Annotated in this window: 384 protein-coding genes, 1 tRNA gene and 8 pseudogenes (2 of these 393 running past the window's edge); 178 read left to right on the top strand and 215 right to left on the bottom strand. The window is 60.2% G+C overall.

Going from position 1 to position 461,373, the window contains the following annotated elements:
• From folC to ACSOSP_RS34900, 5 genes are all read left to right on the top strand, one after another.
• Positions 1 to 762, top strand: partial view of a bifunctional tetrahydrofolate synthase/dihydrofolate synthase gene (gene folC, locus ACSOSP_RS34920; protein WP_455315204.1) — the 3' portion only. 561 nt of this gene lie to the left of the window's left edge; only the last 762 of its 1,323 coding nucleotides appear in the window; the start codon falls outside the window, past its left edge; it ends in the stop codon at positions 760 to 762.
• A gap of 35 nt (positions 763 to 797) precedes the next feature.
• Positions 798 to 1,694, top strand: coding sequence for an SPOR domain-containing protein (locus ACSOSP_RS34915; RefSeq protein ID WP_455315203.1), 897 nt, complete (start codon positions 798 to 800; stop codon positions 1,692 to 1,694).
• 6 nt (positions 1,695 to 1,700) lie between these two features.
• Positions 1,701 to 2,237 (top strand): CvpA family protein, encoded by a 537-nt coding sequence (locus ACSOSP_RS34910; RefSeq protein ID WP_158940343.1) that lies wholly within the window; start codon positions 1,701 to 1,703, stop codon positions 2,235 to 2,237.
• Between the two features lie 150 nt (positions 2,238 to 2,387).
• The gene (gene purF, locus ACSOSP_RS34905) at positions 2,388 to 3,935 is read left to right on the top strand and encodes an amidophosphoribosyltransferase (RefSeq protein WP_455315202.1); all 1,548 of its coding nucleotides are present in this window, start codon (positions 2,388 to 2,390) and stop codon (positions 3,933 to 3,935) included.
• Positions 3,936 to 4,211: 276 nt separating this feature from the next.
• Positions 4,212 to 5,402, top strand: a complete 1,191-nt coding sequence (locus ACSOSP_RS34900) for an O-succinylhomoserine sulfhydrylase (protein ID WP_455315420.1) — start codon at positions 4,212 to 4,214, stop codon at positions 5,400 to 5,402.
• A gap of 115 nt (positions 5,403 to 5,517) precedes the next feature.
• Here the strand turns inward: ACSOSP_RS34900 and ACSOSP_RS34895 are convergent, their stop codons facing one another.
• Complete coding sequence (locus ACSOSP_RS34895; RefSeq protein WP_062086293.1) at positions 5,518 to 5,859, bottom strand: FKBP-type peptidyl-prolyl cis-trans isomerase; 342 nt, start codon at positions 5,857 to 5,859, stop codon at positions 5,518 to 5,520.
• Between the two features lie 253 nt (positions 5,860 to 6,112).
• Between ACSOSP_RS34895 and ACSOSP_RS34890 the strand changes: the two genes are divergently transcribed.
• Together ACSOSP_RS34890 and ACSOSP_RS34885 are read left to right on the top strand one after the other, a co-directional pair.
• Entirely contained in the window at positions 6,113 to 7,279 is a 1,167-nt protein-coding gene (locus tag ACSOSP_RS34890) for a sensor histidine kinase (RefSeq protein ID WP_455315201.1), read from the top strand.
• Positions 7,280 to 7,340: 61 nt separating this feature from the next.
• Positions 7,341 to 8,768 (top strand): hemolysin family protein, encoded by a 1,428-nt coding sequence (locus ACSOSP_RS34885; protein WP_455315200.1) that lies wholly within the window; start codon positions 7,341 to 7,343, stop codon positions 8,766 to 8,768.
• A 31-nt stretch (positions 8,769 to 8,799) separates the two neighbouring features.
• Here ACSOSP_RS34885 and treY read toward each other — a convergent pair whose 3' ends face one another.
• From treY to ACSOSP_RS34840, 9 genes are all read right to left on the bottom strand, one after another.
• Positions 8,800 to 11,730, bottom strand: coding sequence for a malto-oligosyltrehalose synthase (treY, locus tag ACSOSP_RS34880; RefSeq protein WP_455315199.1), 2,931 nt, complete (start codon positions 11,728 to 11,730; stop codon positions 8,800 to 8,802).
• Between the two features lie 23 nt (positions 11,731 to 11,753).
• Positions 11,754 to 13,955 (bottom strand): 4-alpha-glucanotransferase, encoded by a 2,202-nt coding sequence (malQ, locus tag ACSOSP_RS34875; protein WP_455315198.1) that lies wholly within the window; start codon positions 13,953 to 13,955, stop codon positions 11,754 to 11,756.
• Complete coding sequence (gene treZ, locus ACSOSP_RS34870) at positions 13,952 to 15,829, bottom strand: malto-oligosyltrehalose trehalohydrolase (protein ID WP_455315197.1); 1,878 nt, start codon at positions 15,827 to 15,829, stop codon at positions 13,952 to 13,954. The genes malQ and treZ overlap by 4 nt, the downstream gene beginning before the upstream one ends.
• Positions 15,830 to 15,949: 120 nt before the next feature.
• Complete coding sequence (gene glgX, locus ACSOSP_RS34865) at positions 15,950 to 18,211, bottom strand: glycogen debranching protein GlgX (RefSeq protein WP_455315196.1); 2,262 nt, start codon at positions 18,209 to 18,211, stop codon at positions 15,950 to 15,952.
• A gap of 1,214 nt (positions 18,212 to 19,425) precedes the next feature.
• Positions 19,426 to 21,642, bottom strand: a complete 2,217-nt coding sequence (glgB, locus tag ACSOSP_RS34860; protein WP_455315195.1) for a 1,4-alpha-glucan branching protein GlgB — start codon at positions 21,640 to 21,642, stop codon at positions 19,426 to 19,428.
• Positions 21,635 to 25,024: a maltose alpha-D-glucosyltransferase gene (treS, locus tag ACSOSP_RS34855; RefSeq protein WP_455315194.1), complete on the bottom strand. Its 3,390-nt coding sequence runs from the start codon at positions 25,022 to 25,024 to the stop codon at positions 21,635 to 21,637. The genes glgB and treS (ACSOSP_RS34855) overlap by 8 nt, the downstream gene beginning before the upstream one ends.
• A gap of 110 nt (positions 25,025 to 25,134) precedes the next feature.
• Positions 25,135 to 28,530: a maltotransferase domain-containing protein gene (locus tag ACSOSP_RS34850; protein ID WP_455315193.1), complete on the bottom strand. Its 3,396-nt coding sequence runs from the start codon at positions 28,528 to 28,530 to the stop codon at positions 25,135 to 25,137.
• A 398-nt stretch (positions 28,531 to 28,928) separates the two neighbouring features.
• Positions 28,929 to 30,581, bottom strand: a complete 1,653-nt coding sequence (gene glgA, locus ACSOSP_RS34845; protein ID WP_455315192.1) for a glycogen synthase GlgA — start codon at positions 30,579 to 30,581, stop codon at positions 28,929 to 28,931.
• A 423-nt stretch (positions 30,582 to 31,004) separates the two neighbouring features.
• A complete protein-coding gene (locus ACSOSP_RS34840; protein WP_455315191.1) occupies positions 31,005 to 31,661 on the bottom strand; it encodes a DUF1345 domain-containing protein in 657 nt (218 codons plus the stop codon).
• Positions 31,662 to 31,976: 315 nt separating this feature from the next.
• Here ACSOSP_RS34840 and ACSOSP_RS34835 point away from each other — a divergent pair, with 315 nt between their 5' ends.
• From ACSOSP_RS34835 to ACSOSP_RS34815, 5 genes are all read left to right on the top strand, one after another.
• Complete coding sequence (locus ACSOSP_RS34835; RefSeq protein WP_455315190.1) at positions 31,977 to 32,540, top strand: sugar dehydrogenase complex small subunit; 564 nt, start codon at positions 31,977 to 31,979, stop codon at positions 32,538 to 32,540.
• A 111-nt stretch (positions 32,541 to 32,651) separates the two neighbouring features.
• A complete protein-coding gene (locus tag ACSOSP_RS34830; protein WP_455315189.1) occupies positions 32,652 to 34,253 on the top strand; it encodes a GMC family oxidoreductase in 1,602 nt (533 codons plus the stop codon).
• A gap of 185 nt (positions 34,254 to 34,438) precedes the next feature.
• Entirely contained in the window at positions 34,439 to 35,683 is a 1,245-nt protein-coding gene (locus ACSOSP_RS34825; RefSeq protein WP_455315419.1) for a c-type cytochrome, read from the top strand.
• 155 nt (positions 35,684 to 35,838) lie between these two features.
• The gene (locus ACSOSP_RS34820; protein WP_455315188.1) at positions 35,839 to 36,576 is read left to right on the top strand and encodes a metallophosphoesterase; all 738 of its coding nucleotides are present in this window, start codon (positions 35,839 to 35,841) and stop codon (positions 36,574 to 36,576) included.
• A 1,190-nt stretch (positions 36,577 to 37,766) separates the two neighbouring features.
• On the top strand, positions 37,767 to 39,071 hold the full coding sequence (locus ACSOSP_RS34815) for a DNA topoisomerase IB (protein WP_455315187.1): 1,305 nt from the start codon (positions 37,767 to 37,769) through the stop codon (positions 39,069 to 39,071).
• 13 nt (positions 39,072 to 39,084) lie between these two features.
• Here the strand turns inward: ACSOSP_RS34815 and ACSOSP_RS34810 are convergent, their stop codons facing one another.
• The 3 genes from ACSOSP_RS34810 to ACSOSP_RS34800 all read right to left on the bottom strand — a co-directional run bounded on the left by ACSOSP_RS34810 (position 39,085) and on the right by ACSOSP_RS34800 (position 40,654).
• Positions 39,085 to 39,804, bottom strand: coding sequence for an RES family NAD+ phosphorylase (locus ACSOSP_RS34810; protein WP_455315418.1), 720 nt, complete (start codon positions 39,802 to 39,804; stop codon positions 39,085 to 39,087).
• 14 nt (positions 39,805 to 39,818) lie between these two features.
• On the bottom strand, positions 39,819 to 40,241 hold the full coding sequence (locus ACSOSP_RS34805) for an MbcA/ParS/Xre antitoxin family protein (protein WP_455315186.1): 423 nt from the start codon (positions 40,239 to 40,241) through the stop codon (positions 39,819 to 39,821).
• A 134-nt stretch (positions 40,242 to 40,375) separates the two neighbouring features.
• The gene (locus ACSOSP_RS34800) at positions 40,376 to 40,654 is read right to left on the bottom strand and encodes a DUF2866 domain-containing protein (RefSeq protein ID WP_455315185.1); all 279 of its coding nucleotides are present in this window, start codon (positions 40,652 to 40,654) and stop codon (positions 40,376 to 40,378) included.
• Positions 40,655 to 40,877: 223 nt separating this feature from the next.
• Between ACSOSP_RS34800 and ACSOSP_RS34795 the strand changes: the two genes are divergently transcribed.
• Positions 40,878 to 41,099 carry a hypothetical protein gene (locus ACSOSP_RS34795; RefSeq protein ID WP_455315184.1) on the top strand — a complete coding sequence of 74 codons (222 nt, stop codon included), beginning with the start codon at positions 40,878 to 40,880 and terminating at the stop codon, positions 41,097 to 41,099.
• Between the two features lie 19 nt (positions 41,100 to 41,118).
• Positions 41,119 to 41,481, top strand: coding sequence for a hypothetical protein (locus ACSOSP_RS34790; protein WP_455315183.1), 363 nt, complete (start codon positions 41,119 to 41,121; stop codon positions 41,479 to 41,481).
• 19 nt (positions 41,482 to 41,500) lie between these two features.
• Here the strand turns inward: ACSOSP_RS34790 and ACSOSP_RS34785 are convergent, their stop codons facing one another.
• From ACSOSP_RS34785 to ACSOSP_RS34775, 3 genes are all read right to left on the bottom strand, one after another.
• Entirely contained in the window at positions 41,501 to 42,289 is a 789-nt protein-coding gene (locus ACSOSP_RS34785) for an SDR family NAD(P)-dependent oxidoreductase (RefSeq protein WP_455315182.1), read from the bottom strand.
• A 168-nt stretch (positions 42,290 to 42,457) separates the two neighbouring features.
• The gene (locus ACSOSP_RS34780) at positions 42,458 to 42,613 is read right to left on the bottom strand and encodes a DUF3309 family protein (RefSeq protein ID WP_089160383.1); all 156 of its coding nucleotides are present in this window, start codon (positions 42,611 to 42,613) and stop codon (positions 42,458 to 42,460) included.
• Positions 42,614 to 42,926: 313 nt separating this feature from the next.
• Positions 42,927 to 44,522: an inorganic phosphate transporter gene (locus ACSOSP_RS34775; protein WP_455315181.1), complete on the bottom strand. Its 1,596-nt coding sequence runs from the start codon at positions 44,520 to 44,522 to the stop codon at positions 42,927 to 42,929.
• Positions 44,523 to 44,737: 215 nt separating this feature from the next.
• On the opposite strand from ACSOSP_RS34775, the gene ACSOSP_RS34770 reads away from it, so the two are divergent.
• Entirely contained in the window at positions 44,738 to 46,171 is a 1,434-nt protein-coding gene (locus ACSOSP_RS34770) for a CHAD domain-containing protein (protein WP_455315180.1), read from the top strand.
• 18 nt (positions 46,172 to 46,189) lie between these two features.
• On the top strand, positions 46,190 to 47,032 hold the full coding sequence (locus ACSOSP_RS34765; protein ID WP_455315179.1) for a TOBE domain-containing protein: 843 nt from the start codon (positions 46,190 to 46,192) through the stop codon (positions 47,030 to 47,032).
• On the opposite strand, the gene ACSOSP_RS34760 is transcribed toward ACSOSP_RS34765, so the two are convergent.
• From ACSOSP_RS34760 to ACSOSP_RS34745, 4 genes are all read right to left on the bottom strand, one after another.
• Complete coding sequence (locus ACSOSP_RS34760) at positions 46,995 to 47,717, bottom strand: ATP-binding cassette domain-containing protein (RefSeq protein WP_455315178.1); 723 nt, start codon at positions 47,715 to 47,717, stop codon at positions 46,995 to 46,997. The genes ACSOSP_RS34765 and ACSOSP_RS34760 overlap by 38 nt on opposite strands.
• 11 nt (positions 47,718 to 47,728) lie before the next feature.
• On the bottom strand, positions 47,729 to 48,403 hold the full coding sequence (gene modB, locus ACSOSP_RS34755) for a molybdate ABC transporter permease subunit (RefSeq protein WP_455315177.1): 675 nt from the start codon (positions 48,401 to 48,403) through the stop codon (positions 47,729 to 47,731).
• 24 nt (positions 48,404 to 48,427) lie between these two features.
• Positions 48,428 to 49,168 carry a molybdate ABC transporter substrate-binding protein gene (gene modA / locus ACSOSP_RS34750; protein WP_455315417.1) on the bottom strand — a complete coding sequence of 247 codons (741 nt, stop codon included), beginning with the start codon at positions 49,166 to 49,168 and terminating at the stop codon, positions 48,428 to 48,430.
• A gap of 157 nt (positions 49,169 to 49,325) precedes the next feature.
• Positions 49,326 to 50,021 carry a phosphatase PAP2 family protein gene (locus ACSOSP_RS34745; protein ID WP_455315176.1) on the bottom strand — a complete coding sequence of 232 codons (696 nt, stop codon included), beginning with the start codon at positions 50,019 to 50,021 and terminating at the stop codon, positions 49,326 to 49,328.
• A gap of 269 nt (positions 50,022 to 50,290) precedes the next feature.
• On the opposite strand from ACSOSP_RS34745, the gene ACSOSP_RS34740 reads away from it, so the two are divergent.
• Both ACSOSP_RS34740 and ACSOSP_RS34735 read left to right on the top strand, forming a co-directional pair.
• Positions 50,291 to 51,439 (top strand): extracellular catalytic domain type 1 short-chain-length polyhydroxyalkanoate depolymerase, encoded by a 1,149-nt coding sequence (locus ACSOSP_RS34740; RefSeq protein ID WP_455315175.1) that lies wholly within the window; start codon positions 50,291 to 50,293, stop codon positions 51,437 to 51,439.
• A gap of 131 nt (positions 51,440 to 51,570) precedes the next feature.
• Positions 51,571 to 51,744 (top strand): DUF3563 family protein, encoded by a 174-nt coding sequence (locus ACSOSP_RS34735; protein WP_455315174.1) that lies wholly within the window; start codon positions 51,571 to 51,573, stop codon positions 51,742 to 51,744.
• A gap of 189 nt (positions 51,745 to 51,933) precedes the next feature.
• On the opposite strand, the gene ACSOSP_RS34730 is transcribed toward ACSOSP_RS34735, so the two are convergent.
• From ACSOSP_RS34730 to ACSOSP_RS34710, 5 genes are all read right to left on the bottom strand, one after another.
• The gene (locus tag ACSOSP_RS34730; protein ID WP_455315173.1) at positions 51,934 to 52,353 is read right to left on the bottom strand and encodes an organic hydroperoxide resistance protein; all 420 of its coding nucleotides are present in this window, start codon (positions 52,351 to 52,353) and stop codon (positions 51,934 to 51,936) included.
• Positions 52,354 to 52,512: 159 nt separating this feature from the next.
• Positions 52,513 to 52,965, bottom strand: coding sequence for a MarR family winged helix-turn-helix transcriptional regulator (locus ACSOSP_RS34725; RefSeq protein WP_455315172.1), 453 nt, complete (start codon positions 52,963 to 52,965; stop codon positions 52,513 to 52,515).
• A gap of 170 nt (positions 52,966 to 53,135) precedes the next feature.
• Complete coding sequence (locus ACSOSP_RS34720; RefSeq protein ID WP_455315171.1) at positions 53,136 to 53,954, bottom strand: BPSS1780 family membrane protein; 819 nt, start codon at positions 53,952 to 53,954, stop codon at positions 53,136 to 53,138.
• Positions 53,955 to 53,957: 3 nt separating this feature from the next.
• The gene (locus ACSOSP_RS34715) at positions 53,958 to 54,935 is read right to left on the bottom strand and encodes a homoserine kinase (RefSeq protein WP_455315170.1); all 978 of its coding nucleotides are present in this window, start codon (positions 54,933 to 54,935) and stop codon (positions 53,958 to 53,960) included.
• Between the two features lie 209 nt (positions 54,936 to 55,144).
• A complete protein-coding gene (locus ACSOSP_RS34710; protein WP_455315169.1) occupies positions 55,145 to 55,543 on the bottom strand; it encodes a hypothetical protein in 399 nt (132 codons plus the stop codon).
• Positions 55,544 to 55,776: 233 nt separating this feature from the next.
• Here ACSOSP_RS34710 and ACSOSP_RS34705 point away from each other — a divergent pair, with 233 nt between their 5' ends.
• Entirely contained in the window at positions 55,777 to 57,309 is a 1,533-nt protein-coding gene (locus tag ACSOSP_RS34705) for an AMP nucleosidase (protein WP_455315168.1), read from the top strand.
• Between the two features lie 67 nt (positions 57,310 to 57,376).
• On the opposite strand, the gene ACSOSP_RS34700 is transcribed toward ACSOSP_RS34705, so the two are convergent.
• A complete protein-coding gene (locus tag ACSOSP_RS34700; protein WP_455315167.1) occupies positions 57,377 to 58,126 on the bottom strand; it encodes an LOG family protein in 750 nt (249 codons plus the stop codon).
• A gap of 1 nt (position 58,127) precedes the next feature.
• On the opposite strand from ACSOSP_RS34700, the gene polA reads away from it, so the two are divergent.
• Positions 58,128 to 60,866, top strand: a complete 2,739-nt coding sequence (gene polA / locus ACSOSP_RS34695; protein WP_455315166.1) for a DNA polymerase I — start codon at positions 58,128 to 58,130, stop codon at positions 60,864 to 60,866.
• A 32-nt stretch (positions 60,867 to 60,898) separates the two neighbouring features.
• On the opposite strand, the gene ACSOSP_RS34690 is transcribed toward polA, so the two are convergent.
• A complete protein-coding gene (locus tag ACSOSP_RS34690; protein ID WP_455312806.1) occupies positions 60,899 to 61,984 on the bottom strand; it encodes an IS630 family transposase in 1,086 nt (361 codons plus the stop codon).
• Between the two features lie 112 nt (positions 61,985 to 62,096).
• Here ACSOSP_RS34690 and ACSOSP_RS34685 point away from each other — a divergent pair, with 112 nt between their 5' ends.
• A complete protein-coding gene (locus tag ACSOSP_RS34685; protein WP_455315165.1) occupies positions 62,097 to 63,464 on the top strand; it encodes an NAD(P)/FAD-dependent oxidoreductase in 1,368 nt (455 codons plus the stop codon).
• Positions 63,465 to 63,665: 201 nt separating this feature from the next.
• On the top strand, positions 63,666 to 64,541 hold the full coding sequence (locus tag ACSOSP_RS34680) for a dienelactone hydrolase family protein (RefSeq protein ID WP_455315164.1): 876 nt from the start codon (positions 63,666 to 63,668) through the stop codon (positions 64,539 to 64,541).
• 253 nt (positions 64,542 to 64,794) lie between these two features.
• Here ACSOSP_RS34680 and ACSOSP_RS34675 read toward each other — a convergent pair whose 3' ends face one another.
• Both ACSOSP_RS34675 and ACSOSP_RS34670 read right to left on the bottom strand, forming a co-directional pair.
• Positions 64,795 to 65,664, bottom strand: a complete 870-nt coding sequence (locus ACSOSP_RS34675) for a sulfurtransferase (RefSeq protein WP_455315163.1) — start codon at positions 65,662 to 65,664, stop codon at positions 64,795 to 64,797.
• Positions 65,665 to 66,083: 419 nt separating this feature from the next.
• On the bottom strand, positions 66,084 to 66,317 hold the full coding sequence (locus tag ACSOSP_RS34670; protein ID WP_455315162.1) for a hypothetical protein: 234 nt from the start codon (positions 66,315 to 66,317) through the stop codon (positions 66,084 to 66,086).
• 36 nt (positions 66,318 to 66,353) lie between these two features.
• On the opposite strand from ACSOSP_RS34670, the gene ACSOSP_RS34665 reads away from it, so the two are divergent.
• Positions 66,354 to 66,977 (top strand): hypothetical protein, encoded by a 624-nt coding sequence (locus tag ACSOSP_RS34665; protein ID WP_455315161.1) that lies wholly within the window; start codon positions 66,354 to 66,356, stop codon positions 66,975 to 66,977.
• 79 nt (positions 66,978 to 67,056) lie between these two features.
• Here ACSOSP_RS34665 and ACSOSP_RS34660 read toward each other — a convergent pair whose 3' ends face one another.
• Entirely contained in the window at positions 67,057 to 68,163 is a 1,107-nt protein-coding gene (locus tag ACSOSP_RS34660; RefSeq protein WP_455315160.1) for an aromatic ring-hydroxylating oxygenase subunit alpha, read from the bottom strand.
• Between the two features lie 296 nt (positions 68,164 to 68,459).
• Between ACSOSP_RS34660 and ACSOSP_RS34655 the strand changes: the two genes are divergently transcribed.
• The 4 genes from ACSOSP_RS34655 to folE2 all read left to right on the top strand — a co-directional run bounded on the left by ACSOSP_RS34655 (position 68,460) and on the right by folE2 (position 72,628).
• Positions 68,460 to 68,783, top strand: coding sequence for an exodeoxyribonuclease VII small subunit (locus tag ACSOSP_RS34655; protein ID WP_031358648.1), 324 nt, complete (start codon positions 68,460 to 68,462; stop codon positions 68,781 to 68,783).
• On the top strand, positions 68,780 to 69,664 hold the full coding sequence (locus tag ACSOSP_RS34650; RefSeq protein ID WP_455315159.1) for a polyprenyl synthetase family protein: 885 nt from the start codon (positions 68,780 to 68,782) through the stop codon (positions 69,662 to 69,664). Before ACSOSP_RS34655 ends, ACSOSP_RS34650 begins: the two co-directional genes overlap by 4 nt.
• 122 nt (positions 69,665 to 69,786) lie before the next feature.
• Complete coding sequence (dxs, locus tag ACSOSP_RS34645; protein WP_455315158.1) at positions 69,787 to 71,703, top strand: 1-deoxy-D-xylulose-5-phosphate synthase; 1,917 nt, start codon at positions 69,787 to 69,789, stop codon at positions 71,701 to 71,703.
• Between the two features lie 106 nt (positions 71,704 to 71,809).
• Positions 71,810 to 72,628, top strand: coding sequence for a GTP cyclohydrolase FolE2 (gene folE2 / locus ACSOSP_RS34640; RefSeq protein WP_455315157.1), 819 nt, complete (start codon positions 71,810 to 71,812; stop codon positions 72,626 to 72,628).
• Between the two features lie 39 nt (positions 72,629 to 72,667).
• Here folE2 and tsaD read toward each other — a convergent pair whose 3' ends face one another.
• The gene (tsaD, locus tag ACSOSP_RS34635; protein ID WP_455315156.1) at positions 72,668 to 73,696 is read right to left on the bottom strand and encodes a tRNA (adenosine(37)-N6)-threonylcarbamoyltransferase complex transferase subunit TsaD; all 1,029 of its coding nucleotides are present in this window, start codon (positions 73,694 to 73,696) and stop codon (positions 72,668 to 72,670) included.
• Between the two features lie 182 nt (positions 73,697 to 73,878).
• Between tsaD and ACSOSP_RS34630 the strand changes: the two genes are divergently transcribed.
• From ACSOSP_RS34630 to ACSOSP_RS34600, 7 genes are all read left to right on the top strand, one after another.
• Positions 73,879 to 75,090, top strand: a complete 1,212-nt coding sequence (locus ACSOSP_RS34630) for an NAD(P)/FAD-dependent oxidoreductase (protein ID WP_455315155.1) — start codon at positions 73,879 to 73,881, stop codon at positions 75,088 to 75,090.
• Between the two features lie 403 nt (positions 75,091 to 75,493).
• Positions 75,494 to 75,940 (top strand): GatB/YqeY domain-containing protein, encoded by a 447-nt coding sequence (locus ACSOSP_RS34625; RefSeq protein WP_031358642.1) that lies wholly within the window; start codon positions 75,494 to 75,496, stop codon positions 75,938 to 75,940.
• A gap of 76 nt (positions 75,941 to 76,016) precedes the next feature.
• Positions 76,017 to 77,906, top strand: coding sequence for a DNA primase (dnaG, locus tag ACSOSP_RS34620; protein WP_455315154.1), 1,890 nt, complete (start codon positions 76,017 to 76,019; stop codon positions 77,904 to 77,906).
• A 487-nt stretch (positions 77,907 to 78,393) separates the two neighbouring features.
• Positions 78,394 to 80,658: an RNA polymerase sigma factor RpoD gene (gene rpoD / locus ACSOSP_RS34615; protein ID WP_455315153.1), complete on the top strand. Its 2,265-nt coding sequence runs from the start codon at positions 78,394 to 78,396 to the stop codon at positions 80,656 to 80,658.
• 198 nt (positions 80,659 to 80,856) lie between these two features.
• A tRNA-Ile gene (locus tag ACSOSP_RS34610) sits at positions 80,857 to 80,933 on the top strand.
• A 335-nt stretch (positions 80,934 to 81,268) separates the two neighbouring features.
• Positions 81,269 to 82,102 (top strand): type IV toxin-antitoxin system AbiEi family antitoxin domain-containing protein, encoded by an 834-nt coding sequence (locus ACSOSP_RS34605; RefSeq protein WP_455315152.1) that lies wholly within the window; start codon positions 81,269 to 81,271, stop codon positions 82,100 to 82,102.
• A complete protein-coding gene (locus tag ACSOSP_RS34600) occupies positions 82,099 to 82,950 on the top strand; it encodes a nucleotidyl transferase AbiEii/AbiGii toxin family protein (protein WP_455315151.1) in 852 nt (283 codons plus the stop codon). Before ACSOSP_RS34605 ends, ACSOSP_RS34600 begins: the two co-directional genes overlap by 4 nt.
• A gap of 205 nt (positions 82,951 to 83,155) precedes the next feature.
• Here ACSOSP_RS34600 and ACSOSP_RS34595 read toward each other — a convergent pair whose 3' ends face one another.
• Together ACSOSP_RS34595 and ACSOSP_RS34590 are read right to left on the bottom strand one after the other, a co-directional pair.
• A complete protein-coding gene (locus tag ACSOSP_RS34595; RefSeq protein ID WP_455315150.1) occupies positions 83,156 to 86,533 on the bottom strand; it encodes an EAL domain-containing protein in 3,378 nt (1,125 codons plus the stop codon).
• Positions 86,534 to 86,535: 2 nt separating this feature from the next.
• A complete protein-coding gene (locus ACSOSP_RS34590) occupies positions 86,536 to 87,651 on the bottom strand; it encodes a substrate-binding domain-containing protein (RefSeq protein WP_455315416.1) in 1,116 nt (371 codons plus the stop codon).
• Between the two features lie 648 nt (positions 87,652 to 88,299).
• Between ACSOSP_RS34590 and ACSOSP_RS34585 the strand changes: the two genes are divergently transcribed.
• On the top strand, positions 88,300 to 89,979 hold the full coding sequence (locus ACSOSP_RS34585; protein WP_455315149.1) for a methyl-accepting chemotaxis protein: 1,680 nt from the start codon (positions 88,300 to 88,302) through the stop codon (positions 89,977 to 89,979).
• A gap of 136 nt (positions 89,980 to 90,115) precedes the next feature.
• Here ACSOSP_RS34585 and ACSOSP_RS34580 read toward each other — a convergent pair whose 3' ends face one another.
• From ACSOSP_RS34580 to ACSOSP_RS34505, 16 genes are all read right to left on the bottom strand, one after another.
• On the bottom strand, positions 90,116 to 91,474 hold the full coding sequence (locus ACSOSP_RS34580; RefSeq protein ID WP_455315148.1) for a sigma-54-dependent transcriptional regulator: 1,359 nt from the start codon (positions 91,472 to 91,474) through the stop codon (positions 90,116 to 90,118).
• Positions 91,467 to 93,350, bottom strand: coding sequence for a sensor histidine kinase (locus tag ACSOSP_RS34575; RefSeq protein ID WP_455315147.1), 1,884 nt, complete (start codon positions 93,348 to 93,350; stop codon positions 91,467 to 91,469). Before ACSOSP_RS34575 ends, ACSOSP_RS34580 begins: the two co-directional genes overlap by 8 nt.
• A 401-nt stretch (positions 93,351 to 93,751) precedes the next feature.
• Positions 93,752 to 95,470, bottom strand: a complete 1,719-nt coding sequence (locus tag ACSOSP_RS34570) for a PHA/PHB synthase family protein (protein ID WP_455315146.1) — start codon at positions 95,468 to 95,470, stop codon at positions 93,752 to 93,754.
• Positions 95,404 to 95,589, bottom strand: coding sequence for a hypothetical protein (locus ACSOSP_RS34565; protein ID WP_455315415.1), 186 nt, complete (start codon positions 95,587 to 95,589; stop codon positions 95,404 to 95,406). The genes ACSOSP_RS34570 and ACSOSP_RS34565 overlap by 67 nt, the downstream gene beginning before the upstream one ends.
• 191 nt (positions 95,590 to 95,780) lie before the next feature.
• Positions 95,781 to 96,527, bottom strand: coding sequence for an acetoacetyl-CoA reductase (phbB, locus tag ACSOSP_RS34560; RefSeq protein WP_455315145.1), 747 nt, complete (start codon positions 96,525 to 96,527; stop codon positions 95,781 to 95,783).
• Between the two features lie 65 nt (positions 96,528 to 96,592).
• Positions 96,593 to 97,774: an acetyl-CoA C-acetyltransferase gene (locus ACSOSP_RS34555; protein WP_455315144.1), complete on the bottom strand. Its 1,182-nt coding sequence runs from the start codon at positions 97,772 to 97,774 to the stop codon at positions 96,593 to 96,595.
• 92 nt (positions 97,775 to 97,866) lie between these two features.
• Positions 97,867 to 99,201, bottom strand: coding sequence for an NAD(P)/FAD-dependent oxidoreductase (locus ACSOSP_RS34550; RefSeq protein WP_455315143.1), 1,335 nt, complete (start codon positions 99,199 to 99,201; stop codon positions 97,867 to 97,869).
• Between the two features lie 60 nt (positions 99,202 to 99,261).
• The gene (locus tag ACSOSP_RS34545; protein WP_455315142.1) at positions 99,262 to 100,605 is read right to left on the bottom strand and encodes a dicarboxylate/amino acid:cation symporter; all 1,344 of its coding nucleotides are present in this window, start codon (positions 100,603 to 100,605) and stop codon (positions 99,262 to 99,264) included.
• Between the two features lie 109 nt (positions 100,606 to 100,714).
• Positions 100,715 to 102,997, bottom strand: a complete 2,283-nt coding sequence (locus ACSOSP_RS34540) for an NADP-dependent malic enzyme (RefSeq protein WP_455315141.1) — start codon at positions 102,995 to 102,997, stop codon at positions 100,715 to 100,717.
• Positions 102,998 to 103,050: 53 nt separating this feature from the next.
• Positions 103,051 to 104,808, bottom strand: coding sequence for a dihydrolipoyl dehydrogenase (lpdA, locus tag ACSOSP_RS34535; RefSeq protein ID WP_455315140.1), 1,758 nt, complete (start codon positions 104,806 to 104,808; stop codon positions 103,051 to 103,053).
• 13 nt (positions 104,809 to 104,821) lie between these two features.
• Positions 104,822 to 106,417, bottom strand: a complete 1,596-nt coding sequence (locus ACSOSP_RS34530) for a dihydrolipoyllysine-residue acetyltransferase (protein ID WP_455315139.1) — start codon at positions 106,415 to 106,417, stop codon at positions 104,822 to 104,824.
• Positions 106,418 to 106,435: 18 nt separating this feature from the next.
• Positions 106,436 to 109,117 carry a pyruvate dehydrogenase (acetyl-transferring), homodimeric type gene (aceE, locus tag ACSOSP_RS34525; RefSeq protein WP_455315138.1) on the bottom strand — a complete coding sequence of 894 codons (2,682 nt, stop codon included), beginning with the start codon at positions 109,115 to 109,117 and terminating at the stop codon, positions 106,436 to 106,438.
• Positions 109,118 to 110,435: 1,318 nt separating this feature from the next.
• Positions 110,436 to 111,692 (bottom strand): polyhydroxyalkanoate depolymerase, encoded by a 1,257-nt coding sequence (locus ACSOSP_RS34520; protein WP_455315137.1) that lies wholly within the window; start codon positions 111,690 to 111,692, stop codon positions 110,436 to 110,438.
• A gap of 63 nt (positions 111,693 to 111,755) precedes the next feature.
• A complete protein-coding gene (gene tcuC / locus ACSOSP_RS34515; protein ID WP_455315136.1) occupies positions 111,756 to 113,054 on the bottom strand; it encodes a tricarballylate/proton symporter TcuC in 1,299 nt (432 codons plus the stop codon).
• Positions 113,055 to 113,141: 87 nt separating this feature from the next.
• Positions 113,142 to 115,841, bottom strand: coding sequence for a CoA-binding protein (locus ACSOSP_RS34510; RefSeq protein ID WP_455315135.1), 2,700 nt, complete (start codon positions 115,839 to 115,841; stop codon positions 113,142 to 113,144).
• 29 nt (positions 115,842 to 115,870) lie between these two features.
• On the bottom strand, positions 115,871 to 117,157 hold the full coding sequence (locus ACSOSP_RS34505) for an ATP citrate lyase citrate-binding domain-containing protein (RefSeq protein WP_455315134.1): 1,287 nt from the start codon (positions 117,155 to 117,157) through the stop codon (positions 115,871 to 115,873).
• Between the two features lie 270 nt (positions 117,158 to 117,427).
• On the opposite strand from ACSOSP_RS34505, the gene ACSOSP_RS34500 reads away from it, so the two are divergent.
• A complete protein-coding gene (locus tag ACSOSP_RS34500) occupies positions 117,428 to 117,724 on the top strand; it encodes a hypothetical protein (protein ID WP_455315133.1) in 297 nt (98 codons plus the stop codon).
• 135 nt (positions 117,725 to 117,859) lie between these two features.
• On the opposite strand, the gene ACSOSP_RS34495 is transcribed toward ACSOSP_RS34500, so the two are convergent.
• From ACSOSP_RS34495 to ACSOSP_RS34485, 3 genes are all read right to left on the bottom strand, one after another.
• The gene (locus tag ACSOSP_RS34495) at positions 117,860 to 119,650 is read right to left on the bottom strand and encodes a chloride channel protein (RefSeq protein ID WP_455315132.1); all 1,791 of its coding nucleotides are present in this window, start codon (positions 119,648 to 119,650) and stop codon (positions 117,860 to 117,862) included.
• Positions 119,651 to 119,700: 50 nt separating this feature from the next.
• Positions 119,701 to 120,114, bottom strand: a complete 414-nt coding sequence (locus ACSOSP_RS34490; protein ID WP_455315131.1) for a MarR family winged helix-turn-helix transcriptional regulator — start codon at positions 120,112 to 120,114, stop codon at positions 119,701 to 119,703.
• 147 nt (positions 120,115 to 120,261) lie between these two features.
• Positions 120,262 to 121,401, bottom strand: coding sequence for an HPP family protein (locus tag ACSOSP_RS34485; protein WP_455315130.1), 1,140 nt, complete (start codon positions 121,399 to 121,401; stop codon positions 120,262 to 120,264).
• Between the two features lie 791 nt (positions 121,402 to 122,192).
• On the opposite strand from ACSOSP_RS34485, the gene ACSOSP_RS34480 reads away from it, so the two are divergent.
• The gene (locus ACSOSP_RS34480; protein WP_455315129.1) at positions 122,193 to 122,525 is read left to right on the top strand and encodes a DUF4148 domain-containing protein; all 333 of its coding nucleotides are present in this window, start codon (positions 122,193 to 122,195) and stop codon (positions 122,523 to 122,525) included.
• Between the two features lie 248 nt (positions 122,526 to 122,773).
• Here ACSOSP_RS34480 and ACSOSP_RS34475 read toward each other — a convergent pair whose 3' ends face one another.
• The 4 genes from ACSOSP_RS34475 to ACSOSP_RS34460 all read right to left on the bottom strand — a co-directional run bounded on the left by ACSOSP_RS34475 (position 122,774) and on the right by ACSOSP_RS34460 (position 127,082).
• Entirely contained in the window at positions 122,774 to 123,364 is a 591-nt protein-coding gene (locus tag ACSOSP_RS34475) for a hypothetical protein (protein ID WP_455315128.1), read from the bottom strand.
• A 16-nt stretch (positions 123,365 to 123,380) separates the two neighbouring features.
• Positions 123,381 to 124,910, bottom strand: coding sequence for a papain-like cysteine protease family protein (locus ACSOSP_RS34470; protein ID WP_455315127.1), 1,530 nt, complete (start codon positions 124,908 to 124,910; stop codon positions 123,381 to 123,383).
• Between the two features lie 266 nt (positions 124,911 to 125,176).
• Positions 125,177 to 125,956 (bottom strand): hypothetical protein, encoded by a 780-nt coding sequence (locus tag ACSOSP_RS34465; RefSeq protein WP_455315126.1) that lies wholly within the window; start codon positions 125,954 to 125,956, stop codon positions 125,177 to 125,179.
• Between the two features lie 43 nt (positions 125,957 to 125,999).
• The gene (locus ACSOSP_RS34460; RefSeq protein ID WP_455315125.1) at positions 126,000 to 127,082 is read right to left on the bottom strand and encodes a phosphorylase family protein; all 1,083 of its coding nucleotides are present in this window, start codon (positions 127,080 to 127,082) and stop codon (positions 126,000 to 126,002) included.
• Positions 127,083 to 127,827: 745 nt separating this feature from the next.
• Between ACSOSP_RS34460 and ACSOSP_RS34455 the strand changes: the two genes are divergently transcribed.
• On the top strand, positions 127,828 to 128,916 hold the full coding sequence (locus ACSOSP_RS34455; RefSeq protein ID WP_455315124.1) for a hypothetical protein: 1,089 nt from the start codon (positions 127,828 to 127,830) through the stop codon (positions 128,914 to 128,916).
• Between the two features lie 533 nt (positions 128,917 to 129,449).
• Here ACSOSP_RS34455 and ACSOSP_RS34450 read toward each other — a convergent pair.
• The 3 genes from ACSOSP_RS34450 to ACSOSP_RS34440 form a co-directional block, all read right to left on the bottom strand.
• On the bottom strand, positions 129,450 to 131,135 hold the full coding sequence (locus ACSOSP_RS34450) for a S53 family peptidase (protein WP_455315123.1): 1,686 nt from the start codon (positions 131,133 to 131,135) through the stop codon (positions 129,450 to 129,452).
• 1,090 nt (positions 131,136 to 132,225) lie between these two features.
• Positions 132,226 to 133,032, bottom strand: a complete 807-nt coding sequence (locus ACSOSP_RS34445; RefSeq protein WP_455315122.1) for a LytTR family transcriptional regulator DNA-binding domain-containing protein — start codon at positions 133,030 to 133,032, stop codon at positions 132,226 to 132,228.
• Positions 133,019 to 133,258: a hypothetical protein gene (locus ACSOSP_RS34440; RefSeq protein ID WP_455315121.1), complete on the bottom strand. Its 240-nt coding sequence runs from the start codon at positions 133,256 to 133,258 to the stop codon at positions 133,019 to 133,021. The genes ACSOSP_RS34445 and ACSOSP_RS34440 overlap by 14 nt, the downstream gene beginning before the upstream one ends.
• Before the next feature lie 153 nt (positions 133,259 to 133,411).
• Between ACSOSP_RS34440 and ACSOSP_RS34435 the strand changes: the two genes are divergently transcribed.
• The 8 genes from ACSOSP_RS34435 to ACSOSP_RS34400 are packed head-to-tail and all read left to right on the top strand — an operon-like array spanning position 133,412 to position 141,793.
• On the top strand, positions 133,412 to 134,278 hold the full coding sequence (locus ACSOSP_RS34435; protein ID WP_455315120.1) for an FAD binding domain-containing protein: 867 nt from the start codon (positions 133,412 to 133,414) through the stop codon (positions 134,276 to 134,278).
• 55 nt (positions 134,279 to 134,333) lie between these two features.
• Positions 134,334 to 134,855: a (2Fe-2S)-binding protein gene (locus tag ACSOSP_RS34430; protein WP_455315119.1), complete on the top strand. Its 522-nt coding sequence runs from the start codon at positions 134,334 to 134,336 to the stop codon at positions 134,853 to 134,855.
• A 23-nt stretch (positions 134,856 to 134,878) separates the two neighbouring features.
• The gene (locus ACSOSP_RS34425; protein WP_455315118.1) at positions 134,879 to 137,290 is read left to right on the top strand and encodes an aerobic carbon-monoxide dehydrogenase large subunit; all 2,412 of its coding nucleotides are present in this window, start codon (positions 134,879 to 134,881) and stop codon (positions 137,288 to 137,290) included.
• A 42-nt stretch (positions 137,291 to 137,332) separates the two neighbouring features.
• Positions 137,333 to 137,938 (top strand): SRPBCC family protein, encoded by a 606-nt coding sequence (locus ACSOSP_RS34420; RefSeq protein WP_455315117.1) that lies wholly within the window; start codon positions 137,333 to 137,335, stop codon positions 137,936 to 137,938.
• An 18-nt stretch (positions 137,939 to 137,956) separates the two neighbouring features.
• Positions 137,957 to 138,850: an AAA family ATPase gene (locus ACSOSP_RS34415; RefSeq protein WP_455315116.1), complete on the top strand. Its 894-nt coding sequence runs from the start codon at positions 137,957 to 137,959 to the stop codon at positions 138,848 to 138,850.
• On the top strand, positions 138,844 to 140,046 hold the full coding sequence (locus tag ACSOSP_RS34410) for a vWA domain-containing protein (RefSeq protein ID WP_455315115.1): 1,203 nt from the start codon (positions 138,844 to 138,846) through the stop codon (positions 140,044 to 140,046). The genes ACSOSP_RS34415 and ACSOSP_RS34410 overlap by 7 nt, the downstream gene beginning before the upstream one ends.
• Positions 140,043 to 141,134 carry an XdhC family protein gene (locus tag ACSOSP_RS34405; protein ID WP_455315114.1) on the top strand — a complete coding sequence of 364 codons (1,092 nt, stop codon included), beginning with the start codon at positions 140,043 to 140,045 and terminating at the stop codon, positions 141,132 to 141,134. The genes ACSOSP_RS34410 and ACSOSP_RS34405 overlap by 4 nt, the downstream gene beginning before the upstream one ends.
• Positions 141,131 to 141,793 (top strand): nucleotidyltransferase family protein, encoded by a 663-nt coding sequence (locus tag ACSOSP_RS34400; RefSeq protein WP_455315113.1) that lies wholly within the window; start codon positions 141,131 to 141,133, stop codon positions 141,791 to 141,793. The genes ACSOSP_RS34405 and ACSOSP_RS34400 overlap by 4 nt, the downstream gene beginning before the upstream one ends.
• Here the strand turns inward: ACSOSP_RS34400 and ACSOSP_RS34395 are convergent.
• Positions 141,769 to 142,209 carry a CBS domain-containing protein gene (locus tag ACSOSP_RS34395; RefSeq protein WP_455315112.1) on the bottom strand — a complete coding sequence of 147 codons (441 nt, stop codon included), beginning with the start codon at positions 142,207 to 142,209 and terminating at the stop codon, positions 141,769 to 141,771. The genes ACSOSP_RS34400 and ACSOSP_RS34395 overlap by 25 nt on opposite strands.
• A 285-nt stretch (positions 142,210 to 142,494) precedes the next feature.
• Here ACSOSP_RS34395 and ACSOSP_RS34390 point away from each other — a divergent pair, with 285 nt between their 5' ends.
• The gene (locus tag ACSOSP_RS34390; RefSeq protein ID WP_455315111.1) at positions 142,495 to 142,788 is read left to right on the top strand and encodes a GYD domain-containing protein; all 294 of its coding nucleotides are present in this window, start codon (positions 142,495 to 142,497) and stop codon (positions 142,786 to 142,788) included.
• Between the two features lie 154 nt (positions 142,789 to 142,942).
• Here ACSOSP_RS34390 and ggt read toward each other — a convergent pair whose 3' ends face one another.
• From ggt to ACSOSP_RS34370, 4 genes are read right to left on the bottom strand one after another with little or no spacing between them, the layout of a single operon-like run.
• A complete protein-coding gene (gene ggt, locus ACSOSP_RS34385; protein ID WP_455315110.1) occupies positions 142,943 to 144,529 on the bottom strand; it encodes a gamma-glutamyltransferase in 1,587 nt (528 codons plus the stop codon).
• A 19-nt stretch (positions 144,530 to 144,548) separates the two neighbouring features.
• Positions 144,549 to 145,139 carry a flavin reductase family protein gene (locus ACSOSP_RS34380; protein WP_455315109.1) on the bottom strand — a complete coding sequence of 197 codons (591 nt, stop codon included), beginning with the start codon at positions 145,137 to 145,139 and terminating at the stop codon, positions 144,549 to 144,551.
• A gap of 53 nt (positions 145,140 to 145,192) precedes the next feature.
• Positions 145,193 to 145,924, bottom strand: coding sequence for a GntR family transcriptional regulator (locus tag ACSOSP_RS34375; protein ID WP_455315108.1), 732 nt, complete (start codon positions 145,922 to 145,924; stop codon positions 145,193 to 145,195).
• Positions 145,921 to 146,907, bottom strand: coding sequence for a polysaccharide deacetylase family protein (locus tag ACSOSP_RS34370; RefSeq protein WP_455315107.1), 987 nt, complete (start codon positions 146,905 to 146,907; stop codon positions 145,921 to 145,923). The genes ACSOSP_RS34375 and ACSOSP_RS34370 overlap by 4 nt, the downstream gene beginning before the upstream one ends.
• Before the next feature lie 304 nt (positions 146,908 to 147,211).
• On the opposite strand from ACSOSP_RS34370, the gene ACSOSP_RS34365 reads away from it, so the two are divergent.
• The 4 genes from ACSOSP_RS34365 (at position 147,212) to ACSOSP_RS34350 (ending at position 151,547) form a co-directional block, all read left to right on the top strand.
• Positions 147,212 to 148,270, top strand: coding sequence for an ABC transporter ATP-binding protein (locus tag ACSOSP_RS34365; protein ID WP_455315106.1), 1,059 nt, complete (start codon positions 147,212 to 147,214; stop codon positions 148,268 to 148,270).
• Between the two features lie 145 nt (positions 148,271 to 148,415).
• Positions 148,416 to 149,654, top strand: a complete 1,239-nt coding sequence (locus ACSOSP_RS34360; RefSeq protein ID WP_455315414.1) for an ABC transporter substrate-binding protein — start codon at positions 148,416 to 148,418, stop codon at positions 149,652 to 149,654.
• Between the two features lie 65 nt (positions 149,655 to 149,719).
• Positions 149,720 to 150,634 (top strand): ABC transporter permease, encoded by a 915-nt coding sequence (locus ACSOSP_RS34355; protein ID WP_455315105.1) that lies wholly within the window; start codon positions 149,720 to 149,722, stop codon positions 150,632 to 150,634.
• Position 150,635: 1 nt separating this feature from the next.
• The gene (locus tag ACSOSP_RS34350) at positions 150,636 to 151,547 is read left to right on the top strand and encodes an ABC transporter permease (RefSeq protein WP_455315104.1); all 912 of its coding nucleotides are present in this window, start codon (positions 150,636 to 150,638) and stop codon (positions 151,545 to 151,547) included.
• 26 nt (positions 151,548 to 151,573) lie between these two features.
• Here the strand turns inward: ACSOSP_RS34350 and ACSOSP_RS34345 are convergent, their stop codons facing one another.
• Both ACSOSP_RS34345 and ACSOSP_RS34340 read right to left on the bottom strand, forming a co-directional pair.
• Positions 151,574 to 152,812, bottom strand: coding sequence for a pyridoxal-phosphate-dependent aminotransferase family protein (locus tag ACSOSP_RS34345; RefSeq protein WP_455315103.1), 1,239 nt, complete (start codon positions 152,810 to 152,812; stop codon positions 151,574 to 151,576).
• Between the two features lie 55 nt (positions 152,813 to 152,867).
• On the bottom strand, positions 152,868 to 153,176 hold the full coding sequence (locus tag ACSOSP_RS34340; protein WP_455315102.1) for a DUF2917 domain-containing protein: 309 nt from the start codon (positions 153,174 to 153,176) through the stop codon (positions 152,868 to 152,870).
• Between the two features lie 145 nt (positions 153,177 to 153,321).
• On the opposite strand from ACSOSP_RS34340, the gene ACSOSP_RS34335 reads away from it, so the two are divergent.
• Together ACSOSP_RS34335 and ACSOSP_RS34330 are read left to right on the top strand one after the other, a co-directional pair.
• Positions 153,322 to 154,737 carry an aminotransferase-like domain-containing protein gene (locus ACSOSP_RS34335; protein ID WP_455315101.1) on the top strand — a complete coding sequence of 472 codons (1,416 nt, stop codon included), beginning with the start codon at positions 153,322 to 153,324 and terminating at the stop codon, positions 154,735 to 154,737.
• 160 nt (positions 154,738 to 154,897) lie between these two features.
• Positions 154,898 to 156,415 (top strand): serine hydrolase domain-containing protein, encoded by a 1,518-nt coding sequence (locus tag ACSOSP_RS34330; RefSeq protein ID WP_455315100.1) that lies wholly within the window; start codon positions 154,898 to 154,900, stop codon positions 156,413 to 156,415.
• Positions 156,416 to 156,452: 37 nt separating this feature from the next.
• On the opposite strand, the gene ACSOSP_RS34325 is transcribed toward ACSOSP_RS34330, so the two are convergent.
• From ACSOSP_RS34325 to ACSOSP_RS34270, 12 genes are all read right to left on the bottom strand, one after another.
• Positions 156,453 to 157,370, bottom strand: coding sequence for a LysR substrate-binding domain-containing protein (locus tag ACSOSP_RS34325; protein WP_455315099.1), 918 nt, complete (start codon positions 157,368 to 157,370; stop codon positions 156,453 to 156,455).
• Positions 157,371 to 157,503: 133 nt separating this feature from the next.
• Entirely contained in the window at positions 157,504 to 158,571 is a 1,068-nt protein-coding gene (locus ACSOSP_RS34320) for an ornithine cyclodeaminase (protein ID WP_455315098.1), read from the bottom strand.
• 80 nt (positions 158,572 to 158,651) lie between these two features.
• Positions 158,652 to 159,770: a succinylglutamate desuccinylase/aspartoacylase family protein gene (locus ACSOSP_RS34315; protein ID WP_455315097.1), complete on the bottom strand. Its 1,119-nt coding sequence runs from the start codon at positions 159,768 to 159,770 to the stop codon at positions 158,652 to 158,654.
• A gap of 136 nt (positions 159,771 to 159,906) precedes the next feature.
• A complete protein-coding gene (locus ACSOSP_RS34310) occupies positions 159,907 to 160,830 on the bottom strand; it encodes a LysR substrate-binding domain-containing protein (RefSeq protein WP_455315096.1) in 924 nt (307 codons plus the stop codon).
• Complete coding sequence (locus ACSOSP_RS34305) at positions 160,827 to 162,632, bottom strand: dipeptide ABC transporter ATP-binding protein (protein ID WP_455315095.1); 1,806 nt, start codon at positions 162,630 to 162,632, stop codon at positions 160,827 to 160,829. Before ACSOSP_RS34305 ends, ACSOSP_RS34310 begins: the two co-directional genes overlap by 4 nt.
• The gene (locus tag ACSOSP_RS34300) at positions 162,632 to 163,465 is read right to left on the bottom strand and encodes an ABC transporter permease (protein ID WP_455315094.1); all 834 of its coding nucleotides are present in this window, start codon (positions 163,463 to 163,465) and stop codon (positions 162,632 to 162,634) included. Before ACSOSP_RS34300 ends, ACSOSP_RS34305 begins: the two co-directional genes overlap by 1 nt.
• A gap of 7 nt (positions 163,466 to 163,472) precedes the next feature.
• Entirely contained in the window at positions 163,473 to 164,414 is a 942-nt protein-coding gene (locus ACSOSP_RS34295) for an ABC transporter permease (RefSeq protein WP_455315093.1), read from the bottom strand.
• A gap of 8 nt (positions 164,415 to 164,422) precedes the next feature.
• Positions 164,423 to 165,982 carry an ABC transporter substrate-binding protein gene (locus ACSOSP_RS34290; protein ID WP_455315092.1) on the bottom strand — a complete coding sequence of 520 codons (1,560 nt, stop codon included), beginning with the start codon at positions 165,980 to 165,982 and terminating at the stop codon, positions 164,423 to 164,425.
• A 419-nt stretch (positions 165,983 to 166,401) separates the two neighbouring features.
• On the bottom strand, positions 166,402 to 167,136 hold the full coding sequence (locus ACSOSP_RS34285) for an ABC transporter substrate-binding protein (RefSeq protein WP_455315091.1): 735 nt from the start codon (positions 167,134 to 167,136) through the stop codon (positions 166,402 to 166,404).
• Between the two features lie 37 nt (positions 167,137 to 167,173).
• Positions 167,174 to 168,067: a GntR family transcriptional regulator gene (locus tag ACSOSP_RS34280; protein ID WP_455315090.1), complete on the bottom strand. Its 894-nt coding sequence runs from the start codon at positions 168,065 to 168,067 to the stop codon at positions 167,174 to 167,176.
• Positions 168,057 to 170,702 (bottom strand): aconitate hydratase AcnA, encoded by a 2,646-nt coding sequence (gene acnA, locus ACSOSP_RS34275; protein WP_455315089.1) that lies wholly within the window; start codon positions 170,700 to 170,702, stop codon positions 168,057 to 168,059. Before acnA ends, ACSOSP_RS34280 begins: the two co-directional genes overlap by 11 nt.
• Before the next feature lie 50 nt (positions 170,703 to 170,752).
• Entirely contained in the window at positions 170,753 to 171,670 is a 918-nt protein-coding gene (locus ACSOSP_RS34270; RefSeq protein ID WP_455315088.1) for a LysR substrate-binding domain-containing protein, read from the bottom strand.
• Between the two features lie 148 nt (positions 171,671 to 171,818).
• Between ACSOSP_RS34270 and ACSOSP_RS34265 the strand changes: the two genes are divergently transcribed.
• Both ACSOSP_RS34265 and ACSOSP_RS34260 read left to right on the top strand, forming a co-directional pair.
• Complete coding sequence (locus ACSOSP_RS34265; protein ID WP_455315087.1) at positions 171,819 to 172,670, top strand: class II aldolase/adducin family protein; 852 nt, start codon at positions 171,819 to 171,821, stop codon at positions 172,668 to 172,670.
• Between the two features lie 131 nt (positions 172,671 to 172,801).
• Complete coding sequence (locus tag ACSOSP_RS34260; RefSeq protein WP_455315086.1) at positions 172,802 to 174,163, top strand: MFS transporter; 1,362 nt, start codon at positions 172,802 to 172,804, stop codon at positions 174,161 to 174,163.
• Positions 174,164 to 174,194: 31 nt separating this feature from the next.
• Here ACSOSP_RS34260 and ACSOSP_RS34255 read toward each other — a convergent pair whose 3' ends face one another.
• Positions 174,195 to 174,881, bottom strand: coding sequence for a GntR family transcriptional regulator (locus ACSOSP_RS34255; RefSeq protein ID WP_455315085.1), 687 nt, complete (start codon positions 174,879 to 174,881; stop codon positions 174,195 to 174,197).
• A 263-nt stretch (positions 174,882 to 175,144) separates the two neighbouring features.
• Between ACSOSP_RS34255 and ACSOSP_RS34250 the strand changes: the two genes are divergently transcribed.
• From ACSOSP_RS34250 to ACSOSP_RS34235, 4 genes and pseudogenes are all read left to right on the top strand, one after another.
• On the top strand, positions 175,145 to 176,686 hold the full coding sequence (locus ACSOSP_RS34250; RefSeq protein WP_455315084.1) for a Rieske 2Fe-2S domain-containing protein: 1,542 nt from the start codon (positions 175,145 to 175,147) through the stop codon (positions 176,684 to 176,686).
• An 82-nt stretch (positions 176,687 to 176,768) separates the two neighbouring features.
• Positions 176,769 to 177,758 (top strand): PDR/VanB family oxidoreductase, encoded by a 990-nt coding sequence (locus tag ACSOSP_RS34245; protein WP_455315083.1) that lies wholly within the window; start codon positions 176,769 to 176,771, stop codon positions 177,756 to 177,758.
• Between the two features lie 186 nt (positions 177,759 to 177,944).
• A pseudogene (locus ACSOSP_RS34240) lies at positions 177,945 to 179,087 on the top strand (cysteine desulfurase family protein); the annotation flags it as partial.
• A gap of 311 nt (positions 179,088 to 179,398) precedes the next feature.
• Entirely contained in the window at positions 179,399 to 180,271 is an 873-nt protein-coding gene (locus ACSOSP_RS34235) for a hypothetical protein (protein WP_455315413.1), read from the top strand.
• 62 nt (positions 180,272 to 180,333) lie between these two features.
• Here the strand turns inward: ACSOSP_RS34235 and ACSOSP_RS34230 are convergent, their stop codons facing one another.
• Positions 180,334 to 180,693 carry a hypothetical protein gene (locus ACSOSP_RS34230; protein ID WP_455315082.1) on the bottom strand — a complete coding sequence of 120 codons (360 nt, stop codon included), beginning with the start codon at positions 180,691 to 180,693 and terminating at the stop codon, positions 180,334 to 180,336.
• Positions 180,694 to 180,702: 9 nt separating this feature from the next.
• The gene (locus ACSOSP_RS34225) at positions 180,703 to 181,128 is read right to left on the bottom strand and encodes a hypothetical protein (RefSeq protein ID WP_455315081.1); all 426 of its coding nucleotides are present in this window, start codon (positions 181,126 to 181,128) and stop codon (positions 180,703 to 180,705) included.
• A gap of 468 nt (positions 181,129 to 181,596) precedes the next feature.
• On the opposite strand from ACSOSP_RS34225, the gene ACSOSP_RS34220 reads away from it, so the two are divergent.
• Entirely contained in the window at positions 181,597 to 182,403 is an 807-nt protein-coding gene (locus ACSOSP_RS34220) for an alpha/beta hydrolase family protein (protein WP_455315080.1), read from the top strand.
• Positions 182,404 to 182,865: 462 nt separating this feature from the next.
• The gene (locus ACSOSP_RS34215; protein WP_455315079.1) at positions 182,866 to 184,008 is read left to right on the top strand and encodes a sterol desaturase family protein; all 1,143 of its coding nucleotides are present in this window, start codon (positions 182,866 to 182,868) and stop codon (positions 184,006 to 184,008) included.
• 405 nt (positions 184,009 to 184,413) lie between these two features.
• On the opposite strand, the gene ACSOSP_RS34210 is transcribed toward ACSOSP_RS34215, so the two are convergent.
• The 5 genes from ACSOSP_RS34210 to ACSOSP_RS34190 all read right to left on the bottom strand — a co-directional run bounded on the left by ACSOSP_RS34210 (position 184,414) and on the right by ACSOSP_RS34190 (position 190,495).
• Positions 184,414 to 185,271 carry an oxidoreductase gene (locus tag ACSOSP_RS34210; protein WP_455315078.1) on the bottom strand — a complete coding sequence of 286 codons (858 nt, stop codon included), beginning with the start codon at positions 185,269 to 185,271 and terminating at the stop codon, positions 184,414 to 184,416.
• Between the two features lie 235 nt (positions 185,272 to 185,506).
• On the bottom strand, positions 185,507 to 186,436 hold the full coding sequence (locus ACSOSP_RS34205; protein ID WP_455315077.1) for a LysR substrate-binding domain-containing protein: 930 nt from the start codon (positions 186,434 to 186,436) through the stop codon (positions 185,507 to 185,509).
• A gap of 91 nt (positions 186,437 to 186,527) precedes the next feature.
• Positions 186,528 to 187,379, bottom strand: a complete 852-nt coding sequence (locus ACSOSP_RS34200) for a transporter substrate-binding domain-containing protein (protein WP_455315076.1) — start codon at positions 187,377 to 187,379, stop codon at positions 186,528 to 186,530.
• Between the two features lie 90 nt (positions 187,380 to 187,469).
• Positions 187,470 to 189,032, bottom strand: coding sequence for an HAL/PAL/TAL family ammonia-lyase (locus ACSOSP_RS34195; RefSeq protein WP_455315075.1), 1,563 nt, complete (start codon positions 189,030 to 189,032; stop codon positions 187,470 to 187,472).
• Positions 189,033 to 189,403: 371 nt separating this feature from the next.
• Positions 189,404 to 190,495: a porin gene (locus ACSOSP_RS34190; protein WP_455315074.1), complete on the bottom strand. Its 1,092-nt coding sequence runs from the start codon at positions 190,493 to 190,495 to the stop codon at positions 189,404 to 189,406.
• A 280-nt stretch (positions 190,496 to 190,775) separates the two neighbouring features.
• On the opposite strand from ACSOSP_RS34190, the gene ACSOSP_RS34185 reads away from it, so the two are divergent.
• Positions 190,776 to 191,552: an IclR family transcriptional regulator gene (locus ACSOSP_RS34185; RefSeq protein ID WP_455315073.1), complete on the top strand. Its 777-nt coding sequence runs from the start codon at positions 190,776 to 190,778 to the stop codon at positions 191,550 to 191,552.
• Positions 191,553 to 191,653: 101 nt separating this feature from the next.
• On the opposite strand, the gene ACSOSP_RS34180 is transcribed toward ACSOSP_RS34185, so the two are convergent.
• The 7 genes from ACSOSP_RS34180 to ACSOSP_RS34150 all read right to left on the bottom strand — a co-directional run bounded on the left by ACSOSP_RS34180 (position 191,654) and on the right by ACSOSP_RS34150 (position 198,796).
• Positions 191,654 to 192,520: an alpha/beta fold hydrolase gene (locus ACSOSP_RS34180; protein ID WP_455315072.1), complete on the bottom strand. Its 867-nt coding sequence runs from the start codon at positions 192,518 to 192,520 to the stop codon at positions 191,654 to 191,656.
• A 59-nt stretch (positions 192,521 to 192,579) separates the two neighbouring features.
• Entirely contained in the window at positions 192,580 to 193,689 is a 1,110-nt protein-coding gene (locus ACSOSP_RS34175) for a flavin reductase (RefSeq protein WP_455315071.1), read from the bottom strand.
• A complete protein-coding gene (locus tag ACSOSP_RS34170) occupies positions 193,686 to 194,708 on the bottom strand; it encodes an LLM class flavin-dependent oxidoreductase (RefSeq protein WP_455315070.1) in 1,023 nt (340 codons plus the stop codon). The genes ACSOSP_RS34175 and ACSOSP_RS34170 overlap by 4 nt, the downstream gene beginning before the upstream one ends.
• A 40-nt stretch (positions 194,709 to 194,748) precedes the next feature.
• Positions 194,749 to 195,114, bottom strand: a complete 366-nt coding sequence (locus ACSOSP_RS34165) for a VOC family protein (RefSeq protein WP_455315069.1) — start codon at positions 195,112 to 195,114, stop codon at positions 194,749 to 194,751.
• Positions 195,115 to 195,172: 58 nt separating this feature from the next.
• Entirely contained in the window at positions 195,173 to 196,834 is a 1,662-nt protein-coding gene (locus tag ACSOSP_RS34160) for an AMP-binding protein (protein WP_455315068.1), read from the bottom strand.
• A 33-nt stretch (positions 196,835 to 196,867) separates the two neighbouring features.
• On the bottom strand, positions 196,868 to 197,656 hold the full coding sequence (locus ACSOSP_RS34155) for an enoyl-CoA hydratase/isomerase family protein (RefSeq protein ID WP_455315067.1): 789 nt from the start codon (positions 197,654 to 197,656) through the stop codon (positions 196,868 to 196,870).
• A gap of 537 nt (positions 197,657 to 198,193) precedes the next feature.
• The gene (locus ACSOSP_RS34150) at positions 198,194 to 198,796 is read right to left on the bottom strand and encodes an NADPH-dependent F420 reductase (RefSeq protein WP_455315066.1); all 603 of its coding nucleotides are present in this window, start codon (positions 198,794 to 198,796) and stop codon (positions 198,194 to 198,196) included.
• Positions 198,797 to 198,987: 191 nt separating this feature from the next.
• Here ACSOSP_RS34150 and ACSOSP_RS34145 point away from each other — a divergent pair, with 191 nt between their 5' ends.
• The gene (locus tag ACSOSP_RS34145; RefSeq protein ID WP_455315065.1) at positions 198,988 to 199,917 is read left to right on the top strand and encodes a LysR substrate-binding domain-containing protein; all 930 of its coding nucleotides are present in this window, start codon (positions 198,988 to 198,990) and stop codon (positions 199,915 to 199,917) included.
• Positions 199,918 to 200,032: 115 nt separating this feature from the next.
• Here ACSOSP_RS34145 and ACSOSP_RS34140 read toward each other — a convergent pair whose 3' ends face one another.
• From ACSOSP_RS34140 to ACSOSP_RS34115, 6 genes are all read right to left on the bottom strand, one after another.
• Positions 200,033 to 201,274 (bottom strand): PucR family transcriptional regulator, encoded by a 1,242-nt coding sequence (locus ACSOSP_RS34140; RefSeq protein ID WP_455315064.1) that lies wholly within the window; start codon positions 201,272 to 201,274, stop codon positions 200,033 to 200,035.
• A gap of 263 nt (positions 201,275 to 201,537) precedes the next feature.
• Positions 201,538 to 202,473, bottom strand: a complete 936-nt coding sequence (locus ACSOSP_RS34135) for a 3-hydroxyacyl-CoA dehydrogenase NAD-binding domain-containing protein (protein WP_455315063.1) — start codon at positions 202,471 to 202,473, stop codon at positions 201,538 to 201,540.
• A gap of 28 nt (positions 202,474 to 202,501) precedes the next feature.
• Positions 202,502 to 203,719: an acyl-CoA dehydrogenase family protein gene (locus ACSOSP_RS34130; protein WP_455315062.1), complete on the bottom strand. Its 1,218-nt coding sequence runs from the start codon at positions 203,717 to 203,719 to the stop codon at positions 202,502 to 202,504.
• An 11-nt stretch (positions 203,720 to 203,730) separates the two neighbouring features.
• Positions 203,731 to 204,486, bottom strand: coding sequence for an acetoacetate decarboxylase (locus ACSOSP_RS34125; protein ID WP_455315061.1), 756 nt, complete (start codon positions 204,484 to 204,486; stop codon positions 203,731 to 203,733).
• 87 nt (positions 204,487 to 204,573) lie between these two features.
• Positions 204,574 to 205,803 carry a CaiB/BaiF CoA transferase family protein gene (locus ACSOSP_RS34120; protein WP_455315060.1) on the bottom strand — a complete coding sequence of 410 codons (1,230 nt, stop codon included), beginning with the start codon at positions 205,801 to 205,803 and terminating at the stop codon, positions 204,574 to 204,576.
• Positions 205,804 to 205,895: 92 nt separating this feature from the next.
• Positions 205,896 to 206,699 (bottom strand): enoyl-CoA hydratase/isomerase family protein, encoded by an 804-nt coding sequence (locus ACSOSP_RS34115; RefSeq protein ID WP_455315059.1) that lies wholly within the window; start codon positions 206,697 to 206,699, stop codon positions 205,896 to 205,898.
• Between the two features lie 1,025 nt (positions 206,700 to 207,724).
• Here ACSOSP_RS34115 and ACSOSP_RS34110 point away from each other — a divergent pair.
• A pseudogene (locus ACSOSP_RS34110) lies at positions 207,725 to 208,000 on the top strand (aldehyde dehydrogenase family protein); the annotation flags it as partial.
• 50 nt (positions 208,001 to 208,050) lie between these two features.
• Here ACSOSP_RS34110 and hpaH read toward each other — a convergent pair.
• From hpaH to ACSOSP_RS34075, 7 genes are all read right to left on the bottom strand, one after another.
• On the bottom strand, positions 208,051 to 208,854 hold the full coding sequence (hpaH, locus tag ACSOSP_RS34105) for a 2-oxo-hept-4-ene-1,7-dioate hydratase (protein WP_455315058.1): 804 nt from the start codon (positions 208,852 to 208,854) through the stop codon (positions 208,051 to 208,053).
• A 3-nt stretch (positions 208,855 to 208,857) separates the two neighbouring features.
• Positions 208,858 to 209,304, bottom strand: a complete 447-nt coding sequence (locus ACSOSP_RS34100; protein ID WP_455315057.1) for a 5-carboxymethyl-2-hydroxymuconate isomerase — start codon at positions 209,302 to 209,304, stop codon at positions 208,858 to 208,860.
• A 23-nt stretch (positions 209,305 to 209,327) separates the two neighbouring features.
• Positions 209,328 to 210,251, bottom strand: coding sequence for a 3,4-dihydroxyphenylacetate 2,3-dioxygenase (gene hpaD / locus ACSOSP_RS34095; RefSeq protein ID WP_455315056.1), 924 nt, complete (start codon positions 210,249 to 210,251; stop codon positions 209,328 to 209,330).
• Positions 210,252 to 210,293: 42 nt separating this feature from the next.
• Positions 210,294 to 211,754 carry a 5-carboxymethyl-2-hydroxymuconate semialdehyde dehydrogenase gene (gene hpaE / locus ACSOSP_RS34090; RefSeq protein ID WP_455315055.1) on the bottom strand — a complete coding sequence of 487 codons (1,461 nt, stop codon included), beginning with the start codon at positions 211,752 to 211,754 and terminating at the stop codon, positions 210,294 to 210,296.
• Positions 211,755 to 211,772: 18 nt separating this feature from the next.
• A complete protein-coding gene (locus tag ACSOSP_RS34085; RefSeq protein WP_455315054.1) occupies positions 211,773 to 212,531 on the bottom strand; it encodes a fumarylacetoacetate hydrolase family protein in 759 nt (252 codons plus the stop codon).
• Positions 212,528 to 213,298 carry a fumarylacetoacetate hydrolase family protein gene (locus ACSOSP_RS34080; protein ID WP_455315053.1) on the bottom strand — a complete coding sequence of 257 codons (771 nt, stop codon included), beginning with the start codon at positions 213,296 to 213,298 and terminating at the stop codon, positions 212,528 to 212,530. Before ACSOSP_RS34080 ends, ACSOSP_RS34085 begins: the two co-directional genes overlap by 4 nt.
• A gap of 392 nt (positions 213,299 to 213,690) precedes the next feature.
• On the bottom strand, positions 213,691 to 215,025 hold the full coding sequence (locus ACSOSP_RS34075; RefSeq protein WP_455315052.1) for an aminotransferase-like domain-containing protein: 1,335 nt from the start codon (positions 215,023 to 215,025) through the stop codon (positions 213,691 to 213,693).
• A 140-nt stretch (positions 215,026 to 215,165) separates the two neighbouring features.
• Here ACSOSP_RS34075 and cynS point away from each other — a divergent pair, with 140 nt between their 5' ends.
• From cynS to ACSOSP_RS34040, 7 genes and pseudogenes are all read left to right on the top strand, one after another.
• The gene (gene cynS, locus ACSOSP_RS34070; protein WP_455315051.1) at positions 215,166 to 215,609 is read left to right on the top strand and encodes a cyanase; all 444 of its coding nucleotides are present in this window, start codon (positions 215,166 to 215,168) and stop codon (positions 215,607 to 215,609) included.
• Positions 215,610 to 215,643: 34 nt separating this feature from the next.
• Positions 215,644 to 216,261: a DJ-1/PfpI family protein gene (locus ACSOSP_RS34065; protein WP_455315050.1), complete on the top strand. Its 618-nt coding sequence runs from the start codon at positions 215,644 to 215,646 to the stop codon at positions 216,259 to 216,261.
• A 136-nt stretch (positions 216,262 to 216,397) separates the two neighbouring features.
• The gene (locus ACSOSP_RS34060; RefSeq protein WP_455315049.1) at positions 216,398 to 217,312 is read left to right on the top strand and encodes a LysR family transcriptional regulator; all 915 of its coding nucleotides are present in this window, start codon (positions 216,398 to 216,400) and stop codon (positions 217,310 to 217,312) included.
• 111 nt (positions 217,313 to 217,423) lie between these two features.
• The gene (locus ACSOSP_RS34055; protein WP_455315048.1) at positions 217,424 to 218,257 is read left to right on the top strand and encodes an aldolase/citrate lyase family protein; all 834 of its coding nucleotides are present in this window, start codon (positions 217,424 to 217,426) and stop codon (positions 218,255 to 218,257) included.
• 23 nt (positions 218,258 to 218,280) lie between these two features.
• Entirely contained in the window at positions 218,281 to 218,808 is a 528-nt protein-coding gene (gene ripB, locus ACSOSP_RS34050) for a (R)-specific enoyl-CoA hydratase RipB/Ich (RefSeq protein WP_455315047.1), read from the top strand.
• A gap of 15 nt (positions 218,809 to 218,823) precedes the next feature.
• A complete protein-coding gene (locus tag ACSOSP_RS34045; RefSeq protein WP_455315046.1) occupies positions 218,824 to 220,155 on the top strand; it encodes an acetyl-CoA hydrolase/transferase family protein in 1,332 nt (443 codons plus the stop codon).
• A gap of 57 nt (positions 220,156 to 220,212) precedes the next feature.
• A pseudogene (locus ACSOSP_RS34040) lies at positions 220,213 to 220,491 on the top strand (thiamine pyrophosphate-dependent enzyme); the annotation flags it as partial.
• A 193-nt stretch (positions 220,492 to 220,684) separates the two neighbouring features.
• Here the strand turns inward: ACSOSP_RS34040 and ACSOSP_RS34035 are convergent.
• The gene (locus ACSOSP_RS34035) at positions 220,685 to 221,791 is read right to left on the bottom strand and encodes an FUSC family protein (RefSeq protein WP_455315045.1); all 1,107 of its coding nucleotides are present in this window, start codon (positions 221,789 to 221,791) and stop codon (positions 220,685 to 220,687) included.
• Between the two features lie 41 nt (positions 221,792 to 221,832).
• Entirely contained in the window at positions 221,833 to 222,414 is a 582-nt protein-coding gene (locus ACSOSP_RS34030; protein WP_455315044.1) for a hydrolase, read from the bottom strand.
• 70 nt (positions 222,415 to 222,484) lie between these two features.
• On the opposite strand from ACSOSP_RS34030, the gene ACSOSP_RS34025 reads away from it, so the two are divergent.
• Both ACSOSP_RS34025 and ACSOSP_RS34020 read left to right on the top strand, forming a co-directional pair.
• A complete protein-coding gene (locus ACSOSP_RS34025; protein ID WP_455315043.1) occupies positions 222,485 to 223,219 on the top strand; it encodes a TetR/AcrR family transcriptional regulator in 735 nt (244 codons plus the stop codon).
• Positions 223,220 to 223,438, top strand: coding sequence for a hypothetical protein (locus ACSOSP_RS34020; protein WP_455315042.1), 219 nt, complete (start codon positions 223,220 to 223,222; stop codon positions 223,436 to 223,438).
• Between the two features lie 120 nt (positions 223,439 to 223,558).
• Here ACSOSP_RS34020 and ACSOSP_RS34015 read toward each other — a convergent pair whose 3' ends face one another.
• The 3 genes from ACSOSP_RS34015 to ACSOSP_RS34005 all read right to left on the bottom strand — a co-directional run bounded on the left by ACSOSP_RS34015 (position 223,559) and on the right by ACSOSP_RS34005 (position 226,447).
• Positions 223,559 to 224,902: an SUMF1/EgtB/PvdO family nonheme iron enzyme gene (locus tag ACSOSP_RS34015; protein WP_455315041.1), complete on the bottom strand. Its 1,344-nt coding sequence runs from the start codon at positions 224,900 to 224,902 to the stop codon at positions 223,559 to 223,561.
• A 198-nt stretch (positions 224,903 to 225,100) separates the two neighbouring features.
• Positions 225,101 to 225,841, bottom strand: a complete 741-nt coding sequence (locus ACSOSP_RS34010) for a helix-turn-helix domain-containing protein (protein WP_455315040.1) — start codon at positions 225,839 to 225,841, stop codon at positions 225,101 to 225,103.
• A 129-nt stretch (positions 225,842 to 225,970) separates the two neighbouring features.
• Positions 225,971 to 226,447 carry a universal stress protein gene (locus ACSOSP_RS34005; protein WP_455315039.1) on the bottom strand — a complete coding sequence of 159 codons (477 nt, stop codon included), beginning with the start codon at positions 226,445 to 226,447 and terminating at the stop codon, positions 225,971 to 225,973.
• Positions 226,448 to 226,769: 322 nt separating this feature from the next.
• Here ACSOSP_RS34005 and ACSOSP_RS34000 point away from each other — a divergent pair, with 322 nt between their 5' ends.
• Positions 226,770 to 228,278, top strand: coding sequence for an MFS transporter (locus tag ACSOSP_RS34000; protein ID WP_455315412.1), 1,509 nt, complete (start codon positions 226,770 to 226,772; stop codon positions 228,276 to 228,278).
• Positions 228,279 to 228,332: 54 nt separating this feature from the next.
• Here ACSOSP_RS34000 and ACSOSP_RS33995 read toward each other — a convergent pair whose 3' ends face one another.
• The 3 genes from ACSOSP_RS33995 to ACSOSP_RS33985 all read right to left on the bottom strand — a co-directional run bounded on the left by ACSOSP_RS33995 (position 228,333) and on the right by ACSOSP_RS33985 (position 232,075).
• On the bottom strand, positions 228,333 to 229,904 hold the full coding sequence (locus ACSOSP_RS33995; RefSeq protein WP_455315038.1) for a DHA2 family efflux MFS transporter permease subunit: 1,572 nt from the start codon (positions 229,902 to 229,904) through the stop codon (positions 228,333 to 228,335).
• 177 nt (positions 229,905 to 230,081) lie between these two features.
• Positions 230,082 to 230,876, bottom strand: a complete 795-nt coding sequence (locus tag ACSOSP_RS33990; protein WP_455315037.1) for an ABC transporter substrate-binding protein — start codon at positions 230,874 to 230,876, stop codon at positions 230,082 to 230,084.
• Between the two features lie 44 nt (positions 230,877 to 230,920).
• A complete protein-coding gene (locus ACSOSP_RS33985; protein ID WP_455315036.1) occupies positions 230,921 to 232,075 on the bottom strand; it encodes a methionine aminotransferase in 1,155 nt (384 codons plus the stop codon).
• 133 nt (positions 232,076 to 232,208) lie between these two features.
• Here ACSOSP_RS33985 and ACSOSP_RS33980 point away from each other — a divergent pair, with 133 nt between their 5' ends.
• Positions 232,209 to 233,129 carry a LysR substrate-binding domain-containing protein gene (locus ACSOSP_RS33980; RefSeq protein WP_455315035.1) on the top strand — a complete coding sequence of 307 codons (921 nt, stop codon included), beginning with the start codon at positions 232,209 to 232,211 and terminating at the stop codon, positions 233,127 to 233,129.
• A gap of 169 nt (positions 233,130 to 233,298) precedes the next feature.
• Here the strand turns inward: ACSOSP_RS33980 and ACSOSP_RS33975 are convergent, their stop codons facing one another.
• From ACSOSP_RS33975 to pcaH, 3 genes are all read right to left on the bottom strand, one after another.
• Complete coding sequence (locus tag ACSOSP_RS33975) at positions 233,299 to 233,604, bottom strand: DUF2288 domain-containing protein (protein ID WP_455315034.1); 306 nt, start codon at positions 233,602 to 233,604, stop codon at positions 233,299 to 233,301.
• A gap of 78 nt (positions 233,605 to 233,682) precedes the next feature.
• Entirely contained in the window at positions 233,683 to 234,273 is a 591-nt protein-coding gene (gene pcaG, locus ACSOSP_RS33970; RefSeq protein ID WP_455315033.1) for a protocatechuate 3,4-dioxygenase subunit alpha, read from the bottom strand.
• Between the two features lie 2 nt (positions 234,274 to 234,275).
• Positions 234,276 to 234,998 (bottom strand): protocatechuate 3,4-dioxygenase subunit beta, encoded by a 723-nt coding sequence (gene pcaH, locus ACSOSP_RS33965; RefSeq protein ID WP_455315032.1) that lies wholly within the window; start codon positions 234,996 to 234,998, stop codon positions 234,276 to 234,278.
• A 98-nt stretch (positions 234,999 to 235,096) separates the two neighbouring features.
• Here pcaH and pcaQ point away from each other — a divergent pair, with 98 nt between their 5' ends.
• Together pcaQ and ACSOSP_RS33955 are read left to right on the top strand one after the other, a co-directional pair.
• Complete coding sequence (pcaQ, locus tag ACSOSP_RS33960) at positions 235,097 to 236,119, top strand: pca operon transcription factor PcaQ (RefSeq protein ID WP_455315031.1); 1,023 nt, start codon at positions 235,097 to 235,099, stop codon at positions 236,117 to 236,119.
• Between the two features lie 304 nt (positions 236,120 to 236,423).
• Positions 236,424 to 236,792 (top strand): response regulator, encoded by a 369-nt coding sequence (locus ACSOSP_RS33955; protein ID WP_455315030.1) that lies wholly within the window; start codon positions 236,424 to 236,426, stop codon positions 236,790 to 236,792.
• 73 nt (positions 236,793 to 236,865) lie between these two features.
• Here the strand turns inward: ACSOSP_RS33955 and ACSOSP_RS33950 are convergent, their stop codons facing one another.
• Positions 236,866 to 237,579 (bottom strand): lysophospholipid acyltransferase family protein, encoded by a 714-nt coding sequence (locus tag ACSOSP_RS33950; protein ID WP_455315029.1) that lies wholly within the window; start codon positions 237,577 to 237,579, stop codon positions 236,866 to 236,868.
• A 217-nt stretch (positions 237,580 to 237,796) separates the two neighbouring features.
• Here ACSOSP_RS33950 and ACSOSP_RS33945 point away from each other — a divergent pair, with 217 nt between their 5' ends.
• On the top strand, positions 237,797 to 238,978 hold the full coding sequence (locus tag ACSOSP_RS33945) for an alpha/beta fold hydrolase (protein WP_455315028.1): 1,182 nt from the start codon (positions 237,797 to 237,799) through the stop codon (positions 238,976 to 238,978).
• Here the strand turns inward: ACSOSP_RS33945 and ACSOSP_RS33940 are convergent.
• Positions 238,970 to 240,217, bottom strand: coding sequence for an EAL domain-containing protein (locus ACSOSP_RS33940; protein WP_455315027.1), 1,248 nt, complete (start codon positions 240,215 to 240,217; stop codon positions 238,970 to 238,972). The two genes, ACSOSP_RS33945 and ACSOSP_RS33940, sit on opposite strands and share 9 nt — an antisense overlap.
• Positions 240,217 to 240,423 (bottom strand): hypothetical protein, encoded by a 207-nt coding sequence (locus ACSOSP_RS33935; protein ID WP_455315026.1) that lies wholly within the window; start codon positions 240,421 to 240,423, stop codon positions 240,217 to 240,219. Before ACSOSP_RS33935 ends, ACSOSP_RS33940 begins: the two co-directional genes overlap by 1 nt.
• 295 nt (positions 240,424 to 240,718) lie before the next feature.
• Here ACSOSP_RS33935 and ACSOSP_RS33930 point away from each other — a divergent pair, with 295 nt between their 5' ends.
• From ACSOSP_RS33930 to ACSOSP_RS33920, 3 genes are all read left to right on the top strand, one after another.
• Positions 240,719 to 241,141, top strand: coding sequence for a hypothetical protein (locus ACSOSP_RS33930; RefSeq protein ID WP_031357205.1), 423 nt, complete (start codon positions 240,719 to 240,721; stop codon positions 241,139 to 241,141).
• 824 nt (positions 241,142 to 241,965) lie between these two features.
• Positions 241,966 to 242,649, top strand: a complete 684-nt coding sequence (locus tag ACSOSP_RS33925) for an N-acyl amino acid synthase FeeM domain-containing protein (RefSeq protein WP_455315025.1) — start codon at positions 241,966 to 241,968, stop codon at positions 242,647 to 242,649.
• A 122-nt stretch (positions 242,650 to 242,771) separates the two neighbouring features.
• The gene (locus ACSOSP_RS33920; protein WP_455315024.1) at positions 242,772 to 245,738 is read left to right on the top strand and encodes an EAL domain-containing protein; all 2,967 of its coding nucleotides are present in this window, start codon (positions 242,772 to 242,774) and stop codon (positions 245,736 to 245,738) included.
• A gap of 1,041 nt (positions 245,739 to 246,779) precedes the next feature.
• Here the strand turns inward: ACSOSP_RS33920 and ACSOSP_RS33915 are convergent.
• Positions 246,780 to 246,983 (bottom strand): hypothetical protein, encoded by a 204-nt coding sequence (locus ACSOSP_RS33915; RefSeq protein ID WP_031357208.1) that lies wholly within the window; start codon positions 246,981 to 246,983, stop codon positions 246,780 to 246,782.
• A 179-nt stretch (positions 246,984 to 247,162) separates the two neighbouring features.
• On the opposite strand from ACSOSP_RS33915, the pseudogene ACSOSP_RS33910 reads away from it, so the two are divergent.
• Positions 247,163 to 247,420, top strand: a pseudogene (locus tag ACSOSP_RS33910) (ATP-binding cassette domain-containing protein); the annotation flags it as partial.
• Positions 247,401 to 247,676: pseudogene (locus ACSOSP_RS33905) on the top strand (ROK family transcriptional regulator); the annotation flags it as partial. The pseudogenes ACSOSP_RS33910 and ACSOSP_RS33905, both read left to right, overlap by 20 nt.
• A 160-nt stretch (positions 247,677 to 247,836) precedes the next feature.
• Here ACSOSP_RS33905 and ACSOSP_RS33900 read toward each other — a convergent pair.
• Positions 247,837 to 248,091: a GlsB/YeaQ/YmgE family stress response membrane protein gene (locus ACSOSP_RS33900; protein WP_455315023.1), complete on the bottom strand. Its 255-nt coding sequence runs from the start codon at positions 248,089 to 248,091 to the stop codon at positions 247,837 to 247,839.
• A 249-nt stretch (positions 248,092 to 248,340) separates the two neighbouring features.
• On the opposite strand from ACSOSP_RS33900, the gene ACSOSP_RS33895 reads away from it, so the two are divergent.
• On the top strand, positions 248,341 to 248,838 hold the full coding sequence (locus ACSOSP_RS33895) for a hypothetical protein (protein WP_455315022.1): 498 nt from the start codon (positions 248,341 to 248,343) through the stop codon (positions 248,836 to 248,838).
• 43 nt (positions 248,839 to 248,881) lie between these two features.
• On the opposite strand, the gene ACSOSP_RS33890 is transcribed toward ACSOSP_RS33895, so the two are convergent.
• Positions 248,882 to 249,757, bottom strand: a complete 876-nt coding sequence (locus tag ACSOSP_RS33890; protein ID WP_455315021.1) for a lipid A biosynthesis lauroyl acyltransferase — start codon at positions 249,755 to 249,757, stop codon at positions 248,882 to 248,884.
• A 399-nt stretch (positions 249,758 to 250,156) separates the two neighbouring features.
• Between ACSOSP_RS33890 and ACSOSP_RS33885 the strand changes: the two genes are divergently transcribed.
• The gene (locus ACSOSP_RS33885; RefSeq protein ID WP_455315020.1) at positions 250,157 to 250,459 is read left to right on the top strand and encodes a YciI-like protein; all 303 of its coding nucleotides are present in this window, start codon (positions 250,157 to 250,159) and stop codon (positions 250,457 to 250,459) included.
• Between the two features lie 56 nt (positions 250,460 to 250,515).
• Here ACSOSP_RS33885 and ACSOSP_RS33880 read toward each other — a convergent pair whose 3' ends face one another.
• Together ACSOSP_RS33880 and ACSOSP_RS33875 are read right to left on the bottom strand one after the other, a co-directional pair.
• The gene (locus ACSOSP_RS33880; RefSeq protein WP_455315019.1) at positions 250,516 to 251,544 is read right to left on the bottom strand and encodes a LysR substrate-binding domain-containing protein; all 1,029 of its coding nucleotides are present in this window, start codon (positions 251,542 to 251,544) and stop codon (positions 250,516 to 250,518) included.
• 146 nt (positions 251,545 to 251,690) lie between these two features.
• Positions 251,691 to 253,013, bottom strand: a complete 1,323-nt coding sequence (locus ACSOSP_RS33875) for a mechanosensitive ion channel family protein (protein WP_455315018.1) — start codon at positions 253,011 to 253,013, stop codon at positions 251,691 to 251,693.
• 192 nt (positions 253,014 to 253,205) lie between these two features.
• Here ACSOSP_RS33875 and ACSOSP_RS33870 point away from each other — a divergent pair, with 192 nt between their 5' ends.
• The 6 genes from ACSOSP_RS33870 (at position 253,206) to ACSOSP_RS33845 (ending at position 257,323) form a co-directional block, all read left to right on the top strand.
• Positions 253,206 to 253,427: a hypothetical protein gene (locus ACSOSP_RS33870; protein ID WP_455315017.1), complete on the top strand. Its 222-nt coding sequence runs from the start codon at positions 253,206 to 253,208 to the stop codon at positions 253,425 to 253,427.
• Positions 253,428 to 253,443: 16 nt separating this feature from the next.
• Positions 253,444 to 253,821: a fluoride efflux transporter CrcB gene (crcB, locus tag ACSOSP_RS33865; protein ID WP_455315016.1), complete on the top strand. Its 378-nt coding sequence runs from the start codon at positions 253,444 to 253,446 to the stop codon at positions 253,819 to 253,821.
• Entirely contained in the window at positions 253,822 to 254,292 is a 471-nt protein-coding gene (locus tag ACSOSP_RS33860; RefSeq protein WP_455315015.1) for a GNAT family N-acetyltransferase, read from the top strand.
• A gap of 121 nt (positions 254,293 to 254,413) precedes the next feature.
• Positions 254,414 to 255,949: a histidine ammonia-lyase gene (gene hutH, locus ACSOSP_RS33855; protein ID WP_455315014.1), complete on the top strand. Its 1,536-nt coding sequence runs from the start codon at positions 254,414 to 254,416 to the stop codon at positions 255,947 to 255,949.
• A gap of 19 nt (positions 255,950 to 255,968) precedes the next feature.
• The gene (hutC, locus tag ACSOSP_RS33850; RefSeq protein WP_455315013.1) at positions 255,969 to 256,664 is read left to right on the top strand and encodes a histidine utilization repressor; all 696 of its coding nucleotides are present in this window, start codon (positions 255,969 to 255,971) and stop codon (positions 256,662 to 256,664) included.
• A gap of 326 nt (positions 256,665 to 256,990) precedes the next feature.
• Positions 256,991 to 257,323: a DUF4148 domain-containing protein gene (locus tag ACSOSP_RS33845; RefSeq protein WP_455315012.1), complete on the top strand. Its 333-nt coding sequence runs from the start codon at positions 256,991 to 256,993 to the stop codon at positions 257,321 to 257,323.
• Between the two features lie 225 nt (positions 257,324 to 257,548).
• Here the strand turns inward: ACSOSP_RS33845 and ACSOSP_RS33840 are convergent, their stop codons facing one another.
• The 3 genes from ACSOSP_RS33840 to ACSOSP_RS33830 form a co-directional block, all read right to left on the bottom strand.
• Positions 257,549 to 257,833 (bottom strand): helix-turn-helix domain-containing protein, encoded by a 285-nt coding sequence (locus tag ACSOSP_RS33840; protein WP_455315011.1) that lies wholly within the window; start codon positions 257,831 to 257,833, stop codon positions 257,549 to 257,551.
• Positions 257,834 to 257,861: 28 nt separating this feature from the next.
• A complete protein-coding gene (locus ACSOSP_RS33835; protein WP_455315010.1) occupies positions 257,862 to 258,215 on the bottom strand; it encodes a type II toxin-antitoxin system RelE/ParE family toxin in 354 nt (117 codons plus the stop codon).
• Between the two features lie 146 nt (positions 258,216 to 258,361).
• Complete coding sequence (locus ACSOSP_RS33830; RefSeq protein WP_455315009.1) at positions 258,362 to 259,042, bottom strand: TetR family transcriptional regulator C-terminal domain-containing protein; 681 nt, start codon at positions 259,040 to 259,042, stop codon at positions 258,362 to 258,364.
• A gap of 383 nt (positions 259,043 to 259,425) precedes the next feature.
• Between ACSOSP_RS33830 and ACSOSP_RS33825 the strand changes: the two genes are divergently transcribed.
• From ACSOSP_RS33825 to hydA, 5 genes are all read left to right on the top strand, one after another.
• A complete protein-coding gene (locus tag ACSOSP_RS33825) occupies positions 259,426 to 260,685 on the top strand; it encodes a Zn-dependent hydrolase (protein WP_455315008.1) in 1,260 nt (419 codons plus the stop codon).
• Between the two features lie 65 nt (positions 260,686 to 260,750).
• Positions 260,751 to 262,088, top strand: coding sequence for an NAD(P)-dependent oxidoreductase (locus tag ACSOSP_RS33820; RefSeq protein WP_455315007.1), 1,338 nt, complete (start codon positions 260,751 to 260,753; stop codon positions 262,086 to 262,088).
• A gap of 38 nt (positions 262,089 to 262,126) precedes the next feature.
• Positions 262,127 to 263,419 carry an NAD-dependent dihydropyrimidine dehydrogenase subunit PreA gene (gene preA, locus ACSOSP_RS33815; RefSeq protein ID WP_455315006.1) on the top strand — a complete coding sequence of 431 codons (1,293 nt, stop codon included), beginning with the start codon at positions 262,127 to 262,129 and terminating at the stop codon, positions 263,417 to 263,419.
• 115 nt (positions 263,420 to 263,534) lie between these two features.
• Positions 263,535 to 265,043 (top strand): NCS1 family nucleobase:cation symporter-1, encoded by a 1,509-nt coding sequence (locus tag ACSOSP_RS33810; protein WP_455315005.1) that lies wholly within the window; start codon positions 263,535 to 263,537, stop codon positions 265,041 to 265,043.
• Positions 265,044 to 265,119: 76 nt separating this feature from the next.
• Complete coding sequence (gene hydA, locus ACSOSP_RS33805) at positions 265,120 to 266,598, top strand: dihydropyrimidinase (protein WP_455315004.1); 1,479 nt, start codon at positions 265,120 to 265,122, stop codon at positions 266,596 to 266,598.
• A gap of 50 nt (positions 266,599 to 266,648) precedes the next feature.
• Here hydA and ACSOSP_RS33800 read toward each other — a convergent pair whose 3' ends face one another.
• The 8 genes from ACSOSP_RS33800 to ACSOSP_RS33765 are packed head-to-tail and all read right to left on the bottom strand — an operon-like array spanning position 266,649 to position 273,588.
• Positions 266,649 to 267,929 (bottom strand): MSMEG_0569 family flavin-dependent oxidoreductase, encoded by a 1,281-nt coding sequence (locus ACSOSP_RS33800; protein ID WP_455315003.1) that lies wholly within the window; start codon positions 267,927 to 267,929, stop codon positions 266,649 to 266,651.
• A gap of 28 nt (positions 267,930 to 267,957) precedes the next feature.
• Complete coding sequence (locus tag ACSOSP_RS33795) at positions 267,958 to 268,242, bottom strand: MSMEG_0570 family nitrogen starvation response protein (RefSeq protein WP_455315002.1); 285 nt, start codon at positions 268,240 to 268,242, stop codon at positions 267,958 to 267,960.
• 13 nt (positions 268,243 to 268,255) lie between these two features.
• Positions 268,256 to 269,425, bottom strand: a complete 1,170-nt coding sequence (locus ACSOSP_RS33790; RefSeq protein WP_455315001.1) for an MSMEG_0565 family glycosyltransferase — start codon at positions 269,423 to 269,425, stop codon at positions 268,256 to 268,258.
• Positions 269,422 to 270,408 (bottom strand): sll0787 family AIR synthase-like protein, encoded by a 987-nt coding sequence (locus tag ACSOSP_RS33785; protein ID WP_455315000.1) that lies wholly within the window; start codon positions 270,406 to 270,408, stop codon positions 269,422 to 269,424. The genes ACSOSP_RS33790 and ACSOSP_RS33785 overlap by 4 nt, the downstream gene beginning before the upstream one ends.
• Positions 270,405 to 270,965: an MSMEG_0567/Sll0786 family nitrogen starvation N-acetyltransferase gene (locus ACSOSP_RS33780; protein ID WP_455314999.1), complete on the bottom strand. Its 561-nt coding sequence runs from the start codon at positions 270,963 to 270,965 to the stop codon at positions 270,405 to 270,407. Before ACSOSP_RS33780 ends, ACSOSP_RS33785 begins: the two co-directional genes overlap by 4 nt.
• Positions 270,966 to 270,967: 2 nt before the next feature.
• On the bottom strand, positions 270,968 to 272,050 hold the full coding sequence (locus ACSOSP_RS33775; RefSeq protein WP_455315411.1) for an MSMEG_0568 family radical SAM protein: 1,083 nt from the start codon (positions 272,048 to 272,050) through the stop codon (positions 270,968 to 270,970).
• Positions 272,043 to 273,056: a Nit6803 family nitrilase gene (locus ACSOSP_RS33770; protein WP_455314998.1), complete on the bottom strand. Its 1,014-nt coding sequence runs from the start codon at positions 273,054 to 273,056 to the stop codon at positions 272,043 to 272,045. Before ACSOSP_RS33770 ends, ACSOSP_RS33775 begins: the two co-directional genes overlap by 8 nt.
• 49 nt (positions 273,057 to 273,105) lie before the next feature.
• Positions 273,106 to 273,588, bottom strand: a complete 483-nt coding sequence (locus ACSOSP_RS33765) for an MSMEG_0572/Sll0783 family nitrogen starvation response protein (protein ID WP_031357245.1) — start codon at positions 273,586 to 273,588, stop codon at positions 273,106 to 273,108.
• A 424-nt stretch (positions 273,589 to 274,012) separates the two neighbouring features.
• On the opposite strand from ACSOSP_RS33765, the gene ACSOSP_RS33760 reads away from it, so the two are divergent.
• From ACSOSP_RS33760 to ACSOSP_RS33750, 3 genes are all read left to right on the top strand, one after another.
• A complete protein-coding gene (locus tag ACSOSP_RS33760) occupies positions 274,013 to 275,404 on the top strand; it encodes an aminotransferase-like domain-containing protein (protein WP_455314997.1) in 1,392 nt (463 codons plus the stop codon).
• 55 nt (positions 275,405 to 275,459) lie between these two features.
• Positions 275,460 to 276,239, top strand: coding sequence for a CDP-diacylglycerol diphosphatase (locus ACSOSP_RS33755; protein ID WP_455314996.1), 780 nt, complete (start codon positions 275,460 to 275,462; stop codon positions 276,237 to 276,239).
• A gap of 486 nt (positions 276,240 to 276,725) precedes the next feature.
• Positions 276,726 to 277,433 carry an aspartate/glutamate racemase family protein gene (locus ACSOSP_RS33750; protein WP_455314995.1) on the top strand — a complete coding sequence of 236 codons (708 nt, stop codon included), beginning with the start codon at positions 276,726 to 276,728 and terminating at the stop codon, positions 277,431 to 277,433.
• Between the two features lie 24 nt (positions 277,434 to 277,457).
• Here the strand turns inward: ACSOSP_RS33750 and ACSOSP_RS33745 are convergent, their stop codons facing one another.
• The 5 genes from ACSOSP_RS33745 to ACSOSP_RS33725 all read right to left on the bottom strand — a co-directional run bounded on the left by ACSOSP_RS33745 (position 277,458) and on the right by ACSOSP_RS33725 (position 280,491).
• Positions 277,458 to 277,796 carry a hypothetical protein gene (locus tag ACSOSP_RS33745; RefSeq protein ID WP_455314994.1) on the bottom strand — a complete coding sequence of 113 codons (339 nt, stop codon included), beginning with the start codon at positions 277,794 to 277,796 and terminating at the stop codon, positions 277,458 to 277,460.
• Positions 277,797 to 277,889: 93 nt separating this feature from the next.
• Complete coding sequence (locus tag ACSOSP_RS33740) at positions 277,890 to 279,134, bottom strand: aspartate carbamoyltransferase (protein WP_455315410.1); 1,245 nt, start codon at positions 279,132 to 279,134, stop codon at positions 277,890 to 277,892.
• Positions 279,135 to 279,216: 82 nt separating this feature from the next.
• Positions 279,217 to 279,636: a secondary thiamine-phosphate synthase enzyme YjbQ gene (locus ACSOSP_RS33735; RefSeq protein ID WP_455314993.1), complete on the bottom strand. Its 420-nt coding sequence runs from the start codon at positions 279,634 to 279,636 to the stop codon at positions 279,217 to 279,219.
• 183 nt (positions 279,637 to 279,819) lie between these two features.
• Positions 279,820 to 280,140, bottom strand: a complete 321-nt coding sequence (locus ACSOSP_RS33730; RefSeq protein ID WP_455314992.1) for a DUF4148 domain-containing protein — start codon at positions 280,138 to 280,140, stop codon at positions 279,820 to 279,822.
• A 72-nt stretch (positions 280,141 to 280,212) separates the two neighbouring features.
• On the bottom strand, positions 280,213 to 280,491 hold the full coding sequence (locus ACSOSP_RS33725; protein WP_455314991.1) for a DUF4148 domain-containing protein: 279 nt from the start codon (positions 280,489 to 280,491) through the stop codon (positions 280,213 to 280,215).
• 254 nt (positions 280,492 to 280,745) lie between these two features.
• On the opposite strand from ACSOSP_RS33725, the gene ACSOSP_RS33720 reads away from it, so the two are divergent.
• The 3 genes from ACSOSP_RS33720 (at position 280,746) to ACSOSP_RS33710 (ending at position 283,006) form a co-directional block, all read left to right on the top strand.
• Entirely contained in the window at positions 280,746 to 281,468 is a 723-nt protein-coding gene (locus tag ACSOSP_RS33720; protein WP_455314990.1) for an anti-sigma factor family protein, read from the top strand.
• 159 nt (positions 281,469 to 281,627) lie between these two features.
• Entirely contained in the window at positions 281,628 to 282,146 is a 519-nt protein-coding gene (locus tag ACSOSP_RS33715) for an RNA polymerase sigma factor (RefSeq protein WP_455314989.1), read from the top strand.
• Positions 282,143 to 283,006 carry an anti-sigma factor family protein gene (locus tag ACSOSP_RS33710; RefSeq protein ID WP_455314988.1) on the top strand — a complete coding sequence of 288 codons (864 nt, stop codon included), beginning with the start codon at positions 282,143 to 282,145 and terminating at the stop codon, positions 283,004 to 283,006. Before ACSOSP_RS33715 ends, ACSOSP_RS33710 begins: the two co-directional genes overlap by 4 nt.
• Positions 283,007 to 283,072: 66 nt before the next feature.
• Here ACSOSP_RS33710 and ACSOSP_RS33705 read toward each other — a convergent pair whose 3' ends face one another.
• Positions 283,073 to 284,101 carry a S1C family serine protease gene (locus ACSOSP_RS33705; RefSeq protein WP_455314987.1) on the bottom strand — a complete coding sequence of 343 codons (1,029 nt, stop codon included), beginning with the start codon at positions 284,099 to 284,101 and terminating at the stop codon, positions 283,073 to 283,075.
• A 201-nt stretch (positions 284,102 to 284,302) separates the two neighbouring features.
• Here ACSOSP_RS33705 and ACSOSP_RS33700 point away from each other — a divergent pair, with 201 nt between their 5' ends.
• The 8 genes from ACSOSP_RS33700 (at position 284,303) to ACSOSP_RS33665 (ending at position 291,463) form a co-directional block, all read left to right on the top strand.
• Positions 284,303 to 285,325 carry an aliphatic sulfonate ABC transporter substrate-binding protein gene (locus tag ACSOSP_RS33700; protein ID WP_455314986.1) on the top strand — a complete coding sequence of 341 codons (1,023 nt, stop codon included), beginning with the start codon at positions 284,303 to 284,305 and terminating at the stop codon, positions 285,323 to 285,325.
• Between the two features lie 14 nt (positions 285,326 to 285,339).
• On the top strand, positions 285,340 to 286,587 hold the full coding sequence (gene soxC, locus ACSOSP_RS33695) for a sulfite dehydrogenase (protein ID WP_455314985.1): 1,248 nt from the start codon (positions 285,340 to 285,342) through the stop codon (positions 286,585 to 286,587).
• Positions 286,580 to 287,095: a c-type cytochrome gene (locus tag ACSOSP_RS33690; RefSeq protein WP_455314984.1), complete on the top strand. Its 516-nt coding sequence runs from the start codon at positions 286,580 to 286,582 to the stop codon at positions 287,093 to 287,095. Before soxC ends, ACSOSP_RS33690 begins: the two co-directional genes overlap by 8 nt.
• Before the next feature lie 29 nt (positions 287,096 to 287,124).
• A complete protein-coding gene (locus ACSOSP_RS33685; protein ID WP_455314983.1) occupies positions 287,125 to 288,153 on the top strand; it encodes a sulfonate ABC transporter substrate-binding protein in 1,029 nt (342 codons plus the stop codon).
• Positions 288,154 to 288,377: 224 nt separating this feature from the next.
• The gene (gene ssuD, locus ACSOSP_RS33680) at positions 288,378 to 289,526 is read left to right on the top strand and encodes an FMNH2-dependent alkanesulfonate monooxygenase (protein WP_455314982.1); all 1,149 of its coding nucleotides are present in this window, start codon (positions 288,378 to 288,380) and stop codon (positions 289,524 to 289,526) included.
• Positions 289,527 to 289,539: 13 nt separating this feature from the next.
• The gene (ssuC, locus tag ACSOSP_RS33675) at positions 289,540 to 290,334 is read left to right on the top strand and encodes an aliphatic sulfonate ABC transporter permease SsuC (RefSeq protein ID WP_455314981.1); all 795 of its coding nucleotides are present in this window, start codon (positions 289,540 to 289,542) and stop codon (positions 290,332 to 290,334) included.
• Positions 290,331 to 291,170, top strand: coding sequence for an ATP-binding cassette domain-containing protein (locus ACSOSP_RS33670; RefSeq protein ID WP_455314980.1), 840 nt, complete (start codon positions 290,331 to 290,333; stop codon positions 291,168 to 291,170). The genes ssuC and ACSOSP_RS33670 overlap by 4 nt, the downstream gene beginning before the upstream one ends.
• 77 nt (positions 291,171 to 291,247) lie before the next feature.
• Positions 291,248 to 291,463: a TOBE domain-containing protein gene (locus ACSOSP_RS33665; protein WP_031357267.1), complete on the top strand. Its 216-nt coding sequence runs from the start codon at positions 291,248 to 291,250 to the stop codon at positions 291,461 to 291,463.
• A gap of 20 nt (positions 291,464 to 291,483) precedes the next feature.
• Here the strand turns inward: ACSOSP_RS33665 and ACSOSP_RS33660 are convergent, their stop codons facing one another.
• The 7 genes from ACSOSP_RS33660 to ACSOSP_RS33630 form a co-directional block, all read right to left on the bottom strand.
• Positions 291,484 to 292,230, bottom strand: a complete 747-nt coding sequence (locus ACSOSP_RS33660) for an ABC transporter ATP-binding protein (RefSeq protein ID WP_455314979.1) — start codon at positions 292,228 to 292,230, stop codon at positions 291,484 to 291,486.
• Positions 292,227 to 293,060, bottom strand: a complete 834-nt coding sequence (locus ACSOSP_RS33655; protein WP_455314978.1) for an ABC transporter permease — start codon at positions 293,058 to 293,060, stop codon at positions 292,227 to 292,229. The genes ACSOSP_RS33660 and ACSOSP_RS33655 overlap by 4 nt, the downstream gene beginning before the upstream one ends.
• Before the next feature lie 26 nt (positions 293,061 to 293,086).
• Positions 293,087 to 294,043, bottom strand: a complete 957-nt coding sequence (locus ACSOSP_RS33650) for an aliphatic sulfonate ABC transporter substrate-binding protein (RefSeq protein WP_455315409.1) — start codon at positions 294,041 to 294,043, stop codon at positions 293,087 to 293,089.
• Positions 294,044 to 294,238: 195 nt separating this feature from the next.
• A complete protein-coding gene (locus ACSOSP_RS33645; RefSeq protein ID WP_455314977.1) occupies positions 294,239 to 295,042 on the bottom strand; it encodes a MetQ/NlpA family ABC transporter substrate-binding protein in 804 nt (267 codons plus the stop codon).
• Between the two features lie 162 nt (positions 295,043 to 295,204).
• Positions 295,205 to 296,059, bottom strand: a complete 855-nt coding sequence (locus ACSOSP_RS33640) for a CmcJ/NvfI family oxidoreductase (protein WP_455314976.1) — start codon at positions 296,057 to 296,059, stop codon at positions 295,205 to 295,207.
• 105 nt (positions 296,060 to 296,164) lie between these two features.
• Positions 296,165 to 296,980 (bottom strand): MetQ/NlpA family ABC transporter substrate-binding protein, encoded by an 816-nt coding sequence (locus ACSOSP_RS33635; protein WP_455314975.1) that lies wholly within the window; start codon positions 296,978 to 296,980, stop codon positions 296,165 to 296,167.
• Positions 296,981 to 297,070: 90 nt separating this feature from the next.
• A complete protein-coding gene (locus ACSOSP_RS33630; protein WP_455314974.1) occupies positions 297,071 to 297,862 on the bottom strand; it encodes an SDR family NAD(P)-dependent oxidoreductase in 792 nt (263 codons plus the stop codon).
• 251 nt (positions 297,863 to 298,113) lie between these two features.
• Between ACSOSP_RS33630 and ACSOSP_RS33625 the strand changes: the two genes are divergently transcribed.
• Positions 298,114 to 299,061: a TauD/TfdA dioxygenase family protein gene (locus ACSOSP_RS33625; protein ID WP_031357275.1), complete on the top strand. Its 948-nt coding sequence runs from the start codon at positions 298,114 to 298,116 to the stop codon at positions 299,059 to 299,061.
• Positions 299,062 to 299,091: 30 nt separating this feature from the next.
• On the opposite strand, the gene ACSOSP_RS33620 is transcribed toward ACSOSP_RS33625, so the two are convergent.
• The 6 genes from ACSOSP_RS33620 to ACSOSP_RS33595 form a co-directional block, all read right to left on the bottom strand.
• Complete coding sequence (locus ACSOSP_RS33620) at positions 299,092 to 299,307, bottom strand: hypothetical protein (protein WP_031357276.1); 216 nt, start codon at positions 299,305 to 299,307, stop codon at positions 299,092 to 299,094.
• Positions 299,308 to 299,472: 165 nt separating this feature from the next.
• Positions 299,473 to 300,258 carry an ABC transporter ATP-binding protein gene (locus ACSOSP_RS33615; protein WP_455314973.1) on the bottom strand — a complete coding sequence of 262 codons (786 nt, stop codon included), beginning with the start codon at positions 300,256 to 300,258 and terminating at the stop codon, positions 299,473 to 299,475.
• Between the two features lie 39 nt (positions 300,259 to 300,297).
• Positions 300,298 to 301,113 (bottom strand): ABC transporter permease, encoded by an 816-nt coding sequence (locus ACSOSP_RS33610; protein WP_455314972.1) that lies wholly within the window; start codon positions 301,111 to 301,113, stop codon positions 300,298 to 300,300.
• A 12-nt stretch (positions 301,114 to 301,125) separates the two neighbouring features.
• Positions 301,126 to 301,962, bottom strand: a complete 837-nt coding sequence (locus ACSOSP_RS33605) for an ABC transporter permease (protein ID WP_455314971.1) — start codon at positions 301,960 to 301,962, stop codon at positions 301,126 to 301,128.
• A gap of 29 nt (positions 301,963 to 301,991) precedes the next feature.
• Positions 301,992 to 303,059, bottom strand: a complete 1,068-nt coding sequence (locus ACSOSP_RS33600; RefSeq protein ID WP_455314970.1) for an ABC transporter substrate-binding protein — start codon at positions 303,057 to 303,059, stop codon at positions 301,992 to 301,994.
• Between the two features lie 68 nt (positions 303,060 to 303,127).
• Positions 303,128 to 304,060, bottom strand: coding sequence for a TauD/TfdA dioxygenase family protein (locus ACSOSP_RS33595; protein WP_455314969.1), 933 nt, complete (start codon positions 304,058 to 304,060; stop codon positions 303,128 to 303,130).
• A gap of 346 nt (positions 304,061 to 304,406) precedes the next feature.
• Between ACSOSP_RS33595 and ACSOSP_RS33590 the strand changes: the two genes are divergently transcribed.
• Positions 304,407 to 304,622, top strand: coding sequence for a hypothetical protein (locus tag ACSOSP_RS33590; RefSeq protein ID WP_455314968.1), 216 nt, complete (start codon positions 304,407 to 304,409; stop codon positions 304,620 to 304,622).
• Between the two features lie 956 nt (positions 304,623 to 305,578).
• Here the strand turns inward: ACSOSP_RS33590 and ACSOSP_RS33585 are convergent.
• The gene (locus ACSOSP_RS33585) at positions 305,579 to 306,223 is read right to left on the bottom strand and encodes an NADPH-dependent FMN reductase (protein WP_455314967.1); all 645 of its coding nucleotides are present in this window, start codon (positions 306,221 to 306,223) and stop codon (positions 305,579 to 305,581) included.
• Between the two features lie 349 nt (positions 306,224 to 306,572).
• On the opposite strand from ACSOSP_RS33585, the gene ACSOSP_RS33580 reads away from it, so the two are divergent.
• The 8 genes from ACSOSP_RS33580 (at position 306,573) to ACSOSP_RS33545 (ending at position 314,940) form a co-directional block, all read left to right on the top strand.
• Positions 306,573 to 307,607 (top strand): methionine ABC transporter ATP-binding protein, encoded by a 1,035-nt coding sequence (locus ACSOSP_RS33580; RefSeq protein ID WP_455314966.1) that lies wholly within the window; start codon positions 306,573 to 306,575, stop codon positions 307,605 to 307,607.
• The gene (locus ACSOSP_RS33575; RefSeq protein ID WP_031357285.1) at positions 307,597 to 308,250 is read left to right on the top strand and encodes a methionine ABC transporter permease; all 654 of its coding nucleotides are present in this window, start codon (positions 307,597 to 307,599) and stop codon (positions 308,248 to 308,250) included. Before ACSOSP_RS33580 ends, ACSOSP_RS33575 begins: the two co-directional genes overlap by 11 nt.
• Before the next feature lie 42 nt (positions 308,251 to 308,292).
• Complete coding sequence (locus tag ACSOSP_RS33570; RefSeq protein WP_455314965.1) at positions 308,293 to 309,087, top strand: MetQ/NlpA family ABC transporter substrate-binding protein; 795 nt, start codon at positions 308,293 to 308,295, stop codon at positions 309,085 to 309,087.
• 226 nt (positions 309,088 to 309,313) lie between these two features.
• Complete coding sequence (locus tag ACSOSP_RS33565) at positions 309,314 to 310,336, top strand: ABC transporter substrate-binding protein (protein ID WP_455314964.1); 1,023 nt, start codon at positions 309,314 to 309,316, stop codon at positions 310,334 to 310,336.
• A gap of 42 nt (positions 310,337 to 310,378) precedes the next feature.
• Positions 310,379 to 311,368: a quinone oxidoreductase family protein gene (locus ACSOSP_RS33560; RefSeq protein ID WP_455314963.1), complete on the top strand. Its 990-nt coding sequence runs from the start codon at positions 310,379 to 310,381 to the stop codon at positions 311,366 to 311,368.
• A gap of 115 nt (positions 311,369 to 311,483) precedes the next feature.
• Positions 311,484 to 312,776: a tricarballylate/proton symporter TcuC gene (gene tcuC, locus ACSOSP_RS33555; RefSeq protein ID WP_455314962.1), complete on the top strand. Its 1,293-nt coding sequence runs from the start codon at positions 311,484 to 311,486 to the stop codon at positions 312,774 to 312,776.
• Between the two features lie 141 nt (positions 312,777 to 312,917).
• The gene (locus ACSOSP_RS33550) at positions 312,918 to 313,595 is read left to right on the top strand and encodes a response regulator (protein ID WP_455315408.1); all 678 of its coding nucleotides are present in this window, start codon (positions 312,918 to 312,920) and stop codon (positions 313,593 to 313,595) included.
• Entirely contained in the window at positions 313,585 to 314,940 is a 1,356-nt protein-coding gene (locus tag ACSOSP_RS33545) for a sensor histidine kinase (RefSeq protein ID WP_455314961.1), read from the top strand. Before ACSOSP_RS33550 ends, ACSOSP_RS33545 begins: the two co-directional genes overlap by 11 nt.
• A 55-nt stretch (positions 314,941 to 314,995) precedes the next feature.
• Here the strand turns inward: ACSOSP_RS33545 and zwf are convergent, their stop codons facing one another.
• From zwf to ACSOSP_RS33520, 5 genes are all read right to left on the bottom strand, one after another.
• Entirely contained in the window at positions 314,996 to 316,471 is a 1,476-nt protein-coding gene (gene zwf / locus ACSOSP_RS33540) for a glucose-6-phosphate dehydrogenase (RefSeq protein ID WP_455314960.1), read from the bottom strand.
• Between the two features lie 242 nt (positions 316,472 to 316,713).
• Positions 316,714 to 318,519 carry an EAL domain-containing protein gene (locus tag ACSOSP_RS33535; protein WP_455314959.1) on the bottom strand — a complete coding sequence of 602 codons (1,806 nt, stop codon included), beginning with the start codon at positions 318,517 to 318,519 and terminating at the stop codon, positions 316,714 to 316,716.
• Positions 318,520 to 318,682: 163 nt separating this feature from the next.
• Positions 318,683 to 320,053 carry a GntT/GntP/DsdX family permease gene (locus ACSOSP_RS33530; RefSeq protein ID WP_455314958.1) on the bottom strand — a complete coding sequence of 457 codons (1,371 nt, stop codon included), beginning with the start codon at positions 320,051 to 320,053 and terminating at the stop codon, positions 318,683 to 318,685.
• 75 nt (positions 320,054 to 320,128) lie between these two features.
• Complete coding sequence (locus ACSOSP_RS33525; RefSeq protein WP_455314957.1) at positions 320,129 to 321,244, bottom strand: porin; 1,116 nt, start codon at positions 321,242 to 321,244, stop codon at positions 320,129 to 320,131.
• Positions 321,245 to 321,392: 148 nt separating this feature from the next.
• Entirely contained in the window at positions 321,393 to 322,592 is a 1,200-nt protein-coding gene (locus ACSOSP_RS33520; protein ID WP_455314956.1) for an aminotransferase class V-fold PLP-dependent enzyme, read from the bottom strand.
• Between the two features lie 113 nt (positions 322,593 to 322,705).
• On the opposite strand from ACSOSP_RS33520, the gene ACSOSP_RS33515 reads away from it, so the two are divergent.
• Together ACSOSP_RS33515 and ACSOSP_RS33510 are read left to right on the top strand one after the other, a co-directional pair.
• On the top strand, positions 322,706 to 323,566 hold the full coding sequence (locus tag ACSOSP_RS33515) for an IclR family transcriptional regulator (protein ID WP_455314955.1): 861 nt from the start codon (positions 322,706 to 322,708) through the stop codon (positions 323,564 to 323,566).
• A gap of 82 nt (positions 323,567 to 323,648) precedes the next feature.
• Positions 323,649 to 324,110 carry a RidA family protein gene (locus ACSOSP_RS33510; protein WP_455315407.1) on the top strand — a complete coding sequence of 154 codons (462 nt, stop codon included), beginning with the start codon at positions 323,649 to 323,651 and terminating at the stop codon, positions 324,108 to 324,110.
• Positions 324,111 to 324,141: 31 nt separating this feature from the next.
• Here ACSOSP_RS33510 and ACSOSP_RS33505 read toward each other — a convergent pair whose 3' ends face one another.
• Both ACSOSP_RS33505 and ACSOSP_RS33500 read right to left on the bottom strand, forming a co-directional pair.
• Positions 324,142 to 324,975: a class I SAM-dependent methyltransferase gene (locus ACSOSP_RS33505; RefSeq protein ID WP_455314954.1), complete on the bottom strand. Its 834-nt coding sequence runs from the start codon at positions 324,973 to 324,975 to the stop codon at positions 324,142 to 324,144.
• Positions 324,976 to 325,056: 81 nt separating this feature from the next.
• Positions 325,057 to 325,491: a GFA family protein gene (locus ACSOSP_RS33500; RefSeq protein WP_455314953.1), complete on the bottom strand. Its 435-nt coding sequence runs from the start codon at positions 325,489 to 325,491 to the stop codon at positions 325,057 to 325,059.
• Between the two features lie 257 nt (positions 325,492 to 325,748).
• On the opposite strand from ACSOSP_RS33500, the gene ACSOSP_RS33495 reads away from it, so the two are divergent.
• The 11 genes from ACSOSP_RS33495 to ACSOSP_RS33445 all read left to right on the top strand — a co-directional run bounded on the left by ACSOSP_RS33495 (position 325,749) and on the right by ACSOSP_RS33445 (position 337,712).
• Complete coding sequence (locus ACSOSP_RS33495) at positions 325,749 to 326,786, top strand: AraC family transcriptional regulator (protein WP_455314952.1); 1,038 nt, start codon at positions 325,749 to 325,751, stop codon at positions 326,784 to 326,786.
• A 299-nt stretch (positions 326,787 to 327,085) separates the two neighbouring features.
• On the top strand, positions 327,086 to 328,237 hold the full coding sequence (locus tag ACSOSP_RS33490; protein ID WP_455314951.1) for an acyltransferase family protein: 1,152 nt from the start codon (positions 327,086 to 327,088) through the stop codon (positions 328,235 to 328,237).
• A gap of 239 nt (positions 328,238 to 328,476) precedes the next feature.
• Entirely contained in the window at positions 328,477 to 330,309 is a 1,833-nt protein-coding gene (gene atzF / locus ACSOSP_RS33485) for an allophanate hydrolase (protein WP_455314950.1), read from the top strand.
• Positions 330,310 to 330,355: 46 nt separating this feature from the next.
• A complete protein-coding gene (locus tag ACSOSP_RS33480; RefSeq protein WP_031357303.1) occupies positions 330,356 to 331,453 on the top strand; it encodes a BMP family ABC transporter substrate-binding protein in 1,098 nt (365 codons plus the stop codon).
• Between the two features lie 34 nt (positions 331,454 to 331,487).
• Entirely contained in the window at positions 331,488 to 332,603 is a 1,116-nt protein-coding gene (locus ACSOSP_RS33475) for an ABC transporter permease (RefSeq protein ID WP_455314949.1), read from the top strand.
• Positions 332,596 to 333,522, top strand: coding sequence for an ABC transporter permease (locus ACSOSP_RS33470; protein WP_455314948.1), 927 nt, complete (start codon positions 332,596 to 332,598; stop codon positions 333,520 to 333,522). Before ACSOSP_RS33475 ends, ACSOSP_RS33470 begins: the two co-directional genes overlap by 8 nt.
• Before the next feature lie 30 nt (positions 333,523 to 333,552).
• On the top strand, positions 333,553 to 334,245 hold the full coding sequence (biuH, locus tag ACSOSP_RS33465; protein WP_455314947.1) for a biuret amidohydrolase: 693 nt from the start codon (positions 333,553 to 333,555) through the stop codon (positions 334,243 to 334,245).
• A gap of 2 nt (positions 334,246 to 334,247) precedes the next feature.
• Positions 334,248 to 335,858, top strand: a complete 1,611-nt coding sequence (locus ACSOSP_RS33460) for an ABC transporter ATP-binding protein (protein ID WP_455314946.1) — start codon at positions 334,248 to 334,250, stop codon at positions 335,856 to 335,858.
• A 25-nt stretch (positions 335,859 to 335,883) separates the two neighbouring features.
• Complete coding sequence (locus ACSOSP_RS33455) at positions 335,884 to 336,543, top strand: cysteine hydrolase family protein (RefSeq protein WP_455314945.1); 660 nt, start codon at positions 335,884 to 335,886, stop codon at positions 336,541 to 336,543.
• A gap of 13 nt (positions 336,544 to 336,556) precedes the next feature.
• Positions 336,557 to 336,952: an oxalurate catabolism protein HpxZ gene (hpxZ, locus tag ACSOSP_RS33450; RefSeq protein ID WP_455314944.1), complete on the top strand. Its 396-nt coding sequence runs from the start codon at positions 336,557 to 336,559 to the stop codon at positions 336,950 to 336,952.
• Positions 336,953 to 336,980: 28 nt separating this feature from the next.
• A complete protein-coding gene (locus ACSOSP_RS33445) occupies positions 336,981 to 337,712 on the top strand; it encodes a GntR family transcriptional regulator (RefSeq protein WP_455314943.1) in 732 nt (243 codons plus the stop codon).
• A 1,107-nt stretch (positions 337,713 to 338,819) separates the two neighbouring features.
• Here the strand turns inward: ACSOSP_RS33445 and ACSOSP_RS33440 are convergent.
• The 7 genes from ACSOSP_RS33440 to ACSOSP_RS33410 all read right to left on the bottom strand — a co-directional run bounded on the left by ACSOSP_RS33440 (position 338,820) and on the right by ACSOSP_RS33410 (position 347,446).
• The gene (locus tag ACSOSP_RS33440) at positions 338,820 to 339,920 is read right to left on the bottom strand and encodes a porin (protein WP_455314942.1); all 1,101 of its coding nucleotides are present in this window, start codon (positions 339,918 to 339,920) and stop codon (positions 338,820 to 338,822) included.
• Between the two features lie 134 nt (positions 339,921 to 340,054).
• A complete protein-coding gene (locus tag ACSOSP_RS33435; protein ID WP_455315406.1) occupies positions 340,055 to 341,914 on the bottom strand; it encodes a CocE/NonD family hydrolase in 1,860 nt (619 codons plus the stop codon).
• A 71-nt stretch (positions 341,915 to 341,985) separates the two neighbouring features.
• On the bottom strand, positions 341,986 to 343,557 hold the full coding sequence (locus ACSOSP_RS33430) for an ABC transporter substrate-binding protein (protein ID WP_455314941.1): 1,572 nt from the start codon (positions 343,555 to 343,557) through the stop codon (positions 341,986 to 341,988).
• Positions 343,554 to 344,567: an ABC transporter ATP-binding protein gene (locus ACSOSP_RS33425; RefSeq protein ID WP_455314940.1), complete on the bottom strand. Its 1,014-nt coding sequence runs from the start codon at positions 344,565 to 344,567 to the stop codon at positions 343,554 to 343,556. The genes ACSOSP_RS33430 and ACSOSP_RS33425 overlap by 4 nt, the downstream gene beginning before the upstream one ends.
• A complete protein-coding gene (locus ACSOSP_RS33420; protein WP_455314939.1) occupies positions 344,564 to 345,550 on the bottom strand; it encodes an ABC transporter ATP-binding protein in 987 nt (328 codons plus the stop codon). Before ACSOSP_RS33420 ends, ACSOSP_RS33425 begins: the two co-directional genes overlap by 4 nt.
• Positions 345,551 to 345,558: 8 nt before the next feature.
• The gene (locus ACSOSP_RS33415) at positions 345,559 to 346,473 is read right to left on the bottom strand and encodes an ABC transporter permease (RefSeq protein ID WP_455314938.1); all 915 of its coding nucleotides are present in this window, start codon (positions 346,471 to 346,473) and stop codon (positions 345,559 to 345,561) included.
• Between the two features lies 1 nt (position 346,474).
• A complete protein-coding gene (locus ACSOSP_RS33410) occupies positions 346,475 to 347,446 on the bottom strand; it encodes an ABC transporter permease (RefSeq protein ID WP_455314937.1) in 972 nt (323 codons plus the stop codon).
• A gap of 175 nt (positions 347,447 to 347,621) precedes the next feature.
• Between ACSOSP_RS33410 and ACSOSP_RS33405 the strand changes: the two genes are divergently transcribed.
• Both ACSOSP_RS33405 and ACSOSP_RS33400 read left to right on the top strand, forming a co-directional pair.
• Positions 347,622 to 348,533 carry a LysR family transcriptional regulator gene (locus ACSOSP_RS33405; RefSeq protein WP_455314936.1) on the top strand — a complete coding sequence of 304 codons (912 nt, stop codon included), beginning with the start codon at positions 347,622 to 347,624 and terminating at the stop codon, positions 348,531 to 348,533.
• Positions 348,534 to 348,684: 151 nt separating this feature from the next.
• Entirely contained in the window at positions 348,685 to 349,434 is a 750-nt protein-coding gene (locus ACSOSP_RS33400) for a response regulator transcription factor (protein WP_455314935.1), read from the top strand.
• Here the strand turns inward: ACSOSP_RS33400 and ACSOSP_RS33395 are convergent.
• Positions 349,376 to 351,157 carry a hybrid sensor histidine kinase/response regulator gene (locus ACSOSP_RS33395; protein WP_455314934.1) on the bottom strand — a complete coding sequence of 594 codons (1,782 nt, stop codon included), beginning with the start codon at positions 351,155 to 351,157 and terminating at the stop codon, positions 349,376 to 349,378. The two genes, ACSOSP_RS33400 and ACSOSP_RS33395, sit on opposite strands and share 59 nt — an antisense overlap.
• 543 nt (positions 351,158 to 351,700) lie before the next feature.
• Between ACSOSP_RS33395 and ACSOSP_RS33390 the strand changes: the two genes are divergently transcribed.
• Both ACSOSP_RS33390 and ACSOSP_RS33385 read left to right on the top strand, forming a co-directional pair.
• On the top strand, positions 351,701 to 351,967 hold the full coding sequence (locus ACSOSP_RS33390) for a hypothetical protein (protein ID WP_455314933.1): 267 nt from the start codon (positions 351,701 to 351,703) through the stop codon (positions 351,965 to 351,967).
• A 980-nt stretch (positions 351,968 to 352,947) separates the two neighbouring features.
• Positions 352,948 to 353,448 carry a helix-turn-helix domain-containing protein gene (locus ACSOSP_RS33385; RefSeq protein ID WP_455314932.1) on the top strand — a complete coding sequence of 167 codons (501 nt, stop codon included), beginning with the start codon at positions 352,948 to 352,950 and terminating at the stop codon, positions 353,446 to 353,448.
• A 70-nt stretch (positions 353,449 to 353,518) separates the two neighbouring features.
• Here ACSOSP_RS33385 and ACSOSP_RS33380 read toward each other — a convergent pair whose 3' ends face one another.
• From ACSOSP_RS33380 to ACSOSP_RS33360, 5 genes are all read right to left on the bottom strand, one after another.
• The gene (locus ACSOSP_RS33380) at positions 353,519 to 354,004 is read right to left on the bottom strand and encodes a DoxX family protein (RefSeq protein ID WP_455314931.1); all 486 of its coding nucleotides are present in this window, start codon (positions 354,002 to 354,004) and stop codon (positions 353,519 to 353,521) included.
• Positions 354,001 to 354,879 (bottom strand): HvfC/BufC N-terminal domain-containing protein, encoded by an 879-nt coding sequence (locus ACSOSP_RS33375; RefSeq protein ID WP_455314930.1) that lies wholly within the window; start codon positions 354,877 to 354,879, stop codon positions 354,001 to 354,003. The genes ACSOSP_RS33380 and ACSOSP_RS33375 overlap by 4 nt, the downstream gene beginning before the upstream one ends.
• A gap of 7 nt (positions 354,880 to 354,886) precedes the next feature.
• A complete protein-coding gene (locus ACSOSP_RS33370; RefSeq protein WP_455314929.1) occupies positions 354,887 to 355,864 on the bottom strand; it encodes a hypothetical protein in 978 nt (325 codons plus the stop codon).
• On the bottom strand, positions 355,861 to 356,802 hold the full coding sequence (gene bufB / locus ACSOSP_RS33365; RefSeq protein ID WP_455314928.1) for an MNIO family bufferin maturase: 942 nt from the start codon (positions 356,800 to 356,802) through the stop codon (positions 355,861 to 355,863). The genes ACSOSP_RS33370 and bufB overlap by 4 nt, the downstream gene beginning before the upstream one ends.
• Positions 356,803 to 356,867: 65 nt before the next feature.
• A complete protein-coding gene (locus ACSOSP_RS33360; RefSeq protein WP_455314927.1) occupies positions 356,868 to 357,200 on the bottom strand; it encodes a BufA1 family periplasmic bufferin-type metallophore in 333 nt (110 codons plus the stop codon).
• Positions 357,201 to 357,583: 383 nt separating this feature from the next.
• Here ACSOSP_RS33360 and uvrA point away from each other — a divergent pair, with 383 nt between their 5' ends.
• On the top strand, positions 357,584 to 363,421 hold the full coding sequence (uvrA, locus tag ACSOSP_RS33355; RefSeq protein WP_455314926.1) for an excinuclease ABC subunit UvrA: 5,838 nt from the start codon (positions 357,584 to 357,586) through the stop codon (positions 363,419 to 363,421).
• Here the strand turns inward: uvrA and ACSOSP_RS33350 are convergent.
• Positions 363,415 to 363,537: pseudogene (locus ACSOSP_RS33350) on the bottom strand (cyanase); the annotation flags it as partial. The gene uvrA and the pseudogene ACSOSP_RS33350 sit on opposite strands and share 7 nt — an antisense overlap.
• A gap of 61 nt (positions 363,538 to 363,598) precedes the next feature.
• Between ACSOSP_RS33350 and ACSOSP_RS33345 the strand changes: the two are divergent.
• Positions 363,599 to 364,003 (top strand): ACT domain-containing protein, encoded by a 405-nt coding sequence (locus ACSOSP_RS33345; RefSeq protein ID WP_455314925.1) that lies wholly within the window; start codon positions 363,599 to 363,601, stop codon positions 364,001 to 364,003.
• Positions 364,004 to 364,918: 915 nt separating this feature from the next.
• Here the strand turns inward: ACSOSP_RS33345 and ACSOSP_RS33340 are convergent.
• Both ACSOSP_RS33340 and ACSOSP_RS33335 read right to left on the bottom strand, forming a co-directional pair.
• Positions 364,919 to 365,230, bottom strand: coding sequence for a hypothetical protein (locus ACSOSP_RS33340; protein ID WP_455314924.1), 312 nt, complete (start codon positions 365,228 to 365,230; stop codon positions 364,919 to 364,921).
• Entirely contained in the window at positions 365,230 to 366,144 is a 915-nt protein-coding gene (locus tag ACSOSP_RS33335; RefSeq protein ID WP_455314923.1) for a hypothetical protein, read from the bottom strand. Before ACSOSP_RS33335 ends, ACSOSP_RS33340 begins: the two co-directional genes overlap by 1 nt.
• Positions 366,145 to 366,471: 327 nt before the next feature.
• Here ACSOSP_RS33335 and ACSOSP_RS33330 point away from each other — a divergent pair, with 327 nt between their 5' ends.
• The 4 genes from ACSOSP_RS33330 to ACSOSP_RS33315 are packed head-to-tail and all read left to right on the top strand — an operon-like array spanning position 366,472 to position 373,036.
• Entirely contained in the window at positions 366,472 to 367,752 is a 1,281-nt protein-coding gene (locus ACSOSP_RS33330) for a DUF445 domain-containing protein (protein WP_455314922.1), read from the top strand.
• A gap of 60 nt (positions 367,753 to 367,812) precedes the next feature.
• Positions 367,813 to 368,289 carry a nuclear transport factor 2 family protein gene (locus ACSOSP_RS33325; RefSeq protein WP_455314921.1) on the top strand — a complete coding sequence of 159 codons (477 nt, stop codon included), beginning with the start codon at positions 367,813 to 367,815 and terminating at the stop codon, positions 368,287 to 368,289.
• Positions 368,286 to 370,262, top strand: a complete 1,977-nt coding sequence (locus ACSOSP_RS33320) for an amylo-alpha-1,6-glucosidase (RefSeq protein WP_455314920.1) — start codon at positions 368,286 to 368,288, stop codon at positions 370,260 to 370,262. Before ACSOSP_RS33325 ends, ACSOSP_RS33320 begins: the two co-directional genes overlap by 4 nt.
• A 41-nt stretch (positions 370,263 to 370,303) precedes the next feature.
• Positions 370,304 to 373,036, top strand: a complete 2,733-nt coding sequence (locus tag ACSOSP_RS33315) for an MGH1-like glycoside hydrolase domain-containing protein (RefSeq protein WP_455314919.1) — start codon at positions 370,304 to 370,306, stop codon at positions 373,034 to 373,036.
• A 62-nt stretch (positions 373,037 to 373,098) separates the two neighbouring features.
• Here ACSOSP_RS33315 and ACSOSP_RS33310 read toward each other — a convergent pair whose 3' ends face one another.
• Both ACSOSP_RS33310 and ACSOSP_RS33305 read right to left on the bottom strand, forming a co-directional pair.
• Positions 373,099 to 374,160 (bottom strand): TAXI family TRAP transporter solute-binding subunit, encoded by a 1,062-nt coding sequence (locus tag ACSOSP_RS33310; RefSeq protein ID WP_455315405.1) that lies wholly within the window; start codon positions 374,158 to 374,160, stop codon positions 373,099 to 373,101.
• Between the two features lie 168 nt (positions 374,161 to 374,328).
• Entirely contained in the window at positions 374,329 to 376,029 is a 1,701-nt protein-coding gene (locus ACSOSP_RS33305; RefSeq protein ID WP_455314918.1) for a hypothetical protein, read from the bottom strand.
• Positions 376,030 to 376,590: 561 nt separating this feature from the next.
• On the opposite strand from ACSOSP_RS33305, the gene ACSOSP_RS33300 reads away from it, so the two are divergent.
• Complete coding sequence (locus ACSOSP_RS33300; protein WP_455314917.1) at positions 376,591 to 379,053, top strand: putative bifunctional diguanylate cyclase/phosphodiesterase; 2,463 nt, start codon at positions 376,591 to 376,593, stop codon at positions 379,051 to 379,053.
• Between the two features lie 167 nt (positions 379,054 to 379,220).
• Entirely contained in the window at positions 379,221 to 379,802 is a 582-nt protein-coding gene (locus ACSOSP_RS33295) for a TenA family transcriptional regulator (RefSeq protein WP_455314916.1), read from the top strand.
• A 27-nt stretch (positions 379,803 to 379,829) separates the two neighbouring features.
• Here the strand turns inward: ACSOSP_RS33295 and ACSOSP_RS33290 are convergent, their stop codons facing one another.
• Both ACSOSP_RS33290 and ACSOSP_RS33285 read right to left on the bottom strand, forming a co-directional pair.
• The gene (locus tag ACSOSP_RS33290; protein ID WP_455314915.1) at positions 379,830 to 381,413 is read right to left on the bottom strand and encodes an aldehyde dehydrogenase (NADP(+)); all 1,584 of its coding nucleotides are present in this window, start codon (positions 381,411 to 381,413) and stop codon (positions 379,830 to 379,832) included.
• Positions 381,414 to 381,456: 43 nt separating this feature from the next.
• Positions 381,457 to 382,377 carry a dihydrodipicolinate synthase family protein gene (locus ACSOSP_RS33285; RefSeq protein ID WP_455314914.1) on the bottom strand — a complete coding sequence of 307 codons (921 nt, stop codon included), beginning with the start codon at positions 382,375 to 382,377 and terminating at the stop codon, positions 381,457 to 381,459.
• 107 nt (positions 382,378 to 382,484) lie between these two features.
• Between ACSOSP_RS33285 and ACSOSP_RS33280 the strand changes: the two genes are divergently transcribed.
• Complete coding sequence (locus ACSOSP_RS33280) at positions 382,485 to 383,444, top strand: LysR family transcriptional regulator (protein ID WP_455314913.1); 960 nt, start codon at positions 382,485 to 382,487, stop codon at positions 383,442 to 383,444.
• 173 nt (positions 383,445 to 383,617) lie between these two features.
• Complete coding sequence (locus tag ACSOSP_RS33275) at positions 383,618 to 384,850, top strand: sensor histidine kinase (RefSeq protein ID WP_455314912.1); 1,233 nt, start codon at positions 383,618 to 383,620, stop codon at positions 384,848 to 384,850.
• 27 nt (positions 384,851 to 384,877) lie between these two features.
• Here the strand turns inward: ACSOSP_RS33275 and dinB are convergent, their stop codons facing one another.
• On the bottom strand, positions 384,878 to 386,035 hold the full coding sequence (gene dinB, locus ACSOSP_RS33270) for a DNA polymerase IV (protein ID WP_455314911.1): 1,158 nt from the start codon (positions 386,033 to 386,035) through the stop codon (positions 384,878 to 384,880).
• A gap of 283 nt (positions 386,036 to 386,318) precedes the next feature.
• Here dinB and ACSOSP_RS33265 point away from each other — a divergent pair, with 283 nt between their 5' ends.
• The 3 genes from ACSOSP_RS33265 (at position 386,319) to ACSOSP_RS33255 (ending at position 390,506) form a co-directional block, all read left to right on the top strand.
• Complete coding sequence (locus tag ACSOSP_RS33265) at positions 386,319 to 387,314, top strand: NADPH:quinone reductase (RefSeq protein WP_455314910.1); 996 nt, start codon at positions 386,319 to 386,321, stop codon at positions 387,312 to 387,314.
• A gap of 492 nt (positions 387,315 to 387,806) precedes the next feature.
• On the top strand, positions 387,807 to 389,564 hold the full coding sequence (locus ACSOSP_RS33260) for a GMC family oxidoreductase (protein WP_455314909.1): 1,758 nt from the start codon (positions 387,807 to 387,809) through the stop codon (positions 389,562 to 389,564).
• Between the two features lie 57 nt (positions 389,565 to 389,621).
• Positions 389,622 to 390,506, top strand: coding sequence for a sugar phosphate isomerase/epimerase family protein (locus ACSOSP_RS33255; protein ID WP_455314908.1), 885 nt, complete (start codon positions 389,622 to 389,624; stop codon positions 390,504 to 390,506).
• Between the two features lie 105 nt (positions 390,507 to 390,611).
• On the opposite strand, the gene ACSOSP_RS33250 is transcribed toward ACSOSP_RS33255, so the two are convergent.
• Positions 390,612 to 391,478: a sugar phosphate isomerase/epimerase family protein gene (locus ACSOSP_RS33250; RefSeq protein ID WP_455314907.1), complete on the bottom strand. Its 867-nt coding sequence runs from the start codon at positions 391,476 to 391,478 to the stop codon at positions 390,612 to 390,614.
• A gap of 205 nt (positions 391,479 to 391,683) precedes the next feature.
• Complete coding sequence (locus tag ACSOSP_RS33245) at positions 391,684 to 391,932, bottom strand: hypothetical protein (RefSeq protein ID WP_455314906.1); 249 nt, start codon at positions 391,930 to 391,932, stop codon at positions 391,684 to 391,686.
• A gap of 213 nt (positions 391,933 to 392,145) precedes the next feature.
• Here ACSOSP_RS33245 and ACSOSP_RS33240 point away from each other — a divergent pair, with 213 nt between their 5' ends.
• On the top strand, positions 392,146 to 392,421 hold the full coding sequence (locus ACSOSP_RS33240; protein WP_455314905.1) for a hypothetical protein: 276 nt from the start codon (positions 392,146 to 392,148) through the stop codon (positions 392,419 to 392,421).
• A gap of 4 nt (positions 392,422 to 392,425) precedes the next feature.
• On the opposite strand, the gene ACSOSP_RS33235 is transcribed toward ACSOSP_RS33240, so the two are convergent.
• The 6 genes from ACSOSP_RS33235 to ACSOSP_RS33210 all read right to left on the bottom strand — a co-directional run bounded on the left by ACSOSP_RS33235 (position 392,426) and on the right by ACSOSP_RS33210 (position 401,174).
• A complete protein-coding gene (locus ACSOSP_RS33235) occupies positions 392,426 to 393,211 on the bottom strand; it encodes an XRE family transcriptional regulator (protein WP_455314904.1) in 786 nt (261 codons plus the stop codon).
• Positions 393,212 to 393,405: 194 nt separating this feature from the next.
• Entirely contained in the window at positions 393,406 to 394,527 is a 1,122-nt protein-coding gene (locus ACSOSP_RS33230) for a Gfo/Idh/MocA family protein (protein WP_455315404.1), read from the bottom strand.
• A gap of 406 nt (positions 394,528 to 394,933) precedes the next feature.
• Entirely contained in the window at positions 394,934 to 396,739 is a 1,806-nt protein-coding gene (locus tag ACSOSP_RS33225; protein WP_455314903.1) for a thiamine pyrophosphate-binding protein, read from the bottom strand.
• A 147-nt stretch (positions 396,740 to 396,886) separates the two neighbouring features.
• Positions 396,887 to 398,413 (bottom strand): GMC family oxidoreductase, encoded by a 1,527-nt coding sequence (locus tag ACSOSP_RS33220; protein ID WP_455314902.1) that lies wholly within the window; start codon positions 398,411 to 398,413, stop codon positions 396,887 to 396,889.
• A gap of 195 nt (positions 398,414 to 398,608) precedes the next feature.
• The gene (locus ACSOSP_RS33215) at positions 398,609 to 399,787 is read right to left on the bottom strand and encodes an MFS transporter (protein ID WP_455314901.1); all 1,179 of its coding nucleotides are present in this window, start codon (positions 399,785 to 399,787) and stop codon (positions 398,609 to 398,611) included.
• 259 nt (positions 399,788 to 400,046) lie between these two features.
• Entirely contained in the window at positions 400,047 to 401,174 is a 1,128-nt protein-coding gene (locus ACSOSP_RS33210) for a porin (RefSeq protein WP_455314900.1), read from the bottom strand.
• Between the two features lie 427 nt (positions 401,175 to 401,601).
• On the opposite strand from ACSOSP_RS33210, the gene ACSOSP_RS33205 reads away from it, so the two are divergent.
• The 7 genes from ACSOSP_RS33205 (at position 401,602) to hisD (ACSOSP_RS33175) (ending at position 411,887) form a co-directional block, all read left to right on the top strand.
• Entirely contained in the window at positions 401,602 to 403,305 is a 1,704-nt protein-coding gene (locus ACSOSP_RS33205; RefSeq protein WP_455314899.1) for a GMC family oxidoreductase, read from the top strand.
• A gap of 576 nt (positions 403,306 to 403,881) precedes the next feature.
• Positions 403,882 to 404,982, top strand: coding sequence for an ABC transporter ATP-binding protein (locus ACSOSP_RS33200; RefSeq protein WP_455314898.1), 1,101 nt, complete (start codon positions 403,882 to 403,884; stop codon positions 404,980 to 404,982).
• 54 nt (positions 404,983 to 405,036) lie between these two features.
• Positions 405,037 to 406,404 (top strand): ABC transporter substrate-binding protein, encoded by a 1,368-nt coding sequence (locus ACSOSP_RS33195; RefSeq protein ID WP_455314897.1) that lies wholly within the window; start codon positions 405,037 to 405,039, stop codon positions 406,402 to 406,404.
• Between the two features lie 61 nt (positions 406,405 to 406,465).
• Positions 406,466 to 407,371: a carbohydrate ABC transporter permease gene (locus tag ACSOSP_RS33190; RefSeq protein ID WP_455314896.1), complete on the top strand. Its 906-nt coding sequence runs from the start codon at positions 406,466 to 406,468 to the stop codon at positions 407,369 to 407,371.
• Positions 407,372 to 407,494: 123 nt separating this feature from the next.
• Positions 407,495 to 408,280 (top strand): carbohydrate ABC transporter permease, encoded by a 786-nt coding sequence (locus tag ACSOSP_RS33185; RefSeq protein ID WP_455314895.1) that lies wholly within the window; start codon positions 407,495 to 407,497, stop codon positions 408,278 to 408,280.
• A 230-nt stretch (positions 408,281 to 408,510) separates the two neighbouring features.
• Positions 408,511 to 410,265, top strand: coding sequence for a thiamine pyrophosphate-binding protein (locus ACSOSP_RS33180; protein WP_455314894.1), 1,755 nt, complete (start codon positions 408,511 to 408,513; stop codon positions 410,263 to 410,265).
• A 293-nt stretch (positions 410,266 to 410,558) separates the two neighbouring features.
• On the top strand, positions 410,559 to 411,887 hold the full coding sequence (gene hisD, locus ACSOSP_RS33175) for a histidinol dehydrogenase (RefSeq protein ID WP_455314893.1): 1,329 nt from the start codon (positions 410,559 to 410,561) through the stop codon (positions 411,885 to 411,887).
• Positions 411,888 to 412,073: 186 nt separating this feature from the next.
• On the opposite strand, the gene ACSOSP_RS33170 is transcribed toward hisD (ACSOSP_RS33175), so the two are convergent.
• Entirely contained in the window at positions 412,074 to 413,009 is a 936-nt protein-coding gene (locus ACSOSP_RS33170) for an inositol monophosphatase family protein (protein WP_455314892.1), read from the bottom strand.
• Positions 413,010 to 413,052: 43 nt separating this feature from the next.
• Here ACSOSP_RS33170 and ACSOSP_RS33165 point away from each other — a divergent pair, with 43 nt between their 5' ends.
• Complete coding sequence (locus tag ACSOSP_RS33165; protein ID WP_455314891.1) at positions 413,053 to 414,216, top strand: serine hydrolase domain-containing protein; 1,164 nt, start codon at positions 413,053 to 413,055, stop codon at positions 414,214 to 414,216.
• A 152-nt stretch (positions 414,217 to 414,368) separates the two neighbouring features.
• Here the strand turns inward: ACSOSP_RS33165 and ACSOSP_RS33160 are convergent, their stop codons facing one another.
• The 7 genes and pseudogenes from ACSOSP_RS33160 to ACSOSP_RS33130 form a co-directional block, all read right to left on the bottom strand.
• A complete protein-coding gene (locus tag ACSOSP_RS33160) occupies positions 414,369 to 414,752 on the bottom strand; it encodes a VOC family protein (protein WP_455314890.1) in 384 nt (127 codons plus the stop codon).
• A gap of 192 nt (positions 414,753 to 414,944) precedes the next feature.
• A complete protein-coding gene (gene treS / locus ACSOSP_RS33155; RefSeq protein ID WP_455314889.1) occupies positions 414,945 to 417,035 on the bottom strand; it encodes a maltose alpha-D-glucosyltransferase in 2,091 nt (696 codons plus the stop codon).
• Positions 417,036 to 417,635: 600 nt separating this feature from the next.
• A pseudogene (locus ACSOSP_RS33150) lies at positions 417,636 to 417,785 on the bottom strand (IS5/IS1182 family transposase); the annotation flags it as partial.
• A 54-nt stretch (positions 417,786 to 417,839) separates the two neighbouring features.
• Positions 417,840 to 418,721, bottom strand: a complete 882-nt coding sequence (locus ACSOSP_RS33145; RefSeq protein ID WP_455314888.1) for a LysR family transcriptional regulator — start codon at positions 418,719 to 418,721, stop codon at positions 417,840 to 417,842.
• A 496-nt stretch (positions 418,722 to 419,217) separates the two neighbouring features.
• Entirely contained in the window at positions 419,218 to 420,075 is an 858-nt protein-coding gene (locus ACSOSP_RS33140) for a glycine betaine ABC transporter substrate-binding protein (protein ID WP_455314887.1), read from the bottom strand.
• A 92-nt stretch (positions 420,076 to 420,167) separates the two neighbouring features.
• Positions 420,168 to 421,802 carry a choline dehydrogenase gene (locus tag ACSOSP_RS33135; protein ID WP_455314886.1) on the bottom strand — a complete coding sequence of 545 codons (1,635 nt, stop codon included), beginning with the start codon at positions 421,800 to 421,802 and terminating at the stop codon, positions 420,168 to 420,170.
• A 2-nt stretch (positions 421,803 to 421,804) separates the two neighbouring features.
• Positions 421,805 to 422,125: a cupin domain-containing protein gene (locus ACSOSP_RS33130; RefSeq protein WP_455314885.1), complete on the bottom strand. Its 321-nt coding sequence runs from the start codon at positions 422,123 to 422,125 to the stop codon at positions 421,805 to 421,807.
• A 437-nt stretch (positions 422,126 to 422,562) separates the two neighbouring features.
• On the opposite strand from ACSOSP_RS33130, the gene ACSOSP_RS33125 reads away from it, so the two are divergent.
• From ACSOSP_RS33125 to ACSOSP_RS33110, 4 genes are all read left to right on the top strand, one after another.
• Positions 422,563 to 422,703: a hypothetical protein gene (locus tag ACSOSP_RS33125; RefSeq protein ID WP_455314884.1), complete on the top strand. Its 141-nt coding sequence runs from the start codon at positions 422,563 to 422,565 to the stop codon at positions 422,701 to 422,703.
• Positions 422,704 to 422,761: 58 nt separating this feature from the next.
• Entirely contained in the window at positions 422,762 to 423,943 is a 1,182-nt protein-coding gene (locus ACSOSP_RS33120) for a M24 family metallopeptidase (protein WP_455314883.1), read from the top strand.
• A gap of 319 nt (positions 423,944 to 424,262) precedes the next feature.
• Positions 424,263 to 424,589 (top strand): hypothetical protein, encoded by a 327-nt coding sequence (locus ACSOSP_RS33115; RefSeq protein ID WP_455314882.1) that lies wholly within the window; start codon positions 424,263 to 424,265, stop codon positions 424,587 to 424,589.
• A gap of 150 nt (positions 424,590 to 424,739) precedes the next feature.
• Entirely contained in the window at positions 424,740 to 425,927 is a 1,188-nt protein-coding gene (locus ACSOSP_RS33110; protein WP_455314881.1) for an MFS transporter, read from the top strand.
• A gap of 98 nt (positions 425,928 to 426,025) precedes the next feature.
• Here ACSOSP_RS33110 and ACSOSP_RS33105 read toward each other — a convergent pair.
• The 8 genes and pseudogenes from ACSOSP_RS33105 to ACSOSP_RS33070 all read right to left on the bottom strand — a co-directional run.
• Positions 426,026 to 426,183, bottom strand: a pseudogene (locus ACSOSP_RS33105) (IS6 family transposase); the annotation flags it as partial.
• A gap of 278 nt (positions 426,184 to 426,461) precedes the next feature.
• The gene (locus tag ACSOSP_RS33100) at positions 426,462 to 427,502 is read right to left on the bottom strand and encodes an NmrA family NAD(P)-binding protein (RefSeq protein ID WP_455314880.1); all 1,041 of its coding nucleotides are present in this window, start codon (positions 427,500 to 427,502) and stop codon (positions 426,462 to 426,464) included.
• A 250-nt stretch (positions 427,503 to 427,752) separates the two neighbouring features.
• Positions 427,753 to 428,058: a DUF4148 domain-containing protein gene (locus ACSOSP_RS33095; protein WP_455314879.1), complete on the bottom strand. Its 306-nt coding sequence runs from the start codon at positions 428,056 to 428,058 to the stop codon at positions 427,753 to 427,755.
• A 68-nt stretch (positions 428,059 to 428,126) separates the two neighbouring features.
• On the bottom strand, positions 428,127 to 428,450 hold the full coding sequence (locus ACSOSP_RS33090; RefSeq protein WP_455314878.1) for a DUF4148 domain-containing protein: 324 nt from the start codon (positions 428,448 to 428,450) through the stop codon (positions 428,127 to 428,129).
• A gap of 580 nt (positions 428,451 to 429,030) precedes the next feature.
• Complete coding sequence (tnpC, locus tag ACSOSP_RS33085) at positions 429,031 to 430,563, bottom strand: IS66 family transposase (protein ID WP_455306981.1); 1,533 nt, start codon at positions 430,561 to 430,563, stop codon at positions 429,031 to 429,033.
• 58 nt (positions 430,564 to 430,621) lie between these two features.
• Complete coding sequence (gene tnpB, locus ACSOSP_RS33080; protein ID WP_408501606.1) at positions 430,622 to 430,957, bottom strand: IS66 family insertion sequence element accessory protein TnpB; 336 nt, start codon at positions 430,955 to 430,957, stop codon at positions 430,622 to 430,624.
• Positions 430,954 to 431,349, bottom strand: coding sequence for a transposase (locus tag ACSOSP_RS33075; RefSeq protein ID WP_455306983.1), 396 nt, complete (start codon positions 431,347 to 431,349; stop codon positions 430,954 to 430,956). The genes tnpB and ACSOSP_RS33075 overlap by 4 nt, the downstream gene beginning before the upstream one ends.
• Before the next feature lie 420 nt (positions 431,350 to 431,769).
• A complete protein-coding gene (locus ACSOSP_RS33070; protein ID WP_455314877.1) occupies positions 431,770 to 432,723 on the bottom strand; it encodes a LysR family transcriptional regulator in 954 nt (317 codons plus the stop codon).
• 414 nt (positions 432,724 to 433,137) lie between these two features.
• Between ACSOSP_RS33070 and ACSOSP_RS33065 the strand changes: the two genes are divergently transcribed.
• The 7 genes from ACSOSP_RS33065 to ACSOSP_RS33035 all read left to right on the top strand — a co-directional run bounded on the left by ACSOSP_RS33065 (position 433,138) and on the right by ACSOSP_RS33035 (position 442,474).
• Entirely contained in the window at positions 433,138 to 433,821 is a 684-nt protein-coding gene (locus ACSOSP_RS33065) for a (2Fe-2S)-binding protein (RefSeq protein ID WP_455314876.1), read from the top strand.
• Entirely contained in the window at positions 433,808 to 434,788 is a 981-nt protein-coding gene (locus ACSOSP_RS33060) for an FAD binding domain-containing protein (RefSeq protein ID WP_455314875.1), read from the top strand. The genes ACSOSP_RS33065 and ACSOSP_RS33060 overlap by 14 nt, the downstream gene beginning before the upstream one ends.
• Positions 434,785 to 436,986 carry a xanthine dehydrogenase family protein molybdopterin-binding subunit gene (locus ACSOSP_RS33055; protein ID WP_455314874.1) on the top strand — a complete coding sequence of 734 codons (2,202 nt, stop codon included), beginning with the start codon at positions 434,785 to 434,787 and terminating at the stop codon, positions 436,984 to 436,986. Before ACSOSP_RS33060 ends, ACSOSP_RS33055 begins: the two co-directional genes overlap by 4 nt.
• A gap of 233 nt (positions 436,987 to 437,219) precedes the next feature.
• Entirely contained in the window at positions 437,220 to 438,188 is a 969-nt protein-coding gene (locus ACSOSP_RS33050) for a cyclase family protein (RefSeq protein WP_455314873.1), read from the top strand.
• A 55-nt stretch (positions 438,189 to 438,243) separates the two neighbouring features.
• Positions 438,244 to 439,011, top strand: coding sequence for an SDR family NAD(P)-dependent oxidoreductase (locus tag ACSOSP_RS33045; protein ID WP_455314872.1), 768 nt, complete (start codon positions 438,244 to 438,246; stop codon positions 439,009 to 439,011).
• A gap of 164 nt (positions 439,012 to 439,175) precedes the next feature.
• Positions 439,176 to 440,612, top strand: a complete 1,437-nt coding sequence (locus ACSOSP_RS33040; RefSeq protein WP_455314871.1) for an MFS transporter — start codon at positions 439,176 to 439,178, stop codon at positions 440,610 to 440,612.
• 68 nt (positions 440,613 to 440,680) lie between these two features.
• Complete coding sequence (locus ACSOSP_RS33035; protein ID WP_455314870.1) at positions 440,681 to 442,474, top strand: CocE/NonD family hydrolase; 1,794 nt, start codon at positions 440,681 to 440,683, stop codon at positions 442,472 to 442,474.
• A gap of 154 nt (positions 442,475 to 442,628) precedes the next feature.
• Here ACSOSP_RS33035 and ACSOSP_RS33030 read toward each other — a convergent pair whose 3' ends face one another.
• The 4 genes from ACSOSP_RS33030 to argE all read right to left on the bottom strand — a co-directional run bounded on the left by ACSOSP_RS33030 (position 442,629) and on the right by argE (position 447,188).
• Positions 442,629 to 443,867 (bottom strand): dienelactone hydrolase family protein, encoded by a 1,239-nt coding sequence (locus ACSOSP_RS33030; RefSeq protein ID WP_455314869.1) that lies wholly within the window; start codon positions 443,865 to 443,867, stop codon positions 442,629 to 442,631.
• A gap of 29 nt (positions 443,868 to 443,896) precedes the next feature.
• Entirely contained in the window at positions 443,897 to 444,613 is a 717-nt protein-coding gene (locus tag ACSOSP_RS33025) for an SDR family oxidoreductase (RefSeq protein WP_455314868.1), read from the bottom strand.
• Between the two features lie 126 nt (positions 444,614 to 444,739).
• Positions 444,740 to 445,837 carry an aminotransferase class V-fold PLP-dependent enzyme gene (locus ACSOSP_RS33020; RefSeq protein WP_455314867.1) on the bottom strand — a complete coding sequence of 366 codons (1,098 nt, stop codon included), beginning with the start codon at positions 445,835 to 445,837 and terminating at the stop codon, positions 444,740 to 444,742.
• A 178-nt stretch (positions 445,838 to 446,015) separates the two neighbouring features.
• The gene (argE, locus tag ACSOSP_RS33015) at positions 446,016 to 447,188 is read right to left on the bottom strand and encodes an acetylornithine deacetylase (RefSeq protein WP_455314866.1); all 1,173 of its coding nucleotides are present in this window, start codon (positions 447,186 to 447,188) and stop codon (positions 446,016 to 446,018) included.
• Positions 447,189 to 447,873: 685 nt separating this feature from the next.
• Between argE and ACSOSP_RS33010 the strand changes: the two genes are divergently transcribed.
• The 5 genes from ACSOSP_RS33010 (at position 447,874) to ACSOSP_RS32990 (ending at position 455,080) form a co-directional block, all read left to right on the top strand.
• The gene (locus ACSOSP_RS33010; protein ID WP_455314865.1) at positions 447,874 to 449,175 is read left to right on the top strand and encodes an MFS transporter; all 1,302 of its coding nucleotides are present in this window, start codon (positions 447,874 to 447,876) and stop codon (positions 449,173 to 449,175) included.
• 99 nt (positions 449,176 to 449,274) lie between these two features.
• Entirely contained in the window at positions 449,275 to 450,363 is a 1,089-nt protein-coding gene (locus tag ACSOSP_RS33005) for a porin (protein ID WP_455314864.1), read from the top strand.
• A 571-nt stretch (positions 450,364 to 450,934) separates the two neighbouring features.
• Positions 450,935 to 452,734 carry a methyl-accepting chemotaxis protein gene (locus ACSOSP_RS33000; protein WP_455314863.1) on the top strand — a complete coding sequence of 600 codons (1,800 nt, stop codon included), beginning with the start codon at positions 450,935 to 450,937 and terminating at the stop codon, positions 452,732 to 452,734.
• A gap of 972 nt (positions 452,735 to 453,706) precedes the next feature.
• The gene (locus tag ACSOSP_RS32995) at positions 453,707 to 454,243 is read left to right on the top strand and encodes a hypothetical protein (RefSeq protein WP_455314862.1); all 537 of its coding nucleotides are present in this window, start codon (positions 453,707 to 453,709) and stop codon (positions 454,241 to 454,243) included.
• Positions 454,244 to 454,390: 147 nt separating this feature from the next.
• Positions 454,391 to 455,080 (top strand): GntR family transcriptional regulator, encoded by a 690-nt coding sequence (locus ACSOSP_RS32990; protein WP_455314861.1) that lies wholly within the window; start codon positions 454,391 to 454,393, stop codon positions 455,078 to 455,080.
• A gap of 269 nt (positions 455,081 to 455,349) precedes the next feature.
• Here the strand turns inward: ACSOSP_RS32990 and hisD (ACSOSP_RS32985) are convergent, their stop codons facing one another.
• A complete protein-coding gene (hisD, locus tag ACSOSP_RS32985) occupies positions 455,350 to 456,657 on the bottom strand; it encodes a histidinol dehydrogenase (protein ID WP_455314860.1) in 1,308 nt (435 codons plus the stop codon).
• A 154-nt stretch (positions 456,658 to 456,811) separates the two neighbouring features.
• Positions 456,812 to 457,918 (bottom strand): LacI family DNA-binding transcriptional regulator, encoded by a 1,107-nt coding sequence (locus tag ACSOSP_RS32980; RefSeq protein ID WP_455314859.1) that lies wholly within the window; start codon positions 457,916 to 457,918, stop codon positions 456,812 to 456,814.
• A gap of 368 nt (positions 457,919 to 458,286) precedes the next feature.
• Between ACSOSP_RS32980 and ACSOSP_RS32975 the strand changes: the two genes are divergently transcribed.
• The 3 genes from ACSOSP_RS32975 (at position 458,287) to ACSOSP_RS32965 (ending at position 460,440) form a co-directional block, all read left to right on the top strand.
• A complete protein-coding gene (locus ACSOSP_RS32975; RefSeq protein ID WP_455314858.1) occupies positions 458,287 to 458,931 on the top strand; it encodes a TetR/AcrR family transcriptional regulator in 645 nt (214 codons plus the stop codon).
• Positions 458,932 to 458,972: 41 nt separating this feature from the next.
• On the top strand, positions 458,973 to 459,143 hold the full coding sequence (locus ACSOSP_RS32970; protein WP_455314857.1) for a hypothetical protein: 171 nt from the start codon (positions 458,973 to 458,975) through the stop codon (positions 459,141 to 459,143).
• Positions 459,144 to 459,705: 562 nt separating this feature from the next.
• Positions 459,706 to 460,440 carry a TetR/AcrR family transcriptional regulator gene (locus tag ACSOSP_RS32965; protein ID WP_455314856.1) on the top strand — a complete coding sequence of 245 codons (735 nt, stop codon included), beginning with the start codon at positions 459,706 to 459,708 and terminating at the stop codon, positions 460,438 to 460,440.
• Between the two features lie 280 nt (positions 460,441 to 460,720).
• Here ACSOSP_RS32965 and ACSOSP_RS32960 read toward each other — a convergent pair whose 3' ends face one another.
• On the bottom strand, positions 460,721 to 461,373 hold the 3' portion of the coding sequence (locus tag ACSOSP_RS32960; protein ID WP_455314855.1) for a citrate/2-methylcitrate synthase. The gene runs 571 nt beyond the window's last position; the window shows 653 of its 1,224 coding nt (coding positions 572-1,224); its start codon lies off the right edge, out of view — the gene reads right to left on this strand; the stop codon is at positions 460,721 to 460,723.

Raw genomic sequence — 461,373 nt, 5'->3', positions numbered from 1 at the left:
GAGAAAGCCGGGATTTTCCGCGCGGATACGCCCGCGATTTGCGGTGATCCCTCGCCGCCGCAGTCGCTGATCGACCACGCAAAAGCGATTGGTGCGGACCTCTGGCTGGTCGGCCGCGATTTTCGCTACGAAGCGCAAGGCGGCAACGAGCGCCAGCAATGGAGTTATATCGGCCGCACGCAGCGGCGCTCGGCGCTCGCTTACCCGGCTTTGCGCGGCGCGAATCAGCTGATCAATACATCGGCGGCACTGGCCGCGCTCGAAGCGCTGCGCGAGCGCATTCCGGTGTCGGCGCAGGATATCCGGCTGGGACTGGCGAACGTCGAATTGCCAGGACGTTTCCAGGTCGTGCCGGGCAAGCCGCAAGTGATACTCGATGTCGCCCACAATCCCCACGCCGCCGCCGTTTTAGCTCAGAATCTCGGCAACATGGGCTTTTTCCCCTACACCTACGCGGTCTTCGGCGCGATGGGCGACAAGGACATCGCCGGGGTCATCGAGCATCTGAAGGGCGAGATCGATCACTGGAACGTGACAGCCCTGCCGACCCCGCGCGGCGCGTCTCCAGCCATGCTGGAAAGCGTTTTACGTGATGCCGGCGTCAACGATAGTAGTGACAGCAGCGTTACACAATTCAACAATCCGGCCGACGCTTTTCAAGATGCGTTAAAGCGAGCGTCCGAAAATGATAGAATTTTGGTTTTCGGCAGTTTCCATACGGTGGCCGGCGTGATGGCTTACCGTAAATCGCAGCGTCATTGAACGGACGGCCGGCCAGCCTCTCGCACAAGCCAACCATGTCCTTTTTCTCGTTCGGCAAGAAAGACGACGCGCCCTCGGGTCGCGACGAATACTCCGACTCCCCGCGCGGCTCGCGTCAGACCGTGCGTACCGAACGCCGGACGCGCCGCAGCGACCGTCCTGAAGCCGACGCCATGATGCTCGACCCCACCCTGCCCGAAAAGCAGCGTGCGCGGCGGCGTCTGGTCGGGGCGCTCGCACTGGTCGCGGCAGCGGTGATCATCCTGCCAATGGTGCTGGATTCGCATCCGAAGCCGGTCACCGACGACATCTCCATCGATATCCCCGCACGCCCTGCCGCGCCTTTGCCCAAGACGAGTCACACAGACGCGACCGGTGCCGGCGCAGTTGATTCGTCAGCGGATACGCAAGCCGGTGTCGCGCCTGACAGTCCTGCAGCGACTCCGGATAATGCGACGGCATTGGCTTCAAAGCCGGACTCAAAGTCGGCGGCTGCAAAGCCCGACTCGAAGCAAACTTCTAAACCGGTAGAAACGCAAGCGCAAGCCAAGGCCGCGACGCCTCCGCCGGAAGCGACGCCGGTGACACCGCCGCCTGCAGCGATGGCCGCCAAACCGCCAGTGGACGCGCCTGCACCCGCTACCGCAGCCACCCCGAAACCGAACACGCCGGCCTCCCCGGCGGGAAGCCGTTTCGTGGTCCAGATCGGTACCTTCGATGACGACACCGCCGCGCAAAACTGGGTGACCAAGTTGAAGGCGTCGGGAGTGCCCGCATATGTCGAACATCGGAAACAGGCTGACGGCAGCACCCGCACGTTGTTGCGTGCCGGACCGTTCGCTGACCGGGCGGCTGCATCGGCGGCGCTGGTCAAGGTTCGGCAAGCCGGACTGGGCGGCGGCAGCAGCAGCAATAGCGCGTCGGCGAACTAGCTGTAGATGTTTACGAGTTTCGACTACGCGGTGATGGCCGTGATCGGCCTCTCCGCGCTGCGTGGCATGTGGCGGGGCCTCCTGGCCGAAGTGTTCGGCCTGATCGGCTGGATCGCGGCACTGCTGATCGCGGGGCGGTTTGTTGGTTTGGTCGTGCCTTACATTCCGGCGCACTGGCCGGGCGGGGCGCTGACCCAATGGTTGATTGCATTTTTGCTGATTGTCGCGGGTGTGCTGGTGGTATCGAGCGTGGCTGGCGCGTTGTTGACGCGCGTGACCGAAGTGGTCGGGCTGCGCGGCATCGACCGGTCGCTTGGACTTTTGTTCGGCCTCGTGAGAGGGGCCATTCTGGTAGTGATCCTGGTCGCCCTCGCGGGCTTGACCGAACTGCCGCAACACGATTTCTGGCGTAACGCGTTGTTCCGGCCCGCGGCCGAACAAGGCGTGCGAGAACTGAAACCGCTGCTTCCCGATACGCTCGCCGCGTACCTGCGCACCACGCCGGACGGCCCGCAAGATCCGCCCGCCACGCCTGCGCAATGACGCCCTGGCCCGCTACCCGAGAACCTTGCTACGGCTCGGCGCAACACCCTGCAGTCTGATTTCCCCGCAAGGGGCCACCTGCATTCGTTGCACCGATATGCCTTTTGTACCCGCTTTCGGACCCGTTTCGACTCTTTGAAGGACCATGCCATGTGCGGCATCGTAGGCGTAGTTTCCCAGACTCCCGTGAACCAATTGATTTATGACAGCTTGCTGCTCCTGCAGCATCGCGGGCAGGACGCGGCTGGCATTGCGACGGCGAACGGCAATAACTTCCACATGCATAAGGCCAACGGCATGGTGCGCGACGTGTTCCGCACGCGCAACATGCGCAGCCTGCCGGGTAATGTCGGTATTGGCCAGGTGCGGTATCCGACGGCCGGGTCGGCATCGAGCGAGGAAGAAGCCCAGCCGTTCTACGTGAACGCGCCGTTCGGCATCATCCTGGCGCATAACGGCAACCTGACGAACTGGCCGCAGTTGAAGGAAGAGATGTTCCGCATCGATCGCCGGCACATCAACACCGCGTCAGATACAGAAGTCCTGCTCAACGTCTTCGCCCACGAATTGCAGTTGTCCAGCTCCGGCCTGGAACTCGATCCGGCCGCGCTGTTCAAGGCGGTGAGCGGTGTGCATCGGCGAGTGAAGGGGTCTTATGCGATCGTTTCGCTGATCGCGGGTTACGGCCTCGTGGCTTTCCGCGATCCGTTCGGCATCCGTCCGCTGGTCCTCGGCAAGCAGGAAACCGCGACGGGCGTGGAATGGATGGTGGCGTCGGAATCGGTGGCGGTTGAAGGTATCGGCTTCGAGTTCGTGCGTGACGTGGAGCCGGGCGAAGCCATTTTCATCGATAACGACGGCAACCTGCACAGCCAGCAATGTGCCGAGAACCCGAGCCTGAACCCCTGCATCTTCGAACTCGTGTATCTCGCGCGTCCCGATTCGTGCCTCGACGGCGTGCCGGTGTACAACGCGCGCCTGCGCATGGGCGATTACCTCGCCGAGAAGATCAAGCGCGTGCTGCCGGACGTGCCTATCGACGTGGTCATGCCGATTCCCGATTCATCGCGTCCCGCCGCCATGCAGGTGGCCGCGAAACTGGGCGTGGAGTATCGCGAAGGGTTCTTCAAGAATCGCTATGTCGGCCGCACCTTTATCATGCCGGGCCAGGCTGTACGCAAGAAGTCGGTGCGCCAGAAGCTGAACGCGATGGCGATCGAGTTCAAGGGTAAGAACGTGCTGATCGTCGATGACTCCATCGTACGCGGTACGACATCGCATGAAATCGTGCAGATGGCGCGCGATGCAGGCGCCGCGAAGGTGATTTTCGCGTCCGCCGCGCCGCCGGTGAAGTTCCCGAACGTGTACGGCATCGACATGCCCACGCGCGGCGAACTGGTCGCTCATGGCCGCACGGACGATGAAGTGGCGCGCATGATCGGCGCGGATCATCTGGTGTATCAGGATGTGGCCGATCTGAAGCAGGCGATTCGCGATATCAACCCGGCGCTGCGTGAATTCGATGCCTCGTGTTTCGATGGCAACTACATCACCGGTGACATCGACTCGGCGTATCTGGATCGGCTGGAGACGGCGCGTCTTGCACCGCAAGCGCAGTCGGATCGCGATGCCGCGAGCGAAGCCATGGAAGGCGGCATGTCGCGTTCGCAGTTGCACTTGCAGTTGTCGGTGGAGTGAACGCGTCAAGGAAACGCGTGATAGGATTGGGTTTGCGTCGATTTGAGATCAGCTTGCGGACGCGGGTTTTGATGAACGGGCTAGTTGCTTTAGCCTGAGTCGGAACCCGAAACAGCTAAAGCGAACCGGTGGGAATCTGGACCACGCACCGGCGACGCTACAGGCTTTTCCGCACCGAGCCCGCTCATGCTGACGCAGAAGCGGGCTTTTTTGCGTCCCGGTTTTGTGGCCGGGTCACCTGAATAGAAGTGAATGGAAAGAATGGAAAACACGAACATGGACGAAAACCTCAACTTCGATACGCTCGCCGTCCGCGCCGGAACGCTGCGCAGCGACTTCAACGAGCACTCGGAAGCGATTTTCCTGACATCGAGCTTTGTGTTCGAGAGCGCCGCACATGCCGCGGAGAGCTTCAAGAACTCGGAAGAGGCTTACACGTACTCGCGCTTCACGAACCCGACGGTCGCGATGTTCCAGAACCGTTTGGCGGCGCTGGAAGGCGGTGAGGCGTGCATGGCGACGGCCTCAGGCATGGCCGCGATCATGGCGGTGGTGATGTGCTCGATGCAGCAGGGCGACCACCTGGTCAGTTCGAAGAGTCTGTTCGGCTCGACGGTGGGCATGTTCTCGCAGATCTTCACGAAGTTCGGCATCACGACCACGTTCGTCGATCCTACCAATCTGGATGAATGGCGCGCCGCCGTGCGTCCTGAGACGAAGATGTTTTTCCTGGAGACGCCGTCGAATCCGCTGACCGAGATCGCGGACATCGAAGCGATCGGGAAGATTTCGAAGGAAGTGGGCGCGCTGTTTGTCGTCGATAACTGTTTCTGTAGCCCGGCGCTGCAGCAGCCGCTGAAGCTTGGCGCGGATGTCGTGATGCATTCGGCAACCAAGTTCCTCGATGGTCAGGGGCGCGTGCTGGGTGGCGCGCTGGTTGGGTCGAAGCAGTTCATCATGGAAAAGGTGTTTCCGTTCGTGCGCAGCGCAGGGCCGACGTTGTCCGCGTTCAATGCGTGGGTGTTGTTGAAGGGGATGGAGACGCTCTCGTTGCGGGTGGAGAAGCAGTCGGCTAATGCGCTGGAAATCGCGCGCTGGCTGGAGACGCATCCCGCCATTGAGCGCGTGTTTTATCCGGGGCTTGAGTCACATCCGCAATACGCGATTGCGAAGAAGCAGCAGAAGGCGGGCGGGGCGATCGTGTCGTTCGAGTTGAAGGGCGAGACACGGGAAGAGCAGCGGGCGAATGCGTGGCGCGTGATCGATGCAACGAAAATCTGTTCGATTACCGGCAATCTTGGGGATACGCGCACGACCATCACGCATCCATCGACGACAACACACGGACGGTTGACGCCCGAAGTGCGCGAAGCGTCGGGAATTCGCGAGGGTTTGATCCGGCTGGCGGTGGGACTCGAAAATGCCGGAGATATTCGAGGGGATCTGGAGCGCGGGTTAAACGGGTAATTCTGGTTGCAGTCGGCGGGGGCCGGTTTGAGCATTAGTAAATGCTCAGCTCCGCACTCCCGCCCAGTCGCACCGACGGTCACCTGAAACCCCGTCGGCGCAGCGCGAACGAACCTTAAACTTCCAGCAACTCCACTTCAAACACCAGCGTCGCATTCGGCGGAATCACCCCGCCGGCGCCGCGCACGCCATAACCCAGTTGCGGCGGGATGGTCAGCTTGCGCTTGCCGCCGACCTTCATTCCCTGCACGCCTTCGTCCCAGCCCTTGATGACCATGCCGCCGCCGAGCACAAACGCGAACGGATCATTACGGTCGTGGCTGGAGTCGAACTTCTGGCCGTCCGTGAGCCAGCCCGTGTAATGCACGCTCACCGACTTGCCGGCAACGGCTTCAGCGCCTTCGCCTACCGTCAAATCTTCATACTTGAGCCCTGAGTCGGTCGTCACGATCGCCATGTAACACTCCTTAAAAAGCCGGCACCGCCAGCTGGATCTAAAACCGGTATTGTAGGGCTTTCGGGTGGCATCGTTACACTCGGCGAAGCATGCACGAGGTTTGCTGCACATCCGCACCGATATCTCGAAAATAGGGAGGAAGGGGCGGACAGCCCCACGCGGAAAGCCCGGAAGCACCCTCCTATAATGGGCAGTCATCTCGATAACACCGGGCAAGATACTCGCATTCATCAACGCTCAAGGATTTGCCATCGTGACAACGTCTTTCTCCGGCACGGTAGACACGGGGCGCGCACCCCGTCCTGAAGCACCGGTCGCGGGCACGGACGCCGTGCTCGTGCTGGATACCGCGCAGCGCTGTCTGTCAGCCGATACCGTTCTCGCCCACCTGTTCGATCTCGACCCGCACGCGTTCGTTGGCCGCGCTCTCGCCGATACCGCTTTGCCCCAACCCCTGATCGCCGTGCTCGCCGACGTTGCCGACGCCGCGTTTGCCGCCGGCAGCGTGCGGCGTGCGCGGGTATCCATTGATGAAGGCGAAGGTGCGCGCGCGAGGCCGCGTTCGTTCGCCATCCTGGCGCTGCCCGGCAGCACAGGCCAGGCCGATACCGTGTCGCTGATCGTTTCGCCGTGCACCCCTGGAACATCGGCGCGAGCCGATACCAATATCGATCCCGAAACAGATGAGCGCACCGCACATTTGCGTGCCGAAGCAGCGTTGTTCATGCGCGATCACGTGCTCGGGGTCGTATCGCACGATCTGCGTGGTCCGTTGAACGCCATCCATAGCTGGGGTTACGTGCTGGAGCGCAAGGTCGATACCGCCGATGCCGCCGCCCAACGCGCGCTCGTCGGGATTCGCTCCGGCGTGGAACAGCAGGTGAAGCTGATCGAGCAATTCATCGATACCACCCGTGCCGAGACCAAGACGCTCGCGCTCGGCCGTGCGCCGCTTGCATTGCGGCACTTGATGGAACAGAGCGCATCGGAGGCACGCGCGAGTCTGGCGAGCGCGCGGCAGGTGACGCTGCACGTCGAATCCGCGCTGGTGGAAGAGCAGATCAGCGCCGACAGCGAACGTCTCACCCAGGCGCTCTGGCTGATGTTTGCGTTCGCCACCGAGGCGAGTGCGGCGGGATCGAAGGTGGTGCTGAAGGGCTCGGTGGAGGGCGGGGCGTTCAGCGCTGTCGTCACGTTCACGGCATCGCAGAAGGCGTTTTTGGATCCTGAACTTCCCCACGTGCTTGAAGCGTTTGCCCGCACGCAGGCAACGTTGCCGCGGGAAGCGGCGCGGATCGCGTGGGCGCTCGCGCTGTGCAAACGCGTGGCTGAGGCGCACGGCGGGACCTTCGAACACGATGATTTCACCGATGGCGCCCCCGTTGCGCTCACGTTTCGCGTGCCGTTGAGCGCCGCCTGATTTAACTTTCGGTCAGCTTGCACCTCTATACTGGCGGTTTCATTTCGTGGAGCAGGTTGCTTTGAATCAGGTTGTCGCGCTAATTGGTGCCTTGTTGCTCGTCGCGTTGAACGGGTTTTTCGTCGCGGCCGAGTTCGGACTCGTCAAGCTGCGCGCCACGCGCGTTCAGGCCATCGCACGGTCGAACGGTCTGCCCGGCCGTTTGCTGGCCAAGGTACATGGCAAGCTCGACGCGTACTTGTCCGCGTGTCAGCTTGGCATCACGCTGGCATCGCTCGGGCTTGGCTGGCTGGGTGAACCGGCGTTCGCTGAATTGCTGCATCCGTTGTTTGCGCTGGCCGGTATCGAATCGGTGAAGCTGATCAATGCCGTCTCGCTGTTCTTCGCGTTCTCCTGTATTTCGTTCCTGCATATCGTGGTGGGTGAGCTCGCGCCGAAATCGTGGGCGATCCGGCGCGCGGAACAGGTCGGCCTGTGGGTCGCGATGCCGCTCTATGGTTTTTACTGGGCCATGTATCCGTTCATCTGGGTGCTGAATTCGAGCGCGAATTTCGTGTTGCGATTGTTCGGGCTTGGAGCCGAGCACGGCGGCGACGCCCACTATTCCACCGATGAACTCAAGCTGATCCTGCGCGGCCGGCGCCTGAGCGGAGCATCGACTGCCGCGTTGCCGGATGCAATCGGGGCGGCGGGGTCTGGCGGGTCTGGCGGATCTTCCGGGTCTTCGTATAACGCGGATGAGTGGAACACCATCGCTCATTCGCTCGATTTCAGCCGCATGACGGTTTCCGACCTGATGCGCCCGAACCACGAGATGGTCGGCCTGCGCAACGATGTTCCCATGCGCGACAACATGCAAGTGATCGCGCGCCATCGCTTCAGCCGCTACCCCCTTTTCGCCGATGCCTCCAGCGAACACGTGCTCGGCATGATTCACCTGAAGGACTTGCTGCTCGCACGCAATGGCGCCGGGCGCGGTTTGTTGCAAGGGCTGACACGGCAGGACGCGAAGCAGGATGAACTGGTCAGGCACGTGCGGCCGGTGCAGTACGTGGCCGGCAATCTGTCGGCGCTTGAACTGTTCCGCCGCTTTCGCAAGGGTGCGCCGCACTTTGCGCTGGTCGGACGCAAGGGGCAGAAGCCGATCGGCTTTCTGACGCTAGATAACCTGCTGGGCGCGCTGGTTGGCCAGATTCACGACGAGTTTCGTCAAGGCGACGCGGACTGGTCACGCATGGACGATGGCACGCTGATGGGCAAGGGCAGCTTGCCGGTGGTGTCGCTGGAACGGGCGCTGGGGATTGATATCGATGAGGGGCAGGCGGAGTCGGTCGGCGGGCTTGTGATCAATGCGCTGGGCGATCTGCCGAGCGAAGGCCAGCGGATCGGCTTTGATCGCTTCGATATCGTGGTGAAGAAGATGAACGGGCCAAGGATCGTGCTCGTGCGCGTGTATCCGCATGAAGAGGTGGCGCAGGAAGCGGAGTGATTTTCGGCTCCGCTTGGGGTCTCCGACCGGCTTAAACCCTCGGAACCCCTTCCTCCATCAGCAACGCCACCGGCATCGACGCCAGTGCGTCTCGCATGAACAAGCGCTGTCCATCCGATTTCGGCGCGTTTGGGCTCAGCCAGTCGAACAACGCACGTGTTGCCAGCGCTTCCGGCAGAACCACTGCTGTATCACCCCAATGAGCGGCATCGACCAGTGGCAGGCCGGCATCGCTCTCACTGGCAACCAGCAGCGAATCAGCCAGCCGCGTCGCGATCACCACCGCGTACGCGCTGCCCGCATGCCGCGCGAACGCAATCACGCTGTCCGCATGCGCGCCTTCCACCGTCAGCGGAACATAAGCACCCTTCTCGAATAGCGCATGCGAGTGCGCGCGCAAAGCCAGTGCGCGCCGCACGATGCCGAGCTTCACCCTCCCGTCGCGCCAGTTCTTCAATTGCTCCGATGGCGCCCCCTCAGCCTCGCCTTCACTCAACCATGCCCGCCGTTGCTCGAAGTCGACCGGGCGTCGATTATCAGGATCGACGAGACTGAAATCCCATAGTTCGGTGCCCTGATAAAGATCCGGTACGCCCGGTGATGTCAGCCGCAACAATGTTTGCTGGAAACTGTTGATCGCACCCGTGCGCGCGACACGCTCGACGAATGCCGGCAACTCGCCGAGAAAACCGTCGCGGCGCTGCGGCGCGAGGATATCGAAGAGAAAATCGCGGCATGCGTTCTCGTAGGCCTCGTCGGGCGCGAACCAGCTAGTGCGCAACTTGGCTTCACGCAGCGCTTTCAATTGCCAGGCGCTTACGCGCTCAGCGAGCTCTTTCACGCCGTCGTGGTCGTCGGGGGAGAGCGTCGGTGGCCAGCAGCCGACCAGCGTCTGATACAGCATGGCTTCGGCGGCAGCGCCCGGCGCCCAGTTGTGTTCATCACCATTGAGGGCTCGCCGATGCGGCGTGTTCAACGTCGACCAGCTTCGCAACGTCGCGGCCCATTCATCGGGAATCTCACTCAACCCCGCGATCCGCGCGCGCACGTCTTCGCCGCGTTTGTGATCGTGCGTCGCGGTGTTGAGCATCGCGTTCGGAAAGCGTTTGGCGCGTTCAAGATTTCCCTCGTGGAACGCATCGACCGACAGTGAAAACTCGCCCGGATCGGCGCCCACTTCGTTGCGCGAGATAAGGCGGCCGTATCGATAGCACGCCGTATCTTCGATCGCCTTGGCAGCCACCGGCGAAGTTAGTTGGGAGAACAGAGTTTGTGCGTTGCGCCGATGTGAACCGCTCGAATTCGACCCCGCGCTGTTCGCCTGCAGATTCTGATTGGGTACGCCAGCGGATTGACGATCGCGGTCCCGATCCCGGCCACGATCGAGGATACGCTCGCGTTCACGCGGTTTTTCTTCGACCGCATCGTCGCCACCCGGACCGCCGAGCCACTGTGCGATTTGATCGAGGATGACCAGGTCGGCGGACGCCAAAGCCGCCTTTGCGCCTTGATAAGCCTGCGAGAAAAAGCGGTCGTCTTCTTCGCTGCGCTGACCGCCGACGGGATAGATCCGGTACACCGGAAAGTGCACCACGAGTTCAGCCACGACCCGGCGCAGCGATGAAAACGTGAAGTCGCGCGTGACGGGTGTATCTCGCGCGATCCGATGCAACGCGCGCGCGACGCGGTCCAGTTCGGCCGACAAGTTCTCTGCCAAAATCTTGCGCCGCGCGGCTTCGGCTTCAACGGCAAAGTCCGCCGGACGTCCAGTCAATTCCGCCCAGCTTTTTGCCAGTGGTTCAGCGCCGCGCGGGTCGTGCAGTAATGCGCCGACGTCGTTCATGAAGTCGTAGCCGGTGGTGCCGTCGATCCGCCAGTCGTCACGCACGGGTTCACCCCGCGCCAGGATTTTTTCGACGACGAAATACGTGCGGTCCTGCTTCAATTCTTCCGGCCGATGCTCCGCAAGTTCTTCAAGCCGCGCACGCAAGCGCTGGCAATATTCACGCGGTTCGGCGAGGCCATCGACGTGATCGATCCGCACACCATCGATCAACCCTTCGGTGAACAAACGGAAAATCAGCGCATGCGATGCCTCGAATACTTCGGGGCGCTCGACGCGCATGCCGCCGAGCGTGCTGACGTCGAAGAAACGCCGCCAGTTCACTTCGTCGGCGGCGGTGCGCCACCAGGCAAGCCGGTAATGCTGCCGTTCCAGCAGCCGATGCAAACGGTCGCGGCCAACGGGGTTATCGCCGGAATGCGCTTGCACGGCGGCGTCGATCGCGCGCTTACCCTCGGCCGTCGCTGCGTACTCTTTCAAAGCCGCCCGCGCTTCGTCGGCGCGTGGCTGGTCGCCAGGTTGCGTGGACAAACCCGTGAAGCGCTGCGCCATCTCGGGCGCGTGGTCCTGCAACACCGACGGGTAGTCGAGCGGACTCACAGGAAACGTGTGGGCGTAGTACTCGATCTTGAAGCGGCCTGCGTCGGCGTCGAACACGAGCTTGATCTTGCCTCCTTGCAATTCCTCGCCATACGCGGCACCCAGGAATGGCGCCAGAACTTTGCCGCGCAACGCGGGATCGGGCGAATGCCAGTCGATGTCGAAATAGCGCGCATGCGCCGCGTGCCGTCCCCATTCGAGGATATCCATCCACCAGAGGTTTTCCGAGCCGCCCACGCCCATGTGATTCGGCACCACATCCACGATCACGCCCATCTGATGCGCACGCAGCTTTTCGACGAAGCGCTTCAGGCCTTCCTCACCGCCGAGTTCCGGATTGACCCGCGTGTAGTCCACAGTGTCGTAGCCGTGCGTCGAGCCGCTGGTCGCGGTCGTGATCGGCGATAAATACGCGTGGCTGATCCCGAGCGCGGCCATGTAGTCGACCTGGCGCGCGGCGTCGTCGAAGGTGAAGTCCTTGTGTAGCTGCAGCCGGAGCGTGGAGCGTGGAACGGTCATGGTCTCAGTCGGTGGGTGAAACGTTATGCGTGGCCGCCTTCGTCCGGGCGGATTTTTTTGCGCGCCTGATCGACAGCAAGCAGGCGGTCGACGAATGCATCGTCGTCGAAGAGTTCAGATACCGGTACAGCCAGCCGCCGGCGCCAGTTCGGATGCTCGTCGATTGAACCCGGCAGGTTCGGCATCTCGGCGAGCGCGAGCAAATCTTCCAGCGGATAGATCGCGAGCGGCGCGGGCGTGGACGCCACGAACGCAAGCGCTTCGTCGACCGGTGCGGTCTGGGGCGAGATATCGGCGGCTACAGAAACATCGGGCGCGGCCACACCGGCTTCCTGGAAGGCAGACCACAGCAATTTACGATCCTCGCCACGCTCCACCTGAGCCATTTCGACTGGATCCTGTCCATCGGCGCGCGCGGCAGTCTGGCCGATCTTCGAGCGCCACACGATGTCCTCGCCGATCCACCAGCCGGTGACCGTCGGCAGGTCGTGCGTGGTGGTGGTCGCGGCCACGCCGTGATCCCAGTCGGCAGGGGCCTTGAAGCCCGGGCCTTTTTCCGCGCGTTCGAACCAGAGCACCCTGATGCCGAGCAGGCCGTGTTCCTGCAAGCGCTCACGGAAGCCCGGCGGAACCGTGCCGAGATCCTCGCCGATCACGATGGCTTTATGCCGCCACGACTCGAGCGCAATCAGCCGCAGCAGGTCGTCGAGCGGATATCGCAGGTACGCGCCGTTCTTTGCGCTTTCGCCGTCGGGCACGAGCCACAGACGCCGCAAGCCGAGGATGTGATCGATGCGGATGCCGCCCGCGAGCGTGAACGCGGCGCGCAGCATGTCGATGAATGCCGAGAATCCCTGTGTGCGCATCGCGCGCGGTGAAAACGTGGTGAGGCCCCACGATTGCCCGGCCTGGTTGAACAGGTCAGGCGGTGCACCCACCGACACGCCTTGCAGCATTTCATCGCGATACGACCAGGCGTGGCTGCCCGCGCTGTCGCAGCCCACGGCCAGATCGGCTATCAGGCCGATCGCCATGCCCGAGTCGCGTGCGACGTGCTGCGCATGCGACAAGCCCTTGGCCGCGAGCCATTGCGCGAAGAGGAAAAAATCGACCTCGTCCTGATGCGCAGCGGCGAATTCTGCAACGGCCGCGCTGCGCGGATCGCGTAGTTCGCCGGCCCAGTTGCGCCAGTGGCCTTCGTTGGCTTCCTTCAATTGCGCCGCCTGCAGGGCTTCGAAACGCGCGTGGTCCTCCAGCGCTCGTCCGCCGCGTTTCACGAAGCGGACGAAATCCTTGTGCAGCGTATTGCTGTCCTTATCGTGTTCGTTGAACTGCGCGAACAATGCGCGCAGCACGGCCAGTTTCGCCGTCATCACGCGCGGCCAGTCGATCAGCTGCAGTGTTTCGAGCTCGGCGAATTCATCGGCGACACCGGCAGTTTTTATCGCCGCTTGCGCCGCTTCCACGCCCAGCACCGCTGCCGGATCAATATGCGCGATGTTCAGGAACAGTCGCGATGAAGGCGAGTACGGGCTGAACTTGTTCGGCTCCGCGCTGAACATGGCGTGCATCGGGCTGATTGCGATTGCGTGGCTGCCGCGCTGCGCGCTTTCCGACGCGAGCGTCGCGAGTGCGGAGAAGTCGCCCACGCCGCCGTCGCCGACGCGCCGCAAACCGTACACTTGCGCGGCCACGCCCCACATCGGCGGGGTTGCCTGCGTGTCGGGCTGGAGCGCGCGCCAGGCGTCGTCGACGGTGTAGCAGCGCTCTGGCGCCACTGCGAGCGTCGTGCGCTGCTCATTGATCACGAGCGTGTGATAACCCGGCTCGGAGATCGGCGAGAGCAAGGCGGTGGCCCCTTTCGGCGATGTAAACCGCCCATCGATGACCGCGCCGCTTTCCAGTTCGATCCGATACCGCGCGCCGGTTTTCACCGCCGCCATCGGCAGCGAAATGGCGCGGTCGATCTCCGCGGTCATCAACGGAGGCAACTTGCGCCCGGACAATTCGGCGTCGAGCGCCGCTGCGCTTTGCTTGAGTTGCGTGGCATTGCCGCACGGCAGGCCGAGGCGTTCCAGCAGCACTTTCAGCGTTTCTTCCGGCACGCGCAGGATCTGCTTGTGCGCGTCCTGCCACTCGACCTCGAAACCGGCCTTGGCTGCGAGCGCCTCGATGGCGGTGGGAGTTTTATCCGGCGTAGCCGGGGTATTGATGGTCGTGCTCACGAGGTTTTCCCCGAAGCTTTGACGCGGCGAGCGTCATGATTGAATGCGGCCATGGCGAAATCGCCCGTCAGCCACGCGATAAAAGTCTCTGCACCCAGCTCGCCGCGATCCGCTGCGTCGCGAGCCCGAGCCGGCGTTTCGAAGACGACCTTGCCTGGCGGATGGCCGGCGAGTTGAACGGGTTCATTGCCCAAGTTGAGCGCGATGGAATAGGTGCTGCCATCGCCGAGCCGCCAGTTCGCCAGCACGGCTTTCTCTCCGATCACCTTCGCGCCAAGCGCCTTCGCATTTTTCAAATGCGGCATCAGCAGCTTCGTGCGCACCGCCAGCGCAGAGCGATAGAAGTGCAGCCAGTCCATGTGATCGGCGGGTTGCCTGCTTTCATCGGGCGACGACATTTTGAAAGTCTCGACGGCGTTCGGATCGGGAATCTGCGCACGGCGCTTTTCATCGGTGAAGGCGGAGAACTTCGCAAATTCCTTTCGACGCCCTTCGCGCACGGCATCGGCGAGTTCGTCGTGGTAATCGGTGAAGAACAGGAACGGCTGCGTGGAACCGTATTGCTCTTCCATGAACAGCATCGGGATTTGCGGTGTGAGGAGCATCAGGCCGGTCGCGGCGTAGAGCGCGTCTTCGCTGCACAGCGAGCGCAAGCGCTCGCCCATTGCACGGTTGCCGACCTGGTCGTGGTTCTGCAAAAACATCACGAAAGCGGTGGGCGGCAAATGCGCGCTCGGTTCGCCGCGCGGCCGTCCGTCGTGGATGGGCGAGGGCTCGCCCTGGTACACAAATCCCTCGCCCAGCACCCGCGCAAGCTTCTGGATCGGCTGGTCGCTGTAGGCACCGTAGTAACTCTCGTCCTCGCCGGTCAGCAGGACATGCAGCGTGTTGTGCGAGTCGTCGCTCCATTGCGCGTTGAAATGCGATTCGAGCAAATTCGACGTGTTGTGCTCGTTCTCCAGCACCAGATGCACGTGCCGTTGCGGTTCTATCGACGAACGCACGCGCTCTGACAGTTCGCGCAACCATTCGTCGTCGTCGATGGCGTGGACGGCGTCCAGGCGCAGGCCATCGAAGCGATATTCCTTCAGCCAGTACAGCGCGTTGTCGAAGAAAAAATCGCGCACTTGAGGACGTTCGAAATCGATCGCCGGACCCCACGGCGTATTCACGCCTTCGCGGAAGAAGGACTTGGCGTAGGCGCTGAGATAGTTGCCATCCGGACCGAAGTGGTTATAGACCACGTCGAGGAAGACCATGAGGCCCAAGCCGTGCGCGGTATCGATGAGCGTCTTCAATTCATCGGGCGTGCCGTAGGCCGAATCGGGCGCATAGGGCAGCACGCCGTCGTAACCCCAATTGCGGCTGCCGCTGAAGTCGTTGAGCGGCATCAGTTCGATGGCCGTCACGCCAAGGTGCGCAAATTCCTTCAGGCGGCGCGTCACGCCGGCGTAACCGCCCAGCGCGCCCACGTGCACTTCATAAAGCACGGTTTCTTCCCACGGCCGGCCGTGCCAATTGGTGTTTTCCCATCGATATGATCGCGCATCGATCACCTCGCTCGGGCCGTGGACGTCGTCGGGCTGGAAACGGGACACCGGATCGGGCACCGCCAGATCCGCATTGATCCGATACCGGTAACGCGTGCCCGCGCCGCCATCGGCCAGCGCTTCGAACCAGCCATCGCCGGTCGGAGTCATGTCGATGAGCGTGGGAGCCGCGCGCTCACCGCTGGGGTAGAGCTCCAGTTGCACCGCCTTCAGCGACGGCGCCCAGAAGCGATAACGCGTATGTCCGGCATCGGTGAGATGCGCGCCGAAGGGCAGGCAATAGGCATGGTGACGCTTGTGCGGATCGATCGGGGTTTCGGACATGATGTGTGTGCCTTCAGTGCGCTTGGTCAGTTACTTGGCTTGGAGACTGCCCGGTGGGTGTTTTTGCATGACATCCCTGCATGACATCGTGATGCCAGCTTTAAGGCGTCGTCGAGCCGTTCAATTTTCCTCCTTTGCGGGCGGCGCGTGCTCGGGCGCGGGCACTTTCCAGGGTTCCGCTGTCCGTCGCGGTCCTATGGTGCCCGGGTCCGGCGGCAACGCCGTCAAGAGCCTCGGTCCCTCGTGGGCGCCGGCCATCCAGACGGCTTGCCAGTCGGCGTCGCCAGTCGGCTGGGCGAGCAGGACAACCACGCTGTGCGCCTGAATCTCCAGCTCCCCGCCGATCAATGGATACTGCAATGCATCAGGCACAGCGCTATCCATGAGCACATTCCATTCCAAGTGCGGGGCGGGCGCGGCGAAGTGCAGCGCCTGCGCTGATCCGTTCATCATGATCAGCATGACGTCGACTTCCCCGTTCAGGCCGGGCCCCGCGCGACGCAGCGTCAGCGCGCGTCCTTCGGGGTCCTGCCATGCGTCGATGGTCAGCGCCGCGCCGCTTTCGTCGAACCAGCTGACGTCGTAGAGACCTGGCAGCACTTCGCGATCGCCGTGAAGGAAGCGCATTTCCCGCAGCAGCGGGTAGTTTTTGCGCAGCGCGATCACGCGGGCGACGAAGTCTGTCAATGTGCGGCCTTCGGGAGACTCCGCCTGGCGCCAGTCGATCCACGAAATCTCGTTGTCCTGGCAATACGCGTTGTTATTGCCGTGTTGGGTGCGGCCGAATTCGTCGCCGCCAAGCAGCATGGGCGTGCCGAGCGACAGCAGGTTCGTCGCGATCAGCGCGCGCGCCACGCGGCCGCGGGTTTCGAGGATCTCGGGGTCATCGGTCGGGCCTTCCACGCCCCAGTTGGAACTGCAGTTTTCGTTGTGGCCGTCGTTGTTGCCTTCCTTGTTCACTTCGTTGTGTTTCTGCTCGTAGGACGTCACGTCGCGAATCGTGAAACCGTCATGCGAGGCGACAAAATTTACCGATGCCCAGGGCTTCCTCATGCGCCGGTGAAACAGTTCGGCGGAGCCGGTGAGACGTGCGGCGAGATCGGGCCGCACGCCGGCGTCGCCGCGCCAGAAGCGGCGCACGCCGTCGCGGTATTTGTCGTTCCATTCGGCGAATCCCGGCGGATGGTTGCCGACCTGATACCCGTCCGGGCCGATATCCCACGGTTCGGAAATCATCTTGCGCGTGTTGAGGATCGGGTCTTGGCGGATGGCGTCGAAGAAACCGGAGCCCGGGTCGAAGCCGTGGCCTTCGCGGCCCAGCGTCACGCCGAGATCGAAGCGGAAGCCATCGATGTTGAACGCCGTCGCCCAGTAGCGAAGTGAATCCATGACCATTTGCAGCACGCGTGGATGCGACAGGTTCACCGTATTGCCGCAACCGGTTTCGTTGATGTATCGCCGTTCATCGCCGGGAATCAGGCGGTAATAGCTGGCGTTGTCGAGGCCGCGCCATGACACCGTTGGCCCGAGTTCGTTGCCTTCGCAGGTGTGGTTGTAGACCACGTCGAGAATCACTTCGATACCTGCTGCGTGGAGCCGGCGCACGGCGATGCGCATTTCGTTCAGGCGGTTGGTCGACAGGTATGACGGTTCGGGCGCGAAGAACGCGGCGGTGTTGTAGCCCCAGTAGTTCTTGAGGCTGCGTTCGACGAGGAAGCGGTCGTTGAGGAATGCGTGGACGGGCAGGAATTCGACGGCGGTGATGCCCAGTTTTTGCAGGTGTTCGATGAACCACGGCGATGACAGCGCCGCGAACGAGCCGCGTTCATGCTGGCGGATATCCTGGCGCAGCATGGATGTGCCGCGAACGTGTGTTTCGTAGATGACGGTTTCGCCCCAGGGGACGTTCGGGCGCGTGTCGCGGGACCAGTCGAAGGCGTCGTCGGTGACGACGCATTTGGGGGTGGCGGGGGCTGAATCGCGCCGGTCCATGGAGAGGTCGAGGCGGTTTGAATGCACGCGGTAGCCGAAGAGCGCGTCGGACCAGCGCCAGGGGCCGACGAGTTTTTTCGCGTAGGGGTCGAGGAGCAGTTTGTGCGGGTTGAAGCGATGACCGTGTTGGGGTTGGTAGGGGCCGTGGGCGCGGTAGCCGTAGACCGTGCCGGGGTGTGCGCCGGGGAGATAGCCGTGCCAGATTTCATCGGTGCATTCGGGGAGCTCGAAGCGGGCTAGCTCCTTGCGGCCGGTGGTATCGAAGAGGCAGACTTCGATTTTTTGCGCATTCGCAGAGAAGACTGCGAAGTTGACGCCTAAACCGTCCCAGTTGGCTCCGAGCGGGTATGCCGCGCCCGGGAGTAACTTGTCGGGAAATGAATTAGCCATGGGGGTTCCGTTCGCACTCGGGGGTTTGGGGGGGTGGGGTTTGGGGGTTAGCGGTCGGGGTCAATGCCGGGTTGCCAGGTTCCAGGGTTAGCGGTCGGGGTCATTGCCGGGTTGCTGCTTTCTGGGTTAGCGGTCTGCTTGCGTTGGCTCATTTCTTTATCACTATTAGCCACTGCGCGTGGCGGCGCGTCATTTCTTTGTCCAAAGCGACAAAGAAACGAAGCAAAGAAAGCGCTTTCAAAACGAGGGCCCATAAGTTGACCTAGCGTGCAGTTCCTGCGTTTTTGGCACCCCAAAAGCACGGTGCTCGCAAGAACGACGGATGTGTGAAACCCTCCTTCTCCGAACACCGATACCCACACGCTTCGCCACCAGTGACTGAACCTGCCCAAGGGGCACCCCGCGCTATCCGCGAAAAACCATCCTCCGAATTGGTACGCATGCCGAACCACGTTGCCAACCCACCACGAAATAAAGCCGCCAAATACGTAAGGCCGTACTCGACAAGAGGACCTCCGGGCCACTCAGACAAGCTGCAAAAATGAAGGAGCAAATATGCGTTCGGCCCTGCGGTCCCCGCAGATAGTCTTGCGGATGACTCAGCACAAAGGACCCAGCGCAAACGACCCAGCGCAAACGACCCAGCGCAAACAACTCAATACGCACGACTCAACGCAGACCAATAACGCAGATCATTGAGTCATCCCATCAAAAAGCGAAGTTTCGACTACGGGTGAGGCCGTGCGGGTTTCCTTGGTAAGCGTGCTTGCCCGAGAGCGTGCGGGGCGAAGCGTGTTCGTGTCAGGATTCGCGAGAAGGAGGGGTTCAAACATCGGTGGTTCTGGCGAGCACCGTGCTTTTGGGGTGCCAAAAACGCACAAAGTGCACGCTAGGTCAACTTACGAGCCCGCGTTTTGAAAGCGCTTTCTTTGCTTCGTTTCTTTGTCGCTTTGGACAAAGAAATGACGTGCCGCCACGCACAGTGGCTAACAGTGCTAAAGAAAATAGCCAACTCAAGCGGACCACTAACCCCGAAAGCAGCAACCCGGCAATGACTCCGACCGCTAACGCTAGAACCTGGTAACCCAGCACTAACCCCGACCACAAACCCCAGAACCCGCCACCCCGAACCCGCCACCCCGAACCCGCCACCCCGAACCCCACCCCCAACCGCCAACCCTAAAACACCCCCAAAGAGTGCCAACGACCGCCGATCAATCGGCCCTAAGTACGATGGTCGCCAACGGCGGTAAAGTCAGCTCCGCCGACCACTCCCGCCCATGACTCGAAACATTCTCGGCGTGAATCACGCCGCCATTCCCCATATTCGATCCGCCATACACCGACGCATCCGAATTCACAATCTCACTCCACTTCCCACCCTTGGGCAATCCCACCCGATATCCCAGCCGCGGTACCGGCGTCATATTCGATATCACCACGCACTCACGACCCTCACCATCCGTACGACGGAACGCAAACACACTATTGGCCGCATCATCGCCGATCAACCAGTCAAACCCATGAGGATCGCTATCCAACTTGTACAGAGCCGGTTCCTCTGCATACACCCGGTTCAAATCGCGAACCAGCTTCTGCAAACCACCATGAAACGCATCGTCAAGCAAATGCCAATGCGGCGACGTATCGTGATTAAACTCGCCAAACTGACCAAACTCACCACCCATGAACAATAACTTCTTGCCCGGATGCGTCCACATGAATCCCAAATACGCACGCAGATTCGCGAACTTCTGCCAATGATCCCCCGGCATCTTCCCAATCAACGACCCCTTCCCATGAACCACCTCATCATGTGAAAGCGGCAACAAAAAACGCTCGGAATACGCATACACCATCCCGAACGTAAACATGTTGTGGTGATACTTTCGATTGATCGGATCCTCTTCCATGTAGTGCAACGTGTCATGCATCCAGCCCATGTTCCACTTGAAATCGAAACCAAGCCCCCCGTGCTCAAGCGATGCTGTCACACCCGGCCAGGCAGTCGATTCCTCAGCAATCGTAATCGCCCCCGGAATCTGGCGGACTTCGTGGTTAAGGCGCTTGAGGAATGCTATCGATTCCAGATTCTCACGCCCGCCATACATGTTCGGCACCCACTCGCCGGCCTTGCGCGAATAGTCCCGATACAACATGGAAGCCACCGCGTCCACACGCAATCCATCAACGTGATAACGCTTCAACCAGGCCAGCCCCGACGCCACCAGGAATGCACTAACCTCGTTACGCCCGAGGTTGTAGATCATCGTGTTCCAGTCCTGGTGGTATCCCTCGCGCGGGTCCGCATGCTCATAAAGCGGCGTGCCATCGAACTCAAAAAGACCATGCGCATCGTTAGGAAAATGCGCCGGCACCCAGTCCAGAATGATCCCCAGTTCCGCTTCATGCGCACGGTTCACGAACTCGGCAAATTGTTCCGGCGTCCCAAACCGCGCCGATGGCGCAAACTGCCCCAACGGCTGATAGCCCCACGAGCCGCCAAACGGATGCTCCGCAATCGGCATGAACTCGAGGTGCGTAAAGCCCATGCTCTTCGCATACGGAATCAAGCGCTCGGCAAGCTCATGCCAGTTCATGCCGCGGTTACCTTCCTCAGGCACCCGCAGCCACGATTCCGCATGCACCTCGTACACGGAAATCGGCGCGTTCACGGTCTGCCGCGGTCCGCGTGTGTTCATCCACTCGCTGTCGGTCCACGCATATCCATCGATAGCCTCAGCATCCGCCACCACCGACGCCGTCGCGGGTGGCAACTCGCTCTGCATCGCGCAAGGATCGGCCTTCAACGGCAGCGCGTGGCCATCGCGCGAGATGATCTCGTACTTGTAGCGCGTGCCCGCGCCCAGGCCCGGCACGAACAGTTCCCAGACGCCCGCGTTATGGCGCAGGCGCATGGGATGACGGCGGCCGTCCCACGAGTTGAAGTCGCCCACCACCGAGACACGCCGCGCATTCGGCGCCCATACCGCGAAACGCACACCCGCCACGCCGCCGTGCACGACCGGTCGCGAGCCCAGGCACTCCATCACCGCATACGGATCGCCGCCGGACACGCGGTTCAACGCTTCATCGCTTAAGACGGGGCCGAACGAGTAGGTATCGGCGACTTCCTGCGGCGTGCCGTGCCAATCGATCTTCAGCCGGTACGCCTGCATCTCGTCGATAAACCCGATATACAACCCCGCCGGATGAACCAGCGTCAGCGTGCCAAGTGGCTTGCTGCTGTCGCGCTCGAGCACCTCCACGCCACTGGCGCCCGGCAACAGCACGCGGACCACCGGGCCGGCTTCGGTCTGATGCAACCCGAGCTTCGAAAACGGATCGGGATGGCGAGCTTCGACGAGCGCGTCGATATCGAGCGGATGCAGACCTTCGGTCAGCAGCCTGTCGTCTGTGCGCTTATTCATTTTCGTTTCCATCAGAGGTGTCCTTTAGTGCGGCATCCACAGGCCGCGAGCCCGGAGCGGGCGGTGCGCCCGTATCGCCAAGCAGGCGGCTCGCAAGCGACGCGAGGCCACGCAACGGCAAGCCGATCCAGGTCGGACGGTTAGCCGCTTCATAGCGGATTTCGTAGGCCGCCTTCTCGATCAGGAACAGATCGAGAAGGGCGGCGAAGGTGGCTTCGTCGCCGGCAATCGGCTGCGGCGAAGCCGCCACCGCCGCGTGATATTCGAGCAGGAAGCCTTCCTCGCCATGACCACGCAAACGCTCGAACAGCGCGCGCTTGCGATCGGCGGTCGCCTGCGGTGCGTTGCCGGTCGTCGGTTGCGCAGCGGCGCTGGCATAAGACAGGGAACGCAATAAGCCGGCCACATCCCGCAACGGACTCGATTTCTGGCGGCGTTCCTCCAGCGCACGCGCGGGTTCGCCCTCGAAGTCGATCAGGAACGCGTCGCCCTGAGCCATCAATACCTGACCCAGATGGAAGTCGCCATGAATGCGGATGCGCAACGCATCAGCGCTTTCTGGCACGAGTTTCTGCACGGCCGCGAGCAGCAGGTCACGGCGATCGAGCAGGCTCTGCGCCATCTCGCGATCATGCTCGCTGAACTCCAGGAGCTTCGCGGCCAGGATATCGAGCGCCGTCACGAGCAAGGTGTGCGTGCCGTCGTTCCAGCCCCGCACGTCTTTCTTCGATGCTTTCTCCGGCGCAAACGCGGCGTCGTCCGAAGCCTGGGCGAGCACGACGTGCAGTTCGCCCAGCCGCCGTCCGATAATCCCCGTGACCTTCCGATACCCCTCGATCCCGATCATCTCCTTCTCGCGGTCCATCGCGTGGTCGTCGGAATCCACCGTCAGCGCAAGTTCATCCACGGTGCGGCGCAGGTAATCGAGCGCGTAGTTCCACGCATCGCCCTGGTTGTCGATGAACCCTTGCAAGATGCACAACGTATGCGGCACGCCTTCAGGGTCCACCCGCACGACTTCGCCAAACAACGGCCCCGTATTCTGGTAACCGAGCTTCGTCAGGTGCCGGCTCATCTCGGCTTCCGGATGAATCCCGCCGACCAGCCGGCGCACCAGTTTCAACACGACCTGATCGCCGATCACGAGCGAACTGTTACTCTGTTCCGCCGCCAGCCAGCGAATTTCCGGAGGCGGTTCGCCCGGCCTGAACTTGGCCGCCAGCGCGTCGAGCCGTTCGGTCGGAATAAAGCGGATCTCGCTCTTCTGCACTGTCGGAACGACCGCCCGCTGCAAGAGCTTCTTCAGCACGCCGTAGGTAAAGTTCGGAACGGCGAACGCGTCGGTGATATGGCCGATATTGCGAACCTGGCGCACACGCGCGAGCGCGAGCTGCATGTAGAGCGGCGATGTGGTCTCGCTGCCCCATGCAATCGTGAGCGGCAGCACATAGCGTTCGACGTGGTCCCCGAGATCCGCTTCGATCTCCGTGAACGCAAACCCCGCTTCCGGAATGGTCGTCAACGCAGCGAGGCGCACGCCAACCAGCTTCTTGTCCTTCGATGCAAACCAGCGCCGCTTGCTCAAATAAGACGGCAGCACTTCCGATTCAAGCAGACGCACGTTTTCCGGCGTCGGGCCGGTCTGGCCGGCGCGGATCACCATGGTCACGAATTCGGGCAATTGCTCGGACGGCGCCTGGCTCCATGCCGGACGCTGATTGCCCGGACACAACTGGAACCACAGGAAGCCGTACGGCGGGAAAGTCAGCAAGTACGTGAGCTGTCCGATAGGCGGAAACGCGGAATCGGCGGTCATTTCCAGCGGCACCGAGCCGGCGTACTCGGACAAGTCGAGTTCTACCGCCTGCGGCGCCCGCGACAGATTGGCCACACACAGGATCGCCGGTTCGCCTTCAACCTCACGCAGATACGCGAGGATCTTACGGTTGTTCGGGCGCAGGAAACGTATCGTGCCGCGTCCGAACGCCTGCTTCCCGCGACGCACCGTGAGCATCTTGCGGGTCCAGTTGAGCAGCGAATGCGGATCGCGGCTCTGCGATTCCACATTCACGGCGTCATACCCGTATAGCGAGCCCATGACGGGTGGCAGCACGAGCTGCTCCGGGTCAGCGCGCGAGAATCCACCGTTTCTATCCGATGACCACTGCATCGGCGTACGCACGCCGTCCCGGTCGCCCAGGTGGATGTTGTCGCCCATGCCGAGCTCATCGCCGTAATAGATCACGGGCGTGCCGGGCATGGACAGCAGCAGCGAATTGATCAGTTCGATGCGGCGACGGTCGCGTTCCATCAGCGGTGCAAGACGCCGGCGAATCCCAAGATTCAACCGCGCGCGGCGATCGCTGGCGTACGTGTTCCACAGATAATCGCGCTCGGAATCCGTGACCATTTCCAGCGTGAGTTCATCGTGATTGCGCAGGAAAATCGCCCACTGGTTGGTCGGCGCGAGATCCGGCGTCTGCCGCATGATGTCGGTGATCGGGAAGCGGTCCTCGCTCGCAATCGACATATAAATGCGCGGCATCAGCGGGAAGTGGAAGGCCATGTGGCATTCGTCTTCCTCGCCGAAATACTCCTTCACGTCTTCCGGCCATTGGTTCGCTTCGGCCAGCAACATGCGGTTCGGATATTCCGCATCGATAGTCGCGCGGATCTTCTTCAGAATCGCGTGCGTTTCCGGCAGGTTCTCGTTGTTCGTGCCTTCGCGTTCGACCAGGTACGGCACCGCGTCCAGCCGTAACCCGTCGATGCCCATGTCGAGCCAGAAGCGCATCACCTGCAGCACTTCCTTCAGCACGGCGGGGTTATCGAAGTTCAGGTCGGGCTGGTGATTGAAGAAGCGGTGCCAGTAATACTGGCCGGCGACCGGATCATGGGTCCAGTTGGACGGCTCCGAGTCGATGAAAATAATCCGTGTGTCTTCGTACTTCTTGTCGGTGTCTGACCAGACGTAGTAGTTGCGATGATTCGAGCCAGGCTTCGCCAGGCGCGCGCGCTGGAACCACGGGTGCTGGTCGGACGTGTGGTTGATGACCAGCTCGGTAATCACGCGAATGCCGCGTGCGTGCGCCTCCTGGATGAAGCGCTTCACGTCGGCGATCGTGCCGTAATCGGGATGCACGTTGCGGTAGTCGGCGATGTCGTAACCGTCGTCGCGCCGTGGCGACGGGTAGAACGGCAGCAGCCAGATCGTGTCCACGCCGAGCTCGGAAATGTAGTCGAGCTTCGCAAGCAGGCCGGGGAAATCGCCGATGCCGTCGTTGTTCGCATCGAAGAAGGACTTGATGTGGATCTGATAAATGATCGCGTCTTTGTACCAGAGCGGATCGTTGCTGAGAGTCGAGTTCTTGTTACGCTTCACGTGTCGCTCCTTGAGCCGCGACGGTGTCTTGTCCCGGCTTCTATGAGTTGTTCTGTGCCACGTCGGCGTGTGCCGTCGTGATGATGACTGTCAGGTCGCTCGTGTGATCGTCAGAGGGGAGTTGGCGCTCGCGGCAAGCCCCACGTCGGCGCGATTCGCCAGATTGCGAACGGCCGCGTGTTTGGGTCGAGGCGGATATGTTGGTTCTTGCCGCGCCATTCGAAACGCTCGCCCGTCATCTGGTCCTCAACAGCCAGTGCGTCCCATTCCTGCACGCCCCAACTATTCAGCGTCTGCCACGGCAATTCGACATCCGCACCTTGCTCGTTGAACGGATCGAGATTGATCGCGACCAGCACGATGTTGTCGCGTGCCGCGTTGGCTTTTTCGAAGAACAGGATGTTGTCGTTGTGAGCCGTCAGGAAGTTGACGCCCAGATGCGATTGCAGCGCCGGATTCGCTTTCCTGATCCGGTTCAGCGCTGTGATTTCCCCGACGATATTGCCCGGCCGGTTCCAGTCCCAAGCCCGGATCTGATACTTCTCCGAATCCAGATATTCCTCGCTGTTCGGCAGCGCGGCCGCTTCGCAAAGTTCGAAGCCGCTATAGACGCCCCATAGTCCCGACAACGTCGCGGCGAGCGCGGCGCGGATCACAAAGCCGGCGCGGCCCGAGCGCTGCAGGAACCGCGGGTTGATATCGGGCGTATTGACGAAGAAGTTCGGGCGGAAAAAATCCTTCGCGTCCGTCTGCGTCAGGTCATGCATATACTCCAGGAAATCGCGCTTCGACTCGCGCCAGGTGAAGTATGTGTATGACTGCGAGAAACCGAGTTTAGCGAGGCGGTTCATCACGCGCGGACGGGTGAACGCTTCGGCCAGGAACATGACGTCGGGATGGCGCGAGCGGACATCGGCAATCACCCATTCCCAGAACGGCATCGGCTTCGTGTGCGGGTTATCGACGCGGAAAATCTTCACGCCGGCCGCGATCCAGAACAGGAATACGTCGCGCAAAGAAAGCCACAGTTCCGGCTTCGCATCCTGCGCATAGAAGTCAGGATTCACGATGTCCTGATACTTCTTCGGCGGATTTTCCGCATAGCGCAGCGTGCCATCAGGGCGCCACGCGAACCACGTGGGATGCTCCTTCAGCCATGGATGATCCGGCGAACACTGCACGGCGAAATCGAGCGCGATCTCCAGTCCGTGGGCACGCGCCGCGTCCAGCATCTGCTTGAAATCGTCCAGGTTGCCGAGTTCCGGATGCAAGGCGTCGTGGCCGCCTTCCTTGCCGCCGATGGCATACGGGCTGCCCACATCGCCGGGTTGGGCGGTCAGCGTATTGTTCTTGCCCTTGCGGTTCGCGATGCCAATTGGGTTGATCGGCGGGAAGTACAGCACGTCGAAGCCCATCTCGCGGATGCGTGGCATCTTGCCGATCACATCGACAAACGTGCCGTGGCGATGTTCGTCATCGCTCATGGAGCGCGGGAAGATTTCGTACCAGCTTGCAAAGCGCGCGGCGGCGCGTTCGGCATCGACGCGATACGTCACCGGATCGCGCGACAGGAACGGCCGGTGCCGCGCCGCTTCGATTGCTTGCGCCGTTTCCGGCGCAAGCGCCAACGCGAGACGCGTATCGGCATCGGCCTTCGCGAACTGCTTGACGATGCCTTCCAGCGGCTCCGTCTGCGCGCCTTCGGTGGTCTTCACCTCGGCCAGGATCAGCGCGAACAAGTGCCGTAATTCCTCGAGTTCCAGTTCAACCGTCTGCTGTGCCTTCAGCTTCTTCTGCATGTGATCGATCAACGAAGCGAAGTCGTCGCGCCATGCGATGACCGTGAATTCATGACGGCCTAAACGATCGAGCGGAATGTGTGTCGTCCATAGGTCATTGCCGAGCGGCAGGACCGGGACCATGGGCGCTTCGTGCCAGTCGGTTTCATCGGCGGCGCGCCATTGCACGGCCGCTGCGATCTTGTCGTGGCCTTCCGCAAAGATGGCCGCGGTGACTTCGACCGCTTCGCCTACGATCCGCTTCGCCGGAAAGCGGCCGTGATCGACCGAGGGCGACACGCTTTCGATCGCCACTCGCGGCGCGATCAGCGCTTCGTTCACCGATTTCTTGTCAGCAGCCTTGCTGCCGCGTTTGACCTGAGGCTGGGCCAGCAGGATGGGCGGTTCCGAGGTCCCGCGCAGCAGATGCACTTCACCGGGCTGCAACAGGAATGGCTCGAGCGGCAGCGGCGTGACCGACGTGTCTTCGTCGATTGCCCGAAACCGCGTGAAGTTGCCGGGTGCACCGTCCAGCAAATGCCGCGTATCGATATAAACCGGCGTGGTGAGGTCCGGATTCAGCACGATGAGCGCTGCCTCTGACGCCACGCGCAGGTCCGGACCGCTGCCGCGCAGAATGGCCGCGTACGGCGTGCCCGCGCCGGTCAGGGCGCGCAGTTCGCCGATGCTCGACAGCGCCGCAGAGTTGCGTTGCAGCGCGTTGGCATGCGCCACTTCCGCCGATACGTTAAAGCGCGCGCCTTCCCTGGCGCGGCGGAACTCTTCCGCGCTGCCGTGGTTGTAGGTGAGCGGCTGCGTGACGCCGTATTCGAAGCCCATGGGCACCAGCAGGCCGGTGCCTATGCCCGCCGCTGTGTACAACGCGCGCCGGTAGGCGCGCTCAACCAGCGACGAGTCGCCGGTGTCCGGCAGGTCGTGCAGCAGGCGCGAGCCGTAGGGCTCTTCCGGAAACGCGATGGGTGGCGCGATGCGAAACAGCGCGGCGTGTTCATCGAAGAGCCAGTTGCTCTGGAAATCCCACCATCGCGACGATGAAGACACCGAGTCGAAACCGGCATCGGCGAGTCCGGCGAGATCGTGGCGGCTGATGCCGACGGTCCAGGCGAGCCATTTAGTTTGCGGATGACGTTCGCGAACGGCCGCACCGAGCCTGCGCCAAACGTGCGCCGGCACCTTGTGCGGCGCTTCGAAGCGAAAGCCGCCAATGCCGGCATCGGCGAGCAGCATCAGCTCGCGCGCCCACCATTCGGTGAGCGCCTGGGCCGCTTCACCATCGCCGAAATTTGCGTGCGCCACGCTTTCCTCGTGCGGCGCGTGACGTGGATCGAGCCGGGCTTCAGCCGCCTCGAACGGATGGAACCAGTGGCGATTGTCACGGAACAGACCGCCTTCCGCGCTGACCTGGCCGAGGGTGATATCGACCAGAAGGGTCAGGCCGTGCTTGCTCGCCTGGGTCGCCAGCAGACGCAGGCCATCGCTTGCGGGTGCGTCGGATTCGAAGATGGCGTGGAGTTTGTGATGATCGGCCACGGCCTGTCGATGGCCGTTGCTGCCCGGCTGGAACGGCGCGCCGATCAGGACGTGATCGAAGCCCAGCGCGGCGGCATGTTCGAATTGTGCGGGCCATTCAGACAATGGTCCGACGAGAAGCGGGTCGATGAAATAGATTCTTGGCGCATACGCTTGAAGCATGTGATGGTGTTCCATCGGTCGTCTTTTCCAGTTCGTCCTGCTATGGCGTGGATGCGGGAAAACGCGATCGCGCTCAACCAGGCAAAAAACCAAACCGCAAGAACGGCTACGGCAGACGAGCCTCAGACAGTCTTCAAAGCACCAGATCCGGGGTGACGAGTGCGGCGCGTACCGGCCTCGAGTGCTTCAGGCGATACGCCGTTCGTGCGGCGCCAGGGTCGCCTGAGGGACACAGCACGTAGCGTGCCGCGACCCTCAAGTTCCTGGCGTATGTCGGAGCCTGAGCGTAGCAATGGTTCTCGACCCGCATGCGGGTTCAGGTCAGACGACATCCGCTAGCCGCGCACTGCAATCCAGTGCGCGGCTAGCGGCCAACCGTGTAACCGTACCATCGAAAAGGCAGGTGTGGAAAGTCAGGCGCTGCGTGCGACGAATTGCGCCTGTTCCGCTTCGCGACGATCAGCCTCGGCAATGGCCATGACCGGCACGGCCCGAACCTCGACCGGCGCGCGACGGGTGCGCAACGGCGCTTTGGCAGGACGTGCATCGGCGAGACCCGCGTATAGCTGGACATACTTCGCTACCGCCTGGTTCCATCCGTAATCACGCGCCATTGCGTTGCGTTGAAGCGTGCGCCATTGTTGTGGACGCATGAAGGCGTCGATGGCGCGCGCGGCGGCGGCGATCACGTCCTGGACGCGGTCGCCATCGAAGAGGAAGCCGGTTGCCGGGCGCGAGCAGGTTGCGCCTTCGAAGCCGCCGAGCGCAGATGCCTGAAAGCCTGTTTGAAGCCCCGCTGTCTCAGCTGCTTCCGCCGCATCCACGATCGTATCGGCCAAGCCGCCCACACGCGACGCCACGGGCAGCGTGCCATAGCGCATGGCGTAGATTTGCGTGAGGCCGCACGGCTCGAAGCGGCTGCCGTGCAGCAGGATGTCAGCACCGGCATGCAGCACGTGCGCGCGCCGCTCGTCGAAGCCGATATAAACACCCACTCGATCCGGCCAGGTCTGCGCCAGCCGCTGAAACGCGGCTTCTATATGTGCTTCGCCCTGGCCAAGCACGGCAATCTGCAACCGCGGGTAGCGCTCGAGCAGCGCGGGAATGGCTTCCACGGCAACATCGGCCATTTTCTGCGATGTCATCCGGCTGCCAAGCGCGATCACTGGCGCGAAAGGGTCGGTGGGGAGGCCGAACAACTGCTGCAGCTCGCGCTTGCAGGCGTGCTTGCCGCGCATATCGTCGAAACAATAGGAGCGGGCAATCTGCGGATCGGTCTTCGGGTCCCAGGTATCCATATCGATACCGTTGATGATGCCCGACAGCTTGCCGGCGCAGCTTTGCAGCACGCCTTCCATCAGGTGGCCGAAGCGCGGCGTGAGGATTTCGCGCGCATACGTTTCGCTGACGGTGGCGACGTGGTCGGCATGCACAATGCCGGCTTTCATCAGACTCAACGCACCATAAAATTCGATGCTTGCGGGTTCGGTCAACGCGGGGACGAGCCATTTGGCTGGCACGCCGAGCGCTGCACCAAGCGAGAGCGAATAGTTGCCCTGGAACGCCAGATTATGGATCGTGAAAACGCTTTTTGCGTGCACGCCGGCTTGCTTCATCAAGAGCGGCGTGAGTCCTGAATGCCAGTCATGCGCGTGCACGATGTCCGGCTTCTTGAAGCCTCGAACGCCTGCTGCGATCTTTACCGCTGCTGCTGACAACGACGCGAACCGAATCGCGTTGTCTTCGTAGTCGCGTCCTTTCGCGTCCTGATAGAGGCCTTCGCGTGCATATAAATGATCCATGCGCAGCAGGATCACGGGCACGCCGCTATCCGGCATGCGGCCGCGATACAACGCGCCGTCTCCGCCCGGAAGCCCCGTCACTGAAGCCACCTTCTGTAATCCTTCGACCATCTGCAGCGCTTTCGGATAAGCCGGGATGAGGATCGCGGCATCGACTCCGGTTTCACGTAAGGCAACGGCGTACGCACTGACCATGTCACCGAGTCCGCCGGTTTTGGCTAAGGGTACAGCCTCGGAAGCGACAAGCAAGACGTTCAAGGACAAGGCGGACTCCTGGCGTTTGATGGATGAAAAGCGAGGGGATGCGCTCGGGCAAAAGAATCTGCGGCGCATGCGTCCGGTGCTTTTATCGGAGGGAAGAGGAAGTGCGTGAAAGCAAGAGCAAGGCGTGTGCCATGTTCTTGGGATTCTGCTGAAACCGGGGGAAACCGATAGGTGCTTGATATGCGCCGAGGTGGACGTCAGGCGGACATGAAGAGCCGTGTAAAAACGCACGCACTGCAGGCGGCGTTTTTACACGGAGTATTCGGGAATCGTTATACAAAAGACTGGGCTGCCGCTGCGCGCGGCCACCGGGATGCAGGAATTGTCAGCCATCCCTATTAATTTATTCGATGAATTTATTCGATACGGCAATTACGCCCGGTCGCTATCAAGCACGACGGCAATATTTGCCTGGCAGTCAGTTCAAGGCCCAAGCAAGCTGGCGGCTGTGTTCACGCATAAACCAATCACCGCGGCATTAAAGAAGAACGACAGGACCGATTGCGCGAGCGCCGTGCGCCGGACTTCATTGGAGCAGAGCACGACATCCGACGTCTGCGACGCCACCGCGATCGTAAACGAGAAATACAGGAAGTCCCAATAGTCCGGCTTGAGGTGGGCATCGGGGAATTTCAGCGATGTCTCGTCACCCTCTGACTGATAGTAGTGGCGCGCGTAGTGCAGCGTGAAGATGGTCGGGATGAGGAACCATGCGCCCAGCATGGTGGCGGCAGTCAGCAGATAGTGGAGCAGTGCGCCGCGCAAGCCCAGGTTCTTGGCCATGGCCAGTTCGAACACAATCGCGATGAGACTTGCTATGGCGGCCAGGCTGATGATCAGCAACACCATGCCTGCGTTTTCGTCCTCGCGCTCGGCGAGCTTCTGCACTTTGTCCTGACGCGCGAGCGCCATCTGAATCCAGATAAGCACGAGATACAGCCATACGGTACTGTCCCATCCTATGAGCCCGCGCACGATCGGCTTGAAGTCATGTGGAACCAAAAGCGCCACGATCACACCAACCACGAGTGCGATGACCGCCCGCGGGCGATAGCGAAGTACTTGGGGAACTAGATTCATTTTTTATAGTGGTCGGGTTATGGAAGCTTGTGGCAGGTTATGGCGTTAAGCTGGCATGGCGAGGTATCGTGCAAGCCACGCGCAAGATGCCGGTCTTCTTGTGCCTCACAACGCCAGGTGCCGCGATTATTGCTCGTGTGCCTTTCAATTACCAACGGCCCGAGGGCGGGTTGTTATCAGCGCGTTATCCGCGTGTTATCCGCTTCATCGTGCATGCCTGAGCTACAGCAACGCGCGCCTTAAAACTATTCGGGGATATCGACAGGTGCAATCGATCATCGCCTGTCTGAACATCGCGACTTGGGACTTCACACCATGACACAACCAGACCATCCCATGACGCGCGCACAGTCGGCTGGCCGCCGCCGCTTTGTTCTCGGCGCGTGTGCGTCGGCAGTCGCGCTCGCATTTACTTCCGCAGGTTTCGCGGGGTTCGGTTACCCAACATTCTTCACTCAGGCTTTCGCCGATACGCCGCCTGCAGGCCTCGACGGTTTCCTGCTGCTCTCGAGCAAACTCACCGGACGCACCACCTTCGATCCCGCGCTGGCGCAGCGCGTGTATGACGCGCTGTCGAAGTCGGACAGCGAGTTTGCCGGCAACGTGAGCGCCTTGAACGTATGGCTCGCGGCGCATGGCGGCGTGCCCTCGGATACGGTGACGCAAGCGCTCAAGGCGGATACGCCCAAGCTCGCCGTCACGGTCACCGCGATCATGCGTGCGTGGTATCTCGGTCTTGTCGGCGATGCGCCGCGCGTGAGCGTGGTTGCCTACGAGCGCGCGCTGATGTTCGATCCCGTCAATGACGTGCTGACCATTCCGTCGTATTGCCGCGACGTGCCGTTCTACTGGACGCAGAAGCCGCCTGGCGCAGCTTGAACGCATCGGACACGCCACATCACTAAAAGCATCAAGCCGGCGCGCTGCCTGACAGTCAATCGGCAGCGCGATCGAAGCAAATAAAAACCACCCCTCACAGGACAACAACAAATGGCAAATTCGAATTCGGCCGATGTGGTCGTCGTCGGATCGGGGGTTGCGGGCGGACTCGTCGCGCATCAGCTCGCGAGCGCGGGCGCATCCGTGATCCTGCTCGAAGCGGGGCCGCGTATTCCGCGCTGGCAGATCGTCGAGAACTTTCGCAACTCGCCGGCGAAAAACGATTTCGCTACGCCGTATCCATCGACGCCTTACGCGCCGCATCCCGAGTACTCGCCCGAGAACAACTACCTGATCCAGAAGGGCGAGTACCCGTACGCATCGCAATACTTGCGGCTGGTCGGCGGGACCACCTGGCACTGGGCCGCTGCTGCATGGCGCTTGCTGCCTGCCGATTTCAAGCTGAAGACGCTTTACGGTGTAGGCCGCGACTGGCCGATCCCTTATGAGATCCTCGAGCCCTGGTACTTCGCCGCTGAAGTACAGCTTGGCGTATCGGGTCCGGGCAACAACGTCGATCTTGGTTCGCCGCGCTCCAAACCTTACCCAATGGACATGCTGCCGCTGTCCTACATGGACCAGCGTTTCACCGATGTCCTCAACGCGCAGTCTTTTCACGTGGTGCCTGAACCGGTCGCGCGTAACAGCCGCCCGTACGATGCCCGCCCAACCTGCTGCGGCAATAACAACTGCATGCCGATCTGCCCGATCGCCGCCATGTACAACGGCATCACGCATGCGGAAAAAGCCGAACGCGCGGGCGCGAAGCTGATTGCGCAAGCGGTCGTCTACAAGATCGAGAGCGACGATAAAGGCCTGATCACCGCCGTCCATTACAAGGACCCGAACGGCAACAGCACGCGTGTCACGGGCAAGCTCTTCGTGCTGGCGGCCAATGGTATTGAAACGCCGAAGCTGATGTTGCAGTCGGTGTCGGACAGGTTCAAGAGCGGCATTGGCAACAGTTCGGACCAGGTCGGCCGCAACCTGATGGATCACCCCGGCACCAGCGTGACCTTCCTCGCCAACGAGCCCGTGTGGCCGGGACGCGGGCCAATGGAGATGACCTCGGTGGTGAACTTCCGCGATGGTGCGTTCCGCTCCGAATACGCGGCGAAGAAGCTGCATTTATCGAATGGCGTGCCGACCATGTCGGTCACCGCGGACCTGATCGCCAAGGGCGTGACGGGCGCGGAACTCGACCGGCAGATCCGCGATCGTGCCGCGCGCACGATGAGCATCGCCAGCTTCCACGAGCATCTTGCCGAACCGCAGAACCGCGTGATTCCATCGTCGGATCACAAGGATTCGCTCGGCATCCCACAGCCCGAGATCTACTACTCGATCAACGACTACGTGAAGAAAAGCGCGGTCGACACGCATGCGCAGTATGCGCGGATCGCGGAATTGTTCGGCGGCACGGAGATCACCTTCGACGATAAATTCGCGCCGAACAACCACATCATGGGAACGGCCATCATGGGCGCGGACCCGAAGGATTCCGTCGTCGATTCCGAATGCCGCACGCATGACCACCCGAACCTTTTCATTGCCGGCAGTGCGGTGATGCCGACGGCGGCATCGGTGAATTGCACGCTGACGTTGTCCGCGTTGTCGTTGCGTCTCGCCGACAAGCTGAAGAAAGAACTTTGATTGCGCGCCGACGGAGAGCCACGATGAAGAACCCCAAACCTCGCGACGCGAAGCGCTTTATCAAACCGGACAAGCTTAACAAGCGCCTCGCCGGCGCACTCGCCGTTCTTGCGCTCGCCATTACGGGCGTGAGTTTCCACACGCTGATTCAATCGGCGCAAGCGCAACCGGCCGCGACCGAACCCATGGTCGTGCAGCGCGACACGCTTGCCGGCGCGGCGCTGATCAAGCGCGGCGAATACCTGGCGCGAGTGGGCGACTGCGTGGCGTGTCATACCGCCGACAAAGATCGTCCGTTCGCCGGAGGTCTGCCGATCAGCACGCCGTTCGGGACCATCTACACGCCGAATATCACGAGCGATCCGGATACCGGTATTGGCCGCTGGAGCGATGCCGACTTCCTGCGCGCGATGCATGAAGGCATTGGCAAAAGCGGCGAGCGCTTGTATCCGGCCTTCCCTTACGCCGAATACACGAAGGTCACCGACTCGGACGTCCTCGCGATCCGTGCCTATCTGAATACGCTTGGTCCGATTCACTACACGCCGCCGCGCAATGAGCTGTCGTTTCCGTTCAACCAGCGCTGGCTGATGGTGTTCTGGAACATGTTCAATTTCAAGGAAGGCCGTTTTGTCCCTGACCCGCAGCAGAGCGCGGAATGGAATCGCGGCGCGTACCTTATCGGTGGCCTCGCGCATTGCGAGGAATGCCATACGCCTCGTAACGTGATGCAGGGCCTGAAGACGAGCGAGCGCTTCAGCGGCGCCGAGTTGTCCGGCTGGCACGCGTTCAACATCACGCCGGACAAGACTGCGGGCATTGGTGGATGGAGCGACGACGAGCTGACGAACTATCTCGCGACCGGCGTGGCAAATGGTGTGGCGCATGGCGTGGCAAATGGCCGGGCGAATGCGGCCGGCCCGATGGCGGATGTCGTGCAGAACAGCACGCAATACATGACGCCCGAGGACTTGCGTTCGATGGTGGTGTACTTGCGTTCGGTGCCGGCGAAGAGCGGTGGCGATATCCATCCGCGGGACTCCTTCGGCAAGCCGACCGACGCGGACGTCACGGCAATGCGCGGTACGGCGATCAGCGGGGTGAACGGCGCGCAATTGTTCATCGCCAACTGTGCGACGTGTCATAGCTGGACGGGCGAGGGCCGGGGCGGCAGCGCGCCGGGGGCGTATCCTTCGTTGATTCATAACAGCGTGGTGGGGACATCGGCGGCGAATAACCTCACCATGGTGATGCTGCACGGCGTGAGTCGTCAGACGAAAGACGCCATGGCGTTCATGCCTGCATTTGCGAATGAACTCAGCGATGAACAAATTGCCGCCATCAGCAACTATGTAACCAAGAGGTTTGGTAATCCGCAATCGACGACGTCCGCCGATCAGGTGGCCAAACTCCGCTCCACACCGCAATAAATACGGCGAGACTCACCCTTGGCGTGGCAATTTTGCCGCGCCAAGCTGATCGTATTGCGCATTAGTCATGGTCGTTCCAGAATGTGGGTAGGTAATTTGTCGCATAGCGAGTCGGCGCGCGTAACCGCGCGTTTTGTAAGATTAAGAAAGTTGCCATGACTGCTTCTACTCATCCTGTCGTTTGCTGGCATCCGGCGAACAAAGTTGGCCGTGACCTCGTGGTTGGCGATTTGCACGGCTGCGTCGACGCCCTGCGTTATCTGCTTAGCGAAATTGGTTTCGATGGTTCGTGTGACCGCCTGTTTTCCGTGGGCGATCTGGTCGATCGCGGCAGCGATTCGCTGGCGGCCATCGACCTGCTCGATAAATCCTGGTTCTACCCGGTGCTTGGCAATCACGAAGACGCGCTGTGCGCGGTTGCGGCGGGCAAGATGCATCGCCACATGTGGTATTCGATCGGCGGTGCGTGGGCGGCTAACCTGCCGGACGAGCAGTTGGAGGCGATTGCCGCGAGGCTGGCTAGTGTTCCTTTGGTGCGAATTGTCGGCGATGGCGCCACTCGCTTCAACGTGCTGCATGCGGAGTTTTTCGGTAGCGACGCTGATCTGGAAGTCGCGTATTTCCCCGACGATGTCCGTCAGCAGATGTTGTGGGGGAGGTCGCTTGCGCTGGGGACAGCGAAGGTTGCCTGGCAGCGGGGGTTATCGCCGACCTATTGCGGGCACACGCCCGTGAAGGCGATCAAGCAGATCGGGGCGCAAATTTTTATCGACACGGGTGCTTATAGCGACGATGGGCGACTCACGATTGTGGAGGCCGGCACCGACAAGCGCTGGTCGGTGAAGCAGGGGTGGGCGAGTGCGGAAGGGGCGCGGGAGTTGGCATTACCGTAGGGGGTTCGTTGGCACTCGGGGGTGGGGTTGCTAGGTTCTAGCGGTAGCGGTTGGAGTCAATGCCGGGTTGCCAGGTTCGTGCGTTAGCGGTCTTAGTCATTGCCGGGTTGCTGCTTTCGGGGTTAGTGGTCTGCGCGAGTGAGCTATTTTCTTTATCACTATTAGCCACTGCGCGTGGCGGCGCGTCATTTCTTTGTCCAAAGCGACAAAGAAACGAAGCAAAGAAAGCGCTTTCAAAACGAGGGCACGTAAGTTGACCTAGCGTGCAGTTTTGGTGTTTTTGGCACCCCAAAAGCACGGTGCTCGCAAGAACCACGGATGTGTGAAACCCTCCTTCTCGCGAATCCTGACACGCACACGCTTCGCCCCGTACGCTCTCGGGCAAGCACGCCTGCCAAGGACACATACGGCCTCACGTGTATTTAAGGCTCCATTTTTCAGAGATTGGTTTAGTAGTTTGTGCTGCTGAATAATCAGCGCTGTTATCTTTGTCGGCCACACGACCCGACGCATACCGCTATATATTTTGGTGAGTTGATTGTGCAACTCACAGGGTTATTCGTACGGTGTGCATTACCCATTCCGGGAGCTTAGTTTTTTGCGGGTTGGCGACGTGGTTCAGGATGCGTACAAATTCGAAGGATGGTTGTTCGCGGATAGCGCGGGGTGAACCTTAGGCAGGCTCAGTCACTGGTGGCGAAGCGTGTGGGTATCGGTGTTCGGAGAAGGAGGGTTTCACACATCCGTCGCTCTAGCGAGCACCGTGCTTTTGGGGTGCCAAAAACGCAAAAACTGCACGCTAGGTCAACTTATGGGCCCTCGTTTTGAAAGCGCTTTCTTTGCTTCGTTTCTTTGTCGCTTTGGACAAAGAAATGACGCGCCGCCACGCGCAGTGGCTAATAGTGATAAAGAAAATAGCCAACTCAGGCAGACCGCTAACCCCGAAAGCAGCAACCCGGCACTGACTCAGACCGCTAACGCAGGAACCTGGCACCCCGGTGTCAACCCCAACCGCTAACCCCAGAACCTGGCAACCGGCACCGACCGCGACCACCAACCCCGTACCCTAGCAACCCCGCCCCCAAACCCCGCCCCCGAGTGCGAACGAAAACCCCGTGCGAACGAAAACCCCGTGGAATGGGCTTTGCTCAGATCTCGTCTAATCTGGCGAGACCAAAGCGAGGCACGCAGTGACATCACTCCAGGACCCACAACCGCAAAACGAGATCAAGGGCTGCCCGGAAGACCTGCCCCCCGGCCTTCGCTACGTCGATGACTCGCGTCCCGGCTACACGCGCGAGTGGAAAAACGGCGCCTTCGTCTTTTTCAACACCCAGGGCAACCCACTCTCCGACGACGCCGACATCAAGCGCATCAACGCACTCGCCATCCCGCCCGCTTACACCAACGTCTGGATCTGCCCCGACTCACGCGGCCACCTGCAAGCCACCGGCCGCGACGCCCGTGGCCGCAAGCAATATCGATATCACCCGCATTGGCGCGAAACCCGCGACGCCACCAAGTACGAACGAATGCTGGCGTTCAGCGCCGTGTTGCCGAAACTACGTGCTCGCGTCACCCGGGATCTCGACCTCGAGGGCATCCCCCGCGACAAGGTCCTGGCCACCGTGGTCAGGCTTCTCGACACCACCCTGATTCGCGTGGGCAGCGAGGAATACGCACGCGACAACAAGTCGTACGGACTCACCACGCTGCGCAAGAAACACCTGAGCGTCAAATCCGGCACGCTGCGTTTTCAGTTCCGTGGCAAAAGCGGGATCGAACACGATGTCTCGGTGAACGACGCTCGCATCGCCAGAATCGTAAAACGCTGCATGGACCTGCCCGGTCATGACCTGTTCCAGTACCTCGACGCGAACGGCGAACGCCACACCGTCAGCTCCTCCGATATCAACGACTACCTCCACGACATCACCGGCGCCGACTTCACGGCCAAGGACTACCGGACATGGGCCGGCAGCGTGTTCGCCCTGGCGGCGCTGCGCAAGCTGGCGTGGGAAACCGTGACCGAAGCACGCAAGCATGTGGTCGGCACGATCAAGGAAGTATCGAAGATACTGCGCAACACACCGGCCGTGTGCCGCAAATGCTATGTCCATCCAGCGGTGATCGAAGCGTTCGAAGCCGGCGAACTTGCCGACGACCTGCCGCCCTCGCGTCGATCGGGCCTGAAAACTGACGAGGCCATGCTTGCCATTTTTCTGGAAAAAGACGCGAAGCGCCGCGCCCGCGAAGCGGCGCGAGGCCGCAAGGGCCAGGCGAACGGAGCAGATCCGCGGCTCGCCCGACTGCTCGCCAAGTCCAGTCAAAAAGTGAAAGCGGCTGCGCTGAAGAACTCGTCAAAGGGCGTCGGGATGGAGGCGCTTGCGGCGGTATCGAAGGCCGCTGCACCGAAAACCGCATCGACGGCCGCACGCCCCGCGACCAAGAAGATCGCGCGCGTACGGTCATCGACGGCGGTGTCTATCAGTTAAGCGCTCAGCGGACCTAACCGACCTTGCTCATCTCGAAGACGTTGGTCACGGTCTCGCCATTCCATTCGTATTCCAGATACGCAGCGTGACGGCAATCGCGCAGCAGGGTAGTGCGGAAAGCGGCGAGACATTCGCCGCCATGATCTCGCACCGACGGATACGCAATTCCCGGTGCGCCCGCTTCACGCGCAGCCCGTCCCAACGCCTGGCCTGCGACGTAACTGGATGGCGAAAGAATCGCTGGATCAAGCGCGGCCTGTTCCAGCCGACCCTTGCATAGATCGATGACATCGCCTTGTGCTTGGACCGTATAGAGCCGCATCTGCTGGCGCAGTGGTGCTTGTTTCGTATCCGCTAAAAACAGCGCCGAGTGATAACGCGTCTCCTCAATGGCCGTGCGCCGGTCGCGTGCGCAATAAAACACGCCGTAGCTGCCATCGGAGAAACGGCTGCCGTTCGGGTTCAGATGCGTGAAGGCGGCCATGATCGGGCCGTAACCGGCGCCGAACTGACGCTCGGCGAGCGGCACCAGATTCAGGTCACCCACCTCCGTGCGCAAGCGGTCATTGGTCATGGCCTCGAGCGCGTACAAAGCATCGAAATCCTGGGGCGACGCCACGCGGTCGAACAGGTTCACGGCAGGAAAACGCGTCGGAATCACACGGTAGGCCGGCGACCAGTTAAGGTCAATGTGCGGCCAGTCAGCATGCCAGTCGTTTTCAGCTTGCGGCAGATTGGATAGATCGCTCACGCCCAGCCGCCCCGCATCGCATCGAGATATTGGCGAACCGCCACGAGATCGCTCACGTTGCCCGCAAGCATGCGGTCAAGCGCGCGCCGTCCGCCAAATGGCGGCGCGGTATTCGCGCGCTTGATCCAACCATCCGCGGCGTCGGCTTGCGGCAACAGGATCTGCAAGGCTTTGTAAATGCCGAGAATCAGTGACAGCCGCTCGAGCGTGTCGCGCCCGAGACGCGCCGTTTCCGGCGTCTGTTTCCACTTGAAGTACGTGGACCGGCCGGGAGAACCGAGCAAGACGATCTGCTCATCGGCCGACAAAGTCCAGTCGCGCGCGATATTGAAAAACGCGCGCAAGCCCGCCGCGGACATGTCCGCGATCGAAGGCTGGGGCGTAGGAATGGGACGCGGGACGCGTTGAGCGCGTGACATAGCTAAGTCTCGTTAAGAACTTGATTCACATATTAGTCCATTTGTGGACTATATCAAGGTTTAACTGAGATTGCGCGCTGCGCCCAAATCGGTGTCCGTTCGCAGCGGAGCCAAAATAGCGCCGCTGCTCGTGTTCAAGCGTCGATGTTCGCGGTCGCGTCGGTATCCGTGGGACCGTAGCGCCGCCCCGACACGTGCGCGCGCAGTACTTCTGCAATCTCGGAGGTAGTGAACTCTGCCGGCACGACGCTCAGTTGACTGCAGGGGTCGCTTTTGCGCGCCCATTCAACCATGCGATACGGCTTGCCCCATGGCCTTTCCACAGCCTCGGAAAGCCGGCATTCGTGCAGCGGCAGGGCGTGATCGGTTTTCATCGTGGACTTGATGTTTTGAAACGATGCGCTTGCGGCCATGACGTGTCCTCGCGGTGAAAGCCCTGATTTAAAAGCCGCCGTCTTCGGCGGCGGCAAAAGCTCGCGTTTGTAATGTGCCCTCCGACAATTAAGTGCAGCTTAAAATCAGCCGGGTTTACGTGCACACGAACGTGCACACGACTCTTTGCCGCACGAATGCTTTTCCGTCGCGCGGCATTACTGTATATTCATACAGGTGAGCGCTTTTGCATGGACACGAAACATGAACGGTCATTCTTCTGCTGAAGCCGCTGCGCTCGCGCGATACGTGCAAGCTACACGTGAGGTATCGGCCGCTTTTGACGCTACGCGCAGCGAACCGGAACTGGCCGCGCACGGCCGCACCGTCGCGTTGGCGCTGCAACGGCTGGACAGCGCGTTGCTTGAACTCGATACATCGCAGCGCTCGCTGGACGCTATACTTTCGCGCGCCGGCGGACACTGAACACTCTGGAGCAATTGCTGTGAGATCTGCTTTATCCACTTTATCTTCGAACGTCTTGCTTGCGATCCTGGCCGGATTCATGGGTCTCGGTTCGCTTCCGGCGGCAGCGGCCGCACGCTACGTCGAAGTCTGGAATCCGCCCGAAGCGTCGATGCACAAATCGAAGGCCAAACCGCGCGGCGCACAGATGGCGCAGGTAAAGAAAAAGCGCAAGAGCGGCCCGGCCGTCAAGCAAGTCGCCGATAGAACCAACATCGCGCCCCCGGCGCTCACGCCGGCTCCTGCAATTCCGGGACATGCGAAAACAGCGCCCAAAGGACCGGACTCAACGCCGCGCCTGCCGCCGCTGATCGGGCCGGACGGACGTGTCCTGCGCGTGTGATACGGCGCGGCACAAAAATCTAAAAAGCTGACCGCACGACTCCGCCGTCCACTCGCAATGCTGCGCCATTCGTAGCCGACGACGCTTCCGAGCACACATACACCACCATATTTGCTACTTCCTCGGTTGTGGCAAACCGCTTGAGCAGGGAACTCGGCCGCGCCGTTTCGAAGAAGCCCTTCTCGAACTCTGCGAACGACTTGTCGCCCATGCCCTTCGCGGCCATTTCGTCGAGACCCTCGGAATGCGTCGGACCGGGTAATACCGCGTTCACCGTGACGCCCGTGCCTGCACAGTATTCGGCGAGCCCACGCGACAATCCGAGTTGCGCGGTCTTCGTCACACCGTAGTGGATCATCTCGACGGGAATCTGGACGCCGCTCTCGCTGCTGATGAACACCACACGGCCCCAGTTCTTCGCTTTCATCTTCGGCAAATAGGCGCGCGTGAGGCGAACGCCTGACATCACGTTGGTATCAAAGAAACGCGACCATTCGTCGTCCGGAACTTCCTCGAACGGTTTCACATCGAATATGCCCAAGTTGTTCACCAGGATGTCGACGGCGGGATACTGCGCAACAAGCACATCGATTTGGCTGGCGTCCGAGAGGTCCCCTGCGAATCCTTCCGCGTTCGCGTCGGGCACCTGGGCGCGTAGCTTTTCCAGGGCTTCATCGACGGATGCCTGCTTGCGGCCGTTCACGATCACGCGCGCACCTTCGCGAGCAAGTCCGGTGGCGATCGCAAGGCCAATGCCTTTCGTCGATCCCGAGACGAGCGCGAGTTTGTCTTCCAGGTGGAGGTCCATGAGATGTGTACTCCTTGATTAGCGGATGTCGAAGAGCGGTCGGTAGCAAACGAAAACCGCCTGCCACAAGCGATGTTCTACTTTGGCAGGCGATCACACAGCGATTTCGAGTCAGTGCCTGACTAAAAGTAAAAGGCAAGCGACTGACACACTGGTCGGCTTATACCCCTAGATTCGTCCCATGAGCAGCAGCACGATCACAATGATTACTACCACGCCCAGGATACCGCTTGGGCCATAGCCCCAGCTACGGCTGTGCGGCCACGAAGGGAAAGCCCCGAGCAGCAGCAGGATCAACACGACAAGCAAGATTGTTCCGATCATTCCACTTCTCCTTAATTATTAAAGTCTGCTGAAGAGTGAATGGCGATGCCGCGTATGGTGCGGCGTGAGTATCGGCGGATTGCTTCTTTATGTGTCCACAGCGCCAATACCCTCGCGATTGCCGCTTTGATTGAGCAAGCGCTGTGCCTATGGCGAAAAGTATGTGGGGCGGGGAGGAAGCCGGAAAGAGGACAAACAGCCGCCGGCTATCGGGCAAATTCTGCAAGCGCGCGAGCGGTTTGAAAAAACCGCTCGCGGTGAAACGGGCTAAGACCGCGTTTGGGAAAGCCCGATAGATCTAGCTAGCCGCCGCTTAGAACAACCCGCGGAACACCCAGAACAATCCCGCCGCGAGTCCGATCGAAACCGGCAGGGTCAAGACCCAGGCAAGCGCGAGACTACGCACGGTGCGCCATTGCAGCCCAGAACCGTTCGCCGCCATGGTCCCCGCCACGCCGGAGGACAGCACATGGGTTGTACTGACCGGCAGGCCGTAGACGTCCGCTGCGCCAATGGTCAACATTGCGACAAGTTCCGCCGACGCCCCCTGTCCATAGGTCAGATGCGTCTTGCCAATCCGTTCACCGACCGTCACCACGATCCGCTTCCAGCCGACCATCGTGCCCAAACCGAGCGCGACCGCTACGGCCACTTTCACCCACGTCGGAATGAACTTGGTCGAATGGTCGAGCTGGCCTTTGAAGTTCTTGAGCACGGCGGCGTCATCGGCGGCGAAGGCGGGCGCATTTTGCTTGTCCATCAGGCGCAGCGCTTCGGAGGTCACATACATGTTATTGCGGACGTTGCCCACGATATCTTGCGGCACAGCTGCCATCGACGACGAAGACCCGACTTGTCCATCGATGATATCGGTGAGCTGCTTGAGCGCGACCACGGTGTCCGGCTGGACCGCCTTGGTCTGCACGTAGTGCTGCACCACCGCGCGCGGGTCTGCAACGGGCGCCGCGCCATTGGTGTACTTGCCGAGCACTTCCGACGCGTGGTGGCCCACCGACAGGAACGTCTGCGTCTCGGCCGGCGTAACGGCCTTGTTCAGCGCATAGGCGGTCGGCACGGTGCCGATCAGGATCAGCATGATGAGGCCCATGCCTTTCTGGCCGTCGTTGGAGCCGTGCGCGAACGACACGCCCGTGCACGTCAGGATCAGCAGGCAGCGAATCCAGAACGGCGGCGGCGTGTTCTTCTTCGGCTCTTTATAGAGCGCGGGAACGCGCACTACGAGCTTCATCACGTACAGCAGGAATCCCGCCAGGATGAAGCCGACCAACGGCGAGAACAGCAGCGATTTGCCGACTGCGAGCGCCTGGTTCCAGTCGACACCCGATGTCCCCGACGGGCCGTGCATCATCTGGTTCATCAAGCCGACGCCGATCACCGAGCCAATCAGGGTATGGGAGCTCGATGAAGGAATGCCGAGCGCCCAGGTACCGAGGTTCCAGATGATCGCGGCGATCAGCAGGGCGAAGACCATCGCAAAGCCCTGCGATGTCCCCACGCCCAGGATCAGTTCCACCGGCAGCAGTTGCAGGATGCCGAACGCCACCGCGCCGCTCGATACCAGCACGCCGAGAAAATTCCATGCGCCCGACCAGACGACCGCGAGGTTAGGCGCGAGCGAATGGGTATAGATGACGGTGGCCACCGCATTTGCCGTATCGTGGAAACCGTTTACGAATTCGAAGCCAAGCGCGATCATCAAGGCGACGCCAAGCAGGACGTAAGGCAAGATTGAAGACTGCTGGACCGACTCCAGGTCATGCATCAGGTGCGTCACGCAATAGATAATGCCAACGGCAATCACAACGAGGAATATCGGCATGCTCAGCCGGCGACTAAGCGAGCGGGGTCCGTTGCTGTCGTTACTATCGGGTAGGGTCAAGTCAGGCATGGAACATCCTTTGAGCTAGAGGCTGCGCGTGTGACGTAAGGGATTCAGGCGTTGTGAAACACTGAACGGCGTTGCTTCTGGCGATGGAGGCGACCATGTTTGCACACGATTTATGGCTTTTTGATGACATTTGAAAGAATTGAAATTTGTCTGATTTGAAGGTGCGGTTCGCGACTTGCTGCCAGCTAAGGACAGCCGCTCATGATGGGGAAGTTATGTTGCAACTCGTCGAGTTGAGGATGGTTTCTCTGGATGTTTCGAGCGGTCCGCTGGACCAGGCGCTCGCGCGACTGAGCCGGTTCGTGACGGCGCGCCGGACGGATTTCGTGCTGCGATCGCAAAAAGCCGGGACCAACCTGGCGGAGTGGGACGTCGGGATCGAGACGCACGATGACCATCGGGTTTTCGTGGCCATGCACCGGGACTGGCCGCTGGTCCGGCGGATTGAAACCGAGGCGGGTCCGTTTGACACGCTGCATGGCTGGATCAAGTCGGAGGCACTGCTGACTGATCTCAAGACGCTGCTCGGCGACGCAAGCTTTACCTTGAGCGAGGCCACGGAGACGGCAATCGTCGAGTGGGACACGCCCGGCGAGATGGACACTGGCGTGCACGTGCGCGTCACGCTGCGGGCTGAACCGGATCGTCCGGCAAGGCTGACGCTCACGGCCGCTGCGGACGCTCGCGAAGCGCTGTTCGCGAGCGCGCACGAGATTGTGGAGGCGCTGTCGTTCCTGATCGTGCCGGTTGCTATCGACAGTTCCTTGCGTGAGCCGGTCAGGGCGGCCAAGCTGAAGTTGCCTGAAGGAGCGAGTACGACCGATGCATTCGTCGCGATCGGCAAGTCAGCGGCGGCGCAGTGGTTCGGCAACGACGCTGCGTCGCGCGGCGGGCTCGAGGTGGAACACGTGCATCAATTGCGTGTCGCGCAGCGCCGCCTGAAGACGGCGCTCAAGCTTTTCCCTGATTGGATCGACGAGGAGTGGACCGGGAAAATCGCGCCCGACCTGAAATGGTTCGGCGATTTGCTGGGTGATGCCCGCGACTGGGATGTCTTCACCGACACCACGCTTGCCGCCTATGCGGAATCGGATGAGCCGCAGCACAAGGACGCGTGGAAACCGACCCATGGCGCCGCCGACGGCAACCGCATCGCTGCTCGGCAGCGTCTGCAGGACGCTATGAATTCCCCGCGCTATGCCCGGCTCGCGCTCTCTTATGTCGAGTGGTTCAGCGCGCTTGAACCGCCCGCTGGCCATACGAACCAGACGCTGGCCGTCTATGCACAGAAGCGCATCACTAAGCATTATCGAAAGATCGAGCGTGCACCGGATCTCACCACGATCGATGCCGCGACGCGGCACAAAGTGCGAATACACGCCAAGCGCTTGCGTTACGCGCTCGAATTTTTTCGCTCCCTGCTGACCCGGAAAACCCGTAAGGAGGTGGAGGACGCATTGGGGAGGTTGCAAAGCGTCCTGGGCGACGGCAACGACGCGGCCGTCGCTGCTCAGCGCCTGGCCGATCTGAAGGAAGCCGGTGAATTCCAGAAGGGTTTGGCGAAGGGCTTTGCCGTCAACGCGCAACGGATGAGCGCAATGGAAGGCGAGCGCATCCTGCGCAAGATAAAGCCACCGCGGATCAAATGAGTGAATGCATCGATATCCATGACTGACGAATCTCGTAGTACACCGCATGATCTCATCGAAGTGGACGGCTCAGTCTGGCTGCGAAGCGGCGAGGCCACGCTTGGCGGCGCGGCGCGCATTGCGTTGCTCGCGGCCATCCAGCAGACCGGTTCGATTACGGGTGCGGCGAAGGCCGTCGGCATGAGTTACAAGGCGGCGTGGGACGCCATCGACACCATGAACAACCTTGCCGGCACCACGCTCGTCGTGCGCGCCACGGGAGGCAAGGGCGGCGGCGGGACCACTTTGACAGCGCAGGCGCTGAGACTGATCGATACGTATCGGGCCATCGAACGGGAGCATCGGGCGTTTCTGGAGCGCGCCGGCGCGGCGATTGAAGGCTTCGCGCAGGACTGGCGGCTGATTGGACGAATCGGCATGAAAACGAGCGCACGCAACCAGTTGTTCGGCACGGTAAGTAAAGTCACGCGCGGTTCCGTGAATGACGAGGTCGAGCTGACATTGTCCGGTGGCCAATCGATCGTCGCGGTGCTCACGCACGAAAGCACCACATCGCTCGGTCTCAAGGAGGGCGTGGAGGCGTTCGCGCTCGTGAAGGCGTCGTGGGTCATGCTGATGGTCGATGACGCCGAAGAGTCTTCCAAACCCATGCGGATCTCCGCGCGAAACCAGTTGCGCGGCAAGGTGTCCAGCGTGACGCCGGGCGCGGTGAACGCGGAGGTGTCGCTGGCGCTGGACGACGCCACCACCGTCACTGCCGTCATCACCAACGAGAGCGTGACGACGCTCGGCCTGATGCAAGGCCAGGCCGCCATCGCGGCGTTCAAGGCGTCGAGCGTGATTCTTGGCGTGACGGATTGAGTGTGTTGAGGGCATCGTCCGGTAGCACGATGCCTTCGCGCAAACTCACGACCTGATCGCCGAACATGGCGACGTCGTCGGGATCGTGCGTGATGAGCACCATCGGAATATCTAGGCGGCTTTGAAGGTCGGCCAGTTCCTGGCGCATGCGCTGGCGCAAGGTCATGTCGAGCGCTGAAAAAGGTTCGTCGAGCAACAGCAATTGCGGATGCGGAACCAGCGCGCGCGCCAACGCAACGCGCTGCTTTTGCCCACCCGATAATTGCGCCGGAAACTGCCGCGCCACTTGGGTCAGGTCGAACGCGTGCAGCCAGTAGTCCACGTCCTTGTGCGCTACGTGTTTCGACGGATTCCACCAGCCGCGCTTCAGGCCGAAGGCAATGTTCTGGCGCACGTTCAGGTGCGGGAACAGCGCGTAGTCCTGAAATAGATAGGCTATCCGACGCGCTTGCGGGCTCAGGTCGATCGCGTTGGCAGTATCGAGCAACGTGGCGCCATTCAGTACGATCTCGCCTTCATCCGGCGTGATCAGGCCGGCGATGGTTTGCAGCGTCAGGCTTTTGCCTGCGCCCGACGGCCCGAACAGCACGATGCGCTGACTGGTCGAACGAAACGAAATATCAAGCATGAAATCGCGTTCGGGCGTGATGAAATGCTTGCGCAGGCGCACGGAGAGTGCGGTCATGGCGGTCATCTTCAGCGCACCGCTGCGGTGGAGCGCTGCGGCAGCAGCCTTCCGGCTGCGAGCAGGATGACCACGCAGGTGACCGAAGTCACGATCACGAGGATGTTCGCGGTGCTGTCGTCGCCGGCCTGGACAGCTGCATAGACGGCGACCGAAAGCGTCTGCGTCCTTCCCGGCAGGTTCCCGGCGATCATCAGCGTGGCGCCGAACTCCCCGAGCGCCCGCGCGAACGCGAGCAGTGCGCCGGCCAGGATGCCGCGCGCGGCGAGCGGCAGCGTCACGCGAAAAAATACGGCGGCTTCGCTGATGCCGAGCGTGCGAGCCGCACGTTCGAATTGCGGATCGACGGTTTCAAACGCGGCACGCGCCGACTTCAGAACAAGCGGGAACGCGACCACGGCTGACGCGATCACCGCGCCTTGCCATGTGAATACCAACTGGATGTCGAACTTGTCGAGCCATGCACCGATCACGCCGCGCCGGCCCAGCAACACGAGCAGGTAATAACCGAGGACGGTAGGCGGCATGACCAGCGGCAGCGTCAGCAACGAGTCGACGAGCTCACGCGCCGACGAACGCCAGCGCGACAACCCAAACGCCACCGCGACGCCGAGCACGACATCGATTGCTGTCGCCCATCCCGCTACTTTCAGCGACAACAGCAGTGGGATCCACGCCTGGTCCATGGTTCTATGGTTTATATAGCAGCGTCATTTCACCGGCGGTTTGAAGCCGAATTGCGCGAGCGTCTTCTGGCCATCCGGCGACAACACATACGCGATGAACTGCTGGGCATCGGCTGCATGTTTGCTCTGGGCAACCTGGGCGATGGGGTAGGTAATCGATGTTTGCGTCGGCACGTTCAGCGCCACTTTCACGCGATCCGGCATGACGGCGGCGTCGGTGCTGAATACGAAGCCGGCGTCCACTTCGCCGCGTGCCACGTAGTCCAGGCTTTGGCGCACGTTGGCCGCGAGCACGCCCTTGGCGCTGACTGCGTCCCATACGCCGGCTTCCTTGAGCGCGCCTTCGGTATAACGGCCGACAGGTACTGACGCCGGATCCCCATAGGCCACGCGTTTCACGCTGGCGGCCGTGAGATCCTTGACGCTGGCGGGTGCGAACGCGCTGTCTTTCGGCACGATCAGCACGAGCGAGTTGGCAGCAAAGTCGCGGCGGGAGTCGGTGGCGATGACCTTTTCGTCCACAGCCTTGTCCATGGCTTTTTGATCGGCGGAAGCGAACACATCGGCGGGAGCGCCTTTGACGATTTGCTGCATCAACACGTCGGAGGCGCCGAAGTTCATCAGGACTTTCGTGCCGGGATGCTGTTTCTCATAGGCATCGCCGATGGCTTTGAACGCGTTGGTCAAACTTGCTGCAGCGGACACGACGATTTCATCGGCGTGGGCGGCGGATTGCAGCGTGAACGTGAAGACAGCAGCGATCAGCGAGTGCTTGAGATTGAACACGATGGACAGGTCGAGTGGAATAGAAAGCGCATCGTAATATATTTGGGTTTATAACGATAGGCCGTTCGTTTCCCCCTACTTTGCGCTGGTGGCATTGACCCTGACCGCCGCCCAAACGGTCGCGACAGAACGCCCTTTACGACTCCGACGTCCCCGAAAACCTCACATCGATATGTTGCGACCGCGGTGCAACGGGCTTGTCATAGCGTCCCGCTTTCCATCGAGCGCGAATGTAGGGCTGTTCGCGGCCTGACAAATGCAGCGCGACATCCGTGATCCAGCGCTGCGTTGGCACAGAAATCCCATGCAGCGTGATAGCCACCAGTGCAAGGCTCACCGCGACTGGCGCCGCCGCCAATTTGCCGGACTCAGCCCGCCAGGCGAACACCACGAATACCAACGCGGCGAGCGCGCCGAGCCCGCATCCTGTCACCACCTCCGACACTGAATGCGCATTCAGCAAGATCCGCGACACGCCGACCACCATGCCGATCAGCACGCCGGCGGTCACGCCAGACACGCGCACCCATCGGCGCCCCGGCAAACACGCGACGAAAAAAGCCACCGGCAATACCGCCGACGACACCATCGCATGCCCGCTGATGCCCGTGAAATCCAGGTCGCGCACGCCGACACCCCATCCCATGAACGCGATTTTCGTCAGCGCGACCAGTACGCTGGCGGCGCCGAGCACAGCCAGCCAGCACGCGGCGTAACGCCATGGATACCCAAGCGCCAGCCATGCGGCAACCGCGAGGGCGAGCGGAATCATGACGCCGACGCTGCCGAGCGAAGTAATCGAGAGCCAAAGAGAATGCGGCAAGTCAGGCATGAAGATTGATACTGCAGAGCGGGGAGAACCAACAGTATACCTGCCACGCAGCCCTCTAAAATTTTTAGAGGGAGTCTAAAAATAACAACGAATTGAATCAAAATTCTTGCAACGTACCTGATCAACCGCTTACATGACGTCAACGTGACGCCATGTGAAATTCTGTGGTGCGCGCACAGTCTCGGAAACGGTGTTATTGTGCACTGCACAACATTCGTCATTCCCAAAGGGATTTGGCGATCCATCCTTCTGTGCGGACCCTTAATTCGATGCCAAAAAGCCTGACAAAACTCTGGCTGCGAGGCTTGAAACGCCTTGTAGCGACGCAGCTCGCTCCGCCCCGAGCGCCTAAAACGCGCGTTACGGCGAAGCCCCCGGCGAGGCCTGTTCGCGCCAAGGTGGCCAAGCCGGCCTCGGCGAAACCCAAAATTACACCGAAACCGCGTGTTGCGCGCGAGTCGCGGGTGAGGCCGCGTGCCTCGGCATGGGCGGCGGGAAAGTGGAGCCGGTCGTTTCATTCGGCTCCGCCGACAGCGGGCCGGTTCGTCAACCACCTGGCGTACGCGTTGTATCTACCGACTGGCGCGTCCCTCACGGACATGCCGCTGGTCGTGATGCTGCACGGCTGCCAGCAATCGGCTGAAGAGTTCGCGCAGGGCACACGGATCAATTTGCTCGCGGACCGCTTCGGATTTGCCGTGCTGTATCCCGAGCAATCCAAAACGGCGCACGTGCACCGCTGCTGGCATTGGTACGAGGATTCAGCCAGTTCGGGCGGAGGAGAAGCGGCAGCGGTCGCTTCCCTGGTGCGCGAGGTGGTTGCGCGTCACCATTTCGACTCCGAGCGTATTTATGTGGCCGGAATGTCGGCCGGAGCGGGGCTGGCAGCCATGCTTGCCGTCAAGTATCCGTCGCTGTTCGCGGCCGTCGGATTGCATTCAGGCGTGGTTTTCGGCGACGCACACTCCGCAATCGGCGCAATGGACGCCATGCGGCGCGGCAGCCGCGGCGACCCGGTCGGCCTGATCGAGGCTGCAGTCGACGTCGCCGATTACCCCGGCATGCCGGCCATCATCGTGCACGGCGAGCTGGATTCGGTCGTATCGAAGACCAATGCCGAGCAACTGACAACGGAGTTCCTGCGCCTGAACCGTTTCATCGACGCAAACGGCGCCTGGCGCAGCGGTGAACGCCGCGAGGAAAAGCAAGCCGACAACGTGGTGACGGACTACGTCAAAAGTGGGCGGCGAGTCATCAAGACGTGCATCGTCCGCGGTTTGGGCCATGCCTGGAGCGGCGGTGACGACACCGTGCAGTTCCATTCTTCCAAAGGTCCGGATGCGTCGGCCATGTTCTGGGAATTCTTCAAATACCAGCGCCGGGTGCAATCGGCCGTGCGCGACGAGACCCTGGTTTAGCCTCGAGTGTTGTAAAAAAGTCTTTCGTATCAACGCGATTCTTTTTTGAGCACTAGTATTTGCTTAGGGATTACCCTATACTTCGTTCAAAGCACTAGGTAATTACCCTAATCATTTAAGCGAGGTTCACCATGTATCTGCTCAGCCGCCTCTTCCTGTTCCTGACCAAATCCGCCGACCAGCGTGACAAGGAGCGCAACGACGCTTATCTGGCCGAAGCTACCGACATTTATGATCTCGAATACCGCATGCAGAAGCTGGATCGTCGCGTATCGTCGCGTCATCCCTCGTGGCTCGCACAGTAATTCCGTAGCAGTTCCGCGGTAGTTCGATTAGTCAGCAGAAGGATAAGCAGGATTCGTCACGTCGAAGACGGCGTTGTCGAAGCAAAAAAATGCCGGCCACGAGAGCCGGCATTTTTGCGTCTGGCGATTGCTGCACCGTTCGCCTGATAGGCGCAAGCTCTCCGCCGCTCATGCGCCCCAACGTTGAACTCAGACCAGCTTGACGCGTACGTCGACGTTACCGCGCGTTGCGTTCGAATACGGGCACACTTGGTGAGCCGTCTCTACCAGGGTTTGCGCTTCCGCCGCGTCCAGTCCCGGCAATGAAACACGCAATTCAACGTCCAGCGCGAAGCCGCCTTTGTCATTCGGGCCCACGCCCACGTCGGCGGTAACCGTCGTATCGGCGGGAATGGTCTTCTTTGCCTGACCGGCGACAAACTTCATCGCGCTCAGGAAACAGGCCGAATAGCCAGCAGCAAACAGTTGTTCAGGGTTCGTGCCGGCTGCGCCCGTGCCGCCCAATGCCTTCGGCGCGCTCAATTTCACATCCAGGTTTTCATCCGACGATACTGCCCGGCCATCGCGGCCACCGGTGCTCGTTGCGGTTGCTGTGTAAAGAATGCTCATGATGTTCTCCTGTTCAATGGTTGCCGCTCGGCGGCAGAAAGAGGTTACTGCAGGTCTGAAGTTCGGTAATGCGGTGCCAACTGGAATAAATATATCGCACTAATCATTAGTACACAAATTAAATTGACGTGTTGGTGATTGATTGTGACTATCGGTTTTTTAGGATTCGTTGTGTTCCATCAGGGACGTGCGTAGCTGCACGAGATCATCGCGCAGCTTGATGAGCCGGTCGGCGTCCGAGCCGGCTGCGCAGTAGATCTCGCCGGGAATATCGCTGATAGCGTTCTTCAGTTCACGGCCGGCGTCGGTGAGGTGGATGTGTACTTGCCGCTCATCTTCAATACCGCGCACGCGCTTGATATACCCCTGCGCTTCAAGACGCTTGAGCAGAGGGGTCATGGTGGCCGAATCGAGGCTTAGCCGTTCGGCCATCTGCTTGACGGTCAGATCATCGCTTTGCCATAGCACCAGCATGGTCAGGTACTGGGGATAGGTCAGTCCGACCTTGTCCAGCAGCGGTTTGTACGTCTTGGTCATCGCGAGTGAGGTCGAGTACAGCGCGAAGCAAAGCTGGGCGTCGAGTTCGAGCGAGAATTGCGGAAGTGAGGTCATGGCGGTCGCGCCTGAATACGCTAAAAAACGGAGATAAGGATAGTGTACGCAAATATTTAGCGCACGAAGGAAATCGTGCATCAGCACTTCACGACTCGTCACAAAACAAAACGCCGATGACCAGGCAGTCATCGGCGTTCGCTCATCAGTTTTCGTTCATTCGGGAAGATTCACACCGGCGGTTCGGACGGATTCGGGATATCAGGTGAATCTTCCGATTGCACCCCGAAACAGCCGCGATATGTCGCGTAAAACGAGCAATACAACGCGGTCGTGACAAGGATGGACGCTGGCATCAACACCGCGAGGGCCATATCCTGCTCCGCGCCGATCGCTTGCATCAACGCGCTGAGTCCGAAGGACACGGCAAGCGCAATACCAATCCATAACACGCCATAGATGACGAACGCACCGCGATTGCGCCAGCAACTCACGAAGCTGAAGAACAGCGCTTTCACCGGCGGCACGTCGTGCCAGGCGACCAAAATGGGCGCGAACCAGAACAGCATGGCCACCGGCAGATAGCAGACCATGGCGACGAGCACCGCGAGCGGATTGAAGCTTGCCGCCACGGTTTCCGGATCGCCGGCCGGGCCGTTGCCGAGCATCATGTTGAGCAGCAAGCCGCCGTCGGCCAGCGCGGACGCGGCGAAGATCAAGCCCATGGCTGCCACGTAGATCACGCCAAGCACGAGCAAGCGGCGGGCGACGATCTGCCCGTAGGTACGAAAGCCGTCGACGAGCACCGTCGGCCAGACCGGTTTCTTGGCGATGGTATTGCGGCAAGCCGCCATGAACCCTACGGCCACGCCGGGAATCAGCAGCAGCGGGAGCACGGGGCCGATCAGCGGCAGCCGCGAGATCAGCGTCATGGCAAACAGATAGGCGAAGAACACCGTGAGAAACGCGAGCGGATTCCGGCGAAACAGCCAGATACCCTGGCGGAACCACACATAACCGGTTTTGGCGGGGACTTCGATCAATTGCATTGATTAATTACCGTGAACGGGAGGGGGCGCAACTTTGATGCGCTCGCGCAAGATGCGTTCGAAATGGCCGGGATCGTGCGGTTTTAGCATCTCGGCTTCGCGTGGCCGGTAAAAATCATAAAGGCGCGACACCCAGAAGCGCAACGCGCCTGCGCGCAGCATGTCGTTCCAGTGATGCGCTTCGGCCGGCGTGAACGGGCGCACTGTCTGATAGGCGCGCAGCAACGCGTCGACTCGTGCCGTATCCAGCGCGCCGGTGGTCAAATCAGTGCACCAGTCGTTCACGCATACGGCGACATCGAAGAGCCATTTGTCGTTGCCGGCAAAATAGAAATCGAAGAACCCGCCGAGCCGCGTTTCATCCGCGCTCGGATGCGCGAACAGCACATTGTCGCGGAACAGGTCGCAATGGCATGGGCCTTCGGGCAGCAACCCATATTCTTCCGATGCAAAAAACGCCGCCTGATGCGCGAGTTCGCTGGTGACCAGCACGCGCTGTGCGTCGGTTAAATGCGATAGCACGGCGGGCACGTTCTCTTGCCACCATGCGAGGCTGCGCAAGTTCGGCTGATACGCGGGGAAATCCCGGCCGGCCAAATGAAGCCGTGCCAGCATCTGGCCCACTTCGATGCAATGCAAGGGACCCGGCGCAAGTTCCGGGGCGCCGTCCAGTTTCGTCACGATCGCCGCCGGCTTGCCGTTCAGCGTGCCGAAAAGCGCGCCGTCGAGGCGGGGCATGGGATCGGGAACCGGCACGGCGTGATGTGCCAGATGGCGCATCAGGTCGAGATAAAACGGCAATTGCGCGGCCGTGAGGTTCTCGAAGATCGTCAGCACATACTCGCCGCGCGTGGTCGTCAGGAAGAAGTTGCTGTTCTCGATACCGGATGCAATGCCACGGAAATCGACGGCTTCGCCGAGTTCGTAGTGTTGGAGCCAGTCGGTGAGCTGGGAATCGGTGACAGCGGTGAATACGGCCATGCGGGAGAGCTTTGGTGAGGTTGAACTTGCAGGATGACCGGCAACGACATGCGGCGGGCGGGTCAGTCAGGCGTTGCGTCGCCGTGAATCGTCGCCGTGAATCGTCGCCTTGAAGCAGCGGCGCGGCGCTCAGCGGATGGACGGCGGCCGCAGGCTGTCGAGCGCTTAATAGTTACTCGATAAGCGCTGGACAACCCTTCAATAAACGTTCAGTAAGTCAGGTTCCAGGAAGGCAGGCGCGTGCTGGGCTTGCCGTTATCGCGCACGCTCGGCGACGTGTCGGCGGGTGCGCTCATCTGATAACGCGTGCCGAAGTTCGAGCGCACGTCGATTTCCACCGGTTTGCCTTTGTCGCGGTATTCCGTGATTTCGGTGCCGTTCGTGCTTTGTTCGTGATAGCTCGGCAGGCGCGGCGGCGAAATTTCCACCTTCGACGTGACCTGCGCGGCGGGCCGGTTGATGGCCTTGAGGTCCGGCAGCCCGGCATTCTCTTCAGGCGACATGACGTGCGCCGGCGGAGCATCCGTCGCGGGGGCCGATTGCGCGTAGGCGCCCAGGCTGGCTGCGGCGAGAATGGCCGCGATGGCGACAGATTGAAGCGGCTTCATGATGTTTCTCCAGATGAGTGCCCGGATTTTAGCAAAACGCACTCGTGAAAGGGGCACTAAAGGGACACTAAAGGGACCTTGAGCCGTGCCCAAAAGCCTTATTTTGCGCTGGTTTCATTGAAACCGTGTTGGCGCGGCTGAACGTGTTGAAGAAACGCATCGCCGGGAGGGGTGTTCATGGGCGTGTGGTTCTTCCGTGTTAATGTCGATTCATCACAAGAGCGCAGAAGATCATGACAAACGACCGGACTCAAGCCAGCCATTCCACGCCTGCCAACAACTTCCCCACGGAGTCTTTCGACGACCCCGTGGCCGCGGTCGCGCGGATATCGGCAATCTACGAAGCCAACACCTCTTTCCTGCGCGACGCGTTCGCGCGCTATAGAAAAAACGAACCTTTTGCGCATCGCGTGCGGGCGTGTTACCCGTTCGTGCGGGTGCGTACCGAGTTGAATACGCAGATCGATTCACGCCGTTCCTATGGCTTTGTCGCAGGGCCCGGCATATTCGAAACCACGCTCACGCGGCCCGATTTATTCGGCCATTACTATCGCGAACAATTGCGGCTGCTTACCAAGAATCATCATGTGGGGATCGAGATAGGAGTGTCGGCGCAACCCGTGCCTATTCACTTCGCGTTTGCGGAAGGCATTCACCTGGAAGGCGACCTGGACCGTGACCGGCTGCTCGCCATGCGCAATATCTTCGATATGCCCGATCTCGCGACGCTCGACGATCGCATTGCGAACGGCACCAATGAGCCGGCTCCGGGAGAACCGCATCCACTCGCATTGTTTACTGCGGCGCGAGTGGATTTCTCCTTGCATCGGCTGAAGCATTACACCGCGACTTCGCCTACGCATTTCCAGAACTACGTGCTTTATACGAACTACCAGTTTTATATCGATGAGTTCGTGAAGCTCGGACGCAGGATCATGTCACGTGCGGACGATGAAGAAACGCGGGCGTATAGAAGCGAATACATGTCGTTCGTGGAACCCGGCGACGTGATTACGGGCAACGAGAACCTTGGCGATTCGCAAGAGGAGCAACAGGGCGTCGCCCCTCCCAGGTTGCCGCAAATGCCCGCCTATCATCTGAAACGCGCCGATGGCAGCGGCATCACCATGGTCAATATAGGAGTGGGCCCGTCGAATGCGAAGACGATCACGGACCATATAGCCGTGCTTCGGCCGCATGCCTGGATCATGCTCGGGCATTGCGCGGGATTGAGGAATACGCAGCGTTTGGGCGACTACGTATTGGCGCATGGTTATGTGCGCGAAGATCACGTCCTGGACGCCGACCTGCCGTTATGGATTCCGATTCCCGCACTGGCTGAAGTCCAGGTCGCGCTGGAAAAAGCGGTCGCGCAAGTGACGAAACTCGAAGGCGTGGATCTGAAGCACGTCATGCGCACGGGAACTGTGGCGAGCGTGGACAACCGTAACTGGGAGTTACGCGATCACCGTGAGCCGGTACAGCGTTTGTCGCAAAGCCGGGCGATTGCGCTCGATATGGAAAGCGCAACCATTGCCGCCAATGGATTCCGTTTTCGCGTGCCTTACGGAACCTTGCTTTGCGTCTCCGATAAACCTTTGCACGGCGAATTGAAATTGCCGGGCATGGCGGACCAGTTTTATCGCGCGCAAGTGGATCAGCACTTGCAGATCGGCGTCAAGGCGATGGAGTTGTTGCGGATGAACGGGCTATCGAAACTGCATAGCCGGAAGTTGCGAGGGTTTGCGGAAGTAGCCTTTCAATAGCGTTAAAAGCGGCTCCGACAGGAGCCGCTTTTAACGCGCTTATGCAGTCAAACCGGCTATCAAACCATCAAAGGTAAAACATCCGGTCTTCATCCGACTTGCCTTCGGCCGGTTGTTCTTCGGCTGTCTCGCGGTCTTCGTAGAACTGCAGCACCGCATCCAGCACCTTATCGGGATCGTCGATCACCTGCATCAGGTCGAGATCCTTCGCGCTGATCACGCCGGTCGGCACCAGCGTGTTGCGGAACCACGAGAGCAAGCCTTCCCAGAACTCGGCGCCGACCAGCACGATGGGTACGTGCCGCGACTTCTTGGTCTGGATCAGCGTGAGCACTTCGGCCATTTCATCGAGCGTACCGAAACCGCCGGGCATGACCACTACCGCATCCGAATTCTTCACGAACGTGACCTTGCGCGTGAAGAAGTGCCGGAAGCGCAGCGAGATGTCCTGCCACTGGTTGCCCGACTGCTCGTGCGGCAACTCGATGTTCAGCCCCACCGATGGCGACTTTCCCGCATGGGCGCCCTTGTTGGCCGCCTCCATGATGCCGGGGCCGCCGCCGGAGATGACGGCGAAGCCCGCGTCGGAGAATTTCTGCGCGATCTCTATGGTGAGCTTGTAGTACGGCGACTCCGGTTTCAGACGCGCCGAACCATAAATGCTGATGGCAGGCCGGATCTCCGAGAGGTACTCGGTCGCCTCGATAAACTCTGCCATAATCGTGAACATCTGCCACGATGCGCGGGCCTTCTTGGCCGTCGCGCGCTCTTGATCTGCGAGCGATCGCAGACTCGGAATCACTTTTCTTTTGTTCATAATGCCTGAAGAACTTAATCTTGAAGGTAAGACCCTGCTATTGGTCGACGGATCCAGCTATCTCTATCGGGCCTACCACGCCATGCCGGATCTACGCGGCCCTGACGGCGGTCCAACCGGCGCGTTGTATGGAATGATCAACATGCTCCGGCGGTTGCGAAAAGACATCAATGCAGAGTATAGCGCGTGCGTATTTGACGCCAAAGGCAAGACATTTCGTGACGACTGGTATCCGGATTACAAGGCAAACCGGCCGTCCATGCCCGATGACCTCTCAAAACAGATCGAACCCATCCACGTCATCGTGCGAGCGCTCGGCTGGCCGCTGGTGATGATCGAAGGCGTGGAGGCCGACGACGTCATTGGCACGCTTGCGGTTGCCGCCGAAAAGCGCGGCATGAAAGTCGTCGTGTCGACCGGGGACAAGGATCTGGCGCAGCTCGTGACGGATCATGTCACCCTCATCAATACGATGTCCAACGAGACGCTCGATCGCGCCGGGGTGCTGGGTAAGTTCGGCGTGCCGCCGGAGCGGATCGTCGACTATCTCTCGCTCATCGGCGATACGGTCGATAACGTACCAGGTGTCGACAAGTGCGGGCCGAAGACAGCGCTGAAGTGGCTCACCCAATACGAAACCCTTGAGGGCATCGTGGCACATGCGGACGAAATCAAAGGTGCGGTGGGAGACAATCTGCGTAAGGCTCTCACCTTCCTTCCGATGGCAAAAAAGCTCGTTACCGTACAGACGGACTGCGACCTGACGGAGCAGATCGTGTCGATCGAGGAAACGCTGCCGGCGCGGCCCGAGGCTCGCGACGAATTGCGCGACCTGTTCACGCGTCACGGTTTCAAGACCTGGCTGCGGGAGGTGGAGATTGCGGACGCGGTGGAAGGTCCTGTCGACACGCCGCCCGCGCCGGCCACCGAAATCGAGCGGCATTATGAAACCGTCCAGACGTGGGAACAATTCGACGAATGGCTCGCGCGCATCAACGCCGCCGAGCTGACTTCCTTCGATACCGAAACGACCGCGCTCGACCCAATGCTCGCGCAACTGGTCGGGTTGTCCGTATCGGTCGAGCCGGGACACGCGGCTTATATTCCGGTCGCGCATCGCGGACCGGACGCGCCGCTGCAATTGCCGCGCGACGAAGTCCTGCAAAAGCTTAAATCGTGGCTTGAGGATCCGTCGAAGAAAAAGGTCGGGCAGCATCTGAAATACGATGAACAAGTGCTGGCGAATTACGGCATCGAATTGAACGGTGTCGAGCACGATACGTTGTTGCAATCGTATGTGCTGGAGTCGCATCGGCCGCACGACATGGACAATCTCGCGCTCCGGCATCTGGGCGCGAAGACCATCAAGTATGAAGACGTGGCGGGCAAGGGCGCATCGCAGATCGGCTTCGACGAAGTCGCATTGGATCAGGCTGCGCCCTACGCAGCGGAAGACGCGGATATCACGTTGCGGCTGCATCAAGCGCTCTATCCCCAGCTCGCCGATGAAGCGCAATTGCTGAAGGTGTATCGCGACATTGAAATGCCGACGTCACGCGTGTTGCGCAAGATGGAGCGCAACGGTGTACTGATCGATGGCGAATTGCTGCGCGTGCAAAGCGGCCAGATCGCCACGCGTTTGATTCAGCTGGAAGCCGAGGCATACATGCTCGCGGGCGGCGAATTCAACCTGGGTTCGCCGAAACAGATCGGCCAGATTTTCTTCGAGAAGCTGCAATTGCCGGTGGTCAAGAAGACCCCGAGCGGCGCGCCTTCCACCGATGAAGAAGTGCTGCAAAAGCTCGCCGAAGATTATCCGCTGCCGAAGATTCTGCTGGAACATCGCGGCTTGTCGAAGCTGAAGTCCACCTACACGGACAAGCTGCCGCGCATGGTCAATGCCAAGACCGGCCGCGTGCATACGAACTATGCGCAGGCGGTGGCGGTGACGGGGCGCTTGTCGTCGAATGAGCCGAACCTGCAGAACATCCCGGTGCGGACCGCCGAAGGCCGGCGCATTCGCGAGGCGTTCATTGCGCCGCCGGGAGCGAAGATCGTGTCGGCGGATTACTCGCAGATCGAGTTGCGGATCATGGCGCATATCTCCGGCGATCCGTCGCTCATGCGCTCGTTTGCTGAAGGCGAAGACGTGCATCGGGCGACTGCTTCGGAGATTTTCGGCGTCACGCCTATTGAAGTGTCGAGCGACCAGCGGCGTATCGCGAAGGTCATCAACTTCGGCTTGATCTATGGCATGAGCGCGTTCGGGCTGGCATCGAATATCGGCATTTCGCGCGATGCGGCGAAGCTTTATATCGACCGTTATTTCCAGCGTTATCCGGGCGTCGCGAACTACATGGAAGAAACGCGCACGAAGGCGAAGCGCGATGGTTTTGTCGAGACCGTGTTCGGACGGCGCTTGTGGCTGCCCGAGATCAACGGCGGCAGCGGACCGCGCCGGCAAGGCGCCGAGCGCGCTGCAATCAACGCGCCCATGCAAGGCACGGCGGCCGACCTGATCAAGCTGTCGATGGTCGCCGTGCAGGACTGGCTGGAAGCATCGAACAGCCAGACCAAGATGATCATGCAGGTCCACGATGAACTCGTGCTCGAAGTGCCCGAAGCCGAGTTGCCTGAAGTCCGCAAGCGCCTGCCGGAGTTGATGTGCGGCGTTGCTAAACTCAAGGTGCCGCTGGTGGCCGAAGTCGGCGTGGGCAACAACTGGGAAGAGGCGCACTGAAGGCGCACTGAGCGTGCCGGTGGGCCATCCAGCTAGTGTCCTGAGTTAGAGATTCGCAAACAAAATCGTTCGATGCTGGCCATGATGTCGTCAGCAGATTTTGTCCACATGAAGGGCTGCGGCTCAGCGTTGTAGATGTCGAGATAGTGGCGAATCGCGTCTTCCAACTGGCGTGTTGAACGATGGGTTCCGCGCCGGATTTGTTTTTCAGTCAGTGTGGCGAACCAGCGCTCCACCTGATTAAGCCAAGAAGCCGATGTTGGAGTGAAATGGATATGAAAACGCGGATGACGAGCAAACCAGGCGCGCACGGTCGGTGTCTTGTGAGTCCCATAGTTGTCCATCACCAAATGCACGTCCAATTGAGGAGGAACGTTGGCTTCGATCGTACGCAGGAACTTCAGGAACTCAGTGCCGCGATGGCGCCGATGCAATTGGCCGATGACTTCTCCGGTGGCGATATCCAGGGCCGCGAACAACGTCGTAGTGCCATGGCGTTCGTAATCGTGCGTACGGCGCTCGGCTATGCCGGGGGCCAACGGCAGAATCGGTTGAGTCCGGTCCAGTGCTTGAATCTGGCTCTTCTCGTCCACACACAACACCATGGCCTTGGTCGGCGGATCGAGATACAAACCGACGATGTCACGCGTCTTGGCAACGAACTGCGGATCGGTGGACAGCTTGAAGGTTTCCTGACGATGAGGCTGCAGGCCAAACGCACGCCAGATCCGACTCACCGCCGTCTGCGACAGACCACTTTCGCGCGCCATGGTGCGCGTGCTCCAATGTGTCGCTTTGGTCGGTTGTTCTTCCAGCGTCTTGGCAATGAGTGCATCGACCCGAGCATCATCAATGGTGCGTGGCGCGCCTGGCCGGGGTGCGTCGAGCAATCCATCGAGTCGCTGCTTGAGAAAGCGCGCACGCCATTTCGTTACCGTCTGCGGCGTGACACCAAGCGTGTCGGCTACGACTTTGTTGCTGATGCCGCTGGCGCAGTTCAAAACGATGCGCGAGCGCAGGGCGAGCGCCTGAGCTGTCTTGCGCCGACGCGACCAGGCCTGCAACTGCTCACGTTCCGATTCACTCAACACCAACTCCGCTTTCGGTCGACCTCTCATCGCGCCTCCGTCGTATCGAACCAACTATACGACGGACAATGCGGCGATCGAAAAATTCCATGAATTTCTAACTCAGGACACTAGTTTTGAATGATGTCATAGGGGAGTTTGAATGCATCGTTTCATCATCGTAGGGGGTGGCGCGGGTGGGCTTGAACTGGCCACGCGTCTGGGTGACAAGTTCGGCAACGCAAATGGCAAAGGCGGAGCGCGTGCGCAGGTCACGTTGATCGACCGCAATTCCACGCATATCTGGAAGCCGCTGCTGCATGAGGTCGCGGCCGGCAGCATGGACCCGTTCTCGCAGGAATTGCCGTATGCGGCGCAGGCGCGCTGGCACGGTTTCGAGTTCCAGCAGGGCGATTTGCTGGGCATCGACCGGACGGCAAAACGGGTGACGCTTGGCCCCCTTCTCGACGATGAAGCCGGCGAGCTGATGCCGCAGCGCGACCTGGAATACGACACCTTGGTCGTGGCGATCGGCAGCACGACGGCCTTTTTCGGTGTCCAGGGCGCGCAGGAAAATTCACTCGCACTCGATACCGTCGATCAGGCTGAGCTATTCCGCAAACGGCTGATCGCGGCGTGTATTCGCGCGGAATATCGGACGCCGGAGCCGGGGACCGCGAGCGCGGCCGCAGCGGCCGCTACTGGCGCAAGGCAGCCGCGGATCCAGGTGGCGATTGTCGGCGGCGGGGCGACGGGCGTGGAGTTATCGGCGGAACTGCGCAACACGGCGCAAGTGCTGCATGCTTACGGGTTGCACAAGCTCGATCCGAAACACGATATCGGCATTGTGCTGATCGAAGCCGGGCCGCGCATTCTTCCCGCGTTGCCCGAGCGTGTTTCCACCGCGACCGCCGATTTGCTGGACAAGCTCGGCGTGGCGCTGATGACCAGCGAAACGGTGGCCGAAGTGTCGCGCGGGTCCATCCGCACGGCGAGCGGCAAGACGATTGCGGCGGACCTGACCGTCTGGGCGGCCGGCATTCGCGCGCCGGCCGTGCTCGCAAAACTCGACGGCCTCGCCACCAACCGGCTCGGCCAGTTGATCGTGCGCCGCACGCTGCAAACCGAAACCGATGACAACATCTTCGCTCTCGGCGATTGCGCCGCGTGTCCGTGGCCCGGCGGTGAGAAAGAAGGACGCAACGTACCGCCGCGTGCGCAAGCTGCGCATCAGCAGGCGAGTTTCCTGCTGAAGTCGCTTGAACGCCGGCTGGAGGACAAGCCGCTTCCCGACTATACGTATCGCGACTTTGGATCGCTGGTGTCGCTTGGGCACTTCAGCGCGGTCGGCAGCCTGATGGGCGGGTTGATCGGCGGCAACATGCTGATCGAAGGGCTGTTCGCGCGCTTCATGTATCAGTCGCTGTACCGCATGCATATTGCGGCGCTGCATGGCTGGGCGCGCATGGCGCTGGATACGGTCGCCCACTGGCTGCGGCGCTCCACCGCGCCACGCGTCAAGCTTCACTAGACCTGTTTAGAATGGGTTGCCGCTTCGACGCGCAGTCGGCGTTTCGAGGCGGCTATCACGTGGTTATCTCAAGTCGTTGCCGTGCTTTCGGCTTTGCGAGCCGGCAGCGCGGCGTACCCATACCGGACACCTCGTTCGCTGGCATCTCGTGCCAGTGATAGACCAGTGGTCCTTCGCGGCCCCATGCCGCTGGAGCTTTGCATGCTTACGCCTGATATCGACAGTCTCGTTCCGCATGTCCCGTTCAACCGGCGCACGTTCATCAAGGCCGCGGTCGGCAGTGGTTTCGCCGCCTGCGTGATGCCGGTGTCCGCGCAAACCATCATCACCGATAGTGACGGCCTCGAAGCCGGCCCGGTTGGATTCAAGGCCGCCGACGGCACGCTTATCCCTGCGTATCGGGCGCAGCCCAAAGGCAAGACCAACCTGCCGGTGATCATCGTGATTCACGAGATTTTCGGCGTGCACGAGCATATCGCCGATGTCTGCCGGCGCTTCGCGAAACTCGGTTATCTGGCGGTGGCGCCCGATCTTTACGAACGCGAAGGTGATGCGTCCAAATTCACGTCGATGCAGCAGTTGAACGAGCAGCTTGTCTCCAAGGTTCCGGACGACCAGGTGCTCTCGGATATCGACTCGACCGTCGCCTGGGCGGGCGAACATGGCGGCGATTTGCATCGCCTCGGGATCACGGGGTTTTGCTGGGGCGGCCGGATCACATGGCTTTACGCCGAGCGCAATCCTCATCTCAAGGCGGCGGTGGTCTGGTATGGACGCGTGGTGGGGGCCAAGACGCCGAACAATCCGGCGAATCCGCTCGATCTCGCGTCAAACTTGAAAGCGCCGGTGCTGGGCCTGTTCGGCAAGCTGGATCCAAGCATTCCGCAGGACTCGCTCGAGCAGATGAAGCAGGCGATAGCGACAGGGCCGGCGGTCGCGCGGGGCTCGCAGATCGTGGTCTACGACGACGCGCCGCACGCGTTTTTCGCGGATTACCGGCCGAGTTACCGGAAAGCCGATGCGGAAGATGGCTGGAAGCGTGCGTTGGCGTGGTTCAGGGAGCACGGCGTGAAGTGAGGGCGCAAGGGCGGTGCCGCTGCGGCTGCGATACGGTCTGTCCCAAACGCCGGATCTGAAGTACGGCCGCGCCGCCGTTTTGTTCCAGCGCGGCGCGCGGCTTCGCTATGAGCGGCGAGGAAAGGCGTCCATTCATGTAGCCGCGCCTTCCCACTTCCGGCAGGGCTAAAACCTCATAGTCCTACAATGGGCGCAGAGTTGGTCTCGCACCCATCCCGCCGCGCTCTCTTTCACCCCCAGCACAGCAAAAATCTCAGGCAGCCGCGCCTGTAGCCACTGGCCGCGATGCGTCCGCACACCATTCGCTCCACGATCCCCCGTAAAGCGCCGCGCCATGCAGACCGGCGATTTCCATCGCCAGTGCGTTGTGGCAGGCGGTCACGCCCGAACCGCATTGCAGCACCACCCGGTCCGGCGATGTCGCCCCAAGCAGCCCGCTAAATGTCTCGCGCAGCTCGTGCGCGGTTTTGAAGCGGCCGTCCGCGGTCAGGTTGTCCTTGAAAAAGCGGTTCAGCGCGCCCGGGATGTGCCCGCCAACCGGATCGAGCGTCTCGTTTTCTCCGCGATACCGGTCCGCCGAGCGGGCATCGATCAGCACGTGGTCGTGCGTAGTCAGGTTGCGCAAGACGGCGTCGACATCGAACGTCACAGCCAGCGGCGCGCCGGCCTTGAACGTGCCTTCGGATTCGGGAGGTGCAGCGGTGTCCAGGGGCTGTCCAGCTGCTTGCCATGCGTTGAGGCCGCCGTCGAGCAGGGCGACGGAATCGTGACCAAGCCAGCGCAACAGCCACCATAGACGGGCAGCGTACATGCCGCCCTGGGCGTCGTAGGTAACGACTTGCTGGCCTTCCTTCAGGCCCAGGCGCTTGAGCGTAGCGACCAGCGCCGCGCGTTCCGGCAACGGATGGCGGCCGTTCTTGCCTGTCTTTGCGCCCGACAAATCGCGGTCGAGATGCAGATAATGCGCGCCGGGAATATGTCCCGCCGCGTAGGCGGCTTGGCCCGCTTCGGGCGCGGCGAGGTCGAAGCGGCTATCGATGATGAGCACGCTGCCGGGCGCGGCGGCGAGGAGATCGACGAGATTGGTCGCGGAAATAAGCGTGGTGTGGTGCGTGTGCGGCATGACAGCTCCCGGGGCAAACGCGCGGCTTGGTGGGCCGATGGACGGCGCGTTGCGGTAGTTAAGCTTCAAGTCTAAACAAAAAACTACAACGGAATGAGCAGATCGTTGATGTTTGTCGTCGCGGGTCGGGCCGCAGAGCGTGCGCTTGACTTTTGTCTGCTCACCGCGCGTTGGGGTAATACGAAAAATCGTCCCTGAATTAGGACGTTTCGTGTATCGGGGCTTGCTCGTCGTCGCCAGTATCAATCACCGCGCAACTATTCCTGCGCAGGCAATCCATACGTGTAAATCGTTCGAGACCGAGCCTGCTCCGGCGCGAGCGTGCTGCTCCACGTTACGCATCCAGCCAAATACTTCAAGGATTGCGAATGGCGACAAAATCACCCAGCGTTCCCACCCCGCCCGTTATAAACTCCGGCTCAATGAGCAACCACGAACAATTCCACGTCGTCTACGATGGCCCGGCGCTCGACGAGCACCGGATGAATATCCGCGACCTTGCGCCAGCGCTCGTCGCCATAGCCGATTTGTTCTCGGCCGCCAACACCGAACTTAACGGCAATTCTGCGGATGTCCGCGTCGAGGTCAAGGGCAACTTCAAGTCGGGTTCGTTCCAGATCGAGTTGATCTTCACACAGGCGCTGCTTGTTCAACTGCGTGACTTGTTTGCCAGTTCGACAGCGACAGCGGTGTCCAACGCTTCGGCCATCCTGGCGGTAGTCGGCCTTGTCGGCGGCGGCGGACTGATCGGTTTTCTCCGGCAATTGCGCGGCCGCCGGCCCGAACATATCGAAGACAACGGTGAGTCCGTCAGTGTCTGGATGACGGAAACCGAAGTGATGGAAGTTTCGATGCCGGTGTTCCGGCTTTATAAAACGAGGGCAGTGCGCGTTTTCTTGCAAAAGGCGCTGTCTCCGCTCGAACTGGATGGCATCACGAGCTTCGGCGTGGTCCGAGGCAATGATATCGATTTGGACATTGACAGCGTTGAGTTGGAGGCGTTTGCCTTCTCAGACGAGCAGGAGGACGTGGTCTCCGATTCCACTACGAGAAAAATGCTGCTGATCGAGTCGGTGACGTTTAAAGATCAGAACAAATGGCGAGTGCATGATGGCCAGTCCGCGTTCTTTACCGCCATGGATGACGGCGAATTCCTGAACAAAGTGAACGCGGGCGAGCGCTTCGGGAAGGGAGACGTGCTTGTGGTTGATCTTCAGCAAATTCAGACCGTCTCCAACGGCACGCTACGCACCGAGTTCCGCATCCTCAAGGTCCACGAGCACCGCGCGCCCTTGCAAACCGCATTGATCTAAGAGCAAGCAACCAAAAAAAATGCCCATCGATCCGATGGGCATTTTTCGTAGCCTGCATTGGTGACAGAGGAATACTCCCTCAAATCTCACCCAAATGCCGCCGCAAGAACTCGTGGAAGTGCTGCATCCCTGATTCCATCGGGCTTTGATACGGCCCGACCTGCGACTCGCCGCGATTCATCAGCGCGCGCCTTCCTGCGTCCATGCGCTCGGCGATCTCGTCGTCCTCACGCGCCGTTTCCATATACGCCGCCCGTTCCGCCTCGATGAATTCGCGCTCGAACAGCGCGATTTCCTCTGGATAATAGAACTCGACGATATTCGTGGTCTTCTGCGGACCCTGCGGAATCAGCCACGACACCACGAGCACATGCGGATACCACTCGATCATGATGCCCGGGTAATAAACCATCCATATAGCACCGAATTCGGGCGGTTTACCGCCACGGAAGCGCAGCACTTCGTCGTGCCACTTGCGGTACGTCGGGCTACCCGGCTTTTCCAGGTTCTTGTGCACGCCAACTGTCTGAACGCTATACCAGTCGCCGAATTCCCAGGTCAGGTCATCGCAGGAAACAAAGCTCCCCAGACCCGGGTGGAACGGCGCGACGTGATAATCCTCGAGATACACCTCGATAAAGCTCTTCCAGTTGTAATTGCACTCATGCACTTCGACGTGATCGAACATGAAGCCCGAAAAGTCGAAATGTTTCGCCGGACCCAGCCGGGCCAGATCGACCGCAACGTCGCGGCCGCTGGACTCGAACAGCAGCCCCTGCCAGTTCTGCAACCGGGATTTGCCAAGGTTGAGACAGGGGTTATCGGCGAAATGGGGCGCGCCCAGCAACTGGCCGTCGAGGTCGTAGGTCCACCGGTGCAGCGGACACACGATGTTCTCCGCCGTGCCGCGGCCGTTGAGCATGATGGCCTGACGGTGGCGGCACACGTTCGAGAGCAACTCGATTTCGTCCTGCTTGTTACGGACGAGCAGACGCCCTTCGCCTTCACCGGGCAAAGCAAAATAACTTCCCGCCTCGGGCACCATGAGTTCATGCCCGATGTAGCGAGGACCGCGTTTGAACAGCGTGTCGATTTCGCGCTTGAGAAGCGCTTCGTCAAAGTAAGCCGTGACTGGCAACTGACTGTGAATGGCGTTCAGTTGCAATGCATTGCTCAGATTGGACATTCCCACTCCCGTGAAGACGTGAAAGCAGTGAACAACCCAACCATCGAAAATTCGATTTAGGGAGCCCGCGATTATACCGAAAACCCTTTCAATGGGGCGCTTAAGGCCTTGATTTGGGTCAATTCCCGGTGAGGAGTTCCGCAAGCCAACGCCCTTTCTCCCATTTTCAGAGACAGGCTGTAATGGCCTGAGACGGGCCACAGGCATGGGTGAGAGCACGCTGAAGGTCGGAAAAGCCGCTTTTGCCGTAGAATGTCGGACTTGTTTCCCAAAATCCGACATTACACCCACGATTCATGGCGAAGACCGCAACGCAGGAAGGCTCGGCTGAGGGCTCGGCTAGCGCGGAAAACGCGCCGCTCCCGGACAATTACGAAACGGCGCTGGCCGAACTGGAGGGGCTCGTGGCGCGCATGGAGGGCGGCGCGCTGAGCCTTGAGGAATCGCTGGCGGCTTATCGGCGCGGCGCCGCGCTCGTCGGCTTTTGCCAACAACAACTAGAGAAGGTCGAGCAGCAAGTTCGCGTGCTCGACGGCGACACACTAAAACCGCTGCCCGCCGAGGTCCAGCGCGCCACTCAGGGCGCCGGCACAACGGCAGATAACGGGGACGACTTATGACTTTCGATCAATGGATGCACGCGAGTCTTGACCGCGTGGAAACGGCGCTGGAGCATTATTTGCCGGGAACGGACATCGTGCCCGCCAAACTGCATGAAGCCATGCGCTACGCGGTGCTTGGCGGCGGCAAACGGGTTCGCCCGCTGTTGTGCCACGCAGCCGGCGAGCTGACCGGCGCCGGTTCGCAGCAACTGGAAGCGGCGAGCGCGGCGCTCGAGATGATTCATGTGTATTCGCTGGTGCATGACGACATGCCGGCCATGGACGACGACGCCTTGCGTCGCGGAAAACCAACGGTACACGTGCAATATGACGAAGCCACGGCATTATTGGTGGGTGACGCTTTGCAATCGCAGGCTTTCGTTGCGCTGACGGCGGACAACGGCCTGAGCGCGGCGCAACAGGCGTCGCTCACGCGCGAACTGGCGCTGGCGAGCGGTTCGATCGGCATGGCCGGCGGCCAGGCAATCGATCTGGAAAGCGTGGGGCGCAAGCTGTCGCGCCCGGAACTTGAAACCATGCATCGCAAGAAAACCGGTGCATTGTTGCGCGCGGCCGTGCGAATGGGTGCACTCTGTGGCGAAGCCCCTGATTCAGCCGCCATGAATGCGCTGGACGCTTACGCCGCCGCAATCGGACTGGCGTTCCAGGTGGTGGACGACATTCTCGACGTCACGGCCGACTCGGCTACGCTGGGCAAGACGGCAGGCAAGGACGCGAAAGACGACAAGCCGACCTACGTGTCGATCATCGGACTCGATGCATCGCGCGAACTGGCGGCACAACTGGGCCGCGATGCGCACGCCGCGCTCGCGCCTTTCGGCCCGCGTGCCGGTCGGCTCGGGGAATTGGCTGACCTGGTTGTACACCGGGTGCACTGAAACATACGATAAAACGCGGGACCGGCGGGCGTGCCTATGCAACTTGTGCGTCTTACGCATGCTTTGAGCAGCGCCGGGTAACAACCGAACGGCTTCCGCCAGTTTTCCTAAATGGGACGACGATGTACGACTTGCTGAAAACCATCGACGATCCGGCCGCCTTGCGCGCCCTGGACCGCCACGAACTAAAACCGCTGGCCGAAGAGCTGCGTGCCTACGTGCTCGACAGCGTGTCGCAGACGGGCGGGCATTTGTCGTCGAATCTCGGAACGGTCGAACTGACGATCGCGCTCCATTACGTCTTCGATACCCCGCACGACCGCATTGTCTGGGACGTGGGTCATCAGACTTATCCGCACAAGATCCTGACCGGCCGTCGCGACCAGATGAAGACGCTGCGCCAGGCCGGCGGCATTTCCGGCTTCCCGCGCCGTAGCGAATCGAAATACGACACCTTCGGCACCGCGCATTCCAGCACGTCCATTTCGGCGGCGCTCGGCATGGCGATCGCCAGCAAACTGCAGGGCGACAACCGGTATTCCATCGCCGTGATCGGCGATGGCGCGATGACCGCCGGCATGGCGTTCGAGGCCATGAACAATGCAGGTGTGGCCGATGACGTGCCGTTGCTCGTGATCCTGAACGACAACGACATGTCGATTTCACCGCCTGTCGGCGCGCTGAATCGCCATCTGGCGCGGTTGATGTCCGGGCGTTTCTACGCGGCTGCGCGTGCCGGTGTGGAACGCGTGCTGCGCGTCGCGCCGCCCATGCTCGACCTCGCGCGCAAGCTCGAGGAACACGCGAAGGGCATGATCGTTCCGGCCACGTTGTTCGAGGAATTCGGCTTTAACTATATCGGTCCGATCGATGGTCATGATCTGGAATCGCTGATTCCCACGCTGCAAAATATCAAGGAATTGCGCGGCCCGCAGTTCCTGCACGTCGTGACGAAGAAGGGGCAGGGCTACAAGCTCGCCGAAGCCGATCCGGTCCTCTATCACGGTCCCGGCAAGTTCAATCCGGCCGAAGGCATCAAGCCGTCGACGGCGCCATCGAAGAAGACTTACACGCAAGTCTTCGGCGAGTGGTTGTGTGACGCCGCCGAGCAGGATTCACGGGTCGTCGGCATCACGCCGGCCATGCGCGAAGGCTCGGGCATGGTGGAGTTCGAAAAGCGTTTCCCGGATCGTTATTTCGATGTGGGTATCGCGGAACAACACGCCGTGACGTTCGCGGGCGGTCTCGCCGCCGACGGCATGCGTCCGGTGGTGGCGATCTATTCCACGTTCTTGCAGCGTGCGTACGACCAGTTGATCCATGACGTCGCGTTGCAGAACCTGCCGGTGGTATTCGCTATCGATCGCGCCGGTCTGGTGGGCGCGGACGGAGCGACGCACGCGGGTAACTATGATCTCGCGTTCCTGCGCTGCATTCCGAACATGACGGTGATGGCGGCGTCGGACGAAGACGAATGCCGTCAGATGCTGTACACCGGCTTGCAGCAGCCCAATCCGTCGGCGGTGCGTTATCCGCGTGGCGCCGGCACGGGCGTGAAAATCGTCAAGAAGATGACAGCGATTCCGCTCGGTAAAGGCGAGATCCGTCGCGAGTCCACGCAGAAAGTGGGTTCGGGCAAGCGTATCGCGATCCTTGCATTCGGCACCATGGTCGCGCCTTCGCTGGCGGCGGCCGAGGAACTGGACGCCACTGTCGCGAACATGCGCTTCGTGAAGCCGATCGATGCCGAATTGCTGCGCGAACTCGCCGCCACCCACGACGCGCTCGTGACCGTGGAAGAAGGCGCGATCATGGGCGGCGCGGGTTCGGCCTGCGTGGAAAGCCTGTTGGCGAATTCGGTCATCAAGCCCGTGCTGCAACTGGGCTTGCCCGATGCATTCATCGATCACGGCGATCCGGTGAAGCTGCTGGCATCGTGCGGGCTGGATGGCGCGGGCATTGCCAAATCCATACGCGAGCGCTTCTTGACCAACGCTGTCGAAGCCGACGCAGGCAAGCTGACAAAACGCGTCGCCTGACGCGAGGAACGTGTGGTGAAGGAGGGCGTCGGGGACGCCCTTCTGGTTTCATCCGTGCGTATCAAGGTTCACGCCACGCGATTCACGCCACGGACAAGGAAAAAGAATGAATCAGATGAATCCCGCCTTTGCGATGCCCGATGTCCAGAGTTCGCTCGACGTCCGGCAGATTCCAATCCAGCGCGTGGGCGTCAAAGCAGTCCGATATCCACTGACTATCCGTACATCGAACGGCGAATTGCAGCCGGGCGTTGGTGTCTGGAATCTCGACGTGCATCTTCCTGCCGATCAAAAAGGCACGCACATGTCGCGCTTCGTCGCTTTACTCGACGAACATCGCGCGCCGCTCGACCAGGCCGCATTCCGGACCATGCTCGCGTCGATGCTGGCGAAGCTTGAAGCGCATTCGGGACGCATCGAGGTGTCGTTCCCGTACTTCGTCATGAAGACGGCGCCCGTGTCGGGCGTGCAAAGCTTGATGGATTACGAGGTCACGCTGACGGGTGAAGTGCGTAATGGCGAGACTCGCATGTCGCTGAAAGTGCTCGTGCCGGTCACCAGCCTCTGCCCGTGCTCGAAGCAGATTTCGCAGTACGGTGCTCATAACCAGCGCTCGCATGTGACTATCGCGGCGGAGTTTGAGGGTGAGGTGGCGATCGAGGATTTGATCCGGATTGCAGAGGAAGAAGCGTCGTGCGAGTTGTGGGGTTTGCTGAAGCGGCCCGACGAAAAGTTCGTGACCGAGCGCGCTTACGAGAACCCGAAATTCGTTGAGGACCTGGTTCGCGATGTCGCCACACGACTGAATGCGGACGAACGAATTGTGGCGTATGTGCTGGAAGCCGAGAACTTCGAGTCGATCCACAATCACAGCGCCTACGCCGTGATCGAGCGTGACAAGCGAGTCTCAGCCGCAACCGCCTGAGCATGCAACGGCTGCTAATGCGGCCGCTTGTGCGGCCTTTTACGCCGCCGCCAGCGATGTCAAATCCCAGCGCGGTTTCACCGTGAACGCATAATCGCGCACGGCCTGATCGGGCCAGCGCGCGAGGCGCAATGCTCCGGCCAGCGCGATCATGGCGCCGTTATCGGTACAGAGCGACAAATCCGGGTAATGAACCTCGAAGCGACGCTTTTTCGCAGCCGCGGACAAGGCCTCGCGCAATTGCCGGTTCGCGCCCACTCCGCCTGCCACGACCAGCCGGTTCAGGCCCGTTTGCTTTAACGCAGCGATCGACTTCGTGGTCAGCACGTCGACGGCTGCATCGACAAAACCCCGCGCCAGATCCGCTTTCGATTGCTCGCAGACGTTCGTGCCAAGCTTGCGGCTGTGAGTGAGCACCGCGGTTTTCAACCCGCTGAAACTGAAATCCAGGTCGCCGGAATGCAGCATCGGGCGCGGCAGTTTCACTGCGCCCGAGGTGCCGAATTCGGCGAGCCGCGAGACCTCCGGGCCACCCGGATAACCGAGGCCGAGCAGCTTTGCGGTTTTATCGAAGGCTTCACCGGCGGCGTCGTCCAGCGTCTCGCCAAGCGTTTCGTACTCGCCGACGTCGGTCACGCGCATCAATTGCGTATGGCCGCCCGACACCAGCAACGCGACGAACGGGAACGGCGGCGGCGCGCTCACCAGCAGCGGCGACAGCAGATGCCCTTCCAGATGATGAATCCCCACGGTCGGCAAGTCCCACGCCATGGCGAGCGAATTGGCGATGCTCGCGCCCACCAGCAGCGCCCCGGCGAGGCCAGGACCTTGCGTGAACGCGATAGCGTCGATATCCGTTGCCACCGTGCCGGCTTCCGCCATGACTTGTTCGAGCAGAGGCAATGCCCGGCGGATGTGGTCACGCGAGGCCAGTTCCGGCACGACACCGCCGTATTCCCGATGCATCGCGATTTGCGAATGCAGCGCGTGCGAAAGCAGGCCCCGCTCAGTGTCGTAGAGCGCAAGGCCGGTTTCGTCGCAGGAACTTTCGATGCCTAGAACAAGCATGGGGTGGAGGTGTTTGGAGTAACGAATAAGTATAGCAGTGGGCAGGTTTGGGCTCGTCCTCCCAAAGACGTTTGCTCTTGGGCGCTCCCGTCAGCCGCCAATGCGAGTCACGGCGCTCACGTCGTCCTCCGCGTCCCAACCGCGCCTCGAACCCGAACGCACCACCCGTTACAATGCGCGCCATGGAAACCTACGATATCGCAGTGATCGGCGCGGGCGCGGCGGGCATGATGTGCGCCGCGGTAGCCGCGCAAAACGGCCGCCGGGTGGTCCTGATCGACCATGCCGAACGGCTCGCGGAAAAAATCCGGATCTCGGGCGGCGGCCGCTGCAACTTCACGAATATCAATGCCGGGCCGGCCAACTTCCTCTCGGCGAATCCGCATTTTTGCCGCTCTGCGCTCGCCCGCTACACGCCACAGGACTTCCTCGCGCTGCTCAAGCGTTATCGCGTGGACTGGCATGAGAAACACAAAGGCCAGCTTTTCTGCGATGACTCCAGCGAATCCATCATCCAGATGCTGAAAAGCGAATGCGATGCGGGCGGCGTGACGTGGCGCCGGCCCGTCATCGTCGATACGATCCGCCACGACGGCGCCCGGTTTTTCCTCGACAGCAGCGCCGGCACGATCTCGAGCGCGGCGCTCGTCGTAGCAACCGGCGGCCTGTCGATACCGAAAATCGGCGCGACGGATTTTGCGTACCGGCTGGCGAAGCAATTCGGTCATAAGCTCATCGATACCCGTCCCGCCCTGGTGCCGTTGACCTTCGCTCCCGCCGACTGGGAGCCGTTCGCGGCGTTATCCGGCTTGTCAGTGCCCGTGGAACTCAGCGCGGGCGCAGGCCGCGGCCGCGGCGAATTCAGCGAAGACCTGCTGCTCACGCACCGCGGTTTATCGGGGCCGGGCGTGCTGCAGATTTCGAGCTACTGGAATCCATCGGAGCCGATTTGCATCGACTTGTTACCCGGCGTCGATGCCACCAGCGAACTGATCGCGGCCAAGCGGGAAACGCGCAAACAAGTCGGCACGTTTCTCGCCGAACGCGTGCCGGCACGGCTCGCTCAAACCTGGCTCGACGTGCAGCGCGTGCCCACCGACGCCCGTCTTGCCGATCTCCCCGACAAAACGCTGCGTCAGATCGGCGATTCGCTGTCGCGCTGGACGCTCACGCCGAACGGCACGGAAGGGTATCGGAAGGCCGAAGTGACGCGCGGCGGCGTGGATACGCGCGAGCTTTCCTCGACCACCATGATGAGTTCGCGCGTCGCGGGTTTATATTTCATCGGCGAGGCGGTCGATGTCACCGGCTGGCTCGGCGGCTACAACTTCCAGTGGGCGTGGGCGTCGGGCGTGGCGGCGGGCAAAGCGGCGGCCGAGCAGGTCCGAGGGTAGAGGCGCAAAGGCATGACCAGCATGGCTTTCGCCCGTCGGGACCGGTATCCGCGTAGCGCTGCCAACCCCTGGGAAATCATGGTTTCGACCTGCTATACTGCTTTGTCGTAGCGGCAATCAACACGAGCGCGGCACGAGCGGGTGCGAGCACATAATGAGTGAAAACCGGGCGGTGATCCATGAAGATAGAAGACGATCCCTGCTGCGAGCGGCCACTCGACCTATCTCGGGACCGTGCCTCGGCGTCGCTCCGGCCAGCTTCAAAGGTACCCGAATCACCCCGTTCATGATCCCGCTTGAGGAAACGTCCCAAGCGGGTTTTTGCTTTAGCGCCATGAACGGCTGACGTCTGCATTCTCATGTCTGCAATCTATTAACACAGCACCAGCAGAGTTCTTAAGCAATGAGCCTCAAAGATCAGATCACCGACGACATGAAAACCGCGATGCGCGCCCGCGAAACCGAGCGCCTCGGCACCATCCGGCTGCTGCTCTCGGCAATCAAGCAGCGCGAAGTCGACGAGCGCGTGACGCTGGACGACGCAGCCATCACGGCCGTCATCGACAAAATGATCAAGCAGCGCAAGGACTCGATCAGCCAGTTCCAGACGGCCGGACGCGACGATCTCGTGGCGAAGGAGCAAGCCGAGCTGGGCGTCCTGGCGGCCTACATGCCCGAGCAACTGTCCGATGACGACATCAACGCCGAGATCCAGGCGGCCGTGGCGGCAACCGGTGCAGCCGGACCGCAGGACATGGGCAAGGTGATGGGCGTGCTGAAACCGAAGCTGGCGGGGCGTGCAGATATGACGGCGGTGTCGGGCCTGGTCAAAGCGGCGCTCGCCAAATAAGCTTGTTCAAGAGAAGTTAAGAGAAACGAGCTTGGCTTCAAGTGCTTAAGAAAGTCTGACCCAGAAAACTCACTAAGTGATTCCGCATTCGTTTCTTCAGGACTTGCTGAACCGCGTCGATATCGTCGACGTGGTGGGCAAGTTCGTCCAGTTGAAGAAGGGCGGCGCGAATTTCATGGGCTTGTGCCCGTTCCACAACGAGAAGAGCCCGTCGTTCACGGTCAGCCCGACGAAGCAGTTCTATCACTGCTTTGGCTGCGGCGCGCACGGCACGGCGATCAGCTTTCTCATGGAGCACACCGGCCTCACATTCCCCGAAGCCGTCAAGGACCTCGCCCAGTCGTGCGGCTTGACCGTGCCGCAGGAGCAGTCGATGCGTGCGGGCGGCTCAGGCGGATCGGGTGGCGAAGGTTACGCGCCCGCGCCGAGCAAGGCGGTGAGCGTCGCGTTGACCGAAGTCATGCAGACCGCCTGCGAGTTCTATCGCAAGCAATTGCGGGGTGCGCCCAACGCTATCGAATATTTGAAAAAGCGTGGCCTGACGGGCGAGATCGCGTTGCGCTTCGGACTCGGCTATGCGCCCGACGGCTGGCAGAGCCTGGAAACGGCATTCCCGGATTACAAGAACGACAATCTGGTGGAAGCGGGTCTCGTGATCGTCAGCGAGAAAAGCGACAACCAGGGCCAATCCCGCCGATACGACCGCTTCCGCGAACGCGTCATGTTCCCCATCCGCAATGTGAAGGGCAACGTAATCGGCTTTGGCGGACGCGTGCTCGATGGCGGCGAGCCGAAGTACCTGAATTCGCCCGAAACGCCGTTGTTTAGCAAAGGCAGCGAGTTATACGGACTTTTCGAAGCGCGGCTGGCCATTCGCGAACTCGGGTACGCGCTGGTCGTCGAAGGGTATATGGACGTCGTCGCGCTGGCGCAACTGGGTTTTGCCAACGCCGTTGCCACGCTCGGCACGGCTTGTACGCCAATTCACGTCCAGAAGTTGTTTCGTCAGACAGATACCGTTGTATTCAGTTTCGATGGCGATTCAGCCGGCCGCCGCGCCGCGCGCCGTGCGCTGGATGCCTGCTTGCCGCATGCCGCCGATAACCGCACGATCCGCTTCCTGTTCCTGCCAAAGGAACACGACCCGGACAGCTACGTGCGTGAATTTGGCACTGACGGGTTTGGCGAGCAGGTCGATCGCGCGATGCCGCTGTCGCAGTTCCTGCTCAACGAGGTCCTGAACGACAAGGAACTCGACCAGCCGGAAGGCCGCGCCAAGGCGCTTTTCGACGCCAAGCCGCTGCTTCAGGCGCTACCGGCGAACGCGTTGCGCGTGCAGATCCTGCACATGCTGGCCGATCGGCTGAATACACCTTTCGGCGAAATCGCGGCATTGTGTGACATCGACTCGCGCGCAGCGGCGGTCGCCCGCGCTGCGCTGCCGAAGAGCGAGCGGCGTCGCGTGAAGGGTCACGAACAGCGCGCGCTGCGCAACCTGGTGATGTACCCGGGCATCTACGCCACGCTCGATCACGAGAGCGAGCAGACGCTGGTCACCATGACCGAGCACGGCGAGTTGTTCAGCGAGGTGATCGGCCACGCGCGGGAATTAGGGGAAACGGCGGAGTTCCAGATGTTGTCGGATCTGTTGCGCAACGCTGCAAACGCCCCGACTTACGAGGATATCTTCCAGGAAATTCTCGCCTATGATGAAAATGTACGGGATCTGTTGATGCGCGATCCGGAGGACGAAAGCGCCAACGAACGCGTGCAGGAGCAGAAAAAGCTGCTCGCGGAGGAATTGCATGCGACGGTTGTCAAATTGCGTCACGACAGCTATAGGAATCGGCTGGATCAACTGGCGCAGCAATCGAGCTTGACTGCGGAAGAAATTGCCGAATTTTCGGATTTATCGGTTAAAGCTGCTCAAATAAAGGCGTCGCGTGGGGTGAGTCGGGACATTTAAGACACGCATGCTACAATTAAAGGTTTTCAGCAAGTTGTTTTTTTGACTTTTGTGCTCATTTCGGTTTCAGGTGCGGATTGAGGTTGGGCAGGCATGGTCAAGACTGCTAGCGGGAAGAAAACGACGGTACGCGGCTCGAGCGAGTCGAAACGGGCAGTGGCCCATAACCGGTCAGTTCCTTCCCCCGGAGCGTCGAAAGCCAGGGTGATCGCCAGTCCCTCTCTGCCAGCGGGTGAAGCCAAGAAAAACTCGGTTGCGTCGGCACTGAATATAGGGTTGAAAGCGGGGTCCAGAGCAGGGTCCAAAGGGTCGGCCAGAACGGCGAAAGCCGCGAGGCCGGTGGGCAGGAAGACACCGGGTCAGTCGAAAGATCAGGTTGGCCTGATGGCGGGTGTGACTGGCAGGAGTGGCAAGGCCGGAAATTCGGCCGGCAAGAGAAGCGAGTGCAACGGAAGCGGCTGCTAATGCGGGCCGGAAACGCAACACGATGCAGGGGTCGAAGCTGGCTCGCGTGCGTGTCGTGAAGCGGGGGCCGGCGCAGGACTCGGGGCGACGCACTGCCAAGGGGACGCAGGACAAGGCAGCGCGCGCATATTCTGTATCCACGGTTCCATCGGCTGTCGTCCAGCAGCCGCGAGTCGAGACTAATGCCGGTACGGCGAACTCCATGACGAAAAAGCTGAACGAAGTACCCGTCGATGACGACGCAACGCAAAACGCGCAAAACGTGCAGGCCGACCCGGCCGCGGCTCCCGGTACGGATGCCGTAGCCGCGCCTCCGGCCAAGGTCGAAAAGGTCAAGGCGCGCGACCGGCGGGCGAAGGAAAAAGCGCTGTTGAAGGACGCGTTCGCCTCGAGCGCGCCCGGTACGGTTGAAGAGCTCGAGGAGCGGCGTGCGAAGCTGCGCGCGCTGATCAAGCTCGGCAAGGAACGCGGCTTCCTGACCTACGCGGAAATCAACGACCACCTGCCCGATAACTTCACGGAAACGGAAGCTATCGAAGGGATCATCAGCACGTTCAACGACATGGGCGTGGCGGTCTACGAGCAAGCGCCCGACGCGGAAACGCTGCTGCTCAACGACAACGCCCCGGCGGCGTCATCGGACGATGAAGTCGAAGAGGAAGCCGAAGTTGCGCTTTCCACTGTCGACTCCGAATTCGGCCGCACGACCGATCCGGTGCGCATGTACATGCGTGAGATGGGCACGGTCGAGCTGCTGACGCGCGAAGGCGAAATCGAGATCGCGAAGCGGATTGAAGACGGCCTCAAGCACATGGTCATGGCCATTTCTGCATGCCCGACGACCATCGCTGACATCCTGGCCATGGCCGAGCGCGTGCAGAACGAAGAAACGCGGGTGGACGAACTGGTCGATGGCCTGATCGACCCGAACGCCGCTGACGCCGATGGATTCTCCGAGCAGGAAGCGGAAGCCATCGAGAGCGAGGATGAAGAGGAAGCCGAGGAAGGCAGCGAAGACGAGGAAGAAGTCGACGAAACCACCGCTCAGGCCAACGCCAACGCCGCGCAACTCGAAGCGCTCAAGCGTGCGTCGCTCGAGAAGTTCTCGCTGATCAGCGAGTGGTTCGACAAGATGCGCCGCGCGTATGAGAAGGAAGGTTATAAGTCGAAGGCTTATCTGAAGGCGCAGGAAGCCATTCAGAGCGAGCTGATGACCATCCGCTTCACCGCGCGGACCGTCGAGCGTCTGTGCGACACGCTGCGCGCGCAAGTGGACGAAGTACGTCAGGTGGAACGTCAGATCCTGCATACCGTCGTCGATAAATGCGGCATGCCGCGTGCCGAATTCATCGCGCGCTTTCCGGGTAGCGAAACGGATCTGGAGTGGTCGGAGAAGGTCGTTGCCGAGAACCACGGTTACAGCGTGATCCTGGCGCGTAACGTTCCGGCGATTCGCGAACAGCAGCAACGCCTGCTCGACTTGCAGGCGCGGGTTGTGTTGCCGCTGAAGGACCTGAAGGAAACCAACCGTCAGATGGCGGCCGGTGAACTGAAGGCGCGTCAGGCGAAGCGCGAAATGACGGAAGCGAACTTGCGTCTCGTGATTTCCATCGCCAAGAAGTACACGAACCGCGGTCTGCAATTCCTGGATCTGATCCAGGAAGGCAACATCGGTTTGATGAAGGCGGTGGACAAGTTCGAATATCGTCGTGGTTATAAGTTCTCGACGTACGCCACATGGTGGATTCGTCAGGCTATCACGCGTTCGATCGCCGACCAGGCGCGTACCATCCGGATTCCGGTTCACATGATCGAAACGATCAACAAGATGAACCGTATTTCGCGGCAGATCCTGCAGGAAACCGGTCTTGAGCCGGATCCGGCAACGCTCGCTGAAAAGATGGAAATGCCGGAAGACAAGATCCGCAAGATCATGAAGATCGCGAAGGAGCCGATCTCCATGGAAACGCCGATCGGTGACGACGACGATTCGCATCTTGGCGACTTCATCGAAGATACGAACACAGTGGCGCCGGCTGATGCCGCCTTGCACGCCAGCATGCGCGACGTGGTGAAGGACGTGCTCGATTCATTGACGCCGCGCGAGGCGAAGGTGTTGCGGATGCGTTTCGGTATTGAGATGAGCACGGACCACACGCTTGAGGAAGTGGGCAAGCAGTTCGACGTGACGCGTGAGCGGATTCGCCAGATCGAGGCGAAGGCGCTGCGCAAGCTTCGTCATCCGAGCCGCTCGGACAAGCTGAAGTCGTTCCTGGAAGGGAATTGATGCCGGGTTGGTAAGATCCAAGCGCGGCGGGCCGAACGGGTCCGCCGCGCTTGTTTTATAGAGCGTTTCAAGGCAAACTCGCAGACCTTCGTGAGTGCAGCTGAATAGAATTCGATGTTGAATTCGTTGCATGCGGGAAGCGTCGCTCGACGACTTCCACTGGCTTGGTTACTCGCGGCAGGGCGTTTTCCTGCAAAAGGGCCGGAAGCTTAATTGGTATAAGCTGTCGACTCATAATCGACCGATAGTGGGTTCGAATCCCACCCGGCCCACCACATTGATGTTTCAGGAAGCCCGCGCTCAGTGTGCCGTTAAGCAGAACGGTAGTAGCTTATAGGGCCTTGCTCTGGAAACCCAAAACAACAGGCCAAAGGAACCGACCATCGTGTCGGTTTTTTTGCGCCCGCAGAAAGCAGTCGGTACGTCGGTCCTGCGTCAGCTCGTTCCTGAGATCCTGTAGCAGATCATTTTCCCGCTCAAAATACCTAAAATCATTACTTAATGAAGAAAAATGTGTGACGAGTGCCAATATTTCGGCCTTTCTCGAGGGTAGCTGTGGTATCTTTTTTCTCTATTAACTCAATCATATGAGTACTTTTGGAAGTAAAAAGTGTCCGAAACCACCACTCCAAGGACTGCTGAAGACGCGTTGACCGAGCTGCAGAGTCGCGCCAGGTATGTCTTCGACGTGGAAACGTTCGCGGACCTGACGGGGCGCCAGGACAATGCTCATGGAATCCGCATCACCTTGAAAAGGTTTGAGAAGCGGGGCCTCGTCACACCTCTGCACAAGCGGCCGATGGTCTATCTCATCGTGCCCGCGGAGTACCGCGCGTACGGCGCGCCGCCGCTTTCCTGGTGGCTGCACGACGCCATGCAGTTCATCGAGCCGGGGTACTACGCCTGTCTGCACTCTGCGGCACGCTACTGGGGCTCATCCCATTACGCCCTCCAGGCAGACCAGGTGATGGTCAGCGGCTACCGGGCACCCCTGACCGCAGGTAAGCGACAGGTCGTGTTCACCGGCCGCACGGATATCGCAGCTGCGCCCACGGTGCGCACGCGAGGTGAAAAAGGTGCGTATGTGGTTTCGACCCGGGAAGCCACGTTGCTCGATTTGATGCGTCACCGCTCAAAGGTAGGCGGACTGGAATCCATCGCCCGGGTGGCGCGGGATTTCGGGCCACATCTGACACAATCTGACCTCGTGCGCGCGCTGGACGCCATGGGCCAGGTAGCCGTAGCCCAACGCATCGGGTTTCTCTTCGACGAGCTCAAGCTCGAGGAGATGGCGACGGTTGTCGAGAAGTGGCTGTCTCCGCGTACGCGAACGGCACGATTGCTTGCTGAGCCGGTGCCCGACACCCTGGCAAGCATGACTGCCTCAAAGTGGGGAATTATCTATTCCGCGCGGGATATCAACGAAATTACGGAGGGTCAATGATTGAGGCGCAGAAGCTTGCGACTTGGCAACCAAACGCCAACTGGTCGCAACAATGGATGGTCGAGCAGGATTACATCATCAGTCGCGCCGTGAAGCTTATCTTTTCTGACAAGTTTCTTTCCGCTCAGGTGGCCATGCGCGGCGGCACCATCCTGCACAAAGGACACTTGGCGCCAGCGTCCCGCTACTCTGAAGACATTGACCTCGTGAAGGTCGGCGCCCGGCCGCCCGGAGACATCAAGAAGGCCCTCAAGCGCGTGCTTAAGCCGCTGTTCCCGTCTGGCCCGTCCGAAAACATCCTGACAACGATGGTGCTGGCCGTCCGCAATGTCACCCAGAGCTCCAAGATCATTCGCCAGACCTACGTGTTCGACCCGGTCGACCAGCACAGCGCGCTCGGGAAGCTGAAGGTCGAGGTCAACGTTAACGAGGTCGAGCCATTTGCGCCCGTCGTCACGGTTCCCATGAAAATACCAGACGATAACGGCGGGGTTATCGTCATGGACGTGCCGTCGTACGACCTCAATGAGATGCTCGGTACGAAACTCCGCGCGCTGCTACAGCGCGAACATGGCCGGGACCTCTATGACCTCTGGCGTGCATGGGAAGTTGCGCAAGCCGGCGGTGCAGTTGTGGACCCGGTAAAGGTGGGCGAGGCATTCCGGTTCTATATGGACCGCGAGGGGTCTCCGATTCCACAAGGCTGGGTGGCCTCCGAAGTCGCGCGGCGCATGAAATCGTCCAAATTCCGGAACGACATGAACGGCTATCTGCCGCTCAACGTCAGCTATTCGCCGGATGAGGCTTATGACGTTTTCCAGAGCTTCTACCTTCCGCATCTGCCCTGAGCGATGGGCCGAACAGAGGCGCCGCACTGTGACAAGCTTGATGAGTGCCCCTCGCCGGAATCTGGACGCGCTTTGGCTGTGTGCCGGACGCGGCTCCACGCCAAAGTGCTCTCGGGAAATCATTGGGTACGACATGCAGGTCCATGGTCACTGCCCTCTCGAATCAAGTACCTCGGGGCAGCCATGCTGCTATCTACGTCGCCCCTTAATTCCAAACAGCCTGGCGCAGCAGCGTCACAATCTCACCAGCCGAAACAGGCCGACTAAAAAGATACCCCTGCGCTTCATCGCATTCGTGCTCGCGCAGGAAATCCAGTTGCTGTTCAGTCTCAACCCCTTCTGCCATGACCTTCAGGTTCAGCATATGCCCCAGCGATATGACGGCCATCGCAATCGCCTTGTCGTCCGGGCTTGCTGGAACGTCACGAATGAAGGATTGATCGATCTTGAGCCGACACACAGGAAATTGCTTCAACGCGCTGAGGCTGGAGTACCCTGTTCCGAAATCGTCAATGGACATCTGAACGCCCATGGTCTGCAGCGCCTCCATCTTTACAATCGCCTGCGGCACATCCTGCATGATGAGACTTTCCGTCAGTTCCAACTCCAGATAGCAGGCATCCAGACCGCTATCGGCCAGGGCTCTGGCGACACGATGAATCAGGTTTTTTTCGGCGAACTGGCGCGCGGATACATTGACCGACAAGCGGATCAGCGGCAACCCCGCGTCCTGCCAGGCCTTATTCTGCATACACGCCGTCCGAAGCACCCATTCGCCGATAGGCACGATCAACCCGGTTTCTTCGGCTAGCGGAATGAACCTGTTCGGCGAAATCACGCCAAGCTCGGGATGCTGCCAACGTATCAATGCTTCCACGCCAATGATCTGGCCAGAGAGCAGATCGATCTGAGGCTGATACAGCAACAGGAACTCACTGTGCTCAATGGCTCTGCGCAATCCATCCTGCAGCACGAGCTTTTCCTGCACCTTCGCATTCATCTCGCTCGCGTAGAACTGATAGTTGTTTCGCCCCATGTCCTTGGCGGAATACATCGCGGCATCCGCATTCATCAGCAAGGTATCGATGTCGGTCCCGTTTTCAGGGTATGTCGATACCCCCATGCTGCACGTCACCTGGAGTTTCTGAGCACCGATCTGAAGGGGCTGCGCGATTGCGTGCTGGATCCTCTGCAACGTGTGCGCGATGCCGTCCATGTTGTCAGGCGCATCGAACAGAACGATCACGAATTCATCGCCACCCAGGCGCGCGACCGTGTCGATACTGCGCACACACTGCACCATCCGGTCCGCCACCGTTTTAAGCAGTTCGTCACCAGCGCTATGGCCCAGGCTGTCATTGATGAGCTTGAACTGGTCGAGATCGAGAAACACGACCGCTACCCAGCGACCGTCGCGATCGCTATGAAGCAAGGCTTGCTGGATCCGCTCTTCCAGCAATACGCGGTTGGGCAAGCCAGTGAGCGCATCATGAAGCGCCATGTGCCGAATGCTGTCTTCGGTGTTTTTACGCTCTATCGCGATGCCCGCAATGCGAGTGGCGATATCAATCATCTGGGTCTCGATTGGGGCCGGCTGGCGCACTTCCTTGGCATACAACGCGAACGTCCCCATGACCTTGCCGTGATGCGACAGAATGGGTGTCGACCAGCACGCACGGAACCCATAAGTATCAGCCAGGGTCCGGTAATCCTCCCAAAGCGGATCCTGCGAAATATCGGCAACAATGACGGGCTCGCCTCTATATATTGCCGTACCGCAAGACCCGACATTCGGGCCGACCGAGGCGCCGTCAAGGATCTGCACATAAGCGTCTGGAAGGCTGGGCGCCGCACCATGGCGCATATGTACGCCATCCACGTCGAGAAGCAGAATGGACGCAGCCATCCCGGTCAATTGCGCTTCGACAAGCCGCGCCAGGCTATCCAGGACCTTATTGAGCGGCGTGCTCATCGCGATCATCTCCAGGACCCTGCCTTGTTCTTCGCGCAGGACCCCGGCCCTCTTGCGTTGATCGATATCGTGCACCACCCAGATCGCGCCTTTGGACAAGTTGGGTCGATCGACCGAGATCAGGGTTCGCTCAACCCAGAAGACCGTCCCATCCCGGCGCTTGAGTTGTATGTCGCCGGCATGCACGCCTTCGAGTTCGATCGCCGCATAAGCCGAATCGCCGTTCTCCAGATAGTGCTTGTTCGACGGATGCAATCGATCGGTCGACACGCCCGTCAGATCATCGACTTCATAGCCGAACATGGTGGCAAACGAATGGTTGCACCGGACAATGCGACGATCCACGAGAAAGGCAATGCCAACGCCAATGTTGTCGAGAATGATCTTCTGTTCCGTCATCAACGCCACAATTTCCTGCTCTGCTTCCGAGCGAACGATTGCCTCATGCTGCAAGTGAGTATTCTGTGTGCCGAGCCTTTCCTTGATAACGCTTAACTCAGTCGTTCTCTGCTTGAGCTGATTGCGGTCCTTCAGCAATTGCTCGACCGCGTTCGCCATCTCGTCTATTTCATCGACGCCGTTCAACTGCTCCGCCACAGTCGCATTTTCTTCCGACTCCTGACGAAGATGCCAGCTGATGCCGCGCAGGCGCGCAAGTACATGCCGCCCCATGAACAAGTACGCGATCAACCATGCCAACGTCAGGCTGCAGGCGAGTATGGCCAGCACCCAGCGTTGATTGCGATCCGAAATGTCGGCAAGCCCCTGCACGGCCTCCCGGTAGTCCAGCGTAAAGGAGCTCGATTGCCGGCGGGCGGCTAAAGCCAGTGCGATCGATTGCGTCTGCAGTTCGTCGTGAAATCGCAGCAGCACTTCGTACTCGTTGACGAGCTTCATACGCAGTGAGAACGGATCTTGCGGATCGGGGTCAATACCGTCGGCGCGTGTTGAAAGCAGACCATCCAGTTCGGCTCGCAACGGTTCAGGCAAACTGCCTGCCGTCCTGAGCTCCGTCTCGAACTGCCGCTGCAGTTGCTTCACATCCTCCATGCGGTTTGCGCTGTCGAGACGGTAGAGCACATTCGCCATTGCATAAGCCTTTCGCGAGTGGGCCGCCTGAAGGCTCGCAATGCGAGCCTTCAGCGTCTGCGTAAAGATGACCTCGGTTCTCAAGGTGCTCTCACGCAGTTGCGCCACAATATTGGCGGTACTCCGAAACAACTGGCTCGACTGCTGCAAGTCGAGCACGCCCAAATCAACGCTTGATGCACCTACGCGCCCCACCAGCCGATCGAGCGTGTTCAACTGCTCGACGATATCGGCGTAATTCGAATGCACCGCTTCGAGCGATTCCGTGTTGAGCAACTGATAGGTCGAGCGTTCTATGAGGACCGTATGCTCGAGGAGGTCCTGTACGTCCTGCATGCGCACAAGCCGTTCTTCTGTCAGCTGGCGCGCAATGCGGTTAGACGAACGCAGCGTGTAGACAGCCGTCATGGCGCCCGCAAGGATCAACAGCGCCAGCACTGAAAGTGCGAGGGCGAACTGGCCGCGCAGCGATCTTGGTATCACGCGGCGGAGCATGCTTGCGACCCTTTCAGTCGAGGCCATCCCTAACGTTTCCATATGCGCCGGTAAATGTCCCTATAGCCATTCTCAGGATCGTACTGCAAGCGGTTGCCGCCATCGAATGCGATATTGTCGGCGTTCACAAGGTGAACCGGCGCCACGAAGCCGCTCACGGGCCGGCCTGAAAACAGGCGGTTCAACTCATCCACCAATTGCCACCCTTGCTGGTTCAGCGGCTCGGCCACGGTAGCAGTCTGGTAAGTCTTTGCCTGAATACGTAGAAATGCGGTGGCGCTTCCGTCCCCGGCCGACAACAAACTTAGCGCGCTGCTGGGCACGCCCGCCTTGGTCAACTGCGGCGCGGCATAATCGAAATAAATATCGTTGATGGCAAGCGCGACTGTCCAGCGCTTCCCGTATCGCGCAAGTAATTCCTTTGTGATCGCCGGCACCTTTTCTCCGCTTTCCGAAATGGCGACGTCGCGCACCTCAAGCAAGGTGCATCCTTTACAGGCGTGAATAACGGCCGTCATGGCGTTCGATTTGGTCACCGCGATTTCAAATCTGGAATCCGTCAAGATTACGACACCTGCATGACCGTTTGACTGAGCCACCGCCCCCAAGGCAGTTACGCGAGCGACCTCCACCGGGTCTGTCGTCACATTCATTGCGACGGGGGTGCCGGCTATAGCACCCGGCATTGACCCGGCATGCCACGCAACGATCGGAATTCCCCGGCTTGCGAACCGTGCCAGCTCCGCGTTGCTGTTCTGCGCGTCGGCGCCGCACAGAATGAGCCCGTCCGGGTTGGAAGCCATGGCTCGTTCGAACGCCATCAGGCGGCCTGCTGACGTACCGCCTGCATCGAATATCTTGAGCGTCCAGCCCATTGTCAGTACAGCCTCGCGCACCCCCTGGGCGACCCCGATGATCCCGCCATTGCGCAAATCTTCCGCGATGAAAGCAATGCGCTTTCCCGACTGAGCGGCCGGCCCCGATTCAGGCCCGGCCCACTTGACGCCGTGCAACGTCGCTTTGGCGATGATCTGCTGCGTTTGGGCGAAGGATAAGGGCGTGGCGGAAACGGCTTGCCCAGCAGGCGCCGGCGGCGTACTCCGGGCAAGCTGCGGGTCGCACACGAGCAGGAAAATGCCTGCGATTGCAAGGACGCTCAGAAGAGTCAGACTGCGTCGAACGCGGTTGAGCAGGCTTCGAAACGATATCAACCCATCGATATTTCTGCATGCTGGTTCAAATGGCATCAAACCACCTTTAGCTTGCTTCACCTATCAGGTCGCCGACCGCGGGGGCGGCTCCAGGCTTCTTATTCGAGAAAACTACTCCTGAAAGACTTAATCGATATCAGCCGGGCATTCGAATTGACCGATACAAGCTGGCTTTGCGCCGCGAAGCGCCAGGATCAGATCAAGAATTCCAACATCCGCTAATCGTGTTTACGGCATCGCCGGCATTTACCTTAGAACCACTTTCGAATCGAATTTGCTGACGGGGCTCTGCGGACGCCGCTGGAGATTATCGGTCTATTGCAAATGAAAACCCTTGGTACGCCTGCGGCATTTCCATTTGCCGTCGTTAATACAAGGATACCCAGGAAGAGTTATACCGGAAACGCTTAAGAGCGCCAAAGCAGCAATAGGCTGATATCCGGCAAGCTGAGATTAACGCTTATTAGCATCGCGCGATTTTTATTTAAGTATCTTTTACCAATATTCATTGCAGCAAGCAGTAAACAGAAAGGGTGTCCAGACAATGGCCGCCATTGAACATTCAACAATTTCGGATCCCTTATGACTATCAGAAAACGGCTCATACTTACGCTGGGTGTCGCACTTCTCGCCTTGATTGTGGTGGGCGGCTTCGGTCTTTGGCGGCTCGGTCAGGCGCAGCAGCGCTTCGAGCTTGTCCAGACCAATATTATTCCCAGCACCAAGGAGCTCACCGACGCCAAGGATAACGTCAGCAATCTGCGCCGCCTGGCTTATGGATATCTGGTAGCTGCGGATGACGCCAGGCGCGCGGCGACAGCGCAGGAAATAGCCGAGATGGACAAGAGTGTCGACCGGCATCTCGCGACCTATGAGCGCGACGACATCGCGGACGAAACCGACCGGAAATTCCTGCAGGCAGACAAGGCGGCATTCGCAGCTTATCAGTCGGTCCGGCAAGGTTTCTTCGACAAGATCAAGGCAGGCGACCAGGATGGTGCGAAGTCCATGCTTGCGAATGGAGGCACACAGTTCGAAGCGGCCAAAGCGCTCAAGGCGGCGTTCGATAGTCATAACGTGTACAACGAGAAGCTCAGCCACGATCTACACGAAACGAACAATGCAGCCAGCTCGAGCGCATTCTCGCTGATGCTTTCGTGCATTGTGATTGCGGTGCTGCTGAGCGCGGGTTTGGGCGTCCTGCTGCTGCGCACGTTGATGCGTGCCTTGGGGGCCGAGCCCGATGTCTTGAGCGAGGTGACGCAGCGCGTCGCCAGCGGCGACTTGAGCCCTGTGCCGGGCGCGCACGAGGCGCCAGCCGGGAGCGTGCTGGCTTCGATGGGTGAGATGCAAGGCAGTCTGGTCAAGCTGATCGGTCAGGTCCGCATTGCCGCTGAAAGCATTGCAAGCGGGTCGAGCCAGATCGCGGCGGGCAACGTGGATTTGTCCTCGCGCACCGAAGAGCAAGCGGCATCGCTGGAAGAAACGGCAGCCAGCATGGAAGAGCTGACATCAACCGTGAAGCAGAATTCCGACAGCGCGCAACAAGCGAGCGGGCTGGCGGCCACCGCTTCGAGCGTGGCGCAAAAAGGCCACGCAGTCGTCATGCAGGTCGTATCGACGATGGAGGACATCAGCCAAAGCTCGACCAAGATTGCTGATATCACCGGGCTTATCGAAGGGATCGCTTTTCAAACCAACATCCTGGCGTTGAATGCAGCGGTAGAAGCGGCACGCGCCGGTGAGCAGGGACGGGGTTTCGCCGTCGTGGCGAGCGAAGTGCGCAGCCTGGCGCAACGTTCGTCGAGCGCGGCAAAGGAAATCAAGGACTTGATCGCGACATCGGGGCAAAAGGTCCGGGATGGTTCCGTGCTGGCCGGGGACGCCGGCGAGACGATGGCGGAAGTCACGAAGGCGGTCGCACGCGTCACCGACATCATGCAAGAGATCGCGGCTGCCTCCGGGGAACAAAGCCGTGGCATCGAGCAGGTCAATCAGGCCATCACGCAGATGGACGAAGTGACGCAACAAAATGCAGCGCTCGTGGAAGAAGCGGCGGCTGCCTCGCAATCCCTGGAAGATCAGGGACGGCGGTTGAACGAATCGATTTCCTTCTTTCGTCTTGACGCAGCAGCGTCACCCGGGCGCGCTCCGAGCGCACCGGCAAGCACGGCGCCAGCCAAACGCCCGGCCCCACCGAGCGCGCTCAAACGGCCCGCAGCACCTGCACGCCTCGCTCTTGCCGGGAAAATCCACGCTTGAGACGGCCGCGTGCGCGGGCGGTTTGAACCCGGGTTTTGCGACCGGGTTTTGCACCCGGCCCATATTGCGCACGCGGCGGAGTTGATGACCAAAACCGGACCGCGGCGCCCCCTCATCTACGAGGGTTCCGAGCGCTTCAGCTGTCTTTCCTGAACTCATCGGTGGAAATCCGTAGCTTGCGAAGCTTGTCGTACAGGGTTTGCTTGGGCAGCCCAAGCGTCGTGGCCGTACGCAGCACATCACCGTGATGGCGTCTCAGTTCTTCGGTGATCATGGTGCGCTCGAAGTGCTCGACCTGTTGCGGCAAGCCGGTCAGCATGTCGTGGCCGCCTGTCGCCGAGGTGAGACTATCGCGGAACAGGCCCAGCACGAAACGGTCGGCCACATTGCGCAGTTCGCGCACATTGCCGGGCCACGCATGGGCCATCAGTTCGGCTAGTTGAGACCGGTTGAGCAAAGGGGCCGTGCGTTGATGGCGGCTCGCGGCCAACAGCGTGAAGTGCTCGAACAGCAGCGGGATATCCTCCCGCCGCTCGCGCAAGGGCGGCAATTCGATGAAGGCCACGCCGATGCGGTAATACAGGTCCGAGCGGAATTTCTGCTGGTCGCTCAGCACCTTCAGGTCGTCCTTCGCGGCGGCGATCACGCGGCAATCGACGTGGATCGCCTTGTTCGATCCTATCCGCTCGATACTTCGTTCCTGCAGGGCCCGCAGGAACTTGATCTGCACGGCCATCGGCATGCTCTCTATTTCGTCGAGAAACAGTGTGCCTCCGTGCGCATGCTCGAATTTGCCGATGCGCACGCGCGAGGCGCCGGTGAACGAGCCCACTTCGTGGCCGAACAATTCGCTCTCCGCCAGCGCCTCGGACAAGCCTCCGCAGTTCAGCGGCACGTAGTTGGCGTGGCGCCGGTCGCTGTGATCGTGGAGGCAACGCGCCACCAGGTCCTTGCCGGTGCCGGTCTCGCCGTAGATCACGACGTCGGCGGAGGTGCCCGCCAACGTCAGGACCGTTTCGCGCACGTGCTGCATCTGCGCCGAGCGTCCGAGCATCATCGCCTGGATGCCGTGAGCGTTCTCGATCCGCTCGCGCAGCGCCTGCACCTGCAGCGTCAGATAACGTTTCTCGGCCGCGCGGCGAACGACGGCGACCAGATGTTCGGAGGGAAAAGGCTTTTCGATGAAATCGTAAGCACCCTGGCGCATGGCCTGCACGGCCATCGCAATGTCGCCATGGCCGGTGACCAGGATCACCGGCAGATCGGGATCGATGGTGCGGATCTCGTTGAGCCACTGGGTGCCCGGCATGCCGGGCAGCTTGACATCGCATAGCACGACAGCCGGCACGCCGGGCTTGATGTGCGAACGGGCCTCCTCGACGCTGCCAAAGCCGTCGACCTCGAGTCCGGCCAGCTCCAAAGCCTGCGTACTGCCCATGCGTACATCGGGCTCGTCCTCGACGAAGATCACGCGGATGGCTTGTTGGTCACTCATTAGCTTCAACCTTCAGTGTGGCCGCAAGCGGCAGTTCGATCACGAAACAGGCGCCGCCTCCATCGATGCCGCCTCCTTCAATATTCTGGGCGCGCAGGCTGCCGCCCAGCTCGCGCACGATGTGCGCCGAGATCATCAGGCCCAACCCCAGTCCGGCGCCGGCCGGTTTGCTGGTGGTGAAGGGCTCGAACAGGCGCGGCAGGATGTCGGCGCGTATGCCGGGACCGGTGTCGGTGACCTGGATGACGCAGCGCTCCCCGGCCGCGTCGGCCACGCTCGCGGCGACGCGCAAGCGGCGCTGCGGCGAGGCCGCCATGGCGTCAATGGCGTTGCCCAGCAGGTTGACCAGCACCTGCTCGAGCCGAGCCTCCTCCGCGAGCGCAGCGAGGCCCGCGGGCTCCACCTGCACGACCAGTTCCACGTGGTTGTCACGCAGGCGTTCGGCCACCAGGAACTGCGCGTTGGCGATCATCTGCTGCAATGGCACGGGTACGCGCGTGGGACTTGTCTTGTGCGCAAAGGCTTTGAGCTGATAGGTCAGGCGACCGAGTCGATCCACAAGATACGCGATGCGCTGCAGGTTGCCGCGCACATCGCTTAGCCGATCCTTTTCCAGCAGCACGCAGGCGTTGTCCGAGAGCGTGCGCAAGGCGGCCAGCGGCTGATTCAGCTCGTGCACCATGCCGGCCGACATCTGGCCCAGCGCCGCCATCTTGCCGGTATGCACCAGCTCTCCCTGCATGACCCGCAGGTCCGCCTCGACGGCCTTGCGCACCTCCACCTCCTCGCCGAGTTGGGCGACCGCGCTGCGCAACTCGGCCGTGCGATCGACAATCTTCGCCTCGAGGCTGTCGTGGGCGGCTTGCAGCGCGGCCTGGCCCGCGAGCTTTTGGCGCAGTGCGCGCTGGCGTTGCGCGAACACCGTCGCGAGCAACAGCATTACCGCGGTGCCCAGCCCGGCGGTGATGCCCAGCACCCAGGCACTCGTACGTACGGGCGCCACGTTGTCGAGCACGACCAGATGCCAGCCGGCCTGCTGAGTCAAGGGCCGCGTCGTAGCCAAATAAGGGCTGCCGTTCAAACGAACCAGTGAGGCGCCCGCGTCAAGGCGCTCGGTCACACGCCAGTCGAGCGGCGTCAGCGCGGCATCGCCGTAGGGGCGCGTACTGGCGATATCCGCGAACGCTTGCTGCGTCAACGGCGCGAGCGGCCGGAATTTCCACTCATCGCGCGATGACAGGATCACCACGTCGCGTTCGTCGACCAGCATCACATTGCCAGGAAGTTTTCTCCATTCGAGCGCGGCGTCTTCCAGGTTGACCTTGACGGTGGCGATGCCGCGCAACTGGCCTTCATGGAAGAGGGCATAGGACAGGTAATATCCGGCGCGCTTGCTGGTGAAGCCCATGCCATAGAAACTGCCGCGTCCATGCGCCAGCGCTTCCCTCACATAGGGCCGGAACGAGAGATCCGCGCCGACCGGCGTACCCGGCTGGTTCCAGTCGGAGGCCGCGATGCCTACGCCCGCCCGGTTCAGAACATAGAGGCTGGTCGCGCCTGCGGTTGCGCTGACTCCCTGCAGATAACGATCGACCTCGTCGCGCAGGGTCGGGTCGCCGGGGGCATCGAGCAGCGCGAACACGCTGGGCGTCATCTCCAGCAGCGACGGCAGGTAATCCAGACGCTTGAGATCGCCCTGGAGTCCTGCGCCCACCATGTCGAGACGGTGCTGGGCTGCGTCGCGCAGGTTGTCCAGCTCGGATTGCATGGCCACTGCATGTCCGATCAGCGCCGCGACCACGATGAGAACAAGCGCCGCGCACACGGCCAGCGCGCGCCTGACGCTGGTCCTCGGATGGCTTCGCGGTATCTGCACTTGATTCGCAGGCCGATGGGTCACAGGCCGATGAAGCACAGGCGGGTGACCCGGAACCCGTGTCTGATAGTGTGCGCGAGCCGCAGCGCAGCCTTGAACGTCGACCGGGTCATGTTGTGTCTCCTCTTGGGCCTGGCGCCGCATGCAACTCGGCGCGTGACCCTTGGAATGGAGGCCTGAGCGCGGTTGCGGATGCCTGGGCGGCACCTGACCGCGATTTGAAGCGCCCGTCAGCCTGCTCGTCGCCGAGATCGCCGAGATCGCCGAGCGCGTATGGCGCTTCCAGCCATAGTGCTTAGATGATATCAATGCACGCACGCCGGACTACCCCGGGAATTCCCCTGAAATACGCCATTCATTCGCTCTTTTATACCGACGTTCGCCGTGGGCTGATGGAGGGTTTACACCTGCTCTGCGCTGGTCTTCCTGACGTAGCGGCCGGGCGCGGGCTCGATCGGCTTGTACTTCGCATTGCCGAGTCGCTTGGGAGCAGCTTTCGCCTTGCCGGCTTGCGGTTTTAGCCACTCCATCCAGTGTGTCCACCAGCTGCCTGGGTTCGACTTTGCGGACGAAAGCCAGGCTTGCGGGTCACCGCCCAGTTCGCCATCGGTCCAGAAGCTGCGCTTGTTCTTCGATGCGGGGTTGATCACGCCCGCAATATGACCGCTCGCGCCGAGCACGAACTGAGTCTTCCCGCCGCCGACCAGTTGCGTCGTGCGATACGCGCCTTTCCACGGCACGATGTGGTCCTCCAGCGTGGCGAGCACATAGCTCGGCATGTCGATGCGGCCCAGGTCCACCGGCGTGCCGCACATCGTGAGGCGCGCCGGCTTGCACAGGTTGTTCTCGAGGTACATGTTGCGCAGGTACCAGGCGTACATCGGCCCGGGCAGGTTGGTGCCGTCCGCATTCCAGTACAGCAGGTCGAACGCCTGCGGCGCGCCACCCTTGAGGTAGTTGTTGACGACGTAAGGCCATATCAGGTCGTTGGCGCGCAGCGTCTGGAATACGAAACCGAGTTCCTGGCCCGGGTAGATGCCACCGCGACCGATGGACTGTTCGCGCTGCGACACCCCTTGTTCATCGATGAACACGCCCAGGTCGCCCGGGTCGCCGAAATCCAGCATGGTCGTGAGAAGCGTGAGGCTCGCGACTGACTCGTCGCCGCGCGAGCGCAGCACCGCAATGGCTGATGACAGGATCGTGCCGCCCACGCACCAGCCGACCGCGTTGACTTTATCGGCGCCGCTGATCGCGAGGCCGACCTCGAGCGCTTTCATTGCGCCTTTTTCAACGTAGTCGTCCCAGGTGATGTGCGCCAGCTCGGCGCCGGGGTTGCGCCATGACACCAGGAACACAGTCTGGCCCTGTTCGCTCGCGAAGCGCACGAACGAGTTTTCCGGTTGAAGATCGAGGATGTAGAACTTGTTGATGCACGGCGGCACGATCACGAGCGGCCGCGTGGAGACCTCTTCGGTCAGCGGCGCGTACTGGATCAGCTGGAACAGCTCGTTCTCGAACACGACCGAGCCTTTGGAGACAGCAACATTACGGCCCACTTCGAACGCGCTTTCATCGGTGATGGAAATGCGGCCGCGCTTCAGGTCTTCGATCAGGTTGGCAAAGCCGGCCCTGACGCTTTCTCCCTTCGATTCGAGCGCGGCCGTCATGACCTCGGGGTTGGTCGCCGCGAAGTTGGCCGGGCTCATCGAGTCGATGAACTGGCGCACGTAGAAGCGCAGCTTGTGCTTTTCCTTCTCCTCGATACCGGCCGCTTCGACCATGTCGTCAAGCAGGCGCGCGTTGAGCAGATAAGACTGCTTGAGCAGGCTGTACCAGGGATTGTCCCGCCAGGCGGTCGCATTGAAGCGGCGGTCGCCGCGCTCGGGAAGGACCGCCGGCTCCGCAGCGCTGCCGGTGGCGCTTGCAACCAGGCCCAGATACAACGCCATCTGCTGCTGCCAGTAGTGGGCCTGCGCCTGCGCAAGCGCGAGGGCCGGCGGCTGGGCGGCTTTGGCGGATGAATCACCGGGCACGCCTGGGAATGCCTGCATCAGCGTCTGTGCCGATTTGAAAAAGCCCTGGACGAACTCGTCCGGCATGTTGAACGGCGAAGCCATGCTGTCTCCTGTAGGTTTGGCGCTGAAGATTCGAAGCGCTCGCGGGTAGTGTCTTCGTCGATCTGTCCGAACGCGTATGAAGACTCCAGCCATAACGCGTTGATGATGGCGAAAGCCAGCGCCAGCCCTGGACCGGGGATCCAGGTGAAGTGCTACGTAAGCCACATAAGATAGCCGCGCCATGTTTCAGTATAGTTTTGCGCCGTGACTTTGAATATCTTCTGCGGTGAGCGGACCTGCTCACTGCGGCCGCCGCGCATGGCGGCCGGCCGCAGCCGCATCCCGGTGCTCCCCTAGAGAGTGGCGTTGGTCACTGCATATGCTGACCGCCGTTGATGGCGATGTTGGCGCCGGTCACGAAGGCGGCCTCCTCGGAGGCCAGGTAAATGATCAGCCCGGCGACTTCCTCGGGTTTGCCGAGCCGGCCGACCGGAATGTTCGGCAGGATCTTGGAGTCCAGGATTTCCTGCGGAATGGCCGTCACCATCTTCGTGCCGATGTAACCCGGTGAGATGGTGTTGACGGTGACTCCCTTGCGGGCCACTTCGAGCGCCAGTGCTTTCGTGAAACCGTGTACCCCGGACTTGGCTGCCGAGTAATTGGTCTGGCCGAATGCGCCTTTGGAGCCGTTGACGGAAGACACGTTGATGACGCGGCCCCAGTTGCGCTCGACCATGCCGTCGGCGACCTGCTTGGTCATGTTGAACAGGCTGTCGAGGTTGGTGCGCAGCACCGCGTCCCAGTTGACCTTGTCCATCTTCTTGAAGGTCATGTCGCGGGTGATGCCGGCGTTGTTGACCAGTACGTCGACGGCTCCGAGCTCGTCGCGCACGCGAGCGACAGCGCTCGCGCAGGAGTCGATGTCGGTCACGTCGCAGGGCACGGCGAGAATGTCGTAGCCGTTCTCCTTCATCTGCGCCACCCATTCGCCGTGGCGGTTATTGCCGGGCGAGTAGGTCACGGCCACCTTGTAGCCGGCATCGACCATCTTGGTGGAAATCGTTTCACCGAGGCCGCCCATGCCTCCCGTTACCAGTACCACGCGTGCTTGTGTCATGTTCCGTCTCCTTGTTGGTGTTACGTTCAGTTGTGCTCACGCACGTCAGGCACATTCACGTGCATTCACGCACGTTCGACGGCCAGCGCCACGCCCATGCCGCCGCCGATGCACAGCGACGCCAGCCCCTTGTTCGCGCCGCGGCGCTTCATTTCATGCAGCAGCGTCACGAGGATCCGGCAGCCGGACGCGCCGATCGGGTGGCCGATGGCAATGGCGCCGCCATTGACGTTGATCTTGCTCGTGTCCCAGTCCATTTCCTTGTTCACCGCGCAGGCCTGTGCGGCGAAGGCTTCGTTGATCTCCATCAAGTCCAGGTCTTGCGCCGACCAGCCTGCGCGCTGCAGGCACAATCGCGAAGCCGGCACCGGACCCATGCCCATGATGGTCGGGTCCAGTCCCGCGGATGCATACGCGCGGATCACAGCCAGCGGACGCAGGCCAAGCGCCGCGGCGCGCTCTGCGCTCATCACCAGCACGGCGGCGGCGCCGTCGTTGAGGCCCGATGCATTGCCCGCTGTCACTGATCCCGCTTTGTCGAAGGCCGGACGCAAACCGGCGAGCACGTCGGCGCTCGTCTTGCGGTTGACGAACTCGTCGGCGGCAAAGACGATTGGATCGCCTTTTTTCTGCGCGATGGAAAACGGCAGGATCTCGTCGGCGAACCGGCCGGCGTCCTGGGCTGCTGCCGCCTTCTGCTGCGAGGCGAGCGCGAGCGCATCCTGCAGGTCGCGCGTGATGCCGTACTGCTTCGCCACGTTCTCGGCCGTGATGCCCATGTGGTACTGATTGAAGACGTCCCACAGGCCGTCGACGATCATGCTGTCGATCAGCTTCGCGTCGCCCATGCGAAAGCCGTCGCGTGAACCGGGCAGCACGTGCGGTGCGGCGCTCATGTTTTCCTGGCCGCCGGCAACGACGATTTCCGCGTCGCCACACTTGACCGCTTGCGCCGCGAGCATGACGGCCTTGAGGCCCGAACCGCATACCTTGTTGATGGTCATCCCCGGAACGCTTTGCGGCAACCCGGCCTTGATGACGGTCTGGCGCGCGGGGTTCTGGCCTGCACCGGCGGTCAACACCTGGCCCATGATGACTTCGCTGACCGCGTCGGCCGGTACGCCGGCTTGCGCCAGCAGGCCCTTGACGACATGGGCGCCAAGATCGACCGCGGAGGTCTTGGCGAGCGTGCCGCCGAACTTGCCCACGGCGGTGCGGGCGGCGGCGACGATGACGATATCGGACATGTTCACTCCTTCTCAGTGGATGATGCAAAGATCAAAAAATGGTCTGTGCCGCTGCGTATGTCGTGGCCATGTTTGCAAGCACGGCGCCGACGTCAATGCAGCTTCACGTGAGGCTCGGTGCGCCGCACGATCAGTCGTGCCAGGGTGTCGAGCGCCACCTTGGGGAAGCCGTGCAACGCCAGTTCGTGCATCTTGTAGAGTGACAGGTACATCCCGCGCGCGAACAGGCCTTCGATCATCAGGTTGCCGCCGATCAATCCGCCCATCATGTTGCCGACGGTGCTGAACTCGCCCAGCGACACCAGCGAGCCAAAATCCCGATAGCGGTAGTCCTTGAGCGGTTTGCCGGCCATCCGCCGCCTGATCTGCTGCATCAGATGGGAAGCTTGCTGGTGCGCCGCCTGGGCGCGTGGCGGCACGAGGACGCCTTCGCCGGCTTGCGGCCACGCACAGGCTGCGCAGTCGCCGATGGCGAAGATGTCGTCGTCGCGGGTGACCTGCAATGTTGGCCTCACCACCAGCTGGTTGACCCGGTTCGTCTCGAGGCCGGCCATGTCCTTCAGGAAGTCCGGCGCCTTGACGCCGGCTGCCCAGACCACGAGTTCGGCCGGCAGGAAATGGCCGTCGGCCAGGCGCACGCCATCCGCTAATACTTCGGCAACCTTAGCATTTATCCGTACCTCCACGCCGAGCTTGCCCAGCAGGGTCTCGGTCGCTTGAGACAAACGCGGCGGCAAAGCAGGCAGTACACGCGGCGCGGCCTCGACGACCGTCACGCGGATGTCTTTGTTGGGATCGACGCGATCCAGGCCGAAGGCCACCACTTCACGCGTGGTGCGATGCAGTTCGGCCGCCAGCTCGACGCCCGTGGCTCCCGCACCGATGATGACCACCTGCAACTGTTCGGGCCGCAGCGGCGCGGTTTGCGCATGCGCGCGGATGCAGGCATTGACCATGCGCGAATGGAAACGCAGCGCGTCGACGGAGGACTCCAGCCGCATCGCGTATTCGCGCACGCCCGGCGTGCCGAAGTCGTTGCTCTGGCTGCCCACCGCCATCACCAGGGTGTCGTAACCGAATGCGCGCTGTGGCGTGACCAGCAGGCCCTCGTCGTCGACATGCGCCGCCACCAGCACTTCGCGCCGTTCCCGGTCGAGACCCGTCATCTCGCCTACGCGATAGCGAAAGTGATGCCAGTGCGACTGCGCGAGGTAGCCCACCTCATGAGCGCTCATGTCCATGCTGCCGGCGGCGATCTCATGCAGCTTGGGTTTCCACACATGGGTGCGCTTCTTTTCGATCAGCGTGATCTCGGCTTGCCTGCGCCGGCCGAGCGTGTTGCCCAGCCGCGTCGCCAGTTCGAGCCCGCCCGCACCGCCGCCGACAATCACGATGCGGTGGCGCGGGTGATCCGTTGCGGTGTTCATGGTTGTGTCCCGGTCCGGTGTTCTCATCGAATGCTTAGGTTAGCTACCAAAATAAGCTACTCAGTGTTTCGAGGCCACCGGCATGTGTTCTTCGACAGCGTCGAGTACCGCTTCGGGCTCCTCGGTGGCAGTCCCGGATTTGTTGTCGAGTTGTTGATGCAGCCGGTCGACATCCAGGTCGCCGAGCCACTTCCCGACGACCACCGTCGCCACCCCGTTGCCGATCAGGTTCGTCAGCGCGCGCGCCTCGGACATGAAGCGGTCGATGCCCAGGATCAGCGCCAGCCCCGCGACCGGCACGCCGCCCACGGCCGAAAGCGTGGCCGCCAGCACGATGAACCCGCTGCCGGTCACCCCGGCCGCGCCTTTGGAGGTGAGCATCAGGACACCCAGCAGCGTGATCTGCTGGACCAGCGTCATCGGCGTGTTGGTCGCCTGGGCGATGAACACGGCGGCCATCGTGAGGTAGATCGAGGTGCCGTCCAGGTTGAACGAGTAGCCGGTGGGGATCACCAGGCCGACCACCGACTTGCGCACCCCGAGGTTTTCCATCTTGACCATCATGCGCGGCAACGCCGCTTCCGACGAACTGGTGCCGAACACGATCAGCAGTTCTTCCTTGATGTAGCGGACGAACTTCCAGATCGAGAAACCGTGCAACCGGGCGATGGTCCCAAGGACGACGAAGATGAAGAAGAGGCAAGTGGCGTAGAACGTCGCCATCAGCTTGCCGAGCGAGAGCAGCGAACCCAGCCCGTACTCGCCGATAGTGAACGCCATCGCGCCGAACGCGCCGATCGGAGCGACTCGCATGATCATGCCGACGATTGCGAACAGCACATGCGAGCCCTTCTCGATGATGTCGAATATCAAGGTGCCGCGACCGCCGAACTTATGCAGCGCGAAGCCGAACATCACGGAGAAGAGCAGGACTTGCAGGATCTCGCCTTTGGCGAAGGCGTCCACGACCGTGCTGGGAATGATGTTGAAGAAGAAATCGACCGTGCCCTGCATCTTGCCGGGCGCGGTGTAGGCGGCGATGGCCTTGGGGTCGAGCGAGCCTGCATCGATATTCATGCCCGCGCCGGGCTTCAGGACGTTGATGATCACGAGCCCGACCACCAGCGCGACGGCGCTGACGATCTCGAAGTACATCAACGCCAGGCCGCCCGTCTTGCCGACCTTCTTCATGTCCTCCATGCCGGCTATGCCGACCACGACGGTGCAGAAGATGATCGGTGCGATGATCATCTTGATGAGCCTGATGAAACCGTCGCCGAGCGGTTTCATCGCGGTGCCGGTGTGCGGGAAGAAATGGCCCACCAGCACCCCGATGAGGATCGCCGTGATGACCTGGAAATACAGCGACTTGTAGAGCGGCCGGCTTTTGGGATCGTGGTCCATGGGGTGTCTCCGTCCATGCTTGTGGGGTGTTCCAGGCGTTCAGATGCCCGCGGCTCGCGCCTGCCGCTCTATGTGTCGATGAAACTGCGCGTGGTCTGGTTCGTGGTGATCATTCGGCGCTCCGGTGCGAGCCGGCATCGACGGTTGCGAGCGCGGTCATGTTGACGATGCGGCGCACGGTCGACGACGGCATGAGGATATGCACCGGCAGTGCTGCGCCGAGCAGGATGCCGCCCACGGTGATGCCGCCGCCTGCCGCGAGCCGCAGCAGGTTGTAGGAGATGTTGGCCGCATCGACGTTGGGCATGACGAGCACGTTGGCTTCTTCGCTTAAGCTCGAATCCGGAAACTCGTGTTCGAGGATGCTGCGCGACAACGCCGCGTCGCCGCGCATCTCGCCATCCACCGCGAGTTGCGGATCGAGCGCCTTGACCAGCGCCAGCGCTTCGCGCATCTTGACCGCGCTTTGGGCGTCCGAACTGCCGAAGCTTGAATGCGACAGCAGCGCCACGCTCGGCGTGATCCCGAAGCGGCGCACTTCCTCGGCTGCAAGTAACGTGATCTCGGCAAGCTGCGCGGCGCTCGGATCGTGATTCACATGGGTGTCGCAGATGAAGAGCTGGCGACCCGGGAGCATCAGCATCTGCATGGCCGCGAAAGTCTGGCTGCCGTGCTTGAGCCCGATGACATCGCGCACATGGGCGAGGTGATCCTGGTAGCGCCCGACCGTGCCGCACAGCATGGCGTCGGCGCGGCCTTCGCGCAGCATCATTGCGCCTAGCAGCGTGCCGCGGCTGCGCATCTCGGCTTGAGCCTGCACGCGTGATACGCCGCGGCGGCGGGCGAGCTGGTAGTAAGCCTCGGCCGCGTCGCCATAGATCTCAGGGTCGAGCGGGTCGACACACTCGTAGTCGACTCCCGGACGTAACCGCAAGCCGTATTGCTCGATGCGTTCGGCGAGCGTCGCCGGGCGGCCCACGAGCAGCGGCCGGGCGATCCCTTCATCGACCGCTACCTGGGCGGCGCGCAGCACGCGTTCGTCCTCGCCCTCGGCGAAAAGCACGCGCTTCGCGTTGAGCTTGGCGGCGGCGAACACCGGCTGCATCGCGTTGCCGGAGTGGTAGACAAACTGGCCCAGGCGCTGCCGGTAGGCCGCCATGTCTTCAATAGGGCGTGTAGCGACGCCGCTGTCCATTGCCGCTTGTGCGACTGCAGGCGCCACCACTTCGATCAGGCGCGGATCGAACGGCTTCGGGATCAGGTATTGCGCGCCGAAGCGCAGGCCGGCCGCGCCATAGGCTTGCGCCACCACCTCCGGGATCTCGGCGTGCGCCAGCTCGGCGATCGCGCGCACCGTCGCCAGTTTCATCGCTTCGTTGATCGTGGTCGCGCCCACATCGAGCGCGCCACGGAAGATGAACGGGAAGCACAGGACGTTATTGACCTGGTTAGGGTAGTCGGAGCGGCCCGTGCCGATGACTGCGTCGGGGCGCACTGCCAGCGCGTCTTCGGGCATGATCTCCGGATTCGGGTTGGCCATCGCCAGGATGATCGGGGCGCGCGCCATGCGCTTGACCATGTCGGCCGTGAGCACGCCGCCCGCAGACAGGCCCAGGAAGATGTCGGCCCCTTCGATGATCTCGCCGAGCTTGCGCGCCGGCGTGTCCTGCGCATAGCGCGCCTTGTTGGGGTCCATCTGCTCCTTGCGTCCAACGTAGACGACACCGTTGCTGTCGGATACGAAGATCTTGTGCATGGGCAGCCCGAGGCTGACGATCAGGTCCAGGCACGCAAGGGCTGCCGCGCCCGCGCCGGATGCCACCAGCGTGACCTCCGTGATGTCCTTGCCGACCAGGCGGAGTGCATTCAGGATGGCCGCCGCGGCTACGATCGCGGTGCCATGCTGGTCATCGTGGAAGACCGGGATCTTCATGCGCTCGCGCAGCTTCTTCTCGATGTAGAAACATTCGGGCGCCTTGATGTCCTCCAGGTTGATGCCGCCGAAGGTCGGCTCCATGCGCGCGATGGTGTCGATCAGCTTGTCGGGGTCGGCCTCGTCGAGTTCGATGTCGAATACGTCGATGCCCGCGAACTTCTTGAAGAGGCACGCCTTGCCTTCCATCACCGGCTTGCCCGCAAGCGCGCCGATGTTGCCCAGACCCAGCACCGCGGTGCCGTTGGTCACCACGGCGACCAGGTTATTGCGCGCGGTCAGGTTGCCCGCCTCACGCGGATCCTCGACGATGGCAAGACACGCTTCAGCCACGCCCGGCGAGTAGGCAAGACCCAGGTCGCGCTGGGTGGCCATGGCCTTGGTCGGCGTGACGGAAATCTTGCCCGGTGTCGGGTAGCGGTGATAGTCGAGCGCTGCTTCGCGCAGGGTGTCCGTCATGGTGTCTTGTCTCCAGGAATTTATTGAGGCAGCGTGGTGGAGCGAAGGCGCGTCTATTTCTTCTTCTGCGGTGGCAGGTCGGTGCAGTGACCTTCGAAGACCTCGGCGGCCATGCCGATCGACTCGCCCAGCGTCGGGTGCGGATGGATCGTCTTGCCGATGTCAGCAGGTTCACAGCCCATTTCAATCGCTAAGCACACCTCGCTGATCAGATCGCCCGCATGGGTGCCGACAATCCCGCCGCCGATCACGCGATGCGTGGCTTCGTCGAAGATCAGCTTGGTGAAGCCTTCATCGCGGCCGTTCGCAATTGCACGTCCCGACGCGGCCCACGGGAACACCGCGCGGCCAATCTTGATGCCCTCGGCCTTGCATTGTTCTTCGGTCTTGCCGGCCCAGGCCACCTCGGGGTCGGTATAGGCCACTGAGGGGATCTGGCGTGCGTCGAAATAGGACGACTCACCATGCGCGGCCTCGGCCGCTACATGGGCTTCGTGCACCGCTTTGTGCGCAAGCATGGGCTCACCGACGATGTCACCGATCGCGAAGATGTGCGGCACGTTGGTGCGCATCTGCTTGTCGACGTTGATGAAACCGCGCTCCGTTACTGCGACGCCGGCCTTGTCGGCATCGATCCTCTTGCCGTTCGGGCTGCGGCCGACTGCGACCAGCACCAGGTCGTAGACCTGCGGCTCAGCATGCGCCTTCTCCCCCTCGAAGCTGACTTCGATACCCGCGTCCGTCGCCTTCGCGCCCACGGCCCGGGTCTTCAGCATCACGTGGTCGAAGCGATGAGCGTTCATCTTGTCCCACACCTTGACGAGGTCGCGGTCGGCGCCTTGCATCAGGCCGTCGAGCATCTCGACTACATCAATACGTGTGCCGAGCGTCGAGTAGACCGTCGCCATTTCCAGTCCGATGATGCCGCCGCCAACCACCAGCATCCGCTTCGGGATCGACTTGAGTTTCAGTGCGCCGGTTGAGTCGACAACGCGCTCGTCCTCGGGCATGAAGGGCAGCTTCACCGCTTGCGACCCCGCGGCGATGATCGCCTTGGCGAACTTCACGACACGCTTGCCGCCGTCCGCTGTCGCCACCTCGATGTGGTGCGCATCGACAAAGCTGCCGACGCCGGTAACGACCTCGACCTTGCGTGCCCGTGCCATGCCGGCGAGGCCGCCGGTGAGCTTGCCGACCACGCCGTCCTTGAACGCACGCAGCTTGTCGAGATCGATCTCGGGCGGCCCGTAGCGCACGCCGTGGTCTGGCAGATGACTGACCTCGTCGATCACCGACGCGGTATGCAGCAGCGCCTTCGACGGGATGCAACCCACGTTCAGGCACACGCCGCCCAGGGTCGGATAGCGCTCGACCAACACGGTCTTCATCCCGAGGTCGGCGCTTCGGAAAGCGGCAGAATATCCTCCCGGGCCCGCACCCAGCACGAGCACCTCGCATTCGACATCGGCTTTGCCGCCGTAGCTTGCCGCCACCGGCGCGGGGGTAGGGGCGGTGGCCGGTGCTGCGACCGCGGGCTGCGCCGGCGGGGCGGCAGCGGCCTTGGCGGCCTCACTAGCCTCAACCACCAGGATCACTGATCCTTCGCTTACCTGATCATTGACCTTGACCTTGATCTCCTTGACCAAGCCAGCCTGACTCGATGGAATTTCCATGGAGGCTTTGTCGGACTCGACCATGATCAAACCGGTGTCGACGGCGATCACCTCGCCAACCTTGACCATCACCTCGATCACGGCGACATCCTTGAAGTCGCCGATGTCGGGTACTTTTACGTCCACAAGATTGGCCATTGCGACACATTCCTCAGAAGAGCACGCGCCGCAGATCGGCGAGCAGTTTGGCGAAATGGACGTTGAATCGCGCGGCGGCGGCGCCGTCTATCACGCGATGGTCCCAGGACAGCGACAGCGGCAGCGTCAGGCGTGACGTCCAGTTCTTGCCATCGCCGGAGTGCTGTTTCCAGTAGCTCTTGCACACGCCCATGATGGCGACCTCGGGCGCGTTGATGATGGGCGTGAAGTAGATGCCGCCGATCCCGCCCAGCGAACTGATCGTGAACGTGCCGCCTTGCATCTGCTCGGGTTTGAGCTTGCCGTCGCGCGCCAGCTTGGCGAGTTCGCCCATCTCACGGGCGATCTCCGGCACGCTCTTTTTATCGGCATCGCGGATCACTGGCACCATCAGTCCGTTGGGCGTGTCGGCTGCAAATCCGATGTGGTAGTACTGCTTGAGGATCAGCACATCTCCGTCGGCGCTTTTCTCCAGACTTGAGTTGAACTCGGGAAACGCCTTGAGCGTGGCGACCGCCGCTTTCATCATGAACGGCAGCATGCTGATCTTCACGCCCGATTTCTCCAGCTCCTTGTTCATCTGCACGCGGAATTGTTCGAGATCGGTAATGTCGGCCTCGTCGTGCGTGGTGACATGCGGAATGACGACCCAGTTGCGATGCAGGTTAGCCGCCGAGATCTTCTTGATGCGCGACAACTCGCGACGTTCGACAGGACCGAACTTCGCAAAGTCCACCTTCGGCCAGGGCAGCAGCTCGAGCCCTCCCATACCTGTACCGGCCGGGGCTGCTTTCGCTGCTGCGTTCGACGGGGAGGCGGACGCACCGCCTTTGGCGAACGTCTCTACATCGCCACGCAGGATGCGGCCGTGATCGCCTGTGCCCTTCACCTGACCCAGATCGACACTGAGTTCGCGCGCCACCTTGCGCACCGCCGGGCTCGCGTAGGCGAGGGCGAAGCGGGCTTCGTCTATGCCGCTACCGCTCGACGCCGCGGCTGGTGATGCCGGACTCGCTGCCGGCGCCGGGGCCGCTACCGGAGCAGCAGCCGCGACAGGGCCCGCATCCGTCACCAGCGACATGATGATGCTGCCTTCATTGACCGTATCGCCGAGTTTGATGCGGATCTCCTCGACCACGCCGCCGAGCGGCGCGGGCACGTCCATGGTGGCCTTGTCCGATTCAAGCGAGATGAGCGGATCTTCCGCCTTGACGGTGTCTCCAACCTTGACGTAGATCTCGATCACCGGCACGTCCTTGAAGTCGCCGATGTCGGGCACGCGCACCTCAGCTAGTCCGGCGGGCGCGCTTACCGGCGAAGGCGAGGCGCTGACGCTGGGCTTGACCGCCTCCTCGGGGGGCGCGGCAGCATCGTCGGCGAACTGCATGATCACGCTGCCTTCGCTGACCACGTCACCGATCTTCGCGACGATCGCCTTGACCACGCCGCCGCGGGGGGCGGGCACGTCCATGGTGGCCTTGTCGGACTCGAGCGAGACCAGCGGGTCTTCGGCCTTGACGGTGTCGCCGACCTTGACGTAGATCTCGATCACCGGCACGTCCTTGAAATCGCCGATGTCAGGTACCTTGATATCGATTGCCTGGCTCATTACGGTATCCTCATCGTCTCAAACGGTCCACGGCGCGGCGCGCTCGGTGTCCAGGCCATACTTCGTAATCGCCTCGGCTACGACTTGCGGTTCGATCACGCCGTCGTCGGCCAGGGACTTCAGCGCGGCCACCGTCACGTAATAGCGATCCACCTCGAAGAACCGCCGCAGCTTGGCGCGATAGTCGCTGCGCCCGAAACCGTCGGTGCCTAGCACGGTGTACCGGCGCCCGCTGTTCTGGACCTGCTCGCGTACCTGGTCGGCGTAGGCGCGCATGTAGTCAGTCGAGGCAACAAGGGGTCCCTCATGGCCTTCGAGCTTGCTTTCAAGCCAGCTCTTGCGTGGCGCTTCGGTCGGATGCAGCAGGTTCCAGCGCTGCGTCGCCATACCGTCGCGACGCAGCTCATTGAAGCTCGTCGCACTCCAGACATCGGCGGTGATCTTGAAGTCGTCCTTGAGCAGGTCGGCTGCAGCGATCACTTCGCGCAGGATCGTGCCGCTGCCCATGAGCTGGACCCTATGCCCTTTCTTGATGCTCTCACCGCCGTCCTGCAGCTTGTACAAGCCCTTGAGGATGCCTTCCTCGGCGCCCGCGCCGGCATCGGCGAGACCGGGGTGGGGATAGTTTTCGTTCATCAGGGTGATGTAATAGAAAACATCCTCCTGTTGCTCGAACATGCGCCGCAGGCCTTCGCGCACGATGGTCACCACTTCGTAGGCGAAGGTCGGGTCGTACGAGATGCAGTTCGGGATGGTGCCCGCAATGATGTGGCTATGACCGTCCTCGTGCTGCAGGCCTTCGCCATTGAGCGTGGTGCGCCCGGCGGTGCCGCCCAGCAGGAAGCCGCGTGCGCGGATATCGCCCGCCAGCCATGCGAGGTCGCCCACGCGCTGGAGCCCGAACATGGAGTAGTAGATGTAGAACGGAATCATCGGCACGTTGCTCGTGCTGTACGAGGTAGCTGCGACAATCCAGCTCGACATCGCACCGCCTTCGTTGATGCCTTCCTGCAGCACCTGGCCGTCCTTCGACTCACGGTAATACATCAACTGGTCCGCATCCTGCGGCTTGTAGAGCTGTCCCACCGACGAATAGATGCCGAGCTGGCGGAACATCCCTTCCATGCCGAAGGTGCGCGATTCGTCCGGCACGATGGGCACGACGTGTTTGCCAATAGCCTTGTCGCGCACGAGGGTGCCCAGCATCTGCACGAAGGCCATGGTGGTCGATATCTCGCGCGCGCCGGTGGGTTCGAGCAGGCGCTTGAAGGTGTCGAGCGGCGGGATCTCGAGCGCGGTGGAGCGGCGCCGGCGCTGTGGCAGGTAGCCGCCCAGCGCTTCGCGATGCGCCCGCAGGTACTTCATCTCGGGGCTGTCTTCCGGCAGCTTGATGAAGGGCATGCTAGCGAGATCTTCATCGGCGACCGGAATCTGGAAACGGTCGCGGAAACTGCGCAACGCGTCCTGGGTCATCTTCTTGGCCTGGTGGGCGATCATCTGCCCCTCGCCCGATTCACCCATGCCGTAGCCCTTGACGGTCTTGGGCAGGATCAGCGTCGGCTGGCCCGTGTGCTTGACCGCTGCCGCGTAGGCGGCGAACACCTTGTCGGGATCGTGGCCGCCGCGCGTCAGGCTCCAGATCTCGTCGTCGCTCATGTCGGCGACCAGCGCCGTGAGTTCCTCGTACTTGCCGAAGAAATGCTCGCGAACATAAGCGCCGCTCTTGCTCTTGAAGTCCTGGTATTCGCCGTCGACGCACTCTTCCATGCGCTTGAGCAACAGGCCGCTCGTGTCTTTCGCGAGCAGCTTGTCCCAGCCGCCGCCCCACAGCACCTTGATGACGTTCCAGCCGGCGCCGCGAAAGACCGACTCGAGTTCCTGCACGATCTTGCCGTTGCCGCGCACCGGGCCGTCGAGGCGCTGCAGGTTGCAGTTGATGACGAAGATCAGGTTGTCCAGCCGCTCGCGGCCGGCGAGCGAGATCGCGCCGAGCGACTCGGGCTCGTCCATCTCGCCGTCGCCCATGAAGGCCCAGACCTTGCGCGGTGCGGTATCGGCAAGGCTGCGGCCCTGCAGGTATTTGAGGAAGCGCGCCTGGTAGATCGCCATGAGGGGACCGAGGCCCATCGACACGGTCGGGAACTGCCAGAAGTCCGGCATTAGCCACGGATGCGGGTAAGAGGGGATGCCCTTGCCACCAGTTTCCTGGCGGTAGCCGAGCAGTTGCTCTTCGCTCAGGCGGCCTTCGACAAAGGCGCGTGAATAGATGCCTGGTGCGCTGTGCCCCTGGATGTAGATCAGGTCGCCGCCATGCGTCTCTGTTGGCGCATGCCAGAAGTGGCCGAAGCCGATGTCGTACAGCGTGGCCGCGGACTGGAAACTGGCGATGTGGCCGCCGAGTTCCGAGCTGTCCTTGTTGGCGCGCAGGATGATGGCCATTGCGTTCCAGCGGATGATGGAGCGCAGGCGATGTTCGATTGCGCGATCCCCCGGCGAGCGCTCTTCCTCCTCAGGCGGGATGGTGTTCTTGTAGGCCGTGTTCAGCGACTGGGGCGCGTAGGTCCCTTCACGCTGCGCCTGCTCCACTACACGGGTGACGAGGTAGCGGGCTCGCGGGATTCCGCGATGCGCCTGGACCGCGCGCAGGGCATCCATCCACTCGCTGGTCTCGAGCGGGTCGAGGTCATCGTTAGGGTTCATCTTGTCTCCACTTGTCGTGCCGCGTCCGTGGTCGCGCGGCACATTGTCCCGTCGATAATGCAATGGCCATGCCATGTGCTGCGTCAATCAAACAGGTAAATCAAGTTGTTGATTAAATTGGGGTTGCTACAAGAGAAATTGAGGCGCCAGAACGATGCTTCGGAATCGTGGCACGGGCGTAGTCTGGTTTTCCGTGCAGCCGGATAAGGGTAATTGCGAGGCAATGGAAGGGGGGCGTTCGCACTTGGGGTTTTGGTTGGTCGGGGGGCTCGGGTTGGGGGTTGGGGTTGGGGTTGGGGTGCCAGGTTCTTGCGTTAGCGGTCGGGGTCAGTGCTGGGTTGCTGCTTTCGGCGTTTGTGGTCTGCTTGAGTTGGCTCATTTCTTTACCACTATTAGCCACTGCGCGTGGCGGCGCGTCATTTCTTTGTCCAAAGCGACAAAGAAACGAAGCAAAGAAAGCGCTTTCAAAACGAGGGCTCATAAGTTGACCTAGCGTGCAGCTTCGATGTTTTTGGCACCCCAAAAGCACGGTGCTCGCAAGAGCGACGGATGTTTGAACCCCTCCTTCTCGCGAATTCTTACACGCACACGCTTCGCCCCGTACGCTCTCGGGCAAGCACTATTGCCAAGGACCGGCACGACTTCACGCGTATCTCTTGCTACCGCTCTTCGTGGGTTAGCTACTTAGTTAGCATGCTTGGTACGGTTACATTCGTTGGTTCGGTCTCACGCATTTTTACGGCCTCCTTACGAGGCGGGTTGGTGACATGGTTCGACATGCGTACAAATTTGGCGGATGGTTTACGCGGATAGCGCGGGGTGCTCCATGGGCAGGTTCAGTCACTGGTGGCGAAGCGTGTGGGTATCCGTGTTCGGAGAAAGAGGGGTTCACACACCGGTGGTTCTGGCGAGCACCGTGCTTTTGGGGTGCCAAAAACGTGGAAATTCACGCTAGGTCAACTTATGGGCCCGCGTTTTGAAAGCGCTTTCTTTGCTTCGTTTCTTTGTCGCTTTGGACAAAGAAATGACGCGCCGCCACGCGCAGTGGCTAATAGTGATAAAGAAAATAGCTCACTCACGCAGACCACTAACCCCGAAAGCAGCAACCCGGCACTGACCCAGACCGCTAACGCAGGAACCTGGCAACCCGGCACTGACTCCGACCGCTAACGCAGGAACCTAGCAACCCGGCACTGACCCCGACCGCTACCGCCAGAACCTAGCAACCCGGCACTGACCCCGACCGCTACCGCCAGAACCTAGCAACCCGGCACTGACCCCAACCACTAACGCCAGAACCCAACACCCCCTCCCACCCCTAGTGCGAACGAAAACCCTCCCCCGAATGCGCCCTGATGAACTCCTCAATCCTTGGACAAATCATCTCGCGCCACCGGCGCCCCGAAAAAATACCGAAATGCCCGCACTGCGCAGCGGTGAATTGCTGCCGCTTCGCATCGGCAATAGCAGTGCACAAATCGTGCGCCGCATGCGTCTGCCCAGAACCGGAAATATCGTCGAGCTCACCTTCAATAGTGAACAGGGCAACCCCTTCGATATCCTGCGGACGTACGAATTGTCCACCTACCTGCCAGGTTCCCATCGGCAGGCTGAACTCCTGGAACACGGTTCGAATCGTTTCCAGGTAATACTCGGCCGGCATATCCAGCACCGCGTTATATTCGTTGTAGAACCTGCGATGTTCTTCGGCAAGTTCATCCTCTCCTCTGATCAAATGCTCGTGAAATTCCCGATGACTTTGCGCATGGCGCTCCGGATTCATCGCAACGAAACCCGCATGCTGCAGGAAGCCCGGATACACCTTGCGCCCAGATCCCGGATGACTGGCCGGGACGCGATAGATCACGCTGTTTTCAAACCATGAGTAGGTTTTTTTCGTTGCGAGCGCATTCACCTGCGTAGGCGATTTGCGCGGGTCGATAGGGCCGCCCATCATGGTCATCGTCTTCGGCAGTTTCGGGTCGCCGGCGCTTGCCATCAGCGCGATCGCCGCAAGCACCGGAACCGTCGGCTGGCAGACCGAGATGACATGCAGGTCGGGGCCGAGCAGCCGAATGAAATCCTGCACGTAATAGACGTAGTCATGCAAATGGAACGCACCCTCGGACAAGGGCACCATCCGCGCGTCGGTCCAGTCGGTAATGTAGACATCGTGGTTCGGCAGCAAGCCATGCACGGTGTCACGCAGCAAGGTCGAATGATGACCGGACAGAGGCGCCACGAGCAGCACCTTGGGGTGATTCAGCCCAGCCAATTCCTCATCGCCCAGGTTTTTCCGGAAATGCAGCAGCGCGCAAAACGGCTTGTCGAGCGTGACCTCTTCTGAAATGCCGACCGTCTTGCCGCCGACCACGGTCGTGTGGATCGCAAATGGCGGTTTTTCATATTCCTTGCCGAGCCGGTACATCAACTCGTATCCGGCCGCGATGTGGCGCACAAACGGTACGCGCGCTACGGGCGAGACCGGATGGATCAGCAATTTGGCCCATGCATTCGCCCATTGCAAGAAGGGTGCTACGAGAGAGCGATTCTGTTCATGCAATTGATAAAGCATAGTTATCCAGATAAATGACTCAGAGTGCTTGTATAAATACGAACTGCATGAAATTCCAGGCGATCACACCGTCAGCGACAACTGTTCCCGCTTGGCGACCGCGCTGCGCCGGTAAAGCACCAGCGTGCCAATCAGGCCGCACACCGCAGCAAAGCTCATCCACAAGCCCGGCGCACCTTTGTTGTTCGTTACCTGGATCAGGAAGGTCAGGATGACAGGCGTGAAGCCGCCGAAGATCGCAGTCGCCAGGCTGTAGGCCAGCGAGAACCCCGAGGTGCGTACGTCGACCGGCATCACCTCGGTGAGCGCCACGACCATCGCGCCGTTATAACTGCCGTAGAGGAACGACAGCCACAACTCCGCAATCAGCATCTTCGGGAAAGTTGGTCCGTCGACCAGCCAGACCATCACCGGGTAAGCGGTCAGGATGGTCAGCAACGTGAAACCGATCAGCAGCGGCTTGCGTCCAACGCGGTCGGACAGGGCGCCCATGACCGGCAACCAGAACAGGTTCGATACGCCAATGCAGAACGTGACAATCAGGCTGTCTTCAGCCGAGAGCTTAAGCACGCTGCGCCCGAACGTCGGCGTATAGATTGTTATCAGGTAGAACGACACCGTGGTCATCACGACCAGCATCATCCCGGCCAATACGATGCCCCAGTTGCGCATCATCGAGCGGAAAATTTCGCTCGCGTTGGGCCTGTGCTTGCGAGCGGTGAACTCCTCGGTTTCCTGCAGCGAACGACGGATCACGAAGAGAAACGGCACGATCATGCAACCGATGAAGAACGGAATGCGCCAGCCCCATGCGGCAATCGCCGCCTGTCCCATCGTGGCGCTCAACGTATAGCCAATCACCGCGGCCACGATGATCGCAGCCTGCTGGCTGGCCGACTGCCAGCTCACATAGAAGCCCTTGTGACCCGGCGTCGCCATTTCCGCGAGATAGACCGACACACCGCCCAGTTCCACGCCAGCCGAGAAACCCTGCAGCAAGCGGCCGATCAGCACCAGCAGCGGTGCGAACAGGCCGATGGTCATGTACCCCGGCACGAAGGCCACCAGCACGGTGCCCATCGCCATGATGGCGAGCGTCGTGATCAGCCCCTGCCGCCGGCCTACCTTATCGATGTAAGCACCCAAAACAATCGCGCCGACGGGCCGCATGATGAAACCCGCGCCAAACGTGCCGAACGTCAGCATCAGCGAGGCGAACTCACTGTCGGCGGGGAAATAGGTCTTGGCGATATAGGTTGCGTAAAAGCCAAACAGGAAGAAATCGAACATCTCCAGGAAATTGCCGCTGGTCACCCGGACAACCATTCCGAACTTGGATTGTGTTGCGTTAGCGTTCGACATTTTCGCCGTCTCCAGAATCTGATTCTTGTATTGGGCCGGCATGGCCCGCTGCAGGCCATGCCGATCCGGACTTACGGTCACACGGTGTCAAGCGACAAACTGGCACTGCGATGCCGGCGTGCGGGTGTCCATGTTGCGGCCGCGGTTCATGTGGTCGTCGACTTCCGCTGCACAGCCAAGCATGCGCGGGTACAGGAAGATCGTAAAGGCCGCCGTCTCCAGCGCCGCGCCTGAATATTCGCCGTTACGGTAGGGCTGCCACAGCATCTTCAGCAGCAACGCGGCAATCACCGCATCGACATTGACGCAATAAACATTACGCGACACGCCTGCGTCGAACAAGGTCTGCACCAGCGTGCCGTAGAACTCGTGGAAGACGTTATATTCCTGACGCTCGGCCATCAGTTCGCGAATGAAGACCTCGCGCGGATCGTAATTGACGGGCTTGTCCTTGAACACGGGGTGATTGACGCCGGGAATCTTCTGGATATCCAGGCTGCCCGTGTTCTTCTTGTTCGATTTGTAGCGGGCGTACGCTTCGACATATTTCAGGGCCAGCGCCTTCAGGTCCACGCCATGATTCGGGTCGCCCGGATCGACGAGGCCCGAGTCCCTGAACTGCTCGATCAGGAACGCAATGCCCTCGTAGCCGTTGCCGCCATGGGTGTAACCGGTGTGCGTCAGAAAGCCGATCAACCCTTTGTTGAGCTGCACGCGTTCGGGGTCCTCGGGGCCATCGGAAGAGACTGCGCCTTTGGCGCCCTGGGCCGAGATCGTGCCGGGTCCGTTTGACAAAAGCAGCCCCACGAGCACCTGGAATGCGAACAGGTCGGCCGGCTGCGGCGTGAGACCGAGCAGCGCGACGAAGGCCACCTCGCTGATCGGCCGCTGCTGCAGGATATCGGCCGTTGCGATGCCGCAGAAACTGCCGGGCTGGTGCTGGTCTGCTTGCACCGAGGCGCCGATCAGCGCGCCGAACAGGCGCATCCACCAGGGCAGGCTCTCGGCGGTCAGGCGCGAGACGCGCTTGCGCATCAACGGACCCCAGGCGAGGGTGGTCGTGATCGCGGCGAGGACGGCGTCGGCCGTGGGGTGACCGGGCAGTGTCTGAAGGTATTGCACGAACACTGATTTGGCGCCGCGTGCGCTCAGGCCCGCGAGCATCGCTTGTGCGTGGACGTCGGGCTCGGCGCTGACGAACAAAGCAGGGTCGTCGACGGCGATTGCGCTGGTATCGAAGCTTTCGTCCAATGCGTCATTCATGCCGGCAGCCGCGAAAGCGTCGATCAGAACCCGCGCGATCTGCCGCGCCTGCCCTTGGCTGCGAGGCCCGAGGATGCTGGCCGCAGCGGCCAGCACGGTGTTGGGTGCGTTGCCGGCGTCGCGTGCAGCCTGTGCCGCGGCCAACGCCGGATGACCGTGCAGGTTGAGGCCCGCACCTATCGCGACATTGATCAGGCGCCGATCGTTCTCGCCGCCGGGTTCGTGCAGCAGCGCGAGGCTGACGTTGGCCTCCAGCGGGTACTGGGCGGCATCCAGCATCGACACGCCGTACAAGCTCGTGACCTGGGTCTTCGCGTCCATCTGCGAGGCGCCTGAGGCGTCCTTCATCGTCTGGCGCGGCGATACGGCTCCGATCTGCTGGTTCAGCGCCGCGACCTGTTCGTTGTAGGGGGCGGTGGCAACGACTACGGGCAGGTCGAGATCGGCCGGCAGGTCGAGTCCATGGCTCGAGCCGAACCAGGGTTTGAGCGCGAGATTGCCCTCGGACGCGAAGTCGGGGCGGCAGGCGTTTTCGCCCATCACCGCAGTCAGTGCAGCCGGGATGTGGGCGATATTGGTCACGAGCGCGCCCTTGGCCGAGAACACGGGATTCTCGGGCGTGAAGATGCCGTCCACGCCGAATTTGTCCATGAACCAGCCTTCCTTGCTGAGCGCATCGTCGGCGCCACCGGCCATCGCGCCGGCATGTCCGACCGAGCGGGTCAGCTTGGACTTCCAGCGCCCGACCACGCAAGCGACCACGGGCTTGGTGAAGTTCGCATCGAGCTCGTAGTAGCCGCCGGGTTCGACGTATAGCACTGCAGCCTTACTGCGGGCGTCGTTTGACAGGGCGAATGCAAACTCGGGCGCAGCGAAGTGGACATAGACATCCTTGCCGCTGGAAATGGACGTCGTAGTGCCCCAGCCCGCCATGCGCAGGTACGTTGCAATGGTGGTCGTGAAATTTCCCGAGTTGGAGAAGATCGCGATAGACCCTTTGCGCAAGGCCTCTTCCGGATGATCACCGCCCAGCGCACCGCCGATGCGAACCTGATTCCACGCATCGGCTACACCCAGGCTGTTGCCGCCGAAGATGTCGATGCCATTGGCCTGACCCATCGCGCGGATCTCGCGCGAGTCGTGCACAGCGAGCTTCTCGGTGACGATAAAGATCTTCTTCAGCTCCGGGTTGACCCGGATCAGTTCGGCCACCCCATCACGCGCCGCTGCCGGCGGCAGGTAGATCACGCCGCAGTTGAAGCGATGGCCGGCGTTGATGCCTTCAAGTACGTTGTTGTAAACGGGCACTGCGCCGAGCGCCGTTTCCAGCACTTGGCCACGTTTCCCCGGGGCCGTGCCGAACACGACGTTGCCGCCTGAATAGACATGGCCGACCGGCGTCACGTCGCTCGACTCGCCGCCAAGGATGTTGAGCACGCAGACCCGGTCTTCGCGCGTGGCCACGTGGGCCAGCGAACTGGTACCGACGAAATACTTGAAATCGCCTACACCTTGCTTGTACATGACACTCTCCTTATGCGTGGGGCCAAGCTTCAGGCGGCCTGGCTGGACGCTATGCCGAGCCGGGCCGCTACCTGCTCGCGGCCGCCGGACTTCATCCATGCATCGACTTTCTTCGCGTGCAGCACGACCTCGCTCATGTCCGAGTCGAACCCGAAGAATCGATACGGCAGTCCGAGCGCATCGAGCGTGTCGCGCATCGCGCCCATGCCGCGCACCAGGTTCGGCCCGCCGCGGCCGATCACCACATATAGCGGCGTGGCCCCATGCCGGCTGAAGTGTTCGCGCAGTGCATCGGCCATTGCGCGGAAGGTCTCGAAGATGTCGGTGTTGTTCGACTTGCCGCCGATGATGAACAGCACGTTGCTCTGCTTGATCCAGTGTTTGAAGCAGATACGTGCCACCTCTTTCATCTTTTCGTAAGGCGGGTTGCCGCCGAAGTCCGAGGAGATGATGGCGTCGTCGCCGAGCATCTGCGTGACGAGTGAATTGGCGCCGCCGCCGAAGGTCGGCGCGAGGATCGTGCCGCCCGCGTTGATCACGTAGACGTCGCTTTGGCCCTGGTACGTGCGCAGTTGATTGATCTCCTGCTCGAAGTCGGAGTAGTCGACGGCGAACAGGCTTGCCGGCAAATTCAGCCGCCGCCAGCGCGGGTCATCGCGGTCGAAGCCGCATTTGAAATCGCAGGCGACCGGTGTCATGCGCCCCTTCTTGTCCACGCGCATGCGGATGGGGTTCAACTCGAGCGTGGTCATGCCGTAGTCGTGATACAGCTCCCATAACTTGGGCAGGTGCTGCACCAGCGGCGAGATGATCTGCTTGGGCGCGCCTAGCGCGGACAGCGCGTTGGCGACCACGAAAGCCTTCAATCCCGTAAGCGGGTCAAAGGGTATTTGCGCGACCTGGCTCCTGTCGAGTTCTTCGATGTCCATGCCGCCGTGATGGGTGAGCGTCATCGTCGGCGCGCGGTAATGCGTGGAGTCCGTGATCGAAAAGTAGACTTCGTGCTCGGCAGGCACGCCGGCTTCGAAGGTCACGCCGTTGGCCTTGGCCACCGTGTGCCCGACCCGGTGCTCGACAAAATACAAACGTTCCTTTTCCTTCAGCGCGGTCTTCAGGTCGGTGGCCTTGCCGATCAGGCCGGCCTTGCCTTTCTTGCCGACGCCGCCCTTGAACACGGGCTTGATGAAGATCAGGCCGTGCCTGTCGATGAGCGCCTTGATCTCTTCCTCGCTGGCGTCGGGTCCCAGTACCTCGGTAGTGGGGAAATCGACGAATTGGAGCATCTTGGCTCCGTGCAGCATACCGGTGACTTGCATGGTGAGCCCCTTTCAGAAAGGCATTGCGGTGTCGTCTAGGCGTAATGGTGCGAGTCCGGCGGGCGATGCCCTCGTCAGTGGCAGCGCACGGTGTGATGTGCATCTGGATCCGGTTGTGGCCGCGCGTATCGGCCGATGAATGCGGGGGGTGGTCGCCATCGTTTGCGAGTGTGGCGCGTGCGCACCCTTGTGCTGTGCCGGGTCCGCTGGGCGGCTGCCAGGATCGGGAGGGAGATGAATGCAGTTATGCGTCTGCACCGGAGTTGGGGCATGCAAGCACTGAGCGGTCTCGAGCGGATCGAGGTCGTCGTTGGCGTTCATCGTGTCTCCTCTTGTTGTTTCGCGTCCGTGGCCGGCGCGCAACATTGTCGTTTCATCATTGCAATGGCTATGCCAACCGCCATGGCGATGAAACCAGAGGATCAAGTCGTTGATTTAATTAAAGGAGCGACAGGAAATGCGGCGCTGTGCAAACGAAATGCCGGAATAGGCGCGCAGCCGTCGTATGGGTTTCCGTGCGTGCTTATTGGGGTTATCGCGGGGGGGGGATCATTGAGCGATCGCTGATCCTGTCGGATCTGATCAATAGCTGAGGTGCGCCCCGGCCAGGGCGCCCTTGTGTCTTGGTTGTGTCTCGATTGATTCGGCTGGCAGGGTTGTGAAGCCCGTCACGATGGCGGCCTGCGGGCGCTCGCGGGTTGCTTAGTCTTTATGCCCGGGCACCGGTGCAAACCGTTTCTTCAGATGATGCAGGGGAGAGCGCCGGAACATCTCGCGATGCTCTTCTTCCTCGAAGAAAGCGAGCGACGGTTTCACCAGGTCGCTACGGCTTATCAAGCCCACGAGACGACGCGTCTGCGGATCCAACACCACGGGCAAGCGCTCGAGCCCATGCACGGCGAGCCGGTTCGACGCGATCCGGCAGGTTTCCCCGGGCAACGCCATGATGGGTGTGTTCGCACCGAACAGGTCGCCCATTACATGGATCGCTGGATTGCCGGTTCGCGCGATGAATCCGTCGCGCTCGATCATGCCTACCAGTGCGCCATCTCGTGTCACCGGAAACGCGCGATGGATTTGCTTCTCACCAAAGTATTTTGCGAGCACCTCGGCGACCGGCATATCCGCATCGATGGTCTCGACCCTGCGCGTCATCACCTCTTCCACAAAATGGCGTTCAAGCGGATCGATGCCGTATTCCCGATAGATGTGATAACCGCGCCGCGCGATTTTCTCGGTCAGGATGGAACGCCGCATCAGCAGCACCGTGAATCCGTACGCGACAGCCGACGCCATGAGCAGGGGCAACAATACGTTGGCGTCGTGGGTGAGTTCGAACGCGAACACGGTTGCCATGATGGGGGCGCGCATCATGCCGCCGAGCGTCGCCGCCATGAATACGAGCGGCCATACCGCTGGTTCCCCGCCAGGCAAGAACGGCCCGATGATGGTTCCCATGGCCGCACCCATCATCAGCAGCGGAGCGAGTACGCCTCCCGATGTGCCGGACCCGAGGGCGATGACCCACATGATCGCCTTCACCAGTATCAGGCCGGCCACGACGCTGATCGCAAGATGGTTATGCAGCAGATCACCGATGACGTCATAGCCTACGCCGAGCGCACGCGGCTCAAAATATCCGCCGATGCCCACAGCAATGCCACCCAGCGCCGGCCACCACATCCAGTGAATCGGCAATTTGCCGAAGAGGTCCTCGACCTTGTATAGCGCCGATGACAAACCCCAGGACATGGCCCCGGCCACGAGCCCCGCGACCACGCATGAAATGAGGCCGAGCGGACCCAGCGGGAGGGTTTGCAACGGGAACAGGGCGCCGCTGCCGATCAGAAGGGGGCGCGTGAATCCAGCCACCGCGCACGCCACCGCAACGGGCAGCAAGCTGCGCGGGCGCAGTTCGAACAGCAGCAACTCGACCGCGAGCAGGACCGCCGCGACAGGCGTACCGAACACCGCCGTCATCCCGGCTACGGCGCCGGCGACGAGCAGGGTCTTGCGTTCACCGGCGGTCAGGTGGAAATGCTGTGCGAGCAGCGACCCGATGGCGCCGCCCGTCATGATGATCGGCCCTTCCGCACCGAACGGACCGCCGCTGCCGATGGCAATTGCGGAGGACAGGGGCTTGAGCACCGCGACCTTCGGCGACATCTTGCTCTTGCCGAACAGGATGGCTTCGATCGCTTCGGGAATGCCGTGTCCGCGGATGGCTTCGCTGCCATAGCGCGCGATCAGTCCGATCACCAGGCCACCGATCACGGGAATCACGATTACCCAGAGACCGAGGCTATTTCCCGCAGGCGAGTGATTCTCGAACGACAGGGACTGGAAGAAGAAAAGGTTGGTGAAGAAATTGATCAGGTGGAGCAGGACATAGGCCGTGAGCGTGCTCAACACGCCGATCACCACCGCAATGGCCGTGATGCGCGGCAGATGAGCATTCGCTGCAAAATCACCTCGTGAAGCGTTTTCGTGCACATTGACTCCTGATCAATTCCGATGTGTTTGTTGCGTCGGCAGCGACCGATCTAAAGATCGACTTGCGGAACGCGGAAGGTCCCCGCGAGCGACTTCAGTTCTGCCCGATGCAATTCGGCGAGCCGCGAGAGAATTTTCTCCCCCGGTTTCAGCAGATGAACCTCGACCTGGCGGCGATCAGTTTCGCTAGGCTTTCTCTTGACCAGATCCAGCGCTTCGCAGCGCGACACGAGCGCAACGACGCCGTGGTGATGCGCCTGAAGACGCTCAGCGAGTTCGCCCACCGTTGCCCAATCGCGGTCCGGATAACCCTTGATATGCAGCAACAGCAAATACTGCAGCGGCGTAATGCCTTCGTCCTGAGCTGCCTGCTCGGAGAACCGCTCGAATTTGCGCATCTGGTAGCGGAACTCGGACAGCTGTTCAAAGTTTTCTTTGCTGAGTGTGCGGGAAGCTTCTTTCATGGGGGAACAGTCCGGTCAGGAACCTGCATTTAAATTATATCACGTGGTGATAGATATGGGAGAGTCCTGCATGCGCAGGACCGGGAGTGCCGCCGTGATGCGGACCGGCCGCGTCCCCAGGTGCCACCTTCGCGTTTCGCGCCCCGCTCAGGTGTGCGTTTGCCGGTAGAGGCCCAGTATCAGGTCGGCCTGGGTGATCATGCCGGCGAGTTTTTCCTGCGTATCGAGCACCGGAATATGGTGATGGCCATACGCGGCGAATAGTGGCACGAGCTTCGCAATCGATGTGGTGGCGCTGACCGTGGACACGTGGGTCGTCATGATGGACGCGACCGTCTGTGCTGAACCGGGCCCGGCGAACCACCTGTCGATCAATGTCGCCAAGCCCCTAAGCTTTCCGTCTGCCATATTTCTCGCGATGTCGGCCTGAGTGACGATGCCGACCACCAACGCGTGCTCGTCAATGACAGGAAGCGCCTTGATGCCATGACGCTTGAGCATGGCGGCGGCAGTGGCAATCGTCGTGTTGGATGCGATCGAAACGACGGGGCTCGACATGATGTCCGCGCAGCTCAGTCCGCTGAAACTGCGCGCATACGATTGCAGCTGTATTTCCAGCAGCAGCGACTCGAGATCCGATGGATCGATGTCCAGCAATTCGTTGCGACGGCCGAGCACCGCTTTGAGGTCTTCTCGCGTGAAGCCGGGGCTGGCCGCCGGCGCACGGACGCCGGTTTCCTTCGCTGAGCGCGCTGCATGAGGATAGCGATGCCCTGTCGACGCGTGGAAGACGATGGCGACCGCCAGCAGTGCAAACGACTGCGCCGCGATCGGTGCAACGACGAATCCGAATCCGAGCGCATGTACGGCCGGCCCGCCGAGCACGGCCGTGAGCGCGACCGCGCCCGACGGAGGATGCACGCACCTGAACGCGAACATCGCACCAATTGACAGCGCCACCGCAATCGGCGCGGCGTCGATCGGGTTCGTGATCCAGGTTGCACACGCCACGCCGATCGTCGCGGAAACGATATTGCCGCCGACGATCGACCAGGGTTGTGCGAGCGGGCTCGCGGGAACAGCGAACAGCAGCACTGCGGAGGCCCCCATCGGCGCGACCAGCAGGGGGATGAACGCGTTGTCGCCCAGGAAAACGTGCATCACCCCCGCGGTGAAGGAGATGCCGAGCAGGGCGCCGAGACAGGACCTGAATCGTTCGGGCCAGCCAAGTGCGACCGGTGAAGGGGAGAAGCTGAGAAGCCAACGTGCGAGAGCGGATCGGACCATAAGCTTGGAAGATTGTGTGAGCGACCTTATATCGGGCGTCCTCACGGTCAGGCAGCGCCTCCTGCCAAACATGGTGTAAAAAAGTATGTGATTGTGACATATATCGAGGTTGTCATCCGGCATCACCCTGGTGGACCGGGGAAAACCATGCGTTGCTGCTGGACCGCGTGTCGTGCGGGGTTCTCTTCGAGGTGGCCTGAAGGGAGTGTTGACTCCATTGGCCGATGATCAGGAAAGTTCGTTGGGATTGGTAGATTCCCTAATGGGCTCAAGTTTGACCAATTCGTGCCGTTAGTACTCTCACGTATCGGAGCATCCAAGTTTCCACTGTAATGGCTTCAATTCACATATTGGGGCGCCGTCGGCATTTGGGGCCGGTGCGAGAGAGACCAAAAACAATAACCAGATTCACTCGGATTCATTTAAGGCACCCTCCGGGTGCCTTTTTTTGTGTGCGCCCGGCAGGGCGCACCCCTCCTTTCGCGGGGCTCCGGTCCCTCCAAAAAATCCGGGCTTATCCTCCATAAGTACGGTTTCGGCCACGCCGGTTGGCGACGACACTATGTTGACCGATCGATAGCATTCCCTCGCCAAGACAATTCCGAAGCCAGAACGAAGTTTATAAACACGCTTCCAGATTGGTTTTATCGATCGAGTTGGTGACGGCGTTACATGGCATTTAATAAATATTCCTAATCGTGTGTGACACCGACGACTACCTCTCTATCAAACTGGGGAAACAGCCTGCGAACCTGGCTTTCAGGCGCGGGAAACTCTTTCTGGAGATAAACATGAAATCGTCGATCTACGTAGTTCTCGCGGCCTCGTTCCTGGCCGCTCCAATCGTTTCGTTTGCTCAGCAGAGCGGATCGGTTACTCGTGAGCAAGTGCGTGCCGAACTCGTCCAGCTTCAACAGGCCGGCTATGACGCAAACGCCAGCGATACGACCTATCCCGCTAACTTGCAAGCAGCGTTGGCGCGCGTGTCTGCGCAAAACCAGGCGCAAGCGCAAATGCAAGCGGCTCCGCAAAACAGTGAATACGGTACGTCGTCCAGCGGTACATCGGAAGCTGGCCGGGCACAGATCCCCGTCGATACGCAATCAATCTACAAGGGGCAGTAAAACATCCGGCTGTTATCAGATGTTGTGGCCTGTCCATCGGCGTGACTATGCGTTGCTGGACATGGAGGATCAAGCCGGCTCGACACGGCTAATCCGCCATATTTGGGCTTGATCCTTCAGGGCAAAGATGCCGGGGCTTGCCGGCAAGCTTTCACCCTGACCCTCGGTGCGCGCGCCGGGATCTTGCAAGAACACGGGCCCCGGCGACAGCACTGCTCGCCGGGGCCCGCGATTTCACAGCGCCGAACTCACGGGACGGTTGCTTGCCCCTTCTTCGACGCGCGCTTTTGCGCAAGCGGACGAATAGCCTTCAGGAAATCCGCTTCCGAGTAGGACTGTCCAGCGTGAAGACCTTCCGGTGCGGGAGCGAGCGGAACAATAATGTCGGCCCCGCCGGCGTCGGGTTTCAGCCAGAGCGCCATAAGCGCGATCGCCGCGAACCGCAGCAGCCGGACTTCATAGGAACTTGCTTGCACGGCGGGAAGCGTTGCCGCCTGCGCCAGCGCCTTCGTGGTGGCATCGACGAAAGGACCGAAGTTGATGTTCGCGAGGAGCGTCGCGGCGCCGGTCGCATCGGCGTGCACTTCTGCCGCGGCAATGTTCGTCCCGCCCCCTTGCACAAGATATCGGAAACCCGACGGGGTTGCCGACTCCAGGCCGCCGCCGCCGGCGACAGCATCCGCCCGCAGATCGTAGACAGCGTGAGGCGGTTGCACCGCGAGGGCACTGAAATCTACCGCACGCCCCGAGAGAGGATTCGGCCGCTTCGAGAGCTTGTGCATTCCCTGCTGGACGAGGGCGCTTCCGTTCCTCGGTTCCGTTGCAAAATGAAGTGTCATGACGTTCTCCTCGATCTCATTTCGTAAAGTAGGACGCGTACCACGAAGCGCCACCGTTATAGCTGCCCGGGAAGGTATTGAAGTCCTGCGTCGACGGGCCGTATATGGGGTCCTGGATATCGATGGTCGGCGTGGCGGGGTCAGTGTTGTCGTACCCGTCGGTTGCCGGATTGTGACCGCCTCCGCCATTCCATTGGATGTTGATTGATACAGGATGCCCTGCATCCAGCTGGTTAGTGATCGTCTGGAACGACGGCTTGCCTGTGGCCGTCGAAGCGAGATGGCCGGTCGTGGTCAACGCCTGATCGGGGTACCCTGGTTGATTGCATGCAGTGCTGCCGCCGTTGACGCAGCAAGTGGTCTGCCCATGTTGCTGGTTCGCCAGCAGACACTGTGTCCACGTCGATGCAGGATTGTAGTACAGGGTGATGCTGGCAGTCGTCGCCGCCCAGCACCATTCGGTTTGTGTTTGATACTGCTCGTTCAGACCGAGATATATTGCGGGCGTTATCAGCGTGCCGCCGAGTGAAGCCCAGGCGGACCACGGCCCGGCGTGCGGCGCGGTTTGCCAGATGTGCCACAGCGCGTTGTCCGTGCCGCGGGCAAATACTTCGAGCCGGCCATCGGAGTTGACGGAGACCGCCGCGTCGGTGGTGGTCGATCCGCCGAGCGAGCTCCAGGCGGACCACGGCCCGGCATGCGCCACGGTTTGCCAGGTGTGCCACAGCGCGTCATCCTCGCCGCGGGCAAACGCTTCGAGGCGCCCGTCGGTGTTCACTGCAACCGTTGGCGCGCTGGTGATGACGCCACCGAGCGAGCTCCAGTCGGACCATGGCCCGGCATGCGCTGCCGTTTGCCAGATATGCCATAGCGCGTGGTCTGTGCCGCGGGCAAATACTTCAACCCGGCCATCGGTGTTGACGGCGACTGACGCATCGCTGGTGATGATGCCGCCGAGCGAGCTCCAGGCGGACCATGGTCCGGCATGCGGCGCGGTTTGCCAGACATGCCACAGCGCGTTGTCCGTGCCGCGCGCAAATACTTCCAGCCTGCCGTCGGTATTGACGGCGACCGAGATATCACTGGTGATCGACCCACCGAGCGAGCTCCAGGCGGACCAGGGCCCGGCATGCGGCGCCGTTTGCCAGGTGTGCCACAAGGCGTTGTCCGTGCCGCGGGCAAACACTTCAAGCCGGCCATCGGTGTTGACGGCGACCGCGGCGTCGCTGGTAATCGATCCACCGAGCGAGCTCCAGGCGGACCAGGGCCCGGCATGCGGCGCCGTTTGCCAGGTATGCCACAAGGCGTCATCCGTGCCGCGGGCGAATACCTCGAGCCGCCCGTCGGAGTTGACCGCGACTTCCGGTTCGTTGGTGAGGATTCCGCCCAGCGAGGTCCAGGCGGACCATGGGCCGGCGTGGGGTGCCGTTTGCCAGATGTCCCACAGCGCGCGATTCGTGCCAATTCCCAACACCTCAAGGCGTCCATCGACGTTGCATGCTGCCGCAACGGCCTTACTTAGTGGTACTGATATCAACGATGACATGTTCTCTCCCAGGATGATTGAGGCGCAGGCAAGGCGTCAGGCGCGTGGCAGGCAACCCGGCTACTGCGTATGACCGGAATGCCCGCCACGTAGCCGGCACGCGTGAATTAATCGTTGTGCCCGACCCGCACCGGTATGTACAGCAGACGCCCCGGTTGTCCGGGCGTGCCGAACTGGTTTCCAGCCGGCATGCCCGCACTCGTTCCACTCGGTCATCGATGCCGGCGGCCCCGAGGCAGGGCCGCCGGCATCTCGCGGTGGATCGGTCAGTTCCCCTTCAGGGCCTTCATCTGCTCTTCCAGCTGAGCCAGGGTCAAGCCGCCGGGCGTCGTCTTCTTGGCCGTGAACCAGGTGGAGTCGGCAATGGCGTAGGCTTCGTCGACGTACTTCGCGAAGAAGGCCCAGGTCATGGTGTAGTAGCTGCCCCACGATATGAGGTGCGCGCCTGAGTCGTCGTAACCGGCCAGCACGACGGCATGGCCGCCGACGATCGCATGGTTGCTGTTCTGCACGTCCCACACCTTTGGCGGCACCGCGGGCGGTGCGGGAACGATGTATTGCGGCACATTGAAGCCAATGTAGGCGACACCGCAGTCGGCGATGGCGCGCTTCACATCGTCCACGTTACGCGGATCCACCTCGACGAAAGCGGTGATCTTTTTTGGGGTCTCGCTATTGCCCATTGGCGCCCCGGTCTTGAGCAAATAGGTAAGCAGATGCTGCTCGTTGCCACCCGGGCCCTCGCCACCTTCCTTCGGGTTGTAGCCGCAGCCGAGAACATAGAGTTCTTCGACATCCTTGTCGGGCTCCGTGTCGATCTTCGACGCGGCGTTAAAGCTCCACACTTGCAACGCGTGATAGAAAGCTGCGCACGTGCAGTCCCCGAGCGTGTCATTGAGCATCATGCCGAGGTTCGCCGGCATTCCTTTCGTGTAGTCGATGGCAGCCGGTGGCGGCGCAGGTGTCTGCCCGGCGAGCAGCGCGCTCATGTGGGGTATCCGCGGATCGTAGGTGCGATGCTGGCGGCCGAGCTTATAAGTATTCATTTGACTTCTCCTCAGGTTGAAGCGCTCCCATCATTCGCCACGATCAGGCGTTGCTGATGATCGCCCAGGTGGCGATGACGCTCGCGGCGGTCGTCAGGCCGCCGTATTTTGCATAGATCAATGCGGCCTGCTGCGAGGCCGAGTGAATGTTGTTATCAGGGTTGGGAATCTGTGGGTCCGACGCGTTGCGGATCGAATACCACGAGATATGCGGCGCTGATTGCAGCGCATCGGCAACCATTGCATCGCCCATGTCGCACGCGCGCCCGAGTCCCTGCAGCTTGTAGTGGTTCGTCGAGTCGTCGAAAGCAAAAAAGTCGGTGGTGACGACGGCATCCGCGCTTGACGAGAAAATTTTTGGCACAGCCAGCGCACCCGGGATGCGCGCGGCATTGACGCTCATGAGCGCAGGTGTCATGGCCTGCAGGGCCGCCGCCGAAACGGCACTGGCTTTGTATTGCTTATTGGCGAAAGGTTTTTCGCGGAATTGCGTCTTGCAGTCGAACCGTACCGTGCCGGCGATGACGACGTCGCCAAGGTGCACATCCGCGCCGATACCTCCGCCGGTACCTGTCGTCACGAAAATCCGCGGCGCCACGGCCGTCGCGATCTCGCCCATTAGCCGCTGGACCGGCGTAGCGGGTCCGTCGTAGTCCAGATGAAGCCCGGACTTGAAAAGCAGTACGCGTTTGGTGCCGATGGTGCAGGGGAAGTACAGGCCGAGGCTGTGATAGTAGCGAGCCATGTCCGGCTCGCTACTCTTGAAGGGCGCTTTCACACCGGTGACGAGCGGAATGTAGGTATCGATTTGATGACGATATTCGTACCACGCCGACACCGGATATCCCGGTGTGAACAGCGCAGCGAGCGCGGACGCTTCAGCCGCGGTCCATGTCACGACGACGGCGTCGTAGCCGTGAAAGCGCGACAGGTCGTCGGTTTCAGCGGGCGCGGCGCCAAGCGGCGCCGGTTTCGGAGCCGTGCCGCTAGGCCATGGAACGGCGCCCGGCAAGGCCGCCTCGGCGGACACGAGTTCAAGCCCGGCGCCGGCCATGCGAAAGCGGCTCTGCACGCGGGCGGGATCGAAGTTTAGGATGACGTCGTCGACGTCAATTGGACCTGTCATGATCGATTTTCCCTGAGTCCGGAACAACCAACCGGCGGTCGGTCGTATTGTTCCTGATATCCGGACTCGGAAGTCACTTAACAGTTGAACGTTTGCGCGTCCGGACGCAAACCTCCCTGCCTGGGTATGCTTCTTCGCAAGAAAAAATCGGTCGCGAAGGGGCATCAACGGCAACTTGAGGATACGTCAGTAATCCAAATGATCGTAAGGCAGAATTAGCCGGAAATGAGGCCGAGCACACATAGTTCCTGAGGGACGGACCTTGCACAAGCGAGCTCGTAAATCGAGCCACGCCAGAGTGTGTCAAGCGCATGAAACCCAAGAAGTAATCGCGCTTTATTTTGTATACCTATGAATCGGCGTGAGTCGATTCTTCAGTCTATCGCGATAGTGGTTCAACGCCACGTGTTCGTTATTTTTCGCCTTGCTCTTCGCTTTCCGATTCTTGTCGGAACGGCTTTTCAACCCGCGCTCGTGAATAGAAAATCGATAGGAAACCAAGCGAATTGAAGGCTTTCTGAATGACTGTTTTGCACCGCAAATCACGCTGGTGAATTGCCATGTTCTGCACTAACCTTGGTGTGTGGAAACACCCCTTGCAGCGGGTCGTTGCACGGGTCCCATCATGGCGAGACCGGGTCGGTCGAAACGCTGCTGGAAGTCAAATCGGTCACATTGCCCTGGCAGTGAGGGGCGCCGTGACTCGCGCGCTTTAAAACCATTGTGCATCGTATTAGGAGGGGTCATGGACAACGGCCACAATCCAAAGCTGCGTTTTGGCATGTCCCTTGAGCAGGCAAGGCAGTCGTCGAGCCATTCGGGCATTGCGAACGCACCGGCACTCCCGGTCGTGAACTACGCGCTGGTGGGCAAGCAGGCACCGGGCTTGCTGTCCGCACCGGCGGGCGCATTGCCGAAGGCGTCGGCGGTGGTGATCACGTGGGCTGAAGCAGAGTGGGCAGCACTGCAACATGTTTTCTGCGCGGGCGGCACCACCATGCCCTACAGCGACAGGTCGCGGGGCACGTGGGCGGGCTGGCAGCAATATTCAAGGAATATGCCTTCAGGCGCGGCTTCGAGCTGGACCTACTGGGGCGAATACAGGCTGGTCGAAGTCAGCGGAAAGAATGTTCTGCTATTCAAATCGAATACGCATCTGGACTGGCCGGGTGCAGCGTATTTGACAGACCTGATCAAACTGATGATCACGCAGGTGCAGCCGGCCGTCATCTTGTCTATCGGGACAGCGGGAGGCGCGAAGACAGGGGATCACATCGGTACGGTGCGCGCCGTCAGCGCGGGGACGCTATTCGAGGCTGGCCAACCATCGCAGGACTGGCCGGTGTACGAGTGCGCATGGAAGGCGAACGATTCGATTCTTGCCAATGCGAGCTTCAAACAACTTCTGTTTCCGGTGCCGACGAAGACCAGCGATCTCGAGACGTTGGCGACGCAGTTCAGCCAGCAGTACGGTACCCACTACACGCTCGCGCAGCTCGATCCCAATGGATTGAACCTCGGCGACCCAACGCCGCAAATCGACGATCAAACCGGTGGTAACGCGTCCTTGCTGACCACATCGACATTTGTCGTGGGAACCACAGCGGGGACCTATCAAGCCTTCACGTCGATCGAGATGGACGACGCGGTGATCGGCGAGGCATGCAAGGGGACCGCCACGCAGTTCGGGTTCGTCAGGAACGTGTCCGATCCTGTTCAGAATGCTGCGCTGCCTGCAAAGGCCCAGGGCAATTGGGGCAGTGCAGTGTACGACGCGTACGGCTTTTACACGAGCTATAACGGTGCACTGGCAGCATGGGCGATGCTGGCGTGACCTGGCTCGGCAAAGTGAGCCGCAATGCCGCCGAACTGCGCCACATACTCTGACCAGCTTTGCACAAGGGTTGCCACGGATACCGGGCCCTGGTCCGCCCAGCCGATGAATGCGGCGATCGACGTGGCCACGCCGGTGATGGTGTGAAGGCCGCTTGGAATGTCCTCTACTCTATATAGACGCCGGGGTAGGTTAGCGTGGACATGGATCCATCCCGTCTGAGCGAAGCGCGGAAATGCCATCGCCGCATTGGTGCTTACGCCCTCGTTTCGGCGGAGCAGGAGTTCACCTACCGCCGCTCACCCAAGCGGCGCGCGATGATTTAAAAATAAATAGGATTACTAGATAGTCGGACGCATATTGTTCGTTTCCTGATGCTTGCATCTGCAACGTCGAGCGAACACGTGCGCCAGCACAGACCCGTGTCTGGCGCGTTTTGTCTTGGGCGCAGGAATAACCGGCATGTCCGATCGTTCCGTCCATTGGCAGAGCCCTTCGGTCAGTGCACCTTGGCAATGCTTTGAACAAACCCGTCAACCGGCGCCAGGAGGAGGACTCGCGGGGGCTGGTGAAGGCGCCGCAGCCAGAGCGGTCTGCAGCGCCTGGCCATTGACACTCCCCCGACCCGTGCAAGCGTCCCAGCCCGGCCCCGCCGGATGACCTTTCACGCCGCCGAAGTTATTGTTCGCGGGGCCGGGCGCACCGGCAACATCACGAAATGCCGACGCTGCAAGGCTATACAGGATTGGGTTGAGATATCCGGCAGGAAAGCCAATGTTCGTGTTGATCCGGGCCATCAGTCCTGCGTAGAGCGGCGCGACTGCGCTCGTCCCGCCGACCGGTTGTGGTTGCTGGCCGTCAATCACTTGCAGGTAGCCGCTGTTTTCGCTGGCGTTGCCCGCGATATCAGGCAAACCCCGCCCGGGTTGCGCTGTGCCATTTCGCTTCGGAAGCGCAACGTCGGACTGGAACGACGGAACCGGAAATCGTGCACTCACCCCGCCGCCCGACGCACCCGGTCCGCCCGCACCTATGTCGTTCCAGACCCATTCATCAAAGGATGTACCGCTTACATTGCCGATGGTCGTGCCACCACAAGCGGTCACCCAGATGTCGCTTGCCGGATAGCTGGTTTGCGCCTGGGTCTTGCTTGCGATCTCGGCGCCACTATCGCCCGATGACACGAGCACGGTGATCTTGTTGGTACTGGCGTCCTCGAACAGCATGGTGAACTGGTTCCACTCACTGTCCGAGAAGCTCGGCTCCCCAAGGTCGTCGGGACCCCAGCCATAGCTGATGGACACTATGCCGGGTGCTGGCTCCCCTGCGTTGGGATGGATCATCATCTGCAAGGCGTGAAGCATGTTCTGGGTCTGCGCGCCGGCGAAATAGACTGCAATCGTGGCCTTTGGCGCAATGGCGCCTGCCACGGTAATGTCGAGGCCGGTTTCCCCATCGGACTTCCCCGAGTTTTGCGTACCGTCCACGGCGACGTCGACAATATGCGGAACCGGAAGATTGCCCAGTGCCGCCATCGTGCCGGCAATGTCGGAAGCGGCGTACCCTGCGGGACCTCCATCGGTCTCCATTTCGTATAGACCCACGGTCTGGGCCGCCCCATCGCCCGCCGGGAAATTGTAAAGAGTGGCGACCTGAGCCGGCGTCAGGGGCCGGGTGCCGGGTGGATCCATGGTCGCCCGTTTGCGTGCAGCCGCAGCGGTTGAGAAATGCTTCGCATGAACCTTCCGGTCTGTCAGGCCCACAACCGCTTCTATGTAATCTGCGACAGTCACCGGCAGGCTCACGACGCCATCGTGGCTGCGATATGAACCTCGCTCGTATTGATAGTCGTTGAGCTCGACGTCGAAGGCTTTGTTCATGGCCTGGACCGTTCCGCGCACGATGATGGACCGCCTCGCTGCATCCACTTCCATGACAGTGAGTCCCTGCGCCACGGCAAAAGCTTCAACCGCCTGGAGCTCCGTTGGATCGGCCCCATGCTGAATGGCGAACGCGTCCCGGGTGGGACGTGGCGATCCCTTACCACTGACAGCGCCACTCGCCTTCTCGTGCGTCGACTTGGCGCCACCCTGCTTTCGCCGAAGGAGCAGCGTGACGGTCAGCTCTTGCGCACTGTCCGTCGGCTTCAATTTGGTGCGACCCGCAGGGTGGGGATGCTCGCTGCCCTTAAGCGTTCGATATGCCGACGGCGCCATCATTGCCTCCGAAGTTGAGTATGCGGTTGAGTACGCAGTTGAGTACGGGGTTGAGTACGCTCATGACCGGTCTCGTTCGCAATGGTATGAACAACGGTCCGACAACCAGTCATCCGAATCATGGATAGCGCGAGGGGCCCGGCGAATATCGGCCGAACCTGCCGGAGCCACTCAATCAGTTTTCCACTTGACGATCTGAAAGACGTCATGTCTCAGGCAGGCATGTCGTGCGTTATCTTCGTGAGGTCCGCTTTCATTATCCATGCAAGTGAGATCTTGATAACACGCCTGCCAGCGTACCCGGGATCGCAATGAACATAGCGGACGTCGAGGACGGCAACGCTGTCTGAAAAGTGCGCTGAGGGGAAGTTGATGCGATGTCATCGGTACGGTGACGGTGCGCTGATCACGCGAGCGTGCCCCGGGCTTGAATTGATCGCGGCCAAGCATCGATGCTGGCCGCGTCGCCCTTTCTCTGAACGTGGGACGAAGCGAGTGGGGAGCCATTGTTGTAGAAGCACCGTGCATGCGGAACTCCACTTCTCGCGCGAATCGAAATGCTGGTTTTTGTTGTTGTGCATTTTCGCTTCACCTTCACGGTAACAATAGGAAACGTGATGGCAAAGTCAAGGAAATCAGTGGTGGACAGGATAGCGATGCTTGCGTCAACGATGCGTGCCATTCGCCAGCTACGTCGATAACGATTACGCGATTGCGGCTCCGCAGGGCCGACGCTGAAACCATCCGCGACCCGTTGTACAGCAACGAGTGTCAAGAAAACAGGCAGCGTAAGGTTTGCGAAAAGCAAAGTATTGCGGCGACTCTGGGCGACGCTCCGCCCAGGCTCGTCGTTCCTGTTTATTGACGCCGGGTTGCGAGTTGGTTCAGCGTTGCTTTCCTTGGCGCTCGGTATGGCGAAACGCGGGTCATGGCAAGGAACTCAAACGAATCCGAGAAAACCGTGATTGTGATGAAATGGTTTGGATACCTATGTGATTTTCTGCCATTCTCTTCAGGGACAAATATTGTGGATGTAGAGAAAGACTGAAACATCACCCTGGATGTTACTGCTTTCTCACCCATTCCAGCCCTTCTAAACCACCCCAAGCAACTCCTTCAATTGCGCGGTTCTCGACCGGCTTACCGGAACCTGCGTATGATCCGCGTCGTCCATCACCAGGTTGACGCTCTCGTCGGACTTGACCAGCTCGAGTGCGTACGGAAGGCTCACGATATGACTGCGGTGCACGCGCAAATAGATGCTGTCGTCGAGTCGCAGTTCCAGATCCGCTAGCGAAAGATTGGAAAGATACCGGTCGTCCCGGGTGACAATGGTCGTGTAATGTCCGTCGCCCTGGAAACGGACGATGTCCTTGAGATCGATCAGGATGACGCGGTTTTTCCGGTAGACGGGGATCTTGAACAACCGGCGTGGCAAAGCAGCATGTCCGCCGGACTGCTGTCCGGATGGTTCGGTCGTGAGATCGGTGACATCGTAGAAAATCATGCAGGTGCCGCAGGCTCCCTGGGCGCCCGCCATTTTCGACACCTTGATCATCAGGATCCGGTCGGGGATATTGATCATCATCGCCACCGGTGGCGGCGACTTGACCGGGCAGCCGCCCGCGTCCTTCGATTGCAGCAGGAAGCGCAGCTTGTCGCGGCTCTTCTCCGGATGCAACTGCACCACGTCGATGCCGAACAATTTGTCCTGACTGACCCCGAGCGACTGCTCGCCGGCCGGCCCGAGGATCTGCAGCGCGACGTCGTTAAAGGCCGTCACGTGCCCCTGCTCGTCGAGCCAGACCATCCCCGGGTTGAACTGCTCCAGCTTGTGCTGGAAGGTCTCGTTTCGACGATGCTCCGACGTCGGCGGCCCAGCGTGTTCAAGCGGTTTCATCCAAGGCCTCCTGCCCTGAAAAAGCGATCATCGCTCTCTGGCGATTGTTCTTTGTTGTATGTCTTTTCCGAAATTCGCGCAAGTTTTCGCGCCATTCGCGCAGGTAAACCCGCCATTCAGGAAATCCGCCTGAACTGTTGCGCTGCGTCGTGAAATCGTGATTGTCCGGGACGGACCGGCAAATCGTCGCACATGACGGGCTCACCCGGCGCGTCTCGGGTTTCATGCCCGTTTTCCGTTAATTGGCGCACGCGAACTGCCGTTCGGGAAATCGCGTTGAATGGTGGCGCCCGAATGTGAAATGCTCATCAGACGTTGATGCAATGACGCTTCAGTTACGCGTCAGTTCGCCGGCGGATAAAAAGCGAAGGAGACCACTGTGATCCCGCGTCCATTTGACTATCACGTTCCGCGCTCCTTGCCCGAGGCCATCGCGCTGCTGGGCGAGCACGGCGACTCCGCGAAGCTGCTTGCAGGCGGCCACAGCCTGTTGCCGATGATGAAGCTGCGCATGGCCGAACCCGGTCACCTGATCGACCTGGGCAAGCTGGCGGAACTCAAGGGTATTCGCGAGGCGGGCGGCGAAATTCGTATCGGCGCGATGACTACCGAGAATGAACTGATCTGGTCCGGACTGCTGCAAACAAAATGCCCGTTGATCGTAGAGGGCGCACGCCAGATTTCGGATCCGCAGGTCCGCTACCGGGGCACGCTGGGCGGTGATATTTCTCACGGTGACCCCGGCAACGATCACCCCGCGCTGATGCTGGCGCTCGATGCATCGTTCGTGCTGGTAGGCGAAAGCGGCGAACGTGTCGTGGCCGCCGCCGAGTTCTTTCTCGGCACTTACATGACGCTGCTCGAACCCGGCGAGATCCTGACGGAGATTCGCATACCGGTGCCCGCGGCAGGAAGCGGCTATTGCTACGCGAAGCTCAAGCGCAAGACAGGTGATTTCGCGACCGCGGCCGCGGCAGTGACGCTGCGCATGAACGGCGGCGTCGTGGCCGACGTGCGCATTGCTCTGACGAATGTCGCGGACACCGCCTTCCGGGCGAGCGCTGCGGAGCAGTCGCTGCGCGGCAATCCTTTCGATGAACAAACGGTAGCCGAAGCTGCGCGTCAGGCCATGGCCGCCTGCGCGCCGGTTGCGGATCTGCGGGGCGACGTTGAATACAAGACGGCGATGGCGGGCGAAATGACGCGGCGCGCACTCGCCACCGCGTTTTCGCGCGCCGTTCACTGAGCATGGTTCATTCAGCACGGTTCATCCAGCGGCGGGGTTTCTCGGAGACAAGCACATGAACAAGAAAGTCATGGTGTCGTTCACGCTGAACGGCAAGGAGACCGACGTGGTGGTCGAAGCGCGCGAGTTGCTGATTCACACGCTGCGCGAAAAGTGCCTGCATACCGGGCCGCATATCGGTTGCGAGACATCGCATTGCGGTGCCTGTACGGTCGATTTCGACGGCATGTCGGTCAAGTCTTGCACGATGCTGACGGTGCAGGCCGAAGGCGCGCAGGTGATGACCGTGGAGGGTCTTGCGCCGGGCGGTGAACTACATGCGTTGCAGGAAGGGTTCACGCAGGAGCATGGCCTGCAATGCGGTTTCTGTACGCCGGGCATGCTGATGCGTGCCTATCGGCTGTTGCAGGAGAACCCCGACCCGAGCGAGGAGGATATCCGTTACTGGATGGCGGGCAACCTGTGCCGATGCACGGGTTATCAGAACATCGTGAAGGCCGTGCAATATGCCGCGCGCAAGCTGCGCGGCGAAACGGTCGAGACCTCGCATCCGCTGATGCCGGCGCACGCGCACTGACACCGGTCGACAGGAGAACCGTGATGGGAAATATCGACTCCAATTTCGACCGTCTCGCCGCGCTGGAAGGCATGGGCTGCTCGCGCAAACGCCGCGAGGATCCGCGTTTCATCCAGGGCAAGGGCACGTACGTCGACGACATCAAGATGCCGGGCATGCTCTTTGGAATAATGGTTCGTAGTCCCTACGCTCATGCACGGATCAAGAGCATCGACAAGTCGCGTGCGCTCGCTCATCCAGGCGTGTACGCGGTGCTGACAGCCGATGACCTGAAGCCGCTCAAGCTCCACTGGATGCCGACGCTCGCGGGCGATGTGCAAGCCGTGCTCGCCGATGAAAAGGTGTGCTTCCAGAATCAGGAGGTGGCGTTCGTCGTGGCCGACGATCGTTATGTCGCCGCCGACGCGGCGGAACTGGTGGAAGTCGAGTACGAGGAACTGCCGGCGGTGGTCGATCCGTTCGCCGCCCTCGCGCCGGACGCCCCGGTGATCCGCGAGGACATCCGCGACAAGCAGACCGGCGCACACGGTGCGCGCACGCATCCGAATCATATCTTTACGTGGAACATTGGCGACAAGGACAAGACGGATCGGGTGTTCGATAACGCGGACGTCACCGTCGTGCAGGACATGCTGTATCCGCGCGTGCATCCGTGCCCGCTTGAAACCTGCGGTTGCGTGGCGTCCTTCGACAAGGTGCGAGGCGACCTGACGGTCTACATCACGTCGCAGGCGCCGCACGTGGTCCGCACGGTGGTGGGCTTGCTGTCGTCCATTCCGGAGTCGAAGATCCGTATCATCTCGCCGGACATTGGCGGCGGTTTCGGTAACAAGGTGGGTGTGTATCCGGGTTATGTCACGGCGATCGTGGCTTCCATCGTGCTGGGGCGGCCGGTCAAGTGGATCGAATCGCGCATCGAGAACCTGAGCTCGACAGCTTTCGCCCGCGACTATCACATGACCGGCGAACTGGCCGCCGATAGCGACGGCCGGATCAAGGCGCTGCGGGTACATGTCACAGCGGATCACGGTGCGTTCGACGCCTGCGCCGATCCGACCAAATGGCCCGCGGGCATGTTCCATGTCTGCACGGGTTCCTATGCCATCCCGAATGCATTTGTATCGGTCGATGGGGTCTATACGAACAAGTTTCCCGGCGGTGTTGCCTATCGATGTTCGTTCAGGGTGACGGAGGCGGTCTACCTGATCGAGCGGATGGTCGACGTGCTGGCGCAGAAACTCGGCATCGACAAGGCCGAAATACGCTTGCGCAATTTCATCCACAAGGAGCAGTTTCCGTACACCACGCCGCTCGGACTTGAATACGACTCGGGCGACTATGAGCCGGCGCTCAAGAAGGTGCTCGCGGCTGTCGATTACCCGGCGTTGCGCGCCGAGCAGAGCGCGCGGCGTGCCGATCCGGACGCCGAGTGGCTGATGGGTATCGGCCTGGTGAACTTCACCGAGATCGTGGGTGCGGGGCCGTCGAAGATGTGCGACATCCTGGGCGTCGGCATGTTCGATTCCTGCGAGATACGGGTGCACCCCGACGGCTCGGCCATTGCGCGCATGGGCACGATCACGCAAGGGCAGGGGCATCAGACGACCTACGCGCAGATCATTGCTTCAGAGGCCGGTATTCCTGCGTCGGTGATTACGGTTGAGGAGGGGGATACCTCCACCGCGCCCTACGGACTGGGCACCTATGGTTCGCGCTCAACCCCTGTCGCGGGCGCCGCGATTGCGCGGGCATCGCGCAAGATTCGCGAGAAGGCCCGGAGGATCGCCGCGCACTTGCTGGAAGCCAGTCCGAACGACGTCGAGTTCGATCTCGACCGTTTCGTACTCAAGGGCTCGCCGGACCAGTTCAAGACCATCAAGGAGGTGGCCTGGGCTGCTTACAACAACGTTCCCGGCGACATGGAGATGGGGCTGGAGGCCGTCGACTACTACGACCCGCCCAACTTCACGTTTCCGTTCGGCGCATATGTCTGCGTGCTCGACGTGAACCGGTATACGGGGGAAACGCGCGTGCGCCGCTTCTATGCGCTCGACGATTGCGGCACGCGGATCAATCCGATGATCATCGAAGGGCAGATCCACGGCGGCTTGACGGAAGGCTTCGCGGTGGCGATGGGCCAGGAGATGCCCTACGACGAAGCGGGCAACCTGCTGGGCGCCACGTTGCTGGATTACTTCATACCCACCTCAGTCGAGACGCCCCACTGGGAAACCGATTTCACCGTGACGCCGTCGCCGCATCATCCGATTGGCGCCAAGGGCGTGGCTGAATCGCCGCACGTTGGATCGATTCCGTGTTTTACGTCGGCCATGGTCGATGCGTTCGCGCACCTGGGCGTGACGCATATGAACATGCCGCACAACGCGTATCGCGTGTGGCGGCAGTGCCACTCGTTGGGCCTGACGAGGCAGTAGCGGCTTGCCCGGAACGAACCTGAAGATGCCAAGGATGATCGAATGAAAGTCGTACTCGAAAAGGTGTTTCCGCTCGCTGCTTCGTCGGATAGCGCCTGGCAATTGTTGCAGGATATCGAGGCAGTGGCCGGGTGCATGCCCGGCGCGAAGATCACTGAACGCGTGGATGCGGCCCATTACAAAGGCACGATTACCGTGCGGCTTGGTCCGGCTACGATGTCGTTCAAAGGCGATATCGAGGTGTTGAATCTCGACGCAACGGCGCGTAGTGTGCACCTCGTGGGCAAGGGCACGGACTCCACGGGCAGCTCGGCAGCATCAATGGATCTGGTCGCGAGCGTGCAGGCCGCCGGCGATGCGTGCGAACTGACGGGCAGGAGTGAGGTGACGATGAGCGGTAAGGCAGCCGCGCTCGGCAGCCGCCTGATGGGCCCTGTCGCGGACCAGATGCTCAAGCAGTTCGTCGCCAACTTTGCGGCACGGCTCCCGGCTGCTCCGAGCCCGCAGACGACGCCCATGGCATCGGAAGCGTCCACGAGCGCGCCCGTAGCCGCTCATGCCCCGTCCTCCGAACTGAACGGCCTTGCGCTGGCGTGGGCCGTCATGCGCGAATGGTTACGCGGGATTTTCGCCCGCAAGCCGGTTTGAGACCGGACAGGGGCAGTCATGGCGACCGACAGGATGAACGACGTCGTGAGCCTGCAGCAGAGGCTGGAGGGTCATGGCTTTATCGCCGAGCGCAGCTTTGCGGCGACCCTCCTGCTGACGATGGAAATGCGCCGGCCCTTGTTGCTTGAGGGTGAGGCCGGTGTCGGCAAGACCGAGGTGGCGAAAGCGCTCGCGCGGCTCCTCGATACGCGGCTGATCCGGCTGCAATGCTACGAAGGCCTGGACGCGCACTCCGCGCTGTACGAGTGGAACTACCAGCATCAACTGCTCGCGATCAAGTTGCTTGAACAGGACGAGCGATCGGTCCTCGACAAGGAGCAGGATATTTTCTCCGAACGCTATCTGCTCAAGCGGCCGCTGCTCGAAGCGATCACCACGACGCCGGCGCCTGTCTTGCTGATCGACGAGATCGACCGCACCGATGAAGCGTTCGAAGCCTATTTGCTGGAGTTGCTGTCCGACTTTCAGATGTCGATTCCGGAACTCGGTGTGATACGGGCCATCGAAAAACCTTTCGTCATCCTGACTTCCAATGGAACGCGAGATATTTCCGATGCGCTGCGCCGCCGCTGCCTGTATCAGTACATCGACTATCCGGGCTTCGAAAAGGAGCTGCTGATCGTGCGTACGCAGGTACCTGAGGTGCCGGAGAAACTGGCGCGGCAGATGGTCGAATTCGTGCAGTCGGTCAGGCAGATGGATTTGCAGAAGAAGCCCGGCCTGGCCGAGACGCTGGACTGGGTGTCTGCGTTGCTACGTCTGGGGGTGAGCGTGATCGATACGGATGGCGTGGAGCAGATCATGGATTCGCTGTCCGCGCTCGTGAAGACGCGCGAGGATCAGGCCGGCCTGACGCGGCCGGTCGTCGAGAAACTGGTGGCCGCATGTTGAGCGTGAATTGTGGCGCCGATGATCGTGCGCCTCCATTGAGCGTTGAGGACGTCCTGGTCGCCCGCTACGCCGGCTTTGCCGGGTGGCTGCGCACGAATGACTTTCGTGTGACGACAAGCGACATCGCGGCATCAATGGAAGTCGCGCAGCTCACGGGCCAGGCAAACAGCCAGCTCTTGCGCTGGAGCCTGCGTGCCGTGCTGTGCTCGCGTGCCGAAGAATGGCGGCGCTTCGATGACCTGTTCGACGCTTACTTCCTGATGCCGAACCGGCGGGTGCTGACCGAGACGCGTGCCGCCGGCGCTGGCCGCATCGAACGGGACAAGGACGTTGGCCGGCGTGACGGCAGCGAAGGCACGCCATTGTCCCTGGCCGGACGCGGCGCGGACCCGGTGCAGGCAGACGGCAGCGCGGCCGACCAGGGCGCATCGGGCGAAACCTCCATCTCGCATGCGGATTTCCGGCACCTGAACGAACCGGACGAACTGTTTGCAATCGATGACGCCATCCGGCGTTTCGCTCTTCGGCTGCGAGGCATCCAGATTCGCCGTGAACGTCGCGCGAACGCGGGCCGTGTCATCGATATCGCGTGGACGATCCGTCGCAGCGTCTCGCGCGGCGGACTGCCGCTCGACCTCGGCTGGCGCAGGAAGCGGCGCCTGCGTCCGCGCATTGTGCTGCTGCTGGATGTGAGCCGTTCCATGAGCCTGTACAGCTTTTTCTACCTAAGGCTGGCCCGCGTCCTGAGCGCGCGAGTAACAGACGTTCACTGCTTTATTTTTCACACGCGGCTCGTGAGCGTCGCGCAAGCGTTGCGTGACCCCGACCCGCGACGTTCGCAGGAGAGGCTGCACTTGCTGTCGGCGGGATGGGCGGGAGGCACGCGCATTGGCGAGAGTCTCGATGAATTCATTGAGCAGCATGCGGCCCGGCTGCTGCACTCGCGCACTGCTGTCGTGATTGTCAGCGACGGCTACGATGCCGGCGAGCCCGATAGCCTGCAGCAGGCGCTCGCCACAATCCGGCGGCGTTGCCGCCGCCTGGTCTGGCTCAATCCGCTCGCGGACCGGGCCGGCTTCACACCGTCCAGCGTCGGCATGCAGGCAGCGATGCCTTATATCGACCTGCTGGCCGGCGCACGCGATCTGGCAAGTCTCGAGCGTGTGCTACCCCAAGTTCTGTCCACACTGCAATGAGCGCTGATATCGACACCCTCCTGCAACTCGAGCAACGGCTGATTGAAGCAGCGCAGCCGTTTGCGGTGGTCACCGTGATCAGGGCCGGGCCCCCCACATCCGCGTGGGTCGGCGCGCAGGCGCTGGTCGACGGCGAGGGCATGCTGCACGGCTGGATTGGCGGCGGTTGTTCGCGAACGATCGTGATCCAGGCCGCGCTGCAAACCATTCGTTCGGGAAGTCCCAGGCGCGTTCGCATCAGCAACGAAGCGGTCATGGCCGATGCCGACGTCGAACTGCACACCATGCCTTGCGCGAGCAACGGCACGCTCGAACTCTTCATCCAGCCGACGCTGCCCGCGCCGATGGTGCTCGTGCTGGGCTCCACGCCGACCGCGCTCGAAGCGTGCGTGCTGGCGCAACGCGTGGGGCTGCGCGTTTGTGCTGCAGCGAATGTGAGCACGCCGCTGGTTGCGCTCGGCCTTGACCACGTCATTCAGGGTTTCAACGTCGATGCATTAAGTCAGGTCAAACCGCAAATGATCCTGGTCGCGACGCAAGGCGACTGCGACGAGGACGCGCTCGAGGCTGCCTTGCGTACATCGGCGGCGGCCGTTTTGCTTGTGGCCAGCGCGCGCAAGGCGGAGAAATTGCGCGACGCCATGCACTTGCGCGGCATCGCTGCGGAACGCCTCAAGGCATTGCATGCGCCCGCTGGTCCGCATATTCATGCCCATACGCCGCTGGAGATCGCGCTGGGCGCCGTCGCGGGGCTGGTGACGTTGCGCCGCGAACTCGAACGAGCGGCAGCGGACGCCTGTGCGCCGTGTATTGCCGGAGACGGTATCGGCATCGGCGTAGGCACCGGCGACGACGCCGTGCCGAGAGTGCCGCCGTGCGAATCGATGGCATCGGTCGAGCCCGCAGCCGCCCGTTATATCAATCCGGTGTGCAGCATGCCTGTTGATATCGCGTTGGCGAAGCATGTTGTCGACTACGGCGGACAGCGTGTCTATTTTTGCTGCGATGGATGCAAGATCGAGTTCGAACATTCGCCCGATAAATATCTTGCGATTGCGCAGTGCGGGCGCGAACGGGAGAAGACATGAACGATGCCCATAAAACGATTGCGCCGACGTTTTCGGCCGTCGTTCTGGCGGCGGGTTTGTCATCGAGGATGGAGGGCTCGCACAAACTGCTATTGCCAGTCGATGGGCAGCCGGCAGTCAGGCGTACGGTGAGCGCTCTGGTCGCAGCGGGCCCCGAGGAGATCGTGGTGGTGACCGGCTTCAAGGGGCGTGCCGTCATGGAGGCGCTGGACGGGTTGGCAGTCACCTTTCAATGCAACCCGCGCTATGAAGAGGGGCAGATGACATCGGTCGCCGCGGGTGTTGCCGCACTGCGCGCGCCGTGCAGCATCGTGCTGGTCTGCTTGGCCGACCAGGTGCTGCTGGAAGCCGCCGACTATCGGGAAGTGGTGAACGCTTTCGCCGCGATGCCGCGCGGGTCGATCCTGATTCCCATGTTCAACGGACAGCGCGGCAACCCCGTGGCTTTTTCTGCCAGCTACGCCGCCGAGGTCATCAGCGGACATGTCAATCCCGGGTGTCGCAAGCTGATCGCCGAGCATCCGGACGAGGTGTTCATCCATGAAGCGGCGCATGATCGTTTCGTCATCGATATGGACACGCCGGAGGATTACGCGCGCATTCTGGCGCGTCTCAGCCAGTCGCAAGCTCAGGCTCAGGCCCGCTCGCCCGTAATGTAGTACTCGAGCTGCTGGATCGTGAACTGCTGTTCCGCGATGATGTTCTTCACCAGGTCGCCGATCGAGATCATGCCGACCAGCCGCTCCTGATCAAGCACCGGCAGATGGCGCATGCGGTGGTGGGTCATCAACGCCATGCATTCGTCGCTTGACTGATCAGGCCGCACGAATCGCACTGCCTGGGTCATGATGTCTCGCACCGGCGTCACCTTCGACGAGCGGTCCATCAGCACCACTTTTCGCGCATAGTCACGCTCCGTGATGATTCCGGCAATGCTGTCGCCGTCGGTGACGACGAGTGCACCGATTTGTTTCACCGCCATGAGTTTGATCGCGTCGTAGACGCTTTCCGACGCCGTGATCGTATAGACGCTCTGGTTCGGTTTCGACTTGAGGATTTGCGCAACGCTTGTCATGGAGGGGCTCCATTTCGCACTGGCAGCCCGATGACAACCCGCGACGCGTTGCCGTGAAGGACCACCGTTTCCAGTATAGGTGGCCTGGATGCACGGCGAAGCAAGCGTTTTCCCCTTTGCGCCTGCGACTCGCCCAGCGCCACGATGCGCCACGATGCGATGCAGGCAGACCTTGGGAAAACGGCCGATCGTGCTCGATTTCATTACCTAAAATCAAGTTACGCGCAAACGGTGCCCGCTCGCGCGGAGGTATCCCGATACGTTTCAATCGTAGGGAGAATTGTCATGGCGACTTATGTGGTTCTTGCAAACTTCACTGACCAGGGTATTCGCTCCGTTAAAAACACCGCGCAACGCGCAAGTCAGGCTGCGGAATTGGCCAAGGGCTTCGGTTGCGAAATGAAAGAGATCTACTGGACGTTGGGCCATCACGACCTTGTCGTGATCGTCGAGGCGCCTGACGATCAGAGCTTCGCGGCATTTGGCTGCGCGCTCGGCTCCGCCGGCAATGTCCGCACGCAGGCGCTGCGTGCTTTCACGAAGGACGAAATTGGCGCGGTTCTGGGCAGGCTGCCCTGAAGCAGGCGAGCGTCACGCCGGGGCATGACCGGCGGCACGAACTGGAGCGTGCCGCCAGCGGCTTAAGAAGAATCAGCACCAGCGGAACGCGCCAGGTCTCGCCTACCCGCGCCCGGTGAAAAGCATATCGGTTCCGGCGCCGCGTGCCGTGAGTTTAAAGTCCCATGGCCTGTCCATCGCTGCGCGGATCGTGCGCTCCGGACAGCGTTCCATCCGATCCAATTCGAATCACCCCTGGATGACCCGCAAGCGGACTCTGTGCGGCAATCGCGCTGACTTCATGCCCGCGTGCGGCTAGCGCGGCGAGCACCTCGGCGCCGGCGTCTTCCTCCAGCTTCAGCGCATCGCGGGTATCCGAGAAGGTCTTGCCAAGCAGGAAACGCGGACGAGCCAACGCGCTCAACGGGTCCATCCCGTAGTCGATCAGCCGCGTCAGCACCGCTGCCAGCGTCTGGGGCTGGCCGTCCGCGCCCTGCGTGCCGAACAGCAAATGGGGCTGCCCACCCTTCAGGTACATGCCGGGATTGAGCGTATGAAATGGGCGCTTCCCCGGCTGCACGACATTGTGATGCGCCGGATCAACGCTGAACGACGCGCCGCGGTTGTGCCAGAGAATCCCGGTGTCTCCTGCCACCACGCCGCTGCCCCAATCGAAGTAGACGGTTTGCAGCAGACTGACGCTGCGGCCTTGCTTATCCGATGCACCGATGAACGCTGTATCGCCGGGGCGGAATACGTGCGGCCAGGCGCGCGCTTTGTGAAGGTCGATCGAGCGCGCATGGGTATCGAGTGTGTCCGCCGAAAGCATTTCTTCGACAGGCACGCGATTGAACTCCGGGTCCGAGACCAGGCGGTCCCGGTCCACGAACGCGCATTTCACTGCCTCCGCCAGCAGGTGATAGTAATCGGCGCTCCCCTCGGCGATGGACGACAGATCGAAGCGAGCGAGCGTACCCATGATCTGCAGCGTGGTGACGCCTTGCGTGGGCGGTTGCAGGCTCACGAGTTCCCCGCCTCGATACGCCACGCGCAACGGGGCCTCGTCGCGAGCGCGGGTCTTCGCCAGGTCGGCTTGCGTCAGCGGCGAGCCGGCCTGCTGCAGGCCGCGTACGATGCGCTCCGCGAGTTCGCCTTCGTAGAACTCGCGTGCGCCGTAGGTGGCGATGCGTTCAAGACTGCGCGCGAGTGCGGGTTGAACGAAGCGCTCGCCAATTGCAGGCACATGTCCATTGGGTGCAAATACCGCTGAAAAGCCCGGCATCGCGCGCAATTCGCCGGCACGAAACTGCTGCCAGAAGTGTTGCGATGGCGTGACCGGAAATCCCTCGGACGCATAGCCAATCGCGCGATCGAACAGAGAGGACCACGTGCGTTGGCCGCCCCAGGACGTCTGGCTGATCGCATACGCCTGATGCCACGTATCGACCGTTGCTGCGGTGGTCAGCGTAGAACCGGCGCCGCGAAACGGGATGGCGGCGGAGAACGCGGGCAATTTCTGTGCTGCTTGTCCAATGCCCGATAACGTACGCAGCATGCCGGTCCGGTCACCGATCACCCAGAACGCATCGCCGCCAAGACCGGTGAAATGCGGATAGGTGACGCTTAGCGCCGCGCCGATTGCAATGGCCGCTTCAATGGCGTTGCCGCCCGCGCTCAGGACGTCGAGGCCCGCCTCGCTGGCGAGCGCATGGGGGCTGGTGACCATGCCTTCGGTGGACGTGGCGAGAGTCGTGTTGTGCATGTGGTTGTTCCGAAGCCGGTCAGCCGAGCGTGAAGCGCTCGCGGGTGGTCACATAGTCGCTTGCGCCAAACCGTCCGACCGGGAAGTAGTGCTGAAGACGTACGCGCCATGTTTCGGTATCGATCAGTTCGTCGCGTGCATGCAGCCTGTGAACGCGACCGATGAAGATCTGCCGGCTCGTGGTTTCCAGTGTCTCCCACAACGTGCATTCGAACGCGACCGGCGCTTCTGCGATTCGCGGCGGCGCGATCCGCGAGCTTGCAATCGGCGTCAGTCCAACCTTCTCGAGCTCGCTGACATCGGGCGGCAGACGTTCCCCGCATCGATGCATTTTTTCGGCCATCGCTTCGTCGCAGAGATGCACGACGAACTCGCGGCTGCGTGCAATATTCACGGCTGTGTCCTTGAGCGAGCCATCATCGAGGCGGTTGATGCTGATCATCACAATGGGTGGCTCCTCGCCCAGCATGTTGAACATCGAGAAGGGCGCCGCGTTGATCGTGCCGCTCGCGCTCATGGTTGTCACCAGCGCGATCGGACGCGGCACGATCAGGCTCGCCATGAGTTTGTATCGCTGATACTCGGTGATGGCTTCGAAGTCGATTTCCATGATGGCCTGGATCGGTGGGCTCAAGGTTGAAGGACGAAGGTTGAAGCACGGATTCAAGGCATGCCGAGCAATTGCCCGAGGCTTTTCTCGCCCAGCATGCGTGACGTCTCAATGCGTTTTTCCAGCTCTCGAAGGTGCGCTTCCATGCGTGTCACGGCGCCGGCTGCATCCCGCGCTTCTATGCAGTCGACGATCGCCGCATGTTCCTCGTGCTCGCACGGCGCATGGCCCGGCGGCTCGTAGACACCCACGATCAGCGAGCATCGCGATACCAGCTCCGTCAGGTAGCGCTGCAGGATCGAGTTGCCGGCAAGCGCCGCGATGCGCAGGTGAAAGCCGCTTGCAAGCCGCGCCCAGGAAGGCTGGTCGAAGCGGTGCATGGCTTCGTGTTCATCGGCTAGCTGACGGCGCAGTTCCTTGATGTCGCGAGCAGTCGCACGTTGCACGGCGAGCTCCACCAGCACGCGTTCCATCGAGCGGCGCGCTTCGAAAATCTCGCGCGTCTCCGCGGGCGTCGGCTCGGCGATCACCGCGCCCTTGTTCGGCCGAAGTGCAACGATGCCGTCATAAGCAAGCCTCTCCAGCACGCGCCGCACGACCGCGCGGCCGACGCCGAACAACTGGCACAACTCTGGCTCTGGAAGCTTGGTGCCGGGCGTCAGGCGATGGTTGAGGACACCGTCGAAGATGGCCTGGTAGAGGCGGGCATCGGCGTCCAGCGCGGTTTCTTGCGCAGTGTCTCGGCGAGGCTTTGCAGCCACCTTCAATGCAGGTTTGGGCGTCATTTTTCGGCGGTCACGAAGGTCGCTTGCGATGGTCCGGCGAGGCCCGCGCGTTCCATCTCGTCCATATGGCGGGCGATGGCGCCGGGTGTTGTCATCCAGACGTCGCCGTTCGCGCGGGCGGCGGCAATGTGCTGCAGTGCGCGACGCAAATGGCGCAGCCGGTAGGGCTGTCCGACGAGATACGGATGCAGCGCGATGCCCATCACGAGCGCCTGCGGATGGCGGCTGCGGTTCGCCTGTTCGAGCATTTCGTCGAACTGGTCGACGATCATGTCAGCGAACGCGCATGCGTCGAGATGGCGGCCGACCATCATCGGCAAGTCGTTCAGTTCTTGCGGGTAGGGGATGGACCACAACGAACCGGCGCGTGTTGCCATGCGCACCGGGCGGTCGTCGTGGCACCAGTTGAGCGTGTAGCCGTAGCCGGTCTCCGCGAGCAGGTCGGGCGTGACGCGCGACTCGGAGATCCATGGCGAGAGCCAGCCTGAAGGCGGTGTGCCGGCATGCGCGGTGATGCGTTCGCGGCAGTGCAGCAGCAACGCGCGTTCGCTGTTTTCGTCCAGGTCGCTCTGGCGGTGCGCGTTCGTATGGCCGTGTGCGATCAGTTCGTCGCCGCGTGCGAGACAGGCGTCGATGACCTCCGGGCAATGGTCATACAGCGATGTATTGATCAGCGTGCCCGAGGGCAGCTCGAGCTGGTCGAAGAGCTCGATGCAGCGCCATACGCCCACGCGGTTGCCGTATTCGCGCCAGCTGTAATTGAGCACGTCGGGCTGTGGCGAGACCGGGCCGAGGGCCGCACCCAGTCCCTCGCCAAACGCGAAGTGTTCGATGTTGAAGCCGAGATAGACGGCGAGGCCGGTGTCGCCCGGCCATCGGAACGAATCGGTGTCGGTGATCGGCCGGTAAGGAAAGCGGCCATGCGTCGCGAGCGGACCGAACGCGGGATCGTGCGGCGCGCAAGCGTGGCGGATGGTGTCCATGTGCAAGAGCCCTGAGTGACAAAAGCGCTGCGCACCAACGTGCCGCGCGTGAACCTTTTTGGGGGATCGCGCCCCGCGACGAAACCGCAACGCACCGAGGTTGTGCGGGTCGATCGCCGATAGTTCGATTTCGGATTGTGTGCAATTTACACGCCGTATCGTCGACGTTCAATAGGGGTGATGGTTTGCATAAAGGAATCCATATGTGAGCAAATTGGCATATGTCTTGCATTGAGAGTCTTGCCCGTACCTTGCCACCGTATTGGTTGCCGCTCGCCGCGCTTTTATCGAGGAAACGCCCTGCATGAGTTCGTCCACCACAGCCGTGCCTAAACCCGAGCCTGCCGATATCGAACTGGTGCATGTATCGAAGCAATATGGGGATTCGCTCGCCGTCGACTCGATCGACTTGCGGATTCCGGGCGGCCAATACTGTTGCCTGCTTGGGCCGTCGGGCTGTGGCAAGACATCGACGTTGCGGATGATCGCCGGCCATGAGTCGATCAGCGACGGCGACATCCTCATCGGTCAGCGCAACGTCACGCGCGTGCAACCCGCCGCGCGCGGCACGGCGATGGTCTTCCAGAGTTATGCGTTGTTCCCGCATTTGTCGGCGCTCGACAACGTCGCCTTCAGCCTGAAGATGCGCGGAGTCGCCAAGGATGTACGCCGCCGGCGGGCGGGTGAACTGCTGGAACTTGTCGCGATGAGCGCCTATGCCGAACGCAAGCCGTCGCAACTGTCGGGCGGCCAGCAGCAGCGTGTCGCACTCGCCCGCGCGCTGCTCAATGAGCCGCGCTGCCTGCTGCTCGACGAACCCTTGTCCGCACTCGATCCGTTCCTGCGCGTGCAGATGCGAGCCGAACTCAAGCGTTGGCAGAAGCAACTGGGCATCACCTTCGTGCACGTGACGCACTCGCAGGAAGAGGCGCTTGCGCTCGCGGATATGGTCGTCGTCATGAGCCACGGGCGCATCGAGCAAAGCGGTTCGCCCTACGAAGTATTCAACCGGCCACGCACGGAATTCGTCGCACGTTTCCTCGGCGGGCATAACGTGCTCGGCGCCAACGGCCGTGCGTTTACGGTACGCGCCGATCATCTGCGGATTGCGCCGCATGGGTTCACGCCAGTCCAGTCACCCACCGGCGGAAGCGGCTTCAGCCGGATCGGCGGCATCCCGTGCACGGTGCGCGAAACCGAATATCAGGGTACCCATTTGCGCATGACGCTCGCCCCGCTCGACGGTTCACCCGACCTCGTTTCACTGCTGCCCGATAACGAATACGATCCGCAACGACTGGGACCCGACGCGCGCGTGGTGGTCTGGTGGAACGAGCAGGACGCGCATGCATTGGCGGCATAAGAGACCGCTTATCCGTTGTACCGAACGACAAATTCCACCGAGGGAGATTGCAATGACTGAGCGTTACGAACACCCGTCCGATCCCGGCACGAGCGAGACACCCGCAAGCGCCGCGACCGAATCCAGCCTGGGAGCGGGCAAGGGCATGTCACGCCGCACCTTGCTCAAGGGCGCGGTCGCCGCGGCCGGCATTGCAGGGTTTCCGTACGTGCATGCGCAGGAAAAGATCACGCTTCGCTACCTGGGCACGGCGGTGAACCAGAGCTCGGACATTGCGAAGAAATTCCAGGAAGATACCGGCATCCAGATCCAGTACATCCCGGTCACCACCGACGACGTCGCCAAGCGCATCATCACGCAGCCGAATTCATTCGATATTGTCGATACCGAGTACTTCTCGCTGAAGAAGCTGATCCCCGCCGGCACGCTGGCCGGCATGGATGCAAAGAAGATCAAGCTCGCCGACAAGATCACGCCAGTGCTCACGCGCGGTGAAGTCGACGGCAAGAAGATCGGCGACCAGGGCACGGCGCCCAAGAAGGTGATGTTCCTGACGGGTGCGCGCTCGACGGAATTCTCGGCTACGCCCACCGAATGGATGACGCTGATCCCGACCACCTATAACGCCGATACGCTCGGCATCCGTCCTGACCTGATCAAGCGCCCGATCAACAGCTGGTCCGAGTTGCTTAACCCTGAATTCAAGGGGCGTGCCGCACTCCTGAATATTCCTGCCATCGGCATCATGGATTCGGCCATGGCGATCGAAGCAATGGGTCATGTGAAGTACGGCGACAAGGGCAACATGACCAAGGCCGAGATCGACCAGACCATCAAGATCCTGATCGAAGCGAAGCGTGCCGGTCAATTCCGCGCGTTCTGGAAGGACTTCAACGAAAGCGTGAACCTGATGGCGTCCGGCGAGGTCGTGATCCAGTCGATGTGGTCGCCCGCTGTCACGAAGGTGCGCACCATGGGGGTGGCGTGCAAGTTCCAGCCGCTCAAGGAGGGGTATCGCTCATGGGCGTCGGGCTTCGGGTTGCCGCGTTCGCTGCAGGGCCGCAAGCTCGACGCGGCCTACGAGTTCATCAACTGGTTCCAGGACGGCTGGGCCGGTGCCTACCTGATGCGCCAGGGCTATTACGCGGGCGTGCTCGAGACCGCCAAGACCCACATGCAACCGTATGAATGGGACTACTGGATCGAAGGCAAGCCGGCCGCGCAAGACATCAAGGCTCCGGATGGCCAGTTGCTCGAAAAGGTGGGCACGGTGCGCGACGGCGGTTCGTACAACCAGCGCATGGGCGCAATCGCGTGCTGGAACGCGGTGATGGACGAGAACATTTACATGGTCCAGAAGTGGAACGAGTTCATCGCGGCTTGATGTTGCTACCAGCGTATGGCCGGCGTGTTGCCGGCCACCCTTGTTTATCCACCAGGTAATCCGCGATGGCATCGATCGAGCTTCCCATCCAGCCGCTGGAGGCGACTGTCAAGCACCGGCGTACGGCTGCATGGTTACAGGCGACGCCGCTTGCGTTGACCTTCGTCCTGTTCTTTCTCGTGCCGCTCGTCATCACGTTGATCGTGAGTTTCTGGGACTTCAACGAATACCAGATCATCCCCGCCTTCACGTTCAAGAACTACGCGGCGATCTTCGACGGCTGTTCTTCGATGACCGATGTCTGCGTGACCTTCAAGACCTATTGGTCGACGATCAAGTTCTGCGCCATCGTCTGGGCGGTGACGCTCGTGCTCGGTTTTACGATCGCGTATTTCCTGTCGTTTCACATCCGTTCATCAGGCATGCAGACGGTGTTGTTCCTGGTCTGCACGATTCCGTTCTGGACGTCGAATGTGATCCGGATGATCTCGTGGATACCGCTGCTTGGCCGCAACGGGCTTGTCAACCAGGCTCTGCTTTCATCGCACATGATCGACAAACCGCTTGAATGGCTGCTCTATTCGAACTTTTCCGTCGTGCTCGCGTTCGTACATCTCTACACGTTCTTCATGATCGTGCCGATCTTCAACGCCATGATGCGCATCGACCGGTCGTTGCTGGAGGCCGCGCGCGATGCCGGCGCGAGCGGCTGGCAGGTGATCCGCAACGTAGTGTTGCCGCTGTCGAAGACGGGCATTGTGATCGGCTCGATCTTCGTGATCACCATCGTCATGGGCGATTTCCTGACGGTCGGCGTGATGGGCGGGCAGCAGATTGCGTCGGTGGGAAAGATCATCCAGGTGCAGACCGGCTATCTTCAGTTTCCCGCTGCGGCGGCCAACGCGATCATCCTGCTGGCCGTCGTGCTGATGATTGTCTGGGCGCTGACACGCGTCGTCGATATCCGCAAGGAGCTTTGACATGGCCGCGACTAGCCTGAACCCGAAGCACCGCGAGCGGCGTCCCGCCAGTTTCTACTGGCTAGCGCTGGTGTTCGGGTTGTTCGTGCTGTTCCTCTATGGACCGGTCATCACAATCTTCATCCTGTCTTTCCAGGGACCGGAAGGCGGCCTCACGTTCCCCATGCGCGGCGTTTCGCTGCATTGGTTCGAGGTATTGCGTCAAGGCGTGGGCGACATCGACATCTGGGCCGCATTCGGACGCTCAGTGCGTCTTGCCGCTGTAGTCACAGTGTTGACTGTGCTGTTCTCGGTCGCGGCGGGCCTCGCATTTCGCAAGCGCTTTCGCGGCGACACGGCAGTGTTCTACGCGTCCGTCGCGAGCCTGATCATGCCGTCGATCATCGTGTCGCTGGGTATCGGGCTGACGTTCCGGCTGCTCGATAACGGCGTCAAGTATCTGGCCGGCGCGTGGGGGCATCAATCATTCGTCGACAACTACACCACGTCGATGGGTCTATACACTTCGGCACTCGGCGCGCACCTGACGTGGACGCTGCCTTTCGGATTGCTCGTGATGTTCGCCGTCTTCAACCGTTTCAACCCGGCGTACGAAGAAGCGGCCCGCGACCTGGGCGCGTCCCCCTGGCAGAGCTTTTGCCATGTGGTGTTGCCGATCATCGGGCCGTCGGTGATTGGGGTCGGGATGTTTGGCTTCACGCTGTCGTGGGACGAGATCGCGCGCACGTCGCAGGCGATCGGCGACCAGAACACGCTGCCGCTGGAATTGCAGGGGCTCACGACTTCCGTCACCACGCCCGTGATCTATGCGCTCGGCACGATGACCACGATGCTGTCGTTGACGGTGATGGTCGTGGGGTTGCTGACGGTGCAGTGGCTGAGCCGTCGACGTTCAAGGGCGCTTGCGGGCTGACCGCGTGCGCCACGCGTGCTCGTTCATCAAGCCGCCGATAACGACCGCTCGAGCGCAGCCACACCCGCCGGAAGATCCACCGGCACGCCGAGGTCGATCATGGTCCGCCCAAGCGCATGGATGGTCCTGAAGAGATGATGCTCGCGGCATTGCTCGCCCATCTGGCCGATTCGCACGATCGGCGCGCCGAACGAGCCTGCAATCTCGACATGATGCTGGCGCGAGATATGAGCGCATACATCCGACCCGTTGATGCCTTGCGGCAAAGCAATCCCCACGACCGAATTCAACCGGCTCGGTTTCGAAACATAGAGCTTCAGCGCCAACGCTTCAATGCCCGCTTGCAGCGCGTTCGAACACCGCTGATGACGCGCGAACCGCCGCTCCAGCGTCTCGGCACATACGAGCCGCAGCGCCTCATGAAGCGCGAGCACGCCCGACACCGGCGCCGTGTAATGGTAGGACGCGTTATGCCAGAAGTTGGTTGCCAGCGCCGCGTCGAGGCACCAGTGTGTCGGCGGCACGGGACGCGTCATGATGCGTTGCCAGGCCGTTTCGGAGAACGCGAGCAGCGAGACACCGGGAATCGATGACAAGCCTTTTTGGCCCCCGGTAATCACGGCGTCGATACCCCATGCGTCCATCGGCAGGGGCATGGTGCTCAGCGTGCAGACCGCATCGACGATCACCAGCGCGCCGGCGGCGCGGGCCACCGAGGCAATCGATTCGAGGCTGCGATTCCAGACCGTGTTGGACGTCTCGCCATGCACGATCGTCACGATCTCCGGACGAAACTGCTCGATGGCTTGCGCCACTTGCTGCGTGTCCGCGGCGACACCGTCGACCACGTTCAGCGTTTGCACTTCAGCGCCGGTTCGCCTGGCCATCTCCGCCATACGTTCGCTGAAGAACCCGTTGCAGATACAGAGCACACGCGAGCCTTTCCACGCAAGATTCGTGATCGCCATTTCCATGGCTGCCGACCCCGGTCCCGCCACGCCCATCACCCATTTCGATTCTGTCTGGAACACGTACCGGGCCATGGTCTTGACCTGACCGATCACCGCGGCCATGGTCGAACCAAGATGGTTGATCACGACGCCGTTGGCGCGGGCCACGGCGTCGGGAATCGGAACGGGACCGGCGCCCATCATCAGCAGAGGCTCTTCGGGAAGAATGGAAGAGAGCGGCAGGACCGTCGGACACGCGATGCTGGTCGTATCCGGCGCGCCGGTTTCTGCGGAGAAGGTATGTCGGTCGTTCATTGGGGCTCGTTAAAAAAAGGGGATATTGGGTGGCTAAGCAGCGGCAGCAACACGCTCACATTGCCCGCGTCCTGCGCTGGCCGAAACGGATCAGCAGCCAGTAGAAAGCGAAGCGCCGAGTAGGCGAGAATACCGGTGCCGAGGCCAAAACGAAACGGCTACCTGACCCGGATGCGCTGATCCAGACCTTCGAACGCGGCGCAAGCTCCAGCGTTTCGCCTTCCCGCAGCCACCAATCGTCAGACTCGCCTTCAATGGTCAGCCACACCGTACCCCGGCAAACCGTCAGGGTATGAGGCCGATCGATGAGCCAGCAGGCCGGCGCATCATGGGGTTCCTGCTCCAAAGTCCTGATTTCACGCATTTCCCTCTCCCATCATGGCCGCTCACAGAGAGACGGCCTCTTGACTGCATTATTTATTTAAACTCCAATCTTAGGAATGTACAGTCGCGAACAGTTGTCCCGCACTGTTCAGTGATTTTCCCTGCACACTTCAAGAGATCACGCGATGAACCTCGTCATCGATCCACACAACGGCGTCCCCATGACCGATCAGCTCGTGACCGGTATCTCGGGCCTGATCCGCTCGCGGCAGATGCTGGCGGGCGTGAAGCTGCCGTCCATCCGGGCGCTCGCAGCCACCCAGAAGATCAGCCGGTTTCCGGTTATCGAAGCCTATGACCGGCTCTCGTCGCTCGGTTTTATCGTGCCGAAGCATGGTTCCGGTTTCTACGTGGCGCACCACATGGGGAGCGAGAGCAGCGCGTCGGGCGGCTCGGATCCTCGTCTTGCCGAGGAGGAGTCGCATCAGATCCTGCAGCAGTTCAACTATCCCGGCGAGTCCCTGAAGCTGAGCAGCGGCTTCGTGCCCGAAGCGTGGCGGGACATTGAGGGCATTGCCCAGACCGTGCGCCAGGTCATGCGGATGGACCCGAGTTGCGTGATCGACTACGCCATGCCACATGGCGACGCGAACCTGAGGCACCAGATCCAGATGCGCCTCGGGATGGTCGGCATCGAGGCGGACATCTCGAACATCATTGCCACCAGCGGCGCGAGCCAGGCGCTCGACCTGATCGTCCGGTTCATGCTGAAGCCGGGAGACACCGTGTTCGTGGAAGACCCCGGGTACTACAACCTGTTCGGCTTGCTCAAGTTGCAGGGCGTGAGGATTGTCGGCGTGCCGCGTCTGGCGAGCGGACCCGATGTCGATGTTGCCGAGCATCTGCTCAAGACCATCAAGCCGAAACTGTTCTTCATCAACACCGTCTTTCATAACCCGACCGCGACGAATGTGGCGCCGCAGGTCGCGTTCAAGTTGCTGCAACTCGCGCAGCAGCACGACTTCATGATCGTCGAAGACGACATCTATGCAGACTTCCAGGCAACGCCAACCCAACGGCTTGCGTCGCTCGATCAGCTCGATCATGTGATCTACGTGGGCGGGTTGTCGAAGACGCTGTCGTCGTCGTTGCGGATTGGTTATCTGGCGGCCAAGCGCGAGCTCATCAAGGACCTGGTCGATGTGAAGGTGCTCACCAGCCTGGGCGGTTCGCGCTTTAGCGAATGCGTGGTGGCGGCCTTGCTCGAGCGCGGCACGTACCGCAAGTATCTCGAGCGCTTGCGCCGCCGCATTCACGACACGCTGTCAACAGCAGTCCAGCGTCTTGAGGAAAACCACTGGGAAGTCTTCGATGAACCCACCGGCGGCAATTTCATCTGGGCGCGTGTGCCCGGTATAGAGGACTCGATGGTCCTGGTCGATCAAGCGCTGAAATTTGGCATCACGCTTGCTCCGGGGAGTTATTACCGTCCTAACGGCGAGGTGTCGGCGTGGGTGCGAATCAACACGGCACATAGCGACGATGCGCGCGCCATCCGGTTCTTCGAGCATATGGGGCGAACGAACCCTACTGTGAGGTGATCTGATTTCCCGCGTGTGATCGTCGAAACGGGCTTCCTTGAGGGCGCTATTGCACATAGCATCGTGTGACGCGTGCTGTGGCACGGCCGGATATGTCTGCAGGTGCGAACCGGGCCGACGATCACAGTGACGCCCCATTTTTCAAATAGCAGGAGAGACGATGCCGGACCTTTTCGTGGAATGCGGCGCTACGCCTGCAGCAGACTTCATCGCGGCTCAGCAAGCCGATGGTCTGACGCGCGCTGATCCGTCCACGGCCGGCGTGGATGCCGACGCCATCGTTGCGTTCCTGAACGACGTCGAAGCGGCCGGGCTCGACCTTCACGCCTTCATGCTTCATCGCAACGGCCGGGTGGTGGCCGAGGGCTGGCGCTGGCCGTATCGCCCCGACCGGCCGCGCAACCTGCACTCGGTCGTCAAGAGCTTCACCGCATGCGCGATCGGGCTGGCGCTCGATGAAGGCCTCTTCAGGCTCGATGACAAGGTGGTGTCGTTTTTCCCCGAGGTCGCTGTCGAACCAGACCAGCACTGGCTGACGGCGATGACCATAGAAGACCTCCTGACGATGCGCGTGGGCCACGCAGGCGAAACATCGGGTGCCGAATGGCGGTCGCTCACCACGAGCTGGATAGCGGAGTTCTTCAAGATCAGAATCGTGCATGAGCCGGGAACGGCCTTCATGTACACGAGCGCCGCCAGCTACATGTTGTCGGCCATTCTGAGCCGCGCGGCGGGCGTGACGCTGCATGAATACCTCAAGCCGCGAATCTTCGAGCCGATGGGTATTGTTGGCGAATCCTGGGATATCGGTCCGGACGGCATCAATCCGGGTGGCAATGGCCTCATCGCTCGAACGGCGGACCTGTTGAAACTGGGCGTGCTGCATGCGCAAAACGGCGTGTGGGAGGGCAAACGCCTGCTTCCCGAAAGCTGGGTCGCCGCGGCAACGAGCCCGCACGGCGAGCCTGTGAAATACGGCTACCACTGGTGGACGCGGCCAGACGGCACGTATAGCGCCATCGGCAAGTTCGTCCAGATGACAACCGTATTCCCGTTGCATGGCGCAACGCTCGCCGTGACCGGCGCGATCAAGGGCAGCGCGAAGCTGTTCCCGCATATCGACAGGCATTTTCCGGCCGCCTTTCGTGACCACATTGAAAACGGCGCCGACGCCGATGCGCGGCTCAAAGCGAGGCTTGCCGACTGGCAAAGTCCGGACGCCCCGGCAGCGTGGAAAGAGCCTTTCCAACGGGCCGGTGCAGCCACAGAGGGAGAGCGCGCAACCGGACTGACGGAGCGCTTCGTGATGCACCCCAACCGCCAGGGTGTGAGCGAATTACGATTCGAATTCACCGGCGAGACTTGCGTGTTTCGTCTTACCGATGCGCAAGGCGAACATATGATCGCCGCCGGCTTAGGGCGCTGGCTGGAAGGCCGCACCGACATGCCGGGCAGCGATCTTCACCATGGCTACGAATTCGGTAACAGCCCGGTTGTCGCCCGTGCATGCTGGCTGGATAACACGCGGCTGCAAATGACCTGGATCTTCCCCGAGACCGCTTTCCGCGACACCGTGATCTGCGAGTTCTCGGGCAAGACGATAACGTTCAAGCGTGAGGTGAACATCAATGGCGGTGCGCTGCGGCATGACGACCTGACCGGCTCAAGCGAGGCTTAGAAGGAGACCGGTAGAGACAACAAACGCATGGCGCGCATCACGAACCGGCGCCATGCAGCATGCGCGAATAGGACACGAGCATGCTTGCGAGCTCCTGCGCGACCGTGGTCAACGGCGAAGACCGCCGGCTGATCAGGCAAACATCGCGAGGATCGAACGCTTCTCGAATCGGGATATTGACGATCGAACTCGAGAACAGCTTCAACTCGACGAGCACGCGCGGCTCGATGGTCAGGTAATCGGATTCGCAAACAATGTGCAGCGTCTCCAGCAGCGACTCCGCCGTGACAACGATCTTCGGCTCCCCCAGTCCCTCTGCTCGAAAGAGGCTGGTCAGGCGGTTCTCCGCTCCGCCTACAATCCCCGCGGGCCGGATGCTGACCCACTCGCAATCCTTCAGGTCGCGCACGGACGTGGCATGCGCCTGGGGGTGTCCCTTGCGTGCGATCACGCCCGGCGCCGACCGGTAGAGGCGTTCAATGTCGAGATCTACGTCGCTGACTTGCGGGGCTAGCGGACATAGCGCGAAGTCGAGCCGGCCGTCGCGGATCTTCTCGATCAGCATCTTCGTGTAGCCGCTGGACACATGCACACGCACGCGCGGAAAGCGTGCGGTAAAACGTTTGAGCACCGGCAGCAGGGATTCCGCCAACGGCTCGGACGTGACGCCAAGCGTGATCTGTCCTTCTGGTTCTCCCAACGACTGCTGCATCTCCTGCATCGCACGTTCGCAATCGACAATGATCGCGTTCGCGCGAACGAGGAAAGTCTCGCCCAGGCTGGTCACGCTGATACCCTGATGCGAGCGGTTCAACAGCGTCACGCCGAGTTCGGCCTCGAGGCTCTGGATGGCTTGCGTCAGTGTGCTTTGTCCGATGTCGAGCGCTCTTGCGGCGCCCCGGAAACTGCCTTGCTCCACGACCGCGCAAAACACCCGGAGCTGGATCAACGTCATGAAAAACCCTCTGGAATAAGTGCAACGCTCGTCCGGTCCTATGTCATGCGGACCGGTGCGATGCGTTCGGCTGGTGCAAGCATAACCTTCCAGAAGGCCAGCGTGTACCGCTGAATCCCGAGGCTCCAATGACTCAGGCAGCCTGAAAGAGGCCTCGTACGCGTTCGTTGCTTTCAGCAACGCCGGACGATGCCACGAGCGAGTACAGATCCTTGCAGTTCGACGGCTGCGCGATCAGGTCGATCCGCGTGCCGATGCCCTCGGTGCGCACGAGATCGTTCAGGTAACGCAATGCCGAAAAATCCTCCAGCGCGAACCCCACTGAATCGAATACGGTCACCTGTGCGTCAGATTCGCGTCCTTGCACTTCACCCGCCAGCACGCGCCAGAACTCGATCACAGGTGAGTTGGCGGGAAGCTGCTGGATATCGCCTTCAATGCGCGTCTGCGGCTCGAACTCCACCATCACGCGCGCACCGTTCAGCACGTCGGCATGCAACTCGGTCTTGCCGGGACAATCACCACCCACGGCGTTGATGTGCATCCCCGCTTCAATCATGTCGGGCGTGAGAATGGTCGCGTTGGTCTTATCGGCGGTGACGGTGGTGACAATGTCGGCGCCTCGCACGGCCTCGCGTATCGATGCCGCCCGCGTGAGCGTCAGCCCCTTGACGCCGGAGAGGTTGCGGATGAGTTTGTCCGTGGCGGCGGGGTCCGTGTCGAACACGCGAATATGCTCGATGCCCAGCATATTCTTGAACGCCAGCGCCTGGAACTCGCTTTGCGCGCCGTTGCCGATCAACGCCATCGACTTCGATCCCGGCCGCGCAAGGACGCTTGCGGCAAGCGCCGAGGTGGCAGCCGTGCGCAGCGCAGTCATGATGGTGAACTCGCTGAGGAGCAGGGGGACGCCGGTGGCGACGTCGGCGAGTACGCCGAACGCCATCACGGTCAGCAGGTTGGCGCGGGTGTTGTTGGGATGCCCGTTCACGTACTTGAAGCCATAGAGCGTGTGGTCGGCAACAGGCATCAGCTCGATGACGCCGTCGGGTGAATGCGCCGCCGTGCGGGGTGACTTGTCGAACTGGGGCCAGCGCAGGTAGTCGGCGCGGATGTAGTCGGCGAGGGTGCGGATGAAGGTTTCCGGGCCGATGGTGCGAAGCAGTTGCCTGATGTCGTTGACGTCGATATATCGAGTCATGGTGCGTTCCTGAACGATGAAATGAACTTGAGGGGCTACATGGGTGTGTCGATGTGCGTTGCGTTTTACCTGGAATGGAGTCAGGCGCCGAGCAGCTTGCCGGTGCGTTGAGGCGTAGCACCGGTGACGCGGCCGAGCGGGTCGCCGTGCTTGACGAAGCGCACGTCGCGGCGCATGTAGAACACGCCGCGGGTTTTGCTGTGAACGGTGGTGGTCACGCCGCTGGTTGTATCGATCACGTCGAAGAGCGGCTGGCCCACTTCGATCACATCGCCAAGCTGCGCGCGATGCACGAGGATGCCGCTTGCGGGCGCGAGAAACTGTTCGCTGCCGGCAAGCGGGGTGGCGGGGCCGGCAAGCTCGGGCAAGGGCGGCGCAATGCCGTCTATGAAGCCTTGATGCGTGAGGTAGTCGATGATCGCCTGCGCGTCCCGCTGCGCCATGTCATACGACACATCGCGCTGCCCGCGATGCTCGACCGTGACGGACACCGTGCCGGTCGGAATCGGATAGCGGGCGCCGAATTGCTGCTGTAGTTGCCACCATGTGAGGCTCTGCGCTTCATCGAAGGAGTTTGCGCCGGAGTCGTACGCGAGCAACGAGGCCACCGCACCAAGATACCGCGCAAGGGGCTCGGCCTCGGCCCAGATCGCCTGGCCGGTGTAGATATGCATGGCGGCTTCGCGCGAGCAATGCAGGTCCAGCACCACGTCCGCATCATGCGCGAGCAGCATGAGCTGGCGTTGCAAGCCGTCGAATAACGTGGCCGGTTGAAGCGCCGTCAGCGCCGCTTTCCAGGCTTGACGAATGATGACGAGATTTTCGTCTGCATCTTGCGTGAGCTTGCCTTCGAGCGTTGCAGCGATCTTGCCGGCGAGCATGGGGAAGTCGCGGTTGTAGTTGCGGCCACTCGCGAAGTCGAATCGGCCGACGGGTGCGCCGAACAACCATTGGCTCAGTCCGAGCGGATTGGCGTTGCAGACCAGCACGATTTCACTACGAAGCTTGGCCGCGTCTTCAAGGCGGCGCAACTGCTCGATCAGCGTGAGTGCAACCATCACGCCTGGCGTTTCATCGGCGTGCAGGCCCGCCTGGATGTACACCTTCCTGCCAAAGTCGCCCGTGCCGAACGCGTGACTCGTCAGATGGTACGCGGCGCCTGCTGTCGCGTGGGGCAAGGCAAGGGAGGTGCTGTTCATGAGGAGAGAAGGGGCTCGTAGTAGCGGCAAGGTCATGTTACGGGGAGTTCATGCGGTGCAGAAGGCGGCCCGACCGATCGGGATCAGCCTGGCAGATCGCCTGCGGCACGAACCTGGAGTCGGGTTTGCATCGCCGTCAGGTTCTGGCGTTCGCGCCCCGCAGAAGGCGCGAGTAAGACAGCAGCATGCTCACCAGCTCGTGCGCGACCGTGGTCAACGGCGACGCACGGCGACTGATGAGGCAGACGTCACGCGGATCGAACGCTTCTCGAATGGCGATGGCAACGAGCGATGGTGAAAACAGCTTGAACTGCGCGAGTACCGCCGGCTCGATCGTCAGGCAGTCGGTTTCGGACACAATGTGAAGGGTTTCCAGCAACGACTCGGCCGTGAAGACGATGCGTGGAACGCCAAGCGCTTCCGCCTTGAAGAGACTGATCAACCGATTCTCCGCGCCACCGGCAATGCCCGCGGGCCGGATGCTAACCCAGTCGCACTCCACCAGTTCGCGCACGGATGTGACATGCGCTTGCGGGTGACCCTTGCGCGCGATCACGCCGGCGTCCGACCGGTACATCCGCTCGATGTTGAGATCGACATCGGTTACATGGGGTGCGAGCGGACACAGCGCGAAGTCGAGGGCGCCATCGCGAATCTTTTCGACCAGCATCTTCGCGTAACCGCTGGACACATGCACCCGCACGCGTGGGAAACGTTCGATGAAACGCTTGAGTACGGGCAGCAGGAATTCAGCGAGCGGCTCGGAGGTGACGCCGAGTGCGATGCGTCCTTCGGGTTCCTCTTTTAAATGCCTCATGTCCTGCGTGGCACGCTCACAGTCGCGGATGATCGCATTGGCGCGGACCAGGAATTTTTCACCAAGGGCGGTCAGGCTGATGCCTTGATGCGACCGGTTCAGCAGGACGACACCCAGCTCCGCTTCGAGGCTTTGGATCGCCTGGGTCAGCGTGCTTTGGGCAATGTCGAGCGCTCTTGCCGCCGCGCGAAAGCTGCCTTGCTCGACGACTGAACAGAATGCCCGGAGCTGAATGAGTGTCATGGCGAAGGCAATGCTTCAAGTGCGATGCGATGGTTCGCGTAGCCTGGCGTGAACTTCCGCGCGGCCACGTCGACCAGCACGGGCATGTCGCGCCCGGCGAGTTCAGCATTGAAATACTTGCGCGACGGATCGATGTCGTCAGGCACGGCGCGCGTGATGACCTTGAAGCCGTCATCACGATTTCCCCGCAGTTCGGGCACGGCTTGCAGGAGTCTGCGCGTGTAGGGATGGCTCGGGTTATCGAAGACGGCGTCGCGCGTTCCCTCTTCAACAATATGACCCCGGAACATCACCAGCACGCGGTCGGCAATCTGCTCGACCACGCCGAGATCATGCGAGATCAAGAGGCACGCAAACCGGTAGCGCTGCTGCAGCGAAACGAGCATGTCGAGGATCTGCTTCTGCACGGTGACATCGAGCGCGGACACCGGCTCGTCCGCGATGATCACGGCAGGCCTGCTTGCCAATGCGCGTGCAATCGCCACACGCTGGCGCTGGCCGCCGGAGAGCTGATGGACCAGGCGACCGGCAAACTCGCCCAAGCCCACGTCATCCAGCGCGTCTGCGACCCGCTGGGCGCGTTGCGCGCGGCTCAGGGTCTTGTCGAGCCGCAGCCCCTCGCCAATGAGCGCGTCGACCCGCATGCGTGGATCGAGTGAGGAATAGGGGTCCTGGAACACCATCTGGACCGAGCGGCGCGCGGCTTGCATGGCGTCACGCCCGGCCTTAAGAAATGGCAGTCCGTTGAGCAGGATCTGCCCTTGCGCGGTCGGCGCCAGTCCGAGCATTGCCTTGGCGATACTTGTCTTCCCGCTGCCCGATTCACCGACAATCGCCACGGTCTCCCCCGCCTGCACGCTGAACGATGTCGGATGCACGGCTCGCGCGAGAATCTTCCTGAACCATAAGCCCGGCACCCGGTAGTCGATTGCCACATCCTTGACTTCAATGACCGGTGGCGCGGATGAACCCGGCGGGCTCAACGGGTCCTCGTTATCGGCGCGCCGTGGCAGCGCCTCGAGCAGCTTCAGCGTGTAGTCGTGCGAGGGGCGTGCCAGCACCGTCCCTACCGCGCCGGTTTCCACGACGAGGCCTCGCCGCATCACGAGCACTTGTTCCGTATAGGCCGTCACCAGTGCAAGATTGTGGCTGATGAAGATCAGCGCGGTGCCTTCCTCGCGCGTGAGTTCGATCATCAGGTCGAGCACTTCTTTTTGCACCACGCAATCCAGCGCGGTTGTCGGCTCGTCCGCGATCAGCAGTTTCGGGCGGAGCAACATCACCGCGGCAAGCAGGATGCGTTGCCGCATACCGCCGGAAAACTCGTGCGGATAGCGCTTCATGCAGCCGAGCGGGTCGCGTACGCGGACTCGTTCGAGCATCGCGATAGCCTGCAGACGCGCAGCATCGCGCGCAACGGAACGCCGCCGCATGAGCGCCTCCGTCAACTGGTCGCCAATGCGGATGGCCGGGTTGAGCGAGACCATCGGTTCCTGAAACACCATGCCGATACCCGTGCCGCGCGTGGCGAGCCATTGCGCCGGCGTATTGCCGAGGACATCATGACCCTCGAAGCCGATGGTCCCCGAGACGATCTGCGCACGTTCCGGCAACAAGCCGAGCAACGCACGGCCGACCATGGTCTTGCCGCTGCCTGACTCGCCTACGATCGCAAGCGACTCCCCTGCGTTCAGCGTGAAGTTCACGTCGTGCGTGACCTGCTTGATTGCGCCCGTTTTGTCGGGGAAGCCTATCGTCAGGCTGCTGACCGTCAGCAAGGGATGTTGCGAAGTTGCGTTCATCACATTCCCCCCTTCATGCGCGGATCGAGCAGATCGCGCACGCCATCGCCGAACAGATTGATGCCGAACAACGCAAGCGAGATAGCCGCTCCTGGGAACAGCACGACCCATATCGCCTGATCGATTGCCGTGCGGCCGTCGGCAAGCATGCCGCCCCAGGTAGGCTCGGGCGCGGGCACGCCGAGTCCGAGAAAACTGAGCGCGCTTTCGGCAAGCAGCGCCGAGCCGAACAGCGACGTGGAGAACACCAGCAGCGGCGCCACGCAATGAGGCAAGACGTGACGAAGCAAAGTCCACGCGCCGCTGTTGCCCATGGTTTGCGACGCAACCACGAAGTCACGCTGACGCAGCGACAGTGCCGCGCCGCGCGCAATGCGGCTGACCGACGGCGTATAAGCCAGGCCAAGCGCGACGACCACGCCCCATTTCGACGGCCCGACCACGGTCATGATGCCAAGCGCGAGCAGCAAGCCGGGGAACGCCATCAGCGCATCGATCAGCATGGCCGCAAGCCGGTCGAACCAGCCGCCCGCGTAACCGCAGACGGCGCCTATCGACGTTCCGGCGAGCAACGCAAACAGCACCGAGCAGACGCTGACGGTGGTGCTGACACCGGCGCCCGACATGATCCGCGACAGGATGTCCCGGCCGAATTCATCGGTGCCGAACCAGTGTTGCAGCGACGGCGGCGCGTAACGCGCATGAATGTTCACGTCGAGAGGACCGTAGGGCGTATAGACAAGATTGACGACTGCGATGAGCAGCAGGAGGCCGACGAGCACGGCTCCGATCACGAGGTTGGCGCGGCGGGTGCGCTTGGGAGAGGAGGGCATGGGCGAGTCAGAGCTTAAGGCGTGGATCGAAGATCGGGTACAGCAGGTCGACAACCAGATTGGTCAGCACATACAGCAGCGCGATCACGAGAAGGCATCCCTGCACGACGGGGTAATCGCGCGAATAGATGCTTTCCACGAGCAGGCGGCCCATGCCTGGCAGCGTGAATACGGTCTCGATCACAGCGCCTCCCGCGAGGAGGTGACCAAGCACGAGACCGATCACGGTAAGCGTGGGACCGAACGCATTGGGCAGCGTATGGCGCAGCAGCACGCGCCGTTCCGACAAACCTTTGGCGCGTGCATGAGCGATATATTCCAGCCGCAGGACTTCGATGCTGCTCGCCCGCATCATGCGTGTCACGACCGCGATCTCTCCCAGCGTGACCGCTATCACCGGCAGCACGAGGTATTTGAACGATCCCCAGCCTGCTTGCGAAAACGGCTGGTAGCCGAAGGTGGGCAGCAGATGCAACTTCACGCCGAACAACCAGATGAGCAGGATGCCGACCCAGAAACTCGGTATGGAGACCAGCATGATGCTGCCTGTTACGACCGCGAGATCGCCGCGCCGGTTTTGCATCCAGGCCGCGAACAAGCCGGCCGGAATGGCGATCAGGCACGCAAGGAAAGTTGCCGCCAGCACGATCTCGGCGGTCACGGGAAAGGTCTCGCGGATCAGTTCCAGCACGGGTTGATGCCGCACGATCGACATGCCGAAGTCGCCCGAGAGCAGATGCGATACCCAGATCGCGAATTGCGCGGGGATCGATTGATCGAGACCAAACGAGTGGCGCATCTGCTGCAGCAGCGCCGGGTCGTTGAGGTCGCCGAGCATGAGTGACGCCGGGTCGCCGGGAATGGCGCGGATCATGCCGAACACGAGCAGGGTCACGATGAAGACCGTGGGGACCGCCATCGAAATACGCTTGATGATGTAGCTGAGCATCGGCTGGCCTAGTTCTTCGTCACGTTGGAAAAACGCTTCAGGCGCAGGGGCCAGGCCGTCACGCCCTGCAACCGGTTAAGCACGAGCGTCAGGTCGGGTGAGTCGTACAGCACGATCATGGGCACGTCGTCCATCATCATCTGGTGCAACTGTTCGAAGACGCGCTTGCGGGCGGCGGGGTCGGTCACGCCGTCGATGCTGCGCAGCAGCGCGCGCGCCTTGGGGTTCTCCCACTGCACCATGGGATTTTTGGACTTGTCACCGAGTACGTCGCCATACATCAACGCAGGTTCGATGCGCGTTGAATAACCAAACGACATCAGCTGGAAATGTCCCGAGCGGTAGTCGTTCACCTGCGTGCCCCATTCGACCACCTGCAGTTTCACGTTGATGCCCGCCTGCGAAAGCAGCGATTGCATGTACACCGCGGCCGAGTACATGTGCGGATAACGGCGGTTGGTTTCGAGCGTCAGGGGCTGGCCGGCATAACCGGCAGCCGCGAGCAGACGCTTGACCTCGGGCAGGTCCTGCTTGTATCCCACTGCGTCGCCGGCGGTATAGAACGCCTCGGCATCCGGTGTCAGCGATGAGTTGTAGCGCGCCAGGCCGCCGCTGACCGCGTTCACCACGCCCGGCAGATCCACCGCAAGCGCGATCGCGCGCCGAATGCGAACGTCGGCGAGAACGGGGTCATGCGTTTGGATCAGCACGGCGGCGGGATCGGCCCCGGGTCCTGCTATTACATGCCAGTGAGGATCGGCAGGCGGCAGGTTGTTCTCCGATATGTTCATCTCGTCGATCTGACCGGACATCAGCGCGGAGACCTGCGCCGCTTCGTCAGGAATGGCGACGAAGCGCACGTTCGCTTGCGGGTGCTTGGCGCCGGCCAGCCCGCTCGGCGGCTCGGTGCGTGACTGGTATTGAGCGAAGGGTTTCAGCAGCACGTATTGCCCTTGTTTCCATTCGCTGAATACGAACGGGCCCGTTGCCACCGGCTTCAGCCACGCGCCGTTCTTGTCGAGGCTTGCAGGACTCAGGATGGCGAGCGGGCAGCGCGGCTCCGTCATGTGCGTGAGAAAAAGTGCGGACGCGCGGTCCAGTTCGAACACCACGGTATGGGGATCGGGTGTGGTCACGGCAAGCACCTTCGGACCCCGGTGTCCGTCATAGTTGCCGCGGCAGACGTAGCCGGACTGCGGCTTCATGAAGTAGTCATAGCTCCATTTGACATCGGCGGAGGTGAAGGGCGTGCCGTTGTGGAACAGCACGCCGTGACGCAAGTGAAATGTATATTGCTTGCCGTCTGGAGAGATGTCCCAACTGTCTGCGAGCATGGGCGCGACCGACAAGTCGCTCTTGAGCGCCACCAGCGACTCGGCCACGTTAGCGAGGATCTCGTCTGTAGACGTGTTGCGTAACACGTTGCCCGGCATGGACGTTGTCGTGTCGGTGTTGATGGCAAAACGGATTTCAGGCAACGCCGTGGCGGCGGCGCTTGGCTGTGCCCATCCGCTGGCGGGCAAGACCGCCGCGATTGCCAGCGCTCCCATCATTGCTGCGCGGTTCATGGCCGGAACCCAGCGGTTTTCCACGCTGGACGCGGCAAGCCGGCGAAGGGCGGAGATACGAGAAATGCCATCAAACGTCCTTCGGGAGGGGGATTGCACAACGATCAACCATGCGATGAATGGATAGGAAGCGATCGTAGAAGCTCATATTGGCGTTGGGAAGAGCAGTCCTGCCGATCGGAGGCCGATATTCGGATCACCTGGGAAAACAGCACTAGACAGCTGCTTATTGATGTGGCTTGTGTTTTGGGAAAGATGGCTGCGCGGTCGGGACGGGTGTTGAATAGAAAGTTAGGAAATCGAAATGAAATGATTTAGCCAATTTTTAACCGTCACCTGAAACCGCGATAGTCCGTAAAAAGAGGACTTATCGCGTTGTCGATGCCTATGCGGTCACTGATGCACTCGCATCCAAGTGATCAGGCCGCGGGCGCTACCGATGCCCCGCCAATCTTGTGCCGCTGCAACGAGTCCGCAACGAAGCCCGACGCTTTCATCTCTTCCACGAAGCCTCGAAAATACTCAGCCGCCGCATTCCCACGGCTCTTCGGCAATCCCATTGCTTGCTGAATCACCATGAAGCGCTCGCCGAGCAATCGAAGCCCTGTGGTGTTCGCGGCATCTTTTTCGAGCTGTTGTTTTACACCTGCGGCGACTTCGAGCCCCTGTTCGAGAAACGTCTGCACCACGGCAGGAGATGAAGGCGCGCGAACGATCTGTGCGTGCTTGAGTTCCCGCGATAGAAACAGGTCATAAGCGCTGCCTTTACCGACCGCGACGCGCATATCCGCATGATCGACCTCGCTGTTGCTCCGGATTGGAGAATCGTTGCGGACCATATAAAAACCTTCGATCAGCACATACGGTGCAGTGAACGCGATGCTCGCTCCGCGCGCCGGATCGATTGCGAAGAAGCCGATATCCGCGCGTTCGTCGCCGACCGCTTCAACGGATTTTCCGGCGGTATCGAAGACCACTAGATCGACTGGCAGGCCGAGCCGCTTGCCAAGTTCCCTTGCGAGGTCGATAGAAACGCCGAACGGTTCACCGGTAACGGCGTCCTTGTTGGCGAGAATCGGATTGCCCAGGTTGATGGACGCGCGCAGCGTGCCCGAGGGCGCGAAAGCGGAGAGCACGGCAGAGTCGGTTGTCATGGCGTATTGAGCAATGGAAGGCCGGCGCAGACCGAACCTAGGGTTTGAGAATGTTGCCGATGCGCGAGAGTGCGTCGAGCGTATGTTGAAGATGTTCGCGCAGCGCCTCGGAAGCTTCTTCGTTACGTTCCTTCTCAAGCAGCGCCAGAATATGCAGATGCTGCTTGCAATGTTTCTTGTACCGTTTGCGGTCCTGCATCGATCTGTAGGAAAGCAGGCGGCGAACGCGGTTCACGCGCTTGATCGTATCGATGAAAAACGCGTTGCCGGAGCCCTCGACCAGTGACTCGTGAAAACGCACGCCGCGCTCGTGCAACTGGTCTGCCGTATCTGTTTCGATGCCGCCATCGAGCAAATGCCGTTCCGCTGCACGGCAGCGCTCGATCACCTTGGGTTCCAGCCGGTAACCCGGTTCAAGAAGCGCCGCCGGTTCAAGCGCCAGACGCAGGCGATACGATTTCATCAGGCTGTCGGGCGTCGTCAGCATCGCCGAGAATTGCCACCCGTAGCCAGGTTTGCGCTCGGCCCAGCCTTCCTGCGCTATGCGCGCCAGAACGGCTGAGAGTTGCGTCGCCGTGAGTCCATAGCGAGTCTTCAGCATTTGCTCGGACACATCGTCGGGCAACGCGCTTTTGAGCCGATCTTCTGCGATGCGGAAATACGCGCTCGTGACTGCGTCCGGGCCGCTCACGCCTACCGAGTCCACAGCATCCGTGAACAACTCAATCGAAGGATCGGCCACGAAAAAACCGCGGTTGCGCTCGCGGCTCAGCACGCCCTTTTCGTGCAGCAGCGAGAGGGCTTCGTTGACCGGTGAGCGGGATAGCCGAAGATGGTCGGCTATCTTTTGAGCGGGCAGATGACTACCGACTTCCATCTCTTCGGTCCTGATCCACTCGACGATTTGGGCGGCTATCGATCTATCGTTCATGCGTTTCTTTCTTGCCTTGATCGGCCAGGGTCTTTTGCAGAATAAGCGGAATGACGCCGCCACAGCGCAGCAACGCGACTTCCAGTTGCGTTTCAACAGCTGCCGTCAGCTCGTATGATTCGACGCTTGCATCCGTCCGTACGATCTTTACATCGATCCTGCAACGCGGTGCGAGCGTATCGGGTGGCGCGATCACTTCCACCTTATCACCGGGCTGGATCGCAAGCGTGTCGGGGCTGACGCCAACCGGCCATCGAAGTGGCAAGATGCCCATGCCGATCAGGTTCGAGCGGTGAATCCGTTCAAAGCTTGCTGCCAGCACCGCGCGAATTCCAAGCAGGCGCTGGCCCTTTGCTGCCCAGTCGCGGGAAGAACCGGTGCCATACCGTTCGCCCGCGATGAGCACGACAGCATCGCCATTCGCGTGATACTGCGCAGCCACTTCGTGAATCGGCAAGATGTCGCCGCTCGGGACGTGCAGCGTATGAGCGACCGGCACGCCGGGTTGCAGGAGGTTGACCAGCGACTTGTTATGGAACGCCGCGCGGATCATGACCTCCCAGTTGCCGCGACGCGATGCGAACACATTCAGGTCATCGCGGTCATCACCCCGGGCGACGAGAAAGTCTGCGACGAAGCTGTCCTTCGGAATGGCGCTGGCGGGTGAGATATGGTCGGTCGTGATGTCATCGCCAAGGACGAGCAATGGGTACGCGCTGTACGTTCCCAACTGCGTGCCTTCGGTCACGGCAGCGAAGGGCGGACGCCTTAGCGCGTTCGATTGAGGGTTCCACGGGAACTGTGCGGTGGCGGGGGCATCGATGCCATGCCACGCGGGGTTCTCACTGGCGATGGCGAACGCACGCGGATAGTCGGCCGGGTCCACCGCCTGTTCAAGCATCGTGGCGACTTCTTCTCGCGTGGGCCATAGATCGCTCAGGAAGACCGGTGTGCCGTCCGGCGCAATCTGCACGGGGGAACAGTGAAGGTCGGCTTGCGCATCGCCTGACAGCGCAAATGCGACCACCAGCGGCGGCGACATGATGAAGCCAAGATCAAGGTCCGGATGAATGCGGCCGGGGAAATTCCGGTTCCCGGACAACATCGCGACGGGATAGATCGCCTTCGCTGCCAATGCGGCTTTGATGGGTTCGGTGAGCTGGCCGGAGTTGCCGATGCACGTGGTGCAGCCATAACCCACGATATCGAAACCTAGCGCCGACAGATCGTCGATCAGCCCGGCGCGTTCCAGGTACAACGCCGCTGCGGGCGAGCCGGGTCCAAGCGAGGTCTTGATCCAGCTTGGTACCTTTAAGCCCAGCTTGCGCGCCTTGCGGGCCACGAGCCCGGCGGCGATAAGCAACGCCGGGTCCGATGTGTTCGTGCAACTCGTGATGGCAGCGATAGCGACAGGATGCTTCGGCATGCCGGACACAGTGGCTTGTGGCGTGAACTCTAACGTATCGAGTGCCGCTGATGTAGCCGAGTAATCCAGCAGGTCCTGAGGGCGCCGCGGACCGGCGACATGCATGCCGATCGAGCTCAGGTCGATCTCGATGGTGCGCGTGAAAACCGGTTCGGCGCAAGGATCGAACCAGAGGCCCGCGCGCTTGGTGAACACTTCGACTAACGTAATCGCAGCCACGTTGCGGTTGGTCGCGCGCAAGTAGTCGAGCGTGGTGTGATCGACGGGGAAGAAGCCCGTAGTGGCGCCGTATTCCGGCGCCATGTTCGCCACGACCGCGCGTTCGCCGGCAGTCAACGTGGTAACGCCCGGACCAAAGAACTCGACGAATTCACCGGCAACACCGATCTCCCTCAGCCGTTGCGTCACCGTCAATGCCAGGTCCGTGGCGAGTGTCCCAGGCTTGAGCGCACCCGTCAGGCGCACACCGACCACGTCAGGGATACGCTGCATGACAGGCATGCCGAACATCACGGTCTGCGCTTCCAGGCCACCCACGCCCCAACCCAGCACGCCAATGCCGTTAATCATAGGCGTGTGGCTGTCCGTGCCAATCAGCGTGTCTGGTGCAGCCCAGCGTTCGCCATCGCGTTCCCGGACCGATACGACGGTCGCCAGTTGCTCGAGGTTAATGGTGTGCATGATGCCGGTGCCGGGCGGATGAATGCGCACGCCGGTCAACGCACGCGAGGCCCAGCGCAGGAAGCGGTAGCGCTCCGCGTTGCGGCGAAGTTCCTGTTGCAGGTTCATCGGCGCGGCGTCTGGCCGGGCGAAATACTCGACTGCCAGGGAGTGATCGACCGACGCGTCGACTGGCAAGACGGGGTTGAGTGCGCCCGGGTCCGCCCCGGCTTCGGCCAGCGCGTCGCGCATGGCGGCGATATCGACCAGCGCCGGCGTACTGGTCGTGTCGTGCATCAGCACGCGGTCAGGCTGGAAAGCGATTTCGATTTCGCTCGTGCCACGTTCCAGCCATTCGACGATGCCTTCGACCGCAAGCCGGCGCTCATCGCCATGCGTATTTCGAATCACGTTCTCGAGCAGCAGGCGAAGTACGACAGGCAGACGGTAAAGCGTTTCACCGAAGATGCCCGGCAAGTCGACAAAACGAACGGACGCATCGCCAGCCGTTAGCCGTGCCTCGGAATTGAAATCACGTGAATTTTCCATCTACCGAATATTGCATTTTTATAAGTAAAAATGCAATGTGGGATTTTGGCTTATAACGCAGTATCGGCTTCCCAATGAGCGGTCATTCCTGCGATATCGGCGAGCCAGAGCCTGAACAGCTTCACCTTCTCGAGATTGCGTTCATTCGTCCGGTAAGACAGGAAGTGCGTCTCGCGCATGAAGGGTTTGAAGTGACCTTCACCGAACTCGACCAGTTCGCCGCGGGCGAATTCGCGTTCGGCGAGACGCGTGGTTTCCAGCGCGATACCCATGCCGTCGACCGCGGCGGATATGGCCAGCGCACCGCGATCAAACGAAGGACGAGGTTTGTTCGGAAACTCCAGTCCATTGAGCGTGAACCAGTCTCGCCATGTCACGCGGCTGAGTTGCGAATCGATCAGCGTGAACCCGGCGATCTGCTGCTCAAGCGCTATCCCTTCACGCAACATGCCGGGCGAGCACATGGGCACGATGCGCTCCGCGCCTAGCGGATACACATGCAGACCGGGACGCTCGACCGCCATGCCGTAAGAGATGGCGATATCGACTTCATGCAAACGCGTCAGGTCGATCGGCTCCGCGCCCGATGAAAGCCGGATCGTAATGTCGGGATGTGCCTGCATGAATTTCGGCAGGCGCGGACCCAGCCATTTCACCGCAAGACTCGGTGCGCAATGAACAGCCAGCACCTGGGCCTGGGGCGACAACGCCACTTCGCTGCACGCGGCCTCGATCACGTCGAATACGCGCCCGAGGCTGTCGAAAAGCCTTCTGCCTTCGGCCGTGGTTTCAACGCGCCGGTTGCGTCGATGAAATAAAGGCAAGCCGAAATAGGCTTCCAGTTCCTTGACCTGGTGACTGATCGCGGATTGCGACAGATGCAATTCCTCCGCCGCCAGCGTGAAGCTTTCAAGTCGCGCAGCGGCTTCGAAAGCACGCAGCAGCACGAAATTCGGTATTCGCCGCATGCGCGTGCCGTCTCCGTTTTGAATGTTTTTCGTCGATGCATGAATCCTGTTCATCTTTCTATGAACAGTCATCGTTTGTCAATGAGGGTCGCGTGGATGACCATTAAGCCCTGAAAACAATCCCGCTGGTTCTACAGGAGAAAAGCAAATGGTGGCTGTCATGGAAGCGCGTCCTGGTGTCCCCGAAAAGCTGGTGAAGGACGGCAAGGTATCGATTTATCAGCCGGAGCAGGAAGGGCTGATCTTCCCCGAATTACCGACATTCGCGAATCCCGCAGCGCAACGGCAGCACTTGAAGGAACGCCTGGTCGGAGCGTGCAGGGCGTTCGCGCAACAGGGTTTCGACTACGGTTTCGCCGGTCACCTGACCGTGCGCGATCCGGAAAATCCCGGCTTGTACTGGACGAATCCAATGGCGATTCATTTCTCGCAAGTGAAGGTGTCGAACCTGATTTGCGCGGATCACGAGGGCCGTGTGGTCGAAGGCAATCATGCGATCAATCGGGCGGGTTTTGTGTTGCATGCAGCCGTTCACGAAATGCATCAGGACATTGTGGCGATGTGCCATGCGCACACGGTATACGGCACGGCGTTCGCCGCGCTTGGCAAAAAGCTTGAGCCGATTACGCAGGATGCCGCTGCATTTTTCGAAGACCATGTAGTGATCGGCGATGAAGCCGGACAGGTCGCCGTTGAAGTCAAGGCGGGCCATAAAGTCGCGCATGCGTTCACGGGCGTGAAAGCCGCGATTCACCAGAATCATGGTTTGCTCACTGCGAGCCGTCACAGCATAGAGTCCGCCGCATTCTGGTTTATCGCGCTGGAACGGTGCTGCCAGCAGCAATTGCTGATCGATGCAACCGGCATTGCGCCGAAGCTCGTCACGCCGGAGCGGGCCCGCTATAGCCGCGAGCATGTGGGGAGCGAATACATCGGCTGGCTGCATTTCCAGACGATCTGGAACGACCTTGTCGCCCGGCAGCCCGACATGTTCGACTGATCGGTTCGACTGATCACGCCATGCGTTGAACGCTGTTCGCGCAGCACGCATTTCGCTCCATGCAGGGACGATACAGCCACCGTCAAGAAAGGGCTGACGTCCCGCTTTCATCCGATCCCAGGAGACAATACATGCATCCCGCCAGTCCGGCCTCATTGAGCAAACGCGACGAAGCGTCCACGTTTTCCAGGATCACGTGGCGACTATTGCCGTTCCTGTTCCTATGTTATTTGTGCGCGTATCTGGACCGCATCAATGTGGCGTTTGCGAAGCTGCAAATGCTCAAGGACCTCAATTTCAGCGATGCCGTATATGGCGCCGGCGCAGGCGTGTTCTTCGTCGGCTACCTGTTGTTCGAAGTGCCCAGCAACTTGCTGTTGTTGAAAGTGGGCGCCCGCCGCTGGATCGCGCGGATCATGATCACGTGGGGCATCATCTCCGCCGGCATGATGTTCGTCACCACGCCAACCAGCTTCTACATCATGCGTTTCCTGCTCGGCGTGGCGGAAGCGGGTTTCATCCCTGCAATCCTGTTCTATCTCACCTACTGGTTCCCTTCGTCGCGGCGCAGCAAGGTGACGGCGCTGTTCATGACGGGCATTCCGATGTCGGGCGTGATCGGTGGGCCGCTGTCGGGCTGGATCATGAACCACATGGGCGGCGCGCATGGGCTGGCGGGATGGCAATGGTTGTTCGTGCTCGAAGGCATTCCGACAGCAATCCTCGGACTGATCGCGCTGGTCTATCTCGACGACAAAGTCAGCGACGCCAAATGGCTCTCCGCGCCACAGCGAGCTTTCCTCGAAAGCGCGTTGGTCGAGGAGCGTTCGGCGCATGTGCTGCATTCCGTGAGGGACGGCCTGCTGCATCCGAAGATCCTGCTGCTCAGCCTGATTTATTTCTTCTTTACGATGGGCCTCTATGGCGTGAGTTTCTGGCTGCCGACGCTGATCAAGGCGAGCGGTGTATCCGATCCGCTGGACATTGGTTTGCTGAGCGCGATTCCCTATGCCGCGGCGGCCGTGACCATGGTGCTCGTCAGCCACAGTTCGGACGCAAGCGGAGAGCGGCGCTGGCATCTCGCGTTGCCGGGCATTGCCGGTGCAGTGGGGTTGTACTTCAGCGTTTCGTATGCGCATTCCACGCCGATTGCAATGATTGCGCTGACCCTCGGCACGATGGGCGTGATGACCACGATCTCGCAGTTCTGGGTATTACCCCCGGCCATTCTCGGCGGTGCGGCCGCAGCGGCCGGGCTGGCCGTTGCGAACTCGGTCGGCAGCATCTCGGGCGTGGTCAGCCCCTATGTGATCGGATTGATCCAGACCGCGACAGGATCGACAGGAAACGGCGTGCTCGGGCTAGCAGTGAGCCTGATCATTGGCAGTGTGCTCGTGTTCACAGTGCCGGCGAAACTTGTCAACAGCCGCAAGCGCGAAGCGGCGAAAGACGCTGAGCGGGTGATGGAAGGCGGCGTGCAGACGCGTGCTTGAAAAAGATCCTAGCCTGATGCGTTCAATGCACTTAATGCGCCGCGTCTTCGACTTCTTCACCCAGCACTTCACCCAGCCGCCGCACCAGGTTCTCGCGGGCGCGGCTGGTGTGAAGATCGGTGAGTTCCGCGGCACGGCGTGCGTCGCCTGCGGCGATAGCGTCGGCAATTGCCGCGTGTTCGTCCCAGATCGATTTGCGTTGAACCGACGATTGCAGCACAGCGCCCATCACACGGCGCAGATGAACCCAGTGAAGATGCGCGGTTTCCGCAATCAACGGATTACCCGATGCAACATAAATGGCGGAATGGAAAGCCCAGTCTGTATCGATCATGGCTTTGACGTCGTCACCCTTCGACGCACGGCGGCCCTGCGTGATCAGCGCTTTATCGAGCTTCGCGCCGCGTTGCGCCGCAAGACTCGCGGCGAGGGAATCGAGCGCACCGCGGATCTCGTACAGATGGGCGATCCAGGTGGGATCGAGCGGGGTGACAAGAAGTCCGCGCCCCGGCGCGTCCTGCACGAGTCCGTCCTTCTTGAGCAGTCGCAGCGCCTGCAAGACGGGTGAGCGGGACACGGCAAGCTGGTCGGCAATTTCTTCTTGCGTGATGCGGGTTCCCGGTGCAAGCGAGCCTTCGCTGATGGCGTCGAGCAGCACTTTGTAGACTTCATCGACATAGTCGGTACGTGCCTGAAGCTTCAGAAGTTTAGCGACCATGATGGCTCTCGATAAGTTTGGATACTGAGTTCAACAGCTGAGTTAGACAGATTACAGGCTTGCGCCGGACAGCGTCAAACGGATTGACGGGTAGCGTGGAAAGCGGGCACCAAGCGTTTACCTGTAGAGACAGGGCGGCACTCCGGATCGTATCTTTGTATACAGAGTTCGGAGTTCAGAATCTAAAGAATGAAGACAAGCGAGCCGGATGACAGGACGGCAATCCGGCTCGGCACGATGGATAAACCCAGCAGAGGATCCCCATGAATATCAAGTCAGACAAAGCGGAAAGTCAGAAAAGCGCAGGTGGTGGTGCGGTGCAGAAGAAGCTCGTGCCCTTCGGCGGTTATTACACCAACAAGGTTCCGGGACACGATCCGGAGTTGACCGAAACCGGCCCCGGCACGCCGATGGGTGAATACATGCGGGCGTTCTGGCATCCGGTGTGCATGTCGATCGAACTCACCGATACCCCGCGCTTCCTGAAGATCCTGTGCGAAGAGCTAGTCGCGTTTCGCGACGGCAGCGGGCGCGTGGGCGTGCTGCACGCGCATTGCGTGCATCGTGGGGCATCGCTTGAATATGGTGCGATCCAGGAGCACGGTATCAAGTGCTGCTACCACGGCATGGTCTTCGACGTGGACGGCACCTGTCTTCACGTGCCGTTTCCGAACGGCGAAGAAAAGGAAGCCGAGAAATATGCGTGCTCGATCCAGCAGGGCGCGTACAAGGCTGTTGAGCGCAACGGCCTGGTGTTTGCATATATGGGGCCGCCCGACAAGGAGCCGCCGTTCCCGGAATGGGAGGGGGACTTTACGGTGGCGCCCGGCGATGAGCTCGTGGCCTACAGCAATTTCCAGCATTGCAACTGGCTGCAAGTTCAGGACAACGCCGCGGATAACTACCATCCGACCGCGCTTCACGCCGGCAAGAACGTGGTGAACGGCAAGTACCAGGGCACGACGTTCGACGAAGTCGGCGCGAAGTCCATGGAAGTCGCACCCGACATGCATTTCGTGCCGGTACAGCAAGGCCGCAGTCTTGCTTGCGCGGGAGCACGCCGTGTCGATAAAGACAGGCTGTTCGTGCGTGTCCAGCATCAGGTCCTGCCCAATCTGAGCCTGCACGCCTATACGTCGGAGGATGGTTCGCAGAAGAAGCTGTTCAGCCGTTTCCACATCATCCGCTGGACCGTTCCTGTCGACGATGAAAACAGCAAGATGATCGGCTGGCGAGTGATGGGGCCGGGCATCGATACGCGCGGTATCTGCGATAAATCGCTGGTCGGCTACGAGTCGATCGACTTCCTTGAAGGGCAGGTCGCCATGCGTCGTCCAGAGCGCTTCGGCCAATACAAGCTGGAGGACTTGCCGCCCATCCCGGCGAACCATCGCGAACGCGAGAACTACAAGGACGCCCAGTACGCGCCGGGCGATTACGAAGCCATCATCAGCCAGCGGCCGATCGCGGTGCATGCGCTGGAGAATCCGACGAAGTTCGATGCCGGCTTGTTCCTGTTCCGCAAGATGCTGCGTGATGCGGTGCGCGGGACGAACCCGGCCGCGTCTGCCGATAACTTCGCCGAATGGTTCCGAGCCAATGCGGGCGCGCCGAATAGTTATTGCTCGGGCAATGTGTTCGATATCCCGGAAGGCGAGACTGTAGAACAGGAGGTGGCGAATCGCCGCAATGTGACGAAGCGCATTGTCGCGATCCTCACCGAAAGCGAGACGATGAAGGGCGAAGAGCGAGCCGCGTTTGTGCGCGAAGAGTTCGATGCGCTCGAGGCGTCGGTCAAGGGTTGAATGGATCATCGCAAGGGGCGGGGCAACGCGGGTTGCTCGTCCCTTATAAAGACCTGCAGGCCGGGTCGTGCAAGGAAATGCAATGTTAGGTTCAGATAAACCATCCGACGCTCACACCCTTGAGTTGATGGTGCGGCAGATCCGCTTCGAAGGCAGGGGCATCAACTCATACGAGTTCGTCGATCCGTCGGGCGAAGTGCTGCCCGCATTCACTGCGGGCGCGCACATCGATGTCCATTTGAACGGCGGATTGATTCGTCAGTACTCGCTAAGCAATTCACCGAACGAACGGCATCGCTATGTGATTGCGGTCTTGCGCGACGAAGCGGGACGGGGCGGCTCGAAAGCGCTGCACGACGGATTGCGCGTGCAGGACAAGGTGCGCATCAGTTATCCGCGCAATAACTTTGAGCTCGCCGGCGATGCCCGCAAGGTCATCCTGTTGGCGGGTGGTATCGGCGTGACGCCGTTGAAAGCGATGGCGCATCGGCTGGAAGAAGTGGGCGTCGACTATGAGATGCACTACTGCGCGAAGGATGAAAGCTGCACCGCGTTCGCGGCCGAACTTGCGCCGCTGCAAGAAAGCGGCAAGCTGCAATTTCATTTCGATAACGGGGACCCATCGAAGGGATTGGATTTAAAGCGCTTGTTGAGCGAGACCGCCCCCGGCGTGCACGTCTATTACTGCGGCCCGGGTGGCTTCATGAAAGCGTGCGCTGCGGCGACTGAGCACTGGAGCTCCGGGACGGTTCACTTTGAACATTTCAAGGCTCCTGAGCGAGCAGTAAGCGAGACCGTTGCTGCGGCCGTGGGCGAGTTCATTGTGAAGATCGCCAGCACGGGGCAGCAGATACCGGTGTCAGGCGAACAGAGCATTGCCGACGCGTTGGAGGAGGCGGGCGTGGCGATTGAAACCTCGTGCCGGGCCGGATTGTGCGGGACTTGCAAGGTGCGGTATTTATCGGGCGAGGTCGAACACAACGATTGCATTCTCGGCGACGACGAAAAGCAGGAGTACCTGACTTGCTGTGTATCGCGGGCGTCGAGCCGAGAACTGGTGCTTGATCTTTAGCTTGAGGCGCACGCACTGTGCCGCTCATAACGACCGGTCATGTGCGCACCGAACACCACATAGAATAAAAATCTAAGGTATCGACTATTTTTCTGACCTTGTTCTACAAGTCGCGAAAATCAATGAAATATTTGGGAAATTATTTTTAGGTCTTAACTTTAAAATTGGCGCTCCTTCAAAACTTGAATAACGATGAGCGCCGACCTCCATTACTTCGACTACGCGGCGACCACGCCTGCGGATCCGCGTGTCATTACTTCGATGGTCGATTGCCTGGGCATAGACGGCGTCTTTGGCAATCCGGCGTCCAACTCTCACGCTGCAGGTATTAAGGCACGAGGCCTGGTAGAGAAAGCGCGTGAGCAAGTTGCGTTGTTGATCGGCGCGCGCGCCGACGAGATCATATGGACTTCAGGGGCGACGGAGTCGAACAACCTCGCGCTTAAGGGCTTTGTCGAAGCAAACGGAACTGTGCCCCATATTGTCACTAGCTGCATGGAACACAAGGCTATTCTGGATACGGCCGCGAGCCTTGAGCAGCGTGGTTTTCCGGTTACTTATGTCGCGCCCGATCAAAGCGGCTCCATCACGGCCGCTGCCGTCCGCGCGGCACTAAGGCCGGACACGGGCATCGTCTCGCTCATGCTGGTCAATAACGAAATCGGCACGATCACTGACATCGCGGCGATCGCGCCCATCGTTCATGCCGCGGGTGCGTTGTTGCACGTGGACGCGGCTCAGGCGCTTGGCAAGACGCCAATCGATGTGAAGGCACTGGGTATCGATTTCATGTCGATGTCGGCTCACAAAGTCTACGGGCCGAAGGGCATCGGGGCACTGTACGTCGCTCGTGAAGCGGCTGCCCGGCTTGCACCGCAGATGCACGGGGGCGGGCATGAACGAGGTCTACGCTCAGGGACCCTCGCTACCCATCAGATCGTAGGCATGGGCACGGCATGCGCAATCGCCATGGCGGAAATGGAGGCCGATACCGCGAGAATCACCGCACTCAGCGAGCGACTGCTCGACGGTGTCTTGTCGATCGACGGTGTTGAGAAAAACGTACGCGACGGCGTGCATCTTCCGCATACGCTTAGCTTGAGAGTTGACCGCGCGGGTTTTTTCCCCTTCATGCTTGCCGCGGATCTCGCCATCTCTTCCACGTCTGCGTGTAGTTCAGCGTCTGGCGCGGCGTCGCATGTATTGAGTGCGATCGGACTTGATGAGCAAGCGGCGGCACGGACAATACGCATAAGCCTGGGGCGCTTTACCACCGAGCAGGACGTGGATAGAGCCATTACCTGTATCCGGCAAGTAGTGGATCAATGCCTTGTGGTGCACTAACGTTTGAATCGTCAAAGCCCACGGCTACACCGTGAACCGCGCGAATTTCACACGATAAATAAAACAAAGTAATTGATCTCGTTCGGTGAAATCTTGAAGACCTCTATCGTTCTGCGATGTCAGAACAATAGAGGTTAATCGCTTGCCCGGTTCTTTCGGCCATTTGATCAGCAGGTCGAAAGCGCCATACGCCCGCATCTGGTGACCAAAAAACGTGGTGTGACACAATGCATATGTGCCCGAGATCGGGCTAGCAAAAACTCTGCATGATCCCAGTGTCAACCGGCAATCCATCCATGCATCGCAGGCGCTTCCTAATCGCCGCTTTCAGTGCGACGGGCACGGCGCTCAACGCGCGTGCCGCGCAGACGAAGCATTTCGACATCGTTTACCCGCAAATTCGGCCCGGTGGGGACGTGCATGCCGCTTTTGCGCTCGCGGTCCTTGATCTCGCGATGAAGTCGGCCAATGCCGACTATACGATTCGGCAAGCGAAAGTTGTGATGGAGCGGGGCCGGGCGCTTACCGAGCTTGCCAACGATGACACGATCAACCTCCACTGGACGAGCATGGACGCGCAGGCCGAGCAAGGGTTGAACGTCGTCCACATTCCGATTCACCGAGGCCTGATTGGCTATCGGGTGTTCATCATAAGAAAGGACCGGCAACCGGATTTCGACAGGATCCGCAGCCTGGATGACTTGAAAGCGCTGACCGCCGGGCAGGGACTTGGATGGATCGATACCGAAATCATGAGAAGCGCCGGGCTGAACGTGCAAACGTCAACCTACGAAACGCTATTCACAATGACTCAGGGCGGCCGGGTTGACTACTTCCCTCGCGGCGTTATCGAAGCGTTCACTGAACTCGACGCACGCGAGCAGGTAGTGCCGGACCTTGTGGTCGAGAACAGGCTGTTGCTGCTATATCGATCGGACTTTCTGTTCTATGTTGCCCGGGGCCAGAAAGAACTCGCCGCGACAATCGAGAAAGGGTTCACCGCGGCGTACCGCAACGGCTCATACATGAAGTTGTTCAACTCCCATCCGTATATCCAGAATCCGTTGGCGCGAGCGAACCTGGCCGGCAGGAAGATTATCCGCCTGGACAACCCGTATCTTTCCGAAGCGGACCGCAGGATTCCAGACGAATACTGGATGCACTGGTAGCCGCAGGGATGCTCGTCAGGTGGGTCATGGCTTCACCTAACCTCGCCATTGCTTTGCTTCCGTCAGATCACCGCGTGCCGTTGACCTAGCGCGGCGAGCAGTTGCGGCCACTGGTCAACGTGGGCGTTGTCGTGAAGCTCTTCGAGCTCCATCAACAGTTCGACGATCTGGGCATTATAGACATCGACACTGGACGCATACAGCGCTCGCAGAAGCGCGCCGTCAAGTGCATGCCGGTAGTATGCGATGCCGACGCCCTCGATATCGGAGCAGTAGAGGTCATCGTGAATCAGCGACCCAATTGCGCATTTGCGTCCGTTGCCGCCGCGCAGCCGGCACGATCCGTTCTCGTCTTCGGAAACGGCGCGCTGGGTCAGCAGATGGGCGCTCACGCGTTCATATATTTCTTTTGCGCTTAGCATGGACGTGATTCAAGCGGCGTGTTCGAGACGGTCGGCGCAAAGGCCGAACTGGCGTGCAACCGATGCCAGTCCATCGCGCCATTCGCGCTTGTCGAAGACATCGTGGACGTTCTGCAGGTAACTGAGCAACTCGATAGTCGTCGGGTTGTACACGTTAATTTGCGAGCGCAGCAGCGCACGCTTGAGCGCCATGACGCCCGTATTCATGTAGGAGGGCACCGCGAGTGCGGATGCGCCGATGAACAGAACCGGGATACCCTCCATGCCCATTACGTAGTCGCACGGGGCGATAAAGCTGCCAAGCGGGCATCCTCCGCAATACCCGCGGTAAGTGCGCTCTCCACGCGGCAGCAGCCCGGCATGACCCTGGCTGAAGAGGTGCAGTGTGGCTCTGTCGAAGATTTCCTGATGGGTAAGAAAGCGCAGCGTTTTCATTGTCGGATTGGTTGGCAGGCACGCGATTAATATCCAGCATCCTTGGCTTTTCAATATCGTCAAGGCTCAGATGACACCGGAAAGTATTGGTAAGCAATGCGGCAGACGCTCTTTCCGTGTTTTACGGTTCATGTACCAATCGTAACCTTGCGAGACCAGATCGTTAAGTCGGGACACGCTGAAACTTCCCTCGGAATAGCAGCGTTTTGACTATCAGGAAATCCCTACACCAGGGTGAGTGGAATGAACGTACCGGGATCGATTGAGCGCTTCCGCGCGGCTGGCTGAATGAGTAGCACAGCCAAGGATGTTCACTTGGACAGTCAGTTGCCGGACTTATCCTGACATCGGGGAGGCGTCTGTTGGTCACCGACGGCGCGTATGATACCGACGGGGATTTTGGCTCTCACGGACAAAAGCAAAAATACGGCGCGGTGAGCGCGCCGGTCAGCGGAAAGGAAAAAGAACATGAAGCGTATCTTGATCGCCGTTGGAATTGTGCTGCTGGCTGCAGGTTCCCGGGCAAGCGAACCGGCGGGACCGGCTGGCGAACTGGTGAGCTTGCCGAGCCGCGATGGTGTCACGCAGGGTATCTATATTGAAACCCGGACCGATAATCCGCCGTGGGTCATTGTTCTGTTCGGCGGCAACGAAGGCGCGCTGCATTTGAGCGCCGATGGCCCGGCCACGCTCAAGGGCAATTTTCTTATTCGCACGGCTCGCTATTGGGTGAAGCAGGGCGACGCCGCCGTGCTGGTCGACACCCCGTCCGACTATGCCAACGGGATCGATGACGGCTTTCGTCTTGGCAAGGACTCGTTCAGCGACACGGAGGCGGTTGTCAAGGCACTGCGGCAGCGCTTTCCAACGTCGAAGGTGGCGCTGGTCGGTACGAGCCGGGGAACTGTTTCGGTGGGCAACGCCCTTGCGCGTGATCCGGGCGTCGCCGATGCGTTTGTGCTGACTTCACCGGTGTCCATCGCACAACGCGGCAAAGCCGGTGTTTCCGGCCTCGATGCAGACGGCACGAAGGTTCGCGTACTGGTCATCTCGAACCAGCATGACGCTTGCCCGGTAGCGTCGTTCTATGGCGGCAAGCGTCTCGCCGAGCGAAATCACTTCGAATTTATCGCTGTTGATTCTTCGGACGGCGGAGGCGACAAGCAGGCTGATTGCGGGGGCCATTCACCGCATGGTTTCCTTGGCATCGAGCTGCAGGTGCTCGGTGCGATCAACGGCTGGCTCAACAACGATCAGCCTCCTGCGACGCAATAAGACCAAAGCGGCCGATGAGGGCGCCGCCCTGCTGGATAAAACGAATTCGAGGAATGGGGTATGACGAATCCGCATTGACGACGCCAAACCACGTAAGTGTCATGGAAGAATCGTGTAAGTTTGGGCTAAGAAAAATGAAGCGTCCGCACAATTCACGCGGTTTTTTTGGTCGTATCCGCCGCGAAACATTGCCGGTTGGCAAGCAGTGTTTGCGTAGATTCTGTACGATTCCTGGCAATCGATCATTAGATGTTGCGACGGCATTCAGCGTGAGTTGCCGCTGAGGGCTATCGATGATTCGCAGCGGCCTCGCCGGGCAGGCAGGTCTGCCAGATTTCCTATCTAGTCCTGGTGTCCCGGCAAACTCGGCCGGCTCGACCGCTTGTTCATGCCGGCATCGGATCATTGGCGGCGTGAACCTGGGCGCTTCGTCTATCCGGGACCCCTTTGCCGAGATTGTGAATGGACAAGATTATCGTTTTCATACTTCCTGTTTTCGTTGTTCTGATCGGCGCCGAGTTTGCTTACGGCTGGTTCAGGCAACGCAATACTTATCGACTGAACGATGCGCTGAGCAGTCTCAGCCAGGGCCTGATCAGCCAGTTGCTGGGGCTGGTCACGCAGCTCTTTCAAATTGGTCTGTATGTCGTTGTGTTCAATGCGCTGACGCCCTCCCCCAACGTCAGGTTTTGGGACACCTGGTACGGCTGGCTAATCGCCATCGTCCTGTTCGATTTCTTCGACTATTGGCTGCATCGCGCCGGGCATGAGTGTGCTGTCATGTGGGCTGCGCATGTCGTCCATCATCAAAGCCAGCACTTCAATTTCTCGACGGCCCTGAGGCAGGAAAGTACGGTCGCGCTGATTGGCTGGATCTTCTATCTGCCCATTGCGTTGATAGGCGTGCCGCCGGAACAGTTTGGCCTGGCCGGGCTTATCGTTCTCTTGTATCAATTCTGGATTCACACCGAACACGTCGGCAAACTTGGCTGGTTCGATCGCGTGTTTTCGTCGCCCTCCAACCATCGTGTGCATCATGCGGTCAACGACCAGTACATCAACAAGAACTACGGCGGCATGTTTGTGATCTGGGACAGGATGTTCGGGACTTTCGCGCAGGAAGAGGAGCCTTGTGTCTATGGAACGAGGACACCCCTGCGAAGTTGGGATGCTGGCTGGGCAATCCTTGCGGAGTACTGGGCGCTTGTGCAGGCAACGCGTCAAGCGAAGTCGTGGGCAGACAAGTGGCGCATCTGGCTCAAACCTCCAGGCTGGCGACCATCCGACTCTGGCAAGGATCTTCAGGCAGGACTTGCTGCGCCAGCGTTCGATCTGGACGCGGCCAAGCAGTTGTACGGAGAGCCCGTTGGCAGCAGCGCTGCGATATTTGCCGTCGTGCAATTTACGCTGATGATGGGAGCAACCGCGGGTTATCTTTGGTACGCGGAAGAGCTTTCATATTCGACGGAGCTGGGGTTGACCGCTGTTATCGTCGCCGGACTTTGGGCTTTGGGCGCGTACTTGCAAGGCCGTGTGAGCGTCATCGCGGTCATTCTGGTCGACCTTGCTGGCGTAGCGGCCGCGTTTCTGATGTTCAGGGCTTGACTGCAGCTTTCGCGATGATTCCAAGGCGCATGCCTTAGCTGCGTCCCGCCGGCTTTGCATTGATAGGCCGGCGCTCCCGGCCCCATGAGCATCTTGTGGTTGCAATGCACGCGCCAACTGTTGGGCGCCCAAGTCGTGGGGCATTTTCGGCAACAGTGCTCTTGCCGCCACTGTGCAAGATGAAAGACTGAACAGCACACTGTGAGCAGTTCATCATCGAACTGCTACATCCTTGCGTCTATCGACCGACAGGTGACTCTGCAAAACTATGGACTGGCCGCGAACGGCTTTGCAAGCGTGACGAACCGGCTTGTTACCGCGCTGATACACGCAAGCACCAGCAGAAAAACTGTTGTCCAGTGGTCCAGTTGAACCAGAATCGAGCCGGCAACTGCGTGGATCTACCTAGCCAGGAAAATCAGCGCTCACGGTGGTGGCTTCCCATGCGGCGATCTCGGCGCGCAGAGCCTCCAACTTGGTTTTGACACGCTCAAGCCCGTTGCTGCCCAGGATCAGATGGCCTGGAGGGGTTGGCGACTGCACCGCCGCGATGATAGCCAGGGCCGCGCGTGCCGGGTCGCCCGGCTGCTTGCCACTGCCGGCCGAGATGGCGGCGCGGCGCTTGCCGGCGCCCGCCTCGTAAGCCTCGATCGGCTTCTTGGCTTGCTTCAGCGAGCGTCCTGCCCAATCGGTACGGAATGGCCCGGGCTCAACCGCCGTAACCTTGATCCCCAGATCGGCCGTCTCGGCGGCCAACGCTTCGCTCAAGCCTTCCACCGCGAACTTGCTGGCGGCATAGTAGCCGCTCCCCGGATTGCCGATCAGGCCGCCTACGGACGTGATGTTGACGATGTGCCCGGCGCGCTGTTCCCGCATGGCGGGTAACACGGCCTTGATGGTCTCGGCGACGCCAAAGAAGTTGACCTCGAACATCGCGCGCACGTCCTGATCGTCGCCTTCCTCGATGGCGCTCAGGTAGCCATAGCCGGCATTGTTGACCAACACGTCGATGCGGCCAAATTGTTGCAGGGCTTTTTCAACCGCGTGTTTGATCTGACTCGCTCGGGTCACATCGAGTTCGAGCACCAGTGCGCGGTCACCGTAGCCCTCGTCAAATTCTGCCAGGGAGCCAGGTTGACGAGCCGTCACGACAGCACGCCAGCCTTTATCAAGGACCGCACGTGCGAGCTCCCGGCCGAATCCGGTGGAACAGCCGGTAATGAACCAAACGGGTGCAGGCGAGGGAGTATGGGCGGATGACATGGGGTTCCTTTTGACGAGAGCCGCGCGGCAGCTGAACCACACGGCAGGGGTAGCGGAACAAAAAGTATCGCATGTTGGCGCGTACCGCGTGGTCGGCTGCTCGTCCGCATCTCATCGCTCCGATGACCTTTCCAAGCGGTCGAAACGGAAGTCATTCGGCCAATTTCCCGGACGCCAATCGAGTTCCTCTACACCTTAGCGCGGAGGTAATCATGAACCTTCCGTTTGTTGCGCCTCAGTCGCCAAACATGGCTTTTATGTCGCGTCCCGTCTGCTCGGCTTCCTCAATTAGCCAATCGAGAAATTGCCTGGTCGCAGGGGAGTCTGCCGCAGTTCGCTTCCAGCAAATGAAGTAGGGGAACGGCATTGGTAGGGCGACCTTGAACGGCGCGACAAGTTCGTGCCGCTTGATGCGATCGATGGCGAAAAAGCCCTGTCCCAACGAAATGCCTCTTCCCCGAATTGCCGCATCGATCGCCATACCGGAAACGGAGTAGGTGAGTGGCGCCAGGCCATCAGGCAGCGGCACCCCAACCGCATGTAACCAGTGTCCCCACGTTGGTGGCGACAGGTTTGCCCATCCCCATTCGACGTGAATCAGCGGGTAGCGCAAGATATCCGCTGGTTGCGAGACGGGTTTGTCCGCCTGCAACAGCGAGGGTGCAAACACGGGTGCAACTTTGTCCGTAAAAACGACGTGATAGGGCGTTCCGTCAGTCGGTAGTGCCCCATACGTTAGCCGGACATCGGCACTTCTCGCGGCGATACTGGTTTCGTGGTCGACGACCTCGACATGGACCTGCACGTGAGGGCAGATGGTGTGCCACGTGTCCAGTCTGGAGGCAAGCCAATGGGTCGCGACTGACGGAAATGTCATCAGGGTGAGTCGGCGCCCTGTCTGCGCCTTGAGCGCCGCCTGGGCGCTATGAAAGCACTCGAACCCGCGAGAGATGTGCGAGTGGTACAGCTCGCAGAGTGGGGTTGGCCGCAGGCCCGTGTTTTCCCGCTCGAAAAGCGCGACCCCGAGAAAGTCTTCAAGGACGCGAATCTGCTGACTAATCGCACCGGGCGTTACGTGAAGCGCCTCTGCGGCGGCCACGACGCCCCCGTAACGAATGACGGCATCGAATATTTGCAAGGCTCGAAGAGGAGGAAGGCGGTTCATGTCGTTAACCTGGCAAATGCCATCGTGAAGCCAGTCTAGCAAAGACTGTTCTCCGCCTGGACGCGTAACGGCGTCATGCAATGCCACACGCTTACGGCTTCACATCTGTGTTGAACCACTTTTCCGACAATCGCGTCACGGTGCCGTCTGCCAGTGCTCCGGTGATGGCCGCGTCAAATTTTGCTTTCAGATCCGTATCCTGTTTGCGAAACCCAAGTCCTTCTCCCGGCCCCCAAACCGCGCCACCAATCGTCGGTCCGGCGATCCGGATTTGGGCGGTATCCTTGTTGCCGGCGATTCCGGCGTAATAGGTGACGTCGTCGAAGGCCGTGTCGACGCGTCCGTTGACCAGGTCGAGGTCACGTTCGGCCGAGGTCTTGTAGAAACGTATGGAAGTGACGTCGTTGAAGTTGTCGGTAATGAACTTGGTGTACACCGTGCCGGATTGAATGCCGATGGATTTTCCTTTCAGTTGATCGCGCAGCGGGGCAAGCATGGGTCCGTCGATTTTGGGGTCACCGGTCAGCTTGAGGAAAGAAGTTTTTCCTGTCGCGTTCGCGAGGCCATGCCCATCTAGCGCCGCGAATGCGGCCGGCGTTGCAGCGTAGGGTTTGGAGAAGGCAATGGCCTGTTGGCGTTCCGGCGTGATGGCAAGGGCATCCATCACAACATCGAATTTGCCGGCCTGCAGGCCATTAATGAGGCCGTCAAAATCCTGGGCAACTGTTTCGCATTGCAGATTAACCCGCTTGCACAGGTTGTCGAGCAATTCCGGTTCGAATCCCGAGATTTTTCCGTTCGGCAAGGTCAGATTCCACGGAGCATAATTGCCTTCCAGGGCAACCTTCACGGTCTTTGCCTGAGCGCCGTTGCCTACCAGTGCCAGCACGCCGAGAAAGGTGACGAGAGAAGCCTTCAGGACTTTTGTGCAAATCGTATTCACATTACACCTCCACAGTGTCGAATCAAGCTTGTGCCTGGATTGGAAATTCCCGGATCGCCACACTCCGTGGCATGGTGGGCGCGACCGGCTTCAGCCGTGCAAAGTGCCGGCGATGTTTTCCACGATGCTCAGCAAGTCGCCCTGTTCGACAAGCCGGTGGACTCCCATCATGTCCGGATAGAAAAACCGGTCGCCTTCTGCGGTCGGGGCAACTTGTCGAATGCGCGCATACACCGCGGCGGTTGCGGGTGATGCGTCGGCTGGATCGAAGAAGTCCAGTGCCTGGGCGGCGGTGAGCAGCTCGATCGCCAGCACGTGCTGCAACTTCTGCGAAGTTGCGTAGGCCTTTCGTGCCGCGTGATAGGCGAAGCTCACGGGGTCTTCCTGGTTACCACTCGTCGGCACGCTGTCGACGCTTGCTGGTTGAGCAAGGGTGCGCATCTCGCCCAGCAATCCGGCCGCCGTGTACTGAATGATCATGTAGCCGCTGTTCAGTCCGGGATCCTTCGCGAGGAACGCGGGCAGTTCGCTGAAGTACGGGTTGACGAGGCGGTCCGTCCTGCGCTCCGAGATCTTCGCGAGCGTGGTCATGCCGATGCAAAGGAGATCGCACGCGATGCCGACGAACGTACCGTCGAAGTTGGCGCCGGATATCGCGGTACCATCCTCGCCGTCGGGATGGATGACAGGGTTGTCGCCGCAGGACCCCACTTCATCGAGAATCGCGTCGTACGCGTCCTTGATCGCCCGCTTGGACGCTCCATGCACCTGGGCAATGCCGCGAAGGCTGTAGGCGTCCTGCAGCCGGTAATCGGCAAAGCGATCGCACAGCGCACTTCCGGCCAGCAGCCGTCGGATGTTGTCGGCGGTGTTCCTCTGATCGACATGTTTCTTGACGGCGTGATACCGGGCATCCAGCGAGCGCGTGGTGGCCTTGAGCGGCTGCAGGGACATCGATGCGGCAATGTCGGCAACCTTCGAAAGCTCGAGCGCGTTGTAAAGCGCCAGCATCCCGATTGCGGTCACCGAGGTGGTGCCGTTGGTGAGTGAAAGCCCTTCCTTGCAGCGCAGCGAGTGCGGCTTCAGCCCCGCTCGCTCCAGTGCTTCGGCGCCACTCATGCGTTCACCGCGGCAAAAAGCTTCTCCTTCGCCAATCAGCACGAGCGCCATATGTGCCTCGGGCGAGAGATATCCGACCGATCCGTCGCCCGGCGCGAACGGCGTGATGTCGTTGTTCAGCAGCCCGGCGATTTGTTGCAGCAATTCGAGGCTTACGCCGGAATAACCCTTGCCGAGGCTGATCAGCATCATCAGGAGCGTGGCTCGGACAACTTCGCGAGGCAGCGGTTCGCCGACCGAGACCGCATGGGAGCGCACGATATTTCGCTGAAGCTGCTCGGCGTCGTCCGGGTTGATGACGCGTGTCGAATTTGCGCCAAAGCCCGAGGTCACACCATAAACAAGCCGGTTTTCGCTCAGGAAAAGATCGACCAGGCGGCGCGAATTCAACACGCGCTCTCGATAGACGGACGAAAATTTTATTTGTGCACCGTGTCGGGCGACGGCAATGAATTGCTCGATCGAAATATCGGATTCTCCGAGCTGAACGTCGGATATCTTGCTTGGTCGAGATTCGATGTGCGCCAAACTCATTCTGAATTTCCCCTGTTGAATGCATGAAATGAAGTGAGTGGCAAAATCGGCTTAAAAGCGCGATGTTTGCCGGAGATCATTGCAGGCCAGAGTAGCGACGGCGATGTTGACGCACAAACGATTTGATTTGACTTTCGTGTTTAGTTTTTCTAAAGCCGGATTTTTTGGGTCATGTGCGTTTGTCTAAAGGATGAGTTTTTTTAATTCGAGAAAATAATTTTCTCGGATTTTTGGGGGTTATCAGAAAATATCGATTTTTGATCTATGCAAATGTTTGTCTTGGATTCTTGTATGGGCTGGTATAGGCAGTCGCTTCCTTGAAGTGATGTGGTCATGAAACGGCTACCCCAATCGAGATTAGATTCGCATTCCTAAAATGTATGCTCGATACCAACCGAGACACCGGTCGTAGACCGGCCGGATGCGACGCCTGCGCCCGTGAGCGAGGCGACGCTGTTGGTGCCCGACGCATGTTGATAGGTCACCTGCTGGTAGACCGTAGTTCTCTTCGAGAAGAGGAAAGAGTTCGAGAGGGTAATGGTCTTCCAGTTTCCACCGTCCAGATTCTCCACCCATCCGCCAATCGCGATTACATCATCGGGCTTGACCGTCCAGTTCATCCCCGCGTCAACCGTGTTGGCGTTACCCTGGCCAGTCGCCAATGTGATGCGCGACTGCGTAAACGTGGTATGCACAAGCACATTTTGAAACTGATACGATGCGCCGAGCCCCCAATTGACGAGCTTGTTGGCAACGACGCCCTCGGCTTGAGGAAGTGGAGTCCTAAACAGCGACGGAAGACCAATAAAGCTGGAGAGTTCCAGAAAGCGGTTGTTCTCGTTCGCGTACGTGGCCGCCAGACTCAAAGGTCCTCCCTTGTACTGGACAAAGAAAGAGTAGTTGCGGCTTTCGCTGAAATTGCCGGCGACATTTCCAAACGCAAATTCGGCCCCCGAGGAGAACCCGCCCAGGGTGGGACTCACATATTTAACGGCGTTGTTGAACTGGAAGAAGTTGGCGATTTCATCGAGGTTACCCTCGTGAAGCGAGAGAATGTTGCCAACGAGCAGAGGCGTTTGATAATTGGCAAGAATGTCATACATGAAGCTGGGTTGGTGACCGAGCGTCAACGTGCCATAGGTGTCCGACTGCAGTCCGACATATGACTTTCTGTTGAACAACGTCCCGGGAACAAGTGCCTGGCCATTGTTTAGCAAGTATTCGTTCTGAAGATCGAAGATGGTGTGCAGGCCGCCACCGAGATCCTCAACGCCCTTCAAGCCAAAAATGTCGGGGGCGTGCGTGTTTCCCTCCTGGAACAGGGCATGTCCTCCGACGTTGCTAACGTACTGTATTGCCGTGTCCGCAATCCCATACAAGGTAACGCTGGATTGCGCGTTGGCGGCACTGGCCACGGAAAGTACCCCGATCACGCCTGCCACTGTACGTCCAAAAGTTGTCATGCCTTGTCTCCAATCCGGTTGTTTCTCTTCCGAGGAAGTTATATGAATAAAAGGATGCGTTAAATTTGTACTACTGATGAAATGGAACCAAAAAATTCAAACGATTAGTCCGGCTGCCCGATCGTTCCCGATCCCCCCAGTCTGCTGCCGTTGCATTCAACAATAATGAATGACATAATGTATGTTGAACACTATAGGGACCGCCCCTAGACGTGTCAACATGAGTACCGTCCGTGGAAACCCGGAGCGGTGTTTTTTTTGACTTCCATATGGCCCAAAAATGACCAATGTGACTGCGAGGCGTGGCATCCAGTCTGTCGAGATTGCGTTCCGGATCCTTTCGGCGTTGCAGACGAGTGAGCGGGCACTCCCTCTCAAGGAAATTGCTGCGCTGTCCGAACTGTCGCCGAGCGCGACGAGCAACTACATGATTAGTCTGGTACGGACCGGGCTTGTGTCGGCGGACGAAAAGCCGGGGTGCTACAAGCTCGGGCCGGCGTCGCTTGCTTTGGGGATGAGCGCGATCAACCAGCTGGACGGATTCGATATCGTGCGTCGGGAGGTGATCGCCTTGCGGGAAGCAACGCTGAGCGGTGCGGCCGTGACAGCATGGACTGAAGATGGACCGGTCAGTCTCTTTAAGCAGGAGGGGCAGACGCGCAGTATTCTCGAGCTGAGAACAGGCCTGATTCCGTTGGTCACGACTGCCGCGGGAAAGCTGTTCATTGCCTGTCTTCAGCCAGCGCGCACCGAGGATCTCATCAGCCGCGAGCTGTCTGGGGACCCGCAATGGAGTCCGGCTTCCTTGCGTGAAGAAGCGATCACTGAATTGCGCACATGTGGCTTCACAACGGTTCATCGTGGGGACATGGGTTACGTGTCTGTCGCGGCGCCTGTCTGGGACAGGGACGGGGACCTCCGATTCGCCATCAGTCTCATCGGATCGCCTGCAACGCTGAGCACGGAAATTGAAGGGGACGCGGTCAAGGCCCTCATCGAAAGCGCGGTTCGAGCTACGGTGGCACTGGGCGGAAAGGTCCCCTTCAAGATTGGCTAGAAGCGGAGCGCGCACTACCGATGCGCGCGGGTGAGCGCAACGGACACGCTATAGCGAGGGCAGCGGCTTGGCGCCGCCGCCTCATTGCGTTCGTGCTTTCGTCAGTCTGTCCCGGCGGCGGCCGCTTCCAGCACGATGGAATTGAACACCCCCGGCGCTTCAAGCTTCGGCATGTGGCCGATTGCCTCGAGCACGTGCAGCGTCGAATGGTGAGCAGCCTCGTGAATCGGCCGGGCATGGTCTTCAATTGGCGCGAGGCGGTCGAGGTTGCCGACAATCACGGAGATCGGCGCCTCGATCGAAGGAACGACGGATGGCGTATAGGTTGAGAAGAGCATGTCCACGGCCTGTTCCCAGCCTGTAGGGGTCACCGCGTCTCTCAGCCGGGATACGACCGCGCGAACCAGGGGCCCGGCATTCGGCGCGAGCAGAGCGTCGATCACAGCGGCGCGCGCCTCGGGCGATTGTGCCGCTGCGCTGCGCATCAGAACTTCTCGCGCCGCGTCGCGCTCCCCACCGGATAGATGTCCTCGTGCGACATTGGGCGCACTCAATATGAGGGCGCGCGTAGCCGACGGGTACCGCGCTGCAAATGTTGCGGCGATGACACTACCCCATGAACTGCCTACGACGGTAGCGCGCGATATGCCGAGTGCGGACATCAGCTCCGCGAGCGCATCCGCATAATCCGTGGCAGCCGGAGTGCTGATTGCAAAGGGACTGCTTTGCCCATAGCCGGGGGCGTCCCAGGCGATCACCCGATAGTTCTTGCTCAGTGCCGCGAGCTGCGCGCGATATCCCGCCGAACTCGAACCGATGCCATGCAACAACACGATGGCGGGCGCGAACTCATCGCCGGCAGCGCGATACGTGATGACCCGGTTAGCGCCGAGTGTGGGGAGATTCAATTGCACTTGCTCGACCTCGGGTAGCGAGGACTCAAGTAGACGGCTATCTGTTTCAGTCATGATTGGAGTTCGGGCCGGTATATCAGTCGCTGTAACTTGGAACTTAGGCAAATGCCAATTCACGTTTCTCTCAAGGCAGCGGAGATTTCATGCGCAGCGGCCTTGAGGGCTTCTGCACAGGGGCCGTCAGCCGCGGCATCGAAATGCTCTGCCGGGCCGATGGCTGTCAGTGCCAGCACCGCCAGTCCGTTCGGGGAAAGAATGGGCACGCTGATGGCGTTGGCGAGCACCCGGTCGTCATAAAACGGCCCGGGGCGTCTCGTCGCAACATGCGAAGCCCTGACGCCTTCAAGTACGCTAGCGAGGGACTCCGCGGTGAGGAGCGGTTCGCCAGACGCTTGTCGCCCGTTATCACGCAGCTCCGCCGTCACGAATCGATCTACCGCTTCGGGCGGAAGGAATGCCGCGAGGGCCAATCCCGAAGCGGAGGAAGTCACCGGCAGGACAAGCCCCAGTGGCAGATCGGCGGCCACGGGCGTGGTGGCGGCTTGCCACGCGATCACGGTGGGACCGTGATTGCCCCACGCAACCAGCGCAAGTGTCTGGTCCAGTGAACGTGCGAGCCGCAACATGGCGCGGCTGGCCAGCCGGACAGCGTGCGGCTGCGATTTCATCGCACCCTGTGTTCCGACCGGCGCGAGGCCGAGGTCGTGCGGGTCGGCAACCAGATACTGCCCGCCGCCAAATACCAGTGGCCGTCGCGAGCTCTGGCGAATGCAATCCACCGATCCGACAAATATCACATGGTCTCCGCCTGGATAGCGGGAGACCACCTTGCACTCCAGCCATGCGCTGCAATCGCGCAATAGCGGCAGCCCGTCGACGCCAAGGTCATAGTCGACGCCAGAGAATTTATCCGGCGACCGGGTCGCAAAGTGATTGGCGAGATCGAATTGATGCTCAGCCAGGATGTTGATCGTAAATCTCTCGGCATCCTTGAAAGCCGGATGGCTTCCCGCAGAAGTCGCCTGACTCCATAAAACGAGCGGAGGGTCCAGGGAGACCGAGGAAAACGAATTGGCGGTGAGGCCGTGCATTTGCCCCTGCGCATCGAGGGCGGTAACCACCGTGACACCGGTTACGAAGGACCCGAGCACGTCTCTCAACTGACGTTTGTCGAACGTCCCGATTGCAGGACGTTCGTGATCTAACGAAGTGCTGCCGGTCATGACAGAACCTTTTGCGACTCGCTGAACGCCGGCATGACGGACTCGTGAAACAGGCCGATAGATGTCTTTGCTTCGGAAACGGACATGTCCCCGAACATGAACGTTCCTATGAGGTAGTTGAAAGCGCCGTCGTGAGCCTGCTCCAGCAGCTTTTCGCGAACGGTTTCCGGGCGGCCCACCACGGCAATGCCCGATTCCACGAGCGGCTGGATTGTCGGCGGAAGCTTCTGGTTGACCGGTTCCGTGCCGTGCTTCTTCCAGAGCTTGGAAAAGTTCGGATAGAAGACCGACCATGCCCGCGAGGCAATTTCCATGGCCTCCTGATCCGTTTCCGCGACAACGATATAGCGATTCACGCCGATGAGCGGTTCAGCGGCGGACGGATGCCGCTTTGCGAATTCTTCGCGATATCGATCGGTGATCGCCCTGACTCGCTGAACCGGCCCGCCGCACACGATGTTCATCTTCTCCTGGGCCGGCCATACCGTCGACTCCGGCGATGCCAGCGCGTACCAGGTCGGGGGCGGCGTCTGCAGCGGCTTGAGTTCGATCGGCATGTCATTGAATTGCCAGAACTCCCCCTTGTAGTTGAGGGTATCCGAGTTCAAGTACCGCTTGATGATTTCATACGACTCGACGTATCTGGCCTGAGCCGTAGCTGGATCGATACCGAGCGCCTCGATTTCGTGGGGCGAGGCGCCTCGCCCCACGCCATACTCCAGGCGGCCGCCGCTCAGGTTGTCGAGCATGCAAATCTCTTCGGCAAGACGCACTGGGTGGTGGATCGGGAGAATGTAGACCAGCGGAGACAGGCGCAGTTTCTCGGTGCGCTGCGCGGCAGCGGCAAGAAACACGCTTTGCGACGGGCAGGCACTCAGCGTGGTCGCATGGTGTTCCGACATGTGATAACAATGGAAGCCGAGCCTGTCATAGAGCTCGATAATCTGCATTCTATCTTCGTACTGCTTATGAATAGGAAGTCCATTGCGGTCGTTCTGATCGAATATACCGAATTTCATCGATTTTCCAGTAAGGTGAGAAATGGAATGATCTTCTGACTCAACGGGTCGAAGATTTGCTGAATACCTGGAAGATGTTCTCTTCCGGATCTTTGTAGGTGGCGACCACGCCGTGACTGCCCATGTTGCGCTGCGCGAGTAGCTGGCCGCCCGCGGACACGATTCTTTGCCGAGCCTCATCCTGAGCCTCCTCGGCGACCTCGAAGACGGGAACAGCCCCGACGGCTCCTGGCGCCGCTTCCTCTGCCGAGCTCAGTGCAAATGCACTGCGCTGCAGGCGGAATTGAGTCCACTTGTTTTCGTCGCGGAACTGGACAGGTATCCCCAGCGCCGATACATAGAAATCTTCCAGCCGGCCCATATCCTTCGCGACGAAATAGACGGTTTGTATGTCAACTTCTGCCATGGCGGAACTCCGTTGAATTGCGATAACTTAATTGATGTGATGTCCTAACAGAGGGGAATCACGCTGTGTGTTGTTCGTCCAGTCCAAGCTCTTCGCTCATCATTTGCCGAATCAGGTACTTCTGGATTTTCCCCGTGACGGTGGTCGGAAACGAGTCGACAAAGCGGATGTATTTGGGGACCTTGTAATGCGCTATGCGGCCCTTGCAAAAGTCGCGAATCGCGGCGTCATCCAGAGCCGTTCCCTGCGTGACAATGATCCATGCGCATAGTTCTTCGCCGAAATGCTTGTCCGGTACGCCGACTACCTGCACGTCAAGAACGCCCGGGCAGGTATACAGGAACTCTTCGATCTCCCGGGGATAAAGGTTTTCACCGCCGCGGATGACCATATCCTTGATTCGCCCGACGATGTTGACATAGCCGTCCGAATCCATCGTGGCGAGATCGCCCGAGTGCATCCAGCCTTCTGCGTCGATTGCCTCGTGCGTCCGATCGGGCTGGTTCCAGTAGCCAAGCATGACCGAGTAGCCGCGGGTGCAGAGTTCGCCGGTCTGGCCGCGCTCCACGGTTTGGCCGCTCAACGGATCGACAATCTTGACCTCGAGGTGAGGCAACACCTGGCCGACCGTGGATACGCGCCTCTCCACCGGGGTATCCGTCATGCTTTGGCAGCTCACGGGACTCGTTTCCGTCATGCCGTAGGCGATCGTGATCTCGGACAGATGCATTTCGCCGACAACCCGCTTCATGATTTCGATGGGGCAGGGCGAACCGGCCATGATGCCGGTGCGCAGGCTGCTCATATCGAACTGTGCAAAGCGCGGGTGATTGAGTGCAGCGATGAACATGGTCGGCACCCCGTACAGTGCTGTGCATTGTTCTGCCTGTACGGCCGCGAGGACAGCTTCGGCGTCGAAGCGCTCCGCGGGGTAGACGATCGTCGAGCCATGGGTCAGGCAAGCCAGATTGCCCATCACCATGCCGAAGCAGTGGTACATCGGGACCGGGACGCATACGCGATCCGCGTGGGTGAGCTTCATGCACTCGCCCACGAAGAAGCCGTTGTTCAGGATGTTGCGATGACTCAGCGTTGCGGCTTTGGGGAGCCCTGTCGTCCCGCTGGTGAACTGGATGTTGACGGCATCGTCCGGGCGCACGGTACGGCGTACATCCTGAAGCAATGCGCTGTCCGCAGCGTTGACGCGCAGCAGGTCGGAGAAGCGTTGCGCACCGGCTTCGTCCGGGGCGCCGGCCTCGTCGATCCACCAGATTGTTTCGAGGCTCGGCAACCGGGCTTTTCCCAGCTCTCGCAACATGTTCAGGTATTCGCTCGATCGGTACCGGACCATCGTCACGATGGCCTTGCACCCCACCAGGTTGAGTGCGTGCTCCAGTTCGGAGGTCCGGTAAGCCGGGTTGATGTTGACGAGTATCAACCCGGCCTTTGCAGTGGCTAACTGCAGCAGCAGCCAGGCAATGTTCGTGTGGGACCAGATTCCGATCCGGTCGCCCGGCTTGAACCCTGACTCGAGAAGCGCGGCCGCAAGCCGGTCCGACTTTTCGCGTAGTTCTCCGTAGCTTAGCCGGACCCCTTCATGCCGGCTGACTACCGCAATGTGATCGCCCATTTTGCCGGCGATCTCGTCGAACGCATCGCCGATTGTCTTGTCGATCAGCTCGGGGAAACGTGTTCCGCGCTCATAGGAAAGTGTCTTCATCGGTACCGTCCACTTAGTCGCTTGTCTGAAGGCTCATTTGCCGAGAAAAACAACCGGAGCCGGTTCTTCGCCACGAATGACGGCTTCAGCACGGGCGGTTCGCCCTTTCCGGGCGTCTTCCGTCGTGTGCAGCCCCATGGTGAGGTCGAGGGTCAGCGCGTCGGCGCCGGCCACGCCGCCGCTCGACCATGCCTTCAGGAGGGCGCGAATGGCGCCATACGAGCGCGTAGGGCCGTTGGCAAGCTTGATGGCGAGATCCCCGGCGACATTCTCGACCTGGTCTTCGCCGACGACAAAGGCGGCAACGCCGAGTTGGCCCGCGGTCGTGCCGGACATGGGTTCGCTTAGCATGACGTAACGTGCTGCATACGCACGCCCCGCTTTTTCCGCGAGACGCTGCACGCCGCCCGCGACGGGCGCCGTGCCAACGGACGCTTCAATGCACCGGAACGCGGCGTTCTCCGCTGCGACGATGAAGTCACAAGCGAGAGCCAGCTCGAATGCGCCACCCAACGCCGCGCCACGCACCGCGCTGATCGTCGGGATCTGGAGGGCTTCGATTGACCGGTAGGTGTAGTGCATCTGCGAAATGAATGTGCGCCAGTCATCGAGACCTTTGTCGATGAAATCGAGGACGTCGCCGCCCTGGCTGAAATTGGGGCCTTCCGCGCGGATCAGGAGCGAGCGGATATCGGCCCTGCTGGCTTCCCGGACGGCCTTCTCGAGGCTGTCGGCGAAATCAGCCGCGATGAGATTCGAGGGAGGATTGGCCAAGACGATATGGCCGACGTTCTGACGACGTTCAAAATAGATGCTTTTCATTGAAAGGAATCCTTAATAAATGATGGCGATCGTGAAACCACGATGTCTCCTGCCAGGAGCTGCGCTGCGTATATTCAACAATAGTGAACGCATGCAGCATTGTTGTATATTAGGACGCCAGTGGACGCGTGTCAACCTATTCGGCGATGACGGCATGCTTCGGATCGGATCTGGGTTGCTATAGAGGCGCGCAGGCAAAAGCACCGCCCAGGGAGTCGCTGGGCGGTGCTGGTCGGGTAAACCTGGGGTGCCGGCTGTAGGCCCGGCGGGCGCCGCCTTTCCTTCCGGCGGATGACGCGGGTGCGTTGCGCAGTCAACCGCGCACTACCGCTACCGATTCGGCTTTTCGAATCCCGCAACCAGGGCGTCTGGTAGATGCCGGGCGGCTGGAACCATGCCAGGGCGTGTGGGGAAGATCGCGTGGACGAGGCCTGGCATCGCAGCCAGGCCCACCAGCAGGTGAATACCGGAGCGGCCACTCGTGGGGAGTGGCTGGGTTTTTGTGTAAAAGGCGCCGTGTTTCGCGCCTTTCATTGGTTATCCAAATTTGACGAGATTAAGCACCGGCAAGGGGCCGCCCGGAATTTGAACTAGCCGCCCCCCGCCTTCGAGCGAACCCAGGTCGATGCCGAAGAAGCCGAGCTGCCCGATCAGTCCGCTCACCGCCGATTTCGCATCCGCGTCGTCTCCTGCGAAGAACAACACGCGGTGCCCGCCCTCGGCCTGTGGATCGTCGGAGATGAGCTGCGCCGGCAGATGATTGAACGCCTTGACGACGCGTGCGCCCGGCACGAGCTCCGCGAATGTTTCACTCGAGCTCCGGCCATGCAATTCGGCTGGTTGGAACAGCGGCGCCTCGATCGGATTGTTCGCGTCAATCACCACGCGTCCGCCGAAGTCCGGCAGGCCGGCGAGGGCGGTCGGCAGCTTCGACCAGTTCACTGCGACGAGGACGATGTCCTGCGCGGCCGCCTGTTCGCGCGTGCCCGGCGTGATTGAGGGGCCGAGTTCGCGCGCGAGTTCCGCGAGTGAATTCGGGCCCCGGCTGTTCGCGATGATGGCTTTGAGGCCTTTGCCCGCCAGCGCTTTCGCGAACGCGGACCCAATGGCGCCTGCTCCGATGATACCGATGGTGTTCATGACAATGCTCCGATGAAAGGTGATGAATCAAGTGATGAATCAAGCGATAAAGCCGACGTCCGTGCCGGCAAGAGGAAGCAGATGTGACACCACTTCCCGGGGATGGATGGACGAATGTTGCCGCCTTAATTGCTCGATGATTAGCCGGTAATCGTTTGAATTATTTTCAAGCAATGCTTTAAGATTCCCGCATGGAAACCCTCGCCAATCTCGAATCCTTCGTGCGCAGCGCTGAAACGGGCAGCTTCTCCGCGGCCGCGCGGCGTCTCGCGCTGACGCCCGCTGCGGTCAGCCGGAACGTTGCGCTGCTGGAACGAAATCTCGGCGTGCGACTGTTCCAACGCTCGACGCGCAAGCTCACGCTGACCGAGGCGGGCGAGCGCTTTCTCGTGGAAATTGGCGGCAATCTGGACGCGCTGCAGACAGCGATCGCGTCCGTCTCGGACGATCGCAGCGAGCCGGCCGGCGTGCTGAAAGTCAGCATGGCGCCCACGTTTGGCATCACGTACGTCATGCCGCTGTTGCCGGCGTTCCTCGCGCGCTATCCGATGGTTCGTCCGGATTGGCACTTCGAGAACCGGCAGGTCGACCTGATTGCAGAGGGATACGATGCGGCGCTGGGTGGTGGATTTGATCTCGCACCGGGTGTTGTGTCGCGCGCATTGGCGCCGGCGCATCTCGTGGCGGTGGCGTCTGCGGCCTACATGGCCGGCCGCGTACCACCGGCCGATCCGGGAGATCTTGCAGAACTCGACGGCATCGTGATGCGCTCGAGCCGCACCGGGCGCGTGCGCCACCGGACGATGCGTGACACAGCAGGCGATGAAGTGCCTGCGCAGCTCGGCGAGACCATCGTGGTCAACGACCCGGCAGCGATGCGTGAAGCGGCGATTCTCGGGCTGGGCGTCGCGCTGCTGTCCGTATCGGACGTGCTGTCGTCGATCGAGCAGGGGGAGCTCGTACGATTGCTGCCGCGCTGGTACGCGGACGCCGGGGCAATTTCGATCTATTACGCGACGCGTGCGCTGCTGCCGGCGAAAACACGCGTGTTTGTCGACTTCGTCGTCGAGGCGTTCGAGCGGGAGCGCTTGGCTGAAAGGTTCGCGGGAGGCAGCGAATGAGTCGCACGTCGGCTCTTACTCGCGATGGTCCGCGTGGCGGTGACGATCACCGCATCTTCCGGGTCAAGCGGATGAACCGTCTTTCGGAAGCGCGGATAACGGGAGCGGGCTTGGCTTACTTGGTCGAGCGGCGCAGCTTGATTGCAATATCGAGCTTGGATACCCAGCTTGCGTCGTCCAGGCGTGCTCCGAGGATATTTTCGATTCGGTCCAGCCGATAATTAAGCGTATTCGGATGAATGCCAAGAACGCTTGCGGTCACCTTTCTCCGCTGCAGTTGATCAAAGTAGGTCTCGAGTGTCTCAAGCAGCTCCGGTTCGCTCTCGAGCTGTTCGACGAGAGAGACGAGATAGCGCAGGGCGTTTTTCGTACCGCGTACGCTTTCTTCGACGACGATTTCCGAATACAAGCGCACGCGCTCTTCGCCTCCACGACCGCGCTCGGAACTGAGCGCGCGGATGGCTTCCTCCGCGGACATCGCCCAGCCTGCCGCTCCCTCGCCCGCCAGGCCAATGCCGATTGCCTTGATCTCCGGCATGGTTTCTACGATCGATACGATCTGCTTGCCCACCTGAAGATCACTCATGCCCATCAGGTCACCGAGCCGGGCCGGTATCCACACGAGTAGCTTTCCGCAGTACCAGTTGTCGAAAAGCGCATCGACGGGCAGTTTGAGCCGTCGGGCGGTTGCAACAACAATTCGGTCGAGTTCGCTTTTGAACGTTGGCGAATGGCTGTCGATCGAGCGGACGTCGATGGCCAGCGCTATTCGGGGAGTCGTTCCGTCGAGCCGGAGGGCGGCGGCGGTTTTCACGAATCCTTCTGTATCTTCGGGATAGAAGAAAATAATAGTGTGCAACTGATATCGAAGTGCTTCCCGCCAGCGAGCCTGTTTATATTGTTCGTCCAGGAAAGTCTGGGAGATGATCTGCGCGAGGATGTCGAAGAACTCCATCAAAAACGGCGAGATGCGGAATAACAGTTCATCCCGCAGATCGTCGTTTTTCTCATTGAGTTCAATATAGAAACACCATAACTCGCGGGACCCCAATCGGAACGCGCGCAGCAGCGCGTCGAGAGGCAAGCCCTGGTAGACCCGCCGGCGCCCATACTCCCGGAAGACTTCAAGCCCTTCCGCTGATGGCGCGTTGCCGGACAATAGCGTATCGAACCAGAGCTTTGAGGCCCAGGCGATCGAATTGCGTATGTCAAGTTTTGTTGGGGAATCCAGATCCGCATACAGCTTGATATTCATCAACGCTGCATAGACCCGATCGACGACCCTCCCGTAATCAAGGGCCACTTCCTTAGTCCACTCGTGTAAGGCTGGCGATATCTCCGGGACACCTTTAGTCATGCCTTGCATACCTCAGTGATCGTTGTCGTCGATAGTCTACCGAAGTCTTGTCCCGGCTCATGGCTTTGCAAGTGCAATGGCTTCTTTTCAGGTGGGCTTACGTCGAAGGCGTCTGCGTTCAACCTCTCCAAAAATGAGCAGCGCTGGCGAGCGGCTTCGATGCCTGACAGACTGAAAGGTTCAGGCCGATAAGAAGGCGCCGCATGGATCGAAAGAAGGCGCGCCTCGCGCGGCGCACCAGCCCGGCAAGAGGCACGACACAATCAGATTTCGTCTCGACGCAGGGACAAGAGCCCGAGCAGGATCTCATCGCGATGCGCGGCAAGTTCGTGCGTGGATCGGGATTGAGTCTCTTCATACACGCCGCGGATGATGGTTGCACGAACCTCAGGGGTGAGCTCGGGCGCGCCGAGGACTTTCCACCACGCGCTCATCGGTCCCGTGAACTGTTCGAAGAAGTGTTCGATGCCGCCGTCGCCTCCGCCCAGATGAAACAGCAGGCTCGGTCCCATCCCGCCCCAGCGCAGACCCGGTCCCCAGGAAACAGCCGTATCGGCGTCGGCGACGCTGACCACGCCTTCCGATATCAGGTACACCATTTCGCGGAAAAGCGCGGCTTGAAGCCGATTGGCGACGTGTCCGGGCACCTCCTTGTGAAGGCGAACAGTGCGCTTGCCGATACCGCTATAAAAAGCCGTGACGCGCTCGATGGTCTCTTCCGATGTCTTGGCGCCGCCGACGATTTCAACAAGCGGTATCAGGTGGGGCGGATTGAACGGATGTCCGATCACGCACCGCTCGGGGTGATGCTCGCAAGCCGACTGGATCTCGCTCATGGTCAGGCCTGACGAACTCGACGCGATGATCGTAGTGGGCGCCAGGATAGTGTCGAGATGCCTGTAGAGGTCTTTTTTGAAATCGATACGTTCGGGTCCATTCTCCTGGACGAGATCGCTGCCGGCCACCGCCTCGTCGAGATTCGCCGTGAACGCCAGCCTGGTGCGCGAGGCTCCGGTTGCGAGTCCTAACTTTTCCAATGCGGGCCATGCCGCGTCAATGAATGCTTCGAGCTTCGGCTTGGCGTCCGGCGCAATGTCCGTGGCGATCACATCCAGGCCTTTGGCGAGGAACAGGGCGGCCCAGCTTGCACCGATGACGCCAGTGCCAATGATGGCAATGCGGTTGATGTCTTTGCTCATGACTGACAATCCTTCGGGTGAGGTGTGTTCAGGCAAAGGCGCTGAAGCCGGTTACTGCCTTGCCGACGATCAGGGAGTTCATTTCCCGCGTGCCTTCGTATGAATAGAGCGCTTCGGCATCGGCAAAGAAACGGGCGACGTTGTAGTCCAGCACGATGCCGTTGCCGCCGAATATCTCTCGCGCCCACGCAACCGTCTCGCGCATGCGGGTCGTGCAGAATGCTTTCGCCAGTGAGGCATGGTGATCCAGCAGCTTGCCCTGGTCCTGCAATTGGGCGAGCCTCACGACCATGCACTGCGATGCCGTAATATTGCCGAGCATTTTGGCGAGGAGGTCCTGCACCATCTGGAATGAAGCGATGGGTTTGCCGAACTGCTCGCGTGTTTGCGCGTAGCGCAGCGCGTGTTCGTAAGCGCCCATGCTGCAGCCGACGGCTTCCCATGCGACGTATTGACGGGTAAGCCGAAGGACCCGCGCCGTATCGCGAAAGGACAGATCCCCCTGCAGGCGGTTTTCTTCGGGCACGCGGCAATTGTCGAGCGTGATGACGCCGTTCTGCACGACTCGCAGCGCGATCTTGTTCTTGATCTTTTCGACCGAAAAGCCCTGGGTTGTTTTGTTCTCGACGATGAACCCCTTGACCTGATTGTCGTCGACATCGCGCGCCCAGATAATGGAGAGGTCGCACCAGGGAGAGTTGCCGATCCATCGCTTCTGACCGTTGAGAATCCACGTATCGCCTTCTCGCTTGGCGGTGGTCAGCAGGCCTCCGCCGGCACCCGATCCCACCAGCGGTTCGGTCAATCCGAAGCAGCCGATCTTTTCCATTCGCGCCATCGGCGGCAGCCATTTTTGCTTCTGCTCTTCCGAACCGCCGAGGTAGATCGATCCCATCGCCAGTCCGCTATGGACGCCATAAAAGGTTGCGATGGAAGAGTCGCCGCGCGCCAGTTCCATTGCGATAAATCCGTCGAGGAGCGTACTGCCGCCAGGGCAGCCATGTCCTTCGAACCCAACGCCGACGATGCCGAGATCCCGGATGCCGGGGATGAGCTCGAACGGGAACGCGTCTTCGGCCCAGAACTTGTTGATCACGGGAGCGACGCTGCTCTCCATGAAGGCACGTACCTTCTTTAGCAGGGCCCTCTCGGCATCGCTCAGAATCTCGTAGAGCAGATAGAAGTCGCTGTCGGGGGCGGGAAGCGGGTGGTTTGGCTTTGAGCTGGCAGTCATGGCGAGTTCCAATCGATCGTTCATCAGGATGCGTTTGAGGGGAAGCTGAGATAGTCGTGCACGACTTCTGCGCCACCGATCGTGAGATCGGTCAGGATATGGATCGCCGATAGAACCTCGAGCACCGGCAGCTTCGCGACTGGCGCGAGGCAATGAGGATGCAACTCGAGGGAAGCAGGCCCGCTCCAGGCTCCCTTTACCGTGACGTCGGTCACGTAATACCTGACCAGTTCGCAGACCCGGGCCGACCCATCGACGTGAGGCAGCACTTTCAACAGGAAGCCAGGCGCCGCGAGCGTTTTCTTGACGGCCGCGAGATCCAGCGGCGCGTACTTGTACGCCATGGTCGCGGTCGCAACGCGCACGCCGTTGTAGTCGAGGGTTCCCACCAGCGCGTCGTTGCGGACTTCAAGCTTCGGTTGCGCGAATACTTTCGGAAAGCCCAGCAACTCACGGCCGGAAGCGATGCCGGCCCCGCTGTCGAGGTACATGGCATGCGTGAAGCCGCCGGATACGCCATTGAACGACACCGGCACGACCTGACCTGATTCGGTGTATGAGCCGAGGCCACTTGAATCAGGCATCCTGATGAATTCGTATTTGACGATCGGCTCCGCGGGAAGCAGCGGCGCAGGTACGATGCTGGCCAGCATTTGCGGATCAGTGCGATAGGTAATGATGATGAATTCGCGATCGACAAACCGGAAAGGCGGCTTGGGATAGGCCGGGCTGCTGATCGGCATCGTGTAAGCGTGCGCGCGAATTTCGTCTTCAGTCATGTAAAGCTCCAGGTAAGTGGCCAGGCAATGGCTTGCCAGCGCCTGGCTGCAAAAGGCGTTTGCTCAAAAACGTTCAATGCAGTGGGATCAGGCTGAGCCTTCGAAGCGCGCGACCGTGCCCGCGTCGTGAAGGTGTGCGATTTCGTCCTGCGTGAAACCCATCTCTCGCAGGATCTCTGCGCCGTGTTCCCCAAGTTGCGGCGCGGCGCACGGTTTGACCTTCCGTTCCCCCACGATCTGGATAGGATTGCTGACCGTGCGCGTGGCGGGCTTGCCCGGCAGGTCGAGCGGCACGACGATGCCGTTGGCCTCCAGCTGCGGATCGTGAATGATCTCTTCGGCAATCTGCACGACACCGAAAATCACGCGCGCCGCGTTGAGCGCCTGTTTCCAGAAGGCGAGGGGCTGGCTGGCGAACAACGGATCCAGAATCTCGACCAAGGCGGCTGCGTGATGAATACGTTGGTCATCAACGAACCGCGGGTCTTCCAGAAGCTCCGGCATACCGATAGCGCGGGCGAACGCGGGCCAGTCCTTGCGTTGGGCTGCGACCAGCAGAATCCAGCGGCCGTCGGCTGTCTGGTAAGGGTTAAGCAGTGCGTTGGGTGGATTCTTCCGGTCGTGCTGGGCGAAGAACCGACCGCCATTCAGACCGCCCTCGACCCACGCTGCCGCCGCCCAGATACCGTTGGCGATCAGCGAAGTCGACACGTGAGCACCTTTGCCGGTCGTGGCGCGTGTATAGAGCGCCGTGACGATGGCCGCGTAGAGTGTCGTGGCCGTAGCGTGGTCGCCGATCCCGGGAATGGGAAGCGTCGGCGGGCTGCCGGCGTCGTGGGTGACCTCCATGAGGCCGGAGCGCGCCCAATAGGCTGTGACATCGAAACCCGGCGTGTCGGCCTCGGGTCCCTCGGAACCATAACCGGTAATGTCCGCGTAGATCAGCTTCGGGTTGAGCGGTGACAATGCCTCGTAGGTCACGCCCAAAGCGGCCTTCACACGTGGCGGGAAATTGACGACCACGACATCTGCCCATTGAACGAGGCGCACCAGGACTTCTTTCGCTTCGCCGGACTTCAGGTCGAGGGCAATGCTGCGCTTGTTGCGGTTCGTCAATTGCCAGGCGTAGTTCGTGTCGGCTACCGGGTTCGGCGGCATGGCGGAGAAGAACCGGTAGACGTCGCCTGTGCCCGGCGGCTCGATCTTGATGACGTCTGCTCCGAAGTCAGCCAGAATCGTCGTTGCCGCAGGGCCGGCAATGTAGCTCGCAAGGTCGAGCACCTTGAGACCTGAAAACACGTGTTGTCCGTCAGTCATGAAAGTGTTCCCAATTCGGGGTTAGGTATTGACTCTATGCAGGCGTGAGTCCGTCTGGATCGCGGGCCGCGATAGCGAAGAGCTGTCACGTCTCAACGACCCTGGAATTTCGGTGGGCGCTTCGCTAGAAAGGCGGTCGTCCCTTCCTTCTTGTCCTCGGTTGCGGCGCATAGCGCGAAGAGTTTGCCTTCTAGCGCGAGTCCTTCTGGCAAAGCCGCGTTGAGCCCAAGGTTGACGGCTTCTATCGCGTAAGCGACGGCCAGCGGCGCGTTGGCGGCAATCTGCGCCAGAATCGCTTCGGCGCGGGCTATCAGATTGCCGGCTTCCACGACTTCATCGACCAGGCCGATCCGATAAGCCTCATCCGCGGACACCATCTCGCCGGTGAGGATGAGTTTCAGCGCGACGCTCCTGCCGACGAGGCGAGGGAGCCGTTGCGTTCCGCCGAAGCCAGGGATGAGCCCCAGCTTGATCTCAGGCTGACCGAACTTCGCGCTCGGACTGGCCAGCCGGAAAGTGCAGGCGAGTGCGGTTTCGCATCCACCGCCGAGCGCCAGGCCGTTCACTGCGGCAATGACCGGCTTGCCGAGATTTTCGACGAGATTGAGAAGCGCTTGTCCCGCCCGCGTCTGGCGTTCGGCCTCGACCGGCGTCGCGGTGGCTAACTCGGTGATGTCCGCTCCGGCGATGAATGCCCGATTGCCTGCGCCGGTGATGATGACGCCGCGAATCTGCGGGTCGTCTTGCACGTCTTCGAACGCCGCCCTTAGTTCTGCAATCGCCTTTTGGTTCAGCGCATTCATCACCTCGGGACGGTTCAGCGTCACATAGGCTGTCGCATTTCTCTTTTCATATAGAACGGTGTCGAAGGAGGGCGCAGACAAATTGTGTGGCATCAAAACAGTCCTTCCGAGTTCGTGGACGTCCAGCGCCTGCCCGGTCGGGCAGCGCACGTTAGTTGGCCTGGGTGACGTTAAAAAATGACTCGCGCTGATTTGGCACCAGGGACTTCTCAAACAGAGTGAACGAATGCCGGCATCGTGGGATTTACGGTCCCACGGCGTACCCTCGGTGCAATTGTTTTAGTGGTCGTTTCAGCAATCGGAGGCCCACTCGTCCTCGACGATGGCGGCGCGAATCAGGAAATTCGAATTGACCGGGAGTGGCCGAATGTGAGCCGGACGGAAGATGTGGTCGCAGGTTCATATGGCCGCACGCGTCGAGGCGCAGATGCCCGAACGTCGCGCTATGCTGAGCTTCCAGATCTGATCGTCATATCGGCACGCAGTGAGGTGTGACCACGACATGCTAATGGTCGAGTCGGCTGCCTGTCCCGGCATCTTCATCCTGGCGACAGGCGGACGCTTCTCTTGATCGTTTCTTCGTGGTGCAACAAGCGTGTTCCGGAAGCAGGCTTGGTTCGCACGCCGGCCACCGTGTGCGATAGAACCCATCGTGGGTTCACATATAAAGCGATCCGATCCAGCAGTCCCCATCCGGACTTCTCCTTACCCCGTGCATAAGATCAAATCAACCGCAGCGAGCACATCGGATCTTAGAGTTATAGCGACCTGTCGTATATGTGATGACTCACAACGCAGTTAGCTTTTTTTCCAAAGTCGATAAGTGCGGGATTGGTTTCGTCGCGTTAAGGCGCGGGATGGTATTCGAGGTCTCGCGTGCGAACGTCGCTCGACGTCAATGCATCAATCCGGCGGCCAGAGGAATACTGCGCAATGGATGGGACTAGCGTCTCCTGGCCGATTCGGCTTTCGGTATCGGAAAGTTCGCTCGTCGGAGTTTGAGTGCAAATGAGCGGCGCAAGGGACTCGCGCCGCGCCCGTGCGCCAGTTCATTAGCCAGCTTCGCGGCGTAGACGAATTGCTCGTGAAACAGCCGGCGCTGATACAACTGCTTGCTTCCCTTTGATACCGAACGCGAAGCGCTGAACTTGGCCAATGACACATCGTATGGACTGGCTGCGTCCGTCTACACGCAAAACATTGATCGGGCACATCGTTTTGCGGGCGCGCTGAAGGTCGCGGTTGTGTGGGTCAACACGTGGTTTCTATGTGACTTGCGTACGGCGTTCGGTGGGTCGGGAGCATTCGGCATTGGACGCGAGGCAGGAGTGCATACTCTCGAGTTCTATACAGAGCTATCCAATGTTTGCCTGAAGCTTGGCGAGGCGCCGTGAAAAACTCGCCGTGGCGAAAGGTGCTGGTCGGAATCTGCATCTGGCGCCTCTCAAACAAATCGGAAAGAAATCGAGCCGAGCGGCCCATAGTCCACATGGAACGTATCGCCAGCCGACGCCGGAGTGGGCCGGGTGAATGACCCTGCCAGCACGATGTCACCCTCGTTGAGTTGTTCGTCGTACGCCGCGATCTTGTTCGCAAGCCACGCCACACCGGTAGCCGGGTGGTTCAGCACGGCGGCCGCCAGGCCGGTTTCCTCGATGACCCCGTTCTTGTGCAGCAAGGCGCCTACCCAGCGCAGGTCGATGTCGGCCGGTGGCAGCGGACGGCCGCCTATGACGATGCCTGCATTGGCGGCGAAATCGCTGATGGTGTCGAAGACCTTGCGCATCACGCGCGTCTCGCGGTCGAACTGTTCGATGCGCGAATCGATGATCTCCACCGCCGGTACGACATACGCGCTCGCCGAGAGGACATCGAACAGCGTCACGCCCGGACCCTTCAGCGGCGCCTTGAGCACGAAGGCGAGCTCGACTTCGACCCGGGGGGCGATGAACCGGCTCATGGGGATATCGCTGCCCGTGTCGAAAAACATGTCATCCATCAAGGGCGCGTAATCGGGCTCGGAAATCTGGCTGGCCTGCTGCATGGCGCGCGAGGTCAGGCCGATCTTGCGGCCCTTGATCGTCCGGCCGTCAGCGAGCTCGAGCTTGACCCATTCCCGCTGGATCGCGTAACCGTCTTCGATCGTCATGCCGGGGAAGCGCGACGAGAAGTGACGAAGCTGGATGCGTGTCTTGCGCGCTTGATAAAGCTCGCGCGCGAGCGACTCGATGGTGTCTTGCGTGAGCATGGCTCAGCCTCGTTGAAAGAGCGGGTGTAGCGAGCTGGTACGCGAATTGAATACTTCGCTACCCTGATCGATTTGCAGCGTGATGCCGATGTGCCGCGACGCAAGTAGTGGCTCGAAATGCTGCTTGATCCTGGCATCCAACGCGTTGCCCACCGCCTCCTGGACGGCCGGGCTTCGACCCAGCGCCATGCGCAGGTTGAGATAGACGAACGCGTATTCACCGGTTCCACCCGCTGCCAGGCCCGCAGCGCCGCCATCGGCTACGCTGTAGTGCGAAGCCGCGTAGGCCAGCACTCGCACACCGCCGACTGGAAACACAGGTTGCCCGCTTTCGTCGCGTTGGGCGATCATCGTTTCAGCGAGCGCTGCGCACAGCGCGCTCATATCTGTGCCGCCGTCGCTGGCGGGGCTGTCGAGGTTCGGGGTATAGAGGATTGTCAGGTGCGGCATCGCGGCATCCCGGAGCAGAGGTTTTAGAGACGGGGAAAGGCGCGAAAATTCCTGGCTGTCGACGCTTGCGGAGCAGGAATTGTCTCGCCGCGCTGGGGCGTGACCGGAAACACGGCGTTGATCTGGCCCGTGCCCGACGCACCGAAATACGGCGTGAGGACTTCTGCGTGGCCGTCATAGCTGGACCAGCCGAGGGCGCCGAGCATCATCGCCGTGTCGTGCATGAAGCCCTCTCCATGCCCCTTGGAGGCATACTCCGGCAGCATGTCGCAGAAGGTCTTCCATTCGCCGCGTTGCCACATGTCGACCACCTGGCGGTCAAGCGTCTCAAGCAGCGGGCTCCAGATGCGGAACGCATATTCAGGCGCGAGTCCATTTTGCGCGAAGCGGTGGCTGAGGCTGCCGCTCGCGAGAAACGCCACCTTGCCGTCATAGTGCCGCTCGACCGCCTGACGCATTGCCCAGCCAAGCAGCGCACTGTCGTTCAGATAGTGCGAGGTGCACAACGCCGACACGGAAATCACTTTGAAGTGCTTATCAGCATTCATGTAGCGCAGCGGTACCAGCGTGCCGTATTCGGGGTTAAGCGTGGTCGAATCATGAGCGAGCGTCTCGACGCCGTATTCATTGCATACGCTCGCCAACAGCTGGCCGAGCTCGGCATTTCCCGGCGTTTCGAATGGCATGTTGCTGATGAAGTGCGGCAGCTCGTTGCTCGTATAGACGCCCTTGAAATGAGGCGCGCAGTTGATATGGTAGCCGGCGTTGACGAGCCAGTGCGTATCGAATACGACCAGCGTATCGACCCCCAGTTCGCGGCATCGCCGTGAGATCTCGACATGACCGTCGATGGCTTCCTGGCGCGATCCCTTGCGGGGGCCGTCGAACTCGGAAAGATACATCGACGGAACATGCGTAATCTTCGCGACGAGTGAGAGTTCACCCATGATCGAATCCTTGAGTAGTTGTGTGCGAGACCTACGCCCAAGTCAGTTTTTGCCCCACTTCGGGATGGGGTGAGGGCCGAGCGACACACACACGTTCTTCGGTTCCAGAAAGACTTCATAACTCCACGTACCGCCTTCGCGGCCGACGCCTGAGGCCTTCGTGCCGCCGAATGGCTGGCGCAGGTCGCGAACGTTCTGGCTGTTCACGAAGCACATGCCCGCCTCGATGGCGGCGGCCACGCGCAGCGCGCGACCGGTGTTTTCGGTCCACACGTAGCTCGACAGGCCGTAGGCGATGTCGTTCGACAGGCGGATCGCGTCAGCTTCGTCGTCGAACGGAATCAGGCATGCGACCGGTCCGAAGATCTCTTCCTGCGCGATCCGCATCCGGTTATCAACGTCTACGAACACCGTCGGCCGGATGAAATTGCCCTTCGCGAACGTGGCGTCGAGCGCCGGCGCATCGAGGCCGCCGCACGCGAGCGTCGCGCCTTCTTTCGACCCGAGTTCGATGTAGCTGCGAACCTTCGCGAGATGCCCTTGGCTGATCATCGGACCGATGATCGTATTTTCGTCAAGGGGATCGCCTACCGTGATGCGCTTCGCGCGCTCTATGAATTTATCCGCGAATTGGGCGTAGATGGAACGTTGCACAAAAATGCGGGAGCCGGCCGTGCAGCGTTCGCCGTTGTTCGAGAAGATCATGAACAGGGCGGCGTCGAGCGCGCGTTCGAGATCGGCGTCGTCGAAGATCACGAACGGGGACTTGCCGCCGAGCTCCATCGAAAATTTCTTGAGGCCCGCGCTTTGCACGATGCGGTTGCCGGTCGCGGTCGAGCCCGTGAACGACACGGCCCGCACGTCGGGATGCGCGACGAGCGGTTCGCCTGCGTCCTTGCCGTAGCCGTGCACGACGTTCAGCACTCCCCCTGGAATGCCGGCTTCGAGCGCGAGCTGGCCGAGCATCGAAGCGGTGATCGGGGACAGTTCGCTCATCTTCAGCACCGCGGTGTTGCCGAACGCGAGGCACGGCGCGACCTTCCACGTGGCGGTCATGAACGGCACATTCCACGGCGAAATCAACGCGCACACGCCGACCGGATGGAACAGCGTGTAATTCAGGTGGGTGCTGGTCGGGTAGGTGTGGCCGTCGACCGCGCTGGAAACTTCGGCGAAATAGCTGAAGTTGTCGGCGGCGCGCGGCACCAGCTGTTTGCCGGTCTGCGAGATGGTTTGGCCAGTGTCCTTGGTTTCCATCTGCGCGATCTCGGGCACGTTCTGCGCGATAAGCTCGCCGAGCTTGCGGATCAGCTTGGCTCGCTCCGGCGCGGGCTTCGCGGCCCAGGCGGGGAATGCCTCCTTCGCGCTGCGGACCGCGAGATCGACGTCCGCGGCGTCGCCGCGCGCGACTTGCGCGAGGACGTCTTGCGTAGCCGGGTTGACGGTTTCGAAGTAGTCGCGACTGGCGTGTGCGCGGCCATTGATCAGATGTTCGATTCGCATGTCGTATGTTTTCTCGATCTAGCTGCGGCCGAACTCGGCGTCGGACGCAATCGTGTTGACAAGACGGCCGAGGCCGTCGATTTCGCAAGTCACTTCGTCGCCCACGTTCACATTGACGATCCCATCCGGCGTGCCAGTCAGGATGACGTCGCCGGGCGCGAGCGTCATGAAGCTGCTGAGATATTCGATCAGTTCAGGAATGCCCGTCACCAGGTCGCGTGTATTGCCGCGCTGCTTCAGTTCGCCGTTGACGTAAGTGCGCAGTTCCAGCGCATCGACATCGGGGACATCGGTTGCATCGACGAACCACGGTCCCAGCACGGTGCCGCCATCGCGATTCTTTACGCGCAGATTCGGACGGTAGTAATTCTCCAGATAGTCCCGGATCGCATAGTCGTTGGCGATCGTATAGCCGGCCACGTATTGCATCGCGTCCGCACGATTCACGCTGTGAGCGGTGCGTCCGATCACCACCGCAAGCTCGCACTCGTAGTGCATGAACGCGACATCGGCAGGGCGGCGCGTTGCGCCGCGATGGCCGATCACGCTGCCCGGCCCCTTCAGGAACACGAGCGGCTCTTCCTGCTTCGAGAACTGCAATTCCTTCGCGTGTTCGGCGTAATTGAGACCAAGTGCGAAGATCGTGCCCGGCTCAAACGGCGCGAGCCAGACAACTTCGTGCTCGCTGCGCACACGTCCGTCGGCGAGCCGCACGCGCGCCCCTTCGGGAGTGGCTTCATGAATAGCGCCTGCATAGGCGACGCGGCCGCGCATCATGCTGCAGCTCCTTGTTCTGCGTGGGGTGCGACGAATGTGATTTGCAAAGGCGGGAGGTCGCCCACGGAGAGTGTGGTGCGGTCGCCTGCCTGGACGACGGGTGCATTAAACGGTGCGCCGAGCGTGACGACGTCGCCTGCGCTTAGCGTCATGAAGTCGGTCACGTCGGCGAGTAACCGCGCGACGCCCCGTATGGAGTGAGAGGTGTTGGCGGTAAATACCGGATGGCCTTCCACGTCGATGCTGATCTGCAATTGGTCCGGATCGGCAACGTGGCGGCGCGCGGCCACGACCGGGCCGACCACGCAAAAATTGTCACGTGCCCGAAAACGCACGGACGGCCGGTAGACGCTGGAATGCGGCACGCACAGGTCAGCAACCAGCGTGTATCCCGCGATGTAATCGAAGGCGTTTTGTTCCGTGACGCGCGTTGCGTTGCGGCCAATTACGATGCCGAGCGAAGCCCCGATTTGCACGCCGTCCGCACTTGGCACGGCGACCCGCGCGTGATGGCCCGCCAGCGTATTGCGCGGCTTCAGATACAGGATCGGGGCGCGTGGCGGGGCCAGATAGGGCTTCTCGTGTAGCGCGTCGCCGAGCGCGGCGAGGGCGTGGCGATCATTGAGGAGCGTCCCGTAAATCGCGCCAGAAACCGGAGCTCGGCACGCAATGCCGCTGGCGAGCAGGTCACGGACTGTCTTGGCGTCCACGTCGCGGGGCAAGGGTTCCCCTTCGATGTGAAGCAGGTGATCGGTCAAGGCGAACATGAATGTTGATCCGGTTCTTAATCACTAATATGTTAGTGAGATTGCGCTTCATAGGATCCGAGGTCAATCAGAAATCATGTCCCTGCGGGTTTTTCCCAAGGCGGATGACGCCGTATTCACGATCTGTCATGCGCGGATGGAGCCGATGGCGCTTATCGTCAAGGAGCGCTTACAGATGAGCAGCGCCGCGTCCGCGTCTCGTTGACTAATGAGAGCATCCGGTTGGTGGAGGCGCTGGCAACAGATATCGTGCGCTTGAGCAAGCGGTCGGAGGCGAAATCGTTGGGCGGGTGTATCAGGCGGTCGACGCGAGAGTCGAGTTGGCCACTCCGCTTGTGTCAGTCTCGCGTGACAGTCCGTCAACCGCCTTACAGAAGGTCTTGGACCATGCATCAATAGGAATAAGCGCCAATCACGTCTTTAACCTTTGCCAACGCCTGCTGGAGTGTGTCCAAATCGACGGATCCAAGTGCGAGGCGAATGGCATGCGGCGCATGTTCCGATGTCGCGAATGGTTCGGCGGTCGAAACGGAGATGTGCTCGCGCACTAGCGCCATCGCGACCAGGTCGGCGCGAACTTCCTCTGCCAAGGGGAGCCAGATGAAGTAGGACGCCGGGTGGCAAACGCGTCGCAGTCCGGTGAGGATCTTGGCGGCCATCAATTGCCGGGCCATCGCATCCTGACGCTTCTCCATTTCCAGCCGGGTGACGGTGCCGTCTTCAATCCAGCCGCAAGCGATAGCCGTCATCACACCGGCCGTGTTCCAGGTGGTAGCTCTGATCGCACGCTCGATCAGAGGAACCCACTTGGCGGGGGCGGCGACGAATCCGACTCGAAGTCCGGTCGCCACGCTTTTGGACAAGCCCGAGACGTACACGGTTGTCTCCGGCGCAAGCGCTGCCAGCGCTGGGGGCGGGTTTTCCTCCAGGAAGGCATAAGCCGCGTCCTCAATGATGAGCAGCCCGTGTCTACGGGAAATTGACACCAATTCTTGCCGCTTGTGCGCACTCATCACGCTTCCCAGCGGGTTGTGCAGTGTCGGCATCGCATAAACGGCGCGCACCGGTCGGCTTTTGCATAACCTCTCCAGCGCGACCAGGTCAGGGCCGTCGTCCGCAATCGGAATGGGTGCGAGTTCAAGGCGAATGGTTTCCGCCAGCACCTTGAACCCAGGATAGGTCAGCGCGTCGACTGCGACCACGTCACCGGGGCGCAAAAGTGCCATGACGGTTGCTGTCAGCCCATGTTGCGCGCCGTTGACGATCAGTACCTGATCTCCTTCGACAGCCAGCCCCCGGTTGGAAAGATGGCGCGCGACAGTCGCTCGCTCGTGCTGCCGCCCGCCATGCGGTTGATATCGCAGCAAGGCTTCGATATCTCCCGACGATGCGAGCTGGCGCAGGGCACTTCTCAGAAGTTCGGCCTGACCGGGGAGCGACGAATAGTTGAAATTGAGGTCTGCCAAGCCTGCCGTTGCAGCTTGCTGATCGATACCCAGGCCGGGCGGAAGGGAAGTCTCCCTGACGAACGTGCCGCGGCCGGTTTCTCCGCTAACGAGGCCCATCCCTTCGAGCTCGGCGTACACGCGCGAAGCAGTGACAAGCGCGAGGCCTTCTTCTGCCGCGAGTTGCCGGTGAGTAGGCAGGCGCGTGCCCGGCGACAGGCGCCCGGAACGGATATCGGCCGCAAAGGCGTCAACCAGAAGCTTGTAGCGGGACTGAATCATACGGCATTGTATCCATGACAATTATTTGATTGTATTTATTGTCAGCCATACGATAGCTCATCGCAACTGGATTCAAACGGGCAGACGTTGGCTTGGGCGCGCAAGGAAGCACCGTCACTGCCTTCACTTGAGGAGTTTTCATGAATCGTCTTACGGTCACCGAGAAGATCATTGCCGCAAAGGTGTCGCTGGGTATCAAGTGGTCGGACGTTGCAGCCAAGGTGGGTCTCAGCAAAGAATGGGTTACGTCCGCGTGTTTAGGCCAGATGACGTTGAGCACGGACCAGGCGAATGTTATCGGGGAGATCTTTGGTCTGGGAGAGGAAGAGGCCAAGTGGTTGACCGTTACACCCTACAAAGGCTCGTTGAGCACGCCGGTCCCGACCGACCCGCTCATCTATCGGTTCTATGAAATGGTCAACGTGTACGGAACCACGTTCAAGGCGCTCATTCACGAAGAGTTCGGCGACGGCATCATGAGTGCAATCGACTTTAAAATGGACCTGCAGCGCGAGAACGACCCGAATGGCGACCGCGTGCGAATCGTCATGAGCGGCAAGTTCCTCCCTTACAGGCAGTACTGATATCTCCCTCCTTTTCGCATAGGAAGACAAAACAATGCACATCGCCATTCTCACCTTCGAGGGCTTTAACGAACTTGACTCGCTCATCGCGCTCGGGGTCCTCAATCGAGTCAAGAAGCCAGACTGGAAGGTGTCGATTGCCAGCCCCACGGCGCGTGTACGGTCGATGAACGGTGTTGTTCTCGAATCGCACATCTCTCTGCGCGAGGCAAGCAATGCCGACGCTGTCATTGTGGGTAGCGGCATGAAGACGCGTGACGTGGTCGCCGATCCGTCGATGATGGCGCAGTTGCAACTCGATCCATCGAGGCAGCTACTCGCGGCGCAATGCTCCGGCACGCTGGTGCTGGCCAAACTCGGATTGCTCAACGGGGTGTCGGCTTGCACCGATCTGACGACGAAACCGTGGGTCCTGGAAGCAGGCGTTGACGTCTTGAACCAACCGTTTTTCGTCAACGGTAACGTCGCCACCGCGGGTGGGTGTCTGGCGTCGCACTACCTTGCCGCCTGGATTATTGCCCGCTTCGAGGGTATTGAAGAGGCAGCCAGTGCAGTGCACTACGTCGCTCCGGTAGGGGAGAAAGAAGAATATGTCGCGCGTGCAATGCGGCACATCGCGCCGTTCCTGCACGACAAGCCAGCAACCGTTTGACCCAGGCAATCTCGGACAAGGAGAAAACAGATGACGATTCACACTGGTCGCACTCACGGAAAGGGTGCACCGTCCTTCGGTTTTGCGTAGGCTTGATCGTTCGTGGAATCAACGAAAACGAAGGCGGAGACACTTCATGCGCTTCGACATAGCGGATTTGCGGCTTTTCGTGGCCGTGGTGGAAGCGGGCAGCATCACGCACGGAGCAACGCGTGTGAACCTGGCGCTAGGCTCGGCGAGCGGACGAATCAAGCAAATGGAGGAAGCAGTAGGCGTGCCGTTGCTCGCGCGCCAGCGGCTCGGCGTCCAACCTACGGAAGCGGGCCATACGTTGTTGCGTCACGCACGCTCGACGCTCGCTTCCATGCAGCGATTGACCGACGACCTTGGCCAGTTCGCCCATGGACTGAAAGGCACGGTGCGGCTGCTGGCAAACACCAACGCGCTCACAGAGTTTGTGCCGACGCCTGTCAGTCATTTTCTCGCGGCTCACCCCAATGTGAACATTGAAGTCGAGGAGCGCCTTAGTCATGAAATCGTCGAGGCGCTGATCGATGGTGTGGCGGACATCGGCATTGTCGCTGCTGCGGCCGACATGGGCGCGTTGCAAGCTTTTCCTTTTGCCACCGATCGCCTGTGCGCTGTCGTGCCTGCGTCTGCACCCGGTTTCGAAGGCATGCGCGGCATTGCGTTCGAGGAATTACTCGAACACGATTTCGTCGGCTATGCGAGCGGTGCATCGATTCAAATTTATCTGGAGGGTCATGCACGCAGATTGCATCGGCGGATTCGCCAGCGCATACAGCTACGGAGTTTCGATGCTATCTGCCGGCTGGTCGAGAATGGCGTGGGCGTATCCGTCGTGCCCGAGTCGGCGGCGCGCCGCTGCAAGCGCACCATGGGCATTCGTGTTCTACGTCTGCACGATAGCTGGGCGCTGCGTGAAATGTGCGTGTGCGTGAGCGAGCGAGACGCGCTTCCAACCTACGCTCGTCTGTTGTTTGAGCATCTGATTGCAAGCGGCTCCAAGCAGTCACGTGGCAAACCTTAAAAATCCAGGCTTCAAGATTTCCGAAGGCTAGCACCATAATTGCCGCATTGTCAGTGGCACGCTGCATCACGAGAATGAACAGGTCAAAACATTCTTCAGGTGCCAGGCGTCATGTCCGATCAGTCCGTTTATGCCACTCGTAGTTGGCTCTTCACACCCGCCACCCGTCCTGACCGCTTGCTGAGCGCAGCCAGGAGCGGCGTGGATGTTTGCATCGCCGATCTCGAAGATTCCGTGTCCTGCGCTGAGAAGCCGGATGCAAGAAAGAACCTGCTTGCGTGGCTCAACACACCTCTGAACGAAACCATGCCGCAGCTAGCGGTGCGCATCAACTCGGTTTCTACGCGCTTTGGTCTGGACGATCTTGCCGCATTGCTAGACGCCTCGCGCATGCCCGATTTCCTCCTGCTGCCGAAAATTGAATCACCGGACCAGGTGGCATTGGTAGCAAGCCTGTTCGATCAAGCCGGCAAGACTAGCGTGCTGGTTCCCCTGATCGAGTCAGCGCGTGGCATGTTTGCGGTTGAATCGATCGCAAGTGCCAGTTCACATATCCGGGCGCTCATGTTTGGCGCGGCTGACTATGCCTCCGATGTGCGTGCCCAACCCGATTCGCTCGCGCTGCAAGTCGCGCGTTGTCGTGTTGCCGCGGCATGTGCGTCGGCGGGCATCGAGGCGATCGACGCGCCGTGTTTCGCCATTCACGACGCCGACCTTTTGCAAGCCGATCTGGCTTTCGCGCTCGCCAATGGCTTTCACGGCAAAGCCGCTATTCATCCTTCACATATTGAATCAATCAACCGTGCGTTTACACCGTCCGCCGATCGCGTTGCGTGGGCGAAACGTGTGCTCGGAGCAAACGAACAGGGCGTGGGCATCGTGGACGGGCGCATGGTCGACGAGGCCATCGCTCGAGAAGCGCGCAGCGTGCTGACCGCTGTCTGAACTTATCTATTTAGGATACCAACATGACATGTTCTATTTCTGCGTATCGCCAGATTGGGGAAAACCGTTTCCGTGAAACGTCTGGCCTGTACTTCGAGGATTTTGTTCCCGGAACCATTTACGAACATCGGCCAGGCAGGACGATCACCGACGTCGACAATATCTGGAACACGCTCCTCACCATGAACACGCAACAAGTGCACTTTGATGCGGCCTATGCCGCGAAGACCGAGTGGAAAAAGCTGCTGGTCGACAGCACGTTCACGCTCGCTGTGATCACCGGCATGAGCGTACGCACCGTAAGCGCGAAAGTGGTGGCCAACCTGGGCTGGGACAAGGTCAAGGCCGTGCATCCGGTATTTGCGGGAGACACGCTTTATGCGGAATCCACCGTGCTTTCCAAGCGCGAGTCGAAGAGCCGCCCGACGCAGGGGATCGTGACCGTGGAAACAAAAGGACTCAACCAGGACGGCGAGATTGTCATGACGTTCGAACGCACGATGCTCATTTACAAGCGCGGTCATTCACCCGAAGCCGACGCCAACTATTAAACCGGAGTTGTACTCATGAACGCCAGATTTCAAGTCGAAGAGTTGTACAAGAGCAAGCTCACTTCCCCGGCGCTAGCAGTCTCGACATTGCGCAGCGACTCGTCTATCGCGCTCGGGATGGCGATGTCGCAGCCACCCTCGTTGCTGGAGGCGTTAGGGGCGCGCGCCGAAGCAGGGGACATTGATGCGCTGAAGGTCTACTACTTTCACTCCGAAGCGTTTTTGCGAGAGAGTTTGCTGCGCTATTCGCTCATGGGCCGGATCCTGCCGCATTGCATGTTCATGGGCGCTCCCGAGCGGGAGCTCGTCAAGCTGGGCGTCGAGGACGCAAACCGCAAGGTCGTGTTCTACGTGCCCAACTCGTTTAGCCAGTCTCCCCGGCTATTCGCTGACCATATCCCTGTTGACACCATGCTGGTGATGGTGTCGCCCATGGATGCGAATGGTTACTTCACGTTCGGCACAAACAACGACTATACGACGGGCGTGGCGCGTGCCGCACGCAGGTTGATTGTGGAAGTCAATCCGAACATGCCACGCGTCTTCGGCGATTCGTTGCTGCACGTGTCGGAAGTGGATGCGATCGTGGAATCGAATCACGCGATACCCGAGCTCAAGCCTAAGGCGGCGACTGCGCACGACCGGACCATCAGCGCGCTGATTGCCGAGCTTGTCACCGACGGCGCTTGCTTGCAGATGGGTATTGGTGCATTACCCAACGCAGTATGTGCCGCGCTTGCCGGCCATAGTCATCTCGGGATTCATACGGAGTTGCTGACACCGGGACTAGTCGACCTGATTCGGCGCGGGGTAGTGGACAACTCCCGCAAGACGCTTAATCGCGGGAAAACTGTCTTCACTTTCGCGATGGGAGACCGCGAGATGTACGGGTACCTGGACAACAATCCGTCGATCGAGAGCTATCCGGTGAGCTACGTGAACGATCCGCATACGATCTCGCGCAACGATAACGTCGTATCGGTTAACTCGACCATCGAAATGGACCTGACCGGCGCGTGCAATTCCGAGCATGTGAAAGGGCATCAGTACAGCGCAACCGGCGGACAACTCGACTTTGTTCGCGGGGCATACGCATCGCGCGGCGGTAAATCGATCATAGCGTTTCACTCAACCGCAGGCGGCGGGAAGGTATCGAAGATCGTTGCCCGACTCAGTGGGCCGGTCACCACGCCGCGTACTGACACTCATCTTGTCGTGACCGAATATGGTGTCGCGAACCTGAAGGGTCTGTCGTCGACCGAACGCGCGAACGCGATCATTCGTCTTGCGCACCCCGAGTTCCGCGAGGCGCTGTCGGTGCAGGCGCGCGAACTTCATTTACTTTAATCAGGAGTCCATTATGGGCAGAACGATCGCCGATCATTTGGCACAGAGCCTGGCCGCACTGATTTGAGCGCGTCGGATTTTGCGGATATTGCGGCGGCAGCGGGCATTTTTAGTATTTGGGTCGAACAATCCGAGGACTTACCCGACGCATTGCGACGTGCGTTCGCACGGCCAGGGCCCGCGTTGATCGATGTGGTTACTGCCAAGCATGAAATCGCATTGCCACCGAAAGTGCAGTGGGCGCAAGCAAAGGGCTTCAGCCTATATATGTTGCGCGCCGTGCTGAACGGCCGGGCAGATGAAGTCATGGAATCAGCGCATACGCATCTTCGTTGACCGTGAATCACGCACGAAACGCAACAGACGATGCTTTCCTGCATCGGGCATGCGCCGGGCTGGTCAAATCGCGTACGGCATTGGCCAATCAAGCCCGTGGCTCTCGCGACATACTGCTCCTCGACACTCGGCGAAATTCGCCGATACAAATGTCCAAAACACCGATTCTGTCCGCACTCTCTTGCGCCCTTAATCAAAGACGACTGCGCGGTCCCGCTCGGTCTTGCCGGGATCTTGGGGAGCCAGACGTCGAGCGGCACGTGTCTTTCAGGTGTGCCGCAATGGCGGATGCCGTAAGCGCACACAGCAACCCAATGGCGCTGCCGACCGCCACGTTCAGCAGGCGCTCGCCTCCAAAGATCCACGGTTTTCCCGCTAATACGAAGGCCATTGCCGCACAGGCGCACCGAACGCCAAATGCGAGCGTGTACGGACGAATGCAGATGAGCGTCAGCATTGCAGCGAACACAACGAGCACACGCATAAACAACGCATGAGGGATCATCAACCCGACGACCACGCCAAAGGAAACGCCGACAACGGCCCCGGTGAGCCGGTTGCGAAACTTCTGCCGGGCGCTTGCTGCATTTCCGGTAACGACGCTGGCGGCCGACCAGATCATCCACTGACCATGATCGACGTGTCGCCATTCGACAAGTACGGCAGCGCAAGCGATCGCGAGCGCGACCGTGATCATCAGTTCGATATACGCGTTGCCCTCGCTGTTTGGGAAGAGGCGAGTCCACTTTGCGAAATGCGCAAGCATCGGCCGGCCGGTTTCACGCGAGCGAAAGTGCTCGACTGACGCAACGAGCAGGATCGGCAACGCCGCTATCAACAGGAACGGCAGGACCTCAACGCTGCGGGTGATGAGCGCCTGCCGCGTGACGCCTTCCGCACTCTCACAGGCAAGATACAGCGAGGGAATGAACGTGAAGTTGCCGAGCGAGCGCAAGGCGCTGCCGCCCGCGGTTACCAGCACGGATCCCATCCCCAGCAGGACTGTGGCTACGACAAAGAGCAGCGGGTGCGCGAGCGACGCCATCAGGATCACGAAGCCCGCGCTGATCGCCAGAGCGTGCGCGAAGACGCCGAGCGGCGCAAGCTGCGAGTGGTCAAGTGCGATGAGCATCGCGACCGGCACGATTGCAGCGGTGAGCCACTCGGATCTGCCGGATACGAGTGCAAGCAAGAGCAGCGGGACGAGCGCAAACATGGCCCGGCCCAACGCCCGCGCGTCGAACACGGTTTCGATGCGGCGAAGGAGCGACGCAGCTCCGGTGTGACGTTCGCTGCTCATCCTCGCTTTCCCGCCGCGCTGTGCTTGTCCATCGGTCGTCATCAGCCTGCGAGCGCCTCGAGTACGTCGACGGATTGCCGCACAAGACCGAGCTTCGGGAAGATGTAATTCAGCGACGCATCATGATGCTCGGTCGCGGCGCAGCTCATTGCGTCCTCGACGAGCACCAGCGAGTACCCGTGCTCGTGCGCGGCGCGAGCTGTCGACTCGACGCCGATGTTCGTCGAAATTCCGCCGAGCACAATGGTTTCGATGCCACGACGCCGCAATTGCAGGTCGAGCTCGGTGCCGTAAAAGGCGCTCCATTGGCGTTTCGTGATCTTGATGTCACGCTCCTCCAACGCCAGTTCGGCGGGGAAGTCCCACCAGTTCGAGGGCAGTCCGCCGGCGGGAAGCATCATGGGCTGATCAACGGACTGCTTCAGTGCATCGCCGAAGTCGGCGCTCCAGCCCACCCGGACCAGGACAACCGGCGCATTGACTTCGCGGAAGCGCTTCGCGAGCGTTGCCGCGGTAGCCAGCACGGCTTCGGCGGGGCGGGGTGCTTTCCCGAATCCGAGAATGCCCTGCTGAAGATCGATCAGAACGAGAGCGGTAGTCTTGGGGTCAAGTTTCTGCAACATGATGGTCTTCCGTTGAAAGCGGCAAGCCGCTGGTGTATTGTGAGGAGGTGCTCACAAAAAGTATATGAGAATGTCCTCACAAAAGTCAACACCGAATACGGGCGAGGCGAAGGCGCCAAGCCGCGCCCGCGGACATGCGCGGGTGGCGTCGTTGCTGGAAGCCGCAAGCGCGGAATTCGCCGAGAAAGGGTACGAAGCAACAACGATGACAGCGATCGCCGCGCGCGCGGGGGCGTCGATAGGTTCGCTTTACCAGTTCTTTCCGACGAAAGAGCAGGTCGCAGCTACGCTAATCGAGCAATACGTGACCGAGCTTGAAGCAGCGTTCGACCGGCTGAGCGAGGAGGTGCCGTTGCTTGACGTATCGGTCGTTGCGGGCCGGCTGACGACGTTGTTCGTGGCGTTTCGCACGACGCACCCTGCTTTCGTGGTGCTGGTCGACGCACGTGATGTCGTATTGCCCGGTGGCACCGGAGTGCGCGAAAGATTGCGCAAAGGAATCGCATCCGTGCTGGGCGCCCTCGCGCCGCGACTGTCCGTGGAAGAAGCTTTGTTCCGGGCCGTGGTCGTCCAGCATCTCATGAAGGCAGCCGTCACGCTGACCCACGATGCGAGCGTGGTTGACCATCCCGCGGCGATCCTGGAGTTCCAGCACGTGGTAGAGCACTACCTTGAGGACGTGATGGAAGCCGCGCGTGGTGGACGAACCCGCGCAGCGCAACGAGGCGCAGCACCCAAGGAGCCTTCCGCTTCGAGCAATGGCGCTGGTCCGAAGACCAAGGGCAAGTCCGGCGTCTCAGCGTGAATGCTGTTGCTGCCCGGCGCGTCATCCCGGCGCCGCGCAACGAACACGTCCGGTGGCGTGCAGCTTCTTGGTTTCGCCAGGCGGTTGCGCACCGCCAAACAGCAGTTGAATGAGGCGGCCCTGTTCTTTAACTACCTCAGCATTTTTCAACTGACGGGGCTGATGGCGCGGTCTGAAGATGAGGAGCGGCTTTACCGTTTCATGCGTGGCAGGCCCTGAAAGGACTTCGTGCGCCAGCTTGCGCCTGCGCACGGGCCAGAGAAATGTTTTAAAACATTTGTTGAAAAAAATCGCAGTAAAGCAACAGCTGATTTCCGGCGTCAACTTATGCTTTATTCATCACGCCCGCACGCAGCGGAATCCCGCATACACGTACTGGTAGTGCGCTTGAAACCAGTTGCGAAAACTTGGTCTCAGCATGCAAGCTGCTGTGCGTGGCGAGCCGCCTTTGAGCACGAAATGCTGGTCATCGTAGAAGTTCGCGGAGTAGCCCAGGTAGAACGGAAACGGCTCGAAGCCGGGCAACGGTCCGAAGGTCGTCGACGTCCATTCCCAGCCGTTTCCAAACTGGCCGACCACGCCCGCCGCGCTGCGATTCTCCGGGTGAGCCTGGACCGGTGACGGTTCCCATCGGCGGAAATCGAAATTGCCCTGTTGGGCGTGCGGGGCCGCCTCGGCAGCGCGCTGCCATTGCGCTTCGGTCGGCAGCGACTTGCCCGCCCATTTCGCGTACGCGCTGGCTTCGGCGTGGCTCACATACACCGGCCAGTCCGCCGGTAACGGGATCTCGGCGAACATGGTCCGCAGCTTCCAGTGCGAGTGTTTTGCCGAGCCTTTCAATTCCGCTGACGATGCATCACGCACCCAGAACGCCGGCTTGTCGATACCCTCACGTTCCTTCCACGCCCAGTCGCTGTCGCGCCAGTAATCGCGATGCCCGTAACCGCCGGCATCGATGAAATCCAGCCAGTCCGCATTCGTCACCATGTAGCGATCCATCTCGAACGCCGGCACGTCCACAGCCTGTTCGCCGAACTCGTTGTCCCAGCCGAACGTGCCGCTATCGCGCGTCAGGCCAAGCGTGGTCCTGCCCGCAGGCACGTGGACCATTTCCCGCGCAATGGAACTGTCGAGCGGGTGTTGCGCTGTGTCTTCAGTGACCACGGGCCCGGTCTTCTGATGTAGCGGCAACTGATGCAGCATGTACGCGAGCGTTTCCGCGTGCATCAGCCTGTGCTCGATCGCGACCTCCAGCAGTGTCTCGGGCGTGGCCTCCGGCGCGCTGGAATTGTCGTGCTTATCTTCACGTTTTGTAATTTCGGCCGGATCAAAACGCGCATCGATGTCGTCACGAATTCGCTGCACATACGCGCGGATCGTGTCGAGCGACGGCCAGTCGTGAGGCAGATCGCTCGGCAGGCCGCCATCGACGGGATCAATGCCGAACGCAAACAGCTGGTCGAACTCGGGATTCGGGCTGGGCAGGTCGAAGAGGCGCTGATCGAACAGATTGCGGTCGAACGCTTCCAGATGCCCGATATAGAACACGATCCGATGCCGCTCGGAGATCGGACGTTCATACAGGAACTCGGGTTTGACGATGCCGAACACCGCGTCGGTGATCTGGCGTGCTTCGCGCAGGCGGGCGAGCAGCGGATGCAGCGGGGTAGGTTCGCGATTCATTTCGCTTTGTCTCCGGGCATGGGCCGATGCAGAACGATAAATCGTAGCAGAGGACATGCCAAGCCTGCTTGGATCGAAGGCGGCGGGAGAAGCGGGTTGAGAAGCGGGTTGAGAAGCGGGTTGAGAAGCAGGTTGAGAAGCGGGTTGAGAAGCAGGTTGAGAAGCGGGTCGAAAAGCAGGCCCGAAGTGGATCGCGCGCTAGATCGCGCGCAGGCCGTCGAAGTCGAGGATCTGGATGAGCTTGCCGTTTGCCTCGATCAGCCCCTTCGCCTGAAACCGCGACAGCGTGCGGCTGACCGTTTCCAGCGTGATGCCGAGAAAACTGCCCATGTCGTCGCGCGTGAGGCGCAGGTTGAACTCGTTGCCCGCATACCCGCGCCGGCTTAGCCGTGCGGACAGATCAAGCAGCAGGGCGGCGACGCGCTCGTCGGCGCGCAACGTGCCGAGGATCAGGGTTTGCGTCGCCTTCCTGACGACCTCGCGGCTCAGCAACTGCAGCAGCCGGCGCTGGAGGGCGCTAGTTTCGCGGCAGGCGCGCTCAAAGTGCACATAGGGGATCACGCAGACCGAACTGTCTTCGAGCGCGATGGCGTGGCAGGCATGGCGGCCATTGTCGAATCCTTCGAGGCCGAGCGCATCGCCGCCGAGATGAAGGCCCATGACCTGTTCGCGGCCGTTGCCGTTCGGTGTCGATACAACCGTCTTGATCGAGCCGGAGCGGATGGCGTAGAGGGTGTCGAAGGTGTCGCCGACGCGAAACAGGGTTTCGCCCCGCTTGACCGTGCGGGCGTGGACGATGATTTTCTGGAGCCTGTGGACGTCGTCGGAAGACAGGCCTTGCGGCAGGCAGTAGTGCTTCAAGGCGCAGGTCGAACAATGAGCGGCGTGGCGCGAGGGGGCGCTGGGCAGCGGAACTGGGGTCTCTTGGACGGTTTGCATGGCTCGCTCGCTTTCAGTTCGTTTTGATCTGGAACAAGGAAATTGTCCCATCGATGCGATCCACCCCCGGGCGGCAAAACGTCGCGTGAGAACGCGGTCGTCTGGCCACCCCCAGGCCCCTCGACGTTCTTACACCTTCGATCCAGGCGCGGCGCCGGCCCCGGAGGCTGAGGGAATCAGCAGTACGGGCAGCGTTGCCTGGCGCAGGCACCTTTCCGCGACACTGCCGAGGATCAGCCGCTGGAAACCCTTGCGGCCGTGCGTGCCCATCACGAGCAGGTCCGCGTTGAATGCGGTGGCGGCGGCGAGCACCATCTCTGCGACATCATCGACCGATGAACCCTCGGCAATCACCACGGCGCCTTGCACGCCGCGCTGTTTCATCTCGGCGTTCGCTTCGCCGGCGAGTTTGGCGCCCTGGTTGGCGAGCTCGTCGCGCAGGATGGAGGGGTCGTAGCCCGGCACGTCGTAGTACACCGGTGCGTTTTCGACCACGTAATAGGGCTGCAGCACCGCGCCGTGCGTAACGGCGAGTTCGAGCGCGGATTCGAACGCGCGACGCGAGGTGCGGCTGCCGTCAATAGCCACGACGATTCGTTTGAACATACGGTTCTCCTTCAGCGGTAGAAATGCAAAAGACGATTTTTAATCGATAAAAACGCTCGCGCCCGATTGGCCGGCTTACAAATGTACGACAGTATTTATCCGATAAATGTTCCGCTTTTATCGACACACCTGCGATCCTGACCAACCGGATGAAATAATGACGTCATACAATCCGGGGCGTGATGTTTGTATCGTTTGTATAGATTCCCTCTATTTTTACTCTCCTAGCCTCCCGCCCGTGTCTGAAACCGCTACTCAGTCTGCCTCGCCTGCCAATCCCGAATCCGCCTCACCACTGCCTTTCCGTAACGCGCTTCTTGCGATGCTCGGCATTGGTCTCGTCAACATGCTGGTCGCGCTTGACCAGACGGTGGTGAGTACCGCGTTGCCGTCGATCGTCGCGGAATTGCATGGTTTCGAGTATTACGCGTGGATCGCGAGCGCGTATTTGCTGGCGTCGGTGGTGACGGTGCCGGTATTCGGCCGGCTCGGCGATTATTTCGGCCGCAAGCGCTTCGTGATTGCCGCGGTGATCACGTTCACGTTGGCGTCCGTCCTGTGCGGCGTGGCCAACGACATGCTGTTTCTCGTCATCGCGCGCGGTTTGCAGGGCGTGGGTGGCGGGATGATGGTCGGCACGGCGTTCGCGTCGATTCCCGATCTCTTTCCCGATCCGCGTTTGCGGGTGCGCTGGCAGGTGGTGATGGCGGCGTCGTATGGGATAGGAACCGCTGCGGGGCCATCGCTGGGCGGCTGGATGAGCGAGCATTGGGGCTGGCGCTCGACCTTCCTGATCAACCTGCCGGTCGGTATCGCCGCGTTCTATTTCATCTGGGCGCATTTGCCGAATTTTCGCCGGCCGCGCGAGGGTGCGGTGAAAATCGACTGGCTGGGTGCGGTGCTGGTTGCGCTGGTGCTGGGCGGATTGCAGGCGTTCATTGAAGCCGTGCCGAAGAGCGGGCTGACCGTAGGCAATGTGGTGCTGGCTGCATGCGTGGCAGGCGGCGCGGTCGCGTTGCTGATCTGCGAGCGTCGCGCGACGCATCCGATCATTCCGCTCGACCTCTTCAAGGACCCGCAGCTTGTTACGTTATTCACGTTGTCGATGCTCTCCGGTTTCGTGATGTTTTCGCTGATCTTTTTTGCGCCGCTTTTGCTGCAGGGCGGTTTTGGTTTATCGCCGCAGCAGGCTGGATTGCTGGCTACGCCAATTGCGATGTTTATTGCTATCGGCAGTTTTATCAACACGCGCATTGTGATTCATTTGCGCAAGCCTACTTTCATTTTGTCGATTGGGTTTACGTTGCTGCTATTCGCATGTATTGCGCTGGCGTTTGCCGACGCTTCCACGCCGCATATCTGGATCGAAATTCCGATGGCGGGCATTGGTATTGGCCTGGGCTTCGTGCTGAATAACCTGAATGTATTCGGGCAGGAGATTGCCGGACGTGAGCGCTTCGGCATTACCACGGCGCTGCTCCAGTCCACTCGAATGGTGGGCGGGATGCTCGGGACGAGCGTGGTCGCGGTGATCGTGCAGCATCATTACCGGGACGTGATTACGCGCACGCTGCGAGTACTTGGAGAGCCGGCGAGTATTGCGTGGCTGCCGAGGTTTAGCGATCCGCGGATCCTGATCGATTCCGCCTTGCGGGCAAAGTTGCTGGCCGATCTCGCGCCGGCCGGGCTGGATGGTCCGGCCATGATCGAAAGCGCCCGCGAGGTGCTCGTGCAGTCGATTCACATTGGCGTGGCGCTGACCGCGGTCGCGGCGTTATCGGCGGTGCTGATGGTGCGAAGGGTTTCGCATATTACGTTCAGGAAGGGGTAGGGGTGGGTTTTCCGCAGGCTCTCGGGTCGGACCAAACCTGGGCGCCTGCAAACCTCAATGTGCCCCCGCCGCCGCGCCGCCCCCGCCGCCTTTCGCGCGTTTCGTAATCCAGATCAACGGAATGATCAGGATGAAAATCACGGCGGAAGCGAAGAAGATATCGTTCAGCCCCATCATCGCGGCTTGGGTATTCACGGTGAAATCGAATAAACCGCGCGCTTGCGCTTCGTTGACATTCAACGCTCCCTGCGACGCCTGCAGCGACTGCAAAAACATCGGGTTATTGACATTGGCCAGTTCGGTCAGCCGCTCATGATGCAGGGCGATCCGGTTCGTCCACTCATTACCTGCCAGCGACGTCCCGACCGCCCCGCAAAATACCCGCGCGAAATTCGATAACCCCGCCGCCGCGGGAATCTTCGACGGCGGCAAGCCCGACAAGATAATCGACGTCAGCGGCACGAAGAACAGCGCCATGGGAATGCCCTGCAAAAGCGTCGGCAAGACCAGGTGCCAGGTATCGATCTGAATCACATACTTGGAGCGCATGTAAAAGACAATGGCGAAGCCGATAAACGCCAGGGTCGCCACAACGCGGGCGTCGGTGCGGGGTAAGACGCGTCCCATGACCGGCGCGAGAAGCACCGCAAAAATACCCAATGGCGCGGTCACCAGCCCGGCGTCGACGGAACGGTAATTCAAATACTGCTGCATCCATTGCGGCAATAAAACAAGGTTGCCGAAGAACACCCCATAAGCCACCGAAATGGCCACTGTTCCACCAAAGAAATTGCGCCCGGCGAACAGCCGGAGATCAACCACAGGATTCGCCTCGGTCAATTCCCAGACCACGAAAAGCGCAAAGGCGATCATGGCAATGATCCCGAGCCACACGATCAGCGGCGATGAAAACCAGTCGAGATCGCGTCCCTTGTCGAGCATGATCTGCAGCGATGCCACCCAGGCAACCAGCAACATGAGTCCGATCCCGTCTATAGGCGCTTTGCGCGTGGCCGATTCACGTTTGCGGTAGATAAACCACGTGACGCTGGCAGCGAACAAGCCGACGGGAATGTTGATATAGAAGATCCACGACCAGCTATAGCTGTCGGTAATCCAGCCGCCTAGTGCCGGTCCGGCAATCGGCCCGACGGTCGCGGTCATCGCCCAGAGGGACAGCGCCATTGACGCTTTCTGCTTAGGATACGACCCGAGCAAGATAGCTTGCGACAAGGGAATCAGCGGTCCGGCCACGGCGCCTTGCAAGACCCGTGCGGCCAGCAATATCGGCAGGGTTGGTGCAAGCCCGCACAGCCACGAAGAAATAACGAACAATAAAATCGCGCCGACAAACAGTTTGATTTGCCCCACGCGCTGGGTCAGCCAGCCGGTCAGCGGAATGGACACCGCATTGGCCGCGGCGAATACGGTCACCACCCACGTGCCTTCATCGACGGATACGCCAAGATTGCCGGAAATGGTCGGGATGGCGACGTTCGCGATCGATGAATCGAGCACGTTCATGAACGTGGCGAGCGCCACGGCAAGGGTCGCGAGAACCAGTTGGCCGCCTTTCAACGGCGGCGGCGGGGAGGGCGCGGGCGATGCGGCAGGCGCAGTGCTCATGGGATATCCGGGTAAAGCGGCCGCACCATGAAACGCAGCGGCCGATTGTGCCAACAACGAAGGCCGCAGTGTGCCAGCGTTCAAAAAACCCCGCTGATCAGGCTGCGGCTTTCATCCGGCTATCAATCTTTTACGGCGCTTCCGTCGACTTCGGATATCCCTTGCTTCAGGCCAATTTCATTTAGCCGATACGTCGATGTCGCCAAGATACTTCTTCGCGAATTTCGCAATTGTTCCGTCCGCCTTCAGCTTCGCAATCGCCGTGTTCAGGCGCTGCTTCAGCGCGGCGTCGTCCTTGCGGATACCGAAAGCGATGCCGCTGCCGAGGATCTTGTCGTCGCTGACCGGAACCCCAACAAAGCTGTACCCTGCGCCGTCCGGCTTGGACAGGAAGCCCGATTGCCCGGCGGCCGAGAGGACCAGCGTGCCGTCGAGACGGCCGGCTTTCAGGTCCGTATAAGCCTGGTTCTGATCCTGGTATGGCACGACGTTCACGCCCGCATTCGCCCAGTGCGCCTTGGCGAAACTTTCCTGGATCGAACCCTGCAATACGCCAATGTTCTTGCCCTTCAGCGACGCCGGCGTCGGCTCGAGCCCGCTACCCGTTTTCGCGATCAGTTGCGTCGGTACGCGATACACCACCGTCGTGAAGTCGATAGCCTGGCGGCGCTGATCGGTCGCGTTCATCGCCGAATTGATGGCGTCGAACTTGCGGCCTTGCAGGGCCGGGATCAAACCGTCGAACGAGGTTTCGATCCACACGCATTTCATCTTGGCCGTGGCGCACACCGCGTTGCCGACATCGATATCCAGTCCCTGTAATTCACCCGATGCCGCCTTCGATTCAAACGGCGGATATTGCGCTTCCACGCCGTAGCGCAAGGTGTCGGACTCGGCCGCGTATGCGGCGGTGGTGCATACGGAGGCGGCCAGCAGCAGGGCGGCTGTCAATGCGTGAGCGGTTTTATTCATGGAGCGTCTCTATTGGTTGAAGTTGAATGGAGTTCAAACCAGCACTAAACCTCGCACAACCGGCGAGCGCCTTCGCGCAGCGTGTCGTCGTCCTTGGCGAAGCTCAGACGGATGATGCGGTTGTCCGTGCCGTCTGTGTAGAACGCCGACAACGGAATGGTCGCGACACGGGTTTCGCGGATCAGGCGCAGCACGAAGTCGCTGTCCGATTCATCGGAGAACGCGCCGAAACGCGCCAGCATGAAGAAGCTGCCCGCGCTCGGCAAGAGTTCGAAGCGTGAACCAGCCAGTGCTTTGGCAAGCAGATCGCGTTTCTTCTGATAGAACTCGCCGAGTCCGAGATAGCTCGATGCGTCGCCGAGTGCTTGTGCGAATGCGATCTGCATGGGGGTATCGGCGGCGAAGGTCATGAACTGATGGACCTTCCGGATTTCGTTGGTCAGCTCGGCCGGGGCGAGCGTGAAACCGACGCGCCAGCCGGTCACGTGATACGACTTGCCGAACGACGACACGATCACGCTGCGCTCGGCCAGCGCCGGATAACGCGCCATGCTGTGATGCAGCGCACCGTCGAACACGACGTGTTCATACACTTCATCGGACAGCACGATGATCTTCGAATCGCGTGTCAACGCCGTGAGGCGGTTGATGTCTTCATCGGAGAACGCGCTGCCGGACGGATTGTGCGGCGAGTTGATGATGATCATCCGCGTGCGCGTCGTGATGGCTGCGGCCACTTCGTCCCAGTCGATATGAAAATCCACCGGCGAGAGCTTGATCGGGATTGGCGTTGCGCCCTGCAATTGCACGATGGGACCGTAGCTGTCGAATGACGGTTCGAAGTAGATCACTTCGTCGCCGGGATGCACGAGCGCGCTGATCGACGCGTACAAGCCTTCGCTGGCGCTTGCCACCACGGTGATTTCGCTGCCCGGGTCGTAAGTGCCGCCGTAGAGCTGCTGCGTTTTCAGCGCGAGGGCTTCGCGCAGCGCGGGCACGCCTGACATGGGTGCGTACTGGTTATGCCCGGCGCGCATGGCTTGCGCCGCGTTGTCCACCAGCTTCGGATCGCACGCGAAATTCGGTGCGCCTTGCGAGAGATTCAGCGCCTGATGTTCTTCGGCGAGCTGGCCAATCACGGTAAAGATGGTCGTGCCAACATTTGGCAGCTTCGATGCGGGTGTCCAGGCACTTTTCACGGTGGTTGTCTCCGGAGGACTGAATTCAGGTAATCGAGTATCGATTGTCATTCGACAGCAGCAATAAAGCGCGGACAATCGAAAGTTTGTCATACTAGCCATGAACCCAGTTCATGCCTTAAGAGATCTGACAATGAAACCGCTGCCGTCCCTGGATGTGCTTAAAACCTTCGCTATCGTGGCGCAGCGTCTGAACTTTACCCGTGCCGCCGATGTTCTCAACATCACGCAAGGCGCGGTCAGCCGGCAGATTTCCGGGCTGGAGGCGCATTTGGGTTATGCGTTGTTCGTGCGCCAGCCGCGCGGCCTGGCGCTGACGCCCAACGGCGCAATGCTGCTCGCGCCCTTGCAGCAGGCGCTGACGCAGATCACGGAGGCGCTTGAGCGTAGCGGCGCGCAGTCCGGCACGTTGCGGGTGAAATGTCCCACCTGCGCGATGCGGTGGATTTTGCCGCGCGTGATCCGGTTGCAGAATGAGCGGCCGGAGCTCGCGATCGAGGTGACGGCGGCGGTGTCGCACGGGGTGGAGTTCAACGCCGAGCAGTTCGATGCCGCAATCGTGTTCGGACAACCGACGTTAAAGGGCGTGAGTTCGCATCATCTGTTCGATGAAGTGCTGACGCCGGTATGCGCGCCGGGCTTGTGGAAGGAGCGGCCGGTTGGCGCTGCAGCGGCTACGCCCGATGATCTTGCCGATCAGACCTTGTTGCATCCCACGCGTGACCGGCGGGACTGGATCAGGTGGCTGGAAGCGTATGGATATAAGGGATTGCCGTCATTGAAAGCGCAGCACTTCGATACGCTCGATCTCGCCATTTCGTCTGCCATGCAGGGTTTGGGCGTGACGATTGGGGATTTGTCGCTGATCGAAGAGGACTTGCGGGCGCAGCGGATCATCACGCCGTTTTCGCTTTGTGTGCCGAGCGGGGCTTCGTATTACCTGATCTATCCGGAGCGGCCGGCGCCTTCGCCGGTTTTGCAGGAGTTTGCGCAATGGCTCGAGGGCGAGGCCGCGGTGACGCGGGCGAATCTTTTGGCTTATATGAGGCGGTGAGGTTCGTTCGCACTTTGGGGGTGGTCGGGGTCGGGGGTGGTGCTGAGGTGCCTGGTTCGTGCGGTAGCGGTCGGGGTTGTTGCCGGGTTGCTGCTTTCAAGGTTAGTGGTCTGCGTGAGAGAGCTATTTTCTTTATCACTATTAGCCACTGCGCGTGGCGGGGAACCTCTCACCCACGCTCCTGCACACACACCCACGGCGACACCACCACGGCCCACAGTTCGGGATTGCGCGCAGCAAGATCCTCAGCCACAGCGGGTTCGACGCGTTCAAGCAACCCCGCCGACAACCACGCGGTGACCTGCTTCGTATCATCACTGGCAACGGCTTCGGCGACACTCACCAGATCGATATCGCGTGCCACTTTCAGCAACACGCCACGCGCGAAAAACCGCTGCAGTTCAGACCATTCGATCTGCGCGGTTTCGGCGAAAAGTTTGAGGTACAGCGGACTGGCGGACTGAGCGTCTTTCATAGGGAATCACAGGCAGGTTCGAGCGTCCGACATCATAAACCATCCCGCCGGACGCTCGGCTTGCCTGCCAGCAATCGCTCAAAGATCGAAGAAAACCGTTTCCTTCGGTCCTTGCAGATGAATATCGAAGCGATAAATCGTATTCGACGTGCCTGCTTCCCGTTTGGCGACCAGCGTGCCGCGGCGTTCCGCAGGCACCAGCGCGAGGACGTCATCGCGCGCGTTGGCCTTGGCTTCATCGTCGAAATAGATGCGCGTATAGGCGTGCAGCAACATGCCGCGCATCAACACGATCACATCGACATGCGGCGCCGAATCGCCCCCGGTGCTCCCCGGCTTGACCGTGTCCACGACGAAGCGCAACTCCGGATCGGTCCCCGTGCCCACTCGCGCAAAACCGCGAAAGCCCGACTTGCGCGCCTCGGCCGGCGTGCTCACATAGCGGCCGGTGGAATCGGCCTGAACCATTTCGATCACGGCATCGCCCACCACTTTCTCTGCACCGTCGAATACCTGCCCCACGATGCTGATGTGCTGTCCCACTGACTCCCGATCCGCAATCGACGGCGTGAACAAGCTCTTCAGGTCGAAGTTGTATTGCTCGGGACACAGGCCATAAGCGAAATACGGTCCGACCGTTTGCGACGGGGTTTGTTTATACGTGGTCATGTTCAAGCCTCCGTCGGGGTCTGGTTCGCGCCGCGCAGCACGATGTCGAATTCATAACCGAGCGCATAGCCTTCCTCGGTCGTATCGATGGAAAAGCGCGAGATCATCCGGTTGCGCGCATGTTCCGGCGTGCCCTGGAAGATCGGATCGAGGTCGAGCAGCGGGTCGCCAGGGAAATACATTTGCGTGACGAGACGCGAGCCGAAGTAGTCGCCGAACAACGAGAAGTGGATGTGATTGGGACGCCACGCGTTCGGATGATTACCCCACGGATACGCGCCCGGCTTGATCGTAAGAAAGCGGTACCGCCCCTCGTTGTCAGTCAGGCAACGGCCGGCGCCCAGGAAATTCGGATCGAGCGGCGCCGCGTGCTGGTCGGCTTTGTGAACATATCGCCCCGCTGCATTCGCCTGCCAGATCTCGACCAGCGTATTGCGCACCGGCCGGCCGCCTTCATCGAGCACGCGGCCCGTCACAATGATGCGTTCGCCCAGCGGCTCGCCATTCTTTGCGGCGTTGCGCGTCAGGTCATGATCGAGCTTGCCGAGATCATCGGCGCCATACACCGGCACGCGCCGGTCTCTCAGGTTCTCTTTTAGCGGAATCAACGGGCGTGATGGGCTGCGCAACACCGACGACGTGTAGCCTGCATGGCGATAAGGGGGATGGGAATCCCAGTCGCGCGGGCTCAGGATGAGGGAGGGGGAAGTCTCGGGGGAAGTCACTTTTTTGTCTCCGACTTTTAAAATATGAATCAACACTTTATCTAAGTGACGAAGTTATGGAAAATGATGTTTTATGCATTCAGACATAACCAAACGTCATGGCTAAAGACCCTATGCCGTCCGTCCCTGCGGCGTCGAACACGCGGAGTAAGCCGAACCAGCCCCTCGCGCCGATTGCGAACCTGACCAGCGGCCGGATCAAGTTCCGGCATCTGCAGTGCTTCCTGGCAGTGACGCAATTCGGCAGCGTGCAGCGCGCCGCTGACAGCCTGTCGATCACGCAGCCGGCGGTATCGAAAACGATAGGCGAGCTGGAAGCCATCCTGGGCGTGCGCTTGTTCGAACGGGGCCGCCGTGGCGCCGCGCCGACCCGCGAGGGCAGATTGTTCGCGCCGCACGCTGCAGCCTGCGTAGGGGCTTTGCGTGAGGGGGTGGATGAACTGTCTCGACACGGCGTCGACCTGCCCGGCACGGTCGCGCTAGGCGTCTTGCCGACCGTCGCGCCTGCGTTGCTGCCGCCCACGCTTGCCGCGTTCCGGGCGCACTGGCCGGATGTCTCCGTGCGGGTATGGACCGGGTCGAACTCGCAGTTGCTCGAACGCCTGAAATCCGCCGATACCGACCTGGTCATCGGCCGCCTGTCCGAACCGGAAGGCATGCAGGGCATGACCTTCGAGCAGTTGTATCGTGAGCCGTTGACGGTCGTTGTACGTCACGATCATCCGCTCGTGCATGAAAGCAATATCACGGCGTCGGTGCTTGCCCGCTTTCCGGTGGTCGTGCCGCCATTTGGGACGCTGATCCGGCAGTCCGCTGAAAGCGTGTTGACGGCGTTCGGCGCGCAGGCGCTGAGTTCGCTGATTGAAACCTTGTCGGTGTCGCTTGGGCGCGCTCTTGCATTGCACAACGATGCGGTTTGGTTCGTGCCCTCGAGCGTGGTGGAACACGACATCGAATTGAAGCTGCTGGCCCGCTTGCCGATGCCCTTTGCCGGCGCCGATGAACCCATCGGCCTGATACTGCGCCATGACCGCGCCCGCTCGCCTGCGCTCGATAGTTTGATCGATGCGATCCGGGAAGCCGGAAGGCAGCGCGAGGCGGTTCGTATCGGTATGAAATAGCGCGTAGGGAAGCTTGCCGCAGGCACTTGTTACCGTTAATGCGGTACCGGCAAAACCCCATTAGCATACGTGCGATAAAAGCTATATAAGTGGGCCAGGCCTGCTTCAGTCAGCAGTCAAGGCAAGCGCAAGGCAGCCTTGAAAAGCAGGATAAAAACGGAAGATCACGAGCAGCGCACGAGCGCTGCAAACAACCATGCTGTAAGCAAGCGCAACAGAATTTGCGTGCAACCAAAGTCCGCCTTGTGCTGTCTGATTCCGCAACGCTTCAATCCTCAGGACGACCATCAAAGCCGCCAGCAAGATGAGAACCGTATTGCTCGTCGACGACGACCCCGCCACCCTCGAAGCATGGACCCTGTGCATGCAGTCGGCAGACTGCACGGTGCTGGCCGCATTCGACGGCAACGGTGCGCTTGCGCTATTGGGCGAGCACAGCGTGGATATCGTGGTGTCGGACTGGATGATGCCGGGGCTCGGCGGCGCTCTGTTATGCCAGACGATGAAGACCAACTCGGCCCTGGCCCACATTCCCTTCCTGATGATCTCGGGTCATCCGCACCCGCCGGCTTTCGTTCACTACGACGGCTATTTACAGAAGCCCGTCGAGACCGAAGCGCTGTTGTCGGCGGTGGAGCGGCTATGCGCCGCGAAGCGCCGCCGGCCGTTCTGATGTTTTGACCTACCAACGCACCGAGCCGCTTCTGACCAAGGGTTAGAGCACGTAGCCGTGCTCGGGTGCAGACTCAAGCCAGCCGCGCCAGTTCCTTTTCCATCCGTTCCTGCGCCAGCCTGTTCAACTCTTGCGGCACCACACAATCGGCGGGCAGCGCCGGAAGCACGATCACGCGGATATGCCCGGGCTGATCGGGCCAGCCTTTTGCCGGCCAGTACTTGCCGGCGTTATGCACGACCGGGACCGCAGGCACTTGCGTGGAACACGCGAGCCTCACGCCACCTGACGCCAGCTTGAGCGGCGCATCGTGCGCGACCCGCGTGCCTTCCGGAAAGATCACCACCACATCGCCGAGCGCGAGCTTTTCCGCGCATTCGCGCGTGACGGCCTGATGTGCCTGGCGGGGCGAACCGCGATCCAGGCTCACCATATCCAGGCCCTTCAACACCCAGCCGAAGAACGGAATGCGCTTGAGGTCGCTCTTGAATACGAAGCTGATGCGGCGCGGAAACAGCGCCATGAACGCGAGTGTTTCCCATGTCGACTCATGCCGGCACAGCATGATGAACGGTTCGTCCGGCAGGTTCTCCAGCCCTTCGACCGAACACGATACGCCCGTGATCGCGCGCATCATCCAGATCATTGCGCGGCACCATTGCTTGGCGAGCCAATAACGGCCGCCGCGGCCGACGAACGGAAACAAAGGCAGAATCAGGACCGACCACACTGTGCCGCTGCCAAGCAGGTAGGTCGCGAATAGCCACTTGACGAAGGTTCGATGCATTAAGAAATGGACGTGGTAAAAATGGGGCGAAAGGGGTGCGGCGGGTTGCAAGGCGTCCTGGGGTACGGTGACCGGCCCGACGTTTGAGCCCGCGTGCGAAACCCGAAGGATAGCCTGTGCGGCGGTTCATGTCCCAAACTCGGGTCCCGGGCCTGCCCCTGAAGTAACCGCCCAATGACAATCAGAGAGGCGCCGGTCTCTCTTTAACGGAGTTGCAATGACGGAAGAAGCAAACAGCGAAGTGAAGGCCGAATTGACGAACGGCAATGCCGCCGAGCCGGCGCCTGCGTTCGAGGACGGTTTGCTGGATGTCGGCGATGGCCACGCCATGTACTGGCGCGCGCAAGGGCCCAAGGACGCCCCTGTGATGCTGATCGTCCACGGCGGCCCCGGCGGCGCGATGAACCTGAAGTGGGCGAATGTGCTCGATGCGTCGAAGTGGCGCATGGTTTTCTTCGATCAGCGCGGCTGCGGCAAATCCACGCCGTTCGGGAAACTGGAGCACAACGGCACGAACGATCTCATCGGCGATATGGAGAAGCTGCGGGTCGCGCTCGGCATCGAAAAGTGGGCGCTGTTCGGCGGCTCGTGGGGCACGACGCTCGCGCTCAGCTACGGCGTCACGCATCCGGAACGATGCCTCGGTTTTTTGCTGCGCGGGATTTTTCTCGCGCGCAAGGAGGATATCGACTGGTTCCTGTGGGACGTGCAGCGCGTGTTTCCGGATGCGCACCGGGCCTTCCTGGATGCCATCGAGACCGCGAGCGGCCAGCGTCCGCGCAATGCCGCCGAGATCCTGGCGCTCACCGGCGTGCCGCTCGCCCGTTTCGACGACGCCGGCATCAAGCTCGCCCGCGCGTGGTCGGGCTTCGAGGCGACGTTGTCGGTAGTGAATAAACCCGCGCCGAAGAAGGGTGCTGACCAAACCCATAAGGACGAATCGAAAGGCGAGGCTTCCGTCATAACGGCGCAAACCGATGCCGCGCAAACCACCGCCACGCTGCTCGAGCCGACCCAGGCTGACGCAACTCAAGCAGAGCCGGCCAGCCCCGAAGCCACCCGCGAGGCCAATGCCGCTGCGATCTCCATGTCGCTGCTGGAGCACCACTACATGGCGCATGAGTTGCCGCCGGAGCCGTTGTTGCCGCGTATCGGCAGGATCGCGCATTTGCCGTGCGTGCTCGTACACGGCCGCTTCGACATGGTGTGTCCCGCCGATCAGGCGCAGGCCCTCGCCGACGTGTGGCCGGGCGCGCAGCTATCCATTGTCGATGCCGCGGGCCACTGGACCTTCGAGCCCGGCAACGTGACAGCGTTGAAAGCCGGCGGCGAGTATCTTGCGCGAACGCTGTCCGCGCAACTGGCTCCGGCTCCGGCCTCAACCCCGACGCTAGGCTGAAGGCGGCAGCAACCCGGTCGCCGACGCGGCGAGACGCTCCCAGTCGAGATCCGCGCCGAACACGAGCGGGTCGCCGCGATAGTTGATGAAGATGGACAGCGTCACGCACAGCCCGGTGCCGGTCGCCGATAAGTACGGAGCACTGACCATCAGGCGCTGCGGATAGGCGAGGGCATCGACGAAATACGGCCGGTTGTCCCAGCGGCCGATCGACGGCTTGCTCAGCGGCGCGAGGCGAGGAGCGATCGGGGTTGCGCCGGCGCCTTCGATCATCGGGATGCATTCGCGGCCGCCCTGATCGAGGAAAAAGCAACATACCGTGCTCGGCAGCGCCCGCAGATCCTCGCACGCCCGCTCCGGCAACGCGCCGGAGCACATGCGTTCGGCCGCCTCCGCAAAGCGCGTCCGATACGGCATCAGCAGCAAGTCGACGGCAAGCTCGCGGGTCTGGCGCGTGTGAGCGAGGGTATCGAAGACGGTTTCGATCTGCTGCGTCGCGGCTTCCTCGGGCGAGTTTCCGGGACCTGGCTGGCCGAACAGGAAACCCTGCACGAAGTCCACCCCCGAGCGCGCGGCCAGCAGCAAGTCCTCCTCGGTCTCGATGCCTTCGGCCACCACCAGCATGCCGGCCTCGTGCAACAGGCTCACCAGCTTCGGCATCACTGACTCGCGCAGGTCCGGCTGATGCGCGTGGATGAGGCTGCGATCCAGTTTCACGATGTCCGGCCGCAAGGTCAGCAACCGATCCAGGTTCGAGTGGCCGGCACCGAAGTCGTCCACCGCCACGAGAAAGCCTTGACGCCGGAACGCCTGGGTCGCGTGGGCGAACGCGCAGACGTCGTTGCCGCCCGATTCCAGCAGTTCGATCACGATTTCTTCCGGCCGCATGCCCGAATCACGCGCGATGCCGGCGAGTTGCTGCGCATAGCCGGGATCGATGAAACTTGCCGGCGTCACGTTCAGGAACAGCCAGCTCTGGCCGGGCAGCCATTTGGCCGCGTTGTGCACATGGGTGACATGACTCAGGCGATCGAGCACCCCGGTCGAGCTCTCCACGATCGCTTTCGCGAACAGTTCGAACGGCTCCAGCAACCCCCCGGCGGATGCAACGCCGCGCAACAGGGCCTCGTAACCGACCTGGCGCTGGTGGGGCAAGCTGTAGATCGGCTGGAAATGCGAACAGAGCGCGATGCCGTCGAACGCGGCCTGCGGACGAGGCTTACCGAGTGCGCGCCGCATCAGGGAGCCGCCGCCTGGAGACGGGCATTGCCGGTTGGCGCTGCCATGCTGGCTGGTGCAACACGTCCCGAGACGAATAGTGAAAAGGGGCGCAGGATGAACGGCATGAACCGTGCGGGCAACCCTGTCAGCCGTGGTGTGTAACGACGGCTTACCGGCCCGGTCAGAGCGGCTGCACAAACGCGAGCCAGGAACAGTTCGAACATGATGTTGGTTTGCGCGCGTGAATATGACAATGGGACGAATGGAACGCGGCTCGGCAACGCTTGAGGCCGGACGACATCTTATCGGATCAAATGGCGGTTGGCTTGAGCGCGAAGGCATCATGCCACGCGAAGGCCTGACGCCGGCAGCTTTGATGGGCGGGCGTTTGCGGGATGCCAAAAATTCCGGGGAAGGCCTGCCGGACGGTAAATTTGGGACAGGAATGGTACGATCGCGCCTTGCAAGCCGGCGGGCGCTGCTCGTCGAACAAGTGAATCAAGTTACGGAGGCGACCCGATGGCTCAACAGAAAACCAACCCGAAGCTGGAGCAGGCGCTGACGCGCGGCGACCTCGCGATTCGCCAGGCCAACTCCGGCCGCGCGACGGCTGTGCTGCGCGCGCTTGGCAAGATGATTGTGGAGGCTTCGGCGACCATCGGCGTGGAAGCGTTCGTTGTGATTCATGACGGCGACAAGATCTACGATCCGGCCGACGGCATGTGGCCGCAACAACTGCTGGTGTCGCTCGATGGCCCGGTGGAAGACGCGGACCCGGATGAATTGCGCACCGTGACCTTGATGGCCGACACCCCCGCAACCGTGTTCCGATGTGAATGGCAACGCGCGGACGGCAAGATCGGCCGTCAGGAAGGGCGCCCGCTCGCGATGGTGGCGTTCATCACCGACGTGGACATCCCCTGGCTCGACGACGAGGACTGAGGATGCGCCCGATCAGGAGCCCGAGCTTATCCCTGCACAAACGGGCGGATGCGCCTTGCATCCGCTGCCCCAGGCTTCTTCGCTTCTTCATTCAGCAAAACCGGCAGTTGAGTCACGCTTCAGGTGCAATTCTCTTCCAATTCCCAAAGCGCGAACACGCAGCGCCGTCGAATTGCTTTCGCTTGCGTAGTGAAATGCCATATCGGCAAAAGGGGTTATCTGCGGCGACTTGTATTCGTCGGTTTAATGGACCACCTTTGTTGCAATCGAGTCATTCCCCCACGGGTCTATCCAGCCGCTTCGCTTGCATCGCTATTCACCCTCGATATAAAGTCAGCGATAAAAAATCCGTTATATAAGCATAAGCACACCAACGGTGCAGCGCCGGAGATAGCGCAAGGAAAACATGACGTTGGAATATTTCTAACGCATAGTTAATGGCATAAAAGAATCCCGCTCCACGCGCTCGACACATCTTACCTGCCGGAAATTTTTCATAATACGAAATTCCGTCGATGATTAGGCTCGCCGGACGCGAAAATCACTGAAAATGCAGGTGTTTTTGAAGTTTATTTAGAGATTTATTTGCTAGCGCGCACCCCATCAATTGCCTTTGGGCGAGACTAAATCCGTCGTGCGATTCGTTTGCGTGAAGTCAAACGCTCCGCGACGTCCTTCTTCTCGCCAAAAATGGGGTAGCACAAATGGAACAGCTTAATCAGGCAGGTCAAAGCAGCGTTTTTCGGAACGGACATATTGAGCACGGTAAGCGTGCAGAGCGGTTTGAACTCGCGGCCGTACAGTCGCTAAAGAAGTCCGAGTCCATGCCGTTCACGATTCGCATCGTATCGGCGGATCATGATCTTCAGAAAGCGGTACAGGTCCGGCGTGTGGCCTACGGTCGCCATTTGCCGTCTTTTGCGGAGAAAATGGCAGTCGAAGAGTGTGATCGCGATCCGGGTACGGCGATTCTGCTTGCTGAATCGAAGCTCGATGGCGCGCCGCTCGGCACCATGCGTATTCAAACCAACGAATATGCACCGCTCGGCGTGCAGGGATCGGTCGAATTGCCGGCCTGGTTAAGAAGTGGCCGTCTCGCTGAGGCCACTCGCCTGGGCGTGGCCGGCGGGACGATTGGCCGCGTGGTAAAAATGATGCTGTTCAAATCATTGTTTTTATACTGTGAGCAGCAGCAGATCGACTGGACGGTGATTACCGCGCGTTCGCCGCTGGATCGGGAATATGAAGCCATGCTGTTCGAGGATGTTTTCGGTTATCGGCAATTCATTCCGATGGCGCATGTCGGCAATTTGCCGCATCGGGTTCTGGCCGGCGAAGTCGGTGTCGCGCGTCAGCGCTGGGAGGAAGCGAAGCACCCGCTATTTCAGTTCGTGTTTCAGACGCATCATGCTGATATCGATTTGCGGGCGGCAGATTTATCTTTCGAGCGAGAAACGGTAGGATGCCCGGAAGCTCCGCAGGTTGCGCAGGTTGCTTATGGCAGGTAATAAACAATAAAACGATAGCCCGATCGTACGTCGGCGCGGGACAAAACGAGGCGATGGCGGCCCAAGACCGGCCGTCGTCGCCCGCGCGGCATGGGTTAGTGCAACCAGGGGAAACACCGGGTATGGCGTCGGTTGCTTTATTTTCGCGATCAAAGTACAGGCGCGCTGGTTCCTTCATGGATCGGCTGCTGTACAGCTTCTCCGTCTTCGTCGTCCCGGCGCTGATTGCGGTGGGCACGATTGCAACCCTGCTGTGGGCGCCGCATCAGTTCGAATCGAACGGAGCTGTTCCGTTGCCGCTGCACGTCATTCAAGATACCCGCGGCACGCTGGACCCTGCCAGCGCCCTGAAGGCGCTCGGGCACGAGGCCGAGGTTGGCCGTTTCAGCACGCGACTGGCGGAAACGCCGGTCTGGTTTTCATTCGATGTTCCCAACATGAGTCTGCAGCAGTCCACCTACGTGGAGCTGCCGTCGCGTCACGCGCAGACGCTCGCTTGCTGGATAGCTTCTACGCTGCAACCGCTCGGCACGGCGAACCGCCAGAGCACCACCAACGAAATTACTGCTGTCAAGGCAGGTTTCTCCATTCATCTTGGTCATCTCGCGCAACCGGTTCAAGTCGTGTGCCGTGGCACATTCTCCGGCCCGGCGCAGGTCAGCGCGCTTGCATGGGACGGCCAAGGTCTGCGCACTTCCGCGCTCGACTTCCAGGAAAGCTCGGGCATGATCGGAGGCGGCCTGCTGACGCTCGCCGTATTCGTGTTCGTCACCGCGCTGATCAACCGCGAGTGGACGTACGTGATCTTCGCCGTGTGGCTGGTCGGCAACCTGCGGCTGTGCGCGAACGCGATGGGATGGGACATGCAGTGGACCGGTCGCTCGATCCCGCCGGACTTTCTGCAGCCACTGCGTCAATTCACCTTCGCCGCCTACTTTCTGCTGACGGGCGCGCTTTTCAGCCAGTTGTTCCGCCGTGAGCTGAAGGTGGTGGGTTATCGCTGGCTACTGGGGCTTGGGCAATACATCGGCATCGCCTTGCTGGTGTGCTCCGTGATCCTGCCCTATTCGCGCTTCATCCCGGCGCTTTGGGTGCTCGGCGGGATTGGCATAGGCGTGCTGATCTTTTTGCTCGCGCGGATCGTCTGGCTCGCCCGCTCGCGCACCGTGCTCTGGTACGTTGGATCGCTTGCGATCGTTTTATTCGCCACCTTCTCTGATGTGCTTGCCGCCGCGTTCAGCATCAAGTCGCTCTCGGGCGGCGTGAGCACGGTGATGGCCGCGCTATCGTCGAGCATGATGGCCGCTTTCGCGATCGCCGAGCAGATGCGCGCCGAACGCGAGCATCGGCGGCAGGCACAAACGGAATTGCGCAATACCTATGACGTGACGCCCATTGGCCTCTTCACGCTCGACAGCGATGGTCACTTCGTGCGCGCGAATCCCGCGTTGCAATCCATGCTCTCGCTGCAAAAGACCGAATACAGAGTGCGGCACTGGAACGACTATTTCGAATCGGGCGCCTGGGGTGCGTTGCAGGCGCTGGCGTCGAAGGGAAGTGAGGGCGAACTGGAGATGGGCGGCGCGGTGTCGCGCGGCAATGGCGAACGTCGTTTCCTGCTCAAGGCCACGCGCTCGAACGGCTGGATCGAAGGCTCGCTGCAGGATGTGACCGAGCGTTCGAAAGCCGTCGAACGGCTGCGGTTCCTGGCTGAGCACGATCCGCTCACGGGGGCGCTTAACCGGCGCGGTGTGGAAAAGGCGATCGCGGCACAAAGCGAAGAAGGGACGCCGTGGGCGCTCGTGTACGTGGACCTGGATCGCTTCAAGCTCGTCAATGACCTGTTCGGCCATCGTGCCGGCGACGAAGTCCTGAAGCAGGTCGCCACCCGCACGCGGGTGTTGTTCGCAGCGGGGTTCCCGTTCGGGCGGATTGGCGGTGACGAATTCGTCTGCGTGATGGGTGGCATGTCGATAGACGAAGCCATCGATTGCTGTCATCACCTGATCAGTGCGTTGAGTGATGCGCCGTATCAGGTCGGCAATCGTGCGTTCCAGGTGAAGGCATCGGTGGGACTGGTGGAGTGTTCGCACGGCGTGCGTGTGCAGGACGCGCTCTCGCATGCGGACCGTGCGTGCCGTGAGGCCAAGAAGAGTTCGAATGCGCGGATGGTGACGTATCGCAAGGGTGCGGCGGCGTTCGAGGAGCGGGCAGAAGAACTGAGGCTCGTTGAAACGCTGGGGCGCAATCGATTGCCTCCGGGCCTTTTCCTGGTGATGCAGCCGATCATGTCGCTGTCCGCGCCTACCGAGTCGCTTAATTTCGAAGTGCTGCTGCGCATGCGTGCGCCAGATGGTGCGACGCTGCCTGCCGGGAAGGTGATCGTGGCGGCGGAGGAATCCGGCAACATTGCGGCGATCGATAAATGGGTGATCACGACGTTACTGGAGTGGATCGAGAAACATCAGGCGTCGCTCACGAATACGCGTTTCATTTGCGTCAATCTCAGCGGGGGATCGCTGAATGACGAGCAGTTCATGGAAGACGTCTTTGCATTGTTCGCGCGCTTTCGGCATATCGTGCCTTATCTGTGTCTTGAGATTACCGAGAGTGTCGCGTTGCATGATCTTGGCAATACACAGCGCTTTATCGCGCGGGTGCATGAGATGGGCGGCAAGATAGCACTCGACGATTTCGGGGCGGGCTATACATCGTTTAAATATCTCAAGGATCTTTCCGCCGATGCACTCAAGATTGACGGCGAGTTTATTCGGACGATGTGTGCGCATCCGGCTGATATCGCGATTGTTGAAGCTATTGTCGCGTTGGCGCGCAATCTGGGAATGCGCAGTGTGGCGGAGTGGGTTGAGGATGTGGATACGCTGCGCGCGCTGAAGGAAATAGGCGTGGATTACGTACAGGGATATCTTATTGCCAAGCCGCAGGAAAGTAGTGCGATTCTTGCTGCGTCGTCGGCGGCGAGTTTTGTGAAGGATTTGGACGTGGTGCAGTTTATCGAGAGTATTGTCGTGCCGGATAAGTCGTTGGCATTTACCTTTGATGTGATTGCTAAAGCGGGTTTGCACTGAGAGGGTGCCAGGTTCTTGCGTTAGCGGTCTGAGTCATTGCCGGGTTGATGCTTTCGGGGTTAGTGGTCTGCTTGAGTTGGCTTATTTCTTTATCACTATTAGCCACTGCGCGTGGCGGCGCGTCATTTCTTTGTCCAAAGCGACAAAGAAACGAAGCAAAGAAAGCGCTTTCAAAACGCGGGCTCATAAGTTGACCTAGCGTGCAAGTTTTGCGTTTTTGGCACCCCAAAAGCACGGTGCTCGCCAGAGCGACGGATGTGTGAACCCCTCCTTCTCCGAACACCGATACCCACACGCTTCGCCACCAGTGACTGAACCTGCCACAGGTGCACCCCGCGCTATCCGCGGACAACCACTCTCCGAATTTGTACGCATCCCGAACCACGTCGCCAACCCGCAAAAAAACTAAGCTCCGGGATTGGGTAATGCGCACCGTACGAATAACCCTGCGAGTCGCACAATCAATCTACCGAAATATATAGCGGTATGCGTCGGGTCGTGTGGCCAGCGAAGATAACAGCGCTGATTATTGAGCAGCCCAGACTACTAAACCAATCTACAAAAAATGGAGCCGTAAATACACGTGAGGCCATATGGGTTCTTGGCAGGCGTGCTTGCCCGAGAGCGTACGGGGCGAAGCGTGTTCGTGTCAGGATTCGCGAGAAGGAGGGGTTCAAACATCCGTCGCTCTTGCGAGCACCGTGCTTTTGGGGTGCCAAAAACGTGGAAACTGCACGCTGGGTCAACTTACGAGCCCTCGTTTTGAAAGCGCTTTCTTTGCTTCGTTTCTTTGTCGCTTTGGACAAAGAAATGACGCGCCGCCACGCGCAGTGGCTAATAGTGCTAAAGAAATTAGCTCACTCAAGCAGACCACCAAGCCCGAAAGCAGCAACCCGGCAATGACCCCGACCGCTAACGCAGGAACCTGGCACCCGGCATTGACCCCGACCGCTAACGCAAGAACCTGGCACCCCGGCCTCAACCCCTGCCCCACCAAAACCCAATCCCGTCCACCGGCGCGAGCGAAACACTCAGTTCAGTTCAGTTCATTTCATTCAAAATCTTCGTCGCCGCGATCGGAATGCGCGTGTCATCCCATTGCGCCAACCATTGCACTTCCTTCGTCGTGAAAAACCCGGGCTGATTCCGCAATGCAAACTGCAGCGAATCCACAATGTGATCCCGGATGATCTGGGGCGAATCTTCGTCGGTGACAATCGCGTGAAGGGCTTCGAGTGCGCTCATGGTGCAGGTGACCAGGATGATGGGTTGGCAAAAATGCTGGTAAACCATAACCCGATAAAAATCCGAAAAACAATTCAATTCAGCGATTTTTTAAGTCATCTTCAGTTCGTCAGTGTTTTTACGTTGACGCAACGCAACAATCCCCCCTTCCTCATCCCCATTGATGTCCAAAGCGATGCAAACGGCGCATGCTGCAGGAAGCCATCGCGCATATGGAAGGTTTGCAGATCGGCATCCGTTCGATGAAGCAGGCTGTCGAAACGCTTTCCGGCGGTCAGCGCCAGGGCGTGGCGGTGGCGCGCAGCGCGGCGTTCGCGCGACATGTGGTGATCCTCGATGAACCGACCGCTGCGCTCGGCGTGAAGGAATCGAACATGGTGCTGGAGTTGGTCCGGCGCGTGCGCGATCGCGGGCTACCCGGCGCTCGCTACAACCATTGCATCCGCCGCGGCGCTGGTCGACGTCGACGCGATCGTGATCGACGGTGAGCTGGATCGTCAGTTGTTGCGGGAAGTATTAAGCCGGACCCATATCGCGCTCGATGCCTTCGACTGGCAGGGGATGGTGCGGCCCCGGCTGGTGGAAGGGGAGATTGGCGCCGATGCCCGCGCAATGGGCGGTGCAATCCTGCCGTTGTACGGGCACTTCGCGCCCCGGCATGTGTTGTTCCTGAAGTCGGGGATGAACGCGTGATTGGCGCTCAGTCGCGGCTCGCTTCAATCGGGGTTTTCAGTTTGGCGTGTTCTTCTGCCACACCTGGCGGCTTTTGCGGCCAACAAAAAAAAGCTGCTCCGACTTTCGTTGCAGCAGCCTCTTTCATCCGGCCCGAAAACGCATCCGGGTCTCGCGTGGTTCAGGCCCGGCGGCGCACGACCAGCCCCCAGACGAACAGCAGGACGATAGCGCCGACCACGGAGGCAATCCACCCCGCAGCCTGACCTTCGTGATACCAGCCCAGGGCACGGCCGACGTAACCGGCCACCAGCGAGCCGGCGATGCCCAGCAGGATTGTCATGATCCAGCCCATGCTGTCGTCGCCTGGTTTGAGCGCTCGGGCAATCAAACCAATGATGCCGCCGACGATAATGGTGCCGATAAGTGAAAGCATGAAGATTCCTCCGTAGTGTTGGCGAAACGCCCGGGATATCCGGGCGCACGCGGGCGCACATGCGCGCGGCACACCTGCAACGCAAACGGCAGGCGGCGCGCAAAGTGGTCGTCGAGTAGACCGGTCGGCCAGCGTGTGGGCATTTTCAACGATCTCGGGGCATCCGGCAGGTTAAAATTCGTCGCATCAGCACTATGCAACACCCGCGTGCTCCCACACCGTTTCATGCAACTCGAGCTTCTTATTCCCATGACCGATTCAGCCCCCGATCTCCAACCCGCCGAAGACACCACGCTCCACGAAGACCGCCTATGGCGCGACGACGGCTGGACCGCGAGGGTGATCAAGAACGAGGATGACGACGGCTGGGCGGTCGAGATGATCAAGGACGGCGAAGCCGAACCGGCGCTCACCGGTCCCTGGACCATGGGCCGCGACAAGAAGAACCCCAAGCCGCTCGATCCGAACGCGTTCCGCACGCTCATCAAGACGGCGTCCGAAGTATTGCGCCGTCACGAGCAACAGCGCCACGCGATGCTTCACAAGGATTTTACGGTTCGCGCTGATGGCGAGGATGTGACGGTGTCGCTGGATATCGTGCCGGACGAGGACGATCCCTACGCGGACCTGAAGGCGCTGGATTCGTTCGGCGCGCTGCTTGCGCACGTGCGGGTGTCGGCCGCGTTCAAGCTCAGCAAGACCAGCGCGCAGGCCTGGGTGGACAGCGACTTCCGCAAGCCTGACTGATCGCTGCACGCGGCGACTCGACTGGCCGGCGTGCAGGACGTGCTCAATAAACGCCGGCTACGCCTTCCGGCCGATGTTTGAAGCGGCGATGCACCCAGTAGTATTGTTCCGGAAAGCGCACTATCTGCGATTCAAGGAACTCGTTCATCCGGCGTGCATCGGTTTCGTCGCTTTCCGAGGGAAAGTCGGCCAGAGGCTCGAAGATCGTCATCTTGTAGCCCTTGTAATCGGGCAGCACTTCGGTGACGAACGGCACCACGCGCGCGCCCCCAAGCCGAGCCAGCCGCGACACGGAGGTCAGCGTGCAGGCCTGTACGCCGAAGAACGGCACGAACACCGAGTTTTCAATGCCGTGATCCATGTCGGCGGCCAGCATGACGGAACCGCCCTTGCGCAGCAGCTTCAGAATGCGCCGGCCGCTGTCGGCGCGCATCACCATGTCGGCGCCGAAACGGCCGCGCTGTTCAATGGCCAGCGTGTTCAGCCGCTTGCTGGACATCGGCGTATAAAGCGCGGTGATGGGCAGCTTCATGGAGTACAGCATGCAGCCCACTTCAATGGCGACGAAGTGGAAGCCCATGAAAATGGTGGGCGGTGAGTTTTCGTCGTCGAGATCAATCCGGCTTTCGAGCTGCACGAGTTTTTCGATAGCGCGAGCCGAACCGAACCACTGCACGCCGCGCTCTACATAACTGCGCACGACGTGACGAAAATGCGAGCGCCCGAGCAATTCGTACTCGGCGGCTGTCTTGCCTGGAAAGCACAGTTGCAGGTTGACCTGCACAATATGTTTTCGACGGCTCGGAATGAAATAAAGCAGTGCGCCGAGGGCGCTGCCGAATCGCGCAACCAGGCCGTAAGGCAGGCGAGCGAGCGCGCGGAGCAGCGCTACGACGAGCGCGAAACCGATGTTGTTCAAACTTGCCCCTTGAAACGGGCGGCGAGATACGTATGACGAGCGCCGGGTGAATTTAGACTTCGACGATCGGCGTGCGGCCGGATGTCGAAGAGGAGTGACGGCGAAACCCAGGCGCGGCGAGAGTGATTAACCCTTCAGCCGGTGAACCAGGAGGCGAAAAAGCCGCGGAACCGGGTCGTTCCGGAGAGCATCCGACGCGGCCGGGATGTTGAGCGTCGGAGTAATTCACGAACCTGCGCCAAGGTAAAAGTCGAAAGTGCCGCCATGATCGCACACACGGACTCTCGTCTACGGTTTTGGCATGCCTACCAAGTATTACAGGCGGCTATAAACGTTTACATGCGGCATGATCATGTGACACGCGGCACGCGAGGCGTCTTCTGCAACGGGAGCAAGCTTATGCACTTTCTATTGATGTACGAATTGAGCACCGACTATCTCGAACGCCGGGCGGCGTTTCGTGAGCGCCATCTGACGGTGGCGTGGGCATCGTCGGAACGGGGGGAATTGATGCTGGGCGGGGCGCTGGAGGCGCCCGTCGATCGGGCGATGCTGCTGTTCGAGGCGGACTCGCCCGCGGTGCCGGAAGCGTTCGCGCGGGCGGATCCGTATGTGACCGAGGGCTTGGTCACGAGCTGGGAAGTGCGCAAGTGGAATACGGTGGCGGGCGAGGGGGCGGCTCAGCCGGTCAGGCCGGCGTGAGCGCCCATGCCGGGTCATGAGCCTGGAGTCATGAAGCCGGAGTCATGAAGCTGGAATCATGACTCGCTGGTGGTTTCCTCGTGCGCGTCCTCGTCGCGGGGTGCGGGTTTCGGCACAGAGGCCGCCGCGGACGCGGAAACCGGGCGGCGAGCCGTGCTGAACAGGCGCGTGAGCGTATCGTCCATCTCTTGCGAGCGTTCGAACAATTCCGCGAGCCAGTCCACGAACGCGCTGACCCTTGGCGCCGCCTGCCGGCTCTTGATGAATGCCACCGACACATTCATCGGCATCGACTTCCATTGCGGCAGCACTTCGCGCAATTGCCCGGAGCGCAGGTAAGGCAACGCGGCAATCCGCGGCGGCTGGATCAGCCCGAGCCCTTGCAGGCCGCACGCGAGATACGCATGTTCGTCGGTGACCTGAACAAATCCCGCCATTTTCACGGTCATCGCTTCGCCATCCACTTCGAAGTCGAAATCGCACGGCCGCCCGGTACGAGGCGACACGCAATTCACCGCGACGTGCTGCGCAAGTTCGTCCAGCGTCTTCGGCGTGCCGTGCGCTTCCAGATACGCGGGCGTTGCGCACGTCACGTGCTCAAAGCTGCCGAGCCTCCGTGCGATCAGCCCGGAATCGGGCAATTCGCCCAGCTGCACGCTGCAATCCACGCCTTCGCCAACCAGATCGACGGCGCGATTGCAGATGCCGATCGACAACTCGATATGCGGGTAGCGCGCATGGAAATCGGGTAACGCCGGCACGACCAGGGCGGTGGCGACCGTATCGGGCATCTCGATGCGCAGACGCCCGCGCAGATGCTCGTCGCGGCCGTGAAAGCCCGCTTCCAGATCGTCGATATCCGCGAGAATGCGCACGCAGCGCTCGTAACACTCGGCCCCTTCGGCCGTCAGATTGAGACGCCGCGTGGTGCGGGCGAGCAGTTGCACGCCGAGCAGCGCCTCGAGTTGCTGAATGGTCGTCGAGACGCTTGCACGTGGCATGCCGAGAGATTCGGCGGCGCGTGAGAAGCTGTTGGTATCGACGACGCGGATGAACACACGCATGGCATGAACGCGATCGGTCACGGGAGTTTTCCTGTAGAAGCGATGAGTGCGATGACCGGCGGGCACCTTCGGGTGATGCAGAAGGAATGCCGGCAAGGTCGTACTTTAGGCGTCAGGACAGTTCGCGTGAATACATAAAAATCGCAGATTCTTGCCTGCTTCTCCAGCTAGAGCGTGGGCAACTCGCCCCGTAAGCGGCCGCTTTCCGCGCCGCCTGCGCCCCCGCCGATCCGCCCGCTCACCAGTCCGCTCATGTCCGAGCCCGACGGCGCTTGATAAAGCCGCAGGCCCAGCTCCGGCAGGATGGACAGCAGATGGTCGAACACATCGCCCTGGATGCGTTCGTATTGTGTCCATGCGGTGACGGCGGTGAAACAATACACTTCGACAGGAATGCCTTCCGACTGCGGTTCCATCATCCGCACCATCATCGCCATGTCCTGCCGGATCTCCGGATGCCGTTGCAGATACGCGAGCCCATACGCGCGGAAGGTGCCGATATTCGTCAGCCGCCGCCGGTTGGCCGGCTCGCTGGCGAGCTCGCCGAGATTCTTGTTCGCCTGGTCGACTTCGATCTGTTTTTCTTCCAGATAATCGTGCAGCAAGCGGAATTGCTTGAGGCGCGCGGTTTCGTCATCGGTGAGAAAACGCACACATGTGGCATCTATTCTCAACGTCCGCTTGATGCGCCGGCCGCCCGATTCGAACATCTGCCGATAGTTTCGATAACTCTCCGAGAACAGCTTGTAGGTGGGCACGGTCGTCACCGTGTTGTCCCAGTTCTGCACCTTGACCGTATGCAGTGCGATGTCTTTGACGAAACCATCGGCGTTGGATTGCGGCATCTCGATCCAGTCGCCTATGCGCAGCATGTCGTTCGATGTGAGCTGCGTGCTCGCCACCAGCGACAGCAACGTGTCCTTGAACACCAGCAGCAGGACGGCGGACAATGCGCCGAGCCCGGACAGCATCCAGAGCGGCGAGCGGTCGATCACAATGGACAGCACCAGCACGCCGCAGATCAATGCGAGCGCGAGCTTGCCGATCTGGATGTAGCCTTTGATCGAGCGTGTCTGCGCCTGCATGCTGGCCGCGTACACGTCTTGCCATGCGCTGAGCGCGCCGCCCAGCGCGAAGAAGACGCAGACCCATGCGCCGGCGTGCGCGAGCCGCTCGATCACATCCGCCATGTGACCAATGTGCGGCACCTCGCCAATACCGATCGCCACCGCAGCGAACGGCACGGCGTACCAAAGCTGGTGATAAGCCCGATGCCGCGCGAGCGACTTGTCCCATGCCTGGCGTTCGGTCAACACGAGCAGCCGGTGCGCGAAATACAGCACGATGCGCGCGACCACCCACTGCGCAAAGAGCGCGGCCAGAACGAGCATCAGCATGCCGAGCGCGAATTGCGCCCAGTGATGCGTGGGGTAGTGCTGCTGCACGGTGTCTGCAACAGTGTCTATCAGGTCGTCCAGATTCAGATTCATGCGGGCAGTGTGGAACATCGTGTGGAACGTGAGAGGCGAGCTTGACCACTACAAACGAAGCGACCCGTATTGTGCATGAAAGGCGGCGATGTGCTCTCCCGCTTTCTTGCATTCCCGCATTCTGTATTGGGTTCCTGATGCGCTCCATTATGATGACGGCTTCATGCTTTCCCGCGCGCGAGCGCAACGCCCATGCGAACCGTCAAGCTGGAACATAACGACGACACCGTTCTCGATCCCGCCGATCCCCAACTGGTCATGCGCGGCTCCTTGCTGCTGGACGGCCATGAATGCGGCGGCTGGGAGCAACGGCGCGACGGCTCGTGGATTGCGCGGCTGTCGAGGTCCGGCGAGGCGATCGTCGCCGCCAGCCGTGACCAGCTCATCGAGCGGCTGACGCTCGTTTCTCCCTGACCTTTATCCTTCGCTCATGTATCTGTCGATCCTGGCTGTAGGTATTGGCGGCGCGCTCGGTTCCCTGTTTCGATGGGTCCTCGGCCTGCGTCTGAACGCGGTGTTTCCCAATCTCCCGCTCGGGACGCTGGCGGCGAACGTCATCGCCGGCTATGTGATCGGGGTGGCGGTGGCGTGGTTCGCGCGTTTCCCCGGGGTATCGATGGAATGGCGCCTGTTCGTCATTACCGGCTTGATGGGCGGCCTGTCCACCTTCTCGACGTTCTCGGCCGAAGTGGTCGCGCATTTGCAGCAAGGGCGCTACGGCTGGGCGGCGGGCGAAATCGCGATTCACGTGACGGCGTCGGTCGTGATGACCATCCTGGGCATCGCGACGGTCTCGCTGACGCGCTGAATGCAACCCGTCATCCGGCGTTATGAGGCGGCCGACCTGGATGCGGTCATCGGCGTGTTCTTGCGCTCGGTGCGCGAAGTGGCGTCGCGCGACTACGATGCGGGGCAGATCGCGGCATGGGCGCAAGTGGACCGCGATGTCTGGTCGCGTCGCCGGCTCGATCGGCCGACATGGGTCGCGCTGCTTGACGATGTCATTGCAGGTTTCATCGATCTTGAAAGCAGTGGGCATATCGACATGCTGTTCGTCGATCCGTCGAGCCAGCGCAAGGGCGTGGCGAGCGCACTGCTTGATACGGTGGAGCACGCGGCGCGTGGGCAACAACTCGCGCTCCTCGATACCGACGCCAGCATTACCGCGCGGCCGTTCTTCGAGGAGCACGGCTTTCAGGTCGTCCGCTCGCAAGATGTGGCACTTCGTGGCGAACGATTGACGAACTTCCGGATGGAGAAGTGCCTGATCGCTGTATAGACAACTGATCGTAATATTGGTCAGGACGAACCCTGAAAACGCCAAATAGGTGTTTTCAGGCCTTGTTTTAGGGCATTTGTTTGTTTAGACTGGGCCGCAACTTGTATAGACAGGACTTGCGATGATCACATTGACCCCCGGCCACCTCACGCTCGCGCACTTGCGCCAGATCGCCCGCGGCTCGGACGCACTCACACTCGATCCGGCGAGCTTCGCCGCCATCGATGCTTCCGCGCAAACCGTCGCCGACATCGCCGCCAAGGGCGAGCCGGCATACGGCATCAACACCGGTTTCGGCCGGCTGGCGAGCACCCACATTCCCGCCGATCAGCTCGAACTGCTGCAGCGCAACCTGGTGTTATCGCATGCGGTGGGCGTGGGTGAACCCATGTCGCGACCGGTCGTGCGTTTGCTGATCGCGTTGAAGGTGTCGAGCCTGGGGCGCGGACATTCGGGCATCCGCCGCGAGGTCATCAATGCGCTGATCACGCTGTTTAACGCCGATGTCCTGCCAGTCATCCCTGTGAAGGGATCGGTGGGTGCATCGGGCGATCTGGCGCCGCTCGCGCATATGTCGACGGCGTTGCTCGGTATCGGCGACGTCACCATCCGTGGCGAGCGCGCGAGTGCGCTGGACGGGCTGCGCGTGGCCGGCCTCGAACCGCTGACGCTGCAGGCTAAGGAAGGTCTCGCGCTGCTTAACGGCACGCAGGCTTCCACGGCGCTCGCTCTGTACAACATGTTCGCGATCGAAGACTTGTACCGCACGGGACTGGTGTCGGGTGCGCTGTCGGTCGATGCTGCGATGGGTTCCGTCGTTCCCTTCGATGCCCGCATCCACGCACTGCGCGGACACGCCGGACAGATCGATGCGGCCGCTGCCTATCGCACCTTGCTGGAAGGCTCGGCGATCAACCTGTCGCATCAGGATTGCGACAAGGTTCAGGACCCGTACAGCCTTCGTTGCCAGCCGCAAGTGATGGGCGCGTGCCTCGACCAGATGCGCCACGCAGCCGATGTCCTGCTGATCGAAGCGAATGCTGTGTCGGATAACCCGCTGATTTTCCCGGACACCGGTGAAGTGCTGTCAGGCGGTAACTTTCACGCAGAACCCGTTGCATTCGCCGCCGATAACCTCGCTATCGCTGCCGCGGAAATTGGCGCGTTGGCGGAGCGTCGGATCGCGTTGCTGATCGATGCAACGCTCTCGGGTTTGCCGCCGTTTCTCGTGCGCGATGGCGGCGTGAATTCGGGCTTCATGATCGCGCATGTGACGGCTGCCGCGCTCGCGTCGGAGAACAAGACCTACGCGCATCCGGCGTCCGTCGACTCATTGCCGACATCGGCGAATCAGGAAGATCACGTGTCCATGGCGACGTTCGCGGCCCGCAAGCTTGGCTATATTGCGGAGAACGTGGCGCATATTCTTGCTATCGAGTTGCTGGCGGCGGCACAAGGCGTCGACCTGCGCGCGCCGCATCAGACCAGCCCGCGCTTGGCCGAAGTGATGAAGACGCTGCGCTCGGATGTCGCACATTACGATCTCGATCATTATTTCGCACCGGATATCGAGGCTATCGCGAAGCAGGTGGTCAGCGGCGCTATCGCGAAACATTCCCCGCTCTCGTTTGTTTCCGAAGTTCAACCCAACGTTTAACCGGACGCCAACGCCCAGCATGAGCACGCCCGCGTATCAGGAAATCAAGGATCACATTCTCACGCGCATTCATGCGGGCGAGTGGAAGGAAGGCGACCAGGTGCCTTCCGAAAACGAACTGGCGCGCGAGTTCAAGGTCGCGCGCATGACGGTCAATCGCGCGCTGCGCGAACTGACCGCCGAGCAGATCCTGACGCGCGTGCAGGGCGCGGGTACGTTCGTGGCGCAGCCGAAATACGCGTCGACGCTCGTGGAAATCCGCAGCATCTCCGACGAAATCACCGGGCGCGGTCATGTGCATCGTGCAGAAGTGATGCACCTGGGCGCGTCTGTGCTGGACGAACGTCTCGCAGTGGAAATGCAGCTCACCGAGGGCAGCCCCGTATTTCATTCGCGGGTGCTGCACTTCGAAAACGACCTGCCGATCCAGCTGGAAGAGCGCTGGGTCAATCCCGCGCTTGCGCCGGAATACGCGCGCCAGGATTTCACCAAGATCACGCCGAATCAATACCTGATGGTCGCGGCGCCTTTGCAGCGGGTGGAGTATCGGATCGAAGCGGCGCTTCCCGATGACAGCACGGGCCTCGCGCTATCAATGAAATCCGGTGAGCCGTGCCTCATGCTGCATCGGCGGACCTGGTCGCGGGACGCGGTGGCGTCGGTGGCGAACCTGTGGCATCCCGGCGATCGATATCAATTCACCGGTCATTTCTAGGCACGTCACTCGGGCCGGACCCTCTCCGGGGTCGGTTGAATACTTGCGGAAACCGCAATACAGCCCGCTGTTGTGCGGCTGCTGTCCGAGTTTCAACGCGTTTCGCGCGCGCTTTTCAGTAAGAAATTCCGAAATTCCTCGCCTCACTCCACTTTATCGGCTGTTTCCGCTTGATTGTTGCGATTTCAACAAGGATGTTTCGCCTAAATCAGGGTTTTCCCTCACGGTTTCGAAGCATAGACTTCTTACATCCGAAACAGATTCAGAACGCGCTTATATCCCTCTGAGATTGTTTCGAGACCAAACAAAATACCGGAGGTTTCACCATGTTCAAGTCACTTATTCCCGCAGTCGTTATTGTGTCGGCATTGGCAGCTCCGACATTCGCATTTGCGCAAAGCACTGATAACAACGGCCCGCTGACGCGTGCTGAAGTCAAGGCGCAACTGGTTCAACTGGAAAAGGCAGGGTACAACCCGGCTGGAGACGAGATCGATTATCCGGCGAACATCCAGGCCGCTCAGGCTCGCGTAGATGCACAAAACGCTCAGGCAGCAACGGCGTATGGTCCTTCGAGCAGCGGAACCTCGGCAATGGGCGTTCGTAGCTCGGCTGCACCGGCGAAAAATGGTCCCGGTTCGGTGTTCTTCGGTCAGTAAGCGGTCAGTAATCCGACGCTGAGCAAATTTGAAGTGGGCCTGACTGGATCAGGTCCGGTTCAAGACTCGATGGAATGACGGTCAGCTCTTTCCGTCACAGCGGCAAATAAAAAACTCGCCTCCCGCGTTGCAGCGGCCGGCGAGTTTTTTTGTTCGCGCCGATGGACTGGTTGAAGTTTGGGGTGGCCTCGGGGCAGCGGACGAAACCTCGGGCGACATGCAGCATCAAGCGGCCAGTTCAAGCCGGAAATGCTTGCCGAGCGCCGCAGCCGCGCTGGCGAGCGTGGTGAGCGTCAGGCTGGTGTCGGTCTCGTCCAGCAGACGATTGAGCGCTGCCCGGCTTGTGTTCATGCGAGACGCCATTTCTGTCTTGGTGATCTTTTGCGCTTTCATTTCCTCGGCGATCTGCCAGGCGATGACGCGCTTCATTGCGGTGGCCGTGACTTCCTCGAGGATTGCTTCCTCGCTGAGGAACTCATCGAGACTGCTTCCAACATGTTTATTTGCCATGATTTACGCACTCCGTTGCGTGTGAGACTTAATCTTTTCTAAGCTGGCGTATCCGGTCTTTCGCCACATCCAGATCTGTTTGCGGCGTGTCCTGCGATTTCTTGATAAAGCCGTGCAGCAGGACCATCTCGTCGTCGACCACGGTGAACAAGACACGAGCGATACGCCTGTGCAGGTGGATCCTCACTTCCCACATGTCCCTGCCCATCTTCCGTACCAGGGGCATACCGAGCGGCCAGCCGATCTGCACAGTCTTGATGTCCTCGCCAATCGTCTTTCTGTCGGGCGCACCAAGTTCTCTAAGCCAGTCGCGCACGGGTTCGTTGCCGGCATCTGTGCTGAAAAATCGAACATCTAAAACGACAGTTACTGGCTTGATCATTCAGAAGAGCGGTGATGGTTTCGGATTGCTGAATCGTACCAAAATTGGTACATTGAGGCAAGCTTTTATCGTTATTCTCGCAACCCGATTCCGTCCGGTAGTCCGATACGGTTGTTGGCGCGGGGCGCTCCGCAACGCCATCTTCACTAAGGCGACTTCGCCCCGCACGCGCGAATCACCAGCTTCACCACCTCCTCCGTCGAGGCATCGAAGGCCTTCTGCGACAGTGCCCGTTTGCCTTTCAACGCCAGGATTTGCGCGTCGAAATCCGCGTAGTGCTGGGTCGTCGCCCAGATCATGAACATCAGCGTCTGCGCGTCGACAGGCGCAAGCAAACCGCGCGCAATCCAGCCGTCGATCACGATCACCCGTGTTTCGAGCCACGGCTTCACGCGCTCGTTCAAGATGTCCTGCATGTGCACCGCGCCGTGGATGATCTCGCTTGCCCACACCTTCGAGCCGAGCGGACGCCGTCGCGACAATTCCATTTTCGTGCGTACGTAGCCCCCGATTGCTTCGACCGGGTCATCGCTGGACTCAAAGGTATCGGCGGCGCGATGCCAGTCTTCGAACAAATCCTCGAGCACGCGCCGGTAAAGCGCCAGCTTGGTCGGAAAGTAATAATGCAGGTTGGCTTTCGGCAAGCCTGCACGTTCCGCGATCATCGCGGTACTCGCGCCTTCGAGTCCGCGCTCGGCAAACACGGCCTCGGCGCACGCTAAAAGATGCGCTTCATTGGTCTCACGAATGTGTGCCTTGCGCCGCCGCAATGGAACGGGCGCAACATCGTTTTTCGCCGCCTCGGCCGTCGCCTCATCATCTCTCATTGTTTTCCTTGCATGGCGCTGTGCGCCTTCTCCATCTTGATCGCGCCTCATTCTATGCGCTTTGACGCCACTGCTGCATAGCCTGTCGTTGCGTTGTCTCAAGGCTCTGCTGCACTGCAATGGCACGCTTCTCGCTATGTTTTTACTCTAATCGGAAACCCCGAAAGACGTTGATTTGCAAATATTAATCGGCTACAACCTGTCCAGTTGGACAGGATTTGAAGGGCGGCAGATCGGGACGATTTTGCCGCTACGAAACGGACGAGATCAACTGATGGGAACCGCACCGCTGCCGTGCGCCAGCGCCCCAAAAGCTGACGCCGATGCACCAGGTTCGTATCAGTCGAAACCCTAATTCGAGCAACACCCAAGGAGAACGCGACATGGACGCGGTAACCGATTCAGCGCTGGATACGTCGATCAGAGTCAATGGCAAACGTCTCTGGGACAGCCTCATGACGATGGCAAAAATTGGCGCGACGCCAAAGGGTGGCGTATGCCGGCTGGCGCTCACCGATCTCGACCGCGAAGGGCGCGACCTGATCGTCAGTTGGGCGAAGGAAGCGGGTTGCACGGTCAAGGTGGACCAGATGGGCAACGTGTTCATGCGCCGTGCCGGGCGCAATGCGGATGCCGCGCCGGTCATGACCGGCTCGCACGCGGACTCGCAGCCCACCGGCGGCCGCTTCGACGGTATCTACGGCATCCTGGGCGGCATCGAAGTGATTCGATCGCTGAATGACCGCGGCATCGAGACGGAACATCCGGTGGAAGTCGTGATCTGGACCAACGAGGAAGGCTCGCGTTTTGCGCCCGCCATGGTCGCGTCCGGCGTGTTCGCCGGCGAGTTCACGCTCGACTATGGGTTGTCCCGCAAGGACGTGGATGGCAAGACTATCGGCGAGGAACTCAAGCGCATTGGTTATGCCGGCGATGAGCCGTGCGGCGGCCGCAAGCTACACGCGGCGTTCGAACTGCACATTGAACAGGGACCGATTCTCGAAGCGGAAAACATGACGATCGGCGTGGTCACCGACGCGCAAGGGCAGCGCTGGTATGAGATCACGCTGACCGGCCAGGAAGCGCATGCGGGTCCCACGCCCATGCCGCGCCGTCGCGATGCTTTGCTTGGGGCGTCGCGGGTGGTTGAGCTGGTGAATCGCATTGGACTTGATAACGCGCCGCTCGCATGTGCCACGGTCGGCATGATGCAGGTGCATCCAAACTCGCGCAACGTGATCCCGGGCCGGGTGTTTTTCACCGTCGATTTTCGTCATCCTGACGACGCCGTGCTCGCAAAAATGGACGCTGCATTGCGTGCCGGCGTGGAGAAAATCGCAAGCGCCTCGGGCCTCGAAACACAGCTCGAACAGATCTTCTATTACGCGCCTATCGCCTTCGACGCCGCGTGCGTGACGTCCGTTCGCACAGCCGCCGAACGCTTTGGTTATGCGCATCGGGACATGGTATCTGGCGCCGGACACGACGCGTGTTACCTCTCGAAGGTCGCACCCACGTCGATGGTCTTCGTGCCTTGCGTCGACGGGATCAGTCATAACGAGATCGAGGATGCCTCGGAGGAATGGATCGAGGCGGGCGCAAACGTGCTGCTCCACGCCATGCTCGAACGCGCGGGCCGTTGACGTTTAACACGGGTTGGTTTTAGTCGAAAGACCATTCGCTTCCTCACTTTGAAGAAGGAACGTGTATGACCATGAAGCACATTGGCGACATTGCATCGAACCGGCTGTCGCAAGAGCGACTGTCGTGTCAGTTTTCAGATGTGGCGCCTTTACTCAATGCCACCGCGGCGGCCGCAGCTTCGAGCCGTTGCCACTATTGCTACGACGCGCCATGCATCAACGCGTGCCCCACAAAAATAGATATTCCCAGCTTCATTCGCAAGATTGGTAACGGCAACATGAAAGGCGCTGCCGTGGATATCTTGTCGGCCAACCCTCTTGGCGGCGCATGCGCACGCGTGTGCCCGACCGAAATCCTCTGCGAGGGGGCATGCGTCAGAAATCATCAGGATGACAAACCAGTTCAGATCGGCGCATTGCAGCGCCATGCTACTGACTGGGCGATGGCGCGCGGCGAACCGCTCTTCAAACGCTCGGCAGATACCGGACGTCATGTGGCGGTAGTGGGTGCGGGGCCGGCAGGACTGGCCTGTGCGCATCGCCTTGCACTCGACGGCCACCGGGTCACGCTCTTCGACGCGCGGCCCAAGCCCGGCGGCCTGAACGAATACGGCATTGCAGCGTACAAGGTGGTCGACGATTTTGCTCAACGCGAGGTGGAGTGGTTGTACTCGGTGGGCGGCATTGAAGTGAAGAACGACGTGATGCTCGGTCGTGATGTGACGCTGGGCGATTTGAGAAAACAGCATGACGCCGTGTTTCTCGCCATCGGCCTGGGCGGTGTGCGCGCGCTCGAACTCGAAGGGGAGACGCTTCAAGGCGTATATAACGCGGTCGATTTCATCGAGCAGGTGCGTCAGGCGGATGCGCTCGCGAGTGTGCCGGTCGGGCGTCGCGTGGTCGTGATCGGCGGCGGTAACACAGCAATTGATGCGGCGGTGCAGAGCCGCAAGCTGGGAGCTGAAACGGTGACGATGGTCTACCGGCGGGGCGTGGAGACCATGGGCGCAACGTGGGCCGAACGGGAGTTCGCGCAGACCAACGGCGTGACGATCGTCACCCACGCGAAGCCCGTGCGTTTAACCGATGCGAACGGCCAGGTCACCGGCGTTGAATTCGAAAACCCGCAGGGTGAGCGCTTCATCATTGAAGCCGACATGGTGCTGAAGGCGATCGGGCAAACGCTCGCGCCGGACGGTCTCGCAAGTGATCTGCTCACGCTCGACGGCAGCCGTATCGCGGTGGATTCGAGCGGCCGTACATCGCTCGACAACGTCTGGGCCGGCGGCGATTGCGCGGCAACTGGCGGACTCGATCTGACGGTCCAAGCGGTCCAGGACGGCAAGATTGCCGCCGAGTCGATCCATGCGTTCTTCGCGGCAACGGCCATCAAGGCCGCATAAAAAACACCCCCACGATTCCACGATAAGGGAGCCAGCTCATGGCCGATCTTCGCAATACGTTTGCCGGCATTACATCGCCGAATCCTTTCTGGCTCGCATCCGCGCCACCCACTGACAAAGCCTACAACGTCAATCGCGCCTTCGAAGCGGGCTGGGGCGGTGTTGTATGGAAAACGCTCGGACTCGATCCGCACGTGGTCAACGTGAGTTCGCGTTATGGCGCGGTGCAATGGAACGGCCAGCGCATCGCGGGACTGAACAATATTGAGCTGATCACCGACCGTCCGCTGGACATCAATCTGAAGGAGATCACCCAGGTCAAGCGCGACTGGCCGGATCGCGCGCTGATCGTCTCGCTGATGGTGCCGTGCAACGAGCGCGACTGGAAATGGATCTTGCCGCTAGTGGAAGACACGGGCTGCGATGGCGTCGAACTGAATTTTGGTTGCCCGCACGGCATGAGCGAGCGCGGCATGGGCGCAGCGGTCGGACAGGTTCCCGAATATGTGGAGATGGTCACGCGCTGGGTCAAGGAAGGCACGAAGCTGCCGTGCATCGTCAAGCTGACGCCAAACATCAGCGATATCCGCACCGGTTCACGCGCAGCTTACAAAGGCGGTGCGGACGCGGTATCGCTGATCAACACCATCAATTCGATTGTCGCGGTGGACCTGGATGTCATGGCGCCGATGCCAACAGTCGACGGCAAGGGTACACATGGTGGATACTGCGGCCCGGCGGTCAAACCGATCGCGCTGAACATGGTCGCGGAGATTGCCCGCGACGGGGAAACGCCCGGTTTGCCGATCTCCGGCATTGGCGGAATTTCGTCCTGGCGCGATGCGGCCGAGTTCATGGTGCTGGGCGCAGGCAACGTGCAGGTGTGCACGGCGGCCATGCACTATGGCTTTCGCATCGTCTCCGATCTCGCGGATGGTCTCTCGAACTGGATGGACGAAAAAGGCTATGCCACGCTCGACGACATTCGTGGACGGGCCGTGCAGAATGTCACCGACTGGAAGTACTTGAATCTGAAGTACGACATCAAGGCGCGCATCGACCAGGACAAGTGCATCGAGTGCGGGCTGTGCCACATCGCTTGCGAAGATACGGCGCATCAGGCGATCATGCGCGAGAAGGATGGCAAACGGCATTTTGAAGTCATCGATTCGGAATGCGTCGGGTGCAATTTATGCATGCATGTATGTCCGGTCGAGCAATGCATCACGATGGAACGCGTGGATGCCGGTGAATATGCGAACTGGACGACGCATCCGAACAATCCCGCACGCGTGGACGCCGACGTTGAAGAAAGCGTGAAGGCCGCCTAGAGTTGAGAACCCGTATAAAAAAGCAGCGCCTGTCACTAACGTCCCCGACGCCCGCCTGGAATCATGAACCGATCCGGCCGGCGCGGACCACAACGATCTTGAGGAGATCAACCCGATGAAGCAGACAGCGCATTCTGTCGACCCGCAGTTCGCGGCCGGCGCCAGCAGCAGTCTATATAACGACGATCTGGCGCCGACCACGCCCGCGCAGCGGACCTGGAAGTGGTATCACTTTGCCGCGCTGTGGGTCGGCATGGTGATGAATATAGCGTCGTACATGCTCGCAGCCGGGCTCACGGAAGAAGGCATGTCGCCGTGGCAGGCGGTGCTGACCGTGCTGCTCGGCAACATGATCGTGCTCGTGCCCATGCTGCTGGTCGGTCATGCCGGCGCGAAGCATGGCATTCCGTACGCGGTGCTGGTGCGATCGTCGTTCGGTACGAAAGGCGCAAGGCTGCCGGCGTTGTTGCGCGCGGTGGTGGCGTGCGGATGGTACGGGATCCAGACGTGGCTCGGCGGCAGTGCGATCTATACGTTGATCAATATTCTCGCCGGTAATACCACGCACGGCGCACCGTTACCCTTCCTCGATATCTCGCTCGGGCAACTCGCCTGTTTCCTGTTTTTCTGGGTGATCCAGGTCTATTTCATCTTGCGCGGTACCGACTCCATCCGTTTCCTTGAAAGCTGGTCCGCGCCGATCAAGATCATCATGTGCCTCGCGCTCGTGTGGTGGGCAACATCGAAGGCGGGCGGCGTCGGTGCGATGCTTGCGCAGCCGTCGCAGTTCGTGGCCGGTGGCAAGAAGGAGGGATTGTTCTGGGCGACCTTCTGGCCGGGCCTCACGGCCATGGTGGGATTCTGGGCCACGCTCGCGCTGAACATTCCGGACTTCACGCGTTTCGCCCGCTCGCAGAAGGATCAGGTCATCGGGCAATCGATCGGTCTGCCGGCTCCCATGGCGCTGCTGTCCGTGATCTCTGTGGTGGTGACGTCGGCAACCGTGGTGATCTACGGCAAGGCGATCTGGGACCCGATTGATCTCACTAGCCGCATGACCGGCATTGGCGTGGGCGTGGCGCTGGTCATCCTGACGCTCGACACCATGAGCTGCAATCTTGCCGCCAACCTCGTGGGTCCGGCTTATGATTTTTCGAGCCTCTGGCCCAAGGGCATTTCGTATCGCGTGGGCGGGATGATTACGGCGTTCATCGCTATTGTGATGATGCCGTGGAAGATCCTGGCGACCACGCAGGGCTACATTTTTACGTGGCTCGTGGGTTACTCGGCGCTGCTCGGTCCGGTGGCGGGCATTCTCATGGTCGACTACTTCCTGATCCGCGGCACACGGCTGAACACGCGCGAACTCTTCAATGAGAACGGTGAATACAGCTACACCGGCGGCTGGAACATGGCGGCAGTGGTCGCGTTGCTCGTGGGTGTATTGCCGAATTTGCCCGGCTTCCTGCACACCGCGTTTCCAGGCGCGTTTCCCAACGTTCCCGCATTCTTCAATACGCTTTATACCTATGCATGGTTCGTGGGCCTCGCGCTCGCATCGATTGTTTATGGCGCATGGATGAAGATGGGCAAGCGCCCCACGGCGCGGATTGCCAGCGCTTGATTTGTTCACAGCAACCACATGAGTGGGACCGGAGTAAGGCGCTAAAGCGCCAACTCTGGCCAACATGGAGAGCAAGATGACGATCCTTATTCGCGGCGGCACGGTGATTGACGCGGACCGTACCTATCGAGCGGACGTGTTATGCGCAGACCCGAAGGATGGCGGCACGATCCTGCAGATCGGCCTCGATCTCGATGTTCCGGCGGGGACTGAAACCATCGATGCGTCGGGCCAATATGTGATGCCCGGCGGTATCGATCCGCACACGCACATGGAGCTGCCGTTCATGGGCACCACGGCGAGCGACGACTTCTATACCGGCACGGCGGCGGGGTTATCGGGCGGCACGACGAGCATCATCGATTTCGTGATTCCGAGTCCGAAACAACCGTTGATGCAGGCCTTCAACGAGTGGCGCGGCTGGGCGGAGAAGGCATCGTCCGACTATGGTTTTCACGTGGCGGTGACGTGGTGGGACGAGTCAGTGCATCGCGACATGGGCACGCTCGTGCATGATCATGGCGTGTCGAGTTTCAAGCACTTCATGGCGTATAAAAACGCCATCATGGCCGACGATGAAGTGCTGGTGAACAGCTTCGCGCGCTCGCTGGAACTCGGCGCATTGCCCACCGTGCACGCTGAAAACGGCGAGCTGGTCTTTCAGCTGCAGAAGCAGTTGCTCGCGAAAGGCTTCACCGGACCTGAAGCGCATCCGTTGTCCCGGCCGCCGGAAGTGGAAGGCGAGGCGGCGAATCGGGCGATCAGGATTGCGCAGGTGCTGGGCGTGCCCATCTATATCGTGCATGTGTCGTCCAAAGATGCCGTCGATGTCATCACGCGTGCACGCAGCGAAGGTCAGCGCGTGTTCGCTGAAGTGCTGCCGGGGCATCTGGTGATTGATGAATCGGTCTATAGCGACCCGGACTGGACACGGGCCGCTGCGCACGTGATGAGTCCGCCTTTCCGTACGAGCGAGCATCGCGAGGCGTTGTGGCGTGGTCTGCAATCGGGACAACTGCACACCACGGCGACGGACCACTGCGTATTCTGTGCATCGCAGAAAGCGATGGGCCGCGAAGACTTCACGCGTATTCCTAACGGTTGCGGTGGGGTGGAAGATCGCATGTCGATCCTGTGGCACCACGGCGTGAATAAAGGACGCTTGACTCCGAACGAGTTCGTGCGGGTGACCTCAACCAACGCAGCGCAAATTTTTAACCTGTTCCCACGCAAGGGTGCGATCCAGGTGGGCGCGGATGCCGACATCGTGGTGTGGGACCCGGCCGCGAGCAGGACGATCTCGGTGAAGACTCATCACCAGAAGGTGGATTTCAACGTGTTCGAAGGCATGACCGTGCAGGGCGTGGCGATTCACACGCTCACGCGTGGCGCGCATGCGTGGGCGGACGGCGATCTGCGCGCGGTGCGAGGCGCGGGGCAGTATCTGAAGCGTCCGCCGAACGGCGCGTACTTCGATGCCACCCGGATCGCGAACCACCTGAAGGAACCGCATCCGATCCATCGTGCCGGTGACAAGGTCGTGAAGGCGGCTTGAAGTTCACGGGTACGTTGCAACAAACCGGCGCTTGATGCGCCGGTTTTTTTTCAGGCGGTCGCTTCGTCGTGCGTCCGTGCCTTGGCTTCCAGGCGAGTGCCTATTTTCTCCACCACATGCGCAGCGTCGCGCGCCACGCCCGAAAAGCGGCCCGATCCCCACGTATGAAGCCACGGCAAGCCGACGAAATAGAGGTCGTCGAGGGGAGTCAGGCCGCGTGTGTGCGCAGGATAACCGCGGCCGTTGAAAATCGGCGCATCGAGCCAGCTGAAGTCGGGCGTGAAGCCGATGCACCACACGATCGAACTTATTCCGCTTGATTGCAGATCAAGCGTGGCGCGTTCTTCCGCCGGCGACCACAGGGGTTCGTAACGTGATCCGGGCGGCGCATCGATGCCATTCTTTTCTATGTATGCATCGATACCCGCGTTGATGCCGTTGAAAGTCTTGTCCGCGCTGTCGAGATTCTCGGTCAGGTTGGGTGCGAAGTGGAGCACACCGTCCTGCAGATCCTGAAGCCGGCCATATAGTTCCATGCCCTCGGCCGCGAACTTGCGCAGATCGATATCGCGGCCTCCGTCACGGCCGGTCACATAGTGATTGGTATTGTCACGGACACCTTCACGCAGCGGATGCTGATCGACGGGCATGTCGTAATACTTCATGTCTGCAAGCCAGTCGACCACATCGCGGCCTCTGTAAAAGCGCGCACAACGCGGCGCTTCACCTACGGCGAGGACTACCTTTCGTCCGGCCAGATGCAGGTCTTCCGCGATCTGCGCGCCGGATTGCCCCGTCCCGACCACGAGCACCGCGCCTTCGGGCAGAGCCTGCGGGTTACGGTACTCCGAAGACTGAATCTGCTTGATCGAACCCGGCAGACGCTCTGCCATGCGGGGCACGATAGGCGTGTGATAACCGCCCGATGCGACCACGACCTGGTCCGCCGTAAACTGCCCTTGGCTCGTGGACACGCTGAAGCCGCCTTCACTGTTACGCGCAACTCGCTGCACTTCGACGTGCTCGAGCACAGGAGCATCGACGGTCCTGATGAAGCCATCGAGGTACTCGATGATCTCGTCTTTCTTCATGAAGCCGTGCGGATCATCACCGTTGTACGGATAGCCCGGCAGCGCACATTGCCAGTTCGGTGTGACCAGGCAGAACGCATCCCAGCGTTGCGTTCGCCATGTATGCGTGACGGTATTTTTCTCCAGCACGAGATGATCGATCCCAGCCTGCTTCAGGTAATAGCTGACCGACAACCCTGCTTGACCGCCGCCCACCACTATGACGCCGGTGTGCGTCGCATTGCCCGATGTCTTCGACATGATGCGTCCTTTCGAAAAAGAGTGGCGCTCAGACGAGCGCGATGACCTTGACCTTCGCGTCCGGTTCGCCGACAAACCGCTCAGCCTCGGCTTCGATCTTAGCGAGCTGATCCATTGCAGCCGAACAGGCAAAGCCGTATTTCTGCCGCACGCGTTCCGAGGCAATATTCAACGCTTCACGGGCACGCGAGACGAAGTCGTCGACGGGATAGTCTTCTCCCGGCGTAAAAAAATCGCTGACCACTTGCGAGGGCGAATAGCAGTTTTCCTCGCTGTTATCGGGCCACTGGATTCGAAAATGCATGACCGGCATGACGGTTTCCTACCTAAAGTGTTGGAAGAGAGCGGCTTGCAATCAAGGCGCTGTATATGTCGAGATGTTTTCGTGCCGATGCCTGCCAGCTCATTCGATCGAGCAGCGCCGGTACGGCATGGTTGAAATCGGTTTCATGACGGCCATCGATCACGCGTTCGAGCGAATTGGCTATGGACGCAGGATCGGTAGGCATAGCCCAGCAGCACAGGGCGTTGTCGAGATACTCGGTGAAGGGCGCAATCTTCGACGCCACGACGGGCGTACCACACGCAAGCGCTTCGAGTACGACGAGGCCAAAACCTTCGCGCAGCGACACCATGGCGAGGACATCGGCGCAACGAAAAAGTGCGGGCATGTCGGCGTCGTCGAGCGGGCCGGTCACGCTCACCGCTTGCGACAGTCCGTACTCATCCACGCGATCCATGAAGGCATGCGCGTAAGCATCGTGATCGAGCAGGCTTGCGCCGCCTGCAATCACCAGACGCGCATGCGGATGATGTTTGCGCAGTTCCGCGAACGCATCGAGCAGGGTGTGCGTGTTCTTGCGCGCTTCAATACCGCCGACTGCAAGCACGACCGGTCCGTTGCCATGAATGCCAAGACGCTGCCGTAATACTCGATCATGAGGCGTGCGCTGCTTCGAATAGCGCTCCAGATCGACACCATTAGGCACGGTCGCAGCTTCGACGCCATACGTGTCGCGCATCTCACGCGTCCACACTTCGCTCACGCACAACACACGATCCGCGTCACGCCATGCACGCGTCTGCCACGCGGCGAGGCGCGGATTGTCGAAGTGATCGAGATGATGGACGGTCCGCACAAAGCCCGATATTTCACCTTCCGTGGTCAACTCGGCAAGCGCATTTCCGCTGATGCTGTCCTGCGCGTGCAGCACGTCGAAGCTGCAAGGATCGCAGGCTTTGACGCTGGCCTTGAGCGCGCGGATTCGTGCATCGACGAGCGCGACCGTGTTGTGTTGCGATCCTTCGATAGTGGCGAGAATCACGCGGCATGGCGGCTCCCGGAAGAGCGTTTCTCCGGCCGCGGCCGGCGCGAAGAGCGTTACATCGTGACCTTCGTCAACCAGCGCGCTCGCAAGTTCAAGCGCATGCACCACGCCGCCGCGCGGATTGACCGAGTGCGTGGTGAGGGCAATGCGCATCGCAGCGTGGGTCATTTAAGCGTCCCTCTCCTTCCGACAATGAACGCGTCATCGTCGAAGTTCCAAAGCTCGGCCGAATCGCCGCGTTCGTGCAGCACCACTTTGCGCGACGCATCCACCGTACCAATCACCGCGCATGCCAGCTCGCGTTCAACGAACAACTGCTCTACCTTAGCCACGTGTTCTTCGCGCACCGACATCACGAAGCCGAAGCTGGGAAACGCACTTAACCAGCGCAGTCGATCGTGTCCTGGCGGTGACGGCAGGCTCGACAGATCGATGCTCGCACCCACGCGCGAGCATTCCAGCAGCATCAGCGCAGTGCCGAGCGCACCGGCCATGCTGATGTCCTTGGTAGCGTCGCAGAGACCGTTTTCGGCGAGCATGGGCAACAGTTCGAGGTCGGCCCGCAGGCGTGCGGCAGGCGCACCAACCGATGCATTCCAGAACGGATACGGATCTTCGTACGCACCGCGCAGATCGACCGCCATCATCAGGCGGTCGCCGGGACGAGCATTGAAACTGGACAGGAGTTTGTTCGCGCGCCCGAGTATGGCGACTGCAAGTTGAGCCTGATCGCTGCGGGTATTGCTATGACCGCCGACGATCGGCACGCCGTACGCCGACGATGCCGCTGCCATACCCGCAAGCACGTCTTCGGCCGCGCCCAGGCCGTCGCTCCAGAGCGCGTCGACAACGGCGATCGGGCGGCCGCCCATCGCGTAGATATCGCTGACGTTGACCATCACGCTGCAGTAGCCGGCGAACCAGGGCATGTCACGCACGAAGTCACTGACCAGGCCTTCAATGGCGAACAGCAGATGAGAGTCCCCGTCGGCAATGGCCGCGCAGTCGTCGCCAATGGCGACCGCTTGCGAGTCGATAGAAGCGCCACGCGGCAAATGCCGCGCAAGCGACGACATCACGCCCGCGATATCGGTCTTGTGGCGAAAGCCGCGCGTTTCCCTTAACGCGGCGACGAGGTCGGAGACCGTCATGAGGCGATCCGCGCTGGCGAATATTGCGTCATGAAACCACTTTGCGGCGTTACGCAAGGCAGGTAGAACGCAAGGTCAGCCTGCATCAGATGATGTGGCCGGCCATGCATGAGCTCTTCGGAAAGCGTGGTCCAGTGCAGCGCATGAAACAACGGCGCGTTCTGGCTTTGCACATGCGCGAGGAAAGTCGTGCAGCCAAGTGCGTGCGCGCTGCTGACCGCCAGCCTGATCAATGTCGCGCCAATCTTGCCGTGCCGCCGGAACGCCGCATGCACGGCGAGCCGCGAACCGGTCCACACACCGGTTTCATCTTCGTGAATGCGCACCGTGCCGACCACCTGCTCGGGCATCCCGCCGATACAACTCACCGCCACGAGCAGTTGCGCGCGCTCATCGATTTCATCGCGGTCATCGCCGATAAAAATCCCTTGCTCGATGCAGAACACCGCGCGCCGCAACTTGTACGCTTCGCTCGCTTCCCAGGGCAGCGTCGCCCACTTGATCGTGAAGCTGGCCGGCGTGTAGAGACGCGCAAGATCTTCGATATCGGCGAGCATGATCAGACCTCGTAAGATGACAACGACGAACACGCACCGCATTTGCCGCAGCCCGCCTTGATATCGGCGGAACGCATGCCGCCTGCCGACACCATCGCGCCGAGCGGTTGCAACACCGACTTCATGAAATCGGGCGAGGGCGCGGGATGATCCTCGAGCGGCGTGCCGCTGATCGGCACGAACGGGACCACGAACGGATACACGCCAAGATCGACCAGCTCGCGCGAGATCGAGAGAATGGCTTCTGCCGTGTCACCGAGACCCGCGAGTATGTAGGTGCTCACCTGACCCCGGCCGAACACCGCCACGGCCGCCTTGAACGCCTCCATGTAGCGCGCGATGGGCACGCTTGCCTTGCCCGGCATGATTTGTTCACGCAGCGCCGGCGTGACGACTTCGAGATGCATGCCGAGCGTATCGATACCGCTTGCGCGCATGCGCTCGAACCATTTGTCGTCGTCAGGTGGTTCGCATTGCGCCTGGATCGGCAGGTCGACCGCGGCCTTGATCGCGAATGCGCTTTCGCACAGGATCTGCGCGCCGCGATCCTTGGTCGGCGGCGTGCCCGTGGTGAGCACCATGTGCTTGACACCATCGAGCAACACGGCGGCACGGGCGACTTCCGCCAGTTGCTCGGGCGTCTTGCGGGCGATCGTCCTGCCCGCTGCAAGCGATTGCCCGATCGCGCAGAACTTGCAGGTCTTTCTGCGGCTTTCATAACGAATGCAGGTTTGCAGCACGGTCGTAGCGAGCACGTCCGACCCATGCAGCGTCGCGATGTGCGAGTAGGGCACACCGTCGAAGGTCTGCATCGCGTAGAAACGCGGCGACTTCGGGAAGCTGATGCTTGCGATAGGGATCGATCCGCGCAGTAACGCGCTGCTGCCGTGCGCATCGGGCGCGGATGCCACGAATGGCGAGTGCCACGCGGTGTTCGTATGCACCGGCACCATGATGGTCACGCCGTCGATGGTGACCGCCTTGTGGTCGGACGGACCCGCGCCGCCGCGACGGCTGGCCACGCCAAGCCCCGGCCCCGCGTCTGGATCGGCGAGACGCAAGCCCGCCGATTGCAGTTCAGTCATCAATTGCCGGCTCACGGCCGACAAGGTCTCGTTCGCGTTCAAGGTGCAATCCCCCGGTTGATGATGCGAAGCTGTTCATGGGCGCCGACGTGACTGCGGGCCGGTCGTTGATGGCAAGGCTCAGCAATTCGGGCCGCGCGTAGTGACCGACCGAATCCATCATGCGTTTGCGTTTGGTGATCAGCGACATGTCCAGGTCCGCGATCACCATGCCTTCTCCTTCGCGCAGCGGCGGGGCGAGGTGCTGGCCTTCGGGCGAGATGATCGCCGTGTTGCAGCCGCCGCGAAGCGCTTTCTGCAGACCCGGGTCTTTCGTGATCGATTCGATCTGCGGCTCGGTCAGCCAGCCCGTGGAATTGATCACGAAGCAGCCGGATTCCAGCGCGTGATGCCGGATGGTCACCTCGATCTGCTCGCCGAAAATAGGCCCAACCAGCGAGCCCGGAAACTGACTGCAATGAATTTCTTCGTGCTGGGTCATCAGGGCATAACGCGCGAGCGGGTTGTAGTGCTCCCAGCACGCAAGCGCTCCCACGCGGCCGATGCTGGTCTCCGCTACCTTCAGGCCGGCCGCGTCGCCCATGCCCCAGATCATGCGTTCGTGAAACGTCGGCGTGATCTTGCGGCGCTTGAGCAGCAGCTCGCCGTCGGTATCGAAGATCAGTTGTGCGTTGTACAAGCTGCCGTGATCGCGCTCGTTCACACCGAGCACGACGACCATGCCATGCCTGCGCGCCCGCTCCGCGACCGCTTGTGTCACCGGCCCCGGCACGACTACCGCTTCGTCGTAGAGCCGCATGTGTTCGGCACCCGATGCCACCGGCGCCCGCACGAACGAGAAGTACGGGTAGTAGGGCAGGAAGGTCTCGGGGAAGACGATGAGCTGCACGCCCTGGCGTGCAGCGTCATCTATCGATTCGAGGACCTTCTCGAGCGTGCCACCGGGCCGTTCGAGGTCCGGTGCTATCTGGACCGCGGCGGCGCGGACGATTCTCTTCTCAGGCATGGTCGTTCCGTGTTGATGGGAGGCTTTGGATGCAGCTTCAGACGCAGCGTCAGACAGTCCAGGTGTTGATGATCAGCGCGCCGTCCTTGCGATGCAGCAGCTGGATGTCGAGCACGTCGAGCGGGCTGATCGGCTTGATGCCTTCGATCAACGACGCTTCTCCCTGCCCATACAGCGCTTGCAGCGCGAAGCGGCATGCATAGACCTTGCCGCCTTCCTCCATGAACTTCTGGATCTGCTTGTTGAAGTTCAGGTGCCCGGGAAACGCTTCGTCGCCGAGCGTCGGGAAGCCGCGTTGCAGCCCGAGCGTCACGCCGGGACCATAGAGCAAGACGGAGGTTTCGAAGCCCTTGCGCAGCAGCCGGGTGGCTTGCAGCAAGTTGACGAAGCCGATCGACCCTTCGAACGCGACCGTGTGGAACGTCACCAGCGCCTTCTCACCCGGCGCGGCCTTGACGTCTTCAAACACCTTCTCTTCATAATCGACAAGGTAATCGCCTTTCTTGTGCAACGGGATATTGACGGCAGGCATTCTAATCTCCAGGAAATAAACGAATTAATCAGTGGCGCCGGTGTTTTTAACCCGGCGTCGAGCTGTGGGTTACGAGACTGATAACGCAACCGGCGTGCCATTCAATGAATGCGTTAATGCAATCAATACCCGATCATTCAAACGATCAGTGCGCGCGGAGCAGTGAAATATTTTGAAGATGATCCTGAAAAGCCTTTTACAGTCTGGCTTCAGGTCTGACGGGAAGGGGAGCCTGCACCAGCGTGGCGTGATCACATTGGTGCTGTCGCGCCGGGCTGGTGCAATAAACACCGGATATGTGCATTGGCCCCTGATTGATCGCTTTCTCCATACGATCACTTAATGTCATCTAATGCGATCAATTTATTTTTTTCGATCGCAGGCGTGCTATCGTTTTTTAACCGTATTTATTCGAGAGCTTTTCATGGCCAGTCTTACTCATCACTGGATCAGGAAACTGACTGAAAGCCGCAAGCCGGCTTATTTGCTGATTCCCGAATTAATTGAAGAAGACCTGGCGAGCGGGCGCTTGCGTCCGCGCGATCGGCTGCCGGGCCTGCGGGACCTGGCGGACGAACTGCAGCTCAATTACACGACCGTGGCGCGGGCCTACGCCGAGGCGCGCAAGCGAGGGTTGCTCGACTCGCGTGCCGGCAGCGGCACGTTCGTACGCGGCCGGACCGCGACGCTGCCGTTGTCCGGCGGCAGCAGTGTCGAGATGACCATGAACATGCCGCCCGAGCCGGCGGAACTGGCCGCACGCTTGCGCGATTCAGCGGCGCGGCTGTATTCGGTCACAGACCCGTATCGCCTGTTGCGATATCAGGATTTCGGTGGCACTGCTGATGATCGTGCAGCCGGAACGCAGTGGCTGAAGCGCCGTTTCGACGATTGCGATGAAGACAAGGTCCTGGTCTGTCCCGGCATTCATAGCGCGCTGGTGGCGCTGGTGTCGCAGCTTGCGCGGCCGGGCGGGACCATTTGCCTCGATACGCTGGCTTACCCCGGCATCAAGGCGATTGCCGCACAACTGGGGGTGCGTTTGCAGGCGCTGGCACGCGATGACGACGGGCCGCTGGCCCATGCGTTCGAAGCGTTATGCAAGAGCGACAAGCCGAGCGCGTTCTATTGCAATCCTACGATCCAGAATCCGAGCACGGTGACATTGTCGTCGAAGCGGCGCGAGGCGCTTGCCGATGTCGCGCTGAGGTACAGCGTGCCGATTATCGAGGACGATGCGTATGGCATGTTGCCGGTCCAGGCGCCCGATGCGCTGGCTACGTTGGCCCCCGATCTGACTTACTACGTCACCGGATTCTCCAAGAGTTTTGGGGCCGGCCTGCGCGTTGCTTACATTCGTGCGCCATCTGCACGTCGCTCCCAGCATCTTGCCGGGGCGTTGCGCGCGACGACGGTCATGGCGAGCCCCTTCACGGTGTTGCTGGCGACGCAGTGGGTCGGCGACGGTACGGCAGACCTCATGCTCGATGCGATTCGTGCAGAGTCCGCGGCGCGTCAGGAGCTAGCCGCGCGCGTGTTGTCAAACTGGAAGTTCGACGCCGATCCGGCGGGGTTTCATCTCTGGATGCCCATTCCGGCTGAGTGTGGATGGAACGCGTCCGAGCTTGCATTGCAGTTGCGCTCGCAAGGGATTGGCGCGGTGTCGGCGGCGGCTTTCGCGACCGATGGCAATCCGCCCGAAGCCATCCGCGTGTGCCTTGGCGGTCCCAAGAATCTCGATGAATGTGAAGACGCGCTCAGGCTGATTGCGGACACCGTCGAACATCCTCATCATCTGCATTTGCCGGTGATGTAGGGGCTCAAGCTGTACGCGGTCGTCATGGAGTCTTGTTACGATGCAGGCTTTAGTGTTGACCACTCACTTTATGCGCCATGTCCGGCTTCCTGCTCGCCTAGCCTTATTTTTAGTTGCCGCGCTTTTATTCTCCACGGCTCACGCTGGCAACCCCGACGCGTTATGGCAGATCGTTCACAACTCATGCGAGCCCGCGGCGCGCGGCGCGGATGTCCCGCAGAAGTGTGTCGATGTCGATCCGTCCGGAGGCTTCGCGGTGCTCAAGGATATGAACGGCATTGCCCAGTATTTGTTGATTCCGACGGCTCGCATCGGCGGCATTGAAAGCCCCGATCTCTTGACACCGGGCTCGCCGAATTATTGGCGCGCGGCGTGGGAAGCACGGCGTTTTGTCGAAGCGAAGTTAGGTCAGGATCTTCCGCGCGACGAACTCTCGCTCGCGATCAACTCGACCAGCGGACGTACGCAAAACCAGTTGCACATCCATATTGATTGTCTTGCCCCGGATGTCGTTCGCGCCCTGCGTGAGCAAGGCTCGAAGATCGGCACTGAATGGACTGCATTCCCAACGCTCTTGCGTGGACATGCCTATCGCATTCGGCGTATAGATGACGCCGAGCTTGCTTCCATCGATCCGTTCAAACTTCTTGCGCCGGATGTGACAAGAGAAGGCGAACTCATGGCTGACCAGACTTTGCTGCTCGCCGGGACCACGGCGCCCGACGGCAAGCCGGCATTCTTTCTTCTCAACGATCACGTACAACGCGATAAGGGCGACTTTGCGTCGTCGGAGGAGTTGCAGGACCACAGCTGTGCGGTCGCACGTTCGCAATAGCTCTGGCGAGCCGTACCTTGAAATTTTGGGCTATGTCTTGCGGACGTCAATCATCGGTTCGCGAGAGCCTTGATTACCTTTTCGTGCGTTGCAATAACACGCTTGGCAGCGCTCATTACCACCCGCGATCCCTCGCTACCCTTCAACTGCATCTCGACAGGCCGCTGCGGTGAGGTTCGAGGCTTAATCGTTACACCATAATTTTTCATCGTCGTTCGCCTTTCTGTCTTTCCAATCCTGTTGCGTAGCATTTTATGCTACGCGTCGCGTTTCATAATAACGCGCTTCCATCGCTATGAACATGACAACGATGGCTGCCTCCGGTACGCCGCTTGGGGCAATAACTCATTGACGATCGAGTCTGTACTGATCGACAAAATGGTACCTCAACGCCCGAACGCGACAGAACCGAACTTTGCCCTATCCCTCCCTCACGCTTCGCTGCACTATGTCCCTTCGACCAATTTGATTTGCAGGACGGGCACCATGAACAGCATGCGAACCATTGGCATGATCGGCGGGATGAGCTGGGAATCGACGAGCGAATACTACCGGTTGGTCAACCGGGACGTGCGCACGCGCCTCGGCGGCCTCAACTCCGCGCAAGTCCTGCTGCATAGCGTGAACTTCGCGCCGATCGAACAGCTTCAACGCGACGGACAATGGAACATTGCGGGCATGCGGCTGGCCGACGCCGCCCGTCATCTTGAAGCGGGCGGCGCGCATTGCATCGTGCTCTGCACGAACACCATGCATCTCGTGGCTCCGCAAATTGCGGCAGCGGTATCGGTGCCGTTCCTGCATATCGTCGATCCGACGGCGATCGAGGCGCGCAAGCGTGGCATACGCAAGGTCGGTTTTATCGGCACGGCGTTTTCGATGCGCGAAAGCTTTTTCCGCGACCGTCTGCAAGAACGGCACGGCATTTCGACGCTCTTGCCCGAGCCGGCCGAGCAAGCGGTGATTCACGACATCATCTACCGCGAGTTGTGCCTGGGGATCGTCAACGACGATTCACGCAAGCTGTATCGCGAGATCCTTCATGGACTGGCGGCGCGTGGCGCGGAAGCCATCTTACTGGGATGCACCGAGATCATGCTGCTGGTGAACGAAGCCGACAGCCCCGTGCCGTTACTCGATACCACTACGCTTCACGCCCGCGCCGCCGTCGATTTCTCGCTGGTGCAGGCTTGAACGACCAGGCGTTGAGGTCGTGGATCAATGCTCGCGGCGATGCGTAAACACCCGCGGACGCACGGCTTCGATCACTGCTTCGGGCAGGACCTGGTGCAGCGTGCGCACCGTGAAGTCGAGGTCTTCCATTGCCACGTCGAAGACCAGCCGGAGGTCGTCGTGATCGCGCGATGCCTGGCTGACATACACGCCCAGCGGCGAGTGAAACAGCCGCCTGATGCGCTCGCGTGCGGCCTCATCCTGTCTGCTGTGCAGGACGGCGGAGAGATGGACGCGGGACACGCAGGGCGCTGAAAGCGTTTCCTGCGCAGCGGTTTTTTTCGATGTGGCCGACCCGGCAATTCTTTCAAGTACAAGGTTCATTACGCTGCAAGCTCCTGAATTCGGATTACTTGCAGCGTATCTTTTTGTGTGTAAACGCCGCGTTAATATTGCTGAGGGCGCTGTATAGATCGCTTAATCGATGCCGTGGAATACCGCATCGTCAGGTCCGATGTAAGCCGGTGACCTCCAGGCCGCGTCGCGCATGGAGTGTTGGACCTGGCGTTCTACGCCTAATAACACCGCAAAGATCGCCATACGAACCGGAATGCCGTTGTCCGTCTGCCGGAAGATAGCCAGTCTTGGATCGTGATTGAGGTCGGTGCTCAGGTCGTTTGCCCCGGGCCTGCCGTCGCGTGGCAACGGATGCATGATCAGCGTATCGGGGCCGCACACACTCTCGACCAACGCTTGATTGATCTGGAAATCCGGCGTGTAACCCTCAATGGATTCATCGGCAAAACGCTCTTTCTGAATCCGCGTTGCATACACCACGTCTGCTCCCTTCAACCCCGTTTGCAAGTCGTTGGTCTGCTCGATCACATGGTCGCCGCGCGTGATCTGATCGAGGATGGACGCGGGCATCTCGAGCGAGGCGGGTGAGATCAGCGTGAACTTCAGTCCCCGATACAACGCGAGCAGCTTGGCCAGCGAATGCACCGTGCGGCCGTATTTCAGGTCACCCACCATGGCTATATGCGAACCGTCGACGATCTTCCCCACGCGCGAGAACTCACGCTGGATGGTGTAGAGGTCGAGCAATGCCTGACTGGGATGTTCGCCGGGACCGTCGCCGGCATTGATGACCGGCACGTTGGTCGCGCGCACGAACTCTGCTACCGAGCCTTTCTCCGGATGACGCACGACGAGTGCGTCGGCATAACCGCTGATCACGCGGCTGGTGTCGTAGATCGACTCGCCTTTTGCCATCGACGAAAACGTGAAGCCGGTCGTGTCGCACACGGAGCCGCCCAGCCGGCAAAACGCCGCACCGAAGCTGACGCGCGTACGCGTGCTGGCTTCAAAGAACAAGTTGGCAAGCACCGCGCCTTCGAGCACGCGCGTGATTTTCTGGCGCCGCGCGATGGGCTGCATTGTGTCGGCGACCCGGAACAGCGCCTCTACGGAGTCACGGGAGAACTGATCGACAGACAGCAAATGCGGCCGGCCTTCGTGAAGAATGGACGATGAATATACGCGTTGTGTATATTCATCGTCGGATGGAATTCTTTCCACCAGCTCCATGACGTAGCGGCTCGCGATCTCGGGCATGGCCCGCGATTCCGCCGATTCGTCCGGGAGCAGCCAGGTGTCCAACGCTCGGCGCGACACGCCAATCCGGTTCGCGAACGCGTCGCGGGTCATGTTGAGGCGGCGCATGGCATCGCGCAGGAGGGTTTGCTGTTGAGCTTGCACGATGAGCGCTCCGAAGGTTGATTATATACGCGATGCGTATATTAAATCACTCGCCGAAAAGGTGCAATACGACTTCACGCCTGCTCGGGGCGCGCCGGTGTTCGAACACATAAATGCCTTGCCACGTGCCGAGGACCATCCGGCCAGCGTCAACAGGAATGGATAGCTGGACTTGCGTCAGCGCGGTTCGCAGATGCGCGGGCATGTCGTCGGGGCCTTCCGCGTCGTGGACATAGCGCCCGGGCGCTTCCGGGGCAATTCTCTCGAAGAACTCTTCAAGGTCGGTGCGCACGTCCGGGTCGGCGTTTTCCTGGATCAGCAAGGAAGCCGAGGTGTGCCGCAGGAATACGGTCAGCAGGCCGGTCCGGATGTCCTGGAGATCGATCCAGCGATGGATGTCGGGGGTGATTTCGTGCAGTCCGCGCGTGCGTGTGGGCACGCTCAGATGAAGGAGCGCCTGCTTCATGTCGATGTCTCCGGAAGGGAAAGCGCGACGGAAAACAGTCGCGCGTGCCTTTGAAGTTTACCGGCTGGAGCGGGTTCGGGTGAACGGCGAGCGCGCGGACCAGACGAGGGTAATGCCGCCTCTGGTCGTCGCGCGCCGGCGCCTTGCCGTGCATGCGGCTTGTTGGCCGAATTACTGGCCGAATCACTGGCCGAAGTAGATCGATTGAGTGGCGTCATTCGGCGCAGTATGCATGTGCATACCGGATGCAGACGTGCCGTTGGCAGCCGGTCCATACGACGAAGACGCGATGCCTTGCTGTTCTGCTACGCGTTGTTCGGCAGCCTGGATGTCCTGCGGATAGTTGACGTCTTCACCGCCCGGGGTATAGCCCGCTTTTTCCAGCTGAATGAGTTCGGCTTTGACCTGGGCGCGGGTAACGGGGCCGTTGTCTTGCGCGAAAGCGAAGGCAGGGGCGGCCAGTGCCGAAGAGAGAACGAGAGCGGAGATAAGGAATTTCTTCATGATGACCTCAGGGGTAAAGTTAGGATACCGATTTATTTAACTGACTTGCGAAGATTGCTTTAGCGCTCTTGATCAGTTCGTGGCGCTGGACGAGTTGGCAGCCGGTTCAGAGGCTACTGAGTTTGCGTTGGCCGTCTGGTTGCGAGCCAGGCGTGCCTTTTGTTGTTGTTCGAGTTGATGCGCGAAGATCGGGTTGACGTCGGGATAGGACGTGTCAGTGACGAAGTCGCGGCCGTCCTGCTGTGCCTGGATCAGTTCCTGATAGACCTGGGCACGGGTTTTCGTTTGAGCGAACGCGTGTGCCGAGGCGATGGTGGCGAGAAACAATACTGCGACGCTGAGGGTTTTCATGGTTCGCTCCTGCAGGGTTGAATGTGTGCGTGAATGTGTGCGGCTTGCAATGTAGAGAACCCGGAATGAGTGCGGGATATTCCCGATGGATTTGATTATTTTTATGTTCGGAAGAATCGAAATTTATTTCGGAAGAGGCGGAATAACCGGCTGGAGGCGGTGTTTACGCGCGTAGGGGATTTTTACGTCTGGTGTGGAATAAATCGCGGTGCAACGTGTTCGCCCCTGTACGAACATCCAAACACTGCCAGATCATGTCCATAACAAAACCCCCACCGGAACCCCGGCTCTCCGAGTCGGACGTGCAGGCATTCGCCGACGGCATGCTGGATCCCAAGCGCGCGGCGAGTGTGGCAACGTATTTAAGGAGTCGCCCTGACGAGGCCGATCGGGTCGCGTTTTACGGCCGCCTGAACTGGCAGATGCAGAACGCCTTTCACGAAGCCGACAACGAGGAAGCGCCACCCATACCGGCGCCGGTGCGGCGCATGTCGAGACGCAGCCTTCGTGCATTGCTCATCGCAGTGGTCGCGATGCTCGCAGTGGCCGCCGCAGCAATCTTCGCGTTCGACATTTCCGATTCAGCGCTCGACAATGCCTCGATGATGGCGCTTGAACAAGCCGTAGCCGCCCAGGAAATGGCATCGGGTGCGGTGGGGTATGAAAGTTCGATGAAGGTGCTGGCGGGTGCCCCGGATCTGTCCCAGGTTGGTTTCCATCCCGTTGCGCGCCGGGAAATGTCCGTGGGGCCGTTTGCTTCGGCCACGGAATTTGTCTATCGCAATCGAGGTGGCGAGGCCGCCGTGCTGCTCGTGGCGCCGGGTCTTCTTGCGCGCCCGCAGCCTCAATGGAAGGCTCATCGCGTGGGCGCGAGCCGCTTGCTTGCATGGACCGCGGGCGGCAAGCGTTACGTGCTGGCGGGCCGCGCGAAGACTCGCGGCTTGATGCTGGCCGCCGACTTGATGACGGGTAGTTAGGCATCAGGCAATGACCAGGAAGCTGCTGACGGCATAATCAAGCACTCAACGAACAAATAAGCTGATAGCGGGAATAATCGCCACGACCCGGTGTTAGCCCATCATCAGAGCAACGGTTTATCGAACGTTTGCGCAAGCTTACAAAATGAAGGAAGGCCGATGGGCGTCCGTGACGAGTTAATGGAACATGTGCCGCGATTGCGCCGCTACGCGCGAGCGCTGATCAACAATCGCGATCTTGCCGACGATCTGGTTCAAGACACGCTCGAACGCGCGCTCCGGCACACCGAGAAGTTTCAGACCGGCACCGACCTGCGCGCGTGGCTGTTCACGATCATGCACAACGTGTTCGCCAATCAGGCGCGCCGGGCGGGCGTGAAGGCGGTGCATGTTTCCGTCGATGACGAGAACATCTCCGAGCGGGAATTCGCCGTACCGGGCACGCAAACACAGTCGCTCGAAGTGCGCGATCTGGACTTCGCGTTGCAGCGTTTGCCGCTCGACCAGCGCCAGGTCGTGCTGCTGGTGGGACTCGAAGAAATGAGTTACGCGGACGTGGCGCAGGCGCTTGAGATTCCCATTGGGACCGTCATGTCGCGCTTGTCGCGCGGACGTGAAAGACTGCGCGCGCTGATGGCCGGCGCGCAACCGGGCGCTAAATTACAGGTGGTGCGATGAGCGACCAACAAACACCCATCACTGAAGACGAAATTCACGCGTATGTCGACGGATCGCTGGCGGAGCATCGCCGCGAGGAGATCGATCGCCTGCTGGAACGCGACGAAGCGCTGGCTACGAAGATCAGCGATTACTTCTCGCTGAACAGCATGTTCCATGACCGCTATGACCGCGTGCTAAGCGAACCTGTGCCGCAACGCCTGTTGCCGCCGGAGCCCAGGCGCTGGCGTGCCGCCGCCAACTGGCCGCAGTTCGCGGGCATGGCGGCGGCGCTTGTGCTGGGCGTCGGCATCGGCGTGGCGGGCATGTCAGGGACCATGAACCGCGACTCTTTCATGCCCGGAAGCGGCGGGGCATCGGTGCAACGTGCAAGCTACGCGGTTGGCGAGTCGTTCGCACGGCAATCGGCTATCGCCCATGTGATGTACGCGCCGGAAGTCATGCGGCCCGTGGAAGTGGGCGCGGATCGCGAGCAGGAACTGGTGCAGTGGATTTCGAACCGGCTCGGCACGGACGTGCGTCCGCCTGTATTGACCCGCTCGGGCTTCGAGTTGATGGGTGGCCGCTTGCTGCCCGGCGACGACGGTCCCGTTGCGCAGTTCATGTACCACGATGCGAAGGGCGAGCGTATTACGCTGTGCATATCGCATCGAAAGATCAGTTCGGACACGACCGCGTTCAAGCTGTATCAGGACGGGTCGGTGAACGTGTTCTATTGGATCGACGGCGATTTCGGTTACGCCGTGTCCGGTGCGATCGACCGCAAGGTGCTGCTTGATCTTTCGCACGACGTCTACTCGCAGCTGACCGCGATGGGCGGCGCCAAAGCGCCCTCGGGGGCTTCCGTTTCTACGCAATAAGCTCGTGGTGTCGGCCGCGGTGTTCGACAACACCGTGGCTGTATCTGTCACACCACGCCGCTCGTTTCAGCCAGCCTGTTCAACCGGCGTCACATCCAGTTCCAGCTTTTGCGTGCCGCGCAATACGGTGACCTTCACCGCCCTGTCTATACGCGATGCATCCAGCGAGCGCTGCAAGCCATCCACGCTATCGACCGCCAGTGTGTCGATGGCGACGATCCGGTCGTCGGTGCGCAATCCGCCGAGAGCGGCAGGACTTCCTTTCACCACCTCCATGACATGCACGCCGCTCGCGGACGGCAGTTCGAAATAACGCTGCACGCGGCGCGAAATGGGCATTGTTGTTCCGGCCACGCCAATGTAAGCACGCCGCACGCGTCCATACGCGAAGAGCTGCATGATGACCCACTTCGCGGTATCGATTGCGGTCGCGAACGAGATCGCCTGCGCACCCGCAATGATCGCTGTATTCACGCCGATCACCTGACCCGCCGAGTTGATCAACGGGCCGCCCGAGTTGCCGGGATTGAGCGCGGCGTCGGTCTGGATCACGTCGTAGATCATGCGTCCGGAGTTCGATCGCAGGGAACGTCCAAGCGCGGAGACCACGCCGGTCGTAACCGTCTGCACGAGCCCGAGAGGATTGCCCACGGCGATCGCAATCTGCCCGACTCGCAGCTTGCCGGATTCGCCCAACTCCACGTGCGGTAATACATCGGCCGAACCAATGCGCAACACCGCGAGGTCGCTGTCGGGATCGTCGCCGACCAGATCGGCGTCGAACTTCGCGCCGTCCGCGAGCGTCACGCGGATGTGCGTGGCGCCGTGCACGACGTGACTATTCGTCAGGAGATAACCGTCGGGTGTGAAGATGAATCCCGAGCCTGAGCCGCCATGCGCACCGCGGCCGCTCTTGTCGCCGGGCAAACGCCGTTCGACTGAAATGAAGGCGACCGTCTGCTGCACGCGTTCGAGCGCGCTGATCACGGTCTGGGAGTAAGCGTCGAGCAGGGCATCGTCGCCGAGCGGGCTGGCGAGGGCGGCGCCCGCGGGGCTGCGTGAAAGATCATCGATGAATTGGGGACGGCTTCCCATGATCGTGCTCCGGATAAATGGATCATGAGATGCGGGATTCTTGAAGGGATTTCAAGGCCGGGGGGCGCTGTTCAGAACGCTTATCGAGGGCCTGCAGACCGCTCAGCATTTTCGCTGCAATCGATATCACGATTGATCGTTTAGTGCTGGACGCGCGCGTTGTTAGCATGATCGGCTGCCTATATGCCTGCGATACCCTCAATGAAAATCTTCACCCGTCTGGCCGCGTGCCTGGTGCTGGCCGTGACTGCGCTTAACGCGGTGAGCGCCACTGCGCAAACGACCTCAGGCGACCCTATCAAGCTGCGTATCGGTTTCCAGAAATCCTCCACGCTGATCGCGATCCTGAAGGCGCGCGGCACGCTTGAACGCGCCGTGGCGCCGCTTAACGTGCGCATTGAATGGGGCGAGTTCGCGAGCGGGCTGCCGCTTACCGAAGCATTGAACGCGGGCGCGGTGGACTTTAGCGCCGACGTGGCGGATACCGTCCCGGTCTTCGCGCAAGCGGCCAACGCCAACTTCGTCTACGTCGCGCAGGAAACGCCTTCGCCCTCGGCGCAAGCGGTGATCGTGCATCGCGATGCGCCCATCCACACGCTCGCTGACCTGAAGGGCAAGCGCATTGCGGTGACGAAGGCTGCCGGCAGCCACTACCTGCTGCTCGCCGCGCTGTCCCGCGCCAAACTCTCGCCGGCCGATGTCAAGATCAGCTATCTCGCTCCCGCCGATGCGCGCGCTGCATTCGAGCGCAACGACGTCGACGCGTGGTTCGCATGGGACCCGTACGTGGCTTCCGTCGAACAGGACCCGGGCGCTCGGATCCTGATCCGTGGCGATGGGCTTGCGTCGTATCAGCGGTATTACCTCGCGTCCACGACGTTCGCGCAGGCCCACCCGCAGATCGTCGATATCGTATTCAAGCAACTGGTTGACGCGGGTGTCTGGACCAAGGCGCATCCGCAGGAAGCGGCGAAGATACTCGCTCCAGTGTGGGGTCTTGATCAGGCAACCGTCGAGCGCGCCAATACGCGGCGAACGTATGCAGTGCGCGCGGTCGTAGCGAAGAACTTCGGCGAGCAACAAGCCATTGCCGACACGTTCTATCAGGCGAAGCTGCTGCCCAAGCCCGTCGATACCGCCAGCGCGCTCGTTTGGGATTTCGCGGGGCGCAAGGCTGTCGCGGCGAATGTGGCGACGGCATCGCTGACCGCAACACAGCCTTAGCGGTCGTGTAGCCGATGACCTCCCGTAAGTCCTCACCTTCACTCAGCCGCAGGCGTCTGCTCGGTAGTCTGGCCGCCGGCGGTTTTGCCGCGTCGCAAGCCGGCGCTGCCGAGTTGCTGAAACCACTTGAGGTGGCCGCCTGGTCGAAGACGCCGGGCGCGCCGATCCTCGAACACCCTTACGGCGTGCCGTCACGATATGAAGCAGACGTAGTGCGTCGCGCTGCCAAGGCATGGCCTTTGCCCGGAGCGGCATCCTCCTTGACGCCGCTCGCCGATCTGCACGGTTCAATCACCCCGAACGGCCTCGTCTACGAGCGTCATCATGCAGGCGTTCCGGATATCGATCCATCGCTGCATCGTCTGGCCATCCACGGGTTGGTACGGAATCCAAAACTTTTCACAATGGACGATATCCTGCGATTGCCGTCGGAGTCGCGGATTCACTTCATCGAATGTTCGGGAAATACCGGCAACGAATGGAACGGCCCGAGCGGCATGCCCGTGCAACTCACGCACGGTTTGTTGTCGTGTTGCGAATGGACCGGTGTGCGGTTGTCCACGTTGCTGGAGGAGGTCGGCGGCATTACCGGTGGTTCGGGCTGGGTGCTGGCCGAAGGTGCCGATGCCGCCGCCATGACTCGCAGCCTGCCGTTGTCGCGCATTGCGGATCGGGCGCTCGTGGTCTACGCGCAAAACGGTGAACGCTTGCGTCCCGAGAACGGGTATCCGTTGCGGTTGATCGTGCCAGGTTTCGAGGGCAACACGAACGTGAAGTGGCTGCGCCGCCTGAAGGTGGTCGATGCCCCTTTGGAGACGCGTGAGGAGACCTCGAAGTACACGAATCTCCTCGCCGATGGCACCGCTCGCCAGTTCGTGTTCGAGATGGATGCGAAGTCGGTGATCACGCGGCCATCGCCGGGACGTCGGTTGACCACGCACGGGTTTTATCCGATCTCAGGGCTCGCATGGTCAGGACGCGGCACGATCCGCCAGGTGGAAGTATCGACGGATGGCGGCGCAAGCTGGCGAATGGCGCGGCTGGAAACGCCCGTGCGGGACCGTGCGCTGACGCGTTTTCAGGCTGATTGGAACTGGACCGGCGAGCCGGTAAGCATACTGTCGCGCGCCACCGATTCAACCGGCTACGTTCAACCCACCCGCGAAGCACTGGTCGCAGCCCGTGGCCTCAACTCGCAGTATCACTACAACGCGATCCAGCAATGGCGCATTGATGCAGCAGGCGAGGTGCGCAATGCGTAAGGCATTGTTGCTCGCGCTCATTGTCGTGACGCCTGCGTGCTTCGCGGCGCGCGACATCGGCACGCCGCTCACGGCGGACGAGATTGCTGCGTGGAATATCGACGTTGCGCCGGATGGGCGCGGTCTTCCCGCGGGTAGCGGCGACGTAACGACGGGCGCGCATGTGTTCGCGGAAAAGTGTGCCGCCTGTCACGGCGCGCAGGGTCAGGGGTTGATCGGCGATGCGCTGGTGGGCGGCAGGGGCACGCTGGCGAGTGCAAAGCCCAAACGCACGGTTGGCAGTTACTGGCCATACGCCACGACGTTATTCGACTACATCCGCCGCGCAATGCCTTATAACGCGCCTGAGTCCCTGTCGGCTGACGAGGTCTACGCACTCAGCGCTTTCCTGTTGAATCAGAACGGCATCGTACCGCCCGATACGCGGCTCGATGCGCAATCTCTACAAAAGATAAGGATGCCGAATAGAGACGGCTTCGTACCCGATCCACGTCCTGGCCGACTATGAATATTTGAAGGTATTTGAAGGAGCAAAGCATGTCTGACCATTACCCGAAAGAAGACGAAACGTTGCCGCAACTGGCCGTTCCATCACGCCGTCGTGCACTGCTGAAGATGGCCGCGTTAAGCGCCGGAGCCACCGGCATCCTGAGCGGCGCCGGTGCGCTACTGGCGAGCCAGACCGCGCACGCCGCCGAGTCGGAAAAAACGTTCCGCATTGGTTATCAGAAGTACGGCAACTTCGTCGTTCTGAAGGCGCGCGGCACACTCGACAAACGGCTCGCCGCGCAGGGCGTTACCGTGCAATGGCTCGAATTCCCGGCCGGGCCGCAACTTCTGGAAGGGCTCAACGCAGGTGCAGTCGATGCCGGTACGGTTGGCGAAACGCCGCCTATATTTGCCCAGGCCGCGGGCGTGGACTTCGTCTATGTCGGCAACGAACCGCCCGCGCCGCAAGGCGAAGCGATCGTCGTGCCGCACGATTCGCCCATCCGCAAGGTAGAAGATCTGCGCGGCAAGAAAGTGGCGTTGAACAAGGGCTCGAATGTCCACTACCTGCTGGTAGAGGCGCTGAAGAAAGCCGGCCTTTCGTATGCGGATATCCAGCCAGTCTATCTCGCTCCCGCCGATGCACGCGCCGCGTTCGTGCAGGGCAGCGTAGACGCATGGGTCATCTGGGACCCGTACCTCGCGGCCGTCGAGCGTCAGGCGAACGCAAGAGTTATCGTGGACGGCACCGGGCTGGTGCGCAATACGCAGTATTACCTTGCAACGCGTAAGTTCGCGACCGCTCAGCCGCAGCTCGTGCATGCGTTGCTGGAGGAGCTGGACCACGTCGATCAATGGGGCCGCGACAATGTAGCGGATGCCGCGAAGCTCCTGTCGCCGCTGGTCGGGCTGGACCAGCCGACGCTTGAACGCGCATTGAAGCGGACCGGCTACGGCGTGCAGTCGATCACGCCGGAGACGCTCGCTTATCAGCAGCAGATTGCCGATACCTTCACCGACCTCAAGCTGATTCCGAAGAAGCTTGCGGTGGTCGATGCGCGCTGGAGCGTCGTTTAGTCCGATGCTGCGCTCCTGCATCGCTAGAGACGCATAAGCAGAATTGGCGAGAACCTTAGCTCAAATAAATCGTTCATGCCCAAAGTGGGCATCGCTAAGATGAATCAACTGAACGGGGACGGGCGACTCGTTTCGTACGAACATGCGCATCGCTTTTGTTCATACGTCCTCCGCTAATCCCCCACTCGACACTTGAACTTATACCCGTAAGGCAGGAGCCCCCGATGAATGTTTTCTGGTTCATTCCGACCCACGGCGACAGCCGTTATCTCGGCACGACGCAAGGCGCGCGCGCCGCGGATTACGACTACTTCCGCCAGATCGCGGTGGCCGCCGATACGCTCGGCTATGAAGGCGTGCTGTTGCCGACGGGCCGTTCCTGCGAAGATGCATGGGTAGTCGCATCCAGCCTGATCCCGGCCACGAAACGCCTCAAGTTCCTCGTCGCCATCCGCCCGGGCCTGACTTCACCGGCATTGTCCGCACGCATGGCTTCGACCTTCGACCGGCTCTCCGGCGGGCGTCTGCTGATCAACGTGGTGACGGGCGGCGACCCGATCGAACTGGCCGGGGACGGCGTGTTCAACGACCACAACACCCGCTACGAAGTCACGGACGAATTCCTGCACATCTGGCGTGACCTGCTCGAAGCATCGCATGAAGGCGGCACGATCGATTTCGAAGGCAAGCACCTGAGCTCGAAGGGCGGCAAGGTACTTTATCCGCCCGTGCAGAAGGCGCATCCGCCGTTGTGGTTTGGCGGTTCGTCGCCGGCGGCGCATGAGATCGCGGCCGATCATATCGATACCTATCTGACGTGGGGTGAACCGCCCGCGGAAGTGGAAAAGAAGCTCGCCGATATCCGTCGCCGCGCAGCCGATAAAGGCCGCAAGATCAAGTTCGGCATTCGCCTGCACGTGATCGTGCGCGAGACCGAGCAGGAAGCGTGGGCCGACGCGGACAAGCTCATCAGCAAGCTCGACGATGAAACCATCCAGCGGGCGCAGGCATCGTTCGCAAAGATGGATTCGGAAGGCCAGCGGCGCATGGCGGCATTGCATGGCGGTCAGCGCGACAAGCTCGAGGTGTACCCGCATTTGTGGGCAGGCGTGGGCCTCGTGCGCGGCGGTGCGGGCACGGCGCTCGTGGGTAATCCGGAGCAGGTCGCGGGCTTGATGAAGGAGTACGCGGCGCTGGGTATCGACACGTTCATCCTGTCGGGCTATCCGCATCTTGAAGAGTCGTACCGGTTCGCCGAGCTTGTATTTCCGCTGCTGCCGCGTGAACAGAAAGAGCGCACGTCGGGTCCGTTGTCGGGGCCGTTCGGTGAAATCGTCGGCACGTCGTATCTGCCGCGTGCTTCGCAAAGTTGAACCCGGGGGTCCGATGAACGTGGTTCCGTTTTTACGCCGCGCCGGTGTACAGGCTGCGCCGTGGCTCGTGCCTATCGTGATCCTGGTCGCATGGGAACTGGCCGCTCGCACAGGCGGTTTGTCGTCACGCGTATTGCCCGAGCCGCTTGCCGTTGTCAAAGCCGCGTGGGAGCTGATCCAGTCGGGCGACATGTGGGCGAACGTGAAGGTCAGCGCATGGCGTGCTCTCACGGGCTTTGCGATCGGCGGCAGCATCGGCTTTGTGCTTGGGTTGGGGACGGGGCTCTTCAAGCCGGCTGAGATTGCCCTCGATTCGACCGTGCAGATGATCCGCAATATCCCCGCGCTCGCGATGATCCCGCTGGTCATCCTGTGGTTCGGCATCGGCGAGGAAGCGAAGTTGTTCCTCGTCGCGCTCGGCGTGTTTTTCCCCGTCTATACGAATACGTATCACGGCATTCGTTCGGTTGATGCGGACCTGATCGAGATGGCCCGCAGCTATGGGCTCTCTGGCTTCGCTTTGTATCGCGACGTGATCCTGCCGGGGGCATTGCCTTCCATTCTGGTAGGCGTGCGGTTCGCATTCGGATTGATGTGGGTGATGCTGATCGTAGCCGAAACCATCTCGGCGCAATCGGGGATCGGCTATATGACGATGAACGCGCGTGAGTTCCTGCAGACCGATGTAGTCGTGGTCGGCATCCTGCTTTACGCGCTGCTCGGCAAACTCGCCGACATGCTGGCCAAGTCGATCGAACGCGCAACGCTACGCTGGCATCCTGCGTACCAGAAGGGAGCAAAAACGTGACATCAAGCTACGCACCGTATGCATCCGGCAACGCCGTGCTCGAAGGGAACGCGTCGGGAGTCGCCACGAGAGAGCGCGCACCGGCAGCACCTGCGCCTCGGCCACAGTCAGCGGACATGGCAGTCGCACTGCAAGGTGTCGATAAACATTTCGGCGAGCGCAAGGTGTTGTCGAACTTCGATTTCGCCATTGAACGCGGCAGCTTTGTATCGATAGTCGGTCGCAGCGGCTGCGGCAAGTCCACGTTGCTGCGGCTGATCGCGGGCCTTGAAAAAGCGACCGGCGGAGTAGTAAAGCGTAACGCGGCGGCGGGAGCCAATGTCCTTGAAACACGCATCATGTTCCAGGATGCCCGCCTGCTGCCATGGAAAAGCGTGCTGCAAAACGTCATGCTCGGCTTGCCGCGTTCGTCCCGTGAAGACGCTCGCGCGACGCTGGCTGAAGTGGGCTTGAGTGCGCGGGAGGGCGATTGGCCCGCGCAATTGTCGGGTGGTCAGCGCCAACGGGTGGCGCTTGCGCGCGCGTTGGTGCATCGGCCGGATTTGTTGTTGCTTGATGAACCGCTGGGTGCGCTCGATGCATTGACGCGCATTGAAATGCACGCACTGATCGAACGTTTGTGGCGTGAGCATCGCTTCACTGCGCTGCTCGTCACGCACGACGTGCAGGAAGCGGTGGCACTGGGCGAGCGGATCGTGCTGATCGAAGAAGGCAAGATTTCCTTCGATGCCGCCATCACCCTGCAGCGGCCGCGTTTGCGCACGGCGGAGGGTTTCGCCGATCTGGAAGAACAGGTGTTGTCGCGAGTTCTCAGGAACGGTGTGCAACTGGCCTAGATCGGGTTATCGATTCGATTCACTCATTGCCGCTGTCTACCGGCCCCGGCACCATTCAATCAATACGGAGCATCACCATGGGCATCACGGCAATCAATGTACGCAACCAGTTCAAAGGGCACATCAAGGAAATCATTCGCGGTTCGGTCGTCTCGGAAGTCGATGTGGAAACGCCTTACGGCATTGTCACGTCGGTGATCACCACGCGTTCAATTGATGAGCTGGAACTGAAGGTCGGCAGCGAAGTCATTGCGTTCGTGAAGTCGACAGAAGTCTCTATTGCACGGCTTTGAACCTGCATTGAAGGGCGGCGTCAGATTGCGACCGCCCCCAGACCTTCGAGCAATTCGCCTCGCAGGCTCGCGAGCACGAGGTCGCGACGATCGCGCGGTCGCCTGATCCTCACCTCGATCTCACGCACAATTCGACCGGCACCGGTTTTACCAGACGGTGTCATGAGCAACACGCGGTCGGAAAGATAAAGCGCTTCGTCCAGATCATGCGTGACCAGGAGCGCTGCCGTCCCATGCAAGCGCACGAGCGATAAGAGAAGATCCTGCAACCGCATGCGCGTCATTGCATCGACGGCGCTGAACGGTTCATCGAGCAACAGCAAATCAGGCTCGGAAAACAGGCCTCTCGCGATTGCCACCCGCTGCGCCATGCCGCCAGACAACTGCTTGGGAAGATAGGCGCGCACTTCGGCAAGACCTACTTCCGCCAGCAGACTACCCACCCGCGGATCATTGCCGCGACGCGGGCCGGCTGGAAAGCCGACGTTGTCCGCCACGTTCAGCCAGGGCAATATACGCGGCTCCTGAAAGATCACCCCGATCCTGTTCGAGGGGCCTTGTTGCGGTTTTCCATCCAGCAGGATCTCACCGCTGAAGTCCCGGTCGAGGCCCGCGAGTATGCGCAACAGCGTGCTCTTGCCGCAACCGCTCGGACCAACCAGGCTCACTATCTCCCCGCGCTGAATCGTGAGCGTCAGGCGTTCGAGTATGCTGCGCGTGTCGTAGTGCTTGTCAGAGACGCGCAGGTCGAGAAGAGGGGCGCTCATCGCTTGTTTCCGGTACTCGTGTCGCGCCAGGAAAGCACGCGGGTTTCGATTGCCTTAAGCACGCTGTCGCTGAGTTTTCCGAGCAGCGCGAGTAACAGGATGGCCCCGAACACAAGGTCCGGTCGTCCCGTTTCGCGACCGTCGCTGAGCAGATAACCCAGGCCGCGCGTGGCTGCGATCAGCTCGGCGGCGACCATGAACATCCACGCAAGGCTAAGGCCGGTCCGAAGCCCGGTGAAGATGTGCGGCAGCGATGCCGGGAGCAGAATGCGCGTAAAGAGCGCCCGCTGACTCAGGCGATTCACTTCGCCCAATTCGATTAGCTTGCGGTCCACGCCACGAATGCCGGCGACCACGCTAATGTGCACCGGAAAGAAAGCGCCGATAGCAATCAGCGTAATCTTCGGCGCTTCGTCGATACCCATCCATAGCAGGAGAACAGGCACCCATGCCAGCGATGGAATGGCTCTAAGCGCCTGAAAACTCGGATCGAGCAATGAGTCAATTCTGCGGCTCAAGCCCATCGCTGCACCGAAAAAAATGGCTATGAGTGCACCAATGACAAAGCCCGCAAACACGCGCAGGCTACTCACGCCAATATGCCGTGCAAGACGCTCTCCGCCGAGTTGCCAGAGCGTTTCAGCAATCGTGCTGGGTGCGGGAACGAGATGCTCGGGCACGACATGGGTTCGTACCAGCACTTCCATGAGCCCGAGAAACGCGAAGGGCAGCAGGAGCCCGGCAATGCGCCATGATTGCAGCGGGGACCGCGCGGTTTTCTCCCGGGACTTCAATTGTCCAGGCAGTGCGAGGGATTCATCGGAGGACATCGCACTCGCTCTTAGCGCGGGGCGGTTCATTTTGCACTAGCCGAGGCCGATGCAATGACTGGCTGCGCGAACTTGACATCGATCAGCGCGTCGATCGCCTGATTCAAATCGGTGCCCGGCTTGACGAGTTGTTCCTGCGTGAGAATAGGCGCGGCGGCCCTCAACGCATCGATCTGTTCGGCACCCGGCTGCGGATGGCTGAAGTCATTGCGGCTCAATTGCAGCTTCGCCACCGGCAGCGACAACTTCGACTCCTCTGAAATGATCTTCGCGGTTTCATCCGGATGCGCTGCGATCCACACGCGTGCCTGCTCGTACACTTTCAGCACGTGCGCAAGGGTCTCGGGATGTTCCTTGATAAAGTCCTCACGCGCATTCAGGAACCCATACGTGTTGAACGCAACGTTACGATAAAGCAGTCGTGCGCCATCATCAATTTGCGCTGCGGCCATGTGCGGATCAAGACCGGCCCATGCATCGACCTGCCCATTGGCGAGCGCGGTGCGCCCATCGGGATGTTGCAGGTTGACGAGTTCCACATCGTCGCGCGTCAGGCCGACCGTATGCAGCGCGCGCAACGTAAAGAGATAAGGGTCGGTGCCTTTGGTCGCGGCAATTTTCTTGCCCTTCAGATCAGCCAGCGTCTTGAGCGGCGAATCCTTTCGTACGACCAGCGCGGTCCATTCGGGCCGCGAGAAAATATAGACCGCCCGTATGGGATTGCCATTAGCGCGCCCTAGCAAGGCGGCAAGGCCCGCGGTCGAACCAATATCGATCGCGCCGCTGTTCAGGTATTCGAGTGCACGATTGCTGCCGAGGCTCAATACCCACTTGACCTGTGTGTGATCCGGCGCCAACTCTTTTTCAAGCCAGCCCTGGCGTTTGATGACCAGGCTTTCGGGCGAGTAGTACGCATAATCCAGCTTCACTTCCGCGGGCGGCGAGGCGTGCGCGGCGGCAGGCACCCATGCAGCTGCCAACATGGCGAGCGAGATAAAGAAACGAGAAAGAAGGGTGCGCCGGGCGGGTTTCATCGATTGATCCTGATGGTCTTTGATGCAATTTTTTAGTGACCGGTCAATGTAATGAAAGCCGCCGCCGGGGCGAACCAATAAAAGCTCACAACGTAAGAACGTCAGAAGCTATGACCGGTTCGCCGCGCGGCGTGCGTGTCCCGTTTAGAACGCCGGGATGATCGAACCCTTGAACTGCGTGTTGATGAAATTCTTCACGTCCGGCGACTCATAGGCGGCGACCAGTTTCTTGACCCAGGGTGCATTGCGATCCTGAGTACGTACCGCGATCAGGTTGGCATAAGGACCCTTCAGGTCTTCGATAGCAATCGCGTCTTTCGTAGGCGACAGGCCCGCTTTCACGGCGTAGTCCGTGTTGATCGATGCGGCTGCGAGGTCGTCCAGCGAACGCGGCAACTGTGCCGAGTCGAGTTCGACCAGCTTGATGCCCTTCGGATTTTCGACTACGTCGAGCGGCGTTGCGTTCACGCCGTCCTTACCCACACCATCCTTCAGCTTGATGATGCCGTTCTTCTGCAGCAGCAACAGCGCGCGGTTGCCGTTGGACGGGTCGTTCTGGATACCGACTTTGGCCCCTTGCGGCAGGTCTTTCAGCGACTTGAACTTCTTCGAATAGAAGCCCATGGGCGCAACATAGGTCAGTCCCACGTTGACGATCTTGTAGCCACGCTGCTTGATCTGGCTGTCGAGGAACGGCTGGTGCTGGAAGCCGTTTGCGTCGAGATCACCGGCGTCGAGCGCTGCATTGGGCTGGATGTAATCGTTGAATTCGATCACCTTGATCTTGAGGCCTTCGGTTGCTGCGACCTTGGCCACTTCGGTCCAGATCTGCGCGTCGGGGCCGCTCATGGTGCCGATTTTCAGCGGCGCGTCTTCCGCATGGGCGACGCCGGAGACTGCGCCGAGTGCGGCGAAGGCGAGACTTGCTAGGACAGTTCTACGATGCATGTTGAAACTCTTTCTGGTTGGCAGGCGCGAATCCTCTCATGACTTGCGCGCTAACCTAACCATTCTGTTTTCATGTGTTTATGCCAATTTGAAAGCTTAGCTAAGATCCGGTGCACGCGCTTGATGGAAGCGCTGCACCGGTCAGCGACGGCTCAGTGCGCTTCATTCCTTCCAGAAGACGAGTGCCCGCAATTCGATGCTTCTGCGCGGCGCGGCTCCTTGCGGCGTAGTGGGATCTTCAAACGCCGTGTGTGCGGTCAGACGCGCCGTGCCGTCGTTGCGGGAGTCGTAGATCTTCAGCAGCAGGGCCTCGTCGGGGCGTAGCTTCGGGAAGTAATACCAGCGATGCGCCGGGTTATGCGTGAAGGAAAAGGTCTCACCAACCTTGTCCTTGTACACAAGGTCGCTTGGCACCAGGTCGCTCGCTGCAATCGAGCGTGCGTCGCAGAGTGCCAGGGGTAGCTGCTCCACTACGTCGAGCGGGCGCCTCAGGTTGATGATCGCAAAGCGATGCTTGAAGCGTTGCACGGCTTCATCGGCGCTCAGATGGTCTCGCACACGACGCGGCCCGGAGACGAACGTCTGGTCGTTGTGCACACACCTCACGGGCTCGCGTAACGACGAGGTTGCGCGCGAGCCGTTCAAGCTATCTCGCAGGGTGTGGTCGAATACTACGACCTTCTCCGCGCCCGTTGCCTTGAGCAGCACCTGTGCGGACTCACTGTAGTAGATCGAGCGGATGGCGGCGTCGTCGCTGAAGTCGGTCAGCGCGCTTGCGTGCGCGACGCGTTCAAAACCGCTTTTATCCAGCGATAACTCTCCCGCTGCCGCGAGCGGACGAGCGTCGCGAATGGTCACTCGACGGGGTTCGAGTACGCCGGAAGTCCAGGGCACGCCGGCAGGCGGTTCAAACGTGTAGCTCACCGGCCGGCCTTCACCGGCACGCAGATAGTTGAGTTCAGCTTCTACCGCATGCAACGTTTCTGCACGCGGACGTTCTTCGAATACGGTGCTCATGGTCGTTCCTCGGCCTGGGAATCAAGACTTCAAAGCTATACCCGCATCACCCGAAGCTGAACGAATAAAATTCCATAAGGTTATTCGGATCGCCTGGCGATAACCCTACTTGCTGGCGAAGTATTCCGGCAGACGGAAGCCGTCGTAGAAGTGGTTGCTCAGGATGGTCTGCTGGAAAACAGGGGATTGATAGGCATCCACAATGTCCTGCGTGCTGCGCGATGTCTTGTTGGCAGCCCTGACCACGACCTGGTTGATATAAGGCGGTGTCATCTGTTCGAGGGCGAGTGCATCCGTGAGTTTGTAGCCGCTGAAGATGGCGAAGTTACCCTGGATGGCGGCGAAATCGACGTCATCGAGCGCACGCGGCGCCTGCGCATTTTCAAGCGGAACGATCTTGATGCCGGCCGGATTCGCGATCACGTCACGCTCGGTCACATCGACCGGATTGCTGTTTGGACGAAGCTTGATCCAGCCGATCCGCTGCAGGATCTTGAGTGCGCGCTCCAGGTTGACCGGATCGTTGGGCACGGCCACTGTCGCGCCGGCGTGAACCTCCGTCAGTGCATGATGCTTCTTCGAATAAAGACCCATTGGCGGTGTGGGTACCGGTACGACCGCTACCAGATCCGTGCCGTTACGATCGTTATATGACTTCAGGTAGACCTCGTGCTGCATGACATCGGCTGCAATCTCTCCACGATACACAGCCTGGTTTGCCTCCAGCCCCGTGCTGAATTCCACATACTTGATCGTATAACCCTTCTGGCGCAATTGCGGCTCGACACCGGCCTTGAATTCATCGGCGTAAGGCCCGGGCACGAAGCCGATGCGCAGTTCGTTCGCACCGGCGGCGCGGACACTGAATGGAACGAGCGCAGCGCACAACGCCAACGCAAGAAGGAAAGGGCGTTTCGACATGAGGGGATAAAAAGAAGTAAAGGTGTCACGCGCCCGCAGGGAGCGCATGCAAACGAACCGCGCGTACCGTATAAATGCGCGGCTCGTTGTTCAGAAGGTTTCCTTGAACGGACGCAGATCAAGTTCCTGTGTCCATGCGCTTCTATGCTGATGATGCAATTGCCAATAACTCTCTGCTATGGCGCTTGCCTGCAGCAAGCCGTCGTCGCCCGCCTGCTGTACGCGCTGCGGTGCGTGTTGCCGCAGGCGCTCACCGTCGATACCTCCATCAATCACAATATGCGCCACATGTACTCCCTCGGACCCGAACTCGCGGGCAAGGGTCTGGCTCAAAGAACGCAATGCCGCCTTTGACGCAGCAAAAGCGGCGAAGGGTGGTTTGCCGCGCAACGCGGCCGTAGCGCCCGTGAAGAGCAACGTGCCGCGCCCCGTTGAACTGGCGCTGTTCAGCCCGTTGTTCAAGATCCGGCGCAGCGCTGCCTGGGCAAACAGGAAACCACCGAGTACACCGGTGCGCCACGCCTGCTCGAAGTCCGCTGCGCTCAATTCAAGCGTTGGCGCACGGCTGGCGCCGCCTGCGTTGAATATGGCGGCCGTTAGCGGACCGAGTTCACGCACGCGATCGGCGAGCTTGGCGACGGCTGCTTCATTCGAGATGTCGCCGGGCAATGCGTGCGCCACGCCGCCGGCGGCGCGAATCTCCGCAGCGATGCTTTCAACACGCCCGGCCGTGCGTCCCGTGAGGGCGACAGTGAAACCGCCCTCCGCGAAGCGCCGGGCAACTGCCGCGCCGAGTCCCGCACTGGCGCCGACCCCGGCGATCCACGCGACCGGCGATTGCTCATGAGGGAGACTGGAAGATGACTGGATGGTTGAGTTCATGGCGATGACGTTAGTCCGGCTCCTGGCGATTGGGAAGGAAGAAAACGCGATAACGTTATTCGACACTGCGAGATTGATTCTAGTCCTGAGCCATCTTTTGCGTTCAGTGTGGTTTGCATATGCTGATCGATTGGTTGAGGCCGCTGCGGGCCGGTCGTAATGTGCAAGTCGCCACGCATGCTTGATCTTCACCTTCAAGGGCCCGACTTTCCCCCATCTCAAGCTGGCGATTCCTCTTCAGGAGACACGCAATGAACGCAGCCGTCGCAAGCAATACCGAATCGGTCCAGGTTACGCCGTTGTCGGCGTTTATCGGTGCTGAAATCAGTGGCGTCGATCTATCGCAGCCGCTCGACACCCATCAGGTCGCGCAGATTCGTGCAGCCTTGTTGAAGTGGCGGGTGATCTTTTTTCGAGAGCAGTTCCTCACGCATGCACAGCATGTAGCGTTCTCTGCGCAGTTCGGCGAACTCACGCTGGGGCATCCGGTGTTCGGGCACGTTGAAGGGCATCCCGAGATCTACTCCATTTCGAAGTATCGCAAGGCGACACGCTTCGAAGGGCAGGCGTTGTTGCGTCCATGGACCGGTTGGCATACCGATGTGACCGCTGCCGTCAACCCGCCGTTTGCGTCGATCCTGCGTGGCGTCACCATCCCGCCGTATGGTGGCGACACGCAATGGACAAGCCTTGTCGCCGCGTATGAAAAACTGTCAGCGCCGCTGCGCGATTTTGTCGATGGCTTGCGCGGCGTGCATAAATTCACACCGCCCGCCGGGGCCAGCGCGACCAGCGCGTTTGAGCAAGCCGTGCAGCAACGCGCGCTGGTCACTGAACATCCGCTGGTCCGCGTGCACCCTGAAACCGGCGAGCGGGCGTTATATGTCAGCCCGAGTTTCCTGAAGCATATTGTCGGCGTGACGCCGCGTGAGAGTCAGGCGATCCTCGAACTGCTGTGGGAACACGTGACGCGTCCGGAGTTCACGGTGCGGTTCAAATGGGAGCCGGGCAGCATCGCGTTCTGGGACAACCGGTCGACGGCGCACCTTGCCCCTTCCGATATCTTCGACCTGGAGTTCGATCGCCAACTGTATCGGACAACGCTCGTGGGCGATGTGCCGGTGGGGCCGGACGGACGCGCTTCGGTCGCACTGGAAGGGTCGCCGGTCAATGCGGCCGCTGCGGTGGCATTGAACTGAGCGCCAATACGGAACGCCGCGCCCTTGAAGTCAGGCGCGCGGCAGCCGCCGATTGTCGATCCACATGCGGGCCCAGCGCGCGGCATAGGCAATGGCGAGATCGGATTCAAAGAAGTAGTCGAGCGCATCGAATACATAAGCGCGCTTTTGCAGCGATGCTTCATCCTGAATCACGAGATTGGCGGCGAACAATCCGCTCGGTAGCGCTTGTGCCGCGGGAGCGACTTCATAACCCTTGTAATGCATGCTTGGTTTACCTCCGTTGCACTATGCAGTAGATGCATGTGTCCCAGATTAACCAGCCTCAAGGAACAAGTGAAACAAGCATTTGGCAGAAGCAAACCCGTCGGCGCCACGGATTGGATAGAAGCAAACGTTGCGAAGCATGTGCCCGGGAGAGAACGTTTCTGATCAGGCGGCCGCGTCCTGCGGCACGCTGAAGTCCGCCAGTATTTCATCGCGCAAACGTACGAATGCTGCGTCGCTGCGGTTGCGAGGCCGTTGCAGATCCACCTTCACCACCTTGCCAATACGCCCGGGCCGCGCTTGCATGACCACCACGCGGTCGGCCAGGAACACGGCTTCATCAACGTCGTGGGTGACCAGGATCATCGTGATCCGCTCGTGTTCCCAGATGCGTCGCAGTTCATTCTGAAGACGGCCGCGCGTGAGTGCATCGAGCGCGCCGAACGGTTCGTCCAGCAGCAGGAGCTTTGGACGGTTGACGAGTCCTCGAGCAATGGCCACGCGCTGGGCCATGCCGCCCGACAGCTGATGCGGATGATGCTTTTCATACCCCTTTAACCCAACCAGCGCAATATGGTCGGCGACCGCGCGGCGGTTCTCTTCCTTGCTGCGCCCGGAGTTCTTCAGTGCGACCGCAATGTTTTGCTCCACGTTGAGCCACGGAAACAGGCGGTGATCCTGGAACACGATACCGCGCGCAAGATCCGTGGTGCGAACGCGTTCGCCGCTGAATTCGATCTCGCCGTCGAACTGGTCGTCGAGCCCTGCAATCAGGCGCAGCAGCGTGGACTTGCCACACCCGCTCGCCCCCACGATCGCCACGAACTCGCCGCTTTTCACCGACAGGTCGATGCGATCGAGCACGGGCACCGAGTGGTCATCGCCGGCAAAACGCTTCGTGACGTGATGCAGGCCGAGCTCACTGGTTGAGGTAACAGAGGCAGTCGCCATGATGATATGGACTCTTTATGAAAGATAGAAAATGCGCAATCAAACGGCCGGATCGCGGAACCAGCGTTGCTGGATGGCACGGGCTAGCGCATTCAACGCCCAGCCCGTGATGCCGATCACGATCACGCCAAACACCACGAGATCCATCCGGAACTGTTCGCTGCCGTCGACGAGCGTGTTGCCGATGCCGCTGCCCGCGACCAGCAGATACTCTGCACCGAGCGTCGCCAGCCACGAATAAATCAGCGCAAGATAAATGCCGGTGAAGATGGACGGCAACGCAGCCGGCAGGACGACGTATCTAAGCGTTTGCAACTTGCTATAGCGGAACACCCGGGCAACATCGAGCAGGGCAGGGGAGACCGCCCGGATGCCGTCGCTCGTATGTGCGACCACGGGCACCAGTGCGGCGAGCGAAAGGAAGACGACCTTGGCGACATCGCCGAGACCGAACCATACCGAGATCAGCGGTATCCATGCAAACAAGGAAACCTGCTTGAACGCGTTGAAGCTTGGACCAATCAGCCGGTCCGCGAAGGGCGAGACACCGAATAACGCGCCCAGCATGAGCCCAAGGCTTGCACCGAGCGTGAAGCCTGTCAGCTCGCGTGCGAGCGATGCCGAGAGCGCACGCCATAGCGCGCCGCTTCTCGCCTGGTCGATAGCCGTGTGCAGCACTTGAGCCGGCGAGGTCATCATGCCGTGCCCGGCGACTACGTGACGTGAGACGAACCACCAGGCAAAGAGGGTGGCAATCGGGATGACGCAGCCGCGCCAGCGCCCGGTTCTGCCCGCTTCGCCCGAAGCGCCGATGGCGCCGGAGCCGGTTTCAAGTTCGAGAGACGGCGTGGACATGTCGATACTCCTTCAGGCCAGCCGTGCGGGCGAGAGCTTGTGTTCGAGAACGGTCAGCAAGCGGTCCGCCGCATATCCGATCGCACCGACGATCAGCACCGAAGCAAGCACCAGGTCGAGCTGGAATAGCTGCCGTCCGTACACGATCAGGTAACCGAGTCCTTCAGACGATGCCACCAGTTCGACCACGACCAGCGTGAGCCACGCCTTGGTAAATGCAAGGCGGATACCTGTGCCGATGACGGGCACGGCCGAAGGCAGGATCACGTTGAAGATGGTCTGGCGGCGTGAATAACGAAAGACGCGCGCAACATCAAGATACGCGGGCGGGGTCCGGCGAAATCCCTGCAGCGTGCTCAAGGTGACCGGAACGAGCGCGGCGTGCCCGATCAGCAAATACTTCAACGGTTCGCCTATGCCTACCACGATCATGAGGAACGGCAGCCAGCCCAGCACCGGCACCTGTACCACTGCATTGAAGCTGGGCAGGATGTAAGCCTCGGCTGTGCGCGATAGTCCGAGCCATGCGCCAAGCAGCAAGCCGAGCATGACGCCGCCCGTGAAGCCGACCGCGATCCGCGACAGGCTCGCGCCAATATGCATCCACAGTTCGCCGCTGCTGGCGAGGCCGCCGAGGGTTTCGAAGACAAGGCCGGGCGACGGCAGGATCTGTGGCGAGATCCAGCCATAGTGCGAACCAAGCACCCATAACACGGCACATGCCACGGGCACGAGCCAGGGCAGCGCGATCCAGCCGAACGATCGCGCGACGCTCGCGGTGTGACTGCGGGTGCCGTCGAGCGGCACCCGTTGGCCTGGATTCAAAGTGCGAGCGATGCTGTTCGCCATGACCGGATTCTCCAGAAAAGTTCAGACGTTCAGGACGCCAGCGGCTTGCCGGCCGCATCGAAACGCGGCCAGTAGTTCTCGAGCTTCAGCGTTTTCAGGGCCTGCTCGAGATACTTCGGCTCGAACCAGCCGTTCACGCTCACGGGCTGACGGATCAGGTTCAGACGCAGCGCGTCGTCGGCAACGGCCTGATAGCGGGCCACGATAAACGGATCGATCAGCGGCGAAGTACGGTCCTTGAGCGTCTGGTTCGCGTACTCCGATTGCCACGATTCCACCGGCACGCCGCTCTTCGACCACAGCGTGAAGAGCGCCTGGCGATTGGCTTCGTCGGCAGACCACTGAGCCGCTTGTACGACTGACGTCACGACTTTTTGCACGATCTCGGGATGGTCATGCTCGAAGTCGTCGAGCACCAGCACATGCGCCTGGCGCGTGTACTGGAGACCACCGTCGCGCGATGCATAGATGATCTTCGCAAGGCCCTGCCGCTGGAGCTTGAAGAGCTTGAAGTCGAGAAACACTGCATCCACGCCCTTCGATGCAAGCGCCGCTTGAGACGCGGCATCGTCGAGATTGATCACGCGCAGATCGCGTTCGGAAAGGCCATTCGCCTTCAGGACGTTGTCGACGACAAGCTGCAGGTTGGTGCCGCGAAAGATCGCGACGCGCTTGTCCTTTAAGTCCTTGACGCTCTTGATGTCGGAGTCGGGCGGCACGGCCAGGTAGACGCCGGTGCGCACGCCCGATTCCACCAGCAATTTCGTTTTCAGGCCATTCGCGCGGCCGAGCACGGCGGGGAGGTCGCCCTGATAGGCGAAGTCGATTTGGCGATTCGCCAGCGCTTCGTTGACCGCGGGTCCGGCGCCTTTGAAGAACAGCCATTCCACCTTCACGCCGTCCGGTTTGAGCGCGTCTTCCGTGAGGTGCCGCAACTGGGCGGTGGCGGCCGACGAGCCGCCGAACACGGGCGGATCGCCATAACCTTGCGTCGCCACGCCGATCCGGACAACGGCAGGGGCAGCGGCCAGGGCGCTCGCGGCAGCAATCATGCCCAGCGTGACAATGAGGGAATGCAGGAAGGATCGTGGGGTCATTGAATTCGCGGAGGAAGAGTGGGAAACGGCAGCGAAGCTTTCAGCGCTGCCGAATGACGTTCACAGGATCAGTCCAGCGCAGGCGCACCACGCAATGCGCGGCTGCGCCTGCCGTCGATACCTACGGGCACGTCGCCATGCACCGTCGCGCGCCGGACCACACGGCGCGCGCTCTCGTCGTAGTCGGCGACCGCATAGTGCTGGGTCGAGCGGTTATCCCAGATCGCCACGTCGCCCTGGGTCCAGCGCCAGCGCACAGTGTTTTCGAGGCGCGTCACGTGGTCGTGGAAAAGCTCCTTCAGACGATCTGAATCACGCTGCGACAAGCCGACGAAGCGCTGCACGAAATGCCCCAGCACGAGGCTGCGTTCGCCTGTTTCCGGATGGACGTGCACGACCGGATGTTCGGTTTCATAGACTGTCGATATGAACTGGTCCCGATACGCCTGCTCGGCGGCGGTGGCGGGTGCGTTGCGGTTCGCCGCGTAGTCGTAGGTATTCGTATGAATGGCCCACAGTGAGTCTGCCAGGGCGCGCAGCGGGTCCGGCAGACGCTTGTAGGCCTCGGCAGTGTTGGCCCAGACCGTATCGCCGCCAGCGGGCGGAATCACCACGCCTCGCAGGATCGAGATCTTTGGATACGCTTCGACGAAGGTCACGTCCGTATGCCATGAATTGGCGCGCCTGCCGTCCTTCGAGTCGAGTTCGAGCAGACGATTGCTGCCGGCAACCGATGGCACGGTCGGATGCGCGACGGTTTCGCCGAAGCGGCTGGCGAACGCTTCCTGGGCGGCGTCGTCCAGGTGCGACTGGCCGCGAAAGAAGATCACCTTATGTTGCAGCAGCGTGGCGTTGATGGCCGCGATGGTCGAGTCGGCGAGATCCGGACCGAGGCGCACGCCCCGGATTTCGGCGCCGATCCGGCCGCCCACTGGATGGACGTCGAGTTCCAGTGTGCTCGAGGGTTCGGCGGCAACGGCAGGCGTGGCGATGAGGGTCATCGGATGCTCCTTGGGGAATCGTTGGATAGCGTCGGGTGTTGTTGTTGGTCGTCGTGTATCGGGATGCGCGTGCTGGGCGGGCGAAAAACGCAGCGGCAATAAATTGAAGCATCCGTGCGCGGGCGCGGCAACGAAGCGATTGGACTTTGCTTTACACACCGGACGTGGGTCGTTTATGAAGGACCCTTGATGAGACCCCGTGAAGCGCTGGCTTAATAGGAATTGACAGGTTTTCTATTCATCATCAGATATGCAAATGAATAAAAGATGGTTTCCGTACGTTTCAGTTTGACCTACCTTGTAGTTAGGGGTAGCCCGTACCGGGGTGCATGCAAGGAGAACTGCGATGTCTGAACCGAGAGCCATTTTTAGAAACTGGGGCAGTGAAGTGCTGCGGCATTGGCGTGAGCGGCGTACGGTGGCCGCTAGTCAGCCGCACGAGGCGGCGCGTGAGCCGTATGACCTCGAACGCATCGCGACGTGTGCTTGCAGCGGCTATTTCCATACGGGGTATGCGCTCGATCCGTTTGTTTTTACTCCTGAATTACCGTTTAAGAAGTAGCTCGCGGCGGTGGGCGGGGGTTGGGGTGGGGTTGGTGCCGGGTTCAAGCGTTAGCGGTCGGGATTGTTGCCGGGTTGCTGCTTTCGAGGTTAGTGGTCTGCGTGAGTGAGCTCATTTCTTTATCACTATTAGCCACTGCGCGTGGCGGCGCGTCATTTCTTTGTCCAAAGCGACAAAGAAACGAAGCAAAGAAAGCGCTTTCAAAACGAGGGCTCGTAAGTTGACCCAGCGTGCAGTTCCCGCATTTTTGGCACCCCAAAAGCACGGTGCTCGCCAGAGCGACGGATGTTTGAACCCCTCCTTCTCGCGAATTCTTACACGCACACGCTTCGCCCCGTACGCTCTCGGGCAAGCACGCTTGCCAGGGAACCCAAACGGCATCACGCGCTTTTCGTGTTTCATTATTTGATGATTTAGCTACTTGGTCTGCGCCATTATCTTAATGGGCTACACGGCCGGTCGCATATTTGAAGCTTTGCTTTTGTCGGCCGATTGCGTGACCCGCAGATCCCTTTCGCGGTTATGGCCTTACGAATTTCTGCGGCCTGGTTTCCGGATGGGTTGGCGATGTGGTTCGGTATGCGAACTTATTTTATGATGGTTGTCCGCGGATAGCGCGGGGTGTTCCTTGGGCAGGTTCAGTCACTGGTGGCGAAGCGTGTGGGTATCGGTGTTCGGAGAAGGAGGGTTTCAAACATCCGTCGCTCTTGCGAGCACCGTGCTTTTGGGGTGCCAAAAACGTGGAGGCTGCACGCTAGGTCAACTTATGGGCCCGCGTTTTGAAAGCGCTTTCTTTGCTTCGTTTCTTTGTCGCTTTGGACAAAGAAATGACGCGCCGCCACGCGCAGTGGCTAATAGTGATAAAGAAATGAGCCAACGCAAGCAGACCACTAACCCCGAAAGCAGCAACCCGGCATTGACCCCGACCACCGACGCAGGAACCTAGCACCCCCGCATCAACCCCGCCCACCACCAACAACAGCCCCCTCACTACGCAGCTCCAATTCACCCACTGCATCGCGCGCATTAAACGCCAATGCAAACTGCGCAGCCTGCCGCCCCACTGTCGCCAACTGCTCCGCCACTTTCGGATCCGAACAGGAATCAATCGTCTCGAAGCGCGTTTCCAGCGAATTGACCGCCGCGCCGTACGGTGTCGGCCATCCCCGCAGCGCATGCACGATCGAGCGCAGTGACGTAAGCACAGCACCACCGCCTTGCCAGCCATAAGCCGTGACCACGCACCCCACCCCCCGGCCATCAAGATACGGACGCTTGTCGTTGCTAAGCTCCTCCAGCGTGTCCAGCGCGTTCTTGACCAGCCCCGAAACCCCGCCGTGATAACCCGGCGTCGCAATGATGACCGCGTCCGCTTCGCGCACCGCCTCGATCAGTTCGAGCTGCTCCGCCGTGCGTTCGCCATGTTCGGGCGCGTAGTGAGGGAGCGAGTGCAGGAACGTGCCGCCGAACAGTCGCGTGCGCGCACCTTCGGCTTCGGCGCCGCTCAGGGCGATGCGAAGCGCACGCTCAGTCGATGAAGCCGCGCGGGTCGTGCCGCCAATCCCGACCACGAGCGGCCGGCGAAATTCAAAGCTTTTCAACGAAATACTCCCAGGAGTGCAGTGGAGCCGCGTTCGTACGCCAGAACGCCGCAGCGTATCGACATACCGAAGCATCGATCATGCCGTCATCTTAGCTATCGATTTTGCGCGAGTGAACCGAGCTTTGCTTGAATCGATATGAGCATTGCGTATTTCGAAGCCCTCCGACACCCTCGACGGCCCCGCCCCGCGCCCTACATACGGAGAAGTAATTAGCCTTGCGCAATAGATTATTAAGGCCCCGACGCGGGTTACGTTAAACTTTCGCCTCTCGCGAACCAGGGATGAACGGCGGTCGGCTGCCCGAGCGAACTCGCTCAACGGGGAGTCCGCCGCTTTTTTTGTTTACATGATCGAAATTCGAAATCTGTCGCAACGCTTTGCCGGCCCACGAGGCTGGATCGAAGCGCTGCATAACGTCGACTTGACGATTCCGCCCGGCGAAGTGTTCGGCATCATCGGCCGCAGCGGCGCCGGTAAAAGTACGCTGGTGCGCACCATCAACCTGCTGACGCGGCCAAGCGAAGGCAGCGTGATCGTGGACGGCCGCGACCTCACCACGCTGCCCGCCGCGCAATTGCGCACGGCACGCCGTGACATCGGCATGATCTTCCAGCACTTCAATTTGCTATCGTCGCGCACAGTCTTCGACAACGTCGCGCTGCCGCTCGAACTCGCCGGCATGAAGCGCGGCGAGATCGAGGCGACCGTGTTGCCGCTGCTGGAACTCGTCGGGCTGACCACGCAAAAAGATCGTTATCCCGCACAAATCAGCGGCGGCCAGAAGCAGCGCGTGGGGATCGCCCGGGCGCTTGCCAGCAAGCCCAAAGTGCTGCTCTCCGACGAAGCCACCTCCGCGCTCGATCCCGAAACCACACGCTCCATTCTCGATCTGCTGCGCAAGATCAACAAGGAACTCGGCCTGACGATCGTACTCATCACGCACCAGATGGACGTGATCAAGCAGGTCTGCGATCGCGTCGCGGTGCTCGATGCCGGCCGCGTAGTCGAGGAAGGCAATGTGGTCGATGTCTTCATGCAACCGCATCATGAAGTGACGCGTGCGTTGATTGGCGACGTGATCGCGCACGAGTTGCCGCCCGCGCTGAAGTTGCGCGTGGCCGAGCGTTTGAAAACCGGCAGCGGCCATTTGCTGCGGCTGGCGTTCACCGGCTCCGGCGTCGACCAGCCGATCCTCTCTGAAACCATCCGCCGCTTCGAACTCGACTTCAACATCCTGCACGGCCAGATCGACGAGATCCAGGGGCAGGCGTTCGGCTCGCTGGCGGTGCTCGCGGCAGGCAAGCCGGCGAACGTGGCCGAGGCCATTGCGTATCTGCGTGAACAAGGTGTGGTGGTGGAGGAGATGTCCCATGTTGAGTGAAATGTTCGATATGTTCGTCCAGTCGTTCTGGGAAACGCTCGTGATGGTGGGCATTTCCGGGCTGGTCGGCGCGGCTTTGGGGCTGCCGCTTGGCGTGCTGCTGTATCTCACCGACCGTGATGGCGTGTTGCGCAATCTCGCGTTGAACCGCGTCATGGGCGGCGTCGTGAATGCAGTGCGCTCGACACCGTTTATCATTCTGCTCGTCGCGGTGATCCCGTTCACGCGGCTGGTGGTCGGCTCGTCGATCGGGACGGCGGCCGCGGTCGTGCCGCTGACTATCGCGGCTGCGCCGTTCATCGCGCGGCTGGTGGAGACCGCGCTGCGCGAGGTCGATCGAGGCTTGATTGAAGCGGCGCAGGCAATGGGCGCGACGACGAGCCAGATCGTGTTCAAGGTGTTGTTGCCGGAGTCCTTGCCGGGCGTGGTTGCCGGCCTGACTATCACGTTCGTGTCGCTGGTGGGGTATTCGGCAATGGCCGGTGCAATCGGCGGCGGTGGCCTGGGCGACCTTGGCATTCGCTACGGGTATCAGCGGTTTTTGCCGGAAGTGATGCTGACGGTGGTGGTGATCCTGATCGTCTTCGTGCAGCTTGTGCAGTCGTTCGGCGACTGGCTAGTGCGCCGACTCAGCCATAAATAAGCAGTCTCACCTAATTTTTATATCAAGCTCTAAGGGTAGTCCATGCAACGTCGAATCATTCTCAAGCTGGCCGCTGTGTTCAGCGCAACCGCATTGCTCGCCAACGTCGCGCAAGCCGATGAAACCATCAAGGTAGGCGTGACCGGCGGTCCGCACGCCCAGGTCATGGAAGTCGTGAAGCAGGTCGCCGCGAAGAACGGCCTGAACATCAAGATCGTCGAGTTCGCCGACTACATCCAGCCGAATGCGGCACTGGCGTCGGGCGATCTCGACGCGAACAGCTATCAGCACACACCGTATCTCGACGCGCAGGTGAAGGACCGCGGCTATAAGCTGATCAAGATCGCCGATACGGTCACGTTCCCCATGGGCATCTATTCGAAGAAGTTCAAGTCGCTGGCGGAGTTGCCGGTGGGCGCGCGCATCGCGGTGCCGAACGATCCGACCAACGGCGGCCGGGCGCTGTTGCTGCTGCAAAAGAACGGGTTGCTGAAGTTGCGTGCGGATGCGGGCTTGAAAGCGACGCCGCTCGACATTATCGATAACCCGCGAAAGCTGAAGATCGTCGAACTCGACGCCGCGCAAATCCCGCGCTCGCTAGCGGACGTGGACGCCGCCGCGATCAACACGAACTTCGCCATGGAAGCCGGGTTGAAGCCGAAGCAGGACGCGATCGCGATTGAAGACCCGAATGGTCCGTACTCGAACATCATCGCGATTCGTGCCGTGGACAAGGACAAGCCGTGGGTGGCGAAACTCGTGGCCGCCTATCACTCGCCGGAAGTGAAGCAGTTCATTGAGGCGAAATACGCGGGTGCGGTGATCGCCGCCTGGTAAGCCCTCGTAACAAAATCCGGGCATCGTGCGCGCTCTTTCCCTCACGGGTCAGAGCGCGCAGTCGTTTGGGCGCGGCCAACGAACAGGCGCAATTCCTACTCGCCAAGGGTAAACGCCAATCTTTTTCCACCCGGGCAGAAAGCTGACAGAAGGCTTTGCCTTCTTATACTTGCGCCACATTAGAACAAGATGCCGGATTGCCACGGATAGAAGGAGACGTTTCACGATGCAGTTCCCCCCGCGCCTTTTCACGCTCGCTTGCACGCTGGCCGCGCTCTTGTGCGCCGCGTCGCCTGCCCGGGCGGAAAAACTGACGCTGATGGCGGGAGGCACGTCCAAGATCGTCTATCTGCCTTTGATCCTTGCGTCGCAACTCGGCTATTTCAAGGACGAAGGACTCGAATTCGAGATCCTGTCCCAGCCGGCCGGCGTCGATACCGCGACCGAACTGCTCGCCGGTGCGATCCAGGGTGCGGTCGGTTTCTACGATCACACCATTGACCTGCAGAGCCGCGGCAAGGATGTCGAGGCGCTGGTCGTGTTCAGCAAGAGCGCGGGGTTGATCGAGCTGGTCTCGAAGAAATCGGCGGCGGGTTTCAACACCATGGCCGACGCGAAAGGCAAGACGCTGGGCGTGACGGGACTGGGTTCGTCGACGAACTTCCTGACCCACTACCTTGCGGCGCGCGCCGGGTTGACGCCAAAGGAATACTCGGTGTTGCCGGTGGGTTCCGACGACAGCTTCATTTCGGCCATGGATCAGGGCCGTATCGACGCCGGCATGATCGAAGAGCCGGTCGCCAGCCGGCTGCTGGCCAGCGGCGATGCGAAAGTGCTGGTGGACATGCGCAGCGCGGCAGGCACGGTGGCGGCCTTAGGTGGCCCGTATGCGGGCCCGTGTTTCTACGCTCAGCGAAGCTGGGTCAATACGCATCGTGATGAAGCGCAGAAGCTCGTGCGCGCGATGGTGCGCTCGCTGGCGTTCATTGCGAGCCATAGCGCCGAAGAGATAACGGCCAAGGTGCCAAGCGATTTTTATGGACCGGGCCAAGGCAAGGCGCTTTATATCAGCGCGCTGAAGTCCTCCATACCAATGTTTACGAAAGACGGCCGGATGCCGGACGGGACGCCCGCGGCCGTGCTGAAGGTGCTCACGCTGGCGAACTCGTCGATCGATCCGCGGCATATCGATCTGTCGAGGACCTACACGAACGAGTTCGTGGACCGCGTGCAACTCGGTGCGAAATAAAGTGAAGCTGGCGATCCATTTTCCTCCATTCGAAGCGATGCCATGAAAGCGATACGCATAGAACAGTATGGCGGACCCGAAGTCCTGATTCGTCAGGATATCGAAGTTCCTCAGCCGGGATACGGTGAGGTGCTGGTCAGGGTCCGATGCGCAGGCATCAACTTCATGGATATCCACACGCGCCAGGGGAAATACAAGGTGTCGCGCACATACCCCGTGAGAATTCCCTGCACGCTTGGCATGGAAGGTTCCGGCGATGTGGTTAAAACCGGCGCAGGTGTGACGTCGTTCGAACTGGGTGAGCGGGTCGCGTGGTGTATTTCCTGGGGTGCTTACGCTGAATATGCGGTTGTGCCGGCGGCGAGGCTGGCGCGGATCCCGGACTCGATTTCTTATGACCTCGCGGCTGCGGCGATCTTCCAGGGATCGACTGCTCACTATCTGATCGATGATGTCGGCCATGTGGGCGCTGGTACGACGTGCCTGATCCATGCGGCGTCCGGCGGTATCGGCCAGTTGCTGGTGCAGCTTGCCAAGCGTCGAGGCGCGACAGTGTTCGCCACCAGCAGCAGTGAGCAGAAAGCGGACATCGCCCGCAAGCTCGGTGCGGATCACGTGATGCTGTACGACGATGGCCGTTTCGCTGACCACGTGCGCGAAATGACCGGCGGCCGTGGCGTGGATGTGGTGTATGACGCGGTCGGCCGCACAACGCTGCGCGATAGTTTTCGCTCCACGCGTGTGCGGGGACTGGTCGTCAACTATGGATCGGTGTCGGGTTCATTGAACGATCTCGATCCCATTGAACTGGGCGAAAGCGGTTCGTTGTTCCTGACGCGTCCGCGGCTGGCCGATCATCTCGCCGACGCGCAAACCGTGCAGCGTCGAGCGGACGATGTGTTCGCCGCACTCTCCGATGGCTCGCTGACCATTGCCATCAGCGCTCGTTACAAGTTCGATCAGGTTGAAGAGGCGCATGCCGAGCTTGAGGCACGGCGCCAGGTGGGCAAGTCGGTATTGATGATTGGATAAGTACCATCAATGCGTCCGTCGCAGTCGTGGCGGTCGTTGTTAATTGTTGTCGAATGCTGTGACTGCTGTCGCCAACGTGCGCCGGCACACCGCATACTTTGAGAAGGCCAAGTTCATGTCCTCACACGCTACGTCTCCTAATGACTCGAAATTCAAGTCTGTATTTCGGGTTGTCAGCGGCAATTTCCTCGAAATGTACGACTTCATGGTCTATGGCTATTACGCCTCGGCCATCGCCAAGACCTACTTCCCGAGCGGTAACGAATTCGCGTCGCTGATGCTCGCGTTATCCGTGTTCGGCGCCGGCTTCCTGATGCGTCCGATCGGCGCCATCGTGCTTGGCGCGTACATCGATCATCACGGACGACGCAAGGGCCTGATCCTTACGCTGGGCTTGATGGCGATCGGCACCTTGCTGGTCGCGGTGATTCCGGGGTACGCGACAATCGGTGTGCTGGCTCCGATCATCGTGTTGCTTGGGCGCCTGCTGCAGGGCTTCTCGGCCGGCGTGGAACTTGGCGGCGTCTCGGTGTATCTCTCCGAGATCGCGACCAAGGGCAACAAGGGCTTTTATTGCTCGTGGCAATCGGGCAGCCAGCAAGTAGCCGTGGTGTTTGCTGCGCTGATCGGCGTGGGCATGAGCCGCATCTTGCCGCCTGATCAGATGACGTCGTGGGGATGGCGCGTGCCGTTCATCATCGGCTGTCTGATCGTGCCGTTCCTGTTCATCATTCGCCGTTCGCTGCAGGAAACCGAAGAGTTCCTCGCACGCAAACATCGTCCGAACATGGGCGAGATCATGAAGTCGATGCTTTCGAACTGGGGTGTCGTGCTTGCAGGCATGGGCATGGTCATCATGACCACGGTGTCGTTCTACATGATCACGGCCTATACACCGACCTTCGGCAAGGAAGTGCTCAAGCTTTCATCGATTGACGCGCTGGTGGTGACGGTGTTCGTCGGCTTGTCGAATCTTGTGTGGCTGCCGCTCTCGGGTGCGTTGTCCGATCGCGTCGGTCGTCGCCCGGTGCTGCTGTTCTTCACGATCCTGACCATCCTCACGGCGTATCCGGCTGTGCAGTGGCTGGTCGCGGATCCGTCGTTCCTGCGCTTGCTTGGCGTCGAATTGTGGCTCTCGTTCCTGTACGGTTGTTATAACGGCGCGATGGTCGTGGCGCTTACCGAAGTCATGCCGGTCGAAGTGCGTACAACGGGTTTCTCGCTGGCATATAGCCTGGCGACGACCATCGGCGGATTCACGCCTGCCATCTCCACGTACCTGATTCACGCAACCGGCAACAAGGCGGCGCCGGGCGCGTGGATGTCCGTTGCCGCGGTCTGCGGGCTGATCGCGACGCTCATTCTGTATCGATCCACGCAAGCGCGCGCTCAATACAAGACCGCGTGACGGGCGGCGCTGAACGCATGGCCACGCCCCGAGCGAGATACACTTCGCCTGAGGGCCGTGGCCCGGCGTGGCGTGAGGCTCGTTTGAATCACGCGCATGCCGGGCTGGCGGACAATGCCCATGCATAACGCGGTGAACGTGATGAAGCTACTGCTGGTCGAGGACAATGAGGAACTGGCTCATTGGCTCGCTAAGATTCTGGAAGACGATGGTTTTGTGCTCGATCGCGTCAGCGACGGCGACGCGGCTGACCGCTTCCTGCGCACCACGCGTTATGACGTCGTGCTGCTCGATCTCAACCTGCCCAACCTGTCCGGCAAGGGCGTGCTGCGGCGCTTAAGAGAGCGGGGCGACGACACGCCCGTGCTCATCCTGACCGCAAGCGGCTCAGTGGATGAAAAGGTGATTTGCCTGAGCGCCGGCGCGGACGACTACGTCGTCAAGCCGTTCGATGCGCGCGAGCTGGTCGCGCGGGTCAAGGTGCTGGTGCGGCGACAATTGCCCTCGCGCTCGAACAGCACGCGCTGCGGCGATCTTTCCTACGATATCGACCGGCGGCAATTCTCGGTAGCAGGCGACGTGCTGAGCCTGACGCCCAGAGAGCATGCCGTGCTCGAGACCTTGATCCTCAAGGCCAAGAAGACCGTCTCCAAGCCGATGCTGGCCGATTCTCTTGGCAGCTCGACTACCCACACGAGCGAAGACGCCATCGAGATCTACGTCTCGCGGCTTCGCAAGAAGCTCGAGAAAAGCACCGCCACCATCATTACGCTTCGTGGCCTGGGTTATCTGTTGCAAGCCAGCAGCGATGACGAATAGCCTGCGTCTGCGGCTTCTGCTGTGGTTGCTGCTGCCGTTGACGGTCTATGTGCTCGCAGCGGGCTACATGGCCCGTGAAGGTGCGCAGAAAACTGCAAGCCTGATCCAGGACAATGCGCTCCTTGCGTCCGCCCGCGTGATGGCCGGCGACGTCAAATGGGACGACAGTTTCCTGCACGCGGATATTTCCCCAAGCGCTATCGAGATCCTGAGCTCGCCCTATGGCGACAGGGTGTTTTTTCGTATCCGCGTGATCGACGGTCCGGTGATTGCGGGCACGTCGGATCTTGAGCAAGTCGAGCCTGCCAGTTCACCCGGCTGGTATGACACCGAGATAGACGGTCAGCCGGTGCGGGCGGTCTCCATCATCCGGCCGATGTACGACTCCGGCGAAAGCAAGCGCATCCTCGTTTCGGTGGGCCGCACGGAACTGGAGCGCGACGCATTGGCGACCGACTTATGGCGGCCGCAACTGCTGCATTTCGCGGAGATCATTGCGATCGCAATCGTGCTGGTGTGCGTCGGCCTGACGTTCGAGTTGCGCCACCTGATGGCGCTGACCAATGACGTGCGCGACCGCGCGCCCAACGAACTCGTGCCGCTGCGCTCGGAGCATCTTCAGAGCGAGTTGCGGCCTATCGTCGATGCGATCAACCATTGCATTGCGAGGATTGAACGGCAGACCGCGATGCAGCGGCGTTTCATTTCGCATGCCGCGCATCAGTTGAGAACGCCGCTGACGCTGCTCGGTGCGCAACTGCAATACGCGCGACGCCACGACGATCTTGCGACCGTCAAAGAGACCTTATCGGCCATGCACAAGAGCAATGGGGCGCTGGTGTCGCTGACCAACCAGTTGCTGTTGCTTGCGCAAGCCGAGACCGCCGATTACAGCCACTTCGAAGGCGAGCGTGTCGATTTGCGAGAGGTCGCGACAACGGTAATCGAAGAGCTGGCGCTGCTCGCGCAACGTCGCGGAATCGAGCTGGCCGCGCAACTCGCCGACGACGCTTTCCTGCTGGGGAACGCGCGCTTATTGTCGGTGCTGGTCTTCAACCTGGTGGACAACGCGATTCGATACACGCCCGCGTCAGGTCACGTAACGTTGTCGATCGAGCGGCGCGAGAAGACGATCGTGCTTGCGGTCACCGATGACGGTCCCGGCATTCCAGCCGATGTCCGCGATCGCGTGTTCGAGCCGTTCTTCAGGGCATCGGTGGAAGAGGGCAGCGGGCTGGGTCTTGCGATCGTGCGTGAGATCGTGCGGGCGCACCGCGCAAGCATCAGCTTCGATGACGGCCCCGGCGGCAAGGGGCTGGCCGCCGAGGTCCGGTTTTCACTTTAGGGCAACAGACTCCCTGTCACTCGCACCCATGAACCTGTGCGAGTGAGCAACGACTTCAGGCCTCTTCGGCCCACGCCATGTTCTCCCGCGCCATCAGCGCTGAAGAAGCAGCCGGTCCGAACGTGCCCGCCGTGTAAGTGCGCGGACGATCGTTCAATTCCTTCCAGCCATCCAGGATCGGCTCGACCCACGCCCATGCCGCTTCGAGTTCGTCGCGACGCATGAAATGCGTCAGGCGACCGCGCATCACATCGATCAACAGCCGCTCGTACGCTTCCGCGCGACGTTCGCTGAATGCTTGCTGCAGATCCAGGTTCAGGTTCACCGGCAGCATATGCATGCCGCTGCCGGGCTCCTTCGCGAGCATCTGCAACTGGATCGATTCTTCCGGCTGCAACTGGATGACCAGCCGGTTGCCATAGTTGCGCGGTCCGCTGGGAATGATCGAGAACGGCAGGTCGGCGAAGTCGATCACGATCTCCGATTGCTTCTTCTGCAAGCGCTTGCCGGTACGCAGGAAGAACGGCACGTTCGCCCAGCGCCAGTTGTTGATATGCGCACGGATGGCGACGAAGGTCTCGGCGCGGCTCTCCGCCGGCACGTTGTCTTCTTCCATGTAACCCTTGACCGGCTCGCCGCCAATCGCGCCCGGACTGTACTGGCCACGCACGGTGTCGCGGGCAATATCGGCGACCGTCATCTTGCGCAGCGAACGCAGCACCTTGAGCTTTTCGTCGCGCACGGCATCGGGATCGAGCGACACGGGCGGCTCCATGGCCACGATGCACAGCAGTTGCAACAGGTGGTTCTGCACCATGTCGCGCAGCGCGCCGGTCTGGTCGTAGAAGCCTGCACGGCTGCCCACGCCCACTGTTTCCGCCACGGTGATCTGCACGCTCTTGATGTACGGCGCCTGCCACAACGGTCCGAAGATCGCGTTGCCAAAGCGCAGCACCATCAGGTTCTGCACTGTCTCTTTGCCGAGGTAATGATCGATGCGATAGATCTGCGCTTCGGCAAAATGACGGCCGACAGAAGCATTGATCGCTTGCGCCGAGGCAAGGTCGTGACCGAGCGGTTTTTCCAGTACGACGCGCGCGATGCTGTCGACGAGACCCGCGGCCGACAGGTTGTCGCAGATGGTCGTGAACAGGTCCGGCGCGGTCGCGAGATAAAACACGCGGCATACGTCTTTGCGCGCAACTTCAGCAAGCCGCAGGTAGTCGCTTGCTTCATCGATGTTGATGCGCACGTAGTCGAAGAGCGCCAGGAACGTGTCCCATGCCTGCGGGTCGAGCGCCTTTTTATCGACGAAGGGTTTCGATTGCTCTTCGACGAACTGCACGTACTGCTCGCGCGACCAGTCGCGGCGGCCGATCGCGATAATGCGTGTTTTCGGGGGCAGGTTGCAGTGCAGATGCGCCATATAAAGCGCCGGCAAGAGCTTGCGTGCGGACAGGTCACCGCCGCCGCCAAAGATGATCATGTCGACAGGAAGATCGTGTGCGGCGAAATGAGTTTGAGTGGTCATGGTGCGTGGGAATTCGCGAGTTTGCAGTCAGAATTGCGCTCCGCGGAGCGGGCCGTGTGCGACGCTAAGTATGTCGTTATACCAGTTACGCTTTAAACAAGCATGGTTGACGCTTGGCGAGGGCGCTGCCGTTTGGGATCGTCAGACCAAGAGGAGAAAAACGTCCGACCGGTCGGGAAGCAATGCAGCGGCGTGCATGTAACTGTAGTGTAAGCGTGCGGCGGATGCCACGTGCAGAACGATCAGACAGACCGGTGATGCGCAAAATCGATGGCGACAATGCCGGTCTTTTCCTTCTTGACGCGACGCTTGGCGACAGCCGCGACCGCGCCTATTTCCTCGCAGATGCGCGCCGTTCCGGCCGCGACCCTGACCGCGCCAATCGACATGGTGACGAAGCCGAAGAACTGCCGGTGCCGGCTGCGGTCTTCGCTGTAGATGCCGCCGGCCAACCGGTCCTCGGGTGAGTAAAACCGTTTGACGTCTTCATTGAAGCGATCAATGGCCTGAAGGCTGCGGCTGTTCCAGTCCGCGCTTTGAAACAGCATCAGGAAGTCGTCACCGCCTATGTGGCCGAGGAAATCGCACGCTGGTTCGCAGACCGAGCGCAACGCCCCAGCAGCCGCCTTGAGTACTTCGTCGCCTTGCCAGTAACCGTAGCAGTCGTTGAATGGCTTGAAGTCGTCGAGATCGACGTAACAGGCAACGAAGTCAACGCCGTTGTCGATCAGCCGCTCGACATGCGAATTGATCGGCACGTTGCCGGGAAGGAACGTCAGCGGGTTGGCATAACGTGCCGCCTCCAGCCGGATCTCCGTCACGGCGCGCACCAGCCGCTCGCCGGTTGCGAGCCCTATGTAGCGGCCTGCGTCGGTGATGATGAGGCCGTCGGAGAGATAACGCAGGTCGTCATTGGCAAGCATGTGGGCCACCTGCTCCAGCGTGGCATGCCGCTCGACCACCAGCGGCGCGGGATTGGCAAACTGAAGGCATGGGCGCTTGCCGAAGAGCTCGCGATGGTAAGGCAGCGCGTACTGGTCCATGAAAGCGCGGCGATTGATGAGCGCGACCGGCCGGCCTTTGTCGATGATCGCTACCGCGTGCAATTCCGGCGCGTCGTTGAACAGGTCGACCACGTGATCGTTGCGCGCATCGATCGGCAACGAGGGCGCGACGATCAGCATCCGGTCGAGTTCGAATCCGTTCGCGCCCGCTTCGCGGCGGGTGTGGGTGTGCGTTGGGTAGACGGTGATCTGCGGCGAACGCAACAAGTGCCGGACGGGCGCCGGCAATGCCCGGCTGGGCAGTGCCGCCGGGCGCCCCAGCAAGAATCCTTGTCCATACGCAATGCCCAGGTCGCGCACGATTCCCAGATCGGCCGGGCGCTCGATGCCTTCTGCAATCAGCTCGGCGCCGCTGGCTCTTGCGAACGCGGCCATCGCTTTCACAGCCTCGAATTTGAGCGGATCGGTGGCGATGTTGTCGATGAAAAAACGGTCGATTTTCACGTAGCCGGGCGCGAGCCGCACCCAGAGATTCATGCTCGCGTTCGCGCTGCCGTAGTCGTCGAGCGCGAACGCGGCTCCGCTTGCGCGCAATGCACGAACGGTCGCGTCGAAACGATCAAGGTCGGTAATGACGCTCTGCTCGGTCAGTTCGACCACGACGCGCTCGGCGCCAAGCGCACTGGCCCCGAGGAAATTGGCGATGCCGTCGCCCGCGTCAAAGCTCGCTTCTATCACTGCGGCGCTTGCGTTGATGAACAGGAGGCCGGCGCCATGGAGGCGCGCAAAGGACTCGCAACATACTTGTGCCGCCGCTATCTCCAACCGGTGTCCCGACCCTTCCTGCTGCGCCTGTGCAAACAAGCCGCGCGGCGTCTCAAGCGAGGTGGCGGCCGGACCGCGGATAAGGCCTTCATGCCCTGCAATCTCTCCATCGGCAAGGTGCACGATAGGCTGGAATACCGCCCACAACGCACGGTCGGCAATCAACGCGTCGACCGTCGATGGCGCGCCGTGTGTGACATGGAGGGGTGAGAATTGCATGGGAGTCCCGTTGAGCTGATTGGCTTAACGGCGCGACACTGGACTAGTTCAATGAACCTTTGATGACTTGAAGCACCAGGGAGGTGCGGGCTGGTGGGGCGCTCCACCATTTTCGTCTGCAGATAAGCAGGCGGCACGCGTTTTATCCGCATGCCGCGCCGCTTCAGATCACCATCGACAATCCCAGCGTGAACACTAGCGCTGTCACCGAAATAATCGTTTCGCACACGGTCCAGGTCTTGAACGTCTGCGTCACGGTCATGCCGAAGTACTCCTTGACCAGCCAGAAGCCACCATCGTTGACATGCGACAGGATCAGCGATCCGGCGCCCGTCGCGAGCACGAGCAGTTCGGGACGCACGCCGGTCGCTGTGGAGGCGGCAGCCGCTGCGATAGGCGCAATGATCCCTGCAGCCGTGGCCATGGCGACCGTTGCCGATCCCGTCGCCACGCGAATCAAGCCGGCGACCAGCCACGCAAGGATCAACAGCGGCACGTGTGCGCCGGTGGCCACGTCGACAATCGCCTTGGACGCGCCGCTATCGATCAGGATGCGCCCGAAACCCGCTCCTGCACCCACCACCAGCGTGATGCTGGCGGTCGGCGCGAGGCACTCGTTCGTGAACTTGAGAATGGATTCGCGATTGAAGCCGCGCGCCGAGCCGAACGTGTAGAAGCTCAGCAACACCGCAAGCAGCAGCGCCATGTCCGGATGCCCGATCAGGCGCAGCACATTGTTGGCGGTCGACTTCGCCGGGACGATCAGGTCGGCCCAACTGCCCACGAGCATCAGCAGAACGGGCAACAAGACCGTCAGCAGCGTGATGCCAAAGCTCGGCAGTTTCTGCGTCGCGCGAGCGGCATCCTGCTCGATGAACTGCTGCGCCATCGGGTTGACGCCTTCGAGCACGACGAACTTCGCGATCAGGTTCGAGAACAGCGGTCCCGCGATAATCGCCGTGGGAATACCGACGATCAACGCGTAGAAAATCGTGTGGCCAATGTCCGCGTTATAAGCGGTCACTGCCAGCAACGCGGCCGGGTGCGGCGGAATCAGGCCGTGCACGACCGAGAGGCCCGCGACCATCGGAATGCCGACGCGGATCATCGACGTGCCGGTACGCTGCGCCACGTTGAACGCAATCGGAATCAGCAGCACGAAACCGACTTCGAAAAATACCGGCAGGCCGACGAGGAACGCGATGCACATCATTGCCCAATGCACATTCTTCGGGCCGAACAATCCGATGAGCGTTTGCGCAATACGTTCAGCCCCGCCGGATTCGGCCATCATCTTGCCGAGCATCGTACCGAGCCCGACGACAATCGCAATATGCCCGAGCGTTCCGCCCACGCCGGTTTCGAATGACTTGAGGATCGATGTCATCGGCATGCCGACGGCAAGCGCGAGCGCGACGGACACCACCATCAGCGTGATGAACGGATTGAGCTTGAATCGCGCGATCAGCACGACCAGTGCGATGATCGCGACCAACGCGTAGACGAGTAACAAACTTCCCTGGACGGTCGCCATGGAGGCTCCAAATTAGCGGTCGGAGAAACCGGAGCGTCGTGCCGCGTGGTTTTAAAAACGCTCCGGCATACCTGGTTAGAACTTGTGTCGAATGCCCACGACGGTGACGAACTGACCGTTGTTGCTGGACGGATTCGTGACGCCTTCAACCCATGCCTTGGAGCCGGATGAACGCTGGTAAATGCCGTTCAGATAGACGTCGGTCGTCTTCGACAGGAAGTACTCGCCGCCCAGTGCCAACTGGTTGTAGTGAGCATTCGATGCGGTGGCCGAACTGCTGTTCTGGCTCGTGTAGATGTAGCCGAGCGAGAGCAGCGTGGCAGGCGTGAACTGATAGCGCACGCTCGCTTCGTAGTTCGCAAAACGCAGGCTGCCGCCGGTCAGGAGGTCGAAATGCGAGTTCGTGTACAGCAGCGCGACAATGGCCGGCCCGAACGTGTAGGCGCCGCCTGCGCCCCACACCTGGTTGCGCGCGACGTTGCTGATGATCGACGCACTGGTGCTGTAGTAGTTGTCCGAGGGCGCTGCACCGGCCGTGTTCGACGCAGGGTGATCGACCAGCGAGTAGGCCGCGTCCAGGCGCACCGGACCCGCGGCGTAATCGGCGCCCACGCTCCACGCGCGGTTGTTCGAGAAGTCCCCGGCGGTGTTCGAGAACGCATACATTGCGTTGGCGGTGAAGCCCGAGAACGTCGGCGTGGTGTACTTGACCGCGTTGTTGGTGCGGTAGGTGTTGTTGATGTCGTCGTTATCGTAGATCGCGTTGCCGTACTGGCTCATCGCGCCCACGCCGTTGATCTGCAGGTTCGAGAGATAGTCCTGCACGCTGTTGTACTGGCGGCCGAGCGTGATCGTACCCGCGCGGTCATTGCTCAGCCCCACCCATGCGCTGCGGCCGAACATCCGTCCGCCCTGGCCCGACGCGCCCGATTCCAGGCTGAAACCGTTCTCGAGCTTGAAGAGAACCTTGTTGCCGCCGCCCAGATCCTCGCTTCCAAGCAGGCCCCAGCGCGACCCTTGCACGTTGCCCTGGGTCGCCTGATAGGCGCTATTGCCCTTTTGATTGTTGGTGTACGTGAAGCCGGCGTCCACAATGCCGTAGAGCGTCACGCTGCTTTGGGCGAAAGCGGCTTGCGCCACGCTTCCTGTCACGGCGACGGCCACGGCCGTGCGAAGGATCTGCTTATGCATCTGGTTTCCTCTGGTCGAAAGAAGGGCGTCCATCGATGAATTTTTGTTCTCTTCGATGGAATCAGGATTACTAAACGTGCAAGGCAAAGCGACGCCGGAGAAATCCGGCGTATCGGTCATACAAGAAAATCAGGTCCAGTCAGGCCACTCAGTCGGGCCAATTCCGCCGGCCGGCGCTACGCCGCGCATCGCGCTGGAAAAACGGGGTGACCAGCGGATGCGGCGCGTGCTGCGCGCGCTCGAGTTCATCGAGCAGGCGTTCAAGCACGCTGTGCTCCTGGCCCGGATGCAGATTGCACGGGTCGATGAAGAAGAAATTCAGTTCTGCCTCGTGATCGCGCACGATCACGGGTACGCTTCCCGCCGGCGGATGGGCGAGCGCGTCTGCCAGGTCCCAGGCGCTGATACGCGCCTCGCGTGAATCGATGGACAGCTTCAGGCGGTCGAGCGGATTGCCGGTTGGATCGGCATCGATCTCTGCACGCACACCGGGGCGCGTATTCAGCGCTTCACGCCACAACTCGAGATAACCGCGTTCACGGGCGCGGACCGCCGCATGGTCGCGTTGCTGCCATTGTTCGAGCGCGGCGATGGCGCCCGCAATGCCTTCCTTGCCTACTTTCATGCCACGGCCTATGCCGCCATTCTGGAAATAGGCGGCACGTACCAGCGCTTTCTTGCCGGCGACAATACCGGCGGTCGGACCGCCGAGAAACTTGTGCGCCGAATACAGCACGAGATCGGCGCCAGCGGCAATGAAGCGCGTGAGATCATATTCGGACGCTGCATCCACGATGACCGGTACACCTTTCGCATGCGCCAGAGCGATGAATTCTTCCACATGGATCAAGCCGAACTGGACCGTGTGATGCGAGACCACATAGAGCGCAGCGGTCGTGCGCTCGTTGATCGCCGCGGACAGCTGGTAGCCATGCGACTCCGTGGCCGCTCCCACGGGCACGACGCGAGCGCCGGCAAGCCGGATCGCCTGGTCGACAGGTGCGCCATAATTGACGAGATGGCCCGTTTGCACGACGACCTCGTGGCGCAGTCCGCTTGTATCGGGCAAACGCTCGATCAACCCAAGGTCGTCACCGGTCATGGTCGCCGCAATGCCGAGCGTGATCGCCGCGGAACAGGATGCCGTGACATAGCCGCTTTCGCTGCCGCAAGCCTGCGCGATCACGGCCGACGCTTTGCGTTGCAAGTCGTCGATCTGGACGAACTGAGGCAGGATTGCCGCCATTGCTTCAATGACCGGCGTCGCCACGATGGACGCACCCAGGCTCGTCATCGTGCCCGAGACATTGATGACCGGGCGTAGACCAAATCGGGAATAAATATCCATCGTGCGGCTCCTGATATTCCTTTATTATGGAACGTATGTTGTAATTGTGTATTAGATTATCATACGATGCGCTTGCGTCAAACTGTACAAAAACAATCAGTCCCAGGAGCGTGATGGCCGCCAAGCCCCGTCAAACCATGCAGGAACCGCAGTCGGTCGAGCAGCCCGCCCCAGATCTTGCCGGCGCTGCGCCCGCAACGCGCACGCGCACCAGCGCGATCGACCGGGCGGTGCAGATCCTCGACGCATTGCAGGACACCAACCGTCCGACGACCGCGTATGAAATCGCGCGACTCGTTGGTGCCCCTTTGTCCACGGTCTATTCGATCATCAATGACCTGGTGGAGAAGAACCTGCTGGCCCGCACGCCCGACGGCGCGATCTGGCTGGGCTCGCGGCTCTACGGCTACGGTCTGACGTATGCGAGTTCACTCGATTATCTGGCCGTCGCGCATGAAGAGATGAACCGCTTGTCGACGCAGGTTGGCGAGACGGTGCAGGTGTGCGGACTCGAGGAAGGGATGATGGTCGTGTTGCAAATGGCCGAGGGGCCAGGCCATTTCCGCGTGACTTCGCGCGTGGGAAGCCGGGTGCCGCTCAACTGGACCGCGTCGGGACGATTGCTGGTGGGGCATCTGCCGGACGCCGAGCGAATCGCCTATTTCGAACGGTACGCGAAACCGTCGCCCACTGCGCGCGCCGAGACGCGTCCTGACGTGCTCGCGAAAATGGCGCGCGAGGCGCTGGATGCACACCTGTCGATCCAGATCGGAGAGTCGGATGCGTCCGTGGCGTGTCTCGCCGCACCAGTGCTCGATCAGGCGGGAGACTGCGTGTTCACCATTTCGATCGTGATGCCGGAAGCCAAGGCGCTTCAGAGTACTGAACGTTTCGGCGACGAACTGAAAGTCGTGGCCGCGCGCATTGAAGCGCGGCTCGGTTGGCAGCGCCGCGCGCCTGAACCGATCGGTTAAATGCGACGCCGGTTAGCGGGTCTTTGAACTTTGTCCTCAACACTTGAAAGAGAACCAACGCAACATGGGATTTTCGACTGAGATGAACTGCTATGAACGACTGCAGGCCCGCGGCTTAAAACTTCAGGACGTGCCCGCACCCATAGGCAATTTCACTCACTGCACACGCGAAGGCAACTTGCTGTTCTTGTCCGGGCAAGGGCCGCTCGATGAAACCGGGCATCTGATGACGGGCAAGGTCGGCGCCGACGTCACCGCCGATGAAGCATATGCACACGCGCTACTGGTCGGTCTTAACCTGCTGTCGGTCCTGCATGTGGAACTGGGCGACCTGAGCCGGGTAAAGCGCGTCGTGAAGCTGCTCGGCATGGTCAATGCAACGCCGGATTTCGCCGATCATCCCCGCGTGATCAACGGCTGCTCCGATCTCTTCGTCGATGTGTTCGGCGACGCGGGACGGCACTCACGTTCTGCTGTGGGCGTAGGATCGTTGCCCGGCAACATCACGGTAGAGATCGAAGCAATTGTTGCTATTCGCGATTGAGGTTAAGCGGCGATTCAGCGGTGTTGCGTCTTCACTTTCGCTCGATCACGATTTCGAGGTACTCGCTCGGCAGCACCAGCGTGCTGTCGCCCGAACGATTGCGGCTCTCCATGAGCGCCAGCAAGTCCTGGGTAAAGGCAGCCTGCTTCTCGGCGTCGAGAGCACCGAAGGTCTTGTTCATCGGACCGTAGTAGGTGCGGAACACGTCAAGCCAGTGCGCCGGCGAGTGGTAACGGAAGACAAACTCGCGACTGGTTGTGCGGATCTCCCGCGCGGCATGATCGAACAACTCGTCGAGCCTTGCCTTCGTGCCCCACAATGCCGGCGATTTCACGCCAGGCGCAGGCGGAATGTATTTGCCGATCGTCTTGAACACCTGGCCGATAAAACTATCGGGCGTCCAGTTCGCCATGCCGATCCTGCCGCCCGGTTTGCAGACACGCGCAAGTTCGTGCGCCGCGTTGTCCTGGTTCGGGGTGAACATCACTCCGAAGGTGGACAGCACCACGTCGAATGAGGCATCGGGGAACGGCAGGTTCTCGGCATCGGCTTCCTGGAACTGGATCGTGTGGCCCTCGGCCTTCGCGCGTGCTCGCCCGGACTCGAGCAGCGACGCGACGTAGTCGGTGGAGGTCACGTCGCACCAGCGGCGCGCGGCCGCCAGCGTGGCGTTGCCGTTACCCGCGGCGACATCGAGAACGCGGCTGCCCGAGCGCAGATCGAGCGCCTCGCACAGGTTCTCGCCGACGATCTGCAGCGTGGTCCCGACGACGGCATAGTCGCCCGCGGACCAGGCGGCTTGCTGGCGGGTCTTGACGGCGGCGAGGTCAATAGCCGGGGTGATGGTGGATGTGTCTGCTGGCATACCTGTACTCCTTATCATATAAGGTGCCTGCATGCAGCCACGCAGTGCTGCATGCGGTGATTACGTCGTGACTGACGAGTGTTATTCCGCCAACACGACGCCCGAGCCGCCCATTTCCTCCGGCAGGTCTCTCATCTTCGGCAAGCCATCCTTCATCCGCAACCTTGTTTCCTGATAGTTGACGTGAACGCCGGCCCCATAGGGGAAGTCTGGAATAGTGGCTGCATACACGTCGGTGAGTCCCATGCCAGGGTGCTCGGTGAAGAGGTGGCCGCCGCATGTCTTGCACCATTTGCGATAGCTGTGCGGTGTCTTGTTGTAAGTGCCTATGTTGTCGGCACCCTGCGTGACGTGCACCGCCTCGGGCTTCCACAGCGTGAAGGCGTTGACGGGTCCTGCCGACCAGCTTCTACACGACTCGCAGTGGCAATAACCCATGCCGGCCGGCTCGCCGGTGACCGTCAGCTGAACCGCGCCGCAAAAGCAGGCTCCCTTGTAAGTCTTTTCGTCGCTCATGATGCATCTCCCTCAATGGTTTTTACCCGGGCGTGCATGGGTCTGCCGATGCGGCCTCGCCCAACGGACTGACGCGCGCCGCGCCGTGCACTCGATAGCACCACAATGCGCTTACTTGAACGTTACGGTTCAGCACTGGAAGCTGCGGTACGTGGGTGCTAGTATTTACGAATCGCTTAACCTGATGAATGATCAGGCGTCCAGATTTCTTGTGCAGGACGCCGGATTCAACAGGCGCTATTCAATGGACAATAATCATGGACGCCGTTTCAGACGTGCTTCGCGCGGTGCGCCTGAGCGGAGCGGTGTATCTCAATGGAGAGTTCACTGAGCCGTGGTGCGTGATAGGTCAGGGAAATGCGGCCCTCTATGGGGCTTTCCTGCCGCTATCGGAACGCGTGGTGTCTTATCATCTGATCATCGAAGGGCACTGTTGCGCGCAACTCGCCGGCAATCAAGGCTCCGCGATTCACCTCAATGCCGGTGAACTGCTGGTGGTGCCGCAAGGCGAAGCGCACATCATTGGCAGCGACCTGGCGCTTTCTCCCGAGTCGGCGGCGCCCTTGCTCGCCAGTCAGTTGCAGAGCGCACCGGGCCAGGTGATGAAATTGTCTTATGGAGGCGGTGGAACCGGCACACGTCTTATCTGCGGTTTCCTGGCCTGCGACAACACCTTGAGCAACCCGCTGCTTTCCTCGCTGCCGCCGATCTTCAAGGTCGACTTGCGCAACGATCCGCACTCGGCATGGCTTACGTCGTCACTGCAATTCGCTGCAGTTGAAGCGAGCGAGTGGCGGGCCGGCAGCGCCATTGTGCTCGCCAGACTGTCCGAGCTGTTGTTCGTCGAAGCGGTCCGCCGTTGTATCGATACCCTGCCCGCGGACCGCAAAGGGTGGCTGGCGGGCGTGCGCGACCGGTTCGTCGGTCGTGCGTTATCAATGCTCCATGCGCAACCCGCGCACGCATGGACCGTCGATGAACTCGCGCGAAAAGTGGGCTTGTCGCGTTCCGCGTTGGCGCAACGATTCACGGACCTGCTGGGACAACCGCCCATGCAGTACCTGGCGCGTTGGCGCCTGCAGGTCGCGGCGCAAGAGCTCTTGACCGGCAGCAAGTCGCTGGCCGCGGTGGCGGAGCAGGTCGGCTACGAATCGGAAGCGGCGTTCAATAGGGCGTTCAAGCGGGAATTCGGAACGCCGCCGGCGGGCTGGCGAAAGAACCAGGGGGCGGCAGATGCTGCCGGTTCATCCTTTAATACGATCGAACCCGTTGGCGAGCCAAGGGCAGCTGCCTGAGGACTGGCTCGCACGACCGGGCATGGGTTCGCCATTGAGCGATGTCTCTTGCTCAAGCCCCATGCGTCAGCGCCTGGTAGCATCAACCTTGCCAACACCTGCAGCGCGCAGGCAAAAATTACGCTGTCCGAAAAGTGTCGATCGGCAATAAGGTAAAAAAGTATTAGAAAGTTATACAGAGTTAATTGTCTATTGAATCAGCCTTTAAAGTTTCCTTTACCGGTTAATTAATTCGGTAGAACGTGGCAGCTGAACCCCACGTCATTCGCCACTAATTCGGACTGCGAGGCATTTATCGGATGAATGAAACGAGTTCCTTCAACGGCCGCCATTACCCACAGCTGGATGCACTGCGCGGCATAGCTGCCCTGATGGTCGTCATTAACCACTTCGTCCTGGTCGGCCCGCTTTGGTGGGTAACCAAGTCACCTTTGCGCGTGCTGGCGCTCGGTCATGAAGCGGTCATCTTGTTCTTCGTAATCAGCGGCTTCGTGCTGACCCTTCAACTCACGTCGGACCGCCGGGTGACGTATCGGGACTATGTGGTCAAGCGGATCTGCCGGATCTATCTACCTTATCTCTGCGTGGTGTTTGCGGCTTTTTCGGCCATCAGTCTGATCAATGTAGAACCGATTGCATGGGCCGGCTCATGGTTCAACGATATCTGGACGGGATCATTTTCCGGCAGAGAGATACTCGACCATTTGTTATTTATCGGACAATACAAGGCCAATCGCGTGCTTCCGGTTATCTGGTCCTTGATCTACGAGATGCGTATTTCGTTGACCATGCCGCTGGTCGTGTATGGCGTCAGCCGCTTCTCAGCTCGCTCCTGCCTGGCCGCGGCGTTTTGTATTTCCCTGGTTTCCTTCCTGTTCGCCATGGGGCGAAATGGGGACGAGAACAGCAGCCCAAGCTTTAGCGGTGACTGGGCGATGACCGCGCATTACCTCGGCATGTTCATCGTTGGTGCGACGTTGGCGCGCCATCGCGCGAGCTGGCAACGATGGCTCGCGGAGGGTAATCGGACGAAGCTCGTCCTTGCCGCTTCGCTCGCGCTCTATTTCCTGTCGCGCCTGGTGTTGTCGATTACGTCGGGTGCTATCGGTCAGTACATGTTCGACTGGTGTGTCGTGGTGGGCGCCGCGGGCCTGGTCTGCACGGCAATTGCGTCGAAGCGTTTCACGCTGGTGCTGGCCATGCGCCCGGTCGTATTCCTCGGCACGATCTCCTACAGCTTGTACCTGACCCACACCATTGTCCTGCTTGCAGTCATTCATCTGATGCCTGCTTCGGGGTCGGGATGGGGGGCGATCACAACGGCCGCGGCGCTGGTTATTCCCGTTGCTGCCGTCACTCATTTGGTGATCGAACGCCCGTCGATCTTGCTGGGTAGATTCCTGACGGGAAGAAGCGTTACCGCGTCCTCGCGAGCGAACCAAGTGTCCTGAAACCGGGTCTTTGGGTTGGCCGTTGTCTGGAGTGCGGAGGAGCGCCGCTTTTGTGCGCGCACGTTGCTCGACGGTGCATCACGCACCAGGAACCAGAGTGGCGGGTGCTAGTCGAAGCCACCTTCTGGGCCTGCGTGATCGGCGGTAAGCCTTGTGCAATAAGGCTTAGGGGGCGGTGAAAATAAGCCTGGCATAGCTTCTGCATAGATGAATTCCATCTTGTATGCAAGACGGAATTCATGTCAAAGCTAACCGACCTTTTCGAGCGTCCACGCGTCACGGCTCTTTTAGCCGCGTATGTGGCACGGCGTTGTTCGCCGCTAGCCGTGGTCGATGCGGTGTTCAAGCGGATCAGCACCGTGGACCGCCCGGAAGTGTGGATCGCCCTGCTGCCGGAGGACGCCGCGCGCGCTCAGGCACGTGCGCTTGAAGACGCGCTTGCCGAAGAAGGCGACGCGGTGTTCGGACGGTTGCCGCTTTTCGGCGTGCCGTTTGCGGTCAAGGACAACGTCGACGTAGCGGGTTTGCCGACTACCGCCGCGTGCGAACCCTTCAGCTACACGCCCGATGTGTCGGCATTCGCCGTTCAGCGGCTGCTCGATGCCGGCGCGATTCTCATCGGCAAGACCAATCTGGATCAGTTTGCTACGGGTCTTGTCGGCACACGCTCGCCGTTTGGCGCGGTGCGTCAGGTTGAGTTTCCCGCGTATGTGTCGGGCGGTTCGAGTTCGGGGTCGGCGGTGGCCGTAGCTTCCGAGTGCGTTGCTTTTTCGCTGGGTACGGATACGGCCGGGTCCGGCCGCGTGCCCGCAGGATTCAATGGACTGGTCGGGCTAAAGCCATCGCTGGGTCTGGTGAGCAAAAGTGGCGTGATGCCCGCTTGCCGCAGCCTCGATACGCTGTCGATCTTCGCGCACGATGTGGCCGACGCCTGGCATGTGCTCACGCAGATGGCCGCGTTCGACGCGCTCGATGCGTACTCGCGCAAGCTGCCGCCCCTGGGTGCAAGTGCTTCGTCCCCACGTATAGGTGTGCCCGCCGAGCTTGAGTTCTTCGGCGATACCACCGCTCAACACGCGTTCCTCGCGACCCTCGATACGCTCTCGACCCGGCTGGGCGTGACGCCGGGCAAGGTTGATTTCACCCCGTTCAAACGTGTATCGGCTTTGCTCTACGACGGCCCGTGGGTCGCCGAGCGCCGCGCTGCGCTGGGCGCATTCTTCGAGACACACTTCGCGGATATCGACGCAACGGTGGCGGCGGTGATCGGCAAGGCCGACCGATTCACCGCAGTCGATGCTTTCAACGGCCAATACACGCTCGCGGAACTCAAACGCGAAGTCGATGGATTTTTTGATCAGTTCGATATCCTGATTGTCCCGACCACGCCGACTCATCCTCTGATCGCCGACGTGCAGGCAAACCCCATCGAACGCAATAGCGAACTGGGCTATTACACCAACTTCGTCAACCTGCTGGATCTGTGCGCGCTGGCCGTGCCGGGCGTGCGTCGCAGCGACGGTTTGCCGGCGGGCGTGACCCTGATCGCGCCGAGCGGCGCGGACCATCGGCTGGCGGTGATGGGCGCACGAATCCAGGCGCTTTTCGACGAACAATCCGATCTGTCGCCGGATCTCCAGCCGTTGCCATTCCAGGAGCCGGCCGTTGCGCTGGCCGTGGTGGGCGCGCATTTGAGAGGGCAGCCGCTCAACCGGCAATTGCTGGAAGCGGGCGCTCGCTTCAAGCAAGCAACCCATACCGCGGCGGCTTATCAGCTTTTTGCGCTTGCCAATACTTCGCCGCCCAAACCCGGGCTCGTGCGCACCGCCGGCGCCGAAGGTGCGGCCATTGCCGTGGAAGTGTGGGAGTTGCCATTGCGTACGTTCGGCAAGTTCGTGATGGACGTTCCGGCACCCATGGGCATCGGCACCGTTGAGTTGGACGACGGCCGCCTGGTCAAGGGTTTCATCTGCGAGCCGTCGGCGGTATCGGCGGATAGCGGCGCGCACGACATTACCGCTTTCGGGGGCTGGCGTGCCTACCTCGACAGTCTTCAGAAAACAGCTCATTAACCGCTCAATACGCGCTCAATTAACCGCTCACCAGGAATCGAACGACATGACTAGCCGCCGCACTTTCATCAAAGACGCGAGCCTGTTGGCGCTCGCGAGCATGGTCCCGTTCAAGTCGGTATTTGCCGCGGGAAACACAACGGTCGGCGTGATCTATGTCGGCGCGCGTGGCGACTATGGCTACAACCAGGCGCAGGCATCGGCGGCCGCGATCATCAAGAAGCTGCCTAACGTGAAGGTCGTGGAAGAAGAGAACGTGCCGGAGACCATCGCGGTCCAGAAGACCATGGAAGCGATGATCGAACAGGACGGCGCAACGCTGATTTTCGCGACCTCGTTCGGTTACTTCGATCCGCACGTGCTCAGGATGGCCGCCAAGTATCCGAACGTCAGGTTCGCGCATTGCGGCGGTTTATGGAAGCAGGGCAACCCGCCAAACATCGCGAGTTATTTTGGCTATATCGATGAATGCCAGTACCTGAACGGCGTGGTCGCCGGCCACATGAGCAAGAGCAAGAAGCTCGGCTTTGTTGCGGCCAAGCCGATTCCGCAAGTGCTGCGCAATATCAACTCGTTCACGCTCGGTGCGCAGTCCGTTGATCCGGCTATCACCACGCAGGTGATTTTCACCGGCGACTGGTCCATGCCGGTGAAGGAAGCGGAAGCGACCAACAGTCTCGTCGACCAGGGGTGCGATGTCATTACCTGTCACGTCGATGGTCCGAAGGTCGTCGTGGAAACGGCGGAGAAGCGCGGCGTGATGAGTTGCGGCTATCACGCGAGCCAGGCCGCTCTTGCGCCGAAGGGGTATCTGACCGGCGCCGAGTGGGACTGGGCGACGCCGTACAAGGCGCTCGTCGCCGATGCACAGGCCGGCAAGCCTCAGCCCAATGTGCTGCGCGGCGGACTCAAGGAAGGGTTCGTCAAGATGTCGCCGTACGGCGCCAAGGTCACGCCCGACGCGAAGAAGGCCGCGGACGCGATCAAGGGCAGCATGCTGGCGGGCGACTTCGTGATCTTCAAGGGGCCGGTGAAGGACAACAAGGGCGCGGTCGCGATTGCCTCTGGAACGAGTCATGTGCAGACCGACTACACGCTGGAGAGCATGAATTATCTCGTGGCGGGTGTAACCGGCCAGATCTGAAGATTACTCATGCTGAACTCCTGAAGGAGCCGTGATGCGCCCCAATGCCCAGACTGCCCGCGCTTTGCTCGCGTTGTTGCCAGCAATCCCGACGGTGCTTGCGCTCGTCGGAACCCTGGTGCTGTTTTCTTTATTTCTGCTGGTGCAGGGTCAGCCGGTACTGGATGCCGTCGGCCTGATTTTCAAGGGTGCATTCGGCTCGTCGTTCGCCTGGCAAAGCACCTTGCTGCGCGCTTCACCGCTCATGCTGACTGCGCTGTGCGTCGCGCTGCCGGCGCAGGTCGGGTTGGTCGTGATTGGCGGCGAGGGCGCGCTGGCGCTCGGCGGCATGTGCGCGGCCATCGTCCCGCAGATGCTTCCGGCCAGCACGTCATGGCTGGTTGCCACGCCGTTGATGGCGCTCGCGGGCATGCTGGCGGGCGCGGCATGGATCGGGGCGGTGGGCGCGCTGCGGCAATGGCGCGGTGTGAATGAAACCATCAGCAGCCTGTTGATGGCTTATATCGCCATTGCGCTGTTCAAGCATCTGGTCGAAGGACCGTTGCGCGACCCGGCAAGTCTCAACAAGCCCTCTACGCTCCCGGTTCCCCCATCGATGATGATTGGGTCCCTCCCGGGCCTCGAAGTCCACTGGGGCCTCTTCTGGGGCGTCCTTGCGTGCATTGGCGCGTGGGTCTTCGTCAAGTACAGCACCAAGGGCTTTGCAATGCGCGTGGTCGGCGGCAGCAATCGCGCGGCGCGACTCGTCGGCTTGCCGGTGAACCTGCTTGCGCTGGCCGCCTGCGCGCTCGGCGGCGCGGCGGCGGGTCTTGCCGGCATGTTCGAAGTGACAGCGGTGCAGGGCAGCGCGAACGCGTCGCTGCTCGCCGGTTACGGCTACGCGGGCATTCTGGTTGCCTTCGCCGCGCGCCAAAATCCGCTTGCGATCATCGTGTGTGCGCTGATGATTGGCGGGATCGAAGCAAGCGGCAGCCTGCTGCAACGCCGGCTCGATCTTCCCGATGCCACCACGCTCGTGCTGCAAGGCCTGCTGTTTGCAAACCTGCTGGCATGGGAAGCGCTGGGCGGGAGGATCGCCGCGTGGCGTGTGCAACTCCAGGCCGCCGCACTCGCCGACTTCAACTTGCCGATGGAGCAGACCCATGCCTGACGCACATTCGCCCTTCGTGATCCTGCTGCTGTCCCTCCTTGCCGGCGCCATCCGCGTCAGCACGCCTTATCTGTTCGTGAGTCTGGGCGAATGCCTGACCGAAAAGGGCGGACGCGTGAACCTCGGGCTCGAGGGCATTCTCGTGTCGGGCGCGATGAGCGGGTATGCCGCATCGTTGCTGACCGGCTCACCGTGGGCCGGGGTGCTCGCGGCCGGCCTGGTCGGCTTGCTGCTCGGATGCCTGCACGGGCTTGTGTGTTCGTTGCCCCGGGTGTCGGATATCGCGTTCGGCATCGCGCTCATGTTGCTCGGGACGGGACTGGCGTTTTATCTGGGCAAGCCGTTCATCGAACCGCAGGCGCCAGGTCTTCAATCGTTCGATCTCGGCACATGGACCAGTTCCCCGCAACTGCATAACGCGCTGCATATCAACCCACTATTCGTCATCGGCGTGGTGCTGGCGTTCGTATTGCAGTGGGGGTTGCGCACGACGCGCTGGGGCATGACCTTGCGTCTGGTAGGAGACCACGCCGAGACCGCCCGCGCGATGGGTTATCCGCTCACGCGCATTCGCATCATTGCGACCGCGGTGGGCGGCTTCTTTGCCGGTATCGGCGGGGCGTATCTGTCGCTGGTTTATCCGGGTAGCTGGAACGAAGGGCTATCCAGCGGACAAGGGTTGATGGCCGTCGCGCTGGTTATTTTTGCGCGCTGGCAGCCGTTGCGATGCTTGTGGGCCGCGCTGCTTTTCGGTGCAGCCGGTGCGCTCGGGCCAGCGTTGCAGTCGATCGGCGTGACGAGCGGCTACTACCTGTATAACGCCGCGCCTTACGTCCTTACGCTCGCCATCATGATCATCAATTGCCGTCCGGATCGCACGCTTGCCGGCGCGCCGGGCGAGCTAAGCCTGACACGTTGAACTTCACGCATTCTCAAGGCGGCCACGACCATGAACCGATTCATCGATGCTACTCCTTACCCCTGGCCCTTCGATGGCAACCTGCGCCCGGATAACACAGCGCTTGTCGTGATCGACATGCAGACGGATTTCTGCGGCCATGGTGGTTACGTCGACAAGATGGGATATGACCTGTCATTGACCCGCGCGCCGATCGAGCCGATCAAGCGCGTGATGGCCATGATGCGCGAACAGGGCTTCACGATCATTCATACGCGCGAAGGGCATCGGCCGGATTTGTCGGACCTGCCGGCGAACAAGCGCTGGCGCAGCCGTCGCGCGGGTACCGAAGGCGTGGGCATTGGCGACGACGGCCCGTGCGGCCGCATCCTCGTGCGCGGCGAGCCCGGCTGGGAAATCATCAGCGAACTGGCGCCGTTGCCCGGTGAGATCGTGATCGATAAACCCGGCAAGGGCTCGTTCTGCGCGACCGATCTCGAACTGATCCTGCGCACGCAGGGTATCGTGAACCTGGTGCTGACCGGGATCACCACGGATGTCTGCGTCCACACCACCATGCGCGAAGCGAACGATCGCGGGTTCGAATGCACCGTCCTCGCGGACTGCTGCGGTGCGACCGATCCCGCGAACCATCAGGCGGCGCTGCACATGATCACGATGCAAGGCGGCGTGTTCGGCGCGATATCCGATTCGAACGCACTCCTGACCACCCTCGGCGGCTGATCATGTCGACTCCTTCGCATGCGTTAGAGGTGGAAGTGCACAACGCCGGCAAGTCGTTCGGTGCGTTTCGCGCGCTGGATAACGTGTCTATCAAGGTCCGGCCGGGCACGGTTCACGCGTTGCTCGGAGAGAACGGCGCGGGCAAAAGTACCCTCGTGAAGGGATTGGTAGGTTACGGCCTGCTCGACGAAGGCCAGATCTCAGCCGATGGTCGAGAGGTCAGCATTGCCTCGCCGCGCGATGCGCAAGCGCTGGGTATCGGCATGGTGTATCAGCATTTCACGCTGGCGTCGGGATTGTCGGTGGAGGAGAACCTGCTGCTGGCACGCGGTAGCTTGCCCTGGAAAATAAACTGGTCCGCGGAACGCGAAGCGCTCGACGCGTTCATGCAGCGCATGCCGTTTCGCCTGCCGCTCGATGCACCCGTCTCAGGTCTTGCTGCAGGGGAAAAACAGAAGCTGGAAATTCTCAAGCAGTTGTATCTCAGGCAGCGTTTCCTGATTCTCGATGAACCGACTTCCGTGTTGACACCGCAGGAGGCGGACGAGGTACTGGGTTTGATGCGCGATCTGACGACACGCGGCGAGTTGACCGTTCTGATGATCACGCACAAGTTCCGCGAAGTGATGGCGTATGCCGACGACGTGACCGTGCTGCGAAAAGGCAGGCAGGTGGGGACAAGCGCGGTATCGGCAACGAGCCGCGACGCGCTCGCCGGTTTGATGATGGGGGCAACTGAGACGCGCGACACCGCCGTCATGGACGCGGTCAATGCCGAGCGGGTCGCGCGCAAACCGGTGGACCCGGCAGCACGAATACGCCTTGCCATGAGGAATATATCTATCGACGATGATCGCGGCCATGCGGCGGTCAAACGCGCGTCGCTCGAGGTTCGATCGGGTGAAATACTCGGCATCGCGGGGGTGTCGGGCAATGGCCAGAAAGAGATGGTCGAGGCGCTGGTCGGGCAACGCCGCGTGAAGACCGGTGAGATGGAGATAGCCGGTGACGCTTACCACGCCACGCGCGATGAGATGACGCAGCGGCGTGTGTTCGCCATCCCTGAAGAGCCGCTTAAAAACGCGTGCGTGGCGAGCATGAGCGTCGCGCAGAACCTGGCGCTTCGCGACTTCGACCGCACGCCTTTGCGTCGTGGCGGCTGGCGTCTCGACCGGCGCGCGATGCGCGAGCGCGCTTCGCATCTCATCGACGATTTCAACGTCCGCCCGCCGTTGCCCGAGCGTGCTATCGGCACATTGTCGGGCGGTAATGTCCAGCGCGCGGTGCTCGCTCGCGAGCTGGGTCAGCCGGTCGATGTGCTTATCGTCGCGAACCCGGTGTTCGGTCTGGACTTCGCATCGGTTGCGGATATTCATGCACGGATCATGGCGGCGCGCGATGCCGGCGCGGCAGTTTTACTCGTGAGTGAAGACCTCGATGAATTGCTGGAACTGGCCGACCGGATTGTCGTGATCGCGGAAGGGGAGCTTGTGTACGAGACATCCGCCGCCAGCGCCGAACGCGCGACGCTTGGCCACTACATGGCGGGACACGGTGACTCGACGGCGCATGTGGCTTCGGTTGCCGAAGCGTTGAAGGAGCTTATAGAATGAGATTGAGCCGCTGCGGGGACCCGCTATGACGGTCACGATACCGGCGCTGCCAGGTCCCTTTACCTTCGATCCATCGACAACCGCACTCGTCATCATTGACATGCAGCGGGACTTCGTCGAACCCGGTGGTTTCGGGGAATCGCTGGGGAACGATGTTTCCCTCCTTGCAGAGATCGTGCCAACCGTCGCCTCGTTGTTGGCCTTGGCGCGTGCGAGCGGGTGGTTCATCGTTCATACGCGTGAGTCGCATGCAGCGGACCTGTCGGACTGCCCACCCTCCAAGCGGCTTCGGGGCGCGCCCAATGCACGCATTGGAGACGAAGGGCCGATGGGCCGCATCCTGATCCGGGGCGAACCGGGCAATGCGATCGTCGACGCCCTTGCGCCGGCCGAAGGCGAGCTTGTCATCGATAAACCCGGCAAGGGCGCGTTTTATGCGACATTATTGGCTCAGGAGCTGGAGGCGAGGCATATCACACATCTGATCTTTGCCGGCGTCACAACTGAGGTATGCGTGCAGACGTCGATGCGTGAAGCGAATGACCGCGGATACGATTGCCTGTTGGTCGAGGACGCCACCGCCAGCTATTTTCCGGCGTTCAAGCTTGCGACGCTGGAAATGGTACGGTCCCAGGGCGGTATTGTTGGATGGACCGCGCCGCTGTCATCCTTTACCGCAGCATGAGGATTTGCCGACGATGGACATCAACCTGCCGGAAGTTATTGCCGAGGTGTGTGCGGTGTTCGTTGAGTATGAACGCGCGCTCGTGGCGAACGATATCGAAACGATGAACGCACTGTTCTGGGACGAGCCGGAGACAGTGCGTTATGGCATTGCCGAAATCCAGCATGGCGGCGAGGCGATTCGCCAATGGCGCGAAACCTGCGCGCCGGTGCCCGCTTCGCGGATGTTGCATCGGACTGTCATCACCACATTCGGCCGCGACTTCGCGACCGTCAGCACGGAATTCACCAGCGACGAAACACCGTTGGTCGGACGCCAGATGCAGACCTGGGCGCGCCTCGGTCCTCTTGGCGGGTGGAAAATTGTCGCCGCGCACGTGAGCCTTATTCCTACGCCCCCCAAGCCCTGAACGCCGATAACAACAAAAGGGAATCCGCATGCAGGAAGACGCCATTGAAACAGCGTTTGAAGCACTCGAACCGAACGCCGCCAACCCGCTTGCCGAGCAGGTCTATCAACGGCTGAAAACCGATATATTCAACTTCCGTCTGTTCCCGGGCGATCGCTTTTCGGAGAACGGCATCGCGCAGTATTACGGCGTATCGCGCACGCCGATGCGCGACGGCTTGTTCCGGCTGCAACGCGAGGGTTATCTGGAGGTTGGTTTCCGGCGCGGATGGAAGGTCGCGCGAATTGACTTCGACCAGATGGATCAGCTCTACGACCTGCGCATCGTGCTTGAAGTGGCCGCGCTCGAACGGTTGACATCGGGGAGCGAAGCGGCGCGCGAGGCTATTGATGCGCTCAAGGCAGTCTGGTGCGTCGAGCCGCAAGCGCGTGAAGAAGATCCGGTGAAGATGTTCGGCATGGATGAAAATTTTCACCGGCAGATCGTGGCTGCTACCGGCAATGCGGAGATGGTGCGCGTTCATAACGACGTCACCGAGCGCATCCGCATTGTGCGGCGGCTCGATTTTCTCAAGCCTCACCGGACCAGTGCGACCTATGATGAGCACTCGACCATGCTGCATCTTATTGAGCGCAACCGGTTGACCGAGGCAACTATCCTGCTGCGCGCTCATATCACGCAGAGCAAGCTGGAAGTCCGGAAGATCACGTTGTCGATGCTCGATGCGGCGCGCGATGTGAAGCTGCCGTTCGTATCGTAGATGGGTTTTCGTTCGCACTCGGGGGTGGCTTTCGGGTTTGGGGTTTGCGGTCGGGATTGGTGTTGGGGTGCTAGGTTCTAGCGTTAGCGGTTCTGGTTCATTGCCGGGTTGCTGCTTTCGGGGTTAGTGGTCGGGGTCATTGCTGGGTTGCTGCTGCTTAGCTTGGCGGCCTGCGTGAGTGAGCTATTTTCTTTATCACTATTAGCCACTGCGCGTGGCGGCGCGTCATTTCTTTGTCCAAAGCGACAAAGAAACGAAGCAAAGAAAGCGCTTTCAAAACGAGGGCTCATAAGTTGACCTAGCGTGCAGTTTTTGCGTTTTTGGCACCCCAAAAGCACGGTGCTCGCAAGAGCGACGGATGTGTGAGACCCTCCTTCTCCGAACACCGATACCCACACGCTTCGCCACCAGTGACTGAACCTGCCAAAGGGGCACCCCGCGCTATCCGCGAACAACCACCCACCAAATATGAACTCGCGCCGAACCACATCGCCAACCGGCCTCGAAACAAGGCGCTCGGATAGATGATGCCCTAACGTCAAAAAATAATCGCACCGATCATGCCGATCATGCTGGCCAAGCAGCTAACCCGCGAAGACCTGAAGCGGTAAATACGCGTGGGGCCGTGCGGGTTTCTTGGCAAGGGTGCTTGCCCGAGAGCGTACGGGGCGAAGCGTGTGCGTGTAAGAATTCGCGAGAAGGAGGGGTTCAAACATCCGTCGCTCTTGCGAGCACCGTGCTTTTGGGGTGCCAAAAACACGGGAACTGCGCGCTAGGTCAACTTACGAGCCCTCGTTTTGAAAGCGCTTTCTTTGCTTCGTTTCTTTGTCGCTTTGGACAAAGAAATGACGCGCCGCCACGCGCAGTGGCTAATAGTGATAAAGAAATGAGCTCACTCACGCAGACCGCCAAGCCAAGCAGCAGCAACCCGGCATAGACCCCGACCGCTACCGCAGGAACCTGGCACCCCGGCGTCAACCCCAACCGCTAACGCTAGAACCTGACCCCCCAACATCAACCCTGACCACAAACCCCAAACCGACCAACCCTGACAAGGAAAAAACGTCGAGCGCCACTGCGGTAAACAGCAGCGCAAGCAAAAAATACTCAGAACTTCTGCCGAATACCAGTGACGGCCAGAAACTGCGTACGACTACTCGACGCACCCGATGTCCCTTCAATCGCGGCAACCGCACCGCTCGAGCGCTGATAGATCAAATCGATATACACATCGGTTCGCTTCGACAAGAAATACTGCAACGCGCTCGTGGTCTGCCAGTAGTGCCAGCTCGCGGGCTTGGCGTTCGCGGTCACTTCGGTATACGTTTCGCCTAGCGCCGCCCTGAGAGCCGGGGTGAACTGATAACGGATGCTCGCTTCCGCGTTCTGGAACGTCTGGTGTTGCGTCGTCGGTGTGAGGTCGAAGGTCGTGCTGGTGTACATCAAGCCGAGACTCGCCTTGCCGAAATCGTAGAGACCGCCCGCGCCATAGATCTGCTGCTTTGTCACGCCTTTGATGAAAGTAAAGTAGTTATCCGAAGGAATTGCGCCCGTGGTATCGACTGCCGGATTGTCGAGACGCACATACGCCGCGCCAAGACGCCACGGGCCACCCGCGTAAGACGCACCCACACTGTAAGAGCGGCTCATTGCAAAATTGCCGGCGTTGTTGCTGAAGCCGTACATGGAATTGAGCTGCAAGCCATGGAAGTTCGGCGTGACGTACTTCACGGAGTTATCGGTGCGGAACGTGTTGTTCAGGTCGTCGGTATCGAACGGGTGCGTGCCGTATTGCGAAGTGTCCGCCGAGACCTGCAGGGGTTCGAGCGAGTCCTGTGCCGCGTTGTACTGGCGTCCGAACGTCACTGCGCCCCATTTGTCGCTCGACAACCCGACCCACGCCTGGCGGCCGAATATACGGCCGTTTGCGCTAGCCACGCCAGTCTGCAGATTGAAGCCGTTTTCAAGCCGGAAAATTGCCGCATTACCGCCGCCCAGATCTTCCTTGCCAAGAAATCCCCAACGTGAACCCTGCTCGCTCCCGGCAGTCGCCTGGTAATTGCTTTTGCCACCCTGGTTACTCGTATAAGTAAATCCGCCATCGACAATGCCATATAACGTCACGCTCGATTGAGCATGTGCCGTCGTCGCGATAAAGCCGAGTCCTACCGACGCGGCCAATAAGGCACGCGGAGTGTGCTTGTGCATGATCCTTCCTCTGTAGTTGATTGCTTTAGGTTTTGCTGCTGGTTTGATGCATGACAAAAATTTGCGCAACAGTTCTCCCCGACGCCCGATGGAACGGGCGCCGCCAGACAGGCTTCAAGGGCTCTGCGGTGGGGTTAGTGGCTGGCGAGCGCCTCCAGGCTCCTGAGCGCGCTCACGGGCACGATCGGCAGGACGAGGTGCGAGGGGTGCGCTGATCCCAGGTGCACGGTATTCACGGCAATTCGAGGTGCTCGCGCCAAAGCCGGGGATTCACCGCTATTCGGATTGACATCGAAATGGGGGAAATTACTGCTCGATATATCGAGTCGAATCCGGTGCCCGCGCTTGAATAAATTCGCGGTCGCAAAAGGCTCGATGGTTATTTCATAAATGCGGCCCGCTTCGAGAAACTCAGGCTCGCTCCACGACTGATGAAAACGGCAGCGGAAAATGCCGTCGGTCAGGTTCATGGCGAAGCCTTCCGGGTAGTCGCTGTTGGGCGGGTACATATCGATCAGCTTGGCGGTGAAATCCGTATCGGGTGCATCCGACGATATCCACAATCTCACGATAACCGGCCCCACGATCGCCATGTCTTCTTCCAGTGGCGGCGTTTCGAATACGACAATGTCGTTGCGCGCTGCGAGCGGCACGCCCGGATTGCGTGTGCCAAAGAAGCGTTCGTCTTCGCGCTGGTCGAACGCGCCGCCTTCAAAAACCGGCGCACCCGATGTCAAGCCACCACCGATGGTAGGCACCGGGTTCGACGGATCGAACGCATACGAAACAGATGCGTCCGCCTGTTCAGGCGGCTCCTCCGACAACACGCCGCCTTCCCGCAAATAGAAATGCGTGAAGCGCGTATCGGCCAGCGGCCATTGCGATGACTGGATCCACGCCCCGCCGTGTTCCATGCGGCCATCCGCATTGCGCGCACCGCTGCCTCCCCCCATCAGGAAGATCCTCGCAACAGGATCGGACGGTTTGGCTCCCGACGTAGCGGGCTTCAGCCACCGGTCGAACCATTGCGCGCGAAAGGCAAGCCAGTCTTCCGCAATCTGCCCTTCGATCATGGCGGCGGGGCCAAAATCGACATCGCCGCTGAACGGCACATTGCGATCGCCGTGCAACCACGACCCCATGATCAGGTAAGTGGGCGCGGCGACGGGATCGAGCTTCGACATGGCGGCGAAGTTGTCCATGGTCGAGCGTACATACGCGTCGTACCAGCTCGACATCAGGACGGTCGGAACCCGCGCCATGGAGTCATAGAATCCTTCTGCATATATGCCGGGTTGCTGCCAGAACTCATCGAAGGTTTCATGGGTCCATTGATCGAACAGATAGCGCTCGTACTCAGGCACGAAACGCAACGGCGACTGCCCCGGCCGCCAAGGCATGCGGGCGAACCATTCCTTCAGGTCCTGCGCGTCGAGCGTCGCCTTGAGCAACGGATCGTTCAATACCGCCTGGCTTCCTTTTGCCTGGTTCACCGCCCAGGTGGCCTGCTTCAGTTCGAAGGCACCGCCTTGCCGGATGCCGCAGTGATAGCTGTTGGCGAAACCGCCCGAGTCCATCACCATGCACGCGAGGCCCGGTGGATTCATGCAGGCGGCGGCCATCTGCGTGTGCGCTGCATAAGAAAGCCCCATGGTGCCGACGCGGCCTGTCGACCAGTCCTGCTGCGTGATCCATTCGAGCGTGTCATAACCATCGGGCCCCTCGGACAGGTACTTGGTGAACTCGCCCTCCGATGCATGCCGTCCGCGACAATCCTGGAACACGACCGCGAAGCCGCGCGCAACGAAATACGCGGCGACATGACCACGACGCGCGGCCGGCTCGCCGCGGTTGATCTCCGAACGCGATACTTCGCGCTTGCCATAAGGCGTGCGCTCGAGGATGGTCGGCAAGGGCGCGTCGATGCCCGGACGAAAACCTGCCGGCAGGTGAACGTCTGTCGCGAGGCGCACGCCGTCACGCATGGGGATCATGAACTCGGTGCAGGTTGCTTCCTGTCCGGGTGCGGCGTCGAATGTGTTGCTGTGAATCAGGTCGATCATTTTTATCGGATTCCTACATAAATTGCTGTGGTGTATTCAGCCTTGTTCGGGTGAAACGTGACGCCGTTGCGCGTCGCCCAGAAGTTCTCGGGGAAATACAGCGGGACGATGCCGAGATCGCGGAATCCCGCTTCCGCCGCTTGCTCAAGCAAGCGCTCGCGCTGCACGGGATCAAAGCTGGCGCTCGCCGCGGCAAGCGCTTGATCGAGTGCGGGATTCGAGTAGCGGGCGCGATTGAACGCGCCTGTTCCAGCACTTCTCGAATAGGTCGCCATGACGTTGGACAGCGCGATGGTGGAGTCGCTCGTGGTGTTGCCGAAGCTGAAGATGAAGGCGCTGTAGCTTTGCTTGGCCGCGGCGCCCGCATAGACGTTGTAAGGCTGCGTGACCACGTTCGCGATCCGGATGCCGCCGCGCGCCAGCATTTGCCCAATGGCTTGGGCGACGTCGCCATCGGAGGAAAAACGATCATTGGATGAATGGATCGTCAGCGTGAATCCTTGGGGATAACCCGCTTGCGCAAGCAGTTTTTTCGCACCCGCCAGATCGTAGGTATCGGCTGGCAAGGCCGGAGAGTAACCGCCCACTCCCTGCGGCACGATCTGGCCCGCAGGAACGCCCGCGCCGTTCAGCAGGTATTGCGTGATGGCGCGCCGATCGATCATCTTCGATATAGCCTGCCGCACGCGCAGATCGCGCAGCGGATTGCTTTGCAGCGGTTCGCCGTCCGTGCCGGTCACATACGGAGACTGCTGGCGGCTCGAGTCCAGCGCGAGATAGATCAGCCGCGCCGACGCTCCCGAGTAAAGCGTGATGGCCGGGTCGCGCTTGAGTCGCGGCACATTGACTGGTGGGACGTTATCGATCAGGTCGACGGAACCGGACAACAGCGCCGACATGCGCGCGGCGTCGTTGGCGACGAAGCGGACGGTGACGGTGTCAAACGGCGGCTTGGGACCCCAGTAGTCGTCGTTGCGCACGAGTTCGAGGTTATCGCCCGGGACCCAGCGTTTGAGCTTGTAGGGACCGGTCCCTACCGCTACAGCCGGCGACACGTACTGGTTGCTTTGATGGCCTTCAGCCGCATGCTTCGACACGATGAACAGCATGCCGATCTGTTCGAGGAATCCCGGTGCAGGACTCTTCGTATGAATGCGCAGCGTGAGGGGATCGAGCACGTCAATGGAAGCAATATTCGCCACTGCGCCGGAGAAGGGCGCGGGGCTGTTCGGCACGTTCGACGCGCGTTTCACCGAGTACACCACGTCGGCCGCGGTGAACGGCGTACCGTCGTGAAAGCGGACGTTGGGCCGCAGCTTGAATTCCCACGTAACCGGATCGACGACTCTCCACGCCACGGCGAGGCTGGGTTGAATCTGCAGGTTCTCATCACGCGAGATCAGGTGCTCGAAGATGTTTTCCACCTGCTGATTGTTCTGCGTGCGGGAGAACAGCGGGTCCATCGACGAAGGCTCGGCGGCAACGGCCATGGTCAGCGAGCGGGCGGACACGCTCGGCGGGACGCTGCATGCGGCAATCAAAACGCACGCGGCCGCGATCCGGAGGCAACTCATTTCGCCTCCGTGAACAGGTGGCAGGCGACCCGGTGATTGCTCGCCGCTTCCGTCAATTGCGGATGCTCGACGCTGCAGCGCGGCATCGCGTGTGGACAGCGCGGATGAAAATGGCACCCTGTCGGAGGCGCGAGCGGCGACGGAATCTCGCCCTTGATGGATTCATACGCACGCTTCCTGTTCGACAAGCGTGGCACCTGATTCAGCAGCGCGACCGTGTACGGATGCAGCGGCCTGGCGAACAGATCAGCCGTGGGCGCAGTCTCCACGATCCGCCCGAGATACATGATCGCGACGCGGTCGCTGATATGTTCAACCACCCCGAGATCGTGACTGATAAAAAGGTAGGTGAGGCCAAGGTCGGCGCGCAGCCGCATGAACAGGTTGATGATCTGCGCCTGGATCGACACGTCGAGCGCCGCGATCGATTCATCGCATATCAGGAAATCGGGCTTCACCGCCAACGCTCGCCCTATGCTGATGCGCTGACGCTGCCCTCCGGAAAACTGATGCGGATAGCGCTGCCTGACATCCGGATTCAAGCCGACCCGCTCCATGACATCGACAACGTAATCATCCAGCTCGCGCCGCGTCACCATGCCATGCACGAGCGGCGCCTCGCCGATGATCTCCCGCACCCGCTTGCGCGGATTGAGCGATGACATCGGATCCTGAAAGATCATTTGCGTCCCTAACCTATGCGTGAGCTTCCCGCGTGAGCCGAGAACAGTCGTGCCGGCGCCATTTGCATCGGTGACGTGGATGGATCCGGATGAAGGCGGCACCACACCCGCCAGCATGCGGCCGAAGGTCGACTTGCCGCAGCCGGATTCACCGACGAGCCCGACCACTTCTCCACGATGAATCTCGAGGTTCACGGTGTCCACTGCATGGACCGTATGTGACACGGGTTTGGCGCCCAGCATCTGCGCAATGCGCTCCGCATAACTCGAACGCTTCACGAAACGCCGAGACACCTGGTCGGCCTTGATAAGAACTTGCGTGCTCATGCTGCAACTCGCTCAACGGGATGAAAACATCGGTGGAGATGGTTGTCGCCCACTTTGAATACCGGCGGTCTTTGTGTCCTGCAGGTATCGGTGGCATGGGTGCATCGGGGTGAAAAGGCGCAACCCACGGGCAACGCAAGCGCCGAGGGGGCCACGCCCGGCACCTGCATCAGCGGCTCGCCGTGCGCCACGTTCTCGGGCACGGAGCCGAGCAGGCCGATCGTGTACGGATGCCGGGGGCGTTCGAGGATCGTATCCACGTCGCCGGTTTCGACCACGCGCCCCGCATACATCACGCAGATGCGATCGGCCAGTCCCGCTACCACCGCGAGATCGTGGCTGACCCAGACCATCGCCGTGTTCGAGCGCGCGCAGAGCTTCTGCATCTGCGCCAAAATCTGCGCCTGGATGGTGACGTCGAGCGCGGTCGTGGGCTCGTCCGCAATGATCAGGTCAGGTTTGTGCAGCATGGCAATCGCGATCGCCACGCGCTGGCGCATGCCGCCCGACAACTGGTGCGGATACGCCTTGAGCCGTTCGTCGGGCGCGGGAATCCCGACCGCCGCGAGCGCCTCGCGCGCCTGATCGCGAGCAGCTTGTTTCGACACCGGCGCATGAGCGCGCACGGTTTCCATCATCTGCGTATCGATGCGAAGAACGGGATTGAGCGTCATCATCGGATCCTGGAAAATCATCGCGATGCGATTTCCCCGCAGCTGCCGCAACGCTTCCCGGTCGTAGCTCGTCAGGTCGACACCCTTGAACAGGACACGTCCGCCGACAATCCGTCCCGGTGCATCGATCAAACCAAGGATCGAAAATCCGGTGATCGATTTCCCCGACCCGGACTCGCCGACAAGACCGACGATCTCGCCGGGATAGACGTCGAAGCTCACGTCGTCGACGGCTTTTGCAACGCCGGCCGCCGTGAAGAAATGGGTCTGCAAGTTCTCGACCGATAAAGTGGGCATGGCTGGAGACATGGGATTTCCTATTTCTGGAGGCGCGGGTTGAGCGCCTCGCGCAAGCCGTCGCCGACCATGTTCATGCTGAAGACGAGCATGACCAGCAGCACGCCGGGGAACACGCTGATCCAGTAGAAGCCGGCAAGCAATTGCTGGTAGCCGTTTGCAATCAGCAAGCCGAGAGAGGGTTGTGTCACGGGCAAGCCGATCCCGAGAAAGCTCAACGTGGCTTCGGCGGAGATCGCGGCGGCCACCTGCACCATCGCAATCACGATGACCGGCGCGAGGCAGTTGGGCAGCAACTGGCTGAAGAGCGCGCGCCGATGACTGAAACCCAGGCACAACGCCGCCTCCATGTATTCCTTCTTGCTTTCGACGGCCGCGACCGCGCGCACGGTGCGGGCAAAGTACGCCCACTGCACGATCACGAGCGCGAGGATCACCTTGCTCACGCCCTGGCCGAGTATGGCGAGCATCATCAACGCCACGAGGATGGTCGGGAAGCCGAGCATCAGGTCGACGGTACGCATGATCAGCGTGTCGATCCAGCCGCCGAAATACGCGGCCACCAGGCCGAGCGTCGTGCCCACGATCAACGCAAACGCGCCGCTCGACAGGCCGACGCCAAGGCTCGTGCGAAGACCGAACATCATGGCGGCGAACATGTCGCGGCCGAGCGCGTCGCTGCCTAGCAGGAAGAGATGTCCAAGATGCCCGCGTGCGCCGGGAGGCAGCCTGCCATCGACAATATCGAGCGCGGCGAGGTCGTACGGATTCTGCGGTGCGAGCCATGGCGCGAAGATCGCCACGATGATCAGCGCCATGCAGGTCAGCGAAGCAAGCGCAACCGCAGGTCGGCCGAACATGCCCCGCAATGCCTGTCCTGTGCGTGTGTCGCGGTTGGTGGTCCAGCGTGGCAGGATGTTTGCAAGCGTGCTCATGTCAGGCACCTCCCAGACGCACGCGCGGATCGAGCAGCGAATAGATGATGTCGACGAGCAGGTTCAGCAGCGTGAACATGGCGACCACGATCAGCAGGTATGCCACGACCACGGGACGGTCGAGCCGCATGATGCTGTCGATGATCAGCTTGCCCACGCCCGGCCACGCGAAGATGGTTTCGGTCACCGTGGCGAACGCGATCAACGAGCCGAACTCCATGCCGATCACCGTGACGATCGGGATCATGATGTTCTTCAGGACATGGACAAAAATGATCCGGCGTTCGCGCAAACCCTTGGCTCGGGCAAATTTCACATAGTCGAGAGGCAGCGTTTCTCGCACCCCGGCGCGTGTCAGCCGGGTCACGAGCGACATTTTGAAGAGCGACAAATTCAGCGCAGGCAGGATCAGGTGAATCAGTCCATCGCGTGTCGCGAGGCTGGTATGAATGCCGAATAGCGTGCCGAGATGACCCCGTCCTGCAGAAGGCAGCCAGCCGAGCGTCACCGAAAAAATCAGCACGAGCATGATGCCCTGCCAGAAGTTCGGCAGGCTGAAGCCCAGGATCGAGCCGCCCATGATCACGCGGTCGACCGGTGAGTTGGCCTTCATGCCGGCCAGCAATCCAAGCGGCAGCCCGACCATCAACGCCATGACAAGCGCCACGATCGCCAGTTCGAGGGTGGCCGGCAGGCGCTCCATGATCAACTGGATCGATGGCTGGTTGAACACGAACGATCGGCCAAGATCGCCATGCAGCGCGTGTTCCACAAACAGCATGTATTGCTTCCACATCGGCTGGTCGAGGCCCAGCGAGTGCACTGCCTGCGCTATTTCGGCCGGGCTTGCGTCGGCGGGGACGAGAATCTGGATCGGGTCGCCAATGGCGAACACCCCGCAGAAAACGAGCACCGAGGTCAGCATCAGGATGCCGGCGCTCTGTACAAACCGATGGATGATGAAACCGATCATTGCGTAACAACCTCGAGCGTTAAGTTTTGCGAACCCCGTGACCCGGCCGGGCGATAGAAGCGTTTCAAGCCGCCGAAAAGCCCCGGCAAATCTCGTACAGTTTCGCGATAATTAGGCCGACAATTTTTGGATGCAACACTATGCTGAATCTGCATAGCCTTATGTGCGAGAAGGGATGAACCTCAAACAGATCGAAGCGTTCGAAGCGGTGGCAAGCCTTGGAACCACGACCGCCGCGGCTCAGCGGCTGGAAATCTCGCAATCGGTTGTTAGCCGGCTGCTGGCGCAACTGGAAGAAGACCTCGGGCTCAGGCTTTTTGTGCGGGAACAAGGCAGGCTTACCCTGACGCGCGAGGGAGCAGCTTTGGTCGATGAAGTGAAGACCCTGCTCGATGGCTCGCATTGCCTGCGGCGTCACGCGCAGCAACTGCGGCTTGGCGGGATGCAGCGAAAACTGGTTCGCGCGATGGTGCCGAACACGTTCGCCCAGCACGTCATGCCGCAAGTCATGGAGACGTTCTGCAAGGCGCACGAGCTTGCCGTGCTCGAGGTTTTGTCGGGCACTTATGGGCAAGGCGAGCGTGCCCTCTTAAGCCGGGAAGTCGATCTGGCTTTCGTACAAATGCCGGCGCGCTTGCCCGGTTTGCGGGTGCATCGCGTGTTTCCTTCGCAGTCCGCCTGCGTCGTACCCATCGATCATCCGTTGGCCGCGCTCGACAGGATCAGCGCGCTCGATCTCGAACTCGTGCCGCTGATCTTGCTCGGGCGGCAAAGCCTGCACAGGCGCGAAGTCGACATGGCGTTCCGACGCGCCCGCATCACGCCGCGCGTGCTCGCGGAAGTTCATTCGGTCGGTGTGGCCTGCGCCATGGTGGCGCGAGGCATGGGCGTGACGATCGTCACCCAGGTGCTGGCGGCCTGTTGTCCATCGGAAGGATTTGCCATCAAGCCATTCGAACCCGCGCTGCCGTTTGAAATAGGCCTGGCCACGCTGCAGGAGACACCGGAGGGGTCGATGACCGTCGCGTTGCTGGATTGCATTGGCGACACGCTGGTCGGTCTTGACGCCCAACCCGCGACTTTGTAATTCCACGCCGGTCCAGCAGATTATTCACTGCACCCAGCCGCCATTCATTCGTCTGATCAAGCCACTACCGTCCGTGACAGTGGTGTACTGCGTGTAGTATTCGAAGGTCTGATTGCCGTTCGCCCCGAAGGTGTTACTGGGAGACGATGGAATGCGCGTACTGATCGTCGATGATCACGAGCTCTTCAGAGCCGGATTGGCGCTGCTGCTGAAAGACCTCTTTCCGGACATCGAGTTGCTGCACGCGAGTACGTTATCGCAAGGGATGGATCACGCACTTGGAGAACTCCTGAACATTGTTTTCATGGATCTCGATCTCCCAGATGGGCACGGTTGCAGCGCGCTTGGCCGATTAAAGGAGTCGCGGCCGTCGTTACCGGTCATCGTGATATCGGCCGACGAGAGCGTGGAAACAATTACCCGATGCATCGAGCTGCGCGCCATGGGATACGTGCCCAAATCGTCCCCTCCTGAAGCGCTTCATGCAGCCATCAGTGCCGTGCTTGCCGGGGGCGTGTTCCTGCCCGCTGCCAGCATTGCGAGGCTCAGGCGTGACATGGGCACGGACGAGGCTTCGGGACATGACCCTGGAAAAACACAGCGGAGTGGTAATTCGGAACTGAGCAACGCGTCCGAGCTTGGACTCACGCCGAGGGAGTTCGAAACGTTGGCGTGGCTCGTACGCGGACTTCCCTCTAAGGCCATTGCCCGGAAAATGGGGCTCGAGGACATTACCGTCCGGAAGTACGTCAGTCATCTGCTCGCGCATTTCAATCTGCGGCGCCGTACGGAACTCATCGTCATGCTCGCGGATAGAGGGATCAAACTCGGCGTCCCGCCAGTCACGGATCCGGCACATGACCGGGGCATGTCGGCTGTTGAGCGGCAACGAACCGACTGACTTCAGCGAGCGTGCTTTCCGGCGCTGAAGATTTTCGCAACAGCACGAACGGCTCGGCGAAATCGAGAAGTGCGCGGGGAGATACCAGTTCGCCCGTAATGAATGCAACGGGAAGCACACCCGCCCAGGCGAAATGGCGCCTGATCCGTTCGGCAACTTCGATACCGGTTGGGCCGTCGCGCAGGCGAATATCGGTGACGATGATGTCGGGTACGCGGCCGTCATCGGCCAGGATCGCTTCGAATCCCGCCATCGACTCGGCCGTATCCACCAGTGCGCCGGCGCTTGAGAACAAGCGCCGCAGGCCCTCGAGAACCGTTGGTTCGTCGTCGCACAGCAGGACATATCTGCCCATGAGGACAGACGTGGATGCACCGCTCTTCTGATCGTCCGCCCAAATGACAGGTGCCATTTTAGAAATCGGAGCATATAGGGAAAAGCGCGACCCGCGTCCCTCGACGGACCAGAAACTCATGCTGTGTTTTGGCAGGATCCCGATGACCCGGTGCACGATAGACAGCCCAAGTCCCAGCCCTTTCGAGCGATCACGCCCTGGGTTGTTGATCTGATAGTACTCGGTGAATATCGCTTCCCGATGCGTGGGCGCAATACCGACGCCCGTGTCCCGCACGTCTATGCGGAGCCGTTCCCCGATCTCCACCCAGCCGACGACGACACCACCCGCGATGGTGTTCTTGATTGCGTTCGATACGAAATTGGACAATGCCCGCTTGAACAAGGAGTGGTCACTTTCAATGGGTGGCGGATGCCGCCGACGCCCGCTGATCCTGAGTTCGATGCCCTTCGATTTTGCCGGTTCAAGGTACTGCTCGAAGACCTCCGTCAGCACGGCCTGCGTGTCGACCGGCGCCATGCGCGGGATGTAGGAACCTAGTTCGCTATAGTCCTGAATGTCCTTGAACATGTCGAGGATGTCGCGTGCCGTTTCCTCGATGACGTCGAGATCATGACTCGCAGCGTGTTCGTCTTCGAGTTTTATCCGCGCGCTGCGGGTAAAAAGATTGATCGCCGCGAGAGGCTGCTGGATGTCGTGGTAGGCCGATGAAAAGAACCGTTCTTTCTCTCTGATGAGTTCTTTCATACGTTCATTCTGTGCTTCAACGCGTGCCTTGGCTGCTCGCAACGTCCGCCGGAAAGAAAATTCGCGCCGGGAGGCGAGTTCAAACTGAACGCAGATGACAATGCCGGCGAGATACATGACGGTCACCATCGTGCCACGGGAAAACGGCCCGGCTGCCGACATCGAAGAGTTATCCCGTGTCGAAAGGTAGAGATACAGTTCGGCAAGGAAATAGGTTAAAACGCATATTCCGACCAACCACGTTGCGGTGATTCCTCGAAGCCGGAACGACGTGAATATCATGAAGAGGACAAGCAGAAAGCCGGGGACGATTTCCCGTAAGGCCATGGCCGCAGGGTAAAGCGCCATTAACGCCAATAGGGAAAACCAGGTGCTTAGCGTCCCTACACACATGCATCGGACGGCCCAGCGTTCGTCAAGGGCGCGCGGTCCCCACATCATCCATACCGGTACACCGATGCCCACGCCGCCTGCAAGTCGCGCATAGCCAACGTGGAGGAGGATGCCGGGATCGAGCGTGTTCAGCAGCCACCAATCGCGGCCGGCAAACAGAAACCATAGCAGTATGCAGCTGGTGGCAGCCAGCCTCCGTTGGCCCGCGTAGCGGCGCGCATAGTCCACACGGAACGCACGTTCCACAGCCGCCGACCTGAACTTCCGTACTACGAAGCCTGACGATCTCATAGGGCTGCTTGATCAGGAAAACCGCTGTGGACGGCGGGTGCGCAGGATGAGTGGCGTTATCGGCGCACCGCTGGTTAGGCACACAACACCTTCGTGCGATAAAAACAGAATAGCAGGTCCGATTTACCAGCATCAGGCACAAATGTATCAGCAACGTGATTTGCCTTGCCCGCACCTTTACGGGTTGGGCAAGGCGCTAGCCGTTCCCGACGATGGCGAGTGATGCGTCACCCAGGTTGGTCAACGGGAATGCATACATCTTTCACCTGCGTTGCTTGCCGCTCGCCTACGCATGTGCGTTGTGACGGCGTGTCGCGTGACCAAGAATGAATATGTCAGCAAGACCGAAAGGGCATTCGTCGAGTGCTCCCGGATCGGTTGATGTCGCCCGAGCCGGACCTCCCTTGGCTTGTGCGAAGACTGCTGTCGGTCGGCGAACGATGCACAGGCCGATTTCTTAAACCCTGAAGGAGAACGCTCATGAAACTTCATCAATCGATCGCCGTTTGCCTTGCCTTGATGGCCGGCGTCACAGCAGACGGATGCTTCGCTCAACCAGCGGCCGGTCAGAGCGAGTCGGTAGCGGCAGGCAGCGCCACGCAGGATCCAGCGGCCACGGTTCCGGCAGTCACGCCGGTACCCGCCGATCCCATTGGAAAAACACGCGCGCAGGTGATGCGCGAGTTGGAGGATTTTCAGCACAGTGACCAGGCAAAAAAGATGCACGACCTTTACCGGGGCAGCTAACAAGGCGCCGCAGGCCGCAAGCCGCAAGGGGATGTCCGTATAGCGATCGCGTACAGTTCATGAATCACCACTATCGCGATAGTAGATGTTGGCGTTGGGGAGATCAGAAAAATACTGGTTTAACGATTAGTTATCCAGATGATTATGATGAAATTATGGAAATCGATGCCACGTCGCCCGTACTTTGTCATGTCTCGGGCTGGACGATCGGACGCCTGTCGGACAAGCTCCGGCCGCTGGGGTTATCGCATTGAACCCGTCCAGCAGTTCCCTCGTCCGTTGGCTGGAGTCGGTCGCCGGATAGTGTCCAGCTTTATCGTTGCGCATGGCCGCTCTCTGCTATCTGGATCGGGTATATTTTCGTGATAGCATTTCCACGCGAGGGAGCCACTTCAATCGCGAAGCCCCCGACACAGGTCCCGCACGGGACCTGTGTCGGCGGAGAAACAGGTTGACGGTTTCATACTCTCTACGGCGATTGAACCAGCGGTTGTCAACGCTGATTCGAGCGCTCCGGCAGCAAGCAGACCTGGCGCTGTGACATGTCAACGACTTACCAAACCGCCGATAAGCCTGTCAGCATCGATGAAATCGTGCATGTCTTGTCCCATCGTCCTACTGCGACGACGCGTGAACGCGAGTGGCCGGGGGTCACTGTGGACATGTACGCTCCGCTTCCGGATATATCCGAGCGGTATCCTGCCCTCGATCATCATCTGATCTGTTATTGCCCCACCGGAAGCGCGCGCCTTGTCCAGGGGCGAGAGGGGACTGTCCACGAAAGTCTGGTCTCCGCAGGGGTTTCAATGCTCATGCCGGCCGGTTATGACTCGCTTTGGGAGGGTAGTGCGTCCGCAACGGCGAGGTTGCGCATTCCGACGGCTCTCATTTCGTCAGCGGGGGAGCAACTGGGACGCCGCGGCACTTCGCGGATCGAGATTCGGAATGTGTTTGAGACGCGAGATCCCGTTATCGCGCATATGTCGCAGATTCTCATTGACGAACTCGATCGCAAACCGCACCCCGCGCAGACTCTCATTGTTGATCATGTGTCGTACGCGCTGGCGGCGCATTTGCTTCGAAGTTACAACGCCTTTGAGCTCGTTGTACCAGAGGTACTGCCAGCGCTGAGCAGAGTCGAAATGGCGCGCCTCACCCAATACATCGAAGACAATCTGGACGGACCGATAGGACTCGTTGAACTTGCCGGCATAGTGAATGTGAGCCGTTTCCACTTTACCCGTTTGTTCAAGCGAAGCACGGGCATGACAGCGATCAGCTTTGTCGAGCTATGCCGGATTCGGCGTGCTCAATCTCTGATCCTGGAGACGGCAATGCCACTTTCACACATTGCACTCATGACCGGTTTTGCAGATCAGAGTCACTTTACAAGGCGTTTTCACCGTCACGTTGGTTGCACGCCTGCTGCGTTTGCACGGGAGCATGGTCGGCGACGTGCAATGAAAGGGACGCAGGACTGACAAGCCAACGCGCTCATCGTGCCGATTGATAAGAGCAATGGTGTTGAAGTGATCCTTAGATCTCTCGTGGTTATAACGAGCGGATGATCAAACGATCGAGCGAGAGAGGCCCCGGCCCAAGCGCCATGAGCCCGACGGCGAGCGACGCCCAATACAAATGGAAATTCGCCCAGCCGTCAGGGAACACCAGTTGGATCACCCCTGTCATGACGAGCAGGGCGAGCGCCGCGAACCTTGTCGCAATACCCAGCACGAGCAAAACCGGGAGCGCTATTTCGGCGATGGCCACGATCAGTGCGACCGTGTCAGGCGCCGGGAAATTGTAGGCGCCCCCAAAGATGTGAAGTTTGAATTGATTCTCGAACAGGAAAAGCGTTGCCGGCGAAATGGACAGGAATCCATCCCATCGAGTAAGGCCGGACCGGAAGAACGGCAACGCGAGAGCAATCCGCAGCATTGGCGGAGCGAGAACCCGCCCGAGCGCCTCGATTTGCTCTAAAGCCCTGCGAATCAGCGGTTCGAAGCGGGCTTTCGTCCGTGAGGTCAACTGACTCATGCGTGTCTCGCGATCGGCCTGAAATCATAGCCTTCTTGTATGTTCCATCCGATGATCGCATTGATCGCGAATAGATCTCGAAGCGCACCGGTCAGATCGAAATTGGAATTCTCGTCGAATGCGAGGGTCGTTGCTTCAGCCACCGACGCTCCGGCCGCGACGCTAATAATGAACGTCGCAGCGCCAACAGGCAGCCGGCGAACCTCGACCTCAGCAATGGGCCGTACGACAAGTGCATTCTCGCCCCCGCCAGAGATGTCGATTGCAGCAGGCGCACCTCCATCGATGTTCATCAGCCATATCTGCACGGCGGGAAAGGACGACCGTACTACGCGTGCCGAAGGATGCAGCGTAAAGCCCATCTGCGGGAGGCTACGGGAATCGATCGTGGCAAGCAGGGCGGGGTCGGCCGGTGGCGCTTCTGCGGCGTGATAGGCCTCTACCCATGCGCGCTCGAGCCGGGCGACATCTGACAGATACGGCACGCTCTTCGCAGACTCAAACTTTCCGATGAAATCCGGGAACGTTTCACCGTAGTCAAGCATGACTGGAGACATCGGCGGTTCGAGCGCGACGTAGACGCGGGCCATCGCCGCGAAGAATTCATCGCCGACGATGCGATACACAGCGGGGTAGGCAGCCTTCAGCGCCTCGACGAGGCCAGCTACAACATTGTTCCGATAGACGTTGAAGCGTTTTTCGCTGGATTCACGATCGGGACCGACCAGGCCGAGAGGGACGGGCATATCGGGATCCAGTAGCGCCGCGGCGAAGTTCCTCTGACGTTCGCGCAAGCGATCATCGTTCAAGCCTTCGTTATCGGCTCTGCCATCCGATGGCCAGGCGGACACGTGAGATGTCTGCGTGTATGCCATTGCGCGCTCAAGACCGAAGCGGGCGTTGGACGACATTGGTCCAGAGCTCGCGAAGACTGTCGACCCCGCCGGCGGTCGAACTCCAGAGCGTCGTATCGCTGACGAGGAGGCTGCCGGCGAAAGTGTCGGGTCGAGATTGGAGAAGGGCATCGAATGTCGCGCGTTCGAGTGTAAGGGGATGTGGCGGGGCGTTGGGATCGATTCGCTGACGTGCCAGCACGTCAAGTTTCTCGACAGCCTCGCCGAGACGCTCGAGCTGGGGCAGATGCGGATGCAGATTGAATGTGCCGACCCTCTGAAGCAGACCTAATCGATCCAGCGTCGTATCAGTTTCAATCGGCGCGGGTGTTCCGTCTGCTTCAGGCGCCGGCCTGAGTCCAAAGCGGTTTTCCACCGGTACGCCGAGGCCGGCGAGGAGCGAACGCGCCAAGCCTCCGAACCGTTGCCGGGGCGGAATCGTCTTGTCGCCGTGATGCTGGAATTCTGCAATCTGACGTTGCAATTGCTCGTTTTCCGGGAGGTCCGTTACATCGCCAATGTCGTGATGCGGGCAGATGAAGGCGAGATGATCGGCGTGTCCGAGGAACGCACGGACGGCTTCGATTTCTTCGCTTCCCGCTGTTTGCGCCGTCCTGAGCGAGTCGAAACTGATCACGATCAGCGTGTCGACGTCGCTCAGAAGACGCGCATCGAGCGGCGTGTGCGTCCCGTCGTCCGTGACGCGCTCGATCTCCGTTACGCTCTGGCCGGTCAGCGATGCCGCGAGTTCGACGAAGTCGGTGAAGTTGGGCTTCATGATGTGGTCGAGGAAACCAGCGATGCTCTGGTCAAACCGATGCGGGTCCGAGAATTCATGGAATCTCGGGAACCCCATCCTGCGGCTTTCAAAGAGCGCCGGAAATCGATCTTCGATGACAGGGAGAGGCGCGCCGTTCTCGCCTGGCCGACTCCACGCGTAATAGACCAGGACGTGCCGCTTGATCATGATGTCTGACCCTTTGTTAACGGGTGCTGTGTGTTGGCGAACTGCGCCCGCCCGGTTACGTGCCCGACGCTTGCAGGTTGGGCTGCTGCCTGAATGATCGCGTCAGCCCGATCTGCTTCCGCCTTGAGCGTTTGCCACCCGGGTATGTTCGCGTCCCATTCAATCAATGTGGGAAGCGGACCGGTCCTGTGGACTACTCGTGCGAAGAGGTCCCATACAATGTCTGCGACGTGACGGTCGTGAGTATCGATCAGAAGGGGGCGATTTTTTTCATCTGCCTCCTGTGCGTGGCCGGCCAGATGGATCTCTTGCACGGCCGCGAGCGGGTATCCATCGATGTAAGAAAAAGGATCCCACTGTTGGTTGATCGATGCAACGTAGGCATTATTAACGTCGAGCAAAAGACCGCATCCCGTCCGCTGCACGGCGGCGGCAATGAAGGCGATCTCGGTGTAGGTGCTTTCCCCGAAGGCCAGGTACGTGGAGGGGTTTTCCAGCAACATTTGCCGGCCGAGGACTTCTTGCACCTGGTCGATGTGATCGACGACGCACGCCAGGCTCTGCGCGGTGTAGGGAACCGGCAGCAGGTCGTTGAGAAATCCGCAGTCGTGGCTTGACCAGGCAAGGTGCTCGGAAAACAACCCTGGCGCATAGCGGTTGATGAGTTCTTTCAAGCGTTGAAGGTGAGTCCGATCGAGAGGACGGTCCCCACCAATCGACAGGCCGACACCATGAACGGATAGCGGGTAGGACTCGCGTATGGCTGATAAAAAGCGATGCGGCGGCCCGCCTGCACCCATATAATTTTCTGCATGAACTTCGAAGAAGCCGATGTCCGGCCGCGCTTCGAGGATCGTGCGGTAATGTTCGGCTTTAAGCCCAACCCCGGCGCGCTGAGGCAGCCGCCGGTGGGCATCGAGAGGATATGACGCTGACATGGCCAACCGTTGTTGCGGTTAGAACTGCGGGGCCGGGCCTGACGATGCCCGGCCGCTCATCGATCTTAAACCTTCGGAGACAGGCTTCCGGGGCCGCTCGGCGTGGAGATGGTCGTGCAGCTTCCTTTGGGTACCAGCTTGAATGCGTTGCCCTGATAGTCAGCCGAGCTCGTCCCGGCGCAGGTGGTGCCCGCACCCGCATAACAGTCGTTTTGTCCCTTCAGCGCCGTGCCGAAACAGGGTTCGACTTTGCCCGACTTGACGAGCGCCGTATGCTCGGCCTGGATCTTCTTTTGCGCCGCGGTGAACTCCTCGGCACTCGCAGATGTGGCCGTCAATGCGGCGAGGGCGGTGGCGAATGCAGCGACGACGAGAGTGGTGGTTTTGCAATCGGTCATACGTTTTTCTCCGACATTAATAGAGAGCAGCGATCTACGGTACATAAACGGGCATGCCCGGCCCCGCCCTGGATTGCCAGCGATGGTGAGTCGCAGCACAGTCAGCATAGGGAATCGAAGTCGGCGGAAGATTGCACGGTCTTGCGCTGTCTGGTATCAGATTGCGATCCGCATGCGTGAGTGGCTGCCGGAACACGCTTTGCTCCGCATGGACCAGTTCCACTTACCCACACCCTGTCGAAAATACTGTATGGGTGTACAGTGTCGACTTCATCGGCCGTTATCTCGCTAATGCGTGTCGAACGGCGGCTCTCAAGCACGAGCCTCGCTTCGCCCAGGCGCTCCTGGCGGACGATCTAACTCATTGAACCGGTTAGCAAAAATTGGCATCCAACAACGCAATCCGCATTCGCGGCGCTCGCCAGCACAATCTCAAGAACATCGATCTGGACCTTCATACGGGTCAGATGACCGTGGTGACCGGCCCTTCCGGCTCGGGCAAATCGAGCCTCGTGTTCGATACGCTCTATGCCGAAGGCCAGCGTCGCTACGTCGAAACGTTCAGCGCGTATGCGCGGCAATTCCTCGACCGCATGGACCGTCCGCAGGTGGATCGCGTGGACGGCGTGCCGCCTGCAATCGCCATCGACCAGACCAATCCGGTGCGCAGTTCGCGCTCGACCGTCGGTACGATGACCGAGCTGAACGATCACCTGAAGCTGTTCTATGCACGCGCCGCCGAGCTCTTCGATAAAAAGACCTCGCATCAGGTCCGGCACGACACGCCGGAGACCATCTACGTCGAATTGCTCGAGCGCACGAAGGCGGATGATCCGCGCATCGCGATTACGTTCCCGGTGGAGCTGCCCGAGTCCGCGAGCGACGACGAAGTTGCGCAGTGGCTGTCGGCGAGCGGCTATACGCGTGTGCAGGCAAAGCGCCATGTGGACGGCCGGCAAATGCTCGACGTGGTGGCAGACCGGTTCCGCTTGCAGAAGACGGAGCGTTCGCGGGCGCTGGAAGCTATCGAAAGCGCGTTGCTGCGCGGCACGGGCCGCGTGAATGTGTATGTGCTGCCGGAGCCGGGCGCGGACGACGCAGAGAAGCCCGCAGATGTGCCAACGTGGCGCTTCTCCACGGGCCTCCACAGCCCGGAAAGCGACATCCGCTATGCCGATCCGCAACCCGCGCTGTTCTCGTTCAACTCGGCGTATGGCGCGTGTGAAACGTGTCGCGGGTTCGGCCGGGTGATCGGCGTGGATCTCGGCCTGGTGATTCCGGATGAGCGCAAAACGCTGCGAGAGGGCGCGGTCAAGACGCTGCAGACGCCCGCATGGAAAGAGAATCAGGATGACCTGCTGCGCTACGGCGCGAAGGCGGGCATCCGCCTTGGGGTGCCCTGGAGTGAGCTCACGCAAAAGGAACGCGACTGGGTAATCGGCGGCTCGCCGGACTGGACCGGCAAGTGGCAAAACCAGTGGTACGGCGTGCAGCGTTTCTTCGATTACCTCGAATCGAAAGCTTACAAGATGCACATTCGCGTGTTGCTCTCGAAATATCGAAGCTATACGAAATGTCCGACCTGCGAGGGCGCGCGCCTCAAGACCGAAGCGCTGCTGTGGCGTCTCGGCACGAAGGAGCAAGCGGACGCCGTGCTGAAGCCGGCCGATCGTTTTCTACCGGCTGGTGCGGAGTGGACGCGTGCGCAACTCGAAGCGCTGCCGGGTCTTACGCTGCACGATCTGATGCTGATGCCGATCGAGCGCATTCGCCGCTTCTTCGACTCGCTGACCTTGCCAAGCACGCTGCTCGACGACGCGCTCAAGCTCCTGCATAACGAAGTGCGCACGCGCCTGAAATATCTCTGCGATGTCGGCCTCGGTTATCTCACGCTCGATCGCCAGAGCCGCACGCTGTCCGGCGGCGAAGTGCAGCGGATCAACCTGACGACCGCGCTTGGCACGTCGCTCGTGAACACGCTGTTCGTGCTCGATGAACCGAGTATCGGCTTGCATCCGCGCGACCTGAATCGCATTGTCGAAGCCATGCATCGCTTGCGCGATGCGGGCAATACGCTCGTGGTGGTGGAGCATGACCCGTCGGTGATGCTCGCGGCGGATCGTCTTATCGATATGGGTCCGGGACCGGGCGAACGTGGCGGCCAGATTGTCTATGACGGGCCGCCGAACGAGATCGAACATAGCGACACACTGACGGGCGCGTACCTCGGCGGCCGCAAGCATGTGGCGCATGCTTCGAACTGGCAGCGCCGCGCGGTCGATGCAAAGACGCCGCGGCTCGTGCTCGAAGGCGCGACCGAACACAACCTGCGCGATGTCACGGTCGAGATTCCTTTGCAACGGCTGGTGTGCGTGACGGGTGTATCCGGGTCGGGTAAATCGACGCTGATCCAGGACGTGCTCGCGCCCGCGCTACAGCGTCATTTCGGCAAGGCGACCGAATCGCCGGGCGCATTCCGCGCATTGAAGGGCGCCGATGCCCTGAGCGAAGTGATCTTCGTCGATCAATCACCGATCGGCCGCACGGCGCGCTCGAATCCGGCGAGTTACGTCGGCGCATTCGACGAGATCCGCAAGCTGTTTGCCAAGGCGCCGCTGGCCGCGCAACGCGGTTATAGCGCAGGCATGTTCAGCTTTAATTCCGGCGATGGCCGTTGCCCGACTTGCGGCGGTTCGGGCTTTGAACACGTCGAGATGCAGTTCCTGAGCGACGTCTATTTGCGTTGCCCTGATTGCGATGGGCGGCGGTATCGAGCGGAAATTCTGGATGTGCAGATCGAGCGCGACGGCAAGTCGCTCAGCGTGGCGGACGTGCTCGATTTGACCGTGAGCGAAGCCGTTGTGTGCTTTGCGAAAGACAAGGAAGTGCTGCGGGTGTTGCAGCCGATTGTCGATGTTGGACTGGAATACGTGAAGCTCGGGCAGCCGGTCCCAACGCTCTCGGGCGGCGAAGCGCAGCGCTTGAAGCTGGCGGGTTTCCTGGCTGAAACGGCACAGGCGAGCGGCAACCTGCCTGGCCGACTGTTCATGTTCGACGAGCCCACGACCGGCCTGCATTTCGACGATATCGCCAAGCTTATGCAAGCGCTCAGACGCCTGCTGGAACGTGGCCATTCGCTGATCGTGATCGAGCACAACCTCGACGTGATCCGCGCAGCCGACTGGATCATCGATCTCGGTCCGGAAGGCGGCGATGCGGGCGGCTTGGTTGTCTGCGTCGGCACGCCGGACGATGTTTCGGCATGCGAACAATCGCACACCGGCCGTGCGTTGCTTGACTACGAAGAAGCCATGGCGCCCGGCGCGGCAGAAAAACGTTCAGCGGGTGTTCCGCTGCAACTGGCCGCTGAAGTCGCGGCGGCGCGGCGCGCGTTGCAGGGCGAAGATGTGGTGCGGATTGTCAACGCGCGCGAGCACAACCTGAAGTCGCTCGACGTCGATATCCCGCACGGCAAGTTCAACGTGATCACGGGCGTGTCGGGCTCGGGAAAGTCCACATTAGCGTTCGATATCCTCTTCCACGAAGGTCAGCGCCGGTACCTTGAATCGTTGAATGCGTATGCGCGTTCGATCGTTCAACCGGCGGGACGTCCTGAAGTGGACGCTGTTTATGGCATTCCGCCTACGGTGGCCATCGAGCAGCGTTTATCGCGTGGCGGCCGTAAAAGCACGGTCGCGACCACGTCGGAAGTCTGGCATTTCCTGCGGCTCCTGTATGTAAAACTCGGTATCCAGCATTGCATCCATGACGGCGCGCCGGTGACGGCGCAGAGCCCCGAATCGATCGTCGCGCAGATCATGCGGGATTTCAAAGGCCAGCATATCGGCCTGCTCGCGCCGCTCGTGGTGAACCGCAAGGGGATTTACACGGACCTCGCGAAGTGGGCGAAGACGCGCGGTCATACGCATCTGCGCGTGGATGGCGAGTTCCTTACCGTCGATCCGTGGCCGAAGATCGATCGCTTCAAGGAACACACCATTGAGCTTCCGGTCGGCGACCTGATCGTCAGCGCGAACGATGAAGCCACGCTGAAAGCGATGCTTCTGGAGACGCTCGAACTCGGCAAGGGCGTGATGCACTTGCTGGCTCCGCTCGACGACTTGCATGGCGCGTTGAACGGCGGCAAGAAGGGGACGAAGCATGTTGGCGAGATCCGGGTGTTCTCGACCAAACGCGCGTGTCCGGTTTGCGGCACGAGCTACCCCGAACTCGATCCGCGCATGTTCTCGTACAACAGCAAACACGGCTGGTGCAACACCTGCGTGGGCACTGGCGTCACGCTCACGCGCGAGCAGCGCGAAGTCTACGACGACACCGTGATCTCCGACGACGGCCGCGGCCGCGAGCAGACGATTCCATCGGCGCAGCAGGAACCGGACGATGTCGGTGACCAGCCTTGCCCGGATTGCAACGGCACGCGCCTGAACGAAGTCGCGCGGGCGGTCACGTTCGGCGATCAGCCGATCACGGAAGTCGGCCGCTGGACGGTCAGCGCCACGCGCGGCTGGATTAGGAAGCTGAAGCTCAAAGGTCGCGATGCGGATATCGCTCGCGACGTAGTCAGTGAGATTGAAGGGCGCTTGCTGTTCCTCGAAGAAGTTGGCCTGGGTTATCTGAGCCTGGATCGCGCGGCTCCTACGCTTTCGGGCGGCGAAGCGCAGCGCATTCGCCTTGCCGCGCAACTCGGCAGCAACTTGCAGGGCGTGTGTTATGTGCTGGATGAGCCGACCATCGGTCTGCATCCGCGTGACAACAAGATCCTGCTGGATGCGCTGAAGAAACTCGGCGACAAAGGCAACACGCTGGTGGTGGTGGAGCACGACGAGGACACGATTCGCCGGGCGGATCACATCATCGATATCGGTCCGGGTGCGGGGAAGCGCGGTGGTACGGTCGTGGCGCAAGGCGGCGTGGCCGATCTCGCGGCGCAGCCGGATTCGCTCACGGGGCAGTATCTGGCGAACCCGATCCAGCATCCGCTGCAAGCGCGTCGCGATGTAAAAACCGCGACCGCGAAGCGTGCCGCAACGCCCGAGAACTGGCTCACGGTTCACGGTGCGACGCTGCACAACCTGCGCAACGTCACCGCGAGCATGCCGCTCGGCCGGCTGATCGCCATCACGGGCGTGAGCGGTTCCGGCAAGTCCACGCTCGCGCGTGACGTGCTGATGACCAATCTTCTCGATGCCGTGGGCCGCTCGGTGTTGTCGTCGCCGGCGACTCGCCGTGCACGCAAGACCGCACAAGCTGACATGCCCGCGCGCAACCGGTCGAGCGTGCTGTCGCGTGAGGCGCCACGCGCGAAGTTCGACGTCACGCATCGCTGGCAGGGTTGCACGGAAGTGACCGGATTCGAGACCATCGACCGTGTGCTCGAAGTGGACCAGACGCCGATTGGCAAGACGCCGCGCTCGTGTCCGGCGACCTATATCGGCATGTGGGACACGATTCGCAAGCTGTTCGCGGACACACTCGAATCCCGCGCGCGGGGTTACACGGCCTCGCGCTTCTCGTTCAATACCGGCGACGGACGCTGCCCGGCCTGCGAAGGCCAGGGCGTGCGCACCATCGCGATGAGCTTCCTGCCCGACGTCAAGGTGCCGTGCGATGTCTGCCATGGTCAGCGCTTCAATCCGGAAACGCTGGCGGTGACGTGGCGCGGCAAGAACATTGGCGAAGTGCTGACGATGGAAATCGACGAGGCGGTCGAGTTCTTCTCCGCGATGACAAGCATCGCGCATCCGCTGCAACTGATGAAGGACGTGGGGCTGGGTTACCTGACGCTTGGGCAGCCATCGCCTACGTTGTCAGGCGGCGAAGCGCAGCGGATCAAGCTGGTGACGGAGTTGTCGAAGGTCAGGGACGATATCGGCCGGCGCGGACAGAAGGCGCCGCATACGCTGTATGTGCTCGACGAGCCCACCGTCGGCCTGCACATGGCCGACGTCGCGAAGCTGATTCGCGTGCTGCACCGGCTGGTGGATGGCGGGCATTCCGTGGTGGTGATCGAGCATGACCTGGATGTGATCGCCGAAGCCGACTGGGTGATCGATCTCGGGCCGGAGGGCGGTACGGAAGGTGGATCGATTGTGGCTGCGACCGATCCGGATACGCTCTCGAGGAATCCGCGCAGTCACACGGGTGCCGCGCTGAGGCCTGTGCTCGAGCGCGGGACGGAGACGGCCGAGGCGGTTCAGTAAGTCTTGTAGAAAGCCACGTTGACCCGGTCCCCTTCGGGATCGGGTTCGCGCTGGATATCCATCGAAAAATCGATTGCGCTCATGGTGGCGTCGCCGAATTCCTCGTGGATCAGTTCCGGCGTATCGGCCAATCGAGCGGCTGGCTGGCGGACAAAAAAACTGCGGAAGATTCAACTCATGACCAACCCTATCGCCGATCTGAACACGCTGCTTGCATCCATGGCGCCCGAACTTCAGCCGGGCGTTTACGTCTACGCAAGCGTGCCGTTTGCCCATGACCTTGGGGATATCGTCCCGCTCGCGACATTCCGCGAGCGCGAAGGCCTGACGGTGATCGTGGAAGAGGGCGACGCACTGAGGGCAGGCATTAAGCCCTTATTCCGCGCCGCCTGGATCACGCTGACTGTCCATTCCGACCTCCAGGCAGTCGGGCTGACTGCTGCCTTCGCCACCGCGCTCGGCCGGGCAAACGTCAGTTGCAACGTGGTCGCGGCGGCGTTCCATGATCACATCTTCGTGCCCATCGAATCGGCGGATGCCGCTATGGCTGCGCTGCAACAGCTTCAGCGCGATGGGCTGTAGGTATTCGCTCGCGCTGGTGGACGGGGTTGGGCACGGTGCTCGGGTTAGGGAGGGGGTGCCGGGTTCCAGTGTTAGCGGTCAGATTCATTGACGGCCCGGTCGAAATTCGCACCGGGCCGCGCAAGGTGTTGATTACACGCCGCAGCGCTGAGGCGTGGGAACCGCGTTTCGAGCAGCAAGCCGCGAACGATGACAGCGCCAGCAACGCGGCATAGGCCGCGCTACCGACGAACAAACGGCGCGGTGTAGGCCGATGCTTTAATCGCTTGGCGGTGTGTCTTGTGCGTCTGCGTGCTTGGTTACCGTAATCATCGGGGTTAGCTCTGGTTGCGATGCCGCAAGCAGGCGAAACACCAAGCCGCCGATACTCCGGGCGACTTCATCATCGAGTCTGAAATTTGAATCTGCGAGTGGCCAAGGATTGACAAGTGCCTGACTCATAAGCGCGTCGGCTGACGTGCGTGGGACGGTACATATATTGAAGCTCTGACTGTCTTCGTCGAACGTTATTAACACGCCCCTCGGCTTTCGCGTGGTCAAAATATCTCTCCTTTACCTTCCGCAAAGCGGCCCAAACGATCCGCCGCGCGTTCCTTGCACATGCCCCATGAGGACGATTGAGTCGCACGCCACGCGCTGCACTCTTCCATATCAAGAGTTGATTGCGTCGATATCCGGTGAATAGGTCAAAACAAGTGACCTCCGGTTGTTGCTTGGTGTCGTTAATAATCCCTGCATTGCTGCTATCTGTCAGAGCGTTTTGTTTGCATAACGTCGTCATGCATGCGCCGCCCATATGAAAAGCGAGCGGTGACCGCCCGGTCGAACTTCGCACTGGGCGTGAACGTGTTGATTACGCGCTGCCGCGCCGCCGCGTGGGATCGGTGATTTGAGAGGGATCCCGCGACGATGATTCTAATCGGGAGACGGGCTAGCGGTGGGCGTGCGCGGAATGGGTTCGTTAGTCGTGTTTATAATCGCTTTCAGTTCTGGATATGAGAGCGCCAACGCGTTAAGGATACCCGCGCCGATGCGCCGCGCGAACTCATCGTCTAGCAAATATCCGTGATCGCCCCGCGCTGCGACTTCATCAAAAAAAACCGGATACTTCAGCGCATGTGCGATGACGTTTTCGACCTCGACGCGCTTAACTTGATACAACGAAATTGATTCATCGTCGGGCGAAAAATCGACTAGGACACTTCGTATCGGTTGAGATAGGCTCATTAATAACCTCTGCATTGTTGATATCTGTCGAAAGCGTTTTGCTTGCATAGTGCCGTGGCTCTTGCGCCCCCGATTGGCGGCGCTAGTGCATTACAAAAATCAAGCTCGCTCTCGTACTCTGCAAAACAATCCGCTTCATGCGCCTCACTGACACCGCGCGCCGCTATTGACAATACATCATCGCCCGTCACGCTTTTGACGTACTCAAACGGCGCGGCATCGCCTAGCGGCGTGCTTCCCCCGTCAAACTCGGTCACATCGCCAAGATCGAAAGCCTCTTCGTCACCGGACGATGGCAGCGCCGACGCAACAGCGGACACTACGGATACAACCGATGCCGCAAGCGCGCTTGCCGCCTCTCTGGCGGCGCGAGCGGCAATGTTACGCGCTTGCGCTTCCGCCATCGTCTCAACGTGCCGGAACGGTTTTTGAAGTGCCCGAGCTTCGCGTGCGATACGTTCGTCGATCTCCTGGTTATACGCTTTCAGGTCATCGCGGTATGCCTTCGACCGGGCCGCGTAGCTGCTGGCGCGTTCGGCAATGTCCCGTTTATACGCGTCATAGTCGAATTCTCGCTTCGGAACAAAACCGTCATGAGCGATGTAAGCGGGTTCCGCTCGCACAATCACCACGTCACCACTTCGCAGTTCCCGGCAAAGCGCGTCGATAATGTTCTTCGGACTTTCACCGTAAGGGCTAGGCCGGTAAGCCGGGAACGAATCGATAAGGAACCCTTGCACTCGTTCCACCAACTCGGGCTGGCTCGCCCAGTGCTCGATATTCGCCGCCCTGAACAACTCTTTTCCGGCATCGAGCGCCTCTTGCTGCTCTTTCGTTCTCATGTTTCGCGCATAGTCCCACTTTTTATAAAGCAGGTAGCGATAGCGGCCATACCGCATCAATTCGGTTGTCATCTCAGTTATTTCGTTGTTATAACGCGCCAAACGCTAACGCACTTCTCCGCGCGTCCATCTCAATAAAAAGACGGGCGTGCAGGCGGCAACTCTCAGGCAGTGCGCATCATTGGCTTTGCATTAACACGCGTATGGCATCGACGCGCCAGAAAGCCGCGACCCGGCAATGACTTTCACCACTAACTTCAGAACCTGGCACTAACTCCGGCCACCAACCCCGGAATCCAGCGGCCCGACCACTAACCCTGAACCCCCGACCACCCACCTCCCTCCCGCGTCACTGGTATGCTGGCGCCCTTATCCCACCCAGAAACCCACCAGACCAAGATGGCAACGCAGGACAAAGCACTCGCACTAAAGAAGATGAAATGGTTCGCCGCGGGCCTCCTGGTCGCGGCCGCCGCACTATTCCTGCTCGCGAAGAGCCAGCACGACGCCGGCGCCTGGGCGTGGGTTTCGGCCTTCGCCGAAGCCGCGATGGTCGGCGCGCTGGCCGACTGGTTCGCGGTCGTGGCGCTGTTCCGCCACCCGCTCGGCTTGCCGATCCCCCACACAGCCATCCTGCCGGCGAACAAGGCGCGGGTCGCCGATAACCTCGCCGAATTTGTCCGCGACAAATTCCTCGGCACCGACGCACTCGTCGCCCGCGTGAACGCCTTCGATCCCGCCGGCCGCCTCGCGATCTGGCTGGCCGAACCGGCGAACGCGGCGCTGCTGGGCGCGAAAGCGGTCGCGGCAGCGGGTCAAATGCTGGAATTCGTCGACGATGAACGCGTCAAGACGATGCTCCACAACGCGCTGCGCCGCCGCGCCGAACAGTTCGACCTGGCGGGCGCGGTAGGCGGATTGCTGTCCACGCTGACGGCGGATCGGCGCCATCAAATGCTGCTCGACGAAGGCCTGCGCGAACTCGCGCAATGGCTCGACCGCGAGGAAGTGCAGGCCATTCTCGCGGCCAAGATCCTCGACGTAGCCGGCGAGGAATATCCGAAGCTGATCGGCATGCTCGGTTTTGTCGGCCTGAGCGCCGAAGACCTCGGCAACAAGTTCGCCGGCGGCCTGGTGCGCGGCGCGAACAAGTGGCTGCACGACATCAGCGAAAACCCGGAACACGAGCGCCGTCAGTCGTTCGACCGGACGGTGGAAGGATTCATCGAACGCCTGAAGACGGACCCGGCATTCCGCGCGCGCATCGACCAGCACAAGCGCGAATGGCTCGAACGCCCGGAATTACGCACCTACGTGAACGGCCTGTGGGACGAATTCAAGGACTGGCTGCGCCGCGATCTCGCGCAAGCGGATTCGACCCTGCACAAGAAGGTGACGGGCGCGTCGGCATCGTTCGCGGCGGCGCTCGGCAACGACCCGGCGCTGCGTGAATCGATCAACGAGCACATGCGCGACGCGCTCAAGGCGCTCGCGCCCGACCTGCGCGACGGAATCGCCAGGCATATTGCCGCGACCGTGCGCAATTGGGACGACGCCACGCTCGTGCGTGACGTTGAACAGAGCGTAGGCCGCGACTTGCAGTTCATTCGCGTGAACGGCACGCTGGTGGGCGGCGCGGTCGGCCTGATCATTCACGCAGTCTCCATGTTCATGGTTTAAGCTGCGCAATAAGATCCTTGTAGCCGCGCCTCGGCTAATTTCCTCCGGAAGAGACCGAACATGACGGACCCGAACGCCGCATTGATCCAGCGTTTTTACGAAGCCTTTCAGCGCTCCGACGCTGAAGCCATGGCCGCGTGCTACGCGCCCGACGTGCAGTTCAGCGATCCGGTGTTCGGCGTGTTGCGAGGCCGCGAAGCCTCGGATATGTGGCGCATGCTGATTTCTCGCGCCACCGAATTCTCACTGACCTTCAGCGACATCCAGACGGTCGGCCAGACAGCGACGGCCAAATGGGTCGCGACCTATCAATTCACGCAGACCGGGCGCAAGGTGGTCAATCGCATCAACGCGCGCTTTGCGATCCGCGATGGCCTGATTGTCGAACATCACGACAGCTTCGACCTCTGGACCTGGAGCCGCCAGGCACTCGGACTCAAGGGCGTGCTGCTCGGCTGGTCGTCGTTCGTGCATAACAAGATCCGGGCGCAGGCAAGCAAGGGTCTTCGGGCATACCGGCAGCAACCCCAAAAATGACCCGCCTCGAATGTCCGGCCAGCGAAGGCTGTCTCAACGACGAATGGCTTGAAGCCGATGCTGTTGGCGGCTTCGCATCGGGCACGGCAGGCACCGAACGGACCCGCAGATATCACGCGCTGCTTCTTACGGCCACGCAACCGCCGGCAGGGCGCATGGTGCTGGTGAACGGTGTGGAGGCCTGGCTGGAGGATGCGTCGGGTCAGACGCGCATTCCACTGTCCATGCAGCGTTATGGCTCAGGCTCGGTCTGGCCGGACCCGTCCGAAAGCCTGCTTTCCTTCGATACCGACCCTTGGCCCACATGGCGTTTCCAGGTCGGCGACAACCATATCCTGACCGCCGAACTATTCGTCGCGAGGCAGAGCGCGCAGACGGTGCTGCGCTGGCGGCTCGACGGCGAGGCATTCACGCTGAAGGTTCGGCCATTGCTGTCCGGGCGCGATTATCACGCGCTGCATCACGAGAACCAGGCATTTAATTTCAATTACACGGCGACCGCTGACCAGGTTCGATGGCAAGCATATGGCGACGTGCCGGCCGTGGTTGCAGCATCGAATGGATCGTATGTTCATGCGCCCGACTGGTATCGCAACTTCTGCTATACCGTGGAACGCGACCGCGGCATGGATTTCAATGAAGACCTCGCTACGCCCGGGGTCTTTTCGTTCGATTTATCGCTTGGCGAGGCGGTGCTCGTGTTGAGCGCAAACGAGGGCGCGAAGACGAACGCCATCGATACCGCGAAGCAGCTCGCCGACCTTGAACGTACACGTCGCGCGGCCTACCCGACGCCGCTGCATCGTTCCGCCGATGCCTACATCGTGGCGCGAAACGAGGGCAGCACGATTCTCGCCGGTTTCCCGTGGTTCACCGATTGGGGCCGCGACACCTTCATCGCGATGCGCGGCCTGCTGATCGCATCCGGCCGATACAGCGACGCCGAATCGATCCTGCTCGAATGGTCCGGCACCCTCTCCGAAGGCATGCTGCCGAATCGCTTTCCGGACAGCGGCGCACCGGAATACAACTCGGTGGATGCATCGTTGTGGTTTGTGATTGCCGTGCACGACTTTCTCGCGACAGGCCACGCGCAAGATCAAACGCGGGACCGGTTGCAGCAAGCTGTCGATGGCATTCTTGACGGCTACTCAAGCGGCACGCGCTTCAGGATCTCCGCCGATCCCGCCGATGGCTTGCTGCAAGCCGGCGTTCCCGGCGTGCAACTGACGTGGATGGACGCGAAGGTGGGTGACTGGGTGGTGACGCCGCGCATCGGCAAGCCGGTGGAAGTGCAGGCGTTGTGGATCAACGCGCTGCGCATAGCGGCTGCATGGAACCCCCGCTGGACGGAACCCGCCGCGCGCGCGACCCAGGCATTCCAGCAACGTTTCATCGATCCCGCCAGCGGGGCGCTCTACGACGTGGTCGATGCCGATCATGAGCCGGGCAAGCTCGACCGCTCCATCCGTCCGAACCAGCTTTTTGCCGTGGGCGGATTGCCGTTCGCGGTGATCGACGATGGCGCAACCGCTCGCGCAATCGTCGATCAATGCGAGCAGCTCTTGCTGACACCGCTCGGGCTCAGGACGCTGTCGCCGAATGACCCTGCCTACAAGGGCCGTTACACCGGCGCGCCGCTGCAACGCGATGGCGCCTACCACCAGGGCACGGTCTGGCCGTGGCTCATAGGGCCGTTCGTGCAGGCATGGTTGCGGGTTCGTGGCGACGATCAGTCATCGAAAGCCGTGGCGCGCGAGCGCTTTCTCAGGCCGCTGCGCGGTCATCTGCATCATGCGGGACTGGACCACATTTCCGAAGTCGCGGACGGCGACGCACCGCATACGCCCGGCGGCACGCCATTCCAGGCGTGGTCGCTAGGCGAACTCATGCGCGTCGAACGTCTGCTCAATGCCAATTCCCCTGATACCGCCGATCCTGCCGATCCTGCCGAGATGGCGCAAACGCGCTAGATTATCGGTCTTTCCGTCACGCTTTCAGTCAAGGACGTCCCATGCCGCCACTGCGCGCCACCAAGTCACTCGACACCATCGAAGGAGCCCGGCTCCATTCCACCGACTGTCCACGCTGGCAACGCTGGGGCCCGTACCTCAGCGAGCGTCAGTGGGGCACGGTGCGCGAGGACTACAGCGAAAACGGCACCGCCTGGGACTATTTTCCGCACGATCATGCGCGCAGCCGCGCCTACCGCTGGGGTGAAGACGGCATTGCCGGATTCGGTGACGATCACCTCAACTGGTGCGTCTCGCTTGCAATGTGGAACGGCCGGGATCCGATCCTCAAGGAACGTTTGTTTGGCCTGACGAATGCGCAGGGAAATCACGGCGAGGATGTGAAGGAGCTGTATTTCTACGTCGATGGCACCCCGACGCATTCCTACATGCGCATGCTTTACAAGTACCCGCATGCCGCGTTCCCCTACGACGATCTCGTCGCTGAAAACGGCCGCCGCGGCGCGGACATGCCGGAGTACGAAGTGCTCGACACGGGCGTGTTCGAAGACGACGCGTATTTCGACGTCCACGTCGAATACGCGAAAAATACGCCTGAAGATATCGTGATGCGCGTGACGGTCGAGAATCGCGGGGATTGCGCCGCATCGCTCGATCTGCTGCCGCAGATCTGGGCGCGCAATACATGGTCGTGGCAGCAGTCGACAAAACCTTCGCTCACCTTGCAGTCCGACGCGAAGGGCAGCCGCGTGATCGCTGCAAGCGACGGTCATGAGCCGCTGGTGGTGACGGCCGAAGCCCGTGGCGACGCCACGGTCGACTGGCTGTTCTGCGAGAACGAGACCAATGTCAGGCGCCTGTTCGGCTCGGAAGGGGCGGGACCGTTCAAGGACGGCTTCAACGACTACATCGTGCACGGCGAAGAAAGCGCCATTCGGCGCGATATCGGCACCCGCGCCGCCGCGCATGTGCATCTCGAGTGTGCACCGAACAGCCGCACGGTGGTGAGCCTGCGCTGGCGCCCGGCGTCGAATGCGGACTGTGAGCGGCAAGTGCTTGATATCGACGCGCTGTTCGCCCGCCGGATCGCCGAAGCCGATGCTTTTTACGCGGGCCTGCAGCACGAAATGGATGACGCCGACCAGCGGCTCGTACAACGCCAGGCGCTGGCGGGCATGCTGTGGTCGAAACAGTATTACCACTTCGATATCACCCGCTGGATGGACGGCGATCCGTTGCAGCCGGCGCCGCCCGAGTCGCGCAAGCGCGGCCGCGACGCTGACTGGCGGCATCTGTTCAATTCGGACATCGTCTCGATGCCGGACAAGTGGGAATACCCGTGGTACGCGTCGTGGGACCTCGCGTTTCATGCAGCGGCTTTTGCACTGATTGATCCGGCATTTGCAAAGAAACAATTGCTGTTGCTCGTGAAGGATCGCTACCAGCATCCGAACGGGCAACTTCCGGCCTATGAATGGGCGTTCGGCGACGCCAATCCGCCGGTTCACGCATGGGCGACATGGCGCGTCTATGAAATCGATCGCGCGATCACGGGCAAGGCGGATCGCGACTTTCTTGAGCTTGTATTCCACAAGCTGCTGCTGAACTTCTCGTGGTGGGTGAACCGCAAGGACGCCGATGGCCGCAACATTTTCCAGGGCGGTTTCCTTGGACTGGACAACGTCGGCATCTTCGACCGCGGGGCGCCGTTGCCAACGGGCGGCCGTATCGACCAGTCGGATGGCACCGCATGGATGGCCGCGTATGCGCTCGACCTGATGCGCATCGCGCTGGAACTGGCCGTGGCGAATCACGTGTTCGTCGATATCGGCGTGAAGTTCTTCGAGCATTTCCTGTACATCGCCGAGGCGGTGGGTTCCAGCGATACTTGCGACACCGGCCTCTGGGATGAACGCGACGAGTTCTTCTACGACGTGCTGCAACTGCCCGACGGCAAGAGCGTGCCGATGCGCATTCGCTCTATCGTCGGCCTGATTCCGCTGTTCGCGGTCCATGTGCTGGAAGAGCATCTGCACGGCCAGTTGCCGGGCCTGCGGGACCGGCTTACGTGGTTCCTCGAGCACCGGCCCGATCTCGCCAAGCTGGTGTCGCGCTGGAACGAGCCGGGCAAGGGCAATAGCCTGCTGCTGTCGGTGCTGCGCGGACATCGCATGAAAGCGCTGCTCAGGCGCATGCTCGACGAAAGCGAGTTCCTGTCGGACTACGGCGTGCGGGCGTTGTCGCAGGTGCATCGGGACAATCCGTTTGTGCTCGAGCACAACGGCGACCGCTTTTGCATCGCGTACCTGCCGGCTGAATCGGATTCGCGCGTGTTCGGCGGCAACTCGAACTGGCGCGGGCCGATCTGGATGCCGGTCAACTATCTGCTGATCGAGTCGCTATACGAATTCCATCGTTATTACGGCGATGATTTCCGCGTGGAATATCCGACCGGATCTGGCCAGAAACTTTCACTGAGCGACATAGCCGATGAACTCGCGCGACGCCTGACGCGCCTGTTCCTGAAGGACAAGAACGGTGTTCGCCCGGTCATGGCCGCGTATCCGCAACTGCAAGCTGACCCGCGCTCGGAGGACCTCGTGCTGTTCCACGAGTACTTTCATGGCGATACCGGGCGCGGCGTGGGCGCGTCGCATCAGACGGGCTGGAGCGGGCTGGTCGCGTTGCTGTTGCAGCCGCGCGTGAGCGTGATCGCGCAGCACCTGCGGGCCGGCGGCGAGGCCCAGCCCGAAGTGGAACTGGCGACGAAGTGAGGAAGCAGGCGGACCGGCGGCGGTTCGGCAACCCCGGCTTACCTGCCGCCGCCAAACCTGCATCATTCGTTATTGCACAGCATCAACACCTTCTCGGCATCGGAGCATGGGCGTTTCGGTGCGTGCGGCGTCACGGGCGCCGCCGTGTCGCTTCCCGTAGACGCCATCTTGCGGATGCATGCGCGCAAGCGCTTTTCTGTTGGCGGATAGTATTTCCAGCCGCGAGTGAGCGGCGGCAATTCCATCTTCACCTGCTTCCATTTCGGATGGCCGTTGGCCTGCAGCTCATCGAAGTGCGCGCAGAGCGAGTCGGCGAATTGCGTCATCGCCCCGACGGTGCCGCGCAGGTTGTAATCGTAGGTGACGAGAAACGCCTTCACGGTAAGCGTCGGCGAGTCTTCCTTGATCCAGTTCGGATAACTGGATGTACGGATGGTGGCTGCGAAATAGGTCTGCTCGGCACGCGTTGTTTCCGGCACTGAAGGATCGAGCTTGAGCAGCTTGAGCTGGCCCAGCAGGTCCGTGTTCAGGTCCTGAAACAGCTTGGCCGGCTGTCCCACCACGATGATCGCTACATCCAGTTTCCGCACGATCAATTTCGCGAGCGCTTCCTCGTTGCTGTAGTGCTGCATGTTCTGGTCGGGGATCGGTTCGTTGAACATCAGCTTGTAAAGCGTGGTCGCGGATTGCGCCGTGCCGCTGCCGATCAGCCCGACACTGATGTTCTTGTCCTTGATCTCATGAATGTAGTTCAGCGGCGAATCAGATCGTACAACGAAGTAAATCTCTTCGTTATACAAGGGCATGATGAGCCGCAGCGGCTGGATGATCTTGCCTGCTTCCGCGTTGCCGGCTTTCGCCATATCGAGGTAAGCCTGGTACACGTCCGACTGCACGAGCGCGAATTTCACGCCCGGCTCGTAACGCATGCGCTGCACGTTTTCGGCGGAGCCTTTTGATGCGAGCACATCGAGGTTCATGCCTATCGGATCGGCAACTACCTTCGCCAGGTCCTGGCCTATCTGGATGTAAGTGCCGCGCTCCGGCCCGGTGACGATCTTGTAGTCGGCTTGCGCATGGGCCTCCGCAACGAGGCCCGCGAGCCCGAAGAGGGCGAGCAGCATGAGAAAAATCTTGTGCATGATGTCGTTTGAGTCGTTCTAATGTGTTGGCCAACTTTCATTACACGGATAGACCACGGTGGCCTGCGTCTCCCGGCGCGGCCTTCAATCTCCTCAAAGTCTCCTGTTTCGTATCTCCTGTTTCGTATCTCGTGCCTCCCGCCCTTGCTTCTACTGCGGCGTCGAGCGTTGCGCCGATGACGGCTTCTTGCTCCATCCCGACTCCAGGATCGCGCGTTCTTCATCGTCGGGATTGGCCGCATTGAAGGCGGGCGCATGCGGTTGCGCCGCACTGGCCGCGTTGTCTCCCGACGCGGGCGTGCGACGGACGGTGGGTGACGGTTGACGAGTCATGCTTTGCACGCTTGCCGGTGGACCGTTTGCCGCCACCCGTGGCGGCACAACGCCCGCCCGCACCGGGACGGCTTCGCTGACCGGCGCGAGTGGCCGTGTCACCGCCGGCGGCGAGGCAGTATCGCCTGGAGCCTGGGCAGCCGCCGCCGCGCTGCGTACCGGCGCCGTGGCGGGCATCAAATCGGGTCCGTCAGGCATGGGGACAAACGCGGGTGCTAGTGCACGAGGGGGCGCGGCCTGTTGCGGCGGCGGATACGGCGACGATGTGAGTTGAGCCTGCGAGCCCGTGCCTGGGCGCGCCGGTTCCGGAGCCGTCTGCGAGGCGGCAGGCGTGCGCATGGTCGTGGCGACTACGGGCGCGGCCGGCGTGACTGGCGCAACCGGCACGGGCGACCGGACAGGCGTGGGCACTCCCATTGCGGCGACGGCCCGTGCATGCTCGGCGGCCAAGACGGCTGCAGTGGGCCTATGGGTTGACGCGGGGGAACGCGTGGCCGCCACGCGCGGTGCGGGCGCCACCACGGGCGCTGGTGCGGCGGGCGCCACTGCAGCTGTCTGCGTCTTGTCGTGGGGGGTGGCATGCGCCGCTGTTGCCGCGGGCGCCGGTTTATTGAGCCAGCCCGAGCGCGAGATCGCGTGTTCGACGAACTTTTGTGCTTCGACATTGCCGGCATCGATCGCCAGCACGTCACGGGCGTTCTGAAGCACGCACAACCACGAGCCGGTCGCTTCGCAACCGCGTGCGACTTGCAGCATCTCGTCGCGCGTGTGTTCCAGGCCGGTGAGGTCCGCCAGGGTCCGCTGCGAATTGGAGCTGCCCAGTTGCGACGCCGGGATCTTCGAGAAGCGCTTGCGCGCCGTGGTCAGGTCGCCCCGCGCGATGGCGTCACGTGTGGCCAGCAGCAGGTTGTCGGCCGGATTGGCCAGCGCCGCTCTCGAGCGGCCGGCGGGTTCCGTGGGCAAGGTTTCGCGGGCGGCAACGGAGGGCGCCGCCGCCATTTGCGCCTGCCTGACGGCTGCCGCAGACCTGGCCAGGGCGTCGTCCGTCGGCGCCGGTGTGACCGCGGGCGCTGGCGCGCCTTGCGCGGGTTTCATATCGATGGCGCCATACGCGCTATGTTTGGCGGGCGGCTCGGAACGGGGCGTGTCGTCAGCGCTGCCGCCGTGCTGCGAATAGATGATGCCGCCGGCCACCAGGGCCACGGCCAGAGCGCCCAGCGTGACGATTTTCGACGTGTCCCAGCGCTGCTCTCCGGCGCCGGCCGGTTCAGACGCGTCGGCCGCGTCGGATATGCCCGGGTAGGGCGACGGGATGTTCAGGGCTTCGCGGCGCGCGCCGAAGGGCAGGCGCAGGCCTGTCGAGAGCGCGACGTTCTTCGCGACGGTCTGCGCGGCGCCGAAGCTCGGGCCATGATCGGCGCCGCACTGCGGACAGGTGTCGGCATCGCCCGGAATGTCGTTGCCGCAACGCTTGCAGGTCACGGTATCGCGGGATGTGGGAAAGAAGAGACGGGCCATGCCAGAAACCTCCCGGGACACAAGGTTGTCCTTCCCGCTCTCGTGTCCGGTTTAATCGGACAAAACGGTCACTCGTATGAACAAATGCTTCGGACTCCCTAGGCTGGACAGTCACCAAGGGAGCCAGAACCAATATGTGACATCTCCGAGGCGGCGTCAACACGCGCGTGAGCAGCCCTGCAACACCCGTGCCGCGCGACTCAAATGCCTGCTTTGGCCGCGCCGCTCAAGCTGCTGGCGAATGGGTAAAAAGCGCCTGCCGGTTTCGTCGGCAAGCGCCTAGGTTCTGTCCGAATATGGCGCTTCGCGGCAGGCCGAAACAGGCCCCGGCGCGTCCCGAAACAACAACCGGAGCCCATTATTTTCCGGTGTCGGCGCTGAAAAACACATTGCGTAATAAATTTGAGCCAGACTCGCAATTTGATAGGATGTAAGCGCGCCACGAGAGGCGGGGCGCAACACCCCGAAGGCGGTCAAAAATACAAATGACTCACCATCCAATGCTCGTCGCCCGACCCCGGCAATTCACCCCGGCATTGGACCTGGAGAAGGGACATACCGATGGACATGCCGTCTAAGGGCGAGAATGCGCAGCTCATACGGATCACCTGGCCGTTCCTGGTCGTCATTCTTGTCCTCGTTTCGCTCGCCATTTTCAGTATCGACATCATGTCGTCGGTGCGTGCATATATTGGCGGGGAAAGCATCTGGTCGAAGGGCCAGAAAGACGCGGCTTTCTATCTGAACCTGTACGCCGAAACCGGCTCCGAAAGCACCTACAAGCAATATCTGAGCGCCATGGACGGCCCGCGCAACCTGCGTACGGCCCGTCTGGCGCTCGACCAGAGCACGCCCGACCCGACTACCGCGCGCCGGGCGCTGATCGCAAGCGGCGTGCACCCCGACGACGTCGGCGACGTCATCTGGACCTTCAAGATGTTCCGCCACGTCAGTTATTTCAGCGACGCGGTCGGGTACTGGTCGCGCGGCGACGCCGAACTGGCGAAGCTGGAGCGGGTCGGCAACGAGTTGCATGCGCGGGTCGCGGGCGGCAGCCTGCCCTTGAGTCTAGTCAGTGCCTACAAATCGCAGATATCGGCGATCAACGCGACCATTGCGCCGCTGTCATGGGGTTTCTCGCAGGTATTGGGCACCGCATTCCGCAAGACTGCGTCGCTGTTGCTGACCGTCGACCTGGTCGCCGCGCTGCTGCTCGTGTGCCTTTCAACGGTGCATGTGCGGCGGCTGATCAGGCAGCGCGGGCACATTGAAGCAGCGCTCAAACAGAGCGAGGCGCGCGCCAAGGCGACGCTCGGTTCGATCGGCGAGGCGGTGATCGCGACGGGGCCGTCGGGGCATATCGAATTCATCAACCCGGCGGCCGAGCGGATCGCCGGATGTCTGGCGCACGACTGTCTCGGACGGCCGCTGGTCCAGACCTTCAGGCTGTTGCACGCCCACAGCCGCCAGCCGCTCGACCCGATCGAGGACGCCCGGGCGGGCGCCCGCGCGGACGGCGAAGCCGCGGAAATGCTGCTGCAGCGGCGTGACGGCGCCGAGATTCGCGTGCAGGCGGTGACGTCGCGGATCAACGCGGCCGGCGCAAGCGCCAACATGGCCGATGCGGAAGCCGGCTTCGTGCTGATCCTGCGCAACATGACCCGCGAGTACGAATATATCGAAAGTCTTGCCTGGCAAGCCACGCATGACGGGCTCACGGCGCTCGTCAACCGCGCCGAATTCGAGCGTCGTCTGCAACACGCGCTGGGTACGCGCTGGAGCGAGGTGGCGTCGTGGCTGCCGGCGGCGTCCGCTCTCCTGTTTCTCGATCTCGACCGCTTCAAGGTGGTCAACGACACCTGCGGCCACGCGGCCGGCGACGCCATGCTGCGTGAGGTCGCGTTGCGCTTCGAAACCAGCCTGCAACCGGACGACACGCTCGCGCGGCTGGGCGGCGACGAGTTCGGCGTGCTGCTGCAGGGTTACGATACCCCGGGCATCCAGGCGGTCGCGGAACGCCTGCGCGCGTGCCTGAACGACTTTGTCTTCCACTGGGAGGCGCAGCCGTTCACCACCAGCGTGAGCGTCGGCGTGGTCGACCTGCGCAACAAGGAAATGAGCGTGGAAGAGGCCATGCGGCTCGCCGATATCGCCTGCTACATGGCGAAGGAACGCGGTCGCGACCGGGTGCAGCTGGCCGACATGGGCGACCGCGAACTCGCGCGCCACGCGAGCGAAGTATCGTGGGGACGGCGTCTCAAGCAGGCGCTCGAACACAATCACTTCTGCCTCTACGTGCAGCCCATCGTGGCCGTGAGCGCCGATGGCTTGCCCGCCTCCACCGACGGGCAGCGCGCCGAACTGCTGCTGCGCATGCTCGACCCGGCCGTGCCCAACGGCGTGATCGCGCCGACCTTGTTCATTCCTGCCGCCGAGCGGTATGGGCTGATGACGGCTATCGACCGGTGGGTGATCCGCAATGCCTTCGACATGCTGTCAGGTATCCGTCATAAGCGGTTCAAGGAATATGCGATCAACCTGTCGGGCGCCTCGGTGGGCGACGAACGTTTCCTCGGTTTCGTGCGCGAGCAATTCCAGCGCACGGGCGTCTCTCCTGGCATGATCTGCTTCGAAATTACGGAGACCACAGCGATTGCCAACCTGGCGTCGGCGGCGCGGTTCATGCGCGAGCTGAATGCGCTCGGCTGTCATTTCGCACTCGATGACTTCGGCGCGGGCATGTCGTCGTTCGGCTACCTGAAGCATTTGCCGGTGGAGTACTTGAAGATCGACGGCAGTTTCGTGACCGACATGGTGCACGATCCGGTGAGCCGCGAGATGGTCGCGGCCATCAACGAGATGGGCCATTCGATGAAATGCCGGACCATCGCGGAATATGTGGAAAGCGAAGGCATCCTGCGCGCGCTGCATGCGCTCGGGGTGGATTATGCGCAAGGGTATTACATAGGACGGCCAATGCTTTGGACAGAGCCGGCTGTTCTGACATTAGCTAAGGAGGCGTAATGGGAAGTGTGGGGGGTGGGTTTATCAGAGAGGGCGACCTCAAGAACATAGCAAGCTACCCACTTTGGTTGCACGAAGTTTTGTTGGAGACCGGCGCGGCAAAAAGCCGTGTGATATCTCATCCGTTGTTTCGGGCCTTGCGGGATGGCGAGCTTGGCGCGCACGAGATGCGTGCGTTCCTGATCAACGGCTGGCCGGTAATCAATCAGTTTCCGCAGTACATGGGCATGAACCTGCAGAAGATCGGACCCGAAGAAACGCCGGGCTCGCGCATGGCGCGGCGCTATCTCACGCGCAATATCCGTGTCGAACAGAATCACGCCGACTATTGGGTCGACTGGGCCGCGGCCCACGACGTTTCGCGCGAGGATCTGCAAGCAGGCGACGCTCCACCGCTAGCATTTGCATTGAGCCATTGGTGCTGGAAAAGCAGCAATGCAGACCCGCTGCATGCGTCGATGGCGGCGACCAATTTCGCCGTTGAAGGCGTGACCGGAGAATGGTCGACGCTCCTCTGCAGCCGCGACACGCTCGCGCTCAGCTACCCTGAACCGATCCGCAAGAAGACCATGCGCTGGCTGAGGCTGCACGCGCATTACGACGATGCGCATCCGTGGGAAGCGCTCGATATAGTCGCCACGTTGCTGGGCCGCGCGCCGCGCATGGCTGACATCCGTGAAGTCAAACGCAGCATCCAGCGCAGCTATGAATACTTCGAGGTCAGCCTGAACTGCTGCCTCGAAGTGTGATTGGCTGCCGCGCTTAACTTCCCCTTGCTACTTCGATAACTGCAGCTTGCCGTCCAGCCGCCGGTTCAAACCGAGCGGATTGGCGGTTTTCAACGCGTCCGGCAGCAGGGCTTCGGGCAGGTCCTGGTAGCTGACGGGGCGCAGGAACCGGTCGATGGCGAGACTGCCTACGGACGTTGACCGGCCGTCGGCGGTGGAGGGGAAAGGGCCGCCGTGGACCATGGCATGTCCGACTTCGACGCCCGTACCGAAACCATTCACGAGAATCCGTCCGGTGCGGCGTTCCAGCGCCGGCAGGAAACGGCGGGCATCGTCGTAATCGGCTTCGTCGATGTGCAGCGCCGCCGTCAACTGGCCTTCCAACTGCTCGACCAACTCGAGCACGGTGGCGAGATCCGGGCATCGCACGATCAGTGAAGCCGCGCCGAAAATCTCCTCATGCAACTCCGGATTCGCGCGGAACGCGGCCGCTGTAGTCGAAAACAACGCTGCTTGCCCTTGCGTCGACCCCTTCGCCGCACAGCCCCGTGCGAGCGTCTTGACCTCACCATGCTCTGCTGTTTTGCTCACAGCCGATTCGTAAGCCTTGTGAATGCCGGGCGTCAGCATCGTGGCGGCCGGTGTTTCGCTCAGGGCGGCAGCGGTTGCTTCGATGAACGCATCGAGCTCTGGACCGTCGATGGCGAGGACCAGACCGGGGTTCGTACAGAATTGGCCGGCGCCGAGCGCCAGCGAGCCGGCGAACGCCTTGCCGATCGCCGCGCCGCGATTTTTCAGCGCGTGCGGGAACAGCAAGACCGGGTTGATGCTGCTCATTTCGGCATAGACGGGAATCGGTTCGCGACGGGCTGCCGCGAGCTTCATCAGCGCTGTGCCGCCGCCGCGCGAGCCGGTGAACCCGACCGCCTTGATGCGGCGATCCGAGACGAGGCCCTGGCCGACGTCGCGGCCGCTATCGAAGAGCAGGGAGAACGTGCCTTCCGGCAAACCGCAATCCGCGACCGCTTTCTGCACGGCGCGTCCGACCAGCGCCGACGTCCCCGGATGCGCCGAGTGCGCCTTCGCGATCACCGGGCAACCGGCGGCCAGGGCGGAAGCTGTGTCACCGCCCGCTACCGAGAACGCCAGCGGGAAGTTGCTCGCGCCGAACACGGCAACAGGGCCGACGGGCACATAACGCAGCCGCAGGTCGACGCGCGGCAGTGGCTTGCGCTCAGGTTGCGCCGGGTCGATACGCACGCCCAGGAAATCGCCTTCACGCACGACGGCCGCGAACATGCGCAACTGGCCGACAGTGCGGCCGCGTTCGCCTTCAACACGCCCACGCGGCAGGCCGCTTTCGGCCACGCAGCGCTCGATCAGGACATCGCCGATATCGAGGATGTTCTGCGCGATCGTTTCGAGAAACCTGGCGCGGGTTTCGAGCGGCAGTTCGCGATAGATATCGGATGCTTGCCATGCGAGCGCGCAAGCTTGTTCCAGTTGGTCGAGCGAAGCGCCGCCGAAGGCGGGCGCGAGCGGTTCGCCCGTGGCGGCATTGATGCCTTTGATCGAGCCATTCGTGCCGTGAATGGTCTGTTTGCCGATCAGCAGATCGCTGGAAATTTCCATGATGGTTCGAATCCTGTTGATGTAATTAAGCGTGCGGATTGCCTTACTTGCCCCAGCTCAGCACGAGCGGATCGAGGCGGCGAGCGACTTTCAAGAGGCCGGCGCGAGTCGATGGATGCATCGCGGCGAACGGGTGGCGCGTGGCGTCGGAGTGGATCAGGCCGCCTTCCATCATGAGCGCTTTGCAGGCGGCGAGTCCGCATTGGCGGTTCTCGTAGTTGATCAGCGGCAGCCATTGCTCATACAGCTTGGCGGCGCCTTCCGTGTCGCCGGAGGTGTAGGCATCGACGATCTTGCGAATCCCGTCCGGATAACCGCCGCCGGTCATTGCGCCGGTTGCGCCGGCATCGAAATCCGGAATCAGCGTGATGGCTTCCTCGCCATCCCATGGGCCGACGATTGCGTCGCCGCCCAGTTCGATCAGTTCGCGCAGCTTCGATGCAGCTTGTGCCGTTTCGATCTTGAAGTACGACACGTTCGCGATTTCCTTCGCAAGCTTCGCCAAAAACGATGCCGACAGCGGCGTGCCGGCGACCGGTGCGTCCTGGATCATGATCGGGATGTCGATGGCGTCGGACACGCGGCTGAAGAATTCCTGGATCCCGCGTTCGCCTACGCGGATGGTCGCGCCGTGATACGGCGGCATGACCATGACCATCGCGGCGCCTGCGTCTTGCGCGGCGCGGCTGCGGGCGGCGCAGACGTCGCTGCTGAAGTGCGTGGTGGTGACGATCACGGGCACGCGGCCGGCCACGTGTTCCAGCACGGCTTTTTGCACCTCGGAGCGTTCGTCGTCGGTGAGCGCGAATTGTTCGGAGAAATTGGCGAGGATGCACAGGCCATGCGATCCGGCGTCGATCATGAAGTCGATCGCGCGTCGCTGGCCGTCGAGGTCGAGGCGGCCGGAGGCGTCGAAGACGGTCGGGGCGACCGGGAACACGCCGCGGTAGGGCTGAGTTGGCATTGCAAGTCTCCATTGTGATTGGAGGAACTATAGGTGCTGGTTGAAGGCGCTGTATAGTGAAACCTTTCCATCTGGTGATCGCTTTTGCGACTCACTCCGATCGCGCCATGAAATCCACGCTGGATGTATTAATGGGCCGCTTGCGCATGAAGCAGTTGCAGCTGCTGATTGCGCTCGATGACCACAAGTCGTTGCATAAGGCGTCGAGCGCGATGTCGATGACGCAATCGGCCGCGAGCAAGGCGCTGGCCGAACTGGAGTCGATGCTGGAGGCGCCGCTCTTCGAGCGCGCGAAGAAGGGGCTGGTGCCGAACCAGTTCGGTTTTTGCGTCATCCGCTATGCGCGGCTGCTGGCGGCGGACCTGACGTCGCTGTGTCAGGAAGTCGCCGATATTCGCTCGGGCACCGGCGGCCGTCTGGCAGTGGGGGCGATCATGGGCTCGGTGCCGGATCTGGTCGTGCCGATCCTGAACGAGCTGCAGGTGCGCAATCCAGGTTTATCGATTGAAATCGTGGAGGACACGAGCGCGCGGATGCTGGCGCTGCTCGACGAAGGGCGGCTGGACCTGGTGGTCGGCCGCTCGATCGTCAGCGATGAACCTTCCCGATACCTCTATCAGCCGCTTGGCGATGAGCCTTTGTCGGTGGTGGTGGGCTACGATCATCCGCCGTTTGCATCCGGCGAGCTGACGTTTGCCGACCTGGGCGGGCATCGATGGGTCACTTACCCCAGCGCCATGCCCATGCAGGCGCTGTTGCAGCGTGAGATGGATCTGGCCGGGGCGCAGGTGCCGGTGAGCGCGATCTCGACGGCGTCGACGTTCGTGACGGTCGCGCTGCTGCAATGTAGCGCCGACCTGGTGTCGGTGCTGCCCGCGGGCGTGGCCAGGCTGTTTTGTAAGCATCGCATGCTGCGCGCGCTGCCGATCGGCTTCAAGTCGAAGTCGCAGACGTTCGGGATCGTGACGCGCAAGGTGGGCGTGCTGTCGCCGTCGGCGCGCCAGTTTGTGGAGCGCCTGATGGACGCAAGCACGTCGATATCGTTGACGGCCTCAAGCGGCGACTGACCTCGGCCGGGCGTTGGCGCGAAATCCGTTTCTCCCCATTGTGTCGTCTTATACTTTACTCACTCGCGTCCATTACCCGGACCGGGCGTTCCGGCGGCGCCATCCACCCACGCGCCGGCGTTAGCATGACTCCAGGCGCCGACCCCGCGCGCTTCAGCTTACGGAATTCGGGCATGAGCCAACTCGCCACCGGCGCCTTGAATAGCCTCGCCACCGCCTTGCGTGGACAGGAGAAACAGCTCACCGAACGCTGGATGCAGCTCGTCTTTGGCGACGCCGAGGTGGAGCATTCCGACGATCTCACCTACCGGCAGCTTGCCGACCATATCCCGCGCATTTTCGATGAAATCTGTCTGGTGCTCGAATCGCAGGATATGGATACGCAGGAACAGGCAATCGAGCACGACGCACGCGAGCACGGAAAATGGCGCTGGCAGCAAGGCTACCGTATCGATGAACTGGTTCGTGAGCTCGACCTCTTGCGTCAGGTCCTGCTCGCGGCCATTGGCGATTACGCGCATGGGCATCCCTCGTTTGACCGCAAGCGCGAGGAACGGGCGCGCCTGATCGCCGATCAGACGCTCAGTTTCGTGACGCTCACGTCCGTTCGCGAGGCAGTGGGCGAACGCGACCGGAAACTCGATGAATACACCGGCATGCTGGAGCGCGCGAATCACGAACTGATCCTGCGGCAAAAGTTGATCAGCGACCTTTACGAAACCCGCATGCAGGTCGCCCGGCGTGTGGCGCACGATCTGCGCAACTTCCTGAACGTATTCGCCACCGCGCTGCAACTGATTGGCCGCTCACAGGCGAAAAACGACCGGGCGATCGCGCTTGCGAAACGGCAGGTCGCGGACATGGCCACGCTCGTCGATGAAATGGGCGAATACTCGAAAGTCCTTGGCGACGATTCCATCCTGACAGTCGAGCGTCTCGACCTGACCGAGCTCTTCGACGAACTCATGCTGCTCTGCCATGCATCGGCCCACGCGAAGGGTCTGACGCTCAAGGGGCGTGTTGATCCGGCGTTGAGCACCGTCACGTCCAACCGGCTGAAGATGAAGCAGATCGCGCTGAACCTGCTGTCCAACGCAATCAAATACACGACGACCGGCGAGGTGGAACTGGCGATGGTCACGTCGGGCGCGACACACTGGACGCTGCGCGTGTCGGATACGGGAATGGGGATCAGCGAAGAGGATCGCGAACGGGTATTCGAGGAGTTCGAACGCGCGGCTTCCGATGAGATTCCCGGCACCGGCCTGGGGCTGGCGATCGTGAAGGAACTCGCGCGCGAACTGCACGGCGTAATCCGCTTCGAATCGTACAAGGGCCGCGGCAGCGTGTTCGAAGTGCGTTTTCCGCAAGTGCTTGAAATCGATGGCGGGGCTAAGGGGGGTTGAGGTCGAGCGGGTAGCTGATGCGTGTGGCTAATCGGCCGCGAACGGCAATTCACCCTGAACCGATAGCGGCTCGGCGACATACGATCCTGCCGGCAGTAACGCCGTCACGCGTACCCCGAGCAAACGCAGCCGCCGGTCTAGCGGCACGCGCTTCAGGCACTCGGTTGCAGCGCGACGGATCTCCATGCCATCGGCCGTTGGAAACGGGACGGTCAGGTCACGGGTGACCGTGCTGAAGTCGTTGTAGCGCAGCTTGATGCCGACCGTGCGACCCTCGTACCCCTTGCGCCGCAGGTCATCGGCCACGCGCGTACAGAGGTCGGTAAATGCCGCCGAGAGTTCTGCCCGATCGTGGCGTACATGCAGGTCGCGCTCGAAGGTGGTTTCGCGGCTCATCGACTTCGGCTCGGAGCTGACCACGACGGGACGTTCGTCGAACCCCTGCGCCACTTCCAGAAGCCATGCCGAGTAAGTCCGGCCAAAACGGGCCTGCAGGATCTCGGGGTCCGCGCGCGCCAGGTCACCGACGGTCTCAATACCGATAGCCGCCAGTTTTTCATTCGCCTTCGGCCCGATGCCGTTCACCTTGCGCACCGGGAGCGGCCAGATTCGCAACGGGATGTCGGCGGGGGTGAGAATGGTCAGGCCGTCGGGCTTATCCAGTTCCGAGCCGATTTTTGCGAGCAGCTTGTTCGGCGCGACGCTGATCGAACATGAGAGCGCGGTCGCGTCGCGCACGGCCTGCTTGATGCGTGCGGCGGTCTCGGCAGGGTCGCCCGGCAGGTCCGTCAGGTCGATGTAGATTTCATCGATACCGCGGTTCTCGATCTGCGTGGTGAACGTGGCCACTGCCTCCTTGAAGAGGCGCGAGTAGTGCCGGTACGAATCGAAGTCGGTGGGCAGCAGGATGGCGTCCGGCGCGAGCTGCGCGGCTTTCATCATGCCCATGGCGGAAAACACACCGAACGCGCGCGCTTCGTAGGTCGAGGTGGTGACAACGCCGCGGCCTACGTAGTCGCGCAGGCGCTTGAAGCGCCGGGTGCCGTCAGGCAGTGTTTCAGGCGTGGCGTTCCTGCCGCCGCCGATCACCACCGGCTGGCCGCGCAGTTCCGGGTACCGCAGCAGTTCGACTGACGCATAGAAGGCGTCCATGTCCAGATGCGCGATGTACCGCGTGGCTGTCATTGCTGCGCTCCAGCACGCAAGCGGGTCAGCGCGATTGACACGTTAACACCGCGTGTGCCGACTTTTCCATTGGGAACGGACATGACCTGAATAGCTGTATGGATGTACAGTATTTTACATCAAAAGTGCGGTGGAATGGCGCCATTAAGCGTCGTCGCGATTGTGATTGTCGTCCCAAACAAGAAACTGTCTGCGGAATTCAAGAGGTTTTACAAAAGATCTCTATCGACTATCTTTGACCGGTGAAAAGAAACGTCTTCGCAAATCGACTGAGGGTAATGCAATGAAAGCAGCGTGGTATGAGCAAAACGGGGGTGCAAGCCAGGTACTGAGAGTGGGCACACTCTCAGATCCAGTACTGTCGGCCGGCGAAGTTCTTATCAAGCTCTATGCTTCGGGAGTCAATCCCTCCGACGTTAAAAGTCGGGCGGGCCGGCCATTGATCGCTCCACGAATTACCCCGCATAGCGACGGAGCCGGGGTAGTCGTAGGCGTGGGCGCCGGCGTGGCAGATACGCGCGTCGGCGAGCGTGTCTGGATCTGGAATGGTCAATGGAAACGTTCTGGCGGTACGGCAGCGGAATTCATCAGTCTTCCTACTGAACAAGCCATCACGTTACCAAAGAACACGACGTTCGATGAAGGCGCATGCCTGGGAATTCCCGCTTTGACGGCTTTGCGCGCTATGACAATTGATGGCTCTGTTTTGGGACAAACAGTGCTTGTAAGCGGCGGTGCTGGGGCAGTAGGAGCATACGCAATTCAGTTCGCGCGCTTGCTAGGAGCGGCGTGCATCATCGCCACAGTCAGTTCAGCCGAAAAAGCCACTGCCGCGGCGGACATGGGTGCTGACCACGTCATCAACTACCGCGCCGAAAATGTGGCCGACCGGGTAAAGCAAATTACTGACGGCCGGGGAGCGAATCGGGTTATCGAAGTAGACGGGGCTGCAAACGCCGGAATGTTGCCAAGTCTTATTGCCAGGGGCGGTCTGTGCGTGATTTATGGCTCCGGGAAGTCTCAAGTGCCATTCGATTTCGGTCCGATGATTCAAATCGGCGCGGCTGCCCGTTTCTTTGTCGTGTACGAGCTGCCAAGTGCGGAGCGGACGGTGGCCATTCATGCACTTAATGCCTACCTTTCGCATGGAATGCTTAGGCATACCATCGCTGCGCGGTATCAACTTGACGACATCGCCAAGGCTCATGAGGCCGTTGAAAGCGGGAAGCTATTGGGCAACGCGGTAGTCGTTTTCGATACCCAGGACCTGAAGTCGTGAGGCATACATAGCGATTTTGGACAACGAGAAGCTTGCAAAGGCGTCAACCAGGCTTGACGTACGCAAAAGTCTGAATCCTCACGGCACTCCAATAAGAGAGGTGATTCAAGCCTTTGATGCGCTACGCCGATGATCGAATGTATCGCTGAGAGCGAACGCTGCGCTAAGCGACACGAAATGCAAATTCATCGCGCGCCACACTTACAGCCATGCTGTACGGGCGATGTGCCGCGCATCCGATCGCAAGGCCGCTTTGATCTCTCTTGCTACTGTACTCGCCCGCCCGGCGGTCAACATTGCGCCGCTGCCGGGCGGCGAGCGCGTCTGCCTGCCGAAGCTGAGTGACGCGCTGTTGTTCAGAGGTAGAAGCTGAGTTCACGGCTGACGCACTTATGCGTCACTGTGCGTCGATAAGCGCAGAAGCGCGAAATTGAAATAGGGTATTTGATTTGGAATACTCATTAGAATATAAAAAAATCCGTCTGCGGTCGGTTGACTCAAGTTCTGATTCCATTGGGCGTCTTTCCTGGACGATCGTACCCCGTTTGTCGCGATAAAAATCATGTCGGGGACCGTCTCTTTACAATCATCAGATACAACATGAATAAGCTTCGATCAGCGAGTGCAACTTATGTGATCGTAGGCGGGGGAACTTCAGGCTGCGTTGTCGCGTCTCGCCTCTCTGAAGACCCATCCGTGACGGTCATCCTTCTCGAAGAAGGTCCGAGAGACTCAAGCCCCTACATTCGCTTTCCCGGCACTTACTACAAGACCGCGCAAGGCGGTCTTCTTAAGCGATATCGTTGGGAGCCCGAAATTGGCTACGAGCGTGACGAGAACGACACGATGGCCCAAGCGAGTGTCCTCGGCGGCGGCAGCTCTGTCAATGGCATGGTATATGTGCGAGGCAACCGGCAAGACTACGACAGTTGGGAAGCCGCCGGTGCCCATGGATGGGCATTCCGCGACGTGCTCCCCTATTTTCTGCGCGCGGAAAGCAATGCCGATTTCGCAAACGAATACCACGGCACGCGCGGCTCCGTCGGTATCAGCTTCCCTGCGAGTGTTCATCCGTTAACGCGAAAATGGCTGCAAGCTTGCCAGCAGTCCGGCCTTCAGTATGTTCCTGACTTCAACGGTGGCGCGCAAGACGGCTGTGGGTTATATCAGGTCGCCGTCAAGGATGGGCTGCGCTCGAGTTCCGCAAGCGCCTATCTGCGGCCGGCGGAAAAGCGCGGAAACCTCACGGTGCTGGTCGGGGCGAAAGCGCTTCGAATCCTGGTAGATAAGGACCGGGCTGTGGGCGTTGAATACACTGTCGATGGTGAGAAAAAGCAGGTCTTCGCAGACAGTGAAGTCATCGTGTCGTCGGGGACTATCAATTCTCCCAAACTCCTGATGCTCTCAGGTATTGGTCATGCCGCGCTGTTGGAGCGGCATGACATCGAAGTGTATTCCGACCTTCCCGGCGTGGGCAAGAATCTCCAGGACCACCTTGAGATGTCGTTGGTCTATCAAATGAGAGCGGGCGCGGACAGCTACGACAAGTTCAAAAAGCTGCACTGGAAAGCGTGGGCTGCACTGCAGTATGCCGTCGCACGCAGTGGTCCCATCGCGTCCAACCTCATCGAAGGAGGGGCATTCTGTCGAGGGACGCAAACGGACCTGCCGCCTGACCTGCAGTATTTCTTTATTGTGGGCGCCGGCGTTGAGGAAGGCACGCAAAGCGTGCCGGGCGGAACTGGATGCACGCTGAACTTCGAGCATGTACAACCGCGTTCGCGAGGAGAGGTGTCGTTGCGCAGTGCGAACCCGGATGATCCACCCCGGATCGTGCCCAACTACATGGTAGAGCAATACGATGTCGAGCGGCTGGCCGAGGGGTTTCTCATTGGTCAGGAAATCATGAGCCAACCTGCAATACAACCGTACATCGACCGCGAGCACTATCCTGGCCGGCGGTTCACGAGTCGTGCGGAACTGGGCGAATATCTTCGAAAGAACGCGCGAGCGGCGCTTCACCCTGTCGGGACGTGTCGAATGGGCAGTGACCCACTCTGTGTAGTTGATCCCGAGCTACGGGTTCGAGGAATTGCGAATCTCAGAGTCGCCGATGCGTCGGTGATGCCCCGTATTCCGTCGGGCAATACGAACGCCGCTTGCACGATGATTGGCGAGAAGGCGTCTGACATCATCCGCGGTAAGCGGCGCGCCAGTCCAAAGTCGTTGCTGACCGAGAGCCAGGGCTAGTCGACGTGGCGCGAATGGGTGTGATTCCTCAAGCCACCGTATCTATTGGAGTCAAAGGTGTTTCCTGACAAAAACCGTATTACGTTCAATACCACAGTCGCGAAACATTCGACGTTGGTGATGGAACTTGATATCGCACGCAGCGCGGGTTACACGGCGGTAGAAATAACGCAGGACAAGGTACGAAAATATCTCGATGCGGGCTATTCGGTCGATGACCTGCGCCGCGAGCTCGACGGCTTCATGGTCCAAGGAATTGGCGCCCTTGTCGACATCGAACGTCAGGGCACTGCTGAGAAGGAACTCTCCCGGGAGGCGGATAAGCTCTTCATGTTGGCTGATGCCATTGGGGCCAAGGGCGTTCAGATTGTCTCGGGGCCGTTGGACGTTCAGGCGGTCATTGATTTCAACAAGAACGGGTATTCGAAGCGTTACACGGGCCTCCTCCAGCATTCTCACGATGACCAGGTGAAGCTGACCGTGAAGAACCTCGCAGCAATTGCTGGCCGAGCTCGTGACTATGGCTTGACCGTGTACCTTGAGGCGCTTTCATGGGCCCCGCTCAGTTCTCTGGAGCAGCAAATAGATATCGTACGGCGAGCCGGTTGCGATAACTTGAAGCTTGTTATCGACTTCTGGCATTGCTACACGTCGGGAGCAACGCCGGAACAGCTCTCGAAGGTTGACCGAGATTACATCTATGGCGTGCATGTGTGCGACTCCTTGCCATATCCGGGTGGCGTACCGCTGGAGCCAATCTTGCGGGATGTGCAAACAGGAAGCGGGGTGTTGAACCTGCGAGATTGGACGGACGCTGTGAAGGCGACGGGCTTCGAGGGCTGGTGGTGCAGCGAGACATTCTGCAAGAAGCAGCAGCAAGGCAACAGCTATGCAGTCGCAAAGGAATTGAAGCGCCAACTTGAAACGCTCGTCTTCAGTTGACGCATCGGAAGAAGCCCGTGGCAGCATCACACAGGCTTCTTCCATTTATCCTATGTGCTTGATCATGACGAACCTGTAAAAATGATCTCGCACCACGCGCGTATATCAAGCCGAATCGAACTGGGCGATGGTCGTATCGAAGGCGTGCCTGGCGCGTACGTCGACGGGTGCTTTACGAAGGAAGTCCGAGAGAATCTCCACCCCCCAATACTTTTGGTGGAATCCGGCTGTTTTCACGGCGTCGATGAAGGATGGGCAGTTGAATTCGCCCTCGCCACATGCCTTGCGGTGATACACCGAGTCGTGCATCAACGTGCCGATTGCGATTGCGTTAGCGTCGTTGAGCTCAACTCCCTTGATAAGGCTGGCAGGGACTGCGGCAACATCTTCGTAGGTAGTGCCGCTGCGGACTACGTGCCAGATATCGATGATAAGGCCACCATTTTCCCGGTTACCGCCTTGTACGATAGGGAGTGCGTCTGCAAGACTTGCAACCTTGCAGAACGGCATGAATTCAAGTCCGACCGTCGCGTCGATCGTGCCGAAGTCATCGCAGAGCTTCCCGAACTCGTCGGCCATCTGGTTGTGGTTCGTGGGAGAGAGATCAAGATGGCTGACTCCGACCTTTAGATTGCACATTCCCAATTCGCCACCGAACTCCAGGAATTCTCGACGTGCGCGGTCAGATGCTTTGCGGCGGTCGTCGGTCGTGTACCAGTCCATCAGGATTTCGAGTTCGAAGAATTCGAGGCCGTTGTCTTTCAGAATGCGTCGAACTCCGGGTGCACCGTATTTCTGTACGCTGTAGCGGCAATCGTCCAGGCTTAACCCAATGCCCTTCCAGCCAGCCTTGGAAGCGGCTTCAGCGCGCACAGCGAGGCTATCCGGGCTGATCCATTGCGCGTCGTCGGGGTTGGTGTCGCCCGCAATCGTCCAGAATGCTGCGAGCAATTTAATGTCTTTGCCGGTCATGTCGTTCAAACCTTGAAGGTAGTTTCGTTCTATCAACCGCCCGAGCACCTGGTTATCTGCGCGAGGCCCGTTATGTCACGGGAGCGGGCAGAGAGCTTCCTATTAAGCCGGGCTATGGTGGGCGTCTTTGCATTTACTTCTCGCGGTCAGATCGAGCTCATGTCTTTCTGACTAATCGCCGCACTGCACGGCGTCTGGTGAGGATTTAATCATCGAGCTTCCCGATATCGAGGCCAAAGCGGCTAAGGGTGACCGCTTCAACATCCAACGGCGTGTTGCGCGTCAGATAGGCAGTCAGGGTAAGTACCATTGCAGCAATCAAAAGCCGTCTCATGTCTCGTATGCTGATCGTACCGTTTTGGCGTACCACTTCGGCGTACCACTTCGGCATCGCGGCCGCTGCGGATGTGGTTTTGATGTTCGCCCCTTGCTTCCCCCAAGTATTTGGCTTCAAAACTTCTGCCGCAACTTCGCAAGGCGGTCGCGCAGTGACGCAAACTGGCGCAGGACAGCGGGTTCCCTGGGTGACCTGTCAGTGACCGGGTAATCCACGGAGGAGCCGCGTCAATCCGCGCACGTCTGCGAGGGATTGCGAAGTTGATCCGCGAGTTTCAGCGTAGGAGACTCCTTCTCACCTTGCTACAGTCATGCACCTAGGAGAAGAGATATGGATCCCTTGCCTATTGCCGGTAACTTGTCGCTCTATGCGTTGTTCAGGCAGGCTGTTCCAGAGACGGTGCTTGGCTCGTTCGCCGCGATTGTCGTTATCGGGCTGTTTCTTTCGCTGGTGGCTGTTTGGCTCTGGTTCTGGCGGCCGGACGAATATCAGGCGAGTGCGATGGAAAAACTTGGTGATGCTACGGATCTTGCGCTCGCTGAATCTGGCAGCCCTGTGGTCGACACACGAGTAACCGAAAAAACGAGCAACCCCGCGAGCCGTTGAGTGCTCATCCCTCGCCGCCCCATAGGATTGTCGAATTGTCACCCGCCATGTATTCCCGAACTTCTAATGGCAGTGACGAATCACTAGGCAAAAGAACCGTCGCGTTCTCCAGATGCTTCTTCTTGATCTTGCCTTTATCGCAGAAACCAAACGCGAGTCTCGTCGAGAATGGCTGCCGGTAGGAGGATGAGGCAACGCCAGAAACCAGGCCATACAAGTAGCGGATAGGCCGACGGTGCTGCGGCGTCAATATGGAGAAGGTGAGTTCGTTTTGTTGCTGACCTTCGAAGTCGACCATGAAGATTCGGTCCCCAATCAGGAAGCAGAAACCGTAGTACGTGAACGAATAGCCCGTTTTGCCGCTCCCGTCCAGCAGCGGGAATCGTTCTACGGTGACGTGCTGGATCGTCGACTCGGCCTCGTAGATACACGTGACTGACCGGAGAATGCGCCCTTTGTAGATGGAGGAGTTGTGGTAACGATAGTACACGCCCAGATAATCACGCAGAGGCTCGACTGACGCTTTCGCAAATGGCAGAAAGGTCGCGAACTGTGACGACGAGCGAAGTCCCATGGGCAATTCGCTCTCGAAACCTTCATAGAACTGTTTGAAGTCGGCTGGCTGACGGTAAAGGTCAGGGACCTCCATCATGAAGTGCCGCGATATCTTCTGAAGCACCTTGTGCGAGGGCGCATGCTGACCGGCAAGGTATTTGTTGAACTGTTGCCGGTTGATGTCGAGGCTACGGCACAGACCGGCCACTGAGCTGCATGACTCGACGAGCAGCACAAGGTTCTTTTGAAGATTGGTGCGGTCTTGCGGTCGGTCCATAAGCGTGGCGGCAATCGAGAGTGGAGGGAGGCGCCATCAGGGTGGCGTGCGGCGTTCACACCCCAACATATCCAATCATGGAGTGCGCCGCAAGGTGCTCGTCAAAACGGGGCCACAGCGATGGGCGGTTGGGGTGAAATTTGGCCGGCCTTCTAGCGAATAGTCACTTTCGAACCACCACCTGCATGGCTGCGAAGCGCCGCTTCCACGAAGCGCATGCCTTCGACACCGTCGTTGACGTCAGTCAGCAAAGCGCTGGAAGCCGGAATCGGGTTATTTTCAAGCTTGGCTGCAATTTGAAGGGCCGCGTCCCGGTAAAGCTGCGCAAACGCCTCGAAAAATCCCTCGGGATGACCGGCGGGAAAGCGGGCCGCATGGTCCGCGGCGGGGCTATGGGCGCGTCCCTTTGTCAGCCGGACGGTGTTTCCATTGAGCGGCGTGTGCCAGAGGAAGTCGGGATGCTCTTGATCGAAGGCAATGGAGCCCTTTGTCCCATATACGCGCAGGCGCAAAGCGTTTCCCTCGCCGGCGGCAATTTGGCTGGCAATCAGGTTGCCGCGCGCGCCGGATTCATAGAAGAGCGTGGCTTGCACATGGTCGTCAACCCGGCGGCCGGGGACCATGGAGGCGACGTCAGCTGACAGTTTGTCCGGAAGCATTCCGGCCACGAAGCTTGCCAAATGATACGCATGGGTTCCAATATCGCCGAGGCAACCCCCTGCGCCGGTGCGGTTCGGGTCCGTACGCCATTCGGCTTGTCGGTTGCCATGCAGCTCGACGGGCTCTGTAAGCCAGTCTTGAACGTACTCCACGGCGATGAAGCGGACATCGCCCAGTTCTCCTGCCGCGACGAGTTCCTTCGCGTGACGCGTCATCGGATATCCCGAGTAGGTGTATGTCACGGCGAGAAGCTTGTCTTGACGTTGTGCCAGGTCGCGCATTTCGATGGCTTCAGCCAGCGACATCGCGAGTGGCTTATCGCAAATCACGTGGATTCCTGCCTCGAGGAACGCCTTCGCGACGGGAGCGTGCAGATGATTCGGGGTAACAATAGCAACCGCGTCGATACCGTCGGGACGCTGAGCTTCCGCTGCGGCCATTTCACGATAATCCGTATAAATACGCGACGGATCGAGGAAGAGCGCGCGACCGCTCTCCCGGGCTCTTTTTTCATCTGATGATAAAGCGCCGGCGACAAACTCGTAACAATCATCGAGCCGGGCTGCGAGCCGATGCACCCAACCAATGTAGCCGCCTTGGCCACCGCCCACCATCCCAAGTCGTAGTCGACGATTCATTTCATCCCTCAACAATAAGAATTCAAGGAGCTAGCAAATCAACGGCACGAGCTGCGTGGGACAAATGCCCCCTTCAGCCGTTAATTGGCCCATCTTGCTAGAACGGCATGCACGCGATGAACTGTCGGCCGCGCCGGCGCCATCGATATAGATTTCAATTTGAAACTGGCAGGCAAGGACGCAGCGACACGATTTACCGCGTGAGAGAACCGTGAGGTGAGGCACCCGCGAGCGATCCGGGATTCTCAAGTCGCTTGGCCGACACCTACATCGAGAGCAGGAGGCTTCAGCGCCTCGAATCGAAACTGTGCGCCCATGAATGAGAGGTGCGAAACGGCGTGGCCCGTTGCGCATGCTCTCTCATCGGTGGCCTGACGAGCTATCAGAAGCCGCGGCCTTCGACGTACTTGTCGCGGAGTTCGCCGAGGTAGGCCGGAACGGTGATGTCCCACCAACCGGTCGGATGCATGTTGCTATAAGGCCGCTCGATCGCACAAATCGCTTCGACCACATACGGCTTGCCCGACTGAATCGCGCGCTGCAGCGCGGCGCCGATTTGACGCGGGTCTTCCACACGTTCGCCTTCGGCGCCAAGTGATTTCGCAAAATTCGTGATATGGGCCGACCACGGTGCGCCGTCCGGCGTCTTGAAGCCGGTGATGATTTCACGGTCTTCGCCGAACATGTTGAGCTGCAGGTTACGGATAGCGCCCCAGCCGCCATTGTTGATGATGAGGAACACCGCCGGGATGCCCATCATGACAGCCGTCGCCAGCTCCTGACCCGTTTGCAGGAAAGCGCCGTCGCCGCAAACTGCGACTACAGGCTGGTTCGGCGCACCCAGCTTCGCACCGATGGCTGCAGGCAGCGCGAAGCCGATGCCCGAGAAGCCACCCGGCGTGATGTGCTGCTTTGCACCGTAGACCGGGAACTCGTTGAACACCTGGTTTTGCGGATTGCTTGAATCCGTGACGACAATAGTATTGCGCGGCAGCACTTTGCGGGCTTCAAACAGAACCTGCGAGACAGTCATTGGCGAGTGGTTGCATTCGCGCAACGGCCGCAGGTGCTCCAGCCATTCAGCCTTGAGTCCCTGAAGGCGTTTGAATTGTGGCGCATTCTGGTAGTCCCGCGGCTTGGCGAGGTCGCGCATTTCATCGAGCAGCGCGGACAGGATAGCCCTTGCGTCACCGACGATGCCGACTTCGGCCGGATAGTTCTTGCCAATTTCGAAGCCGTCGATGTCAACCTGGATGAGCTTCGTCTTCGGAATGTCGAACGTAACGCCTGGGCGGTACGACGACGTGATGCGGTCACTAAAGCGGCAGCCAATGGACAGGATGACGTCCGCTTCACGTGTCATCGCGTTGCCGGGAATGGAGCCAAGGTCGCCGCAGGGCCAGGCGTACAGCGGATGGTCTTCCGAGATGGAGCCTTTGCCCATGAACGAGGTCGTGACCGCTGCGCCAACGTATTCAGCGATAGCAACGAGAAGCTCGGTCGCTTCAGCTGCAATCACACCGCCGCCTGCGAGGATAACGGGACGCTCGGCGGACAGCAGCAGCTTGGCGGCTTTGCTGATGTCAACCGGGTCGCCATGCAGGCGCCCGTGCGAGCGGTGGGTCTGCGGCGCCGGCAGTTCAACGAGAGCCGATTCAGCCTGCAGGTCTTGCGGAAGATTGATGAGTGCGGGACCGCGACGGCCCTCGAGCATGACGTTGAACGCTTGCGTCATCACGCCAGGAATTTGCGCCACATGGCTCGGCTGCCACCAGCGCTTGACGACCGGTTCAGCCATGCGCGGGAAGTTGTCGCCGTGCGGACGGTCGATTTCTTGCAGCACGCCTTTGCCGGTCATGTACGTGTGAACGCCGCCGGTAATCAGCAACTGCGGAAACGAGTCAGCGAACGCGGTTGCAACGCCCGTGAGCGTGTTCGTGGCGCCGGGTCCAATCGACGAACACACTGCCGCGATCTGGCCGGTCGCACGATAGTAGCCGTCGGCCATGTGCGAGGCGCCTTGCTCGTGCATCGCCGGGACGAGGGTGATCTCCTTCTGACGGTCCACAAACGCATCGAGCAGGGCTGTATTGCCGTGACCCGGGATGCCAAACGTGTAAGGCACCTTTTCGCGGATGAGATACTCGACGACAATTTGACCGCCGGTCATTTCTTTCTTTTCAGCCATTTAATCGCTCCTTTGCATGGCAATTTGATACAGATGCGCGCGTTTGCGCGACACAGGTTACGTTTTCTGTTTCTCGGCTAAAACCGGGCTAAATCTCGGCTGAACCAAGCCTGGCCAGCCTGTTTGCACAACGCCTCTTGAGGCTTGTCATGCGGCGTGTTGTGAGGTCGTTCGGAAGTCTTCCTTGAGCATGTGGTCGGCTGCGCGCAGACCCTGCGCTACGATGGTCAGCGCCGGATTTACCGCGGCAGAGGACGGCATGAATGAAGCGTCAACGACAAACAGGTTTTCGTGTCGATGGCTGCGGCAGTATGCGTCGATGGCGCTAGTAGCAGGGTCGGCGCCAAATTTGACGGTGCCGCACTGGTGCGATGTCGAGTGACGAATCAGCGGCTTCACCAGAACAATGGGATATCCCGCTTTCTTCAAAAGCGAGGTCAGTTTCTCAACGAGGCGATGATGGGGCTTCAGGTTGTTGCGCTTGATCGCGAGCTGGACCTTCCCGTCACGAAGAACGATACGATTCTCCGGGTCGGGCAAGTCCTCTGAGAAAGCAATCCAGTCCATGCTGTGCCGGGCCATTGTCGACCCAACCGCTTTAGGCAGGAATGGCACGTTTGCGGATAGCATGCCGCCCTGAAGCTTGCCAAGCATCTGGGCGTGCCCGAGAGGGAAGCGGTAATCGCCGTCGCCAAAGTAAAACTGATTGAGCGCAAGCGTCTTCTGGAAGACGGTATCGTTCGTTTCAAATGACAAACCCATCAATGCGGTCTGGTTATGCGCCATGTAGTGGCGGCCAACAACGCCAGAGTCATTTGCGACCCCGTGGGGCGCGGTATCGCAGGCGGAGCGCAGAAGCAGTGCTGTGCTGTTGATCGCCCCGCACGATACGACGACAACCCCTGCGCGCAGAATCTCGACGTGCCCGTTGCGCATGACCTCCACGGCCTCGACACGTCCGCCATCGGTGCTGAGCAGAAGCCTTTGGACATAACAATTCGTTAGGATTTCTACGCGACCCGTCGCGAGAGCGGGTTGAATCAGGGCCGTTTCCGCGTCGTACTTGGCGCCCAGCTTGCACGGAAATCCATCGCACGTCTTGCAGCGGATACATTGACCCTTCGGGCCATAGTCGATGGCTTCCGGAAGCGCAGACGTGCTCGCGCCATGACGACGCATGGTGTCGGCCATCCGCTGAACGAGCGGCTCGGACGTGAGCTTGGGTGAGGGATAAGGTTTGCTGCGCCACGGTGCGCTTGGGTCGCCGCTGTCGTCCCCATGGACATCAAAGAGGGATTCGGCTTCGCAGTAGTACGGTTCCATGTCGGCGTAGCTGATCGGCCACGCCGGTGAAATACCTTCCTCGTGTTCGAGCAAGCCAAAGTCTTCTTCGCGAAAGCGTATCATGCTGCCGCCGTAGAACTTGGTGCAGCCGCCAACGTTGTAGTAAATGTTGGGGCGGAACTCATTGCCTTGCCCGTCCAGCCAGCTGTCGTGGGCGGTGTATTTTTTCTCGTGGAATACGGACGCGACGCTCCAATTGTCTGCTTCACGGGGAACCCAGTCGCCCCGTTCGAGCACCAAAACGTTCACCCCGTTTTCGGCGAGGCGGCGTGCGACAGTGCCGCCGCCGACTCCGCTGCCGATTACGATGACGTCGTGATTTTTTTGCATGATGACTTCGCGTATGTAGGGTCTGGCGGTTTGAACTGCTTCACTGCGTCGCGGATTGAGCAGATGTCGCCAGTATTTGCGTCCATTAACTTCCGCTCAATTTCGCAATCACATTGAAACTGACGCAATCTGACGCAGTAGGATGTAGTGGTTTCGCCCTGGAGCGCGTTTTTCCCGCAGAAGTGCGCCGTGACCTCAAGCTCGTGCGTCAGTGCGCTGGTGCTTGGGGACGATGTTCGCGGCGAGGCAAACCAGTACAAGCAGGACCGCGAGAAGTCCGAACGCTGCAGATAAACCCACTCCGTGAGCGATAAAGCCGATGGCTGCAGGTCCGGTCAACGTACCCGCGTATCCGAGCGTCGCAGTCGCCGCAATGGCATGTTGCGACGACATGGATTTGTTGGCGCCCGCAGCTGAATAAAGAATCGGAACGATATTGGCGCAGCCAACGCCCATCAGTGCGAAGCCGGCAATGGTGAGGGTCGCTTCGGGCGCGAAAACCGCCAATGCAACGCCCGCGGCGCCGAGGGCGCTTCCCATGCGCACCACGCGTCGCGCTCCCAGCGTTGCAGCGATCCGGTCACCCGCGAGTCTCATCGCCGTCATGGTGCCGGCGAAGACCGCGTATCCGATGCCGGCCTGCGCTGCCGGCATTGCCTTGGAGCCGGACAGCAAGAGGGCACTCCAATCGAGCATCGCGCCTTCGACCAACAGCAGCATGAGGCACATGCTTCCGAGCAGTAGCACACTCCCACGCGGCAGGACAAGCGACGAGCCGTGTGCCTGGGTCTTCTCGCTCAGGAAATGCCGCCCGAACAGGGCGAGTGCAATCACGAGCGCAGAGGCGGCAGCCATTGCCGTAGCGGCTGGCGTAACGCCTGCTGACAGAGCGGCCGCAGCACTCCCGGAGCCTGCAAGGCCGCCAATACTGTAGAGCGCGTGAAAGCCGGACATCATGCGTCGTCCTGAACGCTGTTCGACAGCGATGGCGTGAACGTTCATTGCAACGTCCATCGTTCCAATTGCGCCGCCAAATACTGCCAGTACCATTCCGGTGAGGTAAAGGCCATGCACCGAGCCCAACAAAGTGAGCATTGCCGCGGCTACCACCATGGATGAATTGATGACGCGCCGACAGCCGAACCTGATGACGAGGCTTCCACAGCTGAGCATCGCGAGGATTGAGCCGACACCCAGGCAAAGAAGAAGGCAACCCAAAGTTGCCTCGTTGATTGCAAGCCTGTTTTTGACGAACGGTACCAGTGGCGCCCAGGCCGCTACTGCGAAGCCTGCCGCGAAGAATGCGCCTCTGGTTGCATGTTGTTGCCAAGCTGTTACGGAGGGTCTGGAATTGGCGAAACCGCAGGATGTCATCGACTCGCGTTCCTGTGTGGAGTGATTCGTGAGATTTGATTGACGGCCAACAAATTAACTTGGCAACCCTTAACTTGGCAACCCATAAGACAACGCATCAACGTCAAGTCCGGGAAAAAATTATTCGACGCGGCCGGCCGCAGAAATCCACGAATGCTGCTCGAAGACAACGTCAATCGCTAAAATCTTTGTAGAGCTATGTAAGTGAAAATAAAAACGCCAGATGCGACGACGCCGCATGTGGCGATAAGAGCGCGCGTCAGAAGCGATGGCGAATGCCGGCCACAGTCAGCACCTGGTAGCTCGCGCCAGAATTGACGTCATAGGACCCAATGACCGCCTGTGCCGCGCCCAGTCCGTTCTGCCCGCTGGCATGCTGGTATGCGGCAATAGCGAACAAATCTGTGCGTTTGCTCAGCAGATAGTCGACTCCGAGATTGACCTGGTGATACTTGGCGGATGAGTCGCCGGTCGACCTGGTGTAGTTATAGCCGACAGTCGTCTGAAAGTCCGGCGCTACTTGCCAGCTTGCGAAGACTGAACCGTTTTGGTATTTCTCCGACCGGGTGAAAGTCGATGCGCCATCGGGCGCGTAGTCCGAGTAACTATATGCAGCGCCGAATGTCACTGGCGCTATGACATACTGCGCGGCGACACGTGTAATGCTGACCGAGTTCGCCGATGCGTACGCAGAGTTGATTGCGCTGTTAAAGAGGGAGTCCGAGGCCGAAACGCCGCGAGTAGAAAGCGTCGGGTTACCGTTGTTTATATGGAGATAGCCCGCCGCAAGTGAGAGGGGACCCTGCACGTAAGATGCAGCGCCGGAATACACCTGACCAGAGCCGGTAGAACCCGCGACACCGCCAAAGGAATACATCGCTTCGAGCGTGACGCCGCCCCACACGGGACTCGTCCATTTGACGGCATTGTTAAACCGGGCGCTGCTGTCGTAGTTGTCGACGTCTCCGGGTGTTGCCCAAATTCCGCTGAAGAAGTCGCCGGTGATGGGCTGAACGAGGTCGGAGGTTGGGTCGTACTGCCGGCCCAAAGTGACAGCGCCCCATGTCGGCGCGGACAGACCCACCCACGCTTGCCGGCCGAACAGTTTTCCTCCTTCGTTGATCTTTCCGGAGCCAAGGTCGAATCCGTTTTCGATATCGAAGTTCGCACTCATTCCGCCACCCAGGTCTTCCGTACCTTTGAGTCCCCATTCATTCTCGGAGACGTTGCCGGTGGACATTTTCCATTGGGAGCTCTGGCCTCCACTGTTATGAATATAGCCAACCGCGACGTCAAGAATCCCGTAAAGCGTGATGCTGCTCTGCGCGTGAGCGTTGAGGCTGGATGCCAGGCCGAGTGCGGCTGCCAGCGCGGTAAGTTTCCTCATGTCTGCTTCCTGTCGTGTGCAAGTTGTAGTTAGGTATGCTGCTATTTGTGGTGTTGCGGTGGAGGTGTTGTAAAGCGCTACGCCGTCGGCCGCGGGGCGCCCGTTGCGTGATTAGCAGTGTTGGCAGCCATAAATCCAGGCTCAATTTCGCAGGACCGAAAAATGGACTCGCATACTGACGCACCCAGTGCGTCATGAAGAAGCTTTGGATCGCGAAGCTATGCGAAAGACCGCGGAATGGAACTAGAAGGTGTTTGCAAGCAACATTGTGGGAGTTGCGAATCGCCCCCGGTGTTGCACGACATGAGCGAACCTGCCCGCAGGTTCGTGAACGTATGAGATTCGATGCCAAAGAGCAGGGGAGCAGGCGTAGAGCGAACCAGTGCGCTCTAACTCGCAGGAATCGCAGATGCAATGAGGAGATGTGATGCAGGTAGAGAAGATCGAGAGGAAGGGAGCAAGACGCTCCGTTGGTAGCTACGACTACATTATTGTTGGTGCGGGAACGGCGGGATGTGTCGTGGCGAGCCGCCTCTCTGAAGACGCTGACGTTTCAGTCTTGCTTCTCGAGGCCGGTGGCGCCGACGACTATCATTGGATACACGTGCCAGTGGGCTATCTCTATTGCATCGGCAACCCACGCACCGATTGGTGCATGAAGACAGAAGCGCAGGCCGGACTGAATGGTCGCGCGCTTTCTTATCCGCGTGGCCGTGTCCTCGGTGGCTGCTCGTCCATCAACGGCATGATTTACATGAGAGGGCAGCGCGAGGACTACGACGAATGGGCCAACCGCACTGGAGACTCATCGTGGAATTGGGAATCGGTCCTGCCGGTCTTTCGCGATAGCGAGGACTATCACGGCGGTGCCAGTGACGCGCATGGAAGAGGTGGCCCGTGGCGTGTCGAGAAGCAGCGTCTCAAGTGGGAAATTCTCGAAGAATTTGCACGTGCTGCGCAAGAAACCGGCATCCCTTTTACCGATGACTTCAATCGCGGGAACAACGCAGGCGTCGGTTATTTCGATGTGAATCAAAAGAGCGGCGTCCGCTGGAACGCATCCAAGGCGTTTCTGCGCCCCGCATTGAAGCGCCCCAACTTGAAGGTCATGACGGGCGCTTTGACGCAGCGCCTGACTTTCGACGGCAACCGGTGTAGCGGCGTCCATTTCGAGGTAAACGGGGAGAATCTGAGTGCGTCCGCAAATCATGAAGTCATTGTTAGCGCAGGTGCGGTCAATTCGCCCAAGCTGCTGGAGTTATCCGGTATAGGCGATGGCACACGACTGAAGCAGTTTGGCATTGATGTCGTGAGCAATCTTGCGGGCGTTGGAGAGAACCTTCAGGATCACCTGCAACTCCGCATGGCTTACCGCGTTTCCGGGGCGAAGACGCTCAATACGCTCAGCGCGCATTGGTGGGGAAAGCTTGCAATTGGCATGGAATACGTTCTTAAGCGCAGCGGCCCAATGGCAATGGCGCCGTCGCAGTTGGGCGTGTTCGCCAATTCCGGGACGGATTGCGCTACTGCGCGTCCGGATATCCAATATCATGTCCAGCCGCTTTCCCTTGAAAAGTTTGGTGAACCCTTGCACCCGTTCGACGCCTTCACAGCGTCGGTTTGCCAGTTGCGACCTTCGTCGCGAGGCACGATTCACATCGCATCTCCCGACGCGTCGGTCGCGCCCATCATCGCGCCGAACTATCTGTCGACTGAGTACGATAAGAAAGTCGCGGTGAACGCACTCAAGTACACACGTCGTATCGTTTCCGCGAGTGCCCTCCAAAAGTACGAGCCCGAGGAGATACTTCCTGGCGTGCAATACCAGACTGACGACGAACTGATTCACGCTGCGGGGAATGTTGGCACGACCATTTTTCACCCGGTGGGGACTTGCCAGATGGGACGCAAGGGCGAGGCAGGTGCTGTTGTCGACTCGCGCCTGCGGGTCTTTGGAGTCGTCGGACTGCGTGTCGTTGACGCCTCAATCATGCCGACGATTACATCGGGAAATACCAACTCGCCAACGGTGATGATTGCCGAGAAGGGGAGCCGAATGCTTAAGCAAGACAGAAAGGCTGTAAAGCCAATCAACGTTTTGCAAATGCCTGTTGGCAGCACTGCTGCCTGATTGTTGTCGCCAGGCGACTCATTAAGGCGACTATCTTTTTACCACGCGTGAGGCTCCGACGAGACTCTTGGCGCAGGACCTCGGTCCTGCGTTTTTTTTTGGCCTTTTGAACCGTGAAGGTCGGGGTGAACTGCAACAAAGCCGCACCGCTTGAATTCAGGGCCTTGCACCTGGCGCACGCATTCTTATCGGGATCTTGTCTGTGGGCTCTTACAAAGCCCGTCGCAAGATGGTCCGAAGACATCGCGTACGGGTAAGTCCCATTCGCACTTCATTATCAGAGCCTTGCGCTGTGTTGAGCGCTACCCGAAGGCGGCAACCCGTCAACCACGGGCTCGTTCAGCGGAAATGTAAGCGAGTGCGGGCGGCGCAGCAGCAGTTGCCGAAACACATTGCGTCAGTTCGCGTCAGGTTTGGACTGGTTGCGAAATTGAGGCAGACATTTTGGATGCTGAAACTGCATTCACATTGAACCGTTTCCCCGCCCAGTGTGACGACCTCTTAGCGAGTTCCTCATCCGAAGGGTCCACAGGGGGACGTTCGCATCACTCCACTCTCTTAAGCGGGACCAGCGCAATGGCATCGATAAAATTCGAGCACGTCTATAAGACCTTCGGTGAAACCAACGTCGTATCGGACCTCAACCTGGATGTCGAGGACGGCGAGTTTCTCGTTTTCGTTGGACCGTCGGGCTGTGGAAAATCGACCACCCTGCGCATGCTGGCCGGACTCGAAAGTCCGACCGATGGCCGAATTTCGATTGGGAATAAAGATGTGACGGCGCTGCCTCCCGGACGACGCGACATTGCGATGGTTTTTCAAAGCTACGCGCTTTACCCGCACATGTCGATTTACAAGAACCTCGCGTTTGGGATGGAGGTGCGCAAGGCGAGTCCCAAGGAGATCGAGAAGCGTATCCGAGAGGTTGCCGCCATGTTGAAACTCGACAGCCTGCTTTCGCGAAGCCCCGCCGAGCTCTCCGGAGGCCAGCGCCAACGTGTTGCGCTCGGACGCGCGATGATTCGCGAGCCGCGACTCTTCCTGCTTGATGAGCCGCTTTCGAATCTCGATGCGGCGTTGCGCAGTCACATGCGCAGCGAGATCTCCGACTTGCAGCGCCGTCTCGGCACCACGATGGTGTACGTCACCCATGACCAGGTCGAAGCGATGTCGATGGGGCACCGCATCGCCGTTTTCTCCGGAGGCAAGCTCCTCCAGATCGATACGCCCGAGCGGCTCTACCGGCGCCCTGTGGACCGATACGTTGCAACCTTCATCGGCTCACCGCGCATGAACATCGCCTCCAGCAAAATCAGTCTCGCGTCGTCCGATGCCGACTGCCTCGCTCTTGGTGCGAAATTTCGCCTGCCGCCGGCTCAACGGGTTGAATTCAACGGGTCATTGCCTTCGAACATCGAGGTGGGCATCCGGCCGGACGATCTCCATTGGGTCAAGGATGCGCCCGCACGATGTGGGGTTCGGACATCGGGTGTTGTCGAGGCCATCGAGACGACGGGTTCAGAGAACTTCGTGCGCGTTGCGATCAACGGATCCACGGTTGATGCGCGATTCCCGGGCTTTTCGCCTGTGGCGCTCGGCGAACGGGTGGACCTCGTGTTCGACCCGGCAGATCTTCACTATTTCGATGCGAATACAGGCAAGAGTCTCCGTCACTAAATGCGGGGCGAAAGCGTAGGTTGATTTTCAACAATAGACGATAGGAGTCCGGCAATGCGTTGTTTTGTTCGCAGCAAGAAGTTGGCAGCAGTGGCGTCGGCGATGTTTGCCTCCAGTTCGCTTCTCTGCAATGTCGCCCAGGCAGACACCGTTCTCAGACTGGCCTATGGGTCCGAGTATGTGATGGTGACGCCGGAAATCACGACGAAGTTTTGGGGCGATATCAAGACTGATTTCGAAAAGTCCCACCCTGGCGTTACGGTCCAGCTCGTTCCGATTCCGGGAGGTTTTGACGACATCGTGACCAAGGTCAGCATGTCCTATGGCAACTCAGGTGCGGCTCCGGATGTCGCCCAATTGCCAGCCCAGGAGATGGCGCAATGGGCGGCGAGCGGCTACCTCTTGCCGCTTAACCAATACGTTGCAACAGCACCTTGGTGGAAGGACGTGCCGGATGCGGTGAAGCAGGAGGGCACCACTGGCAAAGACGTGATTGGTATTAGCCAGGGGGTCAACACGTCAGGACTGCTCTATGACCGTCAGATTTTCCAGAAGGCAGGGCTCCCCGCTGACTGGAAACCGAAGAACTGGCAGGACGTCTTTGACGCCGCGCGAAAGATCAAGAAGTCGGATCCGAACGTATGGCCGTTGTGGGCGATAACGGGCCCCGCAGGCGGTACGTCCGCGCTGGTCGAAGGCGCCGCCAATTTGCTTATGGCATCGAGTGACCCGACGATCAAGGACGCGTCGGGGAAGTGGGCCGTCGATACAAAGGGTATCCGCGATGTCTTGAACTTCTATCACCAGGCGTCCGTAGAAGGGCTACTCGCTCCGTCGTCTTTGATTCTCAACGCCAATTCGCCTGCGCTTGCGACACCGGAATTCCCGAAACATCACATTGGTATCGGGCTTGTCGGAAATTACGTACCCGCAGCCTGGAGCAAGTCGATGTGCGCGCCGTGCTGGCCGGAGGCCCAGAAATTCATTAGCTTCGCACCACTACCTACTGTTACTGGCGGTGGCGTCGGCTATGCAAGCGCATTCGGCGGCTGGGACCTTTCCATATACAAGAAGTCCGCGCATCCCGACTTGGCCTGGCAGCTCGTTTCGTTGATCGTTGGCAAGAAATATCTTGTGCCAGGCGCGAACGGGACGGGCTTCGTTCCCCCGCAGACCGCCTACTGGACGGATAAGGAATACACCGAGCTTGCGCCGCCTTATCAAGAACAATTCGGCAAGCTGCTAGCCGTTGCGAAAAGCGTCCCTGCTGACCCTGAGTATCCGCTTTGGGCTCATGCACTTGAAGCGGCGACTGAAGCGTTGGTTTTGAAGCCGAAGATGAGCGTGGACGACGCTGTTCGCATGATGAAGAGTGAACTTTCGAACCAGCTCGGTAACGACAAGTTGATGGCCGCGCGATAGTCTGTGCGGTTCGCTGGCTGCCTCATCGGGCAGCCAGCGTATGTTCTGGAGAGTTTTGACAATGAATCAGACCACGTTTCGCCCTGTGAGCCTGGTGCTGCTTGCGCCTGCGGCCATCCTCCTGCTTTCGCTGTTAGCGCTGCCGATTGTCTACGCTATCTACCTCGGATTTACCAATCTCCAGCTTATCGGACCACACGCAGAAAATTACTGGTTCACTGGGCTTGATAATGTCCAAAAGCTGCTGAGCGACGACGTCTTCACGAGTTCGCTCTGGAAGACCGTGGTGTTTGTCGTCGGTTCAGGTGCGTTTGGTGCAACGGTTCTCGGGCTCGCGCTGGCACTGCTGTTGCAAAAGGCAAGCGGCGTGGTCGGCAAGGCTGTGTCCGGGCTGGCTATTCTCGCGTGGAACTTGCCGCCTATTACGATTGCCGTCATCTGGTATGCGGCGACGACAAGCGGCGGTACATTCCCGCGCATCCTGGGCGATGCAAATCACGACCTGCTCTACACCTACCCGATGCTGGTGGTCTCCATTGCGAATGTCTGGTCGCTCGCCGGGCTATCGATGATCATGTTCTCGGCCGCTTTGCGAAGCATTCCGACCGAGATGGTCGAGGCGGCGATACTTGAGAACGCGAGTGCGACCCAGAGATTGTTTCGCCTCACGCTACCGATGCTCAAGCCGACCATCCTGATGTCCGCGCTCCTGATGACGCTGTTGACCTTCGCGAATTTCACGCTGGTTTATTTGATGACCGGCGGAGGCCCCGACAATCAGACCAATATCCTGCCCATCTACTCGTACCTGCAAGGCTTCAAATTCCATCGATTGGGTTACAGCGCACTTCTTGGGAACGTGATTGTGCTGCTGTCGTCGGCGCTTGGATTGGCCTTCGTGCTCATCGCCCGCCAATATCGTCCGGGGCAGGTTCGAAAGAACAAGCTTAAGACCATTCCCGCCTAACCTGTTGGAAACAGCATCATGAAGGAACACAGAATGGAACTGTCTGCTCAAAAGATCGCGGGAGACTCCGCGCCTCCTGCAGCGCGCGTCAAGCGACGGGCCGAACCGGTGTCCGGCAGGCTATTGGCCAACGTCATTTTGTTGCTTATCGGCGCGTACTTCGTCATCCCTGTCTTGTGGCTTGCGGTGGGCGCGGTGGACAAACACGCGGGTTGGCAAATTCAGCTGCCGGCGCTGACTCTGGACAATTTCGTCGATGCCCTGTCGCACGGAAACGCGCAAGCACTCTGGAACAGCGTGATTGTTTCAACCATAGCGGCAATCGTTTCGACGGGAGCAGGAACCTTGGCCGCCTACTCGTTTTCGCGACATCGTATTCCATGGAAAGGCCCCATTTTGCTTGGCATCCTATTCCTGTCGGGCGTGCCCGTTACGATTCTTATCGTGCCGGTCTACAAGATGTTTGCGCGGTACGACATGCTTTCCATAGTCCCGACAGCGGTGCTTTTGGGTGTTACGTCGCTGCCGTTCGCCATCTACCTCATCAAGAATACTATTGACGCGATTCCGCGAGACCTTGAAGAAGCAGCATGCATGGAGCAGGCGGGCACCTTCCGCATTCTTCGCTCGGTCATCGTTCCGCTGGCGATGCCAGGCATTGCATCTGCAGCCATCTTCAGCTTCGTCAATGCCTGGGGAAACTTCCTCATTCCGATCGTGTTGATTGCTGATCAATCGAGCCAACCCGCGCCCATTGCTATCTATAGCTTTATCGGCTCTGCCACGATTCGATACGGACAAATTGCCGCTTTCTCGATCGTTTATTCGATGCCCGTCATCGCCCTCTACTTCGTGATGTCGCGTTATTTCAAAGGCGGATTCTCGCTAGGCGGCGCCGTACGTGGTTGATTAAAGCGTAACGTCTTGCGTCGGCCAATGTCGCTGGTGGCCGCCGCAGGAGGCAACGGTGGGGTTGTAGAGTCCGTTGGATGCGGATGATGCGCTCAGTGCGTCGGAGTGCGTCGCGAATCGGTCCGGTGCGAAATTGAATTGAGTTTTTTGAGCGCGAATACTGGTGCGCGAGGGCATTGTGTGAATGTGTCATGGCCTTTCGTGCGTCAAAATATCGGGAGTGTCGAGTGAAGTTAACAGGCGGCCAGGTCATCGCGAAGGCATTGCGCGCGTACGGGGTACGATATGTCGCTGGTGTGCCCGGCAATGGAAATAGCGGGGTCCTTGAGGGTCTCAATACACCGGGCGCCAGCATTCCCTTTATCCGGGTCGTGAATGAGCAGAGCGCGGTCCACATGGCCGACGGTTACTTCCGTGCGTGTGGCAGTGCGATGGCAGTTGTGCTCCCTGCAAAAACCGGAATTTTTACCGCCTCTGCGGCGCTCTCCAATTGCCTGTCTGATTCCTGCGGGGTGCTCCTGGTCACTGGAGACAGGGTTAGCGATGACACGACCGCCGGTTCGACCAGCTCCACGCGGCCTGTCTCAGCATGGAACGCAGATTCGGCATGTGGCGGCCTCAAGCGGTCCTGGAAGGTGCGCGCTTTCTCGGAGCTCTCCGAAGCAATGCATCAAGCTTTTGCCAGCGTGTTGGGGGCGGGGCCGGGGCCAGTCCATCTCGAGGTTCCTCTGGAAATTCAGAAGCACACAGACCACGTGCGCTCCGAGTCTCTTCAGAACCGACTCGCGCAGGGAGGGTTGCGAGGAGACTCCGCGCTCTTTGAGCGGGCGGCCAGTCTGCTAGCCGGCGCAGAGCGTCCCGTCATTCTTGCGGGTGGCGCAGTCGTGGCTTCAGACGCTGCGTCCGAACTCAAGGAATTGGCTGAAGCCCTCTCGGCGCCTGTGCTGGTTGCGGGCAACGGCATTGGAGCAATCCCTGACGACCACGACCTGAATGCCGGGTCCGTTGGCTCGGTGGGAGGCGCCTGTGGAACCGCGCTCCTGGGCAAGGCCGATGTCATTGTCGCTGTGGGCAGCCGGCTATCGGACCTGTCCGACGTGAATGGCAGTGGGTGCAGCCTATCTGAACTGGCCGGGAAAAAGCTTATTCAGATCGATGTCGATAGAAACGAAATCGGGAAACGCTGCCCCGTCGAGGTTGGCATTGTTGCCGACGCGAAAAGCGCGCTAGTCGACCTCAAGTCCGCATTGAACGGAAAATTGAAGCGCGCTATCGGCGCACGAAGACAGCTATTCATTGAACTTATGCGCGAGCTGCGTGGGCAGTGGCGCAATGCGGTCGCCAGCAAGTCTGGAGCGCACGAAACCTTGATACGTGCGCCGCGGCCCTTCCTCGAACTCCGCAAGGTGCTCTATCGCGATGCAATTGCGGTGATTGGGTCAGGCGCTCTAACGCAGATTGCGCGTGAGCATTTCCCCGTCTATGTTCCGCGCACCTTCCTGTCGCCGGGAGCCTCCGTGGCCGGGGGTTGGGCTGTTCCTGCTGCCATAGGCGCGAAGCTCGCGATGCCGGCGAGGCAAGTCGTATGTGTGGTTGAAGACAGCGATTTTCTCCAATCGATGCAGGAGATGGCGGTCAGTGTCATGCATTCCATTCCTGTGGTTTTCATAGTCTTCAATCAAAGTGGGCCTGAATTTGTATCGGGTGCAGTGGGCTCGCTTGGTGTACGGCGGAGCATGGGTGAATTCTCTTTGCCGGACGGACGTCCTTACTCCCTTGCATTCTCGGAAATAGCGAGAAGCTTTGGACTTGAGGCGTGGCGAGTCGAACATGCTTCTCAGCTGGAGGGAGTGTTTCGGCGTGCGCTTGATAGCACCGGACCCGCTTTGGTCGAAGTGATGGTCGCTCGGCATGAAACCAATTCGCCAGCGAGCCCTAACGATGTGCAACTCCACGCGAAACAAAAAGCTACTGTGACTTAAGCCAGACCTATCTGACGACGCGAAGGGGCGGTCACAGAAACAGATTGCCGATTTCTATCACGCCCTCGGATGCAGGGGCTGTTCAACGGAAGATAGCGTCACAGTGCGTCATATTCGAAGTGTCTCGCGAAATTGAGTTGGCGTTTTTCTCGACTGATACTGGCTTCGCGCTGCAAAAGTGACGCGCTTTCCCAGGCAATGCTTTCGGACTCCGAACATAGAGTCTCGGCTAGGTAATAATTTTCTCGGTGAAGAATCCACCCAATTTCTGAGTTGCATCATAAGGGGCAATTATGTCGTTTTTTCTGAAGTCGGCTACCACGCAACCCACCGGCGAAGCTGACACCAGGCAAGTCCGTCGCGTTGTCGAGGAGGTGATTGCCGACATCTCCGCGCGCGGGGACGACGCGCTGCACGAGTACTCCGCCAAGTTCGACAAGTGGAATCCGACGCGGTTTCGTCTTTCGCAAGAGCAAATCGATGCCTGCATTGCCGAGTTGACCGAGCAAGAAATCGCGGATATCAAATTCGCGCAAGAGCAAGTTCGCAACTTCGCGCGCCATCAATTGGCGTCGATGCATGACATTGAAGTCGAGACATTGCCGGGCGTCATTCTTGGCCACAAAAATGTTCCCGTCCAGACCGTCGGTTGCTACATCCCCAGCGGTAAGTACCCACTGGTCGCGTCGGCGCACATGGGCATCGTAACGGCGAAGGTTGCGGGTGTGGATCGTGTTATCGCGACGTCGCCTCCTTTCGAGGGCCGCCCGAGCGCTCCGGTTATCGCTGCAATCCATCTTGCCGGCGCCGATGAGATCTACTGCATCGGAGGCGTACAAGCCGTGAGCGCAATGGCGCTCGGGATTGGTGAATTTCCGCAAGTCGACATCATCGTTGGACCGGGTAACGCTTACGTTGCCGAAGCGAAACGCCAGTTGTTTGGTCGGGTTGGCATTGACCTCTTCGCAGGCCCGACGGAAACCATGGTTATCGCGGACGACTCGGTCGATGCCGAACTTATTGCGACGGACCTGCTTGGTCAGGCTGAACACGGACCGACCTCTCCGGCAGTGCTCGTCACGACCTCGCGGAAACTCGGCGAAGAGACGCTTGTGGAAGTCGAGCGTCTGCTGAACCAACTCGACACCGCCGGGATAGCGCGCCAGGCGTGGGAAGGCTACGGCGAAATCATCATTTGCGAAAATGATGAAGAAGTGATTCGCGAGTCGGACCGCGTCGCATCAGAACACGTGCAAGTAATGACGCGCGACCCGGACTTTTTCCTGAAGCGTCTTCGCAACTACGGTGCGCTTTTCCTTGGCGCCCGCACAAACGTCGCATATGGAGACAAGGTTATCGGCACGAACCACACGCTGCCGACATCCGGTGCTGCACGCTTCACGGGCGGCCTGTGGGTGGGCAAGTTCCTGAAGACCTGTACCTATCAGCGAATCCTCACCGACGAAGCGTCTGTACTTGTTGGCGAGTACTGCTCGCGCTTGTGCATTCTTGAAGGGTTCTCGGGCCATGCGGAGCAGGCAAACATCCGCCTCCGTCGTCTTGGTAACATTGATGTCCCCTATGGCAAGGCTGCTCCTGTGCCGGCTGCGACGGCCAAGTAACGACCAGGCTATGCGTACTTAGCCGAAACGTGGCTCCGAAGCGAACTCGCGAACACGTGTACCGGTCGCAATGCGGCTGGTACACGCGTTTGCAGCCAGCTTTGGTGTGACCCGCGATGATTGAAAGCGGGAGGCTCGTTGTTTCCAGCATAAGCGCTTCCCAAGTCGGCATAGTCAACTATCGGTCTACCCGATTTTTGCCGTTTCTTCGAGCAGGGCGCGATGCAGCGCAGGGGTGGCGGCGGCGATGACACGGCCATCGCTTGATGGCGTCAACGGGTTGCCGTTCCAATCGGTCATAAGACCCCCGGCGCCATTGACAATTGGCACGATGGGAAGATAGTCGTACGGCTTTAGACCTGCCTCGACGACAGCATCAATTGTGCCGGCAGCGAGCATCGCGTAGTTGTAGCAATCGCCGCCGAATCTCCGGAAACGCGCCCGGCGACTCAGTGAATCGAACACTTGAAGCTCCGTTTTGCTGAACATGTCCGGCGAAGTAGCGAACAAGTTGCACTTTCGAAGGTCATCGCAACGGCTCGTTCGGATGACTTCTCCGTTGCGCTCGGTTTGGCGTCCAAGCGTGGCGACATAGCGCTCGCCGAGCGCCGGGACGTCCATGATGCCAAAGATCGGCTGTGCGTCCTTGAGTAACGCAATAAGGGTTCCCCAGAGAGGTATGCCACTGATGAAGCTCTTGGTGCCGTCGATAGGGTCGATGACCCAGCAAAGCTCCGCCGACAAGTTGACTGAGGCTTGCTCTTCTCCGAGTATGCCGTGCGACGGATAGGTTTGTGCAATCCGGTCCCGGATCATGGCTTCGATTTCGATATCCGCAACCGTGACGGGGCTGGCATCAGCCTTCTGCGCAATGTCGATGGGTTGTCGAAAGTAGCGCATGCCAATATGGCCGGTTTCGTCCAGCGTAGAGCAGGCAAACCGGCAATAGTCTTTGAATGAATTCATAGTCCCTTGAACCTGAGAGCGGGGCGTTGAGAGCCACCTTAAAAAATAACGCGTTAAGGCCGCGACGTCCCGGGAAGTTGTTTGATTGTAGTCTGCAGTGCTGCAGTAACCGAGTGTGTGAACGATAAATTGCACACCGGTGTCCGCATCGTGCATGTCTTATTTCTTTAAGTAGTCGATGTCAATGCTGAGGACCGTGATGAGCGAGGCAGGCCAACTCGAGATTCAAGTGTGCCGAAGGGTGCGTAGTGCGTTGGCTCAGGCGGTCGACGAGACACGCATCGCCGGCGGCGTAGTCTTGGTTGCGCTGGACGGCGATGTCATTGCGCAGGAGGCGGCGGGCTTTGCAAATCAAGCGCTTGCCATTCCGATGCACATAGATACGCGCTTCAGACTGGCATCCGTGACAAAGCCAATCGTCAGCCTTGCGGCGATGAAGCTCCTGGAAATGGGCGTCCTCGGTTTGCACGAGCCAGTCTCGCATTGGTTGCCCTATTTCCGCCCGTCTCTCGCAGACGGGAGGCGGCCGGAAATTACTCTGCACCATCTGTTGTCGCATTCATCCGGACTAAGCTATGGTTTCCAGGAGCCCCAAGGCTCGGAATATGAGCGTTTTGGCATTTCTGATGGGCTCGACTGTTCTGGCCTGAGCCTCGAAGAGAATCTTCGGCGGCTGGCCGCAGCCAAGCTCAAGTTCGAGCCGGGAACGGCATGGCAATACTCCCTGGCTCTTGATGTCGTCGGTGCAATCATCGAGCGAGCGACGGGACGTACGCTGCCGGATGCTATCGACGCATTGATATCCGGTCCGCTTGGACTGGACTCTCTTGCATTCACTGTTCAATCAGAATTTGAGCTTGCGGTTCCTTATGTCGATAGCCTGCAAACGCTGAGCGTGATGCCAGAACCGGCGGAAGTTGTGCCCCCGGAAGGTACGAACGCAATTCGTTTCTCCCCCTGTCGCGCCCATACCATCGGAGAGTTTCCGTCGGGCGGCGCAGGGATGGTAGGCGCAGCGTCGGACATCCTGAAGGTCCTTGAGATAGTACGCAAGAAAGGCGCCGGGTTCATAGACGCAAAGCTTGCGCGCCTGATGTGCAGTGCTCACGTCGGAGCGGACCTGCGAGCGCAAGGCGATGGGTGGGGATTTGGATACATGGGCGCCGTGTTAATGGCCCCTTCCGTGCTGAATACCCCGCAGCGTGTCGGAACAGTAGGGTGGGGCGGAGTGTATGGACACAGCTGGTTTGTTGACCCCGCAGCCGGGCTGACTGTCGTGTCACTGACCAACACGACCTGGGAGGGCGTGGGAGGTCGATTTCCACAGGATGTCCGGGACGCTGTCTATGCAGCGCTCCGTTGACGAAACGCTCATCGCTTCGTCACGGGCAGCTCAATATAAACAGGCTGGAAAACTAATCAATTGCCACCAGCTTTGCTAGGTGGCGCCACTTGCTAGAGGATAGCCTTGGCATGGTCGCGCCGAGCACTATTGGCTTCAGCCAGTGCGGGGCTTTAACTGGTAATTTCGACTCGCGTGCCGTCGGGAGCGACTATCACGGCCTCATAGAAACCATCGCCGGTGCGACGAGGGCCAGACAACAAAATTCCGTCTGCCGCGCAACGCTCGGCCAACACGTCGACAGCATCGGCATCGCCAAGCGAAACCGCGATATGGTCCCAGCCGAGGCACTCATCAGCTGCTTTGTTTGCAACCCAAGGCCCCGTCATCAGTTCAATCTGAAGCGAGTCCGGTGCTAGCCGGATGAAGCACGACGTGAAGCCGGGACGCCGGGCGCTGTGGTAAAGCGGTCCCACTTCGGCGTTAAAATACCTATGCCAGAACTCGGCGGCGCTTGTAATGTCGCGTGTCCACAATGCCACATGTGCTAATCGCATGCTTTCCTCGTTTGTTTCTCTCAACTGCTCTGATTGACTCGCAGCTGCGAGTTCCCTTATTGCAAAGTTGCAGCGGCTGCGAATCAGCGGGTCGCGCTAGTCAGTCGGGTTTTGCGAACAGACATACGACCAGGGCAACACCGCTTCATTCAAGTCAACGAAATGCGGAAGCGTGCCCGTGCTTCGTAAACATTATCTCACGTCGTCTTCGTCATCGATTGCCGCCGGCAGGGCGCTCACAATGCGTAGCGAAACCCCGCGGTAGCCATCCAGGGAGATTCTCAGTGTCCCCGACTCGTCAAGGTCACCAACAACCGACTCCGCAAGCATGTCGACGACTGGACCAGAAGCAACGCCCGGCAACAATATCAACTCATCCACATTGCTTGCGCTGAAATTGAGGGCGGTCACTTGCGTGCCTTTGCCCGCAGGAAGCTCATGAACCATGACGAGCAGGCTGGGCGAGGTGACATCCGGTATGGCAATCTGTTTGCTTGAAGCAAGCTTATAGGCTTCGCGCACTGATAGGAGGTGTTTGAGTTGTGAGGCAAAGGAATTGGGATTAGCCAGCTGTTCGGGTAGGGGGCCGTACAAGGCCATTGCTCTGGGAATGCCTTCTCCGGATACGGTTGCGTCTGGATTCTCACCCGTCAGGTCGTAGGCCCCACGATGAATCCACCTGGTATCGCCGTCCGCCATGCGCTCTTCGACCATTGCAATGGGTAACGGCAATGCACCCACAAGATCCCAACCTGAGATTGCAAAGACGCCGGGTTGAAGCGCGTTATACATTGCAAGCAGCAAGTGAATTTGTTGGATGTTTTCCTTGTCCTGCGCGCTCATGGAGTCCAGTTCACGAATGTTAAGCGCGGCAGTGATAATGCTCGCAGTCGTGCAGGAAACTCCATTCGTGACGAATCGCAGGTTGTAAGGAGCGTGTTCACCGCTCAGGCGTTCGTACATCGTTTCGCGGATGTGTTCGCGGAGAATGTTTCCGGGCCATGTCTGGCCTTGAAACGTGAATGTGGTGTGCGCATGCAACGTCCAGAAATGCACGAGTTCGAGCGTCAGTTCGTCATGGTTCTGAAGCGCATGGATCAGGGAGGCAGGGTCGATTCCATACTGATGCACCGTTTTCAGCATGAGTCGGAGAAACTCGGTATCTCCTGTCAACAGTGCATGCTGATAAGCCGGGCGTGTGATGAAATCATAGGAGAGGTCCGCACCCCCTTTTGACATCGCTGCGATGTCATCGACGGTGAGATTTAGCTCCTGAAAGCTGAAGCCTCCGGCTTTACGTATTGATCCTCCAAGTAACTGATTACTGGTAATCGAAAGCGGGTGGCTCTCGGACCAGGCATCACCATGTGGCCGGCGCTCAATGCCCAGGAAACCATTTGCGTCCAAACGGATCCCGCGCGCCCCGAGAACATCCAGGGAGTGGAGGGCATCGCCAATGATTAGCTGCTGTGCCGCGAAAGTCGGGTCCAGCCAATTGAGCGAGGGCTGTCCCTCCTTGAAGTAGTGCAGGTAGACCCAGCGTCGGGTAACGCCATCGACCCCGGCGACGGGAGGCGTTGCGCTCCAATCAGTTTCTTTGATTCCTGGCTCAAAGAAAATGACACGTTGAAGCTGTCCGACTATGTAGCACTTCTCCTTGAGTGCATCCACAATCTTCGGCGGCAAGTTGACGGCATCTCTCCCTTCTGGAACGTCAGGAAGGATGCTCCAGTCATTCGGTTTGATTTCTACCATGTGGTAGAGGCCGGGATAGTCGCCGTAGTTCATCTCGGCTAACCGGAAGTCGGCTCCCTTTCCTGTATGCGACGGGACGACGTCGTCGATGACAATTGCGTTGTGAGCCGCTGCCATTCTGCTCATCGCGACGAACTCTTCTTCGGTGCCAAAGCGCACGTCGATTTCGAGACCGATGCGGTCGAAGTTGCCGTCAATCGACGGCGTGAAAGTCCGGTCTGTGAGTCCACCCGCCAGCTTTGTCGGGCCGGGGTGAACAGCCTGGATGCCGATTGAGGACAATGCGCGCCAAAGAGCATCGCTGCCGAGGGTCCGAAGGACGGAGTCGCCCGGTGCTGTGATGACCGCACCGGGATAAGCGGTGAACCACACTGACGACATGGCACAGGCAATTCGAGGTCTGGACTCGGCATACGGGTGTAACCAAAGCCTGGCTTGTCCGGCGTATGTGCGGGCACGGGTACGGAGTTGATGAAGCATCGAATGACTGACGAGCCATTCAACATATTCGGCGGCTGGAGTATTCACGACAGGCCTCTTTGGAAATATGCTGTTTATGCGCTCACGAAAAATCTCAACATATGCGGAGCGCTCTCTTGCAAATGCTATACCCAAAGATGGCCAGGAGCGATGTGACTTGGAGGCGAAAAAGGGTTGCGCTTCAATGCCCGCAAACCTGCGTCGCATCGCCTTGATGGTGGGGCTGGAAGCGCAGACGTCGCGTGACGATTTCGCGCAAGTTGGCGTCACTTAGCGTCACCTTGCGTCAGCCTTGCCGGCGTGGAGAGACCCCAGTGCTGCACATGCTGCGGAGCATCCCTGATGATGTGGTTCGATTGGATATCAACGGGAGCGAGTGGTCGATTGGAAGGAGGGCAGCCTGCTTAGATTTCTGGTAACCGGAGGTCCTCGCGTACCCACGTCACCAAGGCCGATACGATTATCTGTCGATCAAGCCAACTCGATTGCGCTGGTTGTTCAATGAAGAAACGCTGCTGTCCGTCCGGCGGTAGGCTTCGCGCGGAAACAGATCATCCCGGAACGCGAGGCCTCTTAAGGCCTGCAGCTTACGCTTGAGTGAGTCGATCAAGTGCCGGCGAATTTCAGGACCTACAGGGTGCTCAAGCACCCGCCACAATGCTTGAGCGTTCCGAAGACATGTTCGACAGTTCGCCTGCGCACGGTCATCGCATCGGGCGTCTTGTCCAGCCGACGTTGAACTGCTTCCAGCACCGACTCATACTGCCATCGACTTATCTGTCGTTGGTCGCTGGGCGTTGTTACGTCAAAGTATTTACGGAGCAGTAGTTTGGATTTTCCGTCAGCATTCTCTCAAGAATTGGTCTCAGTCCTTCGAGTCGAAAGAAGCAACTGAGTCTGAAGGAATTCGGCGATCGAATCCAAACCGGGCTTCTTGTCGCTTGAAATTGCAAGGCGAATTTTGAGTTGGTCGCTAACTGGCGTGATCTTGAGCTTATTTGATGATGCGGTTGCTACGCTAAGCGAGCTTTGCGGCAGAAGGGATGTGCAGAACCCGTTCTCGACAGCCGACACGATGCTCGAGAGATTGCCCGAACGAAACGCAATCCGATGCAACTGCGTATGTTGAGCTGCAAGTCGCAAGGTCATGTCTCGTAGGACGCAGTCGACGTCGAGCAGACCAATAGCGGTGTAGCTGTCGGCCACCTGTTCAGTCTGCGCGGGTTCGGCCCAAACAAGCCTCTCCTCCCATAATGGAAGCCCCGAGTCGATGTCTACATCCTGCGTCAAGATAGCGAGGTCAAGCTCGCCGTTCTCAATTTTTCGTCGGAGCTTTCGGCTCAGATCGCACTCTACCGTTGGTACAACAGCGGGAAATTTATCGTGAAGATAGGGCAGCGCCGATGACAAAAGCGCAGGCGCATAGTCGGCTGGCACCCCGATTCGGATCTCTCCAACTATCGGCTCTCTCAAGAACTCATTTAACGCCGCATTTTCGAGCCGGAGCAGCGCACGGGCGTGCGCAAGCATTCGCTCGCCTGCAGGAGTAACGCGCAGGCTTTGGTTGTTTCGCTCGAGCAGTCGTTGCTCCACGCACTCCTCAAGCCGCTTGATCTGCATGCTCACGGCCGATTGCGTCAGGAAAAGATGCTCGGCGGCGCTCTTGAGACTACCCGAGAGGCAAACCGTTGCATATGTCTCCAACACATTGAGGTCCAGTTTTCCTCGTCGCATCGCCTGGCTCCGTCCCGCAGAAAAAAAATTTAAGATGACCCGATTATGCTTTCTCCCACTTTTCACCGCAATCAGAAACGCCCAGCCCATCCGCCTCTACCATTGGTTGGGTCCGGTGCAAATGGGGATGTGAAAATCGGGTACGGTTTGGTACTGGAGGAGCCAATGGTCGCCGACGAGTGCGATGAAGAGTCTTGACGAGCTGTTCGATCGGCGGCACTTTGGTCGCGAGATCGGGACAATTCTGGCTCGCCAGCTTGCGGCTCAAAGATACGGTTGCGCCTGCTATTTAAAATACCATCGTCACCGCTCAATAAGCAATCCTATATAAAAGCAATAAATCGTAAGATCGGTTATTCGCACCAGAGCCGTGTTTTCAGGAGACCGGCTGCGCCGGCCTCCTGAATCAGACGTTGGAAAAGTCCAAGCGGGCAGATTGACACGTTCTAGAGAGGAACTGCTGTGCGTGTCCTTGCCTTTTTACAGTTCCCGTTGCTCAGTGTATCCATTGCTGGATCAAAGGCCGATTAGCATCGATCCACACTTTTGTGCCTTTCTCTGGCGTCGTCGCGCCTTGCTTGATAATCTCCGACATCAAAGTGCCGAGCGAATTGTCATCCATCTTCCATTGTTGCAACCACCGCTCCGCGTCCGGATAATTCTTTTTGAACGCTTGCGTTTCGATGCCGTAGATTGAGTCGGACGAGCCGTACTCGCCTTTCGGGTCCTTCAGATACTTGAGCTTGTATTTGGACCAGATCCAATGCGGTTTCCAGAGCGTCACGACAATCGGCTCCTTGCGCTGTTCCGCTCGCTCCAGCGATAAAATCATTGCCGACTCGGACGACGCCTGAACGTCGTAATCGAGTTGATAAGTTGTCTTGGCTTTCTCGGTCTCGCGCATCAGGCTACTACCGGAGTCAATGCCCACGATCTTGGGGCGACCGCTCGATGCGAACAGTTTTGTGTTTGCGTTGAGCTGCTCAATGCTATCCACCGCGACGTAATCTGGGACAACGAGTCCCAGGTTCGCTTCCTTGAACCACGGCCCGACAAGGGAAACTCTGTCCTTGACCTTGTCGTAGGCCGGCTGATCGAGTGTTGGAAGCCAGACCTCGAACGTCAGGTCAATCTGTCCTTGAGCTACGCCGTTATAGATCAGCGCTTTGTCAGCGTTCTGCAGACGTACGTTGTAGCCTTTCTCGCTCAGAAGAATTTTCCAGAGATTCGCGACGGCGACGTTTTCTGCCCAGTTGTTCACGCCAATGGTGATCGTTTTGTCTTCCGCACGGGCAGTGCTGACGCCTGAGATCAGGAGTATGACGGGGAGAAGAAACTTGAAAAATTTGAACATGGTCTTCGAAGCTCCCTGTTAGAAAGTTATCGGGTGGGTATAAAGCGGGAGAACGTTCGGGCTGATTCAGTTGCCCGAAAATTCGGTTCACGTCATGCAACAAACTTCAAGAATTCAGCTCGCAACGTCGCTCGGCCCAGCACGAGGTCACTTGCCCGTTCTGCCAACATGATAGTTGCCGCGTTTATGTTCGCGCTCGGCACAGATGGAATGACCGACGCATCGATGACACGCAGTCGCTCTACCCCTTTAACCTTCAATTCCGGGCTCACGACGGCAGACCGGTCATTCTTGGTTCCGATCTTGCACGTTCCACATGGGTGGTAGGCGCTCGACGCATCCATCCTGATGAATTCATCAAGGGCAGCGGTTGCGCTCACATCAACTCCTGGCATGTCTTCACGGAAGTGAAAGCGTCGAAGAGCAGGTTGTCGGGCGAACAGCAGTCCAAGCCGAACAGACTCGCGCATGACACGCCAGTCATCCTCGGTGCTCATGTAGTTGGGGTCTATCAAAAGCGGGTCTTCAACTTCTCCGGACTTCAACCGGACGTGCCCTCGACTGGTTGGGCGCATCGGACCCACACCGATGCGATAGCCGTTCGTTTGACGTGTTGGAATCCAGTCCTTGTTAAAGAACACCGGGAAAAAGTGGAACTGGACATCCGGATGGCTGATGTGGGCACCGCTCTTCAGAAAGGCCCCGACATGGCACTGATTGACGGATGCAACGCCAGACTTGCGTCCAAACCACTGGACACCCGCAAGCAGCATCCTGTGGAACTGTAGTTCACGGTTGAGCGAGACAGGTTCTTTCGTCTCAATCTGGATATGGCATTCGAGGTGGTCCTGCAGATTCTGTCCGACGCCGGGCAACTCGACCCTTGGGTCTATACCCGTTTCTTTGAGATGATCGCCCGGACCGATCCCGGACAACATCAGCAGTTGCGGAGAGCCGAAGACACCTGCGCAAAGCAACGTCTCTTTCCGGGCGATGACATTTACAAGCGTGTCTTCATGCAAAACCTTGAATCCGGTGGCTCTGTTTCCTACGAGGTTGATTTGCTTGAGCGTACTTTGCGTCCAGATCGTCAGATTTCCATCGTCCTTACGCGAATGGAGGTAGCCGTACGAGGCACTGTTTCGAATACCGCGGTCGACGCTCATTTCGAATCGTGACACACCTTCCTGCTGGTATCCGTTCACGTCGGAGGTGAGAGGGTAGCCGGCCTCGATTCCTGCATCGAGAAAGGCTTGATTGAGCGGGGAGAGCTCTTCCTGACGCTGAGCGTGAATGAACCCGTCAGTGCCTCTGTATGCGCTCTTTATGTCACTTCGTTCAATCTTTCGAAAGTACGGCAAGCAATTCTTCCAGCCCCACCCAGTCGCTCCTTCCTGGTCCCAACGGTCATAGTCGAGAGGATGGCCTCGAAGCCACGTCATGCCGTTAATGGAAGACGAGCCACCGAGGACGCGGCCACGCGGTTGCTGGATACGTCGATTGTCGAGGTTCGTCTGCGGCTCTGTCTGGAACCAGTAGTTGTATCGCGAGCTTGGCTTAAAGATCGACCGCAGGCCCGCGGGCATGCGAATGACCCAAGAGTTATCGCGTGGACCTGCTTCAATCAACAGGACCCGATTGCCGGCGTCAGCGAGCCTGCGTGCAAGGACGCATCCGGCAGAGCCCGCTCCGCCGATAACGTAGTCAAATTCCACAACTTGGCTCATTTTCACGCCCCCGTTGCGGCACCGACGTTCTTATGAAACATGTAGCGCGTCTCGACGGGGGCAGAGATGTCCCACACTGCTTGCGCGCCTTCACCGATTGAAACGTAGTCCCCCGTTTCAAGAGCGAGCTCAACCCCATGAGAGAATGTCAGCTTGGCGCGGCCTTGAACAACATAGAAGGTCGCGCCCGGAACATAGCGATGCTCGAATTTCTCACTGTTGCAATGCCAGGTTTCCCAACCTGCAGTCTTTTGCTCGATGTCGGCCGGCGCTCGTTGTTTGTGGATGGAAGGAGTGAAACTGGAAGAGTTCATGTCGGACATGTCAGTGCTAGCTGAAGTGACGTAAACAAAATGTTTAGGAAGCCAATATTAATAGGAGCCCGCTTTCGCGAGCGCACAGGCGTGGGGCCGCTACCAACGCAACTTGAACGCAACTTCAAGATACCCAGCCAGTATGTTTCATGCAAACGAAACTACTTGATCTGCCGCTTCAATTTTTTTGAAGCGGCTGGCAATGGCTGCGGGCCACGACGGGCCGAGTTTTGCGCTGACCCTTTTAGCCGACCCAGCCGACTCGACGGAATCAAAATTCGCCGGTCGCGAGAAGCCAGTCTTTGAAGGCTTGTGTTGCAAGTGATAGAGGTTTGCCGCGCGCATGCACGAGATAGTCCGGGACGCCCCTGACGTAAACGAACGGACCTAAGGCTGATCTGACTCGCATCCAGATATGCCTGGCGAATACGGACGACTTCACTACAATGAATTCGGTTTGTCGGCAGTGGCTTGGAGACACGGGCAAGCCGGTTCGCGCGTGCGTCGAATGCAAAATGGTGTCCAATGTGTACTTAATCGAGGTACAAGCATTCCCGTACCAAATGCGGTTATCAGCGCGCTCCTGAAATCGCGTCTGCGGTATCACGTACCCGTTGGGCGCCGCTCAAACCAAAGAGGCTACGAATGGAAATCAACGACTACAAAAAGGCATATGCGTATCGTCTTGAACGCACCCGCTCGATGCTGAAGGCTGCCGGTATCGACGCTGCGGTGCTGTTCGATCCTCTGAATCTGCGCTACGCCACGAATTGCCGGAACATGCAGGTGTGGTCCTCTCACCACATGGTGCGTTACGCATTCGTGCCAGTCACGGGCAAGGTGGTGATGTTCGACTACGGCGGCGCACTTCATCTTTCCTCAAGCAACGAGCTCATCGACGAAGCCCGGCCGGCGAAGTCTTGGGATTATTTCGGGTCGGGGTCGCGCGCTGAAGAGCATGCCAACCTGTGGGCGGAGGAAATTGTCGATTTGCTGACCGAGGTCTGCGGAAAAGACGCAGTGCTCGGTCTCGACCGCGCTGATCTGCTGCCTCTACGCGCACTCGACAAGCTCGGCGCTCGTACAGTCGATGCCAAAGGGCCGCTCGAACTCGCAAAGTCAATCAAGTGCCCGGAGGAGATTGAGATCATTCGAGAGTCGATGCGGGTATGCACCGACGCCATTGCGTACATGCGTCAGCAGGTGCGGCCGGGCGTAAGCGAGAATTACCTGCTTTCGCTGTTGAATCAGTACAACATCGAACATGGAGGCGAGTACCAAGAGACGAGGGCGCTCGCGTCAGGACATCACACGAATCCGTGGTTCGTCGAGGCATCGGACAAGATTGTCAATGCTGGCGAAATGCTGGTATTCGACAGCGACTTGGTCGGCCCCCACGGTGTCTTTACAGACCAAACACGGTCCTTCGTGATCGGTGATCGCCGCCCCAATAATGAGCAAAGGACGAACTACGCCCTTGCGTACGAGCAACTGCAGCACAACATGTCATTGCTCCGACCCGGAGTATCCTTCCACGATTTTATTGACGCGTCCTGGAAGATGCCGGAAGTGTATGTTCCGAACCGATATGCGGAAATTGTCCACGGCCTCGGGTTCGGTGTCGAATACCCACTCGTCTACTTCCCGCCGGAAGCACCGGCGTACCAGTATCCGGGCGTCTTCGAAGAGGGGATGACCGTTTGCGTCGAAAGCTACATCGGTGTTCCTGGGGGCGTCGATGGAGTGAAGCTCGAGCAACCTGTTCTGATCAGCGCGGACGGGCCCGTTTCGTTGTCCGATTGCCCGTTCGAAGTGGACTATCTGTGATGTATCCGTAATCGAGTCGCTCATTTGGCCTTTTCCGGCGCTCAAACGAATGCGAAGGGGGCGCTCCGCATCACACAGGAGTATGTCGATCTGTGCCTTGCCCAGGCCGGCAAACAATCGTAGCACTTGCTGAGCGGGGCAAGCAACGAGGTGCCCGCGCGTATGGTTGAGCATATGCAAAAATTCCGGTCATGTGCCCCCGCTGCTGCGGCGGGCTGAAATATTCAGCTGCGTTTGCAGAAAGATCGCAACTGCTTCCATTCCCGGCTTTCGTGCACTAGCGGCTGCCGGGCGGATCCAGAGGCGATCGTTAGCTAACGTGACCTTAAACCTGTTCGCGACGTTTATTGTCGAACTCAGCGAGTACCCGGCCGATGCTCGGGCTGAAGACCTTATTGCGACAGAACCCCTGACTCTCAGTAACCGGCGCCGCAGGCCGTACCGTGGGCAAGCCGAAGGGAAGCAAAATAGCCAAATCCGCTTGCCTCGTACAGACGGCCCTGGCGCGTCGCTTACCGAGCAAATGACACAGCAGGAACAGCGCGATGAACGGATTGAAAATCTTCGCATTTCAATCTTTGCTGCTTTACCGCCGCCGCAGATCGACACAGACGTCTTGCTGTGCTGTAACCCGTTTTCCACCTGAACAAATGACAAAATGGCATCTGTGAGATGAGAGTCGTGATATTGATCGTTGAAAAGAGCCCGCGGAGAATCTACCCGTTGATTAGTTAATCGGGTGGCTCGGCGTTGAGCAAAACGTATTCAACGCTTGGTCCCAAGGCAGGGAGTTACAGTGGCAGCAAATCTATCAATCGAGGAGCCGCCTGCGTCCTCAACCCACCGCATCGGCATCGCGATGACTGCGGTTATAGCGCTCGCATGTGGACTTATCGCTGCCAGCAGTTACCTCGCACAGCCTCTTATCGTCTTCATCGCGCCCAAGGTCGGGCTGCCGCTTTGGGGCGCAAGCCTGGTCATTGTGCTGAGCCAGGCGGGCTACTGCGTCGGACTAGTTACTCTCGCCCCTCTCGGGGATCTCGTGGAGAATCGACGACTCGTCTTGCTGACACTTACCGGACTGTGCGTCGCGTTGACTGTGATGGCAGGCGCTACGAATGCCGCTTTGCTCTTGGTCGCCGCGTTTTCTCTTGGCGTCGGAACCACCGCCGTACAGATGCTTATCCCTTTGGCGGCGCACATGACTGACGAAGCGTCCCGAGGTCGAGTAGTTGGCAAGATCACAGGTGGACTGCTCGCAGGCATCATGCTTGCGCGTCCAATTGCGAGCATCGCTGAAAACGTCTTGGGGTGGCGCGGTCTGTACATTTGCGATGCCATCATTCTTGTCACGCTCACGTTTCTTCTGAGTCAGCAGCTTCCGGTTAGGCGACCAGAAGCAAAGCACGGTTACAAAGCGTTGATCGGATCGTTACTTTCGCTAACGCGTGCGCACCGAGCCTTACGGCAACTCTCGACTGCGCAAGCGTGCCTATTCGCGGCATTCAGCCTCTTCTGGGGTACTGCTCCAATCGTCCTTATGCACCGATTCGGGTTCACCTCGATGGGTGTTGCAGTGTTCGCGCTCGTCGGGGCGGCCGGCGCATTGTCGGCGCCTGTCGCGGGCTACGCCGCCGATCAAGGGTTCGGCCGTATTGGCCGTATCGGCGGGATTTCGCTTGTAGTCTGTGGGTTCGCATTGGTGGGGACACTGGATTCGCCGGCAGGATGGGCCGTAGGAGCACTGATGATCGACGCAGGCGTACAGGCGTCCCACGTCATTTCCCAGCGGACCATACTAGCGTTGGACCGATCAGCCAGCAGTCGCCTGAACAGTCTCTATATTGCTATCTTCTTCCTTGGCGGTGCCCTAGGCTCTGCCCTGGTCTCACCCTTATTGCTGATCAATTGGCGTTGTATTGCAGCGGTGGGTGCGCTGATCGCCGCATTAGCCGCGTTATTTGTTCCGGACAGGATGCAATGATCGGCGCGGCTACGCCATCAGTGAAACGTCGAGTTCGAATTTACGGCTTAGTCAACATACCGAGGGCAGGACGTCACGATGGCCGGTCTGACCACTAGTCAAAAAGCGATCGACGGATTCTGGGTGATCTCTGTAAACTCGCGCCGGGCGATGAATCGGGCATCGAGTTGTTTGCGAAAAGTGAGGCGCGCAGCAGATTCCGCTTGAGCGCGAAATACCGTCGGATCGTCCCGAAGCACGAGAGAAATTTCTGAGAAGGATTTGCTTCGACGATTCGTCAGGTGCGATAGCTACACCTTGTTGCAGACGGTCCGAAAGCATGATGGCGTTTTTGAGTGAGGATTGCCGTCTCCGAATCCACTCTGGTATCGAACACGCCGGGCCGTAATTTGCAACCCGGCCTCGCATTGATGAAACACCATCAATGGGAGGCCCATTTATCGCTCATTGACTATCCGAATCGCGCACCCGAAATATCTCGACTGATGTTGCTAGAGACAGATGTCGCTGTGCAGTCTGCGTATCTTCGCCGAGTTACGCGACGAGCTTCTTCAGGACATCATCGAGAGGAATCTGACCCTTGCGATGCTCAATGCCAGCACCGCCCTGGAAGTCGATCCAACCCTCGTTGAAGCCATCGAGCATCCGCATGCGGGGCATCGGATATTGCATGCCTTGGGACCGGAACAGCGCTTCCCAAGTATCGCGCGGCACGGGAAGCATGTGCACCGGAAGGCCCAAGGCGGTACTGAACCCAGAGGCGATATCGTTTGCGCAATAACGAGCAGGTCCTTCCAGTTCGACAATTCGCACTCCGGTCCATTTTTCACGAAGAATTTCTGCGGCATTGTGTCCTATGTCATCAGTGGACACCATCGGTATGGGATGGTCGTGCGGTTGCAGGAAGCAATGAATTGACCCAGTGCGCGCTGCGTCTGCATCCCATGCAGCGTTTTCCATGAACCAAGCCGCGCGGAGCAGGCATACCGGGAGGTCCACCGTGCGAAGCATCTCCTCGGTCATCCTGGAGTTATTGAGCAGGTTCGGCTCAGCGACATGTGCACCAACAGTCGAAAGAAACACTACCCGTTTTGGCCGTGCGGTCTCCAGCGCTATCTTGATTGCAGCAGCATTGGCCTGCGTTACCGGGAAGCCTGGCTGAGGATCGTAGTTCGGCGGTGTCATTAAAAAAACGCCTTCTGTACCCTCTAAGGCTTTCGCAAGCGCCTCGGCGTTGCCGATTTCTGCAAGGGCGATCTCGCAACCGAGATCTGCCCATGGCTTGCCCTTGGCGATGTCTCGGACAACAGCGCGAACAGGCAGTCCTGCCTTTAAAAGCGATCGGGCGACGACACCGCCGACTTTGCCTGTAATTCCAGTAATAGCGTACATTTCGCTGAGTCCTTTAAACGTTATTAAACCTATGTGGGCGGCAGAGATAATTGACTTCGGAGATGTGCTTTGAAGAAACGGAACTTCAGGGAACGACGAGAACCGCTCGAGTAGGTCACCCGATCTGATATCCAAACGATTGGTTGGGGTCGAATATTTCGGCAGCGTGCTGCTTGATGGCATCGCCGCCTTCCGATGAAGCGTCCTGGAGCTTAAGCGGAACGACCTGGTAAGTGAATGTCCCACACGTCAGAAGTGATATGACAAAACGTCATCAAAGGTCGCGAGAAAAACATATTCCCCGGAATCTTGCAGTCACGCACCAGACCAGTCCATTTGGGGTTTGGCCTCCAAACGATCGAGGCTAGTTTGAAAGTGGCCGTCCGGGGCGGGCAGGGTAGTGCAGATGCTTTCCGGCCGGACGGCGGATGTTTCAGCGATGCGCATAGAGTGAACCGAGGCCGGTCACGACGGCGGGGCGGCCCGATGCGGCGGAGCCATCCTGGACGCCGCCGAAACTGCTTGCGATGGCGCGCTGTGCGCTGATCCTGGCCTCGGCAGCCTGGATATCGTCCGGATAGTGGGGATCGTTATTAGCCGGACGGTAGCCGGCCTTTTCAAGCTGGACGAGTTCGGCGCGGACCTGAGCGCGGGTGACGGTACCGGTGCTTTGGGCATGGCTGGCGATAGGCAGCGCGATAACCGCGGCGGCGATGAGGTTGATTATGAGGCGGTTCATTTGAGACTCCAGTAAAGGTGGATCAAAGGGTCGTGAAAGGGATCGGGCGTTAAGCAGCGCGCCGCGTGTCAGTGACGTGCGTACAGCGCGCCGCTGCTGCCGATGTAGGCGCTGCGCATACCGGATGCGAACGTTCCGGAGGTGACACCGCCGAAGCCGGAACCGATGTTGACTGGCGAGCCGTCGGCGGCAGCGACCTTGGCCTCGGCTGCCTGGATATCGTCGGGGTAGTGGGGATCGTTATTACCCGGGCGGTAGCCGGCCTTTTCGACCTGTACAAGTTCGGCGCGGACCTGGGCACGGGTCAAGGTGGAGGTGGTTTCCTGGGCATGACTGGCGATCGGAAAGGCGAGGGCAGCCGCGACGACCAGGGTGAGTTGGCGGAAGTTCATGGCAAATCTCCTTCGGGTTGAGTTAAGAGAAGAACGTATGGTTCGGAATGGATTCTGGACAAAAGGACAAGAAACTGAAATAGCATTACCGTCATCTCATTGATGCTGGATAGTCATGAAGCGGTTCGCCGGGAAGCTGAGAGGATGCGTAGATGGGTACTGGCAGAACGTAATGCGGCTATCTTCTGCGCGCGGGCACTAGCCAAACTGCGGGCAGGCATATGTGTGGTCGGAGGACGGCCTGAGCTTGTGAAGTACCCGTTTTGCCTTGGCGTAGTAACGAACGAGGGTTCAACTGCGAGGCGGGGCTGCTGTCTACGCGATATGACTTGCCTCGTGACAGCCTCGGAATGGAGGGGCATTCATGCGACATTTCGCGACATCAGGGAGACCCGCAGGAGTCAGTGCGGGTCCTCGAGACGGCCTCATCCATGCAGCAACGCGATAACCTTCAAGGGTGTTCATGCCGCGAAGTCGGTGAATACCGATGGCGCATTGTTTCCCGACGCTTGGTAACTGCGTGAAACGTAGCAATCGTGGGGAAAGCGTAAGCGCCCGGCAAAGTCAGGGGTGAGCTCAATCAGGGTACAGATGGTACCCAGTTATGGGGAAGCAATTCGGCGATCTTATCGGCCCGCTGTGTCGGCAACCGCGTGAGGACGTCTTTTAAGTATGCGTACGGGTCGTGCCCGTTGAGCTGTGCGGAACGCACCAGACTCATGATGGCAGCGGCTCGTTGACCAGCGCGTAGAGAACCTGCAAATAACCAGTTCGCCCGTCCGATTGCCCAAGGTCTAATCAGATTCTCGATTCGATTGTTATCGATGGGCACGTGAGGATCGTCGAGATAGCGCGTGAGCGCCTGCCAACGCTTGAGGTTGTAGTCCAGTGCTTTGGCGATCGGCGAGCCCTCGGAGACAAGTTTGCGCTGTGCGAGCATCCAGACGTGCAACGCCTGTGCAATTGGCCGGCCTCGCTCCTCACGAATCGCTCGTCGTTGCTCAGGGTCTAACTCGGCAGCGTCGCGCTCCACGTCGTAAAGCGCCACGAAGAATTTCAATGCCTGCTCGGCGATCTGGCTCTTCTTGCTCGCATGCAGATCGAAGAATTTTCTCCGCGCGTGCGCCATGCAGCCAATTTCCGTGATGCCCAGTTTGAATCCTGCTTTATAGCCGCTGTAATCGTCGACGACCAGCTTGCCACGCCAGTTGCCCAAGAAGGCGCGGGCATGTTCGCCAGATCTGCCGTCGGCGAACTCGTACACGACAGCGCGCACCTCTGCAAACTGAGTCGACGTGTAGGCCCATAAATAGGCGCTATGCGTCTTCCCTTTGCCGGGGCTCAACATCCGCACCGGTGTTTCGTCTGCATGTAAGACGCTGTGGCGCAGCAGTTCCTCGCGAAGTGCGTCGACCAAGGGCTGCAAACGTACACCGCATACGCCCACCCAGCCGCCGAGCGTCGATTGTGGAATTGCTAGGCCAGCCCGGGCGAAGATGCGTTCCTGCCGGTACAGAGGAAGGTGGTCGCCGTATTTGGCAACCAACACCTGCGCGAGCAAGCCATTCGTCGGAATCCCTTTGTCGATCACATGCGGTGGCACCGGCGCCTGGATCAACGTCTCGCACGCTTTACATGCCCACTTCCCACGGATGTGGCGCTCAACAGTGAACACGCCCGGAGTGTAGTCGAGCTTCTCACTGATATCCTCGCCGATGCGCACGCGTTGGCAGCCACAGGGGCAGCTCAACTCCGTCGGCTCGTGATGGATGTCAGTGCGCGGCAACTGGGGCGGCAACGGCAAGCGTTTGGCCTGCTTGCGGGGCTTCTCCTGCGGGGCGTCCGAACGAAGTTCATTCAACTCGGCCTCAAGCGCTGCCAAATCCTCGTCAATCGCTTCGTCGAGCAGGCTCAACTGCTCGGCAGTGAACTGTTCGCTACGTCTGCCGAATTGCAGGCGTTTGATGACCGAGAGCTCATGGGTGAGCTGGTCAATGCGCGTTTGGCGGTAGTGCGATTCACGCGTCTTCTCGTCGACCTGGGTCATCAACTGCCGCGCAAGTGCGCGCAGTTGATCGGGGTTCAGGGCATCGAGATCAGTGGGTGAATTCATGCCCCCAAGTTTGCCAGCACCTGCACGCCGGGGGAATCGAAACTGTTTACGTCATTTGCTATACCACCGCGATTACGTGGTCGTGCGCCAACGTCTGCCAGGGCAGCCCGATCACGAGTGCGCGCAGTTGCTCGAGATTTAACGTCTCAGCAATATCACTATGACCATTGGCCCAAACGAAATGACCTTTGTTCAAGCGTCGTGCGGCAAGCCAGACGCCAAAACCGTCGTACACCAGGACCTTCATGCGCGTCGAGCGCTGATTGGCAAACAGATATGCATGATGTGGCCGTGCGGACCCAAATACCTTCACCACGCGAGCAAGGATGGTATCAGCGCCGGCACGCATATCGAGGGGCTCGGTCGCAAGCCAAATGGCGTCGATGCGGATCATCGCAGCACCTCCCGAACCCAAGCTGCGCTGTCACCCAAGCAAAGCTGCGGCCACAGCACTGACACGGTTGTGCCATTGCGCTGAATGTCGATACGCACGTTCGCTTGCGCCGCGTCGGGCGCTTGAGCTATCGGCGCGGTCATTGGCAACGCGACGAAGGCAGGCTTTACGTCGACAACAACCGATTTGGGTGCGGGCGGCGCAGCGTCACTGGAATCGGCGGCATCTTTAATCCAACGCCGCAGCACATTGGGGTTCAGACCATGCGAAATCGCCACGGCTGAACATGAGACGCCAACCTGGCGACATTGTTCGATAAGCTCTGACTTAAACGAGGTGCTGTAGGTGCGCCGCGTGCGCCCGGTCGGAATGTCTTGGGAAATAGTGTGCACGTGTCCGCTTCCTGATCGTGGAAACGTATGCTCTTACGCCAAAGAATAGAAAACCAGATGAGATTGCCGGGTGCTTACGGGAAAGCGGCTGGTAGCCTTGAATCATGCCGTTGGGTGATGCCACTGGATAATCAAAACCCCGTAAGGCGCTGCGGAACGACGCGTCGGACAGTTCGTATTTAGTAGGTTAAGGAGAATGCCGCGAGCCGCGCTGCTGAATTCTTATTCTCGGTAACCAGGGAGATCTTCATCGGATCGCCTAGCAGGCCCCGTGCGGGCGGTTTCTGTGCTCTGACAATCAATGGGCAGGTCGCGGTGGCGACGCAGCCGGGCAACGATTCGGGGCACCCCGCATAGGTGAACCGTGTCACCTATGCGGAACACATTGTTCGAGCTCAAGGACAGTTATGGACCTGGCCGTTAGGGCCGGCTAGCCTTGATTCGCCTGTCGAGGGCCTTTTCTGAAGCTGTACTGAGCGACGCAATGAAATCGAGAAACATGCGCACCTTTGCCGGAACATGATGCCGGGACGGATAGAGCGCATAAAGTGGGAACCGCTCGTCGGGCCAGTCGGGGAACAGTTCCACGAGCCTGCCCTCCGCGAGTAAATGTTCTACACCAAGTTCCATTACCTGAGCAATGGCGTGTCCTGCCACGCAGACGCTATGCATTGTGCCGACATCGTTGACGGTGAGTCGCCCAGCCACCTCAACGGTAATTTTCTTGCGCCCGCGATGAAATTCCCAGTCGAACGGCCGGCCTGTTTCGGGATCCCGAAACTGTATGCATTGGTGAGTATCGCTTTCAAGCTCGGAGGGTTGTTCGGGGCGGCCCTTGCGCTTGAGATACGCGGGTGCTGCGACGGTCAGGATGCGCGTTTCGAGGAGCTTTCGCGCCACGAGGCGGGAAGGTCGAGGCTCACCAAATCTGACCGCAAGGTCAAATCCGTCGGCGATCATATCGCCGAGGTGGTCTCTTGTGACCAATTCCAGTTGGAGCTCCGGATACTGATCGATAAATGACCCTAGTTTCGGCGCAAGGAGCAGGCGGGAAAAAAAAGGGTCGACATTCACCCTTAGGCGACCGCGTACGGCTGTCGCTCCTTCAGTGGCGGTCGTCGCGGCCTCTTCAAGTGCCGCGAGCAATGGCATCACCTGCTCGTAAAGGCGGCGGCCTTCATCCGTCAGCGTGACCGAGCGCGTCGTGCGGTCCAGGAGACGGACCCCGAGGCGCGTCTCAAGCCGCGCTATGGAGCGGCTGACACCCGATTGGGACATGTCGAGCATGTCACCCGCACCAGCAAAACTGCCGGTGTCGACTATCGCGGACAGGACCCCCATCCCATTCAGAATTCGTTCGTCGAAGCCAGCCATCAATGCCCTCTCGTCATATATCAAGTCCCACTGATGTTATCGCGAAAAGACGTTTCGGCACACAAAATTGGGCCGCCTAACGTTGCGAATCAGGGAAGGGATGCGAGGTGGTAGTAACTGAAATGAACGGTTCAAGGGGATCCCAATGCCGCGTTGCTTGCGCTTCAGTTAATTATCGACTAACAATCAAGCGGCGACTCGATCGTACAAGGGCAATGCAATTCGCAGGCGATATCGATGACAAATCGTCATTTCAAAAATGACATAAACGCTATCGTGACTTCGGCGTCGTGGGCGCAAAATAAAGTTGATCCTCACCCTGGAAGTGTCTCGACCGGCTCTTGAGTGGCTGTCTTCCACGAAATCGAAGCATGCCTCGTGATTGTAACGTTTTGTATATACTGTGGAGTCCATATGAATGACGAGAAGAAAGCAAAAGGGGCCTTGGCCGACGGCGATGAACACCAGGGGGTGGCCGGCGTTACGATGACTCGCCGCGGTCTCTTCCGATCATCTCTCGCCGCCGCAACGTCAGTGGCGCTCAATGGCGTCCAGGCCGCACCCGCTCCTGCGTCGGCGGAGCGCAGGTCTCACATTCCGCGTACAAACAGTCTGGTTCGCATATCGGTCACGATCAATGGAGTTGCGCATCGTGTCGAAGTGCGCTCCGACGTGACGTTGCTCGATCTACTGCGGGAGCAGTTGCACCTCACCGGTGCCAAGAAAGGTTGCAACCGAGGGGAGTGCGGCGCCTGCACGGTTATGCTGGACGGAAGACGAGTCAACTCCTGTTTCGTTCTCGCGGCCACACTCGAGGGCCGGCGCGTGACGACGGTCGAGGGACTCGCGACTGGCGATTCGTTGCATCCGGTGCAGCGCGCCTTCATAAAATGCGATGCTTTCCAGTGTGGGTTCTGCACGTCGGGGCAGATCATGTCTGCGGTCGGTTGCATTGAAGAGGGGCACACGGGTTCCAATGTGGAAATCCGGGAGTGGATGAGTGGAAACCTCTGTCGATGTTCGGCCTATCCGCAAATCGCCGAGGCAGTTGAGACAGCTTCGGTCGAAATGCACGGAGGCGTCCATGGAGCCGTTTGAATACGAGCGGGTATCGTCGATAAGTGCAGCACTCGCACTTGGCAGTTCCAGCGGCTCAGCGTTCCTCGCTGGTGGTACCGAGCTATTGAACTGGATGCGCATTGGAATCGAGAGGCCAGCGAAGATCATTGATATCGGTCGAATTGAGGGTCTCTCGGAGATCCACCAGACACCGTCCGGCGGGCTGACCATCGGTGCGTTGAACAAGCTGAACGATATTGCCCAGCATCCACAGGTCATGCGTGACTATCCTGTTCTCTCGCAATCGATATTGAAGGCTGCATCGGCGCAAATCCGGAATCTGGCGACGATAGGCGGAAATCCGCTACAACGTGTGCGATGTCCATATTTCCGCGCGGATGAGCCTACCCCCTGCAATAAACGTGTTGCGGGATCGGGCTGTGCTGCGCTGCACGGTTTCAACGAGAAGCACGCCATTTTCGGCTGGACCGGGGACTGTGTGGCTGTGCAGCCATCTGACCCGGCGGTCTCGCTTGCGGCCCTCGATGCTGTATTCATAACCGACCGTCCCGGGGGAGGCCGGCGAATTCCAGCCCGTGACTTCCACGTGCTGCCGGGCGAGAACCCGGCGGCGCATCACCGACTCGCGGCTGGGGAATTGATTACTGCGGTTGAACTGCCGAGAGCATGGCCAAAGTCCGCCTACCTGAAGATTCGCGAGCGCGAAAGCTACGAGTACGCAACCGTGTCGGCAGCCGTGGCGCTCGAACTTGACGGAGACGTCATTACGAACGCACGGATCGCGCTCGGTTCGGTGGCGATGCGACCATGGAGGCTGGACGAAACCGAGCGCAGATTGGTCGGTCAGCGGCTAGGCTCCGCAGGTATAAATGCAGCCGTCGACGCGGGTCTTGTCGACGCGCGACCACTCGCGCGCAACGGCTATAAGGTTGTTATCGCACGCAACGCAGTATTGCGCACCATCGATACCGCAGCGAGGACATGATGAGCAATCTGGGTCAATCCATCCCCCGGCATGACGGCCCCATCAAGGTGACAGGCGCCGCGCTCTACGCGGGCGACCGGAACCTGCCGTCACAGCTCTATGCGGTGTTCGTCAACGCGACGATTCCAGCAGGACGTGTCGTCTCGATAGAGACGACCGCCGCCATGGCACGAGTTGGAGTAGTCAGAGTGTTGAAGGCGTCCGACATGCCGCGAGTGCATCGGAAGCTGGACGAAATCAGTGTGCCGCCGCTTGCGACGCGATTCATTCCCATGCAATCGGACGACATCGTCTACGAGGGACAGCCCGTTGCCATGGTGTTGGCTGAGAGTCTGCAGGCAGCCGAAGCGGGCGCTGCTGTCGTACGCGTGCGCTATGAAAGGCGCCCGTTTGTCGTACCTGACACCGCGCCCGCCACAGACGTTGCTCCAGAGAAAGGTCACTACTCGAAAGCGAATGCACTCGAATTCCACAAGGGCGATGCCGCTGGGGCGATTGCGGGTGCGGCTTTCCGCGCAGGCGGAGAGTACACGCAACCCTCTCGTCATGGCAATCCGATGGAGCCTTGCGCCATTCTCGCGATTTGGGAGGGTGGGAGGCTGACTGTGTACGATGCGGTGCAGCACCTTCCGGCAGTGCAGAATACTTTGGCGGCGGCATTCGGAATCGATAATTCCAAAGTCCGCGTTGTCGCCCCGCATACGGGCGGAGGATTTGGCACCAAAGCCTTTGTATGGCCTCATGAAATCCTGGTCAGCATGGCTGCCCGTGTCGCGGGCCGGCCGGTCAAGATGGTGCTGACCCGCCAGCAGCAATACGGGATGGTCGGCTATCAGCCTCAAATGACCCAGGAAGTACACCTTGGCTCGGATTCGCAGGGCAGGCTTCTCGGCGTTAGCCATCAGTCGGTGAATGTGACAGGCACGACTGACGACTACGTCGAATTTGGTGCGGTACCCGCGAAGTCCTTCTACGCCTGCGAGAACATTTCCGCTACCCACCGGATCCGCCGCGGACACGTTGTATTGCCGACCTTCATGCGTTCACCTTGGGATGGTCCAGGGTCCTGGGCACTCGGTTCGGCCATGGATGAACTGGCAAGATCGCTAAACGTGGATCCTCTCGATCTGAGATTGGCTAACTACACGGAGCTTGACCCGGAGAGCGGCAAACCGTGGTCGTCGAAAAAGCTTCGGGAGGCATACGATGAAGGTGAAAGACGCTTCGGGTGGCGTGAACGTCCGAAAGGCGGAACGCTCGACGGTCACTGGCGGATCGGATGCGGGATGGCGGACTGCAGTCAGGGGCAGGCACGGTTTCACTCAACCGCGAAGGTGAGGCTACGCGCGAACGGGACGGCTCAACTTGAATCAAGCTTCTGCGACATTGGCACGGGACCTGCCACGGTGTTTCCTCAGATCGTTGCCGCCGTGCTCGGGCTGGACCCGGCGCAGGTGACTGCGCTATCGGGCGACACGAACCTGCCGTATGCCGGGCCCACCTACGGCTCAAGCACCACGATAAGCACGGGTGCCGCAGTGCAAAAGGCTGCACAGGATGTCCGGTCCAAACTGGCGAGACTCGCCGGCTGGCCCGCGGACCAGGTTTCGCTACAGGGCGGACGCATCGCCTACGGCAGTACGTCGCGCACCATCCAGGACATACTGGGCGAAGCTGGCGTGGCTGAGCTCGCATCGGACGGCGCATTTGATTTGCCTGGCAACGCGCCGGTAGATATGGGCTCTCCTGGATTTCCCACGCGATCTTTCGGCGTCATCTTCGTGGAAGTCGGCGTTGATCCCGAACTGGGACTGCTGCGACTTCGCCGGGCAACAGGCGTCTATAGCGCGGGCCGAATCATCAACTCCATGACGTCCCGATCACAAATGATTGGCGGCATTGTCTGGGGATGGGGAATGGCTGCCATGGAGGCCAGCCACTACGAGCCGACACTCGGGCGCTGGCTCGCGAAAGATCTCGCGGGCGTCCCCATTCCGGTGAACGCGGACATCCCACCTGACATCGATGTGGCGTTTGTCGACGAATTTGACGCCAACTCCGGTCCGCTCGGAGCCAAGGGGATCGGTGAACTCGGTGCGACAGGTGTCGCAGCGGCCGTAGCGAATGCTGTATTCGACGCAATCGGAGTACGTGTACGCGATCTGCCAATCACACCTGACAAGCTCATCCAAACGTAAAGCGGGGTAACGAGGTGCTGGTCGGTCGAGTGTACCGTGCGCCAGGTATCGTTCGGCCGGTCAGGCATCCATGATGCTCTCGCAGCGGCGCCAGGGGCGGATGCATTCGGCCTCCTTTGGCGGATCAGTAAATACCCTAAATTCTGCCAAAAAATGGGCTGACGACATACGAGTCCCCTTGACATTCGGCTCGGCGACTTATAATTTATCATTCAATAAACAAGGAGACTTAAATGGTACATCGTTATGACGCAAACAAATTCACCCTGGAACACGTGCGTAGCACTGCCGAGCATTGCAAGAATTGGGGTAAGTGGGGCCTCGACGACGAAATCGGAACGCTCAACTACGTCTCGGATGAGGACATCCAGGCCGCTGCGAAGCTCGTCCGCAAAGGAAAGGTGTTCTCCCTCGGTTTGAACTTCGATCGAGACGGTCCGCAGAAGGGGCACTGGGGCAATCGCTTTAACCCGATCCACACGATGCTCGCCACCGGGACCGACGCGGTTGCCGGAAACCAGGACGCCGGTGGTCTTAGATATGCGGATGACGCCGTGTCTCTGCCGTTGCAGTGCGGCACGCAGTGGGACGCACTCAGCCACATCTTTTTTGACGACAAGATGTGGAACGGCTACGACGCGCGGCTTGTGGATAGCGATGGCGCTCAGAAGAACGGCATTGAGAAGACGAAGGCAAAGATGGTAGGTCGCGGAGTATTGCTCGACGTTGCGCGCTATCTTGGTGTTGATTCGCTGCAGGACGGTGATGCAATTTCGGTCGAGGATCTCGAGGCGACACAGCGAGCCCAGGGTGTGACCGTACGTCGGGGCGACTTTGTGATCGTTCGGACTGGTCACATGGAGCGCTGTCTTCGCGAGGGCGACTGGGGCGGATACGCTGGCGGTTCGGCTCCTGGCCTCGCCTTCGAGACGGCGAACTGGGTGCACGGCAAACAGATCGCGGCAATTTGCACTGACACATGGGGATGCGAGGTGCGCCCGAACGAGACCGACGACTGCACGCAGCCGTGGCACTGGGTCGTGATTCCGATGATTGGAATCAGCATGGGGGAAATCTTCTACGTGAAGGAACTCGCTGAGGACTGTGCGAAGGATGGCGTGTACGAGTTCATGTTCACCGCACCACCCTTGCCGATCACGAAAGCGGTTGGCTCTCCTCTCAATCCACTCGCCATCAAGTAGGTCCTCGACGGGCATATCGGGAAAGCATGATGCCGACGAAAATTCCAAGGGAATAATGATGCAGTCGAAGAAATCGACTACAGATCTTGATGGCCTGACAGCTCTCGTCACGGGAGCTGGGAGGGGGCTCGGTGCCGAGATCGCATGCGCGCTCGCCCAACGCGGCGCCAAGGTCTACGCGTTAAGCCGCAGTGCGAACGAACTTGAAGAGGTTGTTACGAAAATTCGCGTCACCGGCGCTCAGGCCTCAGCACTCGTATGCGATGTCACAGATGTCGATGCGTTTTCTGCGGCGGTCGACCGCATGGATCGGCTGGATGTCCTGGTGAACAACGCGGGAACAAATTTTCCGACCGGATTCGTCGACGTGACTTTGCAGCAGCTCGATACGATGCTGATGCTCAACGTGCGATCAATGTTTACGGTAGCGCAGGCGTGTGCGCGCAAGATGATTGCGAGCGGTACAGACAGAGGCTCGATTATCAACATGTCGTCTCAGATGGGACATGTGGGTGCTATTCGTCGGTCGGTGTACTGCATGACGAAGCATGCGATCGAGGGGCTTACCAAGGCCATGGCGCTGGAGCTCGCCGCTTACCGCATCTGCGTTAATACGGTAGCTCCAACATTCGTCGAGACTCCTATGACGAAATCTTTTTTCGAAGACGCCGAGTTTCATGGCTGGGTCATGGAGCGATTGCCGATGGGCCGGTTGTTGCCGGCAGAGGATGTTGCGCAGGCCGTTTGTTACCTGGCGTCACCGGCCGCTGCCATGGTGACAGGAACGAGTCTGAGGATAGACGGAGGCTGGACCGCGCAGTGATGGAGCCAGCAAGCACGGCTTGAGACGCATCAGGTGGTCCTTGCCGGACAACGATCACGCACAGGACTTTGCACCAAAGAACCGGAGCAGTGGCACGCTGCATGCCGTAACCGCCGGCAGCGACGTTATCGCTACACACACAATATTATGGATGGAGACAGCTTATGCAACCTTTCACGCAACAGGGGGACTTGCTGAACCTATACGCGAGTTCGCGACCCACAAAGCGCTACTTTGGCGCGTTCTCCGTGTTTTGCCTTGGCTTTACACTCGACTTCTTCGACTTTTATCTCGTCGGCTTCCTGCTTGCTGTTCTCGGCCCGGGATGGCACCTGACGTACGGAGAATCGTCGCTAATTCTGCTGAGCGCCGGGGCTGGTGCGATCGTGGGTTCGCTATTCAGTGGCTCGCTCGCGGATGCGTTTGGCCGCAAGCGGGTGTTGCTGGTCAGTACAACGATCTGTGGGCTCGGTGCAGGCGCAGTTGCATTTCTACCGGAAGGGGCGTGGCTGGGGTTTGCCGCGTTGCGCTTTCTCGTCGGCTGCGGGCTTGCCGGCGCAGCGACGACACAGACGGTTTTGCTCGTCGAGCACACACCCGCGAGTTATCGCACGCGGCTCACTGGTTTCCCATTCATCGCTGCTTCTGTCGGATCGCTGATTGCCTCGATTTCCGCCGCGACCCTTCTGCATGCGTTTGGTTGGCAAGGCGTCGCGGCCCTGGGTTTTGCGCCGCTACTCGTGACATTGTCTGCCGCGCTGTTTGTCCCCGAATCAGGACAGTGGCTAATTAGCAAAGGGCGGCTTAGCGAGGCACGCAACGTATTCGCGCGTTTACTCGGCATGGATCCTGTTGACCTGCCAACGATGACCGCAGTGGCGAGCGTTACAGCTGCGCCTGTGCCCAATGGGCGGATCAGCGAACTATTGTCGTTTCCTGGTCGCACATTACTGGTGGTTGTGACGTGGGCCGCGTTGAGTACCGCGGGCTACGGAGTCTATCTCTGGGGGCCGACGATCGTCGCGTTGCTGCTGAAGATATCGCCTTCCGAAGCCGCAAAGTATTTCATCGTCGTATCGCTCGCAGGAATTGCAGGCCGGCTGCTTCTCTCCTTGCTGCCTATGTGGATGACGCGTAGGAGGGTGTGCGCGATCTTCGGCTTTGGCATCGCCGTCTCACTTGGTATCGCCGGGCTGTGCTCCCAGAACACCATCGCAGGATTCCCGATTTTCGTGGCCATGGTTGCAGTTGGCGCTTTGTTTTTTGACGGTGGCTGGTGCGTGATAGGCCCCTATTCGGCGGAAATATTCCCCACACGGCTCGCGGCCCGCGCCATTGGGGTAGGGCAGGCTGCCAACGGCATCGGAAAGATTCTGGGTCCGTTGTGCCTCGCTGTTATTGCGGGAACGGGCAACGTCATCACACCGCGCGCAACCACAGATGCGGTTCTTCCCGCGTTTCTGTTTCTTGCGGGTTGTGGCGTTCTGATCGGCATTCTGTTTGCCGTGCTGGCACCCGCTGACGCTTCTGAACGAGGAGAAACCGGCATCGAGACGCTGTCAGATACACCAGGACAAGCGGTCAACCGTATCGCCCATTGAAGACGGTCGAGATAGAGGGACGGCCGCGCCCGCGGCCATAGGATTAACGTGAAAGAGGAAGAGACGAAATGACTTCAACAAGACTTGAGCCCGACCATGCGGCGGTTGACGAATCACGGTCGCTGAGGACGGAGACCCGGCTGGGCATGATCATCGAATGGGATGTGCCGATCAGGATGAGCGACGGCATTGTCCTGAGGGCGGACATATTCCGGCCGGCCAAAGCGGGCCGCTTCCCGGTCCTGATGTCGCACGGACCCTATGGAAAGCTGTTGCATTTCGAAGACGGCTACAAGACGGCGTGGGACCGGATGGTCGACGAGCATCCCGATGTGGCAGCTGGCTCCTCCAACGCGTATCAGAGCTGGGAGGTAGCGGACCCGGAGAAATGGGTGCCGCACGATTACATCTGCATCCGCGTCGACAGCCGTGGCGCGGGTCGATCGCCGGGCTACCTTGAGACCTGGTCGGCTCAGGAGATCAAGGACTTCGCGCGTTGCATTGACTGGGCGGGTGTGCAGCCCTGGTGTAACGGAAAGGTCGGGTTGAGCGGTATCTCGTACTATGGAAACAATCAGTGGCAGGTGGCCGCGGAAAAGCCGAAGCACCTTGCTGCGATCTGTGTCTGGGAAGGCTTCCAGGATTATTACCGGGAGATGTTTTTCCACGGTGGAATCTATTGTACGTTTGCGCAGAACTGGTACGACATGCAGGTGAAAACAGTGCAGCATGGCCTGGGCAAGCGCGGTTATCGAAGCCGCCTGAACGGCGAGTGGGTGTCCGGCCCCGCGACGCTGTCCGAGGAGGAACTCGGTAGCAACAGGATCGACATGTGGGACGAGATCATCAAGCATCCGTTGATCGACGAATTCCACACGTGCCGCACCCCCGACTGGAACGATATTGAAGTGCCGGTGCTGTCAGCGGCCAACTGGGGCGGCCAGGGGCTTCACCCGCGCGGCAATTTCGAGGGTTACATGCTCGCCGCCTCGAAGCAGAAGTGGCTCGAGGTTCACGGTATCGAGCACTGGACGCACTACTACACCGACTATGGCATCGCCATCCAGAAGCGCTTTTTCGATCACTTCCTGAAGGGTGAGAGCAACGGTTGGGATCAGGAACCGAAGGTGCGCTTACAGGTTCGTCACCCGGGTGAGACATTCGTCGAGCGCTTCGAGGAGAACTGGCCGATTCCACGCACGCAGTGGACTCGTTATCACCTTCACACTGACGCTCACGCGCTGGGCACCTTGCCGCAGCAACAAGTTGCGAGACTGTCATTCGACGCGCTGGGTGACGGCCTCACGTTCGTTACGCCACCGCTCGAGGAGGAGATGGAGGTGACCGGGCCCATCGCAGCGAGACTTCATGTTTCGTCTACGACAAAGGACGCGGATCTGTTTCTGGTATTGCGTGTATTTTCTGCTGACTTCAATGAGGTGGTGTTCGCCGGAGCCCTGGACCCTCATACGCCGATCGCACAGGGGTGGCTGCGCGCGTCCCACCGGAAGCTCGACCAGGATAAATCGCTGCCTTTCCGGCCGTATCACACTCACGATGAGATTCAGTCACTCACGCCGGGCCAGATCTACGAACTCGATATTGAACTGTGGCCGACGTCAATCGTCGTGCCGCCGGGAGCACGCATCGCCTTGAGCGTGCGCGGCAAGGATTACGTCTACCCAGGCGGGAGCGGTGGCAAGTTGTCGAACATGAAAAACGAGTTCACCGGCTGTGGCCCGTTTCTCCACGACGATCCTCGTGACCGGCCTGCCGACGTGTTCGGTGGTACAACGACACTGCACCTGGGCGATGGACGTGAAAACTACGTGCTCTTGCCGATAGTGCCAAAGGTGAACTAGTCGCCCCGCCGTGTTCGGCAGGTTCGCGCGGTCTGTCTTGCCGGTCCTTGTTCCGGTGTGACGGACTGCGCGGCCCCACAGCGTTACCTGGCAAATCGAGAGATTGGCCAGGGGTTGCGGCATTGCGATTCATGCGGCGTCGGCGGCGTTGAGATCAGACCGGCTTTCCCTCGCTCGATGCCCAATTCGGCATCAACGCATTTGTCGGCAAGGTTTCATCAACCATTTTCTTCGCTGTCTGAATGCCCGCGACGGGCAAGCCCGTTGGATCGAGGACGCCGATCTGCACCAGTACCGAGGCCTGGTCCCAGTAGATATGCTCGTTGTAGAGCTTGTCGCCGCGAAAGCAGATCACGGCGAGCATCGGCACTTCGAAGTATTTTCCGGTCGGTTGCAACCCCGGTAATAACCAGTCGATCTCTCGATCGTGCGTGGCGCAGAATACGAATTCGTCAACTACGCGATCCGCGCCGATCGTCCGCGACACCGGGATCAATCGGGTATCGGTGGGATTTGAATCAACGAAATGGTATTTGTAGAAACGCTTGAGCTGGTCATGGCCTACGCCGCCGGTCATAGTCGGGACATGGTTTACGTAAGGCTGAGCCACCATGGTCGGCATGACGGCGTTAACATCGCGCGTACCAAACTCGTAGTAGCAGTGCATCTCCCACAACTGATTGAGGTCGTACACAGGCCCGAGCACCTTGCGCAGCATCGCCATGGTCCTCGAGTAGGCCATCATGGCTGCGGGTTTGTTGAAGTGTTCGCGCCCGGGCGTCGCGAATGCGTGCACGCAATCCGGATACACGTAATGTTCGATTAGCGGGTTTGCCGCAAGAGCGACTTGAATTTTCTCACGTGTTTCGGGCGGGCTAAACGCATCGTTCGCGGCGAAATGAAACACCATCGGGCACGTGATAGCGGGTATTTCATCGACGTACTTATCCAGGCCCACCCCGTAGTAACTCACCGCGCAATCCACGTCCGTGCGGGCCGCTGCCAGCATTGCGAGACGTCCGCCAAGGCAGTAGCCGATCGTGCCGACCTTGCCCGCCTGCTCCGGCAATGCGCGGATTGCAGCAAGCGTCGCGGTGATATCGCCGAGTGCTTTGTCCTCGTCGAGTTTCTCGTTGTAACCGAGCGCTTCCTCGAAATCCGCCTCGCCATAACCAAGCACCACGCCCGGCTTCATGCGCCAGAACAAGTCCGGAACCAGGACGACATAACCTTCCTCCGCATAGCGGTCGGCCATCGATTTCATGTAGGGGTTGATGCCGAAAATCTCTTGCAGCAACACGAGGCCGGGTCCCGACCCCTGCGCCGGTTTCGCGAGATAAGCCGCGAATGCGCCACCGTCCTGCGCGGGGACTTCAATGTACTGACCGCTCATGATGTCTCTGCTCCAATTGAATCCAACATTCAAAGAAAACCGGCAAAGCGCGTCTGAACCGCCAGCCGGTCCGTAGCCAGGCCGGCAGCAATATCCTGTGCCATCGCGCCGACGAGCACTTCGTCCGGACCACCCGCGAGTGCTGCATACACGGCATCGACGACTTCGTCCACCGACAGCTTGGGCGGCGGAAAGCCGCGGCTCATATCGGTATCGATAGCGCCGGGCAAGATGGCCAGCACGCGTACATCATGCGCCGCGAGTTCCGCGCGCAGACATTCAGTCATCCGCAGCGCAGCCGCTTTCGACGCGCACAGCGAGCCCATGGCCGGCAATGCCACGCGCGCGAGAATCGACAGCATGTTGACAACCGCGCCGCGGTTTCTGATCAACACCGGCGTGAATGCACGGCACATGCTCAGCGTGCCGAAATAGTTCACTTCCATCTCGGCGCGCGCCGCGCTTGTCTCGCGCGGGTGGATGACACGCTCGACATGGTTGATGCCGGCGTTATTGATCAGCAGCGTGACATCGGCTGCCTGGGCCGCGGCTTGTGCGACCTGTTCGGCATCCGTAATGTCAAGCGAGATCGGGACGATCCGCGAGTCGCCTGGCGCCAGTGCTGAGCAATCGCGCGCGGCGGCATACACCTTGCGCGCGCCGCGCTCGAGCAGGCTTGTGACAAAGCGCGCGCCTACGCCGCGATTGGCGCCCGATACGAAGGCGATCGAATTTTCAATCTGCATTGAGTTTTCCCATTTTAGGTCGAGCCGGACGTTTCGATGTTTCCAGGTGCCGTCTTTTGATCTAGCGTCGCTGCGATAGTCCCGCTTCACTCGCACCTCAATCAAAACACTATTCGCATCTGATTTTTACTTCGGAAGCGCGCGGGCCAGACGTTCAATTCCACCATCCGAGGTGCTGAAGCCAGGGGAGAGCCGCAGGCTTCGCCCGCGCGAGTCGACGACGATCTGGTGCGCTGCCAGCGTTCTTACGACATGTTGCACGTCGAGATGCGAAGGCACATCCGCCATAATGCTTCCGCCTCGTTGCGTGTCGTCGCGTGGGGACACAAGCCGATAACCCTTCTCGTCGACGATTTCGATGATGCGGTGACAGAGTTCGAGATTCTGATTTCGTAGCGCTCCGGGAGGCTGCCCCATCACCCAATCGAAGCCCGGAGCCGAGGCGATAAATGGCAGGACAGATGGCGTTCCAGTATCGAAACGACGCGCGTCGGGCGCATACGAAAATTGTTCAATATCCCAGTTGAAGGGGTCGTCCTGGCTAAACCATCCGCGCACGGCGGGAGTCATGCCACTGTTCAGGAGGGCGGGCGCCACGTAGCCCAGTCCGGCACCTGGAACCCCACACAGCCATTTCAAGCTCGTTGAACATGCAAAGTCGCAGTTCGATGCGTGCACGTCAAATGGAATAATCCCCGCGCCTTGCGTGATGTCGACAGCGACCAAGCTCCCGACGCTACGAGCGTGAGCGGACAGTGCATTCAGATCGGCCCGTTTAGATGTCAATGACGATACCCAGGTGATAACGGCTAACGCTACATCCACTCCCCACCACGCAATGAAATCGTCGTCGCGCACATACGCTTCTCCCTCTCTCAACGGCACAGTGACAAGGGTGAAGCCATACCGATCGGCAAGCCCGCTCAAAAGGAAATGCAAGCTAGGGAAACAATCGGCTGCGATCAGAACCTTTCGTCCGTCCAGCGCACGTTCGCCGAGCCCGTCCACGAAGCGCGCGAACGCATCCGTCACGCCAGGCGCAGCAAAAACGTGTGCTGAATCGGCGCCGATCAGATTCGCCCATCGAGCAAGCAGCGCGGATCGAGCACCAAGCGACGTATCCCATCGGCGATCGTTTGGCGCGCACCAGTCGGACGCGAAACGTAAGAGCACCTCTGAGATCGCTTCCTTTTGTCCAGGAAACACACCTACCGAGTGATACATGAGCCAGCCGGAAAAATCGCTACGCTCTTGCGATAAGACGTGTGAAGTTTTATCTGATTCGGTTGCTGTAGGCATAGTGTTGGATAGGTTGACTAGTGTGATGACACTTAAGCGCTTCGCTGTCGACGCGGCACGCCCTGATGATGCCTTGCGCGGGGCTGTGAATGCCTCATCGACCCTAGGTCGTCAACGTAGCGACGACCTGTTTAATGAATCGTTCGCATAAAGCGAGTTGTTCAAGGCTTACGAATTCGTTTGCCTTATGAGCATTGTTGATAGACCCAGGACCGCATACGATGCTCGGAACTCCGGCGGTCTGAAAAAAAGACGCCTCAGTGCCGTAAGCGACCTTCTTCGGACTCGAGTTTCCTAACAAAGCACCCGCCAAGCGCTGCAGTTCCCTGTTTTCATCTGCGTCGAGTGCTGGAATATTTCCGATGCACTCAAACTCTATCGCCGCAGCATTGCTCTGTGCCTTCATTCGCGGCAGGACACGTTCCATCGCGTATGACTTAATCGCCGAAATGAAACGATCGGGATCAACACCCGGCAGGAAACGGTACTCGAACGAAAATTCGCATTCGGCCGGAACGATGTTTTGACCGTTACCACCAGCAATGGTATTTGTCGATATTGTCGAGAATGGCACATCGAAATCTTCGATACGATGACCGCTTTCCATTTCCTCGTCAGCCAAGTCCTGAATGCGCGCGATAAGTCTTGAGGCGTACTCGATTGCGTTTACCCCTTTAGGAGTCAACGACGAGTGCGCTGCGCATCCGGTCAACTTGCATCTATATATACGGCCACCTTTATGGGCGGCAACAACGCGCATCTCCGTGGGTTCTCCGACGATGCAGCCATTGGGTTTGATGCCCGCGTCACGCATGTCAGCGAGCAGCCCAGGAATACCTAAGCAGCCGGCCTCTTCGTCGTAGCTCAATGCTAGATGTACCGGTTCGCGCAGATTTGAACGGCCGAAGAGCGACGCTTGTGCGAGCGTAGCGCCTATAAACCCTTTCATGTCGCATGCGCCGCGGCCGAAAAGTTGACCTTCTCTTAGCTCGGCTTTGAAGGGATCGCTGCTCCAGTGTTGCCCGTCGACTGGTACAACGTCAGTGTGTCCGGAAAAAACGATTCCTCCAGGGCCTTCGCCGAAGGTGGCGAAGAGATTCGCTTTGGAGCGATCGGTGTTGTAGTCGAATCTTAACGATGCGCCGGCTGCGCGAAGTTTTTCGGCGGCCCACTCGATGAGCAGCAAATTAGAGTTGCGGCTGACCGTGTCGAACCCTATGAGTGTCGAAACGCATTCGACGGTTTCTTTAGATGGCGCGTTAGCCATATCCGACATGAAATCTTCCAAGTGTGGTCCCGCTGGTTCATGAACAAGCCAATGCTTGGTGAGCATGCAGTTTTTAAGCAAGCGCGCTTGGAGCTATCCACGCCCCACGTGAGTTGCTGTCAGATACCGGTAGCGTCGCTTCGCGCGAGGATCGGGTCGGCACAGAATCAATCGCGCCCATGTAGCCAAGGCAGTGAGATTCGGTTGCGGCGCAGACTGTCCCCTCGAAAGCTCGCAAAAAAGTGAAACAAACATCTGAATACAATTGAAACCAGTTTAGATGGCGCCAGTGACTCATGTCAAGACGTACTTGCGGGACCATGCTCAGCCCATCTACCACGAGCCAGATGCCCGAAAAGCGCGGACTAAACACCTATTTAACGCTTACGTCCTAAATTTTTTCGTTTAGTGCTTGACGTCAACAAATTTGGCTACGTACATTTGAATTCAATTGGTTTCAGTTTGTAGAAAAACAATGTCGGCCAGCGCGAGGTAAGTCGCGGGGCCAGCAGGCTTGGGCTGCATTCGGCGGTTGCATCCAGGAAGGGTGTACCCGATTCAGTCAATTGAAACTGCTTGATGGCTCCCTGGGCCCTGCGAGTCGCCGCTATTTTTTTCGAGCGGACTCCGACGGGGTGCCAAGCAATGGGAGACTCGCCGCAGCACGTAACGCAAACTAAGGATTGTCAAGGAAATGAAAACACAATCGCTGTCCGAGCCCGTCGAGAAACACGCAGACGACGCCCTGTTTCAGAGGCTTACGTGGCATTTGCTGCCAGTTCTTTTCGTTAGCTACGTTGTTGCATACATTGATCGCGTGAACGTTGGTTTTGCCAAGTTGCAGATGCTTGATGACCTGCATTTTTCAGCGTCTGTTTATGGACTGGGATCGGGAATATTCTTCCTCGGGTTCCTCTTGTTCGAAATACCAAGCAATCTAATACTGTATCGTGTCGGCGCTCGGACGTGGCTTACCAGAATCATGTTGACTTGGGGAATTATCTCCGTGTTGACCATGTTCGTTCGAACACCGAATCAGTTTTATATTGCGCGATTTCTTCTTGGCGTCGCGGAGGCGGGTTTCCTGCCTGGAGTTGTCTATTACCTCTCCCAATGGTTTCCGCAAGATAGGCAAGGTCGTGTCATTTCAATGCTTGTCACGGCAGCAGCTCTCGGTGGCGTGCTTGTTGGCCCCTTGTCGGGTTGGATCATGAGTTATTTCTCTGATTCTGAAAGGCTGCACAATTGGCAATGGCTGTTTCTGCTGCAAGGCATTCCGGCGTTGATGGTGGCGTTGGTGCTTTGGGTAACGCTTCCTGACAATCCAGCCAAAGTCCGTTGGTTGTCTTCGGAAGAGAAAAAACGCTTAGTGTCGCTAGTGGGAGATGCGCAACGGCATCTGCCACGGAAAGATAAAATCCGTGAGGTGTTGCGCGAACCCAATGTCTGGCTTCTGGCACTGACGCTTCTAGCCGTGAATCTCGGCATCTACGCAGTGATTTTCTGGACTCCGACAATTATCAGAGATACGGGTGTTAGTAGTTTGAGCAATATCGGTTATATCTCAGCATTGCCATACATCGGTTCAGCTTTAGCGATGCTGCTGCTTGGAAGAAGTTCTGACCATTTTGAAGAGCGACGCTGGCATATCGCTGTCACCTGCGTAGTTGGCGCGTTAGGCCTTGTCCTGACGACAGTGGCAAATGGCCCGGAGATCCGAATAGCGGGTGTCATCGTAGCCACATCTGCATTCATTGGAAGTACACCTTTGGTTTGGGCGATGAGTGGAAACTTCATGAGCGGTAGAGCCGCCGCGACAGGCCTTGCGTTAATCAACGCGGTTGCTGCATTAGGTGGCCTTGTAGGGCCTTACGTAATGGGTATTGCCAAAGATCTTACGGGTAGCACAACCTCCGCCGTACTTGCCATTGCTGCCATCGCCATGATGGGGAGCTTTTGTGTCTTGAAACTCCCCGCGACCGCAAAACACACTTAAAAATCTGCTCAACCGCTCAGCGGGAATTTACGCAACAACTTCACGATACGCACTGAAAATCCAAAAGGGGAAACCATGAGACGAACTGGAAGCAGCGAAATGAAATACAAGCAGATCACGTCGCGGATGGCGATCGGCCTGTCCGCGCTTGCAGGACTGACTAGCGCAGCCTACGGACAAAGCAGTGTCACGCTGTATGGCATCGTCGATGCCGGCGTGACATGGAACAGTAATGCAGGCGGCAAGACTGTTACCTTACTTGACACCGGTGTGATGCAGGGCAATCGTCTAGGTTTTCGAGGATCAGAGGATCTCGGCGGCGGAACGAAAGCGATTTTCGCGATCGAGAGCGGCTTTAATCTGGGCACTGGTGCACTCGGTCAGGGCGGATTGGGCTTTGGCCGCATGACCTGGGTAGGGCTTTCCGATAACCGGTTGGGCACGATAACGCTTGGCCGTCAGTACGACTTTATGTACGACTCGCTCGGCGGCTACAACACGCCGACTTGGTCGGCGGGCGGGTACAGTAACAACCCGCTCGATAACGATCGACTAAGCGGCCAGCGCGTGAACAACGCCGTCAAGTATGTGACATCCAGCTATGACGGCTTCACTTTGGGTGCAATGGTCGGATTCTCCGACCTTGCCGGTCAGTTCAACGGTACGGGGCGAACTTACAGCTTCAGCGCAAATTATGTTAACGGGCCGTTGAGTATCGGTACGGCTTACACGGACATCTGCGGCCAGACTCTCGACATTTCTCCTCTTGTCGGCTCGTCGACGCCTGTGCTGCTTGGTGGCAATTTCGCCCGCACCTTTGGCGCGGGTGGTACATACAAGATTCTGTCAAGCTTGACCACGTATGCACTTTATACGCAGTCGATTTTCCGCGGGGCCGCTGCGACGGCAGACGGCACGTTCCGCAACTACGAGGGCGGTATCGCCTGGCTCTACAACGCCGCATGGAATTTCGGATTCGGTTACACATTGACGACGTTGAATGGCAATAAGTATCACCAGGGCAACCTCACCGCCGATTATTTTCTGTCAAAACGCACCGACGTGTACGTGGAATCCATTTTTCAGCACGCCGTGGGCGATACAGCACATGCCGATATCATCAGCATGGCCGGCTCATCTGAGCGCAATCAGTTGCTGCTGCGGATCGGCATGCGTCACCGCTTTTAAATATTTCTCAATTTAGATAAGGACTACTTTTTATGAAAAACGAAAACGCTTTAGCTACCACGGCTGGTTGATGTCACTCGGTCGGCACGTTTCCAGGCCGGCAGAACGCGGTGCATGCCGTGCTTGATACCTTCGTGTCCCGAGTTGTACCGGCTACACCGGGTCCGGTGGGGATACTGTCTGCGAGCGCGGCAACACGCGCTTGATGATTGTGCGATGCTACTTGGCGCGCGTGAAAATGTGAACAGAACCTGGTTTAGCTTAGAAGTCCTACAAGCTTGGGTGTGTCATGCGAACGTTATTCGCGCCGCAATACCTGAACGAACCGGAATCGCGCCGCACGCGGCGTCGCAGAAGCATCCCGACGATTGCGAGCGAATCACGTAATCACGAGTTTTGCGGTGTGTGGATGCGTATTGGGTGAATGAGATGTCAACCGGTGCTGTGTGGATCGTTCAGAGCGGTGCATGCCCGCGCTCACGCTCATCATGTTCAAGTCAGCGCTACCCTTACCGTTTGCGCTGGGAATCCGGCTTTGCGGTCATTCGTTTTCCTTTACACAGGCGTAGCCATGTTCTCCTCCATTCGCGCGCGTATCCTCGCTGCATGTCTCGCTCTTGTCGTCTTCGCGCTTTTCGCAAATACCCTGATCAATTACTTCATAGCGAAGTCGTACAACGATGACGCAATCGACCGCAGCCTGAGCTCAATTGCAAGCAGTCATGCCGTCGCGATTGGCGACTGGGTCGCATCGAAGAACCGGATGATCGCATCGCTGCAGGACGCGGTGATGTCACGAGATCCGGTACCAGCACTCAGGTTGGTCGCCGCGGCAGGCGGCTTTAACGACGTCTGCGTCGGCTACGCGGACAAGACCATGAGGTGCGCTAGTGTTACCGCTATACCACCCGGCTACGATTCGACCAGCCGGCCCTGGTACAGACTTGCCGCGCAAGCCGGTACTCCAGTAGTCACACCGCCTTACCTAAGCGTCCCCGACGGCAGGCTGCTCGTCGCGTTCGCGGTGCCAATCGTGCGCGACGGCGAGGTAGCGGCTGTCGTGGTAGGTAATGTTACGCCGGACAGTGTGATCGAAAACGTGAAGTCGATTCATCCGACCCCGCTGAGTTTTGGAATGTTGGTCGACAGCCGCGGTCGTATCGTCGCGCACCCGAACCCGGAACTGACGCTCAAACCGGTCACCAATGTCGCGGCCGAAATCGGCGGGACGAAGCCCGGGTGGATTGCGGCAACAAAAGCGCCAATTGAGGTTCACGTCAGAGGTGACGCAAAGCTGGTGCGCGCGCAACCGGTGCCGGGCACCGACTGGTACGTGCTCGTTGCACTCGACAAAACCGAGGCCACGATCGGGACGCGCTCGTTATTGAGCGCATCGCTCGCGACCCTCCTTGTGCTCGCCGGCGTGTCGTCGCTGATTGTAGGCGCGATCACCGCTACGGCGTTCCGTCGGCTATCGCTGGTGCGTGAGTCGATGGCCGCGATCGGCTCGGGCACAGGCGACCTGACGCAACGCCTGCCGGTCGACGGCCGAGACGAGGTCGCCGACATCGCACGCTCGTTCAACAGCTTCGTTGATAAGCTCCACGATGTGATGCGACAGATCCGCGGCGCGAGCGACTCGGTGCGCTCGGCGGCGACCGAGATCGCCGCCGGCAATCGGGACCTGTCGTCACGCACCGAGTCAGCAGCCGCGAGTCTCGAGGAAACGGCCGCGTCCATGGAAGAAATCACAGCGACCGTCGCGCAGTCGGCGGCCGCGGCCGGCCAAGCCAGCGAACGCGCGGCTGCCGCGTCGAAGGTTGCATCGCATGGCGGCGCAGTTGTGTTAGACGTGGTCGCGACGATGGAGAAGATCGAGGAAGCGTCGGGCCGGATCGGCGACATCATCGGCGTCATCGATGGCATCGCGTTCCAGACCAACATCCTGGCGCTGAATGCGGCTGTCGAAGCCGCGCGCGCGGGGGAGCAGGGCCGCGGCTTCGCGGTCGTCGCTCAGGAGGTGCGCAGCCTCGCACAGCGCAGCGCGCAGGCCGCGCGCGAAGTGAAGGCACTAATCGAATCGACGGTCGCAAGCGTCGAGGCCGGGTCGGGACAGGTACGTCAGGCCGGTGAGACGATGCGCGAGATCGTCGCGAACGTCGCGAACGTGACGACAATTATCTCCGAAATCACATTCGCGGCAAACGAACAGACACGCGGCATCCAGGAAGTCAATCGTGCGGTCACGCAACTCGACGAGATGGTGCAGCAGAACGCCGCGCTCGTTGAACAGTCGACTGCAGCCGCGATCGCGTTGCAGTCGCAGGCGGACGCACTTGCTTCGACGATCGACCAGTTCAAGGTCACCTGACAGGTCGCCCCAGTTTTTCATGTACGAGAGGCGGTCGATCCGCATGCGTTCTGTGCGCAGCCGCATACGGGCGGCCTTGTTCGGAACGGTAAGGCTCTCCGAGAAGCGGGCGCAGCTATACATTTTTAATGGAAACGAGTCTGCCAAACAAATTCCACAGGTTGCTGATGTTGGCGATAACAGGGTGATGTGCGCCCGAAAACGCCGCGGGTATAGGGCGACGCGTTGATGAACTGACTCTTCAGATCACCATCGGGAAAATAGAGGCTTATCTTGCCGCGCTTTTCAGGCTCTGATTGTATTCATGCCAGTTCGTTACCCCATACGTCGGTTTCTCGCGCTTGCGCTCCGCGCCTTCTTGGAGTCTGGCTTTGTACGGCATCCGCTTGGATCCAATGCCTCTCTGAAGCGTTGCTTATATCGCAGCCGCAACGCACCTATAACACCCCTTCCGAACAAAGCTTTTCCCCTTTGACAACATGTCCCATGAGATCTTGCGCCACGAGAACTAACGATTTATCCAATCACATTTCTGGCTGCAGCGCATTATTTGTCGCGGGTGTTTTATTGTGCCATTCATGGCAGCAATCGCACACGCGCAAAGCGGTGGTTTAATTTACGGCATTTACGGATGCTGATGTTACGTGAGTAAGTAACTCGGATCGATCTCGCAATTTTTTATTAGATACCGGTGATGAAAGGTAGCCACCTCAGGTTTAAGGGGACTGAAGATATAGGGTCGTGATTCATGGCGATTTTTGATATTGAGAATGGTTTTTCAGTAGCAACCAGGAAGTTCGAGCAGGGAGAATCAATAATTGGTCGGCAGGTTCGGGTTGGTTTATCCCACGGCGAATTCGATGGCGTAAGCTCACTCGCCAATATGACTTTTCCGTTGACACACTTGAAAACTACTACACGCCTACGTGGTCTGCTGGCGAATATGCAAACAATCCACTCGACAACGATCGGATGAGCGGGCAGCGAGTAAATAATTTAATTAAATATATGTCGCCGAACTATTTTGGGTTTGTGTTTGGCGCAAAAGATGGATTCTCAACCCTCGCAGGTGATATAAACGATGCAGGAAGGACTTATAGTTCTACTACGACGTATCAGCTGGGTAATTTTAGTGCAGACGCGGCATATACGGAGGTGAGTAAAACCGCGCTTGACATCTCAGCACTAGAGGGAACAAGCAAAGTCGATGTGATCGCGGTGCGCTATCTTCGAGATTGGGGTGCTGGAGCGAGCTATGCCCTATTGAAGTTCGTATTTTATCGGGTGTTCTCGCAGGTGTTATATGTGGGGATGGAAGGGCAGCAGATGAAACTAAATTATATAAACTATCAAACAAGTTTTTCCTATCGCGCTACTCCGTCCAGACGGACTAACAAAGCCCGCTGCGCAAAAATTTCATCAGTTGGACCTGACAGCCGACTATTTTTCTCTGTGCGAACCGACGTCTACGCCCAAGCGATCATCCAACTTGCTACTGGCGAAGGGTAACGCGCTGACGTTATAGGTATGGCCGGCTCCTCAAATGGCCACCGGACGCTGTTACGGATCGGCATGCATCAAAAGTTTTGAGGCTCCTAAGGGCGCGGGGTGACTGCTTGCTATAGAATTTGCTCGATCAAATCCTATGAATCTCGCATGCTCTCCAAGAAGACTGACCAACAGCGGCGTCCGACATCTAGGCTTAAAACGGAGTCGCTCCTCGACACGATCTACGGTGACATTCGAAGGCGCCTTAACCTTGGCGAATGGCGTCCCGGTGACCGATTGCTAGACTACGAAATCGCAGAGGATTTCGACTGTACACGGATGCCCGTTCGCCAAGCGCTGCTCCGCCTTGTCAACGACGGCCTGCTCAATACGACAACCCGGGGGTTTCAGGTCCCGGTGCTCTCTGACGCTGAGATTCGCGAGATTTTCGAAGTACGCCGGGTCCTGGAACCAGCTGCTGCAGCGATGGTCGTTGCGGTCGCTGATCCAGATCAGCTTAGAGCGTCACTTACCAAGGCTGTTGATATCGCGAAAGTTGCGCTTACTCATCACGATACCGCAATCATGGTCAGCGCAAACACGGCTTTTCGTCGCGCGTGGTTACAGTGCGTTCGCAACGAACGCCTTCTACAAATGATCGCAATGTCTGCCGACCACGCTAACCAGGTTCGGTTTTCGAACACTCAAGATATTGAGAACTACGAGACCACAATATCAGAGCTAGAGAAATTAGCAGGCGCGCTGACGAGTGGAGATTCATCCCGTGCGCAGGCGGCTATGTTCAATTTCTTGTTAGCCGCCGAGTCCGCATATTTTTCCCGGGTTCAGCGTATTTAATCTGATATTCAGTATCGCGAAACTCCTCTGGCTTCGGCGAGTGCTGCTGTGAATGAATTCTAGAACGCCCGCCTGCCGATCGGTTTTCATCGGAGGTTCGAGACCTACCACAGCACGGCATACAAAGCTTTTGCTCATCGCTGTGCCCAGCCTCGCCCAATCAATCAAGCCGGGCCGGTACACCAGAGGATGTTTCAGATTATTTCGTGTACGAAGCGACCCGCAAGTGGCTCCGTACGTGTAGCGACAACTTTGGGGCGGTCTGATTTTCAGACCGCAGCTCCGCCGTATGGCACCTCCTTGTGTCCGTAGCGACGCACCCGCAGATTTGCCTGTTCGCCGTGCCCGGCGAAGCCTTCCAGCGCGCACAGGCGGGAACAGTATTCACCGATCAGCGCGGATGCTTCGTCGGTGACAACTGTCTGATACGTGCAGGTCTTCAGGAATTTGCCCACCCAAAGCCCACCGGTATAGCGCGCCGCCTTCTTCGTGGGTAACGTATGGTTCGTGCCGATCGCCTTGTCGCCGAACGCAACGTTTGTGCGCGGCCCGAGAAAGAGCGCACCGTAGTTGGTCATGTTTTTCAGGAAATAGTCTACGTCGCGGGTCAATACCTGGACATGTTCGGAGGCGATGTCGTTTGCAATCCTGACCATCTCCTCGTCGCTGTCCGCAACAATGACTTCGCCGTATTTATCCCACGACTTGCGGGCAATGTCGGCGGTCGGGAGGATCTTAAGCAGCCGCTCGATCTCCGTCAGCGTCTCACGCGCGAGCTTTTCGGAGGTTGTCAGCAATACGGCGGGTGAGTCCGGACCGTGTTCTGCCTGTCCGAGCAGATCAGTCGCGCACAACTCACCGTCGACCGATTCGTCCGCGATCACGAGCGTCTCTGTCGGCCCCGCGAAGAGGTCAATTCCGACGCGACCGAAAAGCTGCCGCTTGGCTTCTGCGACGAACGCGTTACCCGGGCCGACCAGAATGTCTACCGGTGCAATCTTCTCCGTGCCGATTGCCATGGCGCCGATCGCCTGGATGCCTCCGAGGCAATAGATCTCGTTCGCACCGGCCATATGTTGTGCAGCGACGATGGCGGGCGCTGGCTTGCCGTGGAAGGGCGGCGCGCAGGTAATGATGCGTGGCACACCGGCAACACGAGCGGTGATTACCGACATGTGCGCGGAAGCCAGTAGCGGGTATTTGCCGCCCGGCACATAACAACCTGCGGCGTTGATTGGAATGTTCTTGTGTCCGAGGATTACGCCAGGAAGCGTTTCCACTTCGATATCGCGGATTGATTCCCGTTGGTGTCGTGCGAAGTTTTCCACCTGCTTCTGCGCGAATTCGATGTCCGCGATGTCGCGCTTGGTCAACTCGGAAAGGCAATCGTCGATTTCACGTTGCGACAGCCGGTAATCCTCGCGATCCAGCTTGTCGAACCGGATCGACAACTTGCGCACTGCCTCATCCCCACGCGTCTCGATGTCCGCGAGTGTTGCTTCCACGGTATCACGTACTTCTTTCGCCGCAGACTTGATCACTTCGGCTTCTGCGCCGTGCTTGAGCCATTTCGCCATTTGGAGTTCTCCTTCATGTTTAAGTTAGCGTTTGCATTCGTATGCAAGAATGTTTGCATGCGAATGCAAACATTGCTCCAACAATAGATCCTTCTCAGAAGAATTTCAAGTTATCAATCGATAATTATTGATCTGACATGAACCCGGGCGCTGCTCATCGCGATGTGTCCGGGCGCTTGCGCGAGCGCCAGATCCAGTGGTCTGCGCGCCGCACAACGCCGGTCTGCGGGGTGCGTGCGGAACCACGCACGATCAATTCTCCGTCGATGATGTGCTGCACAACGGGCTCTTCCACTGTGGAAAGCTGACGTTCCACAACCTCGACGACTCGCCGGACCATCTGCTCAACGGGCTGCGAGTAGGTGGTCAGCCCGAAGATGGGCCATCGCGCCATCTCAATGTCGTCAAACCCCACGATGGAAAGGTCGGTACCAACCCGGAGTCCGAATTCCGCCCGGGCAAGATTGATAGCCACAAGTGCCATGTAATCGTTGGCGCAGAAAATGGCGTCGGGCGGTGTCGCGGACGACAGCAGCGTGCGTATCGCCGACTCTGTGTCAGGAGCGGAATAGTTTCCGACTACGCGTTCAACGTGACTGACCTTGTGTTGGGCCAGACCTTCTAGAAATCCGGCCTCCCGGTCCCGGCTGGTTGATGAATGCTCAAGTCCGGCGACGTACGCGAAACGCCGATGTTTGCCGGCGAGCAGGAAGGCGGCAAGTTCCTTTGCCCCCCGTCGGTTGTCGCCAGTGACACTGGAAACAGAATCGCTGTCGGTCTTACGGTTTAGCATGACCACCGGAAGTCCCATTTGCTGGCACTCGTCCGCGAAATGGGATGAAAGACTTGTCGATATGAGAACCAGCGCCTCCACCCTGTACCGCAGTACCTCTTCAAGGATCGGGTCTGAGCCCGCCAGCGGATCGGAGGTGAATAGCAATACACGGTAGCCGATCCTGGCAAAGGAGGCTGAAAGCGCGTCAAGGGCTGCGTGGTAGAAAGGGTTGGCGGTACGAGGTGCCGCGACGCCAATGAGACTCGAGCGCCTGGTAATTAGCGAGCGGGCAACCAGGTTGGGACGATAGCCAAGTTGCTCTGCCGCTTCCAGGACTTTCGCGCGCATGGCCGCCGACACGCTGGCGCCAGGAGTGAAGACGCGAGATACCGCGGACTGGGATACGCCCGCGAGTTCAGCGACCTCATAGGCTGTAGCGGGGCGCCGTTCGGGTTCCACTTCCATCTTGGCCGGTCCGGGATTCATCAGTGCTTTCCATTGAATCGTTGCTGTGCATCGCCGGCGTGCAGCGGCTCGGGATGCAGTAAACCCAAATCATATCCTGATGGGGAAAGCCCTAACCGGGGAAGCTTGACTTCATGCTTTCGGAATTATAAATTATCAAATAATAAACAAAGAGGCGCCAATGTTTTTGACCGATGATCCCGCGACGTTCCATGAGCACTACTGCGGATGGCGCGATGATTGCCAATGGGGACATCCATGCTTGCACACACCTCTCGTTTGGCGCGCGTAGCTGTTCCTCGTCGATTTGCCGAGCAGCGGCGCGCCCAAATACTGGTTGAAGCTGCGCAGTTTTTTCCGAGCATGGATTCGCTGGTTCGACACGGGAGTTGGCAAGGCAGGTCGGCGTGTCTCAGCCGTTGCTGTTCCGGTATTTCGAGTCCAAGGAAGATCTGTTTGACGCGGTCGTCGACAGTGTCTTTTCAGGTCAGTGGCGCGATGAATGGTCGAACCTGATCTACGACCGTTCCCGTTCGTTGCGCGAGCGCCTGTTGGCCTTTTACGATGTTTATCTGCCAGTGGTTTTCAACAGGCAATGGATGCGCCTGTACGTATTTGCGGGTCTTTCGGATATTCGTATCAACACGCGTTACTTCCGGATCATAGAACAACGGTTCTTGCGACCGCTTTGTGTCGAAGTGCGGGCGGAATTCGGCATGATCGAGCCTGACTCATTTCCGATTACCGACGACGAACTTGACTACATCTGGGCATTCCACGGCGGCATCTTCTATCACGGTATCCGACAATATGCGTTCGGGAGCGAGAGACCGGGGGCCACCGTATTGGGAAAGGATCTGCTGCGTGTCCTGGTCGATGCGTTCGTCGAAACAGCGCCTCGGGTGGCGGCTTCCTTTCTTGAGGCAATGGGCTGCGAGGTGCCGTCGACCAGCGGCGGCAAGCGACATCTACGTGCTGGCGGCAAAGCAGGCGGATCTTCGAGCACGGGCCTCCTGATACGCGTTGAAACGTGACCGTTCTCCAGGGCATCGCGGGTGTAGGGGAAATGGCACGCTTGAACAAGCAAAAAGGGCAGGAGGCGGCGGTGATCTTTAAGTGGGCCGTAGTGCGTGGTCTATGGGGACGGATTTCTGCAGGATCGCGCCGCTGGATTGACGAGTCGATCCGCCTGCGAGGCCAGGCGGAGACGGTCTATTTTATCGATGACGGAGACGGGAAACGGTAATCTGCGGCCGATGAACGTAGGCCGTTTTGATTGGGCACAGAGTTGGTACTGTGCTGACCCGTAGGGCCTATGGACTTGTTAATGCTGCCAACGGGATCGGGAAAATATTGGGCCTCTGTTGCCTTGCTTTGGTGGTGGGTTTCAGTAAGGTCCTGTCGAATCAGGCTAGCGTCGCAGGGATCCTTCCGACGTTTTTATTCCTGGCGGCTTGCGGGTTGGTAATCGGTGTCTGTCTGGATACTGCGTAGCGGAGGGCGGGAGTAGCCGTCCCGCTGCGCCGCGACGACGGCTGCGTATGACAAGGGGTCGTCCAAACCGGGCCTGCTATGCACATTGTCGATATAATACATAAGGGCCCGGTATCGACGGCGCAGCACATGTGAGCTACAAAGGTTTCAATGCAGTGGCTTGGCCGCCATGAACTGGCAGCGTAATCTGGGCTACGGCCAATAGTTTTGAAAACGCACTCGCGCCTGCCCTAAGACGTCGGCAGCCTGTTACTTCGTCGGCAACGTAGCAGGTGGCCATAGCCCAAGACCCGAGTCACGGGACGGTGCGAAACATGGCAACGACTTTCGAGAGGACGCAAGGTAACGTGAACGGCAGAGCGAAATCGACCCGCGCCAGCGCTGTTGTCTCTGCGGTGCCAGAAAAGCGGCGCCGGCAATCGCCAGACGAGAGGCGGGCGCAGATAATCCGGGAGAGCATCAATTTCTTTTCCGAACATGGCTTTGCTGGTTCGACCCATGACCTGGCGAAACAGATTGGCGTCACCCAGCCGCTCATGTTTCGTTACTTCGAATCGAAAGATGATCTGATTGACGCAGTGTTCAACGCCGTGTTCACCCAGCGTTGGGACAGTCAGTGGCCCAAACTGATCCGTGACCGGTCACTTCCGCTTCGGGAACGGCTTGTCCGGTTTTATAACTCCTACCTGAAGGTGGTCTTCAATCGCGATTGGATGAGACTTTATGTCTTCGCGGGGCTTTCGGGTGTGGAAATCAATCGGCGGTATTTCCGTATCCTTGAGCAGCGCATTCTGATGCCTCTGTGCGAGGAATTACGCGCCGAGTACAGGATGGCGTCTGCAGTCGAGATCCCCATTTCGGAAGACGAACTTGACTATGTATGGTCCTTTCATGGCGGGATTTTCTATCACGGGATCAGGCGTTGCGCCTTCGGCACATCAACGGATCATGAGCTAAGCCAAACGGTTCTCGATGTGACGATTGACGCCTTCATCGACGCGGCTCCGCACGCGATCGCCCGGTTTATCGCCCAGACCCATCGCCCCTGACATTTCCCGCAACCAGACAGTTGCCGCTGCTCAGCGTCGTTGGGCACTTCACGCTGTGTAACGAGGCTAGCTCCATTTCTTGACTGTCTCGTTGCGCAACTGGTTCCCAGCCCGATGTCTCGCATCCGCACGGTAACTCGCCTTCTCATCAAGCGTACTCCACTCGGCGCCAGCAATGAGAGCGCTTATGGCAGTTCGCGTCGGCGATAATCGCGGCAGCTAATGACGCTGGTCGATGGGCGGCAACGCGAGTATTTATGCAAAGCCGGTGCCCGCTTGTTCACGTTGACCGGCTTCGTTTGGACGAATGGCCCTGTGCCGATGACGGCGCAGGCGCTGTGCCGACATACGCTGCGCGTGGCCGGATCAGATCGCTCATCGTGCGCTGCTCCAGCGCGTGGGCGATCCAGCCAACCGAGCGGCCCAGCGCGAACAGACCGAAAGCGGCACCAATTGGCAACTTCAGATGCCGCCGCAGAGCGACCAGCGCGAAATCGACCGATGGACGAGCGCCGACCAATTCAGCGCCTTCGTCGACAAATGCCTGCCACGGCAGGTGGTGCGGCAGTACACGCGCGAGCAGCGCGGCCGCGCGCGGGTCACCGGTCGGGTAAATATGGTGCCCAAAGCCCGGGAGATCTTCGCCGCGAGCGAGGCGCTCGTGCAGTTTCGCAGCCGGCTGGGTCTCGCCGAGTTCCTCCCAGAGGGCTTCGCCTCGTGCGGTGGTGGCGCCGTGGCGACTGCCCGTCAACGCCGCCAGGCCGGCGATCACGGCCGCGCGCAGACTCGCGCCGGTGGATGCGACGCAGCGTGCGGTGAAACACGATGTGTTCAATTCATGATCTGCGCAAAGTACCAGTGCCATCCGAATTAACTCCGCACCGTCGGCATCGAGCTTCCATTTCTTCGCGCACTGTTTGTGAATTGGCTCCT

This window comes from Caballeronia sp. KNU42 (genome assembly GCF_053760385.1).
This window is presented reverse-complemented; position numbering and strand designations above follow the sequence as displayed.

Coding starts and splice junctions, on each gene's coding strand:
- ACSOSP_RS34785 (WP_455315182.1), bottom strand. CDS start 42,289: ATGGACCTCCACCTGGAAGACAAACTCGCGCTCGTCTCGGGATCGACG.
- ACSOSP_RS33770 (WP_455314998.1), bottom strand. CDS start 273,056: ATGCCTGAGAAGAGAATCGTCCGCGCCGCCGCGGTCCAGATAGCACCG.
- ACSOSP_RS33050 (WP_455314873.1), top strand. CDS start 437,220: ATGGTACATCGTTATGACGCAAACAAATTCACCCTGGAACACGTGCGT.
- folE2 (WP_455315157.1), top strand. CDS start 71,810: ATGAATCAGATGAATCCCGCCTTTGCGATGCCCGATGTCCAGAGTTCG.
- ACSOSP_RS33915 (WP_031357208.1), bottom strand. CDS start 246,983: ATGAGCGCACTCGAAGCCCTTCACGCGATTGTCACCGACGAAGATTCG.
- ACSOSP_RS33220 (WP_455314902.1), bottom strand. CDS start 398,413: ATGCAAAAAAATCACGACGTCATCGTAATCGGCAGCGGAGTCGGCGGC.
- phbB (WP_455315145.1), bottom strand. CDS start 96,527: ATGACACAAGCACGCGTGGTACTGGTAACGGGAGGCATGGGCGGCCTC.
- ACSOSP_RS33615 (WP_455314973.1), bottom strand. CDS start 300,258: ATGGCGACTGCCTCTGTTACCTCAACCAGTGAGCTCGGCCTGCATCAC.
- ACSOSP_RS33425 (WP_455314940.1), bottom strand. CDS start 344,567: ATGAGCACGCAAGTTCTTATCAAGGCCGACCAGGTGTCTCGGCGTTTC.
- rpoD (WP_455315153.1), top strand. CDS start 78,394: ATGCAGGGGTCGAAGCTGGCTCGCGTGCGTGTCGTGAAGCGGGGGCCG.
- ACSOSP_RS34895 (WP_062086293.1), bottom strand. CDS start 5,859: ATGGCGATCGTGACGACCGACTCAGGGCTCAAGTATGAAGATTTGACG.
- ACSOSP_RS33745 (WP_455314994.1), bottom strand. CDS start 277,796: ATGAACCTTGTACTTGAAAGAATTGCCGGGTCGGCCACATCGAAAAAA.
- ACSOSP_RS34405 (WP_455315114.1), top strand. CDS start 140,043: ATGAGCGCTGATATCGACACCCTCCTGCAACTCGAGCAACGGCTGATT.
- tsaD (WP_455315156.1), bottom strand. CDS start 73,696: ATGCTTGTTCTAGGCATCGAAAGTTCCTGCGACGAAACCGGCCTTGCG.
- ACSOSP_RS33295 (WP_455314916.1), top strand. CDS start 379,221: ATGCGTGCGTTCCTGATCAACGGCTGGCCGGTAATCAATCAGTTTCCG.
- ACSOSP_RS33030 (WP_455314869.1), bottom strand. CDS start 443,867: ATGAGCGGTCAGTACATTGAAGTCCCCGCGCAGGACGGTGGCGCATTC.
- ACSOSP_RS34395 (WP_455315112.1), bottom strand. CDS start 142,209: ATGACAAGCGTTGCGCAAATCCTCAAGTCGAAACCGAACCAGAGCGTC.
- ACSOSP_RS33710 (WP_455314988.1), top strand. CDS start 282,143: ATGAGCGACCAACAAACACCCATCACTGAAGACGAAATTCACGCGTAT.
- ACSOSP_RS33470 (WP_455314948.1), top strand. CDS start 332,596: ATGCCTGACGCACATTCGCCCTTCGTGATCCTGCTGCTGTCCCTCCTT.
- ACSOSP_RS34180 (WP_455315072.1), bottom strand. CDS start 192,520: ATGACTGAAACAGATAGCCGTCTACTTGAGTCCTCGCTACCCGAGGTC.
- ACSOSP_RS34015 (WP_455315041.1), bottom strand. CDS start 224,902: ATGAATCGCGAACCTACCCCGCTGCATCCGCTGCTCGCCCGCCTGCGC.
- ACSOSP_RS33860 (WP_455315015.1), top strand. CDS start 253,822: ATGCAACCCGTCATCCGGCGTTATGAGGCGGCCGACCTGGATGCGGTC.
- dxs (WP_455315158.1), top strand. CDS start 69,787: ATGTACGACTTGCTGAAAACCATCGACGATCCGGCCGCCTTGCGCGCC.
- ACSOSP_RS34570 (WP_455315146.1), bottom strand. CDS start 95,470: ATGGCTTCGCCGTTCAACATGCCGGACGAGTTCGTCCAGGGCTTTTTC.
- zwf (WP_455314960.1), bottom strand. CDS start 316,471: ATGACCACTCAAACTCATTTCGCCGCACACGATCTTCCTGTCGACATG.
- ACSOSP_RS34550 (WP_455315143.1), bottom strand. CDS start 99,201: ATGAACACCGCAACGGATCACCCGCGCCACCGCATCGTGATTGTCGGC.
- ACSOSP_RS33035 (WP_455314870.1), top strand. CDS start 440,681: ATGACTTCAACAAGACTTGAGCCCGACCATGCGGCGGTTGACGAATCA.
- ACSOSP_RS33415 (WP_455314938.1), bottom strand. CDS start 346,473: ATGAGCACGCTTGCAAACATCCTGCCACGCTGGACCACCAACCGCGAC.
- ACSOSP_RS33565 (WP_455314964.1), top strand. CDS start 309,314: ATGCAGTTCCCCCCGCGCCTTTTCACGCTCGCTTGCACGCTGGCCGCG.
- ACSOSP_RS34630 (WP_455315155.1), top strand. CDS start 73,879: ATGGAAACCTACGATATCGCAGTGATCGGCGCGGGCGCGGCGGGCATG.
- ACSOSP_RS33995 (WP_455315038.1), bottom strand. CDS start 229,904: ATGAGCACTGCGCCTGCCGCATCGCCCGCGCCCTCCCCGCCGCCGCCG.
- ACSOSP_RS33440 (WP_455314942.1), bottom strand. CDS start 339,920: ATGCACAAGCACACTCCGCGTGCCTTATTGGCCGCGTCGGTAGGACTC.
- ACSOSP_RS34175 (WP_455315071.1), bottom strand. CDS start 193,689: ATGACCGGCAGCACTTCGTTAGATCACGAACGTCCTGCAATCGGGACG.
- ACSOSP_RS33360 (WP_455314927.1), bottom strand. CDS start 357,200: ATGACCGATTGCAAAACCACCACTCTCGTCGTCGCTGCATTCGCCACC.
- ACSOSP_RS34625 (WP_031358642.1), top strand. CDS start 75,494: ATGAGCCTCAAAGATCAGATCACCGACGACATGAAAACCGCGATGCGC.
- ACSOSP_RS34295 (WP_455315093.1), bottom strand. CDS start 164,414: ATGCTCAGCTACATCATCAAGCGTATTTCGATGGCGGTCCCCACGGTC.
- ACSOSP_RS33545 (WP_455314961.1), top strand. CDS start 313,585: ATGACGAATAGCCTGCGTCTGCGGCTTCTGCTGTGGTTGCTGCTGCCG.
- ACSOSP_RS33825 (WP_455315008.1), top strand. CDS start 259,426: ATGGACGCGGTAACCGATTCAGCGCTGGATACGTCGATCAGAGTCAAT.
- ACSOSP_RS33925 (WP_455315025.1), top strand. CDS start 241,966: ATGCCGTTCACGATTCGCATCGTATCGGCGGATCATGATCTTCAGAAA.
- ACSOSP_RS33895 (WP_455315022.1), top strand. CDS start 248,341: ATGACCGATTCAGCCCCCGATCTCCAACCCGCCGAAGACACCACGCTC.
- ACSOSP_RS34045 (WP_455315046.1), top strand. CDS start 218,824: ATGAACGCCAGATTTCAAGTCGAAGAGTTGTACAAGAGCAAGCTCACT.
- hydA (WP_455315004.1), top strand. CDS start 265,120: ATGACGATCCTTATTCGCGGCGGCACGGTGATTGACGCGGACCGTACC.
- hisD (WP_455314860.1), bottom strand. CDS start 456,657: ATGGCGAAATGGCTCAAGCACGGCGCAGAAGCCGAAGTGATCAAGTCT.
- ACSOSP_RS33125 (WP_455314884.1), top strand. CDS start 422,563: ATGAATTCGGTTTGTCGGCAGTGGCTTGGAGACACGGGCAAGCCGGTT.
- ACSOSP_RS34170 (WP_455315070.1), bottom strand. CDS start 194,708: ATGAAATTCGGTATATTCGATCAGAACGACCGCAATGGACTTCCTATT.
- ACSOSP_RS33410 (WP_455314937.1), bottom strand. CDS start 347,446: ATGATCGGTTTCATCATCCATCGGTTTGTACAGAGCGCCGGCATCCTG.
- ACSOSP_RS33385 (WP_455314932.1), top strand. CDS start 352,948: ATGTCGCAGATTCTCATTGACGAACTCGATCGCAAACCGCACCCCGCG.
- ACSOSP_RS34500 (WP_455315133.1), top strand. CDS start 117,428: ATGCAAGCACTGAGCGGTCTCGAGCGGATCGAGGTCGTCGTTGGCGTT.
- ACSOSP_RS33370 (WP_455314929.1), bottom strand. CDS start 355,864: ATGATCAAGCGGCACGTCCTGGTCTATTACGCGTGGAGTCGGCCAGGC.
- ACSOSP_RS33525 (WP_455314957.1), bottom strand. CDS start 321,244: ATGCATAAGCAGATCCTTCGCACGGCCGTGGCCGTCGCCGTGACAGGA.
- ACSOSP_RS34255 (WP_455315085.1), bottom strand. CDS start 174,881: ATGGTCGCTAAACTTCTGAAGCTTCAGGCACGTACCGACTATGTCGAT.
- ACSOSP_RS33300 (WP_455314917.1), top strand. CDS start 376,591: ATGGACATGCCGTCTAAGGGCGAGAATGCGCAGCTCATACGGATCACC.
- ACSOSP_RS34805 (WP_455315186.1), bottom strand. CDS start 40,241: ATGTCACGCGCTCAACGCGTCCCGCGTCCCATTCCTACGCCCCAGCCT.
- ACSOSP_RS34555 (WP_455315144.1), bottom strand. CDS start 97,774: ATGTCCGATATCGTCATCGTCGCCGCCGCCCGCACCGCCGTGGGCAAG.
- ACSOSP_RS34380 (WP_455315109.1), bottom strand. CDS start 145,139: ATGGAAATCGACTTCGAAGCCATCACCGAGTATCAGCGATACAAACTC.
- ACSOSP_RS34365 (WP_455315106.1), top strand. CDS start 147,212: ATGAGTTCGTCCACCACAGCCGTGCCTAAACCCGAGCCTGCCGATATC.
- ACSOSP_RS33140 (WP_455314887.1), bottom strand. CDS start 420,075: ATGTTCAAATTTTTCAAGTTTCTTCTCCCCGTCATACTCCTGATCTCA.
- hpaE (WP_455315055.1), bottom strand. CDS start 211,754: ATGCGAATCGAACATCTGATCAATGGCCGCGCACACGCCAGTCGCGAC.
- ssuD (WP_455314982.1), top strand. CDS start 288,378: ATGAATGTTTTCTGGTTCATTCCGACCCACGGCGACAGCCGTTATCTC.
- ACSOSP_RS34360 (WP_455315414.1), top strand. CDS start 148,416: ATGTCACGCCGCACCTTGCTCAAGGGCGCGGTCGCCGCGGCCGGCATT.
- ACSOSP_RS34300 (WP_455315094.1), bottom strand. CDS start 163,465: ATGCCCTCCTCTCCCAAGCGCACCCGCCGCGCCAACCTCGTGATCGGA.
- tnpC (WP_455306981.1), bottom strand. CDS start 430,563: ATGAATTCACCCACTGATCTCGATGCCCTGAACCCCGATCAACTGCGC.
- ACSOSP_RS33535 (WP_455314959.1), bottom strand. CDS start 318,519: ATGCAATTCTCACCCCTCCATGTCACACACGGCGCGCCATCGACGGTC.
- ACSOSP_RS33010 (WP_455314865.1), top strand. CDS start 447,874: ATGAAAACACAATCGCTGTCCGAGCCCGTCGAGAAACACGCAGACGAC.
- ACSOSP_RS34800 (WP_455315185.1), bottom strand. CDS start 40,654: ATGGCCGCAAGCGCATCGTTTCAAAACATCAAGTCCACGATGAAAACC.
- ACSOSP_RS33610 (WP_455314972.1), bottom strand. CDS start 301,113: ATGTCCACGCCGTCTCTCGAACTTGAAACCGGCTCCGGCGCCATCGGC.
- ACSOSP_RS34100 (WP_455315057.1), bottom strand. CDS start 209,304: ATGCCGCACCTGACAATCCTCTATACCCCGAACCTCGACAGCCCCGCC.
- ACSOSP_RS34035 (WP_455315045.1), bottom strand. CDS start 221,791: ATGAGCAGCGAACGTCACACCGGAGCTGCGTCGCTCCTTCGCCGCATC.
- cynS (WP_455315051.1), top strand. CDS start 215,166: ATGAATCGTCTTACGGTCACCGAGAAGATCATTGCCGCAAAGGTGTCG.
- ACSOSP_RS34460 (WP_455315125.1), bottom strand. CDS start 127,082: ATGACAGGTCCAATTGACGTCGACGACGTCATCCTAAACTTCGATCCC.
- ACSOSP_RS33730 (WP_455314992.1), bottom strand. CDS start 280,140: ATGAAGAAATTCCTTATCTCCGCTCTCGTTCTCTCTTCGGCACTGGCC.
- ACSOSP_RS33725 (WP_455314991.1), bottom strand. CDS start 280,491: ATGAAAACCCTCAGCGTCGCAGTATTGTTTCTCGCCACCATCGCCTCG.
- ACSOSP_RS33290 (WP_455314915.1), bottom strand. CDS start 381,413: ATGGAAATTTCCAGCGATCTGCTGATCGGCAAACAGACCATTCACGGC.
- tcuC (WP_455314962.1), top strand. CDS start 311,484: ATGTCCTCACACGCTACGTCTCCTAATGACTCGAAATTCAAGTCTGTA.
- ACSOSP_RS34355 (WP_455315105.1), top strand. CDS start 149,720: ATGGCATCGATCGAGCTTCCCATCCAGCCGCTGGAGGCGACTGTCAAG.
- ACSOSP_RS33640 (WP_455314976.1), bottom strand. CDS start 296,059: ATGAGCACCGTATTCGAAGAACGTCCGCGTGCAGAAACGTTGCATGCG.
- ACSOSP_RS34260 (WP_455315086.1), top strand. CDS start 172,802: ATGCATCCCGCCAGTCCGGCCTCATTGAGCAAACGCGACGAAGCGTCC.
- ACSOSP_RS34060 (WP_455315049.1), top strand. CDS start 216,398: ATGCGCTTCGACATAGCGGATTTGCGGCTTTTCGTGGCCGTGGTGGAA.
- bufB (WP_455314928.1), bottom strand. CDS start 356,802: ATGTCAGCGTCATATCCTCTCGATGCCCACCGGCGGCTGCCTCAGCGC.
- tcuC (WP_455315136.1), bottom strand. CDS start 113,054: ATGTCGAACGCTAACGCAACACAATCCAAGTTCGGAATGGTTGTCCGG.
- ACSOSP_RS34835 (WP_455315190.1), top strand. CDS start 31,977: ATGACACAACCAGACCATCCCATGACGCGCGCACAGTCGGCTGGCCGC.
- ACSOSP_RS33660 (WP_455314979.1), bottom strand. CDS start 292,230: ATGAGCGCCCCTCTTCTCGACCTGCGCGTCTCTGACAAGCACTACGAC.
- ACSOSP_RS33065 (WP_455314876.1), top strand. CDS start 433,138: ATGAATGACGAGAAGAAAGCAAAAGGGGCCTTGGCCGACGGCGATGAA.
- ACSOSP_RS33715 (WP_455314989.1), top strand. CDS start 281,628: ATGGGCGTCCGTGACGAGTTAATGGAACATGTGCCGCGATTGCGCCGC.
- ACSOSP_RS33055 (WP_455314874.1), top strand. CDS start 434,785: ATGATGAGCAATCTGGGTCAATCCATCCCCCGGCATGACGGCCCCATC.
- ACSOSP_RS33790 (WP_455315001.1), bottom strand. CDS start 269,425: ATGACCCACGCTGCGATGCGCATTGCCCTCACCACGCACTCGGTCAAT.
- aceE (WP_455315138.1), bottom strand. CDS start 109,117: ATGAACCCTAACGATGACCTCGACCCGCTCGAGACCAGCGAGTGGATG.
- ACSOSP_RS33935 (WP_455315026.1), bottom strand. CDS start 240,423: ATGTTCGAACTGTTCCTGGCTCGCGTTTGTGCAGCCGCTCTGACCGGG.
- ACSOSP_RS33930 (WP_031357205.1), top strand. CDS start 240,719: ATGGCTCAACAGAAAACCAACCCGAAGCTGGAGCAGGCGCTGACGCGC.
- ACSOSP_RS34390 (WP_455315111.1), top strand. CDS start 142,495: ATGGCGACTTATGTGGTTCTTGCAAACTTCACTGACCAGGGTATTCGC.
- ACSOSP_RS33700 (WP_455314986.1), top strand. CDS start 284,303: ATGAAAATCTTCACCCGTCTGGCCGCGTGCCTGGTGCTGGCCGTGACT.
- ACSOSP_RS33980 (WP_455315035.1), top strand. CDS start 232,209: ATGAAACCGCTGCCGTCCCTGGATGTGCTTAAAACCTTCGCTATCGTG.
- ACSOSP_RS33265 (WP_455314910.1), top strand. CDS start 386,319: ATGAAAGCAGCGTGGTATGAGCAAAACGGGGGTGCAAGCCAGGTACTG.
- ACSOSP_RS33920 (WP_455315024.1), top strand. CDS start 242,772: ATGGCGTCGGTTGCTTTATTTTCGCGATCAAAGTACAGGCGCGCTGGT.
- ACSOSP_RS33765 (WP_031357245.1), bottom strand. CDS start 273,588: ATGCCTGCCGTCAATATCCCGTTGCACAAGAAAGGCGATTACCTTGTC.
- ACSOSP_RS33160 (WP_455314890.1), bottom strand. CDS start 414,752: ATGCGATTAGCACATGTGGCATTGTGGACACGCGACATTACAAGCGCC.
- ACSOSP_RS34195 (WP_455315075.1), bottom strand. CDS start 189,032: ATGAGTTTGGCGCACATCGAATCTCGACCAAGCAAGATATCCGACGTT.
- purF (WP_455315202.1), top strand. CDS start 2,388: ATGTGCGGCATCGTAGGCGTAGTTTCCCAGACTCCCGTGAACCAATTG.
- ACSOSP_RS33145 (WP_455314888.1), bottom strand. CDS start 418,721: ATGCGACGAGGAAAACTGGACCTCAATGTGTTGGAGACATATGCAACG.
- ACSOSP_RS33780 (WP_455314999.1), bottom strand. CDS start 270,965: ATGCTCGCCGATATCGAAGATCTTGCGCGTCTCTACACGCCGGCCAGC.
- ACSOSP_RS34245 (WP_455315083.1), top strand. CDS start 176,769: ATGTTAGGTTCAGATAAACCATCCGACGCTCACACCCTTGAGTTGATG.
- ACSOSP_RS34145 (WP_455315065.1), top strand. CDS start 198,988: ATGGAAACCCTCGCCAATCTCGAATCCTTCGTGCGCAGCGCTGAAACG.
- ACSOSP_RS34285 (WP_455315091.1), bottom strand. CDS start 167,136: ATGACAACCGACTCTGCCGTGCTCTCCGCTTTCGCGCCCTCGGGCACG.
- ACSOSP_RS33310 (WP_455315405.1), bottom strand. CDS start 374,160: ATGCTGCTCGCCCTCTTCGGGCTCGCGGGCCTCGTTGCGGAGGCCCAT.
- ACSOSP_RS33090 (WP_455314878.1), bottom strand. CDS start 428,450: ATGAACTTCCGCCAACTCACCCTGGTCGTCGCGGCTGCCCTCGCCTTT.
- hutC (WP_455315013.1), top strand. CDS start 255,969: ATGAGCACGCCCGCGTATCAGGAAATCAAGGATCACATTCTCACGCGC.
- ACSOSP_RS34700 (WP_455315167.1), bottom strand. CDS start 58,126: ATGAACAAAAGAAAAGTGATTCCGAGTCTGCGATCGCTCGCAGATCAA.
- ACSOSP_RS33305 (WP_455314918.1), bottom strand. CDS start 376,029: ATGGCCCGTCTCTTCTTTCCCACATCCCGCGATACCGTGACCTGCAAG.
- ACSOSP_RS34400 (WP_455315113.1), top strand. CDS start 141,131: ATGAACGATGCCCATAAAACGATTGCGCCGACGTTTTCGGCCGTCGTT.
- ACSOSP_RS33120 (WP_455314883.1), top strand. CDS start 422,762: ATGGAAATCAACGACTACAAAAAGGCATATGCGTATCGTCTTGAACGC.
- ACSOSP_RS34505 (WP_455315134.1), bottom strand. CDS start 117,157: ATGCAAGTCACCGGTATGCTGCACGGAGCCAAGATGCTCCAATTCGTC.
- ACSOSP_RS33740 (WP_455315410.1), bottom strand. CDS start 279,134: ATGCGCCGCCTCAACATGACCCGCGACGCGTTCGCGAACCGGATTGGC.
- ACSOSP_RS33195 (WP_455314897.1), top strand. CDS start 405,037: ATGCGTTGTTTTGTTCGCAGCAAGAAGTTGGCAGCAGTGGCGTCGGCG.
- ACSOSP_RS33955 (WP_455315030.1), top strand. CDS start 236,424: ATGAGAACCGTATTGCTCGTCGACGACGACCCCGCCACCCTCGAAGCA.
- ACSOSP_RS33650 (WP_455315409.1), bottom strand. CDS start 294,043: ATGTTGGCAGCTGCATGGGTGCCTGCCGCCGCGCACGCCTCGCCGCCC.
- ssuC (WP_455314981.1), top strand. CDS start 289,540: ATGAACGTGGTTCCGTTTTTACGCCGCGCCGGTGTACAGGCTGCGCCG.
- ACSOSP_RS33400 (WP_455314935.1), top strand. CDS start 348,685: ATGCGCGTACTGATCGTCGATGATCACGAGCTCTTCAGAGCCGGATTG.
- ACSOSP_RS34075 (WP_455315052.1), bottom strand. CDS start 215,025: ATGATTCAGTCCCGCTACAAGCTTCTGGTTGACGCCTTTGCGGCCGAT.
- ACSOSP_RS34540 (WP_455315141.1), bottom strand. CDS start 102,997: ATGACGGACACCCTGCGCGAAGCAGCGCTCGACTATCACCGCTACCCG.
- ACSOSP_RS34220 (WP_455315080.1), top strand. CDS start 181,597: ATGAAGCGTATCTTGATCGCCGTTGGAATTGTGCTGCTGGCTGCAGGT.
- ACSOSP_RS34025 (WP_455315043.1), top strand. CDS start 222,485: ATGTCCTCACAAAAGTCAACACCGAATACGGGCGAGGCGAAGGCGCCA.
- ACSOSP_RS33575 (WP_031357285.1), top strand. CDS start 307,597: ATGTTGAGTGAAATGTTCGATATGTTCGTCCAGTCGTTCTGGGAAACG.
- ACSOSP_RS34155 (WP_455315067.1), bottom strand. CDS start 197,656: ATGAAAAGCATCTATTTTGAACGTCGTCAGAACGTCGGCCATATCGTC.
- ACSOSP_RS34490 (WP_455315131.1), bottom strand. CDS start 120,114: ATGAAAGAAGCTTCCCGCACACTCAGCAAAGAAAACTTTGAACAGCTG.
- ACSOSP_RS33945 (WP_455315028.1), top strand. CDS start 237,797: ATGACGGAAGAAGCAAACAGCGAAGTGAAGGCCGAATTGACGAACGGC.
- ACSOSP_RS33345 (WP_455314925.1), top strand. CDS start 363,599: ATGACCAACCCTATCGCCGATCTGAACACGCTGCTTGCATCCATGGCG.
- ACSOSP_RS33500 (WP_455314953.1), bottom strand. CDS start 325,491: ATGAGCGACGAAAAGACTTACAAGGGAGCCTGCTTTTGCGGCGCGGTT.
- ACSOSP_RS34915 (WP_455315203.1), top strand. CDS start 798: ATGTCCTTTTTCTCGTTCGGCAAGAAAGACGACGCGCCCTCGGGTCGC.
- ACSOSP_RS33900 (WP_455315023.1), bottom strand. CDS start 248,091: ATGCTTTCACTTATCGGCACCATTATCGTCGGCGGCATCATTGGTTTG.
- ACSOSP_RS33095 (WP_455314879.1), bottom strand. CDS start 428,058: ATGAACCGCCTCATAATCAACCTCATCGCCGCCGCGGTTATCGCGCTG.
- ACSOSP_RS34745 (WP_455315176.1), bottom strand. CDS start 50,021: ATGCCTGACTTGCCGCATTCTCTTTGGCTCTCGATTACTTCGCTCGGC.
- ACSOSP_RS33005 (WP_455314864.1), top strand. CDS start 449,275: ATGAAATACAAGCAGATCACGTCGCGGATGGCGATCGGCCTGTCCGCG.
- ACSOSP_RS34850 (WP_455315193.1), bottom strand. CDS start 28,530: ATGGAACACCATCACATGCTTCAAGCGTATGCGCCAAGAATCTATTTC.
- ACSOSP_RS33665 (WP_031357267.1), top strand. CDS start 291,248: ATGGGCATCACGGCAATCAATGTACGCAACCAGTTCAAAGGGCACATC.
- ACSOSP_RS33165 (WP_455314891.1), top strand. CDS start 413,053: ATGAGCGAGGCAGGCCAACTCGAGATTCAAGTGTGCCGAAGGGTGCGT.
- ACSOSP_RS33135 (WP_455314886.1), bottom strand. CDS start 421,802: ATGAGCCAAGTTGTGGAATTTGACTACGTTATCGGCGGAGCGGGCTCT.
- ACSOSP_RS34480 (WP_455315129.1), top strand. CDS start 122,193: ATGAAATCGTCGATCTACGTAGTTCTCGCGGCCTCGTTCCTGGCCGCT.
- ACSOSP_RS33940 (WP_455315027.1), bottom strand. CDS start 240,217: ATGCGGCGCGCACTCGGTAAGCCTCGTCCGCAGGCCGCGTTCGACGGC.
- ACSOSP_RS34705 (WP_455315168.1), top strand. CDS start 55,777: ATGACAAACGACCGGACTCAAGCCAGCCATTCCACGCCTGCCAACAAC.
- ACSOSP_RS34165 (WP_455315069.1), bottom strand. CDS start 195,114: ATGGCAGAAGTTGACATACAAACCGTCTATTTCGTCGCGAAGGATATG.
- ACSOSP_RS33490 (WP_455314951.1), top strand. CDS start 327,086: ATGAATGAAACGAGTTCCTTCAACGGCCGCCATTACCCACAGCTGGAT.
- hpxZ (WP_455314944.1), top strand. CDS start 336,557: ATGGACATCAACCTGCCGGAAGTTATTGCCGAGGTGTGTGCGGTGTTC.
- ACSOSP_RS34000 (WP_455315412.1), top strand. CDS start 226,770: ATGCTCGGCATTGGTCTCGTCAACATGCTGGTCGCGCTTGACCAGACG.
- ACSOSP_RS34445 (WP_455315122.1), bottom strand. CDS start 133,032: ATGAAACCGCTTGAACACGCTGGGCCGCCGACGTCGGAGCATCGTCGA.
- ACSOSP_RS33205 (WP_455314899.1), top strand. CDS start 401,602: ATGCAGGTAGAGAAGATCGAGAGGAAGGGAGCAAGACGCTCCGTTGGT.
- ACSOSP_RS34280 (WP_455315090.1), bottom strand. CDS start 168,067: ATGAACGATAGATCGATAGCCGCCCAAATCGTCGAGTGGATCAGGACC.
- ACSOSP_RS34270 (WP_455315088.1), bottom strand. CDS start 171,670: ATGCGGCGAATACCGAATTTCGTGCTGCTGCGTGCTTTCGAAGCCGCT.
- ACSOSP_RS33330 (WP_455314922.1), top strand. CDS start 366,472: ATGGCAACGCAGGACAAAGCACTCGCACTAAAGAAGATGAAATGGTTC.
- ACSOSP_RS33130 (WP_455314885.1), bottom strand. CDS start 422,125: ATGTCCGACATGAACTCTTCCAGTTTCACTCCTTCCATCCACAAACAA.
- ACSOSP_RS34320 (WP_455315098.1), bottom strand. CDS start 158,571: ATGACTCGATATATCGACGTCAACGACATCAGGCAACTGCTTCGCACC.
- ACSOSP_RS34455 (WP_455315124.1), top strand. CDS start 127,828: ATGGACAACGGCCACAATCCAAAGCTGCGTTTTGGCATGTCCCTTGAG.
- modB (WP_455315177.1), bottom strand. CDS start 48,403: ATGGACCAGGCGTGGATCCCACTGCTGTTGTCGCTGAAAGTAGCGGGA.
- ACSOSP_RS33620 (WP_031357276.1), bottom strand. CDS start 299,307: ATGCATTACAAGGGTTATGAAGTCGCTCCCGCGGCACAAGCGCTACCG.
- ACSOSP_RS33380 (WP_455314931.1), bottom strand. CDS start 354,004: ATGAGTCAGTTGACCTCACGGACGAAAGCCCGCTTCGAACCGCTGATT.
- atzF (WP_455314950.1), top strand. CDS start 328,477: ATGTCAAAGCTAACCGACCTTTTCGAGCGTCCACGCGTCACGGCTCTT.
- ACSOSP_RS33590 (WP_455314968.1), top strand. CDS start 304,407: ATGTCTGAACCGAGAGCCATTTTTAGAAACTGGGGCAGTGAAGTGCTG.
- ACSOSP_RS33835 (WP_455315010.1), bottom strand. CDS start 258,215: ATGATCAAGCCAGTAACTGTCGTTTTAGATGTTCGATTTTTCAGCACA.
- ACSOSP_RS34660 (WP_455315160.1), bottom strand. CDS start 68,163: ATGTCCAATCTGAGCAATGCATTGCAACTGAACGCCATTCACAGTCAG.
- ACSOSP_RS34250 (WP_455315084.1), top strand. CDS start 175,145: ATGAATATCAAGTCAGACAAAGCGGAAAGTCAGAAAAGCGCAGGTGGT.
- ACSOSP_RS34135 (WP_455315063.1), bottom strand. CDS start 202,473: ATGAGCAAAGACATCAACCGCATTGCCATCATTGGCACTGGCGTCATC.
- acnA (WP_455315089.1), bottom strand. CDS start 170,702: ATGGAAAATTCACGTGATTTCAATTCCGAGGCACGGCTAACGGCTGGC.
- ACSOSP_RS33285 (WP_455314914.1), bottom strand. CDS start 382,377: ATGCCAACTCAGCCCTACCGCGGCGTGTTCCCGGTCGCCCCGACCGTC.
- ACSOSP_RS33200 (WP_455314898.1), top strand. CDS start 403,882: ATGGCATCGATAAAATTCGAGCACGTCTATAAGACCTTCGGTGAAACC.
- ACSOSP_RS33390 (WP_455314933.1), top strand. CDS start 351,701: ATGAAACTTCATCAATCGATCGCCGTTTGCCTTGCCTTGATGGCCGGC.
- ACSOSP_RS33375 (WP_455314930.1), bottom strand. CDS start 354,879: ATGGCATACACGCAGACATCTCACGTGTCCGCCTGGCCATCGGATGGC.
- ACSOSP_RS33240 (WP_455314905.1), top strand. CDS start 392,146: ATGGATCCCTTGCCTATTGCCGGTAACTTGTCGCTCTATGCGTTGTTC.
- ACSOSP_RS33435 (WP_455315406.1), bottom strand. CDS start 341,914: ATGATCCCCATGCGTGACGGCGTGCGCCTCGCGACAGACGTTCACCTG.
- ACSOSP_RS34775 (WP_455315181.1), bottom strand. CDS start 44,522: ATGCCTGACTTGACCCTACCCGATAGTAACGACAGCAACGGACCCCGC.
- ACSOSP_RS33530 (WP_455314958.1), bottom strand. CDS start 320,053: ATGGCGACCGTCCAGGGAAGTTTGTTACTCGTCTACGCGTTGGTCGCG.
- ACSOSP_RS34585 (WP_455315149.1), top strand. CDS start 88,300: ATGACTATCAGAAAACGGCTCATACTTACGCTGGGTGTCGCACTTCTC.
- ACSOSP_RS33990 (WP_455315037.1), bottom strand. CDS start 230,876: ATGAATAAAACCGCTCACGCATTGACAGCCGCCCTGCTGCTGGCCGCC.
- ACSOSP_RS33705 (WP_455314987.1), bottom strand. CDS start 284,101: ATGGGAAGCCGTCCCCAATTCATCGATGATCTTTCACGCAGCCCCGCG.
- ACSOSP_RS33785 (WP_455315000.1), bottom strand. CDS start 270,408: ATGACGGTCTCCGACCTCGTCGCCGCGTTAAGGGAAACGCGCGGCTTT.
- ACSOSP_RS33630 (WP_455314974.1), bottom strand. CDS start 297,862: ATGAACTCAACCATCCAGTCATCTTCCAGTCTCCCTCATGAGCAATCG.
- lpdA (WP_455315140.1), bottom strand. CDS start 104,808: ATGGCCAATCTTGTGGACGTAAAAGTACCCGACATCGGCGACTTCAAG.
- ACSOSP_RS34370 (WP_455315107.1), bottom strand. CDS start 146,907: ATGGACACCATCCGCCACGCTTGCGCGCCGCACGATCCCGCGTTCGGT.
- ACSOSP_RS34235 (WP_455315413.1), top strand. CDS start 179,399: ATGCATCGCAGGCGCTTCCTAATCGCCGCTTTCAGTGCGACGGGCACG.
- ACSOSP_RS33460 (WP_455314946.1), top strand. CDS start 334,248: ATGTCGACTCCTTCGCATGCGTTAGAGGTGGAAGTGCACAACGCCGGC.
- ACSOSP_RS33795 (WP_455315002.1), bottom strand. CDS start 268,242: ATGCCGGTCATGCATTTTCGAATCCAGTGGCCCGATAACAGCGAGGAA.
- hpaH (WP_455315058.1), bottom strand. CDS start 208,854: ATGCTCACGCAAGACACCATCGAGTCGCTCGCGCGCGAGCTTTATCAA.
- ACSOSP_RS33060 (WP_455314875.1), top strand. CDS start 433,808: ATGGAGCCGTTTGAATACGAGCGGGTATCGTCGATAAGTGCAGCACTC.
- ACSOSP_RS34765 (WP_455315179.1), top strand. CDS start 46,190: ATGACTGACGAATCTCGTAGTACACCGCATGATCTCATCGAAGTGGAC.
- ACSOSP_RS33720 (WP_455314990.1), top strand. CDS start 280,746: ATGTCCATAACAAAACCCCCACCGGAACCCCGGCTCTCCGAGTCGGAC.
- ACSOSP_RS34125 (WP_455315061.1), bottom strand. CDS start 204,486: ATGACTGAAGACGAAATTCGCGCGCACGCTTACACGATGCCGATCAGC.
- treZ (WP_455315197.1), bottom strand. CDS start 15,829: ATGTCCGAAACCCCGATCGATCCGCACAAGCGTCACCATGCCTATTGC.
- preA (WP_455315006.1), top strand. CDS start 262,127: ATGGCCGATCTTCGCAATACGTTTGCCGGCATTACATCGCCGAATCCT.
- ACSOSP_RS34545 (WP_455315142.1), bottom strand. CDS start 100,605: ATGGACCACGATCCCAAAAGCCGGCCGCTCTACAAGTCGCTGTATTTC.
- ACSOSP_RS33950 (WP_455315029.1), bottom strand. CDS start 237,579: ATGCATCGAACCTTCGTCAAGTGGCTATTCGCGACCTACCTGCTTGGC.
- ACSOSP_RS34485 (WP_455315130.1), bottom strand. CDS start 121,401: ATGGTCCGATCCGCTCTCGCACGTTGGCTTCTCAGCTTCTCCCCTTCA.
- ACSOSP_RS33830 (WP_455315009.1), bottom strand. CDS start 259,042: ATGAGAGATGATGAGGCGACGGCCGAGGCGGCGAAAAACGATGTTGCG.
- ACSOSP_RS34210 (WP_455315078.1), bottom strand. CDS start 185,271: ATGTCATCCGCCCATACTCCCTCGCCTGCACCCGTTTGGTTCATTACC.
- ACSOSP_RS33515 (WP_455314955.1), top strand. CDS start 322,706: ATGGCCGCCAAGCCCCGTCAAACCATGCAGGAACCGCAGTCGGTCGAG.
- ACSOSP_RS34335 (WP_455315101.1), top strand. CDS start 153,322: ATGAACCTCGTCATCGATCCACACAACGGCGTCCCCATGACCGATCAG.
- ACSOSP_RS33000 (WP_455314863.1), top strand. CDS start 450,935: ATGTTCTCCTCCATTCGCGCGCGTATCCTCGCTGCATGTCTCGCTCTT.
- ACSOSP_RS34325 (WP_455315099.1), bottom strand. CDS start 157,370: ATGACGTTGATCCAGCTCCGGGTGTTTTGCGCGGTCGTGGAGCAAGGC.
- ACSOSP_RS33820 (WP_455315007.1), top strand. CDS start 260,751: ATGACCATGAAGCACATTGGCGACATTGCATCGAACCGGCTGTCGCAA.
- ACSOSP_RS33635 (WP_455314975.1), bottom strand. CDS start 296,980: ATGTCGAAACGCCCTTTCCTTCTTGCGTTGGCGTTGTGCGCTGCGCTC.
- ACSOSP_RS34440 (WP_455315121.1), bottom strand. CDS start 133,258: ATGAAACCCGAGACGCGCCGGGTGAGCCCGTCATGTGCGACGATTTGC.
- ACSOSP_RS34655 (WP_031358648.1), top strand. CDS start 68,460: ATGGCGAAGACCGCAACGCAGGAAGGCTCGGCTGAGGGCTCGGCTAGC.
- ACSOSP_RS34010 (WP_455315040.1), bottom strand. CDS start 225,841: ATGCAAACCGTCCAAGAGACCCCAGTTCCGCTGCCCAGCGCCCCCTCG.
- ACSOSP_RS33690 (WP_455314984.1), top strand. CDS start 286,580: ATGCGTAAGGCATTGTTGCTCGCGCTCATTGTCGTGACGCCTGCGTGC.
- soxC (WP_455314985.1), top strand. CDS start 285,340: ATGACCTCCCGTAAGTCCTCACCTTCACTCAGCCGCAGGCGTCTGCTC.
- ACSOSP_RS33520 (WP_455314956.1), bottom strand. CDS start 322,592: ATGGATATTTATTCCCGATTTGGTCTACGCCCGGTCATCAATGTCTCG.
- ACSOSP_RS34520 (WP_455315137.1), bottom strand. CDS start 111,692: ATGCTTTATCAATTGCATGAACAGAATCGCTCTCTCGTAGCACCCTTC.
- ACSOSP_RS33655 (WP_455314978.1), bottom strand. CDS start 293,060: ATGTCCTCCGATGAATCCCTCGCACTGCCTGGACAATTGAAGTCCCGG.
- ACSOSP_RS33420 (WP_455314939.1), bottom strand. CDS start 345,550: ATGTCTCCAGCCATGCCCACTTTATCGGTCGAGAACTTGCAGACCCAT.
- ACSOSP_RS34780 (WP_089160383.1), bottom strand. CDS start 42,613: ATGATCGGAACAATCTTGCTTGTCGTGTTGATCCTGCTGCTGCTCGGG.
- ACSOSP_RS34900 (WP_455315420.1), top strand. CDS start 4,212: ATGGACGAAAACCTCAACTTCGATACGCTCGCCGTCCGCGCCGGAACG.
- ACSOSP_RS33405 (WP_455314936.1), top strand. CDS start 347,622: ATGAACCTCAAACAGATCGAAGCGTTCGAAGCGGTGGCAAGCCTTGGA.
- ACSOSP_RS34290 (WP_455315092.1), bottom strand. CDS start 165,982: ATGAACCGCGCAGCAATGATGGGAGCGCTGGCAATCGCGGCGGTCTTG.
- ACSOSP_RS33580 (WP_455314966.1), top strand. CDS start 306,573: ATGATCGAAATTCGAAATCTGTCGCAACGCTTTGCCGGCCCACGAGGC.
- ACSOSP_RS34085 (WP_455315054.1), bottom strand. CDS start 212,531: ATGATGCGCGGCCGCGTCGCCTATGCAGGCGCTATTCATGAAGCCACT.
- ACSOSP_RS34415 (WP_455315116.1), top strand. CDS start 137,957: ATGGCGACCGACAGGATGAACGACGTCGTGAGCCTGCAGCAGAGGCTG.
- ACSOSP_RS34350 (WP_455315104.1), top strand. CDS start 150,636: ATGGCCGCGACTAGCCTGAACCCGAAGCACCGCGAGCGGCGTCCCGCC.
- ACSOSP_RS34475 (WP_455315128.1), bottom strand. CDS start 123,364: ATGACACTTCATTTTGCAACGGAACCGAGGAACGGAAGCGCCCTCGTC.
- ACSOSP_RS33570 (WP_455314965.1), top strand. CDS start 308,293: ATGCAACGTCGAATCATTCTCAAGCTGGCCGCTGTGTTCAGCGCAACC.
- ACSOSP_RS32965 (WP_455314856.1), top strand. CDS start 459,706: ATGGCAACGACTTTCGAGAGGACGCAAGGTAACGTGAACGGCAGAGCG.
- ACSOSP_RS33215 (WP_455314901.1), bottom strand. CDS start 399,787: ATGACATCCTGCGGTTTCGCCAATTCCAGACCCTCCGTAACAGCTTGG.
- hisD (WP_455314893.1), top strand. CDS start 410,559: ATGTCGTTTTTTCTGAAGTCGGCTACCACGCAACCCACCGGCGAAGCT.
- ACSOSP_RS34725 (WP_455315172.1), bottom strand. CDS start 52,965: ATGACCTCACTTCCGCAATTCTCGCTCGAACTCGACGCCCAGCTTTGC.
- ACSOSP_RS33040 (WP_455314871.1), top strand. CDS start 439,176: ATGCAACCTTTCACGCAACAGGGGGACTTGCTGAACCTATACGCGAGT.
- ACSOSP_RS34820 (WP_455315188.1), top strand. CDS start 35,839: ATGACTGCTTCTACTCATCCTGTCGTTTGCTGGCATCCGGCGAACAAA.
- ACSOSP_RS34740 (WP_455315175.1), top strand. CDS start 50,291: ATGCCAAAAAGCCTGACAAAACTCTGGCTGCGAGGCTTGAAACGCCTT.
- ACSOSP_RS33800 (WP_455315003.1), bottom strand. CDS start 267,929: ATGTCGAAGACATCGGGCAATGCGACGCACACCGGCGTCATAGTGGTG.
- ACSOSP_RS34310 (WP_455315096.1), bottom strand. CDS start 160,830: ATGACACTCATTCAGCTCCGGGCATTCTGTTCAGTCGTCGAGCAAGGC.
- ACSOSP_RS33975 (WP_455315034.1), bottom strand. CDS start 233,604: ATGAAAGACGCTCAGTCCGCCAGTCCGCTGTACCTCAAACTTTTCGCC.
- ACSOSP_RS34685 (WP_455315165.1), top strand. CDS start 62,097: ATGCATCGTTTCATCATCGTAGGGGGTGGCGCGGGTGGGCTTGAACTG.
- ACSOSP_RS34425 (WP_455315118.1), top strand. CDS start 134,879: ATGGGAAATATCGACTCCAATTTCGACCGTCTCGCCGCGCTGGAAGGC.
- ACSOSP_RS33875 (WP_455315018.1), bottom strand. CDS start 253,013: ATGAATCTGAATCTGGACGACCTGATAGACACTGTTGCAGACACCGTG.
- ACSOSP_RS34230 (WP_455315082.1), bottom strand. CDS start 180,693: ATGCTAAGCGCAAAAGAAATATATGAACGCGTGAGCGCCCATCTGCTG.
- ACSOSP_RS34840 (WP_455315191.1), bottom strand. CDS start 31,661: ATGAATCTAGTTCCCCAAGTACTTCGCTATCGCCCGCGGGCGGTCATC.
- ACSOSP_RS34760 (WP_455315178.1), bottom strand. CDS start 47,717: ATGACCGCACTCTCCGTGCGCCTGCGCAAGCATTTCATCACGCCCGAA.
- hutH (WP_455315014.1), top strand. CDS start 254,414: ATGATCACATTGACCCCCGGCCACCTCACGCTCGCGCACTTGCGCCAG.
- ACSOSP_RS33510 (WP_455315407.1), top strand. CDS start 323,649: ATGAACTGCTATGAACGACTGCAGGCCCGCGGCTTAAAACTTCAGGAC.
- ACSOSP_RS33445 (WP_455314943.1), top strand. CDS start 336,981: ATGCAGGAAGACGCCATTGAAACAGCGTTTGAAGCACTCGAACCGAAC.
- ACSOSP_RS33025 (WP_455314868.1), bottom strand. CDS start 444,613: ATGCAGATTGAAAATTCGATCGCCTTCGTATCGGGCGCCAATCGCGGC.
- ACSOSP_RS33605 (WP_455314971.1), bottom strand. CDS start 301,962: ATGGCGAACAGCATCGCTCGCACTTTGAATCCAGGCCAACGGGTGCCG.
- ACSOSP_RS34530 (WP_455315139.1), bottom strand. CDS start 106,417: ATGAGCCAGGCAATCGATATCAAGGTACCTGACATCGGCGATTTCAAG.
- ACSOSP_RS33885 (WP_455315020.1), top strand. CDS start 250,157: ATGCACTTTCTATTGATGTACGAATTGAGCACCGACTATCTCGAACGC.
- ACSOSP_RS34020 (WP_455315042.1), top strand. CDS start 223,220: ATGCTGTTGCTGCCCGGCGCGTCATCCCGGCGCCGCGCAACGAACACG.
- ACSOSP_RS33275 (WP_455314912.1), top strand. CDS start 383,618: ATGAGCCAACTCGCCACCGGCGCCTTGAATAGCCTCGCCACCGCCTTG.
- ACSOSP_RS33020 (WP_455314867.1), bottom strand. CDS start 445,837: ATGTATCACTCGGTAGGTGTGTTTCCTGGACAAAAGGAAGCGATCTCA.
- ACSOSP_RS33840 (WP_455315011.1), bottom strand. CDS start 257,833: ATGGCAAATAAACATGTTGGAAGCAGTCTCGATGAGTTCCTCAGCGAG.
- ACSOSP_RS33810 (WP_455315005.1), top strand. CDS start 263,535: ATGAAGCAGACAGCGCATTCTGTCGACCCGCAGTTCGCGGCCGGCGCC.
- ACSOSP_RS34650 (WP_455315159.1), top strand. CDS start 68,780: ATGACTTTCGATCAATGGATGCACGCGAGTCTTGACCGCGTGGAAACG.
- ACSOSP_RS33190 (WP_455314896.1), top strand. CDS start 406,466: ATGAATCAGACCACGTTTCGCCCTGTGAGCCTGGTGCTGCTTGCGCCT.
- ACSOSP_RS34340 (WP_455315102.1), bottom strand. CDS start 153,176: ATGCGTGAAATCAGGACTTTGGAGCAGGAACCCCATGATGCGCCGGCC.
- ACSOSP_RS33550 (WP_455315408.1), top strand. CDS start 312,918: ATGAAGCTACTGCTGGTCGAGGACAATGAGGAACTGGCTCATTGGCTC.
- ACSOSP_RS34720 (WP_455315171.1), bottom strand. CDS start 53,954: ATGCAATTGATCGAAGTCCCCGCCAAAACCGGTTATGTGTGGTTCCGC.
- ACSOSP_RS33210 (WP_455314900.1), bottom strand. CDS start 401,174: ATGAGGAAACTTACCGCGCTGGCAGCCGCACTCGGCCTGGCATCCAGC.
- ACSOSP_RS34470 (WP_455315127.1), bottom strand. CDS start 124,910: ATGTCATCGTTGATATCAGTACCACTAAGTAAGGCCGTTGCGGCAGCA.
- ACSOSP_RS33070 (WP_455314877.1), bottom strand. CDS start 432,723: ATGGCTGGCTTCGACGAACGAATTCTGAATGGGATGGGGGTCCTGTCC.
- ACSOSP_RS34830 (WP_455315189.1), top strand. CDS start 32,652: ATGGCAAATTCGAATTCGGCCGATGTGGTCGTCGTCGGATCGGGGGTT.
- ACSOSP_RS34160 (WP_455315068.1), bottom strand. CDS start 196,834: ATGAAGACACTTTCCTATGAGCGCGGAACACGTTTCCCCGAGCTGATC.
- ACSOSP_RS33230 (WP_455315404.1), bottom strand. CDS start 394,527: ATGGTGGGCGGTGGCCAAGGCGGCTACATTGGTTGGGTGCATCGGCTC.
- ACSOSP_RS33505 (WP_455314954.1), bottom strand. CDS start 324,975: ATGCCAGCAGACACATCCACCATCACCCCGGCTATTGACCTCGCCGCC.
- glgB (WP_455315195.1), bottom strand. CDS start 21,642: ATGAATAAGCGCACAGACGACAGGCTGCTGACCGAAGGTCTGCATCCG.
- ACSOSP_RS34190 (WP_455315074.1), bottom strand. CDS start 190,495: ATGACAACTTTTGGACGTACAGTGGCAGGCGTGATCGGGGTACTTTCC.
- ACSOSP_RS33320 (WP_455314920.1), top strand. CDS start 368,286: ATGACCCGCCTCGAATGTCCGGCCAGCGAAGGCTGTCTCAACGACGAA.
- ACSOSP_RS33250 (WP_455314907.1), bottom strand. CDS start 391,478: ATGACCGGCAAAGACATTAAATTGCTCGCAGCATTCTGGACGATTGCG.
- ACSOSP_RS34675 (WP_455315163.1), bottom strand. CDS start 65,664: ATGCCGCACACGCACCACACCACGCTTATTTCCGCGACCAATCTCGTC.
- dinB (WP_455314911.1), bottom strand. CDS start 386,035: ATGACAGCCACGCGGTACATCGCGCATCTGGACATGGACGCCTTCTAT.
- polA (WP_455315166.1), top strand. CDS start 58,128: ATGCCTGAAGAACTTAATCTTGAAGGTAAGACCCTGCTATTGGTCGAC.
- ACSOSP_RS34080 (WP_455315053.1), bottom strand. CDS start 213,298: ATGTTCGCCTTGACCGATCACCTGCTTCACATCGAAGGGGAACCCTTG.
- ACSOSP_RS33045 (WP_455314872.1), top strand. CDS start 438,244: ATGATGCAGTCGAAGAAATCGACTACAGATCTTGATGGCCTGACAGCT.
- ACSOSP_RS34715 (WP_455315170.1), bottom strand. CDS start 54,935: ATGGCCGTATTCACCGCTGTCACCGATTCCCAGCTCACCGACTGGCTC.
- ACSOSP_RS34510 (WP_455315135.1), bottom strand. CDS start 115,841: ATGTACAAGCAAGGTGTAGGCGATTTCAAGTATTTCGTCGGTACCAGT.
- ACSOSP_RS33430 (WP_455314941.1), bottom strand. CDS start 343,557: ATGAGTTGCCTCCGGATCGCGGCCGCGTGCGTTTTGATTGCCGCATGC.
- ACSOSP_RS34140 (WP_455315064.1), bottom strand. CDS start 201,274: ATGACTAAAGGTGTCCCGGAGATATCGCCAGCCTTACACGAGTGGACT.
- ACSOSP_RS34205 (WP_455315077.1), bottom strand. CDS start 186,436: ATGAACCGCCTTCCTCCTCTTCGAGCCTTGCAAATATTCGATGCCGTC.
- ACSOSP_RS33455 (WP_455314945.1), top strand. CDS start 335,884: ATGACGGTCACGATACCGGCGCTGCCAGGTCCCTTTACCTTCGATCCA.
- ACSOSP_RS33560 (WP_455314963.1), top strand. CDS start 310,379: ATGAAAGCGATACGCATAGAACAGTATGGCGGACCCGAAGTCCTGATT.
- ACSOSP_RS34065 (WP_455315050.1), top strand. CDS start 215,644: ATGCACATCGCCATTCTCACCTTCGAGGGCTTTAACGAACTTGACTCG.
- ACSOSP_RS34055 (WP_455315048.1), top strand. CDS start 217,424: ATGTCCGATCAGTCCGTTTATGCCACTCGTAGTTGGCTCTTCACACCC.
- tnpB (WP_408501606.1), bottom strand. CDS start 430,957: ATGATCCGCATCGACGCCATTTGGCTTGCGACCGAGCCCCTCGATATG.
- ACSOSP_RS32990 (WP_455314861.1), top strand. CDS start 454,391: ATGCTCTCCAAGAAGACTGACCAACAGCGGCGTCCGACATCTAGGCTT.
- ACSOSP_RS34450 (WP_455315123.1), bottom strand. CDS start 131,135: ATGATGGCGCCGTCGGCATATCGAACGCTTAAGGGCAGCGAGCATCCC.
- ACSOSP_RS33100 (WP_455314880.1), bottom strand. CDS start 427,502: ATGCCATCAAGCAGCACGCTGCCGAAATATTCGACCCCAACCAATCGT.
- ACSOSP_RS34305 (WP_455315095.1), bottom strand. CDS start 162,632: ATGAACGCAACTTCGCAACATCCCTTGCTGACGGTCAGCAGCCTGACG.
- ACSOSP_RS33870 (WP_455315017.1), top strand. CDS start 253,206: ATGCGAACCGTCAAGCTGGAACATAACGACGACACCGTTCTCGATCCC.
- crcB (WP_455315016.1), top strand. CDS start 253,444: ATGTATCTGTCGATCCTGGCTGTAGGTATTGGCGGCGCGCTCGGTTCC.
- biuH (WP_455314947.1), top strand. CDS start 333,553: ATGAACCGATTCATCGATGCTACTCCTTACCCCTGGCCCTTCGATGGC.
- ACSOSP_RS33735 (WP_455314993.1), bottom strand. CDS start 279,636: ATGAAGCAGGCGCTCCTTCATCTGAGCGTGCCCACACGCACGCGCGGA.
- ACSOSP_RS34115 (WP_455315059.1), bottom strand. CDS start 206,699: ATGCCACACAATTTGTCTGCGCCCTCCTTCGACACCGTTCTATATGAA.
- ACSOSP_RS34825 (WP_455315419.1), top strand. CDS start 34,439: ATGGTCGTGCAGCGCGACACGCTTGCCGGCGCGGCGCTGATCAAGCGC.
- ACSOSP_RS33475 (WP_455314949.1), top strand. CDS start 331,488: ATGCGCCCCAATGCCCAGACTGCCCGCGCTTTGCTCGCGTTGTTGCCA.
- ACSOSP_RS34600 (WP_455315151.1), top strand. CDS start 82,099: ATGATTGAGGCGCAGAAGCTTGCGACTTGGCAACCAAACGCCAACTGG.
- ACSOSP_RS33495 (WP_455314952.1), top strand. CDS start 325,749: ATGGACGCCGTTTCAGACGTGCTTCGCGCGGTGCGCCTGAGCGGAGCG.
- ACSOSP_RS34690 (WP_455312806.1), bottom strand. CDS start 61,984: ATGAGAGGTCGACCGAAAGCGGAGTTGGTGTTGAGTGAATCGGAACGT.
- ggt (WP_455315110.1), bottom strand. CDS start 144,529: ATGCACAACACGACTCTCGCCACGTCCACCGAAGGCATGGTCACCAGC.
- ACSOSP_RS34465 (WP_455315126.1), bottom strand. CDS start 125,956: ATGAATACTTATAAGCTCGGCCGCCAGCATCGCACCTACGATCCGCGG.
- ACSOSP_RS34225 (WP_455315081.1), bottom strand. CDS start 181,128: ATGAAAACGCTGCGCTTTCTTACCCATCAGGAAATCTTCGACAGAGCC.
- ACSOSP_RS33170 (WP_455314892.1), bottom strand. CDS start 413,009: ATGCACGATGCGGACACCGGTGTGCAATTTATCGTTCACACACTCGGT.
- ACSOSP_RS32995 (WP_455314862.1), top strand. CDS start 453,707: ATGAGCGGGCAGCGAGTAAATAATTTAATTAAATATATGTCGCCGAAC.
- ACSOSP_RS34680 (WP_455315164.1), top strand. CDS start 63,666: ATGCTTACGCCTGATATCGACAGTCTCGTTCCGCATGTCCCGTTCAAC.
- ACSOSP_RS34185 (WP_455315073.1), top strand. CDS start 190,776: ATGACCAATGTGACTGCGAGGCGTGGCATCCAGTCTGTCGAGATTGCG.
- ACSOSP_RS34595 (WP_455315150.1), bottom strand. CDS start 86,533: ATGGCCTCGACTGAAAGGGTCGCAAGCATGCTCCGCCGCGTGATACCA.
- pcaG (WP_455315033.1), bottom strand. CDS start 234,273: ATGACCACGTATAAACAAACCCCGTCGCAAACGGTCGGACCGTATTTC.
- ACSOSP_RS33480 (WP_031357303.1), top strand. CDS start 330,356: ATGACTAGCCGCCGCACTTTCATCAAAGACGCGAGCCTGTTGGCGCTC.
- argE (WP_455314866.1), bottom strand. CDS start 447,188: ATGTCGGATATGGCTAACGCGCCATCTAAAGAAACCGTCGAATGCGTT.
- ACSOSP_RS34345 (WP_455315103.1), bottom strand. CDS start 152,812: ATGAACGACCGACATACCTTCTCCGCAGAAACCGGCGCGCCGGATACG.
- ACSOSP_RS32980 (WP_455314859.1), bottom strand. CDS start 457,918: ATGAATCCCGGACCGGCCAAGATGGAAGTGGAACCCGAACGGCGCCCC.
- ACSOSP_RS33335 (WP_455314923.1), bottom strand. CDS start 366,144: ATGACAACCGAATTGATGCGGTATGGCCGCTATCGCTACCTGCTTTAT.
- treY (WP_455315199.1), bottom strand. CDS start 11,730: ATGACCGTTCCACGCTCCACGCTCCGGCTGCAGCTACACAAGGACTTC.
- ACSOSP_RS34005 (WP_455315039.1), bottom strand. CDS start 226,447: ATGTTCAAACGAATCGTCGTGGCTATTGACGGCAGCCGCACCTCGCGT.
- ACSOSP_RS34150 (WP_455315066.1), bottom strand. CDS start 198,796: ATGAACACCATCGGTATCATCGGAGCAGGCGCCATTGGGTCCGCGTTC.
- ACSOSP_RS33775 (WP_455315411.1), bottom strand. CDS start 272,050: ATGACTGAACTGCAATCGGCGGGCTTGCGTCTCGCCGATCCAGACGCG.
- ACSOSP_RS33315 (WP_455314919.1), top strand. CDS start 370,304: ATGCCGCCACTGCGCGCCACCAAGTCACTCGACACCATCGAAGGAGCC.
- ACSOSP_RS34430 (WP_455315119.1), top strand. CDS start 134,334: ATGAACAAGAAAGTCATGGTGTCGTTCACGCTGAACGGCAAGGAGACC.
- ACSOSP_RS34330 (WP_455315100.1), top strand. CDS start 154,898: ATGCCGGACCTTTTCGTGGAATGCGGCGCTACGCCTGCAGCAGACTTC.
- ACSOSP_RS33625 (WP_031357275.1), top strand. CDS start 298,114: ATGAACGCAGCCGTCGCAAGCAATACCGAATCGGTCCAGGTTACGCCG.
- ACSOSP_RS34910 (WP_158940343.1), top strand. CDS start 1,701: ATGTTTACGAGTTTCGACTACGCGGTGATGGCCGTGATCGGCCTCTCC.
- ACSOSP_RS34315 (WP_455315097.1), bottom strand. CDS start 159,770: ATGAACAGCACCTCCCTTGCCTTGCCCCACGCGACAGCAGGCGCCGCG.
- ACSOSP_RS33340 (WP_455314924.1), bottom strand. CDS start 365,230: ATGAGCCTATCTCAACCGATACGAAGTGTCCTAGTCGATTTTTCGCCC.
- ACSOSP_RS34030 (WP_455315044.1), bottom strand. CDS start 222,414: ATGTTGCAGAAACTTGACCCCAAGACTACCGCTCTCGTTCTGATCGAT.
- ACSOSP_RS33685 (WP_455314983.1), top strand. CDS start 287,125: ATGTCTGACCATTACCCGAAAGAAGACGAAACGTTGCCGCAACTGGCC.
- ACSOSP_RS34795 (WP_455315184.1), top strand. CDS start 40,878: ATGAACGGTCATTCTTCTGCTGAAGCCGCTGCGCTCGCGCGATACGTG.
- pcaQ (WP_455315031.1), top strand. CDS start 235,097: ATGGCTAAAGACCCTATGCCGTCCGTCCCTGCGGCGTCGAACACGCGG.
- ACSOSP_RS33325 (WP_455314921.1), top strand. CDS start 367,813: ATGACGGACCCGAACGCCGCATTGATCCAGCGTTTTTACGAAGCCTTT.
- ACSOSP_RS34580 (WP_455315148.1), bottom strand. CDS start 91,474: ATGAGTGACCAACAAGCCATCCGCGTGATCTTCGTCGAGGACGAGCCC.
- ACSOSP_RS34420 (WP_455315117.1), top strand. CDS start 137,333: ATGAAAGTCGTACTCGAAAAGGTGTTTCCGCTCGCTGCTTCGTCGGAT.
- hpaD (WP_455315056.1), bottom strand. CDS start 210,251: ATGGGTGAACTCTCACTCGTCGCGAAGATTACGCATGTTCCGTCGATG.
- ACSOSP_RS34735 (WP_455315174.1), top strand. CDS start 51,571: ATGTATCTGCTCAGCCGCCTCTTCCTGTTCCTGACCAAATCCGCCGAC.
- ACSOSP_RS33760 (WP_455314997.1), top strand. CDS start 274,013: ATGGCCAGTCTTACTCATCACTGGATCAGGAAACTGACTGAAAGCCGC.
- ACSOSP_RS34730 (WP_455315173.1), bottom strand. CDS start 52,353: ATGAGCATTCTTTACACAGCAACCGCAACGAGCACCGGTGGCCGCGAT.
- ACSOSP_RS33750 (WP_455314995.1), top strand. CDS start 276,726: ATGAACAGCATGCGAACCATTGGCATGATCGGCGGGATGAGCTGGGAA.
- ACSOSP_RS34375 (WP_455315108.1), bottom strand. CDS start 145,924: ATGACGCCCAAACCTGCATTGAAGGTGGCTGCAAAGCCTCGCCGAGAC.
- ripB (WP_455315047.1), top strand. CDS start 218,281: ATGACATGTTCTATTTCTGCGTATCGCCAGATTGGGGAAAACCGTTTC.
- ACSOSP_RS33225 (WP_455314903.1), bottom strand. CDS start 396,739: ATGGCTGAAAAGAAAGAAATGACCGGCGGTCAAATTGTCGTCGAGTAT.
- ACSOSP_RS34215 (WP_455315079.1), top strand. CDS start 182,866: ATGGACAAGATTATCGTTTTCATACTTCCTGTTTTCGTTGTTCTGATC.
- ACSOSP_RS33280 (WP_455314913.1), top strand. CDS start 382,485: ATGAAATCCACGCTGGATGTATTAATGGGCCGCTTGCGCATGAAGCAG.
- ACSOSP_RS34710 (WP_455315169.1), bottom strand. CDS start 55,543: ATGAAGCCGCTTCAATCTGTCGCCATCGCGGCCATTCTCGCCGCAGCC.
- ACSOSP_RS34770 (WP_455315180.1), top strand. CDS start 44,738: ATGTTGCAACTCGTCGAGTTGAGGATGGTTTCTCTGGATGTTTCGAGC.
- ACSOSP_RS33600 (WP_455314970.1), bottom strand. CDS start 303,059: ATGACCCCACGATCCTTCCTGCATTCCCTCATTGTCACGCTGGGCATG.
- ACSOSP_RS34120 (WP_455315060.1), bottom strand. CDS start 205,803: ATGACTGACGGACAACACGTGTTTTCAGGTCTCAAGGTGCTCGACCTT.
- glgX (WP_455315196.1), bottom strand. CDS start 18,211: ATGGCTAATTCATTTCCCGACAAGTTACTCCCGGGCGCGGCATACCCG.
- ACSOSP_RS33845 (WP_455315012.1), top strand. CDS start 256,991: ATGTTCAAGTCACTTATTCCCGCAGTCGTTATTGTGTCGGCATTGGCA.
- ACSOSP_RS33595 (WP_455314969.1), bottom strand. CDS start 304,060: ATGACCCTCATCGCCACGCCTGCCGTTGCCGCCGAACCCTCGAGCACA.
- ACSOSP_RS33645 (WP_455314977.1), bottom strand. CDS start 295,042: ATGCATCGTAGAACTGTCCTAGCAAGTCTCGCCTTCGCCGCACTCGGC.
- ACSOSP_RS34410 (WP_455315115.1), top strand. CDS start 138,844: ATGTTGAGCGTGAATTGTGGCGCCGATGATCGTGCGCCTCCATTGAGC.
- ACSOSP_RS34265 (WP_455315087.1), top strand. CDS start 171,819: ATGGTGGCTGTCATGGAAGCGCGTCCTGGTGTCCCCGAAAAGCTGGTG.